We start from the raw sequence: 455,617 nt of genomic DNA, 5'->3' as shown, positions 1-455,617 counted from the left end.
TGGCCCTCAGCGTTCCCGCCGTGCTGGCCGGGCTTGCTGTGCCGTACCTCGGCCTGCGCACCACAACCACCGGGTACGGCATCGTGGTCATCCTCCTGGCGCTGCTGGCCGCCGTCACTGGCGCCGTGGCCCGCGCGGGCGCCGCCTTGCCCGACACCGCTTCTTCCCGCCCCACGAGGCCGGACGATGTTCATCTCTGCAGGCCATGACGGCCGCAGGGCCGCATCAGACCCATTCCATGCTCTGGCACCCGTGTGCCTCCCTGCCATCCGCTGAATCGCCCCCTGGTGAGATGTGGAGCGACCATGCCCGAGAGTAGCGACCATGCCCGAGAGTGAGGACCTGGAACTGGGCTACCGCGTGACGCTGGTCCGTGACGCCACCGCGGCCCTCACTCCCGAAAAGATCCATGCCGCACTGGAACTGAACGGCCCCACATACGCCCATGCCATCGTCACCACGGACCAGCTCGTCACCGCGTTCGGACAGCCGGGCTGCGTAGGTGAGATCGGGGAATGTTTGCAGGCGGCTTCGGACAGCAGTCTGGGGCTCGAAGCCTGAGGAGTGTTGCTGAGAAGTGGCAGCAGGTAACCGTGTCGGAACCTTGGTGACGTCAAGGGAGTGCTGACCGTAGGCTCTAGGCGAAAGGGCAGGTGCAGTGGCGATCGCGGTGCAGTGGATCAAGACGTCCTGGACGAAGCAGTCTCGGGGCGGGAAGGCTGCTGCTCGCAGGAATGCGGCGCCGTTGGGCTTCCCATTGCCTCAGGTGCCCTCCGAGTTCGCCCACTTCGTCCAGATGTCCGAGCGTGACGGCTTCCAGCCACGTTCGAGCCAGAGAGATCTTCGCGAGATCGGCGTCAGCCTGAGGGACGAAGGCGATCGGCTCCGGGTGCTCGCTCGTGTGGAGCCACTCTTCGGTTTGCCACCTCGGCCGCGCAGGCCGCCGGCAGTTCGACTGCTTCCCGGGCAGTGGGTCCGATGGCAGTTGAACTACCGGTTCACCAGTGCGCTGGGAATCCGCGGCTGGTCGTACTGGCTCGACACGTTCAACATCGCTTACGGCCGCGTCGACCGGGATGTGTTCCTGTCGGAGCCGACCATGATCGTCGATGAGTGCGGTCCGGTTCGATAGAGCAGGTGGATTGTGCTCAGATGCCGGCTCGTTCCGCTTGGGCGCGGGTGGTCGCGAGGCGGCAGACTTCCCCATGGGCTTGTCAAGCTGAACTTGCGGCGGGTTGTGCGGGTTCGAAGCGGCGTCCGTCTCGAAGTAGAGCCCAGAGGACGTTGACGCGTTGCCGGGCCAGGGCCAGGACGGCCTGGGTGTGGCGTTTCCCCTCGGCTCGTTTGCACTGGTAAAAGCGGCGGGATTCCGGGCAGAAGTGGATGCTGCTCATGGCGGACATGTAGAAGACGCGTTGCAGCCCGCGGTGGTAGCGGTGGGGTGGTGCAGGTTCCCGCTGACGCGTCGGAATCGTGCGCGGTGGGGGCCGGTCCCGCATAGGTCGCGAGCCGGTCTGCACTGCCGAACAGGCGCTCTGGCCATGTGACCCGCGTCGGACCACCCACGCGACACGGCTCGCCCCGACCCGTCCCGGTCAGGACGCGTCCTCGTCCAGCTTTTCCACCACGCGCTCGGAGATCTGAGCCAGCGTCCGCAGCTCCGCCGGCGTGACATGGTCGAGGAACAGAGCGCGCACCGCCTCCACGTGACGCGAGGCAGCGGCCTCGATCATCGCGCGCCCCGCGTCCGTGATGACCACGAAGGCTCCGCGCCCGTCCTCGGGACACTCTTCCCGCACCACCAGGCCACGCTTGACCATACGGGAGATCTGGTGGGAGATCCGGCTCTTCTCCCATTCCAATGCACGGGCAAGATCCAGAAACCGCTGCCGCCCATCAGGTGCGTCCGTCAGCTCGACCAGCACTGCGAAGTCCGCGGGCGAGACATTGGACTCCGTCTGCAACAAGCGTGACAACCGGCCCCGGAGCCTCTCCTGAAGGCGGACGAAGCTGCGCCACGCATGCTGCTCCTCCGGCGTCAACCACCGCACCGTTTCTTCCATGGAGAAAGTGTAGACTAGTTGACACTTCACCAAACCTGCGGGATCTTCGGCCACGTGATGGCCCCTGCCCCGCCAGGCCCCACCTGACGGTCGCCCCGACTCCGGAGGCGCGGCACGGCCTGTCCTGCTCTGACTTTCTCGGGCCGCGCCTCCGGGCCCACCTGGCAGCTGGCGGCGTCCGCCGGACCGGCATGTCACGGCACCAGGGCCTTCGCGTCCCACAAAGCCGGACCGGTCTGCTCGGTGAAGGACTGCTCCGCCAGAAGGTCTTGCCCGACTGCCCGTCACGGCAGCGCCAGCGGGTGGTGAGCTAGGCCACGAGGAAGAGTCCGCGGCCTCCCTCGTCCGTCGTTCGAGCCCGCCGCAGCTTCGGTTGGGTGTTGCTCGGGTCGGTGACCTCGCAGACCAGTACGTCCTCCCGGATCAGGCGCAGTCCAACGGGGCCGCCTTACCGGATTGCGTTGGTCACCAACTCGTTGAGGCAGCAGGCGCTGCTGCCGTGCTACGGCGGCACGGTGCTCGCGGGTGTAGCGGCGGGCGTTGTAGATGGCGAGGGCCCGGTCGACGAGACCGTCCGCCAGATGGCGGTGGAAGTCCACGCCCTGTGGTCGGCGGCCAGGTCACCTTGCCCGGTGTGGGGAAGGTGTCCCGGATGGACGGTCCACGCCCGACCTCGGTGGCGGCGCCTTCGATGTGTTGGGCGGCGGTCGCGGAGCGAGGACGAAGGGCGAGGGGAAGGCCGGGGGCTGTATAGGGCAGTGACTCCCGTTCGCCCGCGGCAACAACCCCTCAGCTGTTACGAGATGCCCTCAGGCGGTCGCGTAGCGCCGCCGCGATCCGCCCGGCTGCCTCGAGCTCGTCCGGCGTGAGCGGATGGACGAACAGTTCGCGGACGGCACGCAGATGCGGCACCCATGCGTTGCGGAATGCTTCCCTGCCTTCGGCCGTGAGCACCACCTCGGCGCCTCGGCCGTCGGTGACGTGTTTCTCGCGCCGAATCAGCCCTCGTCGCTCCATGCGCTTGATCTGGTGCGAGAGCCGGCTGCGCTGCCAGCCGATGCGGGCCGCCAGTTCGGAGGGGCGCAGCCGCCCTTGCGCTTCTCGCAGCGCGAGGAGCGCGGCGAAGTCGCCGGGTGACAAGGAGGACTCGCCGTGCAGGCGTGAGGAGAGTTCGGAGCGGAGCTCTTCCGTCGTCTCGATGAAGTCCTGCCAGATCCGCAGTTCCTCGGCGGTGTGGAACGCTCTGCGTTGCTCTCCCATGGCGCCACCCCCTTTGGCTTTGGTTGACACGTCAATTATGTTGAACAATGATTGATACGTCAACCAATCGCTGCCGCGCGACATCGGATGTCCCGGTTGCCAGTAGGAGGAGTCCATGACGGCCACAGCGTTCGAATTGGGGCTGAACTCGTTCGGAGAGGTAGCCACCGACGGCGGCCGGCCGCTGAGCGATGCCGAGACCGTTCGCCTGTTGATCGAGGAGGCCAAGCTGGCCGAAGCCGTGGGGATCGACGTGTTCAGCGTCGGCGAGCACTACCGTGCAGGCCACAACGACAGCGCCACCCCCGTCCTGCTCGCCGCGATCGCCACCGCGACGGAACGCATCCGGCTCGGCACGTCGGTGACCGTACTGAGCACCAACGACCCCGTGCGGCTGTACCACGAGTTCTCCACGCTGGACGCCGCGTCGAACGGCCGTGCCCAGCTCGTACTGGGGCGGGCATCGGCCACCGAGTCGTTCCCGCTGTTCGGCTACGACCTCGCCGACTACGAGGAACTGTTCGAGGAGAAGCTCGACCTGTTCATGCGCCTCCAGCGTGAGGAGACGGTGACCTGGTCGGGCCGGTTCCGGCCGCCGCTCGTCGAGCAGCAACTGCGTCCCCGGATGCCGCCCGGTGGCATTCCCACCTGGATGGGCGTGGGCGGCAGCCCGAACTCCGTGGTCCGCGCGGCACGTTACGGCCTGCCGCTCATGCTGGCCGTCATCGGCGGACGCCCCCAGCGCTTCGCCGGTCACGTCGAGCTCTACCACCGGACGCTCGAACAGTTCGGGCACACCAGGCAGCCCGTCGCCCAGCACTCGCTGGGGCTCATCGCCGACAGTGACGAGGAGGCGATCGAGACCTGGTGGCAGTACTGGCAACCGGTCGTCGCCGCCCTTGCGGAGGAGCGCGGGTTCTACAAGCCGAACCGCGAGCGCTACCTGTCGGAAGTCGACAAGGGAGCGCTCTTCGTCGGCTCCCCCGAGACCGTCGCACGCAAGATCGCCACGATGGCCCGCGATCTGCACCTCAGCCGTTTCGATCTCAAGTACGACGTCATGAACCTCCCCCGCGAAGCCCGGGCCCGCACGATCGAGCTGCTGGGCAGCGAAGTCGCCCCGCGGGTGAGGGAACTGCTCACGAAGGAGCCAAGCCATGTCTGATCTCGCCTTCGGTCTGGACACGTTCGGCGATGTGCCGGAGGACGATTCAGGCACCCTGGTGTCCGACGCGCGGGCCATCCGGCAGGTCCTCGACGAGGCCGTTCTCGCGGAGCAGACCGGCGTCGACGTCATCGCGCTCGGTGAACACCACCGTCCGGAGTTCGCGATCTCCACTCCGGAGACCGTGCTCGCCGGCATCGCCACACGTACCAGCCGTATCCGCCTCTCGTCCGGCGTGACCGTGCTGAGCTCGGACGACCCGGTCCGCGTGTTCCAGCGGTTCTCCACCGTGGACGCCCTCTCGAACGGCCGCGCCGAGGTCATCCTCGGGCGCGGCTCCTTCACCGAGTCCTTCCCGCTCTTCGGATACGACCTGACCGACTACGACGTGCTGTTCGAGGAGAAGATCGAGCTCTTCGCCAAACTGCTGGAGGAGAAGCCCGTCACCTGGAGCGGCAGCAAGCGGGCTCCGCTCGACAGCGCTGACGTCTTCCCCAAGACCGAGTCCGGGCACCTGAACACCTGGGTCGGTGTCGGCGGTTCACCCCAGTCGGTCATCCGCACAGCGCACTACGGGTTCCCTCTCATGATCGCCATCATCGGCGGCAGCCCGGAGCGCTTCGCGCCCTACATCGACCTCTACCAGCGAGCCACCGACAAGTTCGGCACGACCGCCCACCCGGTCGGAATGCACTCGCCCGGCTTCATCGCCGACACGGACGAGGAGGCCCGGGAGCTGCACTGGCCGCACTACAAGGTCATCCGTGACCGCATCGGCGCGCTTCGGGGCTGGCCGCCGCTCCGCAAGGAGGAGTACGAGGCCGAGATCGAGCACGGCTCGCTCTACATCGGCTCGCCCGAGACGGTCGCCCGCAAGATGGCCCGAGCCATCAAGGCGCTCGGCGTCGGCCGTTTCGACCTCATCTACACCACGGGGGCACAGCCGATCAGCGCCCGCCTGCGCACAGTTGAGCTGTACGGCACCAAGGTGCTCCCGATGGTCCGCGACATCCTCGCAGGCTGACGCCATGAACGGAGCAGAAATGGACAACACCACCACCGCCGCCGTGCACACGGTCGGCATCCTGGGCGCGGGGAAGGTCGGCACCGTGCTGGCACGACTGGCCCTGACAGCCGGCTATCGCGTGCTCATCGCCGGATCGGGCGACCCCGCCAAGATCGCACTCACCATCGAAGTCCTCACCCCCGGCGCCGTCCCGGTCACCACGGCGGCCGCCGCGGAGGCAGATGTCGTCATCCTGGCGCTCCCGCTCGGCAAGTACCGCACGATTCCGGCCGAGGCGCTGCGGGGCAAGCTCGTCATCGACGCCATGAACTACTGGTGGGAGGTCGACGGCATCCGCGATGACCTCACCGACCCACTCACCTCCTCGAGCGAGATCGTGCAGGCGTATCTTTCCGGAGCGCGGTTGGTCAAGGCGTTCAACCACATGGGCTACCACGATCTCGAGGACGGCTCTCAGCCCGCGGGAACGGCGGGACGCAAGGCGATCGCGATCGCCGGTGACCACCCGGACGACCTCGGCACCGTCGCGCGTCTCGTCAACGCTTTCGGCTTCGAGCCCGTCATGGCGGGTCGCCTCGCCGAAGGAGTACGGCTCGAACCGGGCACCGAGCCTTTCGGCGCCAACGTCGACGCCGGGGAGCTGCGCGCGATGCTCATCCGCTTCCCGGAATCGGAACGCGGGCGGGCCGTGATCAGCGCGAGGACCGCCGCCTCGGCGTCGAGTGACCTGGCAGCCTGACCGCCAACCCGTGCTCGGCCGTCGGCGCTCCCGACCATATAGTTGACACATCATCTAAACTCCCTGCGATTCAGGTGACGCATCGCCCCGCGGGCAGACACTCGTCGGACCGCCTGTGCCGCGAGTGCGCCTCCAGAGCCGTGCGATTCGCCAGCCGAACGGCTCAGTTGCCCGGCAGAATCCGACAGTCGGGTGTGGGCGGAGCGCCTGGATCGAGGGGTCTGGAGTGCTGGCGGTGAGTCGATGCGTCATATCGTCCGCGGGCGGATCTCGGACTCAAGTGGGGTCGGGCCTGGGTGCGGGGGCCTTGCTCATGTTTGGGATCTTGAGGTCTTCGTGCGCGATCACGTTGAGCGTGGTGCTCCGACGAGCACGCCGCCGGCTTCGCCGCCCGGTTCCAGCGGTCAGAGGCAGGCTGCCGCCTGATGGCACCGATCGTCCTCATCGACGAAGGCTGGCTCCTGGATATCGCCTAGACCTACGTCGTTCGGCCGCCAGGGACCGGTGGACGCGGGACTATCGCGGCGGCGGGTTCACCGCTCCAGTTCCCAAGCCGCGCAAGGCAATTCCCCGGAATTGAGATGAACCGCTGTTGCCACCACTGCTTGATGTGAGCCAGGAGAAGGCGGACAGCCTCCGAAACCCTGTCCATTACGCGTCACAACACGGTAAGTGAGGGCGTGAGGTCACCCCATGGTGACCTTTGCCAGCTTGCCGACGACGAGCGCCCCGATGGCATCAAGGGTCAGGTCGGGCTGCTCGACATGGGGCATATGCCCGGCGTTGATGATGGGCTGCAAGTAGGCGTTGGCGAACGAGTCCGCGTACACGCGTCCGTACTCCGCCGGCACGACGCCGTCCTGCTCACCCCACAGAACGAGGACGGGCAGGGTGACGCGGTGCAGCCGGCGCCGCAACTTCGGATCGTGCATGTACGGCTCGCCTGCATAGAGTTCCAGGGCCGCTGGTTGTCGGCCGCCGCCGTCTCTTGTGCGTCGCTCAGCGTGGCGGGGTCGGGGAGCAGGCTCGGGTTGTGGAAGGCCAGGCGGCCGACCTCGGTCGGGGGAAGCGCCCTGGCGTCGGTGATTTTCTCGGGACCGTCGGTGCTGATGCCGACCGCGTTCATCACGACCAACCCGCTGAGCCGCCCGTAGATGTCGTGCAGGGCCATGTCCGAGGCGATCCAGCCGCCGAGCGAGTTGCCGATGACCAGGACCTTGCGCAGGTTGAGCACGTCGAGGAGAGCGAGATATGCCAAGGCGAGGTCGGTGACGCTGTCGAACCAGTCCGGCCGGGGCCGGCCATCGAAACCGGGATGCGTGGGGGTGATCACGTAAGAGTGTTCCGACAGTGCGGCTGCCAGTTCCGTTCCGCCACCGACTGCGTTCCACCGCCGCCGTGCAGCAGCAGGATGCCGGTGCCGCCTGCGGCATCACCTCGTTCGTCCACGGTGATGCTCAGCCCATCACGCAGCTCGAATGTCCGGGACACGCTGCCAGGAGTGGAGATTGTCATGGTGTGGCATTCCGTCCACAGAATTGGGGGTGCAAGAGGTGCGTGTTGTGCTGCGCGCCGTTCGTCCACCGGCCGACGCCGCCCGTCTGCCGGTGGACGACGAAAGAACGCACCCCGGGGGGTGATGCGGTGCGCTGTGTTCGCCCAAGTTGCACTGCCGCATCTGCGTCGATGAGCAGTGGCTGCACATGGTGATACTGATGTACCGCTGCACGCCTAAGGGGCCTGGCGGGGGACTACGGGGAGAGTGATCGAGCTGGGGAGCAGGCGACCCGTGAAAACGCGGTTGACGGCCTCATGGTGATAGGAATCGTCGTAGTCACGTTCCCAGCCTGGGGTGGTCCCGCGGCCCTCAGCGGGTGAAATCTCAATGCGCAGGTGATGTCCTGCCGCGATGCGTCCGGTGGCCGCCATCATTTCGACCTCCAACTTGACGACTTCGTTGGGCAGTAGAGGCAGGGCGTCTTCTCGTCGGTGCGTGTGCCAGGGGCGCTCGGCGGTGGAACGTTCGGGATCAAGAACCCGATGCGAGGCCTTGAGGCATCCCCAGGTGAGCGGGGCAACCGATTCAGGGTCGCGAGTCTGGTAGGTGACTTCTCGCTGACCGTCCATAACGCGTAGCGCGACGAAGAAGTCGGCGTCGGCCGACGTGGACGCGACCCACAAGACGGCCCGGAAATGACCCGCCAACTCGAGGTCCTCGTCGAGGGGGGCTGATTCGAACACCGCCATCGGCAGCCCGGGGGCCGCTGCCTGCACATCGGCGGAATACTCAGCAGTTCCCATGAGCTCGGGCAGGTGCGCAGTGATGGTTCCGTGCCCGTGCCCGTGCCCGTGCCCGTGCCCGCTGGCGGTGGCGAGGTAGAGCTTGCGGTATTCCGTGCCGGGAACCGGCCAGGTGGCTGCGTCACGCCATTCGAAGCCTCCGTCGCCGGTCCGCATGATCATGCGGACCGGCGACGGCTCCCGGGCCGGCTCCTCTCCCTTGAGGAACCGGTCGAAGAACGCTTCCAATTCGGGCCGGCAGTCCTCATACATGTATGAGCTGTAAGCGGCGTCCAGGACCAGCAGTTGTTTGAAAGGCGACGACAGCTGTGAGAACGCTTCGAAACCGGCGCGCGAGTGAATCATCAAGGTCTGGCTCACCGCCGTGAGGACGGGGATGTCGATGCCGGCGAAATCAGCCGACAGGAGCCCCCCTCCCGCGTAGTAATCGTCGTCCCACGGGTGGCTGGCCAACTCATCAATAAAGTCTACGGCGTCAGCATTCCGGCGTCTTGCCTTGCCTACCATCCCCTCCCACCACCAGCGGCGGTAGTTCTTGAGGAGGATGCCTCCCGGATACGCCAGGTCGCGATAGGCGTCCGAGTCCGATGAAAGGGGAGCAATCGCTTTGAGAGCGGGCGGCTGCAGAGCAGCGACGTTCCACTGGATGGTTGCGTTGTACGAGCCGCCATAGAGTCCGACGCTGCCGTTGCTCCAGGACTGTTCGGCAGCCCATTGGATGGCGTCGTAGTAGTCGAGTGCTTCCTGCTTCGAGAACGGATTCAGCGTTCCCGGCGTGTTGCCCACTCCGCGGCCGTCCACTCGGACGACGACATACCCACGCGGTACCCACGTGCTGGCGTTTGCGCTGACCGCGTTTTCCGAGTACCGGAAATACGAGGGGATGCCGTCGGTGTTCTTCTCGAACCAGGTGGCTTCCTTCTCCTCACTCGCAGCGTGGTCTGCCTCGCTGAAGACCGACCCCGTCTCGAACGCTCTACCGTAGATCCCCAGCCGCATGAGGACCGGGTAGGAACCGGCCTCCAGGGGGCGGAAGACGTCTGCCAGGAGATAGCTCCCGTCGCGGGTGGGGATCTTGACGTCCCGGAATAGCTTGATGCCCGCGAGAGCACGCCGGAGGTGGTTGCGTGTCTCAGCAGATCCTCGGAAACGGAGCCCGAGCTCGCTGAATACCGCGCGGACGGCGTCCGACGTCGCGAAGGAGTTCGCGTCGCGCTCGAACGAAATGTCTTCGGCATGGAGGCTGACCACGTCGCGGACGGTCTTGTCGATCGTCACGCCGATGCGTAGGTCCGCCTCCCGCCCCAGGCTCTGAACGAAGCGCGCACGATTGACTGTTCCCGGGAGCGTGGGATCCGAATCCCCGGCCGCGGCCCTGTCACGCAGACTCGCCAGCGTCAGATGCGCAGCCGCAGCCGCGGTGCCGATGACCAGGCTGCCGATGAAGAAGGTCACCGTCTCGCCGGCCTGATAGAAGAACCTCCCCGCCTCGTCGGTCACGCCCTCATGGGTAGACGTCCGATAGCCCAGGCCCACGAAGGGCCCGTCAAGGAAGTCACCGGTCAGCGACCCGTCAGAAGGTGTTGACTGCGATGCACTCACTATTTCTCTCCGCACATTACTTGGCTGATCGGGTGGGACGGCGGCTGTTCAGAGACCATCGATCACGGTGATCGCGTGGAATGGGGTGGGCGGTGCGGTGAAGAAGGGCGCCACCGCGGTGGAGAACTTGGTGAATCCCTCGGTCTTCACGAACACAACGGTGTGGTGCTCCATCGACTGCCACAGGACAAGGAGCAGGAACACGCCTTCCCGGTCAACGGCGCGGAGCAGTTGCAGGTCCAAACAACCGTCGGCCTCTTCAAGGATCGGCAACTGCGCTCGGAAAACGGACTCGAAATCTTCTTCACTGCCCTGCGCGACCGTAAGCTGGACAACTTCCCATACAGCCATGTTTCTCCGCCCTGTGTTCAGTCTTCTTCGCGGGCCGCAGGCGGCCCGCGAAAGCTATTCGCCTTGTCATGCCATGGAGCTGATATGTTCGGATAGGATCCGCTGAGAGAATTACTTCTTCGGCGGCAGCGCCATCGGGAGATTGTGCTTCACCTGATGGAGCGTGAACACCCAGCCGTCCTCGGTCCTGAGCAGGTGGGAGTCATAGCGGCCGATCATGGTGAGTGCCAGCCCCCCGTGCACCATGTTGAATCCGAAGGGCCAGCCGTTGTCGGGTTCGGGCCGAGCGTCGGCATTGGACTCCACTACCACAAACTGGGCGCGCATTCGCGCCGTGTCCCCGGTGATTTCCACGATGTGGTCGGTGGTCAGGTAATGCATGCCGCGGCCGGCAGGCAGGGAGCTGTTCTGCATCATGGCGCGGATACTGGCGCGGCCGATCACGTCCGCGCCGTGTGCGACGTAGTCGTCTCGGCCATACCGGCTGAATATCTGGAATTCCCCATCCTGGGCGAACAGTTCCGCGAGGGCTTCTCCGTCACGTTCTTCGAGTGCCTGCCCATACCGTGCAAGAAGTTCGGTGATTTCATGCCTGTCACTCATGGAAGGACCTTTCTGTGGTCGAGCTCGGTGGGTGTTTCTGTTGTCTGAAAGGGAGGGGATCGCCGTGTTGTCTGACCGGGGCCGGATGGAATCCCGGACGTGTCACTTAAGGACGCGGATCGGCGTGCCTGCGGCAAACGCTGCGATGTCCTCGACGGCCTCTTTGTAGAAGGTCTCGTAGTTGCCTTCTGTCACGTAGCCGATATGCGGGGTGACGACGGCGTTGTCCAGGCTTCGCAGTACGTGGTGTGCCGGCAGGGGCTCGATGTCGAACACGTCGAGCGCTGCACCGCCGATCCGTCGCTCCTGCAAGGCGCCGACCAGTGCGTCTTCGTCCACGATGGGGCCTCGCGAGGTGTTGACCAGTAGAGCCGTCGGCTTCATGGAGGAAATTTCGGTCGCTCCGACGAGGCCGCGGGTGCGGTCGCTGAGAATCATGTGGATCGACAGCACATCGGAGCTGGTGAACAGCTCCTGCTTGGACACGGCGGTCACACCGTGTTCCGCGGCCTTTTCGGCTGTGAGGTTCTGGCTCCAGGCGATGGTCTTCATGCCGAACGCCTGGCCCACCCGGGCCACCCTGGATCCGATCCTGCCGAGTCCCAGCAAACCAAGCGTCCTGCCCTCCAGGTCAGAGCCGACGCCCAGTTGCCACCCGCCTTCGCGTACCAGCTGCGTCTCGCCGGGAATGTTCTTGGCAGCAGCGAGGATCAGAGCCCAGGTGAGCTCAGGCGCGGCCGAGAAACGGGGGTAGTCCGTGCCGCACACCACGACGCCCTGTGCGTTGGCGGCTGGGATGTCGATGGCGGCGTTGCCCATCCCGGTGGTGACGAGCAGCTTCAGCTGACTGAGTCGCCGCAGTACATCGGCCGGGAACGGCGTACGCTCTCGCATCGCCACCACCACATCGAAATCGGCTAGCTGCGCTACAACTTTGTCCGCGTCAGGAAGATGCCCGTGGAATACCTCCACGTGGGCTTTCAGGGAATCCCAGTCGGCGAACTTCTTTGCTACCTGCTGGTAATCGTCAAGCACCGCGATGCGCATGTTATCCATTCCGTCCAACGCCTCCATCGAATACCGGGATCGTGAAGCAGTCAGCAGGAGGAAATATTTTCCCTGCCGACCTGTCACCTCGTGCGTGCGATTAATTCAGGACAATTCCTGGCCTGGGGTGGAGAGCCGCTTGAGGCGGCGCAGGGCGAGTCGGATGCCCGCCCCGTGTGTCGGTCCCGCAAAGCGGTCCCTGTTTCGGAAGATCAAGTGGTCTCCTCCGACGACCAGGCAAAGCCCGGATCCCTACAGCTGATAGAGGTATATCAGTTGCGCTTCGATGGGGCAACTGATAGACCAGTATCAGTTTGAGGTCGGGTCACCCGACGGGTCGGCGAGACGGCAGCTTGATCTACGACTGCGCGCGCCACGAACATCACGACGCCCGCACGGCGGGACGTATCGGGCAAAGTTCAACGCGGAAGGATCTGGAAATGACGATCAACCCTGAGGGGATCAAGGCGGAGGCTCAGGTGCGGGAACGGGCCCGCAAGAGGGCGGCATCGCTGAGCTACTCCACTGGTTTCGGCAACGAGCACAGCAGTGAGGCCCTGGCGGGGACGCTGCCGGAGGGACGCAACAACCCTCAGCGTCCTGCACACGGCTTGTACACGGAGCTGCTGTCCGGCACGGCGTTCACCGAACTCCGGCCGATCACTCGCCGGACCTGGCTCTACCGCATCCGTCCGTCGATCGTGCACCCGCCTTTCAATCGCATCGATCGCGGGACCCTGCTCACGCCGCCGTTCACGGAGGTTCCCGTAGAGCCGAGGCTGCTGTTCTGGGCGCCGAGGCCGGCGCCTGCGGCAGGAACCGATTTCGTCTCGGGCCTGTGGACCGTGGGCGGCAACGGTGATCCCGCCCTGCGCAGCGGCATGGCGATCCACCTCTACACGGCCGACACCTCCATGACCGATCGCGTGTTCAGCAATGCTGACGGCGAATTGCTGATCGTGCCCGAGTTGGGCGGTCTGCTCATCCACACCGAACTCGGTCTGCTGAGCGTGGAGCCCGGCTCGGTCGCCCTGATACCCCGTGGCATCAAGTTCCGCGTCGAGATCCTGGGCGCCGCCGGTCAGGAAGACGCCCCGGCGTTCGTCCGCGGGTACGTGTGCGAGAACTTCGGCACGCCGTTCGCCCTCCCGGAACTCGGCCTCATCGGCGCCACGGGACTGGCGAACGCCCGCGATTTCCGTGCCCCCGTTGCCGCCTATGACGATGAAGAGCGGCCGTTCGAGGTGATCCACAAGGTCGCCGGAAATCTCTGGAGCGCCACCTACGACCACTCTCCGCTGGACGTCGTGGCGTGGCACGGGAACAGCGTCCCCTACGTCTACAAGCTCCATGACTTCCAGGCCCTGGGCACGGTCAGCTTCGACCACCCGGATCCTTCGATGCTGACGGCGCTCACCTCGGTGACCAGCACACCGGGCCTGCCCAACATCGACTTCCTCATCGTGCCTTCCGTATGGTCGGTTGCAGAGAACACCTTCCGGCCCCCGTGGTACCACCGCAACGTGAGCACCGAGTGGGTCGGCGTGATCGAGGAGGCGTCGAATCCGGGCGGCTACCTGCAGGGCATAAGCACGCTGACCAACATGATGACCTCGCATGGGATGGGAGAACCCGTCTGGGAGGCTGCCACTCAGGCCGACCTCGTGCCGGAGAAGTCCGAGGGGATGATGGTCATGCTGGAGACGCAGTGGCCGATTGTGGTCACGGCGCAGGCGGCTCAGGCGGTCGGCTCCCCCGACGGTGAGGTGCTGCGCAGCGAGGCAAACCTCCCGAGCAATTTCCGGTACTGACACCCTGAGCCAGCACGGTTCCTCAAGCGGCGGCCCGGCGCACAGTTCCTCCCTGCCCCATTCCCGGACAGGGGAACGGCGGCGTCGAGGCCGCGGCTTCGGTGTGGCACTCTGCTAATCTGTCAGTCATGTCTGGGCTAAGTGATTCGTCAAATATCCCTGGGGTAAAGCGGCCGACGCTGCGCCGTGACGCATCCCGGAACGCTCGGCGCATTCTTGATGCCGGTCGCGCGGTACTCAGGGAGAACCCGCACGCTTCCGCAGACGATATCGCCAGAGCAGCAGGTCTCGGAATCGCCACTCTTTATCGCCGATTCCCGACTCGGGATGACCTGGTGCGAAGCGTCGTCTGGGATATTTTCGAGACGGATATCGCTCCGGCTCTGACAGGGGCGGAGGCCGAAGCAGACCCGCGCACAGGGCTGCGCATTGCTTTTGAGGCGGCTATGAGGACGGCTGCTCATGAGCGGGTCGCTTTTCCAGCAGGGATGACACTGGAAATAGCACAGTCGTTTCTCGGCCCGGCAAGCCGATTGATCCAGCGCGGCCAGGAGCAGGGTTTCCTGCGACGGGATCTTGATCCAGAGAACGATACGTTGCGGCTCCTTCTGATGCTCCTGAGCGTACTGCCCACGTTCAGCCAGCAAAGCGAAGGATGGAACCGCTACCTAGAATTCGTGATGGAGGCACTGACCCTCACCCCCAGAGAGCCCCTTCCACCGGCTGAAGCCATAGTCGATCCATTCCAGCGCGCATGAGCAGGTGCGTCATTGAGCGGGGGCCGCGCGACAGCAGTCCGGGTTCCTGCTCGCCCGGCCCGGCGGATAATGAACCACCATCGAGCCCAGAGACGGCGTGTACGGGCTCCCGCTGACTTCGGCCCCAAGATGTTCGCCCTCGGCGTTCGGGCCCGGCTGGGTGTCTTGCCGGTCGGATCCGGCATGCGGTGATCACGCGGTGACGGCGCCCGCAGCATCGTGCGCCCCTTGTGCCACCGGCGTGGCGACGCGCTGGCGGTGGACCAGCGCCGCAGCCTTCTCGATCTCGTAGGCACTGCCGTTAGGGAGCCGCATGGTGCGCACGGTCGCTGCCGGACGGGGATCGACAGAGCCTGCTGGCCTTGTCGGTTTTCTCTGCGGCCTCCCTACCAGTCGCACGGTCATCTCCGCCCCAGGAGGACGTGGAGGAGAGTGACGACGGCAACTCCGACCAGGAGGGCGGTGCCGAAGGCGGGGTGCTGGGAGGCGACGTACGTCGCCCCGCGCCGGCGAGCAGCAGGACGGCCGTGCGGAGACCGACCGGCCCGTTCATTGCTGCCGCCCCCTCCCCGGGAACGGACAGCCTGCCGAGGCGACGTCCTGCAGCACACGCTGCAGCGCATCGCGCATCGCGCATCGCGCACCAGCACCTGCTCAGCTGATGCTCGCCACGGACCTGGCGCGGGTGGCCGTGGCGGCGGCGACCGCGCCGCTGAGCCGGATGGCGGTGCGGCGCAGCGCCGGGGCCAATCCGGTCAGGTCTGAACCGGAGCCGCCGTATCCATGGCTGAGGCGCCACCAGCACGTTCGGCTCGTTGTCCGTGCTGCACGCGCCACCTGTAACGGGTGATCCCGCGCGGTTTGAAGACCGACAGTGCCGTGGTCGTAAGCAGTACGACCAGGGCGGCTGCGGCGTCGAACACGAGCTGGCCCCTCATCCCGCCCAGGTCGGTGCCGGTCAGGTTCGTGCGTGCCGCCGCGTCCGCCACCTGGTCGGCCACCTGCATGTGCAGCAGGAGGAGGAATGTGGCCAGGGCGGTCAGCGCGAGCTTGGCCAGGAGCCAGTAGTGGCGGAACAGTCCCCAGGTGGTGCCCAGGGACTGGACGAACCCGGTCAGCAGTGAGGCGAACGCCAGCGGGACGATCACGTACCAGCCGGTCACCTCCATGGCGAGATAGGAGCCGCGGACGCGCTGCGGGTCGTCACCGTTCAGGCCGACGACGGCCGGTACCAGGAAGACGGCGACCCACCCGAGCCAGCCGACGGACGACGCGACGTGCGCGGTGAGGGTGGCTTTGCGGATGCCGGGCGGCATGGCCATCAGTGGCCGCCGTGCATGCCGGGTCCCATTCCGCTGCCGGTGATGTGCAGCACGAGGAACAGCACGACAAAGGCCACGGCCACTGACGCGGACATCCCACCGCGTGTCCGTCGGCCACGCCAGAACCCCGTACTCGCTCTGCCACCCGCATAGCTTGACGGCCCGACGCCGCCCCAGCGATCACCGGGGCGCGGCGTCAATCACAAAGGGCGAACGTTGCCTGATGCGGCACGAGATGCCCGCCGATGACATGGTGCGATGCGGTCTCGATGCCGCTGGCTCCCGGATTGTGGCGGCCGCCGAGGGGAGGCAGGGTGGTCTCGAGACCGTCTGGGCGAGGCAGAAGGCACACAGCCTGTCACGGATGCCGGCTGTGGCTTGTCCTCATCGCGAAGCGAGTTGTGTGAGCCGGGAACCGGCGAACTTGGTCACCGCCGAACGAGTGGGTCGGTACACCGGTCCGGAATGCGGTGGCCGACGCAAGATCGTACATTCCGGGCAGGCTTACGGAGGTGTGGTACATGTCAGCGAAGAACCCAGAGCACGGGAGCGCCCACGAGGTCTCCTTGCCGCCCGAAGTCAAGTTGCTGCAGGAAGTCACTCCGCCCTTCTTTCCCGAAGGTGGTTCGGGAATGACGATCCTCGTCGATTGGCCTCCCGGTCACCCCGGGCTCCCTCCGCATCGCCACTCGGGCCCGTCGTTCGGCTATGTGATGGAGGGCGCGCTCCGGTTCGAGCTCGAGGGTGAGCCGGAGCGTGTGGTCGAGGCCGGTGGGACGTTCTGGGAGCCGGGCGGTGACGTGATCCACTACCAGGACGGCAACGCCCTGTCGGACGCACCGACCAAGTTCGTGGTGACCATGGTGTGCGCGCCGGGTCAGCCGATGCTCACGTTGGTCGACGAGGAGGAGCTGAAGGAACGGGCGCACCTGCGCTCCCCGCGTCCCTCCGAAGGCTGACCCGCGAGATCGACATGGGTGCGGAGCCCGGAACACCGATCCCGGTGCCGGGCTTTGCAGACCACGAGGGTTGGACGGCTTCGTGCGGCTCGCCGGGCGGGGCCAGAGCCGACGCGCTTCCTGGTGCCGCATCAGGCAACGTTCGCCCTGTTGTGATACGCGCCGCCCGGGTGCTGGCGCGGGCGGCGCGCTACCCCGTTTGTCCGGGTGGCAGAACGTGTGCGGGTCCGTGAGATCGATGACGATGAGGGCATACGGCTTTTGCGGATTATCCGCAGGGGCACCGGGTCGGTGGTGACCTGGCGGCGGGTGTCGCGTTGTGATCCGGCGGGGACGGACCGGGTCGCCGGGCTGCCCCGCCGCTGCAGCAGGGCCAGGCCCGGTAGCCGACCCTTTGGAAAGCCTGGTCACCCTCGGCGACGGCGTCTTCCCGCTCGTCGCGCTGGCCGAGGGCAAGAACGCCACGGGCATGGCCCTGGTCCGCGCCGGTTCCGGCGTCGCCCCGAGCCTGAGCCTGCGCCCGAAGGAGCTGGACGGGAAGATCCTCACCGCCGTACAGCTGCGGGCCACCGACGACGTCCAACTGACGTCGGAGAAGGTCGACCGGGTCCACCGCATCGAGCCGACTGGCGGCATGTACGACCGCGTCCGATCCTCGTCGCAGCGGGCCGGCGGGCGCGCAGCACGGAGGTGGTCGTCCCGTTGGTCTTCTGCTCCGGTTAAGGCGCCTCCTGGTCGGCGAGCGCATACCTCTCTGATCACTTGGTGTGGATGCATCAATCTGGCTTGATGTATCGTCGGCGTATGGGATCCCGTGCCTGGGACGTGGCCGTCGCGCCGCCCGAGTTCATCCGGCTGGCTGCGCATCCGCTGCGCTGGCGGCTGCTGACGGAACTCGCCGACGGCGACTATCGGGTCCGTGAACTGGTAGAACGCGTCGGGGAGCCGCAGAACCTGGTCTCGTATCACCTACGGCTGCTGCGCGACGGCGGTCTGGTCACGGCCCGGCGCAGCAGTTTCGATGGCCGGGACACCTACTACCGCCTGGACCTGGAGCGTTGCGCTGAGGCGCTGGCCGCCAGCGGTGCCGCCCTGCACCCGGCGCTGCGCCGGGACGTCTCACCGCCCTGCCGTCCGGTCGCCGGGGAGCGGTCCCGCCGTGTTGCGGTGCTCTTCGTATGCACCGGCAACAGCGCCCGCTCGCCGATCGCTGAGGCCCTGCTGCGCCACCACACCGCCGGCCGTGTGACGGCGGCCAGTGCGGGCACCAGGCCCAAGCCGCAGGTGCACCCGCATGCTGTCCGGGTGCTGCGCGAGTCGTTCGGCATCGACCTCTCCGGTCGGCCTACCCAGCACGTGGACGACCTGGCCGGCCGCCGCTTCGACCACGTGATCACCTTGTGCGACAAGGCCCGTGAGGTCTGCCCGGAGTTCGGCCCGCGGCGGGTCCACTGGAGCATGGCCGACCCCGGCGCAGCGGGTGACACCGGCCAGGCCGACTACGCGGCCTTTCAGCACGCGGCGGCAGACATAGACACCCGTATCAGGTATCTGATCCCCGTCCTGAACACCCCCGAGACCGTTGCGAGGTCCGAGCCATGACCACTCACGACGAATACGTCAGCGTCCGCTACCTCGTCGATGACGTGCAGGCCGCCACCGACTTCTACACCACCCACCTCGGGTTCACGCTGCACTCCAGCGCCGTCCCTGCCTTCGCCGACGTGGTCCGTGGCCGGCTGCGGCTGCTGCTGTCGGGCCCGGCGAGCTCGGGCGCGCGGGCCACCCCGAAGGAGGCTGCCGTCTCGGGCGGCAATCGCATCCACCTCACCTACGACGACCTCGATGCCGAGATCGCCCGGCTGCACGCCGCCGGTCTCTCCTTCCGCAGTGACGTCGTCTCCGGTCCCGGCGGGCGCCAGATCCTGCTGGCCGACCCGGCAGGCAACCTCATCGAACTGTTCGAGCCTGCCCGTCGGCCCACCACGCAGGTGCGACGTTGACGGCTTGCTCATCCACAGCACCGCGGCGGGCCGGCATCTGGATGTCGATGAGCGCGACATCGGGCAGCTGCTCCTTGATGAGCGCCAAGCCCTCCGTGCCGTCGGCGGCCTCGGCCACCACCTCGATGTCGTCCTCGAGGTCGAGCAGTGCGCGGAAGCCGCTGCGGATGAGCGGCTGGTCGTCGACCAGCAGGACACGGATCATGATCCTCGCTCCACGGGGAGTTTGGCCTGGACGGTGAAGCCGTGCTCGGTACGCGGCTGCGCGCGCAGCCGGCCGCCGAGGGCGGTGATGCGTTCGCGCATGCCGAGCAGCCCGAGGCCGGGGGCCGGAGCGTCATCGGGGGTGGCCTTGCCGTCGTCGTCGACCTGGACGGCAAGGGTGTCGGGCCGGTATTCGATCCGGACCGTCGCGGTGGTGGCATTGGCGTGCCGGGCGGTGTTGCATCATCACTTCCTTCGGTCGGCCTACATCTTCGCCTGGCCGGAACGTACGGAGAGGGAGACCTTAGGCCACACCGTCACTCAGGAACAGACGCTCGTCGTCCCCTCGTCCTTCTGCCGCCTGCACCCCAGCGGACGTGACCCGCCGCCGGGCGCGGCCAGCCGAGGGCTGAGACAGGAGGCAGGCGGCGCTGCAGAGGCGGCGAACCCGCGCTGTACGCGGGCCTGGAAGCAGTAGAGAAGGCGCGTCGTCTCGCCTGCTGATGCTCCTGATGCGACTGGCGGCAGGTCGTATCTCGGCCGTGGAGTCCATGATCTGCCCCCGGAGTACTACCAGGCCGTCCGGCCTCATGGGTCAGGCTGGCGTCCTGCCAGGTGCATTCAACGCGGCAGGCCCCGGGAGGCATTCGGGGCCTGTCGTGGTTGTCGTGCCTGTCGTGGTTGTGGGGTGGGCACAGCCCAGTCCGCCGCCCGCAAGGCGGCCATTGTCGGTCAGCGGGTCTGGGCCCGCTCCCGGCGGACGGTGGGTTTGCGTCCCTTGATGGTGCTGCCGCGCAGGGCGCCGATGACGTCGGTTGCCGCGTTCTCGGGGACCTCCACCAGGGAGAAGCGGTCGGCGATCTCGATGGAGCCGATGTCCCGGCCGTTGAGTTGCGATTCGCCGGTGATGGCGCCGACGAGGTCCTGCGGCCGGATGCCGGCGCTGCGGCCGGCGCCGACGAACAGGCGTGTCATGCCCCGTTGGGGCCCGCCGCCGCCCTTGCGTCCGCGCGGGCCGCGCTCCCCGCCCCTGCCCCTCTCCCGGCTCCTGTCCTTGTCTCGGTGCAGGGGGGCGACCTCGGGGATCTCTTCCTCGTCGATGGCGGCGCCACCCGTCTCGTGCGCCAGCTTCACCGCGGCCAGCGCCACATCCATCACATCGAACTCGTCGGCGAGGTTCTCCACCACGACCCGGAACCGTTCCAGGTCCTCGTCCTCCAGGATGCTCTCGTGCAGCGCGGCCCGCGTCAGCTCCAGGCGCCTGGCCCGCAGATCCGCGACGGACGGCACCATCTCCACGGGGATTTTGCGTCCGGTCGCCCGCTCGATTGCCTTGAGCTGCCGGTGTTCGCGTGGCTCCGCCAGTGTGATCGCCACGCCCTCGCGTCCCGCGCGCCCGACCCGGCCGATCCGGTGGACGTAGGACTCCGGCGCGGAGGGCACGTCGTAATTGATCACATGCGTGAGGTGTTCGACGTCGATGCCGCGGGCGGCGACGTCGGTGGCGACCAGCAGGTCCGCGGTGCCGCCGCGCAGCCGGCCCATCACGCGGTCGCGCTGTTCCTGGCTCAGTCCGCCGTGCAGGGCTTCGGCCCGGTAGCCGCGCCCGTTGAGGGTCTCGGAAAGCTGGTCCACCTCCTCGCGCGTACGGCAGAACACGATGGCGGCCTCGGGTGCCTCCAGGTCCAGCAGCCTCCCGAGCGCGGCGGGTTTCTGCGCCCGCCGTATGACGTAGGCGGATTCCCTTGTCTTCGGAGCCTCGCCCGGGGCCGGCGCTTCCCGCTCGATCTGGATACGGACCGGATCGGACAGGTGACGCCGGGCCATGGAGTCGATACGGCCCGGCATCGTCGCTGAGAACAGCACCGTCTGGCGCTCTTCCGGCACGTTCTCCAGGATCGCGTCGATGTCCTCGGAGAAGCCCATGTCAAGCATTTCGTCGGCCTCGTCCAGGACGACGGTTTGCAGACCGTCGAGCCGCAGTGTCCCGCGCGCGATGTGGTCCAGTGCCCGCCCCGGGGTGGCCACCACCACGTCGACGCCGCGTTCCAGGGAGCGCAGCTGCCGCCCGATCGGCTGCCCGCCGTAGACAGGCAGGACACGGATGCCCAGGCCGGTGCCGTAGCGGTGGACGGCCTCCGACACCTGGATGGCCAGCTCCCGGGTGGGCACCAGTACCAGGGCGGCTGGTAGCCCATCCTTGCGGTCCCGGGGAATGCGCTGCAGCACCGGCAGGGCGAATGCGGCGGTCTTCCCGGTGCCCGTAGCAGCCTGCCCCAGCAGATCATGGCCCTCCAACAGGGGAGGGATCGCCTCCCGCTGGATCGGGGTGGGCTCTTCGTAGCCCAGTGCGGACAGCGCCCGCACGAGCTCCGCGTCCAAGTCGAGATCAGCGAAGCCGACCTGTTCTTCTTCGGCGGTGGTGTCTGTTGCCATGGCGCACCCCTTCCTCCAGAAGGTCCACGCGGACGCGGTATCCGTGGGGCGCCCGCTGCGTGGGCCCTCAGGGCCTGGCCGGCGCAAGCGTGCAGTACAGGTTCGAAGTCTGCCCAGGGGCCGAACAGCAAGAACGCCCGCGATCGCGATCACGGGCGGCACGACTTCGGATCCACGACTCCTTCTACCTCACGACGCTACACGGCACCCCAGACCACGCAACCGCTCCCGCAGCCATGGCCCTGTTCCCTGCGCGGCCGAGGACGGCGCTCAGAAACCGGGCGGCGGCCGTACGGCCTGGGTCGGCAGCCATCAGGTCCCACCCGCGCTAAATGCGCGATCCGGATGGCTACCTCATCGAGGTGGGCCAGGCCACGGGGCTGCTCAAAGGCATCCTGGCGCGCACGGGCACTGAAACCTGACGACGGCGCCTCATCAGGGAGGCATCACTGATGCCGCACCCTCGCGGCACCGAACGAAGCACGCGCGGAAGGCGGGGGCACCGCCGGAAGGCGGGGGGCACCGCCTTCTGACCAGCGTCGAACCGGGGGAGAGCCGGTTCTGGAACATCGAGGCCGACCAGTACTACGACGGGCCGCGGCTTCGTCGCGTTCGGTTATGGCTGCCTGCTGTGGGACAGGCGGCGTTGCGCTGCTGATGTGCGGTCAGTGGAAGCAGACGACAAGTCGGACGTTCTCCGCTCCGTGGAGTTCGCTGACAGCCGCCGCCCTGGGAGCCTGCCGCCGCACCACCGAGGCCGCCGTCGGCCGCGTCGACGATGCGTGGCGTGCCTCCAGGTCTGGGCCAGGCTGCTCGACGGCGCCCTCGAGCGCTGTGAGGCGCGCGCCGGGCGAGGCGAGCGCCCCGGATGCTGGGCCCCACGGCCGCCCCCGGGGCGCCGCCATCTCGCGCTGCAGAGCAGTAACCTGGTCGCGGTAGGCGCTGTCGCAACCCAGCGCCAGGCGCGCTTCGAGCACCGCGCCGGCCGCCGGGCGGTGTCTCGGCCCATGACCGCCGACGCCCTTCGCAGCCAGTCCAGTTGGCCGCCTTCGCGGCGCTCGGGCGGGCGACGGCCCCGCCCGCCGCGGGAAGGGCACGCGGGCGTCGAGCGCCGCGAACCCTCGGAAATGACGTAGCCGCGCCGCCTTGGAGGTTGGCATGCCGGAATACCGCAAGAGCCCGGAGCGCATCTCGCAGCTCACGGACCAGCAGTTTCGCGTGACCCAGCAGGACGGGACGGAGCCCGCGTTCGCCAACGCCTACTGGGACAACAAGGCACCCGGGATCTACGTGGACATCGTGTCCGGGGAGCCCCTGTTCGCCTCAGTGGACAAGTACGACAGCAGGTCCGGGTGGCCCAGCTTTACGAAGCCCCTGGACCCCGGCCACGTGGTCGAGCGCCCTGACACCAGCCACGGCATGGTCCGTGTCGAGGTCCGATCGGCTCAGGGGGACAGCCACCTCGGCCACCTGTTCCCCGACGGGCCCAGCGACCGCGGCGGGCTGCGGTACTGCATCAACTCCTCGTCCCTGCGATTCATCCCCGTCGAAAAGCTTGAACAGGAGGGCTACGGCGCGTACCTGAGCGTCTTCGACTCGCCGGAAAGGGGGGCCGCCGAAGCCTAAAAAGCCGCCCCTGGAAGCCCGGCCTCCGGGCCGCTCCCGGGGCCGCCAGCCGCCGGGAGCGGCGGATCACCCCCGCCCGGGCCGCACGGCCGCCCTGCCTCGATCGGCCCCGGGCATCCTGCCTCGCAGGGCCGCACGTCCCCAGCAAAGCCCCGCCCACGAAAGTCCGCCTGGGCCCGACGGGAGGACCGCACAGTGACCAGAAACCTCGACGGCGTGGCCGCCCAAGACGGCGCACGCGTGCCGGCTGAGCACATCCCAGCCGCCGTCACCGCAGGAACCCTCATCTACAGCGACGGCGCGAGGCAAACCTTCGACCCCGATGGCACCACCCGCTACTTCGAGGCCGGGCGCCAGACGGAGGGGACGTGGTCCGTCGACGAGAGCGGCCACTTCTGCTCCTTCTGGCCGCCCTCCTACCGGGCCTCCTACGATCTCCAGTGGGTGGTGGAGGAGGGGCACGTCGCCGGCCTCCGGTTCTCGGACCTCAAGAGCGGAGCCCGCTTCGACGGCCGCTACCAGTGACCGCATGGCGTCCCGGGGCAGAGGCCCGGGTGCGGGGAGCGCAGAGGCAGGCATGGGCGTGCCGTCCGGTCCCCGAGTCCGGCGGGGCCGCGCCTGGTGCCATGAAACCCCCTCAAAGAACGCGTGGGTGCTTGCTTTGGAGCCAGTGTTGCTGTGTGCAACGACGACACGCGAGCGTCCCTAAGCCTCGATCCACCGAGTGACTCGCGTCCTGTGGATGAGTAATCAAGAAGAGGTGCCTGCTGACCTGCGATGATGGGAGTTCTGACGCTTCCAGCACGCACAATCAGCAAGGCACCTCGTAGATGCAAGTTTCCCACACTCCAGCAGCGGTCTCCGCTGTGTTCGATGACCCGAATCTGATCGCACATGCCGGGCTGGTCCCGGTGATGCGGCTGGCCGAGCGGTGCGGCCTGCCGCGACTGGTGGCTGCGAAGGTGAAGCTGACCGGAGCCAGGAACGGTGCGGGGGCTGCGGCGGAAGCCAAGGTCACCAGCATCGTGGGCGGCATGGCTGCGGGCGCGGACAGCATCGACGACCTTCACATCCTGCGGCACGGTGCGATGCCGGCCGTGTTCGCGGGTATCCGCGCCCCGTCCACGCTGGGCACCTTCCTTCGCGCGTTCACCCACGGTCACGCCCTCCAACTCCACGCCGTCCACCGCAGATTCCTGGCCGCGCTGGCCGCGCACACTCCACTGCTGCCCGGCGCCGACGCGATGGCGTTCATCGATGTCGACTCCACCCACAAACGCGTCTACGGCCGGACCAAGCAGGGCGCCGAGTACGGCCGGTTCAAAGGCATCCGCACCCTGCACCCTCTCCTCGCCACGATCTGCACCCCGCACGCGCGGCCGGTGATCGCCGGGGTCCGGATGCGACGCGGCAAAGCAGCCGACTCCCGGGGCGCCCCGAAATTCGTGAGCGAGGCCCTGGCCACCGCCGTCGAGGCCGGCTGCACCGGCATGCGCATTCTGCGGGCCGACTCGCAGTTCTACAACGCCGGGGTGATCGCCGCCTGCCACCGGGCCGGAGCCCACTTCTCGATCACCACCGGCATGAACCCCTCCATCAAACGAGCCGTCCACAGCATTCCCGACGACGCCTGGCAACACATCAGTTACCCGACCGCGGTGCCCGACCCCGAGACCGGTGAACTCATCTCGGACGCCGAAGTCGCCGAGATACCCCAATACAGCGCCTTCGCGAGCCGCAAAAGGAGCGAGCGGGTCACCGCCCGGCTGATCGTGCGCCGCGTCCGTGACCTGGCCAAACCCGCCGTCATGGGTGAACAGGGCGAGCTGTTTCCCGTCTGGCGCTACCACCCCTTCTTCACCGACCAGCCCGCCGCAACCCTGCAAGCCGAGCGGGAACACCGGCACCACGCGGTGGTCGAGCAGGTCATCGCCGACACCAAAGCCGGCGCCCTGACCCACCTGCCCTCCGGCACTTCCACGCCAACGCCGCCTGGCTGACCCTGTGGGCGATGACCTACAACCTGCTGCGGGCCACCGGTGCACTGACCTCGCCCTTCCATACCAAGGCCACCACCGCCACCCTCCGCAGCCACCTGGTTCAGGTCCCGGCCCGGATCGCCCGCTCCGCACGACGCATCACCCTGCACCTGCCACACAACTGGCCCTGGCAGCACGCCTGGACACACCTCTTCGACACTGTCCACGACCCACCCGCACCGGCCTGATCCCCCCTGACCACCCCGCCCGCCAGGGCCCGACCGGAACCGAACCCGTGGAAAAGCTGGGCAGACCAGCAGCTACAACCTGCCCATCCACGACCACCGACCGAAACCAGCCCACAAAACGACCAAGAGATCATCTTCAGAGCGCGTCGGTGGATCGAGGCTAAGGGCCAGTCGACCCGCACGCGGTTCCGCCGTGGCCGCCGGGAGTGGGGAAGCCCATGGGGTCCGACGCCCGTGGTGTCAGAGGGACCAGCCAGGATGGCCGTCATGACCAACGGAACGACCTGGCTCGCTGCCCGCCAATCCATCGCCTTCGGGGGCTACCACGTGGTGCTTGCCCGTGGGCTCTCCCCGGAAGAGCTCGCCGACCGCCTCGCGGCGACCGTGTTGTACGACACGAAGCACACCGCCGTGGCGGCCGGGGAGCACACCGGAGAGTCCCTTCTGGAGCTCATGGACGACACGTACGGCGATTCCTCCGACGGCATCGGGCTGCGCCTCGGCCACACCGGGGACTGGACATACGCGGTAGCGTACGGCGGCTGGCAGGGCGAGTTCGGCCCACTGGCACCGGTATCGCGCGGCGGCGCGCACGTCTGCCTCCTGGAGTACGAGGAGGAGAACGGCAAACCGGTCCCGCCGCACTTCGCCTGCTTTCACGACGGCCGCCTGCTGAGCGCCTGCAATCTGCACCTGGCCGCCTCGTGGGGCTACCAGGGGGTCGACGGCGACCCCGCGACGGCCGCCCGACTGCAGGAGCTGCTGACCGCTGCCGGCCTGCCGGACCCGGAGCGGGACCGAGAGGACGTGCACCGCATCGCGCTGGGCGTCGTCGAAGGATTCTTCGGACTCTCGCTACCGAAAGACCTGATCGTGCACGGCACCCTGCCGGCCGTTCTTCTGGAACCGGCGTAATCCACGGCCAGGCCAACGCGGGGAGGTGTCCGCCGCCGTACGCCGATGCCGAGAAGCCGGGTTCGTCCTCGAAGCACAACCAGGCCCGATCGCCGCCGCGGTCCTTCCACGCGGGGCCAGTCCTCCTTCCCCCAGCCGGTGACGGCTTCCTCGCTGCGCTCCACTGCGCGGCGGGCCGGGACCTGTTGGCTGAAGCCGTGTCGGCGCAGCATCTGCGCGATGGTCGAGAGCGTCATGCTCTTACGGACCGCGGCACGACATCGCCACTGGTGTCCGCCCGCAGCAGCGCCCAACCGCGAACTCAGCGCGCAGCGATCCAGTTCCTCTACCCGGACCAGTCCGGCACCGTGCAACGCCGGGCCCTCCCCGGTCATCTCACCGATCAGACCTGGGTGGAGCGGCTGGTGACCACCGCCGAGCCGGGTGCCTGCGTGGCTGCTCCGCCGGCCGCCATCTACCGACCGCCTCCCTGATCGTGCGGGGCACCAGCCCCGCGCAGTGTGGCCGGTGGTATCCGACTGAAATGTTCCGGCTGGATCGCACCGGCCTCGGTATTCGGGCCTGAGTTCTAGGTTTCGGTGGGGTGTCTGGCGTGGCGTGCCGCGACCGCGGCGTACGCGGGACGCGTTGGGCCTGCCGTGGCGCGGCTTGCGGCAACGGTTTTTCCTGAGGGCGGGCTGTTGGGCGGGAGGCTGCGCGGCTGGTTCAGTGAACAGCGCAGACGCAGGGAAGCAGGACGACAGTGTGGACAAGCGGTGGCGGTTCGGGGGCAGGCCCGCGTATGGGGGGTGAGCGCACTGCTGTGATCGGCCGGCAGGAGGAGACGGCTGCGGCGGGCAAGTTGGTGGCCCGTCACCGGCTGGTGACCGTGACCGGGACACCGGGAGTTGGCAAGAGCACGGTGGCTGCTGCTGCTGCGGCGGTGTCGTCGTCGGTGGGGTGGGAGTGCACGGTTCAGGTGCGGAGGCAGGGATCCGGCCCGGGCGGCACAGTGTCTGCCCAATGCCGTGACTCTGCTGCTGGCGGGACGCTCGGTACGCAGAGGCCGCCGGGACCGATGACCGCGAAGTCGCGGGAGGGCGGTTCCTCACCGATGATGGGGAATCTGCGCGCTGGTCGATGACCGTCGAGTAGGACCGGAGGTTCGACGTCATGATCAAAACACGACGAGCCCTGCGGTGTCTGGCTGCCGGCATGGTGGCCGCGACCGCCGCATTCGTCCCCGCGGCAGGGGGAGCGACTGCTGCCGAGCCATCCGCGGCGAAAGCGGCAGTCTCTGGGAATGCGCAGCCCTCACCAACCACACCACCGACGCCCCCCACGCCGCCCTCCGAGACGGTGAAGGTACTGCTTGAGCAGGAACTGCCGAATGTCCGGGGCAAGACGTTCACCTCGGAGGTCGTCGACTTCCCGCCCTCCGCACGCGCGGTGCCGCATCGCCATGGCGAGGCGTTCGTCTACGCCTACGTGCTCGAGGGCACTGTACGCAGCCAGCTCGACAACGAGCCGGTCCGCACCTACCGCGTCGGCGAGCACTGGGTCGAACCACCGAACTCCTTCCACGCGCTCACGGAGAACGCGAGCTCGACGGAACGGGCCAAGCTGCTGGCCGTCATCGTGTCGAACACAGGCGATCCGACCAAGGTCGATGAACCGAAACCGACGGAGTGAGCTGGATCAGCATCTCCGCCCCGTCCCGGGCCGGCTAGCCGTCGGCCCGGGACGGGACGGAGCAGGAGGGGCACATCGCGGCGGTCCGCGGTACACGACGGCAGGTTCGAGGACGGGAAGTCTGGTGGTGCGGGCCGGCATCCTCGGCGGCACGGTCCGGACGACCACCGTCGGGGAGCCGACGGCCTGCATGCGGACCCGGCGAAGTACATGACGCACTTGTACTTAGGGGTGGAGGGCGCCTTCTTGCCGGCTGCCCGCTCCTCTCCTGGTAAGCGCCACGCGCAGGCTGACCTTGCGGCAGCCGCCAGCCGCCAGCCGGGCAGGATGGTGGCCACGGTGATGGTGGCTTCCAGCCGGCTGAACTTGTCGCCGATGCACTTACGGTTGCCGGCGCCGAAGGGGACGACGTGTTTGCGGGGGCGTGCGGCGACCTGGCGCATCGCGCGGCCCGCGGCTTGGTACGCTACCCGGCGGTGACAAACCTGATGAGCAGCAGGGCGATGTCGTCCGTCCGCGGGGCAGTCTGCCGTGCGTGGTCGATCAGGGCCGTGGCGAGCTGGTCCACGGGCTGGGGCCGGGCCTGGGCGAGCTGGGCGGCGAGCCCGGCCATGGCGTCGTCCAGGTCGCCACCGGGCGTCTCGACGAGTCCGTCGGTGTACAGGGCGAGGACGGTGCCGGGCTCTAGCGGGATCTCGGTGGTGGGATAGTCCGCTTCGAGGTCGATGCCGAGCAGCACCCCCGGCGGCACGCGGAGAACCTCGGCGTGTCCGTCGGGGTGGCGCAGGATCGGCGGGGGGTGCCCGGCGGTGGCCAGGACGGCCCGGCGGTGTGCGAGGTCGAGCTGGACGTACAGGCAGCTGACGAAGCGGCCCGGGTCCAGGTCGACCAGCCGGCGATTGGCCTGCGCGAGGGCCTGCGCCGGCGTCGCCCCGGCGGCGGCGTGGGAGCGAATGGTGAGGCGGCAACGGCCCATGAGTGCGGCGGCGGTGACGTTGTGGCCCTGGACGTCGCCGATGACTGCGGCCGCGGTGGTGTCGTCCACCCGGACCAGGTCGTAGAAGTCGCCGCCGATGTCCATGCCGCGGACGCTGGGCAGATAGCGGGCGGCCACATCCAGTCCGGGAAGGTCGGGCAGCGAGTCGGGGAGCAGAGCCGCTTGCAGGGTCTGCGCGAGCTCTTGGGCGGTGTCGTACAGGCGGGCCCGTTCCAGCGCCTGCGCGATCAGTCCGGCGAGTGCGGTGAGGACGGTCCGCTGACTGCCGGAGAAGGGGTGGGGCCGGTCGAAGGCGAGCACGCACAAGCCCACCGGGCGCCCGGAGGCGATCAGCGGCAGATAGGCCCAGGCGTGCAGACCGTCCTGGCGGGGGGCGAGCGGGTAGGCGCGGACCACCTCCTCGAAGGTGGCGAAGAAGTTCGGCACGCCGCCGGCGAGGGTGCCGACCGCGGCCGGGGAGGTCAGCGTCGCTCCGTCGAAGAGCTCCGGGGGATAGGGGTTGTAGCCCCGGCAGCCAATAAGGCGCAGCCTGCCGTCCTCGACCGCGAACAGGGCCAGGGTGCTGGCGTGAAAGGCCGGCAGCATCTCGTCGGCAACCAGGTCGACCACGTCGCCCACGCCGACGGCTTCGGAGAGGGCGGCGGCCAGGTGCAGCACCTGATAAAGCTCGCCCAGGGGAATTGGCTCGCCCCGGGGCGTCCCCGTCCCGGCGGGCGCTGCCGTGGAGGTGCGGCCGGGATCGGCCGGCACAATGCGGACGCTCACCCCGGAGCCGTCGGGGTAGAGCTCGAATGCGAGCCACCGGTCCGGCGGGACCATGGCGGTGAAGAATCCTGGCTGCCGACTGACCACGGCGGCACGGAAGCGGTCCTCGAAGGCCGGGTCGGTGGACCAGGACAGGGCCTGCCAGGGGCGCCTGCCGAGCAGATCGGGGATGCTGCCGCCCAGCAGATCGGCGGCCGTGGCGCTGAGGTAGGTGAATCTGCCCTCGAGGTCGAGGGTGCAACTGCCTCCCGGCAGGCGTTCGGCGAAGTGCGCTGCGGCCAGTGCCTCGGTCGGCTCCCACGTCCGGGTGGGCGGCTGGGGCAGCATGCGCGGCAGCGCCCCGGGAGTGACCGGGCGGCCGGCGTCGGCGGCGTCCCGCAGCAACCGCCCCAGGCGCCGACAGGCGGCGCCGACCCGCTCGGAGCCCGGGTCGGCAAGCTCGGCGGTGTCGCAGCAGGGCCAGAACAGCAGCAGCGCGCCCCAGGCGGTGGTGCCGGTGAGGATCGGCGCCGCGGCCACCGCGAATTGGTACGGCAGGGCGATCGCCGTGCGCGGGTAGCGACGGGCGAGCTCCTCGGGGCGGCCGAGCCACACCAGCCGTCGCTCGCGCACCGCCTCGGCCACCGGAACAGGACTGGACAGCCCCACCCCAAGCCAGGGCGCGAGATACTCCGCCGGCATGCCGGCGGTCACCTCGAGCCGCAGCGCCTGCCCGTCGGGCGCCAGCAGGAAGACCGCTCCCGCGTGCGCGCCCGTGTCGCACACAGCGAGGTCCAGCAGCCGGTCCAACTCCACCCGGAGTGCCGACCCGGCGGCGTCGGGAGGGTCGGACCCGTACGCCTGAGCAGCGCCATCGTCCGGTGCAGCACTCATAGCACAACCGTACGTCCGGACCGGCCCACCCTGCCCGAGAGGCCCGGCCGCCGGTCCCGCTCCTCGCCGCCGTGCCGTCGAGACAGCCGCCGAGCCGGCAAGGAGTAGCCATGGTCCTGCCCGGTTGTCCGCCTCCTGAGCGAGTTGATCCGCGAGCGCACAGCGGTCGGGCGCGTCGGCGGGCGCGGAAACCCAGCGAGCGGATCGCTGAGCGGCGGATCGCCGGAGAGCTGCCGGCGCGTCGGCCCCGGGCCGAGAGGCGCTGCAACGGAGCCCCGTACTACTCCGAGGATTCACTCAGGTCTCCCGCGACTTCGGGGTGTCACCAAGGCCGCGGCGCCCGCTGCGGCCCGGGGTGACCGGTGGCCCGATCAGCTGAAGCAGCTTGCCGCAGCGGGCCGATCGGTGGCTCAGTCGCGGCGACCGTAAACACTTGTGATCGCGACGCGGCTGAAGGCGTCCATCACCGTTGCCGGCCAGGCAACCGCCGAGACCTGATCTGCGGAGACCACAGCTGCGGCCGCGTTGTAGTCCTCGTCGCTCACGTGCCCCTCCGGCACGCGCGCGATCGCCTCAGACAGGCGCAGGGCCGCGCAGTCAGTGCGTTGTGGCCAACCGAGCGGTGTTCGAGGCAACCGCAATGGTGATCATTCGATCACGGGTGCCATCTGCGGGATGCGCATGACGGGCTGGTGAGCCAGTCGTGCTCGGCTGCGTACTGCCGTAACCGGCTGCAGCGATGAACGTTCAGATTGTCCCGGACGACCACGATGGGGTCGCCGAGCCGGAGGTTGGCCCGGACGAGAAAGTCGCGGTAGTCCTGCCAGGTGAAGCCTCGATGATCACCCCGGTGATGGCCCTGGCCGTCGTCTCACAACTCGCCGTAGCTGCTTGACGAGTTGAGGGCGTGAGGTGTCACCGCGAGCTCAAAGACGGCCTCGGGCTGGACCACTTCGAAGGCCGCAACTGCCTGGGCCGGCACCGGCATGTGACCCCCGCCTCCCTCGCCCAGGTCTTCTGCACGCTGCTCCGGCTCGACCCCAAAGCCCCTGCGCCGGCCTGACCCTCTACGCGGTCCTCCGCGAACTCCAGGCCCTCCTGGCCACCCGGATCTGTGCCTGCTCGATGATCTGGATCAAGGACCTCACGCGGACCGCCCAGTGATCACACCCCTGTCAGTGGGTGGTGACCACCATCCGGAACCGGGCGGCGCCGTCCATCATCTTCCGGTAGGCCTCGTCCACCTGGCCCAACGGCACGGCCTCGACCATAGGGCGGATCCCGTGCCGGGCGCTGAACGACAGGGTTTCCTCAATCTCCTGCGCGGTCCCGCCCGAATGGCCCCGGACGAGGAGCCCGCGCATGATTAGCTGGCCCGGGTTGATGCCCAGCGGCTCGATGTCCACGCCGACGACCACCAGCTCGCCGCGGTGGCTGAGCCCGTCCGCGGTGGCCGTGATGGCGCCGGAGTTGGCGGCGGTGGCCAGGACCACCTTGGCGCCGCCGAGGGACTGGAGTGCTTCCGCGACGGGGGTGTCCGCGAGGCTGTCGATGTAGTGGTGGGCACCGAGCTGACGGGCGAAGTCCTCCTTGTCCGACCCGCGGGCGATGGCCACGGTTTCGAAGCCCATGGCGACCGCGTACCGCACCGCCAAGTGACCGAGGCCTCCGATGCCGAGCACGGCGACCAGGTCGTCCGGCCGTGCGGAGCTGCGCCGCAGACCGTTGTATGTGGTCACCCCGGCACAGGCCAAGGGCGCGGCATCGGCCGGCGCCAGCTCGTCGGGGATACGGGCCAAGGCATCGGTCGGTGCGATCACGTACTCGGCGAACCCGCCGTCGTAAGCCCATCCGGGGACCTTCAGGTTGACACACATCATGAAGTCACCCTGTCGGCAGGGTGTGCAACGGCGGCAACTGCCGCCGAACCAGCCCACCGCCACCCGGTCGCCGACCTGCCAGACGCTGTTCGTCCTTTCCCCCAGTGCGTCGATGCGCCCGGCAATCTCGTGCCCGGGGACCACCGGAAAGCTGACGCCCCCCGGCAGCAAATCGTTGACGAACGCGGCGTCGCTGTGGCAGATCCCGCAAGCCTCCACGGCGATCCGTACATGGCCGGGGCCGGGCTGAGGAACGTCACGCTCGACGATCTCGAGCGGACCGCCGGCGGCGGCGACCTGCGCAACTCGATAGGTGCTCATCTGGCTCTCTCCAGTGACACGAAAAGCCCGTAAGAGCTACCAGCACACCAGTTGAGGAGCGGCTTCGCGCGTCGAGGCGTCCGTAGGAGTCCTCCGGGCGAGCCGCCGACGCACCGTCCGCCGCCGGATCCGTCCGTCGAACCGGCGTGGGCCCGCGTCCGCCCCTCGCGGGCCCACGCCATCAGCCGTCCCAGCCGCAGGTACTTCTCGCCGTCGTCTGCCCGTCCCTGAAGTTCCCCCTGGTGAGCTGGACCGCCTGATGCCGGGGCGCAAGGTCCCGCTAGGAAATGGTTCCAGTTGGTGAGCAGGAAGAACGGCACGAGCAGGCGGTGGACGGCCGGAGCCCCACGGCGAACCCAGGGACCGCTCTGTCAGCGGGCCAAGAAGAGCGGCGTCGCCACAAGCAACCACTGCACTCGCACTTGTCGACTCTCCACAAGACGCAGGTGAAGCAGCAAGCTCCCACATCGGCGCGCAACTGCCCGCCGGATCAGCATCCGTCCGGCCGCCACCGAGCTTGCGAGGACCGCCGCGTGGCACGCAGCCGCGGAAAAGGGGGCCTCGACCTCATACGACCGGATTTCGGCAAAGTCGGCGTGAGGTCGGCAAAAGCCCTGCCACAGCCGCCGACAGACGGCCACACCGTAAGTCGCGTCGGGCCCGCGGTGCTGTCAGCTGTGACGAACAGCCAGCACGATCTTGCCCTGGTTGGTGCGCTGCTCAAGGTGGGCATGAGCCTTGCCTGCCTCAGTGAGTTCGTAGGCAGCGTCGACGGGCACGGTGAGACGCCGGTGTGCGACCCGGGCGAGGAGATCCGTGAGGTCTCCTCGCGCGTCATATCCGTCCTCTATCAGGCCTGTGATCTGAAACCCGTAGATTCGCGCGTTCTTGGGGTAGAAGTCACGCGTGTCGATGGTGCTAGGTTGCAGCGCGACATTGGCCGCGGAGATGACGCGTCCACCGTGGGCAAGGCTTGTCAGACTCTCACCGAAAGCGTCACCGCCGACGAGGTCAAGGGCGACGTGAACGCCCTGGCCGTCCGTGAGTTGCAGGATCTTGCCCACGCGCTCGTCGCTCGAGGTGGTTCGGGAGTCGAGTACATGCTCGGCTCCCAGTCCGCTGACCCAGTCACGCCTTGCCTGAGACCCTGCAGTGGCAATCACGGTCGCGCCGACTTCTGCGGCGATCTGCACGGCCGCACTGCCGACCCCGCCGGCCGCGGCATTGATGAGGACGGACTCTCCCGGCTGCAGGTCGGCCAGCCGGCGGAGCGTGTACCACGCGGACAGCGATGCGATCGGCAGCGCCGCCGCAGAGATGAACGAGACGCCCTCGGGTATGCGCGCTACTTGGTCAGCGTGCACGGCCGCCCGCTCCGCGTAGAAGCCGGGTTCATTGATGGCCCCGATCGCTACTACCCGATCCCAGGCCGGGGAGGATTCGGACTCCTGCGGAGCAGGGCAGGAGAAGCCGAATCGCCGCCAGGGCGATTGGGCGTCCGCCCTTCGCGCAGGTGAGGCACCACAAAGATCAAATGGGGGTCAACTGTCGTACCTCCCGGGTAGGTTGAGATTCATGGCTGCGGGAGCGATGACGGAGGGTGCGGGGCACGCCCGGTACACCTATCGTCTTCGCGTCTCGGCCGGCGCCGAGAAGGCCCTTCTCGGCGAGTGGGACCGCTGCCGGTGGGTGTGGAACGAGTGCGTGGCCAAGTCCAAGGCCGCGCACCGGCGCAACAAGGCGACCGGCGAGAAGCAGACATGCGGCCCGGCCCAGCTCGACACGATGCTGACCCAAGCCCGGCGCACCACCCCGTGGCTGGCCCGCGGATCCTCGGTTCCTCAGCAGCAGATCATCCGCGACTTCGGGAAATCCCGAGCCAAGGCCCACAAGGACAGCAGGGACCGGTTGCCCATGCGGCAGCGGGCAGGGATGCCGCGCTGGAAGAAGAAGCGCGAGGCGGGCCCGACCTTGAACTACACCAAGCGCGGCTTCCGCCTCAACGACGGCCGGTTGCATCTGGCCGGCGGCATCAGTCTGACGGTGGTGTGGTCCCGCGACCTTCCGGCCGACCCGTCCAGCGTCCGCGTCCACCAAGACAGTGTGGGGCACTGGTACTGCTCCTTCGTCGTTGCCGCCGAGATCCAGCCGCTCCCGGCGACGGGCCGGGTGCTCGGCGTGGACTGGGGCGTGAAGGAGACCGCAACCACCACCAGCGACGACCACGACCTTCCGCATGCCGGGCATGGGAAGAAGGCTCAGGCGAAGCTGACCCGGTACGACCGGATGATGGCGCGCCGCAAGCCGAAGAAGGGGCAAGCGGGGTCGAAGGGCTACCGGGAGGCACAGCGGCTCCGTGCGCAGCTGCACAAGAAGGTCGCCCGGCAGCGGGAAGACACCGGCCGCAAGTGGGCCAAGAAGGTCGTGCGCGACCACGACGCCATAGCGGCAGAGGACTTCCGGCCCAAGTTCCTCGCCAGGACCACCATGGCGCGCAAGGCAGCGGACGCGGCCATCAGCAGCACGAAGAGGGCACTGCTGGAGATGGCGCGCAAGCACGGGCGCATCGTGCACCTGGTGCACCCCGCGCACACCACGATGGACTGTGCGCAGTGCGGAGCGAGAACCAAGCACGCACTGCCTCTTTCCGAGAGAACGTATGCCTGCACCGCGTGCGGAGCCGTCTGCCCCAGGGACAAGAACTCCGCGCACGTGATGCTGGTCCGGGCGGGTCTGAGCCCGGCAGGTATCGAGGGCGTAAGACATCCTGGCCCGCTGGGCCAGGAGGCGGCCTGAGCCTGGAATCCCCACTCAACTCTGAAGGAGAGAATCCCCTCCCTTCAGGGAGGGGAGCAGTCAAAGTCCTCGAGGCTGCCTCAGAGTCCCAAGGGAGCGATCATGCCTGGAGCGCAGCTGAGCTGGAGTGTCCACGTAGCGCCGTCGATCCCCACCGAGATCGCGGACCTGCCGCCCGATCTCCCCCGGCGCATGTGGTCGCCCATCACGGCGACACTGATCACGGGCGAGCGCGATGCGGTACTGGTTGACGCGATGATGACTGCCGAGCAGGCCGACCGGCTGGCGGACTGGGTTGCGGCGAGCGGCAAGAACCTCACCACGGTCTTCGTGACCCACGGGCACGGTGACCACTGGTTCGGGCTGGGCACCCTTCTCGAGCGCTTCCCGGGGGCGCGCGCGGTCGCTGCGCCAGCTGTGGTGGAGCAGATGACGCACCAGATGGCGCCGGAGCTTGTCGCGTCGTTCTGGAACAAGCGCTTCCCCGGCCAGATCCCGGACAGACTCGTGGCCGCAGAGCCGCTGGCTGGCGATCGTCTGGAGCTGGAGGGCCACGACATTGTCGTCGTGGGACTTGGGCACACGGACACCGACGACACCACCTGCCTGCACGTACCGTCGATCGGCTTGGTCGTAGCCGGTGACGCCGTCTACAACGATGTGCACCTCTACCTCGCTGAATCGCCCGCCGAGGGCCGCCGGGCCTGGCTGAACGCGCTGGACACCATCGCCGCACTGGACCCTGAAGTGGTGGTCGCGGGACACAAGAACCCCGACCGCCCTGACGACCCGGAGGCAATCGCCGAGACCCGGCGCTACATCCACGACTTCGAGGCAGTCGCCGAGCGCACTACGACCACTCTTGACCTCTACCGCGGGATGTTGGAACTGCATCCCGGCCGGGTCAACCAGGGCGCACTGTGGGGCTCGGCCAGGTCCGCCAAGGGCTGACCTGGCGGCCCTGGCTGCCAGCCTGTGGATATCCCGGGTGGGCCACATCCCGCAGCCTGAGGCGCCAAAGTTCGTGGCCAGTCAGCGTTCGCAGGCAAGTGGGGACGAGCGACCGGCAGCCTCACATGCGCATCTTCACCACTCCGCTGGACGAGCACGTGCTCGAGGCCTGCCAAAGCCGGCGTGCCACGCGTCTCGAGGGTCGTACGAAGGAGTGGTCACCGATCGGCACCGTTGAGTGGTCGCCTTCTGGAGCCACGATGCCCGGCGCGGACGAATGAGAACACATGAGGATCGAGCGCCGCTGTTACCGCGGAGGGCGACGTCACCCTGCGAGGCTGGCTGTCCACTTGCGAGCGGAGCGGTACCCAAGACTCAGATGCTTCTGTTCGTGGATTCACCCGAGTCGCGCAGTCTACGCGGGCGACCAAACCGGGGCATGTGCCGAACTTCAGGGAAGCTGACACCAACCACTCGGGGAGTTACACTTTAAAACGTAATAAGTAAATACGCTATGGGCATGTTGCCATAGTTGCCGTCACGGAAAGAGATCCGAGAATGTCCTGGCCTGCGACGGTCCGATACGGCCTGGAGCCCGCCCCGAGCGGGCTGGCCTTCGTGCAGGACCTGCTCAACACACTGTCCGCCGGCAAGCCGCGCGAGCCCGACCTTCTGCAGACCGCTGAGGGCGCTCGTGCTTGGCTTGACCAAGCATTGAAGAGCTGGAGCAGCGTGTCCCACCGGCCCGCACCCAGCATCGATCTGACAGTCGAGGACGTGCAGGGCCTCCGCGACTTCCGTCATGATCTGGGCCAAATCCTGCAGGCGCACGTCGGCGACTCGGCACCGGAGTCCGGCCCGGTGGCTTCACTGATGACCTTGCCCACCGCCTTGCGGCTCGACGAGCACGGGTCCATTCACGCCGAGCCACGCGGAACGGGATGGAGGCAGGTGGCGTCACTCGCCCTCATCGAGGTCTACCAGGCGCAGTGCACCGACACGCTGCGCCGCCTTAAGTCTTGCCGAAACACGCGCTGCTCGGCTGCCTTCTACGACCGCTCCCGCAATAACAGTGGCGTCTGGCACGACGTCCGCGTCTGCGGCAATGCGGCCAACCTGCGCAATTATCGTGCACGCAAGCGGGCTGGCGCCGAACAGGTCTGAGAGCCGACTTTCCGGCGCGGCCCTCGCCGCTGTACTTCACTGATCGGCGGCTTGGTCCGCCAGCCGCTAGCCTCCCCATTTGGAGGAACGCTTTCGCGCCTCCCGCGCTGTCGGTGCGATGAGGGTGTCGGTGCCGTGGCGGTGGGCGTCGGGGATCTGGGCCAGGGCGGTATCCAGGACGGTGATGTGGTCGGCGGCGGTGTTCGCGCTGGCGTTGCCGGAACGCAGCACCCCGGCCAGGGCCTCGCCGGTGTTGTCCGGGAAACACAGCATCAGGTGGTAGCCGAAGCCGCGCTTGTAGGTGGGCGCTGTCTGCTCCTTCTCCGAGTGGCAGGTGACCAGGGTGGCGTCGATGTCCAGAACCAGGCCGGGCAGGTCGCGGCCGCCCGCGCGGGCAGTGGGGATGCCGTTCTTGGAGGCGCTGGCGAGGATGCGACCTTTGCCTCACTCCGCTGAAGAGAACGCTCGTGCACGGGCGCTGCTTTGGCCCCGTACTTCGCCGTAATGGCCTCCGGCCGCCGCTGTCGGCATTCGCGTGAACGTACCCTGCTGGGTACGCGGATACGTCCCCGGCAGGCTGGACGTCGGAGCGCGCGGTCCATCCGATGGCTGGCTGCCCCCGGGACAGCGGCTGCTGTCCCACATCCTGAAGGTGACTATGCACGTTCGAGCGGTTACTTGTCCTGGTCGCGCACGTTGTTGATAGCTGCTTGAAGTTGCAGCCAGGTCGGATCTGTTGCGGTTGCGGTGGTCACTGTCGCCAGATCATCTGATTCCCAGGTGCGGGCTCCGTCGGTTACGACGAGGTGTGTCTCCAGGTCGCTGTCGTCAGGAACCTCGGAGGTGGCGTCCAAGAACGCTGTGACTGCGGCCCTCGACGTATCGCCGTCCGTGGTGGGGGTCTTTGCGGAACCGGCGCGCACGGACAAGAGCACAAGATCGCCTCCACCGCTGGCGATGACGAGCTCGCCCGTCGTCGTGGTGCCCAGCCCGGACACCGGACAGCCGGCCAGTACGTCGTGCTCGACCGCGTGCCGAGTTTCGAGGTCGACTTCGACAAGAGTCCCGGTGGGCGTTCCGACCCAGAGCACGCCAGGTTGGGCTCCGAACGCGATGTTGTGTCGCGACCAGGCGCGCATCTGTTCAAGCCACTCTTGCGGGTATGGGTAGCCCGGGCTGGGGTCGCCGAGAGTTGTCGCCAGAACGCGGTGAAGCGAAGGAAACTCGAATACCTCCAGTGAGTTGTCGTATGCGTTGCCTCGAATCGCAAGATGGCGTCCGTCTGCGCTGAAGATCGGCGTCTCGTAGCCGTCGGCATCCAAGATCAGCGCCCGGCGAAGCACTCGCATCGCAGCAGGCGCGGTCTCGTGATCGACTCGCGCGAAGAGTCCGAGCGTCGCGCCTTGATCGCTGCAGAGCGTGGCCACCAAGCCGCCGGCGGGATGCTCCGCGACCCCGGTGTCCCAAGGTGGGCCCGTACTGACGGTTCCCGAAGCGAGGTCGAGGACGTCAGAGCTGCCCCATGCGCTCTCTTCATTGCCTGAAGACGGCGATGCCCACAATGTCTGCCCGTCCGGGCTGAATGCCAGACTGCGGTAGCGGGCCGTGGGTGGAAGACCTTCCAGTTCGGAGAGCCCGGCAGGAGTCCACTGCACCACTCCGCCCTCGCCCGCCACTACGAGCAGCGGCTGGTCTGGATGCCATGTCACAGCGGGTGTCCGCTTCGTCCGGTCCCAACCGACGGCATCGCCGTAGACAGTCGACTCGGCGCCAACAGAACCGAGTTCGTGCAGCTGCCCTGCCTCGCAGTCCCAGACGTGGACCGCCGGACGTTCCGAGTCCAAGCCGGCGACCAGGGGAAGCCGCGGATGGCATGCCAACTGCTCAACAGGACGCCCGTTACTGACTCGCACACGTGCCACGGCCTCAACAACAGTCACCCCAACACCGTAGTTCTCAGTGGCTCGTGGGACGCCCATCGAGGGACCTTGAGTTCGGGCACTCAGGTAAGTGGAATTCACATGTCACGCTGCGGGGCGTTTGCCGTCGAAGGTGACGACCGCGCGCCCCAGGATCCGGCCCTCTCGCAGGGCACGGTAGGCCTCCTCCAGGTCTTGGAAGGCGTACGTGGTGACGTCGACGGTGATCAGGCCTCGTTGGGCGAGCCTGACCAGGTCCTTCAGTTCCCGCATCGCATAGCTGGCCGTGGCGACGACGTGCACGCCCAGGGGCGGGTCCATGAAATGGAACGGCAGGGTGCCGCCGCCCGTACCGACGAAGTTGATGCAGCCGGTGGGACGGACGACGTCGGTGGCGAGCTGCAACGTGGCGTCGACACCGACGAAGTCGATGATTGCGTCGGCACCGCGACCGCCGGTGAGCTCCCTGATCGTCGCTGCCGCCGAGGGGTCGCTGGTGACGGTGTGGTGGGCGCCTCGGCTGCGGGCGTGGGCAAGCTTGTCGGCCAGGTCGACCGCGATGATGGTGGCCGAGGTGTTCAGGCGCAGGAACTGCAGGGCGAACGAGCCGAGGCCGCCGATGCCGACCACGACCACGAAACCGTTCGGGTGGATGTATGGCAGGACGGCGTTGACGGCGCCGTACGCGGTCGCGGCGGCGTCGCCGAGCGGTGCGGCCTGGATCGGATCGAGGTCACCGATGGGTATGAGGTCGCGGCGCCGCGCGAGGAGGTAGGGGGCGAGGCCGCCGTCGTCACTCAGGCCGTAGTAACCGGGACGGTTGTCGCAGTAGTTGTCCTGGCCGGCCAGGCAGTATTCACACGTGCCGCAGGTCATGCCCGAGTTCACTACGACCGCCTCGCCCACGACCATGTCCGTGACCCCTGGGCCGAGCTCGGCCACGTAACCGACGTTCTCGTGCCCGAGCGTGTAGGGACGGTCCTTGTGCGGTACGAACTGCACGCCCTTGTCCATGATTTCCAGATCGGTATGGCACAGACCGGCCGCCGCCATCTGGATCAGGACTTCGCCGGAGTCAGGGCTGGGCACAGGTATCTGCGCCCATTCGGCCGGGGAATTGAGCGAAGGGATCCGATAGGCCCGCATGGTGGCTTCGTTCATACGAGGAACTTCCTTCCTTGTTCTGCCCCGTGCAATGAATTGCGAAGGGCCCACAGGTCCTGGGCAGGCCCAGGCCTTACCCCCAGTAAGATCGATCAGCGAGTCCCGCCCGGCGGCTGCGGGAGACTTTCAGGGCCCTGCCGGCTCAGGGAGCTTCACGGGTGCGCAATTCGCGAGGGCCGTACACGGGCCGCCCCATGGCTGCGAGGCGAAATACCGCGACATCATGAGGAGGCGCTGCGCGACGTACGCCAGGCCAGGACTCACCCTTACGATCTGCCGCACTATGGGAAAACGCACCGCGTCGCCTCATCTTCACAACCGATTGGAGCCTATCAGATACGTCCTGGACGTGACAACTGATAGGCTGGCATCAGTTGCTATACTGTCCGAGTGACCGATGCTGACCAGCCAAAACTCCGGGCCGACGCGGCTCGCAACGTTCGCCGTATCGTCGATGCCGCGCATGCGGTGTTCCGCCGTGGTGGCCTGAACGTCCCCATGGAAGAGATCGCGGCCGAGGCGGGGCTCGGTATTGCCACGCTCTACCGGCGCTTCCCTAGCAAGGAAGAGCTTGTAAAGGCCGTTCTCGACCAGGAATTCAACGATGTGATCGCTCCCGCACTGGAACGCGCGCAGCGGGAGAAGGACCCGCGAAAGGCAGTAGGTCTGGTCATGGAGGCCGGGCTTTCCTTCGCTTCGCAAGAGCACTCCGGGAGCGGCCGTGACCGAACTGCCGCCTCCATCGCCGGTGATCGATCATTTTCCGGGGTACTGAGCTGAGCCCGGAGAGACTCATAATTCGGCGTATATGGATCAGTCAAGGTCCAGGCAGGGCGAAGAGTCCACCCACGCTGTGCCGTCAAAGAAGAGGACGGCGAGCCGTGCTGCCCGGGGAGTTGAGCGAAGATGACCGTGGGCCCGCGATGCTGAACCTCCGCCCCAACTCTGACGATTTCGGCGCGGCTTGTCGTGGAGGCCGGCCGGTCACGCCGGGCGAGTGGATCGATCGCTTCGCGCGCCATGTGGATTGGCGGAGGGGAAGGAGCGGTGTGGCTCGGTTCGGGCCGGGCTGCTTCCGGGACCGGGAGCGCGAGATGCGGCTCGAGCGGGCCGTCGCCGACCGGAGCGATGTTCGGAAACGAGTCGCCCAGGGTGGGAAATTTCATCGAGCGGGTTTCGGAATCGTCGCTGAGCGCTGTCCAGTCCGGCAATCCGCCGCGGGCATCCGTCGGCACACGGCCCGCACGATCGTGGTACCCGGAGGGAGAGCCTACGGTGCGGACTGGGGGGCGTGATGGGAGGATGACCAACGGAGGCGAGCTGGCGGCGTTTTTGCGATCGCGCCGGGAGCAACTGAAACCCGAACAGGTCGGGTTGCCGTCGTACGGTCGGCGGCGAACCCCCGGACTGCGACGGGAGGAACTCGCCACGCTCGCCGGCTTGAGCATCGAGTATCTGGAACGGCTGGAGCAGGGCCGGGACACCAATCCGTCTGTCGCGGTGCTCGCCGCGCTCGCCGAGGCGCTGCGGCTCTCGGATGACGAGAAGCGGCACCTTGCGATATTGGCCATGAAACGGCACAGCGCCGCGCTCTTCCCAGCTCCCCGCCCGGTCAGCGATGAGGTACGGCCCACGGTGCGTGCGCTGCTGGACCATCTCGATCCCACGCCGGCGTGCTTGCTCGGGCCGATCTACAACGTTGTGGCATGGAACAGCGCGTGCGAAGCGGTGATCAGGCCGATGGGTGTGCTGGATGAGGACTCGCCCAACTTCATTCGCTACCACTTCCTGAACCCCACGGCGCGCCAGGTGTTCGCCGACCGTGCTTGGGCGGCTACAGCGGATGAGGTGGTGGGCTGGCTGCGGTCCGCCCAACCGGACTGGGGTTTCGACGACGAGTTCCGCACCCTGGTCGACGACCTGGGTGCGGTTCCTGAGTTCGCGTCGCGGTGGGCCGCTCACCCGGTCGCGTTCAGGCAACCGGGCGGCAGCCGTCTCTCTCACCCCGATGCCGGGATCCTCAACCTCAGTCGTGAGGTTCTCCTCGTCGGAGAGGCCAACCACTGGCTCCAGTTGTGGCTGCCGCGCGACGAGAAGACCACGTCCGCCATCAAAGCGCTGCTCTCCGCACCTCCACCTCTCCGCATCGTCCAATCTTGAGTACGGGGATGAACTGCGGGCTGCTGCGGCCTGTCCCGCGGTCAGGACAAACGCCAGCGGGCGGCACTTGCGGTCGGCGGCGAGACGGATCTTGCTGGTCTGGCCACCCCTGGAGCGCCCGAGCAGGGCAGCTTTCAGCCGGAGCTCGCGCCGGTGGCGGTGCGTCGTCGCTCTTCCCGCTGGGGGTCATTTCCGGCGTCCTGCCCGTCGTGTCCCTCCGGTTCGCCCCCTTTTGCCGGGCCTTCTCCCCTCGGCGTCCGCCTGTTCCAGGGCGGTGACGACGTCCTGGACGAGATGCGTCCCGGCAGCGTCGTGGTGGGCCCGGGCGGTGGTGGAGTCCACGCTGACCAGGGACAGGTCCACCTCACTCCGTTTCATGGCTTCCGCGGTCAGGCACCGCGGCAGGGCTTCGAGGACACCGGCGTCCCTCCACTGCCGGAAGCGGTTGCGAACGGTCGGCCAGGCACCGAACTCCTTCGGCATCTCGCGCCACTGCCCGCCCGCCCGGAACCGCCAGATCACGCCCTCTAACCGCTGCGGCAGCCGCTCGGGGTACGGGCCGTAGCTGCCGATCTGCAGCTACGGCCCGATGAACTCCCACTCCTGATCGGTCGGTTGGGCTCGCCTCATGCAAGACGATCCACCGGATCGGCCCCCGCCACCAGGACGGATCCCGCAGATTGATCACGACTCGATACGCGCCCCAGGACGGCTCCCATCTGCGGTGACGCGCAGGATATCCGCTATCGTCCGTGCGCCTGTCGGGTGCGGGACATCGTGCGCATCACCCCAGGCCACAGCACTTGTGATGGTTGGTCATGAAAGATCGAGGCCGGTGACCACCCCTGCCCACCAGCGAAAACACCGCAGAATCCAGCACGAAAATCACAGAGCCGCACTCATCGAATGCGGCTCTGTGGATCCAGGCCCAGCGCTCCTGCCCGCCGCGCCGAGATGACCCGCCGACTCACCACCTGGAACGTGGGCGCCGGCCTGCCCACCGCGGCCCGGCCGCGGCACCATCACGGCCCCCAGCGGGACTTAACCCGCCCTGACCGGGACCACTCCCATCGAGTTGACAACGTCACGGATTCTGCTCGGGAAGGACGAGGGTGCCGAGCTCCTCCATCATCGCCACCAACCCCGGCGAGAAATCGTCGGCTGTCCAAAGCTTCGGCCGCTGCCCAGGCTCCGGGTCGTGTCCATGCTCGATCATCGAGCGCTCTATACCGCCCGGGGTGTACAAGAAAGCCAACTTTGCGTCGCGGGAGGAGATATTCTTGAATCGGTGTCGCACGCCGCGCGGAACGAAGACAAAGTCACCGGCCGACCCCACGAAAGTCTTGTCGCCGTCGAGAAACTCCAGCTCGCCATCGAGCATGAAGAATGCTTCGTCGTGGCGCGTGTGAGAGTGCGCGACGGGACCGTTGCCCGGGGGAACGGTGCCGACAATGAAGCCGAGCGATCCGTTCGTCTCGTTCGCAGAAGCCTTGACTGTGTACTCATCTCCGGCCATCCATTTGACCAGACCCTCGCCCGCAGGAACGTACAGTGATCCGCTTGTGTGGTGTTCGAATGCCATTGACATGGGGAAAGCACCCTCATTGGTAAGGAGAAGGCGGAACGTTGGTTGTCAGACGCACGCCGACAGTGATGAGTCGCCCGCAATGGCGTCAGAAGCGGTCGCGCGGCGCTTGTTCGGTCAAGTTAGAATTAATAGCTGGTTGAAATGTCAAGTACGGTGGGTTCGGGAACTGTACCGGGCGGGCGCCCGTCCTCAGCCCGGCTTACGCCACGCCGCCGGACGTGATCCGGCGCTGGTGCACGAGCCTCTGACGCCCGGCTCTGTGCGCCGGTGTACGAGAGGAACTCGACTCCGATGCCGAGAAGTCGAGCTCCTCATCTGTCGTGACGCAGGTCACCGCATGGAGTGAGCGAAGCTGTTGATGCTGCGGACCGTGGCTGCGTAGACATCGGGCATCGTGGCGCGGAAGAGGACCTCGCCGATGTGACACAGTCCCATGTTCATCCAGCCGATCGTCGGGACGCCTGCCGCGAGCAGCTTGCGGTAGTAGTCGAGTCCCTCGTCACGCAGCGGATCGACCTCGTTGACTGAGATCACGTGCGGCACAAGCCCCTCCAGGTCGGCGGTCGTGGCCCGGGAGGGCCAGCAGGTCGCTTCGTCGATGTTCGCCGAACCTGGGTCGTAGATCTCGGCGAGTACCTGCATCATGTCGCGGTGGTTGAAGTACCCGTCGTTCTCGGCCACGGATGGCAGCTCCTCGCTGTCATGGGCCCACTTGCCGTAGACGTACGGGCACTGCGCGTACACCCCGGAGATCGCGGAGAGGAAGCCCTCCCGTTTGGCCTTGATGGCCAGCGCGAGAGCGAGGTTGGCGCCGCCCGAGTCGCCCGAGACCACGATGTTCGACACACCCAACTCGGCGGCATGCGCCGCGACCCACTTCACACCGGTGGCACAGTCCTCCAGCCCGGCTGGGTAGGGATGCGGGCCGAGCTTGCCCGCACCATTGCGGAACTCGACGCCGATCACGACCAGGCCGGTAGCGGCAAGTTCCTGCCGCCACCGGTTGTAGACGGCGCTCGTGGCTCCCATGATGACCATGCCGCCGCCGTGAATGTGGTAGACGCACGGCAGCGGGCCCTGCACGTCCTTTGGGCGGGACGCATAGAGCCTGATCTCGTGGCCGTCCGCTCCCGTGACGGTGTGCGTCTGGGACACGACGCCCTCGACCTCGGGCAGTCCGGCCGTCAGCGCCTCGAAGACCGGCTCGAAGGCCGACTCGGCGCCGGCCGCGAATTCCAGCAGTTCCGCACGCGTGGAACGGGGACTCACCGGTGGCGCTGTCGCCAGCCCGTCGAGCCCGAACGGCGCCAGCGCCGCTATGACACCCGGATGGACCCGGGGATCGGTCTTGAGCGACCGCTCAGGGTCTCCGAGGCGCCCCGGCGCGCCGTTGCGCGGCTCCGTAGCATTTCCAGCCGTCATGACGGGCTCCTTATGACAACAGGTAGACGTTCGGCAGGTCGTTCACATGCGAGAAGCGACGCGCTCGCGGACGGTGTGCGGGCTCTCCCGCATGTGCGGCCACGAGAGCCATTCGTTCGTCGAGGCGGTTCTCACGTCATGGCTTCGAGGGTCAAGGCTTCTTTGGAGATGCCTCCCCGGCCTCAGCCTCGAAACAGTGCGCCGGTTCCGGGAACCGGGGCGTAGGCCTCCAGTGCGGACAGCACCTGCCAGGACGTGGCGGTCGCGGCGGTGACGACCGGCAGGTCGACGACGGCTTCGGCGGCGGGAATCGCGTCCAGGGACGGCATCTGCACGCAAGCGCTCAGCACCACCGCGTCAGCCCCGCGGGTGTCGAGCCGGCGTGCGATCTCCGGCAGCTGTCCCTGGTCGAGGCGTCCGACGGCCAGGTTGTCGTCCACCTCCAGACTGATGGCGTCCTGGACCTCGATGCCTTCTCCCTCGATGTAGTCGACCACACGTGCGGTGAGCGGCTTGAGATACGGGGTAACGAGCGACACCTTGCGGGCACCGATGTGGTGCAGTCCGGCGACGAGGGCCCCCGCGCTGGAGACGACGTCCACGGGTGCACCCGCGTCCGCCGACGTCTTGGTGAGCCGGTTCTCGATGTCACGGTGCGCGCCGCGGCCCTGGGCCATGATGGCGACCAGGCACGCGTAGGCCATCACGTCCACGGACGCGTCAGCCAGCTCGACCGCCGCGCGATCGGCGTCCGCGTTCATCGCGGCGAGCTCGCTCTCGCTGACTGTCTTCATCCGCATCCGGCTGGAGTGGAAGGTGAACCGGTCACCAGTCGTTGCCGCCACCCGACGCAGCACCTCAGGAACTTCGGTCTCCATCGTTGTGTTGGAACTCGGCACCAGCAGACCCACGCGGTAGGAACTCATTGACTCACCTTTCGTCACACATGTGGTTCGGTCACAGACGGTCTGTATCTTCGACGCACGGTTGGCGCCGCTCACCGGACGTCGCCGCGCGTACATCCGGTTCGGTATGCGTCACGGATTCCTGGCACGAAATCCCGGCGATCCCCGCGGTCCGACGCAGGCCCGGCCGAACATCACGGCCCCTCGCCTCGTCATCTCACGCACGAGGACCGCGCGGTGCGCATCGCTCAGCGACACGGTAGGGCGCCGACGCGGCAGCAGCCTCTCCCTGCGAGTACGGAGTATCCCCACGGGGTGCCACCACTCGGTGCGTGGCGTGCATCGTCACAGGAAGTAGTCCGACGGAGCCGAAGGAGACTGTCCGATGGAACTCAGGCCGATGCGGTCGTGGATTCACCACAGCAGGGGCAAGGTGCTGCGGCAGGCGGGGGCGGGCCGCAAGGCGCTGCCCGACCTGCACGAGGACATGCTCACGCGACAGGGCTTCGAGGGCCGTGACGCACACCTGTACCGGCGCAACGAGCCGACCAACTGGAAGCGTGTCGAGGAAAACGCGGACAACCTCGACTTCGACGGGCGAGTGCTGGAGCCCACCGACCTGACGGACGCCGATGGTGGCCCGCTGCGGCTGTTCCACAACCCCGACGTGTCCATCTGGGTGAGCCGGCGCAGCGCGAACATGACCTATTCGGCGCGTAACGCCGACGGGGACGAGCTGTACTTCGTGCACGAGGGCACCGGCACCTTCTACACCGAGTTCGGCCCGATCCCCTATGAGCCCGGTGACTACGTCCTGGTGCCGAAGGGCACGACGTACCGGATCCGTCCGGCCGGTCCGGTGAACTACTTCCTGATCGTCGAGTCGGTCGAGGAGCTCGGCTTCGCCGACATCGGCCCGCTCGGCCGGCGCGCTCCGTTCGATCCGGCCCTGCTGTATGTGCCCACCCCGGAGCTGGACGAGCTGGGTGACGGCCGCAACGAGGACGGCGAGTGGCCGGTGCGGATCAAGACCCTGGGCGAGTACACCTCGGCGTTCTACGACTTCGACCCGATCGACGTCGAGGGCTGGAAGGGCGACCTGTTCCCTTTCAAGATCAACATCCGGGACTACCGGCCGATCATGAGCGACCGCATGCACATCATGCCGTCCGCCTCCGCCATGTTCGCCACGCCCAGCTTCATGGTGGGCGCCCTGCTCCCCCGTCCGCTCGAGTCAGCTGCGGACGCGGAACCCTTCCCGCCGTACCACCGCAACATGGACTACGACGAGTTGTCGTTCTTCCACAGGGGGACGGCTCTCAGTCTGGAGATCGCCCCGGCCAGCATCTCCGTCATCCCGCGGGGCCTGCACCACGGCCTCCCGCACGCGATCATGGAGAACATCCGCAAGAAGAAGATCGACCGCACCGACATGGAGATGATCTTCGTGGACACGGTGCGTGCGCTGATTCCCACGCCGGAGGTCCAGGCCGCGAGGCGTTGGGAGCACTACAGCCAGGTCCGGCAGGAGACGCCGGGTGACGGTCAGTGACTGAGCAGAAGTCGATCAGCGCCAACGCCGTCGGTCTCATCGATTTCGACGAGCTGCCGGCGGGGACCGAGACGACGGTCATCCCGGTTGCCGCCTTTGACGGTGTGGTCTCGCGCGGGTTTCTCTACGCGCGTGGCGGTGAGCGCACGGTGGTGGTGGTGTCGCATCCCCGGGGCGACATGAGCCGGCACTACGCCGCTCCGGCGGTCCTGGAGGCCGGGTACGCCTTCTACGCCCACCAGCCGCGGAGCCTGAACAACGATGTCGACTGCGAGCACGAGCGGGTGCTGCTCGATCTCGCGGCCGGGCTGAGCCATCTCAGGAACGAGCGGGGTTTCGAGAAGATCGTGCTGCTCGGCAACAGCGGCGGTGGATCGCTTCTGGCGTTCTACCAGCAGCAGGCGAGCACGGCCTTGCCGGGAAGGCTGAGGGACACCGCGGCCGGGGAGCCGCTGGACCTCAACGCGGTTCAGATGCCGAGCGCGGACGGTATCGTCCTGCTGGCAGCACATCCCGGCCAGGGAGCGTTCATGCTGACCGGCATCGACCCGTCGGTGATCGACGAGAACGATCCGCTGGCGGTGGATCCCGAGCTGGACATGTACAACCCGGCGAACGGCTTTTGCGAGCCCCCGGAGCCGAGCAAGTACTCCATGGATTTCCTGGAGCGGTACCGGGCGGCGCAGCGGGACCGTGTGGCCCGGCTCGACGCCCGCGCCCGCGGGTTGATCGCCGAGCAGCAGCGCTACCGGCAGCAGACGCAGCAACCGGGGTTCACCGACCTGCCGCTGGAGGAGCGCACCTACATCACCCGCCGCGCGGTGCTCGGCACCTACATGACCGTCCACCGGACCGAGGCCGACCCGGCGTACCTGGATCTGAGCCTGCACGCCTGGAAGTCCACCCGGACGCCCGCCTCGATCCTCGGGTCCCGGCCGGACCAGGTCAATTACGCGCCTGCCGGGTTCGGCCGGCTGGTCACGCCGCGGGCGTGGCTGAGCACCTGGTCGGGGCTGTCGACGCGGGCCACGCTCATCGAGTCGCTGAAGTCGGTTCACGAGCCGCTGCTTCTGATCAGTCTGACGTCGGACAGCCTGGGCTTCCCCGACACCAGTAAGGCGCAGTTCGACGCCAGTCCGGCCGAGGACAAGACGATGCGGTTCTTCGAGGCCGCGCATTTCGCCACGCCTTTGCCGGCACGGCACAAGGCCCTGCGGTCTGTCGTCGAGTGGCTCGCTCCGCGCTTCCCCGCGGCGCCGAACGGCTGATCGACTTCTCCGGTCGGCGTGGTGATGTCGCGCCGCCACCCACGCCGGCCGGACGGCACAGGCCAACGGAAACCCGCGGGGTGGACTCCCGGACCAGGAGGATGACATGAAGCATTTCGTTGTGACGCTCGGATTCCCCGCAGGACTGCCGGGCCAGGAGGTGAGTGGGGCGCAGCAGGCTTTCCTGGCCAAGCTGTACGACGAGGGCACCCTCGTCGTCTCAGGCCCCTTCAACGACGGCGCCGGCGGTATGGCCATCCTGAGCTGTGACTCCCTCGAGCAGGCAACGGCCCTCTACCAGGAGAGTCCCATCGTCCGCTCCGGCCACGCGACTGCGGACGTGCGCGAATGGACGGTCGTGTGGGGGTCGCTCCAGGGGTGAGTATCCACCCCTGGCTGTCACGTGATTGCCCCGGTCCGTCGCCGGGCATTGGCGGAGCCCGGCCGCCACCGCGGCCGGGCCGCCACTTTCCCGTGGCCGACGACCGTCCCGTCCACGGCTTGTAGCGGGCACCGACTCTGCTGCACTGGACGATACAAAACTTCTCTTCGAGAATTTTTCCGCAGTAACGGGCGCCGTTCAGAAGAGCATCTGAATCCCATTCGGCCGCAATTATCAATGATGCGCATTGGAGTTCGCGACGTGACCAAACATCTTTCCGGCAAGACCGCCCTTGTCACCGGGGCGTCGAGAGGCGTCGGTGCCGCGGTGGCTCGGCGACTTGCCGCAGAGGGCGCCAACGTGGCCTTCACCTACGCCAACGCGTCGGAAAAGGCTGAGAAGGATATGGGCGTCCAGGTCGGTTCCGGGGTATGGGGTGGCTTGTCAGCGGCCCTGGAAGTCGACCGCGGGACGGGGCAGTCCGGCCTTGGAGGCGTTGACTGCCGAGGCCAGGCCTGCCTTGACGTCGTCGGTCTCGAACAGCGGCATGGCGATGTCGAACATCGCCTCGTCCGCCGCGGAGATCCCGCCGACGGCCCAGGCGCGCAGCAGGGCCTTATGGGCGGCGTAGGCGCGGGTGGGGCCCTTGGCGGCCTTGCGGGCGAAGGCGGTTGCCTCGGTCAGCAGGTCGTCGTCGGCGACGACCCGGTTGATCACACCGGCCTCGGCCATGACCGAGGCGGGCACCTGTTCCGAGGTGAGTGCCCATTCGGAGGCGCGCGCCCTTCCCGCGCGTTCGGCGACCCGGTAGATCCCGCCGAGCAGGGTGACGATGCCCAGGGTCTGCTCGGGGTGGCCGAAGCGGGCCGTCTCGGTGGCGAAGATGACATCGGCGCGCAGCGCGAGTTCCAGACCGCCGCCGAAGCACAGGCCGTGGACGGCGGCGATCACCGGCAGCGGGAGCCGCTCAAGCTGGTTGAAGACCTGCATGTAGCGCTCGAAGAGGGTCCGCAGTTCCCGTACGTCCGCGTCCGGCCAGTCGAGGATGTCGCCGCCGAAGCTGAAGTCGGGGCCTTCCGCGCGGATCAGGACGGCCCGGGCGTCGCTGTTGCCGATTGCCTCCAGGGCCTCGGCGAGCTCGGTGGCCATCTGCGCATCGATGCGGTTCTGCGGCGGGTTGCTCAGGACCAGGGTGGCGATGGCGTCGTCGATGGAGTAGGTCAGGTGAGGCATGATCTTTCCTTCAGGCTTCAGGTATCAGGCTTCGAACTTCACGCGAGGTGCTGGCGGAACCAGTCGAGGGCGGCAGTGCTGGCCTGGTCGAACTGGGCGACGTAGGGGTCGAAGTGGCCGCCGGGGATCAGCTGCAGCTGCTTCGGCTCGAGCGCGCGCTCGTAGGCCGCGAGGGCCAGGTCGGTCACGGTGACCGTGTCGCCGAGGGCGACCACCATGAGCAGCGGTGTGGGGGAGACCCGCGTGATCCAGGTCCCGGGCTCGTACATGCGGGCCGCCCGGTTGGAACGGAGGGTGACCTTGTTCTCCCACACGCCGTCGGGCTTGGGCTGCAGGTAGAAGTCGATGGCCTCCTGCGAGCGGTAGGAGGCGGGCACCGTCGGGTCGCCGCTGACGATGGCCAGGGTGCGCGGTGCCTCGCCGCGCAGCTGCGCTCGTTCGTCCTCGGCGAAGGACTCCTCGAGGACCGCGACGGCGTCTGGTGCGACGCGGCGCAGCCCCTGCTCGTAGCCGCTGATGGTCGGCACCTGGGAGACCACGGCCCGCAGCCGGCGATCGGTCGCGCCCAGCACGATGGCATGGCCGCCGGCGTAGCTGGTGCCCCACAGGCCGATCCGGTCGGAGTCGACCTCGGGCCGGCTCTCCAGGTAGGAGATGGCCCGCCGCCAGTCGGAGATCTGCTGCCAGGGGTCGACGTCCTGTCGCGGCTGGCCATCGCTGGCCCCGAAGGTGCGGTGGTCGTGCAGCAGGACGACGAACCCGTTCTCGGCGAAGGTCCGCGCGAAGGGTTCGAGACCGTGGTCCCTGACACCCGCGTAGCCGTGGGCCATCGTGATCGCCGGGTGCGGGCCAGGCCCGTCCGGCAGGAAGAGCCATCCGCGCAGCGTGACTCCGCCGTCGGCCTCGAACTCGACGTTCTCGCGCTCTGCCATCGGAAACCTCCTGGTAGGAATTCGGGGCTCAGCCCTGGTGGAAAAGGTCGGCCGGGACCACGCCGCTGAGCCGCTCACGCAGTTCACCGGAGAACCGCAGGACGGCGCCCAGCGGCCGGTGGTGGATGGCGGCTCGGACGATCTGCCCCTGTGCGTCCTTGGTCAGTACGGTCACGCCCTGCATCCGCACGCCGCCGAACGCGGTGGCCTCCCACTCCAGGTAGGTCTGCTGACCGTTTGCGGTCTCCTGGGTGAAGGCGAGGGACTCATAGATGACGCTCGCTGTCCCCATCACGTTCTTGACCTGGTCCCGGCCCTCGATCGGACGGGTGAGCACGCTGGCTTCCAGCACCACGTCTGCGGCGAACGCCTCGTCGAACGCCTCGGACGACTGCTGCGCGAAGGCACCGGTCCAGCCCTGCGGGCGCTCGTCCTGCGACGCGGTCCTGCCGCCCGACGCGGCTATGCCGGAGAGGAAGCGGTCGAGGTGCGTGGCGACCGCGGCTGGCTGCTCGGCGTGGACCCAGTGCCCGCCCTTGGCGACCGACACCGTCTCCACCGAGCCGAAGCGCGGCGCGACCCCACCGTTCACCAGTTCCTCGGTGACGAACCCGTCACCCTCGCCGCGGACGATGAGTACCGGGCCGGTGAAGCGGCTCGGCTCCGAGCCTGCCGCGTGCCCGTTGTTCCAGGTGTCGGCGAAGTCGCGCACGACCTCCGGACGCACGCGCACGCCGGTCGCCAGCAGTCGGTCGAATTCGCCGTCCGGCAGGGCGACGGACAGCTGGTTACGCACCCCGCGCTGCCCTTCGAGACTGCCGCCCAGGGAGCGGAACTGCTCGATCATCTCGTCGGGCAGGTGCGTGCCCGCCAGCGGAACCGGCGTCACCAGCACCAGGCCAAGCGCACGGTCGGGCCGGGCAGCGGCGACCAGCTCGGCCACCGCCGACCCCATGCTCTGACCGACGATCACGAAGGGCTTGCCGAGGGCGTCCACGACCGCGCCGACCTCGTCGGTGAACCGGTCGTAACCGAACACTCCGTCCGCCGCTGTGCGGTCCCCGCAGCCGGCCAGGTCGACGGTGACGTATTCGACGGGGGACTGGAGTTCGGCGGTCAGCGCGTCCCAGATGTACTGGTCGTCGAGGAAGCCGTGGACGAACACGACGGCCACGTCGCCCGCGCCGCCGCGGCGGAACCGCACGCCGGTCGTCCCGATTCGTTCAGTCCTCATCGCTGTGCTCACTTTCCGGGAGCGGACGTCGCACCAGCGGGCGACCAGTCCTTGCTGTCGATCGGGGAGAAGCCGTCCGAGCGTGCGTCCAGCCGCCGCATCCGGCTGCCGTTTCGGGCCGCGCGCAGTTCCTCGTCCAAAGGCGTGGTGAAGACGTTGTCGACCAGGGTGTACTCGGCGGCGAGCCGTCCGACGGCCGGGAGCGCGGCGGTGTCGATCCGCCCTCGCTCCAGATACAGGTCGTCCCGGATGTGGAACCGCACCACCCTGCCCCACACCACGTGATCGACTCCGTCGTCCCCGACCGGAATGATGCGGTCGACGACGCACTCGAACGAGATCGGCGCCTCCTTGACCCGGGGCGCGCGCACCACCACGGATGGCTCCTTCCCCAGTCCGAGCGCCTGGAACTCGTCCACGGCCGGGTCGAACTCGAACGCCGATGCGTGCATCGCGTCCGCCTGCGGCAGCGTCGCCAGATTGGTGACGAACTCGCCGGTGTCACGGATGTTGACGAAGGTGTCCTTCAGCGTGACTCCGTCAGACTGCGGCTGCAGGGTGATCGAGACCATGGGTGGTTTCCGCCCGACCACGGTGAAGAAGGAGATGGGCGCGAGGTTGGCCACGCCCTCAGGGGAAACCGTGCTGACCCAGGCCACGGCGCGCGGAATGACGCTGCCGATCAGCAGTTTGTACGCGGAAGTGGCGTCGAGCTCTCCGGCATCAATGATCATCGGGGAACCTCCCTTGGTTGGGACGTGGCGCGGGGACGGCGCAACACGCCGTACGGCTATCGCCGCAGGAGCGGCTCGCGTCGTGGTGCCGCACCGCCAGACCAATGGACGGCGCCTCAACGAGCTCATCAACAGAAACGTAAGCGCTTTGCTTGTGTCTAACAAGGGGAGGCATCGGGGAGATTCCCTCTCGGTCCGGACAAAAAGGACGAATGGGTCCGTGACTGACCGCTCGCGGGAAGTGAAACGAGGGAGAGGGTGCCGTGTCGCCGGGAAACCGCTCTGGCGCGCCGCCCTCCCCGGGGTCGTGCTCGCTGAATGCACCTGCGCTGCGGGGCTGCCTACCGGAGGTCCGGTAGGCAGCCCCGCGCGCCGGAGACCGGCCGGTGTGGTGCCTACGATGCGCTCTTGGTGCGCTGCCTAGCCCGGTAGGCCCGCAGATTCGCCGCGTTACCGCACAGCTTGACGTCGTGCCAGACGCCGCTGTTGTTGCGCGACCGGTCGAAGAACATCGTCTGGCAACGGTCGTTGCGGCACCTCTTGAACCGCTGCCAGGTGCCGGCCTGCTGGGCCTGGAAGATCTCGATCAAGGCCAGAGACGCCACGCGCCGCCAGCCGGTGCCGCGCGGTTCGACGCGAACCTGTCCGTCCCCGCCGAGCTGCAGCGCTACAGCTGCGGTATGCAGCGAGGGAAGGGTGCTGTCACCGTCTGCTCCGTCCGGCCGGCGCAGGTCGTCGCGGAAGGTGCGGAGCTCTTTCAGGTCGCGCGGGTCGAGATCGATCCCGGCCGTGGGGGTGCCCGTGACCCTGCCCCACTCCGCCAGTGCCTGATCGAGCCAGGCCTGGGCGTCACCGAGGTCCTGAAGGAGGTCCGTCGTGCGCGGCTTGCCTGCGGCGATGGTGTTCATGAGGTCCTGAACGAAGGCAAGTCCGCCTGGGGCTGGGTCCCTGTCGTAGCGAGCCGTGGCCGGCCAACTCATCCCGATCACTCCTCGTAGTCACTTTCCACCCACCTAACGACACAAGTATACGACTTTTGGCTCTTATGTGTCCTGGTTGGCCATCGGAGCCATTCTGGTTTAACTTTGCAACCGAAACGGCTGGCGCCGACGGCGGGATCTCCCTCCGCTGTCCACGTCGCGCCCCCTGATCGAGGGCTCCGGAAAGGGGCGGAAAGGGCACCATGCAACCGGTCGGCACACATGAGGAAGCGGTGGACGGGTTCGTCGCACCGCAGCGGACTCCGCACGCCACGGCCATCGACGCTGTGGGAAGGAGCCGCACCGGCAATGCGAGACGATCACCCGATTTCCGTACGGAGAGGATCAGTCTGCTGTCGATCTCCCTCGGCACGGCCGGGCTCGGCGGCGCATGGCAGTCCGCAACGGTCACTCTCGGCGCGCCCCTGTGGGCGGGCGATGCGCTGTTCGCGGTGAGCGGCCTGGTGTGGCTGGTGCTGCTGGTGCAGTACATACGCCACGGAGGCGGGCGGTGGCGTAACGTCCTCGACCACCTGCACCACCCCGGCCAGGGATTCACCCTCGCCTACGTCCCCATCGTCGGAATGCTCGCGGCCGGGCACTTCTCCCGCTACCAACTGGACGCCGCCCGATGGGCCTATGCGGTGTTCGCCATGACGGCCGCGATCATCGCCGCTCGCCTTCTGGCGCACTGGGTCACGGGCGGTCTGGCCTCCGCTCCGCTGCATCCCGGGTATCTGCTGCCGGTGGTCTCCGCCCCGTTCATCTCCAGCGCCACCGCCTCGACGCTGCGACTGACGGAGGTCGCCGCGCTGACCTTCGCCGTCGGCGTCCTGTACTGGCTCGCCTTCGGCACCGTCATCCTCGGTGGCCTGGTCGCCAACGGCGGCAATATGCCCCGGCCAGCCCGTCCCACCCTCACGGTGCTGGTCATCCCGCCGGCCGTCGGCGGACTGGCCTGGACGGCGGCCAACCACGGCACGTTCGACGCCGTGGGCCAGGGTTTCGCCGGACTGCTGCTCTTCACCCTCCTGGTCGTCGCATTCCTCATCCCGGACCTGCGCCAGCAGTCGTTCCACTACGGATTTTGGATCTTCTCCTTCCCTGTCGCGGCCGGCACCAACTTCCTTCTCCGCTGGCTCCACGGGACGGATGTGCCTGGCTGGACGGCGGTGTCGTGGCTGCTGTTGGCCGCGGTGAGCGCGGCATTCCTCGCCCTGTACGCGGCCACACTCCTGCACGCGCGACGCCGCCGGACCGTTGCGACCGTATAGACGGCGAAGAGGCGAGGCCGCCCTGCCGGCGGGTGTTTGCCCACGAGAGCGAGACGGTTTAGATTCGCAACCACAATGCTGACCGGGGGAGACGACTCACGGCGCCGCATCGGGAGGGCCACTCAAGTGCGCAGAACTGCTTTGGGTGCTGCCCCGTGCCCGGTCGCCCGGTCGCTCGACCAGATCGGGGACCGGTGGTCGCTCCTGATCATCCGTGACGCATTGGATGGCGTACGTCGCTTCAACGAGTTTCAGAAGCACCTCGGCCTGGCCCGGAACATCCTGAGCTCAAGGCTGGCCAAACTCGTCTCCCACGGCATCCTGCGTCTGCAGCCCGCTTCGGACGGCAGCGCGTATCAGGAGTACGTCCTCACGGAGAAGGGGGAGTCGCTTCGCCTGGTGCTGAACGCATTGCACCAGTGGGGCGGGGACTTCCTCTTCACCCTGGACGAGGAGCCCCCGCCGCTCGTCAAGAAGAGCACCGGTGAGCGCGTGGCACGGCTCGAGATGACACTCCCCAGCGGTCGTGTGCTGCATCCGAGCGAGGTCACGGTCCTGAGGCCGGAGTCGGCCACCGGCTCCTGAGGCCGCTTGTGAGGCCGTCGCGCCGCCCGTACCCGGTCGGGGACGAGTCGTCCATGGAGCCGCGTCGCCTGCGAATCCCGGCGGCGGCGACCTCCGTGAGGAGGCATGAGTCCGCATCTCCCAGTCCCGCACAGAGGGTTGCCCGGTTTTGCCGCCTCGGCGTGACGGAACCGGTTTCTCAGGAACTGCAGGCGGTGCTGGAGCATGCCCTGGACACCAAGATGACCAAGCGCCTCGGCTAAAAGGAGAACGATCTGGTCGGCCGCGGGTCGGGCAACAGCCGCAACGGGACTTTGCCGAAGACCGTGCTGACGGATGAGGGGGCGATCACGGTAGCGGTGCGGGACCTCCGCCGCATCTGGCCGGCAAGTACGGTGTCGGGGTGTCGCCGGACCTGATCAGCGAGGTCACCGATGCGGTCGCGGCCGAGCTCGCGGCCGGGGCAGGGACGGATCGGCGTGACGCACACGGCCAGGAGCGACGCACCGGCCGCCACCGTAGAATCGACGACACACGACTTCACCGCCTGGGCAACAATCCGGCTCCGCCGGCGTGAATACACCACGGTGAAAGGCGACAGCGAAGCGGTGGCCGGGTTCTTGACGCGCTCAATCTCATCTGAAGTAAAGCCTCGGGGAGGCCGCCTCGGGGCGCATCGTTCACTCCTTGCGATCGTCCTGCAGCCGACCGCCATGACACGTGGTTCATCCGCGGCAGTGTGAAAGGACGATGGCATGGTGAATTATCGAGCAGTCGAAGTGGCCGGAGGGCAATTTTCCCTTACGCAGCGACAGCTGACCGATCCGGGAGCCGGGCACGTACGGCTTCGGGTCGAGGCGTGCGGCGTGTGCCACTCGGACGAGATGGCGGTCAAGGGAAGGCGCCCCGATCCCTCCGCGCCGATCGTGCCCGGTCACGAGATCGTGGGGGTCATCGACGCCGTCGGTCCGGGCGTCAGCGCCTGGCAGGTGGGTGACCGCGTCGGTGTCGGCTTCCTCGCCGGACAGTGCGGCGAATGTGAGTACTGTCGGCGCGGCGACTTCGTCAACTGCCAGCGCCAGCCCCTGATGGGTACGTCGATGGACGGAGGCTACGCCGAGTACGTCGTGGCCAGGGCAAGCGGCCTCGTCCGCATTCCGGAGGGACTGTCTTCCATCGACGCGGCGCCTCTGCTGTGCGCTGGTCTGACCACCTACGTCGGCGTGCGGAGTCTGGACCGCGTGCCCGGCGCACTGGTTGCGGTCCAGGGCATTGGCGGCCTTGGACACCTCGCCGTGCAGTATGCGAACAGATTCGGCTACCGGGTTGCCGCGATCGCCCGCGGAACCGACAAGGCAGAGATGGCCGTGAGCCTCGGAGCGGATCACTACATCGACAGTTCTGCCGAGGACCCGGGGGAGGCACTCCAGAGGTTGGGCGGCGCCGAGGGAATCATCGCGACCGCCTCGAGCGGAGCATCCATGTCCCCGTTGATCGCCGGCCTCAAGCCCCGTGGCGAGATGGTCGTGGTGGGCGTGGCTGATGACTCCATCGCTGTTCAGACCTTGGATCTCATTTCGGGAAGCCGCAGACTTCGTGGCAGCCTCACGGGCACCTCGATCGAGAACGAGGACAATCTCCAGTTCAGCCTTGATCGCAATATCAGGCCCCTGACGGAGGTCATGCCGCTTTCAGAGGCACCCAAGGCATACGAGTACATGATGTCCGGCCGACCGCGATTCCGCGTCGTGCTCGACATGACCGCCTGATCCCTCCACCCCGCTAGCCCTTCTGCGAGTGCCGCATCGTCCGCTGTCGAAGTCTTCGATTACCTCGGCACGAGACCTCGCCCGTACTACAGGCGAGGTTCGCGCCAGGGTTCGACGAAGTCTCTGGTCGTAGCGTCGCCGGCACCGAGCCCGCTTGGCCGTTTCCGCAGGTGGCTTCCAGTGACTGGGTGCTTCCTCGCAACAGTCACACGCCACGTGCCCGGGCGCTCACAGGGTGGGCTCAAGCACCACCCTGTGAGCGGGCTTCGCCGGACATCATGCGCAGGTAGCCGCCTCGGCCTCGGCAAGCGCAACGGTTGGTTCACCGATCGAGCGTCAGCGCTTCAGGTGGACGGTGAAGTGCCTCTCCGTCTCACCGGCGGGAACGGTGCGGACAAAGCCCTGGGCGCTGCGGTAGTCCCCCGATCCGCCAGTGATGCCGACGTCGACATACGACGGGGCAGGCAGGTGGAGCAGTGCCTGTGCGGCGAACTGCCCGTCAGGCAGAGAGAAGGTACCCAGGCACTGGAGTGCGGCCGGGCTGACATGGGTATAGGTGCAGATCACGCTGTGATCGCCGACCTTCTCACCGTCACGGTACAGGTCTTCGTGGATGACACGCTGGTCACCCAGGCTGATGCCCTTCTCGCCCAGATCGAGGTCCTTGATCGCGGTCTGCTTGCCGACCAGCTCAAAGATCTCCGCGCGATGCCGAGTGTCGGACGCACCGCTGGAAGTCGACGTGCTGGCCGACGCCAGCGGGGCAATTGCGACACCCGCGACGACAGCAGCCATGCCGGCGGCTGCGCTCAGGTAACGCACCTTGTTGGTCTTCAACACGCTCGGCAACTTGCCGCTCCGTTCGGTTGGATGTCGATTCGGTGGCGATGGGGAGGTAGGGATCCTCGGTCCGGCTGGAGGGCCGGTCGCGCTCCGATCGACGGTGAACAACCCTTGTTGGGTTGTTAATCGACACTCACACACATTCGTCACCTGACAAAATGGTGACGGCTAGGGGATTTGGGGGTGGCTCTGTAGTTCTCACGCCAAGTGGGGAGAGCGCAGCGTCACGGTCCCTGGGTCAGGAATCTGCGCGCTTGGGCAGCCGCCAGTTCGGGCGTGGGAAGTGACAGGTGTAGCCGTCCGGGTAGCGCTGCAGGTAGTCCTGGTGCTCCGGCTCGGCTTCCCAGAACGCGCCGGCCGGGACGACTTCGGTCACCACCTCTCCCGGCCACAAGCCCGATGCCTCGACATCGGCGATGGTGTCCTCAGCGACACGTCGCTGCTCGTCATCGAGGTAGAAGATGGCGGAGCGGTAGCTGGCGCCGACGTCGTTTCCCTGCCGGTTCTTCGTTGTCGGGTCATGGATCTGGAAGAAGTGTTCCAGGATGGTGCGGTAGTCGGTTGCCGTGGGGGTGAAGGTGATCTCGATCGACTCGGCGTGGGTTCCGTGGTTGCGATAGGACGGACGCGGCACATCGCCGCCGCTGTATCCCACCCGAGTGGTCAAAATACCCGGGAGCGACCGAAGTAGGTCCTGCATGCCCCAGAAGCAACCACCCGCCAGCAATGCCTTCTGCGGGACTTCACTCATCACTTGTCATCCTTCTGTCGCATGGAAAACGGTCTGGTGCGTTGCCAGTGAGCCGTTGACCCATCCTGTCTCGCCTCTGCACACGAGGGGTGCGGGGTGTGTGTGGAGGCGGGTTCCGCACTCCGTCCCCGCACTGGACTGTGCGGGGACGGAGCCGGGGTGCTGCGGGGCCGCCGCTCGAGGGGCCGGTCAGGGCTCCGCCGGTTCTCTCGGTGAGGTCAGACGGCAGTGGCGTTGATGGTGACGGGGATGTTGCCGCGGGTGGCCTTCGAGTAGGGGCAGAGCTGGTGAGCAGCGTTGGCGAGCTCGGTGGCCCCGTCCTGGTCGACGCCGCCGAGTTCGAGGTTGAGGACTGCGGCGAGGGAGAAGCCGTCGTTGCCGTGGCCCAGAGTGATCTCAGCGGTGATCTCAGTGCTGGTCAGCTTGACCTGGCGGTCGGCGGCGGCGCGACGGACGGCGCCCAGGAAACAGGCGCCCCAGCCGGCAGCTGCTCGGGGTTGGTGGCATCGCCGGCCCCGCCGAGCTCCTTGGGGTAGGCCAGAGCGGTCTCCAGCACACGGTCGTCGGACTGGACGCGGCCACCGTTGCGGCCCTCGCCGGTGACGTTCACAACGGCGGTGTAGCTGTTCGGCATTGCATGTCCTCGTGTTAGGGAAGTCGGAACGTCGCGAATCTCGTAAGTCGAGAAAGCTCCTTGGTAGGGACCCGTATCGCGAGTCACCTGTTCAGGAGGTGGCTCGATAGTTGCAGCATGGTCGTCACCCGTCAAGGCGGTGACGGGGGACGGGCGGCAGGGTGAGTGGCCTACGGTCGGCCGCGCCGGCTCCTCGTACTCCGCGCCCTTCACCCCACCTCGCGGCCTCGCCTGGATGGGCGCTTCCTGCCTGAACCCGGCCACGCGGGTTCTCCGGACTCTCAGCCTTGCGGCTGTGGAACGACTGGGCCGGGGGTGCGGGTCAGCCTGCGGCCTTGCGCCGCTGCGTCAGGCGGGGGCGCAGGCTGAGCAGGAGTGCAGCGATGGCAGCCCACAGGGTGAGCGTGATCACGGGGCCTGCCGTGTGCGCCCCGCTGAAGTAGCTCAGGTCGGTGACGGCGCGGACGGCTGCTCCAGGCGGCAGGAGTGCGGAGACAGCTCGGGCCGCGGCCGACAGCAGGTCGGCGCCGATGGTGGCACCGCTGGTGGCGTTGCCGACGGTGAGCAATACAAGGGTGGCGAGGCCGGCGGCTGCCCTGGCTGAGCCTTGAAGAGCGACTGCTCGCGCACGGAAGTGAATCTTGCCGGCTGACGCGCTGGAGTGAACCACGCCGCCCCAACGGACCTTGCGTTGAGCTCATCGTGCCCCGGTGGCGCAAGGCTGCCCTCGCCTGCCTGCCCTCTCGTAACGGCCCGCAACCGCGAGTGAGCCTGGCTTCAGAGCAGGGTGGCGACGGCAGTGCGGTGAAGGAAGTCTTCAGCTTTGTCCCACGACCAGTTGTTCTCGACCACGAGGGTGCGCCAGCCGGTGGGGCCGAACCAGAACCACAGCAGGTCAGCTGTCTCCTCGATCGCGTAGGAGGACAGTGGAGTCAGCGTATGCAGGTGGCTCGCGGCGGCGTGGATCGCTTCGCGGTAGACGGCGGTGGACCGCTCCCACAGTGCCTCGCCGTTCTCGTGGACGGGCAGCGCCTTGCGGATCGCTTCGTGCACGGTGAACTGGCCCTCGTTGCCCCGCCGCGTGCCGTGGGCCAGCGCTTTGATGACCCCGTCGGGAGTCTGCAGGGCAAGCAGGTGCTGCATCGACCGTTCATAGCCGGAGGCGACCACGGCCTGGTCGACGATTCGGTCCAGGATGTCGCTCTTGCTCCCAGCGCTGGCGAAAACGGTCTTCGGAGCGACCCCGGCCGCTGAGGCGATGTCAGCGACGGTCACCCGCCCGTAACCGCGCTCGGCAAACAGCTCGGCAGCTCGCTGCAGGATCAGCGCGCGGGTCTGCGCGGCGGCCTGCTCGCGGAGGGGCGAGACGTAGGCGCGCTTGGAGGGCATGCCGTCATCCTAAACACGGTTGGTCAGTCTGTCTCTCTATTCATTAGGTGTCCTATAACATGAACTTCGCCGCTCCTCTGTGGCAGCACCTTGCCGCAGAGGTCGACAGCGCGGCGCACCATCGATGAAAGGCAGTGCATGCCATGGGAATGGACCCCGCAGGCCTGGCCCGAGGCCTCTTCCGAACCCTCGAGACAGGGGACCCGGCCCTGGCGGTCGAGGTAGTGCATGAGGATTTCCGCAATCGCGAAGCGGTCGAGGCGCCTCCGGCCTGTGCTGTCCCGGGACCGGCGGGCGTGCTCGCCTCGAGCGCCTGGCTGCGGTCGGCGTTCAGTGACTTGCAACTGCCCATCCTCGACACTGCCGGCAACGGCGCCCAGGTCTGGGTACGCCTTCGTATGCAGGGCCGCCACACCGGTGCATTCGTCCGCTTCCGCGACGGGGCCCTTGATCAGGCCATACCTCCTACCGGGCGGGAGATCGACTTCGAGCAGATTCACGTCCTCGACCTCCGTGACGGCAAGGTGATCGGCCACGAGGCGGTGCGCGATGACGTCACCATGCTCGGTCAGCTCGGCGTCTTTCCGCCGGCCCCGGCCACCGCGCTGCGAATGCTCACTTGGCGGGTGACCGGGCGCGCAGCACAGGAGGCCGCTCGGGTCGCGGCACGGGCGGCCGATTCCGGCGCCGGTGCTGCCGCATGGTCGGCTGGAAGTGCTGACCGGGCTTGAGTAGCGTGGCGAGGTCTTCGGCGGTCGGCCTTTCGTACCGGGCTGCTTCTGGTCGCTAGGGGAGTACGCGGGGGGTGGGGGTGCAGGTCGAGCGACGCCGCCGGTCAGTGTGAGTGGATCGTCGGCATCCCCCCATCACAACCAGCGATGGGGGCGTCGATCCAGAGCAACGATGCCTCGAACGTCATAGGGCGCGGTAGCCACGCTCTCCGGTGGACGATCCGCGGCTCTCTGTCGGCCTCACGGTCATCCATCCAGCGCGTCACCCTCTTGACGGGTGACGCGGAGCATGCGAGCATCATCGTCCACTCACCGTGACGTCTGCGTGTCACATGCCGACGAAGCAGGACTGGCCTGGCGCATGTCTGAACGGAGCGTCCGGGCGGTTGCGCTGCCGCACCACTCTCGGATCCGTGAAGTCACCAGGAAGTATCGCTCCCAATCCTGTCGAGGGATGGGGCGGCTGTCACCAAGTGCTGTGCATCGCTGCGCTGAGGAGGCGTTGAAATGAATCAGGAACGCAAGGCCATGGATGCACCCGAGGCGATGCGTCGACTGCGGTTCTCCAAGCTGCCGGAACGCGTCCGCTTGGAAGACATGGTTGAAGAGCGGCCAGCCGTGGCGCAGGATCCGGCGAGGGATGCATACAACCCGGATGAGTGGCTCGTGCGTTGGTGCCTGTGAGCCAAGGCCGGCGCCTTAACGACGGGTCCTCCGCGCCCTACGGTGTCGTCGTGACTGCGCCCCTCGGGTCAGTCCGACGGGACGCCAGCATCGGGCAGTGATGCAGTGCGTTGGCCGGATTTTGGATTGATCTTTCCCGGCGCGTCGTCCGGTGCTGACGCCAACTATTTCAACGATCGAGCCTTCTCCTAGGGAGACCCCTGTGAAGATCCGGAAATTCTTCATCACGCTGTCGTCGGTCACGGCTGCGGGGGTGATCGCCTTCGGCTGCTTCGTCCAGGTCTTCTAGCGGTCGGCAGTGGGAGCAGGCAGCCGCAGCAGGCAGCCGCAGTGGGCGGCCCCGGGCGCCAGGACCAGCCGGTAACAGCACCGAGCGGACCGGTCTGCATTCCCGTCGATCGGCATCTGGGGTGTCGAGGCGGATCAGGGCGGAGTGGCCATACTCGTGCAGGTCCCAAGCTCATTCCCGGACGAGCGCACCGCGGTGCGCTCGTCCGGCGGTGTGCGGGCACGCCCTGGTGGTCCACGACTCCCGCGTCGATGATCGCGGTCGTCCCCCCGTCACGCGCCCCCGAAAGCTCGACGCACAGTCCTTCTCACCGAGGGGTTGTCGATATCGAGCTCATTCTGGACATCCGACAGTTTCTGCTTCGCCAGGGCCTCACGCCACGCCATGTCCGCCCTGTACATGGCTCGCTTGACCGCGCAGGTGGTGGAGGTATTGCCCGTGCTCAGTTCACCGATCTTCCCGCAACGGCGGATTTCGGCGCATCGAAAGATGGGTTCGTTGCCTTCGATGGCCACCACGACATCGAGCAGGGAGATCGAATCAATGGGCCGTGCCAGCGTGAATCCTCCGCGCGGGCCGGGGGTGGACGTCAGCAGTTCGGCTTTTACCAGCAACTGCAGCTGCTTGTTGAGGTAAGCCGCAGGCAGCCCGTGCCCCGCGGCGAGCTGCGCGCTGCTCACGGGCTCGCCATCCTCGAGCATGCCCAGGTTGAGCAGTGTGTGCATGGCCCACTCGACACCCTTGCTCAAGTTCATATCGGAGACGCTATATGTCCTGAATTAATGGAGTCAACTCTCAACCGCCCCGCCCTGCCCCTCGAGGTGGTCGGGCCGCCGCTGCTCAGCGCCAGGCCCCGAAGAGCGGCGTGAACAGGAGCCTCGTCGCCCTGAGGTGCGGTGGCGCCGGGCGTGGCCTGGCGCCTTCGTGTCGAGTCAATCTTGACACTGAATATCCAGGATATGTAGTCTCCTGAATGTCGGACTCGATCGTGGCGCCGTGCTGCGCATGGGTCCCGGCGAAGCCAGAGCGCCCGCGCAAGCGGGCGCAGGGGCCGGTTCGACCGGTGCCTCGCTTGCAGAGCTGGAAGGACAATCTGGACGATGAATATCCTGGTCATTGGTGGCGGTTACGCCGGCGTATGGAGCGCGGCCGGCGCCGTGCGCACCGCCCGTGAGAACGGGGTCTCGGATTCGGAGCTTCAGGTCACCCTGGTCAGCGGTGGTGACGACCTGGTGGTGCGGCCGCGGCTGTACGAGGCGGATCCCGAGAAGATGCGCATCCCGCTCGACCGGATTCTCGGGCCGATCGGTGTCCGCCGCATCGCGGCGACAGTGACCCGCGTTGACACAGCCGCAAAGTCGGTCACCGCCACCGGCAGGGACGGCCGGACTGACCTCATCCCGTACGACCGCCTGGTCCTGGCGACCGGCAGCCAGTTGGTCAGGCCGGAGTTCCCCGGGGCTCAGCGGATGTTCGACGTCGACACGCTGCCGGCAGCCGCCGCCCTCGAGAACCACCTGCAGCGACTGCCGGAAGCAGAACCGCAGCAGGGCCGCTTCACCGCCGTCGTGGTCGGGGCGGGGTTCACCGGCCTGGAGGTTGCCACGGAAATCGGGAGTCGCCTCACGGCAGTCGCCGACGCCAGGGGTTGCACTGATGCCGTCCGCGTCGTCCTGGTCGAACGAGCGGATGTCCTGGGCCCGGAGCTCGGGCCCGGACCGCGTCCTCACGTCGCGAGCGCGCTTACGTCCCTCGGGGTCGAGCAGCGGCTGGGCCGCACGGTGGAGTCACTCACCGAACACGAGGTCCGTCTCTCCGACGGGGAGGTCATTCCCGCGGCAACCGTCGTGTGGACGGCGGGCATGACCGCCAGTCCGCTCACCGCGTTCATCCCCGGCGAACGCGACCGCCTCGGCCGGCTCCACGTCGACGAGTTCCTGCGCGTCGTCGGCACCCCTGACGTCTACGCGGCCGGCGACACGGCAGCTGCGATCGCGGAGGACGGACACACCGTGATGCAGAGCTGCCAGCATGCCCAGCCGCTCGGCAAGTTCGCCGGCCACAACGTAGCGGCCGACCTGCTCGGCCTGGCGCAGGTTCCCTTCGCTCCGGAACCGTACGGCACATGCCTGGACCTGGGACCGGCCAGAGCCGTAGTCACCCAGGGATGGCACCGCGAGGTTCAGGTGACTGGCCAGGCCGCCAAGGAGATCAAGGTGACTATCAACACCGAGCTCCTCTATCCGCCGGTCGACGACGCCGACGCCCTCCTGAAGGAGGCCGACTACAGCTTCGCACCGAACGGTCAGGTGCTGTAACAGGGCCGGGATGCACCACCACCAGCCCTCGGACGCCAGGGCCGCCTTGAAAACCGTGAGTCAGCGGTTCCCGTCGGCGGCTCAGGCTCCTCTCCCGGCGCGGAGTCCTGTCGCCACCGATCAACAACCGATGGATTGGGGCAGCAACTTGCCCAGTAGTAGAGAGCCCGTGAGCGACGGTAGCGCCTCTGTTTGAACAGGCGCTGGCGAATGCCAAAGGCGAGGTTTGGTGTACGCCTACGTGCTCGACGGCACCACGATGCGCAGCAAGCTCGCTGGCGGGAGAATGCGTACTTACCACGAAGGCGAGCTGGGTCGAACAGTCGGCCGCCCATCACGTGCTCACGGAAAACACCAGCAGGACAGAACCGGCGAAGCTGTCGGTCGCTTTCATCCCCACCACGGGAGACGTCAAGGTCGCTGATCCGCGAAGGCTGGGTAACGGGTGGTAGGGGTTTCCTCAACGGTATTCACTGCCATGCGTGATCGCGAAACCACCGGCCACGCGGACGACGGCGCAGATCAGACGAAGCTGAGGCAGGACCTATGGTCGTCAGTCACTTGAGTAGGAGGAACCCATGACTGAGAAGCAACGCGTCAACATGGGAAAGCAGCACCCGGCCAATTACAAGGCTCTTCTCGCCTTGTCGACGGCGGTGACAGAGACCACCACCGCAGCGGGTCTTGACCCGCTCCTGGTCGAGCTGGTGAAGATACGCACGTCCCAGATCAACGGCTGTGCGTTCTGCCTCAAAATGCACACCCGCGACGCACTCAAGAAGGGCGAGGATCCGGACCGGATCGCAGTGCTGCCCGCTTGGGAAGAAACCGGCTACTTCTCCGAGACTGACCGCGCGGCCCTACGCCTGGCTGAGTCGATCACGCGCGTGCCGGAAGGGCACGTGAGCGACGAGGACTACAACGCGGCCGCAGCTGTGCTCTCCGCAGATCAGGTCTCGGCGGTCGCCTGGCTGGCAACGGTGATGAACGCCTTCAACCGCGTCGCGACCACGAGCCGATACCCGGTCAACGGCAACTGAGCCGACTTGCCCATCCCACAAGGCCCGAGGGGGCTCCCCGACCACGCTGCGCGCGGCCGGGGAGCCCCCTCGGCCCCTCCGGCGCCCTGTGCGCGGCCCCCTGCGGCAAACCGCTTCAACTGGTCGGGCCGCTGGTCGATCCCGGCTGCAGACCACCGGAAGCGCCGGACTGCCGCAGCAGACTCTCGCAGCTCGAAGCCGAGGCATGACTCGGCCGGTGTCGCCAGCCGGAGCGCCAGGCCCAGAGCCGGCGGAGCGCGAGGCCGCGGGCGTCGAGCGTGCGCCCCGCACCTGCCCCAGCCGGCGGTTGTGGGTCAGTGCACGAGCTCGGCTACGGCTGTGGCCTCGAAGCGCGCTTCCTCGCAGGTGGTGCAGTCGTCGAGCGCCGCGAGGTAGCGTTCGGCATCCAGGGCCGCCGCGCAGCCGGTCCCGGCGGCGGTGACGGCCTGCCGGTACTCGTGGTCGACGACGTCGCCGCAGGCGAACACGCCGTTCAGGTTGGTGCGCGTGGACCTGTCTTCGACGGCGATGTAACCGGCGGTGTCGAGAGAGATCCGGCCCTTGACCAGATCGACCCGTGGATCGTGCCCGATGGCGACGAAGACGCCGGTCACCGGTAGGTCGCTCTCCTCTCCGCTGTTCACGTCGCGCACTCGGACACCGGTGACCTTCTCCTCCCCGAGTACGTCCACCACGTCCCGGTTCCACAGGAAACGGATCTTCTCGTTGCGGCGCGCCCGTTCCTGCATGATCTTCGAGGCGCGCAGGCTGTCCCGGCGGTGCACGACGGTGACCGAGCGGGCGAACTTCGTCAGGAAGGTGGCCTCCTCCATGGCGGAGTCGCCACCGCCCACGACCACGAGGTCCTGGTCTCGGAAGAAGAAGCCGTCACAGGTGGCGCACCAGCTCACGCCGCGGCCGGCCAGCCGCTTTTCGTTGGCCAGCCCCAGCTCGCGGTAGCGGGACCCGGTGGCCAGGATGACCGCCCTGGCGCGGTGGGTCTCTCCTGCGCTGTCGACGACCTCTTTGACCGTGTTCTCAAGGCGCGCTTCGATGACGTCGTCGCGGACCAGCTCGGCACCGAAGCGCTCCGCTTGGGTGCGCATCTTGTCCATCAGGTCCGGGCCCAAGACGGCATCGGGGAACCCCGGATAGTTCTCCACGTCGGTGGTGTTCATCAGCGCGCCGCCGGCGGAGACGGCCCCCTCGAACACCAGCGGGCGTAGCTGGGCACGGGCTGCGTAGATCGCGGCGGTGTAACCGGCCGGACCAGAGCCGATGATGATCACTTCCCGGACAGTGCCATTCATGTTGATCACCTTCCTGAGCTCGGAGAATGAGAAACGAGCCGGCTGGCAGTCACCTTCCATGCCGCCCCGTTCGGCGGCACCACGGCCGCGGACGGCAGTCAGAAACCGGCTGCAGCGAGGCCTTTGCCGTTGGCGGCGGAATGCCGGCCCAGGCCGTGCCACAGGCACGGTCCCAGCAGCAGACGAATCCACCATGCATGTGCGGAAACCTGCACGCATCCCGTCGCCGGGGGAAGCCCGCGCGCGGACGTCCCGCGCGCGGACGTCTCGCGCCGCTGGCACGCGGGTGCCGAAGCCCGCTCGGCCCCGCCTGCATCGACGCCTTCTCCCTGGCACCACAACTGGTCCTCGCCGGCCACCCCCATCCGCCGCGGGCTTCGCCCGTGGCGTCACAGCCCGTACCGTTCTCGGGCCTCCTGCACGGTCTCCGACTTCACGTCGCCGCTTCGGGCGAGGGCCGAGAGCGCCGCGACCACGATCGAGTGGGGATCGACCCCGAAGTGACGGCGCACCGCCTCCCGGGTGTCGGAGAGCCCGAAGCCGTCCGTGCCGATCGAATGCCACGCCTGCGGCACCCACTGGCTGATCTGGTCCGGGACCGTTCGCATCCAGTCGCTGACAGCGAGAACGGGGCCAGGCGCGCCGGCCAGCGCACGGGTGACGTAGGGAACCCGCTCCTCACCCTTCAGCTGTGCGGCGTCACACTCCAGGGCGTCACGCCGCAGCTCGCTCCAGGAGGTGGCGGACCACACGTCGGCGGCCACGCCCCAGTCCTCGGTAAGCAGTCGCTGGGCTTCCAGTACCCAGTGGATGGCGGTTCCGGAGGCCAGGAGCTGCAGGCGGGGGGCCTTCGCGGCCAGAGGGGGCGTCTGAGCCTGTCGGAAGCGGTACAGACCCTTGAGGATGCCCTCTTCCACGCCCGGCCCGTCCGGCATGGGGGGCTGGATCCTGGACTCGTTGTAGACGGTGAGGTAGTAGAACACGTCCTCCGGGTGCGGCCCGTACATACGGCGCAGTCCTTCACGGACGATCACGGCGATCTCGTATGCGAAGGCGGGATCGTAGGCGACCGCTGCCGGATTGGTGGAGGCGATCAGGTGGGAATGGCCGTCGCCGTGCTGCAGACCTTCGCCGGTCATGGTGGTGCGACCGGCGGTGGCCCCGACGAGGAAGCCGCGGCCGAGCTGGTCCGCCAGCGCCCACATCTGGTCGGCCGTGCGCTGCCAGCCGAACATCGCGTAGAAGATGTAGAAGGGAATCATCGGTTCGCCGTGAGTCGCGTAGGACGTGGCGGCAGCCGTGAAGGAGGCCATCGAACCGGCCTCGGTGATGCCCTCGTTGAGGATCTGGCCGTCTTCCGCCTCCTTGTAGTAGAGGAGTTGGTCACGGTCGACGGGGTCGTAGTTCTGGCCGAGCGGGGAGTAGATCCCGAAGGTGGGGAAGAAGGACTCCATGCCGAAGGTGCGGGCCTCGTCCGGGACGATCGGCACCCAACGCCTTCCGGTTTCCTCCTGGCGCATCAGGTCCTTGACCAGGCGGATGAATGCCATGGTCGTGGCGATCTCCTGGCGTCCCGAGCCCTTGGCAAGTGCCTGGAAGGGCTTGGCGGACGGCGTGGGCAGCGCCACCGGGTGGAACCTGCGGGCCGGCGCCGGGCCACCCAGTGCTGCCCGGCGCTCGTGAAGGTAGCGGACCTCAGGAGCGTCAGCGCCGGGGTGGACGTACGGCACCAGTTCTTCGTCCAGCCTGCTGTCTGGAATGGGAAGTTCGAGCAGGTCGCGCATCGCGCGGAACTCCTTGCCAGTCAACTTCTTCATCTGGTGATTGGCGTTGCGTGACTCGAACCCCTGGCCGAGCGTGTGGCCTTTGACCGTCTGGGCGAGAACCACCGTCGGCGCGCCCCGGTGCTCGACCGCCGCACGGTAGGCGGCGTACACCTTGCGCGGTTCGTGGCCGGCCCGTGAGGCATGGAAGCAGTCGGCGATCTTCGCGTCGGTCAGCACCTTCGCCATTTCGACGAGCGCCGGATCCGCACCGAAGAAATGCTCACGGATATAGGCCACGTCGCGTGTCGCGTACGTCTGGAACTGTCCGTCGGGGACCTCGCGCAGCCGCCGTACGAGTGCGCCCGTGGTGTCGAGTACGAACAGCTCGCCCCAGGCCGTGCCCCACAGTGCCTTGACAACGTTCCAGCCTGCCGCGCGGAACTGGGCCTCCAGCTCCTGGACGATCTTGAAATTGGCGCGGACCGGTCCGTCGAGTCGCTGCAGGTTGCAGTTGACGACGAAGGTGAGGTTGTCCAGTCCTTCGCGGCCGGCGAGGGCCAGGGCCGCGGTCGACTCGGGTTCGTCCATCTCGCCGTCCCCCAAGAACGCCCACACGTGTGAAGCGGAGGTGTCCTTGATGCCGCGGTGGTGCAGGTAGCGATTGAAGCGCGCCTGGTGGATCGCGGTCAGTGGGCCCAGCCCCATCGACACCGTCGGGAACTCCCACAGCCAGGGGAGGCGGCGCGGGTGCGGGTAGGAGGGCAGGCCGTCGCCGCCCGTCTCCTGTCGGAAGCGGTCCAGCTGGGCCTCCGTGAGTCTTCCGTCGAGGAAGGCCCGGGCGTAGATGCCGGGGGACGCGTGCCCCTGGATGAAGAGCTGGTCGCCCGAGCCGCCTGCGTCCTTGCCCCGGAAGAAGTGGTTGAAGCCGGTCTCGTAGAGCCAGGCGGCGGAGGCGAAGGTGGCGATGTGGCCGCCGAGCCCGTACCGGCTGCCACGGGTCACCATCGCAGCCGCGTTCCAGCGGTTCCACGCGGTGATGCGCCGTTCCATCTCCTCATCGCCCGGAAACGACGGCTCAGCGGCCGTGGGGATGCTGTTGACGTAGTCGCTTTCCAGCAGCTTCGGCAGGACCAGACCGGCATTCTCGGCATGTTCGAGGGTGCGGCGCATGAGATACGTAGCGCGGTGAGGCCCGGCGGCTTCGGCGACGGCATCGAGGGAGGCCGCCCACTCGGCGGTCTCCTCGGGGTCGCGGTCGGGAACCTGGTCGAGTTCGCTCGGCCGATTGCGTATGGCGTCGATCATGGTGATCGCCTTTCGCTTCGTTCTGACATCACCGCCCCCTGCGACACTAATCGGGATACTTCTCATCCGGAATTATGTCCGGAAGCGCGGTCATGCTGCGCGGCCGGCAACTTCCGCCGGGCCGCCTCGGTTCGCCCCATGGTGAGCCGACAGGTCGTGACCGGCGGACGGCTGCATGGTCGTCGCCATCGGCTCGCCGTCCCCCAGTCATGCCAGGTTGAGCAGTGCATGCATGGCCCACTCGGCACCCTTGACCGTTGGGCATTATCTGGATATTAGACGTCCAGGTTTCGCCAAGTCAAAATCCGTAGAGCGCTCACAAGAACACCCTGAGTTACACCACGGGCTCAAAGGTCGTGGAACCGGTTGGTTGGGTGTCGAACGAATCCACCTGCTTTTCCCGCGCGGGGTGCCGGTAAGCCAGGCGTCGCGGCGGATGATGCACTGCGCCGGCCGGACGGAATCGCTCCAGTGTTGCCGCGCGGGTGGCCAGTTGCGGCGGCACGGTGTTGGTGGTGCCGTTGAGATGAAGGAGGTGGTCACACACCCGGCCCGACGCACAACCGGTCGGGACGAGTCCCTTATCTGTTGCTGCTTCATCTATTTCGCGCTCATCTATTTCGATTTGCGCTCATCTATTACGAAATGGGAGCGGACATGGACACCACGCACCAAAGCCTTCATGCCGATGTGCTCGTGATCGGGTTCGGCAAGGGCGGCAAGACGGTGGCCTCGACGATGGGTGGGCTCGGCAAGCGCGTGGTGCTGGTCGAGCGGTCGGAGAGGATGTACGGCGGCACCTGCCCGAATGTCGGCTGCGTACCGAGCAAGGCACTCGTCCACCATTCCCGCAAAGGTCGGCCGGAGGACGTGCCGCAGGAGTGGTACGAGCGCTCCGTCGGCGAGGTGCAGGCGCTGACCAAGCTGTTCCGCGGCGTCAGCTACGACGTGCTGAACGACATGGACACCGTCACGGTGATCACCGGCGCGGCCGCGTTCACCGACCCGCACACCGTGAGCGTCGAGACCGGCGACGGCCACCTGACGGTCACCGCCGAGACGATCCTGATCAACACCGGGTCGGAGCCGATCGTCCTCGATATTCCCGGCCTGCGGACCAGCCAGTACACCGTGACCAGCCGCGAACTGATCGACACGACCATTCTGCCGGGACGGCTGGCGATCATCGGAGGCGGCTACCTCGGCCTGGAATTCGCCTCGATCTATGGGCAGTTCGGATCCCAGGTCACCGTGCTCGAGGCAGCACCGAAGATCTTTCGCCTCGTGGATGACGACGTTGCCGCTGTCGCCGAGGGCATCCTGGTGGACGAAGGTATCGAGCTCATCGTCGGTGCGAACATCACGGAAATCCGTGACGGCGAGACCTCCGCGACCGTCGTCTACGAAAAAGACGGCCAACAACACACCCTGGAAGCCGACGCGATCCTGGCCGCCACAGGCCGCGCACCGGCCACCGGCGATCTGGCGCTGGACGCTGCCGGTGTGCGCACCACCGAGCGCGTCGCGGTCGAAGTCGACGAGCACCTACGCACCAGCCAGCCGCACATCTTCGCCCTCGGCGACGTCAACGGCGGGCCGCAGTTCACCTACATCTCCCTCGACGACAGCCGCATCGTCCTCGACCAACTCATCGGCGAGGGCAAACGCTCCACCGCCGACCGGGTCGCCATCCCCCACACCCTCTTCATCACCCCCCCACTGGCAACCGTCGGACTCACCGAGAAGGAAGCCCGCGCAGCCGGGCACCGAGTCAAGATCGCAAGCCAGCCGGTCGCCGAGATCCTCCCCATGCCGCGTTCGTACATCGTCGAGGAGACCCGCGGAGTTATGAAGTTCGTCATCGACGCCGACACCGACGAGATTCTGGGCGCCGCCCTGCTCAGCGTCGAAGCGCAGGAACTCATCAACACCGTCGCGCTCGCCATGCGGCACGGGGTCACGGCGGCCGAACTCCGCGACACCGTCTACAACCACCCCACCTCCACCGAGGCCTTCAACGGCGTCCTCGCCACCATCGTCCGAGCCGACACGTAACAAGGCTGCCGACATAACCCTCGAGTCCAGGCCGACACGGCCAGGTCCATGGTCCACAGCGAAACCCGGCCGGAAGGGTGACCCGCTGGGTCCCTGGCACAGCTGGGGACGCCTTGCCTGCCCCTGACCGCCAACAGCTGGCGGCCTAAGGTCAAGCCACGAGACGCAGAGCCCCGGCCGCACCTGCAGTGCCCACCCCCGCTCCACCAGACGTTTCGCCTTCGACCGCAGCCCCTCGACCTTCGTCGGGACCGCCTCCAGCCCCAGGGCCACGGCCAGCTGCTGGCAGCGCATGCCTTCCCGGCCCGCTTCCGACTTCAGCACCGACACGATCCGCTCGTAGTCCGGAGGGGACGCCGCTGGCGCACAGCAGATGAAATCCGCGCTCGCGGACGTCGCCCAGGCGCTCCTTCTATCCGGAACCGTCGGCATGGCGATCGGCCAGGTCACCGGCTCCTTGGTGAGGGCGTCGCGGGAGTGACGGCAAACCGTCCGCGCCCTCGCCGGCTGCGCAGGCTCACTGGGCCTCGACGGAGCGGTCTTCTTGGACCGCCCGAGCGGTCTGGACCGATGCATGGGTGTCACGCTCGTGGAGGTTGGCCGTCGGCGTGCGTTCGATCTGCAGGCTGAGCAGTTCCGGGCGGCTGTAGTGGCCGCGCGCATCCATGAGGCGCTTGCGCAGGTCGATCTGCGCGAAGTCCAGGTCGGCGATCACTTCGCCTGCGCCGGACTTGAGCGGCTCGCCGATGATGCGGCCTTCGGGGTCGACGATGGCAGTGAAGCAGCCGCCGGAAATCGCACCGACGGGGCCGCCGGTGTCCTTGGCGATCTGCGCCTGCTGGTCGGGATCGAGCCACGCGGTGGCGTTGACCACGAAGCAGGCCGATTCCAGGGCATGCTGGCGGATGTTGATCTCGATCTGCTCGGCGAACTGCGGGCCGCCGAACGCGCCGGGATACATCGCGGCGTGGATCTGCTCGCCGTCGGCGATCAGGGCATAGCGCGCCAGCGGCAGGTAGTGCTCCCAGCATGCGAGCTGGCCGATGCGGCCGATGGCGCTGTCCACCGCGCGCAAGCCCGAACCGTCGCCCTGGCCCCAGATCATCCGCTCATGGTAGGTCGGCGTGATCTTGCGGCGGCGCTGGATCAGCGTGCCGTCGGCATCGAACAGCAGCTGCGTATTGTAAATGGTGCCGCCGTCACGCTCGTTGACTCCGATCGAGACGACCATGTGAGTTTCCCGGGCGGCTTCGGCGATCGCGTTGGTCTCGGCGGACGGTACGGTCACCGCCTCTTCGAGCAGGCGCAGATGTTCTTTGGCCATCATGTAGGGCGGCTGCACGAAGGAGAAGTAGGGGTAGTAGGGAACGACGGTCTCGGGGAAGACCGCGAACTGGACGCCCTTCTTTCCCAACTCGCGGATCTTCTTCACGACTCTTTCAACGGTGCCTGCGCGGCTGTAGAGCACGGGGCTGATCTGGACTGCAGCGGCCTTTACGACGGCCATGGTGTGGCTCCTTCGACATACGTGGTTGACGCAAGCTCCAGTTAGGAGCATATGCTCGTATCTTGGTGATGGCAAGGAACCCCCGGGACGGATTGTCTAGTTGGACTGCCTGTATTCAACGGGTGCTCCGTTGCCTCCATCCTTTTGGGCACGGTCGATGATGCGAGCTTGGGGTCCGTCAGCCCCGAATGAGGCCCGTGCGCTGACGTCAGCCGTGACTGCGCCACCAGCGCGTTCCGTCGGGGGTGTCCTCGAGGGCAATGCCGCGTTCGGCCAGGTCCGCGCGGACAGCATCGGCCTCGGCGAAGTTCCGGCCGCTGCGCAGTCGACGTCGGCGTTCGACGGCGGCAGCAATCTCCTGGTCTTCGTCCGCCTGCTTGTCGAGCACGAAGGCGTCGAACAGGGCATTGATCTCGTTGAGCAGCGCAGCGGATGCGGGGCCGGCCGGGGTCGTACTGCGGTTCTGCTCGCGGATGTACTGGAACAGGACAGCGAGCGCGCCGGGGGTGTCGAAATCGTCGTCCATGCGCGCGAAGAAGGCGGTACGCGTCTGATCGACCAAAGCCGTGGATTCGGGACTGTCAGTAGCGCGGATGGTGTGCGCGAAGTTCTCGATACGGCGCCGTGCAGCCCGAGCCTGGTGGAGGGTGTCGTCGCTGAGTTCCATGGACGACCGGTAGTGCTGGCTCACGAACGCGTAGCGGAGCGTGCGGAAGTCGGTGATCGCCAGAGCCTCTCGGACGGTAAGAAAGTTCCCGGAACTCTTCGACATCTTCTCGCCGCCGACCCGGAGAAGGCCGGTGTGCATCCAGTATCGGGCCAGCGGGGAGCGGCCAGATGCCGCCTCCAATTGCGCTACCTCGGCCTCGTGGTGGGGAAAGATCAGATCGACAGCGCCGCCGTGCAGGTCGTACTGCGGGCCGAACAGGGCTTCGGTGATCGCCGTATCTTCGATGTGCCAGCCTGGCCGCCCTGGTCCGAGCGGACAGTCCCAGTAAGGTTCGCCCTCCTTGCGGGCCTTCCACAAAGCGAAGTCGCCAGGATTTCGCTTGCCCGTGTGCTCGTCGATACGGGACACGGAGTCCTCGGGCCGCACGTCGGTACGCCCGGAAAGCTTGCCGTACTCGGGGAAGGTTCCGAGGTCGAAGTACCAGCCGTCATCCAGTCTGTAGGCGTGACCGCATCTGATGAGTTCCTGGACCTGGGCGACGATGGCACCGATGTAGTCGTGGGCGCGGGCGTACACATCGATGCTCGTGTTGCGCAACGCAGCCATGTCCTCGAGGTACAGCTCCTCGTACCGGGCAGCCAGCGCCCGAGGGTCGGTGCTCGTCTCCTGCGCGCGACGGATGATCTTGTTGTCGATGTCGGTGATGTTCTGCGCGTAGGTCACTCGGTACCCACGATGGCGCAGGTAGCGAGCAATCAGATCGAACTGTGTGTAGGTCTTGGCATGTCCGACGTGGCTGAGGGCATAGACGGTGGGCCCGCACACGAACATCCGCACCACACCCGGGGTAATGGGCTCGAATCGCTCTTTCCGCTTTGTGAGTGTGTTGTAAATGATCATGCGGTTCCGTCTCAGGCAAAGTGGCCCAACACCTTCTCGAAGTCGCGGAACACAGCGCTCGCCCCGTGAACCTCGGCCACGTCGTACGTCATGCCGGTGTGGGGATCTTGAGGTAATCCAGTCCGCTGGCGTCGAGCCACATCTCGGCGGGGGAGCGGACCAGGCGAAGCAGAACGCCGTCGCAGCCGGGACAGCGCAGCACCATTCCGGGACCGTCGAGGTAGGCGTGCGTTTGGGCAAGCGCCATCTGTTCACCGCAGCCGTGGCATCGTCCAGTAGCCATGGTCATGTCGGTGCCGAACAGGGACTCGAGGTCCCCGGCGGCGGCGTTGCCGTCGAGGAAGTCAGGGGTCAGGGTCATGGAGATTCAGAGCTCCCTCTTGTGCCGATGCGCCCGGGCATACGGGGCCGGGATCATGGGCGTGTCTCAGGAGGAGACCGAACGCGGGCGGGCAGACCACAGGGGGCGCGTCTGTATACGGAGCGCGGTGACCGCTGGGCTCTCGCCGCTATACAGGAACTGGTCACTCTGAGACATCGCCAGATGGCGCCCGGCCACTGGTGGGTCCACCTCCCATTATGGACAACGAGGTAGAACTTGGCTCCGCGAAGGCGGCGCGCGGCACTGCCGGTTTCCGTCCGCAGGAAGTCGCGCAGTGGGGTCCGAGCCATACCCCTGAGAGAGCAGGGCAAGCACAGATCCCGTCGAAGTGGGCGGCCCCGACCTGTGAAGTGAAGAATCGTCGCGCGGTCTGTTCAGTGGAATCGTGGTTGTGGATCCCAGACGCGATCGTGCGATCTCCGAGGAGCGGGAAATGGCGGACGGTGAGACACGGGACGAGGTTGAGGAAGATCCAGGCGTGCTGGAGGCAGAGGACACCCTCGACGACCGCGGACTGTCCACGGCGCTTGACGAGGGGTACTCGCCGCCAGAGCGTCCTTGGGCGGTGAGGAGCTGGGGCGTGACAGCGGCGGAGCAGCACCAAAGGGAGCCGCTCGCGGAGCGGCTGGCCCGTGAGCAAGGTGAAGTGGCTGCCCCGGAGGGTGACGGTCTGGGCGACTTGCTGGACTCGGACGGCGAACTCCTGGACGACGAGGTCGGAGATGCCCGCGCCGGCCGGCTCGTGGCCTGGGAGGGAGTGACTGGTGACCCAGGTACGGAGTCGGACCTCTTCGCTCGGGATGTGGGGATCGATGGGGCAGCTGCTTCCGCCGAGGAGGCCGCCGTACACGTCGTTACCGACGACACAGCGACTGACGAGCTCCCGTAGCGCGGGCTAGGCAAACCATGCGCCGATCGGGCGGGTGGCATGCGCGACTGCGATGCTACGGGCGGCCGTCGCGCGGCGCAGGTGAGTGAACCCCGACAGCCGGCGTCTCCTCATCCGCTGGGCCCAAAACGCTCGGTGCGGATACGGCCAGGGTGGTGGCCGAGGGCCACCAGCAGGCCGGCGGCCTTTTCGACGAAGCCGGTGGAACCGCAGACGTAGCAAGTGGGTTCGAAGTCCGGTGGCCATCCGGCGCTTGACAGGTCCGAAGCGGTGATCTGCCCGGGGGGCCGCGGCCACTGCGGTGGGCTGGAGCGGGTGTAGAGGTACGTCTTGTCGAGGCCCGGGTCGTCCCGTCTCAACTCGGATACGAAGAGCTGGTACTCAGGGCTGCGGACGCTGTACACCAACCGGAAGGGCGTACGGCTGCCGACCGCGCGGCGCATGCGGATCATCGCCATCAGTGGCACCAGGCCGGAGCCGCCGGCGACAAGCAGAATCGGTTCCTTCTGCTCGGGCCGCCACACAAACCAGCCACCGACCGGTCCGCGCAATTCCACCACGTCGCCCACGGCGAGTTCGTCCGTCAGGTACGGGGAGACCTCGCCGTCACTGACACGCTGGACGGTCAGCTCGACGCTCTCGCCATCGGGTGCCGACGCCAGTGAGTAACTGCGCTGTGTGCTGTAGCCGTCCTCCGCCGTGAGCCGGACATCGGCATGCTGCCCCGCCAGATGCCCCGGCCAGCCGGGCACCTCGAAGACGAGGGTGCGCGCAACGTCGGACTCGATGCGCCGATCGGCCAGGCGGGCCGTCTTCCAGCTCAGCCGGTCGCCTAGTCGCCTTGATACCGCTGCTCGCGCCATGGGTCCCCATAATTGTGGTAGCCGACGCTCTCCCAGAAGCCCCGTTCGTCCTCGTCGAGCAGCTGGATTCCGTGCACCCACTTGGCGGACTTCCACAAGTACAGGTGCGGAATCAGCAGCCTGGCGGGGCCGCCGTGCTCTGGTGCGAGTTCCTCGCCGTCGTAGCGGTACGCGATCCATGCCTGCCCGTCGAGAAGGTCCTCCAGGGGCAGGTTGGTGGTGTAATCGCCGTAAGAGTGAACGAGCGCGTAGTCGGCACTGGTCTCCACGTCCTCCAGAAGGAGGTCCAAGGACACTCCCTGCCACTCCGTGTCGAACTTCGACCACTTGGTGACACAGTGGAGGTCAACGGTCGGTGTCTGGCTGGGCAACGACGTGAACTGTGCCCAGTTCCAGCTGTGCCGTGCCCCCGCCTCTGTGCGGATGGTGAACTCCCACTCGTCAAGGTTCACCGCGGGGGTGGGGCCTGCGGACAGAACGGGGAAGTCGGTGGTCTCGTACTGCCCAGGAGGCAGTCTGTGCTGTGTATCCCGTGCTCGGCCGTGGAATCCGCGCGAAACGATGGGCATGCGGTGCCCCCATTCTTCGAAGTACGCGGTTTCCATTCTTAAGGACATCGCGCAGCACAGCATCTCGGCAGGCGGCTGCCCGGCGCGCGGGGGCGGGGTGATGGAGCCGTTTCCTCGGGGCTGACCGTGTACCTCCTGCGAGATTCACGCCGCGGCCCGTGCTCAGGAATTCTCGGGGGCTTATGGGTACCGTGAAGCAAGGCACCTCATGTGGCAACCGAGCGGAGGGCCCGTGGCGTTACCGTCATGGCGCCGATTGTCCACAATGCTCTGGTTTCGTTCCCGCTGCCTACGACAAGGCAGCACGTCGGCTCGGGAGGCCCCATGGCAGACAAGAACGACCGCGTGCGAGATCTGGCCTCGCAAGTACGTACCCCCGACGTCGTCGATGCCATGGGACGGATACACCGCCACAGGTGTCACATCAACGACCTGGTGAGCCCAACTCCGGACCGCGTTCTCCTGGGCCCCGCGGTGACGATCTCGTATCTCCCTTCATGCGAGGAAACACTCCCAGCCGAGCAATTCAATTTCATCCGGCTGTTCGATGACGCCATCGGAGATGGCGCACAGGGGCGGGTGCTGGTCCTGGCCAGCAACGGACATACCGACGTATCACTCGGCGGCGGAGCAAAGCTCTCGCTAGTGGCAGTACACGGTCTTGCGGGCATCCTGGCAGACGGTCGTCTCCGGGACTTCCCCCAAATCGCGAGTTACGACTTCGCCGCCTACTGCTGGGGGGAGACGACCAAATGGGGGGGTGATGTGGTAACGCCGTTCGAGGCCAACCGGCCGGTCGTGGTGTCCGGCGTGACCGTCCACCCGGGTGATTACGTGTTCGCGGACGCGTCCGGCGCTGCCGTCATCCCCGCTGAACAGGTCCTCAGCGTGTTCGAGGAAGCCAACCGCGTCGTCCAGGACGAGGCAGCCTTCGTCGAGAGAACCCGTCATGGAAACCCCGCCGACTACAGATCTGAGCAGTAACGCGTCGCTCCTCCTCACCGCAACGGGTCTCTGCGCATTCTTCGCCGCGGTGGACCCGCGGGCGACCTGCCGTCGACGACGACCAGATGTTCGTAGTGCTGCCGGGACCGATCAGGGGCGTCGGCGTCCGTCGCCGGCCTGAACAAGGTCCGTGAAGGAGCCAGGAAGCGGGCTGGATTACACCGGCTCATCCGCTGCGGCGCACCTGTCAGCCCCGGTTCGGGAGGCACGCCTGGCAGCGGTGTGCCCAACGTGGCCGAGTTCGGCGATGTGCCAGCTCGCTACGACCGGCTTGGCTGCTGCTGGTCCCGGTAGGTCTCCAGCAGCCTGAGCCAGACTTCGCTGATCGTCGGGAACGCCGGCACGGCGTGCCAGAGCCTTTCCACCGGCACCTCTCCCGTGACCGCGATGGTGGCCGAGTGCAGCAGTTCCCCGACGCCGGAGCCGACGAAGGTGACCCCGGCCACGGTGCCGCGGTCGGTGTCGATGAGCATGCGGGCCTGACCGCGATAGCCGTCGGCGTACAGGTGAGCACCCGCGACCCGTGCGAGGTCGTAGTCCACCACCTCGATCCGGCGCCCGGTCCGCTCTGCCTCGCGCGTGGTCAGGCCGACGGACGCGACCTCCGGGTCGGTGAAGACGACCTGCGGTACGGCCGCGTGGTCGGCGGTCGCGACGTGCGCGCCCCACCTGGCGTCGTCGACCGGCTCTCCCTTGGCGCGGGCTCCTATGGCGGCACCGGCGATCCGGGCCTGGTACTTGCCCTGATGGGTCAGCAGGGCACGGTGGCTGACATCGCCGACGGCGTAGAGCCAGCCGCCGGCGACGTCGGTCACCCGGCAGGTGTCGTCCACGGCCAGCCAGTCCCCGGGAGTGAGGCCGACGTTCTCCAGGCCGACGTCCGCGGTGCGCGGGGCTCGGCCGGTGGCGAACAGGATCTCGTCCGCGGCCAGCGCCCCGCCGTCCGCCAGCGCGATCCGCACCTCGCCGCCCGCGCCGCCTGCGCGCGCCAGGGAGGCTACGGAGGTTTTCAACCGGATGTCGACGCCGGCTTCGCGCAGCGCCTCAGCGACCAGCTCGCCGGCGAACGGCTCCATCCTCTCAAGCAGTCCGTCCCCGCGGACCAGCATGGTCACTTGGGAGCCGAGGGCCTGCCAGGCGGTGGCCATCTCGACGGCCACCACACCGCCGCCGACCACGGCCAGCCGGCCGGGTACCCGCCCTGCGCTGGTTGCCTCGCGGTTGGTCCAGGGGCGTACGGTGCCGAGCCCGGGTATGTCGGGCAGGGCCGTGCTCGTGCCGGTGCAGAGGGCGACGGCGTGTCGCGCGGTCAGATGGACGGTGTCGCCCTCCGGGGTCTGCACCGCCACCTGCTTGGGACCGTCGAGCCGCCCGTGGCCGCGTATCAGATCGACGGAGACCGACTCCAGCCAGTCGACCTGGCTGTCGTCCTTCCAGTAGGAGGCGATCTTGTCGCGGTGCGCGAGGACCGCGTCGACGTCCAGCGGCCCGTCCACCGCCTGGCGCAGCCCAGGCACGCGGCGGGCGTCAGCGCGTGCCAACACCGGCCGCAGCAGCGCCTTGCTCGGGTCGCAGGCCCAGTACGAGCACTCGCCGCCCAGCAGTTCGCGCTCCACGATCGCGGTGCTGAGCCCTGCGGCGCGGGCCCGGTCGGCGACGTTCTCGCCGACCGGGCCCGCGCCGATGACGATCACGTCGTAGGTGCGGGGTGCCTCGTTCCTCACTGCTTCATTCATCACTGCTCCTGTAACTCTGTGGGGCTGCTGCGGCGCCTTCACGGGAGGCCAGCCGGGCCTGCTCGCCTCTCGGCCATGTTGGCGCACGGCTCTGGCCAACGGTGCGCTGGTACTTCGCCGGGGAGATCCGCACGGCCACGCGCGGCCGAGGCGGTCCATTCAGCCGGACCGCTGGGCGTGGAGTACACCTCCGCCCAGCGGTCCTGCGCCGGTGCTGCCCTCAGGGCTGAAAAGGGGCCGGCCGCCATGCCGGCTGGTGACGGCCGTCGCATCTCTGGGTGACTGGCGTGGGGTCAGCGGCCGGGGGCCCGCTGCGTGACCTCCTGGAGCACCCAGCCGTTGCCGTCCGGGTCGCTGAAGGTGAGAAGGGAGCTGTAGGAGGCGCGCTCGGGGTGCGGGCCGGCGAGGCGTTCCTGGCCCTGGAGCTTGTGGGTGACGTCTCCGGCCTCGTGGCCTTGGAAGATGGCTGCTCCGGCGTTGTGGAAGACCTCGCTGACCTCGATGCCGCGACCGGTGAGCTCCGCGTGGGCCTGCTCGATGTCGGTGACGATGAGGTACAAGCCCTGGGCCGAGCCGGGGGCGGCGGAGGTGAGCCCCTTGCCGAAGATGATCGAGCACTCGGAGCCGGGCGGGGTGAAGTGCACCGCGCGCCAGTCCTCACTGGCGGCCTTGTCCACGTCCAGGCGGAAGCCCAGCTTCTCGTAGAAGGCCTTGGCCCGATCGACGTCGGAGACGGGAAGGACGATGAGTTCGAGCTTCAGATCCATGTGGGGGGTTCTTCTTTCTTGGTATCGGTGAATCTCGCACCCTGTGCGTCACCGGTTCATGAGGTGGTCACGGTCGGCGGAGCCGACCCACCCTGGGTTACGTCAGCCCGCGAGCCGCGCGCGGGCAAGTGCCGCCTGGGTCGAAGCGCGGCACGCGGACATCGCTGCACCGTGCGCTGCGCGGCGTACCTGACGGCACATAGGAGTATATGCTCGTATTCGGGGTGAGGCAAATGCGCTCGCCCCAGTCATGGCCGGGCGGTCGGCGCGGTGAGCGGTACTGGCACACGGCATGCAGTGGCCCCATCGCGCCGTCGAGCCGGTGGGGCGTGGCGGCGGGAGGTGGGGGTCGGCAATTCCCGGACAGAGCACGCACTCAGCGTGGCGCTCTGGGAGTCGTGCCCTACTCGGCCCAGGGCTCGAAGCCGGTGTGGAGGACGGCTTCCAGGGATACGCGCAGTTGGGCTGCCTCTCCGGCGCCGAAGCTGTCCTCGAACCGGGCCTGCACGGCTTTCCACCGCGGTAGCGCCGTCTTCATCCGGGAGAGACCCTCCGGCGTGATGGTGACAACCCGTGCGCGGCGATCGGCCGCCGATGGCTCGACGGTCACCAGGCCCTCGCGCGCCAGCGGCTTGAGGTTCGAGGCCATCGTCGTGCGGTCCATGGCGATCATGTCGGCGAGACTGGTGATCGTCATTTCTCCGTGCACACTCAGCACCTGCAGGATGCTGAACTGCGTCGCACGAAGACCGACCGGGGCCAGGGCCTTGTCGTAGGTCGCGCCGAGGTACCGGGCGGCCTTGCGCAGGGCCAGGTTGTTGCACGAGTCGCCGCGGTTCGTCGGCGCACGGTTCATGGCATCCTCCAGGGCCTCACGAGATGACAATAAGAGTACATGCTCGTAAACGTCAAAGGTGCCCCTCTGCGCCGGTGACAAGCGGTGGGTCAGGGGTTCAAGGGGGACACCTTGCCACCCCCGCTCCTATCGCCTTGGCCCGAAGATCCCCATCGGATCCGCTTCTGAGCGTGAGCAGACGCCCACCGCGGCGGCCGAGATATCTGCCAAGCCCAACCAAGCCGCCCGCCGACCGCCAGTGAAGGCCACCCGGCCTTCGTCGCCTGCTGCGTCGGCCTTCAGCGCGCCCCACCCCATCAGACAGCGTCCCTCAAGCGGGATCCCGCCGTCCTATCTAGGCTGGAAGAGGCCCTCACAACCGCTCGGCACCTGCCGCACTCGGCCGCACCTCCCGAAAACCTTGCACACCCCCCCGCACGTGGCATCAGACCCCACTCAGCTCCTCACAAGGAGAGCGACCGATGGTTGCCAGCAACCTAGTTCTCATCGCCAATGCCGGTGGCGTGGGCCGCACGGTCCTCGACCAACTGCGCGCGCAGGACGTGCCCGTGCGCGCGATGGTCCGCCGCGACGACGAACGTGCGGCTCAGCTGCGTGGGCTCGGAGCGGAGGTCGTCCTCGGGGATCTGACCCGGCCCGAGAGCGTCGCGGCAGCGCTGGAGGGTGTCGGGAGGATGTACTTCGCGATGCCCGTATCGCCTGACCATCTGCTGGCAACAACCGTGGCGGCCAGCGTGGCGCGCGAGCACGGGAACCTGGACGCCCTGGTGGACATGTCCCAGATGACGGTGTCCCAGATGACCGCCACCAGCACCGCGGAGTCGCATCAGCAGCGGCTGCACTGGCTGGGGGAGCAGGTACTGAACTGGTCGGGCCTGCCGGTGGTCCACATCCGGCCGACATCGTTCCTGGACAACCCGCTGTTCACCACGCTGCCGGCACGGTCGATCCGGGAGAACGGCACGATCGCGCTGCCCTTCGGCACCGGGCGCACCTCGCCCGTCGCCGTGGACGACGTCGCCCGAGTGGTCGCCACCGTGCTCCGCGACCCGGCCCCGCACATCGGACACGTCTACGAGCTCACCGGGCCGCGCACGGTCGACATGACCGAGATGGCCGAGGAGTTCTCACGGGCGTTGGGGCGTCCGGTGTCCTACGTAGACGTGCCGCTGGACCAGTGGCGGGCCGAGGTCCTCGCCAAGGTGGGCCTGCCGCCACACACCGAAGAGCACATCGCCACCATGGCCCGACTGCACCGCGAGAACCGCTACGACCGCGCGACCGACGACGTCGAGCGCGTCACGGGCGTACCTGCCCAAACAATCGAGGCGTTCGTTGCCGCTCGCAAGGACTTCTACCTGGGCTGAGCCCTCTGGGCCCCACACCCAGAGCGAACGCGTCGAGAACGTCCGCGAGCGCCGGGGCAGACGAGCCGAGCGAGACTGGCCACGACGACACACGCAGCGAAGCCAGTACGTACTCCTGGCGGCAAGGACACTGATCCGGCTGTGTGGCGCTCACACAACGTGGATGACGGTCTTGCCGACTGTTCCCTTCTTCGCGCGGAACGCCTCCGGCGCACGGTCCAGAGGATGGACGGCACCCACCACCGGGCGCAGCCAGCCCTCCCGATGCCTGCTGATGATCTCCAGGAGGTGACCACGGTTGGGTTCGACGATGAAATACATGGCCCGACCGTCCTCGGGCCGCACGTTCGGGGGTTGGACGATGCTCACCAGCGTGCCGCCGGGCCCGACCACGGCGGCCGAGCGATCGAGTACCTCCCCGCCGAGGGCATCGAAGACGAGGTCGACGCGGCCTACCGCTTCCTCCCACCCCGGCTGTTCGAGGTCGACGAAAACCTCTGCGCCGAGCTCCAGCACCCGGTCCCGGCTCCCCGCGCGCCCCGTCCCGATCACGCGCGCCCCGGCTTCGCGGGCAAGCTGCGTCGCGGCCATTCCCACGCCTCCTCCCGCACCGTGCACGAGCACGCTCTGCCCAGCCTCCAGCCTTCCGTGTATGAAGAGGCCCTGCCAGGCGGTGAGGCCCGGCATCGGCAGAGCCGCCGCCTGCACGTGGTCGATTCCCGCAGGCAGCGGAGCCAGATTGCGCGCCTCCACCGCCACATACTCCGCGAGAGTGCCGTCCCGGTTCCAGTCGGTCAGCCCGATGACACGCTGACCGGCCGACAGCCCGGTGGTGCCGACCGCGACCTCGGCGACCTCACCGGACACCTCGTGTCCCGGAATGACGGGCGCTCGGTCCCTGCCGCCACGGTCGACCCAGGTGGCCGGCCAGCTCAGCTCATCCGGGGTGAAGGAGGCAGCGTGCACCTTTACGATCACGTCGCCCTCGCCCGCGTACGGGTATGGTGCCTCCTCCACAACCAGGCTGTCTGCAGCCGCATCACGATCGTGGGTTCGTACGGCCTTCATCGGAAGCTCCTTCCGGCCGCGGGAGACCCCCTACGTTCCAGGATGACGGCGTGCCGCCCTCGGGGCGATCCGGGGCGGCGCACCTCCCGCTAGCGCCCCGGTATTGAGAACGGAGCCCTCCGCGGCCCGACCAGCGATCACTGCAGACCGGCCAACTGCCCCGAACTCGAAGCTGTGCGACCGCGATGGGCCAGGCGACGCGCACGGCATGCGAGGTGAGCACCAGCGTCAGTCCCCTGAGTGGTTTCAGCATCGCTCCCGACGAGCGGGCGTCATCGTTCCCCTATCGCCCCTCTGCGTAGTCGCATGACTACTAAAAGCGAAAGGGGAGGGGAATGCGTTTCAATTCCGTGGGCCGTCTGGCGGCTGTTGCCTCGACAGCACTGCTGCTGCTCGGCAGGGCTGCCACCTCTGCACAGGCGGCGGCACCTGGACCCGTCGTGTACTCGATCGACTTCTCCAACCCCAAGGAGAGCGACAACAACGACCTGCCCGAGCCCTACGGAAGGGTCTGCCTGCAGGCGCCCTGGGGCCAGCAGACCGCACTGTGGGAACACCCGGACGTCGACATCAACACCCCCACCCTCCCGCGCTACCCGGACGCCGCCCCCTACGAGATGAGGTTCGTCGACCACCCCGTCACCGAGGTGTGCGCCTTCGTGGGCGAGGACGACACCGGCATCAACGACGACGACGTCCTCGCCGCCTGGCTGCGTGCCGGTCGAGGGCCCTGGCAGCTACACCATCTCCACCGACGAGGGGTCAGTTACCGCCAGCCTGTACGACATCTGACGAACCACCGGGCTCATCACCTGTTGCCCCCGCCGTGGCCTCGCAGGCCACGGCGGGGGCTACTGCGGCCGAACGCCTGACACCAACAGCGATCGACATGCGGGGCCCCGCAGCTTCTGACCGAGCGTCACCGCTCCACAAGAAGTGCCAGAGCCCGAGGCCGGGAGTCGTTCCGACGGGACTATGAGGGCACCTCTGACCGTGCTCGCACGTCGCTGACTGGTCTTGACGCCACCCGCGGTCTGGCGGGTGATGTCGGATGCGGTAGTGCGAATGCAGCGTCCGATGCTGCTCGTCACGGGGAGGGGTTCGCCACGCCGCTTTCGTTGACGGTGAAGCGGCCGTTCGCGGCGCCGTTGAAGGTGCCGCTCTTGATCCACTCGACCACCGCGGCCTGGACCGTGGCATGGGGGCCGAACCAGGGACGGCCGGGGCGCCCACCGTAAGGCGTTCCCGATTGCGGGGTGCAGCGCGGGCCGGAGCAGCCCTGCCACAGCGCCTTTTGGGGACGTGGAGTGACGCCGGGCGGCACCGGATGGCACCAAGCGGCACCACCCGGTGCCATGTGGTGCATGTGAAGGCCGGTTCATGTTCGCCGTCCTTGCAGCGGCCGCCGAGTACGAGAACGAGCTGTGCGCCGAACGTCACGCCGATGGCATCGCCGCCGCCAAGCGCCGCGAGACCGAGGGAAGGATGCTGCCGGGCAAGAAGCGCATCGGCCGTCCCCGCACAGGCCTGGTCGACGCTCTCGCGCGATGCCACTATGCACATACCGCAGAGACGCGGTGGGGCGGCCAACACGTCTGCATTGTTTGGGAGTTCAGCAGCGGCATAGGCCAAATACCTCTTGGGAGACCGGACACACCACGCCGTCGGCAACCGCTACCGGGATTCATTCGCAGTGCATCGGCCTTCAGGCCGGTGGTGAAGCGAATCTGTGACTGTGGCGCGGAGCGTCACGGATGCTGTCCTGCGGAGCATGAGAGCGCAGGCGCCACCACGGCCGGCGCGGAGCGTCACGGGGTCCGATCCGGAGAGGCCGGGCAACGCCTCCCTCGTTCGGCCCGCTCTGTCCTGCCTGGTTTCAAGGGAGTACCGACCGTTCATACGTTCCCTCTGGTAGCGGGCGGCGCTCGTTCGTACGATCACCGCATGCAGCTTCGGTACGCCTTCAGGCTGTACCCGGAACCTGGCCAACGCCTCGCGCTGGCCAGGGCGTTCGGGTGCGCCCGCGTCGTGTTCAACGATGCCGTGCGTGCTCGCGAGGACGCCCGCGGGGCGGGCGAGCCATTCCCGACGGCCGGCGAGTTGTCCAAGAAGCTGATCACCGCCGCGAAGCAGACCGCTTCACGGGCCTGGCTGGGCGAGGTCTCCTCGGTGGTGCTCCAGCAGTCCCTGCGCGACGCGGAGGCCGCCTACAAGAACTTCTTCGCCTCCCTCAAGGGCGAGCGTAAGGGCGCGAAGACCGGTGCGCCCCGCTTCAAGTCCCGCAAGGACAGCCGTCAGTCGATCCGGTTCACGGCCAATGCCCGCTGGTCGATCACTGGTTCCGGGAGGCTGAACCTCCCGAAGATCGGCGCGGTGAAGGTGAAGTGGTCGAGGACCTTGCCCGCGCGGCCCTCCTCGGTCACCGTGGTCAAGGACGCGGCCGGACGGTATTTCGCCTCGTTCGTCGTTGACACCGACCCGGGCGCGGACGCCGCCCGGATGCCCGGCACCGACCAGACGGTCGGCATCGACCTGGGCCTGACCCACTTCGCCGTCCTCTCCGACGGGACGAAGATCGACTCTCCTCGGTTTCTGCGCCGGGCGGAGAAGAAACTGAAGAAGGCCCAGCGGGAGCTGTCCCGCAAGCAGAAGGGATCGAAGAACCGGGCCAAGGCCCGTCTGAAGGTCGCCCGCGCCCACGCGAAGGTGGCCGATGCCCGCCGCGAGTTTCACCACCAGCTCTCCACTCAGCTGATCCGCGACAACCAAGCGATCGGCGTGGAGGACCTGGCGGTCCAAGGACTCGCGCGCACCAGGCTGGCCAGGAGTGTCCATGACGCCGGATGGTCGGCGTTCGTGAACATGCTGGAGTACAAGGCGGCCCGGTACGGGCGGACCCTGGTCAAGATCGGCCGGTTCGAGCCGACCTCCCAGACCTGCTCGGCCTGCGGTATCAAAGACGGCCCCAAGCCCCTGAACGTCCGGGAATGGACCTGCACCGCCTGCGGCACCGTCCACGACCGGGACCACAATGCCGCGAAGAACGTCAAAACGGCCGCCGGACGGGCGGTGACAGCCTGCGGAGCGCCGGTAAGACCAGGACTCGTCCCGGCACAGCGCGAAGAAACAGGAAGCCACGGATTCCCGCCCGAACCCTGTGCCGCGTAGCGGCACAGGGTTCGGGCGGGAAGGCCAGAATCCTCGGGCTTCAGCCCGAGGAGCAAGTCAACAGCGGTTTACTTGCTCCCTGGTGTCCGAGCTAGGACTACCGGGCCTGGCCCTGCTGGACGCCCCTCCCGGCCCGTTCTCGTCGTACGGCACCGGCCTGCACGGGCAACGGACACCGCGGTCCCGATCGTGGTGCCGCCGATGGTCATCAGCAGGAGGCCGGGGACGAGATACGCGATGTACTCGGACCGGTCCGCCCCCCGCTGCCGATGCCGGCGCTCATCACGTCGCCGAAGAGGTAGACGAAAAGCAGCAGCATGACCGGGGTGAGCAGCTGATTCAGTGTCAGGGACGGTAGCGGCGGGCGTGCAGGAGGTTGTGGCGCAGCATAGTCGCGCACGGCGAGGGAGAGGGAGCTCATCGGACAGCCTCCTTGGGCTGGCTGGGCTGGCTCGGCACGGTGGAGCGGGTCAGGGCGAAGAACACGTCGTCGAGGTCGTGCACGGTCAGCTCGTCGGCTTCGATGCCGGCGAAGTCCAGCCAGTCGAGGATGGAGCGCAGCTCGCGCCGGGGGCGATCGGCGGGGCGATCCTGGCCGACGCGATGTTCGCGAGGCCGCTGGTGAAGTTCTCCGCCCACGACCGGTCCGACGGTCACCTGTGGCTGGGCGAGGTCGTCGCCACGGCCGGGCTGGTCCTGCTGGTCTTCGGCCTCAACCGGATCGGCCGCGCCTCGCTCGCCCCGGCCCGTTTCCGGCCCGGCGGTAGCGCAGTTGTGCCATGACGCAGCCGCGCCAGGGGGAATCCATTGCCGGAGGCCGAGGGCGCCTCCATGATCCAGGTCAACTCCCGTTCCTGGTTCGCCTGGAGGCCCTCCTTGCCCGAAATGCCCCTTCCCAGACCCAGGTTGATCGCGCTCGGCGCGGTCGCGGCCCTGGCACTCGGGGTCGTACCAGCCACCGCCGTGGTGTCCGCGAGCCCGGCCACCCCCGTGTCCGCCAAAGCCGCACAGTGGTCCCCCGGCAACGGCGGCACGCACACCGTCACCCTGATCACCGGTGACAAGGTCACGATCGGCACCGCCGCCGACGGCACCGTCGTCCGGTCCTTCGAAGGCGCGAACGGAACCACCACAGGCTTCCACCGGGCCGTCATCGACGGCTCGATGTACGTCTATCCCGACTCCGTCCTGCCGTACGTCAGCGCCGGAAAGCTGGACAAGCAGCTGTTCAACGTGACCCGGCTGGTCGCCGACGGATACGACGACGCGCACACCTCCCGGCTCCCGCTCGTCGTGAGCTACACCGACGCCGCCGCCAGGTCCCGCACCCAGCCGAAGGTGGCCGGCTCAACCGTCGTGCGCCGGCTGGGCAGCATTCAGGGCGCGGCCCTCGCGCAGAACCGCAAGCAGGCTCCGGCGTTCTGGTCAGCGCTCACCGGCGGTTCCGGCGCGGCGTCCCGGTCGGCGAAGCCGGCCTTCGCGGGTGGCATCGCCAAGGTCTGGCTCGACGGCAAGGTGAGGGCCGGCCTCGCCGATTCGACCGCACAGATCGGTGCGCAGCAGGTCTGGGCAAGGGGGAACACCGGCAAGGGTGTGAAGGTGGCGGTGCTCGACACCGGTGTGGACACCGAGCACCCCGACCTGGCCGAGCAGATCGACGACAGCGCCAGCTTCGTCCCGCACGAGCCGGATGTCGCCGACTACCACGGTCACGGCACCCACGTCGCCTCGACGGTCGCCGGCACCGGCAGTGCCTCCGACGGCCAGGAGCGCGGTGTCGCCCCAGGCGCCCGGCTGGAGATCGGCAAGGTGCTCGACCAGAACGGCTCGGGCCAGGAGTCCTGGATCATCGCGGGCATGGAATGGGCCGCCCGGGACCAGCAGGCCAAGATCATCAGCATGAGCCTGGGCGGAGGCGGTGACGCCACCGACCCGATGAGCCAGGCGGTCGACCGGCTCAGCCTCGAGACCGGCGCGCTGTTCGTCATCGCGGCGGGCAACGGAGGTCCGAACTCCATCAGCAGCCCCGGTGCCGCGGACTCCGCGCTGACCGTCGGCGCCGTCGACTCCGCGGACCAGCTCGCCGACTTCTCCAGCACGGGCCCGCGTGTCGGTGATTTCGGGCTGAAGCCCGAAATCACCGCACCCGGCGTCGACATCCTCGCGGCCCGCTCCCACTACCGCCGAGGCTCGGGCTACTACACCACGATGAGCGGTACGTCGATGGCGACACCGCACGTCGCCGGCGCCGCCGCGCTGCTGGCCTCCGTCCACCCCGACTGGACCGGCGCGCAGCTGAAGGAAGCACTGGTCAGCAGCGCCAAGGCCACCCCGTCGTACACCCCGTACCAGGCCGGCGGTGGGCGGCTCGACGCCCTGGCGGCGGTGAACACCTCGGTCTTCGCGACCGTCAGCGCCTTCTCCGGCTTCAGCGCCTGGCCACACGAGCCGGGTGAGACCGACGTCCGGAAGGTGACGTACACCAACACCGGCGACGCCCCGGTCAGCCTCGACCTGGCGATCGACGCGGCCGCCCCGGCGGGGCTGTTCACCCTCTCCGAGGACAAGGTCACCGTTCCCGCCCACGGCACCACCTCGGTCCTCCTGACCGCGGTCCTGGACCGACTGCCCACGGACCAGCAGATCAGCGGCATGATCACCGGTAAGGACAGCGCCGGAAAGGTCCGGGCCAGGACCCTGATCGGCGCGGCGAAGGAGGGGCAGCGGCAGAACCTGACCATCGTCGCGAAGGACCGGGCGGGCAAGCCGCTGTCCGGCAGGGTCGTCCTCACCGCTCACCGCCTGTTCACGGTGGTGGATCTCGACGCGTCCGGCACCGGCACCGCACGGCTGCCGGTCGGCAGCTACAGCGGATGGCTCATCGCCGATGTGCGGGGGGCCAACGGGCCGCACTCGCTGGGCATGGCGATGCTCGCCTTCAACGACGTCAAGCTGGACCAGGACCGTACCGTCACCCTGGACGGCCGGAAGGCCCGTCAGATCCTCGCCCACGCGCCGAGGCAGACCACCGCCGTCGCTCCGCGACTGGACATCCACCGGTCGTTCACCGACAGCCTGGTCGAGTCCTCCACGATGCCCAACGAGACCTACGACAGTATCTGGGCGCTGCCGACCGGAGAGAAGGTCACCGACGGCAAGTTCGAGTTCGGCGCCCGCTTCCGCCTCGAGCAGCCGGCGCTGACCGTGGGCACGAAGTCGGAGACCTTCGACGACCCGCTGGTCAAGCGTGCGGCCAAGCCGCTGCCGGCCGGCACCCGGACCCTGGGGGCGGTCTTCGCTGAGGAGGGTGCGGCCGAGACACTCGCCCGCAAGGGCGTACGCGGCAAGGCCGTGGTAGTGCGGCGCAGCGACTCCGTCACGATCAAGGAGCAGGCGGAGGCCGCCGCGGCGGCGGGCGCGCAGATGCTCCTGGTCGCCCACGACGGCATCGGCCGGCTGCGGCCCTGGGACGAGAACCCCTGGAGCCCGGAGAGCCCGGCCCCGCTGACGGTCGCGACACTCAACACCGACCAGGGCGACGACCTGATCGACGCGCTCCAGCGGGGCTCCGTCGAGCTGAAGGTCACCTCGCATCCCACCACCGACTATCTCTACGACGTCGTGCACCACTGGACCGGCGCCGTCCCGGCGGACCCGACCTGGCGGGTGGAGCCGCGCGACCTGGGCCGGGTGGACGTCTCGTTCCGCAACCACCGGCCCGGCAAGGCGAACGAGTTCCGTTACGACGTGTGGCAGGGCTGGACCGCCGGAAACCAGCTCACCGTTCCCGCCCAGGGAGAGCGGACCGACTGGGTCACCTCCGACGCCGCTTGGTACGAAAGCGCCTTCATTCCCACGGAGACCGGGCAGCACTCGATCAATAACCTGCGCTACCCGGCCGGTAGGGCCGGCAAGGCCGACTGGTTCGGACCGATCCAGCGACCCCGAATGGGCCCGACGAGCTCCCAACCGGTGCGCTACCTCGACACCGTGTACATCCCCGCGCCCGGCTGGGGCGACTCCGGCGCCGGCCATGTCGGGGATGCCCGCGGCAACTTCGACGTCAAGAACTGGATGTCGCTCTACCAGGGTGACCGCCAACTCAACTGGGGCAACGCCGAGTTCCTGCCGGTTCCCCGGCTCGCCGCGGAGCGGCTGCCCTACCGGCTGGTGGTCGACAACGACCGGGGCGCCTGGGCTCACCCGTACTCGACGCACACGCTGACCGAGTGGAACTTCACCTCCGCGGCCACCGGGGTCGAGTCGGTAGAGTCCCTGCCGCTGATCCAGCTCGACTACGGCGTGGACACCGACAAGGCGGGCCGGGCGGACCGGCGCGCCAAGCTCACGGTGACCGCATCGCACCTGCCCGGAACGACCGCCGCCATCGGGAAGCTCTCCGTCGAGATCTCGTACGACGACGGGGCGACCTGGCAGCGGGCCGACCTGGACCGCGCCGGTGACGGATGGCGGACGAGCCTCGAGGCCCCGAAGTCCGCCGGCTTCGTCAGCCTCCGGGTCACCGGCCGGGACAGCGCCGACAACGCCGTCTCCCAGACGATCACCCGGGCCTTCGGCCTGCGCTGACGTCACCGACGGAGTACGAACCGGGCGGGGCCGCGGTCTGCGGCCCCGCCCGCGGCATGCGCACCGGGTTGTTCCGGTACGGATCCGCATCAGCCTGGCCACGGTGGCGGCGGCCGATGCTCCTCGCAGCGGCGGTGGGCAGAGCGGGGCGCTCGGTTGCACGGCTCCCAGCTTCCCGGCCAGAGCCGGCCCGCGGTCGCCGTGGACGCCTCCCGGTCGTCTGGCACCGAGCGGTGTCACCGTTGCGACATGTCCCACCTGTGCCACCGGAATCGAGTGACACCTCATCCGCTGCCAGCTGATTCCTTCCAGCGCATGAACACCACACTGCGGGCCGAGGGAAGGCGCAGGACTGATGAGACGGATCCGCCTGGTGGCGGCGGTATCGACAGGCTTGGCGCTGGTTGCGGGGGCGGCGGCGTCCGTGTCCGCGGGCGCAAGTGGCCCGCGTGAGGGCGCCGTTGCGAGCACGTCGGCCAACGGCATGGCGACGGTGCGACGGATCACCGGTGACAGCGTGACGGTCACCAGGGCCTCGGACGGCCGGCAGATCGCCTCCGTCACCCCTGGCGCGGGACGACGGGGCGTCCTCTTCCGGACCCAGGAGCTGGACGGGCATCTGACGGTGCTTGCGTCCCACGCCGGCACCCTGGTCGCATCCGGCCGCCTCGACCGGCAGTTGTTCGACGTGACGGCGCTCGTCGCGCAGAAGTACGACGAGGCCCACACCGACGCGCTGCCGCTCATCGTAGGGCGGGCGGACGGCGTGGCGGCAGCCGCCATCAACGACCTCACCGCTCTGGCGGCGGGAGTCCCCCGTCCGCAGGCTCGACAGCATTGACGCACGGGCGATGCGCGTGTCCGACACCGACCTTGGCCGGTTCTGGAAGGAACTGGTCCCCGCCGGCGGGCAGTTGAAGGTGGCCGAGGTCGCCGCCATCCCGCGGGTGTGGCTGGACGGCCGGGTGGGCGCGTCCCTCGACCGCAGCACGGCACAGATCGGTGCCCCGGATGTGTGGCAGGCCGGTTACCGGGGCGACGGGGTGAAGGTCGCCGTCCTGGACACCGGCGTCGACCAGACCCATCCCGACCTGGCCGGGCGGATCGCCAAGGCCTCTTCCCGTCCGCCGAAGCGGCCGTCACATAGCCGTAGAATTTGCCCCTCCCGGCACGGGCCGGGTCGACGGTCACCGGGACCTCCGCCGTCGCTTCCGCCGGAACGCGCACCGACCCGGAGCCGAGGCGGACCCCGCCGTCGCCGAGCTCTCCTCCCTCTGATGTAGTACGGTATTCAACCAGCGAGTTCAATCATTGAATCCCAGGGGCCGAGGAGAGACATTCGTGGTGCTGGAGCCCGCGGGAGTCACTCCCGAGGAGGAGTCCGTCTACGGGCTGCTCGTGACGTCCGGCCGCGCTACGACGGCGGACCTCGTCCAGCGGGCCGGCCTGACGGAGCTGGAGGCCGAGCGGATCCTGACGTCACTGACGTCCAAGGGCCTCGCCAGCCATACGGACGCGACCCCCCGGGTGTACCGGGCGGCTCCCCCGGACGTGGCGCTGCTGCCCCGACTGAAGCGCAGCGCCGACGCACTGGACCTTGCCCGGGTCGAGGCCACCCGTCTGGTCGAGTCCTACCGGGACACGATGCGCCGGCACGACGCCGGCCAGTTGCTGGAGGTCATCACCGGGGCCGAAGCCCTGCGTCAGCACCTCCGGCAGATCCAGACCGGCGCGCAGGACGAGATGCTCTGGTTCTGCAAGGCCCAGTACGTGGCCATGCCGTCCGGCAGCAACACCGAGGAGTTCCAGGCACTGAGCCGGGGCGTTCGGTACCGGGTGCTGTACGAGAAGACGTTCTTCGACGACGAAGGTGCCGTGGACAACGTCGTCGCGGGCGTACGGGCCGGCGAGGTCGCCCGCGCCGTACCGCACTTGCCGCTGCGCCTGGCGATCGCGGACCGTTCCGTCGCCATCTTCCCTCTCGTGGCCGGCGGACCCCATGGCAGCCCGGAAGAGCCCACCACCGCGTTGGTCAGGGACAGCAACCTGCTCGCCGCCCTGATCGCCCTGTTCGAGCGCTACTGGGAGGACGCCGTCCCCCTGCACGTCGACGACGCCGGCGCGGTCTCGGGCACCGACGGCGTCGGCGGCGCCAACTCCCTTTCCCCCACCGACCACAAGCTGCTGTCCCTGCTGGTGGCGGGAGTCGCCGACAAAGCGATCGCCTCGCAGATGGGGCTGAGCCGGCGGACCGTCCAGCGCCGTATCCAGAGCATGATGGAGCACGCCGGCGCGACGACCCGTATGCAACTCGCCTGGCAGGCCGCACGCCGCGGATGGCTCTGAACCGGCACCGTCCGGCACATCCGCGAACAAGCCACGACGGCCGCTGACGCGTCGGCCGTCAGTCGCCCAGGCCACGCCGGACTCCCTGGCGTCCGCTTCTCGAGGATGAGCACGTCAGGCCGGACGAGTCGGGCGACGGCTGGCCGAGTGTCCCGTCGGCGGGCGCCGGCTGGTGGTGAAGCTGGAGGTCCGGCGCTTCTTCTGCGACGTTCCCGGCTGCGAACGCCGTACGCTCGTCGAGCAGGTGGAGGGCCTGACCAGGCGTTATGCCCGTGCCGGGCCCGGCGTAAAGATGATGTGGCGATCCATCGCGCTCACGGCCGGCCGGGCGGGCATGCGGCTGTGCCGTTCACTGCCCATACCCACCGGCCGGGCCCAGCTGCTCGGCCAGCTACACGCTGGCGGGTATCAAGTTGGCAACGTGTACAGGGAATGCCGGGAAGTTCCAAACAGCCCAAGAGCATCTCGCACCTCGGGGCATTGAAGTGGAACAGGTCGCCGACCGGAGCCCCCCGACCTGCGGACCCTGTCCGGACGTCCGCTCCCCTGCTGAGCGGGGCCCAAGCCGCCGACGGCAAGCGCCGCACTTCCGGCCGGAGGCACCCCGCCCCACGCGGGTCTCTACTCGGCAGGCACCGGCACCCACCACACCATCGTGGTGCCCCCTTCATGAGGACTGCTCAGCTCCAGCGCGCCACCGAGCTGTTCGGCCCGCTCCGCCATATTGTGCAACCCGCTGCGGCGGCCGTCGGGGGCGATGCCGACGCCGTTGTCCGTGACCGTGAGGCGGACCTGCGGGGAGTCGGCCGTGAGGACGACGTCGGCGCGGGAGGCTTGGGCGTGTCGGGCGATGTTGGTGAGGGCCTCGGAGAGTACGGCGATGACCTGGTCGGCGACGTCCTGGGGCACGTCCGTGTCCACCAGGCCCTCCATCCGGACGCTGGGGGCGAAGCCGAGCACCGGGGCGGCCTCGCCGACCGCCCGCACGACTCGCGCGCGCAGTCCCGTCCCGGCACCGCCGTCACGCACTCGCAGTCCGAAGATCGTCGACCTGATAATCCTGATGGTCTCGTCCAAGTCGTCCACCGCGCGCACCACGCGCTCGGAGGCCTCGGGGTGCTCGATGAACCGGCCCGCGCTCTGCAAGGTCATGCCCGTGGCGAACAGCCGCTGGATCGCCAGGTCGTGCAGGTCGCGGGCGATGCGGTCGCGGTCCTTGAGCACCGCGACCTCTTCGGCGTCCGCACGCCGTTCCGCGAGCTCCATGGCGACGGCCGCCTGCGCGGCGAAGCCCTGCAGCGGTTCGATCTCCTTGCCGGTGAACACCGTCTGCCTCGCCCCTCGGATCAGCAGGACGACGCCGCGTACGCCGCCCTCCCCCGTGCCTACGGGAACGGCGACGCCGGGACCGAGTCCGGTGAAGCTCGGGGGACCGGCCGGGACTCGTTCGTCATGGGAGACGTCCGGGCTGGTGACGGGGGCGACCGTCGAGAAGGCCTCGCCGATCAGGCTGCCGTCGACGGGCAGCACCAGTCCGCGCAGTGACTCCGCCTCGGGCCCGATGGCGAGTTCCACGCTGAGCGAGTCGGTGTCCTCCATCGGCATCGCGACCATGGCCAGGGCGGCGCCGGTGATTTCCCGGGCTCGCTCGGCGATCAGGCCGAGGACCTCGGCGCGAAGGCTGCCTGACATCAGACTTTGAGTGATCTCCGCGTTCGCCCGCAGCCACCGCTCGCGCAGCCGGGACTCTTCGTACAGGCGGGCGTTGTCGATCGCGACGCCGGCCGCCACCGCCAGGGTGGAGAGGACCGACTCGTCCTCCTCGTCGAACTGCGCTCCGCCGCGCTTCTCGGTGAGGTACAGGTTGCCGAAGACCTGGTCGCGCACTCGGATGGGGACGCCGAGGAAGGTGTTCATCGGCGGGTGGTTGGGCGGGAAGCCGTACGAGGCGGGGTGCTCGGAGATCTTCGTCAGGCGCAGCGGCTCGGGACGGTTGATCAGCTCGCCGAGGATGCCGTGCCCCCCCGGGAACGGGCCGATCCGGGCGATCTGCTCCTTGGTGACCCCGACCGTGTGGAAGGCGGACAGCCGCTTGCCGTCCGGCCCGATCACTCCGAGGGCCGCGTATTCGGCGTCGACCAGTACTGCGGCGGCTTCGACGATGCTGTGCAGCGCCTGCTCCAGGTCCAGCTCTCGGCCGACCGAGAGCACTGCCTCCAGCAGACTGTGCACCCGGTCGCGGGTGCCACGGGCCGTGTCCAGACGGGCCTGGAGTTCCTCCAGCAGCTCGTCCAGCCTCAGCTGCGGCAGCCGTACGCGGGCCTCCCGGGGCTCGTCGGGGCTTCCCACCTGCGTCTCCTCGGTCCCGTGGGCGGGCGGACACCAGCCGTTCCGGTCATGGGTCACGGTACCGGCCCGCCGCGCGTGACGGTACGGAATTGGGTCCGGCGTCCGGTGGTCCGCTGGCCGCCCTCGCCGTGAACGAGTGGGGAACGGGCATCGGCGTGCACCCCACCGACGACGTACTGGGGCCGTTCGGCCTTGCGGTGGGGACGGACAGCACCTGCCCGGCCCGGTGGGCCCCGTTCGACGCTTGAGCAGTGTCGTGATCGAGGAACACGTCTCCCGCCGGGCGGTCGCGTTCGGCGGCTACGTGGCCTTCTCCGTCTACCTGCCGACCTACCTCAAGACCGGCTACGGGCTCACCCAAGCCGACGCCGCCAACCGTATGGCCGGGTTCGTGCTGCTGGCTGTGGCGATGCGGCCGGTCGGCGGCTGGCTGTCGGACCGCGTCGGGCCGGTGAAGGTGCTGGCCGGATCGCTGGGCGTGGTGTTCGCCGGAGCCATCGCCCAGTCCTTCACTCCGGCGCTGGCACCGGTCGGCACCCTCGCGTTCCTGTCGTTGGGTGCCGCGCTCGGGGCGGCCAGCGGTGCCGTGTTCGCCCTGGTTGCCCTGCTGGCGCCGGCGAACAAGGTCGGTTCGGTCACCGGTATCGTCGGCGCCGCGGGCGGCCTGGGCGGCTTCGTCCCGCCGCTGCTGATGGGCTCGCTATACGGCACGTACGGCTCGTACGCCCTCGGCCTGGTCCTGCTCTCGGCGGTCGCCGCCGGGGCCCTCACCTTCACGCAGACCGGTGTGCGCCACGCCGTGGCCCGGCGTCGGCTCGCGCAACAGCACTGAGAGGGGAACGTGTCATGTGTGAGTACTGCGGGTGCCAGGCACTGGAGACCATCGACGAGTTGACCCAGGAGCACGAGAAGGCCGTGACACTCATCAGCCGCGTACGGGACGCCCGGCAGGACGGTGAGATCGCCCTGATGGCGGAACTCGCCCGCGAGATCGCCTCCGTGCTGGGGCCGCACACCCAGGTGGAAGAACACGGACTGTTCCCGGCGCCGGCCGGGGAGTTCCCAGAGAAGATCGCCGCGCTGCGGGACGAGCACCGCCGTATCGACGCCGTCCTGGCCGAGGCGAGCGGCCCCTTCCTCGCCGACCTGAGCTGGCCGGATCGGCTGATCACGACCCTCGACCTGCTGCGGGAGCACATCCTCAAGGAGCAGGACGGCGTCTTCCCCGCCGCCCTGGCGTTGTTGGAGCCCGAGCAGTGGGAGGCCGTGGAAGCGGTGCGCGCCCGCCTCGGCCGACGTGAACCGGAGCTGTTCTCCTGAGCTTGCGTACTTCGCCTCATCGTCCGCCCGGCGCAGATCTGTCGCCGGGCGGACTTCTGTCCGGTAGCGGTCAGAACGACAGACCGCGGTCGTCAGCCGCAGTGAGTTCCAGGCCGTAGACGGTACGTCCGCCGACGACTTCGCGTCCGGTCACCAGCTCCGGCTCGATCCGAACGAAGACCTCCTCCGGCGACGGCACCCAGGAGCGCGGGCCGGTCCGCAACAGCCGTTCGTGTTCGGCCGGTTCGGCGACGACCGTGGCGGGTCCGGTGACGACGACGCTCCAGCCGGATTGCGCTGTCGCGTCGACCTCGTCGACCTCGAAGGCGACCACCGCACCGTCGACCGCTCGTACGAGTTCTGATGCGGCGGAGGTGCGCACGACCACTGCTCCCTCGTCCAGGGCGAAATTGACGGGAAGCACGGCGGGCAAAGCCTCGCGCGTGTGGACGATGCGGCCGACGGGCACCTGCGTCAGCAGCCGCATGCATTCGCGCCGGTCGAGTTCACGGAATCCGTCGTTGGCGTACATCAGTCGTGCTTCTCTCACCAGTCGCAGGGGGAAGGGAACGTCACACGGTGATCCGGCGCCCGGTGACCGCGAGCGGATCGACACACATCCACAGCTCACGTCGGCCTCCCGCCCAGGGCGTGCTGTACGCCCCTTCGTCGAGCCGACGTGTCTCGTCGGGATCCGTCACGGTTCGCGCGCGCCCACGCACGACAACGCTCCAGCCGCGGCTGAAGGCCTCGTCGATGCGGTCGACTTCGCAGGCCACCAAACGGCCGGACGCCAGCGACGGCGTCGTGCCAGAGGCCGTCCGGAACGCGATCACGCCATCCACGACGCTGTAGTTGACAGGAGCGATGACGGGTCCCGAAGTGGTGGACACCGCGATCCTCCCCACACCGTGTGTCCCAAGGAGGGATCTGCACTCGTCCTGTCCCAGTTCGGTGAACTCGGGGGGCGCGGGCCGCCTGTTCCAGGCCGGGCGGGAGGTCGGCGTCGCCGCGGGCGAGCTCCGGCACCGTGGTCTCCAGCGCCACGGCCAGGCTGAGGAGCGTTCCCCTGTTCGGAGCGGCGCCCGGGTGCTCCTCCAGATGCCTCAGGTAGCTGGGAGCCATGCCCGCCCGGATGGCCGTCTCCCGCCGGGCCAGGCCGAGTTGCGCGCGTCGCGTGGCGATGCGGCGTCCCAGATCGCCCAGAGGCCGTTCGGCCGCCGCGTCCAGCCGTGTCCGTTCAGCCATGGCTCCTCACGTCCCTTCGTCAGGCCGCGCGTACGGCGACCTCGTGCTGCTCCCCGCCGAGCACGACCTTGAGGGCGCCGGTGTCGGCAGCCTGGGCGAAGACGTTGTACGCCTCCTCCATGCGGTCCAGCGGGAAGGTGTGGGTGACCAGCTGCGAGGTGGGCAGGCGGCCGGCGGCCGCCATTCGCAGCAGGGTCGGGGTGGAGTAGGTGTCGACCAGACCCGTGGTGATGGTGATGTTCTTGATCCACAGGTCTTCCAGGTGCAGGGTCGCGGGGGCGCCGTGCACGCCGACGTTGGCGACGTGGCCGCCGGGCCGGACCATGCGGGTGCACAGTTCGAAGCTCTCCGGCACGCCGACCGCCTCGATGACGACGTCCGCGCCGAGCCCGTCGGTGAGGTCGGCGACCAGCTGTTCGGGCGTCTCCCGGGCGTCGGCCACGGCGTCGGCGCCCAGCTGCCGGGCGGCCTCCAGTCGGGCGGGGGCCAGGTCGACGGCGACGATCCGTTCGGGGGTGAACAGCCGGGCCGTGGCGATGGCCGCCAGTCCGATGGGGCCCGCGCCGACCACGACGACGGTGTCTCCGGGACGGACGTGCCCGTTGAGCACGCCCACCTCGTACGAGGTGGGGAAGATGTCGGCCAGCAGGACCGCGTCTTCGCTGTCCATGGCGGCAGGCAACGGGTGCACGGACAGGTCGGCGTAGGGGACCCGGACGTACTCGGCCTGAGTGCCGTCGATCAGGTGGCCGAGGATCCAGCCCCCGCCACCCCGGCACTGGCCGTACATTCCCTGACGGCAATAGGAGCACCGCCCGCACGCGCTGATGCAGGAGACCAGGACCCGGTCTCCCGGCCGCACGGTCCGGACGTCACTGCCGACATCGACGATCTCACCGACCGCCTCATGTCCCAGCACGGTGCCAGGGCGCACCTCGGGGACGTCGCCCTTGAGGATGTGCAGGTCCGTGCCGCAGATGGTGACGGCCCCGACGCGCACGATCGCGTCGGTGGGCTCCTTGATGGCCGGGTCCGGGACCTCCTCCCAGGCCGACTGTCCGGCGCCGTGGAACACGAAGCCTTTCATGACGTCTCTCTCCCCACTCGATGGGCTGCGGGGCCGGGGCCGGCGGCGGGATGCCGGCACCGATACGAGCCTGGCGCCGCCCTGCGTCGGATTTGCCCCGCAAGTCCAGCTTGGCCCGCACGCGCGCGGACCGCATGGGCCGGTCGGGCCCCTTGAGGAGCCGGACAGGGTCTGGTTCGTACGGCTGCCGCATGCGGTTTCCGGCGGGCCCACCGGACCCACGAGGCAGGGACCGATCGGCCCTTCCGCCCGGTCACCGGCGGGGATTTGATCAGGCTATGTCCGAGAACCACACGAGGCTCGCACCGTCCCCGGCGGTACGCACCGTCGATGGGACGACGATCGTCGCGCTGCACGGCGAGATCGACCTCGTGACAGCGATACCGCTGGCAGCACTCCTCGACATCCTGGCCTCGGGCCCGCAACCCGACCTGGTGCTCGACCTGCGTCCCATGTCCTTCATCGACTGCGCCGGACTGGGTGTCCTGTGCCGGGCGCGGAACCGGGTCCGGGCACGTCACGGCCGGCTCCGGCTGGTCACCGGCAACAGGCGCTTCCTGCGGATTCTCCGCGCCGCGGGCCTGGCCGGGGTGTTCGAGGTGCACTCCGACCTGTCCAGGGCATTGGAGCGTACGCGAGCTGGCGACAACTCCCTTGTCGCCATGGGCTGAACGGCCCACTTCCAGCCGGGAAGCGGTGCCGGGCGGCCCTACGACGTCGCCTCCTCGGCCCATGTCACCGCGCTTCAGCGACTGCCACCTTCGAAGGTGTGACGACTGGAGGGGGTGCGGAGCCATGAGCGGCGGCAAGCGGGTGGGGAAGCGGTTCTGGCGCTGGCGGAGCAACCCGCTACGACGCCGGGACGACATCGTCGAGGCCTGGATCGTGCTGGCCGTGTGGGCGGTGGTCGCGGCGGGCGGCATGGTCGCCGGTCTGGTGACGGCGCACGCCGCCGACGAGACGTTCCCGCAACAGCGGGTCGAGCGGACCTCCGTCCGTGCCGTACTCCTCAGCGACGTGCCGAAGCCCTCACCCGGCCGCTGGTCCTCGGGCGACAAGACTCCGGCAAAGGTCCGCTGGACTGCCCCCGACGGCTCCACCCGCACCGGCCGCGCCCTGGTCGACACCGGGCTCAAGGCCGGAACCGGTGTCGTGGTCTGGCAGGACCGGCACGGCACGCTGACCACCGCACCGCCGAGTTCCACCGAGGCCGCCGTCGAGGCGGGCGCCCTGGGCACCTTCGCCGGGCTCGCCCTCGCCGGCGCCGTCCATGTCGTGGGAGCGGTGGCTCGGTGGCGGCTCGACCGGCGGCGCGTCGACGGGTGGGGCCGGGAGTGGGACCTGGTGGGTCCGCAGTGGGGGCACAGGACCGGCTGAGGCTCAGATCCCCCACAGGAGGCCCTGGCAAGCATGTGTCCGCATGAGAGGAAGAGGGAGCGTCATGGAACGAGTCATCGTCGCCTGCGTCGACCGCTCGACGCAGCACCAGGCAGTCGTCCAGTGGGCCCGGCGGGAAGCAACGCTGCGCGGACTTCCGCTCCGGGTCATCTTTCACTCGCTGCCCGACAGCCTGGACGACGCGAAGCTGGTCGTGGCAAGCATGCGAGGGCGGGACGTCCTCACGTTCTCGGCCTGCCCTGTCGTCCTGGTCCCCGAGGAGCCCACCGCTTGGCATCCCGCGCGCCCCTTCACCGAGATCGTGCTCGGTGTGGATGCTCGCGAACCGGCGGAGGGAGCCGTTGACTTCGCGTTCGACACCGCCCGGTTTTGGGGCGTGAGGTTGCGCGCCGTGCACGCCTGGAGGTTCCCTTTCTGCGCCGTCGGGTCCGGCGTCCGGGGGACCGGGTGAGTGCTCGCACCAGGTCGTCTCCGGTGGCCTGGGCGACCGCGGTGGGGACGAGGGCCACCAACACGGCGTCGATGCCCGCGCACCGCATGAGCCGGTCCACGCACGCGCCGAGCTGTTCCTCCGTCATCGCGGCGGTGGCGTCGACGGGGTTGCCGATCGCGGCGCCGTCGGGCAGTACGGCGAGCAGGTCGTCGACCGTCGAGGGGTTGAACGTTGGTAGGGCGAGTCCGGCGTCCGCGCAGGCGTCCGCCGCCAGGACGCCCGCGCCACCCGCGTTGGTGATGATCGCGACCCGGGAACCCTCCGGCAGTGGCTGGGAGTGCAACAGGGCGGCGGTTTCGAGGAGTTCACCGACCGAGCGGGTGGCTGTGATGCCGGCCTGGGTGAACAGGGCCTGGCGGGTCATGGTGCGGCTGGCGGCGGCCGCTGTGTGCGAGGCGGCGGCGCGGCGGCCCGCGTCGGTGCGCCCGGCGTCGACGGTGAGTACCGGCATGCGGCGGGTCACGCGGCGGGCCGTACGGGAGAACGCGCGCGGATTGCCGAACGACTCCAGGTGCAGCAGGGCGATGCCGGTGCGGCAATCGCTCTCCCACCACTGGAGCATGTCATTGCCGCTGACGTCGAACTTGTCGCCGAGGGAGGCGAAGGAGGAGACGCCGATGCCCAGGCGGGAGAGCCCGTCGAGCAGGGCGATGCCGACCCCGCCGGACTGCACGGCGACGCCCGCCGTTCCGGGGCGAGGGTGGCCGGCGGCGAACGTGGCATCGAGCCGCCGCTCCGGCTCGGGGTTGGCGATCCCCAGGCAGTTCGGTCCGACGAGGCGCATGCCGTAGCTGCGGCAGGCGGTCAGAAGCGCCTGCGCCTGGCTGCTGTCGAGGTCGGCGGTCACCACGAGCAGGGCCCGTACGCCCGCCTTGCCGCACTCCTCGGCGGTGGCCGGCACGGCCGCGGCGGGCACGGCGACGACCGCGGGGTCCGGGGTCCGGGGCAGGGCGCTCACGGACGGGTGGGACGGGACGCCGAGGATGGATGTGGCGCTGGGGTTCACCGCGAAGAGGCGCCGGGTGAAGCCGCCGGAGTGCAGGTGGTGGAGGATCGCCCGGCCGACCGACCCGGGTTTGCGTCCGGCGCCTACGACTGCGACGACGTTCGGCCGCAGCAGGGGGCGGAGGCTGGCGACATCGGCGGTCCGGCCGCGTTCCTCCACGGCCGTGAGGTAGGTGTCGCCGGCGTCGAGCGCGATGGTGCACCGTACTTCCGGGCCTTCGAAGCGGCGGGCCGTCCTCAGGCCGAGGTCGGCGAAGAGCCGCAGCACCTCGTGGTTCTCGCTTAGCGCGTCGGCCGTGAAGGAGGTGATGCCCTCAGCGCGGGCCGCGGACACCAGGTGCTCGACCAGCAGGGTGCCGACGCCCCGGTGGTGCAGTCCGTCGGCGACGGCGATGGAGACCTCCGCGGAGTCCTTGCCGTCTCCCGTGTCGTATTCGGCGAGGCCGATGACCCGGCCCTGTGTCTCGGCCAGCAGGGCGTGGTAGCCGGGGCGGGCCGAGGCGCAGGCCCGGTCGGCGGCCAGGGCGGCCGACCGTCGGCTTGCCGCGAAGAACCTGAATCGCAGGTTCTCCGGGGACATCTCCTCGTAGAGGCCCTGCAGTTGATCGTGTTCGCCCGGTGCCACGGGACGGATGCACACGGTGGTGCCGTCCGCGAGAAGGGCGTGGACCGGGGGTCGGTTGAACACGTCGTCGGTCGTCGTGGTCATCGTGGGTCTCCTCCAAGCCTCTCGGCACTTCGAGCATCCAGCGGATCGGCGAGGGGGCCCATGGGCTGTCCGGGGTGCGTCGGGAGCCGCTCGGCCCAACATTTCCGCTGGTCGTCCCTGGTGTGGGGAGGGACCGGTGATCGGCGGCACTGGTCCCCTCGGCGTGGGTCAGTCGTCGGCGACGAGGGCCGTGAGGTCGAGGAGCCGGTTGGTGTAGCCCCACTCGTTGTCGTACCAGCCGAAGACCTTGACGAGGGTGCCGTTGGCCTGGGTGAGGGCCGGATCGAAGATGCAGGAGGCGGGGTCGCCGATGACATCGCGGGAGACGATCGGGGCCTTCGACACCCGCAGGATGCCGTTGAGCGGCCCCTCGGCAGCCGTGGCGAACGCCTCGTTGATCTCGTCCACCGTCGCCTCGCGGTTCAGGACCACGGCGAGGTCGGTGAGGGAACCGTCCTCCACCGGGACGCGGACCGCGATCCCGTCGAGCGCCCCGGCCAGGTCGGGCACTACGAGCCCCACGGCGCGGGCGGCGCCCGTGCTGGTCGGGATAATGCTCAGGGCCGCCGAGCGAGCGCGCCGCAGGTCCTTGTGCGGGCCGTCGAGGAGGGCCTGGTCGTTGGTGTAGCCGTGGATGGTGGTCATCACGCCGCGGTCGATGCCGAAGGCCTCGTGCAGCACCTTCACCATGGGCGCGACGCAGTTGGCGGTGCAGGAGGCGGCCGAGACGATCCGGTCGCGGTGCCGGTCGTAGGTGTCGTCGTTGACGCCCAGCACGATGGTGGCGTCCACGCCCTTGCCGGGCGCCGACAGCAGGACCGTGTGCGCACCGCTCTTCAGGTGCAGGGCGGCCGAGTCGCGATCCCGGAAGCGGCCGGTGGACTCGATGACGACGCCGACCCCGGTGTCGCCCCAGTGCAGGGCCGCCGGGTCGCGCTCGGCGGTGACGGCGATGCGCCGGCCGTCGACGGTGATCGAGCTGTCGTCGTGTGCGACCTCGCGTCCGATACGTCCGAACGTCGAGTCGTACTCCAGCAGGTGGGCCAGGGTGGCGGGTGAGGTGATGTCGTTGATCGCGACCACCTCGACGTCCTGGGTGCCCGCTTCGGCGCGGTCGAGTGCCGCGCGCAGGTAGGTGCGGCCGATGCGGCCGAAGCCGTTGATGCCGACGCGTACGGTCATGGTGGTGAACTCCCTCCGGGAGCAGGGGTGTTCAGGCGTTCCAGGTCCAGTCGGCGACCTCGGGCAGGTCGGTGCCGTGCTCGCGGATCCAGGCGTGGTGGCGGGTGCGGGCGTCGGCCATCTGCTGGCGTACGGCGGCGGCGCGCACCGCGAGGCCGGGGACGCGGTCGATGACGTCCATGACCAGGCGGTAGCGGTCGAGGTCGTTGCGGACGACCATGTCGAAGGGTGTGGTCGTGGTGCCGGACTCCTTGTAGCCGCGCACGTGGAGGTTCTTGTGGCCGGTGCGGCGGTAGGCGAGCCGGTGGATCAGCCACGGGTAGCCGTGGTAGGCGAAGATCACCGGCTTGTCCTTGGTGAACAGGCCGTCGTACTCGAAGTCGCTCATGCCGTGCGGGTGTTCCTCGCGCTGCATGAGCCGGGTCATGTCGACGACGTTGACCACGCGGACGGCGAGGTCGGGCAGGTGGCGCCGGAGCAGCTGGGCGGCGGCCAGCACCTCCTGGGTGGGCACGTCGCCGGCGCAGGCCAGCACGACGTCCGGTTCGCCGCCGTTCTCGCTGCCGGCCCAGTCCCAGATGCCGACGCCGCGGGCGCAGTGGGCGCGGGCGGCGTCCATGGACAGCCAGTCGAAGCAGGGCTGTTTGCCGGCCACGATGACGTTGACGTAGTCGCGGCTGCGCAGGGCATGGTCGGCGACGGACAGGAGGGTGTTGGCATCCGGGGGCAGGTAGACCCGTACGACTTCGGGGCTCTTGTTGAGAACGTGGTCGACGAAGCCGGGGTCCTGGTGGGAGAAGCCGTTGTGGTCCTGGCGCCACACGTGTGAGGTCAGCAGGTAGTTGAGGGAGGCGATGGGGGCCCGCCACGGCAACTCCCGCGACGTCTTCAGCCACTTGATGTGCTGGTTGACCATCGAGTCGACGATGTGCACGAACGCCTCGTAGCAGGAGAACAGCCCGTGCCGACCGGTGAGAAGGTAGCCCTCCAGCCAGCCCTGGCAGAGGTGTTCGGAGAGGATCTCCATCACGCGGCTGTGCCGGTCCAGGTGCTCGTCGACGGGGAGGGTGTCCGCCTGCCAGGCCTTGCCGCTGGCGCCGAAGACGGCCTGGAGCCTGTTGGAGGCGGTCTCGTCTGGGCCGACGACGCGGAAGTCCCGGCTGATGCGGGTGTCGTTCATGACCTGTTCGAGGAGGTCTCCGAGGACCCGGGTCGGCTCGTGCAGGGTCGTGCCGGGCTTCTCGACCGGCACGGCGAACGTGTCCAGGGACCGGATGGGCAGGTCGCGGACGAGGAGGCCGCCGTTGGCGTGTGCGGTGGCGCCCAGGCGCCGGGAACCGTCGGGGACGCAGGCGAGGATGTCGGCGACCGGCCGGCCCTCCGGGTGAAACAGTTCCTCGGGCCGGTACGAGCGCAGCCATTTCTCCAACTGCCGCAGGTGCTCCGGGTTTTCGCGGACGCCCGCCAGTGGTACTTGGTGCGCGCGACAGGTCCCTTCGACGGGCTCACCGTCGACTTCCGCGGGGCCCGTCCATCCCTTCGGGGTGCGCAGCACGATCATCGGCCAGTGCACGCGCTGGGTGGCGCCGTCTTCGCGGGCCGTGCGCTGCATCATCGCGATGCGGTCCAGCGCGTCGTCGAGCGCCTGGGCCATGGCCCGGTGCACCTGGATCGGATCGTCGCCGCTCACGTGGATGGGGTCGTGGCCGTATCCCCGTAGCAGCGCGCCGAGTTCGGCTTCCGGGAGAGGGGAGAGCACGGTCGGGTTGGCGATCTTGTAGCCGTTGAGGTGGAGGATCGGCAGCACCGCCCCGTCATGCACCGGGTCGAGGAACTTGTTGGAGTGCCAGGAGGCGGCCAGCGGCCCGGTCTCCGCCTCGCCGTCGCCGATCACGCAGGCGACCAGCAGATCCGGGTTGTCGAAGGCGGCGCCGTAGGCGTGGGCGAGCGAGTAGCCGAGCTCTCCGCCCTCGTGGATCGAACCCGGCGTCTCCGGCGCCACATGACTCGGCACCCCGCCCGGGAACGAGAACTGCCGGAACAGCCACTCCATCCCTGCCGCGTCGCGCGACACATCGGGGTAGGTCTCGCTGTAGCTGCCCTCCAGCCACGAGTTGGCGAGCACGGACGGCCCGCCGTGCCCCGGACCCCACACGCACAGCGCGTCGAGCCCTCGCGCCTTGATCACACGGTTGAGGTGGGTGTACACGAGGTTCAGTCCGGGCGAGGTGCCCCAGTGACCGAGCAGCCGCGGCTTGATGTGCTCCGGCTTCAGCGGCTCGGTCAACAGCGGGTTCGCCATCAGATAGATCTGTCCCGCGGCCAGGTAGTTGGCGGCCCGCCAGTGGGCGTCCAGAGTGCGCAGTTCGTCGTCGGAAAGTACGGTGGCGTCCTGGTGTTCGACCTTGGGCATCAGTGGCTCCGGAAGTCATCGACGTGGGTCAACGGGCGGTGGAGGCGGCATGGCCGGCAAAGCCGCGGCGAGGCTGCCGCGCACGACGTACGAGAAGGAACTGCTCCGCCTGCAGACGGAGTTGGTAAGCTGCAGGAGTGGGTGCGGGCGACGGGTACCCGGCTGGTGGTGGTCTTCGAGGGGCGGGACGCGGCGGGCCGCTGCGGCGAACGCGAATCCGATCAGTTCGTCGTCGGGGCTCTCGATGTCGAGGCCGAGGACGACGGGCCGGAACGGAGCCGCGCTGGACGGGATCCCGGCGGGGTCCATCTCGTGTTCGTCGGCGGCCTGTTCACCGGCGCGGACCAGGACGACCGGCCGCTGGACGTGCGCCACGACGGACAGCCCGACCGACCCGACCATGAACCCGCCGATGCCGCTCAGCCCGCGGGAGCCGAGGACCAGCAGCTCGGCGTCCTGCGCCGCGCTCGTCAGCACATCGGCGGGCCGGCCTGACAGCTGCTCGGTGATCACGTCGAGCCCGGGGTGGCGCAGCCGGATGCCCTCGGCCGCTTCGCGGGGAATCCGCTCGGTCCAGTGCTGCTGGGTCTCCGCGCCGAGGAGCGGTGCCTGTGCCATGGGCGCCGGTACCGGCTCCCAGACATGGACCAGCCTCAGCGGAAGGCCGAGCAACTGCGCCTCGCGGGCCGCCCATTCGGCCGCCGCGCGGCTCTCGGGAGAGCCGTCGAGGCCGACGGTGACAGTGCGGGTCATGATCTCCACCTCCTGAATCGGGGGGTCCCGATTCGAGCGTCGTCTTCGGATGAGGCCCTTGGCAGGGGCCGCAGGTCCCAGCCAAGGGCCGACCGGCCCAGGCCGGTGTCGCTTCGGCGCGGCGGACCCGCTTTCCCCCAGTGGGGCCCGCCGCGCCTCCCGCGGTCAGCGCAGCCAGCGGCTGCGACGGACGAGCGGGAGCTTGGCCCAGAGCTTCCCGAGGCCGAGGGTGTCGCCGGCGGAGGCGGCGGCCAGGCCGATCAGCACGACGGCGTAAATGAGGTGGTACTCCGCGAACGGGTTCGTCGACATGCTCGGCGAACCGTCGGAGAGGTGCTGGGCGGGCGGCCACTCGGCGACCCACATCAGCGCCATCATCAAAGTGCCTGCGACGGCCGCGAACCGCAGCGCCACACCGGCGATCAGCGCAACGCCGATCCCGAGCAGACCGAGCATGAACAGCCAGTCGGCCCAGGCGGCCCCGGCCCAGGAATGGAAGGTGGACTCCATCGGCCCGGCGGCCACTCCGCTGAGGAAGCCCTTGGTCGGCGAGCCGCCATCGATCCAGCCCTTGCCGGACTGGGTCGCGTAACCGAAGCCGAAGGTCTTGTCGAGGAAGGCCCACAGGAAGACGAACCCAGTGAGCAGGCGCAGGGACGCGAAGACGTAGGCCTGCGCGATGTGCGTGTCGCTGCGTGCCGACACGGCGGACTCGGATGCGGGGGCGGAGGCGGTCCGGCTCCTGCGGAAGGACGGCAGGTGGAAGCCCGAACCCCGGTGAGGGTGCTCGTGCACGGCCATGGTCGTGATCCCTTCGGGGACGATGAGGACAGTTCGGTCGGTGTCTGACGCCTCTCACTCTGGCCGCGTCGAACACCGGTCGCCGGATGCCGAAGGTCCGTGACGGTGGGACTGAACGGCCCTGTTTACAGGGCCTGTTGGGGTGCGTGTCCCGGCCTCCGGTTGGTGCACAGTCCGCGGCCGCGCGTGCCACCGGTGGATCCTGAGGTGAGACGGGGGAAAGCGGCTCATGTCCCAGAACGTGCTCTCCGACGTCGCCAAAACCTTGGTCGACCTCAAAGACCGCGGCATCGTCCATCGCGACCTGAAGCCGGCGAACATCCTGCTAATGGGCGGCCGTTGGTGCCTCGCCGACTTCGGCATCGCCCGGTACGCCGAAGCCACCACCGCGAAGCCGACCTTCAAGCTCCACGGCACCTTCGCGTACATGGCCCCCGAACGCTGGAGCAACCAGCGGGCCACCAGTGCCAGCGACATCTACGCCCTGGGAATCCTCGCCCACGAACTCCTGGAAGGATTCACCCCCTTCACTGGCGCCACCGACGCCGACTTCGCCGAACGGCGCCTGCGCGGCACCCCGCCCCCGCTGACGACCGCGCCCCCGCTCCTGGCCGCGCTCGTCACGGAATGCCTCTTCAAGGGACCACAGGGGCGGCCAGCTCCCGGCAACCTGCTGGCGCGCCTGCGACACGTCCCCATCAGCGCGATGTCCGGGGGACTGGCCGCCCTCGCCGAAGCCAATCAGAGCTCGGTCGCGCGCAGGGCCGAAGCGGACCGCCGTGCATCGGAGCAGGCCACCGAAGCCGACCTTCGCAAAGACCTGTTCGAGGCAGCCAAGACCTCCTTCGGCTTCATCGCCGACGACTTCCTGACGACCCTGAAGAACGCTGCCCCCAGCGCGGAGATCCGCATGGGCAAGCAGGGCGGCTGGACCATCCGGATGACCGACGCTCAGCTGACCCTGTCCGGCCCGCAAGAGACCGTCTCCGAGATCTGGCGCACCGACTCAACGCCGGCCCCATTCGACGTCATCGCCTCCGCGACGCTGTCCCTGAAGATCCCTGCCAACTATCACGGGTACGAAGGCCGTAGCCACTCCCTCTGGTACGCCGACGCACAGATGCAAGACCAGTACCAGTGGTTCGAGACCGCCTTCATGAGCACCCCGATCCGCCCTGTCACAGGGACCATGGATCCCTTCGCACTCAACCCGCACCACGAATCACGCGGTGCCGTGAACCCGGGCATGGCTATGCACCAGGTGGCCTGGCCTTTCACTCCCCTCGTCATCGGGGACCTGGACGAATTCATCAGCAGGTGGGCTGCCTGGCTTGCCCAAGCGGCGAACGGCCAAGTCTCCCACCCGAGCACGATGCCCGAGCGCAGCCCTGAGGGTTCCTGGAGGCGATGACTCCGCTTCACCCTCGTTCAGTAAGCCGTCAAGCCGTGGGCACGGAACCGCTCCCGTACCCGTTCGACCGACTCCCGGGTCGGGCTCGGGGTGTCGCGCAGCGGGAACGGGAGACCCAGGTCCTCGTACTTCGCGGCGCCGAGCTTGTGGAACGGCAGCACGTCCACGCGGTCGACCGAGCCGAGGCCCGCCACGAAGTGGGCCAGGCCCTCGACGGACTCCGGCGCGTCGGTCCAGCCCGGCACCAGGACGTAGCGGATCCACATCGGGACACCGAGCCGGTCAAGGCGGGTGGCGAAGTTGAGGGTAGGGCCGAGTTCGCCGCCAGTCAGTTTCCGGTAGGTGGTGACGTTGAAGGACAGTGCTCACCCCCTCCACCGGGCGGGCCGTCTCACGCCTTCATGGAACAGCTGGGGCGACGTTGCTGCAGGGTGCCGGACGTCTCCTCATCGGAGCCGAGTGGCCTGACCGATGGCCCGAGTGGCCCATGGTCCGCCCCCGGGGGCGGGCACACGCTGGCGATGACAGTTCCCACATCCGTCGGGAGGCACGCCATGATCACCACCCCTACGCCCAGCATGCTGCGCGCGCTGCCCGCCGAGCACCGGCAACGGCTCACGCGCGTCGCCCGCGAGGTGTCCTTCCCGCAAGGGACGCGCCTGTTCGAGGAGGGCGGCCGGGCCGACCGGTTCTGGATCATCCGCACGGGCAACGTCGAGCTCGACATGCACGTGCCGGGTCGCCGCGCGGCCGTCATCGAGACTCTCCGGCACAACGAACTCGTCGGCTGGTCCTGGCTGTTCACGCCGCACGTCTGGCACCTGGGTGCCGAGGCGACGACCCCGGTGCGGGCGTACGAGTTCGACGCCACAACCGTCCGCCTGATGTGCAAAGAGGACCCGGCCATGGGCCATAGCATCACCCAATGGGTCGGTGACGTGCTCGCCCACCGCCTCCGCTCCTCCCGGACCCGGCTACTGGACCTGTACGCCCCGTACGGCGCCGGCACCCATGTCTGAACAACGAGAGGGAGCCACCATGCACGGCACCCCGCACATCGTCAGCGATGTCATGACCCACACGGTCACCGCCATCGGCCGCAAGGCCACCTTCAAGGAGATCGTGCGGCTGATGCAGGACTGGAAGGTCAGCGCCCTGCCCGCCCGCGAGCCCGACACCCACGCAAGTCAGCCCGACGCGTGCCCAGCTTCCGTCGAACCGATCGGCCGGACACCAGGCGCCCGTGACTGTCGGTCCACACCGTCACCACGGCACCGGCAGCAGTCCCACTCTTCACGCTGGACTCACCGGTCCGTAGGGTGCCGCTGCCGTCGGTCCAACGCACTTTGGCCGCCACTTGGTCGTACTCCAGCCCGGTGGCCAAATCTCGCATCCCGCTCGGCGCACTGCGCACCATCACGGCCGACACCGGCCTCCGCTCCGCCCGGTCATGCCGCACCGTGCCGTCCACGGCCCGCGCCGCGACCACGCCGGCAGCGGCCCCGCCGACGACGGCAGTCGCCCAGGTCGCCAGAACGATCGACGCCTCGACCACGTCGCTGTGCCGTCGCAGCGGATTTCGCCGCCACCGCCACCCCAGAATCTTCGTACGCCTTGCCTTCCGCATCGATCACGCCCCCTCATCGGCACAACCAGCCTGAGTACGGCATGGAAGGTCTCACCAGCTGATCGCCGGGCGGGAGGGGCCGTCTGACCGTGACCGTTGGGCCGGTGAGGGCGCGTCTCGAAGCCGAGTGGGGCCGGTCGGCCCTAGTGCAACCGGGCCTGCCGAGTAATGATCGTCGTCACGGGCAGCCCGCGGCCCGTCAGTCACCGGGGAACAAGGGGTCGTCATGACCGAGACACGCACCTTCACTGAGCAGGATCCGATCCGTGTCTTCCTGCTCGACGATCACGAGGTCGTACGACGCGGCATCACCGACCTGCTCGACGCCGAACCGGACATCTCGGTAGTCGGCGACGCGGACACCGTCGAGCACGCCCTCGCTCGCGGCCCGGCGCTGCGCCCGCATGTCGCCGTGCTCGACGTACGCCTTCCGGACGGCGATGGCATCACGGTCTGCCGGGAGCTGCGCAGCCAGATGCTGGAGCTGGCCTGTCTGATGCTGACGTCGTTCGACGACGAGGACGCGCTGCTCGATGCCATCATGGCCGGGGCTTCGGGCTATGTCCTCAAGCAGATCAGAGGTTCCGACCTGGTCTCGGCGGTCCGCGCGGTCGCCTCGGGCCAGTCCATGCTGGACCCCGCGACCACGGCCCGCCTGATGCGGTCGCTGCGCGCCGACCCGGCCGAGACGCCGACCATCGCACCCGAACTGGCGAGCCTGTCGCCCCGCGAGCGGGACATCCTCGCCCTGATCGGCGACGGTCTGACCAACCGCGAGATCGGCAAGAAGCTGTACCTCTCGGAGAAGACGGTCAAGAACCACATCTCCCGGCTACTGGCCAAACTCGGTGTCCAGCGCCGCGTCCAGGCCGCGGTACTGGCCTCGCATCTGGAGCAACCGGACGCAGGCGACCGGCCCGCAAGGTGAGCACCGGCTGAGCCGTCCAGACCCCGCGTGGGGCCGGACGGCCCCTGCCCCTCCCACGGCGCTGGGCGTCAGGCTGGTGCGGCCACCGAGAGCCGCGCTGCCCCCCGTCGGAGCAGGGCGGGGAGGAGGCCCCGATGCGGACCGCAGTCCTCGACGGCAACCACCCTGGAGACGCTGGTCTCCGCGGCTGTGGCCGCCCCATCGATCCACAACACCCAGCCCTGGCACTTCCGCCTGGACCCGGACATGCTCACGCTGGAGATCCGCGGCCACGAACCGCGGCCTGCGCCACACCGACCCGACTGGACGTGCCCTGCACGTGTCCGTCGGCTGCGCTGTCCCGAACCTGCGGGTCGCGGTCATCGAGACAGTGCCGCCCTCCGTCCCATCAGACCTGCTGGCTGGCCTGCTCGGGCACGCGCACAACATCTTCGAACGTTCGTGATCGCTCTGGTCTGCGACCACGCGCTCAACGGCACCGACCTGCGCGGACTCCTCCACGCTGACCTCGACCTGCCCCGGGAGCGACTTGTGGTACGACGGCGCGGCCGACGGCACGTCATCTACCTGGACGAGCTCACCTACCAATGCGCCTCGGAATGCGCCAAGGAACGACACCGACGGTGGCCAGCCACACGCAACCCTCACCTGTTGATCAACCGATGGACCGCGGCCGACGTCAGGCCGACCGTCAGCTTGGACGCGATCGGCAAGGTCTTCAAAAGGGCCGGACTGTCGATGCAAACTCTTCGGCAGGATCGCATCCTCCATGAGGCATTCGAGACGGAAGATCCCATTCGCCTGATTCGGCTTTTCGGCATCAACGACACGACCGCGATGCGTAACATCAAGGCGGCGCACCCCGAGCGGACCGCACACCTACCGCGCTGAGCGCTGGAACCGACCTTGCCCCCCTCGACCACGGCTCCTGCCGAATCAGCTGAACCGCAAGCTCCACTACGAGGCAGTCGGCGCCGTTGGATGCCGTGCTCCAGGCTCTGGGCTCCCCTGAAAACCTGGCTTGGTGGGGCTGCAGTCAGGTGCAGCGAATTCTGAGAATTCTGATCCTCAATGCTGATAACCCGTTGTCGTGTCCTGACTGCGTCACTCTCGACAAGCGTGATTACGGCCATCATCCTGGTCGGCGTGGAGCTTCGTTTATCAATTGTCAGTTCTTCGGGGAAGATCTGGCACACGAACCCGGGACATGGCCTTCAAGCTCTGGGCTGCGCCGCGACCGATGGCGAACTGCATGTCGTATTTGCAGGCCCTACCGGGAGGTTGTGGCCCACGATCGGGCGCGAAGATGGGACGTGGTTTCCCTTCGGTGACGTCAGAAGCACGGTCTTGAGCGGGGCCCCTGGCGCGGCGGATCCGGGAGCGATCACACTGGTTGCCGTCACCGCCGCTGGGGAGTAGCCAATGGCCGACGACGGGGGCTGGCGGGCGCGGCACATGCGGCGACAGTCCCGCCGGCTCGCGGGCTTCGTGGCCGTCCTGGTCCTCCTGTTGCCCGCTGCCGCCACACAGGGCGGCTCCAGTCCGTCGCCCGCGATAGCCACGGGGCCGTCTGCAATGGGCTCAGGAAGCGGCGGCCCTGAAACCCCCCTGACCGCCGGGGACTCTTCAGTCTTTGGTGAATCTCCACCAGGCGGCACGACCGACGACGGGCGGTTCGTCCAACAGGTGCCAGTGTCGGTGCCATCCTTCCATGGTCTTGAGCCGTCGCCCGGCCTGACGTACGACTCCCGGCATGGGGCTGGGATCGCCGGGTTGGGGTGGGATCTGTCCGGCGACTCCTCGATACAGCGCGTCGCGCGCGGTCGGGGCGCACCTCGGATGGACGGAAGCGACGACTTCTTGCTCGACGGCGAACGGCTCGTCGCATGTCAGGCGCAGGCCAAGCCTGGGGTCAGCTGCCGATCTGGCGGCACCCACTCCACCGAGCGGGAGACCTACCGGCGGATCGCCAGAACCGGGGACGGCTGGTTGGTGTGGGATCGGGGCGGCACCCTCAGCACGTATACCTCATGGCTGGGCAAGGCGCACAACGTGATGTTCGGCCTCGCCGAGCGTCGCAACTCGCACGGAGACGAGGTGCGTTACCACCGGTGGTGCGACGGCAGTGACGCCTGCTACCTCAAGGACATCGAATACCTAGACACCCCGGAAGCCTCTGGCCGCACCCGGATCGTCCTGCACTACGAGGATCGGCCCGACCCGGTTAGTCAGGGGATGGGCGAGGCATTGCTGGTCACCGGGCTTCGGCTGACCACGATTGAGGTGCGGGTCGGGCCGGCGGTGCGCTCGGTGCTTGCGCTGCGATACGCGAAGGGAGCAGCCTCCCAGCTCGCCGGCGTCACCCGATACGGCAACGACGCCGCATTGGACGGTAAAGGCCGGGTACTCAGTGGAACAGCGCTGCCCGAAGAGACGTTCGGATGGCAGCAGCCAGATCTCGATTCCCAGGGCCCGGCACGAGAGCCACTGGCCGGGGACTCTTTCCAAGACACCGACCAAGGCGGCCCAGGGTACCGAGACACGTCCATGCCGACTGCGCTGCCGCTCTTCTCGAATCCTCCCGGCGACATGGTGCAGGTAGGCGGAACGCAGTTCCTGCTCGCTGACGTCAACGGGGATGGTCGGTCGGATCACATCAGCGTCCTGGGCGGGGCGTACCGCGCCAAGGCCAAGCTGCCGATGGCCTTGCAGATCCGGCTGCGCACGGCGACCGGGGACTACGACACCGTTGAGCAACCGACCACCTGGCCGCTGACGTTCGAGGAGGTCGGGACAACAGGCGCTGCGCAGGCGAACCGACTGTTGACGGGCGATGTCAACGGTGACGGCCGGGCCGACCTCGTCAACGTGTGGGGAGATCCGGTCGGAAACGTGCCCCGGTCGGAGATCGCTCTAGGCGGCCCGAACGGCTCCATCGTTCAGCAGGGCGACACGGCAATGACCGCGCTGAGCGGCTGGAATCCACGCTGGCGCTGGTTCCTCGCCGATCATGACGGTGACGGACGCGACGACCTGATCACGGTCCACGGAGTGGAGGGGGCCAACAACAGCATCGTCACGGAGTTGCTCGTGGCCCTTTCCGACGGCAGCCGGTTCGGCGAGCCCACTGCATCGCCCACGCCGTGGTCGTACGAACGGCGCGACGATGCCCACTGGTTCGTCGGCGACGCGGATGGCGACCGGCGAGCGGATGTGCTGGGAGTAGAGAGCAGGCAGCGCGACAGCGGGCCAACGGCGTCCCTGCGACTGGCACTGTCGCGTGGCGACGGTTCGCACACTACGCTGACACAGTCGACCCAAGTCCCGTTCGATTCACCGGAATTCGCGCTCGGAACGATTCCCGCGATCACTACCTACGCGACCGGCGAGCTAGCTCATGCGGGTGATTTCGACGGCGACGGCCGCACCGATCTGCTCCTTGCCCAGCGGTACCAGAATGACTCAGGCTGGAGAGTCCGGCTGACCACTGCGCTGGCCCGGTACGACGGATCGTTCGAGACTGAGTCTCGAGACACCGACGTGGACGCGTCGTGGATGACGCTCCACCAGCGGCTATCCCTCAAGATGGCGACCCTGGTAGGCCCCCGGTGGCTGATCACGGATTTGGATGGGGACGGTCGCAGCGATGTGCTGCTCGTAGGGCCAGCCGTAGCCCCGTCCGAGCCTGCGCAGTATCCGGCCACGGTCAAGTCCAAGCGGATTTTTCGGGACGATCCCCGTCCTGGCTCTCCTTCCGAAAGCTGGCGGGCTGAGCCTGACGAGTCCCTGCCGTGGGACTTCCACTGTCACACCCTGTCGCCGCTGACCCAGCTGGCGTGCGGCAACGGACCGACGGCCCACGAAGTGGGCACCGGTGATGTGAACGGTGACGGACGAGGCGATCTTGTCTTCACCGGACCCGCGAGCAGCACCCTCTCGCATTCCTCGACATTCTCGATCAACGTCCATTTCTCGGCCAGCAGTTACTCCTTCCAGGCGGGGAAGAGCGCCGATGTCTCCGGGGACGGGCGCGAGGACTGGGTCTATGTACGCGCCACTAATCCGGGATTGACCGTCTACACGGCACTGGCATCATCAGGACATCAGCTCACGGTTGCGCGAAGAAAGCTGGAAGCAGCGAAGTCATACCCGGGGGTGGATCTGCGGAGGTTGATGGTCGCCGATTTCGGCAGTCCTGCGGGAGGTCCGGACGGCAAAGCGGATCTGTTGCTGCTGACCGCAGACTCGGCAGCCAGCCGGGTGCATTCTCTACTGCTGTTCTCCGTCGGCCTTGGCAACTACGCGGTTGCGCCCGGTTCGGCGGGCACTGGTCTCACCGACCCCGATGTACGTTCGTGGGTAGCTGCTGACGTGAACGGCGACGGAACCGCCGACCTGGTGCGTGTGCGCCCTTCCGGATCCGCAGAGGTGTCCGTGACCACTTTGTTCGCCGACGGCCAGGGCGGCTGGCGTCCGGTGACCGAACCAGTGGAGGTGGACGACCCGCCATCGGTTACCTCTCGGATGATGCCCGCGGACATCGATGGCGACGGCCGGGTCGACTTGGTCCAAGTGTCGGTGATGACACCGCGCGGCGGTGACCGCCAGGAGTCGGTGCTCGCGCTGCTCTCCAACGGTGCCGGGGACTGGGCGGCCCGGAGTACCACTCTCGGCGCCCCAACGGCGGCGGCCACTAACTGGCAGCCAGCCGAGCTCAACGGCGACGGCCGAATCGACCTGATCCGGATAGCGTTCGACAAAGCATCGCCCACGGAGCCGGGAACTACACGGGCGGACCGGCTGCTGTCATATGGCCTCGGCAGCTTCGACCACGACTCCGCCCCACTTGGGATCGGTGACCACTCGCCCCGCTGGAACGCCGCCGACCTGGACGGCGACGGCTGCGACGAAGTGACGTGGGTCAACAGCGGCACGGCCGCCGACCCTGGCTTCGGGTTCGTCCGGCGGATCGCCAACTCCTGTGCCAAGCTCGCCCCGGAGCGCACCGCTCTCACCTCCCCGGCCCCCGCCGCCGCGGGCTGGGTTCCAGTGGACCGCGCCGAGGACACCACCCGACAGCTGTTCCGGGTGGTACCGGGGAGCGGCCCAGGCGCTGGCCCCGATCAAGCGCATCTACCGCTCGGCGCCGCACCCCGGCTGATGAACATGGCCTACTCAGGACTGGGGCGCACCATCCGGGTCACGTATGAGAGTTCGGCGGGCCGCCACGACGGGGTGCCGCCCGGCGTGGCAGTCCCTGTCGTCCGCACCCAGGAACTCGACGGCGGGAACCGGCTTCTGGGCTGGCAGCGGACGTCGTACGTCCGGCAGGGACTGGCCTACTCCTACCCGCTGCAACGGCTGCTGGGCTTCCGAAAAGCCGAGGAGACGGTAGAAGGCCGCCGGAAGACCGTGACGCTGTATCCGCAGACCCCGGGCTGCGCGGGGAGAGCGAACGCGCAGACAACGCTGTCCCCGAACGGCACCCTGCTCCTTGACGAGCGCGCCATGTTGGCCGAGAGCAGCGATGGTCCGCCGTGGACCTGCGAGCCCTTCCAGACAATACGACGCGAGTGCAAAGGTGAGAGCGACTGCCGCCAGATCCGCGTCCGCTACGAGCACGACGACTACGGCAACACGACGGTCGTCGAGGAGTCGGGGGTGTACGACGACGCTAACCGCGACGGACAAGACGACACTCCTGCCGACAACCGGATCACCAAGACGGGCTACGTACCCAATGTGGATGCGTACATCGTCGCCCTGCCCGCCTGGACCCGGATCGAGGACGGCAGCGGAACTCCAGCGTCCGAGCGGCAGACCGTGTATGACCACAACACCTCATACCTGCAGGCGCCGGCAGTGGGTGACGCCCGCACCGTGAGCGTGCTGGAGCCGACGCTCGGCCGGTTCCTGGCGACTGGCTACCAGCACGACGGGCACGGCAATGTGACGGCCGTGACCGACCCGTCCGGGGTCGCGACCCGCACCGACTGGGACGAGACGTACGCCAGGTTCCCGGTGCGGGAATGCAACAGCGTGTGGTGCACCAGCACCGCCTGGGACACGGTTCTCGGCCGCGCCACCACGATGATCGATGCGAACGGGCTCACTACGTCCATCGCGTGGGACCCGTTGGGCCGACACCGGCGCACCGACAACCCCGACGGGGGTTGCCTGATCCACCGGTACGTCGATTGGGGCGTCTGGCCGGGGGTGCCGGGCGGCCAGCGGATCAGTGAGGACACTTGCTCCGCGGGCGGGGTGAACGGCTTGGTCAACCGTATGTATCACTTCGACGGGCTACATCGAGTGCACCGGGACGAGCGTTCCGGCGGCTACACCCGCTTCCGTACCTTCACCGACGATTCGACGCTCGTGGCGCAGGAGTCCGACTGGGGCGTGCGCGGGGCTGCCGTACCGGTCACCCGGTTCGGGTACGACACCCTAGACCGGCCGCTGCTCGTCCTGCGCCCGGACCGCTCGACCGTCGCCTACAGCTATTCACCCGGGATGACGCGCCGCTCCGACGAGACCAACCGGGCCGTACAGCAGTTCTTCGACGGTCTCGGGCGGGTGACCCGAGCGGAGGAAGCCGGTACCGGCGCACCACCGCTGACGACGCAGCTGCGGTACGACGCCCTAGACCAGCTGAGCGAGAGCGTCGCGCCAACGGGCACCACCACCTGGAAGACGGGGCCACTGGGCTGGGTGTGGCGGGAGTGCGACCCGGACAGTGGCTGTGTTTCGCGCACGTTCGACGACGCCGGCCGGGTACGGAGCCGGACCAATGCCGCCGGGCAGCGCGTAGAGCACAACTACGACGCGCTCGGGCGACTAACGTCGCGCAGCTTCTATGACGGCTCCCTTCTCACCGACCGCGCTACCTGGGCGTACGACAAGGACCCGGATACCGGCCTTCCCCACGGCCACTCCACCGGGCAGGTCACCCGGACGCACCGCACATCCAGTCAGGCACGCGAGGACCGATGGTATGACGCTGGGGGCCGACTTGCCCTGGAGCGGACCTGCGTCGCGGCGACCTGCGCAGAGGTCGGGCGCACCTGGGGCCCAGGCGGGGAGCTGGTCGCCGTCCGATACCCCGACCGCACGGGGAAGCTCTCAGACCAGGCGGAGCGGGTCGGCTACTCCTACGACGAGGCCGGCAGGATCCGATCCGTGGGCGGCTACGCGACCGAGGTGACGTACACGCCCGGCGACCGCGTCGCATCCATCACCCACGGAAATGGAGTGACTGAGCAGGTGACACCCGACCCAGACCGAGCCTGGCCCGACCGGATCCAGCTATCCGGCATGACAGGCAACTGGCCCACGCTCTCACTAGAGTTCGGCCACGACACGGCGGGCCGAATCACCGGCGAGGACCGCTCGGCACCAGTCGGTTACCAAAAGCGGTACGGCTACGATGCGTACGGGCGCCTCGGTAACGAGAGTTCACACCTCAAGGACACCTACTCCTATGACGGCCCGGGCCGGCTCACTGGACGGTCCGCGGTCGGCGCGTACAGCTACAGCGATCCCGCCCACCCCAACGCGGTCACGTCAGCTGGACAAGCAACGTACACCTACGACGCGGCAGGACGGGCGCTGACCGGAACACGGACGATCGGCCACACCTGGGACGCCGATGGGAACCTCACCGGCTTCACCACGAAGGACGGCAAATCCGTCACCTACGGGTACGACGCGGACGGACAACGCGTCGTCAAGGATGTGCCCTCATTGCTGAGCCGGACTGTGTTCGCGGATCCGTACGTAGAGATCGACGACTGGGGCGAGCCACGCAAGTCCTACCTGCTGGGCAGCCGCACGCTGGCGCGCTCGCACTGGACATGGGGAACCGGCGGTCCCGCAGACCCGCCCGGGGTGCGCTACTACCATGTCGACGCGCGGGGGTCGGTCGCGGTGATTAGCCGTGACGACGGGCGCCCCCTTCAGTACTACGACTACGAGCCCTTCGGCACGGCGCGCTACACACAGCCCGGCACCGGGGACGATCTCCGGTTCATTGGGGCCAGGCAGGACGACGACAGCGGACTCGTGCACCTTGGGGCACGTGAACTCGACCCGATCCTCGGCCGCTTCATCACGCCGGACAACATCGTCGCCGACCCTCAGCGAGGGGCGGCCTACGACCGATATGCCTACGGCTACTACGACCCAATCAACACCAAGGATCCCTCCGGCCATGAGCCAGAACCGCTGACTCTCCAGGAATTCGCCTTTGATCCCCTCGCTGCCGCTCCAGCCAACGTCTCTAGCGCGCCGAGATCAGCTCGCCTCCTCGACCGAGGGCTTCGTTCTCCACTTTCCGATGTGGAGCTATCCGATTCACATACTGACCTCGTCAGCGGTCTCGCGACGCCCACAGTAGCTCAACGTGACACAACGGCACCTGCCGTGCAGCCTTACACCTTCGGCATAGGCTTCAGTGCCGACGCTCAGATAGGTGCCGGCCTCGAGGCTGGTATCTACTATGTGTGGGATACCCAGGGCAATGTCGGGATCATGTTCTCCGGGGCCGCGCGCTTTGGACCGGACCTCGGCTGGAGTGCGGGCGTGTCCGGCTTTGTGTACTTTAACGCCACCGTGCAACAGGTCGCTGGTTACGGCGTTGCCTCCGGCATTGACACCCCATTCGCGTCGGGTGCCTGGGTGATGTCGTGTCAGGTAGAGGGCTGCCTCGACGTACGTCATGGCGTTGCAGGCAGCGTAGGTGTTGGCTTTCAACTCGGTCTCTACTTCGCCCCGGGCTACAGCTACATTCTTATGCTCACGACAGCCAGATGAGTAGCCTTGTTGAGCGGGGCGGACGGGACTCGCAACGTGGTGAAGACGGCTGTTTCCTCCGCCCGGAGCCATGGACAGACCCTTTTAACCGATGGAAGGTGGCCCAGCCAAGGCCATCTAGTGCTGTGACCGCATAGGTTCGCCGGGTCGGCGGTCGTAGCGGTTGGATGTGCGGTGACATCTGATCCGACCGCTGGAGGCGCGGTGGCCGAGCCCGTCCGTGTGCGCAGACCGACCGACCAGGAAGGCCAACGGCTGCAGCAGATCGTGCGCCGGGGCAGCACCAGTTCGGTTCGCTACCGGCGGGCGATGATGCTGCTGGCCTCGGCCGGCGGGAACCGGGTGCCGGTGATCGCCCAGCTGGTCCAGGCCGACGAGGACACCGTCCGGGACGTGATCCACGCGTTCAATGAGAAGGGCCTGGCCTGCCTGGACCCTCGGTGGGCGGGAGGCCGTCCCCGCCAACTCAGCGATGACGACGAGGACTTCGTCATCGCGACGGCCACCACACGACCGGTCAAGCTCGGCCAGCCGTTCACCCGCTGGTCGCTGCGCAAGCTGATCGCCTACCTGCGCAAAGTGCACGGCCGGGTGATCCGCATCGGCCGTGAGGCGTTACGGTGCCTGCTCGCCCGCCGCGGCGTCACCTTCCAGCGCACCAAGACCTGGAAGGAGTCCCCGGTCCCCGAACGGGAGACGAAGCTGGACCGTATCGAGCACGTCCTTGACCGCTTCCCGGACCGGGTTTTCGCCTTCGACGAGTTCGGCCCGCTGGGGATCCGGCCCACCGCGGGCTCGGGCTGGGCCGAAAAACGGCGTCCCGACCGGCTGCCGGCCACCTACCACCGCACCCACGGCGTGCGGTACTTCCACGACTCTTAATGGGCGACGACCGCCTGTGGGGCGTGAACCGGCGCAAGAAGGGAGCCGTGAACACGCTGGCCGCGCTGAAATCGATCCGCGCCGCCCGGCCCGACGGCGCCCCGATCTACGTGATCCTGGACAACCTGTCCGCCCACAAGGGCGCCGACATCCGGCGCTGGGCGAAGAAGAACAAGGTCGAGTTGTGCTTCACCCCGACCTACGCCTCGTGGGCGAACCCGATCGAAGCGCACTTCGGACCGCTGCGGCAGTTCACCATCGCCAACTCCCACCACCCCAACCACACCGTGCAGACCCGGACCCTGCACGCCTACCTCCGCTGGCGCAACGCCAACGCCCGCCACCACGACGTCCTGGCCGCCGAACGCAAGGAACGCGCCCGCATCCGCAGCGAGAAAGGCATCCGCTGGGGAGGCCGACCCGCTCTCGCCGCATGATCAGGCAACAAGGCGAACGTTCCAGGTCACAGCACCACCTCCGCCGCGGATCCGCCTGGGCTACTTGACCAGCCGGAAGGCGGGGTGCCCAACCCAGGCCCGCAGGAACTCCGCCGTTCCCAGCGCCATCCAATCGTCGTCCGCGATCCCCAACACCCCCGGAAGGCCAGCGACGACCGACGCCTGTCCGTCCAGCAGCTCGGCTTTGGCCACGCCCCCGATGACGTCCATGACAGCGGCGGTCAGCAGGGCCGTTGCCACGTGGTCGATCTCGCGATTGCAGCCGGCGCTGACGTTGACGGCATGGGTCGGCCTGAAGCCGAGGATGGCCTCCACCTCGGGCTCGTCCGCGTGCTCAGCCTCGAAGATGCTCTCGTCGCCGACGCCCGGCCCCATCAAGTAGACCAGGAAGGGCCGACGCCAGTCCTCGCGCTGCGGATTGAATCCGACCAGGGCCGTGAGCTCCTCGTCCGCGGAGTGGTTGCCGAGGAGTGGAAGCGGGAACGGCTTTCGCCAGTCCTCCTCCCGCCTGTCCTCGACGCCCAGTCGCTCTGCGGGCACGTTGACGTCGAAGAACCCGGGCCGCTTCTCGGCGAAGTGGGAGGAGAGCCCCACCATCAACGCGCGGAACTCCCTCAGCGCAGCCGGGGAGAGCGGCTCCGCCAACTCGATCACCAACGTCGGACCAGACATGCTGGGAGCCTAGTTTGATCGGCTCCGCGACCGCTCAAATTGTTCCCACACCGAGTCCAGCCGGTCCGAGCACCGACCCGGCGAACCTATGCGGTCAGAGCACTAGCTGCTCTCGCGCGTCAGCTTGACCTCTGCCGTGCGCGGCGGCGTTAGGGCGCGTATCGAAAGTGCCTGGTGAGGATGGCGGAGAGCCCATTTGTGATCCAGAATGATTGGATGGTCACGCTTGAGACTCCCCGTTTGATCCTGCGTCGCTGGCGCGAGGAAGACGTTGCGCCCATGGCTGCCGTCAATGCCGACCCCGAGGTCATGCGGTGGATCCGTGACGGCAGCGTCCGTGACGAACAGCAGACTCGCGGCGGGGTCCAGGCATGGGAGAGCGAGTGGGAGTCACAGGGCTTCGGCCTGTTCGCCGTGGAGATCCGGTCCACTGGCGAGCTGGCCGGGTTCACCGGCCTTTCGGTGCCCGACTTCTTGCCGGAGGTACTGCCGGCGGTTGAGGTCGGCTGGCGGCTGGGACGTTCCCACTGGGGGCAGGGCTTGGCCACCGAGGCCGCTGCGGCCGCTGTACGGTTCGGGTTCGAAGAGCGAGGGCTGGAGCGGATCGTCAGCGTCACTCAAGTGGGCAACGACGCCTCCGAACGGATCATGACCAAACTGGGGATGCATCCGGTCCGTGAGACCGTCAATCCCACCTGCGGTCGGCGAGTACGGGTGTTCGAGTTGTCGTCGGACCAGTACGTCACAACCACTCGTTGATGGCGGCAACGGCAACGAGGACGGTAGCCTCGTAGCGGACCGCGAGTTTGTCGTACCTGGTGGCCACGGCTCGATGTCTCTTGAGGCGATTGATGCCGCACTCGACCGCGTGCCGGGCCTTGTAGTCCTCTGGGTCGAACTTCGGTGGCCGGCCACCGCTGGACCCGCGCTTCTTGCGGTTGCGGACCTGGTCGGCCTTGTCCGGAATGGTGCAGCGGATACCGCGACGCCGCAGGTAGGCGCGGTTCTTGCGGGACGCGTACGCCTTGTCCGCCCGCACCCGTCGCGGGCGCACGCGGGGCCTGCCGCACCCCAGTCGGGGCACCCGGATGCGGCCCAGAACGACCTCGAACTGCGGAGAATCCCCGCGCTGCCCGGCCGTGATCACGATGGACATGGGCTTCTGCCTCTGTTCGACGGCCAGGTGCAGTTTGGTGGTAACACCGCCGCGGGAGCGTCCTAGCCCGTGGTCGTCCGGTTCGCAGGCGACACCGCCAGGCGGTTCCTGTTGGAACTCCCCTTTTTACGCTCACCGGCGGCGTGCTGGTGGGCGCGCACGATCGTGGAGTCTACGTTGAGGTCCCAGGTGATCAGCTCCTTGGCATCCGCCCGGGCCTGCAACGCGGTGAAGATCCGATGCCAGGTGCCGTCCCGCTGCCATCGACGGAACAGGTCGTACACCCGACCCCAGGGTCCGTACTCGGCGGGCATGTCCCGCCACGGGACACCGGTGCGGACCCGGAACCGTATGCCGTCGATCAGCTGTCGCCGGGCCCACGTCAGCGGGCGGCCGGGCTTCTTGCCCCTCGGCAACAACGGCTCCAGCACCGCCCATTGCTCGTCCGTCAGATCTCCACGTGCCACGAACCAAGATCATCCCACGACCAAGATCTACTTTCGATACACGCCCTAGGTCTGTGTGTCGGTCTTGTCCAGGGGCATTCTGAATGGGTGGACGCACGTGAAGTCAATCGTGTTCGGGCGACGTTGGCGTTATTCGTGGCGGATGTGTTCGCCTCGATACCGCGCAAGGACCAGCGGGCCAAAAGCGACTGCTATCTGCGGGGGCTGATGCAGAACCTGCAGCAGTTCGTCGTCTGAACCAGGTCCTCGGCGTGGGCGCCGTCGCGGGTTATGTGCGTCGCGGTCGCGTACAACCGGTCGAGGAATGGCATGGCCTCGCGTTCGAATCGTACGAGGTGCTTGACTGGATCCGGTGCTGTTGTGTGAGGGCGGTTCGGTCTGCCTGGGCTCCGCGGGGCGGGATCTGGATGTCGGTGTCGTTGTCGGAGGGGATACGTCGCTGCGTGAGGGGTTGAGGGCTGTTCATCGTTGCGATTTCGCGGGCCAGCGGGGCACCCGCTACCGGGGGAGCGAAGGACCGTCTGGGTAGAGGTTAAGGAGTACGCGGCGGCCGAGCGGACCAGGAGTTGGGCCGCTCGGCCGCCCGCCGGGCTGGCGCCTGCGCAGGTGCCAGGCGCGGTCGGTTACCGCAGGCTTCGGAAGCCCGAGCGGATCTCGTTCACGAGGAGCTCCGGCTGCTCCCAGGCCGCGAAGTGGCCGCCCTTGGGGAGCCGGTTGTAGTGGACGAGGTTCGAGTAGGCCTGCTCCGCCCAGCTCTTCGGAGCCTGGTACATCTCGTCAGGGAAAACGCTCACGGCAACCGGCAGGTTGACGCCCTTGACGCCGAAGAACGACGTCTTGTTCTCCGCATACAGACGAGACGCGGAAATCGGCGTATTGGTCAGCCAGAAGAGCGTGATGTTGTCGAGGACGTCGTCCCGGGTCAGGCCCTCGGGCTGTCCGGCGAAGGACCGGGAGATCATGGCCAGGCTGGCCGCATCATGGTCAAGGAGGAAGGCCGCCAGACCGACCGGAGAATCCGCGAGCCCGGTCAGGGTCTGCGGACGCGACCCCATCATGTAGGCGAAGTAGACGTGCCGGTACACGAAGTCCAGCTGCTCGACCGCCGCCTTCTCCTCATCGGAGAGCGAGAGGCCCGCAGGCAGCGGGTTGCCCGCGATGAGCGCAGCGTCGATGGCGGGCGGAACCACTCCGGCCATGTTGGTGTGGATGCCAACCAGGCCTTCGGGCTCCTGCACCCCCATAAAGTCCGCGATGATCGCACCCCAGTCGCCGCCTTGGGCGACGTACTTGGTGTAGCCGAGGCGCTTCATCAGCTCGCCCCAGGCACGGGCGATCCGCTCGGGACCCCAGCCGGTCGTGGTCGGCTTGGCCGAGAAGCCATAGCCGGGCATGGACGGGATGACCACGTGGAAGGCGTCCGAGGCGCTCCCGCCGTGGGCGGTGGGGTTGGTCAGCGGCTCGATGATCTTCAGCTGCTCGATGATCGAGCCTGGCCACCCGTGGGTGATGATCAGCGGAAGAGCATCCTCATGCTTCGATCGGACATGGATGAAGTGGATGTCCAGGTCGTCGATCTCGGTGATGAAATGCGGCAGGGCCTTCAGCTTCGCCTCGACCTTGCGCCAGTCGTACTCTGACGCCCAGTACCGCGCGAGCTCTTTCATCGTCTCCAGCTGCGTGCCCTGCGACTGGTCCGCGACGGTCTCCTTCTCAGGCCACCGCGCCGCCTCGATACGCGCACGCAGATCGTTGAGTTCCGTTTCGGGGAACTCGAACGTGAACGGTCGAATCTCGGGAGTGACGGGAGTGACGGTCATGTAGATCTCCTTGCTGTCGCCAGCGACCTTGTGTCGCCGACTCGTCCACCGTTCCCGAGGCCGGGCATGCATCGCCCCCGGCAAACCCCCGGGGATTGCTCCGTGGCACCCCGGGGCGCCGCGCCAGCGGCAGAGGCGACGCAACTCTGGGGTCACGTACAGACGCGAACAGTCGCTGTCTGCAACGGTCGGCGAATCCAGTGCGCCAAGGAGGCGTCCGCGGACCGGGCGATGAGCAGAGCACAGCAAGCCCCACATCGATATAGGGCTCATAACCGCCTAAAACCCTGAAACGCACTATGGTGCTTATGGCGGCCTCAGGTGGTGTCTGAAGGGAGCATGCCCAGCCGATCGGTCGTTTGGATCGGCGGCGAGGCCTGCGAGGTCGAGTCGGCGCGTTGGGGCGCGTAGACGCAAGCCAAATGCCTCGACCTGATGGAACGCACCAAGCAGTGGGTCAGGAGAGCGACCATGGGCGTGTTCGCCAGCGATACTCAGGTCGGACTGCTGGGGCGGAGCCGGGAGCTGGCTGCGCTGGAGCGTGTCCTGGCCACGGCGCGGGCGGGTAGCAGCACGGTGCTGGTCCTTCGCGGCGAGGCAGGGATCGGCAAGACCGCGTTGCTGGACTACGCAGCCGGCCAGGCCGTCGGATTCCGTACCGTCGGCATCTCAGGCATCGAGTGGGAGATGGAGCTTCCGTTCGCGAGCCTTCATCAGCTGTGCGCGCCCATGCTGGGTCGCCTTCATGAGCTGCCCGGCCCGCAGCGCGATGCACTATCCGTCGCGTTCGGACTAAGGGAGGGCAAAGCGCCGAACCGGTTCCTGGTGGGCCTGGCAGCGCTCGGTCTGCTGGCCACCGCCGCGGAGGCCCAGCCACTGGCCTGCCTCATCGATGATGCGCAGTGGCTGGATAAGGAGTCCATAGAGGTGCTGGCGTTTGTCGCCAGGCGGTTGATGGCCGAATCGATAGCTTTGATCTTCGCCCTGCGGGAGCCGGATGACCATCCTGAGCTGGCCGGTCTGCCGGAACTGATCGTCAACGGTCTGAGCGAGCCCGACGCGCGTGCCCTGCTGGCATCGGCCGTCCGCGTACCCCTCGACCCGCTGGTACGGGACCGTATCGTTGCCGAGGCTCACGGCAACCCGATGGCCCTGCTGCAGTTGCCACGCGCGCCTACGGAGCTGGCGGGCGGCTTCTGGCTTCCCGGCAGGCGCCCCTTGGCAAGCCGCATCGAAAACGCCTTCTACCAGCAGTTCCGGTCACTGCCTCCCGACAGTCAGCGGCTTCTGGTGACGGCTGCGGCCGAGCCGACCGGAGACGGCGGCCTGCTGTGGCGCGCAGCCAGTTTGCAGGACATACCGGTGGACGCCGCAGCCCCGGCCGAGAGCGAAGGATTGGTGGAGTTCGGCGCCAGGGTGCGGTTCCACCACCCGCTCGCGCGTTCCGCCGTCTACCAACGGACGCCCCCGCCGGATCGCCGGGCGGCCCACCGAGTGTTGGCACAGGCCGTCGATCCCCAGCTCGATCCCGACCGCAGGGCGTGGCATCGTGCTCAGGCCGCCACTGGGCCCGATGAGAGCGTCGCCCGTGACCTGGAACGCTCGGCGGACCGGGCTCAGGGCAGAGGCGGAGCCGCTGCCGCTGCCTCGTTCCTGCGGCGGGCGGCGGAACTGACGCCCGATCCCGCACGCCGCGTCACCCGATCACTAGACGCCGCTCAGCTCGACATCGACGCAGGTGGCGTAGAGCAGGCGGTCAACCTGCTGGCCGTCGCGGAGGCCGGGCCGCTCGACGACCTGCAGCACGCCCGGCTCGAGCGGCTGCGGGCCCGGCTGGTGTTCTCACAGGTTCGAGGCAGCGCCGCGCCCCGGCTCCTGCTCGAGGCCGCACAGCGCTTGGCGCCGCTTGACGCTGCCCTTGCCCGGGACACCCTGCTTGAAGCGGTCAATGCGGCGATCTTCGCCGGTCATCTGAGTGAAGGGCTCGGACAGCGGGAGGTGGCCGAGGCGGCCCGCACCGCACCGCCGGCAACGATGCCGCCCCGGACGGTCGATGTCCTTTTGGAGAGCATGACCAGCCTGCTCATCGATGGCTACGCAGCCAGCGTCGACATCCTCAGACACACGCTGCAAGTCATCTGGCAAGAGCAGCAATGCAACGTAGCGGATACAGAAAGGCGCTGGCTGTGGCTCGCTTGTCCGGTGACACCCGAGCCCCTCGCACCAGAGCTGTGGGACGACGACGCCTGGCATGAGCTGGCGACCGGCGCCGTCCGCATCGCCCGCGATACAGGGGCGCTCTCCGTCCTCCCGATGGCACTGACGTACAAGGCCTGCTACCACGTGCACGCCGGCGAATTCGATATCGCGGCCGCTCTGATAGACGAAGCGTCAGCGATCTCACAGGCGACGGGCAACGCGCCGATGGTGTACCCGGCCCTCCTCCTGAGCGCCTGGCAAGCGCAGGAGTCCCCGGCGCTGGACGTAATCCAAACCGGCATCAAAGACGCGAGCGCCCGCGGTGAAGGACGAACGGTCAGCTTCGCCGAGTACACGATCGCCGTGCTGTACAACGGCCTCGGCCGCTACGACGAGGCGCTGGCAGCCGCCACGCGCGCATGCCAGTACGAGGATCTGGGCTTCTTCGGGTGGGCACTGGCCGAGCTGATCGAGGCGGCCACCCGCAGCCGGCAACCGGAGGCCGCCGCGGCGGCGCTGGACAAGCTCACCGAACGCACACGCGCGAGCGGAACTGAATGGGCCCTGGGCGTGGGTGCCTGCTCTCGCGCACTGGTGAGCGACAACCAGCGTGCCGATGAACTTTATCAGGAGGCGATCGAGCACCTCGGACGCTGCCGGATCGCTGTCCACCTGGCCCGCGCCCGGCTGCTGTACGGCGAGTGGCTGCGTCGCGAGAACCGCCGCCAGGAAAGTCGTACTCAGCTACGCTCCGCCTACGAAGCGTTCAGCCGGTTCGGAGCCGACGGCTTTGCCGAGCGTGCCCGCAAGGAGCTCTTGGCGACCGGGGAAACCGCACGCAAGCGGACGATCAGCACCGACACCGAACTCACCAGCCAGGAAGCCCACATCGCCAAGCTGGCCAGAGACGGGCACACCAACCAGGAGATCGCTGCCCAACTGTTCATCAGCCCGCGCACGGTGGAATGGCACCTCGGCAATGTTTTCGCGAAGCTCGGGGTCAGCTCTCGAAGGCAGCTTCGCTCAGTGCTGTCGCCTCCGTAGCCGGTTCTTGGCGTATGCGTGGTCGGCCCACCCCGATGCGGGGCACGCGAACTTTCTCCAGCACGGCCTCGAACTGCGGCGAATCGCCGCGCTGTCCGGCCGTCACCACAATGGACATGAGCTTCTGACCCTGCTCGACAGCCAGGTGCAGCTTGGTGGTGAACCCGCCGCGCGAGCGTCCCAGTCCGTGATCAAAAGGCTCGGTGAAGACACCGCCCGGTGGTTCCTTCTGCAGGTGGCCCTGCTTTCGGGCCCCGGCCGCATGCTGATGAGCGCGGCACGGTGCCGTCAGCGGCCTGGCGGTCCATGCCGCGCAGAATTTCGTCGATCATGTCCGGCTGGAGGTGCGGGACTGCGACGGCAACCCGTCGGTTCCTGCACCTCTGGCCAGGGCCGAGGAGGAGAACGCCGAGGCCGAGCACGGCCGCGGCCTGCTCATCGTGCAAGCCCTGGCCAGCACGTGGAACACCTACCCCAACGGCAGCGGCAAGACGGTCTCGGTGGACCTGCCTGTCCCGGACATGTGAACGGCCTGCCGGCAACCGGGGCCGATGGGCCGTCGCTCAGCGCAGAACGACGCCGAAGACGACGGTGAAGAAGGCCTCGAACGACTTCGCCGACTTGTCGGAGCGCGCCGAGACAAGCGCTCCCTCCCAGGCGCTGAGGACGAAGCGCGCGATGGTGTCGGCCTCCAGGGCCTTGGTGACCTCGCCCGCCTGCTGGGCTTCGGCGATCGTCCCGCTCAGGGCGTCGCACCATTGCTGCATGCTGTCCTGAACGGCCTTCCGAACAACCTCGCTGTGGTCGGCGATCTCGGTGGCCAGATCACCGATGAGACAGCCCCGGCTGAACCCGTAGGCGAGATTCTCGTCGCGCAGGGCTTCGAAATGCCAACGCAACCGGGCCAGCGGCGGCACGCTTGTGTCACCGAGGGCCGCCAGCCCACGGGTGGCCCCGTACCGCTCCAGGGCGATGACGGCCAGGGCTTCCTTGCTCTCGAAATGGTTGTAGAAAGAGCCCTTGGGCGCACCGGCCGCGTCGGTGATGTCCTTCACCCCGGCCGCGGTGAAACCGAACATGTGGAACTGCTCGACCGCCGCATTGACGATGTCCTCGCGCAGGCTCGCTCTGGCCATCTCACCTCCCAAGGAATACGACCAACCGTCTCACTATAGCCTACATGGACTCCCGATCACAGGAGACCTCGCACCGCGACCCTGCGCAGGGGCTAAGCCGAGCGCACTGGCTGGTTCGGCGGTATGCGCAACGAGCGTCTGATCGGACATTGACCGCAGGGAAGGCCTCGCGACAGAGGGGGATTTTGCCGACCAGCCGAGTGCGGCAGCGCTTGGTGCCGCACTCGGCAAACCCACGTCGCGATCAGCCCACCAGCGGCGGGCGGCGTCAGGCGCGGTATGCCGACGACTCGCGGGCGACCGCAGGCCGGTCGACGCAAAGGTCCCGGGCGGCCGCGTGGAGGAGATGAGGTGGGGCCCCCTTCCGTCACTGGCCGACAGGGCCTCGAAGCCGGGACCGGGACGGCAACGGATCCACCGATCGAGCCTGCGGTGCCGGCCCAGGGCGGGCGAGTGGCGCGTTCGCCGTCCGACAGGCCATTGACGAGACTAAGACGGTCGGTCATATTGAACTCAGTCGTTTCGAAGGAGGCGTTATGCAGAACGGAAGCGGTGCGCCCCGGCGCACGATGTTGGGCGGGGCCATGGCCGGTGCGGCGGCAGGCATCGGGCTGACGGGTACGGCGTCGGCGGCGGAACGGGGAACGGCGGCCGGGGGCGGTTCGTCCCGGGCGGTCATTCAGCCGCGCCACCGCACCGTCGACGGGCTGTCCATCCGCTACGCGGACAGCGGCCCGGCGGACAAGGGCGGCAGGGAGGCACTCTTGCTGTGCCCCTGGCCGGAAAGCCTGTTCGCCTTCGACCAGATGTGGCCCCACCTGGCCAGGAACACCCGCCTCATCGCCATCGACCTCCCCGGCTTCGGACACTCCGAACGCCGGGAAACCCTGCTGTCACCCAAGGCGATGGGCGACTTCGTCATCAAGATCGCCGACGCGTTCGGCCTGAAGAACCCCCACGCCGTCGGAACCGACATCGGCACCGGAGCCCTGCTGTTCGCAGCCGCCGCAAACCCCGGCCGACTGCGCAGCGTGGTCATCGGCAGCGGCGGCGCCGCATTCCCCATCCAACTCGGCACCGTACTCCGCGACTGGGTGTTCACCCCCGACATCACCCCCTACCGGGGCATCGGACGCCAGGTCGTCAGCGGTGCACTGGACACCATCGAGAACCACACCCTTCCCGCCGACATACGCGAGGACTACCTGTCGGCCTACGAAGGCGACAAATTCGTCGAATCCATGGCCTACGTCCGCTCCTACCACACCAACCTCCCCGCCCTCGGCGAACTCCTGCCCGACATCAAGACACCCGTGCAGATCATCGCCGGCCGGCACGACACCGCCGTCCCCCCCGCCAACGCCGAATACCTCCACAAGCACCTCCCGCACAGCAGGCTCGACTACCTCAACGCCGGCCACTTCACCTGAGAAGAAGATGCCACCGGCTACGCCTCCCTGGTCACCGACTGGTGGAACGGCGGATACACCAAGGCGTAACCCGCAACAGCGGCACTCCCGCGACACTCGGGAGGGTGCCCCTTCCGCACCCGGAAAGGGACCACCCCCCGGCCGTGACGGCGGATTCCTGGCAGGTCCGCCGCACACGAGTCATGCACTCGGTGCCGCAGCCGTGCGGAGCCCGGTAGGCGGCCGGGGCTCGCCCGTGCGACGCCGCCACGCTGCAGACCTCGGGCGACCGGGCCGGCAGGGGCGGGTGTTCGACGCTCGGACCGGCCCTCGTGCCCGCCGCACCGCCGCATCGTCTGCTGACTGTTCTTGAGACGCCGCACTACTTGGTGCAACAAGCGAAATCACCAGGCTCTGTACACCTACGAAGGCCAGCGGCATGGGACGTGAGCTGGGACACGAGGCCCTGGCCCGCTACCAGCACCTGCACTCCATCTACCTGTAAGCACGTTAAGTTGAGCCACCCCCTTCGGGGTCGGCGGCCGCCCGCGAGGGCGGGCTCCGGGCTCAGTGGCTGCTGTCCGGAGGGCACTTCGGGGCCTGGCGCTCCGTCGACTTCGGGTCGACTACCGCCGGCCGGCGGGCGTGCCGACCGTGCTCCCGCAGTCCCGCACCCTCGTTGTGCCGGCTTGCGGACTACCCGGCCGGCCAGTGCGGCCACGCCGGAGCGAAGGCGCACCAGTAGTCCGGGCAGCCGATCCGGTAGGCATGGGTGACCGTCTCCGTGCGGCACACCACCTGGGTCGGGAGCAGGACACCGACGACGACCTCTGGGACGCCTCGCCAGGACTGCTGACCCTCCCCGATGGCCGAGCAGGCACGTTCATGGCCACGAGCGGGCCGCCCGACCTCGTCGGTGTCTCCGGTATCGGCCCGGCACCGTTCGGTCCGCTCCAGGACACCGACGCGCACGGGGAGGCGCCCGGACTCGCCGTCGCCGATGCCCCCCTGGACGGCAACCCAGGCGGATGACGCGACGCGCAGCGGGCCGCCGGGGAGCGGGAACGGGCCCGACGGCGGGGTATGACTGCCCAAGAGCTTCAGGCCCGTTACCGCGTCCGGTGGATTCCCCACTGACATGACTCGCCGGCGCCCGGCGCCGGACCGCTTCTCGGACGCGGAAAGAACAAGGGCGCAGGTAGGGCCGAGGCCCCTGGCGTGGAAGCCATGGGGCATGACGTGGTACCTGCCCGAGCCGATGCTCGCCAGCACTGTGGACCTCCGCAGCCCTGCCGTCCGGGTTGTTCGCCGGGTTCAGCCGGCGCCTTGAGGATCGTCGTCTTGCCCGACTCGTTCTTGCCGATCAGGCAGGTAACGGCAGGGCCCACCGACATAACCTCTCGCCAATGACCGGCCCCTCTTTTCGCGACGTCAGGTGATCAAGGAGAGCTCCCATTGCGGCCGGGATGCGGGCCTCTCCTCCTCGATACGCGGGGGCGGGCTGTGGGTTCGATCGAGGTATGGCTCGGCGGTCCTCCCTTGCTTTCCCGCCTGCTGAGCGGAAGCACTGTGCGGCATGTGCGCTTTGCTACGCCGATTCGGCAATCTCGGCGATGGTGTCGAAGGGGTGGTACTCGCCGAACTGGCTCTGCATTCCGCGCGCGCGCTCTCGGTAACGCGGCTCGTTCAACACCTGGTCGACGGCGGCGCGGACGGCCGCCACCTCTGGGCTGCTGGTGCGCAGGTTGACGCCGGTGCCGGACCATTCGACGCGGGCGGCGACCTCGGGCTTGTCCTCGGTCTCGCCGCCGACGACGAGAGGGACGCCGTGGCGCAGCGCGGTCTGGACGCCGCCGTAGCCGGCGTTGGTGACCAGGACGTCGGCGAGCGGCAGCAGCTGTTCGAAGGGCACGAATGCGGCGAGGTGGACGTTGCCGGGGACCTCGCCGTCCATCTCCGCGCGCACCAGGTCGGGGCCGTCGGGGCGTGCAGTGGCGGCGACGACGGTGACGTCTGCGTCCGCGAGAGCGCGGATCGTGGGGACGACGAGCCGGGACAGGTCGCCGTTGTCCACGGTTCCCTGGGTGACGACGACGACCGGTCGACCGGAGGACAGGTCCGCCCACCAGTGGGGACGTTCGAAGTCGATGTCGGGGCCGGGCGGGACGGGGCCGATGAAGCGGAACCCCTCCGGCGCGTCGCTGCGCGGGTACTCGAAGGCGGGGACGGTCAGCTGGAGCAGGTGATCGGGGACCGTGCCGAAGGCGTTGAAGAGGAAGTCGGGGAGAGTGACTCCCACTGAGGTGAAGACACCGTCCATGTACTTCTGTGCATCGGCGAACATCGTCCGCGTCTGCGCGCGCATCTCGTCGTAGCGAGCGCGCTCTTCGCCGGTGGTGGGCGGGAGCAGTCCCGGCCCGAAGGGCGCGGTGTCCACACTGTCGAAGGTGGGCGGTGCTATGCCGATGTTCACCATGAGTGGGCGCTGGTCCCGTGGGCGGAGGGCCGTCGGCAGCGTCCCGTAGGACATGGGCTCGCTGATGACCACGGTGGCGGGGAACTCGGCGAGCAGTTCCTGCAGGCGCTTGTCGTGGACCGGCACGGGGTCGGAGAGGACGTGCTTGATGTCGAAGACCATGCGGTTGAAGGGGGCGAGCCCCTCGCGTTCGGGGAAGGCGGCTGCGAGGTCGGCGTAGTCGACCTCCGCGGGGTAGGGAACGAAGCGCGCCCCGGTCTTGCGTACCCGCTCTTCGAACCGGGCGCCCGTGTAGAAGAGCACCTCGTGCCCGCGATTGGTCAGGTCGGCTGCAATCGCCGCGAGGGGCGTGACATGACCCTCGAAAGGGGTCGCTGTGACAATGATCTTTGCCATGGTCTCAATTCAGACTTTACGGAACGTTCTGTTGAAGCGCCGACGATGAGGCCGTCCGCGCTGGCGCACTGAAGAGCGGCAGTCGCATTTGTTCGGTTGGTGAGTGGCGGATGTCCTTCGGTGATCCTCGGGAACTTGCGGCACCGCAGCTGCAGATCGCAGAGGAGAACCGCTTGCGTTCCCCCGGACCTCGTCGACGCATTTGTCGTTGACGCGCGGGCGCGGGCCGCGATGACGTCGGCGGCGGTGGTGACCTGCGGCTGGTGGTGACCGTTGTGGACAAGGCGCCGTCAGCGCTCGTCCTTCTGGGCCCGGCGAGCCCGCCTGGGCGGACCGGTCGCACGGGCCGGCTACTGCGGGCGTCCTTCGGTCTGCGGGCCGAAGCGCCGCGGATGGCGCGGATGGCGCGGGCGGAGATACGCGTGGTGCACGCTCCTACAGGGAAGATGGTGACCGTCACAATGATCGTGTGCGCCCGCGACGAATTCTGGCTGGTGGCGCAGGTGTCGGCCGCCCTGCTCGGTGACCGGGCCGGCTGATGATCCTCTGCTCGCAGGCGATCGTTGTTGCAGGCGCGCACGCGGCAGTGGTGCTGCACCGCGCGTACGGCCGTGACCACAGCGCGCAGAGTCACCTCCAGTGCGCGGGCCGGATCACCCGGCCCCCGTCGCATACCGAAGGTGCCCTTGCCTTGCTGACCTAGGAAAACGTCGAAGTCCTGTTGAGTATCAGCCGAGGTCGATGAGGACCTTTCCTGTCGCGCCCTGCTCCAGGGCTTCGTGTGCCAGATACGTGTCCTCTGAAACGGAGCAACGGGAGCCCAGCTTCGGCGCCGACCGGAAGACTCCCTGAGTGGAGGGCATCGGTGACTGTCTCCAGCGCGCGACCTGCCGGCGCCACCTCCTTGATCAGCGAAGCGGCGTCAGGCGCGAGGCGGTCGACGACGTGGAGAGTCCCGGCGGCTCGCGCCAGTTGCGCCTTCGCCGGTGTACCGGCGCTGTGCAGAAACAACGCGCCCGTCCGGCGGCCATGGCTCCATGGCGTTCGGCACTTGCCTGCGAGCGCCTCGGGTGGCCCCAGTAGGAGGCTGCTGGGGCCACCCGGATGTCATGCCGAGGCCGGCACTAAGCGGAGCGGTGGGTCGGGGTGAAGAGGATCTTGCCGGAGCGCTCGGTGCGCTGCGCGTGTGCGAGGGCCGCCTGGTACTGGTCCAGCGGGTAGGTCGCCTCCACCGCTGCGGAGACAACGCCTTGCTCGGCAAGCTCAGCGAGTTCCGCATAGACCCGCTCGAGCTTCTCGCGGGGGGTGTCACGGATCCAGTTGAGAATGTAGAAGGCGCGCAGTGAGATCCCGCGGTAGATGAGGTCGCCCAGCGGAATGGCCGGCGCCTGGCCGGTGGCCGCAGAGAAAGTGACGACGCTGCCGCCGTCTTCCACCGAGCGGACCAGCTCGGCGACCTGCGCGGGATCGCCGGTGCCCTCGAACAGCACCCGCAGCCGGGCACCGGCGAGAGCCTCAGCCACCCGGTCGCCGAGGTCCTCGCCGTCCACGAGCACGAGGTCGGCGCCCAGCTGCCGTACCTGCTTGGCTGCCTCTTCCCTGCGGACAACAGCCAGAGTCTTGTAGCCCGCTCGCTCTGCCAGGGCGATGACGTACTGACCGACAGCGGAATTGGCCAGGTTCAGCCCGATCCACTCACCCGGCTCAAGGTCGACGTACTCGTTGAGCAGGGTATGAGCCGTCGCCGGATTCACCGGCAGCATGGCGAGCTGGAGAACGTCGGCCCGGCTGGAAACCGGGATCACGTTCCGCGCGGGCACCACGGTCTCGTTCGCCCAGGTTCCATAGGTGAAAGCCGGCAGGATCAGCACACGCTGCCCGACAAGAGAGGGGTCCGCCCCCGGCCCGACGCGCAGGACCCGTCCGACTCCCTCGGCGCCCAGTCCGCTGGGAACCTGCGGGTACATCCCGAACCAGCCGGCCGCGAACAGCACATCGGCATTATTGATCGGCGCCGCCTCGACACTGACGACGACCTCATCGGCCCCAGGGGTGAGGTCCAGGTGCTCGTTGAGCGTGACGGTCTCGTTCAGGTCGCCGCCGACAGCAGTGAGGGTAAGACTCCCCATCGTTACTCCCTTGATCATCTAGAGCGGAGGTCATGGATGCCTGCCTTAAGGTGCTCCCCACCCAACATCGAGTGCGTGGGAACACCGCTTTTGTCCTGCACAACGCCACCCTTGAAACGGTGGAAGCCATCAATATGACCGGCCGTCTTGGATGGATGCAGACTATCGCAACCTTGGCGAGGGCGCTGCCATTCCCCTGCCCCAGGTCTGCTGCCCTCCGCATAATGGGTAGACAGCCCACCGATCATCCGGTACCGCGGCCGAGTGGCCGACCTACTACTCCCGGCACCGACGGGCAGGCGGCCCGGCAGGCCCAGCGCCCCCGGGGCGGCTGCGCCCCTGATCCGCCGGCCGCCGCACGAGGAGAGCGCGGCCGCCCGGGCCGCCGACACCGCCCATCGGACCCCGGCCGTCCTGTAATCCGTGCAGCGACTGCACCCACAGGCGTACGCCGATGCCGCGGCCGTCGCGGTGGCGGAGTGTGGTGAAGCCGGACCGGTGGGGGCACTGCTCCGCACCGAGAACGCCGAGGCCCTGCGCGCGGGTCCCGGCTGCCGCCGGCAGACGGCGGCAGAGCGGCCCACCACTTCTGCGGCCGAGCAGCCGGCCGGCCGCTGGGCGGCCTGGGTCCGTCCGGCCACCGTCCCCTTCGCATCCAGCAGGGCGATCGCCGCGCCGGTGAGGCCGACAGGCCGTCGGGGCGGTGGTGAGCGCCGCGTCTGCAGAACTGTCCACCGGACATGCCTTCTTCTGTCCCCGGGGTCGGGAAGTCGCTTTCGGTGGCTCCGACCTTGTTCAGCGGCCGCGGCATGCTGGCTTCCAGCGGCCCCAGTTGGAGGGTCGCTCGGACGCATTGAGGGGTGGTGACGGGGCAAAGTGGGCTCTGGCAGCGATCACGGGGAGTCGTCACAGCAGGTCACGCCAGCAGGATCATCTTCCGTAAGAGTTCGAATTCGGCCCGTCCGTAGAGCTGCCGCTTGATCTTCTTGATTCTGTTCACGGCGCCCTCGGTGATGCCTGAGCTCCAGCGGAGCGTGAGTCCGGCGGTCACGGCGTCGATGTCGTTGGTGAGGCCGCGGGCGAAGCTGGTCAGGCCCGGCAGGTCCGCTGCCATGGCCTCGCCGATCCAGGCGGGTAGGAGCACGCCGGTCTGCTCGGTGAGCATGTCGCCGAAGTCGCGGACGAGTTGGTGCGCGGTGGTCAGCTCGGAGCAGTGCTCCAGGACCGCTTTGAGCTGCTGGTGTTCATCCTCGGTCAGCGAGGACGGCCGGCGGGTGAGCCAGCCGGTGACCTGCCGGATACTCGGTGGCGCCGGGGGTGGCTGCGGAGTTCGGCGCGGCTGAGGAAGGCGCTGGACGGCCCAGTCGCGCAGCGTGGAGTAACTGCCGTGCCACCCGCGTTCAGCCAGTTCACGATGCAGGGCCACCAGGGAGATGCGGCCCCGTGTCTCGGCGATGCGTCGGCTCAGGTAGGCGTGGTGGACATCCAGGCTGCTGCCCCGGAGATGACGCCCTGGCGAGACCTGGTGCCAGTGCTCGGCGCGGGCGTATCGCTGCACGGTGTGACGGCCCCAGCCTAGGTGGCGGGCGATGGCCCGGAGCCCCATGCCCTGCTCCAACAGGCCGTGGACCAGGGCATGGTGAGCCTGAAGGCGGGCGGCGAGTCGGCCGTTGCCGTGCGACGTCGCCGGACGCGGTGGCTGTGGAGTCTGGGGCAAGTTGGGCGTCGATGACCGTGAAGGAAGGCAGGTGCGGTGGGCGGCGACGCACTTCTCGACGGCCTGGCCGAGGTTGGCCCACAGGTGGTAGCGATCGGCGACTTGTTGGGCGTCGGGGGCGCCGGCGGCGGCGCCTTCGGCGTAGGCCCCGGCCCGGTCGCGGCAGATGACCTCCACGCCGGGATGTGCGAGCAGCCACATGGTCAACGGCCCAGCCTCCCGGGTGGGCAGCACGTCGACGACCCGGTGTGTGTCTCCGCAGGTCAGCACGGTGGCATAGGTGTGGCCACGTTTAATCGCGAAGTCGTCGACCCCGAGCACCCGCGGAGTGGCGTACGAGGGGTCGGGCATCGCCCGCACCCGGTTCAGCAGCCCCATCCGCCCCGCCACGATGCCCAGCGCGGTCGCCATCCGGGATCCAGCCCGCCCGGCCAGGGCCAGCGCGATCACGTTCAGCAGTGCCCCCAGCCGGTCGGTGCAGCGTGCGTAGGCGCTGGTGAAGCCCGGAATCTGCTCGGCGAACGTCCTCTGCACGCACTGGCTGTTCGCGCAGACGAACCTTCGGACCTCCAACTCGATGCGCACACACCGAGCAGCGAGCGGAACGTCCTGCAGCCGCCTTCGGTAGCGATCGTGCACCCGAACTGACAGGGTTCCGCAGCTGGGGCAACAGCCCTCGCGACCGATGCCGCGAGCTTGGACGGTCGTTGCCGCCGTACTGCACGTTGCCGAGTCGACCCGCAGCGCGACCTCGCCGAAGAGCACGTCCTTCCAGGAGAGTTCGTGTTCGTCCATGTCCAGGACGTCGACGTGTACGAGGACGGACAGCCTCATTCTGTGTGAGGTGAGGGAGCGTCAGGTACGGCTCGAATCGGGAAGGCGTGCCCCGGCGCTCAAGGAGGAATCGAACAGCTCCGGTACCGACTGTGACGACTCCCCGTGATCGCTGCCAGAGCCGCAAAGTGGCCCCACCCCGGCTCTTGCGGTGAGACGGTTCCTGTGGTCTCCGGCGGGGGCGTGCTGTGAATGTCTTTGTCCAAGCCAGAGCTGTTCGATCGGATCCGGCGGGACAGTTGGTAACAGCAGATGTCGATCCGGGCCTTGTCGCGGAAGTGCGGCGTCCACCGTCGGCTCGTTCGCGAGGCTCTGGCCTCGCCGGTACCCGTGCCGGGGCGTCGACCGGCACGGACCTCGCCCCGGATGGAGCCGTACAAGGAAACGATCGGTGCCTGGCTGCTGGCGGATCTGGACGCGCCGCGCCCGCAGCGGCACTCCGTGCGGCGTATCGTCGCGCGGATCGAGGAGGAGTTCGGGGAGGCGATCCCGTATCCGACGGTGCGGGACTTCGTCGCGGCCCGGCGCAAGGAGATCGCGGCCCAGGCCGGGGCGCCGATGGAGGCGTTCGTGACCCGGCACAACGCGCTCGGTGCGGACGCCGAGGTCGACTTCGGCGACGTCTACGTGGACATTGCCGGGCGCCGCACGCGCTGTTACCTGTTCGCCTTCCGGCAGGCCTGTTCGGACAAGGCCATGCACCGCATCTCGTGGTCATGCGGTCAGTAGGCGTTCTTCGAAGGGCACATGCATGCGCTGAAGGGCCTTGCCCTCGAAGAGTGGACACCTGTTCGTGTCGTTATGCGGCAAGTGTCAGGGTGGGTGACTGCCGTTCGTAGGCGATCGGTGCCTGCTGTCCGTTCGCCGAGTGCCGTCGGCGGGTGTTGTAGCGGGTGGTCCAGCGGAAGACGGCCAGGCGGCAGGCGCGAGCGCCGTCGAAGCGGCCGGGCGCCCCGGAGCGCCTCACGTTTGAGGGCGGCGTAGAACCACTCGCCGAGGGCGTTGTCTCGCTCGCGCCGACCGCGCCCGTGGACTGCCGTACCCCCAACTCGGCGCAGAGGTCAGCGAATTCGCGAGAGGTGTACTGCGCTCCGTGATCGCTGTGGAAGACGGCTCCGGTCAGGCTGCCGCGGGTCGCGGCGGCTGCCCTGAGCGCGTCGCCGACCAGAGAAGTGCGCATGTGGTCGGCGATCGACCAGCCCACCAGCGGCGTGAGAAGCAGTCGATCACGGTTGCCAGATACAGGAACTCGCCGTCGCTCACCGGCAGGCAGGTGATGTCGCCGACGTACTTGGTGTTCGGCGCGCTCGCGGTGAAGTCGCGCTGGAACAGGTCCGGCACCGGTGTGGCGGACGGCTCGGGCACGGTGGTGACCTGGCGCTTGCGCAGCCGCAGACCGGCGATGCCGAACTTCCGTACCAACCGCCCGACGCGCTTGTGGTTCACACGCTCGCCCTCGTCGCGCAGCTCGGCGGTGATCCGGGGGCGGCCCCACGTTCCGTACCACTCGCCCTGCACGGCCCGGATCCGCTCGGCAAGCGCGGCATCGGCCCCCTCGCGCGCGGCGCGGGCCTCGCGGCCGGCCCGCCACTTGTAGAAGCTGGAGCTTGCTGCCTCCAGCACGGCACACAACCGCTTCACGCCCAGGCGCGGTGGTCCTCAATGAACTGGAAGCGGTTCCGCGCCCACAGCTCATGCGACATGATCCACGGTGATGCTCCCGCACGTCGCGGCAACGCTCGACTCGCCACACGGATACGGCCTGCAGCGCCGATCCATCCCATCGTGTCAGCCGTTCTCAGGCACTGTTGCGGCCGATGCTCGCACCGCCGTCGACGCGCAGGATCTGGCCGGTGATGAAACCCGCCTTCTCGGAGAGCAGGAAGGCGATGGCGGCTGCGAGCTCGTCCGGGCGCCCGAACCTTCCCATGGGAACAGTCGCCAGGTAGCGGGCGGCTCCGGCCGACCCAGGCGGGTTGGTCTCCCGGAACAACTCGGTCTCGGTGGGGCCCGGGGCGACGGCGTTGACGGTGATCCCGTGTGCAGCAAGCTCTCCGGCCCAGCCTCGCGTCAAGAACTCCAGGGCGGCCTTGGCCGCACCGTAGGCCGTTCGATCGGGCAACCCCAGGGTGACCAGGCTGGTGACGTTCACCACGCGACCCCAGGATCGTTCGAGCATGCCGGGCAAGACGGCCTGGACGATCTGGACCGCGGTGCGCACGTTCATGTCGAGAACCGCGTCGAGGTCGGACAGAGCGACCTCCCCGACGGGCGCGGGTCGCACCATCCCCACATTGTTGACCACGGCGTCGACCGGTCCCGCGGCCATCACTTCGCCCAGGACCTGATCGGTGGCCGCACGGTCGGCAAGGTCGGCTTCGTGGAACTCGCCGGGAAAGGACTGGGGTGCGCTGCGGGCGATGCCCACGGGGGTATGACCTTCTCCTGCCAGCTGCTCGGCGAGGGCGCGGCCGATGCCTTTGGACGCGCCCGTGATGAGTACTCGCCTGCGGGTCATGGGTTCACTCCTTTGCTGCGCTGTTCCGCGCATCGATTGTGTGTGGGGACAGGTCCCGAACACGCTGGGCGGGGTGCCGGCCGGGCGGGTCCGTTATGACAACCTCACCCCGGCCGTGAAGAAGGTCATCTTCCGCAGCCGCTCGCGGGAGGAGAACCAGCGCTGGACAAACTTTACCGAATGCTACGGATTCACCCCTTTCTACCGCGAGCCAGTACTGCGCGGCGCCAACGATGAAGGGCGGGGTCGAGGGCCAGGTCGGCTCCTTCCGCCGCAACTACCTCACCCCGGTGCCGCAGGTCGACAGCCTGGACGAACTCGACGCCCAGTTCGCCGAGTTCGAGGCCAGGGAGGACGAGCGGCGGATCGGGGCGAGGATGCGCTCGATCGCACAGGACTTCGCCCGCGAGGCAGGACCACCCGCTGCACCTGCCCGACGATCCGTTCACTACCGGAATCACGCTCACTCCCCGCGTCGACCGCTACCGCATGATCACCGTGAAGATGCGCCGGTACTCGGTTCCGGTCCGCTTCATCGACCGCAAGGTCACCATCACGCTCACCTGCGACGGGCTCGTCATCTGTGACGGGCGCCGGGAGATCGCCCGGCGTCCCCGCCTGGCCGGCCGTGGCGCCGACCATCTCGTGCTGGACCACTACCTGGAGGCCCTGCTGACCAGGCCCGGCGCCCTGGAACGCTCCGAGGCGTTGCACCAAGCCCGCGCCGCGGGCACGTTCACCGCCGTCCACGAGGCGTTCTGGGCCGCGGCAAGGAAGGCCCTCGGCGGCACCGAAGGAACGCGCGGAGATCGCGGAACTGGTGACCGGTGGGGCGTCCGGCGGAAGCCTGGCGGTCGGCGGCGCGACCGTCGCGGCCGGCGCCAAGGCGCTGACCGCGGGCAAGAGTCTGCCTGAGGGGCCGGTGACGGTTGAGGCTCGCCTCGCGTAGAACGGTCCGGCGGTCCTCTTCGGCGACCTTCTCGTTCCGTTTCTGCTGCCAGATGCCGCCGAGCAGCGAGAGGACGGCGCCCACAAGTGTTCCGGCGAGAGCGATGAGAGCTGTTCCCCAGGCTGAGTCCACACCGACATTGTGGGGCGAGTGAGCAGAGAAGCCACTGTTGATGAGGCTTCTCGAAATTCCCCACCCGTGCTCGGGTCGTTCCCCAGACCTGCTCTTGTTCCCCACCCCGTGATGTGGCTGACGTTCCTCCACGTCACCTGGTGGGTGGCTGGTGGAGCGATGGCCCCAAGTCATTGGCGGGAGCGTCGAGCCTCACCGGTGTCGCGGAGAGCCGTCTCGTTGGGCTTCGGGTCAGGTGGCTGTCGGCGGCGCGTCCTGCGAGGCCGGAAGCGCCCGTCCCAGCCGTGCGAGCGGAGACAAAGCCATCACCACTGGGGACAGCATCATGCCTGCGGCCGTCACCAGGAGGCTGGTGCGCAACCCCCACTCCTCCGCGAGAAATCCACCGAGCAGAGAGCCGGGCGGGGTCAGCCCCATGCCGACAAACGTGATCGTCGCGGCCGTACGGCCTTGCATCCCGTCCGGAGTGACCGCCTGCCGGACGGCCATGACCGTGACATTCACCAACTGGCCGCCGGTCCCGAACACGAAGCTGACCGCAAGGAGAGCGGGAACCGTCACCGCAGCGGAACCGTGCAGCGCGGGCACGCATAGGAACGCGCCGTCGCCGAGTGCCGCCGCGGATACGAGCACCGCACCATAACCGAACCGGCTCGGCAGGCGGGCGGCCAGCATTGAGCCCAGGAGCGCGCCCGGCCCCGTCGCCGCGAGCGCCAGCCCGACGGTGGTGCCCGACAGGTGCAGTTCCCGCGGCAGGAAGAGCAGATAGACGGTCATCATGGCCGCGAAGGAGAACTGGAAGGCGGCCGAGGCGAGACACACGGTCCGCAGCGAGGTATCGCTGACGACAAAACGGAGGCCCTCATGGATCCGCCGCCATATGCGAGGGGGACGTTCCGAGCGCTCCGGGATCGATTCGTGGCGCCGGATCCGCCGGATCGACAGGAATGACAACGCGAAGAACAGCGCGCTGGAGGCGGCAGCGATCGGCGCCGACAGCAGGGACACCAACGCGCCGCCGAGGGCGGGACCGCCGATCTGTGCCGCGGACCGGCTGCCCTCGAGCGCGCTGTTGCCTCGCACCAACTGATCGCGTTTCACCAGCCGCACGAGAGACGCCTGGTATGCCACGTCGAAGAACACGGACAGGACCCCGACGGCGAAGGCGACCACGAACAGTGCGGGCAGGCCGAGCCAATCGAGGAGGCCGGCCACGGCGGCGGCGCCCAGTGCCAGGGTCCGGCCGATGTCCGTCAGCACCATCACCGTGCGGGTCCGCCATCTGTCCACCCACGCGCCGACGAAAAGCGAGAGCAACAGGATCGGCGCCTGCCCCACCGCGCGGAGGAGGCCCAACTGGCCGGCACCGGTGTTGAATGTCAGGACGGCGAAGAGCGGCAACACCAACAGACCTGCATGTTCGCCGAGTTGGGAGGCCGTCTGACCCACCCAGAGTCTACGGAAGTCGCCGTCCCGCCACAGGCTTGACGGAACAGGTCGACTGGAATCGGATTCAGCGGAGGAAGCGGACGGCACGAGGATCCCTTGGATTGCCGACAACGAGGCCCGCCACCCGGCGCACAACAGGTGCACCGACCGTTCAGGCAGGGAAAGGCTCGCTGTGCCGCAACATCAAGGGCAGCACGCGATGACAGGCCGATCACGGCCTACAACGTCAACGCGCGCTCGGACGACCGGGCATGTCTTAACTCCTCGTGGGTCACTCGCTGCCCGAACACTAGCCCTCCGCGCTCTGGCGCGAAAGGCGAACCTTCGGCCACCCTTGACAGTCCGCGAAGATCCCGAAGCTGGCAGGCTATGAGCCCCGTGCCGTTCGGCGACCAGCTTCTCGGCCAGCCGGATCACGCGGGTGCGGGTCCCCGTCGACGAATCCTCCTGCGCGGCCAGGACCTCCAGCACCGCCTCGACCAGCCGCTCGTCCACCCGCCCGGTGCCCGGTGCCATGGACAGCCTGGTGGCCCGCCGGTCCACCAGGCCCCACAACCCTTCATCCCGCCACTTCGACCGCAGCCGGAACAGCGTCCGTTCCGACACCTCGTTGCCTGCCGCGGTCAGCTCGGCCGCTTTGGCCACGAGGCGCTCGTTCACGGTCCGCCACTGCGGGTCGTACTCCGGTCGAGGGCCAGTGCCCTTCGGGGCGTCGGGAGGCAGTCCGGTCTCCACCTCGATCAGGTGCTTCTCGAAGAACCGGGCCTTGCGCAGGGCCACTTCGGGAACGGTGTCCAACAGGCCGAAGGGCGGAAGTCCCGGCGTGGGCGCCGTAGAGTCCAGCAGCTTGAGCCCGTCTGACGCCATCAGGTGGGCGAACATCACCATGCTCGCGGTGTTGTGCTCGTCGACCAGGCGGACGGTCGTGCCCGACAGGCCCACCACCGTGTGGACTCGGTCCTCGAACCGGACCCGGTCACCCACCCGCAGCACGCCCTTCGGCCGCTCGTGCTCCGTCATCAACCCTCCACTCGGCTCACCAAATCGTGGTCACCCAAGGGGCGCGACAGATCCGTCGTCAGCCGCCCGCACCACAACAGATGAAAGACGAACGGCAGGACCACGGGTCACCGACCTGCGCTGCCTGCCCCACCAGGGGGCCGGGAACGGCGACGCGAGATCGACCGGGTGCGAGTGGCGAACCTACGGTGGCTCGCCGGGTTTCGCCATCCACGGTTCGGTCAGGCCGGGTTGGAGGAGGTGGTGGAGGCTGACTCCGGAAGTCCCACCCCACCGCCTCGCATGCAGTCTGGGTACCGGCGAACTTGGCCAGGTCCCGCGGCTTGCGCCGACGAGCCTCCGGCAGGCAGTCCACCACTACGGCCGACCCATCGGCCCGACGGGCGAAGTAGTCCGGCGCGTGGGACAGCCGCATCCCCTCTGCTGACGTCCAGAACAGCCAGAACGGCTGCGACGCGAACCACGTGGCACGAGGATCGAAGTCCATCGAGATCGCGTGATCACGCTCCAGCCAGGACTCGAACCCCACATGCCGCAGCATCGTGGCCGCCCAGTACAACCCCGGAAAGTTCCTCTGCCCCCGGTGCGACGGGAATTCCCGCCGCACCGGAGCGACCTCCTCGAAGGCCATCCCGGTCACGTCCTCCAACGGCCTGCGTGCCTCGACACCATCCCGGACCCAGGCCACCTCGAAGCCGGCCGCCCCGTCCCCACCGCCCGGTAGTTCCCCCTGATCGTCCACGCCAGGACGATGTCCACTGGATTGAAGCTGCGCCATCTTGAAGTGGCTGGTCAGGGTGCTGGTGTGATGTCGTTTCGGGGTGCTCGTGCTGGTCGTGGGCGGCAGTCTGGGGTGTAGATCGTCTGGCAGGAGTGGGTTTGTGGATTCCCGTCCGTCGTCGCGGGTGCCGCTCCTACGCTCCGGCCCATGATGGATCCCGAGGAGTTGGAGCGGATCGCCGCGCGGCGTGCGGAGCTGGACGGACTCGAAGAGCAGCTGGTCAAGCAGCTGTCGGAGGTACGAGCTGAGCGCGATGAGCTGGCCGTGGCCGAGCGGGTGTGGCAGCGGATGAGCGAGCAGCTCGCCGACGAGCGCACGGAGGCCGGGTCGCCGGTGGTCCAGGTGGCAGGTCGGGCGGTGCGGCGGGTCCCGGACCGTGGCCGGGGGTGGCTGAGTCCGCACTGCCGGCGGAGTACCAGCGCATCCTGACCGCGGTGCGGCAGGCCGCCGGCCCGGTCTCCACCCGGCAGATCGGCGAGGTGCTGGGCTTGGACACCGGGGTACGGGCAAGCTGGAGCCGTTGCGCGGGAAGCTCACGAAGCTGGCCGACCGCGGCTGGCTGCACAAACGACCCGACGGGAAGTTCACCACCCGCCCGTGAACGGTCCGCACGGCGATCGGGGCGTAACCAAGGTGCCCCCGGCGGCTGTTGGAATTGTGTGACGAAAACCAAAGAGCACGCCGGGGACACCGTGTCCCTGGTCTACCAGTGCCGCCTGCCGCTGTCCACGCACACCCTGCACTACCTCACCGACCTGCTGCGACGCCATCTGAAAGCGATACGGTCGAGGTGGCGGGCGCTGCCGCCCGGGAGGATCGCGGTGATCGTCTTGGCCGTGCTGCGGCACGATCAGCGCCTGGCCGACATGGCCGGCGGCAACGACATCTCCGCCACCACCATCCGGCGCTGGCGCGACGAGCTGATCCACCTGCTGGCCGCGAAGGCCCCTCGCCTGGACCGCGCCCTGAAGAAGATCGCCCGGCGGGGCGGCGAGGTCGTCCTGATCGACGGCACCCTCATCCCCACCCAGCGCCGTACCGGAGAGGCGAACCGCCCGAACTACTCCGGCAAGCATCGCCGCCACGGCCTGCACGTCCTCGCGCTCACCGACGAGCGGGGCCGTCTGGTGTGGATATCGGCCGCCCGGCCTGGCCGCACCCACGACATCACCGCCGCCCGCCGCGACCGCATCCTGGCCCACCTGCGTGCTGCTGGCCTCGGCGCCCTGGCCGACCTGGGCTTCCTCGGCCTGGACGACGACGGGGACGATCCCGTGGTCGTCACCGGCTTCAAGGCCACCCGCGCCCGCAGGCTCGCATCCGCCGAGAAGGAGGCCAACCGAATCCTGGCCGCCGGACGCGTCCCCGTCGAACGCGGCTTTGCCCACCTGAAGTCTGGCGGATCCTCACCAAGCTCCGTACTGACCCCGCCCGCGCCACCCACCTGTTTCGCGCGCTGCTCGTCCTGACGAACGTCGAGGCCACTACCGACAATTGATCTCTACCGCAGGTAGCCCACGACCAGCACAAGCACCGCGGAACAGCGTCACCGGACCGGTATCGGCTGAGTGAGGTTCACCGGGTTGCCGTCGGGGTCCTGGATGTGGGCGACGCGCTGTCCCCACGGCATGTCGTTGGGGCCGCCGCGGACCGAGCCGCCCAGCGCCGCCACCCGGCCGAGCGTCTCGTCGACGTCGTCGACACCGATGCTGAGCAGGATCCGCGACGCCGCCCCGGTCCCCGGGTTCGCCTTGGCCACCAGCCCGAGGTCGGTGTCGCCGATGCGCAAGCCGAGGTAGAAGGCCGGGCCTTCCGCCGGTACCCGGAAGATCTCCTCAGCGCCGAACAATTTCGTATAGAAGCCGAGCAGAACGTCCTGGTCGGCAGTCACGATCACTGGCTGGATGGTGGACATGGCACTCCTGTCGGGAACGGTCGTGTCGCTGGGTAGACCGTTTGAGGACGGTGATCTCATCGGCAAAACCACCCCGCCGGACGATCTACAACACAGACTGCCGCCCACGACCAGCACGAGCACCCCGAAACGAGGTCACGCCACCCCGCTGACCAGCCACTTCAAGATGGCGGAGCTTCATTGAGACAAGCCACCTGCAACGAGACAAGAGCCACCCCAAAGCGGGACACGGTCTCACTCAAACCTGTCCCGGCCTCCCACCGCAGGCTCAGTGCACAGATCAGTGCGACAAGCCGCGGTTCGACGCGACGGGACAACACCGTCCGCCCGGGCGGACCAGATCACCTGAGCCCATCGGATCCCCTGCGGCGACGCCCGTTCCGGGCGGAAAATGGGTGTGGTTGCTGCCTGTTGACGCCGTCTTGTCTGTGACCTTCGAGGTCGTAACTGAGCCGGGCGCGGGGAGCCAGTCATCGGGCGCCTTCAGTGTCGCTTCGAGCACGCGGATGAGATTCCTCCACCAGCCCTTTGGCTCCCACAGGTGGCAGCCGCCCGGGAGTTGAGGGAGGGCAGTGGTGCTGGAAGAGACGCAGGACACCGAGGAGATCATCGAGCGGGTTGCCGCGCTGGACATCGGCAAGGCCGAGGTCGTGTGCTGCACCCGGGTGCCCCGTGAGGGGTTCCCGGGGCGGCGCATGCAGGAGGTCGTGACCTACCCGACCATGACCCGCTCCCTGCTGGGCATGTGTGACCACCTGCGCTGCCTGGGGGTGAGCCGAGTGGTCATGGAGGCCACGTCCGACTACTGGCGGCCCGCGTTCTACCTCCTGGAGGCGGCCGGCTTCGAGGTGTGGCTGGTCAACGCGAGGGACGTCAAGCACCTGCCAGGCCGGCCCAAGACCGACAAGCTCGACGCAGTCTGGCTGGCCAAGATCGCTGAACGGCAGATGATCCGCCCCAGCTTCGTCCCGCCGCGCGAGATCCGCGTGCTGCGGGACCTGACCCGCTACCGCACCGACCTGGTGGTCGCGCGCACCAGTGAGAAGCAGCGCGTGGAGAAGCTTCTGGAGGACGCCCAGATCAAGGTCACCGCGGTGGCCACCGACATCTTCGGCCCCTCCGGCCGCGACATGCTCGCCGCCCTCATCGCCGGGGAGCGCGACCCCAAGGTGCTGGCCCAATACGCCCGCCGCCGCCTGCGTGCCAAACTCGCCGAACTGGAGGAGGCGTTCACCGGCCACTTCACCGATCACCACGCGTTCCTGCTCGCCAAGATGCTCGGCCGCATCGACGCCATCAACGCCGACATCGCCTCCCTGGATGCCCGGATCGGCGCGGAGGTCGACCCCTACGCCGACGCCATCGCCCGGCTTAGCCTCGATCCACCGAGTGACTCGCGTCCTGTGGATGAGTAATCAAGAAGAGGTGCCTGCTGACCTGCGATGATGGGAGTTCTGACGCTTCCAGCACGCACAATCAGCAAGGCACCTCGTAGATGCAAGTTTCCCACACTCCAGCAGCGGTCTCCGCTGTGTTCGATGACCCGAATCTGATCGCACATGCCGGGCTGGTCCCGGTGATGCGGCTGGCCGAGCGGTGCGGCCTGCCGCGACTGGTGGCTGCGAAGGTGAAGCTGACCGGAGCCAGGAACGGTGCGGGGGCTGCGGCGGAAGCCAAGGTCACCAGCATCGTGGGCGGCATGGCTGCGGGCGCGGACAGCATCGACGACCTTCACATCCTGCGGCACGGTGCGATGCCGGCCGTGTTCGCGGGTATCCGCGCCCCGTCCACGCTGGGCACCTTCCTTCGCGCGTTCACCCACGGTCACGCCCTCCAACTCCACGCCGTCCACCGCAGATTCCTGGCCGCGCTGGCCGCGCACACTCCACTGCTGCCCGGCGCCGACGCGATGGCGTTCATCGATGTCGACTCCACCCACAAACGCGTCTACGGCCGGACCAAGCAGGGCGCCGAGTACGGCCGGTTCAAAGGCATCCGCACCCTGCACCCTCTCCTCGCCACGATCTGCACCCCGCACGCGCGGCCGGTGATCGCCGGGGTCCGGATGCGACGCGGCAAAGCAGCCGACTCCCGGGCGCCCCGAAATTCGTGAGCGAGGCCCTGGCCACCGCCGTCGAGGCCGGCTGCACCGGCATGCGCATTCTGCGGGCCGACTCGCAGTTCTACAACGCCGGGGTGATCGCCGCCTGCCACCGGGCCGGAGCCCACTTCTCGATCACCACCGGCATGAACCCCTCCATCAAACGAGCCGTCCACAGCATTCCCGACGACGCCTGGCAACACATCAGTTACCCGACCGCGGTGCCCGACCCCGAGACCGGTGAACTCATCTCGGACGCCGAAGTCGCCGAGATACCCCAATACAGCGCCTTCGCGAGCCGCAAAAGGAGCGAGCGGGTCACCGCCCGGCTGATCGTGCGCCGCGTCCGTGACCTGGCCAAACCCGCCGTCATGGGTGAACAGGGCGAGCTGTTTCCCGTCTGGCGCTACCACCCCTTCTTCACCGACCAGCCCGCCGCAACCCTGCAAGCCGAGCGGGAACACCGGCACCACGCGGTGGTCGAGCAGGTCATCGCCGACACCAAAGCCGGCGCCCTGACCCACCTGCCCTCCGGGCACTTCCACGCCAACGCCGCCTGGCTGACCCTGTGGGCGATGACCTACAACCTGCTGCGGGCCACCGGTGCACTGACCTCGCCCTTCCATACCAAGGCCACCACCGCCACCCTCCGCAGCCACCTGGTTCAGGTCCCGGCCCGGATCGCCCGCTCCGCACGACGCATCACCCTGCACCTGCCACACAACTGGCCCTGGCAGCACGCCTGGACACACCTCTTCGACACTGTCCACGACCCACCCGCACCGGCCTGATCCCCCCTGACCACCCCGCCCGCCAGGGCCCGACCGGAACCGAACCCGTGGAAAAGCTGGGCAGACCAGCAGCTACAACCTGCCCATCCACGACCACCGACCGAAACCAGCCCACAAAACGACCAAGAGATCATCTTCAGAGCGCGTCGGTGGATCGAGGCTTAGCGAGATCCCCGGCATCAACCCGATCGCAGCCCACGTAATCATCGCCGAGATCGGCCTGGACATGACCCGGTTCCCCACCGCCGCCCACCTCGCCTCCTGGGCGAAGTTCGCCCCCGGCGTCAAGGAATCCGCGGGGAAGAAGAAGGGCCGGGGCACCACGGGCCACGGCAACTCCTACCTGGCCCGCGTGCTGGGCAACTGCGCCACCGCAGCCGGAAGGACCGACACCTTCCTCGGCGAGCGTTACCGGCGCATCGGCCGCCGCCGCGGCAAGAAGAAGGCCCTGGTCGCAGTCGGCCGCTCGCTCCTGGTGGTCATCTGGCACCTGCTCTCGACCCCGGACACCCGCTTCCACGACCTGGGCTCCGACTACTACGACACCCGCATCGACCCCGACCGCCGCAAGCGCAACCACATCCGCCAGCTCGAAGCCCTCGGCTTCACCGTCACCCTCGCACCCGCCGCATGACCGAGACACAGCCCACCCGCCGGCGCTTCGCCCACGGGCTGATGACGCGTGCCTTCCGCTCTCTCCATTTTCGGATGAGACCGGGACCAGATCGACAGAGACGGGACAACAACGAAGCTCGACTTCTTCGCCGGTCTGGGGTGCATGAAGGGCCACCGACGAAGAGCGTTTACCTGCGGCTCTGCGAGCCCGTAACTGTGATGATCCCGTGTTGAAGCCGACGAATTCCCTGGCGGGCGGAGGCCGGTCCACGGGGCGATTCAGGGCGCGCGGGCGTTTTACGGGGGCCGCCTGGCGACCGTCGGTGGGCAGGCGGTGTACTCACCCGTATGGCATCTACCCCAGCCCTTGTCGTTCCGGACTGGCCGTACTGCGGTGACGGCGTAACCGGCGGGGACCGCGCCGGGTGCACCGGACGCTCTGTCGACCCGCACCCGTCCTGCCTGGCACACCTCTCCAGCCTCGACCGCGACACCCACCTCGCGAGCCTGAACGCCGGCGACGACATCGACTACCGGGGCACCAGCTTCACCGACCAACTGCTCGACCAACTACTCAACGCCCTCAACGATCCCATCACAAACCACCCACGTCTCGGCGACGCCCGCTTCGAATCGGCCGCCTTCACCGGCAACGCTAATTTCGAGTCGGCCATCTTCACCGGCGACGCCCGGTTCCACTTGGCCACCTTCGCCGGCAACGCCTGGTTCGAGTCGGTCACCTTCGCCCGTGAAGCCCAGTTCGACTCGGTCACCTTCACCGGCACTGCCGGGTTCGAGTCGGTCACCTTCACCGGCACCGCCCGGTTCCACTCGGCCACCTTCACCGGCGAAGCCTGGTTCCTCTTGGCCACCTTCGCCGGCGCCGCCGTGTTCATCTCGGCCGCCTTCACCGGCGCCGGCTTCCGGGCGGCCGCCTTCACCGATACCGCCGATTTCTACTCGGCCACCTTCACTGGCGACGCCCGGTTCGCGTCGGCCACCTTCACCGGCACCGCCCAGTTTCGGTCGGCGACCTTCACCGGCGACGCCGGGTTCGGGTCGGCGACCTTCACCGGCGACGCCCGGTTCCACTTGGCTACCTTCACCGGCACCGCCGATTTCGAGTCGGCCACCTTCAACGGCATCGCCGAGTTCGGGTCGGCCAGCTTCACTGGCATCGCCGATTTCGAGGCGGCCAGCTTCACCGAAGACGTCGATTTCGGTGAGGCGGTGTTCGAGCGAGCGGGGGAGTTGGGGCCGATGGTCTGCGGGAAGACGGTGTTCCTGTCGGGGGCGAGGTTCAGCGGGCCGGTGACGCTGTCGATCGCGGCCCGGCGCCTGGAGTGTCACCGGACGCACTGGGCATCAACCGCCACGCTGCGACTGCGCCATACCGACGTCGACTTCGCGCACGCCGACTTCGAATACCCCCTGAGCATCGCCGCCGAGCAAGCCCACTTTCGCCACTCCCGCGGAACTCGCGGTGCCGTCGTCCCGGAGGATCGCCTCGCCGACACAGCCGGCTCCGGGGTGCGGATCGTTTCCCTGCGCGGGGTAGACGCCGCCCACCTGGTGCTCGCCGACATCGACCTGACGCGGTGCCTGTTCACCAGGACCGTCCACCTCGACCAGATCCGCCTGGAAGGCAACTGCACCTTCGCCACCGTCCCGGCCCGCACGCAATGGCGGCGGCTCCGCCCCCAGCGGTTCACCCAGCGCCGAACCCTCGCCGAGGAACACCACTGGCGCTCCCGCCAACCCACCGCCGTTCCAGGCTGGCAGCAGGCCATCCCCGACACCGGGCATACAGGACATGTGGGGCCCGCGCAGCTCGCCCCGGTCTACCGGGCGCTACGCAAGGCATTCGAGGACAGCAAGAACGAGCCGGACGCGGCAGACTTCTACTACGGCGAGATGGAGATGCGCCGCCACGATCACGACCGGCCGCGCGCCGAACGGGCTCTCCTGGTCGCGTACTGGGCGCTCTCGGGATACGGACTGCGCGCCACCCGCGCCGCGGTGTGGCTGCTGCTCGCGATGACCAGCACACTGCTTGCGATGATGCTCTGGGGTCTGCCCGCCGACAGCTGGAAGCCGGAGACCGTCGGCAGCGTGACCGGCCAGCAGGTACGGCTGCCCACCCAGAAGCCCGACCCGGCCAACCCCACCGACGCCATCCACGAGCGCCTCTCCACCAAGCGTTTCGAGAAAAGCCTGCGAGTGGTGGTCAACTCGGTGATCTTCCGGTCTTCCGACCAGGACCTCACCACCGCCGGCACCTACACCGAAATGGCCTCCCGCCTGACCGAACCCGTCCTGCTCGGCCTCGCTGCCCTCGCCATCCGCGGACGCATCAAGCGATAAGAGGAACCGACCAGGGGGACCAGACCCAAGTCAGCCACCCCATCAACGACACCGAGCCCAGCGATCACGCTCCTGCGCGGGAGCTGACATCACCTCGGTGCCGGGCTCCCGAGTCCGGGGCTGGAGAAGCCTCGTGCGATACACGCTCGTGTGCGACGGGAGCGAACCGATGATGGCGTCCCGCGAAGTGGTGTAGCCAGTCAGGGTCGTGAACGCGCGGGTGTCTGCCCGGGGCGTGCACACCAGCAACTGCGCGAGAGGAAAAACTGGGCCGCGAAGGCCGCCGAGGCTGGCTCGTGGAGAGGACCGGCTACCTCTGGGCCTTCGCCCTCTCCGGCGCTGTGATGCTGGCTGCCTCCGGCCCGGCCTGCGCGACCGCAGGGCCACCGCCCGCGCCGAAGTGAGCGCGCCCGCATCGACAGTCGCCCCCTCCAGTGAACGACCGCCGATCCGGGCGGCTCGGTCCGCCCAGACGACGCCGAGGTCGAGGCCGAGGTCGAGGCCGATGCTCGGTGTTCAGCTCGGCGGGCCGTGCTCGTCCCGTCGGCCAGTGCCGTGCGAGGGGGCGTCAGGCGCGGCCCTGCGGCGGCGGAGGCGGGTGAGGATCTGCTCGCGGGTGGGGGTGTGTTCGTGTCCCTGGGCGCGGGCGTGGTCGGCGACGTGGGCCTGGACCCGGGGGACGAGGTCGTCTTCGTCCTGGCCGGTGATCTCCTGGTGGCAGTTGGTGCAGGTGATACTGATGGTCATGGCGGTCCTCCTCCGTCTGGTGGTGTCAGGCGTCCCGGCGGCGGATGACCCAGAAGCCGGCGGTGAGTGCCAGCGCGGCGTAGAGGCTGAAGACGCCGAGGCCGTTCCAGGTGGAGAGGCTGCCCGCCTCGGCGTTCAGGGAGTAGATCGCGTCACCGGCCTGCATCGGGATGTAGGGGCCGATGGTGGTCTGCCAGTTCTGCGGGAGCATGCTCAGCAGGATGGTGGGCACCATGAGCAGTCCGAGCGTCGCGGCGATCCCGCCCGCGCTGGAACGCAGGGCCGCCCCGAGGCCCAGGCCGAGCAGGCCCAGCACGGTCAGGTAGAGGCCGCCTCCGACGACGGCGCGCAGCACCCCGGGGTCGCCCAGGGAGAGCTTCATCGCGGTTGCGGTCCCCGACAGGAATGCCTGGAACGCGGCGTAGGCGGCGAAGCTGGCCGTGACGCCGACCACGAGCGCGGTCGCGGTGAAGGCGAGCGTCTTGGCCGCCAGGACGGTGCGCCGCTGCGGGACGGCGGCCAGGGTGGCGCGGATCAGCCCGCTGCTGTACTCGCCGGTGACGACCAGCACGCCGAGGACGACGATGGCGAGTTGCGAGATGTGCAGGCCCAGCAGGCTGAGCCGGACCGGGTCCTTCGCCGCTTGTTCCCCCTGGAGGCGGCTGGCGAGGAAGACGGCGGCCAGTGCCGCCAGGATCGTGTTGGACAGCACGACGGTGGCCAGGGTCCAGAAGGTGGAGCGGACCGAGGCGAGCTTGATGAACTCCGCGCGCAGGATGTCGCGGAACCAGGGCAGGGCGGCAACGCGCTCGGGATCCTTTGTCGCCGTGGCGGCGAGGACGGTCATGGTGGCTGGGCCCTTCGGTTTCACGGCGCGGCCGGAGCGAGTGGCCCGGCGGCGTGGTAGTCGGTGGTGTCGGCGGTGAGTTCCATGTAGCGCTCCTCCAGGGAGACCTGACGTTCGGCCAGTTCCTGCAGGGCGAGCTGGTGGCTGCGGGCCACCTCGCCGATCGCCTCGCTGCTGAGGCCGGTGACGCGCAGGCTGTCGTCGTCCTGCGTGGTGACCTGTGCCCCGCGTGCGGTGAGCAGGGCGGCGAGGTCCGTGTTCTGCGGGGAGCGGACGCGGATGTAGTTGCCCTCCGCGGCGGCGAGGAAATCGGCCACGGAGGTCTCGACGATCAGCCGGCCGCGGCCGATGATGACCAGCCGGTCGGCGGTCAGCGCCATCTCGCTCATCAGGTGGCTGGAGAGGAAGACGGTGCGGCCCTCGGCGGCCAGCGACCGCAGCAGCGTGCGGATCCACAGCACGCCCTCCGGGTCCAGTCCGTTGACGGGCTCGTCGAACATCAGCACCGGCGGATCGCCCAGTAGCGCGGCTGCGATGCCGAGCCGCTGGCCCATGCCGAGCGAGAACCCGCCCGCGCGCCGGGCGGCGGCGCTGCCCAGGCCCACCTGCTCCAGGACCTGGGTGACCCGACGTCGGCCGATGCGGTTGCTCGCCGCGAGCGCGCGCAGGTGGTTTGCCGCGCTGCGTCCGCCGTGGACAGCTTTGGCGTCGAGCAGCGCGCCGAGCTGGAACAGTGGTCGGCGGTAGGACGCATAGAGGCGGCCATTGACGGTCACCGTCCCCGCGGTCGGCGCGTCCAGGCCGAGGATCATTCGCATCGTGGTGGACTTCCCGGCGCCGTTGGGGCCGAGGAAGCCGGTCACCTGCCCGGGGCGGACGGTGAAGGACAGGTTGTCGACGGCAACGGTGCCGCCATAGTGCTTGCTCAGGCCGATTGCCTCGATCATCGTCGCGCCGCCGTTCAGTGCGCGCCGGGGCCGACGACGCCGGCCAGGTGGAGCACGACCATCAGCACGACCAGCACCCCGGCGGTGACGCCGCCGAGGGTGGCGACGCGCCGGGACCGGGGCGCCGGAGACGGCTCGTGGCCGGGACCGTCGTCGGGTCCGTGGTCGGGGTGTGTGGGCAGATCGGACATGACGTCTCCTCGGGGTGCTGTTTCGGCGTGATTGCCGCCGCCGAGCTTTTTCAATACAAGGTGTTTCTGTCAAGTCAGAGTGTCACACCGTGGGCGATGCGTATAGTGAGGGGATGCCGAAGCTGTGGAACGCCACCATCGAGGAGCACCGCAATGCGGTCCGCAAGGCAGCCCTGGACGCCACCGCCGCGCTGGTCTCCGAGCAGGGCCCACTCTCGGTGACGATGTCGCGCGTCGCCGAACGCAGCGGGATCGGCCGCGCGACGCTGTACAAATACTTTCCCGACGTCGAATCGGTGCTAGCCGCATGGCACGAGCGACTCGTCACCGCGCAGCTCGACGAGCTCGCCCAGGTCCGCGACCACACCGAGGGCGCGGGCGCGCGGCTGCACGCCGTCCTGGACGCCTACGCGCTGCACATGCACTCCCGGCGGGGCGACCACGGCTCGGACATCTCCGCCCTGCTGCATCAGGGCGACCACATGGCGCGGGCGCACCAGCGCCTCGTCGCTATGGTCCGCGACCTGATCGCCGACGCTGCCGCGGCGGGCGAACTCCGGGCTGACGTCGATCCCGACGAACTCGCGCCCTTCTGCCTCCACGCCCTCAGCGCCGCCCGCGCCATGCCCACCCCGGATGCCGTCCGCAGACTCGTCGCAGTGACCCTGACCGCACTCGCTCCGGCCGGCGCGGGGTTCACCGTGCCAGACGCGCCCCGCAGCGAGGCGGCCCCTCACTCCCAGCACCACGGGCCCCACGGGCAGCACCGGCACCCCAAGCCCGCCACGCACTGACACTCCCCGGCAGAGGGGAGTGTCATGAGTCATGAGTCAGGTGTGTGTTTCCCCGAAGGAGTCACCTGATGAGTACGACAACGGATCACCTGATCGAGGCCGCTGACGGTGTGTCGCTTGCCGGGGCCGGTGAGAGCGTCGAGGGTGCCGAGGTGAAGTCGATGCCTGTATCCGCGAACGGTCTGTCCAGCGAGTTGCTGGAGGAGCTGGCCGCGCTGGCGGCCGAGAAGGTGCGTCTCGGCGGGCTGCGGTTGATGGGTGAGGGCGGGCTGCTGCCCGAGCTGGCCCAGCATCTGATGCAGGCCGCCCTGGAGGCCGAGATGGATGTGCATCTCGCGGCGGAGGCCGGGCAGGCCGGCGGCCGTGGTTCGCGCTCGGGCGGCAACATGCGCAACGGTTACCGGGCCAAGAAAGTTATGACGGAGGTCGGCACGGTGACCGTGCAGGTCCCCCGGGACCGGCTGGGCACCTTCAGCCCGCGGTTGCTGCCCAAGTACGCCCGCAGGACGGGTGCGCTGGATGAGATGGTGCTGTCGCTGACCGCGAAGCCCCAGGTACAACGAGCTCGCGCAGAAGTGCCGCATCCCGTGCGGAGTCAGCCGCCCGGCCCAACTGGGGAGGTAGAGGCCGACGGCGGTCTTGAACCCCGAGCGCAGGGCGTCGTCACCGATCCGTCCGCACAGGCCGGTGTGCGGATCGTGTCGCTCGCTCGGCAGCAACGGCGCGTTGGGGTCCTGGTAGTCGTCGCCGAACTGGCGGCGGACATCGCACAGCCACCAGTTCAGCAGCGTCGGTGGAGTCGATCGCCGCGACCAGACGCGGTTTCGGCCCGCGGCCGCGGCTGCCCTTGCCGAAACGGACGTGGATCTTGCCGAAGTCGCCCAGGTCCGGACGCCAGTCCTTGATGTCCAGCTTCGTTGACTCGTTGATCCGCAGGCCCACCCGGCGCCACAGGGACGCCGCGACGTAGTCGCGGGCCGCGGTCAGATACTTGCGCGCCTCCGGCAATGCCGCCCGCCAGCCGGCGAACAGCGTGGCGACCTCAGCGTCGGTGGGCGGGATGCGAACCGCGCCGTAGTCGGCCTTCGCCGGCCGGTTGAACTCGTCGATCGGCTGGACCAGGACGTGCCCCGTCAGGGCATGGACATCGGCCTGTTGACTTGCTCCTCGCCCTGATGGGCGAGGATTCTGGCCTTCTCGATCGTTGCTGTGCCGCTACGCGGCTCGGGGTTCGGTCGGGAGTCCGTGGCTTCCTGTTTCTTCGCGCTGTGCCGGGATTGCTCCTGGTCTTACCGGCGCTCCGCAGGCTGATACCGCCAGTCCGGCGGCCGTTTTCACGTTGAGTGCGGCGTTGTGGTCGCGGTCGTGGACGGTGCCGCAGGCGGTACAGGTCCATTCCCGGACGTCGAGGGGTTTGGGTCCGTCCTTGACGCCGCAGGTGGAGCAGGTCTGGGAGGTCGGCTCGAACCGGCCGATCTTGACCAGGGTGCGGCCGTACCGTTCTGCTTTGTATTCCAGCGTGCTGATGAACGATGCCCATCCGGCGTCGTGCACGGACTTGGCCAGCTTTGTGCGGGCCAGTCCCGCCACCGACAGGTCCTCCACGCCGATCCCTTGGTTCTCGCAGATCAGCTTCGTGGAGAGCTGGTGGTGGAACTCGCGTCGCGCGTCGGTGACCTTGGCGTGGGCGCGGGCGACCTTGAGGCGGGCCTTGGCCCGGTTCTTGCTTCCCTTCTGCGTTCGGGACAGCTCCCGCTGGGCCTTCTTCAGCTTCTTCTCCACGCGCCGGAGGAAGCGCGGGGAATCGGTCTTCGTGCCGTCGGACAGGACCGCGAAGTGGGTCAGGCCGAGATCGATGCCGATGGTGCGGTCGGTTTCGGGCATCCGTGTCGCGTCGGCGGCGGGGTCGGTGTCGATGACGAAGGAGGCGAAATACCGCCCGGCCGCGTCCTTGATGACGGTGACGGAGGTGGGGGTGGAGGGCAGGGTGCGGGACCACTTCACCTTGACCGCGCCGATCTTCGGCAGGTTCAGACGGCCGTTGTCGGTGATGTTCCAGCGGGCGTTGGCGGTGAAGCGGATCGACTGCCGGGCGTCCTTGCGGGACTTGAAGCGGGGCGGGCCGGTCCTGGGACCCTTGCGGGTGCCCCTGAGAGAGGCGAAGAAGTTCTTGTAGGCGGCCTCGGCGTCCCGCAGGGACTGCTGGAGGACGACGGCGGACACCTCGCCCAGCCAGGACCGCCCGGTGGTCCGCTTGGCCTCGGTGATCAGGCGCGTGGACAGCTCCCCGGCCTTCGGGAACGGCTGCCCGGCTTTACGGGCGTCTTCACGGGCACGCACCGCGTCGTTGAACACCACCCGGGCGCACCCGAACGCCCTGGCCAGCGCGGTGCGCTGACCGGCATTCGGGTAGAGCCTGAACGCGTACCTGAGCTGCATGACCGTCACCCTACATACTTGGGTTATGGGTGAGATGCAGGAGATCAGAACTGGCCGGCACTGTGCTTTCGTGATGCATGTGCACTTGGTTTTCGTGACCAAGTTCCGGCACAAGGTGTTCACTGACGCTCATCTGACACGCATGGAGGAGATCATGCAGTCGGTCTGCGGCGACTTCGAGTGCGAGCTGGTGGAGTTCAACGGCGAGGACAACCACGTCCACCTGCTGGTGAACTTCCCGCCCAAGGTCGCCGTGACCAAGCTGGTCAACTCCCTCAAGGGTGTCTCCTCCCGCCGCCTGCGCCAGGAGTTCCCCGACCTGGTGCGCCACTACTGGCGGGCCAACAAGCTCTGGTCCGGGTCTTACTTCGCCGGAACCGTCGGCGGCGCCCCGCTCTCCGTGGTCCGGCAGTACATCGAACAGCAGAACCGGCCGGTGTGAGCACTGCCCGGCTCCGCCGGGAGAAGCACTCGCGACGCTCCGCGCCGCAGGCGAAGCACTGCGGTGTCCGGCGCTGCCGGACCTGAGTCTGCGACGCTCCGCGTCGCCACTGTCAGATTCGCTTCACCACCGGCCTGAAGGCCGATGCACTGCGAATGAATTCCGGTAGCAGTCGGGCCCGCGCAGCCTCACATCCGGGATCTCAGCACGTCGACCTCACAGCCCGGCGCGAACGGGTCGAAGCCGTGCTCGATCAGCCAGCGAACCACCAGCAGGCTTCGCAACGACCACCACGCGTGGATCACGTCGAGGTCGATGTCGGTGCCATAGCCGGCGACGACGTCGTCGAGGTGCTCCTCGTGTCCGAGCGTGAAGGTGGCGAGGTCGTACAGGGCATCACCCTGGCCCGCCTCGGACCAGTCGATGATGCCCGTGACCTCGTCGCCGTCGACGAAGACGTGCGCGATCTGCAGGTCGCCGTGCGTGAACGCCGGAGTCCACGGCCGGAGCGCGGCCTCGGCGACCTGGCGGTTGTGGGTGACCAGGTCAGCGGGCAGGAGGCCGTTCGTCACGAGCAACTCGCACTCGTCGTCGAGTTCCGCCGCCAGCGCGACGATGCTCCGGCCGGCCCGGCCGGGCCGGGGCGGCAGCGGCGCGTCGTGCAGCTTCCGGATGGCGGCGCCCGCCGCGGCCCACGCCGCCGGTGACCCGGTCGACGGCCCGCCGAGGCGCCCAAGCGTCGTCCCCGGGAGTGCGGCGATCGCGAGCACGGGCGGCTTGCGCCACAGGACCTCCGGGGTCGGGACCGGCGCGAGGGACATCGCCTCGACCTCGACGTCGATGCGCGCCTGATCGGCGTCCACCTTCAGGAACACGTCGCCGACGCGCAGGGTCGCGCGCTCGGAATGGGCGACAACGACTTTGACCTCATCCATGGGCGACCAGTATCCCGGGGATGATCGCCGACGTCGCCGGGTTTATCGCGTGCGATTACGCGGCTGACTGCGTCCCGATACCTGGCGGCCTCGTGCGCGACACCGACCTCTGACCAGGTCAAGTCCACCACTTTTGTTAGGAGTCCTAAAACCGGCCCGCAGCCGGTGGGGGCGCCGCTAGCTTCGCGCCATGTCTTCCAGCAACGGCCTCAGCGCGGCTGACCAGCAGCTCATCGATCACGCGGCGCGTCACGACCTCACCGTCACGGCCAAGCAGCTCGCAGGCTGGCGGCGTGCGGGACTGCTGCCGGGCAACGTCCGCGGCGGAGGCCTCGGCCGGGGCAGGGGCAGCACTTCGTCGCCGCCGCCTGAGAGTTTCGACCTGGTCCTTGCTCTCGCCCGCCGCGCCGCCCGGGGCAAGAGGCCGACAGACCTGGCGCTGCTGCTGTTTGCCGAAGGTCTCCCGGTACCGGAGGTGACGGTGCGGGCCGCCTTCCGTGCCGCAGTGGACACCGTCGCCTTGCCCGGTGAGGACGACAGTTCGGGCGACGGCCTGGGTCTGGAGGGGCACGTGGACCATGTCGTCGGCCGCCTCGCCGAGATGGGCCAGACTGTCACTCTCGTTCCCGCCCGGGCGCGGCGTATCGACGAGCGCATCGCCCGCCTCCTGGGCGGACTTCCCGCGGAGCTGGCTGAGCTGGACAAGAGCACCGAGCCGTCGCGGCTCACAACGCAGGACGCCTCGCTGACTGCCGTGACGGCGGTCCTCGGTGGCACCGTGTCCTTGCAGGAGATCGGGGACCTGCTGCGCGCGATGGCTCCGGGCATGGCTTCTCATCCGATCGCCTCGCTCGTCGAGACCACCCAGCAGGACGTCCCGGATGCCGCGGACATGGTGCTGGCGGACGACGGTTCGCTGACGTTCGTTCCCGGCGGCGATGCCCGCGACGTTCTGCGGGGCGTGGCCGACACGGCGTCGCTGGAGGACCTGGCCGCCGGCTGGAGGACGGCTCGGCAGGTGCGCGAGTGGGCCGTGGACCTGTGTGAGCGGGTAGAAGGCGAGCTGGACGGCGGACAGATCGGGGAAGCCGTCACGGAGTGGCTGAAGGGCAGGCAGTTGCTGTCCGGGCTGTCCGTTCTGGAGACCCTGCGCGAGCGCCACTGGTCGCCGTCGAGCGGTGCTCTCTCGGCGCTGGTGTTGCTGTTCCAGCGTCAGATGTTCGCCGTGCTGGACGGGTTGGTGCCCGGCTGTCAGTGGCACGTCCTGGAGATGCCGGGGGTGCTGCCGCCGCCTGTCCGTGACTTGATCCTCAACACAGCCGTCAGTCTGGAGGCAGCCCTGGCCGAAGGCGCCGCCGGCTGAGCTGAACCGGGACCTCGGCTCGGGTGCGCCCGGGGGCTCCAGCAGGCCCGGGCCTGCTCCAACCTGTATGCGCCGACCGTTGACGATGGCTTCCCGGTCGTACGGAGGGAGGTCAGGCTTCGAAGAGGGGCAGCTGGTCGGGGGCGAGGTCCTCGCGTACTGCTGGTACCCGTCACGTATTCGAAGGCTGCGGTATTCGTGGGGCTGCAGGCGCCGCCGGGTCGCACACCCCGGCCACCGCATAAGGACGGGCGCCCAGCCGACGAGGCGGAGGAGGGTGTCGATGGGATGTCCGACGTCTCACCGGGATGCGATGAGGCGCTTCTACCTTCCTGGGCGAACTTGTTCACGGTGGCGGTGTCGGTTGTCTGCGTGGACCGCGAGCTCAGGTATGCGTTCCAGTCGCGGGCGGTCCGACGGGTCCACTGCAGGGCGGAGGTGATGCTGATGCCCAGCGTTTCGCTGAGAACGGAGGCAGGCAGGTCGGTGGACAGTGCGAGAAGCGCGGTGTTCCGGCAAGGGTGGGCGGGCAGGCCGTGGCGGCGGAGCTTGCGTGCGAGGGTGGCGGCGGAACGATGGGTGCCTGCGGCATAGCCTGGGAAGATCCAGGCGGTGCGACGTGTGGTGCGGCCGACGGCCGAGTCAGGCTGGGCATGGTCTGCTTGGTGACGCAGGACGCGGTAGACGGTCGGCGGCAGCGTGGTGGGATGGTCGCCAAGGACCAGAGACGGCTCGTTGCCGCCGGTTAGGGCGGTCGTAGTGAGTTCCGTGATGCGGGTGATCGTTATCCCGTACAGCAGCATCACGGCGCCGGCCGCCCGGACGTCCAGCGGCAGGGTCTCGTCCTGCAGACAGCGTTGCAGGTGTGCCCAGTGGTCGGCCTCGTCCCACCAGCGGTGGGGATCATCTCTGGGCCGGTCGGGGATCTCGTGTTCGCCGGCCGGGCTGCGTTGATGTGCCCAGCGCAGGAAGTCTCGCACTTGCCAGCGTCCCGGATGTTCGGACAGCGACCGGTCGACGTCGGCCTGCGTGAGGTCGGCCAGCAGGAGGCCCTGGTCAGTGAGCCAGGTGAGGAAGGCGGCTGCACAGCGGACGGTTTGGCGCACCCGTGCGGCGCTGGCTGGTGTGAAACGGGTTCGGGCGGCTCGACGTCGGGCTTGGCGCAGGACCGACCACTCCGCGTAGATACGCAGCGTGTGGCGGTGCCGTGAGGGGAGCTTGGCGAGAATGCGCACCAGCCAGGGCTGTAGCCCGGCAACGGCCTCGTTGCGAGGCGGGAGAATTCCCAGGTGGACAAGGGTGGCGCGCAGGCTCGCCGCGCCCGGCCCGGGGCCCGCTGCGTCGAGGGCCTCGTGGCTGAGGGGGATGCCCGCGGCGACGATCCGGCGCAGACAGGCGGCACAGCCATGGGGTTGGCCCGGCTCATGTACGCCCGCCGCCACGCTCGCGACTACGAGAGGCTCGTCCAGCGCTCCGAAGCACTCATCACTTGGGCTGGCATCACCCTCATGACCCGACGTATCACCTAGCAGAGGAAGCTCAGCCCCTCAGACCTTCACAGCAGGCGGCCATCACCTATTGCCCGATAGCGTTCGGTTCGAATGCTTTGAAGCAGACAGCCCGGCCCGTACTGCAGATCTCAGCGTCCATCGGGATACTCATGCCCTCCGGGAATTCGTACGTCAGAAATGTCATCGTCCTGCCCGAGGGGAACTTCACCGTGGCTTCCTGCACCGGGGTTGCGTGCTCCGGCGTACCGCCGGTGTAGGCGAAGGGCCCGCTGGTGTTCTCGACAACGCTGACGGTGAGCCACAACCGGTGCGGCTCTGCGGGGTCGCCAACGTCGTGCGGAGTGCCTCTGCCCACGTGCACGTAGCCCTGTGGCTTCCGCTTCGCCGCAAGATTGAAGCACTGCCGGTCCGATGCCCGCTCGCGGATCGACACCAGGCAGAACGTGTTGGCGTCCGGCATCCAGACAAGGTCACCCGTACCCACCGGCTGGCCGCGCCGCAGAACCGCCACCTCGGACGTCGCCGGAACAGCCGCACCCGCGGGAAACAACGCTTTCTTTCTGTACGCCTCGACCAGCTGCGCGTCCTCCACGGTGATCGTCGCCGCGCCCAGTGGCGTGGCGGGACCGGGCTCGGGCGGCTCCGGAGAACGGGAGGAAGCAGGCGAAGAAGGAGCAGAGGAAGGGGGAGGAGAACTGAGAGGGGGGCTGACCTCCGTGCAACCGGTCACCACTGACAGCAGTACGCCGACACTCACAAGAAGCCCGCGCTTCATCGCTCACCCCCGGTTGCGGGGATCATAGCCGCAGCTCCTGTGACTCAGCGTCAAAGATGACCAGCCTGGCCATAACAACCTGACAGCCGCGCTACCGCAGACGACGGTCCGCACTGTCATGGACGCCTCACAAATGGGTACTAAAGTACCTGTTTCGCATCTCGGTGATCGAGTGGCCTTGGCGACGGTGTGTCGTTCCAGAGGCGTGTTCTCTGAGCGTCTTGAATCGCCGAGGGAGTAACTGGTCGGCTCTCGCATCCAGTTGGAGGGCATCACCGCCGCCCTCACCCCGGAACAGCTGGCTGGCTCCAGGCCGCAGGAGCGCGCCGTCTGGGCGGGACTTGCCGGTGATGCCCTCCAGCTCCTGGGGATGCCGAAGCAGCGGTCAACTCCGGGGAGCCGCAGGCACTACGGTGACGCGCATGAGCGCCGACGAGATCAGCCCCGCCGGCCAGTGGCCGCTGCCCCCGGCCTGGATGTTCACCTGTACGGACTGTGTTCGCCTCTACCCGACGATGAAGGAGATCCGGGCCATTGCGGACGAGTTCTGGCTCGCCGGGGAACGCGGAGTGGATTGGGATCCCTTCGATAGTGCGGTGGGCGCGCAGATCCGTCTTGCCCGGCACCTTGCGTCCGCCCGCCGAGACTCCTGCCGGACGGGGATCCGGCCTGCCCGCGGTGCACGGAGGGCCAGGACAGCCTGGCCAAACGCGGCGGGTCGGACCTGTGGCTCGTAAGCGGCGGAAGCCGCTTACGAGCACTGCGCATACCACCTGTTCGCGCTGCCGCACGGAGTGGGACTCATGTAGCGCGCCCCCCGGCGGCGAGCAGCAGCGCGTCGCGGTCACCCGCGCCCTCGCCTGATGGCCGGGTCAAGGGCCGGGCGCGTTGTGGGTGCGGTGCAGACGTCGCCGGCGGCATGGGTCACCGGCGGCCCGCTCCCTTGTGCGGGGGCCGGACACCGGTGAGCGTGTGCCGCTCCGCTTTGTGGCGGAGCGGGACGGCGCCTGGTTCCTGGGTGGTGTGGACCGGGGTCACGGGACTCGAGCCGGGTACCTCACTTGAAGGGTGTGAGGAAGTGCCTTGGTGACAGGGCATGGTTGACGATGCGGGTGTCGCCGATCGAGCCGTAGAAGCCCTGTCCGAATCGCTCGTCGAACTGTGTGGCGCCGATGACGAACGGCTTGCCGAGCGTGGCGATGCCGGTCGACGGCTGCGACGGATTGCGGGCGATCTTCGAGCCGTCCACGTACATGGTCGTGCGGTGCCCGTCGTTGACGACGGCGATGTGCATCCAGCGGCCGATGGGCACGGCATGGCTCCACGACGTCGGATCGGCGTCCTGTCGGTGCGGGTAGACGACGAACTGGAGGAACCGCTCCGGCGACAGGTTGAGGCTGCAGGTCGGCTCCAGGGGCGACCAGCCGGTGGTCTTGCCGGCGTCGCCGTTGCGCCCCTCCCAGCTCAGGATGCCCATCCAACTGTGGTCGCCCTCGAAGGGCTCCGGCAGCCTGACGAAGGTCTCGATGGTGTAGCCGTGGGGGAACTTCTCGCTGTTGAGGGCGGCGCCGGGACTGGTCCTCAGCACCGCTCCGCGGTCGGGGCCCTTGCCCCCGTCGAAGCGGAGGCTGGCGTGTGCAGGCTGGCCCAGGTGGTGGTCTGGCGACCAGGTGAGTGCGTCCGCTGCACTGGAGTGCAGGCGGCTCACGGACAGGTCGTTGCCGTTGCCGCTGAGGTCACGCACCACGGTGCCGTCGGTCACAGGGGCGCCCGCCGTTCCCGCCGCGGGGATCCCAGAAGCGTCGAAACGCCAGTACGCGACCGTGCCGCGCGGCATCACGGCGGAGGCCGGACGCGGCTTCGGCGGTACGACGGGCGCGAAATTCTTGAAGCGCTCGTCGAAGTCGATGCTCATGCTGAACCGGTCGGTGGGCCCGGTCAGTTCGATGGTCTCCGCCGCCAGTGGTGCCCGCTTCTGCGGGTCGCGGTCCAGGAACCACGGTGAGAAGGTCTCCACGTCGATGACCTTGCGGACCAGGTCGAAACCATAGAGGCGGATCATGCCGGCGCCGCCGTAGTAACGGTCCTGATAGTTGGTGATGTGAACGTGGACATCGTTGTCAGCGTCATTGGTCAAAACGGTGCGGCCGGGCGGCCAGTAGTGGCCGCCCAGTGCGAGGAAGATCTGGTCGTTGCCGCGGATGAGTCCGTCCCACAGCCGTTGGCCATGGCCCGACAGCTGCGCCGTGCCGTCGTCGTCCGACCAGGCGATGTCGTGCGTGGTCAGGATCGCCGGCAGGGTCGGGTGTGCGTCGAGTACTCCCTGCGCCCATCGCATTCCCTTGTCCGACACCCGCCAGTCGAGGGCGAGGATCAGCCAGTCGCGGCCGGCGGCACGCAGGACGTGATAGCTGTTGTAGCCGTCGGGCGAGGCGCCCCGGAAGGTGGGCATGGAGGCGTAGCGCTTGGGCCCGAAGGCCGTGAGGTAGGCGGAGTCGCCGCGCTGGTCGTCCGTCGAGGAGCGGATGTCGTGGTTGCCCGCCAGGACGCTGTACGGGACGGCGCCGTCAAGGGTGCGGAAGGTGTCGGCGGCGAGCTCGATCTCCTGCTCGGTGCCGTGCTCGGTGACGTCGCCCAGGTGCGTCATGAAGGCGATGTTCGCCTCGTCCCGCTCGGCGGTGAGGTAGCGGAACGTCGCACGCAGGGGCTCGGGGTCCGAGCTGTCGGCGTCGAAGAGGTACTGCGTGTCGGGCAGGACGGCGAGCGCGAAGCGAGGGCTCGCCGTGTCGAACCCGCCGCTCCCTCGGGTCGCCTCGGCGGCCCGGGCCGGGGCCGCATCAAATGCCGCGGCTGCCGCACCGGCCGCAGGTATGACGACTGCGGCCTGCAGCAAAGCGCGTCTGTCCAGTCGGTTCTGATTCCCAGTCGTACTCATGTACCTCTCCCATGGCGGCCGTTTGGTCACAGCGGAACGCTCATGACCTGCCATGGCCGAGCCATGACGGCGAGCTGAATGGCGGCTTGTATTCGCCGCAAGTTCAGCCTTACTGGCGCAGCACGACTCTGACGGCCGCCGGCGCCGCTGCCGGGGAACCACCTCGCCCGCATATTGCGGAGGAGGACTACCTGCCGCGCCCGTGCACTCTTTCCCCCACTCCGGCCGTGGAGTACCCGAACCGGGACCTGCCGGAGGGACTCAGCGAGCTGCTCGACCAGCGGTTTGAGGCCCTGCGGGAGGAACGGGGCTACGACTACTTCGAGGTGGCCACCACGCAATAGAGCAAGGTTGGCGGCTACCCGGGGTGGACCCAGGAGCCCGACTGGCCCGACTGCGCAGGCTGCGGCACCCGCATGGAACACCTGCTCAGCGTCACCGCGACTGAACCAGGCATGGGCCGGTGGCTCCCTGTGGACGACTGGGGCCCCCGCCAGGACGGGGCCGCGATCCCGTCCTGACGGGCCGAGGCCGATCCCGCCGCCCTCGACGCGTTCGGGCACGACATGGCCCTGGGTGACCTGGGCGGCATGTACTTCTTCATGTGCCGTATCTGCCCCGACACCCCGTGCACCCACCGCTACGACCGCCGAGGCCCGCCCGGTCGGGTCGCGCGCCCGCGACGTAGCTGGCGACCGGGCCGTCCCTCCCCTGGCGGCCGGCCGCAGGTCAGTGCGGGTTTGCCTGGGGAATTAGGCTGAGTAGGTGTTTTTCTGCCTCGAAGCCGCAGGTCAGGGCGGGCTGTGTGGCTCACGAGGCAGACGCCGCCGTTTCGCTTTCGCGTGTCGAAAACGACATATCGAGACGGCACTGGAGCGACAATCCGTTCACAGAGACCGCGACCCTGATCGCGTTCGCCGAGCCGCCCGACGCCGCCAGCGCGTCCCCTCGATCGGCCGGAACAGGGGTTGCGTCATAGATGACCGAGCGGCTCGGGGCGGGGCGCGGACGCGCGGGCAGGGGAACGATGAGCACCGAAAGGACCGAGATGACTGACGATGTCCAGATCGCGAACCGCCGGCTCGACGCGAGCGGGAACGAGTCGCTGATCGGCATGGCTCGGATGGGCGCGGATGCGTTCGGATACACAGCGGAGCTGCGGATCGACCGCGGCCTCGCCCAGCTCCTGCGTCTGCGGGTCTCGCAGCTCAACAACTGCACCTACTGCCTCAACCTGCACTACCAGGCGGCGCGCGAGGCGGGCATCCCCCGGGCCAAGATCGACACCCTGACCGCGTGGTGGGAGACCGAGCTTCACTCCGAGGCCGAGCAGGCGGCGCTCCGCTACGCCGAGGCGCTCACCCGCGCCGCCGACACCGACCGCGACGCGGCGTTCCAGCGCTTCCACGACGCGCTCGCTGCGCACTTCAGCCCGGAGGAGATGCTCGAGATCGTCGCCGTCGTCGTCAACATGAACGTCTGGACCCGCATCAAGCTTGCCGAGGGCGCGATGCCGGGCCCGGCGGATTGAGCGGCTTTCTTGACTTGCTCCTCGCCCTTCAGGGCGAGGAGCAAGTCAACAGGGAACCGGCCTGCTCATCCCGCACCGCAAACGGCGTGGCCAGACGCATCTCAGCCCACAGCAGGAGGCGGAGAACACCGTCCATCGCCACGCCCGAGCTCGGGTGGAACACGCCCTGTCCCGACTGAAGAACAGATCCTGCGCGACTGCCGGCTCAAGGGCAACGGCGTTCACCAGGCCATGCTCGGCATCGCCCGACTACACAACCTGGCCCTCACCCGATAACTCACACCCCATACGGGACAACCTCTAGGAGCTGAGGGGCAGATTTGATGCGGCACGGTCGGCCAGTGCGGAGAGCCCGGATCCGTGGAGGTCGCGGCACGCGATGCTGTGAAGCCGTTACGCCGCGTTGGGCGGTGCTATCGACCGCAGCTGGCATCGGCGGACTGGGTCTCCGCCCTCGCGCGTGAACTGGTGACGATTCTGGGCGAAGCGTTTCGCGATGGCATATTCGGGTGGCAGTCAGATAGTTCGCGTCTTTCCTACGTCTGGTTATACACCCGGGCATCTGCATGGCGGGGGACCCCAGGGCTGGGCGAATGCGTAGCGGCCGCCGGTGCCGACCCGAAGCAGCGTCGCCGCAAGGATTCCGCCCAAGTGCCGGCCCGTTGGCCCAGGCCGGCAAGGACCAACGGGTGTCCTAGAACGCGGTGACCGGTGGTGGTACCAGCATCGGTCGGGCGATCGTCCGCCTTCTCAGTGGAGGGACGCGTGGTTCAGGACGCGATCACTCACTTGTTGCGTGTTTCCTCTCAGGCGTTGCTGCCTCTGCTCCTCGTACCCACGGTGATGCCGACAGAGGTGCGTAAGTCCTGTTGGTGTTGGTGCCGGCCTGAATGCAGGAGGCGAGCCGGGTGAACGGCGTCCAGGTCTCGCTGCTCCGGGTGCCGGTGGAGTTGGCGGTGCGGTTTGCGACCCTGTCGTAGCAGTAGGCCCACGCCGCGGTGGTGGAGCCGTCCTTGGTCTCGATGGCCTTGGTGGGACGGCCGAGTGTGTCGTGGGTGCAGGTGGTGGCGGCCCGGCGTGGTGCGGGCGGTCAGGCTGGCGTCGGCGTCACGGTGAAGCCCGCGGTGGCGCTTCCTGCCGTCTCGGTCCTGACGCGGTCGCAGTTGTCGTAAGTGTGGGCGGTGGTGATGCCGCGGCCGTCGGTGCAGCACGCACCCTGCGGCCGCACGCTCAAGGACCCGGACAGCCAGCGCGAGGCGCGCGAAGCGGGCATCCTCGCCCAGATCCGCGTCGTGGAACCATCCCTGCAGGCGCGGGGAGCACGCCGGCTCTGCCGTTGCCTGCGCCGCCGGTTCGGGACTGGTCGCCTTCAGCGGCGTTCCTTCCTCCTTGCCCGCCCGGTCGGCTGTCCGAGCCAGGACGAGGTGTACGCCCGGCACGTCAACCGGTACGTCGTGTCCGTGGTGAGCCGACTGCGGATCATCGACACGGAGCGCTGCGACTGCCGCGGCCCGGGCCCCGCCACGTGACGAGACGCCCTCAGCCGTTCCACGCTCCTCCTCGTTCTCGCGTTTCGGCCCTGACGGTCCCGGCTGCCTGTCAGACGGCGTCGGCGCGGTGCGCAGCTGCACGCGGCGTGTGAAGCGTGCCTCAAGACCGGATCCCGGCCCCGCTCTCGCGGAGCATGTCCTCGCGCTCGACGATCTTCACGCGTTCGCGGCTCTGCGGCTCGCCCAGGGCCTTCTCGGCGGCGTCCAGCTTGTACCAGCCCTCCCAGGTGGTGAAGTGGACCCGGCGCTCGGTGAGGAAGGCGTCCACGGCCTCGGGGTCGGGCGTGGCGGGGGTGTGCAGCCGGCCGTGGGCGTGGTCGTCGAGCAGGTTGGCGACCGTCTCGTTGGCGTCCCCCTTGGTGTGGCCGATCAGGCCGACGGGGCCGCGGCGGATCCAGCCGGTGACGTAGGTGGACGGCACATGGCTGCCGGCCTCGTCGATGACCCGGCCGCCCTCGTCCGGGACGGTGCCGGTCTCGATGTCCCAAGGCAGCTTGGGCAGCTTCTCGGAGAGGTAGCCGACCGCGCGGTAGACCGCGCTGACGTCCCAGTCCCTGAATTCACCGGTGCCCTTGACGTTGCCGGTGCCGTCCAGGGCGGTGCGCTCGGTGCGCAGGCCGACGACGTGGCCGTCCTCGCCGAGGATCTCCGCGGGCGACTCGAAGAAGTGCAGGAACAGCTTGTGCGGACGTTTCCCGACATCGCGGATCGCCCAGTTCTCCAGGGTCTTGGCGACGATATCGGCCTGCTTGTTGCCGCGCCGGGTCTCGATCGAGCCCGCGTCGTAGTCGATGTCCTCGGGATCGACGACGACCTCGATGTTCGGGGAGTGGTCCAGCTCGCGCAGCTCCATCGGGGAGAACTTCGCCTGCGCCGGGCCGCGGCGGCCGAACACGTGGATCTCCACGGCCTTGTTCGCCTTCAGACCGTCGTGGACGTTCGGCGGGATCTCGGTCGCCAGCAGCTCCTCCGCGGTCTTGGCCAGGATGCGGGCCACGTCCAGCGCGACGTTGCCGACACCGAGGACCGCGACCTTCTCGGCGTTGAGCGGCCAGGTGCGCGGCACGTCCGGATGCCCGTCGTACCAGGAGACGAAGTCGGCGGCGCCGTAGGAACCCTGCAGGTCGATGCCGGGGATCGGCAGCTCGCGGTCGGCCGTCGCACCGGTGGAGAAGACCACCGCGTCGTAGAAGGTGCGCAGGTCGTCCAGGCTGATGTCGGTGGGATAGTCGATGTTGCCGAAAAGCCGGATCTGCGGCTTGTCCAGGACCTGGTGCAAAGCGGTGACGATGCCCTTGATACGCGGGTGGTCGGGGGCGACGCCGTACCGGATCAGGCCGAACGGGGCGGGCATCCGCTCGAAGAGGTCGATTGACACACCGGGACCGGCGGCCACCTCGGACTTGAGCAGGGCGTCGGCGGCGTAGATCCCGGCCGGGCCGGCTCCGACGACGGCTACCCGCAGAGGGCGCGGCATGATCAGGTTCCCTTCGAGTGACGGCATACGGTTTCCTCCGGTGTGAGCGCGTTGTACTGCCCGTCGAGTCGCCTCATCGGGAAGGGCACAGTGGCCGGCTTGTGGTCTGGACTGTGGATCCGCGCCGGTGCTTGCGGTTGCGTCGGCGCGTCCGACGTGCGGACTGGTCACGTCGGCAGGTCCGGCGTGCGGTGAGGCGTTACGTCGGTGATGCGACGAAAGGGTCACCCCGTGCGGCCACCGTTCACGAGAACCACCGATACGCGTCCCGTCGAGCTCTGTAGAGCAAGGACGTCCGTCCCGGCCTGCGGTGGTGCCGGTTCGGTCCACGGACTCGCGACGTTGAGGACGTTCCGGTAGAAGGCCGCGTGGTTGTCCGGGATCTCCATGTCGAGTCGCAGTGTCACGTGGTCAGGACCGTCCGGCTCCGGCTGCGCGGCCTGTGGTGGACTCGGCACCCAGTTGCGGCCGTCGGGAAGGAATCCGGCGCGCGTGCCCGCGGGTAGCAGTGTGTAGGTGACGTCTCCGATTCCCGAGACGATCGGGTTGCCCTGCGCGGACAGAGTGACCGTGGCGCCGGCCGCCAGCGCGGCGTTACGAGTGGCGTCCACGTCGTCGCAGGCGACGGCGATGTCCGCGATCCGCTCCTGGTGGCGGGACCCCGCGCGGCGGGTCGCCCAGCCCGAAGTGATCACGACCTGGGCGTTGCCGCGCCTGAGCAGCACCGAGCTGCGGTCGACCTCGACGGAGTCCGCCACTCGCACGAAACGCAGGTCGGAGACGAGACGGCGCATGACCGGCTTCTTGTCGCGCGCATAGATCTCGATGTGCGATACGTCCTGCGCCTTCACGGTCGCTCCTTCCGGGACCGGTTATTCCTGGTCATGGGCAGCCGGCTCGGCCGGGTGTGCCTCACCGCGCCACGAGCTCGGTGGCGTACCGGCGTTCGCGTTCGATCTCCGTGGTCGTCAGGGCGATGAGGTTCGTGGTCGCCGCAGGATCGGCGGTGCCATGCCCGAGGTCACCACCGCCACCAGGACGATGACGGTGCGGGAGGAGGTGTTGAGCAGTCCGATGCCAAGGCCGACCGAAGCCAGCACGATCTCCACGACGCCCCGGGCATTCAGTCCGGCGCCGATGGACAGCGATTCGTTGTGTCTCGATCCGTCAGCCGGGCCCCCGCATAGCCGCCGGCGAGTTTCGCCCCGACCGCGACGGCGAGCGTGACCACGGCGGCCATGAGCACCGAGGGATCCGCCAGCGCCGACAGATTGGCCTGGAGGCCCGCGGTGGCGAGGAACGGCGGTGCGAGAACCGCCATGATGAACGGCCTTACGGCACTCAGGAATCGCCGCCCCGTGCCCGCTGCGGATCCGATGACGATGCCGCACAGGAACGCACCGAGGATGGGCTCCATCTGCAACGCATGGGTACCGGTCGCCGCCAGCACGAGCAGCCCGACCACGGTCGCGGCGCCCAGGTCGCCGGAGTTCTCCGACCGTTGGACCAGGCCGAGCAGCCGGCCGATCAGCGGCCGCGCCACGAAGACGGTAACGGTCGTAGGTGGTCAGGTTGGTGATCCCGGAGACGCTGTCGTCCGTGCTGTAGACGGCCAGTTCGGTGTCGAGGAGGTCGGGGCGCAGCGCGCGCAGGTGCTGCTCCGTCTCGTCCTCCTCGTACAGGTCGAAGGGGCCGAGATAGCCGTCGCGGTGGAACTGTTCCAACTCGGCTTCGGTCAGTGAGAAGTCGGGCGGCTGTGCGCTCATGGTGGCTCCAGACGTCGGTGTACGAGGAGGACGGGAGGCGGGTTCTAGGGGTGGGGCGGTCTGCCCGTGCCCGTCCGGGCGGTGCTCGCGGTGGGCGGGCCGAGCATCTCCATCAGGTCCGCGGTGATGACGCCGGCGATGGTCGGCAGTGCGTCGTTGATGAAGAAGTGGCCGCCGGGCAGGACGCTCTGCCGGAAGACGCCGTGTGTCTCCATCCGCCACGCCCCCATCCGTTCGGGAGAAGCGGGTCCGTCCTCGGCTCCGGAGAACGCCCGGACGGCGACCGGCAGTGTCGGCCGCGCGCGGTAGGGCCAGGTCGCGACCACGGTCAGATCGGCTCGGAGGGTGGGCAGCAGGAGGTCCAGCAGGTCCGGGTCGTCGAGCACGTGCGGTGCCGTGCCGCCGAGTTCGCGCAGGTATTCGACCAGCCGGTCGTCGGACTCGTTCCAGGCGGGCACCTCACGTTGCAGGTAGGGTCCCGGGCTCGCGGCCACGAACAGGCCCATGGGAAGCGGCAGTCCGCGGCCGCGCAGCGCGTGCGTGAGGTTGAACGACACCTGGGCGCCCATGCTGTAGCCGAAGAACGCATAGGGCAGGTCCAACCGCGGGCCGAGCGCCTCGGCCAGTGCCTCCACCAAGGGTCCCATCCGGTCGTAGGGGCGTTCTGCGATCCGGTTCTCGCGGCCGGGCAGCAGCACCGCTTCGACGGAGACGTCGTCGGGCAGATGGTCCGGCAGGTCCCGGAACATGCCTGGTCCGCTGCCCGCGCAGTGCAGACAGAACAGCTGGCAGCGCGGATCGTCGCCGGAACTCAGTCGCCGCACCCAACGGTCCTGACGGGCGCCGGCGGAAGCCGCCCCGCTCACCGCAGGTGCTCCGCGGCCGTGGGCAGGAGACCCGCCGAAAACACTCCGAGCAGCGCGGCATGCGCCTCGGTGAAGGTGTACTGCTCATCCTCCAGCACCTCGAAGTCGGTGGTACCGCAGTCGGCCCGCCCGCCCATGCTCCGGTAGGGGACCTCGAAGTCGCGGGACCAGCCGATGGCCGTGATCGCCACCGGCAGACGCGGTGGATCGGGCAGGTGGTAGCGCTTGTTGGCCTCGATGTCCTCGCGGAGGATGCCGAGCGTGAGATCGATGAGGCTCGGTACCCGTTCGCCGCCCAGATCCGCCGGCGCGCGGTCGCCCAGCCCGTCCTCGGCTATGAGGAGTACCGCGCCGGCGTCGCGGACCAGCCGTGCCTGCCGCTCGGCCGGGTCCTTTGGGTCGAGCACCAGGTAGGCCCCGCCGGTCCCCAGGATGCTCAGGAGGGTGACGACGAGCTCCGGTGAGCGTCGCTGCAGGACGGCGGCCACCCGGTGCGTTCCGAGTCCGGCCGCTCGCAGGCGTACGGCCGGTTGCTCGGCGCGCGCGTCGAGTTCTCCGTATGTCAGCACTCGGCCGGCTCGGCTGACGGCGGGCGCCTCGGGTGTGGCGGCGGCCCGCTCGGCAACCAGTTCGTGCACGCAGCGCGGTGGTGGCGGCGTGCGGTCGCCGTGGCCGAGGACCCGCAGTCCGCGGCTCTCCGCCTCCGTGGCCGGGTCCAGGGCCGACACCGCACGGCGGGCCGGGTCGTGGGTCCCGCACAGCGAGGCGGTGCGTGCCGCGGCCTCCAGACCGGGGGCGCGGGCGCCATGGGCCAGGAGTGTCAGGCTGTCCGCCTCGTACGCGAACGTGTAGTCGGTCTCCGGTACGTCCTCCTGCTCCTCGGCGCCGGCACTCGATGCCTCGGGAAGTTCGTCCCGGGCGGCCGTTGCCCGGTCTACGAGGACGGAGAACGAGGGGTCGTCGCCCAGTTCGACGGTGACGACGCCGGTGCCCGCGGTGCCGTCGCCGGAGACGTGGCAGTCGATGGTGACGTCGTCCTGGCCGGTGTGCCGGTGGACCACCGCGGCGAAGGAGGCGAGCGCGTGCGGCGCCGTCACGCGCCGCGGTACGGCCGTCCGGCTCATGAGTTCGGGCATGGGCGTCCTTGTCGAGGGAGGAATCAGGGATTTCGGCCGCCGAACAGGCAGCTGTCATGCCGTTCGTCACGGCCGCCGACATTTGCCAGGAACGGAATGCGCTGAACCGACTTTCGTGGACCGAATTTCCGAAGACCCGAAGGCCGCCCGGCATCGCCGTGTCCGTCCATGTTCTACAGTGCCGCCGGAATGAGGGTCAATCGCCTCGAATTCGAAGGGCCGTTGGAATTACGCGGATGCCACGTCGCTGATCTGTTGACTTGCGGCTCCGCACTGGTCCGCACAGCGTGCGACGCCGGGCCGCTTTTCTCCGTCCCGGTGGTGCTCTCGTGCGGCCGTCGTCACGAGTCACCGCACCAGGACCCGGTCGGATTTCAGCCGGACCGTGGAGTGAAACGGATAGGGAGCGAGGTGACGCCGTAGAAGGACGTGATGTCGGGAAACCAGGTGACGGCCCCACGGTTGCTCACCCGGTAGTCCGGAATCCGGGTGAGCACCTCTTCCAGCATCACGGTGAACAGGGCCCGCACCAGGGAGGCGCCCAGGCAGTAGTGCGAGCCGGCGCCGAAGGCGAGGTGTCCTGAGATGTCGCGGTCGAGGTCGACGGTGTCGGGGTCGGCGAAGACCGCCTCGTCGCGGTTGGCCGAGGCCCAGCTGACGAAGACCCTCTCGCCCGCCCGCAGCGTACGGCCCCCGAGCTCGACGTGCTCGGCGACGGTGCGGCCGGTGCCCTGCACCGGCGACATCCACCGGAGGTATTCGTCCGCGGCACGCGAGATGAGGGCCGGGTCCGCGATCAGGCGGGCCCTGAGCGACGGATGCTCCGCCAGGTGCAGAAGCGCCGTCGCGGTCAGGGAGGACACCGGGTCGATGCCCAGCAGGATGAGGTACAGCATCGACAGGATGTCCTCGTCGGACACGGGCTCGCCGTCCACCCTGCCCGCCAGGAGAAGCGGGAACAGACTGCGGTCCGTGGTGTCGGTGCCGTATTCGCGGCGCACGTCCAGTTCCTCCACCAGAGCCATCGTGATGCGCTGCGCGTGGTCGCGGGCCCCGGCGAGATCGTGCGGTGCGGCCAGCAGCGCCTGGTGGACCAGCGAGTCGATCTCGAACCAGCGGTCGTCCGGCAGCCCCAGATCGCGCATGGTGACGACGCCCGGCACCCGCAGCGTCAGCGCGGTGACGAGATCGCAGGCGCCCTCGGAGATGACGGCGTCGACGCTCTCCTGGGCCAACCGGCGTAGTTCCGGCATCCGTTCGCGCACCTTGCCCGCGGAGTAGAACGACGACAGCAACTTGCGAAACTTGAGGTTCCGCGGTGCGTCCTCCTCCAGCGGCACCAGCCTGCCGGTCTGTCCCAGAGGCGGAATGGTCACACCCTGAAGGGTCCCGTCGGCCAGCACGTGCCCGGTGCGGAACACTCCGTCGCGCCCCGCCTCCGAGACCTCCGCATGCCGTGTCGCGACCCAGAAGCCACCCCAGGCCCGGCTCCAGGAGACAGGGCACCGCGACCGCAGGCGCGCATAGGCGGGAAAGGGGTTCTCGGCCAAGGCCGGGTCATGGCTGTCGAAGTCCTCGGTGCCCGAGTCCGCACCGCCGGCTTGCCCGGCAGCGCCGGTGCTCCCGGCCCGCGCGCCGCTGTACGGACACCCGTTGCCGTATGCTCCTTCGACACCTGAACCGGAACCGGAACCGGAACCGGAACCGGCAATCGGGCCCGGCCGGTCACGCCGGTACGACCCGAGCTGGTCGTCCACGTCCACCTCTCCCTACCTCCCCTTGGTCTCAGCGCCACGGACATCGCCAGGGCCCGCCCTCCCCGTCGGGGCATCAACGGCGTCGCGCGGAGTCGGCGCACGCTCGGGAAGGCGGGCCCTGGACGTCGGGTGCGGCCGGTGCGGGCCGTCGGCCGTGCCGGCCTCAGGTCCAGCTCACGACCGTGTGGGCGTCGGTGAAGCCCATGATGAAGGACACCGTGGTGCGGTTGCCGGTGTTGGCGTCCACCGCGTGCACGAAGGCGCCGTTGAAGGCGTAGACGTCGCCCTCGCGGATGTCCAGGCGCAGTTCCTCGAAGTCGGCCAGGGCCTCGGCCGTGTAGGGCAGGCCGGTCAGCTCGATGCCCAGGGCGTGCCGCGTCGCGTCGTCGGGGCGGATGTTCCAGATCACCAGCCGTCCTCCGGCGGTGTGCTCGGTGCACATGTTCACCGCGCAGATGTCGTGCTCCAGGACGCGCTGGATCTCGAAGCCGGCCTGGCGCGCATCCTTGCACTGTGCCTCGTCCTCGTGCGGGTCGAGGGAGAAGTCGCCCTCCTTGTCCCACGCGCGGATGAGTGCCGCGGAAGCGGAGCGGCCGTCCATCTCCGCGACTCTCAGTGAGGCGCCCTCCTGCCGCAGGGCCTCGTTCACGCCCCGCCGGAAGGTGTGCCAGGGCGAACCAGGAGCGTCGATCACCTCCTGTACGTGGTCGGCCACCTCGGCGGCTTCCCGGAGGTAGGTGTCGGCGCTCTTGTTCCAGTGGTAGGCGCCGACGTAGTGCGACGGCTCGCCCTCGCGGTGCTGGCGTGCGGGACTGGCCCAGAACCGCTCGGTCAGTTCCTTACGCGCGGCTGGAGGTATGACGTCCCGGAAGATCACTCCGAGCCTGCGGCCGTGCAGGACGTCCAGGACGAGCCCGTAGTCGAGTTCGCTGCGCTCCTCGAAGCGGAAGAACTCCGGATCGGCCTGTCGTCCGCTCAGCCTTACCTTGCTCTGCTGCATGGGTGTTCCCTCTTTCACACGTACACGAGTGCTCTCACAGGGGCGCGGGGTCCGGGACCGCGCGGTCCCGGCTCAGGGCCGCGGGACGCGCCGGGTGACGAAGGTGTCCCCGACCACGTAGCCGTCGAGGTCGTGCTGCTCGCCGTAGCGGATCAGGTCGCTGGTGCGGTTGATGAAGCCGCGGCCGGAGAAGTTGAGCGAGGTGTTGCACAGCACGCTGAACCCGGTGAGGTCGCGGAAGGCGGTCAGCAAAGAGGCCACGGCCGGGTTCTGCTTGCGGGTCACGGTCTGGGCGCGCGCCGTGCCGTCGACGTGTGTCACGGCCTTGAGGGCCTGGGAGCGAACGGTGCTGAAGTAGAGCATGTAGGGGTCCGGGACGGAGCCCTCGAACCATTGCCCGGCGTCCTCCTCCAGGCAGAGCGGAGCGATGGGACGGTATCCTTCCCGCTGCTTGATCTTGTTCAGCCGGGCGGTGGTCTCCGCGCTGAAGGGCGCCGCCAGGATCGACCGGTTGCCCAGCGCCCTGGGGCCCATCTCCCACCGGCCGCGGGCCCAGCCGATGATGCCTCCGTCGGCGATGAACCGCGCCACCTCGCCGTAGTCCAGCGGCCGGGTCTCGTAGCGCTCCGGGTCGAAGGCGGTGTCCTCCACGAATTCGTCGCCGGCGTAGACGTCCCACTCCACGGTCGCCATGCCCGTGTAGTGCAGCTGAGCGTCGATGGCAGTGCCCAGTGAGGAGCCGCTGTCGTTCGGGCACGGTGGCACGAAGACCTGCGGGAACAGGCCGCATTCGGACCAGCGGCGGTTCCACTCGCAGTTCAGCCCGCAGCCGCCGGAGATCAGCAGCGGCAGCCCCTCGGTCAGGTGCTCCGCGGCATAGGCGTGGAAGCGGTCGAAGATGGCGTCGGAGAACTTCGCCGCCAGGTCCTTGTACTCCTGCGACTCGACTCCGATGTTCCGGAACGGCGTCCAGTCCATCTCGTTCTTGCCCAGGGTCGTGATGATCCGCTCCTGCGCGAGCAGGAAGTCGATGAGCTCCCGCTCCTCCGCGGTGGTCTCGGTGCGCCGGGCGAAGCCCGTCAGGGCCATCTGCTTGCCCGCGTCCTGGAGCCGCAGGACGCCCTTGTTGGCGGTGAACTTCCGGTCGGCCAGGGCGAACAGATAGGCGTACTTGTTGCCCGGGTCGGACATGACGTGCCGCAGGTGGGTGACGCCGCCGCTCTCGTCGATGCGGTAGAAGGAGCCGATGTTGCCCTCCCACACCAGGCAGTAGTACGGCTGCCCGGCGGGGAACGGCGAGAGCCCGTAGGCGGTCATGATGTGCGAGCGCTCATGGGTGGAGGAGAAGACCCGCACGTCCTTGCCGAAGAACCGGCCCGCCTGGTCGGACACCGACCCTTCGCCGACGCCGAAGTAGCCGGTGCGCGAGGGCGGCTCCTCGGAATACGTTCCCTTCACCCAGCCGCCGACGGCCACCACGTCCGGTAGCCGGTCCAGCCGCTCCGCGGCGGCTAGCAGCACCTCCGCGGTCAGCGAGTCGTAGCGCGGGAAGGAGTCCTTCTCCGCCTCCAGCGAGAACAGCAGGCGGCCGTCGTCGATCGCCGTGACCGCGCTGTCGTGTCCTTCCTTGAACGACAGGATCAACATGCCTCTTCACTCCTTCCGCCGGCTGGTCCTGTGGACGGCCGGTCTGCGGTGACGCCGTCGGCCAAGAGCCGCAGCAGCTTCTCGGGGCCCTCGATGAAGCCGTAGTGGCCGCCGTCGAAGACGACCTGATCCATTTCGCCGCATGCCGCCCAGCCGGTCATCCGCTCCGGCTCCATCCCGACGTCGCCGCTCCACCCGATCGCGGTGATCGGACACGGCAGCTTCGGCGGATCGGTCAGGTGGTAGCGGCGGTTGACCTCGATGTCGCGCCGCAGCACACCCAGGGTCATGCCGACGAACGTGGGCAGCGGGTTGCCGCCCAACTGCACGATCAGCCCGCGCAGCTCCTCGGCCAGCTCCTCGTCGTCCATCTGGAGATGACGGCCGTACGGCCCATCCTGCGGGGCCACCTCGGAGGAGACGAACAGCCGTTGTGGCGGCCGCGCGCCGCGGCCGACGGCTTGCACCGCGGTCTCGTAGGCTGCGAGCGCCGCGCTGCAGTGGCCGAACAGGGCGTAGGGGCCGTCCAGATGGGGTTCCAGGACCTCGGACAGGACGCGGCCCAGCTCCTGGTACGTCTCGAAGGGCTGCTCCCGCAGCCGGTTCTCGCGTCCCGGCAGCTGCACCGGCACGAAGTTGACGCCCTGGTACTCGGACGGCCAGTGGCGGTACATGGACGCGCCGCATCCCGAATAGGGCAGCAGGAACACTCGGGCTCGGGCGTCGGGAAGCGGTTCTCTCAGAAACCAGCGCGGGGGTCGGCCGGCGATCGGCATCGGTTGGTGGACCTCACCTTCGGTTCGGCTGACGGCCGCCCGGCGGCGGACAGCGGGCGGCCACGGGTCAATAGGCGGCCTGGCGAGCCCGCGGCCGCGTGCGGGCGGTGATCGGCATCTCGGTCCACCCGTAGATCGTGTTGGAGTACAGTCGCTTGCCCGGGCCGACCGGGACGATGTCGGTGAACCGGCTGAACAGCTCGGCGAAGAAGAGTCGCAGGGTCACCTTGGCCACGGTGTGGCCCACGCAGTAGTGCGGGCCGATGCCGAACGCCAGATGCTTGTTGGGGCGACGGGCGACGTGGAAGGTGAACGGGTTTCGGAAGACGTCCTCGTCGCGGTTGGCGGACGGCAGCCACACCGCCACCGCGTCGCCCGCCGCGACACGGGTGCCGCCCAGGTGCACATCCCTGGTGGCGTAGCGGATGAAGTGCGTGGTAGGCGTGGCCCAGCGCAGCGCCTCGTCCACTCCGCTGACGATCAGGTCCGGCCGGTCGGCCCAGTCCTGAAGGGCCGGTGTGCCCATGAGTTCCGCGAGGGTGCTCACCGGGACCTGGGCCGTGGTCACGTTGGCGCCGAGCAGCAAGCTGTAGCAGTTGGAGATGACCTCGCCCGCGGTGAGCGGGCGGCCGTCGATCTCCATCCTCAGCAGCAGGCTGATCAGGTCGTCGCCCGGGTGCGTGCGCCGCTCGTGGACGATCTCGTGGAAGTAGGCGAACAGGCCGCGGTGGGCCATGTTGAGCACCCGGTCGATGCCGCGCTCGTCGCGGTAGCGCGGGTCCTCCGGTGCCACGGACGCGGTGGTGAGGTCGACCAGCCGGCCCCAGTCCTCCTTGGGCAGCCCCATCAGCACGCCGGCCACGGCCATCGGCAGCTGGTTCGCGTGGGCCGCGAGGTCGTAGGGGCCTCCGTCGGCCAGCGGCGCCAGCAGATCCGTCACCACCGCGCGGATCTGCTCTCGCCGCTCCATGGTGGGCTTGACGGCCAGTGCCCGCTGCAGCGGTTCGCGCAGCGACGTGTGCCGCGGCGGATCCGTCGCCGCCATCTGGTGGCCGCCCGCCGGGTCGCCCCGGCCGAGGAGGTAGAGCAGGGTGCCGCGTTGCGAGGTGAACGTGGCGTGGTCGCGCAGCACCCGGTCGATGTCCGCGTACCGGGTCACCGACCAGTACGGGTGGCCGTCCTTCTCGTGCCGGGTGACGGGCGTCCGGCGCCTCAGCTCGGTCCACGTCGCATGGGGGTCGCGGTCGCTGTAGAGCGCGGGATCGGCCAGGTCGGCGAGGGCTCCCAGGCCGGCTCCGCCCTGGTGCACCGGGCATCCGGAGGCGATGGGCGGGGCCGGCGTGTGGTGCGGTGAGACGGTCACGATCGGATCTCCCGTCCGGCCAGGGTCTCGCCCACGGCCTCGCTCAGCTCGGCGACGGTGGAGCGCAGATACAGCGCGGTGGCCGGTATCTCGACGCCCAGCTCCTTGTGCATGACGTCCAGCAGTTCGGCGGCCAGGAGCGAGTGGCCGCCCAGGTCGAAGAAGTCGTCGTCGATCCCGACGGGCGCGGTGTCCAGCAGCGCGCTCCACAGCTCGGTGAGGCGCCGCTGGAGCGGCGTGGCCGGAGGAACGTAGGCGTTGGCCACTGCGCGCGGCCGTGGGCCCGCGCTCGTGAGGGCGGAACGGTCCACCTTGCCGTGCGCGGTGACCGGCAGCGTGGTGTGCACCAGGATCGTGTCCGGGACGGCGTAGCCGGGCAGTTCGGCGGCCAGCGAGGCGCGCAGCCGTGCGCCCAGCCCCTCGTCCGCGGTGCCGCTCGGAACGGCATGGCCGACCAGGCGTTTACGGCCGGCGTCGTCCTGTTCGACCACGACGACCGCCCGGTCGACGCCGGACTGCCGGGCCAGGGCCGCCTCGACGGCACCCGGTTCCACTCGGTAACCGTGCACCTTGACCTGCCGGTCGGTGCGTCCGGCGAACTCCAGGTTCCCGTCCGGCAGCAGCCGGGCCAGGTCGCCGGTGCGGTACATCCGCGACCCCGGCGGCCCGAACGGGCAGGGCAGGAAGCGCTCCGCGGTGGCCGCGGGCCGGCCCAGGTAGCCGCGTGCCAGGCCCCCACCCCAGGTGTATATCTCGCCGGTGCCGCCCGCCGTCACCGGCCGCATCGCGTCGTCGAGCACGGCGACCCCGGTGCCGGTGACGGCCGTACCGATGGGAACGGCGTCCGGCGGCGGCCCGCTGGTGGTCCAGCACGTCGTGAACGTGGTGTTCTCCGTGGGGCCGTAGCCGTTGGTGAACGTCAGACCCGGCCAGGCGTCCAGGAGTCGGGCCACGAGTGCGGGCGAGGCGACGTCGCCTCCCGTCACCACGTGCCGGAGACCGGCGAAGAAGGACAACCGGCTCTCGATCAGCTGGTGGAGCAGGCCGGTGGCCAAGTTGACCACGGTCACCCTGTGGCCGGTGACGGTGGCGGCCAGAGCATCGAGATCGACCGGTCCCCCGCCGGGGTGCACCACCAGGCGACAGCCCGCGCAGAGCGCGCCGAAAATCTCCAGCGTCGACGCGTCGAAGGACACCGCGGAGACCTGGAGCACGGTGTCCTCGGGTGTCAGACGCAGCCAGTCCTGCGACACCACCAGACGCAGAACGCCGCGATGGGTCACGCCCACGCCTTTGGGCGCACCGGTGGAGCCCGACGTGTAACACACGTAGGCCAGGTCGTCGGCCGCGCGGGCCTGGGCCGCTGCTGCGCGGTCGGCCCGCGCGGCGGCCGAGGAGACGTTCGCCGGGCCGGTGCGCGAGGGCGCTGTGGCCAGTGTCAGGGTCTCAACGGTGTCCGGCAGCCGTCCGGCGTGCTCGGGTGCCGCCACGGCCAGACGTGCCCCGGCGTCGGCGACCAGCTCCGCCAGACGCCGGTCCGGGTCAGCGGTGTTGAGCGCCAGATACGCGCAGCCCGCCTTCAGCACGCCGAGCAGCGTAACGATCAGGTCGGTCGAACGGTCCATCAACACCGCGATGACGGCGTCTTCGTCGTGCACCCGGGTTCGCAGGCCGGCGGCGAGCCGCTCGGCGCGGGCGTCCAGGTCTCCGTAAGTGAGCGTCCGCCCATCACAGGTCACCGCCGGCGCGTCCGGCACGCGGTGCGCGTGTGCGGCGATGCGTTCGTGGAGCAACGCCTCGCCGGCGTCTGCCGCGTGCGGGCCGGAGCGACTGAACACGGAGCGTGACTCCGCCGGGGTGTCGGCCACAGTGCTGTCGATCAACTCCAGACCACCTCTCACCCTCCGAAGAGCGTGTCCGCCAGCGGGACGACCCGGTGCCGTTCCCGCGGAATCGGCTTCCGCGAAACGACTCTAGGCGCCGCCGACAGCCCGGCAATCCGTGGAACGAACGAACCCGGCACACATTTTTCGATGAGCCCTCATCAGCATTTTGTTGGCATGGCCGAATTGAAGTCGCGATGGCAGCGATGACAAAGTGCGGAATAGTCTCAGATCCCTTGACCGGTGTATCACCGGGACCGGAAGCTGTCCCCTGAAGCAAGGTCAAACCGGCCTCATCACCGGTTCACTGACCGGTCGGCTCCTGCCGGAGCGACCTCCATTTTTTGAAAGGTCCCTGAAAGGTAGACCGCATGCCGGTGCAGGAAATAAATCGCGCGGACCGGGAGCTCGGGAAGGACCTCCTGCGAGCGGCGCGGACGCTGGCTGCCGGCGGCGCCACAGGCGACACCGTGCTGTCCGCTCCCGACGCGAGGCGGCTCCCGCAGAGCCTAGCCGCGGGCCTCGACGAACTCGTCCAGCCTCCCGATCCGCACATCGGTCACCGCGTCGTCAAAGGACTGCTGGACTGCGGTGACCCGGGCCCCACGCCTCTGCACTGGCGGGCGAGCGACCCTCGGCGCAACGCCGATCTCGACATCGCTCTGGCCCTAGTCGCCTCCCGTCTCGGGCGGGTGTTCGGCTGGCGCAACCAGCAGGACGGGCGGATCGTCCACAACATCCTGCCCAGCCCCGGTCAGGAGCGCCTCCAGGTCGGCGCCGGCAGCGTGGTCCCGCTCGCCTGGCACACCGAGGACGCCTTTCACCCGTACCGGGCCGACATCCTGCTGCTGGCCTGCGTGCGCAACCCGGACGACGTCGGCAGCAGACTTTCCAGCGCCACCAGCGCGCCCCTGACGGCAGCCGACGTCGAACAGCTGCAACGGCCCCTGACCGTCGTGCTGCCCGACGACAGCTACGCCGACCGGGAGGCGGAGCTGCGCCGGCCGATCGGGATCGCCACGCTCTGGCACCGCGAGCACGGCGCTCTGGGCATCCGCTACGACCCCTCCTACACGCACCGGCTCACCGACGACCCGGACTTCATCGCCGCCTTCGACCGGCTCGGTCACGCTCTGGAGGCCAACGGCCATGTCGTCCCGTTGGAACCGGGCGACCTGCTGATCATCGACAACGACGCCGTGGTGCACGGCAGGCTGGCCTTCACGCCCCGGTACGACGGCAGCGACCGCTGGCTCAAACGCGTCCTGGTGCGATCACCACGGCCACGCCCGGCCCGCGAGCGACAGGAGCACGGATACGACCAGGAACAGGTTGACGCCCACGCGGGATGACCAGGCGGGATCGGGAGACAGGGGCCGGGGGCCGCACACAGGCGTGCGGCCCCCGGCCCCTGTCTCCCGATCCGCGCCCGAACCCCGGGCATCAGTAACCGCGCGCCGGATCCACGACGTTGCGCAGCGGCCGGCCCGCGCCGAACCGGGTCAGGTTGTCCAGCAGGAGCTCCAGGCACCGCTGGTCCGTCTCAGCTGTGGCGTCCGCGCTGTGCGGCGTGATCAGCACTCCGGGCTCCGACCACAGCGGAGACGACGCGGGCAGCGGCTCGGCGGCGAACACGTCCAGAGCCGCGCCGGCCAGCCGCCCGGTGCGCAGCGCGGACACCAGCGCGACCTCGTCCACCACCGGGCCCCTGCCGACGTTGACCAGCACGGCTCCCGGCCGCAGCAGCGCCAGTTCGGCGCTGCCGATGAGCCCGGCGGTCTCCTCGGTCAGCGGCACGGCCACCACGAGGACATCGAGTCCGGTCAGGAACTCCTCGATCCGCTCGCGCCCGTACACCGCGGACACCCCCGGAACCGGGAAGCCGGAACCGGGGCTGCCGCCCGCACTGCGCCGACAGCCCGTCACCCGCGCCCCGAACGCGTCGAGGAGGCGGGCCGTCCGGCGGCCGATGTCCCCGAGGCCCAGGACTCCGGTCCGCCGGCCGCGCAGCTCCGCGGCGACCGGCACCTTCCAGTCCCGCTCCCGCTGCGCCGCCAGCGTCTGCGGGAGGCCCTTGAAGTGGGCCAGCAGCAGCGCCAGGACGTGTTCCGCCACCGCGCTGCCGCGCGTCCCTGCGCCGTTGGTGACCGTGAGACCGGTCGCGTCCGCGTGCCGCAGCACCGCTTGCGGCACGCCCACGGCCGTGGTGTGCAGCCAACGGCACTCCGGGTGCGCGCCCAGGAACGCCGCCACCTCGGCGTCGTCGCCCTGCCACACGAGTGCGGCGGCGCAGGGGCCGGACGTCTTGCGGTCATCCGGTCCCACGCCCGCCAGCGGGCCTGGCCACAGTGCGGCGACCCGCTCGCACGCCTGCGGCGGCAGCCCGAACAGTCGCAGCCCGTCGCGCTGTTTCGCGGCCACCTAGCCGTGCGCCTCGGCGCGCTCCCGCACGCTGCGCGGACGCAGGTCGGTCCACACCGTGTCGATGTGCGACAGGCACTCCTCGCGCGTACCGGTGCGCCCCTCCTTCTGCCAGCCCTCCGGCAGCGCACGGTCGGCGGGCCATATCGAGTACTGCTCCTCGTCGTTGACGACCACCGCGAACTGCTCGGCGTTTTCCTGTGTTTCCATCACGATGATTCCTTCTCTCACTTCATCCGGTGAGCGGAGACAAGAAACAGGGGAACTCCTCAGGAGCCTATTTCTTGGATTTGCGTAGTCGACAGCGGTGCGGACGTGATGCTCTCAGCGGATTGTTGAGGCGTTTCCGCGAACCTCTGACCGTAGTTGATCCGGCCGTTCATTGCCCCTCGGCTCCCGGCGTTCCTAGGGTTTTACGTGGGCGGTCGCATCGCGGACTGCCGCAGCGCAGTACCGGACGCAAGCGACCAAGTGACGAGCAGAGAGTCTGGGTCAACCGAATGGATCGCACCAAGCATGTGTTGGACACCTGCGTGGTCGGACTCCACCGCCATCCCGCGGTGCGTGAGGCCATAGGCATCACGCACAGCGACGGCGAGCCGGTCGTGTACGTCCTCGTCGAGGACGGCCACGCCTTCGACGTGGCGGAACTGCGCCGGCATCTGAAGCAGGAGGCTCATCCCGTGTCCGACGGGATCGCTCTCGTCCCCGTGCCGGAGCTTCCGCGCGCCGAGGACGGCTCCGTGGACCACGCGGAGCTCCCTGCGTTCGGCATCCTCGGCGGTCTGCTGCCCCTGTGGCGGGAGGCGTTCGAGGACGACGGCATCGGTGCGGACGACGACTTCTTCGCGCTGGGCGGCTACTCGATGCTGGCCGTGCGGCTCGTCGGCAAAATCGCCGACCGCTACGACGTCGACCTGCCGCTGGCCGACTTCTTCGACCTGCCGACCGTGCTGGACGTGGCATACCGGCTGACCGAGCTCGGCGCGCGGCCCTCGGCACCGGAGGTGTCCCCGCACCCGGAGGACGAGCTGAGCCTCGAGGACCTCCTCGCCGACATCGACCGTCTCTCCGAGGAGCAGGCGCTCACCCTGCTGGGGTTGGAGGGCCCCTCGGCCGACGACGCCGCACACGGATGACCACCGGCACCACCGGGCACCGGACCTTCCCACGGAGCTGAGCATGTACCGGATAGATCTGACTGACGCCGACCGCGCGCTGATTGACACCCTCGTCGAGGAGCTGCTCGCCGAGGAGCCGGCGACCGACGAGCAGCTCCTCGACGCCGTGGCCCTGCGCGCGCAGGAGATGCCGCGACCGCTGCGGGCCCGGCTGAACGCCTTCCGTCTCAAAGAACCCTCCGGTGGGTGCGTGATCAGCGGTTTCCGGGTGGACGACGCCGGGATCGGCGCGACGCCCGCGCAGTGGGGCGAAGCCGACGACGACGGTCGTACCCGACGCGAGGACATGTTCCTGCTGATGTGTGCCTCGCTGCTGGGCGACCCCATAGCCTGGGCCACCCAGCAGGACGGGCGGCTCCTGCACGACGTGGTGCCGATCAAGGGCCATGAGCACGCCCAGCTCAACTCGTCCACAGCCGAGCCGCTGACATGGCACACCGAGGACGCGTTCCACCCGTATCGCGCCGAGTACGTCGGTCTCATGTGCCTGCGCAACCCGGACGCGGTGCAGACCACCTACGCGCTCTTCGACGACCTGGAGCTGGACGCGGAGACCAGGCGGGCGCTGGCCGGCCCGCGCTACGTCATCCGCCCGGACAACTCCCACCAGCCGGAGAACCGCACCGCGCGCAGCCGTCTCCAGGCACCGGCGGACGTCATCGAACGCAGCATCCGCAGGATCGACCGGGTCAACGCCGCTCCCGAGAAGGTGCCGGTTCTCTTCGGCGACTCGCGGACGCCCTACGGCCGGCTCGATCCCTACTTCATGGACCGGACGGCCGACGACCCGGAGGCGGCGGCCGCGTTCGAAGCCCTCGTCGAGCAGATCGACGCCAAGCTGACCGGCATCGCCCTGCGACCGGGCGATGTGCTCTTCATCGACAACTACAAGGCCGTCCACGGCAGGAACCCCTACCAGGCCCGCTACGACGGACACGATCGTTGGCTGCGACGGGTCAACGTCACGCGCGACCTGCGCAAGTCCCGGGACGCCCGGGTGAGTGCCGATTCCCGTGTCGTCTTCTGACCCCTGCCTCGCGCCCCTCCGTGCCCAGGCCTCCAGCGAAAGGCGTGACCGCCCCATGAGGAAATACCGGTTGATGGTCCCGGGTCCCACACCGACACCTCCCGAGGTCACCGCGGCCGCGGTGCTGCCCGTCGAGGACGAGCGCACCCAGGCCTACGCCGAGGTGTTCACCCGGGTCGTCGCCAACCTCCAGCGGACTTTGCGCACCCGCGCCGACGTGCTGCTGTTCACCTCCAGCATGACCGGAGCGTTCGAAGGCACCCTGCAGAACCTGTTCGCGCCCGGCGACCGGGTCCTGGTCGCCGCCAACGGCGCCTTCGGCGAGCGCTGGGTCCAGATGGCCACCGCGTTCGGGCTGGACGTCACCGAGGTGCGGCACGCCTGGGGCGAGCCGCTGGACCTGGCCCGGATCGCCGCGGCGGCCGCCGGCCCCGGCCTGAAGGCCGCGATCGCCGTCCACTGCGAGACCTCGACCGCCGTGGTCAACGACATCCGCGGATTCGCGGCCGCGTGCGCACCGCTGATCACCGTGGTGGACTCCGCGTCCGGGGTCGGCGCCTGCGAGTTGCGCACCGATGACTGGGGCGTCGACGTCGTCGTCGGCGGCTGTCAGAAGGCACTGATGACGCCGCCCGGCCTGGCGTTCACCAGCGTCGGCGAACGCGCCTGGGAACAGCACCGGCACGCCCGCCTCCCGCGCTTCTACTTCGACTGGGACGAGGCTCGGACAGCACTCGCAGCACAGGTCCCCCGCACCCCGTGGACTCCGGCCATCTCCCTGATCAGCCAGCTCGACGTGGCCCTGCGGCAGATCCACGCCGAGGGCCTGGACCATGTCCTGGCCCGTCATGTGCGGCTCGGCCGGATGGCTCGGGCGGGCGTGCACGGTCTCGGACTGCGGCTGTTCTCACCGGACGACGACCGGCACAGCGCCGTCACCGCCGCCGAAATGCCCGCGGGCGTGGACGCGACCGCACTGGTCGACCGGCTGCTGGACCGTTACGCCCTGCAACTGGCCGGTGCGCAGGCGCCCTTGGACGGCCGCGTCCTGCGGATCGGACACTGCGGCTTCATGGACGAGTTCGACGTACTGACCGCGCTGTCCGCCGTTGAACTGGGCCTGGCCGAGTTCGGCCACCCGGTGCGACCCGGCAGCGGCGTCACGGCCGCGCTCGAAGTCCTGCACGGCCTGTCCCGCACCTCCGCCACCGCCCAGAGCCGCACCGCGCGCGAGGGTCATCCCGTGCCGTGACCGGCGCCGGCCGGCTGCCGCCCCCGAAGTCTCAACCAGAACGCCCCGAGGACTCGCCGAAGGACCGCGTCCCACTCACGAATCAGGAGCACGCCATGCATCTGCCACGCGCCGCCTTGGAGGACTGGATGCGTGACTTCTACTTCGACACCTCGATCGACTTGGGCAGCAGCGGCGTGCAGTGCTGGTCCCTGGCCGAACTGAGGCGCCTTCTCGGGATCACCGTCGAGGAGCTGGACGGCATCAGTCTGGACGACACCCCCTCCTACGGAGGCGCGGCGCTGCGCCAGGCCATCGCCGACCGCTTCGCCGCCGGTGACACGAACCGTGTGATGACCACCCACGGCTCCACCGAGGCGATCTTCGCCGTGATGAACGCCCTGCTGTCCGCCGGTGACGAGGTCGTCGTCGTGGATCCCGCCTACCACTCGTTGACGTCCGTCGCCGAGGCCATCGGTTGCCGGCTGGTGCGCTGGCAGCTGCGTCCCGAGAGCGGCTTCACGCCCGACCTCGACGACCTGCGCGCCCTGGTCACACCCGACACCCGCATGATCGTCGTCAATTTCCCGCACAACCCCACCGGCGCCCACCTCACCCGTGAACAGTTCGACGATCTGCTGGCCCTGGTGGACGGCCATGACCTGCACCTCGTGTGGGACGGCGCCTTTGCCGAACTGGTCCACGACCGTGAGCAGTTGCCGGACCCGGCCACCCTGCACGACCGCTGTATCGGTCTGGGCACGATGTCGAAGGCCTACGGACTGCCGGGCACCCGCGTCGGCTGGTGCCTGGCCGCGCCGGAGATCCTGGCCCGTCTGGTGCCGCTGCGCGACGCCCTGACGATCTGTCTGTCGCCCGTGACCGAGTTCCTCGCCGCACGCGCCCTGGCCGGCGCGGACCGCATTCTCGCCGACCGCCGTGCCCAGGCGGCTCGCAATCTCGGCCGGCTGGGCACATGGGCCGAGGAGAACGCCGACCTGATGTCCTGGACTCCGCCCTCGGGCGGTGTCACGGCCTTCCCCGCCTTCCGGGGCGTCACCGACACCGAGGACCTCTGCCAGGTCCTGGGCAGCCGCTACGACGTGCTGCTGGTCCCCGGCTCCGGCTTCGGTCATTCCGACCGCGTCCGTCTGGGCTTCGGCGGCGCCGAGGACGCCTTCGGTGAAGGGCTGGCCCGCCTGCGCAAGGCACTGGTGGAACGGCGGGGGACGCGCTGATGGACGTCGCGGAACTCCTCGCCCGGCTCAACGACCTGCCGCCGGAGCAGCGAGCCTTGGTGGAACGGACGCTGCGCGAGCGCGGCGGCCCGCAGACCTGCGAGACCTCGGTCACCCAGCAGGGCTTGTGGCTCATCGATCAGATCAAACCCAACGACCGGCTCTACACGATTGGCTGGCGCCTGCGGCTCGGCGGCCGTCTGGACACCGACGCGCTCACTGGGGCGGTGGACGCGCTGGTCGCCCGGCACGCGGCCCTGCGCACCACGTTCACCGTCGAGGACGGCCGCCCGCTCCAGGCCGTACAGCCCCAGCTCCGCATACCCGTCCCGGTCGACGACCTGCGCGAGCTGGACGGCCCCGCACGCGAACAGCGGACGGAGGACCTGTGCGCCGCAGAGGTCGCCACCGCCTTCGACCTGGAGAAGGGCCCTCTGGCCCGCTTCCGGCTGATCCGCGTGGCAGACGAGGAACACGTTTTCACGATCGTCGTCCACCACATCGTTTTCGACGCCGTCTCGGTGGACGTGGCCCTGCGCGACCTCTCCCAGGTCTACAACGCTCTCGTCGCGGGCGGTGCGCTCCCGAACACCGCGCCCCCGCCCCAGTACCCGGAGTTCGCCCGCTGGCAGCGCCGCCACCTCACCGGTCCGCGGCTGGAGCGGCTGATCGGCTACTGGCGCCGACAGCTCGCCGGCGCACCGGGCCTGCTGGCCCTGCCGACGCTACGGCCGCGCCCGGCCGAACAGTCGCACGCCGGAGCGGAGTACACCGCCGTTTTCCCGGCCGAACTCAGCGAGCGACTGCGCGATTTGGCCCGCGGCGAGCGCAGCACCCTGTACACGGTCCTGCTGGCTGGCTTCCAGGTCGTCCTGTCCCGCTACAGCGGACAGCGCGACATCAGCGTGGGGACCGTGGTCCACGGCCGGGTCCGCAGCGAGTTCGAGCAGATGATCGGCTACTTCGTCAATACCCTGGTGGTGCGCAGCGATCTGACCGGTGATCCGAGCTTCCGGGAGCACCTGCGCCGCACCCGGGCCACGTTTCTGTCCGCCTACGATCACCAGGCGCTTTCCTTCGACCGCCTGGTGGAGGAACTGGCCCCGCACCGCGGCCTCAGCCACAACCCGCTCGTCCAGGTCGTGTTCGAGTCCCACGACGAGGACGAATGGCAACAGCGGACCCATTTCAGCGGGTTGGAGATGGGACAGCTCCTGCCCATCGAGCTCGGCCGCTCGAAGTTCGACCTGAACGTGTCGGCCGTCGAGCGCGACGGCACCATCGACGTGACCGTGGAATACGCCACCGATCTGTTCGACGAGCCAGGCGTCGCGCGCATGGTCGCGCACTACCGGCAGCTCCTCGAGAGCGTCGTGGCGCAGCCGGACACGCCCATCGGCGCCCTGGAGATGCTCCTCCCGGAGGAACGGCTCCTGCTCGCCGAGCAGTCGGCACCACCGGTGCGCTCCGCCTGCCTGCACGACCTGGTCCAGCGGCACGCGATTGCCACGCCCCAGGAGCCGGCCGTCTCGGACGGCGAACGCACCGTCTCCTACGGCGACCTCGACGCCGGCGCGGCCCGGCTCGCCCAGTGGCTGACCACTCACGGCGTCACCCCGGAGACGGTCGTGGCCGTGGCTCTGCCCCGGTCGCCGGACCACGTCCTGGTCACACTGGCGGTCCTCAAGGCGGGTGCCGTGTGTCTGCCCGTCGACCTCCAGGCGCCGACGGACACGCTGCGCGCTGTCCTGGCCGACGCTCGCCCGGCTCTGGTGATCACCGACAAGGCGGCACTCCGCGAGCCGCTGGACGCCGAAACCGTCCTCCTCCTCGACGACGAAGCCCTCACCGCCGACATCGCCGCACTCACCCGCACCTCCCGGCCGACCCACGTCCTGCCCGGCCAGGCGGCCTTCCTGCTGTACACCGGCGCGGACGACGCGGAACCGCACGGAGTGCTGCTCACCCATGACGGCCTCGCGAACGCGCTTGACCACACGGCCGCGACCTTGGCGGTAACGCCGGGCAGCTCGGTCCGTCTGCACGGCGCCCCGGGAACCGACCTCGCTCTCTTGGAAACCTTCACGGCGCTGACCACCGGCGCCCACCTGGTTCCCGCCTCCGCCGACGAGCCGTCGTCCCACCACCTCACCCTCGTCCGCCCCGGACCCGGCGACGGCTCGGGTCGCGTGCGGGTCCTGGCTCTCACAGACGAGGGCCCGGCGGCCCCGGGCGCCCAGCCGGACGGCGAACACGCGCCGGCCATCGGGTACGGGCAGACCGAGACCTCCGTCCTCGCCCTCACAGCCGAGCTCCGGCCGACCCCGTCCGGGCTGCTCCCGGCCGCCCCGGCCGCCGGGGTCCGCGCCCGGGTGCTCGACGCGGACCTGCGCAGGCTTCCTCCGGGCGTGAACGGCGAGTTGTACATCGGCGGCGCGGGTCTGGCACAGGGGTACCACGGCCGTCCGGCCCGCACTGCGGCACGGTTCCTCCCTGACCCCTACGGACCGCCCGGGGCACGGATGTTCCGTACCGGCGATCTCGCCCGCCTGGACAATCGGGGGCGGGTCGTCGTCCTCGGACGCGCCGCCCATCGAGTCCTGGTGCACGGCCTGCCCGTGGAGCCCGGCGCAGTCGAGGCCGCGCTGCGGAGCCACCCGGAGGTGGAGCGGGCGGTCGTGTCGATAGCCGACCACACCGACGGCCCGCGCCCGGTCGCCCACGTGGTGGCAGCCCCGGGCGCGACCGTCGAACCGCAACAGCTGCGCCGGCACGTCGCGGGCCTGCTCGCGGCCCACATGGTGCCCGCGGCCGTCCTGGTGACTGACGATCTGCCCACCGCGCCGAACGGGCGGCTGGACCGGGCAGCCCTTCCCGCGCCCGAGCCTGTCTGCGGACCGGCCGACCGGGAGCCGGGCACACCCCTCGAGGCCGTGCTGCGCGAGCTGTTCGCCGACGTACTCGGCCTGCCCTCGGTCGGACTCGATGACGACTTTTTCGACATCGGCGGTCACTCCATGCTGGCGGCCCGGCTGATCGCCAGGGTGAGCGACGTGCTCAACGTCGAGATGGGGCTGCGGACGCTGTTTGAGGCGCCGACGGTGGCGGAACTGGCCCTCACGCTCCAGAACGCGGACGAACGGCCGGAAGCGGTCCAGGGCGACCTCGACGTCATGCTGCCGCCACGGATCCCGAGTAATCAGATGAGCGAGCTAAGTCTGTCCGTGTCCGCCCTGTCGCCGGAGAAACTTCGGCTGCGGCAGCGCGGCCCCTTCGACACCGACTCGATCGTGTTGCAGGCTGGTCTCGCTGGGGCCGCGCCCGTGCCCGCATCCACGGCTCAACGCGCGTTGTGGTTCCTGGACCGGGTCATGGAGCCGGGTGACCGGTCTGCCTACAATCTGGGCAAAGCGATGACGTTGCGCGGCCCTCTCGACCCGGACCTGCTGGAGCGATGCCTGACGGAGATCGTCCGCAGGCACCAGGTGCTGCGGACCACCTTCACCGCCGAGGACGGCGTCCCCATGCAGGTGGTCCACGACGCCGGCCCGGTCCGGCTGCCGGTGCGAGACGTCAGCGCGCTCCCGTCGGCGGAGCGGGCCGCGGCGGTGCGCCTGCTGGCCGAGCGCGAGCTGTCCCGCCCGTTCGACCTGGCCGAAGAGCCGCTCTTCCACGCGCTGCTGGTGCGCTCGGCCCCGGCTGAGCACACCCTAGTGCTGGTCTTCCACCACGCGGTCTTCGACGGTTGGTCGTTCGGCGTTCTCTTCGACGAACTAGCCGCGTTGTACGCCGCGTTCGGGGCGGGCCGCCTCTCGCCGCTCGCCGAACCGGCGTTGCAGTACACCGACTACTCCGTGTGGCAGCAGACCCGGTTCGACCAAGGCGCCCTGACCGAGGGGCTCGCCTACTGGCGGCGTGCCCTGGCCGGTGCCCCTGGCCTACTGGCCTTGCCGACGGACCGGCCCCGTCCGGCTGCGGCGTCGTACACCGGTGCGCAGTTTGCCTTCGTTCTGCCTCCGGACTTGACGGCCGCCGTCCGCTCCCGGGCGCGCGCGGAGGGCTGCACCCTTTACATGGTGCTGCTTGCTGCCTACCAGGTACTGCTGGCCCGACTGTCGGGGCAGCGGGAGGTCCTGGTGGGATCCCACGTTGCCTGTCGGCCGCGCACCGAACTGGAGGCGCTGCTCGGATTCTTCGTCAACACCGTGGTGCTTCGCGGAGAGGCCGCGGACGAGCTCACGTTCCGGGCGTACCTGCGGCGGACCCGGCAGACGGTGCTCGAGGCATTGGAGCACCAGGACGTGCCCTTCGAGCTGGTCGTCGAGGAGCTCAAGCCGGAGCGGACCCTGAGCCACAACCCACTGTTCCAGGCCATGTTCACCCTCCAGAACACCGGCGCCGAGGACCCTGTGCAGCTTCCCGGCATCGAGGTCGCCCCCTGCGCAGTGACCACGCGCGACGCCAAGTTCGACCTGAGCCTGGACGTGGTGGAGGATGGCGACACGCTACGGTGCGAGATCGGCTACCGCACCGACCTGTTCGAGCCGGAGACCGCGCAGCGGCTGAGTCAGCGCTATGCGCATCTCCTCGCCCAGTTCCTTGCTGAACCGGAGCGGACTCTGGGAAGCGTGGACCTGCTCCTGCCCGAGGAGGCGTCGGGGCTACTGCGACAGGGACTGGGACCGGCCGTACCGGGCGCGCCCACCACGCTGCACGGCCTGATCGAGGAGCAGGTGCGCCGCACACCAGACGCCTCGGCCGTGCTCTGCGACGGCGTCGATACCACCTACGCCGAATGGGACGCCCGTGCCGAGCGGTTGGCCCGCTCCTCGCGGAGGCGCGGCGTCGGGCCCGAACGCGTGGCCGACGTGCAGGTGCCACCTTCGGTGGAGGCCGTGGTCGCCTTCGAGGGGGAGGAACTGTCATATACCGGTCTGAACGAGCGAGCGAATCGTCTCGCGAGGGCCTTGGTCAAGCGAGGCGTCGGCCCGGAGTCTCTGGTCGCGGTCGCTCTGCCCAGATCGGCAGACCTGATCGTCGCCTTGCTGGCCGTACTCAAGGCCGGCGGAGCATACGTACCGATCGACCTCGACTACCCCGCAGACCGCATCGGCTACATGCTTGACGACGCCCGACCCGTCACCATCATCACGGAGACTTCTGTCCAGGAAACAAGCGTGCTGTCCGAGCGGCACGGCGCCGCGGTCCTGCTCCTCGACACCCCGGAGACGGTGTCGCTCCTGACAGATCTGGACAGTACGGACCTCACCGACGTAGACCGCAACGGACCCCTGTTGCCCGAGCACCCGGCCTATGTCATCTACACCTCTGGCTCCACCGGCCGACCCAAGGGTGTGACCGTCTCTCACGTCAGCGTGATCAACCAATTCGCGTGGATGCAGCGTGAGTACAAGCTGACTGCGGCCGACCGCGTTCTGCACAAGACGCCGGTGGGATTTGATGTATCGGTATGGGAGCTGTTCTGGCCTTTGGTGTCGGGTGCCACGATAGTGGTGGCCCGGCCGGGCGGTCACCGGGACGCCCGTTACCTTACTGGGCTCATCCAGGACGAGCGGGTGACAGTCGTCCAGTTCGTCCCCTCGATGCTCCAGTTGTTCCTCAACGACCGCATGGCCCGCGCATGCGTTGACCTGCGTCTGGTGATCTGCATCGGTGAGGCATTGCCATCCGAGCTGCATCGTGCATTTGACGCCATGTTTGACGTCCCCTTGCACAATCTCTACGGACCGACCGAAGCCACCATCGCCGTGACCGCGTGGACCGGACGGCCCATGGGCCCTGACGACGGTCCGACGCCGATCGGCCGGCCCACCGACAACACACAGGTCTACGTGCTGGACGCCTCCCTCCAGCTCGTTCCCACCGGTGTCCCCGGGGAGCTGTATCTGTCCGGTATACAGCTGGCCAGGGGGTACTTCCGGCAGCCCTCTCTGTCGGCGGAACGGTTCCTGCCCAACCCCTTCGGTACTCCGGGCGAGCGGATGTACCGTACCGGCGACCTCGTCAAATGGAACGCCGACGGAACACTCGCCTACCTCGGCCGCACGGACGACCAGGTCAAGGTCCGCGGCTTCCGTATCGAACTCGGCGAGATCGAGTCCGCGCTCCTGACGCATCCAGCTGTACGGCAGGCTGCCGCCACGGTTCGCGAGGACGTTCCGGGTGACAAACGGATCGTCGCGTACGTTGTGCCGACGACGGGCGCCGCCACTGAATCCGCCCTCTTGCGGGCGCATGTGGCGGCGGTGTTGCCGGAGTACATGGTACCTGCAGCCGTGGTGGTGCTGGAGGCGCTGACGCTCACGGCGAATGGCAAGCTCGACCGGGCGAGGTTGCCGGCGCCGACGGTTGACCGGCCGGCGAGGGAAGCCGCCGAACGGCCACGCACCCCGCACGAGCGCCAGGTCGCGGACGCCTGGGCAGAGGTCCTGCACCGGGACGACATCGGCCTGCACGACAACTTCTTCGACCTCGGCGGCAACTCCCTCTCAGCCATGCGGATGGTGGCCCGCATCGAGCAGGCCGGCGGCCGGGCTGTCCGGCCCGCCGCCGTCTTCCAGGCACCCACGGTCGAGCAGCTGGCCGCCCTGCTGAGCGAAGAGGACGCCACGGGCAACGCGTCACCCCTGGTGACGTTGCGTGGCAGCGGTGCTGGGGCGCCCGTCTTCCTCGTCCACCCCATCGGCGGGAACGTCCTGTGCTACGCCGGGCTGTGCGACGAACTGGGCTCGGACCGGCCCGTCTACGGCCTGGTCGCGCGCGGCCTCAGCGACGACGAGGTGCCACGCGACCGCATCGAGGCCATGGCAGCCTCCTACCTGGCCGCCCTACCGAAAGCCACCACCGACCGGCCTTTCCTCCTCGCGGGCTGGTCAATGGGAGGTGCCGTCGCCCTGGAGATGGCCCGGCAGTTCCTCCAGTCGACGGGTCGGCCTCTCCCGGTGGTGATGCTGGACAGCTACCCACCGCATCCAACGGCCCACCTGCATGGCGCCACCGGCGGTGAGCAGGACGAGGTCGCGCTGCTGGCCGACTTTGCCGCAGACTGGGGAGGCAACCTGGACCTCGACTTCAGCCTGTCATATACCGACCTTGCGGAGATCGGGGTGCGCGCCGGCCTCGAGCGGTTGCTGGCACGTGCCAAGGCCGCCGGTGTGCTCTCACTTGACGACGACCTGGTCCTGCTGGACCGCCTGTTCCGAACGTACGCGGCACACGCCGTCGCGCTGGACCACTACCGGCCTGCCACCCCCTACCCGGGACCGGTGACCCTGCTCGCCGCACGCTCCGGGCGGCTGGGTGACGCGGTGGACCACGGTTGGTCCCACCAGGTGACTGGGCCACTGAGCGTTGTGGAGGTGCCGGGAGACCACTACAGCATCCTGCGCGAACCCCAACTCCCGCACACTGCCGCTGCCCTCCGGGCGCAACTGACGGCGAGCGACCCCTCATGAGACTTCCGCACGCGCCACTCGAAGACTGGATGCGCGACTTCTACTTCGACACGAAGATCGACCTGGGCAGCAGCGGCGTGCAGTCCTGGAGTCTGTCGGAGCTGCGCCAACTGCTGGGCATCCACCCCTCGGAGCTGGACGCTCTCACCTTTGACGACAGCGAATCGTACGGAGGCCGGGAGCTGCGCGAGGCGTTGGTGGTCCGGTTCGGCGCCGGGGACACGGACCGCATCATGGCCACCCACGGATTCACCGAAGCAATCTTCGCGGCCATGAACGCCTTGCTCACGTCCGGCGACGAGGTTGTGGTCGTGGACCCCGCCCATCATTCGCTGCAATCAGTCGCCGAGGCCATCGGCTGCCGAATCAAGCGCTGGCGGCTCCGTCCGGAGGACGGCTTCCGGCCCTGCCTGGACACCCTGCGCCCGCTGCTCACCAGCCGCACCCGCATGGTGGTCGTCAACTTCCCGCACAATCCGACCGGCGCGACCCTCACCCGTGACCAGGCGGCCCACGGGCGACGGCACACCGGTGTTCTGCGTCGACCAGCTGGAGACGGCCGGCCTCGGTATCGCCGAAGACCTGCGATCCCGGCTCGCGAATGTCTACACGGCCGTCTCCCGCGGGGCACGCCAGCACGTACCGGAACGTTGGTGCACATCGCCGCCGCCGACCGGCGGGACGGCGGAGCCTTCGTACCGGAGCTGTGGCTGCCGTACGTCGGCGGAGAGCTGGTGCGGCACGTGGCCAACTGCACCCACGAGGAGATGACCCGCCCCGAGGTCCTCGCGCACATCGGGCCCCGCCCGGCAGCACACATCGACCGGGCCGGGCCCGTTGACGGAGCGGATCGGTGACCCGGGCGTACGACGACAGCGATCGGAGACAGCCGTGGCAGGCAAACCCTATGTACTGATCGGCGGTGACCCGGACACGGCCGCGTGGCGCGTCCTGCTGGTCCCGCACTCGGGAGCCGGAGCGGCCAACGCACGCGTGCTGAGCCCGCACCTCCCGCCGGACTGGCAGCTCGCGGCCGCGCGGCTGCCGGGCCGTGAGTCCCGTATCCGCGAGCCGGTCGGGGACCTGGGCACTCTGGCCGCCGATGTGGCGGCCACCGCACGCGCCCTGCCGGGCACGGCACCTCTGCTGGTGGTCGGCGTCTGCGCCGGCGCCGTGATCGCCCTGGAGGCGGTGCGCGCGCTGCAGGACTCCGCCCCGGGACTGGTGGCCGGTCTCGTCACGGTCTCCTACTGGTCGGTGGACCGTCCGCCGCACACCACGCGCCTGCTGCCCGACGGCGACGACACCGCGGAACTCATGGCCGCGGTACGCGGCTTCGGCTACGTCCCCGAGCACGTCGCCGACGACGACATGGCCCACACCTACCTGCCGCTCATCGTCGCCGACATGCGCGCCGTCCAGGACTACCGGAGCGGGCCCGAACCCGTGCTGACCTCTGCCCTGCTGGTGATCTCCGGCGAGGACGACCCGCTGTGCCCGCCCGAACGGGTGGCCGGCTGGGCGCCGTTCGCCAAGCGGACGCGGCAGGCCCGGGTGCCGGGCGGCCACATGCTCCTGGTCGAACGCCCGGCCGAGCTGGTGGGGGCGATCAAGGCGAACCTGGACCACTTCCGGTGAGCCCTCACCGGCCGGCCGCACGGCGCGACGCGACACCCATGAGGCCACACGACGAGGAAGGCGCACGGTGATGGAATTGACCGAGGCAGCGGCCGAAGCGCGGCTGGACCGCCTCCTTCTGCGGCAGTGGGAGCGCGAGCCGGACCTGCCCGCGCTCATCCACGGCGACGTCGTCGTCACGGCGGGCGAACTCGAAGACCGTGTCCTGGCGCTGGCCGGAGCACTGCGCGACCGGGGCGTGGTCGACGGCGACCGGGTCGCGGTCTATCAGCCGCGCTCCATCGAGTTCGTGGTGTCCGTCCTCGCCGTCGTGTTCGCCGGCGCGGCCCACGTCGCCTTCGACGTGGGCGACCCGCCCGAGCGGACCCGGCACGAGATCGAGGACTGCGCCCCGCGCCTGGTCATCACGGATCCGCACGGCGCGGCCCGGCTCGACCCGCCGGTGCCGGTCCTGTCCTTGGACGGCCGCCGGCTGCCGCCGCCGCGCACTCCGCGGCCGCACACCGACGGCGCACCCGAGGCACCCGCGGTTGTGCTGTTCACCTCCGGCTCCACCGGCCGCCCCAAGGCCTCCATCATCAGCCACGCCGCGGTGGCCTCCCGGATGGTGGCCTTCCAAAGCGGCCACCCGATGGGACCGGGCGACCGCGTCCTGCACCACACCACCTGCACCTTCGACCTGTATCTCGCCGAGCTGTACTGGCCTCTGCTGGTCGGCGCGGCCGTGGTGATCGCGGAACCGGGACGCCAGCGCGACGCCGCCCACCTGGCCCAGCTGATCCGTGACGCCCACGTCACGACGCTCTGCTGCGTGCCGTCGCTGCTGGAGCTGTTCCTACTCGACCGCGACGGCGACGAACGCTACGACGGCCTCAAGTACGTCATCGTCGGCGGCGAGGCCCTCGCTCCCGACCTGGTCCGGCGCTTCCACGCGCGCTCCACCGCCTCGCTGACCAACATCTACGGGCCCAGTGAGTGCACCGTCTTCGCCACCGCCTGGACCTGCCCGCGCCACCCGGATCCGGATCTGGTGCTCATCGGCCCGCCGATACCCGACACGACCGTGCACCTCCTCGACGAGAACCGCCAGCCGGTCCCCGACGGGCAGCCGGGCGAGGTCTACATCGGAGGCGTGGGGGTGGCCGACGGATACCTGGGCCGTCCGGAGCTGACGGCCGAGCGGTTCGTCACCGGCGTTCCCGGCACCGAGGGCCGCCTGTACCGCACCGGGGACCTGGCCCGCCGTCACGCGGACGGCGCACTGGAGTTCCTGGGGCGGATCGACCACCAGGTGAAGATCCGTGGGGTGCGCGTGGAGACCGGGGAGATCGAGGCGACGGCGCTGCGCTGTCCCGGGGTGCGCCAGGCCGCCGTGGTCGCCGCGGGTGACGGCAGCGACAAACGGCTGTACGCCTTCGTCGTACCGGAGCCGGACGCGGATCGGGCGGCGCTGCCCGACGAGATGCGCGAACGCCTGGGGGAGTGGCTCCCGCAGGCCATGCTGCCCTCCGCCATCGCCGTCCTCGACGCGCTGCCCCTGACCCAGAACGGCAAGCTGGACCGGCGGCTGCTGTCGGAACGTGCCCTGGCCGAACGCCCGGCGTCGCCCACGCCGCTTCCGGCGGCCACCGACCTCTCCACCCCCGACCGCATGGAAGATCTGGTGTCCGGGATCTGGCGGGCGGTGCTGGGTGTGCCCCGGCTCGCCCGTGACGAGGACTTCTTCGACATCGGTGGGGACTCCTTCCGCGCGGTACAGGTCATGGGCGCCGTCCAGGACGCGCTCGGCCGCAAGGTTCCTCTCGACGTCCTGCTGCGCCGGCCGACCGTGCAGATGTTCTCGGCCGGGTTGCTGGCGCTGACCAAGAACGAAGAGCCCTCGCGCTGACCCCCTTCCGCCTCGCCGTCCGCCCTCCCGAAGAGACCGGAGCTCAGTCATGGCCACCACTTCCGACCTGGACTGCCTGATCATCGGCTACAACGACGTACCGTTTTCGCAGCAGTGGAACCGGGTCAGCAACCGCGGCGCGCGGGATCCCGAGCGCCTGATGTTCATGCGCGACCATCTGCTGTTCGACGGCGAACGGCTGCCGTACATGGACGTGATGAACAAAGTCCTGCACCGTGCGGGAAAGATGGACGAGAACGTCTACATACACGGCGGCGAGACACCCAACCTCGCCGCCCACTACCTGGCCAACTACCTGCTCAGGCACGGCTTCTCCGCGGAGTGCACCAGTCTCTTCGGCTGCGAGCAGGACCGCATCCGCGACATCCTCCAGACCCGGCGCCCCCGCGCCGTGGCGATCACCACCACGTACTACATCATCCCGAACCCGGTCGTGGAGATCACCCGCTTCATCCGCGAGGTGCTGCCCGAAACGACGATCGTGGTGGGCGGCCCTCTGGTCGGCAACCTGCTCAAGGACCTGGAGAAGGACGAACTCTCGGAGGTCCTGGCGTGGATGGACGCCGACGTCTACATCAACGAGTCCCAAGGAGAGTGGACCCTCACCCAGGTCGCCGCGGCGCTGCGCGACGGCGGCGACCTGAAGGACGTACCGAACCTGTTGCTGCCCACCGGTGCCGGTGACTTCAAACTCACCCGTATCAAGGCCGAGGCCAACGTGCTGGACGAGTGCGCCATCGACTGGTCCATGTTCGGCGACAGCCTCGGCCCGACCGTGCACACCCGCACCGCACGCAGCTGCGCCTTCAAGTGCAGCTTCTGCGACTACCCGATACGTGCGGGCGCGTTGACGCTGGCCAGTGTGGAGACCGTGGAACGGGAACTGCGACAGCTCGACCGGATGGGCGTCAAGCAGATGGTGTTCATCGACGACACCTTCAACGTGCCCGGACCCCGGTTCAAGGAGTTGTGCCGGATGATGGCGCGCAACGACTTCGGATTCCAGTGGTACTCCTTCTTCCGCGCGGGCACGGCCCGCGACGAGGAGACCTACAACCTGATGGCGGAGAGCAAGTGCCGCGCGGTCTTCCTCGGCATCGAGGCCGGCGACGACGGGATCCTGCGCAACATGTCGAAGGTGGCCACGCTCGACCGCTACCGGGTCGGCATCGAACGCCTGCACGCGCGGGGCATCGACACCTTCGCCTCGTTCATCTCCGGGTTCCCCGGCGAGACCGAGAAGACCGTCCAGAACACCATCGACTTCATCAACGAGGTCGGCCCGACCTTCTGGCGCACCGAACCCTGGTGGTACAACCACCGCGCGCCGGTGCAGAAGCAGGCGGCCGAGTTCGGGCTCTCCGGACGGGAGTACAACTGGCGGCACAACACCATGGACATCAACGGTGCCGTGGACGCCTGCCACGCCCTGTTCGACCAGGTGACCAACTCACTGTGGATGCCGGGATACAACTTCGACTTCTGGGCGCTTCCCTACCTTCTGGGCAAGGGCCTCGAAATGCCGGACATCATCGAGTTCCACCGGCTGGCCCGGCAGATCATGGACTACAACGACCGCCCGGGTGCCGGTCCAGCACCGGAGATCGTCGACCGGATGTACCACGTCTTCGACAACGCGCCGCGTATCACCGGAAAGTACCGTCCGCCCGCGGGGCGGGAGGCCGTGCCCGCCCTGGCGGCCTGAGCGACGCGACCGCGCGTCGCGCAGTGCCCCTTTCCCGCCTTTCCGCAGCGCCAGACCACGAGGATGGAGCCGCATGACCGCGCCCCAAGACCTGCTCACTCCGGGGCTGTCCCCCGGAACGTCGTTCGAGACCGCCGGCGTGCACGACGTCTTCGCCCGGCGTGCCCGGGAGCATCCCGCTACGACCGCCGTCGCCTCGGTGGCGGGCCCCGACACCGCCTGGGCCGACACCGAGCAGCTCACGTTCGCCGAACTCGACGCGCTCGCTGACCGGTTGGCGCACCGGCTGATCGCTCTGGGCGTCGGCACCGAGTCCCGGGTGGGCATCTGTGTCGAGCCGTCCGTAGGTCTCGCGGTGGCCATGCTCGGCATCATGAAGGCGGGCGCGGCCTTCGTGCCGCTCGACCCCGACTACCCGGCCGCCCGGCTGAGCCACCTGTTGGAGCACTCCGGCGCGGCCGTGGTCGTCGCGCAACCGGAGACGGCGGCGCGGCTCCCGCACGGCAACGCCGAACTCCTGCTGCTGGACGCCGGATTCACGGAGCTCGCCGGTGAGCCCGCGCTGCCGCCGCGGGTGGAGGTGAGCCCGGACAGCACGGCCTGCGTCATCTACACCTCCGGCTCCACCGGCGCGCCCAAGGGTGTGCTGATTACCCACCGTGGTCTCACCAACCTCGCGCAGGCCGCGGCCGGCACCTTCGGTCTCGGGCCCGGTCAGCGGTTCCTCCAGCTCGCCTCCGTCAGCTTCTCCGCCGCCCTGGAGGAGATCTTCCCCGCCCTGCTCAGCGGTGCGACGCTGCTCATGGCCGGCTATCAGCGGGCGCTGCCGACCGTCCGCCACTTCCTGCAGATCCTGGAGCGGTACGCGGTCACCGGCTTCGAGATCACCACCGCCTACTGGCACCAGCTGGCCGACGAATTGGCCGAGTCCGGACAGCGCCTGCCCGACACGGTCCGATGCGTGGTGATGGGCGGCGACCGGGTGCGGCCCGACCGGGTGCTGGCCTGGCGCGAGTCCGGGATCCCGCTGATCCATGTCTACGGCCCCACCGAGTCGACCGCCACCGCCACCTACCACCACTCGGGCCGCACCGCGCCTCGCGCGGACGGGCTGCTGCCGATCGGCACCGCCATCGACAACACAGACGTACGGCTCCTGGACGGCGACCTGCTTCCCGTGGCCAGGGGCGACGCCGGCGAGGTGTTCGTCGCGGGCCGGGCCCTGGCCCGCGGCTACCACCGGGCGCCGGGCGAGACCGCGGCTCGCTTCCTGCCCGACCCGTACGGACCCGCCGGCAGCCGTATGTACCGCACCGGCGACATGGCGCGGCTGCTCCCGGACGGCCAGCTGGAGTTCCTGGGCCGCACGGACAACCAGGTGAAGATCCGCGGGTTCCGGGTCGAGCCCGGCGAGATCGAGGCGGTACTTCAGCAGCATCCCGCCGTACGACAGGCCCTGGTCACCGTGGAACGGCGGGAGGACGGCAGCGAGAGCGCCGTCCTGCTGGCCCACGTCACACCGGCCCCCGGAGAGCGCCCGGCCCAGCCGGACGACCCCCGCGCCGCGCAACTGCACGACTACCTGACCGGGTTGCTCCCGGCCTACATGGTGCCGGCCACCGTCACCGTCCTGGACGCGATTCCGCTCACCGCGCACGGCAAGGTCGACTTCGCGGCGCTGTCGTCCACGGCACCGGGCGGGTGGGACGGCGCCGCGGCCGGCCGGCCGCCCAGGCCGGGCACGGAGGCGGACCTGGCCGCGATCTGGCGGTCGGTGCTCAAGCTCGACCACGTCGCCGCGGACGACGAGTTCCTCGCCCTCGGCGGCAACTCGCTGCAGGCGGTGAAGATCGCGGCACGGCTGCACCGCGAACTCGGCATCGACATCCTGCCGAACGACCTGCTGGCGTCCCGGACCGTCGCCCAACTCGCCGCCCTCATCGACGGCAAACGACCGGACGGGCAACAGACCCCGCAGGCCGCGCAGGTGGCCAAAGAGGTCGAGATCCGCGAGATGGCCCAATGGGCCCGCAAACGCGCCGCCATCGAGGCCTCCCTCGCCCGGTACTCCGACGGCCATCGCGCCGCACCGATCTCACCGGCCCAGCAGGGCCTGTACATGCTCAGCAAACTCGCCCGGGACATCCCGCTGTACAACGAGGCCTGGCAGTGCCGGCTGACCGGACCGCTGGACCGCGGCGCGTTCAACCGCGCGATCGAGGAGATCGCCCGACGACACGAGTCGCTGCGCACCTCCTTCGGTCTTCTCGGCGGCAGCCCGGTCCAGTTCGTTGCCCCGGACAGGGACATCCCCGTACGGTACGTCGACGTGTCGACACGACCGCACGACGTGCCGGCACTGCGCGAAGCGGAGATACGTGAACCGATCGACCCGGCCGTGCCCCCGCTGCTGCGGGTCCTCGTCCTGTCCCTGTCACCGACTGAGCACATCGCCGTGTTCACCGCGCACCACCTCATCGTCGACTTCGTGTCCGTGGACGTCTTCATGGACGAACTCGCCGCCTGCTACACGGCCTTCCACACCGACCGCGACCCGGACCTGCCGGCGCCCTCGCTCCAGTACGGCAACTACGCCCTGTGGCAGCGCAACCACCTGCGGGGAGAGAACCTCGACCGGCTGGTCGACTACTGGCGCGGCCGGCTCGCCGATCCGGAGCCCGAGCCGCTGGACCTCGGCTTCGACCGTCCCGTACCGGAGACCGTCGACTACCGCGGCCGGCGTCTGGCGGTGGACCTGCCCGCCGCCCTGCGGGAAGCCGTCCACACGCTGGCCAGGCGCGAGGGCGTCACCCCGTTCATGGTGCTGCTCACCTGCTTCTACTCCCTGCTGCACGTCCGCTCGGGCAGCGACGACCTATGTGTGGGCACGCCGGTCGCCAACCGGGGAGGTCCGCTCACCGACCGGCTGATCGGCTGCGTCAACAACACCGTCGTCCTGCGCCAGCAGGTGCCCACGGGCGTCCGCTTCCGCGACCTTCTGGCCATGGTGCGCGACAACTGTCTCGGCACCTACGCACACCAGGCGCTGCCGTTCGACCAGTTGGTGGAGAAGCTGGGCCCGCGCCGGTACCCCGGCCGTAGTCCGTACTTCCAGGTGCTGTTCGCGCTGGAGGACGCGAAGGCGCTGGAGCGCTCCTTCTCCGGACTGACCCTCGACCAGAACGTCATCCTGCCGACCGGATACGCGAAGTTCGAATTGGTCTGCGTGGTCGAGGACCACGGCGACCGGCTGGAAGTGGGCCTGACCTACCGCACGAGCCTGTTCGACGAGACCACGGCGCGCGACCTCGCCTCAGCATACGAACGGCTGCTCACCCAGTACACCACCGACCCGGACCAGCCCGTCTCGGCCGGAACGGACGCCGCGGACACCGGCGGCCGACGCACCCCTCTCAGCAACACCGTGGAGAAACAATGACGACCGACGCAACCGACGCGCCCGAACGGCCGGCTCCGGACCGGCCCGTGGCCGAACTGATCAGGAACGCAGCGTACTGGCGGTGGGTGGCCGCCACCATGCTGCACCGGCTCCCTCCCATCATGGCCCCGTTCGCCCTGGTCCTGGCCAGCACGCACTACACTGGCAGCCCCGCCGTGGGCGGCATGCTGGTCGGCTTCACGACGGTGCCCTGCATCCTGATCGCGCCGCTGTTCAGCCGGCTGCTGGAGCGGCTGGGCCGCGAACGGTGGACTCCACGGGTCCTGGCCGCGGGTGGCGTTGCGCGGCTCGGGGTGGCCGGCGGCTTCGTCGTACACGCACCGCTGTGGACCCTGTTCGTCCTGTCCCTCATCGGCAACATGGCCACCTTCGGGGTCGGCGGCGCCATCAGGACCCTGCTGCGCACCACGGTGCCGCAGCGACTCATAGGCTCCGCGTTGTCGCTCGACGCGGTTCTCGTCGAACTCATCGTCATCGGAGCACCCTTCGTGGTGGTCGTCTGCGCCCTCTTCAGTCCCGCGTACGCGCTGGCCGCCATGGGTGCCGCCATGCTGGCCGCCGCGCTGCTGCTGTGGCCGAAGCCGTCCGACGCGGCCGTTCTCCAGGACGCGAACGAGGCCACCGGCAAGCCGGAGAAGGAGGACGACGGAATCGCACCCGGCCTCCCGGACTCGGTCGGCGTCTGGCGCAACCCGACCTTCCTGTTCTGGGCGCTGGTGACCATGGCCTTCGGACACTTCCTGGGCACCGCCGAAGTGGGCGCGCTGCCCCGGGTGACCCTCGACGGCGGCGGCGCCACCGAGGCCGCCGTCCTCACGGCGGTGCTCGGCGGGGCCAGCGCCCTGGCCGGGCTCGTCTACGCCTGGTACGCGACCCGGATCGGCATCGGGCTCACGGTGCGTGCCGTCGTCCTGCTGCTCACGATGACGGCAGCCACACTGGTCATCGCCACGGTCTCGGGCTGGTGGGGACTGGTCGCGGGCTTCGCACTCCTCGGTCTGTGCGCCGCACCGCTGAACTCGGTGATGACGGAGGCACCCGGGTACGTGGTCCCGCAGTCCCGGATGTCGGAGGCCTTCACCATCCTCGTCGCCGCGCAGAGCATCGGATACGCGTTCGCCGGCGCGCTCCTCGCCGGTGTCAGCGTCCATCACATGCTGCTGCTCGGCCCGGCGACCGCGGTCGTGGCGCTGGCCGCCGCCGTCGTGCTGCGGCCCGCTCGGGCCCGGGCCGCCCTGGCCGCCGCCGCACGCTAGCTCCTGCGAAACGAACCGGTGGTCCGTCCCCAGGGGACGGACCACCGGTTCGTCATCGCCGTGCGTGTTCAGCTCGGCGGCCGCAGGGCCGGACGCCTGTTCGCGTAGCTGTGGCCCAGCAGTACCGCTTCGGTACGGGTGCGCAGGTTGAGCTTGGTGAGGATGTGGTAGACGTGGCTGCGGACCGTGGCCTCCTGGACATGCAGCCGATGGGCGATGGCGGTGTTGGTGATGCCGTGACCCAGGGCTTCCAGCACCTCCAGCTCCCGCTCGGTCAGCACGTCCTCGACCTGGGGCAGCGACAGGTGCTCGCGCCGGATGCCGTCCGCCATCCAGGCCACCAGGACCTCGGCGATGGAGGCGGACAGATAGGTGCGCCCGCCGTGTGCCTCCAGCACGGCGGTGCCGAGATCACGCTGGCTGGTGTTGCGGTCCACGAAGCCGCGGACCGCGTACTTCACCGCCTTGCGCAGCGTGACGGCGTCGTCCGGCTGCATCAAGGTCACCACGGCCGGTCTCCGACCGGTCGTGACCTGATCGTGCAGCGCCGTTCCTGCCCTGTCCTTGAGACAGTCGCCACCGACGAGCAGCACATCGGGCCGTGTCTGCGGGGCACGGCTGGATGCCTGTCTCGCCGAACCGAAATCGGCAACGATCTCGATCTGTGCGTAGGAGTCGAGAATCGCCCGGATCCCGGCCCGCAGAATCGGGTCTTCGTCCAGGATGACCAGGCGGACGGGCTGGTCCGTCGCGCGGGGCGCGAAGTCGGCGCGTGGAGGTGCGGTCTGACCCTCCGTCGAGATCACGGTGGACTCCTTGGGACTCATGGCGGCGGTCTCGTCGTGCTCGGGGCGAGCAGAGTTCCAGGTCAGAGCGACTCGACAACGTTGTCCGAGGTCAGAGCGGACTGCGCGGTCCGACCGGAGTCGTGCAGGGCCGAGACCGACCCCATGGAGTCCCAGCCGATGTCGTCTCCCGACAGGGCGACGGAGGCCGCCTTTCCGACGGCGGAGAGGGAAGCGACGGCGAGGACGGCAGCGGCCACGAGGCCCGCGATCTTGGACATGGGAAGTACTCCTCATTCACGATGCGGCATGGGATCCAGATAAATCCCGAGAAGGACGATCCCTTACTTCCGGTGAGTCAGGGATCAATCCGTCTGGTGCGGCGGTCGCCGGCGATCAGCAGTCTGGCCGACGGGCCAGTGCCGATGGAATACCCACCTGGTGGCACCTCCGTGCCGAGGCACCTAGGTGCCACATCCCTGGTCAGCCCACTTCAGGTCAACTCTCGTGTGGTTGAAGCGAGTCCGGCCGGGGCACAATCAGCGCGTTGCGTGCGAGACGGGGGAGGGAAGAAGACAGGAGAAAAACGCGCGGTGACGATGCTAGCTGTTCTGGGCCTCAGCTCGACGGCCGAAGCCGTATACATGACTTTGGCGGGCCGGCCGCAGTCACGGTCCGTAGAACTCGAAGAAGCACTCGGCCTCAAGGAAGACGAAATATCTACCGCACTCGCAGAACTAGCCGAGTTGTCTCTCGTCCGCCCGTCAAGAGAAGATCCCGCGAGCGTCCGCGCGGTGAGTGTCCCGGTCGCCCTCACCAAGCTGATACGCAACCAGGAAGTTGAACTAGCCCGACAGGTACAGGAGTTAGCCGCCATGAGAGCGGCGGTGGCGGAAGCCGCGGCGACCCTCAGCCTCGTATACGACTGCACGGAACGACTGATCGGCATCGACGCCATCGAGACGAAACTTGAGATCCTCGCCCAAGAGGTCGAGGACGAGTGTCTCGCGGTGCTCCCCGGCGGCGCCCAGTCCCAGGCGAGCCTCAACGCCTCCCGCCCTCTCGACGAGGAAGCGCTGAAACGAGGAATCACCCTGCGCAACCTCTATCAGGACACCATGCGCCACGACGAGCCGACGCGTACCTACGCGGAGTGGCTGGCCGAGCAGGGGGGACAGGTGCGCACCGCCACCGTGCTGCCGCCCCGCATGCTGATCTTCGACCGGAAGGTCGCGGTCGTGCCGATCGATCCAGACAACTCCCGTGCCGGCGCGCTCATCACGCGCGAGCCCGGCATCGTCGCCACTCTGGTCGCGACGTACCAGCTGACATGGACCGCCGCCGTCCCGTACAGCAGAGGTCAGAGCACGCATCCGGACCACGGCCTGACGGAGACCCAGCACAAATTGCTGACCCTGCTGGCCCAGGGCATGACGGACGAGGTCGCCGCCAAACGACTAGGAATCGGACTGCGCACGGTACGCCGGCAGATGTCCGCCATCATGGAGCGCCTCGGCGCACAGAGCCGGTTCGAAGCAGGAATGAAGGCGGCGCAGAACAGTTGGCTGTGACGTCTCCGCCTCACCCCGCGCATCCCGCGGTCCTCAACTGCCCAAGCCCACACCGCTCCTTCCTCAACGCAGTCCATCGGTCCCGGCGCCCGGCGGCGCGGACGGGATCGATAAGGACAGTAGGGACGGACAAGGTCGGAGACAACCACGATTCTGCTGAGTCGGCATCAATGGAACGCTGATGACGAACTCTTCGACACCAGAGAAGAAACGTGCCTGCTTAGCCTCGATCCACCGCACGCTGCCACACCCGCTCGGCCACGGCCAGCTCATCGCGCTCAGCTCGTACCTCCGACAGCTGCTTGACCAGTTGCTCTTCGAGTCCGTCCAGCTCCGCACGCCGCGCGGCGATCCGCTCCGACACCTCGGGATCCATCATGGGCCGGAGCGTAGGAGCGGCACCCGCGACGACGGACGGGAATCCACAAACCCACTCCCGCCAGACGATCTACACCCCAGGCTGCCGCCCACGACCAGCACGAGCACCCCGAAACGACATCACACCAGCACCCTGACCAGCCACTTCAAGATGGCGCAGCTTCACTGATCCCCGGAACACCGACACGGAAACCGAACCCCATGGCCCACCCCTCTCCCCGGGGACACAGTGTGGCACTGACAAACGCCCCAGGAGCAGTTGCGTAGGCCGGCCATCCCCAGGAGACCCTGCCGGCTGGGACGTCGCATGGTGCGCCCCGGCCGCACCATGCCAACGGATGGCGGGCGCTGTCGGCCACGCGCTTGGCACAGACGGGGCCAGCTTCTCCACCTACCGCTGCGCCGAGAGCGGTGACTCTGTGCAACGAGCCAGCCGACGCGAGGGATGGCTGATCGGGAGCTGGTATGGCGGCCCAGGACCCAACGACCACGGTGTTCGACGCCCGAGAGGTGTACCTGCAGGTGCCGTCGGTGGGCGAATTCTGCCTAAAGCGACGACAGTTGGGCGTGGGCGGTCTACCGTTTCCCTCTTGGCGATCAAGGGGGCGTAGATGAGGTGGCCGCCAGCGGGGAATCTTAGTGGCCACGGCGGGGAACCTAACTGGCTGCCACTGGGGAATTCCTATGTCGCCGGCGGGGCGGGCGACGAGCACACCCAGGACCTCAACGTCTCGGCGTTCGACGACTGGGGGCTGATCCCGAGGATGCTCGTCGACGGAGCCCAGCGAGACCTGTCCATCGAGCTGTGCGGGCTGTCCCTCCCATCCCCGCTGTTGATGGCCCCCGTGGGTGTGATCGGCCTGTGCGCGCAGGACGGCCATGGTGACCTGGCCGTGGCGCGAGCCTCGGCGCGGACCGGTGTTCCGATGATCGCCTCCACGCTCACGGTCGACCCCATGGAGGCTGTCGCGGCTCAGATCGGTGACACCCCGGGCTTCTTCCAGCTCTACCCCCCGAACGACCGGGAACTCGCCGAAAGCCTGGTGCAGCGGGCCGAGAAGGCGGGTTTCCAGGGGATCGTCGTCACGCTGTACACCTGGATCCCCGGGTGGCGGCCTCGTGACCTCAGCCGCTCGAACTTCCCCCAGCTGCGAGGGCTGGCCCTTGAGAACTACTTCAGCGACCCGGTCTTCACGTCCCGGCTGGCCAAGTACCCGGCAGAGGACCTTCAAGCCGCCGTGGGAGCCTGGGCGATGACCTTCGGCAATCCGCGGCTGACGTGGGACGATCTCGCCTGGTTCCGTTCCATGACCGACCTGCCGCTGATCCTCAAGGGAATCATGCATCCCGAGGACGTCCAACGGGCCGTCGACGGCGGTGCCGATGCGATCTACTGCTCGAACCACGGTGGACGCCAGGCCAACGGTGGCCTTGCCGCACTCGACATGCTGCCCGATGTCGTCGAAGCCGCCGGCGAGACTCCGGTGATCTTCGATTCGGGCGTGCGCTCCGGCGACCACATCGTGAAAGCCCTGGCGCTGGGAGCGCGAGCGGTGGCGGTGGGGCGGCCCTACGTCTACGGTCTGGCGCTGGGGGGCGAGGACGGAATCGTCCACGTGCTGCGTTCCCTCCTCGCGGAGGCCGACCTCCTCATGGCGGTCGACGGCTACCCGAAGATCGCAGACCTCAGCCCCTCCGCTTTGCGGCGACGCCCGTAGTACGTCGACGGGACCCTCGACGACCCCGCTCTACGGAGCATCGAAGCACATCGAATTCTCAGCAGCGTTCCCGAACCGTGGGCCAGGCAGTCGCAATCAAGGGCGACCGAACCGGACTGCGCACCCGGCAGCGTGCAACGGCGACAACAGACACCTCACGCGGCTAAGTGTCAAGCTGCGGCGGCAAGTTGAACTGGGAACGCGGTCTGTTCATCGAACAGTTCGTGTTTCTGGAGGCAGTGGTAGAGCTGGCCGATCATGCGGTTGAAGAGGTTGCGCTGGGCGGCTGCGTGCCAGTCTCCGTGGTCGTCACGACGCCGCCGGTAGTGCGCTTTGGCGCCGGGTGAGGCGGTGATGGCGGAGAAAGCCCAGAGGTAGCCGACGTGGTTGAGCCGGTCGTTCTTGACCCATCGACGGGTGATGCTCGACTTCTTGCCGGAGGCCCGGGTGATGGGCGAGGAGCCCGCATACGCCTTGAGGCCGCGGGCGTCGGCGAATCGTGTTCGGTCGTCCCCGATCTCGGCGAGGACCCGGGCGCCGAGCTGGGTGCCGAGCCCGTAACTCGCCGTTGTCGTCGACCAAGGCGACGTCGTGTGCCGTATGAATCTCGGGAGGTGCGATGACGGGTCCCCTCGACGGCGTGAGAGTTCTGGACGTCAGCCAAGTGATGGCTGGCGCCTACTGCGCGGCGCTCCTCGCCGACTTGGGCGCCGACGTGATCAAAGTCGAGCGTCCGACCGGCGACGAACTGCGTGGCTGGGGAGCCGATTTCCCTGGCGGCCAGTCGCCGGCGTACATGGCGGTGAACCGGAACAAGCGCGGGATCGCCCTGGACTTGCGGGACAAGCGGGGTGCCGACGCACTGCGCAGGCTCAGCGAGGGAGCTGATGTCCTCGTCGAGAACTTCAGGCCCGGGGCCATGCAGCGGCTCGGCTGCGACTATCCGAGCCTCGCCACACGGAACCCCGCACTGGTCTACTGCTCGATCTCGGGATTCGGCCAAGACGGCCCGCTGGCCGGCCGAGGCGGGTACGACCTCATCGCCCAGGGCATGTCCGGGATCATGAGCGTCACCGGGGAGCCCGGCGGCGAGCTGGTCAAGGCGGGCGTGCCGATCTGCGACCTTGCCGCGGGGACCCTGGCCGCCAACGGTGTGCTCGCCGCCTATGTCCACCGTCTGCGCACCGGCGAGGGGCAGTACGTGGACACCTCACTACTGGAGGCCGGCATCTCCCTGATGGTGTGGGAGAGCGCTGTCCTGTTCGCCACCGGACAAGTAGCCGGCCCGCTCGGTTCGCAGATGCGGCTCGCGGCCCCCTACGAGGCGTTCCGGACCGCCGACGGCTGGCTGACCGTCGGCACACCCAATCAGCGGATGTGGGAACACCTCGTGAAGGCCCTCGAATGGCCGGGGCTGGGGGCGGACCCGCGATTTGCCGACCCGATGTCCCGCCTGGCCAACCGCCCGTCGCTGACGAAGGAACTGCGGAAGAAGTTCCTGGAGCAATCCACCGAGCACTGGATGGACGTCCTCCTGCCACACGGCATTCCCGCCGGACCCGTGTACGACATCGGTCAGGTCTACTCCGATCCCCAGGTCCGGGCCAGGCGGATGCTCGTCGAGGTCGAACACCCCACGGCGGGGACGGTCAAGCACATCGGAGTGCCCGTCAAGCTCTCCCACACTCCGGCAGCCATCCGCCGTCCGGCCCCGCTGCTGGGCGAGCACACCACCAATGTGCTGACCGAGGCGGGCTTCAGCCCGTCCGAGATCGAGGCCCTGCTCGCCGCGGGCGTGGCCAAGGAGGAGAAGTGAGCGCAGTCCAGCTGCGGCACCACACCCCGCACGTCGTGGTGATCACACTGAGCAACCCGCCCGTCAACACCCTCTCCTGGGAGAGCCGGGCCCACCTGAAGACAGCCATCGACCGGCTGGAGAAGGACCAAGAGGTTCGTGCCGTCGTCCTCACCGGAGCCGGAGGCGTGTTCACCGCCGGCGCAGACCTGGTCCAGGACCAGCGAATGAGCCGAACCGAACTGCCGGACTTCGTAGGGGACTTCGAGCGGATCGTCGACGGCCTGGAGAGGTTCCGTGCCCCGGTGATCGCCGCGGTCAACGGGCCTGCCGTCGGCGGCGGGCTCGAGCTGGCCCTGGCCTGCGACATCCGCGTCGCATCGAGCGAGGCGTCCTTCGTCGCGGCCGGGGTCAACGTGGGCCTCATGGCCAACTTCTGGCGCCTGGCCAGGATCGTGGGACTCGGTCCCGCCAAGGAGATCCTCCTCACCGGCGAACGCTACGGAGCCGAGCGGGCCGCGGCCTGGGGACTGGTCACCGAGGTGTGCTCACCCGAGGCGCTCATGCACGTAGCGCTGGCGAAGGCGGAGCGGATCGCGACTCGCGCCCCCCTGTCCGTCGAGGCCACCAAGCGCTGCGTGAACGACGCCCTGGAGATGAACCGGGACGAGGCGCACCGGCGGCAGGTCGACGAACTGTCCGAGTTGTTCCTGAAGAACGACCACAAGGAGGCACTGCGTGCCTTCTTCGCCAAATCGTTCGGCGAATACCACCGGCACTGATCCAGAGGAGAAGATGTTGCACAGCTCTGTCTTGACCACCGTGGTGTTGCCGCTCGCCCTGGCGGTGATCATGCTCGGCCTGGGACTGTCCCTCACCTTCGCGGACTTCGCCCGCGTGATCAGCGTGCCGCGCGCAGTGGGCACGGCACTGGCCTGCCAACTGGTATTGATGCCCGCGCTGTGCCTGGCCCTGCTTGCACTGACCGGCGCGGACACCGACACCGCTGTCGGGATGCTCCTCCTGGCCGCATCGCCCGGCGGAACGCTCGCGGCCGTCTACAGCCACTTCGCCCGCGGTGACATCGCGTTGAACATCACCCTCACCGCGGTCAACTCGCTGCTCGCCGTGGTCACGCTGCCGCTCGTCATGTGGGGCGTGACCCGCCACTACCTCGGCCACGCCCACAACATCGGCCTGCAACCGCACGGCGTCCTCACGCTGATCGCCACCGTCGTACTGCCCGTCGCCCTGGGTATGACGCTACGGCGCCTTCGCCCGGGCCTGGCGCAGTCCCTCAAGCGTGCCGTACGGATCGTCGCGCTTGTCGTGTTGTTGGTGGTCGTCGTGGGTGCGATCCTGCACAACTCCCGCGAGCTCGGCCGGTCCTTGAGCTCCATCCTTCCGCTCACGGCGGCGTTCAGCGTCCTGAACCTGGTCATCGGCTACTGGGTGCCCCGTCTCGTCCGCGTCGAGCGGCCCCAAGCCGTCGCCTCGTCGATGGAGATCGGCATCCACAACGGTGCCCTCGCCGTCGCCATCGCGCTCAGCCCCGCGTTGCTGAATATGCCGGCTGCCGCAGTGGCACCCGCCATCTACATCCCGGTCTCCCTCCTCACCGCGGCGGTGGCCGTCCTCCTGCTCGCCCGGCGGACCTGCTCACTCCCCATGGTGGAGTCGGTGACTAGCACCTGACGGCCCCATGTTGGGCGGTGGAGGGTGGTCCTGCCACCCCCACGGCCCGGCACACGTCTTCATGGCACCGCCACTGGTCGGGCCTGGGACCGGCTCGCTCATATCCTCAAACCCTCAGACCTCCCAGGCCATGGACGTGTAGACCCCCTGGATCAGCTCCTTGAGTTCCTCATCGCGCACGGAACGAGCAGAGGGAGTTTCGAGGCGTTTCTTGTGGGCGTAGTACGTGGAAGGGGCGATCTTGCAGCCGTGCTCGGTGAGGGTTCTGCAGATCGGCTCGACGCCGCCGAAGCGGTCCCGGTGCTCGTCGATGAACGCTACGAGCGAGTGTGTGGCCGGTCGAGCTCGGCCGCGAAGAAACTTGCCGCGGCCTTCAGGATCTCGTTGGCCCGCTTGAGTTCGGCGTTCTCCTTCTTCAATGCCCTGAGCTGGGCGGGCCCCGCCCACCGGCGAGCGACTCGCCGTCGCGGCCAGCCCAACCGCCTGGCTGCACGGTTCCGATGTCGCCGGATCCGCTGGGAGAGGAGAGACGATATCCACGGAGCTTTCCTCGGCCTCGCCACCTTTCTCATCACCCACCGACAGGTTCAGCGCCTTTGTGCTCTTGGCCCGAAAACGGTTATGGCTGGGCCGGAACGGTGAGATGTTCACCGTTCCGGCCCAGCCGGTGATGCCGGAGGATCAGAAGGGGGCCGGAGGCCGAGGAAGTGCGTTAACGGCCTCGATGACGGCGTTGGTGTGCACGTCTCCGAGTTTGTCGAGGGCGATCACGCCGGCGACGAGACCGGCGGCGGCGAGGGCGGTGGCCGCGCCGCCGGACCCGGCCGTTGCCGTGACGGCGAGGCCGACGAGCCCAATTTGCGCCGCGCCTACGAGTTGGGAGACCAGGAGGGAGTCCGCCGCGACCAATGCTGCGTACAGCCCGCTGCCGGTGGAGTTGTAGACGGCGACACCGCGGTCATATGCGATGAGGCCTGCGAGGGCCTTGTTGACGCCGGGGATCGCGGCCAGGGCCCTTGAGCGCCCGCCGGTCGACTTGATGGCCTCGTCGGTCGCCTCGAGCAACGTCGAGGCGGCGCTGCCCCAGGGCGCCATCTGCACGCTGTTGAGATCGGCGGTGCCGCCGCCGAACAGGCCCCCGTGGATGAGGCTGCCGGTCGCTCCGGTGCGGGGATCGAGGGTGGCCCATGCCGAGCCTGTCCACCGGAGGTAGGTAACGGGGGAGGTGGTGGCGATGACGGCGGAGCCGTTGCGTGCCGCCGACGCGATGAGGTCGCGGTCGACCTGGCTGAGATTCAGCTTGGCGCTGACGGTGTCCGCGAGGGCGGGGTTCAACGCGGCCAAGGGGATCTGCTGGGCCAGGGCTTGGCCGTGCAATTCGACGGTGGAGACCGACCGGGTCTCCTCGGTCGCCTCGAAAATGGCGCTTTCCAGCTGGGAACCCATCAGCCCGGACTGCAGCATGGTGTCCACGGCCGCCTGGGTGTTCCCCGACCGGGACACCGAGGAGTACACCATCCCCTGGGCGTCCATGAGCATGCCGACGCCAAGAGTGGAGATCGCCGTGTCGCCCGAATACTGGAAGGCGGGCATGAACATCATCAGCAGCTCGCGAGGCGGGCTGGCCATCCGGACGTTGCGCTGGTTGCTGATGGACGCGTTGAAGGCGTCGACCGACAGGTAGTACTGCTGTGCGTGTCCGTCCAGGACCGCGCCGATGACGTTCTCGAAATCCACGTCGGCGCCGTCGTTCAGCCGCTGGTAGGTGCTCTTGAAGCCGGCCTCGCGACCGGCGAGAGTGTGCCCTGTCTCGCTGCCGGTGCTGATGCCGACGTTGGCGTAGGTGCCTGCCGCGATGCTATGGGTGTAGGTGCGGACGCCTCCCGCCGGGTCGGAGAGTGACACCGCGACCTGCTGGTACTGGCCCATGGTGACCGGGCCACCGGTGGCCTGCTTGTTGCCGTTGAGGTACATCACCGGGCGCAGGTCCACCAGGTAGGGGGGAACCTTGGCCAGGCCACCGTTGTCGTTGATGGTCTCGGCGTCGGCCGCTGATGCCGACACGTAGGCAATCGTCAGGCGCTGGGTGGCCATCCGGTAGGTCGGCACGGTGACCGTGGTCTGATCCGCGACAGTGAGCCGGACGAAGTGATAGTCCCCAGCGGGGATATCAGCCGTACTGGACACCACCTTGGTGATATGCCCGGGCGGGCCCATGGCTGTTGACTGAGAGGGCACCGCCGCGACCATCCCGCCGAAGGCGTCGCCGACGGTCGCCCTATCGCGCACCATCTCCTGGAGCTTGGCCGACAGCTTCTGGCGCCACTGGACCTGCACGGCCTCCAGCTTGGCGGCGTCCACTCCGGTGACGGCCGGATAGTCGGGGTCGGTGTCGACCAGGTCCGCGGCGAGCTGCTTGAACGCGGCCGGCGTCGCGCCGGTGACCTTGGCGAGGTTCACCGGTTTGATGAACTTCAGCGGCTTCAGCGAGGCGTCGAGACGGACCCAGCGCGGTTTCGCGGGGGGATTGTCACTCTGCCCATACTGCGCGGTGCGATCGGCTCCATTGCCGTCGCGGGGCCGGATATAGGCCTGAACCCAGATGTGCCCGACATTGACCGCCACCGGTTTGTTCGCAGCGTCGGTTTCCACGCTGACGGGCGTTCCCAGCGACGCGGCGAACTGCACCGCGGCGTCCACATCGGTGAAGTCGCCCATCGCCTGCCGGAACTGTTTGACCTTCATCTGGACGACGCCGCGCTCGTAGCGGGTCTCGACCCCGCGGGCCCGAAGGAGCGACGACAGCAGCAAAGACGTGTCGTGCGGGGAGCAGACCCTCGTCTGCAGGCAACCGCCGGCGCCCTGGGCGACGCCCCAAACCGGGACGCTGACGGTGTTCTTGCGCACCCACGAGTAGATGCTGGAAGGGGACTTGAGGTCGGCCGCCAGTTTCTTGATCTCGGCGGAGGAGGTGACCGACTCCTGGCCCACGTCCGCTCCTGCGGGGGCGTTGCTCGGCAGGCTCGGTGTGTCACCCGTCCGGGACACGCGCACGGAGGGCAGCGGCCGTCGGGCCGTGGAGTGTGGGGCCTTCGGCGGCTGCTTCAACAGGGCCGCGGCATTGTTGGCCAGCCCCTGGGACGAGCCGCTCTCGTTCAGACGCCTGTAGCCCGACGACAGTGAGTTCTCGATGCCCCCGATCCGTCGGCGCGCGGCCGGGGTCGCGGTCTGTTTCTGCGCCGCGAGCAGCCCTCGGACCTCATCGTAGGCAGGTGCTAGGCCACGCCGGTCGCCGGTCGCCGCCGCCTCCAGCGCTGCTGACCACTTCTGCCACCCTCCCTGGGGCGGGGACGGCGTCGGCGCGCTCCACGCGGGGGCGCTCAGCGTTCCCGTGAGCATCACCCCCGCGACCCCGGCCGCGTACAGCCTCCATCGGTGTCTCCACTCCCGGTACCCCATGACAGCCCCAGGCCTCTCCGTACACAGATCTCCTCCGATAGCGTTCGGCGGATCTCTTCAGAAGCGATCAGTGATGATCGCGCTCGGACGGTCAGGAGAGTACGTTTCCGGCCACGCAGTGTCACGAATAGCGGCTCTTGGATTACTGTAAGTGGCGCATGGGTTGGGGCCGTCAGCGTGTCGAGCAGGGGATCAACGGACCACACCTGTTGCCTGCTTTCGGCGCATTCCGGTTGGCCTCCTTCAAGTTCCCGAGGCCGGGCTCGCCCTCATTCTTCGCCCTCGACGTCTTCGGCTGGCGTTAACGGTTTGAGGTGGGGTCCGCAGCGCGGAAGCAGTCGCCACCGCGGCAGTTGGAGCCGCCGAATCCCAGCACACGGCCGTTCCCGGCGAAACAGCCATCGCCGAGATGGTGCGAACTCTGGCCGAGGAAGTCATGGCCCTCAACGACAAGATCAGCCAGACCGACCGGCTCATCGCGAGCCGGTTTCGCCTCCACGAGCTCGCCGAAGTGATCGAGAGCATGCCCGGCATCGGCCCCCTGCTCGGTGCCGAATTCCTCGCCGCGGTGGGCAGCGACCTGGAGTACTTCGCAACCCCTGACCGTCTGGCTGCCTTCGCCGGCCTGGCGCCCGCACCACACGACTCGGGCAAGAAGAACGGCAACTTACACCGACCCCGGCAATATCACCGCGGCCTGCAACGCGTCTTCTACATGTCCGCCCTGATGAGCATCCGCTACGACCCCAACTCCCGCCAGTTCTACGACCGCAAACGCCGTCAGGGCAAGCGACATGTCCAAGCCGTCCTCGCCCTCGCCCGCCGACGCGTCACCGTCCTATGGGCGCTGATCCGCGACCGACGGAGCTACCAGATCACGCCCCCGGTGATCGAGACGGCATGACAAACCTCATTGGGAAGCCACTGCCTCCTGCTGTGGTTCGGCCGCAGCAGGCTCCGCAGCGGCCGCCGTGGTGTAGAAGACGGATGAGCCCTGCTTGGTGCGGTGTGCGTGGCTCTTGGCGACCAGGTTTTCGAGAGTGGTGCGCACGACGGTTGTCTTGATGCTGCGGTCGGGGTGGGCTTCGGTGAGCGCGGCGGAGATTTCGGCGGCGGAACGCGGCTCGCTCTGCTGGCCGAGGTGGCCGCGGATCAGGTCGACGAGGGTCGGCTTGGTGGCTGTTGTGGATGCCTGCGCGGGCGAGGCCTTGGAGGCGGTCTTCTTGGGCGCCGACTTCTTCGTACCCGTGGCGGCTGCCTTCTTCGGCTTGCTCTGCCCGGGTGCGGCGGAGGCCTGGTGCGGCACGGCAGGCGCGACCGTGGTGTCTGCCTCGGTGGTGGGGCGTGCGCCGCCGAGTGCCTGCTGCATGTTCACCAACACGGTGTGGTCGTGCTGCAGGGCACGCAACTGCTCCTGCAGGGCCTCGATGTCCGCAGCGACACGTTCCTGCTCCTTGGCATTGCGCTCAAGGTCGCCCGACACCTGGGCGAGGTACTGCGAGGTCAACTCTGTGGCGTGGGTCTGGCTTTCCGGCATGACAGGTGCCTTTCTTTTGGTCCGCGGGCATGGTGGTGAAAGGACTGGGTCATGTCCGCGATCGGATGGAGAGCGTGTCCCGTCGGTGATGGCCGGGCCACCACGGGACACAACTGCCGCGGCCTGCGGAAGTGTAGAGATAGTACGCACGAGTGGAACTGGATGTTCCTGTCGAGTGATGCCTCGCTCTCCCAGGCAGGGTGAATCGTTGGCGCATGTGAGCTCGAGTCATCCAAGGGCCCGCTTGGTGGGCGTGGAGGTCTGTGTCTTGGCCGCGTCGTCTTCGGCTTGCTGGTAGCAGGGGCGATGGCGCGGTGAGGCCGGGCCGGTCGGCGAGGTCCACGTTGCCGGAACCGGCGGCGTGGATGACGAGGCCGGACGGCTGGTGGATGGTGTAGGCGACGCCGGTGGCTTTTTGGCGGCGGTAGACGAAATCCAGTGGGTTCGGGAATTCTGAAGGTGGTCGATCAGCGAACCCGCTGGTGATCTGAGGTGTAGCCACCGGGTGGAGGGTGAGTTCGGGGCCGTGAGTCTGCGACCTGGGAGGCCGACGGGCTTGCCATCCACACCAAGCAGCAGTCGATGACTTCACCGTCGACGCCACCACGCGCTCGGTTGGCGAGGTTGCCGCCGAAGTGATCGAGAAGGTCGGCTGGCTATGACGCAGCTTCTATGCCTGCGTCGGATCCTGCCCGGTCAGCAACGTCAGGCGGCGGCGACTTCCTGAATCCCGCATGAATACGCAAGTTACTGGCCGAACTAGCGGAATCTGCCAGTAACTCAGAGGACTCGACACGGACGAAAGGAAGCCAGCACGGGGGCTCTCACCTCCTCACTTGCCCTGTTCTCTTCATCAGGACAGCCGAGGAACCCGCGTGAACTCCATTTACGACACCGACATCAACGCGGTCTGTGTGCGCGACTTCGACCGTGCCCTGAGCGCGGCCCGTGACGCCGACGAGGCTCGGGCGAAGGGCGCGCGGCAACCTCACCTCGGGGTGCCGATGACAGTCAAGGAGTCCTTCAACGTACGTGGGGTTGCCCACGACTTGGGGCATTCCTGCGTTCGAGGGCTTCATGGCGACCGAGGACACCGTGGCAGTCTCCCGTCTCAAGGCGGCCAGCGCGGTGATCCTCGGCAAGACGAGTTCGATGCTCTTCCTCACGTTGGGTGAGGTCCGTAGATTGAAAAAAATAGGAGAGTTCAGTGGAGGCCGAGATGCTGTTCAACGGGCTGCCGCAAGGATCAATGGCCAAGCTGGAGCGCCCGGGACCGCTGCGCGAGCGGGTGTATGAGGCGCTGCTGGAGCTGATCAGTTCACGGTCGCTGCACCCTGGCCAGCGCCTGGTGGAGAGCGAACTCGCGGGCCACCTCGGGGTCTCCCGGCAGCCCGTACGCGAGGCGCTGCAGCGGCTGAACACCGAAGGGTGGGTGGACCTTCGCCCCGCCCAGGGTGCTTTCGTCCACGAGCCGACCGGGGACGAGACCGACCAGCTCTTTGTCGTCCGCGCTTTGCTGGAGACCGAGGCGGCGCGCCTGGCCGCGGTCGGCTCCTCGGCCGAGGGACTTGAGCGGCTGGACGAGCTGTGCGCGACGGGCGAGGCTGCGGTCGCCGCCGACGACGTGGACGCGGTGGTGATCGCGAACGCCACGTTCCACGCTTGTGTCATGGAACTGGCCGGGAACGCAGTGCTCGCGGAGCTGGCCGCCCATGTCGAGCACAGGGTCCGCCGGTACTACACACCCATCGTCCGCCAGGCTTGGGTAGAGCATCGTGAGCTGATCGCGGCCATCGCCGCCCGCGATGACGCACGCGCCCAGCAGGTCATGCGCGCCCACACCGAGGACGCCAGGACACGCTTCCCCCCAAGGCCGGGTAGTTGAACGGACGGGTGTCGGTAACGGCTGAATCGTGGACCGTGGGCACCAGATGAAAAGTGGACCTCACCCTCAGGGAGCGTTTCCTGCGGCAAGCGCGGACGGCCCGGGCACTGCAAAGTGAGACAACCGGTGACGTTGTCGGGATACTGCCGTCCTAGGGAGTGTCTTCAAAGTCCCGTCTGCCCGGCGCTGTGTGGTGCGCACGCTCCCTAGGGCATTCCGGGAGGGACGGGCTCCGCGGTACCGCGCCGCGCCACGAACACGAACTCCCTGCCCGGCCGGTCGGGTGCGTCGCGTACGTCCTCGACGACGGCCCACCGGCTGAGCTGGCCTATGAGGACGACTCAGGGCCGTCCTGGTCGAACTGCTGGCGCCGGCGCTGAAAGCACCACCCTGAAACCGGCGGCCTGACATCGATAGCCCCTCCCTGGTCTTCGAGGGGGAAGACGCGGCCACCTGGTCAATGTGCTGCCCCCTGTCTGCCGGCGACGCAGTCGGCTTCTTCGCCGGTCCGGTCGATGAGGATCATCGCCACATCATCCGCCAAGCGGCCCTCGGTGTGATGGAGCAATTGCTGGTGCAGGCCTTCCAGGAACTCCTGGGGTGTATCGGCATGCATCCCTTCCATGGCGTCCGGCAGCGCAAAGAAGCTGTCGTCTCGATTGCGGGCCTCGACCACGCCGTCGGTATACAGCAGCAGACGGTCACCGGGCAGGAACGGATAGCTGTCGGGCTTGACGGGAGAGTCGGTGATGAGGTCTTCCAGGCCGAAGGGCGGCAGTGGGCAGGCGGGCATCAGGGCATGAACCTGGCCCTGGTGCAGGACCAGCGGAGGCGGATGGCCGCGGTTGACCAGCCGTACCACGGGTTCGTCCGGCAGCACCTGGGCCATGAGCGCGGTGGTGAACCCCTCCATCAGGGCTTCCTGATCGAACGCACCCGGCACGGCGGCCTCCCGTTGCAGCGCAGCCGCGCAGTGGTTCATTACCTCCACCGGGTCATCCTCGTAGTGCACGGCCTCCCGGAAGGCGCCCAGCACCACCGCGACCGCGCGCATGGCATTCAGCCCCTTGCCCCGCACGTCCCCCACGATCAACCGGACGCCGTACCGGGTCTGAACGGCCTCATACAGATCACCGCCGACCTGTGCTCCCGTCTCGGCCGCCAGACATAGGCTGGCTGCCCGCACCGGGCCCAGCCGTGCGGGGACAGGCCGCAGGATGACCTCCTGCGCCGCCACCGCGATCCGGCGGACCTGGTCCAGCTCGATCCTCCTGCGCGTGGCGATGGCCCAGCTGGTCATGACACTGGCCACGGACACCACCAGAATGGCCATGAAGTTGGTGTAGACCTGCTGGGTGCCCCATGCGTGGTTGTAGGTGGCGGTGGTCACGCTGACGGCCAGAGCGAGGCAGGCCGTCGAGAGGGTGCCCTTGGGGCCCATCGTCACCGCGGCCAGCGCCGGCGTCGCAGTCAGCACAGGGCCGGTGTACAGAAAGTGCGCCGGCGACAGCTCAGTCCCCAAAACGAGCAGAGCAAGCGCAATGGGCACACACCGCGCGAGCGTGAAGAGAACCCTGTTCTGGCCGTCCGCTCCCGACCGGGGAGATGAGCGGAAGAGTGACTGCATGCATTCAGCCTGCCTTGGTGCAGCTCATTGCTCCACTCCTGCTCTCACGGCCTGCGCAGGTCATGGCCCTGTCGACACCGAGTCCGCAAGCCGACGCTGTTGCTTCACCCCGCAGGCACTGCCGGTGATCCGCCCGGTCAGCCACCTGGTCGACAGCGACACCATCGTCATCCGCACCCCATGCAGGCGCGATCGTGGTCTAGGAGGCCGACCAGCTCCATGTGCACACCCGTACTGGCTGGAGCGTCATGGTCACCAGCCGGGCCACGCGGATTACTGCCCCGTTGGACGTGGCTCACCAGCAGCTCCTCATTCCCCGGATCGACATGGGCATGGACCACGTCGTCCGCATCTCCGCCGAGCTCGTCACCGGCTACCGCCTTGAACGCTGGCAGGCCCTCCAGCGGCCGCCCGGCAGACACCATGTGCGAATCTGGCAATTGGTGCAGGTGGGCCGAGGACTGGACGGTGAGGACGGATGCGCGAGGCCTACCACAAGGAGCTGGAGTCGATCAGCGAGGGTCTGGTGGAGATGGCGAACCTGGTCGGTTCGGCCATGGGCCGTGCCACCAGCGCCCTGCTGGACACTGACCTTCAGCTTGCGGAGAGCGTGATCTCTGCCGAAGACCAGGTCGAAGACATGCAGCGCGAGGTGCCGGACCAGTCGCCGGCGCCGGGCACGGAGTCGTACGTCCAGCAGTTCGGACGAGGTGGTGAGGGGCGGGCAGTCGAGCGGGAGCTGGGCGGTGGAGCCCGAGATCAGGGCGTCCCACTCCTGTTCAAATTTTCTGGTCCTACTTGTTGATCACGCGGGTGGGGGCGGTGGCGAACAGTTCCTCCGCCGTCGGCCACGCCGTGCCGCGGACCCACGTACAGGCGCGCCCGTACACCGGGTTGTGCTCTACCTCGACGCTGTGCCGTTCAGACTTGGTGATCAAAGGCCGTGCCAGCTGCCGCGGGCGGCCGAGGTCGACGCGCTCGGTGGAGCGTTTCACTGGGCGCCGCTCGCCGGAGGCGGACAGAAGGAACAGGCGGCGGATGTGGTGGAGCGCCCACGGCATGTCGAGCTCGCGCTCGAACGCCTCCAGGCGCGCTCGGTCCCGCGGCTGGGAGCGGTCAAGAGCTCCAGCAGGCTGCGCTTGCCGTACAGCGGTGCGTTCGGGTTGAGGCTCATCGCCGTGTACTCCAGCCGCAGCACCTCCCCGGCGATGTCCGGGTGGGACCGCATGCGCTCCAGGTGGGCGGGCGCGCGTGGACGGGGGCTTCCAGCAGCGGGGCGTGGTCGGCGTCGTTGGGGTAGGCGGTGACGACGGCTTCGAAGAAGTCGACGTGCTCAAGCACGGGGCGGTCCTTTCCTGGGGGCCGTGTCCGGACCGTGAATGGCCGGGCACGGGAGGGTGGTTGGGGCTTCTCAGAGCAGGGCGAGTGCTCGCGCGGGGGTCGGGCAGTTGACGGCGTGCTGCTCGGCGAGCAGGCGGGCGCTGCCGCTGGAGCGCACGTCGTTGGTGGCGAGTGGGGCGAGCAGGGGCCGGTGGCGGGCGACGGCGGTCTCGGCCGTGTACATCGCCTCGGAGTTGTCCACGGCCTCGATGAGGATCACGGCGTGGGTGAGCGCGGCCAGCAGGGTGGCGCTGGCTTTGAGTGTGGCGCCGCTGGCTTCGGTACCGGGCCGGTCGAGATCGGCGGTGAGCTGGTCAGGGGTGATGTGGTCAGCCCCAGCCATGACGTCTCTTTGTCGTGCGGGTGTCAGATGCAGCTTCTTAGCCACTCCTGGACCTCTGCCGTGTGAGGGCTGGCGAGGTTGCGGAGCCGTTCGAGGGCGTCGATGCCCAGTGCGCGAGCGCTCTGTGGGTTTCCGGCGGTTGCGACCGCGCGAGCCGCTCCGGCCAAGCTCAAGGCGGCGCGTTCCTCCTGGCCTGTTCGCTCGGCACCGGCGAGGGATGCCCGGAAGAGCTCCTCCGCCGTGACGAGATCGCCCTCCGCCTCGTGGACCGCCGCCAGAGCCAGCCGCAGGCGGGCCAGTACGGCTGCGTTGCCGCGCTCCAACCGCATGGCGCGCAGTAGCAGTTCGCGTGCGGCGGATGTATGGCCGTGCGCCAGTTCGGACTCGGCCAGGGCTTCCAGAGCTGCTGCCAGGGGCGCGCGCATTGCGATCTGTTCGGCGATCTGCAGGCTCTCCCGGAGGTGGCGTTCGGCTGGCTCGTGGGCCCCGGCAGCCAGTTCGTACCTGCCCAGTTCCCGCAGCACATCGCTCAGCTTCTCGGGGCGGTCTTGTTCGCGGACCAATTGTTCGGCCTCCCGCAGCAGCCGGCCGCCGCCGTCGAAGTCTCCTGTCCTGATCATGACTCGCCCCAGGTTGACCAGGATGGGGACGCGTTCGTGGTAGTCCAGCTCGCGGGCTAGCCGCAGCGCCTCGGTGAGCTGGATGCGGGCTTGGTCGCCGTGGCCGCGTTCGGTGGCGAGCCAGCCGAGGCCGTGCATCGCATCCACCTCTTCGGTGCCCAAGTGCTCGGTACGTGACAGCTCGAGGCACTCCTCGAAGAGCTCCGCCGACCCGCCGTAGTCGCCTGCCAGGGCCCGCATCCACCCGCCGACCTGCAGCAGTCCCGCGATCCGGGACGGATCGCCGCTCTCGCGAGCGAGCTCCAGGCCGCGGTAAAGATGGGCGGCCGACTCGTCGTGCCTGCCCTGCAGTCCCGCCACCCAGCCCAGGCCCTGCAGCGCCGGTACGGCCTCCGCGCCCTGCGTCCCGATGAGCGCGTCGGCGAAGTGCCGCCTGGCGCGTTCCAAATCGCCGCGCATGCCGGTGCTCCAGCCCATCTTCAGCAGGAGGTCGACGATCTCTCCCACGGAGTCGGCCTGCTGGGCGCGTTGCATGCCTTCGTCGAGATATCTGCCGCCTTGACGCAGGTCGCCTCGCTCCAGGATCACGCTGCCCAGGCGAAGCAAGGTGCGGGCCTCCGCCTGGGCGTCCCCGACCGCGCGCGCGGCGTGCAGAGCGTGCTGGAGGTGGGGCTCGGCCACCGCGTACAGGCCTCGGTTCACCAGCAGGGGGTAGGCGGCATCGACCCCGGAGAGCAGGGTCTCGTGCATGCCGTGCCGGTGTGCGTGGTCGAGCGCCTGCAGGACGTTGCCGAGTTCTTGCTGGAACTGTTCGCTGGTCATGGCGCCCTCCTCGGCTCCATCGGCCCTCTTGCCGACCATGCCCACGTACAGCTGGGCCATGCGGCGCTCGGCAGCGGCCGGTGGGCCTTTGGCGCGTACGAAATCGTGGACCACCTGGTGCATGACATGGCGATCCGCGCCGGCGGACTCGATGAGCCCGGCTCGTACGATGGCGCGCAGCGTATCCGCCGCGGCTTGGGTGACGGCCTGTGCGGCGGTCGTCGCGAAGCTGTTGGGTTTGGGCGGGAACGCCGTCAGGTCGCGGAGGGCTTCCTGGGCGGACGCGGGCAGCTGGGCGTGGCCGATCTCCAGCACGGACAACAGGGAGATCGGCAGGTCGGCCGGAAGGCTGGGATGCACAGCACTCGGGGCCTGGCGGCGTTCGAGCCGCAGACGCTCCTCGGCCAGCCGCAGCCGCTCAAGTGCTTCGGTGACGCCGGGCTGGCCGTTGAACGCCGCTCCCCTGAGGTGGTGCCCCATCAGCGTGAGTGCCAGTGGCAGTCCGCCGACGAGGGAGACCAGTTGGGCCGCTGCCTCGCGGTTCGATCCCATGGCCTCTTCGGCGAGTGTTTCGAGCAGGCACAAGCCGTCCGGGGGCGCCAGTTCGTCCACGCGCAGTACAGCCCCGCCGAACTCCAGGGCGACGCCGGGGGACCGGGTGGTCAGCAGCTGGGCGCAGTTCGGCCCACCCATTTGCAGTGCCAGAGCGTCGCTCGCATCCCAGGCGTCATCGACGATGAGCAAGAAGCGGCGTGCGCCGATCTTCCGGTGGAGGGCCTCGGCCCAGCCGGCGGCGGTGTGCGCACGTAGGTCCTGGGTTCCCACTCCGATGTGCTCTCCCCAGTCGGCCAGGTGCCGCAGCACATTGCCTTGGATGCCGAGTCCCGCCCACAGCACGCCGTCGGGGAAACGGGTCCGGACTTCGTCGTCATAGGCGATGTCCAGCGCGAGCGCGGTCTTGCCGACCCCGGGCAGCCCATGGAGCGCGACCACACCGTCGGAGAGCAGTTCGCGGATCCGTCCGCGCAGTTCGTCCCGGCCCACCAGCAGACTGGACGGCCGGCTCGGTGCGAGAAAGGGGGCGGGCAGCCGCGGCGCGTGCCGGTGGACGGTGACGGTGTTGTGGTCGCCGATCATGGCGACTTCGACGGATTCGTGGAATTCCACGTGCTCCGGCCGGGCCCGTTTCATGGCGTCGGTGTCTCAGGCCCGGTCGGTCGCCGGACCGGGCTTGTGGACGGTCACCTCCACGTGCGCGGTATCGCCGACGACGGCGCTGCCCACCTGGCCGTGAAACTCGGTCTGGTACTTCGGGCCGGGGCCGTCCTGCGCCGTTCCCGCCAGCATCTGCCGCGCCAGGGCCATCAGCGCCTCGTCGCGGTCTGCACCGGCCGCGGCGAGCTCGGCCCGCAGCGACGGCTCCCATGTCGCCGGTTCCTCCGCAAAGCGGTCCAGCGTCAGCAGGCCGTCCGGACGATCGGCGAGGCGTGCGCGTACCGCCCCCAGCAACCGCCGGTACGCGGCGGCGACGGCCTCCTTGGTGGCGTCGGTGGCGCCCGCCGCGGCACCTGCCACCAGGGCTGCGACGATCAACGACACCGGTTCCATGGCGTCCTCCCCGTTCTCGGCTCAGGAGCGGGCGGACGCGGAACGACGAGCCGGGTCACCGCACCCCCGCCTTCCCCTGCGTCAAGCAAGCCCTGACCATCCGTCTGGCCGTCTCGGAGTGGGCCCACTTGTGCATCCCCTTGACCGCGAAGACGGCGCTCCGTACCCGGCCGCCCAGGACGTTGACCCGCTGGCGCTCCTCGGTGCTCGCGCCGAAGTAGTTCCGATGGATCGTCTCTGCCGCGGTCAAACCCGCGGTGGCCCCGGTGTAGCCGCCGCCGATCGAGCCGACCGTACCGCCGACCGGGCCGGCGATCACCGCGCCGGCAATGGTTCCCGTCGCCGCTCCGACGAGCGCGCCGGACGCCACCGCCACCACCTCGGCGACCAGCCCTGCCGCGCCGTAGCCCAGTTCCTTCGCCGTATCCAACGTGGTCTCGGCTGCCTCCATGAACTCGCGGTCCCTCACGCACTGCCGCAGCTGCTGCCCGCGCTCCTTGAGGTCTTCGCCGTAGGTGCCCACTGGTTCCCCTCTACGTCCCCCGTTTAGGACAACTGTCGCTCGCAATTCCCCTTCGGCGGAGGCAATATCCGGTCGACGGGGCGGCGCGCAGAGGCGTTCGCAGGAGTGGGAGGAGCGCACACTTTTCGGCCCGTGCGCCGCCAAGCCTCAAGAGGGCCTGGCCACCCGGACTCAGGGGTGGACAGGAGCCCTCACCCCGTAGGGGAAAGGGCGGTTGCCGCCAACGGACATGATGCGATCCTCGACCAGGCCTGGGCCGCATACCCGTTCGGAAAGCCAGAGACCGAGCCGTCCGCCGCCGACGAGTCGTAGACGACTGGGCGCCGTTGGGCCCGGCGTGAGGACGAACTCGCCGCTCGGATCCCGGGCTCGCCCTCGCCGAATCGCGGTGAGAGTCGCTCCCACGACTCGCCGTTCGTCCACGTAGCCTCGCCCGTTCTCGGTCCTCCGCCGCTGACAGACCGGGCCAGGTACAAAAAGGACGCCCTGTACCTCGACCCCAAGGGAACCCGCGTCACACATGAGCTGGAACGTGGAGACATTGCGCAAGTTCAGTGGAACGCACATGCCGCGAAGAGCCTCGGTGTCCGACCCGACAACCTCATGGGAAGGATTTTCGCCGACCTACGTCCCGAGCCGCTGATGCTTAATGCAGCGCAAGCGGCCCGCGAGGCAGGAGTGCGGGTGGGAGTTCTCTCGAACAGCGTCGGACTAACGCCGTGGAACCTTTACGATGGCTACGATCTTGACGAGCGATTCGATGCGGTACTGATTTCAGAGCACCACCGCATTCGCAAGCCGGACCCTGAGATCTTCCGGCTCATGCTGGACATGATGGAACTTCCAGGTGAGGCGTGCGTGTTCGTTGACGACAACCGCCATTACCTCCCGCCTGCTGCGGATTTGGGCATGGAAACCATCTTTGCTGAAGATCCCAAGCAGACGGTTTCCCAGCTAGAAGCCCTCCTCGACGTCACGCTGCTTGGAGCGGTCTGCGGTGGGGACCGGCGCGGTGGTTGATGCTCCGTTTCCAGTCCCCCGCCACTGCAAACTGTGCACGCGGTCTCCTGCGCAGGCTTTCCGACAACGTCCACCGGCTGGCATGCGCCGTTGCCCCATGGACGTTCCCGGTTAGTACTGCAACCGCATGTGGGTGTGGCCTCGGCGTTTGTAGTGGCAGCGGCGGGCTCGGGCTTGGCTGCGTCGTCGGAAGCGTGACCAGCGCAGATGGTGGTCGTTGTTCTTGTGGCGGGGCGTGGTGACGAGGTGTCCGATCATGCGGCGGATCTCCGGGACGCTGAGCGGTATGAGGTCTTGATCGTCGCTGAAGCTGCCCCCCTTTGTGGCTTCTGCTATGCGGACGGCGGTGAGGTAGGCGAGGGCGGCCATGGCGAGGGTGATGTGCCGGTACCAGGCCCGGTACAGCCGCACCTGGTAGTGATCCAGTCCGCATTCGCCCTTCGCGGTCTGGAAGCACTCCTCCACCTGCCAGCGAGGGCCCGCCGTCCTGACCAGGTCTTTCAGCCGTGAAACTGTGGGGACGTAGCAGATGTAGTAGGCGATCTTGGTGGGGTCGGTGATGCTGCGGCGGGCGAGCACCCAGTGCCCGAACCCGCCCGTCCAGCTGCGCCGGATCGCGATGCGGGCCCAGTGGTAGATCCGCTGGCCGTGGGCGCCGGCCCCGGCCGAGATCCGCTTTCACGCCTGCAGCGGTAGCGCGGACACCAGGTCATCGACCCTCACCTGCCAACCGTCCGTCGTGGTCACGGTGTCGTTGACTTTGGTGGCCAGTACATGCGCCACCGCGCGTTCCTCCAGCCATGCCCTCAAGTGCTTCACCTGGCCGTAGGCCTCATCCGCGGTGACCCAGGCGAACGGGACGCACGCGTCGAAGGCGCGTTGCAGCATCCATTTGAGGTGCTCGACCTTCGTGGCGAACGGCACTGCGTCGTCGATCCCGGCGGCCCGGCACCGGGCCCGGTCGTCCGTCCACGACTCGGGCACGTAAAGTTCCCGGTCAATCAACGCCCGGCCCCTGGCGGAGCCGTAGGCCAGGAACGTGCCGATCTGGCAGGCGACGTCACCTCAGCCGTCCATCCGTGCCCGCCCCCCGGCCGGTCTCGCGGTGGGCCCGGCCATGAGGGCGACGGCGCAGGCCCCTCAGGCCTGCCCCGCCGCCCCACGGCCGGGCGGGGCGCACCCCCCCAAGCCTTCCTCGGGCTGGATGTGCGTGTTGTCAGCGGTCCAGCTGGCAAGCAAGCGCAGGGCGTTTTCCGACGGTGATCCGGGTTCGACGGTGTACAGGCCGAGCGTCTGGTCGGGGTCGCCCATGGGCTTGAAGGCCTCGAAGCCAAGGGTGAGGTCCCCGACGAGTGGGTGGTGGTAGCGCTTGGAGCCGTACTTGGGCTGGTACACGTCGTGGTCCGACCACCACCGGCGGAAGTCCCGGTCGCCGACGGACAGTTCATTAACCAGCTGGGCCAGCCGGGGATCGCGTGGATGGTGGCTGGCATGCAGGCGCAGCATGCCCACGTTTTCGCGGGCGGTCTCGGGCCAGTCGACGTAGAGATCCCGGGCGGCGGGGTCGAGGAACATGTAGCGGGCCATGTTCCACTCGCCGGCCGGCAGGCCCTCGAAGTCACGATAGAAGGCGCGGGCCAGGTGATTGGTGGCCAGGACGTCCAGGCGGTGCCCCAGAAGCAGGGCCGGGACGCCGGCGACATTCTCCAGCGCCCGCAGCAGCCCGGGGCGGGCACGCTGGGCCGCCCTGGCTTGCGGGCGCTGCCGGGTGGGGTTGGCCAGGGCGAACAAATGGTTACGTTCGGTGTCGTTGAGTTGCAGCGCGCGAGCGACGGCGTCCAGGACGGCAGCGGAGACGCTCGTAGTGCGTCCACGTTCCAGCCGTACGTAGTAGTCCACGCTGACTCCGGCGAGCTGGGCGACTTCCTCGCGCCGGAGACCAGGCACTCGGCGCACGCCCGGGTGCGGAGGAAGACCGGCTTGTTGCGGGGTGATGCGGGCCCGGCGTGTCCGCAGGAAATCCCGAATATCGGTCTCGGGCACGGGCTGGCTCATGTATTTCAGGCTAGCTCTGCGAACCGACCGCTTCCTGTCCACGGGGGGTTCTGCTGGGCCCCCCCGTAGGCCGAACCCCGGGACAAGGAGAGTTCTACCTGGTGTTTCGGTCCGGTGGTGCTCTTGATGTGTCACCCGGTCACAAGGGCCGGCAGAACATCTGAGGAAGCACAGCCATGAACAGCACCACCCAGTCCCCCGACCGCAAGATCGTCCTGGTGACGGGCGCGTCCGGGGGCATCGGCGAGGCGACCACCCGCAACCTCGCCGCCGCTGGCCACCAGGTCGTCCTCGGTGCCCGTCGCGTGGACCGCCTGGACCGTCTGGTCACCGAGCTGACCGAGGCCGGCCACCGCGCCGAGTCCGCGCAGCTGGACGTTACCGATCGCGACAGCGTGAACGCCTTCGTCGCCGGCGCGCTCGAACGCCACGGGCGCGTCGACGTCCTGGTCAACAATGCCGGTGTGATGCCGCTGGGCCTCATGGAGGAGCTGCGCGTCGACGAATGGGACCAGATGATCGACGTGAACCTGCGCGGCGTGCTGCACGGCATCGCGGGGGTCCTGCCCTCCATGCGTGAGCGCCGGTCCGGGCACATCATCAACGTCGCCTCCACCGCCGCGCACCGCGTGGACCCGACCGGGGTCGTGTACTGCGCGACGAAGTTCGCCGTACGCGCCGTGTCCGAGGGCCTGCGCCAGGAGACCGCCGACCTTCGCGTCACCGTCGTCAGCCCCGGCCTCACCAAGACCGAGCTCACCCACTCCGGTGGCAACCCCGAGCAGCAGAACACGGTGCGGTCAGCGCTCGAAGCGGTCGGTATCGACGCCTCGGCCATCGCCCAGGCCATCGGCTACGCCATCGCTCAGCCGGCCGACGTCAACGTCAACGAGGTCATCGTCCAGGGCACAGCGCAGCTCTGACGTCGTGCCCCACCGATGCGAGGTGCCACCGCACAGCGCCAGCCGCCGGGCTCTTGCCCGCAGGTGACCGCCGTGCAGCGGCGCTCCTGACCGACCACGCCACAAAACACAACACCCCACCGCAACAAGAGAGATCACAGACATGACCCAGCAGTTTGCAGGCACCTCGGCGTTCGTCACCGGCGGCGGCAGCGGCATCGGACGGGCCTCCGCCCTGGCCCTGGCCGCGGAGGGGGCGCTGGTGACGGTCGCCGGCCGCACCGCAAAGACCCTGAAGGAGACCGTCCGCCTGATCGAGGCCGCCGGCGGTTCGGCCCGCTACGTGGTGGCGGACATGACCGACGAGGCCCAGGTGGAGCCCAGCCCCTATCTAGGGAGTGTCTTCAAAGTCCCGTCTGCCCGGCGCTGTGTGGTGCGCACGCTCCCTAGGGCATTCCGGGAGGGACGGGCTCCGCGGTACCGTGCCGCGCCACGAACACGAACTCCCTGCCCGGCCGGTCGGGTGCGTCGCGTACGTCCTCGACGACGAAGCCGTGCTCGTGCAAGTCCCGCTCGATCTCCATACGTTCGCGGAAGCGAAGTGTCGATTCCGAGGTCAGTACGTCCCCGTCCGCAGCGAACACGTGCGTACCCCGGAAGCTCACCAGCGGCAGGCTCACGTCCGTCAGCTCGGCCCAGGTCTCGACGTGGCCGACGCCCGGGATGTCCGTCATGCGGTACGTGGTCTCGCGCGTCCACTCCGCCCACTCCTCCCACACGCGCTGCGCCGGATCGCGCGTCTCGAAGACAAGCCGCCCGCCGGGCCGCAGAGCCTCGTACGCGCCGCGCAGCGTCGTATGCCACGCCTGCGGATCGGCGATCGCCTGGGCGACGTTCCCGGTCATCGTCACCAGGTCGATCTGCATGGGCGGCAGGTCCCCCGCGTCGCCGTCGAGCCAGCGCACCCGCTCCGCGCCCGGCTTGCCACGCGCGACGTCGACGGACGCCCGCGCGGGATCGATCCCGGTGACCGTAATCCCGCGCTCGGCGAGCAGCAGCGCGAACACGCCCGTACCGCACCCGATGTCCAGCACGGACCGCGCGCCGAACTCCTCCGCCATCGCGAGATACGCGTCGAGATCGCTGCGGTCCGGATCGAGTGGGTCGTAGATGGCGGCGAGGCGCGGATGCCCGAAAGTTGCGTCAACCATGGAGGCGAACGTATGTGGCCCCGAGCCCGCGCGGCCACTGCTTTTTCGGGTTACGGCGCCAAGCGGGCGGGGCGAAGTGCGCCGCTGATCCCGGCGCCCCTATCGGGCACGGCCGTACCGAAGCGAACCTCGGCCAGGCCGCTTAGGAGTTGTCTTCAAATGTCACGCCCACATCAGGAGCGAGGCGAGGGTGACGGCCGCTTGGTAGGACTCGGCGGTCTTGTCGTAGCGGGTCGCGATGCCTAGGCCGAGGCGGTATTCGCGGGGGGATTCGTCTGTGGAGTCGGGGCCGGAGGGTGCACCAGATCCGTCACGAATGGTTGCACCCCAGCGAGGAGGAGTGCAGCTACCGCTGTGGCGAGCGCGGCCGCGACCGACGATGCCCAGGCCGTAAGCGAACCGAGGTTGTGCACGTCAGCGAGCCGTGCCCATGGATAGCGCCCCAGCGCCAGCGAATCGCGGTCGGCCAGCAGACCGAGGCTCATGGAGAACGCCAGGAGCTGGATGAGGGCGACGACACTCGCTGGCCACGCGGGACTGGGGTGGGGAACCAGCACGGCGTCCAGGAGGGTGGGGGAGAGGGTCACGCCCGCTGGAGTGGTGTATCGACGGCCAAGTGCCTACCGGCCCTCGCGTCGGGACATCGGTCACAGGGACCGGCTCTCCAGCCTGCACCAACTGGAGACGCACGGCTTCCTGCTCCGGGAGCGCGAGCGCGACCGGGACGGCACCCTCGGCGCGGCCGCGTACTGCATCACCGACCTGCCCAGCCTGCAAAACCACAGGTCACAATCAGAGTCGGATTTTCCACCAGTGGATAACCCTACGTTGGCTCATTAGCCCACTAAGAACACCAACAGAAAGAAGACCAACAAGCAGAACACCAGACCCTCCGTCCGTGCGACCGCACAGCCGCGCGGATGCCTGGAAGGACGGACCAGCCGGACCCGACAGCGCCCTCAACGGCCCCGCCACCGGCAGACGAGATGCATCCGGGTATCCGGCTGCTGCTCGACATCGGAGCCAGCCGTCCTGAACTGCTGCTGACCGGGAAGGCGCTGACCGACCAGGGCCGAGTACGTGATGATGGACGCCGGCTTCAGCAGCGAACAGCTCCGGCACATCATCACCGATCGCCCCTTGCCGCATCCCGTGCGTACCTCGGTCGGGGCGATCATCGCCGCCCGTCTGCGAGCCGCCCAGGCCTACCCGCCCCCTTCCATCGCGGCGGCCCATCACGACGCCCCGTCGGCGGAGGAGCTCGTCGAGCGGTCGACGACGGCTGCCGCCCGCACCGTGAGCGAGGCCCAGACCTACCGGGCCCTCGTCGAATGCGCCGGCTGCGGCGTTCCCGCAACTGCCCCCGGCGAAGACCTCTGCCCGGCCTGCCTCGGCTGGCCGCTGTGCCGCACCTGCCCGGGGCCGACCCCCCGGCGCGCCCACCCCGACAGCGACGGCCGCTGCGCGACGTGTGCCTCCGCCCTGACCCGACTGGAAGGAAGCAGCTCATGACGGACACGCTCCACGCATCACCGCCGACCGCACCCTCGCAGCACCAGCGTCCCTTCACCCTCGATCCGGGCCGGTGGGAGGCGGAACGATCACGTGCCCTGCGGACCGGCCACGTCCGCAACACCGCGTGCTCAGCCGAGTGCCAGCCCGTGCTGGTGTACGAACGCACGCGGTGGGGCTGGCTCGCCTGGACCGTCCCCGGTGACGGCACTCTCCCCGAAAGCCCTCATCAGATCGGAGTGCTCACCCCTGCCGCGACGCGTATGCAGCGCCTGGCCCTTCGCTGGTTGACCAGGCGTCCGGCCCAGCGCATCGCCCTGGCCCCCACGATTCCCGGATCCCTGCGGGTGTCCGCCGCTGCCGTCGCCCTCATCGGCCTGGTCGCCGGCCTGTTCGCCATGGGCCATGGCGTCCCCGCCGACGTCGCACTGCCGGCGATGGTGCTCGCGCCGCTGCTCGCCGAGCACCTGCCCAGACGCCTGGACGCCCGGGCCCGCACACACGTCCGCAGCGTCGAAGGCGACGGCGCCTGCCGCTACCTCCAGCGCCTCGCCGCACTGCACACCTACCTCGTCCAGGCCGCCACTGGCAGCGACCGCTACGAACTGCGCCGCTCGGCCGAGATCGGCCAGCACATGCTGTGGGACGGCGTCGGCCTGATCCAGACCCAGGACACCCACTCGGCCTCGGGCCAACTCATCGCCCGCGAGCTGCTGATGGTCCAGCTCGCCGACCAGGTCGCCCAGACCCTGAAGCACACCAAAACCGAGGACGCCCCAGCCGATGCGGGCCAGCCCCGCCAGCACGAGCGGCCGTTGGGCCCGTACCCGCCCGGCGCCGAGCAGACGGCACAGCCAGCACCTCGACGCACGCCCGGCACGTCACTGCCAGCGCGCGTGAGAGGGCGATGGGCCGCGGGCGATGTGGGACCGCTCCCCGCCGGCCCGCCCCGTGAAAGGGGGAGTGAAGACGATGTTCGGATATGAGCCACGGGCGGTGTGGGCGGACCTACGGCGCCTGCTCCACCGGGTCACACACCGGGCAAAGGGGCAGAACACGCGCTGCCTCAGCGCCGCGACGCCCCAGGCTGTCGCCTGGGGCGTCGCGGCGTCCACGGCCTACCGTTCGCGCAGGAGGCTCAGCGGGAGGGGCTGGCTGCCGCCGCCGCGGCGGTCGCGGAGGACGCTGACGTCGCCGAGCAGCTTCCGCAACTCCTCCTCCTGCCCTTCGGCGTAGGCGTAGCGCGGGCAGGCGGCTTGACTCGGTCATTGAAACTCCCGGCCAAAGTCGTTCCGCCGACCGCGTGGGCAGGAGCAACGCCGCGAAGCCAGTCGCTGGCTCTTCCTACAGAGGAACCCTCTGGACAAGGGGCCGGTGAGCGGTAGATTTTCCAATTGAGGTAATTGCTTCTGTTTCACTCTGATTGTGCCGCTATGCCCGGCTATGCAATGGCTAAGTCCCTCCGCAAATCGCCAGAATGGAAGGAGGTGAACGCATGAGCGACATCGAGCAGGAGCCCCCCGAGGCCGAGGAGACCGAAACGCCCGCGGCCGAGGAGGCAGCTCCCGAGGCCCCCGCGGCTGAAGAGGCACCGGCTGAAACGGCCGAGGAGGCAGCTCCCGAGGCCCCTGCGGCTGAAGAGGCACCGGCTGAAACGGCCGAGGAGGCAGCTCCCGAGGCCCCTGCGGCTGAAGAGGCACCGGCTGAAACGGCCGAGGAGGCAGCTCCCGAGGCCCCTGCGGCTGAAGAGGCACCGGCTGAAACGGCCGAAGAGGCAGAGTAGCCTCCGGCTGACTCACCCTGACCCGGTCCCACCGCGGCCCCGCCCACCACCAGGACGGGGCCGCCGACGCTACGGCAGCCTGACGGCGCGCGCATCTACGACCGCGTTACCCGTGGCCGCCGGCAGCGCGAGATCGTGCCGCTGTCCACGCTCACGCACGAACTGGGCGGTGGTGCAGGGGCCGATGCGGGCCGCCAGTTCGGAGGGGCGCAGCAGCCCTTCCGCTTCATCGAGACGACGGAAGTGCTCCGCTCCGTTGTAGGGGTTGTCGTCACCGCAGCCGGGCACGGTGCCCTCCAGCAGCTGCTCGACGTCCTCGATCACCAGGGTTGTGGGGCGTTGGGTGCGGGCCACTGGGGGGCGTCACCACGAAGAGCCGCCGGGCCGATGTATGTACCGGCGTGACTGCGTTCGGCATCCGGGGGCTTCGTCCCGGAGCTCTGAGCGGCTTCCTACGCTGCGACGCGCGTGCGGACGGGCTGCCCGCCCCCTTCGCGTGGCCGTGCTGTTTCCTTGAGCTGCCCGGATGCTGTCGTATGACCAACTCAGCGCTCCCGAGCGGATGTTGTGGGATGCCTTCCCCGAGGGCCGCTGGGCCGACCTGCGCACCGGGACGCCGGACGAGGACGACCCGGCGCAGGGCGGGAGCTGGGGGCGCGAGCGGACCGTGCGGGCCGAGGTCGTGGTCGCCCTCCTGCTCGGGGCCAACACCCGGCAGGAGGCCGCGGTGGCCACCTTACGGCTCGCCGGGGCACGGATCACCGGGCGCCTGGAACTCGACGATGCCGAAATCGGCCACGCCCTGTGGCTCGACGGGTGCCACGTCGAGGACGAGATCAGCATGACTGGGACAACGATCCGTACCCTCTGCGTTAGGTACAGCCATCTGCGCCGCTTCGATGCCCGCTTGGCGCGGGTCAACGGCCGCTTCCTGATCGAGCATTCGCACGTCGACGGACAGCTCTCACTCATCGACGCCCGCGTCGAGGGGTCCTTGCACCAAGCGGGTCCACTATCTCGCTGCCCGGGGACTGGGCCGTGTTCGCAGGCGGGCTCCAGGTAGGTGGTGCCCTGTTCGCCCGCCGGGGCTTCACCGTCCATGGCGGCACACGGCTGGTCGGCGCGCAGTTCCCCAGTGGGCTGCTCCTCGAGGGCGCGCACCTCGGTACGGGATGGGGCCAGTCTCTGTGCGCCGATCGGGCGGTGATCGCGCCCCTGGTGTGTACGGACGGGTTCACGGCCGAGGCGACCGTCGCCCTGCGCGGGGCACGCGTCGCCGACCTCCTCGCCTTCGAGGGCGCGCTCCTCCAGGGCGAAGGGGTCGCCCTGGACTGCGCCCAGGCACAGATCGGCGACTTCTCGCCACTTGGTACCGCAAGATCGGTCACGACAACGAGGCCCGCCGCGTGCTGCTCGCCAAGCAGCGACACCGGCGCCGCACCCTGCACGCCGCCGGGCGCGCCTGGGGCCGGCTGCTCGACATCACGGTCGGATACGGCTACCGCCCCTGGCGGGCCGGGATCTGGCTGCTGGCCCTGACCCTCCTGGGCACCTTGGTCTTCCGCGGCCAGCACCCGGTCGCCCGCAACCCTGCCGACGGGCCCGTCTTCCACGCCCTCCCCTACACCCTCGACCTGCTGACCCCCATTGGCGCCTCGGCCAGCGCAACGCCTGGTACTGGACGTCCAGCGGTACGCAGTGGCTTGCCTACGGCTGATCGCGGCCGGGTGGCTGCTCACGACGACGGTCGTGGCGGGCGTCACGCGTCAGCTCAGCCGCAACTGAGCCGGGGAGTAGGGATGACTTCGTTTCTAACCGGTTTCCCGTAGTGGTCGGCGGCGGACTGTAGCGGGTCTGCCCGCGTGGATTGAACAGTCCGGTGCTCCTCCCTATAGGAGCCGCAGGACCACGGGGGTTGGCCGCGGGGCCCCCTTGAGCGGTCCTCTTCCGTGCGCGAGGGTGGCCAGGGGGACCGTCCGCCGCGGGCACAGGGGGAGGTGGCCGACATGGGCGATCTGTTCGTCGGGCGGAACAGCCATCTCTCGGCTCTCAACGACCAACTGGCACAGGTCATCGCCGGTGCGCCTCGTCTGGTGCTGGTCGACGGGCCGGCCGGGATCGGCAAGACTGCCCTCATCGGCCGCTTCCTCGCAGGGCACCCCGGGGCCGAGGTGCTGAAAGGCTGCGGGGAGGAGAACGAGACCGGTCTCCCGTTCGGTTTGCTCGATCAACTGCTGTCACCACACACGGAGCAGGCCGTCCCCCGGCCTCCGGCGGCCGACGCACCGACCGTCGGCTCTCGGCTGCTCGATGTGCTCGGTGAACTCCAGACGCGCAATGCCGGACCTCTGGTTCTCGTGGTGGACGACGCGCATTGGGCGGACTCCTCGTCCCTGCAGGCGTTGGCCTTCGCCCTGCGCCGGTTGCGCGCGGACCGGGTCCTCACGGTCGTCGTCCTACGAGAGGCCGATGATCCGGCGTTGCCCGAGGGATTGCGCCGACTGCTCACCGGCGAGGGCGCGCTGCGCCTGACCCTGACCGGCCTGACCGCGGGCGAGGTCTGCGAACTCGCCGCCGCCAGTACTGGTCCGCTGCCGCCGACCGCCGTCGTACGGCTGCTCGACCACACCGCCGGCAACCCGCTGCACGTCAAGGCGCTGCTCGAACAGGTACCGCCCGCCCACTTGATGTCCGCGACGTTCCTGCTGCCCGCGCCCCTGGGGTACGCCCGATTGATCGAACAGCGGCTGGCGGGCTGCACCGACGAGGCGCAGGCCCTGGTCGCCGCGGCGAGTGTGCTTGGGATGTCCTGTCCGCTGCACGCGGCCGCCCGGCTCGCGGAGCTGAAGCTTCCGCTGCCGGCACTGGAGGAGGCGGTCGGCGCCGGACTGCTCGACGAGACGCCGGAACCTGGCGGCCCCCGCGTGTCCTTTCCGCACCCCATGCTCCGCGCCACCGTCTACCGGCGGCTCGGCCCCGTACTGCGGCATGCGCTGCACCGGGCCGCGGCCGGGCAGTCCGACACGGCGTTCGGCCGCCTCCAGCACCTGGTGCACGCCGCGCAGGGTCCGGACGACGCGCTGGCCGGACAGCTCGCCGACTTGGCCCACGCCGAGGCCGCCGCCCGGCGCTGGGGGACGGCCGCCCCGCTGCTGCGCGACGCCGCCCGGCTGGCTCGCGCGGAGCGGGACCGGGAGCGGTACGGCGTCGAGGCGGTCGAGGCGTTGCTGTGGGAGGGCCGCCGCGACGAGGCGCAGGTGCTGTTCGACGAGCTGCCGGGGGATGCCTGCTCGACGGCACACCGGTACGCGCGGGCCCTGATGTTGCCGTTCGACGGCGACATCAGGCAGGCTGAGCCCCTCCTGCGGGATGCCTGGAGCATCTGTGACAGCGCGGCGGACCCGGAGCTGGCCTCGTACATCGCCGGGCAGCTCAGCTTCATGGCGCTGTCCCTCAACCACGGCCTGCAGGCGGCCGAATGGGCCGAACAGGCCTTGCGGCTGTCCGCCCGGCGGGCCTCCAGCACCATGCTGCGCTACGCCCGGATGACCGGTTACGGCCTCAGCGGTGACATCGGGCGCGGGCTCGCCGTGGCCACGGAGTTGCCGGACGCCTCGCTCGTCGCCGCGGCCGATGTGGATCTGCTCTGCGGACGCGGCCTCCTGCGGATGTGGTCGGGCGACCTGGAGAACGCGGAGCGGGACTTGCGGGAAGCCCTGTTCATCTGCCGCGACGGGCCGATGATGCTGCGCATCATCGCGATGTTGGAGATGGGTCTCACGCAGTACGGACTGGGGGCCTGGGAGGAGGCAGCGCTATGCCTGGAATCGGCCGCCTCCCTCACCGACGACACCGGCAATGAGCTGCACCTGACCGTGCATGCAGCGGCCGCACGCGTCCTCGCCGCCCGCGGGGACTACGACCGCGCGGAGTGGCATCTGGATCAGGTGCCCGACATACCGGTCACGCCGGGGACCGTCATGACCGAGTCCCGGCGTGTGCGCGCCTTTCTCGCGATCCTGCGGGGGCAGCCGGACGCCGCCGCGGCGGAGCTGCTGCCGCTCCTGGAGGCCGACGCCGCCGAGGGGCTGTGCGAGCCGATGACCGCGCCGTGGCGCGATCTGCTGGCCGAAGCGTTCGTCGGACTCGGGCGCCTCGACGAGGCGGACCGCGTACTGACCGCCTTCGAGGCGCTGGCCGCCGCCCGCGGCCACCGGGCCGCCCAGGCCACCGACTGCCGGGTCCGGGGCGAGCTGCTGGCGGCACGGCATGAGCCCGACGCCGCCGAGGACGTGTTCCGTGCCGGGCTGGCGCACGCGGCCCGGGTCACCGCGCCGTACGAACGGGCCCGCCTCCAGCTCGCGCTGGGCGAGCTGCTGCGCCGGACCGGCCGCAGGGCCGCCGCCGCGCAAGCGCTCCAGGCCGCGCACGAAACCCTGACGGCCCTCGGCGCGGTCCCCCTCCTGGAGCGCTGCGCGCGGGAACTCGCCGCCTGCGGGACCAGCGGTGCGGCAAGGTTTCGCCCAATGCCGCCCGACAGCGGCCCTGTGCTGACCCCGCAGGAACTGGCCGTCGCCCGGCTCGCAGCCTCCGGTCTCACCAACCGCCAAATCGCCCGGGAGCTGGTGCTCAGCGTGAAGACGGTCGAGTACCACCTGGGCCATGCCTACGCGAAGCTCGGCATCTCGTCCCGGGTGGGGCTGGTGGCGAGATTTCCGCCCGGCCCGGTCAGCGCTGGATGAGGAAGCGCGGGCTGGTCGCGAAGCTCGCGTCCGGGTCCGTCAGGCCCATGTATACGGAGGCGTAGACCTCGCACTGGTGCCCCTTGTGCTTTTCCAGCTCCGCGGCGGCGATGCCGAAGACGAACGCGGCCTGCTGCTTGTCCCAAGGGGCCTGGCTGAGCAGCCCGCTGACCACGTTGGCCGTCGCCGTCTGGATGTTCGTGCCGTCGACGAGATCCTTGACGGTGATCTCGACCTCGTAGGGCGCCCCGATCCGGAAGATGGCGTCGCCCGCCTCCACCTCCACCGCGATCTCGGCCGCCTCCTTGGGGTTCAGAGTCGGGTCGGCGTTCGGGCTGGTCGTCTTCCGGGCAAAGACTCGGACGATCTCCACGTCGTTCGGTCCCACAGCGATCATCTCCCTCGTGGGGAAGGTGCCGTCCGGTCCCGTGCCGGATGCTCACCGCATCCCCCGTGGGAGACATTAGGAACGGTGCGAGCCGCCACGCTTCGGGGTACGGCTCGGGGAAAACCCCTGGGAACTTCGGGAACCGGCCCCGGTACGACGGAGTGTGCCCTGGTGGCGTGTGCCGCCGCGATCGGAGCTGGCGCAGCACTGCCGTACACGGTCCGTAATTACCGGTTGAGTCGACGCGGTCAGGTCACAGACCGGTTCACCAAGGCACTGGAACGCCTCGGCTCCGAGGCGAGATATGTACGGATCGGGGGAGTTCTGGCGCTGGAACAGATCGTGCAGGGCGCCCCCGAGCAGGCGACTCATGCCGCCCAGGTGCTGGGCCACTTCGTCAATTACTGACTGTCGCCGGTAACGGTGGTCCAGCGCGGGTCGATGCGGTCCAACCACGCGTCCTGGCCGTCTGCCAGTGGCTGCTTCAGGGGAAGTGGGAGGAACCGGCAGGCGAAGATGAGGCCGGCGTCGTCTCCGTCGCCGTGGACGTGGTGCTCCCAGGCATCGGGGGTGTCTGCGGGCGCCTGGAGGTAGAAGAAGCTAGTTCGTCGTGGCTGTCCCGTGTCGGGGTGAGGCTTGTCCTCCACGGCGATCTGCCGGAGCACGGTGCAGACCGGTCTCCTCAGCGACCTCTCGAAGGACCGCTTCTTCGAGTTCTTCCCCTGAGTTGACTCCTCCCGCAGGAACCTGGGTGCCAGCTTCCGGCATACCGATGTGGTCGAACGCCAGGAGCTCGAGGACGGCGCGATGCCGGATCACGTATGCGGCGACACGGATTCTGGGTCGGGTCATCCCGACAGTGTCAGTCATCGGCACCGTTCATGATCACAGGGGGCGTATCGGCTCCAGGTGCCGCCGGCGGAGGACGTCGCCGCGCTTGCCCCGCCAGCGCCAGCCGGCATCCCACCGCTCGGCACCCGAGGGCGGCGTACTCCGACACGAACTGGCGATAGTTGAATATGCGAGCCCACCAGTATGGGCCCCGGGAGTTCCAGCCGTCCATGTCCGCCCTCCGGGCCCGCCCTGTACACGAACGCGGCGGCGACCGACGCGGAAGGGCCGCCGACGGTGGGCATGGCCTGGCTTGTTGATCCCACCGTCCGATGGCCGAAGCGGACTGGACTCTGACGGCACCTCTACGCCGCACGGGGGATCCGGCCAGAGTCTGTCCGTGGGTGCCGTTTCCGGATTACTCCAGGTGTAGCGTCTAATTCCTGATGTCCCTTTCCGGGCATTTGTGTCCCCTGTCTGGCCCAGGGGACAGGGAAGTTGGACGTACAGGTGTGCTGGCGTTCCCCTGTTCCGATGGACGCGCCCCTTCTCTCTGCTCTGCGTAGTCACTGCCATCGTGATGATCGGTCGGTGGTAGCGCACGGGCGCCCTGACCTGTACGTGGCGTCGGTGGGACATACACCCCGACCACGGGCACGGTGACAGTGATGAATGCCTCGTACAACGGCACACTCGCCCCTAACGCGAACGTGACGATCGGCTATCAGGCGAGCCACAGCGGGAACAGCGCGGCACCCGGCGCATGCACGCTCAACGGAACCACCTGCGCCGTGGGTTGAGCCGAGACGGGACGCTCTGGCCATACCTGGACGCTTCCCTCAGGCGGTGACACACTCACGCCACTGACGCCGTGTCACCGCCGCACAAGGGGGAGTCTGCCGGTGAGGGAATTACGGGGGAGTGCCGCACGGCCACGGGCGGTTGGCGGAGACGAGCGGTCTCATGGCAGCGTCTGACGAGTTGCGATGGCTTGAGCTCACGGAGCCCCAAACAAGTCAGTCCGCCGTGAACGCGACCGTGGACACGCTGATCGCCTCACTGGATCGGCAGCGAGTCGTACTGCATTTCGCGGGTGGTCCGCTTGACCGCGAGGCTATGGCCTCCGCCTTGGGTGATGCCGCGGAGGCCTACGGCGGGGCCGGTGCCCGTTCCGTCTTCGTCCTGCAGGGCGGTGGGCTGGGGGAGACGCTGACGCGGAACTTGCCCCGTGTCCTGCGTGAGGCCGTCTTCGAAATCGCGCTGAAGCGCGTGCTGTGGTGCGTTCTCGGCAAAGCCGCGGAGCGTTCGGTACCCGGCACGCGCGGACGGTCACGGTCCGGAAGCCTGCCCCTCCCCACTCCCCATCGTGTGGCTGTCGAACTCAAAACCATGGAGAAGGACGGAGTCGAGCCCTACGCCTCGCTGACTCCTCCGGCGGACATGCCCCAGTTGACCGACGCCGAGTCACAGTGGCTCGTCCGCGCGTTGTCGGAGGACCAGTAGCTACGGAGCCTTGGTCGCTCGGCGCGTGACAGTGAGTTGTTGATGTCTTCCACGCGCACCGAAGCCGCGGAGCAGGCCGAGAGCAGGCACAGTTCCCGTGCCGTACCGGAAGTCGTCACTGGTCTGTTGGTCCGCAAGGTAGTGAGCGCGGCCCGGGCGGTGATCGAAAGATTCCGGGCCGGTACCCATCACGGCCTCTACCCCACGGCGGTCGAGGAGATTCTGCGAGAGTTCTGCCTCGCCCACCTGGGTGCCGCACTGTGGTCCGGGATGAAGGACGAAGCGGCCACGGCGTTCCGTTCGGGTGACGGGAGTCCGGCGGGCGCCGGGCGCTACTTTCTGGACCGCTTCATCGAGACCGTCTCGGTACCGGAGCGTAAGGAAGTCACGGTGGTGGGCCACGGCTCCGGCGTCCCGCTGATGAACGCGTTCCTTGCCGCCTTCGACGCTCGTCGAGGCTCGGCCGGCAGCCCCCTCTCTGCGGACTTCCGGGTACGCGATGTGGTCGCCCTGGCTCCCATGTGCACTTTTCCCGAGCTGGCGTCAACACTCCGCAGAAGGAACACAGCCTTCGAACGATTCCGGATGTTCGCGTTGACGGACGAGGCCGAGAAGGCCGATCATCTCGTGCCTGTCGCGTATCCGCGCTCGCTGCTGTACTTCGTTTCCGGGGCGCTGGAGCGCGACCCCAACGGCACGAGCGCGGCGGTCCCGCTGTCCGGAATGGCGCGCTGGTACGGCTCCGGGCAGACCGCGGGCGGAGCCGAGGCCGAGGAAGTACGTGTCGTCGCCGATGCCGAGCCCCGTGCGTTCGTCTTGTCGCCGGGGGCAGAGTGCGGGGCGCGCTCCCATGCGCAGTTCCGCACGGATCCCGCGCTGCTCGCCAACCTGCAAGTGATGATTTCCGGTTGAGACGGGAAGTCCCATGCACGAACATCACTACGCCGTGGTTTCCGGCATCAACCGGTACGTCTCGCTCGACGATCTGCACGGCCCGGTCAACGACGCGGAGGCGTTCCATCGCTGGCTCGTCGATCCCCATGGTGGCGACGTGCCTGAGGAGAACATCATCCGGGTACCGGCCTCCGGGGACACGGACGTCATCGATGCCGTCTCCGCACAGCCCACAGCGGACCGGATCTTCAGAGACTTCGTCGAACTCAACAACCGGCTGAGCGCCAAGCTGGAGTCCTCGCCGGAGAGTTGGGAACGGTCTCGTCTCTACGGATACCTGGCCGGACACGGCACAGCCCCAGGTGGCACCGGGTGCGCCGTCCTGATGCCATCGGCCGACGAGGGCGGGCTGGTCAACCATGTCGAGGTCCAACTTCTGGCCGACTGGTACGGACGATCCGGCCCCTTCAAGGAAGTCCTCTTCTTCGTCGACTGCTGCCGGGAAGAGCTGCACCTGCTCCCGTGCGGACCTCCGATGGTGCAGGCGTGGCGTCCCAACGATCTACCCAGTGTCGTCCTCGGGCTGGCAGCCGAGAGGGGCCAGCAGGCGTTGGAACCGGCAGCCGCGGCCGACGGCGAGCCGCTGCGGGGCTACTTCACGACAGCTCTCCTGGACGGAATGCGCGCAGGCGTGGACACGGCGGGGCGCGTGACGGTTCCAGGGCTCGACGATCACGTACGCCGTCTCGTCTTCCGCCACACGGACAGGCGCCAACTGGCGTCCGTGCGTCTGCAACAGGGCATGCCCGTCATCGTGCGCCGCGAGGATCCCACGGAGACCTACCGGGTACGGGTGCACTTCACGCACGACGTCAAGGACCTGGTGATCAGAGACGACTACGAGGACCTTCTGGTCCGCGCGGACGCGCGGAGTGACACACCGTGGGAGCTGTCGTTGCCCAGCGGAACGTACTGGGTCGGTCCCAGGGACTACGAGGCCGAGGATCCTTACTGCGAGTTCTCCGTGAAGGGAAGGGACACCGATGTCCACTACCCGACCGGCACGACTGCGGACTGACCAGCCCTCCCTCATGGATCTGCCCTGCGCCGCCCCACTGGCGGGCACGCTGCCGGCCCATGCGGAACATCAGAGGGCAGCGGGTCATTGGAGCCGTCACTCGACGCCTGGCTCAGGCAGCGAAATACCGTCGCTGGTTGTCCTGCTCCTCGGGGTGACCCACTCCGCGAACCACGACAGCCCCTTCGTCTGGCAGATCACGGACGAGGCAGGCCACGTACTGCACCCCGACGCCTGGGAGACGGGAGGAAGCGGTGCCGAGTCATGGGTGACCTGGAGTTGCCGCGTTCCGGCGGGCAGTTATCGCCTCGAATGGCGAAGCGGTCTCCTGACACTGGCGCTTGCGTTGTGGGTGGAGCCGGACTGGACGACCGTTGCTTTCGTTCCGGCAGGCAGGAGAGGCCTCGATCCCGTGCATGCCGCGATTCACACGATTCCATGGGGAACTGCGTGGGATCCGAACAATGAGATGACCCTGGCGCAGGAGATCGTTCTGTCCGGCCTGCGCCAGAATCGCTGCCTGGTTTCCGGCGAGATGGTCGAGCGCCTGCTCAGTGACGCTTTCAATCCTATGCAGGCCCTTGTGTGCGCTCACGCGCTCCAGACACCCGAACCGGCGGAGAGCGCGAAGGAACGACGTCGGCAATTCCAGGCCATCACAGAGGAATTGGTCCGGCGGATGCCCGGGCACCCTGATGTCCGCGTTCTGCGACCGGAACTGGGCGGGCGGCGGCCCGAGTCCACCATCAGCACGCCCCCGCTCATGGCCGTTTCGTGCTTGCAACTGCTGGCTCGCGATGCGGAGAGAGATGCGGACAAGAAAAGCCCGCTCGTTCCGGGCTCCGCGGCCGAGTACGCGACCTCCCGACTCGCGAGCGCCGGCGTGTGGACGACCTGGCTGCGGCCGACCAGCCCGCCGCACCGGGATCCGCCCGTACCGGTCGACAAAACGGTCGCTTTCCTTCGGCAGGCCGCCTCTGTGAACGACCTCACCGTCGAGCAAGTCATCGAGCGATTGGGCGAGCAGGAAATCTGCCGCCGCGCGAGGGTGCCGCGCCGTTTCGTCGTGCAGGCGGTCGAGCGACTCCGGTCTCCCCGCGTCAGCGTCTACGAAGCCGCGTCGGCAACCGCTCGGCCGGGCAGGAGGGTGCGCATCGAGGGCGATCCACCCACGCGGGACGCCACGGTCAACCGCGCATACAGCGCGCTGGGGGACACATATGACTTCTTCCTGAGGGCATTCGGGCGCGATTCACTGGACGGAGAAGGCCTGCCACTCGTCGCGGTGGTTCATAGCGGCGAGGCGTACAACAACGCCTTCTGGGACGGCGAGCAGATGATCTACGGGGATGGCGACGGCGAGGTTTTCCAGGACTTCACCATCCCCATGGACGTGACGGCACATGAACTCACACACGGCGTTGTGCAGTACACGGCGAACCTCTCTTTCTACGGTCAGCCCGGCGCGCTGCACGAGTCGATCTGCGATGTGTTCGGCTCACTCGTGAAGCAATACTCGTTGGGCCAGACGGCTGGTGAGGCCGACTGGCTCATCGGCGCCGGTTTGTTCACCCCCCGCGTGACCGGGGTGGCGCTGCGCTCCATGAAGGCTCCCGGCACCGCATACGACGATGACGTCCTCGGCAAGGACCCGCAGCCCGCGACCATGGACGACTATGTCCGCACCGACCGCGACGACGGCGGTATTCACATCAACTCGGGTATCCCCAATCACGCGTTCTATCTGGTCGCCACCGCCCTTGGCGGTCATGCCTGGGAAAGGGCCGGACAGATCTGGTACGACGTCCTCACGGGTGGTGAACTTGCAGAGCGGGCCCTTTTTTCTGACTTCGCCAAACTGACGATGAGCGCCGCCCGCGCACGCTACGGCCATGGCGAGGAACTCCAGGCGGTGGACAAGGCCTGGGAACAGGTCGGCGTACGGATGCTGTGACCCAGAACGAATCAGACCCACCGGTGGTACCACTCCGGCACATGTCGGGTGGCCGGGGTTCGGGGCCGGAGAAGCAACCGGAGGAGAAACACAGCAGTCGGGCCTTGGACACCGAACCGGCACCCCGGGAACAGGATCACTTGCAGCATCCTGAGACAACAGAGTGCCGGCCACCGCTCGCCGCTCACCCAGTGCTCGGCGAGGCCGATGATGAGGAGCCGCGCGGCCTCGCAGTGGACGGCAAAAGCCTGCGTGGCGCGGCCAAAGCGAAGGGCCGCAAGATCCACCTGCTCGCCGCACTGGAGCACACCACCGGCCTGGTCCTGGCCCAGCTGGACGTCGGCGAGAAGACGAATGAAATAACCTGCTTCCAGCCGCTGCTGGACACCGTCGCCGACCTGGCAGGAACCGTCGTCACCAGCGACGCGATGCACACCCAACGTGAGCACGCCGACTACCTCCTCGGCCGCGCAGCGCACTACATCGTGATCGTCAAGGGCAATCAGAAGAAGCTGCGCCGGCAGCTCAAGTCCCTTCCCTGGAAAGACATCCCGCTTCCGGGACGCACCCGGGGCATCGGCCACGGCCGCTCGGAGATCCGCCGGATCAAGGTCGCCACCGTGAACAGCCTCCTTTTCCCCGGAGCCCGCCAGGCCGTCCAGCTCAAGCGCCGGCGCACCGACCGCAAGACCGACAAGACCACCGTCAAGACGGTCTACGCCGTGACCAGCCTGACCGCCGAGCAGGCCACCGCGGCCCAGCTCGCCGAACTCGTCCGCGACCACTGGAAGATCGAGGCCCTGCACCATGTCCGCGACACCACCTTCGCCGAGGACGCCTCCCAGCTGCGGACCGGCAACGCGCCCCGCGCGATGGCCACCTGGCGCAACCTCGCCATCGGAGCCCTCCGCACGGCCGGAGTGAAGAACATCGCCGCTGGCCTCCGCCGCAACGCCCGCGACCCTCGCCGCCCCCTCGCACTCCTCGGCCTCGGATGATCACGAACCGGACGTCATGCGACTACGCCGAAGCCCTGCTCCGGACCCCCCGGGCCATTGAGACGGCAGGCGGACCTGACGAAGACTCGCGGCCTGGTCAGACACCGAGGTGCCCGGGGCCGGCACGGCCGCGCCACCGGGAGCGCCCCGCCATGCTGAGGTGGACCTGCACGGCCGGGATCCCCGGCACTGGGCCGGTGCGCCGGGCCCGCCGTCACCGGGCCCGGCACCAACGCGGTGTCCGGTGGCCAGCCATGCGGTCTGCGGGGCTCACATCCAAGATGCGACGATGATGGGTCGGCCGTGGAGTCTGCCGCTGGCCGAGCGGGTGCTGGTGGTCGCGGTGTACTACCGCACGAACCTGACGATGCGGCAGCTCGGCCCGCTTTTCGGCGTCTCGTCGTTCACGGACCGACCTGGCCCAACCACCCCCGCCGAGCCGCGTCAAGCCGACCGCACCGCACGGCGCATCTGACCTGCGGCATCAGGGGTGATGTAGGCGATCTATTTCGACAAAGCGGGCATACCTGTACCGAGAAGGGAAGGGCGGCGGTGAGCTGTGGATGTGGAGAGCATCGCCGACGAGTTGTACGTGCTGCATCCGACCCGGTTCGTCGAGGCACGCGATGCGGTTGCGGACGAGGCCCTCACAGCCGGCGAAGGCAAGCTGGCCGCCCAGATTGCTGCGCTGCGCCGCCCCACGCTGTCGGCCTGGGCCAGCAACCTGCTGGTCCACTCGAAGCCCGCTCAGGTCACCCGGCTGCTTCGCCTGGGCGAAGGCCTGCGCCAGGCCCACCACAACGCTGATGGCACCCAGCTCAGACGCCTGAACCGCCGGCAGCACACCCTCGTCGGCGCACTATCGCGGCAGGCCCGCGACTTGGCGGCCGGGGCCGGACATCCCCTCGGTGAGGCCGCGCAGCGGAAGGTCGAGCAGACCCTGCACGCGGCTCTCGCGGACCCGGCCGCGGCCCAGCAATGGGCCTCCGGCCGGCTCGTCAAGGCCCTCGTCCCTCCCGTCGGATTCACCGCGGCCGCCGTAGCCGAAGCACCCACCCGCCAGGCTCCCGCACCCTCCAAGGCACGCGGACGCAAGACACCGCCGAGGCCAGAGCGCCCAGACATGGCCGGCCCCAAGTCCGCCCGCGAACAGCGACCCGGAGAGGCACGGCGCAGAAAGCTCGTCCAGGCTCAGCGCGCGGCGGAAGCGGCCGAACAGCAGGCCCGCCAGCGCGAGGAGGAACACCACCAGGCTCAGGCGACCGTCGAGCGGACCGAATCAACACTCCGTCAACTCGAAGAGCGCGCGACGGAACTGGCCCAGCAACTACACGCCACGGTGGAGCTGCGACGCCGGGTCCGAAACGACCTCGACAACGCCCGCAACCGAGCCGCGGAAACAGACCATGCCGCGCAGCAGGCACGCCGCGCCGCTGAGACGGCGCGAGACCGCGCCGAGCGCTTGACAAAGTGAACCCCACTCCTTTCGCTAGTCTTTCATCGCGCCCACTGCCCGCGCCGTGAAGCAGGCCCGGCGCGCTATGGGATGGAGCGCCACATGACCGTCCCCGCCTGCGGGATCCCCGCCGTGCGGAGCCTCACCTCCACGTGCTGGCCAACAGCTGGCGGGAGATTCCGGAGGAAGAGACCAGTCGTTGCACGCGGCGATGGACCGCTGCCTGAGCGGACAGGTCCAGGTCGAGGCAGCTCAACACCGTTCTGTCTTTGAGGGGGCTTACTCACTGGTGACCGGCGCATCCGCCCTGTAGCGTCGTCCGCAGATGTCGTGGTTCGCAGTTCCTGCCCGCGCCTAGGTGCGGGCGTTTTGCTGTGCAGTACCCGAGGACCAAGACGACCACCTCCGGGTACGCGCGGTGCGGACCCGTCATCAGATGAAAGGCATCGGCATGGCCAGCGGAACCGTCAAGTGGTTCAACGCCGAGAAGGGCTTCGGTTTCATCGCGCAGGATGGCGGTGGTCCCGACGTCTTCGCGCACTACTCCAACATCAACGCCAGCGGCTTCCGGGAGCTTCAGGAAGGCCAGGCCGTGACCTTCGACATCACCCAAGGCCAGAAGGGCCCGCAAGCGGAGAACATCACTCCCGCCTGACCTTGCCCCACGGCCGACGCGGTGCCCGAGGCGGCGCTCCCGCCCGGGCGCCGTGCCGGCTCTGCGGACCACATGGCCGATCATCATCGCGGATCGCTGCCCATCCGTCCCCCTTACTCCTCACGAACGGGGACGCCAGATCTGCCCAACTGGCTCCCGGGCATCACTTGCTGATTCCGCGTCCGTACGCCGCAGCCGTCCCACCAGCCTCTGTGATGGTCACTCCGGGCTGTAGGGGCGGCCGGGGGCGGGACGTGGACGATCGCGTCCTGGTTCGCCTCCACTGGGCCTTGGACAGCCAAGAATCACGCCTCAACAGAGGCGTCCGGGAGGCAGCACCAGGGGAAACCGTTCAACCGGGAAACGTCTGTTTCCCAGATCACTCCAGGTCCTCCCACGTCCACGGCCCGGCAGCACTTCCATCGGGCTCCCGCCCGAACCTGAACCGGTCCTGGTCGTCAGCCGCCCGTTCCACAACCTCGCCGAGTAGGCGGTCGTGCTCGCGCGGCACGTATTCGGGAAGCACCGGCAGTCCGGCGGTCTGGGAGTCGATCGCGTGGTGGACCTCCAGGTGAAACGGGTCCGTCACCAGCGGCAGGGGCTGGCCCGGCCGCATGCGCTCCAGCACCGTCTGGCCATGCTCGGCCACAACCGCGGCGCGTGTTCCGTCCGCGTTCTGACGGGCCTTGGCTTTGTAGGCACGGCGCCACCGCTGCGCATCCAGCAGTGCGCCCGCCGCCGGGTCGTCGGCCAGCCTGGCGCTCTCGGCATAGGTCCGTATGGCCCGCAGCAGGTTCAGCAGCGGATCGATCTTCTGAGGGAACGGCCGTTCTTGCAGGTTCAGCCAGTTCCCGATCGTGGTGGGACTGACGCCGGCGGCCTCGGCCAGTGTGCGGTTGGACAGCTTCCCCTGCAGGCGGTCGACGCGGAACGCGACCAGTTCGGCGACTAGCGTGTCGTAGTCCGGTTCCTGCACCCCCGGTGCCGTCATCAGGACGCCCTTTCGCTCCCTCTGGCCCGTGCGCGGATGTCCACTTGGCCCCTCGACACCCGGGCGCACGCACGCCCTGACATGCCGTGAACCCTAGGGGCCCACCAGCCCGCTTCGGATCGATGTATCCAATCTGCAGCCAACTCCTGCTGGACAGCTGGCTGGACAGCCAGCGTCGAACTCATCCGCACAGCCCACCAGGGCCGGCATCACCATCACAGGGAGTTCCCGCCATGAGCCCACTGCAGATCATGTCCCTGCTGCTCGCCCTGTCCGCCGCCCTCAACATCGCCATCATCGCGGGCCTGCTCGCCCGCGGCTCCGGCGTCGGCATCCCCCAGGCGATCATCAGCGGCGCGGGCGCCGCAGCCGCCGCTCTCGGTATCTACTTCGCCGCTGTCGCCGCCTACAAATAATCACGCCTACACCAGCAGCCTCGCGGACAGATCAAGACGAATTGCCCTCCGCGTCGAAGGCGGCGCGGACCGAATCCTCGAATGTGCTGCGGCTCGGCCTGAGAGAACGGCGGCAGCGACTCCCAACCTCATCGACATTGATCACACAGCCGAATCACGAAGTGACTCCCGATGTGTCGACAAACGACTCCCTTTCCAGTGACAGCGTTTATCGATGAGTTGCAGCAGCGGTTGGCGATCCAAGGGCTCTCGGATGGTCATGAGAAATGACGGCGATGCAGTGTCCGGGCTCAGGTGTGGACGCGCACTGTGCAGGCTGCGGCTATTCCGGGCGGGCGTTGCCAAGGGTCGACCACACCTGAGATCGGCGTGGCGTGGTGTCATGGGGCACGCGGTCAGCGCGAAGTTGCCGGCATCCGGTGTCGTCCGCCGCCCGGACCGCCCAGGGGCCGGCATGACAGGCAGAGGCTTCGCCACCGCGGCGGCAACCGCCGCGAGCGCCGGCGCCGACGCTCGCGGAGCACGAGCGGTCAGCGGCTGTAGCAGTACGAATCCGAGGAGGCGTCGCCGCCTTGCAGGCGTGTCTGGTGCACGCGCAAGCCCAGGAAGTCCGGGCCGTGCGGGTAGAAGCGGCTGTCGACGGAGAGCCCGCCGTCCGAGGTGTCGGCGTCGAGTTTGACCATCCACGGGTCGATTCCCGCGGGATAGAACTGCGCGTCCCACGTGCCGTACAAGGAGTTCGTCAGGTACACGCGCCGCCCGTCGCGGCTGAGCTCGACCATCTGCGCTCCGCCGGACAGCGGAATCTCCGGCTCGGCGGGATGCGGCTGTTGGCTGACGATGCCGCCAAGACGCACGGACGCGGTCTGCCTCGGATGGAACGGGTCGCTCACGTCGTACTGGAACAGGTCGCCGGTTCCCCATGCGGATACGTACAGCCACTGGTCGTCAACCGACAGGTCGATGTCGGTGATCAATGGGGGCACGGCGCCGAACGGCTGCAGCGCCGGGGGCAGGTCCTCCGTTTGCGCGGGCTCGGCAGGGATGGTGATCACCTTGTGGACCACGAAGTCCTCGCCCTCCCGGTTCCACAGCCACACCGACGCCGACAAGTCCTCCACGTTGACCACGGCGTGTGCGAACCCCCACGTCGCCTCGGGGTCGTGCGCGGGACGCAGCTCCAGCACCATCTGGTTCTCATCCCCCAGATCGATGCGCTGCAGGTGCCGGCCAGAGTCCAGCTCCCAGAAGTGCAGCGAGTGGCCGTACTGGCGACCCAGCAGCAGTTCGGGGACAAGGCCGTCCTCGAACATCGAGGGGGTGCCCCACTCGCTGGTCACGGCGATGTTCTGGCGCAGATGCCACCAGAGGTCGTAGGCGAACCGCTGCGGTCCGCGGTCGCTCTCCCAGGCGCGCAGCACTTCGAAGCTTTCATGGTCCAGCAGCGCGACGCCGCCAGGTCCGTCCGCACCGTCCGGGCCGCCCAGGCAGGACAGGAACACTCCGTCGGGGCCGCAGTGGAGTGTGTGCGGACGCGAATATCCGGCCTTGGCGGCCAGCTCCTCGGGCTCGACCACCTTGACCAGGAGCGGGCGGGCGGGATCGGGGCCGGTGTCGAAGACGTGCAGCCGGGAGGAGCGCAGTCCCGGGATGATGAGGTAGCGCCGCGCAGCGTGATGATGACCGGCATGCGCCAGCGCGCTCGAGCAGGCGTTCCAGCCGAAGTGGTGCAGTTCGTTGCCCAGACCGGGTAGCTCGGCGTGGGCGGTCACGCGGCCGTATACGGGGGATTCGGGGTCGGTGCCGACGGTGAACAACGCGTCCGCGCGCTGTGCGCTCGGGTCGAAACCGACGACATAGGCGAGCTTCTCCGGGGGCGCGGCGACGGCATCCGCCGGAGTGCGGTACAAGGTGGGGTCACTGTGGTCGTCGCGGTCGTGAGCGTGCTCAGTCGTCCTCATGGCTGTTCCTTACTCCCGAACGGGAGCCTGGATCCCGGGGGATTCCCGGCAGGCAGCCGGGCTCACCCGTTCGAGATCGATGTGCAGACGCGGGACAGATATGCCATAAAATGAGCGTTTCACGGCCCCGGAACCCTGCCAAGCCGACAGCGCGGGGGCGCGGACCGCCTCAGTGTGCGGCTCGCCTCCGGCACGCCCGAGAGCGGCGGCAAGCGGACACCGGGCCTTCCGGCCGCCTTGCCAGTTGGCCGCCTTGGCCCCGCTGCTTGCCGAGCATCTCCCCGGCCCGCTCGATGCCCGCGCCTGCGAGAACATCCGGATCGTCGAGGACGAAGCCGCCTGCCGCTACCTTCAGCGCCTCGCCGCCCTCCACACCGGCCTCGTCCACGCCGCCGCCGGCAGCGACGCCCACCAGCTGCGGCGCGCCGTCGAGATCGGCCACCACCAGCTGTTCGACACAGCAGACCTGCTCCAAACCCACGACACACGCTCGGCCTCCAGCGAGCTCATCGCCCGGGAGCACCTGATGCTGCAACTCGCCAGCCAGATCGCCGCAAGCACGCAGGGCGACACACCGCTGGGCCCCTGTCCACCCGGGCCTCGCCGAAAGCCCCATGCCTCAGCCCAAGCAACGACCCGCATTTCGTCAACGAAGGAGGAAACACACATGCCCCACCTGCAGGACGCTCCCGAGCAGCGGACGAGCGAGGTGTACCTGCTGTTCGCGCACGAGGCGTACTACCCGGCCGCCGCCCAGGAAATCAACACCTCGCTCGTGGCCGCAGCCTCCCTGCTGCACCCGCGCGTACAACAGCCTGACGGCGCGCGCATCTACGACCGCGTTACCCGTGGCTGCCGGCAGCGCGAGATCGTGCCGCTGTCCACGCTCACGCACGAACTGGGCGGCGGTGCGCTCTGGCCGGAGGTCGGCGACTGGGAAGCGGTCACTGCGGACCTGCTCCAGCTCATCCGTGACCGTGACTGCGACGCTCTCAGCCTGGGCCTGCCGGACATTGCCCGTGCCCTGGTGTGCTCCGGCCCGCACAGCGAGGTGCGGGCCTACGACCCGGCGGCCGGGCGGTGTCAGGCGTACGGGCCGGCCGAACGTATAGAGGTCCTTGTCGAGGTCGGCAAGCAACTGGCCTGGGCGGAAGCGGGGTGGTCTCTGTGGCCGGGCGACGGCCTTCTGGCCGCGACCAATCCCGAGGAAGCCAAGTGATGTTCGGCCACGAAGCGTACGCAGTGTGGGCAGACCTCCGTCGGCTGCTGACTCGGTGCCCACGCCCCAAGCGCCGCGCTCGACCGCGGTCAGGGGCGGGGGAGTTTGCTCAACTGGCCACCGCTTCCTGGCTGTTCAACCATGAAATGATCCGGGCCGCCTGCTCGGCGTCCGCGGGCAGGCCGAGGTACGGGGCGCCGAGCTGCGGCCACGTGAGATCCAGGGCCGTGCGCAGCACCTTCTGCCGGAACCGGTAGATCGAATGCGCCACCGCTCCGGAGCATGAGGTTTCCCGCATGTACGCCCCGGTCGCTGCCCGGCGTAGACGCGGCCAATGGTTGGCGGCCAGCGGCCCGCTCGGTTATGCGATTCACGTGACCAGCAGAGGGGCATGTGACACGAGGTGTCACTAGCGGTCACGGAAAAGGGGGGCGTGGGGGATGGAGCCGGGCAACCTCGCGGCTATCGCCGTACAGATCATGTCGGCGCTGGCGACGGGAGCTGCGACCAGCGTGGGGACTGCGGCGGGTGAAGAAGTCACTCGGGTCGTTCGGCAGCGGCTCGGTGAGTCGGAGGAGGGGAGAGCGGCCCTGGATCGGCTGCAGGAGGATCCGCAGCAGCCGGAGGCGCAGCAGCACGTGCGGACCCTGCTGACTGATGAGGTCAGGGGCAACGCGGGCTTCGCCCGGCAGCTCGAAGCGACCGTAACGGCGGGCGGGAACGCGCACGTCAACACGTTGACGATCAACCGCAGCAAGGTGAGCGGAACCATCAACTTCGGGCCGTTAACTATCCACAGGACGCGGGGCGCCTACATCGTTCTCGCCATCGCGGCGGTGGCCGTGGCCCTGCTGCTTGTCCTCGGATCGATCGGCACCGTCAACATCATCAACAACTTCGGCAACGGTTCCGGTGAAGGCTCCGAGTCCGTGCAGGGTGGTGTCTCCGCGCCAAAGGAACGGTGGAAGGTCGACAAGGGCCTGACACCGACTGTCGCCGACGGGGTGGCTTACTTCGGCAGCTTGGACAAAGGCCTGCACGCAGTCGACGCCGCGACCGGCGAGGAGCGGTGGAAGTTCGGTACAGGCGGCTTCCTTCCCTCCTCTTCGGATACCGACGAGTGGGGCTCACCGCCGACTGTGGCTGACGGAGTGGTGTACTCCGCCAGCGTGGACGGCAACCTTTACGCGGTGGACGCCGAAACCGGAAACGAGCGGTGGGCATTCGACGCGGGCGGGCCGCTGGTGCAGTCGCCGGCTGTGGCTGACGGGATCGTCTACGTCAGCACCGTGACCGGCACCCTGTACGCAGTGGATGCGACGAGCGGGAAGCCGCGGTGGGACTTCGACACCGGTAGTGAAGCCACTGCGCCGACGGTGGCAGGCGGTGTGGTGTACGTCGGCGGCTTCGGATACCTGTATGCCCGGGTCGCTTCCACCGGCAAGGAGCGGTGGACGTTCAACGCGGACGGTGCCTGGGTGTCGTCCGTGGCAGTTGTCCGAGGGACGGTGTACTTCGGCAGCACGGACCACAGCCTGTACGCGCTGGATGCCGCTTCGGGTGACGGGGCCTTCCCCCACGAGAGTGGGCACTCTTCGCATGCTTATACGGCAAGAGTCATGCTATGTGATGTCTCGTAGTTGACGGGACTGATCTGGGCGTTGGCGGAGTGCCGGCGACGTGAGTTGTATCGCACCAGCCAGGCGAACACCTCCTGACGGCACTGTTCAGCGTCGTCCCAGCGTCGCCGGTCGCCCAATGTCTCGCGTTTGAGGGAGGCGTGGAAGGACTCGCAGGCGGCGTTGTCGGCGGAGGTGCCCACGGCTCCCATCGACCGGACTACGCCCAACTCCTCGCACAGGGAGGCGAATTCGGCGGACGAGTACTGGGCGCCGTGGTCACTGTGGAAGACGGCGCCGGCGAGGCCGCCGCGGAGCGCGTCGGCGGCCGTCAGCGCGTCGGCGACCAGCTCGGTGCGCATGTGATCCGTGATCGACCAGCCGGCCACCCGGCGGCTGAAGCAGTCCAGTACGGTCGCCAGATAGAGGAACTCCCCGTCACCGACCGGCAGATAGGTGATGTCGCCCATGTACTTCATGTTCGGCGCAGGTGCGGTGAAGTCCCGCCGGAACAGGTCCGGCACCACCGCGGCATCGGGATCCGGGACGGTGGTGACGGTCCTGCGCCGCTTGCGGTAGCCGGCGACGCCGAAGGCGCGCATCACCCGAGCGACCCGCTTCTCGTTGATCTCCATGCCGTGCGCGTCCCGCAGCTCGGCGGTGATTCTCGGTGCGCCGTAGGTGCCGCCGGACTCGGCGTGGATGCCCCGGATCCGCTCGGCGAGCTCGGCATCGGCCCGCGCCCGCTGCTCGCGCGCCGGGCGCGAGATGAGCCACTTGTAGAAGCCGGAGCGTGCGACGCACAACACCTCGCACAGCCGCTTGACGCTGAAGACGTCGCGGTGATCATCAATGAACAGGAAGCGGCTTACCAGTTCATCTCCGTCGCGAAAAACTTCGTCGCCTTACGCAGGATGTCGCGTTCCTGGGAGAGCTTGTGCATCTCCTTGCGCGCCTGCTTCAACTCCGCGCGCACCGAGGCCAGTTCCGCCTCCAGCTCCTCGCGCGTGGCCGCTTTCGCCACGGTCCTGCCGTCCTTCGCACTCGTATCCGCCGTCGGGTCCTGGCCGCCGCGGGCGCGGTGCGCGCGCACCCAGGTACGCAGCGTCTCGCGGTTGACGCCGAGGTCCTTCGCCACACTCTCGAAGGTGTGGCCCGGGTCCGACAGGTACAGCGCGACGGCATCCGCCTTGAACTCGGGTGAATAGACCTTCATCACCATAATCGATCACCTTCTGCCGCCCCCCAGCGGGGCGGCGATCAGGTGTCCACCACTCGGGGGGAGGCGCCACGAGAGTTGGAAGTTCGAGGCTGGCGACGAGGTACAGGCGCCTCCGGCGGTGGCCAATGGTATGGCGTACTTCGGCAGCGTGGACGGCAAGCTGCACGCGGTGGACACCGCAACCGGCCGACAGCGGTGGGACCTTGCCGTCGACGGCGGGGTGACCGCTGGCCGTGGGGGCCTGTTCAACTCGCCCGTGTTGAACGGCAACGTTGTGTACGTAACCACCGGGCACGGTCTGTACGCGGTGGACGCCGCGACCGGCCGGGAGCGCTGGAGGCATGCGACCGATCGCAGCTTCGGCTGGTCGCCCGTGATGGCCGACGAGATGCTGTACGCCGTCGGTTTCGACCGGAGCAGGTCCAGCACTCTGTACGCCCTGAAGTTGTAGGCGAGGAGTGTGCGACATCCCGTGGTGCGCCACGAGGCGCCATGAAATCGAGTGAGGGTGAAAGGACCTCACCGCCGGTCAGTCGCAGCTGACCGGTGAAGCTGGGGGCAGTCGAAGTGCGGAAACGCGCGCAACGGTGAGAGCAGCCCCGACAACGTACGGGACGGGTCGGCACTGTCAGATGACCCGGGTCCGGCTAGCAGCGAGGAGAAGGTGTACGCGAGGAACCACTGTCCGAAGCCCTGTAACTGTCGCACTCGACTCAAACCTGACGGATACGGGTCGAGATGCAGCGCGTGACCGTCACTCGTTTGGGTGATGTTCAACTCCGAAGCCGGATCGCGGGTCTGGTGGGGAGGCCATGCCGAAAGCCTGCGGCGTAGGCATGGCGAGGCTGCCGGGGTATAGGTGGGCACCTCCCTCCTTGATCGATTTCGTGGTGAACGTGGGAACCATCCGCAGTCGCCCTTCCCTCTGGACAGCCAGTCCGGCGGCGGGCAGGTCCGTTGTCGACTGAGGGCTGTCGGATGGGGCGGAGGCCCCGTAGTAGTCGTGGGAGTAACGACCCAACAAGGAGACCGGGAGAACCGGTCGCAGGGCCAAGGGGGCCAGCAAGCCAGCAGACGAAGTTACTGGAATGTCAGGAGGTTGTCGCCGGTGAACACCGACGAGCTTGAGCACGCCGAGTATCAGGCGGAGCGCAAGGTACTGAAGATCCAGACCAAGCTGCACTGTTGGGCCCGTGATGACCCTCATCGCAGGTTCGATGACCTCTTCAATCTCGTCGCCGATCCCGCCTTCCTTCTGGTGGCGTGGGATCGGGTGCGGGGCAACAAGGGTGCGCGCACGGCCGGGGTGGACGGGCGCACCGCCCGTTCCGTCGAGGCCGGACAGGGCGTCGAGGACTTCCTCGACGGGCTGCGGTCGCAGGTCAAGGACCGTAGTTTCCAGCCGCTGCCGGTGCGGGAACGGATGATCCCCAAGACAGGCGGCAGGTTGCGTCGTCTGGGGATCGCCACCGTGACCGACCGGGTGGTCCAGGCATCCTTGAAGCTGGTGCTGGAGCCGATTTTCGAGGCGGAGTTCCTACCGTGTTCCTACGGGTTCCGCCCGAACCGTCGTGCTCACGACGCTGTGGCCGAGGTGCGTCACATGGCGTCCCGCTCGTATGAGTGGATCGTTGAGGGCGACATCAAAGCCTGCTTCGACGAAATCTCGCACCCGGCCCTGATGGACCGGGTACGCAGACGAGTCGGGGACAAGCGCGTCCTGGCACTGGTGAAGGCGTTCCTCAAAGCGGGCATCCTCGGTGAGGACCGCGTGCTGCGAGAGACCCGCGCCGGAACCCCGCAGGGTTCGATCCTCTCGCCGCTCATGAGCAACGTGGCTCTCTCGGTCCTAGACGAGCACATCGCCCAGGCCCCGGGAGGTCCAGGTGTCAGTGCGAGTGAGCGGGCCAAGCGTCGTCGCAAAGGTCTGCCCAACTACCGGCTTATCCGGTACGCGGACGACTGGTGTCTGGTCGTTTCAGGCACCAAAGCCGACGCTGAAGCCCTGCGCGAGGAGATCGCTGGAGTCCTCTCTCCGATGGGCCTGCGCCTGTCACCGGAGAAGACTCTGATCACCCACATCGACGGGGGCCTCGACTTCCTCGGCTGGCGTATCCAGCGCCACCGCAAGCGAGGTACGTCCAAGCAGTACGTCTACACCTATCCCGCACGCAAGGCCGTGCAGGCCGTGACGGGCAAGGTCAGGACCCTCTGCCGACAGATGGACACGAGCCAGCCGCTCGATGCTCTGTTGCGCCAGCTCAATCCGGCGCTCAAGGGCTGGTGCGTCTACTTCCGCCCCGGCGTGTCCAGCGCCGCCTTCGGCTACCTGAGCTTCTACACATGGCAACAGGTCGGCCGATGGTTGCGCCGCAAACACCGCCGGTCCAGCTGGAAGGACCTGCGCCACCGCTATTACAAGGGCGGCGTGTGGTGGCCGGCCTCGGAGGAGCGATCACTGTTCAACCCGGCGAAGGTAGGCACGACGCGCTACCGATACCGGGGAACGAAGATCCCAACTCCCTGGCCAGTCACGGGATGAGGACCCCCGGATGCCCATGACAGGGCTTGTGGAGCGCCCGGTGCCCGGAAACGGGCACGCCGGGTGCGGGAAGCGGTCCGGGGAAACGGGCCGGTCGGAAGACCGGAACCGCGCCCCGGGCCGACTTCACAGTTCCCCTGAGCCACGGTACTTCCCAAATCCCAGGGTCAGCGAGGGGCGGGCAGAGTCGCCGGGGAGCAGTCGCCACCAGGGAGTCCCGACCCGCCGCCAGTTCCGGCACGTACTTGTAGATAGACCGTGGCATCGGAGTAGCCCCGTGGAGACGGGACACTCTGGCTGGTGGCCGCAGACGATGAGTTCTTGATCCACTATCCGGCGGACAGGACGCCGGTGCGAGGTCGTGTGAGAGCTGTCGCCTGGAGCCCGGATAACGTCCTCATGTCCGGAGTCCAGAACAGGGCTCATCTCCGGCATACAGGACGGGTCATGACAGACAGTCGGGTAACAGTCGTACCGGTCGTCACCCCGGCGGCACCGGTCCGGCCCGAGGAGTACGACACCGCGACCCGGGCCGCGCTGGAGCACATCGACGGACAGGCCGTGCGCGCGGTCGCGGACGGCCGCCCGGAGCGGACCCGCAAGGGCTACGCCCAGGACTGGGCGAGCTGGAGCAAGTTCTGCGGCGCCACCGGCGGACTCGTCGCCGACATGCGCGTCTCCAAGATCCGCCCCCGGATCGTGCCCGTGCCGTACGGCTCCCGGCCCTCCATCTGCCCGGTCCGCGCATGGACCGCATGGAAGGAAGCCGCCGAGCTCACCGACCCGGACGACTACGCGTGGCGCCGCCTGCACTCCCGCTGGCACACCCTCATGGAGGGCGGACTGCAGCCCGAGTCCATCGGCGACGTCATCACCCGCGCCGGCGAACGCGCCGGAATCGAGATCCGGTTCACCGGACACTCCCCCCGCCGCGGGCTGGCCACCTCCTCCCGGCTCAAGGGCCACGACCAGATCGTCATCGCCAAACAGGGCGGATTGGCCCCGCACTCCAAGGTGCTCGCCGGATACCTCGAAGTCGTCGACCAGTGGGAGGACAACGCCCTGATCGGCGTCCTGTAGGCACCGCTATCGCACCGAAACCGGCCGACGTGTTCTTGTCAGCCGCCGTTTCCGGTATCGGGCGGAAGGTCACGTCGAGTTCGCTCCTGCTGGGTGGTGCGCCTCGCCATGATCAGTGCAGCGTAGCCGCCGAGGGCACCTCCAAGGGCACTGATCAAACCGGCTAGCGCGGTGATCAGACCAACGATGTCGCCGTCCGCTAGATCATCTCCGGGAGGCTCTGACGCGGCCGAGCCGACCATGAAATAGCTGCCGACGGCAAGCGCAAGGCCGATCGCGAACGCGACAGCAGATCTGAACCTCAAGCGTCGGACGCGGCGGCTCCGTTCCAGGCGATCTACGGGGTGTAAGTCGATCCGTTCCTCGTTGCGATCTCCCATGCGCCTTCCCTGCCGTGGTCCATCACGATGGCTGTCGCCGAGTGCGGTTAGTCTGCCGCCTGACGGAGGCCCCTGAGGCCCGCCCTTGTTGAACGGCGCGATTCGCCCTACGCGGCTCGCCGACCTCATACCCAACAACCGATCGGTTGTTGGACAACATCCCTTGCGGGGGCAACTCCGGCCGGAGAGTCGGCTCCCGGCGTTCAAGAAGGGTGTTCATCAACTCGGCGTGTTCAAGAACCTCTTGGAACCCTTTTCTGTACGGTGCCGTGCATGACGACGACCGCAGAATGGGCTGACGCCGACAGCCCGATGGAGACCTTCCCCGCGAACGCGTCCGGAGCCCGGGTCGGGTACGGGCGGGTGTCCACGCAGGGGCAGCTGCTCGACCGACAGATCGCGGCCCTCGAAGCGGCCAGCTGCGTGCGGGTGTTCACCGACAAGAAGTCCGGCAAGAACGCGGAACGCGAGGAGCTGTGGAAGTGCCTCGACTACCTCCGCCCCGGCGACACCCTCGTGGTGCCCTCCCTCGACCGCCTCGGGCGCTCGATCCAAGACCTGATCTCCATCGTGGCGGGGCTCCGCAAGCGCGGGATCGGCTTCCAGTCGCTGCACGAGTCCCTCGACACCACCACGCCCGGCGGCCGCCTGGTCTTCCACGTGTTCGCCGCGCTCGCGGAGTTCATCCGCGAGCTGATCGTGCAGGGCACCCACGAGGGCCTGGCGGCCGCGCGGGCTCGGGGCGAACGGATCGGCCGGCCGCCCGCCATGACGGAGGAACAGATCCTGTCGGCGGCGGCTGAACTCGGACCCAGTCTGGACAGGTGAAATCTGACCCGGGTGTCTTCGGTTCGGTCGTTTCAGTCGTTGTCGGTAGTGGCGGGGACGCGTCCGAGTTCGCGTCCTCGCATGCGGAATGAGTCGCCTTTGAGGGAGTGGACCTCGGCGTGGTGGACGAGGCGGTCGATCATGGCGGCGGCGACGGTCTCGTCGCCGAAGACCTCTCCCCAGCGTCCGAAGGGTTTGTTGCTGGTGACGATCACGGACGCGCGTTCGTATCGGTTCGAGATGAGCTGGAAGAACAGGTTCGCGGCCTCGGCTTCGAAGGGGATGTAGCCGACCTCGTCCACCACGATCAGCGGGTAGCGGCTCAGCTTGGTGAGCTCGGCCTGGAGCCGTCCGGAGTGGTGGGCAGCGGCCAGGCGGTCGACCCACTCGGCGGCGGTGGCGAAGGCGACGCGGTGTCCGGCCTGGCAGGCGCGGACCGCGAGGCCGATCGCCAGGTGTGTCTTGCCCGTGCCCGGCGGGCCCAGAAAGACGGCGTTCTCCTTGCCGGCGATGAAGTCCAACGTGCCCAGATGCGCGAGCTGTTGTCGCGTCATGCCGCGCAGATGGGTGACGTCGAGCTCCTCGATCGTCTTGATCGCGGGGAAGCGGGCGGCACGTACTCTCGCCTCGCCGCCGTGTGATTCGCGGGCGGACACTTCGCGTTGGAGGCAGGCGACGAGGTATTCGGCGTGGGTCCAGGACTCCTTGCGGGCGCGTTCGGCGAGCCGGTCGGCGGCGTCCAGCAGGGCCGGGGCCTTCATCGCGCGGGCGAGGAAAGCGAGGTCGGCGATGGTCTGGGAGCCGGTCCTGCGGCCCGCTCCGGTGCTTTGGGCCGGGGCACTGGTGGTGCGAGGCATCAGCCGGCCTCCCTGTCGCCGCCGCCTTCGATGACGGTGAACAGCCGGTCATAGGCGCCGAGTTCGCGTTGCTCGACCTCGACGAGCGGGCCGGCCTCGGCCTGGGCGGCCTGCTGATGGCGGGCCTGCCCGCGCATCGTCTGGCCCGCAGCGGCGTGATCGGGATCGGTGAGGGTCTGGTGGCGGGCCCAGCAGCGGGGGTGGCGGGCGACGATCACGCCGCCGGGCGCCAGCGCGATGACCTCGTCGTTGTCGGTGAGCACGGTGACGGTGCGTCCGATCGCCTCGGGGTGCACGGAGTAGTCGTTGGTATCGACGCGGACGTAGTGGTCACGCCCGATGCGGGTCTGCATCCGCCACCAGGCGGGCGGGTCGACGGGCGGCAGGGTGAGCATCCCGGCCCGGTCGGTCTCCCAGCGGTCGGCGGGACGGGCCTTAAGGGTGCGGTGCAGGCGCCGGTTGGCAACCGCCAGCCAGGTGGTCAGCTGGGTGTTGAAGTCGCCGGGGCCGCTGAACGTGCGGCCGGGCAGGAACGAGGTCTCGAGATAACCGTTCGCGCGTTCGACCAGCCCTTTCGCCTCGGGGTCACGGGGCCTGCAGAGGTAGATCTTGGTGGCGAGCAGGCCGGCGAACGCGGCGAACTCTGCGGTGAGCCTGCCGCGGCCGACCCCGGCCTCGTTGTCCCAGACCAGCGTTTTGGGCACGGCGCCCCACCCGTTCAGCAGCCGCCAGTGCCCGTCGATCAGGTCGCCGGTCGTGCGGGAGGGCAGCATCCGCGCGGCGATCACCCGCGAGTAGCCGGACACCATCACCAGCACCGGCGGACGCCCCGTCTGCCCGTAGCCGAGCGGGATGTCCGCGTCGGGAAACCACAGGTCGCACTGGGCCAGCTCGCCCGGCTGATAGGTCGTGCGGGAGACCGGATCGACGGGAACGTAGGCGGGCCGCAGTTCCCGCACCCGCTCCTTGAGGACCGTCATCCCGCGCTCCCATCCGATCCGCTCGGCGATCACCGTGGCAGGCATCGTCGGGGTCTCCCTGAGCAGCTCACGGATCTGCACCTCGACCGCGTCGACCACCGAGCCCTTGGCCGGCCGCTCGTACTTCGGCGGCCGGTCACTCGCCAGTGCACGCTTCACCGTGTTCTTCGAGATGCCCAGATGCCGGGCGATCGCCCGGATCGGCATCTGCTCGGCCCGGTGCAGCCTGCGGATCTCTGCCCAGTCCTCCACGCGGATCACCCTTCCCTCCTGACCTTCCGATCAAGATCAGGTTCAGGCGAAGACCACCGAGAGGGTCACTTTTGATCCGCCGTCAGAGGGTCAGAATTCAGGCGTCGCCGAGAGATCCGTCGCGCCCGCGGTTTGCTGACCGACCCGGAGAACACGATCACCTCGATCGCCAAGCTGCTGGGCGTCTCCCGCACCACGCTGTACAAGTACGTGCCAGAGCTGGCGGCAGGGCGGGACTCGCTTGTACCGAACGCTCGCGAGAGCCTGCCTGCATCACGTTGACCTCCACCTGCCCTCTCGGGGCGCTCACACGCGGTCGCCGTCTCCTGAGCGCGCCGTCTTCAGGCGGGCGCGATATGCCTTCTGACGGCACGCGTTGGAGCAGTACTCGCGCGGTCGCCGAGCGCTCTTGGGGCGCTCGAAGACCACACGGCACTGTCGGCAGTGGGGCGCGAACCGCTCCTCGATGTTCCATTCGCGGATCAGGGCCCGCAGTTCCTCGTCGACGACAAGAGAGTTCCCATCGTCCCCGGCCCAGAATTCCCAGGCGTTGGTGTGGTTCTTCGACAGGCGTGCTTGCCACAGCGCGGTCTGGGACGTGAACTGGGCGACCCACTTGTCGATCCCCAGCCCCCGAGCCAGGTCGGCGCGGTTCGCGCCATACAGCGCATAGGCGAGGAGCGCGCTCGCCCTTTCCTGGTCGAGTCGGCGGAGGACGAAACTAAGCGAGTCGGTGCGCTCCACGCGGGGCCGGTGTTGCGCGCCGGCTCGGGGTCGCCGACTCATCCCTCGCGCCCTGACCCGGCAGACCGCAGCGCGGTCTCGCTCCGCACGACCACCACGGTCGGCACTGCCGCGGGTTCCTGCTCCACAGCCGGGGGCGGCTGGAGGGCCGGTGGCGCCGAGGGCTTGCCCCAGGGCAGCAGGCCGCAGAGCGCGGAGATGACGTGACTGAGCCCGAGCAGAACCTGCGGCAGGTCGGCGGACGGGGTCCGTCGCGCAATCAGCCAGGCTATGCAGACCACTATGCCGAGCAGGGCCACGAGGACCAACGCGGCCAGTACGGCGAACTTGCTGCTGACCTCGGAAAACTGAGTCCGCGCGCTCCTCGTCCTGTCCTTCATGACGGGGAGGAGCTTCTCCCCGATGTACGTGCCGAACTTGCCGCCCGGGACCATGATGCGCACGTCGCGTTCGATGTCGGCGGTGTTCTCCGCCGGCCCCTTGCGGCAGTTGGTGACGTAGTCGGAGTTGGCCCGGCACTCCCGAAGGTGCTGCTCCACGAAGACCTCGACCATTTTGACGCTGGAGTCCGGCACCGACTTCAGGACCTCGTCCTCGGAGTTGTCGTCCTTGTGGTTGCGGAGCGACAGCGACCTGTTGCGATCGAGGACTCAGCGGATGAGGTCGATGGTGCCGACGGCGAACTCGACGATCGAGCCGCCCTCGGAGCCTCGGCCCGCGATGCCCGCGATGCCCGCACCGCCCTTCCCAACCATGGCAATCCGGCGCCCCTCCGAGGGCAGCACCGGAACGGGGCGTGATGTAGTCATGGCACGGGACGGTACCCGGCTCCCCAGAGATCCCGGTGACCGACCGGCCCCATGCCTTGTCTGCCGCAGCGCTGAACAAGGGAGCCCCGGCTTGCAGCCGGGGCTCCCTTGCCTCGAGAACCCGGTTGTTATCGCTTCTTGCAGAACTTCTTTTCTGCCTCCGCCTTTCCGTCATCGAAGCCTTCCCGCCACCCGGGATCTCTTGGACCAAAGTCCTGCGGCGGCTCCTGTGCGTCCTCGCACTTCTTGCCCTCCGCGTAACCTTTCTTGCGGCCCTCCAGGTACGCGTCTGTCTCGTTCTGCTCCTCGGTCTCCGCGACCGTGCCGCACGTGACCGTGGGACCACCGTCGATCTGCACTGCCTTGACTGTGCCCTCGGGCCCATTGATCTGGGCCGTGAAACTCCCCTTAGCGTCCGTCGTTGTTGTGCCTGCTGGTGCGGCGCCGGCCTTGAAGAGCACATCCTCGTTCGGCTTGAAATTCTTGCCGCTGACCGTGAACCTGCTCGGATCCTCGGTCTTTGACAAACCGCAGCTGGGATTTGGTGCCGACTGTGCCGGTGCCGCCAAGAACGTCACCGACCCAAGCGCCAGCGAAGACACCGCCAGCGGTGCCAGCACAGCCAGGCGCATACGTCCGTTCATTTTTTGATAGGCGTGACTCATGAGAATTCATCCTTCGAAGTCAGGAAGGGTGAAAGGAGTCGGATGGACCCCGCTCACCCGACGGTCTTCGAAAAGTAGATCCCGGCACTGCGGGGGCGTCATGTCCCCTGATCTCGGGACTTGACACAGGCACCAGGCACTGCGCCTGGATGGTGCGTGCCGGCTCCTCGAGAAGGACGCCCCGCCGAAGGAACCACGAGGGTGGGTCGTCTATGGAACCCGTATCTTCCTGCAGGCCGCAGCTCTACGATGGCGGGCCCGCAGGCTCAAGAGCTCTTTCGATTGTCCCGCCGCCCGTGCGCGATGTCGACTTGAGGACCACCCGGCCACACGCTCGCACCGGTCCGTAGCGCTCGTCGACCTCGACCGGGACGCCGTGCCGTCCGAGGACGGCGCGCAGCCGCCGGCCCAGCGGCCGCCCGGCCTTATCTGCATCTGTCAAGTACAACTGCTGGTCATGGCCCGAAGTTTGTGCAGGCATGTAAGGCACGTTTCTCGCCCAGACAGGTGCCGGTGGGCGTCGCGTACGGCAGTTACGGCCCGAGAGAAGGGCTGGTTGGGGGGCCTGCTGAACCGCAAGCAGGCGGGGAAGACTGCGGGTACACGTCGGTGGATGGAGGGGGCGGTGTCCGTGGCCGCGGCAAGCAGTACGGACTCGGCGCTCAAGAGGGCCCGGGTGGCGCGGAACATGACGCTGGAGGAGGCCGCCGACGCGCTGAATGTGATCACCGGCGGGGCTGCGGACGCGAGCCTGATGAGCGCGTGGGAGTCCGGGCGGCGCCGTGCGGGCAAGCGGAACCGGGCTGGGCTCTGCCAGTTATACCGTGAGCGGCCCGAAGTGCTGTTCGCGCATCAGGACGGCGCGGCCACGAGCGTGCTGGAGAGCTCCGGACGGCTGTGGTCGTCAAGGTGCTCACCCGCTGGACGGACTTGGTCGAGGCGATGGTTGATGTCGTCGCGGGAGCTCGTGAGCAACTGGTGGTTACCGGTAGCCGGTCGCGGGAGAAGGCGTATCTGGCGGCGATCGAGACGGCCGTGGCCCTGCGCCCCGATCTGGTCCACTACCGGGTGCTGTACGGGCCGCCCCGGCATTGGGCGCTCGCCGACCACTTGGTGCGGCTACCGGAATTCATTCGCAGTGCATCGGCCTTCAGGCCGGTGGTGAAGCGAATCTGACAGTGGCGACGCGGAGCGTCGCAGACTCAGGTCCGGCAGCGCCGGACACCGCAGTGCTTCGCCTGCGGCGCGGAGCGTCGCGAGTGCTGCTCCCGGCGGAGCCGGGCAGTGCTCACACCGGCCGGTTCTGCTGTTCGATGTACTGCCGGACCACGGAGAGCGGGGCGCCGCCGACGGTTCCGGCGAAGTAAGACCCGGACCAGAGCTTGTTGGCCCGCCAGTAGTGGCGCACCAGGTCGGGGAACTCCTGGCGCAGGCGGCGGGAGGAGACACCCTTGAGGGAGTTGACCAGCTTGGTCACGGCAACCTTGGGCGGGAAGTTCACCAGCAGGTGGACGTGGTTGTCCTCGCCGTTGAACTCCACCAGCTCGCACTCGAAGTCGCCGCAGACCGACTGCATGATCTCCTCCATGCGTGTCAGATGAGCGTCAGTGAACACCTTGTGCCGGAACTTGGTCACGAAAACCAAGTGCACATGCATCACGAAAGCACAGTGCCGGCCAGTTCTGATCTCCTGCATCTCACCCATAACCCAAGTATGCAGGGTGACGGTCATGCAGCTCAGGTACGCGTTCAGGCTCTACCCGAATGCCGGTCAGCGCACCGCGCTGGCCAGGGCGTTCGGGTGCGCCCGGGTGGTGTTCAACGACGCGGTGCGTGCCCGTGAAGACGCCCGTAAAGCCGGGCAGCCGTTCCCGAAGGCCGGGGAGCTGTCCACGCGCCTGATCACCGAGGCCAAGCGGACCACCGGGCGGTCCTGGCTTGGCGAGGTCTCCGCGGTGGTGCTCCAGCAGTCCCTGCGGGACGCCGAGGCCGCCTACAAGAACTTCTTCGCCTCTCTCAGGGGCACCCGCAAAGGCCCCAGGACCGGCCCGCCCCGCTTCAAGTCCCGCAAGGACGCCCGGCAGTCGATCCGCTTCACCGCCAACGCCCGCTGGAACATCACCGACAACGGCCCTCTGAACCTGCCGAAGATCGGCGCGGTCAAGGTGAAGTGGTCCCGCACCCTGCCCTCCACCCCCACCTCCGTCACCGTCATCAAGGACGCGGCCAAACGGTACTTCGCCTCCTTCGTCATCGACACCGACCCCACCGCCGACGCGACACGGATGCCCGAAACCCAGCACACCATCGGCATCGATCTCGGCCTGACCCACTTCGCGGTCCTGTCCGACGGCACGAAGACCGATTCCCCGCGCTTCCTCCGGCGCGTGGAGAAGAAGCTGAAGAAGGCCCAGCGGGAGCTGTCCCGCAAGCAGAAGGGATCCAAGAACCGGGCCAAGGCCCGCCTCAAGGTCGCCCGCGCCCACGCCAAGGTCACCGACGCGCGACGCGAGTTCCACCACCAGCTCTCCACGAAGCTGATCTGCGAGAACCAAGGGATCGGCGTGGAGGACCTGTCGGTGGCGGGACTGGCCCGCACGAAGCTGGCCAAGTCCGTGCACGACGCCGGATGGGCATCGTTCATCAGCATGCTGGAATACAAAGCAGAACGGTACGGCCGCACCCTGGTCAAGATCGGCCGGTTCGAGCCGACCTCCCAGACCTGCTCCACCTGCGGCGTCAAGGACGGACCCAAACCCCTCGACGTCCGGGAATGGACCTGTACCGCCTGCGGCACCGTCCACGACCGCGACCACAACGCCGCACTCAACGTGAAAACGGCCGCCGGACTGGCGGTATCAGCCTGCGGAGCGCCGGTAAGACCAGGAGCAATCCCGGCACAGCGCGAAGAAACAGGAAGCCACGGACTCCCGACCGAACCCCGAGCCGCGTAGCGGCACAGCAACAAGTCGAGAAGGCCAGAATCCTCGCCCATCAGGGCGAGGAGCAAGTCAATGGAGCTGCGCGATCCGGCCGCGCGCCGCAACGGCGTCAAGACGCTGCGCATCGGGATGGTGGAGCCGGCCGAGGCGCTGGAACGCTTCTTCGTGGCGTCCGAGGCCGCCGCGGTGGTGCCGCTGCCCTCGTTCCATGGGGCGGAGGGGTTCGACTGCGGCGTGTTACTCAGTCGCGAGGCGGCGGTGGGGCTCGTCCACCATGGTCGGGAGGCGTGCGCGTCCGCGCGGCCGGTGGAGACGATCGATGCCGTCCGTGCGCTGCCGGTACGGCACTACGGAGGGGTGAGGGAGAAGCGTGAGCGAGGACCTTCAGCAGGCCGAGGGCCGTACGGCATCCGCGGTGGAGCTGGCCCGGGAGCTGATCCGGCGGCCGAGCCGGGGCGGGATCGACGACTACGGGCCCGTCCTGGGTGTGCTGGAGGACTGGCTCGCCGCGCGCGGCCTGCCGCACCGTCATCTGCACGACGGCACCGGTGAGCTGGTGGGGCTGCTGGTGGAGATCCCCGGCGGCCGTCCGGGCTCCTGGTGGACGCTGGACGCGTGCGTGGACACCGCCCCGTACGGTGACGAGACCGCCTGCTCCTTCCCGCCCGCCTCCGGGGACGTGGTGGATGGCTGGCTGCTCGGCCGAGGGGCTGCGGACTCCAAGCTCGCCGCGGCGATGTTCTGCCACATCGCCGCCGACCTCGCGCCCCGCGCCGAGACGCTGCGCGGCGGGCTCGCCGTGCTCCTGGACGTCGACGAGCACACCGGCGGCTTCGGTGGCGCCCGCGCCTACCTCGCCGACCCGCATGCGGCCCGCCCCGCCGGGGTGATGATCGGTTACCCCGGCATGGAGGAGGTCGTGGTCGGCGGCCGGGGTCTGTGGCGGGCCACCATCGCCGTGCATGCCCCCTCCGGGCACTCCGGCTCCAGCAAGAATGTGGTGGGAGCGATCTCCCGTGCCGCCTATCTCGTCAAGCTCCTGGACGCCGCCGAACTTCCCAGCGCCGCCGGGGCCTCGGGGTTCCCGCTGTCGCCGAAGCTGTCGGTCACGTCCTTCCACGGCGGCCAGGGCTTCTCGGTCACTCCCGACCGGTGCGAACTCAATGTCGACATCCGCACCACCCCGACCTTCGACGGCTACGACGCCGAGACGCTCGTCCGCAAGGCCGTCGCCGAGCTTGACGCGGAACTGCCCGCCCCGACGCCCACTGAGATCACCCCGATCGCCACGTGGCCACCCTTCCGCCTCGCCGAGAACGAGCAGCCCGCCGCGGCCCTGCTGAATGCCGCCGCCGAGGCGGGGCTCAGGGTCCGGTCGAAGACCGCGGGGCCGTCGAACATCGGCAACCTGCTCGCCGGGGAGGGCATCCCGGCCACCGCCGGCTTCGGCGTGCCGTACGAGGGGCTGCACGGCATCGACGAGCGCGCCCACCTCGCCGAACTGCCCACGGTGTACGCCGCCTACAAGCGTGCCGTCCTCGAGCTCCTGGAGGGCTGACGTCCCAGGACCGTCCCAGGTTTCTCCCAGATCCACTCCAAGCAAGTGCCCAACTCCGTCTCTGGGAACAGGACTTGTCTCGCGGTGGCATAGAGGCAGCACCACCTCCACATTCACCGATGACAAGGGAGGCCGGTCATGGCCGAGCAGACCATCGTCACCACCCAGCCCGCCGCCGAGAACACGTCCGCCGCGGCGCCGAGCACCGGTGGCTTCGCGCCGCAGGTCAGCACCCACCTGGTGTCGACCCTCACCCTGGGCCGCCAGACGTTCAACGACTCGGACAAGTCCAACTACTTCGAGGGCTGACAAGCCCAGGACACCACCGAGCACCCCGGGGGCCGGCCGCTACGGCGGTCGGCCCCCGGGCGCGTCACAGGGGAGGCGAACAGATGGAACGGGAGTGGATGAGCGGCGGCACGGCCGCCGTGGGCGGATTGACGATCGACGGCCTCGGCGATGTCCGCTGGGCCCCGGCCGCGCGGGTGCGTACGGCTGTCGAAGGGCCGGTCGCGCTCGCGGTCGTGGGCGACTGCCCAGCCGCAGACCAGGAACTCCGAGGTGCGCTCCCGGCTGTGCGGGCGGGCCGGTGGGGCGAGCTGACCCTGTGGCCGGGCTCGTCGGAGCCGGTGATGGAGGCGGCGATGTACGCCATGGATACCGCGTATCTGCGCCCGGTGCGAGGGCTGCCGCTGCACCTGACCGGGCACGGCGGGGACATGGTGCTGGACGCCTCCAGCTCCTGCTGGGTGCGGCTCCTGCAGGACGGCCGGCGGCGTGAGGCCCACCGCCAGGTCGTGTCGTTTGCCCGGCTGCGCAACACTGCTCCCGGCCCGTACTGGAGGGCCCTCAAGCAAGCCGCTGACCTGGGGCGGAGCGGCTCCCTGGGGCGTGCCGCCGAGGCCTTGGAGCGCGGGACCATCACGTCGGCGGCCGCCGTGGCGGGCTGCCGGTCCGTTAGGCCCTCCGCGAACTGCAGCACGCTGACCATCGCTAACTGGCCCGGCGACCAGGCTGGACCACCCCGGCGCGGAAATGCCCGAGCGAACTGCTCGTCCTCGAACAGCGGACCGAGTTCATCCCGGATCCGCATGGCCAGACAGCCCTTACGGAACGCGGCGCGAGCTACTCGCGCAGTGGCCTCCGGAACGGGCGGAGCAGGCACGGGGCGCAGCGACATCGCAGTCCCTCCTTGCCTCCCCGCACGATGGAACCGAGCCTCCATCAGACTGCTCGATCAAACAAGATCACCAAGAGCGGTCACCGAATCCGCCAACAGAGTCCTTCAGGTCGGGGTGGTCGGTGCTGACGCCCGTACCGATAACCCCGATCTTGATGCCGAAGGCGCGGAAGGTGGGCGGCAGCTGGTCCAGCCGCATCGCCTGTTGGCCCCAGCCGTATTGCTGGCGTTCCTCCAGTTCCGGGTAGACCTTGGCCAGCGGAGTGAGGGTGACGAGGTTGTCCTGGGTCGCCGACAGGTCGGGGCGGTGGATCCAGCGGTCGGTGTAGCCGCCCGTGGGCCGGACGTACAGGGACTGGATGGAGTGGGTGGTCTCCGTCGCCAGGGTGAGGGTGACCCTCCGGCCCGGCCAACTCGCCCCGATCAGGAACACTCCGGCGCCGGCCAGCGGTTCGCCGTCCGGGCCGCAGACGCGCAGTGAGACCTCCACGGGCTTCTCCAGGGGCGTGACCAGCCCTGGGTCCCGCAGCGGCAGCATCCCTGCGGCCGGCGTGGCGGCGGGTCCGGCTGCGGACAGCGGCAGGTCCGGCTCGATGTGCACATGCAGCGACCGCATCCCCGGTACCTGGGCCTCGGCGGCCTCGACGACCACGATCTCCGGGCAGGAGGGCTGCACTCCAGCCGACTGCAGCTTGTCCGACGGGGTGAGTCTGCGGACCACCGTGACCTCGGGCATGCTCTCCAGCCGGTCGCACACCGCGTCCATGCCCGGCTCGGGCACTCCCGGTGGGAGCAGTTGCTGCGGCAGCGGTGTCACGATGTCACGCTGCCGGCGCGGCTGCACGGCGATCGGTGACGGCGTGCCCTTCTTGCGTGGCGCCGCTTCTTTGTCCTCAGGGCCCGGCCCGCCGGCCCTCGTGCCTCGGATTCGCTCTGGCGGTTGTTCCGGGGCTTGTTTCCGGGCCTGTCCTTGACCATTACGTCCACCTTCACCATGCCTGCTTCGGTTTTTGAGCTTCTGATCCGGATGACGAGCGGCTCGCGGCTTCCACGGCTGTGCGGTGTGCCCGGGAACCGCTCCCGGGCACACCGCACAGCACACCGCCTTATGTCAGCCGATACCGAAGGGCTGACCCATCTGGCCGAAGCCGAAGCCAGGCTGCTGGTACTGCTGCGGGTACGGCTGACCGAACGGCTGCTGGCCCTGCTGGCTCTGCTGCACGAGCGTCAAGATGGCAGTCGGCAGCGCCTGCTGCACGGACTGCTCCACGGCGCTGCGCACACCCTGAAGCAGCGTCGTGTGCAGCGCGACGGCCAGGTACGGGTGCGCCTGGTGGGCCAGACCCTGCTGCTGCAGCTGCTGCTGGACCTGCTGGATCTGCTGCAGCGTCTGCTGCATGCGCTGCGCGATCTGCTGACTCGCCTGCTGGCAGGCCTGCTGGATCGTCTGCTGAACGACCTGCGCGATCTGCTGCTGCGGCCCGGCGATCTGCTGGCCGAACTGCTGCAGGGGCGGGGTAGCGGTCATCACCGACATGAATGCTCCATTCGATGCCACGGGAAAGCCAACATAAGGGATGATGTTGGCTTTTTCGGAATGATTCCGACGCGCTGAAGCTAAGGCGACGTCGCCCCGACCGCAATCGGGCGAGCTGCTCAGGAGGGAGGAATCTCCCCGATCGGATCCGGCGATTGGCGAGCTGGCCGGGGGCGCGGCAGGATGAGCTGCTGCTGGAGGTGGCGGACGAGCGTGCGGGCGGCACACACTCACTGACTGCCGTCGGCGGCGGGGACTTTGAGGACCAGCGGCGCTGTTGGCCGTGGCGGCCACGTGACGGCAAGGGAGAGCGCGTGACAGCACCGAGGATTGACTACCGGGCGCTGTTCGCCGCCACACCCAGCCCGTATCTGGTGCTGGGCCCCGATCTGGTGATCATCGATGTCAACCTCTGGTCGACACTCCGGCACACATCACCGACCATCACGGAGAGCATGCATACATTAGACAGGCCGTACAGCGATACGTGGTAGGGCACGCCCGGCTGGCCGAGCTCCCGCGGTCTTCGGGCAAATGGGATATGGGGTAATTGGCAGCCCGACGGTTTCTGGTTCCGTTAGTTCAGGTTCGAGTCCTGGTATCCCAGCAAGCGCGGGCACCGCCCATCACAGGTGGAAGGAGTGACGGGACGTGGTGCCCGCCGACCATCAGAGCGATGCTCGGATCGAGCTTGGCCGCAATCCGCGCGGACATCTCGTAGGTGGGGGCGAGCAGGTTCATCGCTGCCCACCGGGGCGCGACTGTGTTGACGATCCTCGCGGTCTCTTCGATGCCCAGGCCGTGGGCTTCAGCGTCCAGGACGCCGACGTTGAAGCCGGCCTGCTGGGCGTAGGTGGCGATGTAGGCCATGCCCAGCACGGGGAGCGTGTAGTCGTTGGTGCGCGGCCGCAGGTCGTAGTCGCGCAGCGGCGCGTTCACGAACAAAGCGTCGAGCGTGTGGGTGGCGTCGGCGCCCGTGATCAGCGGTAACTGCCGCATGGGTCCTCCAGGTCATCGGGCATGTGAGCCCCAGGTGAGGGTGGAGAGGGTCAGGGTGTGCAGGGCGGTGCGGTCGGTTCCGGCCCATCCGGTCCACAGCGGGCCGAACGCCTTGTCTTTCTTGTCGGGCCACGGGTGGGCGGGCGCGATCTGGGCGGCCCAGGTCCGCACGGAGAGGTCATCGTGGGGGTAGATGCTGAAGTCGCCGGTGAAGTCGGCAGCGGCCGCCGCGGCAGTCCATGGCCCGATGCGGGGGATGCCCGTCAACGCGGTGACCAGGTGGGCGGCATCCATGCGCTCCCACGTGCTGTGGTGCTGCTGGTAGTGCGTGGCCGCGGCGTGCAGCGCAGTGTGGTGGAATTTCGCGCCGACGCCGGCGAACTCCTCGTCGGCCAGTGTGAGGACCTCGGTGTGCGTGGGCGCGACGGCGAGTTCACCGAACGGGCCGTCGACGTCGGTGCCGAAGGCGCGGCACCAGGCGCGGTAGAGCTTGCGGGCTTGGTCGGCGCGCACGACTTGGCGCAGGATCGCGGTGGTGATCGCGTCCCAGAGCCAGGGGTTCGCCAGCCGCTGTGTGGCGCCGAGCGCGGTGAGCCCGGTGCGCAGCGCGGCGCGGGCCGCGTACGAACAGGGTGACGGTGTCCGGCTCCATCACGGCCTGGTGCACCATCGCCTCGCCGAGCGTGTACGCGCTGCCGGGCCGCTCGATGGTCACGATTCCCGGCTCGAGGTCGGTCCCGGTGAACGGGCCGTCCCAGCCGTTGGTGCGGCGCCGCACGACGTGCACGTAGCCGCCGGCGAGGATCTGGGTGGCAAATGCGTAGCGGTGGTCGTGCGCAACGCGCTGGTTGTCGGGCCGCGGGTTCATGTTCAGGCGGACCTCGAAGCCGCGGTCCGGAGCTTGGTAGAGCGACAGCCGGTTGAGCAGCAGCGTGACACGGCTGGCGGCCAGGCGCTGCGGGTCGTGGAGCACTTCGCCGACCAGCCGGGTCAGTAGGTACCGGTCTTGCGCGAGTTGGTCCAGCACGGCGCGGCTGATGCGCAGCACGCCGCGCAGGTCGGTCGAGTCCAGCGACGGCACGGCGTCGAGCCATGTGCTGGCGGTCCTCATCAGAGGCCACCCGCCGGGGCGCTGGTAAGGCTTTCGAGCGTCCAACGAGCGCGCCGGGCGGCGGCCGCGTACTCGTCGCCGGACAGCCGTTCATCTGTATCGGGCGTGGTGCGAGCGGTGGCGAGCACCTGCAGGCCGTCGTCGCTGCTCTGCATCGCGCACAGCGTGCCGGGGTGCACGGCGAGCACCTGCTCGGGACCGAAGCTGCGCGCGTACTGCGGGCGATGGGCCTGCAGGTCGCTGGGCTCCTGGTACATCTCCAGCGCCACGGTGCCCGCGGCGGTCAGGACGACCGAGGGAGTGTTCACCGGCCACGGCGTCATGGTGGGCTGGGCCGCGATGCGCAGGTAGACCACATGCCGGTCCGGTACTGAAAGCGGCAGGTAGACATAGCCGTGAGCCGGGAGTGCGCCTGCCAACGTGCATGTTCCGGTGTCGAGGATGCTGAGGATTCGGGAAGCGAGGGGCGCCAGCCATCCGGTGGTGCCTGCTGCGGAGACCTCGGGGATTTCACCGGGGTCTCGTCCCTGTGGGAGTAGCTGGTCGACGAAGGCGGGCCCGTCACCCGGCCCGACGCCGTGCTGTGCCGAACCAACGTCGGCGCCATGGCCCAGGTCATGGAACTGCTGGCCACCAGGTACCGGGTGGCCCTGGTCGGGGGAGGAGACAGCCTGCGCGCCCTCGCCCTGGCCGCCCGCGACCTGAAGGAAGGCCGCCGCACCACCCATCCCGAACTGGTCCTGTTCCCCTCCTGGGGTGAACTGCAGGACTACGCCACCCACGACCCGGCCGGACGTGATCTGCAGCCGCTGGTCGACCTTGTCGACACCCACGGCATCGACGTCATCCTCAGCGCTGTTGCTCAACTCGTCCCCGAGCAACAGGCCGAGGTGACCGTCTCCACCGTCCACAAGGCCAAGGGTCGTGAATGGGCGCGGGTGAAAATCGCCGACGACTTCACCCCGCCCAAGGACAGCGACCAGCTGGACGACACCGGCCGCGCGGTGCCCGGCCCGATCGACGACGGCGAAGCTCGCCTCGCCTACGTCGCCGTCACCCGTACCCGCCGCCGGCTCGACATCGGAGGCCTGGCCTGGATTGACGATCACCCTGCCGCACCCCTGTCCCCGTCACCGCGGACAAGGGGCGGGCACACGCAGACCTGGACTCACGGGGCGAGGCTGAATCGCCCCGACTCTGGGCAAACGGCCTGCCGCTTGGCCCAGACCGTCTCAGCCTTTGACCGAGCCCACCCATGGTCGGTCTATGCCTGATCTCGCAGGGCCTCCAGTTCCGCACGCAGCGCGTTGTTCTCAGCTACCAGTTCGGCCTTGCTGCGCCGATCTGCAGGCGGCTTCCGGGCGGAGCGGCTGGGCCTCTGAGAGCGGTTTTCGGCAGGGGGTTCGGCGACGGGTCCCAGGGGCTCGAAGGCGACGATCACGGCTGGGTCCAGACCGCACACTGGGCAGCGCTCCTTGCCGCAGACCCCTCCATCGGGCCGTGGGCTCTTCCGGTTACGGGTCGCCTCGATGACGTGTCCGCAGTACAAACGCAGCCGCCACCGGTGCAGTTCCCGCGGAGGAGTCGGAGGCCCGAGAAGCTCGAGCAGTCGCTCCCGACGTTCTTCTGACCAGGGAGGAGCCTTGGAGTTGGCGTTGAACCCACTCATGGAATTGCACAGCCTCTTGCTGCCGACGGTGGTCGGCCTTGGTCAGCTGGTAGTCCGCCAAAGGCACGCCATGGCGTAGATATTCGGCCTCCATGTTGGTGACGGTAGGCAGCGGGGGCACCGGTCTGGGACGAGCCTTCAGAAGTCCATCCGTACGGATGGCCCGCTGGGTGCCTGCCACCGGAGGGCCCACCGGTGCAGTGTGCCGCGACTCCCTCAGCTCCGGTTCGCAACCGTTGCGTACTGCCCCGGATTTACCCTCATTGACTACGCATCAGGTCCTGTCCTCTGAAGGAGCGGTGGTTCCTCAGGTGATGGAGGCGACGAGGGCTCGTAGGGGGGCGGCCAGTTCGGGGTGGTTGCCGCGGGAGCAGGACTGCAGGAGGTCAGCGGCGACGATGAGGAGGGCCGTGTTGCCGACTGGGGTGTTCAGGACGGGGAGTTCCCGGCGGATCGTGGCGGCCGTGGCGGGGGTGAGCAGGGAGTAGGCGTAGAGCATGGCGGCGTCGTAGCCGAGGGGGGCGGAGCCGAAGCCTTCCCAGTCCAGGATGACGGGTTGGCGGGTGATGTTGGCGAAGTGGAAGTCGCCGTGTGCCGTGGCCCAGTTGGTGATGTCCGGTGCGGGAACTCGGGCGTGCTGAGGGACGGCCCGCGAGATCCATTCCTGCCGCACGGCAACACGGGTGGTGTGGGTGGCGGCAATGGTGTCGAGGTCGGTGCGCAGGCTCGTCCACCATGCCGGGGTCAGGTTCAGTTCGGTGCGCAGGACGGGCTCGGGCGAGCAGGTCGGGCTGGCGATGAACTCCGACAGCTCGGCGCGGAAGACAAGGCCGCCGTGGTGCAGGTCGTGGAGGGCATGGAGGGCGGGTTTGCGCACGGTGGGGAACGCGGCGGCGGCCTCTTCGGTGCCGTCCCAGAGTTTTCCGTTCGCCTGGCCGGCCGGGGCAGAGATGAGACGCAGCCAGCAGGCCCCGTGGGCAAGGTGGTGGGCCTGCTGGCCGAGGGTACGGCCCTGGTAGCCCCACTGGCGGGGACCGGTGACCGTGATGCCGAGGGCGTCGGCGGCGGCCGACTGGGCGGTCAGGGCGCGCTGTTCGTCAGTCGGGGTGGTGGGGGGCGAGTACATCGAGGGCCTTCCGCACGGTCTCGGCGGGCAGGGGCTGCTCGTCGAGGGCTGCGCGAGCGGCGTCCCAGTGTGCCGGAGTGGAGGCGGACAGCAGCACTTTTGGGACGCCGGGGCAGGAAGCGACGGCCAGGAGGCAGGCCTGGGCGATGCTCAGCGAGGGGTGGAGCAGGGCCGCGAGTTCGGCGGTGGCCAGGGCTGACAGCTCTCCGCCGTGCAGGGGCGCAGAGGCGTGTACGTCCCATCGCCGGGCGGTAGCGTTGGCGATCGGGCCGTGCCCGTCCAGCGCCGCGGCGAGCGCCGAGTCCATCACGAGGCTGACCGGCAGCTGGATGGCCTTGAGATGATGTTGCGGACTCCCGGCCGCTTCGGTGGCGAGGCGGTCGAGGTCGGCGACGGTGAACAGCCGGTCGTGGAAGCCGGTCCAGGTCGCGACGCCGTACGAGACAAGGTGCCCGGCGGCTGCTTCCTGCTCGAGGGCCGCGAAGGCATCCCTCAGGACCTGGTAGAGCGAGGCCTCACCGACGCGTTCGGGGTTGTGGAGGAAGACGGTGTCGATGCGATCTCGGCCGAGTTCGTGCCGATTGCGTTCCACCTGCCACCGGACGTACCGAGGGCGCAGGCTGTGGCGTGTGCCGGGCGGCAGGATGCCCGCCGCCCAAGCGGCGTTGCTGGTCTGCGGGGCGACGAATCCGGTCTTCGTCGCGACCTGCAGGTGTGGGTGTTCGTCGAGGACGGGAGCGAGGAGTGTCTGGGCGCGGCCGCGCAGGTAGTTGGGCGCGGTATCCAGCCAGCTGGCTCCTGACGCGGCGGCGTACCGGGCCGCGGTGGCCACGTCCCGCAGCCGGTACGTGCCGAGCGCCAGCGCGGCAATCACTGGTGACCGGCCCGGACGCAGACGGCCTGAGCGTCCACCAACTCACCCACGACGCCAACTGCATCGGGCACGGCGAGGCCGGCGGCATTCGCCAGATCGGCCAGGGTCCACCATCCGCCTTCGAGCAGACGGCGCAGCAGCGGTGCGGCGGCTGGGGCGAAGTCGATCTCCTGTCCGGCCGCGGTGAGGCGGATCACCTCCACACCGTCGTCGTGGCGGGCCTCGGCCAGCCGGGCCCGGCGAGCCGTGTCGTGCCGATGTTGGTGATACCGATCTTCACGGCGTTCATGTGCGGGTGGTGCAGGACATATACCAGGGACGGAAGGCCGTGGTTGGTGCCGAAGGGGCGGCACCGGCGGCAACCTCCCGCCCCCTGGAGGGCCTTGACCACCACGGTGTCGCAGGTCAGACACTGCATACGCCACGGGGTACCCAGCCGCCCCGGATACGGCTCCAGGGGTGTGAAGCCGAGCGTGCGTACCCTCGCGGCGGCTTCGTGAGGCTCGACGAGCGGGCTTCCCCGAGCACTGGCGGCACACCCCTCGCCCGTACTTCGCCAGGTGATGGGTGGGGAAGACGACTCGCCCACACACGTGCTGGCATCGCCACCGGGCCAGCGTCCCCGGGCAGGGCTCCATCGGCTCGAGGCCGACGGCGCGCATCTCCGCAACCGCCTGGACCGAGAAGTTGGTCCGCCGCGTGGCCACCCGTCCGACCAGCGCGCACTTCCCGCATCCGCCGCCCTTGCGCACGGTGGTGTATCGGGGTTTGACGGTGCCGCCGCACCGCAGGCACTGACACAGCCACGGCATCTGGCTGCCCGGGTAGGGGGCCAGCGGTTTGAAGCCGGCGGAGCGCATGAACTCGGCGGCCTCCTCGTCGCTGACCCGCACCGATCCGTTGCAGCCCGAGCAGCACACCTGTCCGGACCGGATCTCGGCGAGCCGCGGATACCGGATCTGCCCGCACACCGCGTGGAGAGCCTTCCAGCCGTTGTGGACGCCCTGGTAGGCGGCGAGCGGCTCCCATCCGGCCGTGACCAGGTCAGCGGTCGCACGCTCCACCGTCCCGCCAGTTCGCGGCCTCGTGGACGAACACCACCCGCATCCGCCGCGACACCCCCGCCACCCGCATCGTGCTGCTCTCCGCGGTCCTGCCCAACGGCGAAGACGTTGCACCGCGTCCAGCGTGGCGTTGGTGATGCGTTCGGTGCCGTCGCCGCGCCTTGTCACCGGCAACGGGCGGGCGGTGTCGGTGGCTGCCGGTAGCCTCCGCGGATGATGGTGGGTACCCGAAGACACGAGGCTGGTCGTCCTGCGCGGTAACAGCGCCTCGGGCAAGTCGTCCGTCGCGGCCGGCATCCGCGACCGTTTCGGCTGTGGCCTGGCCCTCGTCGGCCAGGACAACCTCCGCCGGATTGTGCTGCGCGAGCGGGACCGGCCCGGCGCGGCGAACATCGGCCTGATCGACCTGACCGCCCGCTACGCCCTGGACGCCGGATATCACGTGGTGGTCGAAGGGATCCTGTACGCCGACCACTACGGCGAGATACTCGCCCAGCTGCGCGCCGACCACTGCGGTCCGACCCACGGCTACGCGCGGTCCCATGAGGCAGGGCGCGGCATCATCCAGGACCAGGTCGCAATCGCCGGACGGGCGCTGCCCTGGGCAGATACAGCTTTGTTCGCCGAACTGATGCTCTGCTGGGAACTGCGTTCTTACCGCATCGCCGCAGCACAGACGGCACCCGTCCTCTTCGACCGAGGAGTCCCTGACATCGTGGGCTACCTGAAGCTGGAAGGGCTGCCCGTACCGGACCACGTTCACACTGCCGCGCAGAGGTTTCGGTACCACCACCGCGTGTTCATCGCACCCCCTGGCCGGAGATCTACAAGCAGGACAGCGAGCGCAGGCAGTCCTACCAGGAGGCCGAGCGCACCTACGAGTCAATGGTCACCACGTACACCGCCTACGGTTACGAACTGGTACACCTTCCCCTCACCTCCGTCGCGAAGCGGGCACGATTCGTCACCGACTCCCTTCGCTGACCACTTCGGATCAACTCGTCTAGTGGCGGGCGGTTTCTACTGACCCGGTCAACCCGGGACCGAGCAGTCCAGGATCCGCCCGTCCACCGTCCCCACGACCAGCCGCTGTTGCTCCGCCCGGTACGCGGCGGACACCGGCGTGACCGGGTGGCCGTGCGCGCGCAGGGTGTGCCGGGCTCGCACCTCGCCCGTCGCCGTGTCCAGGGTCTCCACCTCACCGGTGAGATACACGACGTACACCCTCCGCTCGTCGCCGTCGAGATCGGCGAGCGGCTTGTCGGTGCCGTACACCCAGCGTGCCTCTCCGTCCGGCAGCCGGCGGCTCACGACGTACGTGCCCTCGCGGGCTTCCACGTAGGCGGCGCCCTGTTCGTATGACCGGCCCGCGTGGACGAGGGTGTGTGTCAGCTCGACGGCGGGGCCGTACCAGGGCTGGAGTGCGGACGCCGGGTCCCAGCGCAAGGGGAAGAGGGCGCGCAGAGTGGCGGGGCCGTGGGCGCCTGGAGGATCGATCGCGTGGATCCACGGCGCGTCGTCGTCCGGGCCGGGGCCGTCCACATACAGCAGACGGGCGCTGTGTCTGACGCGCAGCGCCGGGGAGTTGGAGCGGCTGGGGACGAGACCGAGGCGTGCCGCCTCCTGGTGCGTGGGGGCGAGCAGCAGAGCGGCGTGTGCGTCGCGCCCTTGCGGGCGCAGGGCAAGCCAGCCTTCGTCCGCGGCGCACAGTGCGGGGACCGACGGCACGTCCACGCAGTCCACCGCACCGCCGTCCGCCGTCGATATCCGCCGAACAGTGGTCGCGCGGTCAACCGGGCGACCCGTCACCTCGTCGCGCCGGTAGCCCCGGTACGTCACCCACGCCGACTCGTCGTCAGGGGCCGCCTCGACCCGGACGCTCCCCTCCCCGTCCGCAGGAAGAGCCCACTTCAGCGCGCCCGACGGATCCCAGCATTCGAGGTCCGTGTGCCGGCCGGTGGCGAGCACCCGGCCGTCGGCCAGCACCGCCAGGTCCCGCACCTCCGCCCGCCGCCGCCACCGGCCCTCCGTCAGCCGCGCGAGGGTGTTCTCCACATGCGGGTCGTAAAGGAGCCCGCTCTCGACCATCGGATGGCGTGTGTCGTCGGGGTCGACCAGACCGGCCGGAGCAGACAGCCAGTCGTCCACCGCGACGGCCAGCTCGAAGCCCTTGCGGAAGCCGCCGTCCTTGTCCTCGGGGGAGAGCAGCATCGCGAGCCTGCCGTCCTCCAGCCAGCGCAGGTGGCGCACTTGGCGGCTCTTGCTCAGCAGGTTCGTCACGCGCCCGGTCTCCAGGTGCAGCAGGAGCAGCTGTCCCTGAAAGTCCCACGAGCCGTCGTAGCGGCCGGTGCCGACGGCGACGAGCGGCAGCTCGGGGTGAGGCTCGATGGCACATACGGAGTAGCGGGAGGCGACGACGTGGCGCGGACGGAGCGTGCCGGCCTCGTACACGCCTATCCGGTAGCCGAGCCAGTGGCCCGTACCGCGCCACATGACGTGCCCGAGGTCACCGGCCGCGATGACACAGCCGTGACGCTCGTCGGTCACCGCCCACACGGGCCGGCCGATCTCGGCGAACGGCTGGTCCCCGAGTATCCGGCAGACGGTCAGCTCATCCGGCACGACAATCCCCCCAGGTGGCGCACAGTCTGCCAGGCCCGGCGCTTTCCTGCGGTCTTCCGAGGGAATCGGCTCATCCATGTACGTGATCGGGAACGGATCCACGAGGCACGCATACCGAGGCGAGCCAGGTCGCAGACTCACCCCTTATCGTCGACAGCCGACCACGGCCGCGTGCGGCTGACCACGGGGATGGCCATGGCTGTCGCTGCTGCTGCCGACACGAACCGCTCGACTTGGACGGCTGCGATCATTTGACGGCGAATCCGTGGCTGACCTGGGGAAAATGGCTGGGATCCGGCGTCGTTGAGAGCAGCGGCTCTCACCGTGAATCCCCGCTTGATCCGCTGACGCGCGGCACGCAGTTCCGCGTTCTCCTTCGTGCTCGTCACGGGTTTCACACCGTCGTCGATGTCCGCGCGACGCATCCACTTCGACAGCGTCACAGGCTTGGGCGCAGCGACATCTTTCCCACTCGCCCCACAGGGCAAGCCAGTTCAGATGTCACCCGATCGTGCAGCAGACCCATCAGGTTGGAAGAGGCTCCCTGGCCTGAACTGCCTTGTCATACCGGTGGAGCCAGATCAACTTCGTACGTCATGGGGGGTTTGACCGAGGTATCGATGGACACGCTGTACTCCGCCGTTGCCACCGCCAACGGTTGGGACGGTCGCGCGGTCCAGGTCTGTCCCTGCTCCAAGGCGACCCGCGGCAGCAGTCCGGTCGAGCTGATCGTCGAGTAGTGGCGACCGCGGCGAGCAGGCGACGCCGCGCGAGACAGAGCTTTGAAGTGGGGTGCGGCGCCTGGCCGTCCGGGCGCCGTGCCCGCGCGGTTACTTCCTTGCGGGCGACTCGGGTTATGGAGGTGCCGCCGACGCCCCCGTCGGCTGTTCTGCCCAGACGGTTTTTCGTTGGGGCTGGTAGCGGGTGCCCCATTGGTCGGCGAGGGTGGCGACGATGTGCAGGCCTCGGCCTGTCTCGTCGATGGTGCGGGCGTGTTTGACCTGGGGGGCGCTGGCTGCGGTGTCGGTGACTTCGCAGGTCAGCTTCTGGTGGTGGAGCAGGCGGAGTCGTAGGGGCGGGGTGCCGTAGCGGACCGCGTTGCCGACGAACTCGCTGACGATGAGTTCGGTGGTGAATGCTGTTTCTCCGTCCACCTTCCAGGCGTCCAGTTGGCGGCGGGTGGCGGCGCGGGCGATCGGTGCGGCCTCGGGGTCTGCGGGGAGGTCGCAGGTCAGTACCTGGTCGGCGGGCAGTGCTTTGGTGCGGGCGAGAAGGAGGAGTGTCTCGCCGGTGGGGTGGTTGTGGGTGAGTGCGTCGGCGAGGGTGTCGCGTATGTGCGGCAGGGGCGTTGCGGGGGTGCGGTGCAGGAGTGGGCGCAGGGGGCCGCTGGGTGCCAGGAGCTGGTCGGCGAGTGTGGCTGTGCCCATGGCCAGCGTGGTTCCTTCGGAGATGCTGACGGTGGTGGCGGGGAAGGGGGCGTTGTCCGCTTCGGCGAGCGGGGGGCCTGGGGGGACGGACAGGTCGGCGGGGGTGCCGTCGGGGAGGATCACGATCGGTTCGGGGAGGCCGGAGCGGGCGATGGTGCAGGTGAGGTCGACCGGGTCGTAGATGGCGATGATGCAGCCGGCGGTGAGCGGTTCGCGGTTGAGGGGGTCGGTGGGGGGCAGTGAGGCGCGTGCGGCGACGAGACGGGCTGCGGTGTCGCTCAGGCGGGCCAGCAGTTCGTCGGGCTCCAGGTCCAGGGCGGCGAGTGTATGGAGCGCTGTGCGCAGCAGTCCCATGGTGACGGCGGCGGCGATGCCCTGCCCGGCCACGTTGCCGACGATCAGCGCGGTCCGCGCGCCCGGCAGGGCGATGGTGTCGAACCATGCGCTGCCGCCCTGCGGGTCGGCGTGGTGCAGTGGGGCGATCTCCACCGTGGCCTGCGCGGCGGGGTGCTGGGGGAGAAGCCTGCGCTGGACGGTCGACGCGATCATCCATTCGCGCATGAAGAGGCGGGCGTTGTTGATGCAGAGCGCCGCGTGCGCGCACACCGCGCAGGCCACCGTGATGTCGTCCTGCTCGAAGGGGTCCTGCTGCCGGCCACGGTAGAAGCTGACCACGCCCAGAGTCTGCCCGTGCATCGCCAGTGGCGCGACGATCAGGGAGTGGGCGCCGGATCGCTCGATGATGTCGGCTCGTTCGGGGTCGGCGGCCTGCCATGAGCTGTTCTTTTCGAGGGGGATGAGGCGGGGCCGGAGGTCGGACAGGACGTGCGAGAAGGGGGTGCCGGCCGGCAAGGGGCGCACGACTGCGGCCGGGTGACTCCCGATGTCGCCGCGGAAGGCCGCTCGGCGCAGCGGGAGGTCCGGCTGGACGGGGGAGGGGGGAGGGTCTTCCCCGCGGACGACGTCCTCGATCACCTCGACATCGGCGACGTCGGCGAAGGCGGGCATCACGGCCTCCACCAGCTCCTGGCAGACGTGCATCACATTCAGCCGGTGCCCCACGCGCGTGCGGACCGCTTCCAGGAGGGCGAGGCGGTGCTGTGCGTTCTCCCGCTCGGAGACGTCGACCATGTACGCCACCACCACTCCGATGGCATCGCCGTGGGAGTCCGCCAGGCGGAAGTAGGAGACGGATGCGGTGCGGCTTCGGGGCCCGCCCGGTGCTCTCAGGACCCGGACGGTCCGGTTCACCTCCGGCTTGCCGCTCCCTAGGACCCGTCGCGCTACGACGGCTTCTTCCTGGGCGTCCTCGAATGCACACGCCTCGGTGAAGTGCCTGCCCGCCAGGTGCCCCGCCTGCCCCGCAGAGGTGTCGCACAGCCCGCCGGCGGCGCTGCTCGTGCGGACCACGCGCAGTCGGTCGTCGAGGACGAGCAGTCCCACCGGGGAATGGGCGAACACAGCTTCCAAGATCGACAGGACCTGCCCCGGCACGTCCCATCCCGACACTTTGTGCTCGGGTGTGTTCCGTCCCGGTGCGGTGCCCTCTGCCGCGCGCACCTGCCACAGCACAGAGGTGCCGTGCAGCATCGGCTTGACCTGGATCGCGCTGGTGTCCGGGAGTCTTTCCCGTCGCTGTTCGCCGTCGGTGGCGGGCTCACGCAGGAGCGCGGTCACGGACCGGCCGACGGCCTGTTCGGCGGACCATCCGAACAGCTCCTCGGCGGGGCGTGTCCACTCGACCACCCGGCCGCCCTCGTCGACAAGCGCGAGCACGTCATCGTTGGGCATTTCGAAAGCACCTCCGCTTCCATCCCTGCCCGCCCCGTTCCGGCGACGGGCCCCCGTCCGGCAGCCGAACCGATTGGTTCAGCCCGCCTCCCGCCAGGTCCGCCGCGTACTTCAACTGTAGGTCCTGATCTTGAAGGTGCCTGGTGTGGCGCGTCGGATGCCCCGGGCGCCAGGGAGGAGGTTGCCGGTGCTGGACGGTCTCCGCCCTGGGGTGCTGGACTGTCGGCCTCGCGCACGGCGGGCAGGATCGGACGCGGTGCAAGACGGGGGCGATGGCGTCGGCGCGACTGGCGGGGGCGTCGGAGATGACCGGCTGAACCCGCTCAGTCCGCGGCCGGTAAGCGAGCGCAGGAGGACGAGCCGGCCGACCCGATGACGGAGGCGACCGAGACGAGTCTGACGTTGGAGACGGCGGCCACACGCAGGCCCGCGCCGATGACCGAGAGGGCCAGTGGCAGCTGCACCGGCAGCAGCTGCTGGCGCGCGGTGTGCCCGAGGGCGGCGGCCGTGGCGAGGACGTCCGCCGGTACCGTGTCCAGGCCGTCCACCACGCTCCGCACGAGCAGTGCGAAGGTGTACCCGCTCAACGCGATCACGACGTTGAGCGGGTCGAGGATCCGAGTGCCCAGCACTTCGGGGATCGTCAGGAACATCACCAGGGCCGGCACGGTGTGCAGCACGCCGAGGCCGGAGACCAGGGGGACGTGCGCCCACCGGTACCGGTGGGCGAGCCAGCCGCAGTGGCAGGGCGAAGACCAGTGCGGCCGCGATCGGCGCAGTCGCGAGCCAGACCGGTCGCCGTCCAGTCCCGCCTGCCGCTCGTTCGCGGTGAAGTAGTCCCACGGGTGGTTCATGGCTGCCGCGTCCCTCTCTGCGCACTCCTGGCGGGGCGGGCACGTCGACCGAAGAAGACTGCCGGCCACCGGGATAGGGGGGATCGCTCCTCGCCCGCAGACGACCGAGTCACCCGGCGGAGGCCAGGACCGCCCCGCACGCCGGCCGGAGCAGGCTCAGCCGCGGTAGGTCTCCAGCAGCCGCAGCCAGACTTCGCCGAGGGTGGGGAAGGCGGGGACGGCGTGCCAGAGCCGGTCGAGGGGCACCTCGCCGGCGACCGCGATGGTGGCCGAGTGCACCAGTTCCCCGACGCCGGGGCCGGCGAAGGTGACGCCCACCACGGTGTTGCGGTCGGTGTCGATAAGCATGCGGGCCCGGCCGCGGTAGTCCTCGCCGTACTGGTGGGCGCCGGCGACGCGGGCGAGGTCGTAGTCGACGACCTCGATGCTGCGGCCGCTCTGCTCGGCCTCGCGGCTGGTCAGGCCGACGGAGGCGACCTCGGGGGTGGTGAAGACGACCTGGGGGACGGCCGCGTGGTCGGCGGTGGCGACATGCGCGCCCCAGGGGGCGTCGTCGATGGGCTCTGCCTTGGCGCGGGCGCCGATGACGGTGCCGGCGATCCGGGCCTGGTACTTGCCCTGATGCGTCATCAGGGCGCGGCGGTTGACGTCGCCGACGGCGTAGAGCCAGCCGCCGTCGACGCCGGTGACCCGGAAGGTGTCGTCGACGGTCAGCCAGTCGCCGGGGGTGAGACCGACGGTCTCCAGGCCGACGTCGCGGGTCTGCGGGGCGCGGCCGGTCGCCAGCAGGATCTCGTCCACGGCCAGCTGCCCGCCGTCGGACAGCGTGATCCGCACCTCGCTGTCCTCGCCGCCCTCGCGGGCCATGGAGGTGACGGTGGTGTTGAAGCGGATGTTGACGCCTGCTTCGCGCAGTCCGTCGGCGACCAGTTCGCCGGCGAACGGCTCCATCCGCTCGAGGAGCCCGTTCTCGAGGACCAGCATGGTCACCTGGGAGCCGAGGGCCTGCCAGGCGGTGGCCATCTCGACGGCCACCACACCACCGCCGACGACGGCGAGGCGGCCGGGCACCTTGTCGGCGCTGGTGGCCTCGCGGCTGGTCCAGGGGCGCACGGTGTCGAATCCGAGAATGGGGGGCAGGGCGGCGCGGGTGCCGGTGGAGACGGCGACGGCGCTGCTGCGGCACTTCCCGACACGCGAGGCGCTGCTCGATGCCCTGCTCCACACGAACTGACGGCAAAGGCAGGCGAGTTCGAGATGTCGAGCTCGCCCGAAGACGCTCTCGTTTCGTGGCTACGCGACTGCGTCGGGTGGACAACCGAGTACCGGGGCGTGACCGTGCTGATGGCAGCCGCCATCGAGGACATCGAATCCGCACTCCGCGCTTCGTGCGTCACTCATCGCCTAACCGGCTCGACGAACTGCTGGATGACGGCACCGCCGGCATCCGTCCCCAACAAGATGCCCTGGGCCTCGAACTGTTCGTGCGCGCCGCCTTCGTCGGCCGCTTCCCAGCGTTCGCGGTCCGCTCCCGGGGAGCGCGCGGCTCGATGCCGGTGACCTTGACCGCCTTGGCGAACTCGGCGTCGATCCGCTCTTGCCGGGCACGCGGCCGAGTTCGCCGGTCCGCGTGCGCGACGATTTCAGCTACGGGCGCGAGGGCGGCGTTCCCCCTCGGTATCGCTGCTCGCTGTGCTGGTCAGGATCGCGCTGGCGACAACGTCGAAGAGGTGATCGGCGCGTGGCGCGAGCGAGCGCTGGTCGCCGAGCCAGGCGAGCGCCTCTACCAGCGCGAACAAGTCGGCGCCATCAATGTCGGTCCGCGCCATGCCCGCGGCCTGGGCACGGGTGAGGAGCCGCGCACCGGCTGCGCGCAGGGTGACGCACGAAGTGTGGAGTGCGGACTTGGGGTCCTCGATGGCGGCTGCCATCAGCACGACCGCGCCCCGGTACTCGGTTGTCCACCCGACGCAGTCGCGCAGCCATGAAACGAGGGCATCGCCGGGTGAGTCGTCCGTTTCGAGGGCGCCTGCCTTGGCGGTCAGCTCGTTGAAGCTCGTGTGGAGCAGGGCATCGAGCAGCGCCTCGCGTGTCGGGAAGTGCCGCAGCAGCGTCGCGAGCCCGACATCGGCCCTGCGCGCGATGTCGCGCAGTGACACGTCGACGCCCTGCTCGGCGATGGCGGTGCCCGCTACTGCGAGCAGGTGGTCGCGGTTCTTCCTGGCGTCGGCCCGCATCTGTCCCTCTTGACTATCCGGATCAGTGGTCCATATATTCGGATCAATGGTCCAGAAAAACGGATCATTGGTTCACTTAGTTTACCCCCGAGAGAGACGCAGGAAAGAGCTGTGCCGAAACAGACCATGAAGGCGATCCAGCTGCACGAGTTCGGCGGCCCTGAGGTGCTGCGCCATGAGGAGGTGCCGGTTCCCGAGCCGGGGCCGGGTGAGGTGCTCGTGCGCGTGCACGCGGTCGGCGTCAACCCTCCTGACCGGTACGCGCGCGAGGGGATGCCCGACATACCCCCCGAGATCAGGCCTCAGTTCCATCTCCCCCTGATTCCGGGGACCGACGTCTCAGGCGTCGTGGAAGCCGTTGCCGCCGACGTCAACGGCTTCGCGGTCGGAGATGAGGTGATCGGCCTTCTGCGCTTCCCCACCGTTCTCCAGAGCAGCGCGTACGCCGAGTACGTCACCGCACCGGCGTCCGACCTCGCCCGCAAGCTGGCTGGCATCGACCACGTGCACGCCGCCGCCCTGGCCATGTCGGGGTTGACGGCGTGGCAGTTCTTGATCGAGCTCGGGCACGATCATCCCTCGCCGTTCCAAGAGGCCCAGCACCGCCCGATGGCACTCGACAGCGAGAGCACGGTGCTCATCAACGGCGCTGCCGGTGGCGTGGGGCACCTCGCTCTCCAACTGGCCAAGTGGAAGGGGGCCCGCGTCATCGCCGTGGCCTCCGGCGCCCACGAGACGTTCCTGCGCGAGCTCGGCGCCGACGAGTTCATCGACTACACCAAGGAGCGGCCCGAGGAGGTCGTCCGTGACGTCGACCTGGTCCTGGACGCCGTCGGGGGTCCAGCCAGCAGGCGCTTCCTGCGCACCCTCAAGCGCGGCGGGTCCCTCTACCCGGTGTACTTCGGCCAGTTCGACGACGAGGAGAACGCGGAGTTGGGTGTCACGGTCACGGCCGTGTCGGTCCGCTCGAGCGGCGCGCAGCTCGCCGAACTGGAGAGCTTGGTTGACGCGGGGAAGATTCGCGTCGCGATCGACAGCACGTTCCCGCTCGCGGATGCCCGGGCGGCGCACGAGCGCATCGCCCGGGGGCACATCCAGGGCAAGATCGTGCTCACGGTCGCTTAGGAACGAGCCGTCTCACCGATAGGAACGAGCCGTCTCACCGATGCGTCCGGCTGTGGCGTTGTCAAGTTGTCCGTGGGTGTCAGGGAACTCGACAGTGCCGCCGCGGCGCATCGCCGCCGCCGAAGACCTGATCGAGTCCGATCTGCAGCGCTGTATACGGCCCGTGGTCGTCGTCTACGACGCCCAGGCGCTGCGGACAGGAAGCGTTGGAGTGGCTACTACCAACCCCAGCATGCCCTGACACACCCTCACCCGCCGACCTCACGGCTAACTTGGCAGCCCTGGGCTGGCTCGGCGTCAGCCTTCCGCGCCCTTCCACAGGGCCTGCGCCTCTTCCGTAAGCGCGGTGCGGACCAGTTTCCCGGTCGCGGTGCGCGGGAGTGCGGTGGTCCGCAGGACGATGCGTCGCGGAACCTTGTAGGCGGCGATCTGGTCCCGGCAGAAGGCGAGCAGCGTCGCCTCCACCGCTTATGCTCGTCACATGATCAATGGTGGACACGTCATCCTCTACAGCCGAGATGCGGAAGCCGACCGGGCGTTCTTCAAGGATGTGCTGGGCTATCCGCACGTGGACGCGGGCGGCGGCTGGCTGATCTTCAAACTGCCACCGGCAGAGATCGCCGTGCATCCTACGGACGGCCCGGAGTCGCACGAGTTCTACCTCATGTGCGACGACGTCAACGCGACCGTGGGAGAGCTGGCCGCGAAGGGCGTCGAGTTCACGCAACCGGTCACAGATGCTGGCTGGGGCCGCCTCACCCGGTTCCGCCTGCCGGGCGGCGGCGAAGTGGGCATGTACGAACCCCGCCACGAGCGAGCCACTGACCTTTGACTTGTTCCTTGCCTTCCGGCCTCGAACGATATCTCGAACCGGGTCGTTCACGATCCCGGGCGGGAAGAGCGACGGCGCATCCGGCGCCGTTGCAAACTCCGGCTGAAGCGCCGCACTCCTGGGACGCTCCCGGGGTGGGCAGACAAGCAAGGTCCACCTCGCCGCCGACCGCAGGTGCCGTCCGCTGGCGTTCGTCCTGACCGCCGGGCAGGCCGCCGACGGCCCGCAGTTCGGCGCCACCAGCGCGGTGTCGGCCCGCGGGCTCAGGCGAGGGCGGCGACCAACAGAGCGAAGGCGGCAATGATGACGGCGACGCGGACGTAGTGGAAGCGGTCCCAGCGGTTCATCTGCTCCTTCCAGTCCTCGGGCAGGTTCTCGGTGGTCCACGTCTTGCCCCGGTTGTTGATCGGGACGAGCAGCAGGAGCGACATGATCACGCTCAAGATCAGCAGCGCGGCGGCGAGGACGACGAGGCCGGCGCCGTGGTGATGCCATCCTGCGATGGCCCAGACCGCGCTCAGGACGAGTGAGCCGATGTACCAGAACGGCATCAAGGTGCCGAGCATCCGGGCCCCGTGGGTGCGGCCGCGCAGGCCGTTGTCGCCGGGGAGTCCGTCGAGGATCGGGTTGATGACGAAGGCGACCGAGAACTCCACCCCCACCATCAGGCCGACGACCACGGTGGTTAAGACCTCGAGTGCGTTGAGCATGATGACCCTCCCGGAATCTAGTGTTGCTAGCTGATGAGGCAACGCTAGCGCTGCTGCCGCTTGCTTGTCTAGCGGCGCTAGAATCGAATCATGTCGGTACAGGAACGCAAGCAGCGCGAACGGGCGGACCGCGAGCGCCTCATCGTGGCGACAGCCCGCGAACTCGCCGAGCAGCAGGGCTGGGACGCGGTCACCACCCGCCGGCTCGCCGAGCGCATCGAATACAGCCAGCCCGTCCTCTACAGCCATTTCCGCGGCAAGCGCGAGATCATCGGCGCCGTCGCCCTCGAGGGCGCCGCCGAGATGGCCGCGGCGCTGCGGGCCGCGACCTCCGCCGCGGACGGCCCTCGCACCCGGGTCACCGCCCTCGCCCGCGCCTACCTCGACTTCGCCGAGCGCAACCCGGCGGTCTACGACGCCATGTTCCAGCTCGACGGCGGCCTGGCGTTCGCGGACGAGGACACCCCGGAGCCGCTGAAGGACGCCTTCGCCGCCCTGCTGGAAAGCCTCGGCGAGGTCGCCGGGGACGGCGTCCACCCGGCATTGTTCACCGAGGTGTTCTGGGCGGCCATGCACGGGCTGGCCACCCTGACCCGGGCGGGACGGCTGCCGCCGGGGGACGCCGAGCGGAGGGTGGAGCTGCTGGTGGACCGACTCGCCATGGTCTGACACACCGTCCCGGCGGGCACGCAGCCGGGGTCCTCGGGCCCCGCTGCCTGCCTGCGGCATCGCTTCCGGCCACTCGCGCCCACACGGCGCAGCCGCAGATCCCCGGGCCCTGTACCCCAGACGGGGCACCCGCCCCGGAAGCTGCGGGGCAGTGCCGCAGATGCGGGCAGTCGTCTTGGAGCCCTTGAAGCGGTGTCCAGGCACGTCGGCCTCGTGAAGAGCCGCCGGGACGGCAGCGGAACATCGAGGTCTGGGTGGAACGGCTGCGCACCATTTTCACCAGCGACTACCTGCACCAGCCGCCGCTCGTCGAGCAGGCTATGGGGCGGCAAACCCTCGCGCTGGTAGCCCAGTTGGATGCCGCCTGCCGGGCAGCCGACGACCTCGCCGAGGCTGCGGCCGAGGCGTTCGCCGGGCATCCGGACGCCGAAATCCTGGGCGGCTTCCCGGGGATAGGGCCGCTCACCCGGCGCACGCGTCCTGGCCGAGATCGGTGACGACCGCGCCCGCTTCGCCGACGCCCGCGCTCTGAAGGCGTATGCCGGCTCGGCGCCGGTCACCATCGCCAGCGGCAAGAGCCACCTCGTGCGCCACCGTCGGGTGAAGAACCAGCGCCTGGCCGCCGCAGGCTACGTATGGATCTTCGGCGCGCTGCCCTCCCCACAGGTCAAGGCCGAATACGACCGACGCCGGGACCTCGGGGACCGGCACACCGCCGCCATGCGCAACGTCTTCAACCGCCTCCTGGGATGCCTCCACCACTGCCTGCAGACCGGGCAGAGGTTCGATCCCGGCAAGGCGTTTCCCGCCGCGTCCACGGCGCCAGTCACGCTCGCGGCTTGACTTCTTAGCAAGCTCGGATGTCTGTGGATCGGCCTCGGGGTGGCGCGCGAAGGGCGTACCTTCCCGAGTGATCGATTGAAGGTCACCGAGTAGGCCGACGCTGCGAACGTCGGTCGGGAAGGCACGCCCGTGCTCAGCGTAGTCAACGCCGATGGCACCACCCCGAATGGCTCCTTGATTGACGAGATCGTCCGTGAAGGCGCACGGCGTATGCTGGCCGCCGCGATGGAGGCCGAAGTCAACAGCTACATAGCCGAGTTGGCGGATCAGAGGGACGAGACCGGCCGGCGTCTGGTCGTGCGCAACGGTTTCCACCAGCCGAGGAAGGTCGCAACGGCGGCCGGGACGGTCCAGGTCAGGGCCCCGCGGGTGAACGACAAGCGGATCGATGAGGTGACCGGTGAGCGCAAGCGGTTCTCGTCGGCGATCCTGCCGCCCTGGTGCCGCAAGTCCCCGAAGATCAGCGAAGTGCTGCCGCTGCTCTACCTCCATGGCCTGCCTCCGGCGATTTCATGCCCGCGCTCCAGCAATTCCTCGGCTCCTCGGCGGGCCTGTCGCCCGCGACGGTGCCCCGGCTGACCACTCAGTGGCAGGCCGACCACACGGCGTTCATGGACTGCGACCTGTCCACCACCGACTACGTCTACGTCTGGGCCGGCGGCGTCCACCTGCGGATACGCCTGGAAGAGGCAAAGGCCGCCGTGCTCGTGCTGATGGGGGTACGCGCGGACGGCACCAAGGAGCTGATCGCGAATGACCGACGGCTATCGCGAGTCGTCCGAGGCATGGGCAGCGCTGTTGCGCGACTGCGCTCGCCGGGGCATGCGAGCCCCGGTCCTGGCCGTCGGCGACGGCGCACTCGGCTTCTGGAACGCGTTGCACGAGGTCTTCCCCGACACTCGCCACCAGCGGTGCTGGGTGCACAAGACCGCCAACGTCCTGGACGCACTGCCGAAGTCGGCCCAGCCCGCCGCCAAGCGCGCTATCCAGGAGATCTACAACGCCGAGGACAAGGAGCACGCGGCCCAGGCCGTCGCCGCGTTCGCCAAGCAATACGGGGCGAAGTACCCCAAGGTCGTCAAGCGGATCACCGACGACGAGGACGAGCTCCTGGCGTTCTTCGATTTTCCCGCCGAGCACTGGATCCATCTGCGGACCACGAACCCCATCGAGTCAACCTTCGCCACCGTCCGGCTGCGAACCAAGGTCACCAAAGGCGCCGGCAGCCGGGCCGCCGCGTTGGGCATGGTGTTCAAGCTGATCGAATCCGCACAGGCCCGCTGGCGCGCAGTCAACGCCCCCCACCTGGTTGCCCTGGTTCGGGCCGGTGCCTGCTTCGAGCGCGGCCAGCTGGTTGAGCGGCCGGAAGGGATCGCGGCATGACCGGCCCCCACCTCGACGAGGAGCCCGCCGAGCACCGGCGCTTCGCCCGCTACCTGCAGGCACTGGAAGCCGTCGCCGAGGCGGACGAGGCCGACCTGGTGGCCGCCGTCCTGCGCGACCAGGACGCGACGATGGCGGACAGCGCGGTGGGACGCCATCTGGACCGCCGGGCCGCCGACCTGCTGACCGACCCCCGGTTCACGGCCTGGGCCCAGACCATGACCGAGGTGATCACGGATCGCGACTTCCTCACCCTCCGCCTGCGCGAGTGGACCCTGCTCAGAACCATCGCCCTGGGCAACCCATGGACCGCCGAAGAGCTCACCGGGGCGACCGACTGGTTCCAGCGCACGGCCGCAACCACGCAGATCGTAACCTCACCCAAGGCCCTCAGACTGCTGGCCGAATGCGGACGAACCAGCCGCATCCGAAACGCAGCGAGCCGTCAGTTGCGACACAGGGACCAGCCCAACTGAATTGATCCACAGGTCTTGACGATTCCTCAACAGGCCGCGGCTCGGGCCGACTGACCCAGTCGCCCACGGCCCCGCCCCCTGCCATGCGGCGGGAGAGCGGGGCCGTTCTGCTTCCTCCCGGATCCCGCTGATCCAGCGCGTGCAGCCAGCGCACCAGGTTCCGAGAACGTCCCCGCATCGGTCGCCGCACCCGAACACGTATCGCTGCCTTGACAAAACGGTGAGGCCCCTGGGCGCTCCGTCGTGACTTGGTACCGGTCGACGGAAGATCAACCGGTACCAAGTCCCAAGCGATTACTTTCCGTTGACGATCTGAAGCAGGGTGCTCCTCATACACACAGCACCACACAGATCATGGGAGTGTGAGAGCTGCTCAGTTGTGAGGCTCGAACAGGGGAGTGGGACGTGGCTGCGGGAAACGGTGAGATACCCCAGCTGACCCGGACACACCAGGTCCTCATCGGTGTGGTCGTGACGGGCGCCGTGATCATCGCCGCGATCGGCTTCGCGGGTTCGTACGCAGCCGTCCGCGAGCTCGCTCTCCAGAAGGGCTTCGGGAACTTCTCCTATGTCTTCCCGATCGGTATCGACGCGGGCATCTGCGTCCTCCTCGCCCTGGACCTGCTCCTGACCTGGATCAGGATCCCCTTCCCGCTGCTGCGCCAGACGGCGTGGCTGCTGTCGGCGGCGACGATCGCGTTCAACGGTGCGGCGGCCTGGCCGGACCCGCTGGGCGTGGGCATGCACAGCGTGATCCCGATCCTGTTCGTGGTCGCGGTCGAGGCGGCCCGGCACGCGATCGGCCGGATCGCCGACATCACCGCGGACAAGCACATGGAAGGCGTCCGCCTCACCCGCTGGCTCCTTTCGCCCGTGCCCACGTTCCTGCTGTGGCGGCGCATGAAGCTCTGGGAGCTCCGCTCCTACGAACAGGTCATCAAGCTGGAGCAGGAACGCCTGGTCTACCAGGCCAGCCTCCGCTCACGCTTCGGCCGCGCATGGAGGCGCAAGGCCCCCGTCGAAGCGCTGATGCCGCTCCGCCTGGCCCGGTACGGCGTCCCGCTCGCCGAGACCGCGCCCGCTGGTCTCGCCGCCGCTGGCATCGAGGAGCCACCGATCCTGTTCACCGTCGAGCGGGTCCCCGCCCTCAGGCGGCCGGAAGACACCACACTCGAGACGGCAGCAGAGCACGAGCAGACATCGGCCGAGCTGGAGAGTGCGGAGCCGGAACCGGTTCAGCCCCCGGTCTCAACTCCGGTTCCCGAGCAGCTGGAGGAACCGCAGGAGTCGGCCGAGGAAGCCGCCGAGCGGTTCGCCGAGGCCTACCAGGCGTTCCTCACCCAATTCCAAGTCGAACCGACCCCGTCGCAGTGGGCCTTCTGGCTCCGCGACACCTATGGCATCTCCACGGGATCCGGCGCCCCGCTCTCCCAGGACCAGGTGCAGCCCCTGCTCCAGGTCCTCCATGCGCGCTATGCGCCCGATGGCCAAGGGCCCGCAGACGCCGACCAAGGGGAGCCGGCCGACCATTCGTGGTACGACTACTTCCACAGCCGCTGGCGCACCTACGTGCAGGAGTACGGCACGTACCCGGATGCCGCTGCCCTCGCCGCGTACGTGTATGAGCGGGACTCCATCACGGGAGACGGCGGTCGACCCATCACCGGCGACGACTTGGCAGCCTTCGTCGCGAGCTTCCAGGAGCGCGAGGTCGGCAGCAGCGAGCCACCCGCCGAAAAGGCATCCGCCGATCCCGGCGAGCAGGCCGCCGACGAGGTCCTCCCGGAGGAGGAGCCCGAGGCAGCGTCCGCCGGTGCGGGTGCGCAGGCCGCCAAGGAGAAGCGCATCCCGCGGGTGAACGCCCCCATCGATGCCCCGCCGCCAGGTCCGGAGAAGACAGCGGGAGAGGGCGCGGTCCTCACCACAGCCGACCGCTACTACCTGGCGTGGACGGGATACCAGACCGAGCACGGCGACGAGCCGACAGCCGAGGAACTGTCCGCCTATCTCGCACAGCAGGACATGTACGGCCGGGGCGGCAAACCCGTCAGCCCTGGCAATCTGCGCCGCTACTTCCTGCCGTCCCGCGTCTACAACGCCTGGGCCGAGTACCGGATGCGCAGCGAACAGCCTGCGCCCGACGCCGTTGCGCAGGAGTGCGCAGCCCGCGGTATCACCGCTCAGTACAACAAGCCCGTAACCACCGACTACATCACCGAGAACGCCGCAGACTTCGAGCGCCGCTGGCAGGCCCTCATCCGCCACCACACCAGCGCGCAGCAGTAACTCCGCCACCGCGCACCGATTGCGCATCCGGTGCCACGTCACGGCCAGCAGGCTGCGCAATCACGGAGGACCGATGCACGCACTGCGCATCGACCCGGACACGATGGTCACCGGTTCCTCCGAGGATGCCCCGGCCTTCAGGCCGGGGAGGATTCGGACTCCTGCGGAGCAGGGCAGGAAAAGCCGAATCGCCGCCAGGGCGATTGGGCGTCCGCCCTTCGCGCAGGTGAGGCACCACAAAGATCAAATGGGGGTCAACTGTCGTACCTCCCGGGTAGGTTGAGATTCATGGCTGCGGGAGCGATGACGGAGGGTGCAGGGCACGCCCGGTACACCTATCGTCTTCGCGTCTCGGCCGGCGCCGAGAAGGCCCTTCTCGGCGAGTGGGACCGCTGCCGGTGGGTGTGGAACGAGTGCGTGGCCAAGTCCAAGGCCGTGCACCGGCGCAACAAGGCGACCGGCGAGAAGCAGACATGCGGGCCGGCCCAGCTCGACACGATGCTGACCCAAGCGCGGCGCACCACCCCGTGGCTGGCCCGCGGATCCTCGGTTCCTCAGCAGCAGATCATCCGCGACTTCGGGAAATCCCGTGCCAAGGCCCACAAGGACGTCAGGGACCGGTTGCCCATGCGGCAGCGGGCAGGGATGCCGCGCTGGAAGAAGAAGCGCGAGGCGCGCGCGACCTTGAACTACACCAAGCGCGGCTTCCGCCTCAACGACGGCCGGTTGCATCTGGCCGGCGGCATCAGTCTGACGGTGGTGTGGTCCCGCGGCCTTCCGGCCGACCCGTCCAGCGTCCGCGTCCACCAAGACAGTGTGGGGCACTGGTACTGCTCCTTCGTCGTTGCCGCCGAGATCCAGCCGCTCCCGGCGACGGGCCGGGTGCTCGGCGTGGACTGGGGCGTGAAGGAGACCGCAACCACCACCAGCGACGACCACGACCTTCCGCATGCCGGGCATGGGAAGAAGGCTCAGGCGAAGCTGACCCGGTACGACCGGATGATGGCGCGCCGCAAGCCGAAGAAGGGGCAAGCGGGGTCGAAGGGCTACCGGGAGGCACAGCGGCTCCGTGCGCAGCTGCACAAGAAGGTCGCCCGGCAGCGGGAAGACACCGGCCGCAAGTGGGCCAAGAAGGTCGTGCGCGACCACGACGCCATAGCGGCAGAGGACTTCCGGCCCAAGTTCCTCGCCAGGACCACCATGGCGCGCAAGGCAGCGGACGCGGCCATCAGCAGCACGAAGAGGGCACTGCTGGAGATGGCGCGCAAGCACGGGCGCATCGTGCACCTGGTGCACCCCGCGCACACCACGATGGACTGTGCGCAGTGCGGAGCGAGAACCAAGCACGCACTGCCTCTTTCCGAGAGAACGTATGCCTGCACCGCGTGCGGAGCCGTCTGCCCCAGGGACAAGAACTCCGCGCACGTGATGCTGGTCCGGGCGGGTCTGAGCCCGGCAGGTATCGAGGGCGTAAGACCTCCTGGCCCGCTGGGCCAGGAGGCGGCCTGAGCCTGGAATCCCCACTCAACTCTGAAGGAGAAAATCCCCTCCCTTCAGGGAGGGGAGCAGTCAACGTGTGCGCGTTCAACTCTGCTGTCCCGTCGTCGCGGTGGCGTGGCTGCTCGCGGTCCGAGCATCGCTGTCCTCGCCCTGCGCCATCAGGTCCCGAGAGGCGATGCGGTCCATGTGCCGCGCGAACACGGCCTCGGCATCGGGTGCACATGACCGGCGGCCAGGCGACGCACGATGCCATCGTGTGGGGTGTGGGGCAGGCCGGAGCCGACGCCCGTGCAGCCGGGGCCCCGCAGCTGACCAAGCCCATCACCAGCGAACTCGGCGGCGTCGGCCCGGTGATCGTCGTGCCGGGCACCTGGTCCAAGGCCGACCTGCGCTTCCAGGCCGAGCACGTCGCCACACAACGGCTGCACAACAGCGGGTTCAACTGCGTCGCCGCCCAGGTGGTGGTCGTCAGCTCCGACTGGCCGCAGAAGGGTGAGTTCGTCGAGGCTCTGCGGACGGCACTGGCGCAGGCCCCCGCACGGCCGGGGTGGTACCCGGGCTGTGAGACCCGGGTCTCCGGTGCGCGGGCACTGCACCCCGCAGCCGAGGCCGTCGGCGGGACGCCCGAGCGCACTCTGCTGCCGGGCCTGGACGCGACCGACACCGCGGAGAGCGCCTTCACCACCGAGTACTTCGGACCGGTGCTCGGCCTCGTCGAGCTGCCCGGTGCCGGAGCCGACTTCCTCGACGCGGCAGTCACCTTCGCCAACGAGCGTCTGTACGGCACGCTGGGCGCCAACATCGTCGTTCACCCCTCGACAGCGGCCCGGCTGGGACCGCACCTGGACCAGGCCGTCGCCGACCTTCGCTACGGCACGGTCGGCATCAACGCATGGACCGGGGTCGGCTACCTCACCCCCCGCGCGACCTGGGGCGCCTTTCCCGGACACACGCTCCAGGACGTGCAGAGCGGCATCGGCGTGGTCCACAACGCGCTGTTGCTCGACCGAACCGAACGCACCGTGGTCCGCGGGCCCTTCCGTCCGGCCCCGCGTTCCCTCCTCAACGGCGAGTTGGCCCTCTCACCCAAGCCCGCGTGGTTCGTGACGAACCGGACTGCTGCGACGACCGGCAGGCTCCTGACCGCGTTCTCGGCGCGCCCGCGCTGGACTGCCCTGCCGGCCATCTTCGCCTCGGCCCTGCGAGGCTGAGTCACGCCGGGACCCTCGGGACCCTCCCTGATCGGTGCGACGAGTTCCGCTCCCGGTGAGTCGACAGAGCCGCCGGCCACGTCATGGGCCGCCTGCAGTTCAGGCGGAGCGGAATGTGGCAGTGCCGTGACGGGGCTGAGTCCTGGCGGACGAGCCGCCGCTGCTGCAAGCGGAATTGGATCGGGCGCTCAACGGCCGCTGCACCGGTCGCTGGTCCACGGGGAGTGGTCGATCAGTCCGAAGCCCCCGTGGTTCGTGTCCAACCGGACCGTGGCCGGCACCGGCCGTCGCCTGGTCGCGTTCCACGCCCGGCCGCGCTGGAGCGCGCTGCCCGGCATCTTCGCCTCAGCCCTGCGTGGCTGATCGCTCACCTCCAACCATCCGAACGGTCCTTCGATCGACGGGCCGACCCAGAAGGGACGTCAACGCCATGACCGCAGCCGGGCCAGACCTGATCCTCCACAACGCCGCCGTCTACACGGTTGATCCGGATCGTCCTTGGGCGAGCGCGGTGGCGGTCGCCGACGGCCGCGTCGTTTCGGTCGGGAGTGACGACGAGGTGCTTCCGCTGGCGAAGGAGCGAACGGTCGTCCGTGACCTCGGTGGTCGCATGATGATGCCTGGCATCGTCGACGGACACTCGCACCTCATGCTCGGCGGCGCTGCCGACTACTGGGAGGTCGCCATCGACCCCTCGGACTCCCTCGAGAAGATCCTCGACATCGTGCGCGCCGAGGCGGAGCGCCTCGAGCCCGGCACGTGGATCATCGGCGGCATCGTCGGCAGCCTGGTGATGGGCGAGATCAAGGACGCTTCGTACCTGGCCAGACTCGACGAGGTCAGCCCGGAGCACCCGGTCCTGTTGCGCGACGACACACAGCACAACCGATGGGTGAACTCGCGGACTCTTGACCTGATGGGCGTGACGGCGGACACGCCGGATCCCGAAGGCGGCTTCTACGTTCGCGACGCCGAGGGGCAGTTGACGGGAGTCCTGTGGGAGCTGGCATGTCGCCATGCCGAGGAGGTTGCCCAGGCCCACATGCCCGATCTGGCGGAGCGGAAGGCGAAGTCGGCGGAGCGGGCGATCGAGATTCTGAACTCGTTCGGCATCACCGCGACCCAGGAGGCTGCGACGTTCCGTACGGCGTTGGCGGCCTTCCGTGACCTCGACGAGAGCGGGGCGCTAAACGCGTGGGTGGTGGCCTCGTTGCCGGCGCGCGACTTCGTCGTCGACGTCGGCGAGGTCGGGGACGAGCTGTTCAACGTGGCCGAGGAGTACCGCACCGCGCATCTGCGGCCCGACTTCATCAAGGGCGTGGTCGACGGCATTCCCATGTCGTACACGGCGGCGTTCCTCGAGCCGTACACCGGAGACCACCATCACCACGACTTGCACTACGCGGGGACGACCTACTTCACGATGCCGGAACTGGTGCGCCTGCTCGACAATGCGCATCGGCGTGGTCTTGGCGTCAAGCTGCACGCCCTCGGGGACGGATCCGTACGCCTGATCCTCGACGCGGTCGAGGTCGTCCGGGACCTGCGGGGTCCGGGCCTTCGCGCCCAGATCGCGCACGTCGCGTTTGTGCACCCCGACGACCTGCCCCGTTTCGCCGAGCTCGGCGTCGTGGCAGACCTGTCACCCGCGGTGTGGTGGCCGAACCCCATCACGGAGGCGGTCCGTGCCGTGCTCGACGACGAGCGGATGGACCGCATATGGCCGTTCCGCGACCTGGACGAGACGGGAGCGCTGCTGGTCGCCGGGTCGGACTGGCCCTGCGCGAATCCCACCCCGTCGCCGTGGCTCGGCATCGAGGCGATGGTGACGCGCGCCGACCCGACCGGTTCCTTCCCAGGAGAGCTGAATCGAGAGCAGGGGCTGGACCTCGAGACGGTGTTGAGGATCTACACCCACAACGCGGCGGTCTCGATGGGCCTCGGCGACGAAGCGGGCCGGATTGCCGTCGGGCGCTCGGCCGACCTCATCGTCCTGGACCAGAACCTGTTCGAGATCGCCCCCGAACGGATCCACCGAACGCAGGTCGACGAGACGTACTTCGCCGGCCGCCAGGTCTACAGTCGCGGCTGATCCTGGCATCCCGCGGCCAATGTGCGCCGATCGTCCATGGCTGCATCCTCGCAGGGCCGGTTTGAGCGAGAGCTTGCGGATGCCCCACGTCGCCTTGTTCGTATCCGGGGCGGGATCAGGGGCACCTTTCTGGTGAGTCGCGGGCGGTGCGCAGCTGGAAGCCGACCCAGTCGCCGGGTGCCTGCACCGGGATCTGCTCGGCCCAGGAGGCGAGCATCAGCTCCAGCGCGCTCGTGCGCGCTGAAGCTGTCGGGCATGCTGGAAACCCTCGACGCCCGCCTGGCCCAGGCCCACGGCGGCGAGCTGGGACACCTCGAATTCCTCCAGACGCTCTGCCAGGACGAGATCACCCGCCGGACACCGTCGCCTTCCAACGCCGCCTGCACCGCGCGAAGTTCGAGCAGCAGGTCACCCTGGAGGAGTTCGACTTCGCCGCCTCCCCGAAGCTGCCCGCGGCCCAGATCCGCGACCTCGCCGCCCTGCGCTGGCTGCACACCGGCGAGTCCATAATTCTGTTCGGGCCGGTCGGCGTCGGGAAGACACACGTCGCCCAGGCGCTCGGGCACCTGGCCATCCGGCAGGACGCCAACGTCCGCTTCGCGAAGACCAGCCGCATCCTGGCGGACCTGGCCGGCGGCCATGCGGACCGCACCTGGGACCGTCGGCTGCGCGAGTTGGTACGTCCCGACGTGCTCATCCTCGACGACTTCGCGATGCGCCAGCTCACCGCGGCCCAGGCCGACGACCTCTACGAGCTGGTCAGCGAGCGGCAGGGTCGGTCCCTGATCCTCACGAGCAACCGGGCGCCGAGCGACTGGTATCCGCTCTTCCCCAACCCCGTCGTCGCCGAGTCACTCCTGGACCGGCTGATCAACACCAGCCACCAGGTCATCATGAACGGCCTCAGCTACCGGCCCAACAAACGGCCCCGAGGAGGCTCCGAGAAGACAAAGCGGCGGGCTGCGCGTGAAGGGATCCGGCTGGACGCCGGGCAGAGGTTCGCACGAGGTGCCAAGACTTCGGACATCGCCAGAGAACTGCGGGTGAGCGAGCGTTCGGTGGAGCAATGGCGCCGCAACTGGCGTGAGGGCGGTATGGAGGGTCTGAAGTCGAAGGGACCCGCGAAACTGCCGAAGCTGTCGGACGAACGGTTCGCCCTGCTGGAAAAGGAGCTCGCCAAAGGTCCGGCCACGCATGGCTGGGAAGACCAGCGGTGGACACTGGAACGCGTCAGAACACTGATCGGCCGCCAGTTTCAGATCAGCTGCTCTATCGCGGGAGTGTGGCGACTCCTGCACCGCCACGGCTGGTCCTGGCAGAGCCCGGCCCGACGCGCGCTGGAACGTGACGAACGCGCGGTCGAGCTCTGGAAGAAGGACGTGTGGCCGCAGGTGGAACGACCGCGGCGGCGCTCGATGCCTGGATCGTCTTCGAGGACGAGGCCGGGTTCGCGATGACGCCGCCACGAGCCCGCACGTGGGGCCGGCCGGGACAGACTCCCATAGTCACAGTGCGGGGCCGGTCCCGACGACGGATCTCGGTAGCCGCGATGTGCTGCTACCGGCCCGGCGAGAGGTCCCGACTGATCTACCGGCCCCGCTTCCACTCGCTCCTCAAAGGAGCACGCAAGAGCTTCGCCTGGCAGGACTACCGCGACCTCTTGGTCCGCGCGCACCTGCAACTCGGCGCCCCGATCGTCGTCGTCTGGGACAATCTGAACACCCATCGCACCGCCGGACTGCGCGCGTACGCCGCCGGCCACGACTGGCTCACGGTCATCCAACTTCCTTCCTACAGTCCGGACTTGAATCCGGTGGAAGGCGTCTGGTCCCTGTTACGGCGAGGGCCGATGGCCAACATTGCATTCGCCGATCCCGACCACCTCACCCGCACCCTCCGCCGAGGCCTCGCCCACATCCAACGCCATCCCGAACTCATCGACGGCTGCCTCACCGAGACCGGACTGACCCCCACCCCAGACCACCCGAAGCTAATCCGACAAGGTCAGTAACCGGGAAAGTCGGGCGATTTATCGGGTCCCCTCTGTCTGCGTATGCGATGGACTACCAACGGAACATGGGGAGCGGATGGAGCGGGTGCCGCGTGATGTGCCGGGTCGCCTCGCGCAGCAGGAAGCGATGGAACCCGCAGTACGGCAGTGCCTCGGTGATCTCGTCGACCTCCCGGCGTCCGAGACCGCTGCGGAGATGACCTCGCATGACGTCGATCCGGTCGGCCTTGCGAAAGGTCTCGATCAGCGGATCGTGCACGGGGCGCAGCTTGTGGTGCAGTTCCACCATCTGTATGACCCGCGGCAGGTCTGCCACCTCGGCCTCGCCGGCATGCTGGCGCGCCAGCTCCGCCGAGGGCGCCAGGTAGTCGAAGGTGCGTGCGGTCCAGATCCCCAGGTCGTGCACTGCCCAGGTGAGCGCCTGGTCGTTCGAGACCTCTTTGCGCCCGAGCAGTCGCCGCTGGTAGTTGAGGCCGCGGTAGACATGGTTGCGATAGGTGTCCAGGTCCGGGCCGATCTGCAGGCGGTAGTGCGCCAGCACGGCTTCGACCACGGGATGCGACGTCACAACGGGGCCATCTGGCATGACCACAACCCTAACGCAGGGTGCGGACCGACCTGTTCCCCACCGGACCGGGAACAGGCGGATTGTTCGACGGCCCGCGGTCGCCTACTGGTGCTGCGCCGCTCTGCGTGGACGTCCGCCGTCATCGACGGGGTCGCGGCCAGGACCACGGCATACCTGGCGGGCCGCGGAACGCTGCCCCGTGGCACCGACGCGATCCCCTACCAGTGGATCGTCGCCGCCCGCGGACGCGACCTGCAGGCATGCGGAGCGAAGGAGACCGCACCGGCCGAGTGCCTGAACGCTTTGGGGGACGCCGGATGGGACGCTCTGATGGGAGCGGCCGACAGCTCCCTGCGCTCCGGCGAGTTGGCCGCCGCGCTGGTGGGCAGCGGACTGGCCGCCCTGCGTATCCGGGAGGTGGCGGACCCGGCCGCCGTACGCCCCGTCTGGCGGCGGGCTCCCCTGTGCGCATTGCTGCTCACGGCGCCGCTGCTGCCGTACCTGTCCGGCGGCCCCACCTACGACACCAGCGAGCTGTACCCGCAAGAGGAGGAACTCCTCGACGAAGTAGGGCAGTTCCTGATCAATTCCAAGGGATGCCTGCGGAGGGTGTGGGGTGGGCGGCGGCCGAAGCCACCGCGAGACGGTCAGGCGGCAGGCTGCCGGCCCTGGTTGTCGAGGTGGCAGCGGGCGGTCAGGCGTCAGGGTCGACTTCGGGGTGCGTGAACCGCACGGGCTTGCCCAGCGACCGGGCGTAGGCGATTTCGGCTCGGGTGCTGTCTCCGATGTAGTCGCCGACTACGAGCACCTCATCAGCGAGCCGGATCTTCGCTCGGTGCAGATCGTCGAGTCGAACCTTCAGCGCCTCGGCCTCGACAGGATCGGACCAAAGTTCGTGCGGCGACTTCATGTCACAGCCCGGTTTGACGACAATCTTTCCGGCTTTGGTCTCCCGCAGATCGGCCTCGGTCATCTCGGTCATGAAGCGGGTGGAGCCGCAGATCACGACGATACGCGGGAGGCTCAGCTGCTTCTTCGCGTCGGCGAGCCTCTCCTCGGGGGTGAGCAGTTGCGGGTATGACACTGGTTCCTCCTGGTGGTGTGGTCCAAGGGGTGCCTGCGGAGACGAGAACGAGGGTGTCCAAGATCGTTTTGTAACGAACGACGTGGACACCCTCGCGACAGCACTCTATGCGACGACCGACGACATCCTGAAGGAGCATCCTGGGCTGGCGCCGTGGCGCCCGCCGGTCGGCATTACGCCCCGCCTGAGCGATGCCGAACTGGTCACCCTCGCCACGATGCAGGCCATACTCGGCTTCACCTCCGAGGCCAAATGGCTCCGCCATGCTCGTGCCCACCTGCGCCACCTCTTCCCCTACCTGCCCCAGCAGCCCGGCTACAACAAGCGGCTGCGCAAGGCCGCCGGTCTGATGCGAAGCGTCAACCGGATCCTGGCCGCCACCATCTCGGTGTGGAGCGACGACGTATGGGTCGTGGACTCCACCCCGGTGGAATGCGGCCGCTCCCGCGAGACCGTCAAACGCTCCGACCTGGCAGGCTGGGCCGAATACGGCTACTGCGCCAGCCACAGCCGCTTTTTCTGGGGCCTGCGCCTGCACCTGGTGTGCACCCTTCAGGGCCTGCCCATCGCCTTCGTCCTGACCGGGGCCAAGGCCGACGAACGCGAGACCCTCCTTGACCTCCTGGCCGCCGAATGCGAGCTTCTGCGAGAGCGCCCCCGACAGACTCTCATCGGCGACAAGAACTACTTCGGCCGTGGTTTCGAACGCGAACTGTCCGAGCATGGAGTCCAGTTGCTGCGGCCTGCCCGTAAAGGTGAATGGGAACGGCCTGGTGCCGCCCTGTTCAAGCCGCTGCGGCAGGTCATCGAATCGATCAACGAGACCTTCAAGGGACAGCTTGACCTCGAACGGCACCGAGGGCGCACACCCGGAGGTGTCATAGCCCGCGTCATGCAACGCATCCTCGCGCTGACCGCCGCGATCTGGCACAACGACGCCACCGGACAAACCGTCCTACGCTCACTGATCGCCTACGATCACTGACCCCTTGGAATAGATCATCTAGAAGGCTGCTGAAAATCTTGTTGTTGGGGCTGTCCGGCCGTGGGCCGGGCGGCCCTTGTCGCTATGCGGTGGCCGGGGTGAGGTGCCAGGTGGTGCCGGTTCGGGTGAGTCCGAGGTTGATCAGTCGGCGGAGGTTGAGGGCGGCGGCGCGGTGGTGGAGCCAGATGTTGTTGGCGATGATGCCGCGGTGCGGGACGCGGCGGTTGCCCTTGGCGACCAGCCAGGCGATGGCGCGTTCGACCGGGGGCCGCCATCTGCGGTATTCGGCCTGCCAGGCTGGGTCGGCCGCCTCTCGCCGGGCGGCGGTCAGCAGTTGGTGCTGGGGATGGACGTTGAGGGTGCGTCCGGTCTTGGAGGTGGTGCAGCGCCCGCGCAGGGGGCAGTCGGCGCAGAGGTGTTTGAACTGGGCGGTGCGGGCGCCGTCCGCTTTGACCTGGCCGAGGTTGGCGGTGCGTCCGGCCGGGCAGGTCGCGGTGCCGGCGGCTGGGTCGATGCGGAAGTCGTCGATGGTGAAGCCGCCGGGGATCACCTGTCGCAGCGGCGGTGGCTTGATGACCAGGGTGTGGCCTGCGGCCTGCAACTGTTCGCGCAGGTCGCCGGTCCCGTAGGCGGAGTCGCCGAGCACGGTTAATGCGCCGTCCTCCCCGTCCAGCAGTTCACCGGCAACGGCCGCTTCGTGGCTGCCGGGACCATAGCCGCCGGTGAGGGCGACGGCGGTGAACAGCCCGCTCTCCGGCTCGAAGGAGACGTGTCCTTTGAAGCCGTCCTGGTGGCGGGTGCGGTTTTTGTGGATGTGCCGGGCGTCGGGATCGACGGTGGACACCGTCCGGTCGGGCACGGTGCGCTGGGCGATGCGCCAGCGCCCGTCGCGTCCGTCGGAGTCGGGGGCCGGCTCGACGTCCTGCCCGGCGACCAGGGCCAGCAGGCCCACCGCGTTCGCGGCCTTCTCGCCCAGCTCCCGCTCGGGCAGGTGCCCGAGCAGGTTGAGGGCGTCGGTGACCAGCGCATCGACCAGCGCGGCGCGCGCCTGCTCGTCGTTCCAGGCGATCTTCGGTTTGCCCGGGTCGGTGTAGTCGTGCGCGTGGCAGTGCTCTGCGGCCACCTCCTGGGCTCCGGGGACCTCGCGGATCACCCGGCGGATGGCGGAGATGATCTGGGTAACGGTGTCCTGGGTGGCCACCGCGTCATCGAGGACGGTGGAGTCCAGCGCCCGCCGCTGCCTGCCCTTGAGTACGCCGGTCGCGGCCACGACTTCCTTGACCTTGGTGAAGATCCGCATCGGATCGGCCGAGTGGCGCAGACGGCGCCTAAAGTACGTCAGCAGCGACGGATCGAATGCCATGTCGTACAAGCCCAGCCCGCAGGCCGCTTTCCACCGCAGATCACACCGCAGTTCCTGGACCGTCTCGAAGTCCGACAACCCCTGCAGGCTCTGCAGCACCACGGTCGCGGCCAGGACCTGCGGCGGCAGACTCGGACGGCCGTTGGACGAGGGATACATGTCGGCGAACATCGACGGCGGGAACAGTGCCTCCCGGTGCTCGGCCAGGAACGCAAACACGCTCCCGGCCGGGATCAACTCCCGGCAGGTCTCCCACACATCCGGCCCGGCCATCTCCCCGGCCCATTCCCCCTGCATGCCTACAAGACTGGCCCCGGCCCGGCCGGGCCGGGGCCAGAACCCGCAACATTTTCAGTGATCTTCTAGGCGCCGCCCACGGTCGCCGGCCTTCGGCCGTGATCCGCCGTAGACGGCAGGGGGAGACGCCTCGTGGCCGGACAGCTTGCAGCCGGGCAAAGTGCCCGTGTTCTGTGGCTGTGTTCTGTTGCACCCGGTTGCTGTGTCCCCCGGGCAGGGGACCACCTGGGGGACACTGCGGAGGGCAGGTCTGGGGCTACAGGGTGCACGCCCAGGACCCGCGGTTCAGGGTGGTCACCCCGTCCGGCGTGATGGTGACCCGGGCGCCGTAGACGGGGAGGGCGCCCTCACGGTTGAGGCGGTTGCGAATGCGCTCCAGAGCGGACCACAGCCGCCGGGGGCCGCCCTGGTGTACGACGGGCGGCTCGAGGAATCCGGTCGCCGTGGCGCGGGCCCACGACCCGTCGGGGTACCGCAGCCCCACCGTGCGGGTGTCGCCGTCCTGGCTGAGCCGGTAGTCGATGCCGGGGAGCTGCAGCTCGAGCATCGACATGACGTCCCACGCGTCGGGCGGGTACAGCAGCGGGTAGCGGCTGGTGAAGGTTTCCTCTGCCTCGTCCTGCGCCAACGTCTCCCAGACGTCGTCCGTCGGGTACTCGTAGTCGTTGCCGTGGCGGGTGCGCATGAACCCGGCCCGGTCCCACTCGATGCGGCCCGTGGCGCCGCCGTCCTCCGTTTTGTTCGCGGTCAGGATCAGTCCCGTTCCGGCGATCGTCGTCACCAGCCGGCCGCCGGGCCGCAGAGCGCGCAGCCAGGAGGCAGGAACGGGCCGGACGGACACGGTGGCAACGATGCGGTCGTACTCGCCGGGCAGCTCCCCGGTGATGTCACAGGCGGCCAGGTGCGGGTGCAGCCCGATGGAGTCGAGCCGTTCACCTGCGACCTTGACCAGGTGCGCGTCGACGTCCACGCTCGTCACCCGCTCCTCGCCGAGCCGTCGGCACAACAGCGCGGTGCCGTAGCCGGTGCCGGTCGTCACCAGCGTCCGGGAGTCGTCGGCGATCACCGCATGCCGGTACATGGTCACCACCAGTCCCGGCAGCGTTGACGAGGAGGTGGGTTTGCCCGCCGTGGTCGTGGCGTCGGCTTCGGCGTCGTCGGCGTGCAGGGGGCCCAAGCGGGTCACCAGCGTTTGGTCCGAGTAGACGGCACGCATCCACGCTTCGGGGTCGGCCAGACCGTCTCGCAGCTCCCATCCTTGGTCGCCGTCTGCCCACCAGCGCGGCACGAACACGTGCCGCGGCGTGGTGGCCAGGGGGTGGTGCCAGCGTGACTCGGGACGGACCACTTCGTCCGCCAGGCGCCGTGCGTGCGTCTGCCAGTCCATCGGGCCTCCTAGTCGTACGCGGGCTCACAGGCGGGGGTTTCGGCCAGCGCGCAGTCTGAGCCGTCCTGGTCAGGATTGCAGGCCGTGGCCGTGCGGGGTGAGGGCATGCACGAGTCCTCGTCCGGCGTGCAGCCCTTCCGGTGGTGCCGCGGGATGCTTGCGGCGACCTGTGCCCACCGCTGTCCGGCGAGCACCTCGATCAGGGATCCGGTCTTGACGTCGCCGGCGGGCAGGAACCGGCCCAGCACGCACGGGGCGACTTTCCCGTCGGGCAGGATTGCCGCCTTCCCGTCCGCGCACCGCCCGCACAGCTGGGACGTGGACGGGATCAGCGTCTTCGCTGCGTTGCCGACACCGCGCACCCGGTCGACGTGGACCCGCGTCACACCCAGCCTGGTCATCTCGGCGCGGGCCTGCTCGGAGCGCTGCCCGTCGCGCATGTGGACGATGCCGACCTTCACGCAGATGCCGCGGCGTACGGCCTCGATGATGTTGGCGCGGGTGGAGCCGTGCGAGCCCTTCCGGCCGGTGATCTGGTCGTGTTCGGCGGCGTGGTCGGAGTAGTACGAGGTGCCCAGCGTCACGGACGGGTGCGAGAACAGCGTCCAGTGCTCCGCATGCACCCGGTACAGGTTGGAATACGCCTGGACTCGCCGGCCGGCGTCCAGAGCGTGTCCGACCAGCTCGGTGAACTCGGGGTGCAGGGTGGGCTCGCCGCCGATGAACTGCACGGTCTCCACACCGATGGTGGCAGCTTCGTCGATGACACGTCGCCAGTCGTCACCGGTCATGCTGCCGTGCCCCTGCGTCGGGCCGGCCTGCGCGTAGCAGTGCGACGCGCACGTGAGCTGGCACCGCCCGGTGATCTCCAGCTCCAGGAACGTCACCTGTCCCAGTTTTGCGGCTACCTCGGGAGCTAAGAAGTTGTTGTCTTTCCGGACTTGAGGGCTGCGTTTCCGCTGGTCGGGCGTAGGGCCGGAGGTCCCGTGGGAGTAGTGGCCTGTCGTGCTGTCGCTCCCGGGAGGTCGTGGATGCCGTCGGTGGCTGGTCTGTTGGAACAGCGTGAGCTGGGTGCCCGCCGTCGCGTGGACGAGCTGCGTGAGGAGGCCGACCGTATCCAGGCCGAGTTGGCCGTGGCCGAGCTGGAATGGCAGGAGTGGGTGATCGCCCGCAGGCGGGTCGATACGGTGCTGGCTTCGGACGGCGGCGATACCGCCAGCACGGAGTTCACTCCGGATGTGCGGGATGCGGCTGCGCCGTCGGCGCCCCGGGATGCGGTGAAGCCGAAGTCGCAGGTGCCCATGTGGCGTGAAGGGCAGCCCTGGTCGGTGCTGTCGGCGGACTACCAGCGCATCCTGCAGGCGGCCGGAGACCGAGCCCGGCTCGGTCAAGGGCCGCTGACCTGCCAGGAGATGGCCGCAGCGTTCGGGATGGACGTGGTGCCGGCGCGGGTGGAGGCACTGCGGTCGAAGGCGAAACGCCTGGTCGCGCGGGGCTGGCTGGCCGAGCCCGCGCCGGGCCGGTTCACCCTCGCGCAGGGTGTGGCCGGGCCAGGCGGCGCGTCATGAGCAAGATCATCGACCAGTAGACCATCGCCTCGGCGCTGGCGGTGCGGCGCTCGAAGTCGCGCACCAGGCGACGGGTGCGCATCAGGTGGGCGAAGAACCGCTCCATCGTCCAAGCACACTGCGCTTATGGATAGTCAAGGCAGCGGGCTGACGCCGATAATCGGCCGTGAGGGCCTGCAGCGCTTGGTCGTTGTGGCCCGACGGTTGCGGGGCCGGCTGAGCGACGAGGGGAACAGGTCGTCATGCGAGACGACAGGGACGTCGGCCCCAGAGAACGATTCCGGTGGTGCCGGACGGGCAGGTGTGGGCAGCACTGCCGGGGGCGAACCGGCAGGCGGTGGTGGGGCAGTTGGTGCGGCTGGCGAGCCGCGCGTTGTCGGCCGCCGCGACGGCGAGTGAGCGGGACCGGCGATGACCTCGGTGATGCCGTGGGAGCGGCCTGGCAGCAAGATCGACGACCGTCACCTGCAGCGGCTCGCGGTGATCTATGTCCGCCAGTCCACCCGCCAGCAGCTCGTCGAGCACCAGGAGTCGACCCGGTTGCAGTACGCCCTGGTAGACCGGGCGGTCGCGCTGGGCTGGCAGGCGGACCGGGTCCTGGTGATCGATGATGACCTGGGCAAGTCGGGGTCGAGTGCGGTGGCCCGCACCGGCTTCCAGCGGCTGGTCACCGAGATCGGGCTGGACCACGTCGGTCTCGTGCTGGGGATCGAGATGTCCCGTCTGGCCCGCTCCGGCAGGGACTGGTACCAGCTGATCGGTGCGCCACGAAGTACTACGTCATCGTGTGGAGGTGAAACGACTTCACCGCCTGGCCGTCGCAGCGGCCGGGTTGAAGCTGGAGGCAGCCTGAGCCGGGGATCGCCGGGGAGGGTGGAAGCAGCCTCGACAACGTCGGGACGGGTCGGTACTGCCAGACGGTCCGGGTCCGGCTAGCGAGGTCAGAAGGCGTAACGCAAGTGAACCAGTGGTTGAAGCTCCGTAACGGTGCCTCCCGGCTCCAATCTGGCGGATATGGGCCGGGATTGCAGTACGTGACCCGATTCGATTAGGCGGGTCAACTCCGAAGCCGGTTCCAATAGACGGTGGGGAGGCCACGCTGAAAGCCTGCGGCGTAGGCGTGGCGATGCTGCCGGGGTATAGCTGGACGCCGACCTGGCCGAACGATGCGTAGTGAACGTGGGAACCACCTGCGGTCGCCCTCCCCCCGGACATCCGGTCCGGTGGTGGGCAGGCTCGTTGCCGGCTGACGGCCGTCGGGTGGGGCGGAGGCCCCGTAGTACTCCGAGCCGGGGAGAACCCGGCACTTGGGGAAGGGGGCCAGCAAGTCGGCAGGGAGGATGCTGGAATGCCGGGAGGACGTTGGTGAATACCGACGAGCTGGAGTGGGCCTTGATGAAGGCCGAGCGCCGGGTACTGGAGATCCAGACCAAGCTGCACCGTTGGGCCGTAGAAGATCCTCATCGACGGTTCGACGACCTGATGAACCTCGTAGCCGACCCCGCGTTCCTGCTCATTGCATGGGACCGGGTTCGGAGCAACAAAGGGGCGAAGACCGCAGGGGTGGACGGCCATACGGCCTCGTCCATCGCGCTGCGGCCGGGCGTCGAGGCGTTCCTCGACGAGCTGCGGACCTCTTTAAAGGACCGCAGTTTCCGTCCACTGCCGTCGCGGGAGCGGCTGATCCCGAAGCCGGGGACGGCCAAGCGCCGCCGCCTGGGGGTCAGTTCGATCCGCGACCGGATGGTGCAGGCGTCCTTGAAGCTGGTGCTAGAGCCGATCTTTGAGGCGGATTTCCTTCCGTGTTCCTACGGATTCCGCCCCAAGCATCGGGTCCATGACGCGGTGTCCGAGGTGCGGCACTTCACGTCCCACTCCTATGAGTGGATCGTTGAGGGCGACATTCGGGCCTGTTTTGACGAGATTTCGCATCCTGAGTTGCTAGACCGGGTGCGGGGTCGGATCGGCGACAGACGCGTTCTGGCGCTGGTGAAGGCGTTCTTGAAGGCGGGCATCCTCACGGAGGAGGGCGCGCTGGAAGACACCGATACCGGTACTCCTCAGGGTTCAATTCTTTCGCCGTTGCTCAGCAACGTCGCTCTCGCGGTCCTGGACGAGCACTTCGCCCAGGCGCCGGGAGGCCCGGCGTCCAAGTCCTGGGAGCGCGCCAAACGCCGCCGCCACGGTCTTCCGAATCACCGGCTTGTCCGGTTCGCGGACGACTGGGCGCTGATGGTGGCGGGCACCAGGGGCGACGCCGAGGCCTTGCGCGAGGAGGCCGCTCAGGTGCTCGCCCGGATCGGGCTGCATCTGTCGGAGGAAAAGACCCTGATCACCCATATCGACGAGGGCATGGACTTCTTGGGCTGGCGCATCCAGCGCCACCGCAAGCGGGGCACAGACCGGAAGTACGTCTATACCTATCCGTCCAGAAAGGCGCTCCGCGCCGTCATGGCGAAGGTCAAGACCATCTGCCGACAGGTCGATACGAACCATCCGCTGGACATCCTCCTGCTCCGGATCAATCCGGTGCTGCGGGGATGGACCGCGTTCTTCCGCCCTGGGGTGTCGAGCGTGACCTTCCAGTTCCTGGACGCCTATGTCTGGCGCCGGGTGATCGGATGGATCCGCCGCAAGCATCGCAGGATCTCCCGGAAGGAGCTCCGCCGCCGCTACTGCGACGGTGGATGGTGGCCTAGAGGCCAGGAGCGGGAGCTGTTCCACACCGGGGTGGTACGCACGACTCGGTATCGCTACCGGGGATCGGTGATTCCCTCACCCTGGCCGCTGGCAGCGGCATGAGGATCGAACCACGGCCCTGACCGGGGCTTGTGGAGAGCCCGTTGCGGGGACGACTCGCACGGCGGGTTCGGGAGGCGGTCCGGAGAAACGGGCTGGTCGAAAGGCCAGAACCGCGCTCCGGGCCGACCTTACAGCTGTGTGCCCTGTCGGGTGCGGTACTGGCGGACACCGACGGGGTCTACGACCCGGCCGAGTACAACGACCGGCTGCTGCTGGGGCTCAAGGGCACGATGAGCGAGGCCGAACTTCACCTGATCAAGCAACGGATGTGGAGCGGGCGCCTGAACAAGGCCCGCCGAGGCGAGCTGGCCTTCCCTCTGCCCAGCGGTTACATCCGCCGCCCGTCCGGGGAGGTGACTTTGGACCCGGACGAACAGGTGCAGACCGTGATTCGCGTGATCTTCGCGCAGTTCGAACGGCTCGGCACGTTGCACGGTGTCCTGCGCTATCTCGTCGACCATGACATCCAGTTAGGCATCCGGCTGCGTGAGGGGCCGGACAAGGGCACCCTGGAATGGCGAAGGCCGAACCGGATGACGTTGCAGAACCTGCTGCACAATCCCGCCTATGCCGGCATCTATGCCTACGGGCGGCGCCGGATCGACCCGCGCCGCCAGGACCCGGCCCGGCCGAGCACCGGACGGGTCGTCCGCTCCCGGGACGGATGGCATGTGATGATCCCGAACGTCCTGCCCGCCTACATCACCGTCACCCAGTTCGAGACGAACGAGGCGAAGCTGGCGGCCAACCGCGCCCGCGCCGAAGCCATGGGCACGGTCCGGGGCGGCCCCGCCCTCGCGGCCGGGCTGGTGCACTGCGGACGCTGCAACCGGCGCATGAGCGTGCGCTACCACACCCAGCACAGCAAGGCCCTGCCCGAATACGTGTGCGCCCGGGACAAGACCAACTACGGCGCGGAGAAGAACTGCCAGCTGCTCAACTCCACCTGCGTGGACGCCTTCGTCGAGCAGCAGGTCCTCGCGGCACTCACGCCCGCCGCCGTCGAGGTGTCCCTGCACGCGGCCGACCAGGTCCTGGCTGAGCGAGCCGAGCTGGAACGGCTGTGGTCACAGCGGCTGGAACGCGCCGCGCAGGACGCCGACCGGGCCCGCCGCAGCCACCACCTCGCCGAACCGGAGAACCGCCTGGTCGTGCGCCAGCTGGAGAAGGAGTGGGAGGACGCACTCGCCGCCCAGCAGCAACTCCGCGAGGACTACGACCGCTTCACCCGCAGCAGCCCGCACATCCTCACTCCGGCCGAGCGGCAGACCCTCACGGCTCTGGCCGGCGACATCGAGGGTTTGTGGCGTGCGCGCAGCACCACGACAGCGGACCGCAAGGAGATCGTTCGCGCGGTCGTCGACAAGGTCGCCGTCACCGTGCTCGGCACCAGCGAGCAGGTGAAGGTCACGATCGTCTGGGCTGGCGGGACCACTACGGCGGGAGAGGTCATCCGCCCGGTCCAGCGGCTGGATCAGCTCAGCTACTACCCGCAACTGACCGAGCGGATCCGCGAACTCGCAGGCCAGGGCATCGGCGCCAGCGGGATCGCCGACCGTCTGGAAACCGAGGGCTTCAGGCCCGCGAAGGGTGGCAAACGGATCTCCGCGGCCACCGTCCGCGACCTCATGCGCCGCCTCGCCTGCCCCGCAGGCCGTGTCCACCGGCACCGTCCCGCACCACCCGGCGAAGAGCCCGGCCCGGACGAGTGGTGGCTCAAGCACCTGGCCGCCGAGCTGGACATGACCACCTCCACCCTCTACGCCTGGATCAACCGCGGCTGGATCACCACCCGCCGGGAGAGCCGCTGGCCCCACCGGCTCATCGCCCACGCCGACCAGCGAGAGCTCGCCGAACTCCGCGAACGCCGGACACGTCCGCCTGGCTGGTACAGCCGCCGCATCTGGACCGAGACCGCCGAAACAGCAGGGCAACAGACTCCATGAGTGCACTGTGCTTGACAGATCTCGACGATCCACCGCTTGGGCAGCACCACGAACCCCTTCTGGTCGTCGCTGCGTCTGACGATCGCCAGGACCAGCGCGAGCGTGGCCAGGCAGTACTCGACGAGGCTGCCGGTGTAGCCGCCATCAGCCCAGACCAGGGCCAACCGATGGTGCGCGTCCGCGACTTGGTGCAGCAGGACCCGGGCGGCGGCGCGGTCGCCGGTGTCCGCAGCGGTGACCATCACCCCCAGCAGCAGGCCGAGCGTGTCGACCACGACGTGCCGCTTGCGCCCGTTGATCAACTTGCCGCCGTCGAACCCGCGGCTGTCAGAGCCGACGACGGCGTCCGCCTTGACCGACTGCGAGTCGATCACACCGGCCGTCGGCTCCGCGTCGCGGCCCAACTTCTCGCGGACCTTGGCGCGCAGCCGGTCGTGGAACTCCTTGACCATGCCGTGGTCGCGCCAGCGGCGGAAGAACGCATACACCCGGTCCCACGGCGGGAAGTCGGCGGGCATCGCCCGCCACTTGATGCCATTGTCGACCAGGTAGCGGATCGCATCGAGTATCGCCCGGTGGCAGTACGCCTCCGGCTGCCCTCCCCGTCCGCGCATCCAGCCAGGCACCGGCAACAACGGCCGGATGGCCGCCCACTCCGCGTCCGTCATATCCGTCGGATAACGCGGCTGCCTGGACCCGTTGTCGGCGGCGTTTCCGAACCGGTGAGCCAGACAGTCACACTCCAGCATGACTGAACTGGACTGCCCGCCCGTCGACACGGAACACTGCGGCACCAGGGCCTCCTGATGTTGCTCGGTGATTCGACACCAACGAGCTGTTCAGGAGGCCCTGCTCGTATGCGCCGAGCACCCCGCGACCACCCAATCGGGACTCCCGTGCGATCGACAAACCCCAAGATCGGTACGACAACAGCTACTTACCGTCGGGGACCATGCCCCGGCGTTGCTCGACAGGTGCCACCCCGCCAGCAGCCCATGGCCCCAGGACACTCCGGCGCTCGCTCGCCTGGCCGACGCCGAGACCCTGCTGGAGGAGCTGGTCTACGGCGATCCGCTCCCGACGCAGGAGCGCAACGCGCGGACGTGGCCGGCCATTGAGACCTGGCTCACCGACAGCGAGACGTTCGTGCGCCAAGCCCGCGTCAGTGCACCACACCAGCGCACAGCCCTCGCCGTATCCGCACCGCCACGTCCCCTCCCTGCAACGCATCCCGTGCACCGCCGCTGACCGGCTCCGCCCCCGACATCGTGAGGAGAACCCCGCCTTTGGAACCCGGCACCCACTTCGTCTTCGGCACTCATAAGGAACACGGCTTCGTCGCGTCCTTCACTCCCTCCATCTCCCCGCACCTGGCACAGTGGTACCTGGTCAGGGAGCAGTTCGAGCCCGTCTCCAGCGAACTTGGGCTCTTCCGACTCGCCGAGCCCGAGCGCGACGGGCCCCGCCGCACCCGCCAGGCCGTGCACGATCTGCGCCGCCAGGGCTACGCCGTGCACGCCGACATCCCGCTCGGCCCCGCCACCTCGGCCAGCCCACCACGTCCGGTCCGGCCGAACGGGCTCCTGGAACGCCGCAGCCGTCTCGCACAAGCCGCCGCCGGCCCAACGACGCAGCGCGGCAAACCGCCCGCCACCTCGCCGCCGACGGCCCGGCCGATCCCGCCGAGGCCCACCTACGCGCCGACCGTCCACCTGACGGCCTCGGATGGCGGGCGAACCCGATGAGCGACCGTGTGCCCGAAGGCTCCCTGCTCGCGGTGACCGACCTCGCGTACCGAGCAGGCGACTTCCGGCTGCGGATGTCCGTCATCGGCCGCGAGACCGATACCGCGCTCGACATGACCCGCGACCGCTTCGGTCGCACCGTTCACGCAGGCGCCGCGGCAGCCGCCCTCACCCGCCGCAACCAGGCGGCCGTCGAGGCGTACCGCACGCACCTCGCCCCGTACGCCGATGGATTGCTCAATGCCGCCCGCCGCGCGCTCGACGAGCTGCCGCCCGCCCGGCACCTCACCGGGTGGCAGACCGTGCTGGATGCTCTTGGAACCTCCGCCGCCGAGATCCGCCGGGCCCTCGACCGGCCCGCCGCCCCCGGCTCAGCGGCCGAACGCGCACAACACGCGGTCGACCGGCCCGCCGCCCCCGGCTCAGCGGCCGAACGCGCACAACACGCGGCCCTGTGGCCCCACCTCGCCTCCTGGGCCGACCACAGCTTCATCGCCAGCAGCCTCGTCGGCCAGCACCATCAGCCCGAGACCCCGCTGACCGGCGAAGAACAACAGAGGTGGACCGAGAAGGCCCAAGCCGCGCAGAGGCGAGGCGAGCTGGAGCTGACGGAGTCGTGGTACGCCGCCGACGGCCAGCCGATCACCCTCGCCCATCTGATCGAGGACGACGACTCCACGTTGATCGCCCTCAGAGGCGATCCGGACGCACCGGGCTGGCAGGTGATCGGGCACTACGCCCACGAATACGGGGCCGGGCAGATGCTGCCCGCCCCGGTCCCACCCGGCGTACTGCGCGCGAACGTCTGCCTGCAGGAACTCCTGGAAACCGCAGGCCAGTTCGCAGCCGCGCTGGAGACCGTGCAGGGCCGACAGATCGCGGTCCGGCTCGCCGCGCTCGGCCGGCAGATCGACTTCCTCATCCGCGAAGTGCACGAGGTGGCCGAGGACCTCGGCGCGACCGTCGCCGTCCTGCCGCCGCACCGAACCCCCCAGCCGCGGGCCCGCCCGCGCCCTGCCGTGGACACCACACCGCCCACGCCACCGCGCACCCCCACACCCGCCCGCCGCCGCTAGGCGCCGTCACTCGAGAGAGAAAGCACCCGTTGCCCCTGACCGCACCCCCGGCACCGGCACCGCGCATCACCTATGGCGCGGTGCTGGCCAGCCCGTACGTAGCCCGCCTGCTCGGCGGCACCCTCACCGGCCGCCTCCCCAATGGCATGGCGCCCGTCGCCATCCTCCTGTGGGCCACCGCGACCGGAGGCAGCATCGTCTTCGGCGGTCTGCTCAGCGCCCTGTACGGGCTGTCCTCCGCGCTGGCGCAGCCGGTCAAGGGACGCCTGATGGACCGCCACGGCCAGACCCGGGTGCATCTCCCGGCCGCGCTGCTCAACTCGGCGCTCCTGGTGGCCCTGCCGGCGGCCGGCCCGTACGGTGGGCCGGCCCTCGCCACGGTGATCGTCATCGCCGGCGGCCTGACCACGCCGGCTTTGGAGGCCGGGCTCCGTGCCCTGTGGCCGAGCGTGCTGCCCAACCCCCGCCTCCGGCACGCCGCGCTCGCCCTCGACACCGGCACGCAGGGCCTGCTGTACATCGTCGGTCCGTTGCTGGTCGCCGCGCTCGCCTCCGCGTACGACCCCGCCGTCGCGCTCGCCGTCACCGCCGCCCTCGGTTTGGTCGGCACCGCCACCGTCGTCTTCACTCCGCCCTCCCGACGCTGGCGTCCCGCACGGTGCGCAAGCGCGCATGCCCGCCCGAGGCGCCGGCTGGCCAGCCCCGGCACGGTGCTGCTGTTCGTTTCCCTCACCGGCATCGGTTTTGCGATCGGGGCCATGAACGTGTGGTCGATCGCCATGGCCGAGCACCACGAGCAGGACATGCTCTCGGGGATCATCCCCGCCGCGTTCTCGACCGGCAGCTTCCTGGGCGGACTCATCTACGGACGCCGCACCTGGACCGGCACCACCACCGGCCAACTGATCGCTGCTGGGGCCGCGTTCCTGGTCGGGTGGCTCCCGCTCCTTGCCCTCCTGGGCCCGTACGCGGCCACCGCTGCGGTCGTCGTGCCCGGTGCGTTCCTCACCGTCGTGGTCGCCTGCGCTTACGTGACCACCGACATCCTGACCCCCGCGGGCCGCACCAGCGAGGCGTACGCGTGGCTGATCCTGTCGATCGGCGCCGGGCAGTCCGCCGGCACCGCCCTCGCCGGACGCCTCGCCGAGCACCCCCTCGCCAGCGCCGCGCTCCCCGCCGCCGGAGCGGCCTTCGCTCTCGCCGTCCTGCTCGCCGCGCGCCCGCAGTTCCGCCCCGCCGGGCACCTCTCCCCGCTGTCCGGCCCGAGGCCAGCACAAGACGCCCTGATCAGGAGCGCAACCCCACTACTTTCCAACCGCTTTGAGGAGATTCATATATGGCCGTTGTCGGTAAGTCCGGCTATTGGAACGAGTGGAATGCCCTCCGGGTAGGCGTGTGCCAGGAGGGGAGATCGCGCACTGGGACCCAAGAAGCCTGATCCCTCGCTGCGGTCATCCGGGACACCAACTACGCGACCGCCGCCTGAAGTCCACCCTCCGAGCCGCGACCTCCCATGCCTCCGTCTCCTCGGACAATGACACCATGGCCCCCTCGTCCGCCCGCCACAGCAGAGGGAAGCGCCCCCAGACATACGTCAGTTGACGTCCTTCCCAGGTCAGGAACTCCATCCAGCGGAACTGACACGCAACGTTCTTGGTGCCCTGTGGCGGTTGAAGCAGGCTTCGAACACAGGACGGGAGGGACCGGACCAGCCGCCCTGGCCTCTTGGCCATCAGATGGGCCATCGCCCCCGATCCAGCAGGTACAACGAAGCCGTGGCTGCGTCCGCTCAACCCGTACAGCGGCCTACGCAACTATGCCCTTCTCCAACGCCGCGGTGTAACGGGCCGACCGGGATTCATTGATAGTCGCCGCCGTCGTTTACTGTCCGGAATTGATCGTTGACGAAGTGATCATGCCGTGAATGCCTGGGCTGTCGAGACGGACGCAAGCGTCCGTACGACGACCTGGGGGAAATTTGCGCACCAGACATAGAAGATCTCTGGCAGTGGTTGCAGCATCAATCCTTGCGCTACTTGCGCCCGTCACGGCCAGTGCCGACACAACGCCTTCGGCTCGACCATTAGCCGCAATAGCCGAAGACGAGCAGGCCAGCACCAGCTCCACCCAGAATATAGGCGATCGACCGTCAGAATTCCAGAATCTCCCTGAAACGAATCAGGCATCACCGCAGTCCACCTGCGCTGAGACAAAGCGCAATCTGAAGGCTCTCAAGAAGGCTGGCCAGAAGCGGGCCGTATGCTTCGAATGGCAGACCCCGAAAGAGTTTGCAAAGACGCAGGGTATTTCATCCTCATCTGCGGCGAGCGTCGTGTGGTGCGGAGGAGAACCGGAGAATCAGGTCTATGTGACACGCGATTCTATTTGCTCGCGGCACGGTGTCGTCATCATCATGATGGACGTAACGACGGGTGTGATCTTGGGCAACGCCTACGGCACCCTTGAGCAGGAGATCGACACCCAGAACGCAATCCCTGAGTTCTTCGAGTACATGAAGTTCGATCTCACGAAGGCTGACCTCACGTCGAGTGCGATGACAGTGAAGGTGGACGCGATCTGCTCACTCGACACCAGCTGTAAGCAGAATGCAGACCCGTGGAATGCACCTCGACCAATCACGGTCGGTGGGTCAATCGACGGCGGCTTCACCCGTTCGTGGACCGGCAACACAGGGAACAAGTCTTTCCTCATCAGCTATGCGCTGACTGCCAACATCGGAGGGACCGTCGGTACGACCAGGTGGGGAGGCCACGGGGAGCAGAACGGCGGTCAGTACCTGGTGCGTTGCGACGCGGAGGTTGGCAGTTACGCGGGTTGTGTCGTACCGGCGTTCACCCCCACCTTCGTGGTGAGTCAGCAGTACAGCCAGGCTCGTCAGTTCATCGGCATGGTCCAGGCGAGCATGGCAACGCACCCGGGCTGGGAAGGCCGCGGGCAGCCTCTGCACCGCGAGTCCGTCCAGAGCGAAGTGGACAAGAACCGCGCCGTGGTCTGCGACAGCACATTCAAGCCTCACGCGAGCACCCCGCCGCCAGTCCAATGCGACGAGTTCCCGTTCGCCAGGACGAAGGAGAGCGGCAGGCGGCTAGGGGTCACGTCTGGAGCAGCCTGCCAGCAGTACATGGTCACCTCTCAGACCATCGAGGGCAAGCTGTATCTGTCTCTCACATGGCCCGGACTCAATCAGGGCAAGCTGCCTTCCGCGGACGCGAAGTGCGCCCGCGCCAGCATGCCGAAGGCACAGAATGAGGGCGTGGGCGGCGATCTCGGAAGGAAGACAGTGGAGTGGCGTCTCCTTGAGAACGACGCCTACTGGGTAGACGCTGGCCAGCCGGTAGGGTAATACCCGCACGGAATGCACGGTCCGGCCCACCGAACGGCGGGCCGGACCGTGCAGTGATTAGTTAATCGATCGAGGTGGCATTGTGAGCGCCAGCATCTTCCCGAACTCCCAGCTCTACGGAACCGGGTACTGCGCCCTCTTTGTGAGAGGGATTCCCCCTACCGAGCTTCTAAGCAGGGTGTCAGGAGGTGAGATCCATCCGATCCCCTTGAATCGTCTCGAAGCAGATGCTATCAAAGCGTTCGGGGAAGACATCGACGAGGGAGATGTTCCCGGCCTGAACGTGGATGAGCTGCACAGCAGCGGCATTCTCGATAATAGCGGTCCGTTGCTTCGTGCCGGTACCCACGGCGACTGGTCCTTCGCCATTGAATCTGAAGGACCCTACCTTGCAAGTGATGAAATCCTCAAGTCCGTTTCGCGCGGCACGGTCGCCCTGTCTGCGAGGCTGAGCGAGACAGGGTCGACATGGATCTCATATGCGGAAAACGGCGAGATCCTTTCCTCCTTTGACCCGCTCTTTCCTGAGCACGACTACGGAAAGCATCCCGCAACCCTTGAGGAACTCACCGCATACCGGGAGGCCATCGATAGCGGGGACCGATCAGAATCTTACGAAAACGCAATGCGGAAGATCCAACAAGAGCTACAGTGCGCCGCGCCCCAAGAGACGGATGCTGCTAGCCTGCTTGCCGTCCGTATCGCCGGGGGGTATTGAAGACGGGATTCTCTGTTGCGGATGCCTGCCCAACAACGAGTCTTCCTGTAGGGTCGGGGGCTGGCACGGTGGCGGAGCACGTCCGCTCCGTTTCCAGCCCCCGCCGCTTCGAACCGTGCATGCGGTTCTCCCGCACACGGCTCACCGACGCCGTTCACCGGCGGCATTCGGTCTCTCCCGCCAGGGCCTTCCGGCCCTGGGTGCCACGACGATTCCATAGGGGCTGATCAGTCCGAGCCGGTTCGGAGACGAGACCATCAACACCCACCAGCCGAAGTTCCGGCTGCGCCGGTGCTTCCTGCTGATGAAGTGCGCGACTCTCTCCTGCGCGAATCTTCCGATCTTGCTGAAGCGGCGGGCGGAATGGCCATACCGGAAGTACGCCATCCACCCGCGGAGGAACAGATTCAGATCCTCCACGATCACTTGCGGGTGCAGCGGGAGCCTGCGCCGGGCGGTGATCTCCCGGATCCGGTCGCGGGCGTGCTGCATCGCCCTGTTCGAGGGCCAGCGGGCGAGGAACTCGACGCGTCGACGTCGGTGCAGCCCCCGGGAACGGACCTGACGGTGGTGGAATCCGAGGAAGTCGAAGCCTTCCCCACCCACTTCCAGGTGCACGATCCGCGTCTTGGCTGCCTTCGGCTTCAGCCCCAACTCCCCCAACAGCCTGACCAGTTGGGCAAGTGCCCGCTCGGCCTGACTGCGCGAAAAACACATCACGACCAGGTGAGTCGGCGGCGGGAATCTCACCCGCCGCCGCCGTGTCTTCGGTCCGCCCAGCACCCGCATCCTGGGCATGCCGCCCGGTCGGCGGTCGTCTGGACCTCGACCCGGACGACCGTGTCGGATTCCACGAACACGCCCTCTACTGAGGAGAACAGCAGCCCATCCAGCTGCGGCCGTACTTCGTTCACGGTGTAGCACTGTCGCCCCCACCGGATCCCGGCCGGGCGATTTTCGGGCGACCTTAACCCGCAGCACCCAGAGATCAACAGTCACGCTGTGCGCGAGACCATGTGATGTGAGGACTCAGGACATAGTTGACGCGCTGTCATCGAGACACTCTTGACAGGGTTCTGCCCGGTCTCGACTCTGCAGGTGTGCCGAAAGATGCGCGTGACCAGCGGCACCGAGACTGGCTGGTCGAACAGAGGTACCGAGCGGTGCTCGAGGTGTTGAACGGTTCTCCGGTCACCGAGGTAGCCACCCGGTACGGCGTCTCGCGGCAGTCGATCTATACCTGGAAAGCTCGCCACGCGGCGGGCGGTTACGAGGCACTACGGGAGACTTCTCGGCGTCCTCATTCCAGCCCGACCCGCCTGCCGCCCGAAGTGGAGGCACGGGTCTGCGAGATGCGGCGGGCCCATCCACGGTGGGGTGCCCGCCGAATTGCTCATGAACTCGCCCGCGAGGAGACAGCAACGGTCTCACGCGCGACCGTTCATCGGGTGCTGTCGCGCAACGGGCTCATTCGCCCGCAGGAACAGCGGCACCCGCGCAAGTACAAGCGGTGGCAGCGCGAGGCTCCGATGCACCTCTGGCAGCTCGACCTGGTCGGCGGGATCTTCCTGGCCGACGGACGCGAGTGCAAGATGCTCACCGGGATCGACGACCACTCCCGCTACGTGGTGGTTGCTGAGGTGCTGGCGGTTCCCTCTGGGCGAGCTGTCGTCGACGCGTTCGTGCGGGCCATGCGCATCTACGGAGTGCCGGCCGAGGTGTTGACCGACAACGGCAAACAGTTCACCGGCCGTTTCACCCGCACCGGCCCGGCTGAGGTCCTCTTCGAACGCGTCTGCCGCGAGAACGGCGTGAACGCCAAGCTGACCAAGCCGTACTCCCCGACCACGACCGGCAAGATCGAGCGATGGCACCAGACGCTGCGCCGTGAGTTGCTGGACTCCGTCGGACCGTTCGCCGATCTGCCCACGGCGCAGGAGGCGATCACCCAGTGGGTGCGCGCCTATAACTCACAGCGTCCCCATCAGGCACTGAACATGGCCACTCCGGCCAGCCTGTTCCGTCCGGCCTCCCAGCCCGATCCGGCCCAGACCGTCCCCGCCCCACGACGCCCCGGCACCCAACAGGCGGCCAGCGCCCTGTCCGGGCCGCTACTGCTGGCACCGTCCGCCGGTGCCGTGGAGTTCGACACCGTCGTGGCCGCGAGCGGCCATGTGAACCTCCTGCGAGACCGCCGCGTCCGGGTGGGCACACGGCACGCTGGCACGAGGGCGCACGTGTGGGTCGACGAGCACACGGTGCACATCTTTCTCGGCGGCGAACTGACCAAGACCACGGTCTCGCACCTGGACGCCGAGGACCTCCACGTGCTCACCCTGCGCGGAGCCCGCCCCGCAGGACCACCACCGGCCACTGCGGCGGCCCAATCCCTCACCTCAATGCCCGACTACACCGTGGTCGAAGTCGACCGATCCCTCGACCATGAGGGCAAAGCCTCCCTGGGCGGGAACAAGGTGAAGATCGGCCCGGAACTCGCGAAACAGAAGGTCACCCTCCGGCTGGACGGCCACCTCCTGCACGTAGTCCACAACGGCCTGCTCGCCAAGACCCTGCCCTCCCCGCTCCCGGCCGACCAGCGCCACAAACTCCATGGCGCGCGCCTGGCCCAGACCGAGCTGCCGCCCGCGGCACCAGAACCGATCAAGGTGGAACGCAAGGTGCCGCGTGACGGCGTTGTCATGGTCACCCGCCAGCGACTGCGGGTCGGCCGCACCTACGCCGGCAAGATCGTCACCATCTACGTCGAGGACACCCACTTCCGTGTCACCCTCGACGGAACCGAACTCGCCCTCCATCCACGCAAGGAGCAACGGCCCGTCACACGCTGGAAGGCCAAGATCCACGCACCCAAGCTGTGACCGATCCTTGTCCAGCAAGTCTTGAGTACGTCAACCATGTCCCGAGACCGTCAGGCATCTCATGAGGCAGAAGTGTCAACGGACTCCTGAGACCTCACATCACAGACCACAAGAAGTGGGCCAGAGCCCGTGTCGTGGAGTCAGTTGTTCACGGGTCTGGAAGGCACCCGAATCCGCGGTCGGGTGATGTCCACGAGAATGGGACGCACCCTGTGGCTGGCCCACCGGCCCGACGGGCTCCGGCCTGTCGAGTCCCAGCCCTGTCTCGCACGGCGGGGAACCACACTGGTCAGTGTGGCGCCCTGTCGGGCGCGAGCGCCTACGACGGAAGGACATGCCCATGCCCACGGACGCACCTCCCAGCCCGCTGCGGATCCTCGTCTTCGGCGCGGCGCTGCGGGCTGAATCGGCCAACGCCCGCCTTGCCTCCCTCGTGGCCCGGCTGGTTTCCGACACCGGTGCCACTGTCGACCTCGCCGCCATGCGCGATTTCGACATGCCGTTGTACGACGGCGACGTGGAAACCGCCGAAGGACTGCCGAACGGTGCCCTCGCGCTGCGCGACCGGCTCGAGCAGAGCGATGCCTTCGTCATCTCCTCGCCCGAGTACAACGGCTCCATTCCCGGATTGCTGAAGAACGCGATCGACTGGGTCTCGCGTGTCCAGCCGCAGCCTTTCAAGACCAAGCACGCCATGCTCGTGTCCGCCTCGCCGTCCTTGGTCGGCGGCAACCGCGGGCTGTGGGCACTCAGGGTTCCCCTGGAGCACCTGGGCACCCGCGTCTATCCGGACATGTTCAGCCTGCCCAACGCCTATCAGGCCTTCGCCGAGGACGGAACGCTGGCCGACCCGGGGCTGCAGCAACGTCTTACTGAGACCGTGTCGGCTTTCCTCAGCCTCGTCGAAGCCGATGTGCGTTACGTCTGCCTGGAGCGCCGGTGGTACGAGTTCCTGGGGGACCGCACCGAGGCAGCCATCACCCAACGGGCCGAGGAGTGAGGCCCTGACGCCGCTCGTGCCCGGTGACCAGCCGCCTGAACCGCGGATACGCGGTCCGTCGATCCAGGCCGCTGTAGACCTGGATGTCGTCGGCGGTCCCCCAATGGTTCTGATCACGACTCCTCGGACAGGCCTTGGACCGTCCGCCAGCGGGGCCTCGTCGTCGGGGACGTCCGGAGAGGCAAGGCCAGGGCCCGACCCGCCTCGGCTGCGGTGGGACCCGGCGAGGGGCCGCCAGCGCCGCGATGGACGGTCGAACTCCAGCGGGCGCAAGGCCTCCCACTCACGGGGCCTCCGAACCGAAATCCATGGCGTGTGGCATGCGCCGAACGTACGTCAGTAGGGTGCGGGCGCCCCGGTGGTCCGCTGCGCGGGAAGGCATCGTGCCGTTGAAACTCGTGGACATTCCGGCCCGGTCTCGGGGAGGGACTGCTCCCGAATCGGTGTCGAAGCGCTGCCCGTTCTCGGCTCTGGCACAGATCTTGGGGAGCGGTCGCGGAGTGTCACCCCGGTGTTCGATTGCGAGGGGTCGGGTTCGCGTGAGACCGCGTACGCGGTGGCCACGGCACGCGCAGCATGGGTGAAGCGCACGAAGCTCCCTCTCGAAGATCCCAAACGAGTTGTGATCTTCGTAGCCGGGCGGCCCTCGTCGTCCGGCTCACCCGCACGGTCGGTAAGTCACACAGGGGCTGCGGGCCGCCTCCAGCACGCCAAAGCCCGGCTGGACGGGGGACCAGCCGGGGCCGTGAGGCGGTGACGCTCGCAAGCGAGAAGGTAGCGCGACGCGTATACCGTGCGAGATACTTCGGGTATGGCTGAAACCACTGTCAAGGTCGACACGATCACCAGGGACACCCTGCAAGGCCTCGCCGCTGCCGAAGGTCTGTCTGTGAAGGCCTACCTCGCCAAGGTGGCTGGGGAGAAGGAACAAGAGCGAGCCTTGCAGACTGCGACCGCCGCCTTCCGCCGCGCGATCAGCGAGCCCGGCGTTATGGACGCCTTCGATGCCGAGTTCGGCGGGCTGCCACCTGTCGCGCACGACACCTCGCGGGCGGCCTGACCTGTGCCTCCCGTCGTGTACGTCGACTACCGGTGGTTCCTCGAGCGCCAGGAAGAGATCCTCCGGGACGACCTGACCGTCAACGACTTCTCTGTGCTCGTCGGCATGGCCCAGCGCCATCGGGTCGACCCGCCCCGGCATGATCAGCACCATCCCGACGCTTTCTGGCGGGCTGCCGTCATGCTGGAGGAGTGCGTGCTGCTGCGCCCGCTCCCGGCCCGCAACGAGGTGTACGGATACGGCGTCGCCATTGCCTACCTGGAGGCCTCCGGAGAACGCGTGGACACGAAGTTTGAGCTCTGGCGGGAACTGATCTACGACATCCGGGGGCTGGGGCTGGACTCGTACGGCATCGCCGAGAGGCTGCGTTCCTGGCGCCAGGCCTGACCCTAAGCTCCGTCCGGTGGAGACGTTGCTGATCATCACGGCTGCCGCTCTGTGGGGCTTCGGCACGGGCGTGCTCATATCCCCGTCCCGCGTACCGGTTCTCGGTGCCGCCCGAGGAACCCTGGCGGTCGGCGTGCCCGGCAGGCCATCCCCTCACCAGCACCGGGACCGGCAGCGGATGGCTGGGGCGTGCCCGCTGCTCTGCACGCGACGCCTACGGTCCGAGCACCCTGTTCGTCGCCTCCGTCACGGCCGTGGTCTGCGCCCTGCTGGCGGCCGTCACCGGGGCCCGCCCCGAGCTGGTGGTCTGGTGTCGAGAGCACGGAAGGGACGGCTCACCCCCGCCTGCGCGGGGAGGACAAATCAGGAGCCGGGAACTGCCGTGCATCCGGCGGCTCACCCCCGCCTGCGCGGGGAGGACGGCCAGTGCGCCCGCTGCTCCCGCTACCGGGCCGGCTCACCCCCGCCTGCGCGGGGAGGACGTAGGCTTTGTGAAGTTCCTGTGCCTACAGGCGGGCTCACCCCCGCCTGCGCGGGGAGGACCAGCTCGTGGGGGATGCCAAGGCGGGGCGCGTCGGCTCACCCCCGCCTGCGCGGGGAGGACGTTCACCTCTCCTCGAACCAGTGCCGGAGATCCGGCTCACCCCCGCCTGCGCGGGGAGGACGGTGAGCATCATCGAAAATGCGGCCCCATAGCCGGCTCACCCCCGCCTGCGCGGGGAGGACGGGTGGACGGCGACCTCTTCGATCGGGTGGGTCGGCTCACCCCCGCCTGCGCGGGGAGGACCTTTCTGACGGCTGGCTCAGGCCCGTCTGCGACGGCTCACCCCCGCCTGCGCGGGGAGGACGGTGCGCATCTCGGTATAGGTGGGCCTCTTGGCGGCTCACCCCCGCCTGCGCGGGGAGGACGTGGAGGCCCGGGTACTGCCTCTTGCGCTTCGCGGCTCACCCCCGCCTGCGCGGGGAGGACCGACGAGGAGCGAAGATCCGGGCTGTCTGACGCGGCTCACCCCCGCCTGCGCGGGGAGGACGGCATGGACAGGTTGCCCATGCCCAGCATGGCCGGCTCACCCCCGCCTGCGCGGGGAGGACTGGCCCTACGGCGCAGACGACATCTGGTTGTTCGGCTCACCCCCGCCTGCGCGGGGAGGACGCAGCTCCCACCTACATGGACGTCCTCGGCCACGGCTCACCCCCGCCTGCGCGGGGAGGACGAGCAGGCTCACCGGCGCCGTCCGCGTCAACGAGGCTCACCCCCGCCTGCGCGGGGAGGACGTCCCACCCGGCAACGTCCAGCTCATCCCAGCCGGCTCACCCCCGCCTGCGCGGGGAGGACTGACCGCGGGCATCGTCGCCGAGGTCATGTTCCGGCTCACCCCCGCCTGCGCGGGGAGGACCGGTGGCCGGGCGGAGACGGCGGGGCGGCTGGCGGCTCACCCCCGCCTGCGCGGGGAGGACGGCGCCTCATTCTGAATGGCCACAAGCTCGACCGGCTCACCCCCGCCTGCGCGGGGAGGACGCTACGGACGGGCACTCGGCGACGGCGCGGGGCGGCTCACCCCCGCCTGCGCGGGGAGGACTTCTGTGTGGAGCCGTTGGTGATCTTGATGGACGGCTCACCCCCGCCTGCGCGGGGAGGACGAGTTCGAGCCGACACCCCACGACTCCGAAGCCGGCTCACCCCCGCCTGCGCGGGGAGGACGCGGCCACCACCTGCGCCTGCTGCTTTCCGCCCGGCTCACCCCCGCCTGCGCGGGGAGGACTTCCGTCTGCGCCCCCAAGGGGGCTGACGGGGCGGCTCACCCCCGCCTGCGCGGGGAGGACAAGGGCCGCCCCTCCGAGGCCGGGCAGTTCTCCGGCTCACCCCCGCCTGCGCGGGGAGGACCGGGAACTCCCCGCTCTCCACCTGCTCCCAGGCGGCTCACCCCCGCCTGCGCGGGGAGGACTGTGCACTCCCCTTGCCCCGCCATCCGGAGGGCGGCTCACCCCCGCCTGCGCGGGGAGGACTCGTAGGTGCGGCGGTTGACCGCAACGGAGAACGGCTCACCCCCGCCTGCGCGGGGAGGACACTTCGCGACCTGCAACGTTATACCGGGTTTGCCGTTTCTTTACCGTACTTGTCGTCGAGGAGGCTGAAGCCGACCAGCGTGAGGCCGTCGAAGTCGATGGGGTTACGGCGGTGCTGGCCTGCCGTGCGTAGCTCGAAGCCCTGTTCGTTCGCGGCTGGATAGACCATGACGGCGACGCCTTCTTCCACACAGGCGGTGATGGCATCCCATAGTTGGTCACGCACTTTGGCCGAGACTGTACCGACGTACATCTGTGGGGTGACTTCGAGGAGCCAGCGGCTGAGTGCTCCGCCGAGGTGGTCGGGGACCGCGGACATGGTGAGGGTGATCATGGAGGCCATGGCGCTCTTTCGTGGGGCCGTCTGTGGTCTGTCATGGGGCGTCTCCTGCGTAGTTGGTTCCGCCGGGGAGGACGCCGGAGACGGGGTCCCACAGGTCGACGAGCTGTTCCTCGGGGTCCGGTTCGTCGATGTCGAGGTCGGGCTGCAGGAGGCGTTGGACGTCGGTCACGACGCGCGGCATGAGTTTGAACAGGCGTAGGCCGTCGCGGAAGCGGCGGCGTGCTTCGGCTTCTGGTTGGGTGCTGGAGTGGAGGGAGAAGGCCAGGGGGAGGGTGAGTTCTGCTTTGTACAGGTCGGCGATGTCGTAGACGAAGGCTTGTTGGTTGCCGCTGTGGACGAAGCCGAGGGCGGGTGAGCAGCCCATGGCGAGCAGGGTGGCGTGGACGATGCCGTACAGGCAGGTGTTGGCGGAGGAGAGGGCGAGGTTGACGGGGTCTTGGGTGTCCCAGGCGTCTGGGTCGTAGGCGCGTTTGAAGCGGCCGATGCGGTGTTGTTGGGCGAGGAGTTTGTAGAGGGCTTTGACGCGTTGGCCTTCGAGGCCGCGGAGTTGGGCGAGGGTGGTGCCGGGTGGGACGGTGCCGTGGCCGAAGCGGTGTTCGTACATGCGGGTGGCGACGGCGAGGCGTTGGGTGTCGTCGGCCCAGGCGCGGGCTTGGTGGTGGAGCCAGGTGGTGCTGAGGGAGTCCGGTGTCATGCCGGCGTAGGCGCGGACGCCGCCGGATCCGGTGATGACGACGGTCGTGCCGTGGCGGGCCAAAGTGGTCAGGGCTCGGGCGGTGATGCTGGTCCCGGGGCCGAGGAGGACGCAGCTGAGGGCGGCGGTCGGCAGGTAGACCAGTTCGGTGCCGCGTTGCTCGGTGGTGACCTGTGCGCAGACGCCGGTGTCGTCCTGGTGGATGCGGACGATGTCGAGGTAGAGGAAGGACAGGGAGTCGCCGACGCGGGGGAGCATGGCGACGGTCGGCGCGGCGAGTTTGCGCCGCGCCGAGCTCGCTTGGGGCATGGGGTTACCTTGCGGGGTTGGTGAGGGGTGCGAGGCTGAGGAGGCCGCAGCCGTAGGACTTGCCGCGGCCGATGCCTTCGAGGATCCGTTGTTGCAAGGTGGTGTGGTCGGTGACGACGGCGGTGCCTTCGAAGCGGGTGCGGGCGTGTTTGATCTGGCGTTTGTCCTGGTGGCGTTCGCCGCTAGCGGCGGTGAGCGGGGTGCTGTGGGTACTGGTGAGTTTCAGGCCGGACCGTTCTTCGGCCTGGCGGGCCCACCACTCGTCGGCGTCGGCGCCGGACAGGGGGATGACGGCTTTGGCGCCGGTGGCTGCTCTGGTGGTGTGGCCGGGTTTGCGGACGGCGTTGGCGTCGATGCGGTAGCGGACGGCCAGGCCGTTGGCAAGCAGGCCGATCAGCGCGGAGATGTCTTTGGTGGTTGTGGTGCCGTAGCCGGCGGGGAGCCGGCTGGGGTCGGGGCGTTCGCGGCTTTGCACGAGGACCTGCGGGCTGCGGGTGGGGCCGGCGGCATCCTCTATGCGGTAGAGGGCACCGAGGGTGTTGCGGGCGGTGGGGCCCAGGTCGTCGGGGAAGAGCATCATCAGCCGGTGGTGCATGCCGACCGCGCTGGCGAGGTCGCGGCGGACATCGCGGTGGCGGAGGTCCGGCTGGATGCGGGTGAGCCACAGCGTCATGCCGCGCCTCCTTGCAGTTCGCTGGCCGTGGAGTTCAGGTAGGTGTGCAGGGCGGTCAGGTAGTCGGCGCCGAGTCCGCCGCGGGGGGTGTCGGGCAGGTGGACGGTGCGGCGGTAGACCGGGCGGGCCCGGTAGGTGCGGCGGCGCGGGGACAGGTCCAGCGGGTCGTCGGTGACCTCGCCGATGGGTGTGCTGCCGTCGAGGTGGTCCGGGTCGCCGCCGGACGGTGGGATCGGGAGGTGGTGCAGTGGGGCATCGCTGTGGAAGTCCACGCTCTCGCCTCGGGACTGCTCGGCGGGCGGGGTGCCGTCGGGGGCCGGCTGGCGCAGGGGTGCACCGGTGCGGGCCAACGGGAGGCGGACGAGGTGGTGGAGCGGGTCCTGGAGGAGGCCGATCAGCAGAGGTCCTTCGGGTGGGCAGGATCTGCGGCCGAGGTAGGGCGGCCAGACCGGCTGTTGAACGGCCTCTGCGCATTCATGGAGCAGGGCGGTGTCGTTGCCGGTGAGGGCGGCGGTGAAGGCGGCGTCGGCGAGGTAGGTGCGGTGGGACAGCAACGTGCCCTGGGCTGGGGGGCGTTTCTTGCCTTCGGCGGTGGTGACGGTGCCTTTGGCGAGCAGGCCGCCGCCGACGGTGTGCAGGTCTCGTAGGAGCACGCCGGGCCGGTCGGTGCGGGTGGTCAACGACAGGCGGGCCAGGTCGTCGACGGGCTGGCCGCGTCGGCGGCCCAGGCATGCTGCGAGCAGGCCGATGATGCCGGAGCGGGTGGGGAAGCGGGCGGTGTCGCGTTCGTTGAACGCGCTGTGGGTGCCCCAGGACTGCAGCGGCCCGGCCAGGTGCAGCAGGATCCCGGCGGGCGCGTGTCTTGGGTCGTGGGCAGGAGTCACGCCTGGTCGCCCTCCCCGAGTGCGGCGGTGACGGCGGTGTCGATCAGGTCGGGGTAGGAGTCGGCACGGTTGCCGAGGCCGCCCAGGTCCTTGGTCTCCAGGCTGGCCCAGCCTGCGTTGAGCAGTCCGCGGCCGCCCAGCAGGCGGCCTGCGGCGGTCGCGTAGGTGTCCAGGGCTACGCGGGAGGGGGCGGCGAACCCGCCGGTGCGGTCGGCGGTCACGGGCTGCTCGAACGCGGCGGCGTAGGAGACGGGCCGGTCGCTGCGCACGGTGAGGTGGACGAGATCGGGGATGGTGTGGGGGGCGGTCGCGGTCTTCTTGGCCTCGGGCAGTGACAGCACGAACGCCTCGATGAACGCGGCGGCCAGTTCCCTGGCTGCCGCCAGGTCGCCGCCGATGTTGCGCAGCAGGTCGTTCAGGTCGATGGTGGCGTAGCGGTAGAAGACGCCGGCGCTGTATTCGGTGCTGCCCATGTGGGCGCTGCCGGTGGTGTCGCTCCAGGTGTCGGTGATGTCGTCGACGGCGGCGAAGTAGTCGATTTCGACGTCGGTGCCGTGGGTGGTCAGAGCGTGGGCGACCTGGACGGCGCCGTCGACGCTGGCGTCGTCGATTTCGGCGAGCATGCGGCCGAAGAGGTTGATGACGCCGTTGCGGGAGCGGAGGATCTGGTCGATGTCGTCGGTCGGCAGGACGCTCTTGCCGCCCTTCTTCATGTCCTTGGCCGCTTCGAGCTGTTCGCGGTGGGCTGCGGCGATGTCGGCGAGTTCACCGACGGCGGTGGCGGGGACGTAGACCATGGCGTTGGTGCTCCAGGCCGGGTCGTCGTTGGACGGCGGGTCGGCCTTGATGCTGGAGCCGGCTGCGATGTGCTGGCCGGCGCGGCGGGCGAGGTCGGCCGGCCATTCCCGCTGTTCGCGTAGCGTCTTCTCGACGGCTTCGCCGATGCGGCGGGTGCGCAGCGCCTGCTGTCCGATGGTGTTCTGGAAGTAGCGGCGTACGGCGCGCTTCCAGCACTGGCTGCTGACGCGGGTGCGTTCGCGGTCGCCGTACTGGACGGTCTTGACGGAGTTGGTGTCGTCGCGGTTGAGGTTGGAGTAGGGGACGGACTGCAGGACGTGGATGCAGATGAAGCGTCCGGGGATGCCGGCGGCGGGCTGCTGGGTCATGGCAGGTTTCCTTTGCATGTGATGGGTTGCGGGCCGGGTCGGCCGGTGCAGGGGTTACGGCTGGTCGTCGGTGGGATGGTCGGGCAGCGTGTCGGCCGCTTCGCGGGCGGCGTCGAGGGCTGCCTTGTGGCGGGCGCGGTAGAAGTCCTGGAGCCAGCGGCGGCCGATCTTCTTGCGGTCGCGCGGCCAGGCCCGCAGGTGGACCAGGAGTTGGGCCCAGTCCGGTGGCGTCTTCTTGTCGCACAGCTGCCGCACTGCTGCGGGCAGGTGGCGGTGCAGTCCCGGCGTGCTCTGCCGGGTGAGCAGGTTCAGCCTGGTTTCGGCGGTGTTCTCCCGCAGTCCGTTGCGGCCGTCCGCCGAGACCGCCGCGGCGAACGTCAGCCCCAGGGAGGGGCCGTAGGGGGAGGGAACCGGTGCGGGCAGGTCATCGCCACTGGTGTTTGTGGCAGCAGCGACCGGGGCGGCGCGGTCGGCCCGCAGCACCTCGGACTTCTGCGCGGCGATCAGCGACGCCAAGGTGTAGAAGGCGCGCTGCGTGTCGTCGTCCCGCACCGACAGCGGGAGCAGGGGGGCGACGATGCGGTGCATCCGCGGCACCTCGTCCAGCGGCTTGCCCAGGCCGCTGCGCAGCGCGGCGCGCGCGCCCGGGTCGGCGGCGCAGACCGCTTCGATGCGGGCGACGAAGCCCCTGGCCTGTGTCAGCCAGGGTGATGGTGAGCCGGCGTCGGCGGTTGGTGCCGGTGCCGCGCTGGTGTGGGTGTCTGTCATGGGGTCTCCGTCTCGGTGCCGCCTGCTGCGGCAGGGGTGCGGGCAGCCTGCGCGGCAGGCTTCTTGGGGCGTCCTCCGTACAGTTCGATGCGGGCGCTCTCGCGTGCTTTCGCGCCGCGCAGGGTGCCGGCCGCGGTCTGTGTGACCTGGTGGTAGACGCCTTCGGCGATCTGCCGGAAGGACCGTGCGGCGCCGTCGAAACGCCGCTCGCCGAGCCGCTGCCAGAACTCCGCCTCCGCAGCCGGCCAGTACCGTGCTGCCGCGTCCCGCGACCATGCGCAGTCCTCGGCCTTGCGTGCGTTGCTGAAGACTGCCCAGGCCTGCTTGGTGGCCCGGTTCAGCCGTGACCCGGCCGCCTCCCCGCTGATCCGCAAGCCGGCGATCATGCGGGCGGCCTCAGGGTCGCGTTCCTCGGCCAGCGACAGGACCGGGGGCGTCGACGCCGACACCAGCTGGGTGTCCTTGGCCTGGCCCTCCTGCTCGATCCCCAGTGCCTGCACCCGCAGGTCCTCCAGGCCCAGGTCCACGGCGCTGTCGAACACGCGAGGCCGCCGGACCTCTTTGCCCGGGGACTCCTTCAGCAGTAGCGCGTCCAGGTCACGCCACAGCGCCCGCCCGGAATCCGCGTACCGGGCGTAGGGGTTGCCGGCCTGGCTGATCTGCCAGATCAGGAAGTCGTCGTCCCGCGGCAGCCTGTCCCGGAACGCCCACGTGATGTAGGCGTCCCTCACCTCAAGGCCGGTGTCGTCGGGAACCAGGAGCAGCGCATGCTGGGAGCGGGCGGTCAGACCGGACAGCTGTCCGGTGACGACATTGTTGAGGGTGCGCGGGTCGGGCAGGTCATCGCGCTCCCACGGGCACAGATCCACCTCGGGGCGGGCGTACGGGTCGGGTTCGACCACTCCCGCCAGCAGCGTCTCGAACAGGGTCCGGCCCACCGGGTGGTAGGACAGGGCGCTGCGCAGCGGCCCGGCAGTCGAATTCGCCTCTTTCTTCCCGCCGACGGTCCGGGCCGAGCACCGGCCGGACGGACCGTAGTACCGCCACACCAGCAGGTGCTGCAGTGCGTCCGCGGAGCTGAGGTGGTCGGGCCGGGAGTCGACGGCGTGCTGGAACCAGGAGTGGTTGGAACCCGACGGCCGGGTCGTGACCAGCTTGTTCACTCCGGCCGGCTTGTCGCACTGCTCTGCCAGCCGCGGGTCCTGCAGGAACGGGCGCTGCGGGTCGTAGAGACGGAGCCGGTCACGGTAGCGGTCGGCGTAGACGTCGACGCATTCCGGCGTGAACTGGCCCTGGTCCAGCACCTCGTAGCGGCGCTCGTGCCACCCGTCCGGCGCGTCCAGGCCGGTGACGCGGGCCGTCAGCGCGTACAGCACCCGGTACAGGGCCGACAACGCGGGCGGCAACGGCACCGCGATGCCGGCGATCTCGTGAGCGCGCGTCAATAGGTCCCGGAACCCGACCGTTTCGGGTCGGTCGTCGGGCGGCGCGTGCTCCGCCCAGCGGACCGGCACCGCCGGCCGGTCCCAAAGGTCGTAGAGGTCAGCGACAGGCATAGGGCCTCCGAAAAGGAAATGGGTAGGCTTCCTGCATCCCTGCGCAGGCAGGGGTGAGCCGAGTGACGGGGTGTCAAAGCCTCGAACTGCTGGCCGATTCCCCGCGCGAGCGGGGGTAGAGCCCTTTCGGCGTACCGGGTACGCCGAAAGGGTGAGGCCACACTATGGCAAGAGTGATGGGGTTTCAGGCCGATCGACGAAGTCCGATGTCGGACATCGTCAGCGTGTGGTCGCCGACCCGGCACGACCAGCTGCTGCCGGGCGGATCCCCGTCCAGCTGCTGCTGCGGGGTCGGGGTCATGCGCAGGACCACCAGGTCGGACAGGACCGGCTGGTCCGCCCACCCCGCGGGTACTTCCTGGTCGGGGCCGCGCCCTGCCAGCCACCGGCCCGGAATCGGCACGGTCTGGCGCATGACCGCCCGGACACCGTCCCTTTCCAGTCGCTTGCCGCCGCCGGCACGATCGGCGGCCGGAACGGGGATCTCGCCTTGCGGATCGAGCGTCCAGCCTCCGTCGGGCTGCCGGTACAGGCACACGGCCCGCTCGGAGTCCGCGCCCAGCCGGGTGGTCACCAACGCCTCGTCCAGCAGATCTGTGCGTTCGCCGCTCAATTTGGCCAGGTTCACCAGGCCGGTGGGCGGCGGCACGGTCGTCATCGCGGCCAACTGCTTCTCGGCCAGCTCCGACGCCTCACGCTCGGCGTCCTGCCGACGCAGCTGGTCGGCCGCCGCGGCCGGCAGCCGGTCCGCGAAGTCCTGCGCATAGACGGCATCGACAAGCCGCTGCACATCGCCGGGCACCGCGATCCCCGCCGTCTGCGACTCCCGCAACAACACCGAGGTCCGGCGCAGCAGCGCAGCGTCGTAGACGGTCCCCCACGTGCGCGGCACCGCGACCTGCCCGTCGACGGCGGGTTCCAGGACGACCAACCGAGGATCGTCACCCACCCAAGCCGGGCGCCCCTCGCGCTCGTGTCGCATGCACCGGCCCGCCCGCTGCAACAGCTGTGCCAGCGGTGCCAGATCCGTCACCACCAGGTCGAAGTCCAGGTCGAGTGACTGCTCCACCACCTGCGTGGCCACCAAGATCGCCCGCCGCGGCCGCCGGCCCGGCGCGTCATCGGACCGGGGCTTGCCGAACGCCGCCTCGCAGGCGTCGGTGATCTCCTTGCGGCGCTGCGCCGGATACCGCGAATGCAGCAGCATCAGCCCATCCGGCTCCGCCGCCAACTCGGGGAACCGGTCCTGCAGCAGCCGATACGTACGCTGCGCCTCCGCCACCGTTGTGCAGCACACCAGGGCGCACCCGCCGCCGGTCACCACCGGCTCCAGATGCCGAACCAGCACCGCACTGCGGGTACCAGCCCCGACAGCGTCTGTGCCCCGGAGGCTGGTGTCCCATGCGACGCCCTCGACGTCCAGCCGCACGGTGCGGGGCCTGCCGCTGGCCACCGGCCGCGGGGACGACACCGCGCCGGTGCCGGCGTCCACATACAGCCAGCCCGGATACACCGGCTGCACCGCCGCCGGATCACGAAAGCCGCATCCGCGCCGGTAGGCCTCCACCAGCGACGTCGCCGCACGGCCCGCCAACGTCGCCGACAACAGCACCACCGGAGTGCCCATCGCCCCCAGCCACTCCAGCAACCGCACCAGCAGACTGTGCATCCACGGCCCGTAGGCGTGCGCCTCGTCCACCACGAACACCTTGTTCGACAAACCCAGCAGACGCAGCACGTTGTAGCGGACGGGCAGCACCCCGGTCAGCGCCTGATCGATAGTGCCCGCGCCCAATGGGGCGAGCAGACCCCGTTTGGCGCCCCGCAGCCATTGCCCGGCATCGGTGGCCGTGTGCCCGTCGGACACCGTCGCACCCAGGCCCCCGCCGACCGCGGCGTCCAGCGTCGTCGCGGCCTGCCCGTAGGCGTCGCTCAGCCACGCCATGCTGTGCAGCAGCGTCAGGGCCCGGTCCCCGCCCACGTTCGCCTCGGCGAAATCGGCAACCCGGCCGAACATGGCGTCCGCCGTGGCCATCGTCGGCAGCGCGAAATACAGGCCGCCCGCCCCAGAGGCCCGTGCCATGACCGACGCCGCATGCAGCGCCGTCTCGGTCTTGCCGTCCCCGGTCGGCGCGGTGACCAGCAACAAGCCTCCTCCCCCGCCGTCCACCAGCCCCGCCAAATCCTCCGCCACAGAGGCCTGCAGAGCATTGGGCACGAACGGGAACTGCTCGCCGAAATCGCGAGCAGGAAACCGCGCCACACCCAGACGGGCCGCCGTCACAACACTCCTGGCCTGCGCAACGGCCCCACCCCAGTGCCGCCGCAACTCCCCCTCGCCGGCCTCCCAGCCCTCGGCGGGCAACCTTGCCTCGATCACGCTCTCCTGGCTCACCAGCCAGTCCGCGACCACGATCATCCCCAGGAACCGCACCGCAACATCCGCTGGCAACGCCCGCTCCAGCGCCGGCATCCCGCCGTCGCCGCCGACCAGGTGCCGCACCGCCTCTGCGTGCGCGCGCCGCTGCGCCGCCCACCCGGGACCGCCCAGCCCCGGCATCCACCCCTCAAGATCCTTCAGATGTTTGATCTCCAGCGAGCGGTGGAAGCAGCCGTGATGGCCCCCCAGCAACTGGGCGACCTGATGATGCGGAGATTGGGAAGGAGTACGTGCCTGGGCGTAGTTCCATTCGGCCAGGATCTGCGTCAACGCCCAGTGCCCGGCTGCATCATGGCGCAGGCTTTCCCGTTCCGCGCCCGGCTTGTGCACGTATGCGGGATCGTCGGCCAGCGCCTTGTATGCCTCTGGCACCATCGCCTGGAACGGCGGGCTGACCTTCCCGATGTCGTGCAGCCCGGCCCACAGGCACAGCCACTGCCGACACACCTCCGCCGATACACCAAGCCGCCGCGCCGTCCGTGCCCTGGCCTCGTCGGTCAACGTCACATCCCACAAAGCCCCCGCAACTGCTGCCGTATCCAACAGATGACAGATCGCCGGATAGGAGCTTGTCAGGCCCCTGTGTTTCCCCCACAGGCGCACATCAACAGTCGGCACCGTCATACGGCCCCCCATCTCCCCTGCGGCACAATCACCGCGGATACAGAGATAGCAGCCACCACCGACAACGCATCCCCAAAGCTCGGGATATGCCTGCACTGCAAGCACGCGTGACAGTGTTCAGCGGTAACGTGTGGCCACCAACGCGGCCACCCAGAGGCAACACAATGCGGCGCAACATTCGTAGTCAAGTAATCGCAAAGCCTTCCTGACGCCGCAGGTCACGAAGGGTCCTCCCCGCGCAGGCGGGGGTGAGCCGAACGCCGGCTTGATCAACCAGGCCAGCGTGAAGTCCTCCCCGCGCAGGCGGGGGTGAGCCGACGATGATCCCGAGGATGAGGATCGAGACGATGTCCTCCCCGCGCAGGCGGGGGTGAGCCGGCCCGCCCCTACCTGCTGCGCGTGACTCGCGTGTCCTCCCCGCGCAGGCGGGGGTGAGCCGTTCATCCTGCCCGAGTACACGTTGGGCTGGCAGTCCTCCCCGCGCAGGCGGGGGTGAGCCGCTGACGCTGAACAACATCGACTCGGTGTACAGGTCCTCCCCGCGCAGGCGGGGGTGAGCCGCCGCATCCGAGGCCTACGTGGCCGCGGAGTGCGTCCTCCCCGCGCAGGCGGGGGTGAGCCGCGCGAACTGGTACGCCCCGTAGGCCATGACGCGTCCTCCCCGCGCAGGCGGGGGTGAGCCGGCTGCTGATCTCTCCGCCGCCCGCCGCCATGGGTCCTCCCCGCGCAGGCGGGGGTGAGCCGGCTTCCTCTTGGCCGGGGCCATCGGGGTGTGTGTCCTCCCCGCGCAGGCGGGGGTGAGCCGCACGGGCCCCCTAAGGCGAGCGGGGGAGCATTGTCCTCCCCGCGCAGGCGGGGGTGAGCCGGTGGGCGCCTACCGGCCGTCTGCGGCCCACGGGTCCTCCCCGCGCAGGCGGGGGTGAGCCTCTTCATTGCGCGAGGTCGGCGAGAAAATCCACGTCCTCCCCGCGCAGGCGGGGGTGAGCCGTCGAGGTTCCACGTGAACTGGTCCAGGGTCTCGTCCTCCCCGCGCAGGCGGGGGTGAGCCGCTGTGGCCGTCGAGGCGTGCGGCGGCGATGCCGTCCTCCCCGCGCAGGCGGGGGTGAGCCGCTGTAGGTCGGTAGCGGTGCGGAGGCGGCCCAGTCCTCCCCGCGCAGGCGGGGGTGAGCCGCCCTGCATGCGACTCATGAGCCCTCTCCCATCGTCCTCCCCGCGCAGGCGGGGGTGAGCCGCACGACTTCAGGCGTATCGCCCGCAAGCGGATGTCCTCCCCGCGCAGGCGGGGGTGAGCCGATCAACCACGGGTGGCAGCGGCCCAGCGACCCGTCCTCCCCGCGCAGGCGGGGGTGAGCCGGTGCTCGACGCGCTGGCCCGTCGCATGCCGGAGTCCTCCCCGCGCAGGCGGGGGTGAGCCGCCGAGCCCGTATTCGCAGTGGCAGACGCAGCCGTCCTCCCCGCGCAGGCGGGGGTGAGCCATCGCGCAGCCACCCGAAGTTCTCGTTCACCGCGTCCTCCCCGCGCAGGCGGGGGTGAGCCGCTGAGGCCCGGGGGGCCATCACCCCCCCCGGGCGTCCTCCCCGCGCAGGCGGGGGTGAGCCGCCGTTCGCGTTTCCGTCGGAATGGTTTCCGAGGTCCTCCCCGCGCAGGCGGGGGTGAGCCGGCGGACAGGTTCTCGATACCGGCATCCTTGGCGTCCTCCCCGCGCAGGCGGGGGTGAGCCGCCGAGCCGTCCAGCCGTGAGACCTGCGCTCAGGTCCTCCCCGCGCAGGCGGGGGTGAGCCGGTCACCGGTCCACGGGGATGGGAACGAGCATCGTCCTCCCCGCGCAGGCGGGGGTGAGCCGGTCATGAAGTTGGCGACCGGGTCCAGCCCGAAGTCCTCCCCGCGCAGGCGGGGGTGAGCCGGAGCCCGCCATGGACACCCTCACCACCACCACGTCCTCCCCGCGCAGGCGGGGGTGAGCCGCTGAAGGGCTGACGTGGCCGGCAGCGGCACGCGTCCTCCCCGCGCAGGCGGGGGTGAGCCGTCCGCGCGGTCCCACCCTTGGGTGCCCGTCACGTCCTCCCCGCGCAGGCGGGGGTGAGCCGCTCTACGTCCTCAACCGGTTCGGCGGATTCGTGTCCTCCCCGCGCAGGCGGGGGTGAGCCGTCCCTTGCTCTTCGGTGGCATTCCTCAGTGGTGTCCTCCCCGCGCAGGCGGGGGTGAGCCGTCGTTGGAGTCGGCGAAGAACAAGCTCAACGAGTCCTCCCCGCGCAGGCGGGGGTGAGCCGAAGAAGGCCGGGTATTGGCGGCACGCGTTGTCGTCCTCCCCGCGCAGGCGGGGGTGAGCCGTACGCGGCGAGCATGTTCACCCTCGTGGACCGGTCCTCCCCGCGCAGGCGGGGGTGAGCCGTGCCGGGACTGATGGAGCAGCAGCCGGGCGTTGTCCTCCCCGCGCAGGCGGGGGTGAGCCGCAGTACGAGTACCGGTGCCCGTCCTGCCGTCGGTCCTCCCCGCGCAGGCGGGGGTGAGCCGCTGAACGAGCATCAGGACGCCATGCTCCGGATGTCCTCCCCGCGCAGGCGGGGGTGAGCCGGGGACTCGGGCCGTCTCCATCGGGACGACGGTGTCCTCCCCGCGCAGGCGGGGGTGAGCCGGAGGTCCCGCCCTGTGACTCAGTGGCAACCGGGTCCTCCCCGCGCAGGCGGGGGTGAGCCGCCTCCGGAGTCCAGGGCCCACGACGTGCGGGCGTCCTCCCCGCGCAGGCGGGGGTGAGCCGTACACCGCCCCGTACCGCCCGGCGGACGACGAGTCCTCCCCGCGCAGGCGGGGGTGAGCCAGTCGCGGTGGCCGAGCGGCCGTTGGTCGAGCGGTCCTCCCCGCGCAGGCGGGGGTGAGCCGCAGGGCGGCCTGACCCGCTACATCGACCAGGTGTCCTCCCCGCGCAGGCAGGGGTGAGCCGGTCGCTGCGCCCAACGGTGTGGCCATCTGCGAGTCCTCCCCGCGCAGGCGGGGGTGAGCCGGCGACAGCCTCGGCCCACGACTCCGGATCGGGGTCCTCCCCGCGCGAGCGGGGGTGAGCCGCGTGGAACGTCGGCGAGCACCAACTGACGTACGTCATCTACCGCAACGGTGCCTGGGAGCCGGTGCATGCATGGGCGGAGTCGGCGACGCTCGCCAAGTCCGCAGTCGCCTACAACGCGGGCACCCTCAACCGGGCCCGTGAGGCGGGCGTGCAGTTCATGGAGGTGTTCGACGGCGCCGGGTGCGGTTGGACCAGCCACCGGGACACCGACAAGGCCACAGGCACGCTCCGCTCGGTGGAGGCTGCGGCGGCGTGGCCGATCTCGCGTCCGCGATGCCTGCGAGCCTTTGGGCCGCGCCCGGACGTGGGCGCGCTCAGCGCCGCCGTCGATGCGTGAACGTCTGGATGGGTCAGGCCAGTTCGCGGGTCATGGACGCGTAGACGGGGCTGTCGGGGAACGGCTGCTGTTGGCCGACGGTCCGGTAGCCCCACGCCTCGTAGACGGCCTGCACGGACCCGTTGCCCGCGGCCGGGTTCACCAGGAGGGTGACGCGCTGCTCGGTGCGGCGGGCCAGCCATTCTTCGTGGATCTGCCAGGCCACGCCCCGCCCGCGCCACGGCTTGCGGACGACGATCTCGTTGAGGGCGACGGTGCGTTTTCCGTCCTCGGTGGTGTAGCCGTCGGGCAGCGGCGTGGTCATCGAGCGCCACCATGTGCTGTCCGGGCCGAGCGTGATGCCGAATGCGAAGCCGACTGGTTCGTCGCCTTCCCAGCCGACCGCTGCGGTGAAGCCGGGGCGGGAGGAGTAGCGGGCGAGGCGCTCGTCGAACCGTTCCACGCTGTTGAAGTCGTTGTTCAACTTGAAGTCACCGTGGCGGACTTCAGCATGAATGTCGAGGATGATGTGCCGGATCTCGGGGAGCTGTTCGGCGGTGTAGTGCTTGACCTCGACGTCCATGGTCATGCCCTCCTGGCGTTCGCGTGCTGGTCGGCCCAGTCGGCTGCATAGCGGCTGCCTGGGGCGATGGCCGCCAGAGCCTGGGTGAACTCGTCCAGCAGGCGTCCTGATCGCCCGGTCAGTGAATCATCGCCGTCGCGGGTCAGTACAGAGCTCGCGGTGGCATAGGCGTGCTCTACGTCGCGTTGCCTGATCTGCGAAAGGGCCAGTTGGGTGCGGTAGTAGGTGCGGTTGCGTCGGTACTCGGGCCGTAGTTGGGCCAGGGTGCGGTGGAAGTGCGCCTCTGCCTGCTCGTGTTGACCGAGCTTGGTGCACGCGATCGCGGAGAGCCCTTCAAGTTCGGCACGGTCGTAGAAGCCGACCCAGGCGGGCCGTTGGGTGTGCGGGTCCGCTTTGGCGAGGGCGTCGCGGGCGCTGTCGAGGGCACGTTCCACACCGCGATGGTCCTTTTGTGCTGCCAGGACCCCGGCGAGGCGGGCTGAGGCCAGGGAACGGAACACGGGGTCGCGGCGGCACATGGAGGAGGCGCGGCCGGCCTGCGCTGCGGCCACCGCGTCGTGGGGATTGTCCTGCTGGCTGGCGAGGAGGGTGGCGTGCCCGAGCAGCCGGAGCCGGATTTCCTCGCTGCCCGACAGGCTGGCCAGCGTCATTGCTCGGTCGAGGTGGCGTTGGGCGCGGTCGGTCTGTCTGGTGTCGATGGCGGCCCACAGGGCGGTGCCGGTGAATGCGGCTGCCAGGTAGTAGAGGCGGGCGCGGACGCGCTGGCTGGCTGAGCCGACCTGCTGGAGTTCCATGGCGTGGTGGGCGAACGCGAGGGCACGCGTCTGGATGTCGAGGGCGGCGCCGTGCTCGTTGTCGGAGGCGATCAGCTGCTGGAAGGCGTGCTCAAGACGGTCGGCGTCGCTCATGCCGACGCGCAGCGCGCCGTGGGCTGGGGCAGGAGGCAGGGCGGCTGCGGCTGCGAGGCCGAGAGCGGAGCCGGCGAAGGTGCGTCGCCGCACGGGGTCCTCCGGGGTTTCTGGTCGGGTCGTGGCTGTCCGGCGCGGGGGTCTGGTGAACCCGCGCCCAGGGCCGCGTACGGCATTGGCTTCGTATTCGACGGGCGGGATGTGCCCTATCTCGCGGTCGACGCGGTCCGGGGCCCGGGCGGCGGCCGGGTCCGGGAGGGTGGTGATGACCTTCTTGCCGCGGACCGCGCCGGCGATGCCGACCTCACGCATCAGGCGCTCGATCGTGCAGCGGGCCACTGCATGGCCCTGCCGGTTCAGCTCGCGGGTGCGGCCGCCGGACGGGCCGGAGGCTGTCGCACAACTTCCGCTTGGTGATGGTCAAGAGCGAGTTTCGGCTGTGTGGCTGAGGATCTTGTTGAGGTTGTGGACTGTGCCGAGGAGCTTGATCTCGGTGTCGACCTCTTGGCCGCCGCGGTAGTTGAGGTGGCGGCCGAACCGCTGGAAGAGTTGCGCGAATCCTGGTTCGACCAGGGCGCTGCCTTGACGGTACTGGGCTTGACCGGCCGGGGTGGCGAGGCGGGCGGCCATGGCGTGCTGGCCGGCGGGCGCGTTTTGGCGCTTCGCGGGGAATCCTGCCTGGTGGGCTTCGCTGGTGACCGAGACCAGCAGTGGCAGGTCAGCGAGGGCCTCGAAAGCTGCGGTGGAGGCGTATCCGCTGTCGGCGAGCCAGAGTTGGATGTCGCCGGGGAGTCCGGCGGCCTGGTGGTTGTGCTGGGTCTTCGCCACCATCGGGACGAGGGCCGTGGTGTCCGAGGGGTTGTCACCTCGATGGCCAAACCCGCAGGAATTGGCCGACCAGGTCCTGGCCCGTATCGGCGCGGGTCCGGGCTGACAGGACCTCCACTGCGTGATCGCGGAGGCGGTCTTGTCAGCCGCCGACCTGCCGAGTCTTGGCATGGGCCAGGCGGTAGGAGTCGGCGCCGGTCTCGATGATGTTGCCGCCAACACCGGTGGAGCCAGCCCTGACTGTCAGGTGGGGCCGGAGCCCGCTGTCAAAGCCCGCCTTCGCCGCGCCGACGCTGGCGACGTCTTTCCGGCCTGCTCCTCGATGCCCGGCGATATCCGGACTGCTTGGGCGCGGCGTTGCCCGCATCGGGGGTCACACCTCGCCGACCGCGAGCGGGCCATGGCCCACTCCATCCATTCCTGCTCGGCCACGGCCAACTCGGCCCGGCGACGGCGCAGTGTCCTTGGCCTCGCCCCCGGCCCCGTCGCGATGAACCCCGGGGGTGGCGTCCTCAGGCTTGACGGGCCAATGCGTCGTACGCGGCGACGATCAGCAGGGTGCACAGATCCACGATCTCCTCGACGCTGCCTTTCTGGCGGCCGAGCGTCCAGTCGACCAGGAGTTCGTTGACGCCGCCGACGAGTGCGATCGCCATCATGGGCAGTTTCGGCGTCGTCCGTGTCCCCATGTGGCGGAGCGCGACGGCGGCGATGAAGTCGGCGAACTCGTGCATGACCGCGTGGCGGCGCTGTTCGAGGCGGGGGCTGACCCCGACCACCTCGATAAGCACGATGCGGGCCTTGCGCGGATCGTCGGTCAGCGCGCGGACGAATACGTCGAGGCCGGCGCGGACCTGCGCTTCGAGCTCCGGACCGGCCTGGTCGGCTGCGGCGAAGGTCGCCACCTGGACCCCGCGGATCAGCTCGTCGTAGACCGTGGCGAGCAGATCCTCCCGGTCGCGCAGCGATTCGTAGAAGTACCGCTCGGTGAGCCCGGCCTCCCGGCAGATGCTCTTCACCGACGTGGCCGCGTAGCCGGTGGTGCCGAACAGCTCCAGTCCGGCGGCGATCAGCCGTGCTCGCCGCTCCTCGCGTCGCTGTGCCGCGTCACGGCCCCCGTACCGGCGTCCCTCGCCCCGTGCCGTCACGCCCACCTCACTGCATTCCTGTCGGACTCCTTGACAGCATGCCCGATCAATCTGACCCTGCTCCATGTCAGATTGAGTTCTGGCAGGCGGCCCGCACGATGCGTGCAAGGACGGAGAGCCATGACAGACGAGTCGGTACGCCGTGGGACGGGAAGACCGCTGCCCCGCTCGGCCCGATCGCCGCTCGAGGGCCGGGTGGTCGCGGTCACCGGCGCGGGCCGCGGCATCGGCCGGGCCGTCGCGGACACCCTGGCGGGGGCTGGCGCCCTGGTCGCGCTCGGAGACCTGGACGAGGCGTCGACCCGAACCGCGGCGGAGGAGATCTGCCGCACCGAGGACGGCCATGCGGCGGGCTTCGCCCTGGACGTCACGGACACCGCGTCGTTCGCGGCCTTCCTGGACCGGGCGGAAGAGCGGTTCGGGCCCGTGGACGTACTGGTCAACAACGCCGGGATCATGTGGGTCGGGCCGTTCGCGGACGAGGGCGAGCAGACCGCGGTCCGCCAGTTCGACGTGAACGTGCACGGGGTGCTGCGCGGGATGAAGCTCGCGGCGCCCCGGATGCGCGCCCGCGGCAGCGGACACATCGTCAATATCGCGTCCGCGGCCAGCAAAGTGACCCCCATGGGCGAGGCCACCTACGCCGCCACCAAGCACGCCGTCCACGGCTACAGCTCCGCGGTGCGGGCCGAACTGCGCGGCAGCGGTGTCCAGGTCTCCCTTGTCATGCCCGGTGTCGTGGACACCGAGCTGGCGGTCGGCACCAGCGCCGGCCCCACCCGCCGTCTGACCCCGCAGGACGTCGCCCGAACGGTCCTGAGCGTGGTCCTCCGCCCCCGGCCCGAGGTGTTCGTACCGCGGCACATCGGTCTGGTCCCGTGGGTCTCCGCGCTGCTGCCGGCCAAGGCCCGGGCGGGGTGGCTGCGGTTGGTCGTGCCCGACCAGCTGGCCGCGCTCACGGACCCGTCGGTACGCGCCGCCTACGAGCGCGACAGCGGCGGCACCGCGACACAAACCGGCGGCGCCGCCCCACAAACCACGGAAAGGACGGAACGATGAGCGCGCCCGGAACCGAGCAGCCACCGCCTGGTGACACCGTCAGCGCAGGCATGCGCACGATCCCGGAATTCGAGGGCGTGCACGAGGTGTGGCCACGGGGCGACCGGCTCCAGGCCGTGCGCGAGGCCGCCCTCGCCTATCGCGAGCGCTTCCGCGGCCAGGGCCGGATCCACGCGGTGCGCAGCTTCGACATCGCGGCCGCGCCGTACCCCACCCGGTACGCCTTCCACGGCGCCGCGATCGGTCCGAACCCGTTCGTCAACATCGTCAACCGGGTACTGGTCGTGCACTTCGACGGCTTCGACGGAGTGCCCAGGACCCTGGTCTGGGAACCCACCGTCGCCGCCGGGTCGAGCACCGCCCCCTTCTACGCCCAACTCAAGCGCCTGGCAGGTGACTTCCTCAGCGACCGGGTGTTCACCCGCTATTACCACGAGCCCGAGGAGGTGCTGCCCCTGTGCGGTCTGCGTCCGGAGGACGTCGACTACGTCAGCTTCGACCACCTGCACGTTCAGGACGTCCGGCTGATCATGGGCAGCTCCAAGCCCCTCCCCGGACAGGCGACCCCGCCCGAGCCGCTGTTCCCCCGCGCATCCCTGCTGGTGCACCGCAAGGAGCTGGGCACCTTCGCCTCGCCGCACCCGATGCAGTGGGCCTGGTACGTCGACGGCGGCATGGATGGTGTGCCCGAGGACCGCGTCGCCGCCTTCGACGCAGACGTGGAACTCGGCGTCGGCGTGAGCCTGCTGTGGACGCCCGGCCACACCGACGGCAACCACTCGCTCGTGCTCAACACCCCCGACGGCATCTGGGTCTCCTCGGAGAACGGTGTGGCGGCCGACAACTGGCAGCCCGAGCTCTCCCGGATCCCCGGGGTCAGGCGGCACGCGCGGTTCTTCGGCCACGAGATCGTGCCCAACGCCAACACCCTCGAGGACTCCCTCGACCAGTACGACTCCATGGTCAAGGAGAAGACGCTCGCCGACCGCAGCGCCCGAGACCCGCGCTGGCTGCAGATCCTGCCGTCCTCGGAAATCGCCCGCTGGAAGCGGCAGTGGCCGGTCTGGCCCACGCACTCGCACGGCGGACTGCGCTACGGGAGCTTCCCGGGCGAGGCCGCGGAAGGCCGAGGAGAGACCTGCTGTGCGACCGCGACAGCCGCCGCACTCGGGCCTTCGACGCCGTCTTCAGGAGTGGGAGCATAGAGATCCTCAAGGCGGCGCCGCAGCGCCGTCAGGTCCGGAAGCATAGGTCTGGGCGAGGTCACCGGCCGTGTGCAGCAGGCAGCAGGGGAGCGATGATGGACAAGGTGTACCAGGATACGGCGGCGCCCCTGACGGATCTGGGCCCCGGGGCAAGCATGGCGGTCGGCGCTTCGGGCTGCTTCCCACGACGCTCATCCGTGCGCTCCTGGACGCAGGGGCCGTCCACGCCGCGATCGTGTCCAACAATCACGGCGTGGACGACTTCAGGCTAGGGGTGCTGCTCGCGAAGCACCGCGTAGCGCATCACGGCGTCGTATGTGGGTGAGAATAGCGAATTCGCCCGGCAGTACCTCGCCCGCGAGGTTGAGCTGTGCCCCAGGGCAGGCGGGCGAGGATGAGACCCGGTGGTCAGCATGCGCCGGTTCGGTGGCAGATAGCTCCTCCGACCATGGTGAGCACGCTCTCTGTGGTGGGAAGTGCCTCTGTCTCGACGCTGAAGATGTCCTGGGAGAGTACGGCGAGATCGGCAAGGTAGCCGGGGGTGAGCAGGCCGAGTTCGTGCTCACGGCGCTGCGCCCAAGCGCTACCGAGGGTGTAAGCCCGCACAGCAGTGGTGATGTCGACGGCCTCTTCGGGACGCGCCGGATGGGTCACCGCGCAGAAGATGCCCAGGAATGGGTTCAGCGGCCCGTCCGATCCGATGCCGAGCCTTAGCCTCGCGCTTTCGCGCGCAGCGTGATCATGGATGCGGCGGACAGTGCTGTTCCGCTGCTGCTGGGCGTTTCTGCCTGATCTTCGAACCAGACGGACTTCGCGCACGAGAACCGGAGCAAACGGGCGGCCAAGTTCGCAGCTCGATGGACGCGAGAGTGCGCGTATGGGGCAAACACCTCAAACCTGACGGCCATGAAAGTTACTTACCGACATGGACGGTCTCTAAATGCCCACTGAGATAACGGCGGCGCTGAGGGCGCGTCAGCCGAGCGAGGTGGACGGGTCGTCGACCGGGCGGCCGCCGGCTCCAAGAACACGGCGCGGCCCCCGGGGCGCCGCCGTTTGCGCTCCGAGCACTCCCCGGCCCCGCAGCTCGTCAAGGTCGGGGAGGCGGACACCGGGCAGGGCGTCGAGGAGATCGGCCTGGGCGGCGCGGATGCTGTGCGCCGGAGCCTGAGGGCCGGTGCCAAGGGTGCGGCGGGCGGTCACGCTGGCATCGTACGGGCGGTGCACCGTTGTTGATCCCTACGCGGTGATCCCGGCCAGTTCATGGACTCCGGAGACGGGGAGGTTATCCGGAGTTCAGGCCCGCCCGTACGACCCTCACCGTGACGGGTAGCGCGTGGGCGTTCGACTCGCTTGAGGACTTCGCGGGGGTGCTCGTGCCGGCGGCGGGCCTGGGTGCCGTACCAGACCCTGCGTTACCCAACCGGTGGTAGATGACGCCCTCTTCGACCAGCATGACGAACCCGGTGCCCCGGTTCGTGGAGGGACTTTCGACCGTTCGAGGCGCGCTGCGGCGTCGTCCGGTAGGTCCAGCAGCCGGGCGTTGGTGCTGAGCACGGCCCGCGCGGAGCCCTCGGTCTGGAGCAGGCCAGGGACCAGGTGGTCGAGTAGACGCGGGAGAGCCGTGGCGCTTCGGTCGTGGCACGGGGCTGTGCGGGTGGTGACGGTGCTGGGGATGGTGCTATGGGCGGGGGCCTGCGGATAGATCTTCCGTTGTCGGGTCCTGATGGTCCAGGAGCGTGCTGAGGGCGGCGAGGAATTGGTCTCGGACGCGCTGAAATTCTTCACGGCTGTTCGGCCGGTGCTCGTGCCAGGTTCGGATCTCGTCCAGGGCACGGGCTGTCTCGAGCACCGGTTGCCAGGGCGGATCGACTGCAGCGTTGGGGTGCGTGGAGGGGGTATGGGCCGCCATTCGTTCCAGCTTCTCGCATCGGTGGATGACCGTGCGCAGGTTCTCGGCGAGGATGCGGTCGAAGCGGGCGTCGGAGAGCCGGTTCAGGGCGTGGGTCAGCTGCGGGCGCTGGCGTTCCAGTTCTGCCTGGACAGCTGTGGGCGTGGGGAATTCCGCCAAGGAGCGTGGTGGCGTAGCGGTGTCCTTTGGGGTTGTGGGGGGTGGCTGTGGGGGCGATGAGATGGTCTTGGCCACGGGGGCGAAGGCGGCGCAGGCGCGGGCGGCAAGTTCCAGAAACCACGTCTGTTCTCTTTCGCGTGCGCGTCGCGTGACGAACATCAGGGCGCAGGCTTGGAGGGCGAGAAGATACTGGGGGCGCCAATCGGTCAAGGAGTAGTGCCGGGTGAGGCGCCAGTCGTCCGGCGCGGATCGTGTCTGCTGAATGGTCGAGTGCAAGCTGGCAGGCAGCAAGTCCTCGTTCGGGTCGGGTGCCGCGTCTGCGGTGAGAAGTTCGATCAGGTCGTTGAGGGCTCGCTCGCTCAGCTCAGGGAGGTAGTCGCAGACCAGGCACAGTGTGAGATGTACCGGATCCCGTGCCAGCAGGCCGCGTTGCTGAAAGCGTGACAGGTCGACGAGGCGATGGGCGTCGGGGACGAGTGAGGGGGTCGTCTCCACCATGATGTTGGCGGGGTGCAGGTCGTAGTGGGCGCGTCCCAGAGCGACGGTGGGTGGCTTCAGTCCGGCCAGCGGCGAGCTGGGGAACAGCAGGGGGTTGGGCAGGGATTCGGAGCAGCCCGGCAACGTAATGTGCGGACGCTGGGCGTCGGCGCCCAGAACGCGGGTTGCCGTGCGGGCCAGTCGGCTGTCGGGGGCTGCCCGGTGGCCGAGCGCCTGGCGCAGGTATTCCAGCGCCGACATGGTGTGATCGGCGCCCGGGTCCGGATTCCACTCGCTCAGCACCGAACGGATGACTGCTGCGGCAACGGTGGCGCGCTCTGTGGGGGAAGTGAGCCCACTGAGCGGGGTCAGTTCGTGATCCCCGCGGTCGTCGAGGGCAATGCTGAGAAACATCAGCCAGGTGTCTCCCACCGCCAGCGGCGGGTAGACCTGTCGGACGAGGCGGCGGTCGGGGAAGTCGAAGGTGCGTGCTCCTTTGTTGAACGGCGGGCCTGACTTCCATGCGATATCCAGGTCGTAGGGTTCGGTGACGGCGCCTTCGTCCGGTGCGCAGAGTTTGATCAGCAGTTTGTGTTCCGGGTGGTCTGCGTCCCCGTCGTGATGGAAGATGGCCAGCCGGGCTCCGCTGCCGCCGTCCGGCAGTGCCTCCACGAAGTCCAGCGTGCGCCCGCCGCGCTGCCACTGCTCCAGTGCGGCCGCTGCTTCCTCACCGAAGTAGGTGCATCCGCTCATCGGCCCAGTCTGTCCGAACCGGGCCCGTGGTGGCGCATGTTGTGGTGATATGCCTGCGGAACGTATCGGGGGATCTGGCGATGGCGTGGCATGGTGATATGGCCCGGCTGCAGCGTGTGGCGGCGGCGGGAAGGTCCATCGGGGCGAGCAGACTTGAGGCCGCGGTGGCCGGCCACGACCCGGCGTCCGGGCCGTTCCGGTTACGGGGTGCGCGCATCGTGGGTCCGGTGGATCTGACGCACCGGCGGCTCGGTTTCGGACTGGAGTTCGTGGAGTGCCACTTTGCGGACCCTCTGGATCTGCGCGGTCTTTCGGCGGTGTCGCTGGATCTCGGTGCCTCGCGTGTTCCCGCGTTGATGGCCGACGGCCTTGCGGTCGAGGGAGATGTGCGGCTGGCCGGCTGCCGCATCGGTGCTGAGCCTGGCCAGCCGATGGCACTGGGCACCGGGGTGGGCGCCGTGCGCGACGGGGTGCGGGCACCGCGCCGGGTGCCGGAGTCTTCTGCTCATGCGCCGCTGCGGCTTGCGGACGCGCGGATCGCCGGCAACCTGGTGGCAGAGGAGCTGTCCCTGTTCTCCACCGGCCTGTGGTCGTGTTTTGCCCCCCGGCTGCGGGTTGACGGCGCTGTCCAGGGACAGGACCTGAACTCCACCGGAGCGCTCTATCTGCGCGACGCCCGGGTCGGGCACGCTGTCGGTTTGAACGGGGCGCGGGTCGGCGGCCTGGATGCCACCGGGCTGGCCTGCGGCCGGGGGTTTTACGCGGACTGGGGTTTCCACACCAGTGGCCAGGTCCTCCTGCGGGGAGCCGCCGTCGAGTCCGTGGTCACCTTTCACGATGCCACCCTGGCCGGCCCGCACGCGGGACTTGTCCTCAGCAGGCTGACGACCCCGCGGCTGCGCCTTGACCTGCACAGCGCTCCGCAAGGACGAATCGTCTTGCGGGATGCTCACGTCGGCGCCCTGGTCGACGATCCGTCTGCCTGGCCTCTCCCGGGCAACCTCGACATCGAGGGGCTGGTCTACAAACGCCTGGGTTCCGCCTCGCCTGTGGATGTGAAGGGCCGGCTCGGCTGGCTCGCCCTCGACAAGGAGGCAGGGGTCGGCGTCTTCGAACAACTGGCCGTGTCCTACCAGTTGTCCGGGGACGAGAGAGCGGCGCGGACTGTACGCCATGCACGGGAGCGGCACCTGCGGCGTGGGGACCGGTTCACCGGCCGGATCTGGGGCATTGTGCAGGACGTCCTGTTCGGCTATGGGTACGCTCCGCGGCGGGCGCTGCTGTGGTTGCTGGCTCTGGTGGCGGCGGGCTCTTCTTGGTTCTCGGTGCGCACGCCCGCCCGGGTGGGCGGTTCGGGCCAGCGCGTCTTCGATCCGGTGCTGTACTGCGTGGATCTGTTGGTGCCCGTCGTCTCGTTGGGCTACCGCTCCGCTTTCGATCCTGCGGGCTGGGACAAGGCGGTTGCCGTTTTCCTCATCGTGTCCGGATGGCTGCTGGCGACCGCCGTGATCTCGGGCGCCAGCCGCGCTCTGGGGCGCGCATGACCAGCGGGAGGCGTGCGTGAGGGGGTTTCGCGCTCCGTTGTGCGCCTGCCTTGCTGCCGTGCGCCCTCACTTCTTGTGTGCCTGTCCGGGCGGAACCGATGGGGCACAAGGCAGCGTTGTGGGTGCAAGACGAGCGGGGCGCCTACGGAAGGCGGGTGCACGAACAGTTGAGGTTTTCGGCCCATGGCCGATCGTACGCGAACGGATCTGAGGGACTCATGAACGAAGACGAGTACTGGGTCGACCTGTGTCAGCACAATGCCGTGCTGGGCGGCGGGTTTTTCATCACCCGTTTCTTCGTCATGACGCTCATTGAGTGCGTGCAGTCGCTCGACAACGGCTCCACGCTGGTCCTGGAGCTGGCCGGCGAAGAACCGGTGGAGCTGGAAGGGCGGGTTGTCGACTTGCAGCCGGAGGCCGGCCTTGCTTTGATCTTGGTGGTGGCCCGGCCGAGTCAGGTTCTTCCCACTCCGCGTATGGATCATGTCGTCAAGGGCGATGACTGGCTGGCCCCTTACACCCCCCCGCGCGTGCGGCGCCCGTTGCACGGCACGGTGGACGACGTCGTGCACGACCACGCGCAGGATGCTCCCTGCCGTACGACTCTTCAGCTGGTGCTGGACGGGCCGGCCAAGGATTACAGCGCCTTCGGCGGCGGGCCTGTCGAACGGGTGACCGCGGATACGGAGCAGACTCTGGTGGGTGTGCTCATGGGACCCAGCTCCCCTCGCTGGTCGGGTCCCAGCGCCGCCGACGGGGTGATCGCCACGGCGATCGACAGTGCGATGGAGGCGTTCCCAGGGCTGTCCGCTCTGAGCTTGGCGCAATGGCTGACCGGCAGTCCTCTGCCGGCGGCTCAGTCGGCTGCGGCCCCCTCACCCGAGGAAGCGGTCGTGCTCCCCGCCGCCCCCGGTGCCGGGCAGGCGCACAGCGCGCAGGCGCGCGCCGGAGCACACCATCAAACCCCTCCAGTTTGCGGCGACGGGGATTCCAGCACAGCCACTTTGGACATATCACCCAAGGCAGAGGCCGTCGCGTGGTCTCCTCAGGACATCAGGGACCCGGTGGTGGCCCAGCTGTGTGCTCGGACGGAAGACTCTCTCAAATTTCTCGACCACTTGGGCGACAGCAGGCTGGTCGACCGACTGGACTTGGACGCTTTCCGCCTACGGTTGCTCGACGACCTCACGAAGGCGTTGCGCGCACACGGGTCGCTCAGCGGCGACAAGGGGGGTGAGGCATGATCGATTCGTATGAAGATGCTGTGGCGTGTGCTGAAGCGGCACTGCGCGATGCCCGCCGAGTCACGGTGCCCGATGCACTGAAGACATTCACGGCCCGGTGGGCTGCGGGAGATTTTCCTGCCTATGGCGACGACCTTGTCTCCGTGATGCGGTTGGCGTGGCTGCTGTACCAGATGGGGCTGAACGACGCTTCCTACGCCCTGGTGAAGCAGCTCGTCTCACACCCGCCCCAGGGCCGTCCGCCGGGCGGCGATCCCAACCGGTGCGCTGTGCTGCTCACCTGCCTCGGCCGCCCAGATGAGGCCCAGCGGCTCTTGGCCAGCGATCAGGCAACAGCCGCTTTTGTCCCCCGCAGCACCGGGCGGGGCGGAGCAGCTGATGCCAGCGCCGACAGCCCTCCAGCCGCGCCGGGAGACGGCGCCTTACCCGCGATCCCGTCGGCTCCGGCATCTGACAGCGGCGGCGGTCCGGATTGGTCGCGGGGCCGGGCTCTGGCCAACCTCGCGGCCATAAGTGCCAGTACGCAGCCGGAGCAGGCAGCCCACTGGCTGGCCCAGGCCGAGGACCACCTCGGCACGGCACCTGGCACGCCACCTGCCGAAATCCGCCAGCTTCTTGCAGGCGTGCGGGTCACTCTCGGCCGCCGCAAGAAGCCGCAGGACGTCGATGACGCGCCGATGGCAGAGCTCAGGAACGCCTCCCTGACCGCCCTCGCCACACTCGACTCTCGCGACCCGCAGGGCTACCTGATCGTGGCTCAGCTCGCGCTGGCCTACGTCGAGTCGGCACGTGAGGCGCAGTCCAACGACCGGCTCGAGCATGCGGCAGGAGTACTGGAAGCGGCCAGCCAGCGCCTGTCCGCCATACTCGGTGCCGACCATCCCCGCGCACTGGTCGTGCAAGGCAAACTCGCCGCCGTGCAGGTTGAGTGCGCACGGGCAGCCCAATCAACAGCACGCCTGGACCGGGCCACCACACAGCTGGCCTTCATCAGCACCCGCCTGTCCCGGCGCCTCGGCGCGTGCCATCCTCAGACCCTTGCCGCGACCGGCAACCTCGCGGTAGCCCGGCTCGAATGCGTGCGCTCGACCACCGAACACACCCGGTCGGCACAGATCTGCCGGGACCTGCGGCGGCAATGCCGGACCATCACCGAGCTGGTCGGAGCAGACCACCCCGTCGCACGGCTGGTCAAAGCCTCCTACACGGTGTGCCAGAACCTGCTGGAAAAGAGCAGCGACAGCTGGCACAGCAGCCCACCGCCGTCCCGGGCGCGCCGCCGGCACAGCGCGCCCAGCACGGTTGCGGCCCACGCCGCCGCACCGTGGCAGGCAACGCACCCGCATCTCGCCGCAGCCTGGCCTGCCACGGCGGTGGCCATAGATCTCGCAGAGGCCACCGCGCCACCCGTCGCCATCAACGACATCGGTAACGAGGAAGCCTTCCTCGCCGCGATCGACGAGACGATCAAGTACTTCAACGACGGCGACATCGTCGACGGCGTCATCGTGAAGGTCGACCGGGACGAGGTCCTGCTCGACATCGGTTACAAGACCGAAGGTGTCATCCCGAGCCGCGAGCTTTCGATCAAGCACGACGTCGACCCGAACGAGGTCGTGGCCGTCGGCGACGAGATCGAAGCCCTTGTTCTCCAGAAGGAGGACAAGGAAGGCCGCCTGATCCTCTCGAAGAAGCGCGCCCAGTACGAGCGTGCCTGGGGCACGATCGAGAAGATCAAGGAAGAGGACGGCATCGTCACCGGTACCGTCATCGAGGTCGTCAAGGGTGGTCTCATCCTCGACATCGGCCTCCGCGGCTTCCTGCCCGCGTCTCTCGTCGAGATGCGCCGTGTCCACGACCTCCAGCCCTACGTGGGCAAGGAGCTCGAGGCGAAGATCATCGAGCTGGACAAGAACCGCAACAACGTGGTCCTGTCCCGCCGTGCCTGGCTGGAGCAGACCCAGTCCGAGGTCCGCCAGACGTTCCTCACCACCCTCCAGAAGGGGCAGGTCCGCTCCGGCGTCGTGTCCTCGATCGTCAACTTCGGTGCCTTCGTGGACCTGGGTGGCGTCGACGGCCTCGTGCACGTCTCCGAGCTCTCCTGGAAGCACATCGACCACCCCTCCGAGGTTGTCGAGGTCGGCCAGGAAGTCACCGTCGAGGTCCTCGACGTCGACATGGACCGCGAGCGCGTCTCCCTGTCGCTCAAGGCGACGCAGGAAGACCCGTGGCAGCAGTTCGCCCGTACGCACCAGATCGGTCAGGTCGTCCCGGGTAAGGTCACCAAGCTGGTTCCGTTCGGTGCGTTCGTCCGCGTGGACGAGGGCATCGAGGGTCTGGTCCACATCTCCGAGCTGGCCGAGCGCCACGTGGAGATCCCGGAGCAGGTCGTCCAGGTCAACGACGAGATCTTCGTCAAGGTCATCGACATCGACCTCGAGCGTCGTCGCATCAGCCTCTCGCTGAAGCAGGCCAACGAGTCCTTCGGTGCCGACCCGGCCTCGGTCGAGTTCGACCCGACCCTGTACGGCATGGCCGCGTCCTACGACGACCAGGGCAACTACATCTACCCCGAGGGCTTCGACCCCGAGACCAACGACTGGCTCGAGGGCTACGAGAAGCAGCGCGAGGAGTGGGAGCGCCAGTACGCCGAGGCGCAGGCTCGCTTCGAGCAGCACCAGGCGCAGGTCATCAAGTCCCGCGAGGCCGACGCCGCCGCGGCGGCCGAGGGCAGCGACGCCGCGGAAACACTCGTGTTCGACGACCCTGCGCCACAAGGACAGGACCGCTGGACCACAGCGGAATCCCGTCCGCCATCAAGCCGCCGCACGTCTGCTCAGCTCTTCCTCGCTCCAGGCGTCGACACCCCGACCTGGGGCACACTTCTGGCACTGGACATCGAGCAATTCAGCCATCGCAACACACCCGAGCAACACTCTCTCCAAAGAGCGCTGCAGGCGGTTTTCGACAACGCAGTCCAGTCCTGCGGTATTCAGCCCAAGCACGTCAGTATCGAGGACGGCGGCGACGGCAGCCTGATCGCGCTCCTCCCGGCGACCGTCCCCCTGGAACGGGTGCTCGCCACCCTGCCCCGCGCATTGCTCGAAGCACTGCGCGACCTCAATCGGCTGGCTTCACCCCAGGCACAGTTGCGGCTTCGGGCAGCCCTGCACACAGGCGCAGTAGCCCACGATCACCACGGATGGACCGGGGCCAGCAGGGACCAAGTCGCCCGCATGGTCAACGCTCCGGCACTCAGGGCTGCCCTCACCTCCGAGCCCGGGTTCCCTATGGCTTTCCTGATCTCCGATGCTGCGTTCCGCTCTCTCGTCCCCCCGAACACCGCAGCCGGCTACGCACAAGTCACCGTCGATGGCCTGTCCGACCAGGAGATGCGCGCCTGGGTATCCGTGCCCGGGATGTCTGATCCCGAACGGCTTCTTGCCGCAGTTGCGCGGCAGCAGCAGACCCAGGCGTCACGTCAAGACGTCCTCGGTGATCAGGGCCTGCGCGGGGGCAAGCCACGTGCTGGGTAGGGTCGTGGTATACCGAGCTGGAGAGGCAGTTGCATGGCCAACGAGATTGTGATCGCGCAGACGACCATCGACAACGAGGAACAGGCAAGGGCGCTGGCACGGGGCGCGGTTGAGAGCAAGTTGGCAGCGGGCGTTCACATCGACGCGCCGATCACCGCCGTCTACTGGTGGAAGAACGAGGTCGAGACGGCGCGGGAGTGGCGTATCTCGTACATGACGACGACAGACCGTCTCCCGCAGCTGGAGGCATGGCTGTCCGAGAAGCACCCGTATGACGTCCCTCAGTGGATCACGCTGCCTGTGACCGGCGGGTCGGAGGCGTACCTGTCGTGGGTTGTTGAGGAGACAACGCGGGACTGACGAGCGACGGCGCTCGTGTCCTGAGCTTGCCCGTGTACCGAACGAGGGGATCGATTCAGGACGCGAACTGCCGCAAGTGATGGGCGAGTTCCCGCTCACTGTCGGGGAGCCACGCGGCGATTTTCGCGGCGCGTTCCTTGCCCATCGTGTTGGGCTTGGCTTGTGACGCGGCCGTGAACTGGCGCGATACGTAGACGCCTTGTTCGACGTCCCCTCCGCGCAGGAGGGCCGAGGCGAGATCACCGAGGACGACGACGCCGCCATCCGGTAGTTCGTCCCCGAGGCGGTCGACCGCGGTGTCGGCCGTGGCGGTGAGTTCGGATCGCCCCAACTGCCCGTACACGGACAGGGCCAACGAATCCATCCGGTACGGCGTCACGAAGCGGACCCATGCCTGTTCGCTGGTGTGATCCGCGAAGTCGTAAGCGAAGCGTGCTCGATCAAGCGCACGCAGCGCACCTGTCTCGTCGCCGACCGCGGCAGCTTCCTCCGCCTGCCTTGCGAGGACCCAGGCTGCGGCCGCGGCGTTGCCGTGGCCGCGCACATCCTGGGAGGCCTGGGCCAGGAGTTCTAGCTTCCTCTTCGGTGTCGGAGCCCCGTAGCTGGCGTAGGTGAGGGCCAAGGCTCTGAGGGGAGGATGCCCGGCCTTCGCCGCGCACTCAGTCGTGACGTCGTAATAGGCGCCAGCCTTGTCGTACTCGCCCAGGTCCCAGGCCACCCATCCGGCAAGGGCAGCGGTCTCCCCGGCTGCGATGGTGAGAGCCCGTTCGTGCTCGCCGGCGTGAGGCAGGGCGGCGGTGATCGCGTCAAGGTGCGACTCAACCGTGCTCTGCAGGCGGCGGGCACTGAGATTGAGTTCCTGGACGTGCAGGTCAGCAGCTCGGTTGATGAGCGCGACCGCAGCGGGCGTGTCGATGCGGGAGCCCCTGCTGAGAGCAAAGGCGAGTCGCCCCCAGGGCTCGGCAGCCGCGCTTACGCCGATGACGGCGCTGCCCAGCAGCTTGCGGCGCTTCACGTCGTCCTGGTCCTCCTCTTCACGGACGTTCCACCTCCTCCGTCGGGCGCGGGCGGCCTTGGCCTCCCGCAGTAGTTCTTCGAAGGGGACGCCGGAGGCCGCTGCGATGTGGGCGAGTGTGTGGTCCGTAGGGACGTTCTCGAACTTCTCATAGCGGCTGATCTCCCGGCGGGTCAGGGTTGCCCGGCCGGAGACAGCGTTGATCGCGTCTGCCTGCTGCTCTTGCGTCCGGCCTGCGTCCTTCCGGAGCCGGAGCAACAGTTCGGCGAACGGATCTGGCATGAGTGTGACCTCTGTCGTGGGCGGAATCCAATCATGGCCCCAATTCCCCCCTGGGTTTCCCCCCTTGACAGATTTTTCCCCCTCTGGATTCCCCTGGTAGACGGCTTCGTAGCGCGGTGCCATGGGCCCATGACCACGTTCCTCAAGTCGGGCGACCGAGGCCAGCCGGCGCTGCCCTGGGACGAGATCAAGTTAGGCGGCCATCTCTTGCCGAATCCGGTCCAGGGCATGGTCTGCGACTTCTCTGATCTCCGGCAGCAGGTGGTGCGCCGCGCGCACGATGCGCTGCAATTGGTGGGGAAGGCGCTGGCGGACAGCTTCGTCGACGGCGGTGTGCAGGGACTGCGCGGCGCCGCCGCAGTCGTCGGCGGCCAGCCGTACCTGGGCCATGGTGATGAGCTCGATCACGCGCCACTGCGGGGCGACGGTGGTCGTCGGCACAGGACTGCCCTGCTCGACCAGTTGTATGGCGATGTCGGTCCTGCCAGTGGCCATCAACCCCCGCAACCGGATCTCGTGCAGGGCGTAGGGGTTGAACAACAACGTGTGTTCGGTCTCGTCGAGGAGCCGGTTCGTTTCCCTCATCGCCTCGTCGAACAGGGGCTGGTTCCGAAGGGCGCCGGCCGCGCGAGCGAGGAGCGGCAGCACTGCTGCTTTCGCCTCGTGGTCTGGTGCAAGGGCAGCCGCGTGCTGCAGTCGGTCGACGGCGGCGCCGTGGAGGCGGGCCTTGCGCAGTTCGTTGCCGTGCATGCGCAGAACGTAAGAGGTGAAGGACGGGGCGCCGAAGTAGCGGGCGATGTCGATGCTCTTCGCGGTCCAGCGGGCGGCGGTGCTCAGTCGTTCCTCTGGCAGGACGTTGCCCAGGGCGACGCCGAGGCCGACACGGGCTCGTGCCAGGAGGTGCAGGACGTCCCGTTCCGTGTGCCCGTCCTCCATGCGCGCTTCGAGCCGGGCGACCAGGGGCCAGAGCTCGGCGACGGCTTCGGAGGCGTGTCCGGACTGCCGGGCGATCTCAGCGAGGCGGACGGTGGACTCGCCGAACTGGAGCATGGCGCGGTGGTCGGTGTCCGCGGGATCGGTGACGCCGACGACGTGCAGGGGCAGACGCAGGGCCTCGGCGATGTACCGGCAAGAGCCGATGTCTTCGAGGCTCCGTTTGCCCAGTTCGAGGAGCGAGATGTACGTCTTGTCGTAGCCGAGGAGCCGACCGAGTTCGGACTGGTTCATGCCGTGCACGGCGCGGTGGAAGCTCAGGATGGCCCCGAGATCACGGGTGGCGAGGACTGCCACGGCCTGTGGGGTTGCCCAGTGCCACAGGGTGTGTTGCGAGCGCCGTGCCACCATCGAGCTGTCCATGGTCGGTCACATCCGTGCGTACCAGGCGGCGATGGACTGCTTGTATCCGTCCGGCATGGTCAGGCCGGGCACTTTGTTGGCGGTGAACATGCCGAGCTGCTTGTGCTCGTGACTCACCACGGGGATCTTGTCCGGGGTGAGGACGCTGCAGCCGTAGGTGACGATCACGACTCGCCGGTCCGGCATGGTCACAGGCAGGGGCTGGTAGATCCACACGTCCAGCAGAGGACCGGCCTTGACCGCCCAGCCGGTCTCCTCCTCGATCTCCCTCTCCACTGCCAACTCCGGCGTGCCATCGGAGGGTTCGAGTCGGCCTCCGGGCAGCTCCCATTCCTCGCGCTCGTTCTTCAGCAGCAGTACGCGTCGGCGGCTGTCCACGGCCACGCCCTTTACGGAGACGGGCCAGGTGGGGGGCGTGTACGCCATCGCTCTCCTCGGATTGCACGTACGGCCGGGGGTGGTCGGAACGTAGCACGCGGCCCCTGCCGCGAGTTGGGCGTGGGCGAATTGCCCGAGTCGACAATCTGTCGCTTTACCCACGACCCAGCAGCGCCGAACAGTGGAAGCACCACATGGCCGCGAAGGAGATCCGTGATGCGCCGAGTTCATCAGCCGTACGCCGACGTCTTCGTGCGCAACCGTATCGACCTCACCGTGCCAGGAGCGGAAGAGCAGATCGCGGGGCGGCTGCGGGACACAGGCCTGGTCACTGTCGACGGTCTCGCCTCGCGCACTGCCGTGCTCGCCTTTGCCACCCGGATCATGAATCTGGTGCCGCACCGCGACAGTGACCCGGACGGCCTCACCACCCGCGACACCCGACGCGACCCGCATCGGGCGGGCTTTGCTGGCTTTGGCAACGGCCCCCTCGAACCGCACACTGAACGCTCCGGCACACCCAATCCGCCCCGTCTGATGCTCCTTGTGTGCGGGCAAGCTGCCGTGACCGGTGGGGAATGCCTGCTCACCGACGGGCAGTCCGTGCATTCCGACCTCTTCACTCGTGAAAGGGACGCCGGAGTTGCGCTGGCACAACCCCGCACCGCGCTCTTCGGCGCCGGCGACGGCCACGCCACACAGGTGTTCACCGTGCACGACGATCTGAGGGTGTCCGTTCGTCTGCGGTTCGACGGGCTGGCGCGCTGGAACCCGATCGTTCAGCCCTACCTCCCGCAACTGCGGGCCGCAGCCGTACGTCATCAGGCGCGTCTCCCCCTGGCTCCCGGCCAGGGCTACCTGCTGGACAACGAACGCTGGCTGCATGCACGACGTGCCTTCACCGGCGATCGGCTCTTCTGGCGTGCCCTTGGTGAGCCACTGTTCCCCATGCCGCAGGGGTTCGTTCCCGCCCCCACCTCCGTCCCCACACTATTGCTCTCGGAGGCGGGATGATGACGGAGCGAACCATCACTCTCGCCACGGGAGCGATGACGACCACCAGGTCTGTTGCCCTTGCTGCCTCAGCCTGGGACCCGGCAGTCGAGAGCGGCTTCGAGGTCGACTTCCTCCCGGCTGACAACCGCACCGGGCAGATGAGACGGATCACAAGAGCCCAGCTGCGTCACTGGGACCTGACGATGCTGGCCGACGACGCCACGCTCGTCGTCTCCGAGTTGGTCACCAACGCCATCAAGCATGGCAAGGGAAGACCGGTCGGACTCAGGGTGCGACGCTCCGCCTATGAACTTCGCATCGAAGTGACCGACGGCACCGCGACTCCGGCCCGGATGCGTTCCGCCGGCGTGGCCGACGAGAACGGCCGCGGCCTCTTCCTCGTCGCAGCCGTCGCGAAGGAGTGGGGCGTGAGCCCCGACGGCACCATGACGTGGTGCTCCCTTGCGATCCCCGATGGCAGATCGTAATGGTCGCAGTGACAGCTGACGTCGCCGTGCGGTTGCTGAGCCAGCGAGCCTCCAACGATCACGAGACGCTGGGTGTGGTCCTGTACGGCCTTCGCCGCTTCCTCGCCAGCGAGGCGATCGACGAGCAGCTGTACAACGACCTGGAGGCTGTACTCGGCGAGTACGCCCACCCTGTCCCGCATCTGGTCACGGCCATCGCGGCGCGGTTCCGCAAGGCGACCACCACGTTCGTGGAGATCGTTCCGTTCCTCGTGCAGCCGTACCCGGTCGACGAGATGCGGCGCCTGATCTACCTGAGCGCCGAGCACCCCCACCCCGATGACGCGCCGGGCCACCTCCGACGGCTCGCCCTGGCCATCCTCGCGATTCTCGACCTGATGGGAGATACCGCCTCATGACGCGCGCTACGTCGAGGGAGGCAACTCCATGACCAGCACGCCCCTCCCAGCCAGTCACCTCGTGCCGTACATCACCGCCCGCCAAGGCGAACAGGCCGACTCGCTTTCGAACCTGAGCCTGCGGCCCGGCGGTAAGGGATTGTTCTACCTGAACGAAGGGCCGGGCGACCGAGACGAGCGAGGCGTGCTCTGGGCACGCTGTTCCCAGTCCCGCTACGGCAACGAGCTCACCGGAAGACCGCGGTGGCAGGACGTGCACCCTTCGCGGCAGCGGGAGTGCATGGAAGAACTGCGATGCCAGGTGTGCGTGCAACAGCCCAGCCGCACCGAGCTGGGATACCTGTTCCTGGCCACGCAGCAAGACGATAGGTCCACGGACAGCTGGGAGGGGCACCTCACAGCTCAGCCGCCCCTGTGTCTGGAGCACGCGAAGGCCGCAGTCGAGGAATGCGGACACCTTGTGCGGGCCGGAGCCGTGGCACTCCGGGTCAGGCTCCCGCGGCTGTACGGAGTGATCGGGACGCTCCACCGCACCGGCCCCGACGGACGACCCGAGCCCGTCGAGTTCGACAGCGAGTCCGCAAGAACCCCGCTGCCGTACAGAAAGCGGCGATTGACCCCATTGTTCCTGGCCTCGCAGCTCGTGCGCGAGCTACGAGGCGTCACCGTCGTCGACCTGGATGACCTCATTTCTGCCGCCGGGGCCCTGCGCGCACGCCCCTGACCACAGACTGCCCGCCCGTCATCAGTTGCGTGACGGTCGCCGATAACGGGCGGGTGCACAACCCGGCAGCCGGACCTGCGAATACGGCTCGGTGCCGGACGAGACGTGTGGGGAGGAGCCCCCTCCTCCCACTGGGCTTCTCCCCACACGACCGGTTCAACGAGAGGAAGGAGAACGGCGGTGACGATCTCTCAGACCGCTTTTCAGCCGAACTCCGACGGCCACACCGACCGGCGGTGCGTAGCCGTTCTCAAGGTATGGCGCCCTGGTTAGCTCTTCGCCACCCCAGGCCGAGGCTGCCCGGCGGGAAGCCCCAAAACCCCAACAGGAATTAGGTAATCGGATGACTGCTATCGGTGACTCGACCGTTCACGATCCAGACGCGCTGCGTGCGGACATGGTCCGTGCACTCCGTGACCAGGACGCGATCACGTCCGAGCCTGTCGCCGCTGCCTTCGCCAAAGTGCCCCGGCACCGGTTCGCACCGGACGCGCCCCTGGAACTCGCCTACGACCTTCACCGCACCGTGCCGGTCAAGAAGGACGAGCTCGGCCTGGACATCAGCGTCATGTCCGCCGCACACCTCCAGGGCGTGATGCTGGAGCAGGCCGACATCGAGCCCGGCATGAAGGTCCTGGAGATCGGCTCCGGCGGATACAACGCCGCGCTCATCCAGGAACTCGTGGGCAGCGACGGGGCGGTCACCACGGTCGACATCGACCGTGACATCGTCGACCGCGCCCGTCTGTGCTTGGACGACGCCGGGTACGGACAGGTGAAGACCGTAGTTGCCGACGGCGAGGCCGGTGTTCCCGATGGAGCACCGTACGACCGGATCATCGTTACCGCGGCCGCGTGGGACATCCCTCCGTCGTGGATCAGTGAGCTTGCCGCGAAGGGCAGGCTCGTCGTCCCGCTGACGGTGCGCGGCACGACTCGTTCGATCGCGTTCGACCGCGACGGCGAGGGTCTGGTCAGCGACTCCTACCGTCTGGCCCGCTTCGTGCCCATGCAGGGCGAAGGAGCTGCAAAGGAACGCAAGGCGTTGCTGCGGGACGGCGTCGCCGTGCAGACCGAGGACGTGCGGGTACCGCTCAACACAGAGGCACTGAATCGCGCCCTGGACACCCCCAGGCTGGAGTTCTGGTCGGGAGCGGCCTACGACCTGCCCGACGAGCTGGAGCTGTACCTCACGCTCCATCTGTCGAGGCCGGCCCGGCTGCATGCGTCCAGGGACATCGTCGAGAACGGGCTCGTGGAAGCATCGGCCCTGCTCGGTGTGCCGGCGCTGGTCAGCGAGGACAGCATCGCGTACCGCACCCGCCGTGAGAACGAGGACACCGACGGCTTCGAGAGCGGCGTGGTCGCCCACGGGCCGCAAGCCGAAGCACTCGCGGACCAGTACCTGAATCTGCTCCGGCACTGGGCCCAGGACCACCGCCGTCGGGGAGCGGCAACGATCAGGTACCTGCCGGGCACCGCCCCGTCCCCCCTACCCCAGAACACCGTGCTCAAGCGCCACGGCATCGTCACGGTGACCTGGCACTAAGACTCCAGGGCCCACTCCCGGGCCCCGGGACCATCAGCCCACTGCCCCAAGGAGGCATGCATGACCGTTCAACTGGAGCACCCGGTCGCGCCCGCGCAGCCGGCCGCCGAACAGCAGGAGTCCGCTGACTTCGACCTGGACATCACGATCGTCGAAGGCGGCCCCGCCGCGGACCAGCTCATCCGTCTGACGAACGACGGCTGCGGCTCGACGTGCCAGTCCGCGTGCACGAGCTGCCCGTAACAGCACCAGACCGCGTTCAACGCGGTGCCCGGCCGCGCCTGCCCCATGGGCGCGGCCGGGCACCGCGCAGTCACAGGAGGGGTGTGTGTATCGCTACGTTGACGCAGCAGTAATACGAGCGGCCGCGTTGAACTCCGACCGTCAAATGGTCTGGCCGGACCTGAACGGCCCGTCAGCGAACAGCACGTCGTGGCGGTCGTGGCTGCAACAGACCTGGCAGACGGCCGACTTCGCAACCGCCGTCAAAGCCGCGAGCCCGGACCTCGCGAATCGAGTGACCCAGGTCTGTGCCGGCCACTCGCTGCCGGATCCCGCCGTACGCCGCACAGTGCTCTCCGTGCTGCGCTACCTGCTGCGGGCCCGCACGCGCGCCACCCCATTCGGTCTCTTCGCCGGGGTCGCGGCCGCGCGAATAGGCGCCGCCCCCGCGCTGCGCATGGGCACCGGGCACCAGGCATCCGCCAGACCCGACGCGGCATGGACCACGACCCTCATCGACCGGTTCGAGGAACACAGCGGACTGCGGCCCCATCTGATGCTGCTCGCCTCCAGCCTCATCGTCGAGCGCGACGGGTACGTGGTGATCGAGCACCGCCCACGCGGCACGCGCGACGGCGCTGCCGTACACGTGCAGATACGCGTGACCGGACCGATCCGCGAAGCCCTGGACAGCGCACGGACACCGATCCTGTGGAGGGACCTTGCCGCGAAGCTCTCCGCCAGTTTCCCGACCGCGCCGCTCACCACGATCGAGAAGCTGCTCGCCGGCCTTGTCAGGCAACGATTCCTGATCACCGGCCTCGGCGCGGCGATGACGGTCACCGACCCACTCGCGGCCCTCCTCACACACACGCAGCATCTCGCACCCGACGAGACAGCAGAGTTGTGCGAGGCCCCCAAGACCGCGCTCGATCTGCGGGTGGACTGGGACCTGGTCGTCCCGGAAACGGTGGCCGAGGAGGCAGCAGCAGCGGCCAAGGCACTCACCCGTCTCGCGCCCCGCGCAGCGCTGACCGGATGGGCCGAGTGGCACACCCGGTTCCTTGAGCGGTACGGGACAAGGGCGGTCGTCCCCGTCCTGGACGCCGTCGAGGCGCTCGGATACCCACCCGGCTACCTCGGGTCCACCTCCGCGTCGGCGCCCTCCCCCCTGCCCGACCGTGACAGCCGACTCATCAAACTCGCCCACGCCGCCGGGATGCAGCGCCGCCTTGAAGTCGAACTCGACGATGCCGCCATCGAGGAACTGGCCACCACAGATCCCGGGCACGCCGTCCAGCCGAGCACCGAGGTGACCGTGCGCATCGACGCCACGAGCGGTCCGGCCATGCAGCAGGGCGAGTTCACACTGCACGTCGTCGGGGTGGCGCGCTCGGCCGGAACGACCACCGGCCGCTTCCTGGGCCTGCTGGGCGCCGAGGACCGTCGCCGCATGACCAAGGTGTACGCCGGGCTGCCCGGAGTGCACCGAGGCGCCGTCGTTGCGCAGATCAGCTCCACCCCGCTGTCCGTACCCGCTGAGAACGTCGCGCGTGCCCCGCAGGTGACCGATCTGGTGATCTCGCTCGGCGACTACCAGGGCTCGGACACCAGCCTCATTCCCATCACGGACCTTGCGGTGACCGCCGACGCCGAACGGCTGCACCTGGTCTCGCTCTCCCGCCGCCGCCCGGTGCACACGCTGCTGCTCAACGCCGTAGACCTGGGCTACCACACCCATCCGCTGGCCCGATTCCTGGCCGAGGCACCCGTCGCGCTGGCCGTCCCATGCACCGGATTCATGTGGGGCACTGCCGCCTCCAACCTGCCGTTTCTGCCTGCGCTGCGCTACGGACGCACGATCCTGTCCCCGGCCCGCTGGCTCCTCACCAGCGACGACCTCCCCGCCGCGCCGGCACCGTGGCCGCAGTGGGACGAGGCCCTGAACCAATGGCGCCGTGACGTTCATCTGCCCGAGCGGGTATACCTGAGCGAGGCCGACCAGTGCATGGCCCTGGACCTGACGGAGCCCTCACACCGGGCCCTGCTGCGCACCCACCTGGACCGCGAGGGCAAGGTGACGCTGCGCGCAGGGCCGAAGCCGGGGGATCTGGGATGGGCCGGCGGCCGCGCTCACGAGGTCGTCATCCCCCTGGTCGCCACAGATCAGGCCGTTGCCCCCGTCCGAGGATCAGTCCACGTCGTCAGCCGCGAGCACGGCCATCTGCCCGGCTGCGACAACCGCATCTACCTCCAGCTCCACGGGCATCGCGACCGGCAGAACTCCCTCCTGACCCGGCACCTGCCGACCCTGTTCGAAGAACTGGGCGGACCCCGTTGGTGGTTCGTGCGCTACCAAGACCCCGAGGACCACCTCCGCGTCCGTCTGACCTGCGCGCCCGGCACGCTCGGCTCTGCCATCGAGCAGATCGGCGAGTGGACCCGGCAGCTTCGGCGCAGCGGCCTGATCACCCACGCCAGCCTGGAGACCTACCATCCGGAGACGGCGCGCTTCGGCGGCCCCGCGGCGATGGACGCAGCCGAGGAGTATTTCGCCGCCGACACGACCGCCGCCCTGGCCCAACTCGCCGTACAGGCCGGGAAGAACGCGCCCGACCTCCGCGCGATGACCGCCGCGAGCATGGTGGACATCGCCACCGGCCTGCTCGGCAATCACCCCGCGGCAATGCGCTGGCTGATCGAGCACACCCGCACGGGCACGACTGCGCCGCCCCGCGCCGTCTACCGCCAAGCCGTCGACCTGGTGAACGCCGCGCCTTCGGGCCTGGACGCGCGCGTCACCACGAGCTGGTCCGCACGCCGCGTGGCACTGGTCGCCTACCGCAGCGCGCTGGAGGACTCGGAGACGCACGCCCAGGACCTGCTCCCTGATCTGCTGCATCTCCACCACGTCCGGATGTGCGGGCCGGGACTGCCCCAGGAACGCGCACACCTGCATCTGGCCAGAGCTGCCGCCCTGAGCTGGACAGCACGAGCAAGGAGGACACCGTGACCGCGTCAGCCCCCGCCTCCGCCACGCTGTCGACCGCCGACCAACTGGCCCAGGCCCTGGCCGACCCCCGCACCGTGTGGCCCGGCGGCCGGCCGGACGGCGCCCGCACGTGGCCGCAGTCTCTCGCGGGAGGAGCCTCGGGCATCGCCCTGCTGCACATCGAGCGCGCCCGGACTGGCCGCGGTGACTGGGACACCGCGCACACGTGGCTGGCCGCGGCCGTGCACGGCGAAGTGAGCGCAGCGGTCAACGCGAACCTGTATTTCGGCGCTCCGGCCCTCGCGTTCATCACGCACCGCGCGGCCAGCGCATCCAGCCGCTATCTGCGTGTTCTGGAGCGCTTGGACGAGGCGACGCTCACCGTCACCCGGACCCGCCTGGCTGAGGCCCACCTGCGCATCGACCGTGACGAGCGGCCCCCCATGAAAGAGTTCGACCTGATCCAGGGCCTGTCCGGGCTGGGCGCCTACCACCTGAGCCGACAACCGCACCACGAGATCACCCGAGACGTCCTGTCCTATCTGGTGCGCCTGACCGAGCCTCTGCCCGATCCGGCCGATCTGCCGCCGTGGTGGATGAACGTCGCGCCCACCGGTGCACCCAGCACCGACTACCCCCAGGGGCACGGGAACTTCGGGCTCTCTCACGGCATCGGCTCCACGCTGTCCGTGCTGTCCCTCGCACTGCTGCACGGCCTGGCCGTACCCGGCATGGCCGACGCGGCCGAACGGATCTGCGCCTGGACCGACCAGTGGCGCCAATGGGACGAGAATGGCCCGTGGTGGCCGGGCCTGATCTCTATGCAGCAGGCAACCGACGGGCACGTCCATCCCGACCTTCGCCCCCAGCCCTCCTGGTGCTACGGCATCAGCGGCACCGCCCGCGCCCAGCAGTTGGCCGGACTCGCCCTCCGCGACCCGACCCGCGTTCAGGCGGCCGAGAACGCGATCCTCGCGACCCTGCGTGACCCGCACCAACTGGACAAGCTCCCCGAGGTCGGGCTGTGCCACGGCACAGCTGGCCTGCTGCACGCCGCATGGCGGATGGCCACCGAGACGGGCAACACCGAGATCACCGCGGAGCTTCCGCGCCTGGCCGACCGACTGATCACAGCTCTCGACCAGAACGACCACGACCCGGAACTCCTCGACGGAGCCGCCGGAGCGGCCCTCGCCCTGCACACCCTGGGCACGGGCAGCGCGCCTGCCCCCCACTGGGACACCTTCCTCGCCCTGGCGTGAACACCTCGGAGACCGCCTCATGAACCCACCCACCTGGTGCCAGGCCAACGTCACGTTCCCGGACTGGGAACGCGCTGAGATAGTCGCTCTGGCCCAACTCGCCCCGCTCCTGCGCGCCGTTGAAGACGAAGGCGCGCTCACAGCGTGGTTCCTGGTCCGCAAACGCCCGTGCTGGCGCGTGCGCTACCTACCTACTGCCGACGCGCAAGACCGCATCGGCCAGGGCCTGGACGCGCTGATCGCCGACGGGTACATCAAAGGGTGGACGGAGATCATCTACGAACCCGAGGTGCACGCCTTCGGCGGCGCCGAAGCCATGACATCCGCGCACCGCCTCTTCCACCGCGACAGCCGCAGCCTGATTGACCACCTCCAAGGCGACGCCGGCAAACACCGGCGCGAGTCATCCCTCATGCTGTGCAGCCTCCTGATGCGCTCCGCCGGGCTGGACTGGTACGAGCAGGGCGACGTATGGGCACGTGTCTGCGCCCACCGCGGCCTACCCCCCAACACCGACCAGGCCAACCGCGACCGCCTGCACGCTGCCGTGCACCGGCTGATCTCCGTGAACGGGGAAGACCTGATGGGCGTCGGCGGGCCGCTGGCCCATGTCGCCGGATGGGCCCGTGCCTACACCGATGCCGGACGGGAACTGGCCCACCTGATGGATTCCGGGCAGCTTCACCGCGGCCTGCGTGACGTCCTGGCCCATCACGTGCTTTTCGCCTGGAACCGGGTCGGCCTGCCCCACGCCATGCAGGCCGCCCTCACGGCCGCCGCGAAGACCGTCATTTTCGGCCCGGACCCCACCGAGAGGAGCGCCGCGGACGGTGTGGAAACTCCCTGACGCTGTAGCCCAGCGCTTCCCGCTCGTCGCACGCCCCCGTCCCGCCTGCCTCCCTCTGGCCCAGCGCGTGCACGCGCTGGCCGAACTCGCCGACACCGCGGCGAAGCTGGACGATGCGAGCGTGGCCTCCACCGTCTACAACCAGGCCGCGTTGATCGCCTCCGACATAGGCGACCCGGACGCCGCCCGCACGATGTGCCACCAGCACGCTGCGGCCTACCTGCACGCCGCCCCCTTGACCGGCAAGACCGCAATCCGGGCCCTTGAACCCGTCGTCAACCTCGCGCGCCTCCAAATCCGCGCCGGGCAGCACGACGACGGTCGCCAACGCCTCCTCGCACTGCTCGACGCTGTCGGCACCGAGTCCCCAGCTCAGGTGGAGGACATCGCCGTACCAGCCGACATCACTGCGAACGCCGAGGACCGTGAGGAGGTCCGCGGCTGGCTGTGGCGGGTCCTCCTCGCCGACGGGACACGAGCCCTGACCGCTGCCGGACGCTGGACCGAAGCCCTCGCCCATATCGAGGCACACCGCGGCGTCGGACAGCGGATGTTCGACGGCCGCCAAGTCGCCGTCCTTGCCGCCCTCACCACAGGCAACACCCGCGGCGCCAACAACCTGTTGGCCGCCACGCAGTCCGGGGAACCCTGGGAGCACGCCGTCACGGGCTGCCTAACCCTCCTGTTCCTCCGGGCAGCGGGCCTGGCGTGGCGGCGCCCCCTGCAGAACCTGGTGACCACCTATCTCGAACGTCCAGACGGGGACGGCATGACCGTCTTCAACACGCGGCTCGGCCTCGCGGTGCTGGACGTGGTCGCTTCGCCCGAGGACCCGGCCGCGCGCCCGGTGGTCGCGGAGCTGTACCGCCGGACGATCAAGGCAACCGATGGCTACGCCGCCCGAGAGACCCTGGCGCACCCCATGTTCACCGCCCTCGCCGCAGACCGAGAGGCGCAGGACTGCCGTGCTCTCCTCCAGGCCTGCGCACTCGGAGCCGGGTCGCTCCCCAGCGAGTTGAGCGACACACTCGCCAAGGCGCTGCGTACGAGCGACCACACGATCCGGAAGAACGTTGCCCATCCGGACCAGGCTTGCCCAATTAGGCAAGAATGATCTTGGTCACGGGTTGCGCCCGACGGTCGCCACGAGCCGAACAACCGCCGGAAACTTCATTCGTCACAGGCGTTTCAGGCGTCGGCGATTCGGCCAATCCTTGCCGCTCGAGGACGGCGCCATCACGGGTCCAGGCGTTCGACCCCTTGTTTTTCAAGGCCCCCAGCGCGTCCGGAATCGAGCATGTTCGATTCCGGCGCCGCGTCGTTATGCCGTGCACCGCCGAGCCATCCTGGTGCGGCACCGACCCCCGAGGAGGGATACAGGTGACTGTGACTGACGCCTCGACTGCAAACGAGGAGACGCCTCCCCCTCCACCCCCGGCCACCATCACCTTCGAGGGCAAGTACGGCAAGAACCCGCTGGCAGATGCCAGTTTCGGAGCGATGTGCCAACGCCTTCCCTCCGTGCTCGGGCATACCGCGCGGATGGCGTGGGCTGTCGACAGGACCGGTGTCGTGCTGCTCCTCGTCTGCCAACTGCTCTCCGGCATCGCGGCCGCCGTCGTTCTCGCGTTCACCGCCCGGGCGATGACCCACCTCCTCGCCACTGCCACCGTTTCCGAACGCCTGCACGCCGCACTACCCGCCCTGGTCGTGGTGACGACGGCTGCGGGCATCGGCCGAATCAGCAGCGCCCTGTCCTCGTACGCCGACGGGCGGATCACACCTCTGCTGATGACCGAAGCGGACATTGCCCTCGTCGCCGCCGTGTGCCGCGTGGAGTCATCCGCGTACGGTGAGGACGGATTCGCCGACCGGCAGGAGGCCGCCGAAGTCGGCGTCACCCGGACCCGGATGATGGTGCAGGACGCCCAGCGGTTCATGTCCGCCCTGACCCGCATGATCGCAGCGAGTGGGGTGATCACGGCGCTGCACCCGCTGATGCTGCCTCTGCTTATGCTGGCCGTGCTCCCGGCCGGCGCCGGAGCCGTACTGTCCGCGCGGGTCGACTACGAGACCCACTACCTCAACGTCGGCGACCGCAACGTGCGCTCCATGATGCGCTGGTGGGCCACCTACTCCCGCTACGGCGACGAGGTCCGCGCGAACGGCATGACCGGCTACCTCATCTACTGGTACCGCGCCCTGTCCGACCGGATCGACCAGCGCACCTTGACCGCCGCCCCGCGGATGCTACGCATCGTCCTGGCGACCAGCGCCCTGGGCGGGGTGTTCCTGCTGGGCACCTGGGCCACCCTCGCCTGGCTGGCAACCACCGGCCGGGTTGCCTTGCCCGTCGCAGCCACCGCCGTGGTCGCCGTCCAGACCACACTGGCCGCGCTCTCCCAGTTCGTCATCCACGGCGCCGCTATGTTCCACACCTCCCTCTATCTGGCCGACATGCGGTCCTTCCTCGACATGGCCGGTGAACGCGCCCCCAAGCGCGGGGAATTGACCATCCCGGAACGCGTGGATGAGATCCGCCTCGACGAGGTCGTGTACCAGTACCCCGGCAAGGAGGAACCGGCCGTCGCGGGGGTATCGCTGACGCTGCGCCGCGGCGAGATCCTGGCCATCGTCGGCGAGAACGGCTCGGGCAAGTCGACCCTGGCCAAGCTCATCACCGGCATCCTGCTTGCCGACAAGGGCCGCGTCCTGTGGGACAGCGTAGATCTCGCCCAGGCCGACCCTGATGCCGTGTGGAAGCGCACCGCGCTCGTCCCGCAGGGCTTCGCATGCTGGCCGCTACGCACCCGCGAGAACATCACCCTCGGCCAGCCGAAGACATTCGGCGACGAGTCGGTGTGGGACGTCGTCGACGCCGTCGGAATGCGTGAAGCGATCGAGAAGCTGCCCCAGCAGCTCGACACCCTTCTCGCCAAGGAGCTGTGGGGCGGCGCCGAACTGTCCGGAGGGCAGTGGCAGCGACTCGTGTGCGGCCGCGCGTTGTACCGGCAGACTCCGCTACTGATCTTGGATGAGCCGACCTCGCAGATGGACGCCCGCGGTGAGCACGCAATCTTCCTGGAGATCAAGCGGATCGCCGCCGAGCGCATGACGATCGTCGTCACCCATCAGCTCGAGAACGCACGGCTCGCCGACCGGATCCTTGTCATGGACAACGGCCGAGTGATCGAACAGGGCAGGTACGAGGACCTGGTGGACGCCGGGGGCTTGTTCGCAGAGCTCGTCGTCCTGGCCCAGGACCGGTGACTCCGCCGCATTCGCGATCAGGAGCGCATCCCGCTGCAGACGTGGGTCTGCCGGAGCCGGTGAAGCCGCGTTCGCGGAGTTCGGCGTGGAGCTTGGCTCCGCTGGTGTGGCCTTCATTCCAGCGCCTGTGGAGTTAGGGCTTGTAGGGGTCCAGGGTGTTGGGGAGGTTCTGCCAGCGGCCGGTGGCCAGTTCCTGCCAGGTCGCGGCCCGGGCATAGCGCCGGACGGTGTTGCGGGCCAGCTCCAGGCGGCGGGCCGCGGCCCGGACACTCAGGCCCTGGTCGAGGAGTTCATGAACGGCGGTGTGGTGCTGCCGGACCCGGGCGGCCAGCCGGCCCGCGTGCGAGATGGGCGGGCATACGACGTCGGGAATCGATTCCGGGTCGGGATCCGGCTCACGCAGGCAGGCGCTGTGCTTGCTGACCAGGTGCTTCACCGCTTCGGCAAGGTTGTGCCAGATGTGCCAGAGATCTGCGACCTGGACCGCATCGGGGGCTCCGGAGCGGGCGCCGTCGGCAAAGGCGCCGCCCCGGTCGCGGCAGACATCCCAAGTCATTGAGTGTCAGTAGCTGTTGTCGTACCGAACCTGAGGTCGGCGTTTTCGCTGGTCGGGCATAGGGCGGGCGTTCCCGTGGGAGTGGTGGCGTGTCGTCGCTTCGGTGGAGGTCGTGGATGCCGACGGTCGTGGGGTTGCTGGAACAGCGCGAGGTCGCCGCCCGCCGTCGCGTGGATGGGCTGAGGGAGGAGGCCGACCGCATCCAGGCCGAGCTGGCCGTGGCCGAGCGGGAATGGCGGGAGTGGGCCATCGCCCGCTCACGGGTCGGCGAGGTGCTGGCCCCGGTGGACGAGCCCGGGCAAGGCCACGCCCAGGCCGTTGGGACAGCGCCCGCCATGGGGCAGGCCGAGGAGACATCGTCGGCGCCGACCGCGGCGAAGTCGCAGGTGCCGGTGTGGCGTGAGGGGCTGGCCTGGTCGGTGCTGTCGGTGGATTACCAGCGCATTCTGCAGGCGCTCGCGGACCGTCTCCGGCTCCATCAAGGGCCGCTGACCTGCCAGGAGATGGCCGTCTCGTTCGGGATGGACGTGGTGCCGGCGCGGGTGGAGGCACTGCGGTCGAAGGCGAAACGCCTGGTCGCGCGGGGCTGGCTGGCCGAGCCCGCGCCGGGCCGGTTCACCCTCGCGCAGGGTGTGGCCGGGCCAGGCGGCGCGTCATGAGCAAGATCATCGACCAGTAGACCATCGCTTCGGCGCTGGTGGTGCGGCGTTCGTAGTCGCGTGCCAGGCGGCGGGTGCGCATCAGGTGGGCGAAGAACCGCTCCATCGTCCAAGCACACTGCGCTTATGGATAGTCAAGGCAGCGGGCTGACGCCGATAATCGGCCGTGAGGGCCTGCAGCGCTTGGTCGTTGTGGCCCGACGGTTGCGGGGCCGGCTGAGCGACGAGGGGAACAGGTCGTCATGCGAGACGACAGGGACGTCGGCCCCAGAGAACGATTCCGGTGGTGCCGGACGGGCAGGTGTGGGCAGCACTGCCGGGGGCGAACCGGCAGGCGGTGGTGGGGCAGTTGGTGCGGCTGGCGAGCCGCGCGTTGTCGGCCGCCGCGACGGCGAGTGAGCGGGACCGGCGATGACCTCGGTGATGCCGTGGGAGCGGCCTGGCAGCAAGATCGACGACCGTCACCTGCAGCGGCTCGCGGTGATCTATGTCCGCCAGTCCACCCGCCAGCAGCTCGTCGAGCACCAGGAGTCGACCCGGTTGCAGTACGCCCTGGTAGACCGGGCGGTCGCGCTGGGCTGGCAGGCGGACCGGGTCCTGGTGATCGATGATGACCTGGGCAAGTCGGGGTCGAGTGCGGTGGCCCGCACCGGCTTCCAGCGGCTGGTCACCGAGATCGGGCTGGACCACGTCGGTCTCGTGCTGGGGATCGAGATGTCCCGTCTGGCCCGCTCCGGCAGGGACTGGTACCAGCTGATCGGTGACAGCTGTGTGCCCTGTCGGGTGCGGTACTGGCGGACACCGACGGGGTCTACGACCCGGCCGAGTACAACGACCGGCTGCTGCTGGGGCTCAAGGGCACGATGAGCGAGGCCGAACTTCACCTGATCAAGCAACGGATGTGGAGCGGGCGCCTGAACAAGGCCCGCCGAGGCGAGCTGGCCTTCCCTCTGCCCAGCGGTTACATCCGCCGCCCGTCCGGGGAGGTGACTTTGGACCCGGACGAACAGGTGCAGACCGTGATTCGCGTGATCTTCGCGCAGTTCGAACGGCTCGGCACGTTGCACGGTGTCCTGCGCTATCTCGTCGACCATGACATCCAGTTAGGCATCCGGCTGCGTGAGGGGCCGGACAAGGGCACCCTGGAATGGCGAAGGCCGAACCGGATGACGTTGCAGAACCTGCTGCACAATCCCGCCTATGCCGGCATCTATGCCTACGGGCGGCGCCGGATCGACCCGCGCCGCCAGGACCCGGCCCGGCCGAGCACCGGACGGGTCGTCCGCTCCCGGGACGGATGGCATGTGATGATCCCGAACGTCCTGCCCGCCTACATCACCGTCACCCAGTTCGAGACGAACGAGGCGAAGCTGGCGGCCAACCGCGCCCGCGCCGAAGCCATGGGCACGGTCCGGGGCGGCCCCGCCCTCGCGGCCGGGCTGGTGCACTGCGGACGCTGCAACCGGCGCATGAGCGTGCGCTACCACACCCAGCACAGCAAGGCCCTGCCCGAATACGTGTGCGCCCGGGACAAGACCAACTACGGCGCGGAGAAGAACTGCCAGCTGCTCAACTCCACCTGCGTGGACGCCTTCGTCGAGCAGCAGGTCCTCGCGGCACTCACGCCCGCCGCCGTCGAGGTGTCCCTGCACGCGGCCGACCAGGTCCTGGCTGAGCGAGCCGAGCTGGAACGGCTGTGGTCACAGCGGCTGGAACGCGCCGCGCAGGACGCCGACCGGGCCCGCCGCAGCCACCACCTCGCCGAACCGGAGAACCGCCTGGTCGTGCGCCAGCTGGAGAAGGAGTGGGAGGACGCACTCGCCGCCCAGCAGCAACTCCGCGAGGACTACGACCGCTTCACCCGCAGCAGCCCGCACATCCTCACTCCGGCCGAGCGGCAGACCCTCACGGCTCTGGCCGGCGACATCGAGGGTTTGTGGCGTGCGCGCAGCACCACGACAGCGGACCGCAAGGAGATCGTTCGCGCGGTCGTCGACAAGGTCGCCGTCACCGTGCTCGGCACCAGCGAGCAGGTGAAGGTCACGATCGTCTGGGCTGGCGGGACCACTACGGCGGGAGAGGTCATCCGCCCGGTCCAGCGGCTGGATCAGCTCAGCTACTACCCGCAACTGACCGAGCGGATCCGCGAACTCGCAGGCCAGGGCATCGGCGCCAGCGGGATCGCCGACCGTCTGGAAACCGAGGGCTTCAGGCCCGCGAAGGGTGGCAAACGGATCTCCGCGGCCACCGTCCGCGACCTCATGCGCCGCCTCGCCTGCCCCGCAGGCCGTGTCCACCGGCACCGTCCCGCACCACCCGGCGAAGAGCCCGGCCCGGACGAGTGGTGGCTCAAGCACCTGGCCGCCGAGCTGGACATGACCACCTCCACCCTCTACGCCTGGATCAACCGCGGCTGGATCACCACCCGCCGGGAGAGCCGCTGGCCCCACCGGCTCATCGCCCACGCCGACCAGCGAGAGCTCGCCGAACTCCGCGAACGCCGGACACGTCCGCCTGGCTGGTACAGCCGCCGCATCTGGACCGAGACCGCCGAAACAGCAGGGCAACAGACTCCATGAGTGCACTGTGCTTGACAGATCTCGACGATCCACCGCTTGGGCAGCACCACGAACCCCTTCTGGTCGTCGCTGCGTCTGACGATCGCCAGGACCAGCGCGAGCGTGGCCAGGCAGTACTCGACGAGGCTGCCGGTGTAGCCGCCATCAGCCCAGACCAGGGCCAACCGATGGTGCGCGTCCGCGACTTGGTGCAGCAGGACCCGGGCGGCGGCGCGGTCGCCGGTGTCCGCAGCGGTGACCATCACCCCCAGCAGCAGGCCGAGCGTGTCGACCACGACGTGCCGCTTGCGCCCGTTGATCAACTTGCCGCCGTCGAACCCGCGGCTGTCAGAGCCGACGACGGCGTCCGCCTTGACCGACTGCGAGTCGATCACACCGGCCGTCGGCTCCGCGTCGCGGCCCAACTTCTCGCGGACCTTGGCGCGCAGCCGGTCGTGGAACTCCTTGACCATGCCGTGGTCGCGCCAGCGGCGGAAGAACGCATACACCCGGTCCCACGGCGGGAAGTCGGCCGGCATCGCCCGCCACTTGATGCCATTGTCGACCAGGTAGCGGATCGCATCGAGTATCGCCCGGTGGCAGTACGCCTCCGGCTGCCCTCCCCGTCCGCGCATCCAGCCAGGCACCGGCAACAACGGCCGGATGGCCGCCCACTCCGCGTCCGTCATATCCGTCGGATAACGCGGCTGCCTGGACCCGTTGTCGGCGGCGTTTCCGAACCGGTGAGCCAGACAGTCACACTCCAGCATGACTGAACTGGACTGCCCGCCCGTCGACACGGAACACTGCGGCACCAGGGCCTCCTGATGTTGCTCGGTGATTCGACACCAACGAGCTGTTCAGGAGGCCCTGCTCGTATGCGCCGAGCACCCCCGCGACCACCCAATCGGGACTCCCGTGCGATCGACAAACCCCAAGATCGGTACGACAACAGCTACTCAGACGGCTGGTGGTCTTGGAGGTCGACGACAATCCACTGGTCACTCCGCCGCCCGAGATCATCTCCGGGGGCCGGTCCGCCATCCTGGCCTTCCTGGCCTCACAAGCCCAAGGCTCCGAGCGGCAGTGGACGTCCAAGGTGCTCCTGGTCGGCCAGGGGCGGGCAGGCAAGACCTCGCTGCTCAAGGCACTGCGCGGAGAACCCTTCGACCTCGGCGAGAACAGCACACACGGACTTGAGGTCTCCCGGCTGCGTCTGCGCCATCCCATGCCGCCGACGCCGAACTCCGACATCACCATGGACTTGACCACTTGGGATTTCGGCGGCCAGGACATTTACCACGCCACGCACCAGTTCTTCCTGACCGATCGCTCCCTGTTCCTGCTGCTGTGGGACGCCCAAGTGGGCTGGGAGGAGAGCAAGCTCTACTACTGGCTCGACCTGATCAAGGCACGTGCCCCGCAGGCACCGGTGATCCTTGTCGCCACCCATCTGGATCCCCGCCCCGCTGACTTACCGCTGTCCTCCATCCAGGCCGCTTACCCAGGCATGATCGTTGCCAGCATGTCCGCGGACTCCGCCAGTGGCCTGGGCATCGACGCAGTGCGGGAACGCATTGCCATCGAAGCCGCTCGCCTCCCGCTGATGGGCGTGCGCTGGCCCCGCGACTGGCTGAAGGCCGCCGACGCGGTGCGCGCCCGCTCCGAACGGTATGTCACACCGTCCCAGCTGTACGGCTTCATGGCCGAGAACGCCGTCACGGACCCTCTCCAACAGGCTGTACTGGCCTCGGCCCTGCACAGTCTCGGGGACATTCTGATGTACTCCGACGATGAGGAGCTCAAGGACCTCGTCGTTCTCCACCCACAGTGGCTGACCTCGTACATCAGCCGCGTTCTCGACGCCCGGCAAGTACGCGAGAACGACGGCGTGTTCACCCCCGATCACCGCAGGGCACTGTGGGCCGACCTCGATGTGGCCCTGCACCAGCACTTCATCAGCATGATGGAGCGCTTCGACCTGTCCTACCGGACAACCGACCGCCACAGCAGTCTGGTGGTGGAACTGCTCCCCTGGGAACCACCCGCGTACGCCCGCGAGTGGGAGTCAGCGCGGCGACGGCACCGCCGCCTCATCCGGTTGCGATACCGCCTGAACACTGTCCCGCCAGGTATCCCGACCTGGTTCATCGCCCGCGAGCACCGGTTCACCACGGGGCTGCACTGGCGCAGCGGTGCGCTGCTGCGCGACCACGACGCCACGCATCTGGGACTGGTCACCGTGGACCGGCACACCATGACAGCTGAGATCGCGACCTGCGGACCGTACCCGCATGACTTCTTCGCCGTCCTCAAGAACGGCTTCGAGCAGACCCTGCGCCGCTACCCCGGCCTGGACGTGGTTCGGCTGGTGCCGTGTCCCGGAATCGTGCAGGGAAGACCGTGTCCGCACGAGTTTCCCCACGACCAACTTCTCCACAGACTCAGTCTGCCCCAGCCCCGCGAGGTCGTGGAGTGCCCAGTCCACCTGGAGGACCTCGATGTACGGACACTGCTCCTGGGCACGGGCACTTCTGCGCCGGACCGGATGACCGAACTGGCTTTCTCCCTCCAGCAACGTGTGTCCGACCTCAGCAGTGCGATGGAAGGGCGGTTGGCCGGAATCGAGAGCCGGAGCAACGACATCCTCGACGAGCTACGCGAAGCCCGGGTACAGCAAGCTGCGATCGCGGCGGACCAGCAGCGCACTTTCCTCGCCTCCCTGCGGCAGCGGAACTCGCAGGAGTCTGCGATCTGTCCCAGCATCATCTCCGTGGCCAAGATGCCCCGGCGCCGGATGCTCGGGGTGCTTCCGGGCCGTGTGCTGCGGCTGCGCCTGTACTGCGAGGCGCCCGGGGCCTGGCATCGTATGCCTGCGGCCGAGGGCTACGAGGTCAGGGTCACCTCGGAAGTGGAATCAATGCTGCTCTCGCATGCGGAGCGCGTATTGAAGGTACTTCGGTACGCCGTTCCGCTGGTCGGCCCCGTGCTCGGCGTTGCCGCGGCTGACCTTGGAGAAATGCTGAAGGACGACCTGGAGCTGATGAAAGCCGTCCTCGACACGGTGCCTGGGGCGGGGCCCTCCGTGCTGCGTGGACCCGACGGCTCGGAACTGCGCATGAGCACTCAGATTCGCGGGGACCGCCATGCCGACCACAGGGCCCTCTACACGCTGCTGAAAGAGCTGGACCCCGAGGAACGCTGGGCCGGTCTCGATAAGGTCACCACCCCGGAGGGCGAGACCTATTGGCTGTGCAAGGACCACTCCCTGCCCTATCGCAGGGCGCTTGGGACCCCGTTGCCCGACGCCTTCCTCCTGCCCGGCCAGCAGATCGCCGGTCGTCGGGTCCCACCCGGACTCACTACTTGACCGAGTGTGGACAAACTATGTCCACACCGGTCATCGCCCGCAGCCGCACGAAGATCCGGAATCGTCCGCTGCCGCTCGGGAACCCGTTTATCGACGCGCCGTGCCGAACGGCAAGCAGGTCTTGCGAAGCTCGGTCAGTAGTGCGGCGTGCAGTTGGGAGCGCCGCTGCCGCTCGCACCTGTCAAGTGAGCGGGCAGCCGGTCAATCCGTGAGCCTCAGGCGAGGGAGCGCGACAAAAAAGGGACTCTTGCGATTGCGGATCGACGCTGACGTCACCGTGACGCCTCAGTCGACCAACATCAGGGCTACTTTGTCTCATCGGTGACCGTGACTGCGACGCTCTCAGCCTGGGCCTGCCGGACATTGCCCGTGCCCTGGTGTGCTCTGGCCCGCACAGCGAGGTGCGGGCCTACGACCCGGCGGCCGGGCGGTGTCATGCGTATGGGCCCGCCGAACGTATAGAGGTCCTGGGCGAGGTCGGCAAGCAACTGGCCTGGGCGGAAGCGGGGTGGTCTCTGTGGCCGGGCGACGGCCTTCTGGCCCCGACCAATCCCGAGGAAGCCAGGTGATGTTCGGCTACGAGCGTACGCAGGGTCGCACCTTTCTGGAGGCGATTACGCCGGAACCCGTGCGCCAGACGTCGCCTGGCGCCGGGATGGGCGTCACCCAGCCGAGCTGACGGCCGGAATCCTCAGCGGATGCGCGGCAGGGCCGCACGGCAGTGTTGGGGTGAATGCCGAACAGCCGGACCAGATGGACAGGATCAATGCTGTGGCGGGCTTCGTCCAGGACGCGGTCGGTCCACAGCTGCCGGGGAGTGATGCCGGTCTGGTCGAAGGCCGCGCGCAGTAGCTGACCGGCTGGTGGGCCAGTCGTTCGCCCTCCCACACGACTAGGCGGTTTCGTTTGGATCGGTCGGTTGTTGGTCCGGGTGTGCCGTTAACAGATGCGCAGTGGGCTCGGATCGAGCCGTTGCTCCCGGACCGGACGCCGAAGCGGGGCGGCCGCTGGCGGGATCACCGGGAGGTGATCGACGCGATCGCCTTCAAGTTCCAGACCGGAACGCAGTGGGTCCACCTGCCGGAGAAGTGTCAGGAGAGCAGGTCGATCTTCTGTCCGATGTCATGCTGCTCTGCCTGCTGGTAGGCGACCCACGCCAGAGCGAGGTCTTGCCAGGGAAGTCCGACAGGCGCGTAGACGGAGCGGTCCGTCGCGCGGGTACGTCCCGGATGGTCGCCACGCAGAACCTCGCTGAGTGTGGCCTCGGCAGCCCAGGCCGCAAGGCCGGCGGCCGACAGCGCGCCTGTGGTCGCGGCGAGTTCTCGGTCGTCGACGACCAGGAGTGCAGATTCCAGCAGGTCGGCGGCGAGTTCCTGTTTGCCGGGTTCGTCGGCTCCTAGGCTTGTGATGTGCTGTCCTGGCCGGGTATCGGCCAGCCGGAGCAGCGGTGAGCGTGACCAGGTGGCGAGCAGGACGATGTCAGCGGCTGCGGCGACCTGTGTGGCAGATGTCAGGAGGCGTCCGTCGTGGCGTGAGGCGAAGGCGTGGGCGCGATCCGGATCCGAGTCGTGAATGACGATCTCGCGATGCCGTCGCAAGGCACTCAGACCATGCACCACGAGCTCGGCCTGCGCGCCTGCGCCGATCACTCCGAGTACTGACCCGGCCGCCGAGGCGGGGCTGGCCAGAAGGTGGGTTCCCAGGGCCGCAGCCAGTCCGGTGCGCCATGCGGTGATGGTGGCGGAATCCATCAGCGCGAGAAGTCGACCGTCATCACCACTGTGGAGGCAGACAACTCCGCGCAGAGCTGGTCGGGCACCTGGGAACTTGGCGTTGACTTTCACCGTGTACGCCTTGATGCCAGGCAGTACACCGGGGATCAGAGCCGTGGCCGTTCCGGGAAATGGCAGGTCAGTACGTATTCTTTGTCCGGCTATCGGGGAGGCGGCGGCGCGGAAGCCGTCGCGCAGCGCAGCCATGCAAGACACCGGCTCGAGCACGGCCTGCAAGTCGCTTCGAGTCAGTAGGCGGGTCATTCACTCATGATCTCTCTGGGCTTCAGGTCTCTGCCCCCGTACATGCGCGTGGCTTGTATGGGCGTCGGCGACGGCTGCCGGCGGCCGGTCCCGCCCGTTTGCCCGGACCAAGCGGTGTGATCAAACCGCCCCGGGTTCGGTAGGGATCTCAGGACGTCTGGGATGGGGATGAGTGGCGCCACCGTGACGGCTGTTGCCGGGGTCGTTGCGTGCGACGTCGGATGTCCGGAGTTGCTCGCGTCGAGGTTCATTGCGGCGTGGTGTCCTGCTGTGGTTGCCGAGGGGCGGTGTTCTTGTGGGGGTTGGCCTGCTGTTCCTGGCGGTCGATCGTCTCGTTGATCCTCTCGGCGGTGGTGCACAGGGTGTCGAGTTCGGCGGGGTCGAGAACGTCGAAGACGAGGTCGCGTACCCGGGCTACGTGTCCTGGGGCGGCTTCGGCGAGGTGGGCGTGGCCGGCTTCGGTCAGGATCGCTTGGGTGTAGCGGCCGTTGGTGGGGTCGGGTTCGCGGCGGACGAATCCTCGGCGTTCCAGCCTGCTGATCAGGTGGGAGAGGCGGGACTGTTCGGAGTTGGCGCGGACGGCCAGGTCGCTCATGCGCATGCGGTGTCCCGGCTGCTCGGACAGTCCGGCGAGGACGTAGTACTCGATGTAACTGAGGTGCGCGTCCTGCTGCAGCTGCGCTTCCAGGGCGCTGGGCAGTCTCTGCATCATCAGGCCGAGTTGCTGCCATGTCTTTAGCTCCGCCGGGGTCAGCCAGCGGCGCTGATCGTTCGGGTGCGGAGGCTGTTCAGGCATGCCCGGAGTCTATCTGGCATGAACGTTCAGGAGTCGCGCTCACACTTGAACATTCATGAGTCCGTCCTCTAGAGTGTGACATGAATGTTCATATGAAAGGGTCGGCCTCGCATCGGCGGCCCATCAAGGAGAAGACCCCATGAGTGACCTGAAGATCGCCGTCATCCTCGGCAGCACCCGGCCCGGCCGCAACGGCAAGGTTGTCGCGGACTGGGTGGTGGACCGGTCCGGCGCCCGCACCGGCGTCGAGTACGAGCTGGTCGACCTCGCCGACTACCCGCTGCCCCACCTGGACGAGGCCATTCCGCCGGCCATGGGCCAGTACCAGGGTGAGCACACCAAGGCGTGGGCGGCCAAGATCGCCGAGTTTGACGGATACATCTTCGTGACCCCCGAGTACAACCACTCCACCTCCGGCGTACTCAAGAACGCGATCGACTACCTGTACGGCGAGTGGAACAACAAGGCCGCCGCCTTCGTCTCCTACGGCTCGCTCGGCGGCGCTCGGGCCATCGAGCACCTGCGGGGCGTGGCCAGCGAACTGCAGTTGGCCCACGTACGTCAGCAGCTGTCCTTCTCGCTGTTCACCGACTTCGAGAACTTCTCCGTCTTCAAGCCGGGCGAGCAGCACGACGCTGCCACGACCACCCTGTTCGACCAGCTCGAGTCCTGGGCCCGCGCCCTCAAGACCGTCCGGGTCTGACGCCCTCGCCCGTCGGAAGGCGGGCGACGGGGAGACCGTCCATTCTCAGGTGAGTCCCGGAACGGACTGCGTTCCAGTTCCGGGACCGCACCGGAGAGCCCCACCATTCCCGCTACCGGGCCACGGAGTGGGCCTTCGACCGCGAAGGCCCCTCGGGCCGCTTCACGATGCGGCGTACCGCTGCCGTCCGGATCAACCTGGACGGCGGGGAAGAGTCCAACAGTTTCTCTGGCCGTCGCCACCGCTGGGAACTCGCTCACCATGTCGGCCCCGTCCGCGTAGCCGCCATCGCCACTCCCCGATCCAGGACGGCCGGCCCAGCGGATGGCTGTCCACGGGGCAGGCCGTCCGAGGGACCAGCCGCTCCGCATCATCGACCTCACGCCCTGACCGGGCACGGGGGCGGGGGTCTGGGGGCGCAGTACCGCCGAACGCGCCGACGCGAGCGGGAATCGCCGGACACGTAGTCACCTCTTCCATGGCGGAGGCCCTCGCGCAGAGCGCACGCCCTCAGGCACCTTCAGCCAGCCCTTTCCTCACGAAGTCCCGAAGTGGATACCTTCATGTCCCGAACTGCTTTCAAGGCTCCCGGTGACGCGCACGCCAACCGCTGGAAAGCGCTCGTCTTCATCGCGCTCGCCCAGCTGATGGTCGTCCTCGACACCACCATCGTGAACATCGCCCTGCCTTCCGCCCAGCAGGATCTGGGCATCTCCGACGGTGACCGGCAGTGGGTCGTCACGGCCTACGCCCTGGCCTTCGGCGGTCTGCTCCTGTTCGGCGGCCGGGTGGGCGACCTGTGGGGCCGCAAGCGCGCCTTCGTCATAGGCCTGATCGGTTTCGCCGCCGCCTCCGCGCTCGGCGGCGCGGCGACCACCGGCGCGATGATGTTCGGCGCCCGCGCCCTCCAGGGCGTCTTCGGCGCCCTGCTCGCCCCGGCCGCGCTCTCGCTGCTCGCCGTGATGTTCACGGACGCCAAGGAGCGCGCCAAGGCGTTCGGCATCTACGGCGCCATCGCCGGTGGCGGCAGCGCCGTCGGCTTCATCCTCGGAGGTGTGCTCACCCAGTACCTGGACTGGCGCTGGACGTTCTTCGTCAACGTCCCGTTCGCGATCGCCGCGGCGGCCGGCGCCTACTTCGTCGTCCGTGAGCCCGAGGGCGGCCGCAACCACTCGCCGCTCGACATCCCCGGCGTCGTCCTGTCCACCCTGGGCCTGGTCTCGCTGGTCTACGGCTTCACCCGTGCCGAGTCCGACGGCTGGGGCGACACCACGACCATCTCCCTGTTCGTCGTGTCGGTGGTCCTGCTGCTTACCTTCGTTTTCACCGAGGCCAAGGTCAAGGCACCACTGCTGCCCCTGCGCGTGATCACCGACCGCAACCGCGGTGGCGTCTACCTCTCCCTCGGTATCGCGGTCATCGCGATGTTCGGCACCTTCCTGTTCCTGACGTACTACCTGCAGGTCGTGAAGGGCTACTCGCCGGTCAAGAGCGGGTTCTGCTTCCTGCCGATGGTGGCGGGCATGATGGTCGGCTCGACCCAGATCGGCACGCGTCTGGTGACCCGCGTCCCGCCCCGGTTCCTGATGGGCCCCGGCTTCCTGGTGGCCATGGCCGGCATGCTCCTGCTGGCGCAGCTGGAGGTCAGCTCGTCGTACGCCTCGACCGTCCTGCCGGCGCTGGTGCTGCTGGGTCTCGGTATGGGTACGACGTTCACGCCCGCCATGTCCCTGCCCACCCTGGGCATCGAGCCCCGGGACGCCGGTGTCGCCTCCGCGATGATCAACACCTCGCAGCAGGTGGGTGGCGCGATCGGCACGGCCCTGCTGAACACGATCGCCGCCTCCGCGACGACCTCGTATGTCAAGGACCACATCGCCGACGCCGCGACGGAGCCGCAGCGGCAGCTGGTCCAGCTGCAGGGTGTGGTGCACGGCTACGCCAACGCCATCTGGTTCGCCGTCGGCATGCTGGTGATCGCCACGCTGATCGTCCTGGCCCTGGTCAACGCCGGCCGCGCGGGCAGTGAGGGCAGTGAGGGCGTCGAGGACGAGGTGGCGGTGGTTGCCCACTGAGGTACCAGGTAGCCCTGAGGAAACCTGTCGTGGGGACGTTGAGGGACGCCGTGCAGCCACGGATCCCCGGGACCTGCCCCGGCTTCCTGAATGAGCGGCTCAGCGCCCGGCTGCCCCAAGCGCGCCAGGAAGGTCCTGGACGACTGCGAGCCCGCCGGTCGGCGCCCTGCTTGATCTCCCGTTCCCGCACCTCCGGACCGATACATGCGACCCGGCATCTCCTCGCCATGCAATCGCTGCGCCCTCATGGGTCGCGCGGCGCGACGCGACGTCGGGCTCGCAGGCCGTACAAAGCATCCTCAGAAAGGACTCCGAGATGTCCGTTTTGCCTGTCGACACTCTGAACCACTCCGACTCCCGCGCTTCCGGAGCCGGTGAGCCAGGTACCCGGCTGCACGCCCACGACGCCGGGCTGCTGCTGTTGCGCCTGGCCCTCGGCCTGCCGATGGCGAGCCATGGAGCGCAGAAACTGTTCGGCTGGTTCTCCGGGGGAGGTGTGGACGGTACGGGACAGTTCTTCACCTCCGTCGGTTATCCGTCCGGGAAGGCGATGGCCGTGGTGGCAGGGCTGAGCGAACTGCTCGGCGGGCTGGGCCTCGCCCTGGGGCTGCTGACGCCGCTCGCCGGAGCGGCGGTCGTCGGAATCATGGTGAACGCCGTGGCCGTGAAGTGGGGTGGCGGCTTCTTCGCCCCGACGGGCGTGGAGTACGAACTCACCCTTGCCGCAGGGGCGGCGGCCCTGGCCCTCAGCGGGCCCGGCCGCCTCGCTCTCGACGCTCACCTGCCCGGCGTGCGGACGCACCGTGCGGGCTACGGCGTCGCCGCGGTGGCTCTCGGCGTACTCGTGGCCACGATCGTGCTGCTGTTCCGCGCCTGACCGCGGACCGGTCTGACAGCCCCCCGGCGTCGGGCATCGGGATCGCGGCCGCCACAGCGGGCGTCCCACTCCGGGCCCCATCTCACCGCGCAACCCACGGGCTCGACAAGGAGGACGGGGCGTACGAGCTGAGCCGTGCGATCCGCAACCCGGTGCGACGCCGACGGCATGTGGAGGCTGAACGGCCTGCTGAACAGCCCGCGGCGTCCGGGCACCGGGCGTGTACACCATGACGTGGACCCAGATGCTCGACGAAGAACTCGAGTTGACCGCCACGGCGACGGTGGACCGATACGCACACCACATTACGGCCATGAAAGGCATGGCAGGCCGGTGAGTGGTCCTCTGTTCGGTGCGGAGGGCCCCGGCTGAGGACTCCCGCCCCGCAGCGGGGCGATTCGGAAGGAACATGCGTTGACAGAGCAGTTGCGGATGATGGCGGTCCACGCCCACCCGGACGACGAGTCCAGCAAGGGCGCGGCCAGCATGGCGAAGTACGTCGCCCAGGGCGTGGACGTCCTGGTGGCCACCTGCACCGGGGGAGAGCGCGGTTCCATCCTCAACCCCAAGCTCCAGGGCGACCCGGAGATCGAGGCCAACCTCCACGAGGTCCGGCGCAAGGAGATGGATGCCGCGCGGGAGATCCTCGGCGTCAAGCAGGCATGGCTGGGCTTTGTCGACTCCGGCCTGCCGGAGGGCGACCCGCTGCCCCCGCTGCCCGAGGGCTGCTTCGCCCTGGAGTTGGGGGAGAAGGCCGCGGAGCCGCTGGTGCGGCTCATCCGCGAGTTCCGCCCGCACGTGATCACCACGTACGACGAGACCGGCGGCTACCCGCACCCCGACCACATCATGACCCACACGATCACGATGGCCGCCTTCGATGCGGCAGGGGACCCCGACGCCTACCCGGAGTCCGGTGAGCCCTGGCAGCCGCTGAAGCTGTACTACAACCACGGCATGTCGATGGCCCGGATCCGAGCCCTCCACGCCTACCTGGTGGAACACGGCCACGAGTCCCCCTACGGCGAGTGGATCGCCGGCTGGGAGAAGGAGGGCCGCAAGGAGCGCGAGTTCACCACCCGGGTGCAGTGCGCCGACTGGTTCGAGGTGCGCGACCGGGCGTTGATCGCCCACGCCACCCAGATCGACCCGGACGGCCCATGGTTCCGGGTACCGCTCGACGTCCAGCGCGAGGTCTGGCCGACCGAGGAGTACGAGCTGGCCCGCTCGCTGGTCGACACCTCGCTCCCTGAGGACGACCTGTTCGCCGGCGTCACCGCCGACATCACCGTCTGACCCTGTCCGCTCTTGTCGGCAATTCCAACTGTCATGCAGTGACACGGAGCTGGAGCCGGGATACTGCAGCCGCTTGCCTTGAACCTGGAACGGGGCGGTGACCATCAGCTCCCCCACCGTCGCAAGCTCCGGCCGCCGGTGCCGCACCCGCCCGCAGCGCTCGTCCACCTCGACACGGATGCCGTGCCGCTCTGCGACAGGACCGGTGTGAACCCGCGCTAGAACTGTAGGGACAAGCTAACGGCAATTGGGGCCTTGTGGTGGGGCGATGGCTGCGCTTCTTCTACTGGGGCACCGATGCGCCTTTCGCGGAGAAGCGGGCGCGGCCGGCGGGCCGTGGCGGCTGGTTCAGCCGTGATAGGTGATGTAGCCGTTGCCGTCGGGGTCGTTACTGGTTTTGGTGTAGGAGTGGACGTCGGCGCGGGCACCGGAGGGCTTGTAGAGGTAGATGGTGTCCTTGTCGTTGTTCCACATGAAGTTGCAGTTCTGGCGGTAGACGACGTTGTTGGCGTCGGAGTCGGTGCCGCGGCCGCCGCGGAGTTTGATGTAGTCGCCGGGCTGGAGGTAGTGGTTCGCGGTGAAGGGGAACCGGTTGCCGGCGGCGTCCTTGACCACGTAGCCCTTCAGGTTCACGGTCGTGCTGCGTGAGTAGTTCTTGATCGTCAGGTACTCGTCCTTGGTATTGCCCGTGGAGCAGCTGTTGGAGTCCCGGCCGGGCGCGTCGTACTGGATGCCCTTGATTTTCAGCGCGGAAGAATACTCGGTGGCCTGTGCCGGGGCGGCAACGACGGCGGCGAGCGTCCCGGCAGCGGCGGCGGCCGTCAGGGCATGGCGCATGCGCATGAGGAATCCCCCCTCAGTGGTGCGAATGGAGCTCCAGGAGCATACCCAGCATGTGACCGTCGGGTGATGGAAAAGTGTGGGAGAGGTGAACGATGGCCGGTCGCTGGGTCGTTGGCGTTGGGCAGCCAAGGGCGCCAGTACGGTGCCGACCGGCCACAGGCGCAGCCCGTGCTGCTGCCCGTGCCGGGCAAGGCTCCTCCGGACGGTCGCGACGCCGGTTGAAGGTGCTGCCTCTACCAGTCACAGGCGGGCGAGCCTACTGAATTACGACCACACACCGTCACCGGTTGCTCGTTCTTGCAGAGAACTGGCGATAGTTGAATCTGCGAGCCCACCAGTATCAGCCCCCGAAACGCCCTCGACTCACGGTAGTCAGTTGGCTGGCCCGTTCTTCCTAGGGCTCGGCGGACGAGCCGGCTAGACTAGTGCTCTGACCGCATAGGTTCGCCGGGTCGCTCAGGCCGCAGCGGCGAGGGGGCATCCGCTGGGGCGGTCGGCCCCTCGCCACGGCGGTGTGACCGCCAGCGATATGTGGCCAGGGGCGGTCGCAGGACCCCTGGTGACCAGCCTGTGCTCACGGGTGGTTGGCCATTTTGCTCAGCGGTAGCTGGTCAGTACGGTAGCGATTCGTCGCATGCTGGGCCGAGGCATGCTTCGTGGGGCGCAGCGGTCGGCTACTCGCCGGTGGCGCCATCGATGGCCTCGCGGAGGAGATCCGCATGGCCGACGTGGCGGGCGTACTCCTCGATCACGTGCTCAAGGACGAACCGCACATCGGTGTCACCGAACTCCGGATTCGGCACGATGCGCGCGAGGTCGACGGTCACCTTCGCGAATACCTGCCGCGACTCCTCGCACGCCTTTAGGTAGTCCTCGTAGACGTCCCTGGCCGGCGTAGCGTCCGACTCGTCGTACCACTCGCCACCGTCAGCGGTGACGTAGGTCCGATAGGGGAAGAAGCGAGGCGTCGTGCCGGCCAACCTCCGCTGGAACCAGGCACGCTCAACCCCCTGCAGATGGCGCATGAGCCCCAGCAGGGTCAACGCCGACGACCTCACAGGACGTAGCCGCAGTTGTGCATCCGAGAGGCTCTCGCACTTCCACAAGAAGGTCGCTCGGTGGTAATCGAGATTCGAGGCGATTACCTCCAGCCACGGGCCCGATACTGCGCGCTCAGGCCGGACGATCTTCTGGACCACAATGTCGCTCACGCTGGAGTCTCCTTACCGGTCATCAAGCTTGGTCGAGTTCGTATGTGCCCACGATCCGAGGACTGAGCGGCGCCTCTACTGGCACCTCACGAGCACGTCCGCCCAAGAAGACCTCTCTTCGTATCGGAACTCATCGCTCGATGCCGCAACGGGAGTGGCCATCCACGCCTGCGAGTGGCCAGGTATCGCTGCGAGTCACAGGCGGCCTGAACGCAACCCGGCGAACCTATGCGGTCACAGCACTAGCTAGTCTGGTGAGCCGTCGGCGAGGTGCCTGCTGAGCAGGTCCTTTTCCCACGGCCCCCAGCCCGAACGACGCATGCGAGCATTCCCCGCACGTCGCTCTCCAGTGACTACGCCGTGAGTGCCGGGACGGGGTTCTTGCCGTGGATGTCCGCGTGACAACTTCCGCAGACCACAAGGGTTTTGCGGTGTCTTGCGGCCATGAGATCTGCCCACGGCGGCCGGTTGACTGATCGTCCGAGGTCTGCGAGCTTGGCAACGTGGTGAACTTCCACCTCGTCGATGCGCCCGCATGCCTCGCACCGTCCGGCGAGGAGCCGGGTGACCAGCTCCTTGCGTTTGGTGTTGACCGGGGCAAGCCGCCGGTCGGTGATGACCGTCTTCTTGTTCCGTCTCAGCGGGATCCCGCCGAATCGTCCGACCAGTGGCTTCCTGCCGGTGCGTTCGACGCGAGCCTCGAAGCACTTGCGCGATCCGGGGGGATCGCGAGGAAGTTCGCCAGCAGGTCGTGGCCTCGCGGCGTGAGAATGGATTCCGGGTGGGCCTGGATGCCGTGCACGGGGAGATGGCGGTGGCGCACGCCCATCAGCAGGCTGGCGGGCGTGCGGGCGGTGGGGGTGAGGACGCCGGGCAGGGTGGATTCGTCGGTGACCAGTGAGTGGTAGCGGCCGGCGGTGAGGAGTGGCGGCAGTCCGGCGAAGATTCCCTGCTGGTCGTGGTGGATGAGCGTGTGGCGTCCGTGGACCGGGCGGGGCGCGCGGACGGTGCGGCCGCCGAATGCCTCGCCGATGCACTGGTGGCCGAGGCAGACGCCGAGGATGGGCGTCACGCCGGCCAGCCGGCGGATGATGTCCACGCTGCGGCCCGCTGAGGCCGGGTCGCCGGGTCCGGGGGAGATGATCACGTGGTCGTAGCGGCCCGCGATCGTTTCCGGGTCCAGTGCGGGGTCGTCGTTGCGGAGGACGGTGGTGCGGGCGCCGAGTTCCTGGCAGTAGCGCGCGAGGTTGTAGACGAACGAGTCGTAGTTGTCGACCAGCAGCACGCGGGAGCGGGGCGGGGGCCGGCGCCGGGGCGGGGCGTGCGGCGTGTCCCGGAGGCGGGATTGCAGCCATGCGGTGAGCGGGCCGCGCGTCCATGCGCGCCCGGGCAGAGCGGTGCAGCCGGCGACGGGGGTCACGCCGCGGATGGCGTTGGTGAGGAAGACTTCCGTGGCGCGGGACAGGTCGGTGAGCGTCAGCCGGTGCTCATGGACCGGGATGCCTGCCTGGCCGAGGACATCGATCACCTGGCGCCGCGTCGTGCCGGGCAGCAGCCTGCCGTCCAGCCGGGGCGTGTGGACCCCGTCGTCGTCGGCCAGGAACAGCGACGCGCGGCCGGTTTCGAGCAGGTCCTGGTCGTCCATGATCAGGGCATCGCGTCCCGGGGGCCAGGGGGCGCCGTTTCCGTCCCGGTCGAGTATCGTCCGGTCGGCCCATTTGTGGACTCCCCATCCGCCGGGGACCTGGACCGGGACGAGCGTCACCGGCGGGCTGGCCGGGCCGGTGAGGGGCGTGAGGGTGATCGACTCGGTGTCCCGGCCAGGTGTCACGGTCACCCTGAGCCGGCCGCGGCCGGCGCACGTGCCGGCGCTGGCCCGGATGCGGTGCTCAAGCCCGTCTGGCAGGGCCGCGGAGTACAGGTCCCGGACGCTTGCGCTCAGCCGTCCCAGGTGCGCGGCCAGGTGAGGGACATTCCCCCTGGTGACGAGCATGGTCTCGAAGACCCCGAGGCCGGCCTGCGGCCGGCGCGTGGTGACCGCATCGTCGCGTCCGACAGCGGGGCGGGCGGTGCCGACCCGCCGTGGACCGGGCTGCCGGGTAGGGTCGTCTAGCGCAGATTCGTCCAGCGCGGCGCCGACGGCGGTCAGGAGGGGCTGCAGCTTGTCCAGGCACTCGCGCATCTCTTTGGCGGGATCGGAGTCCAGGACGATACCCCCGCCGACGCCGATCCACGCGGTGTCACCGAGGAACTCGAACGTCCGGATGGCGACGTTCATCTCCAGCCGCGCAGCGGACGCGTAGCCGATGGCTCCGGTGTAGGCCTCGCGTCCGGTGGTCTCCAGCTGGCTGATCAGCTCCATCGCGCGGACCTTCGGCGCGCCTGTGACGCTGCCGGGCGGGAAGGTGACGCGGACCAGCTGCGAGTCGGTGACGCCGGGGCGCAGGGTGCCGGAGATGTCGCGGACGAGATGCCACACGCCGGTGTGCGCCTCGGCCCGGGCCGTGGACGGCACGTGAACGGATCCGGGGAGGCAGACCCGGCTCAGGTCGTTGCGCATCAGGTCCACGATCATCGTGTTCTCGGCCTGGTCCTTCTGGGAGGACGCCAGGTCGCGCGGATCGGCCGAAAGCGGCGCGGTGCCCTTGATCGGCGAGGTCAGCACGGCCCGGCCGCGCCGGTCCAGGAACAGCTCCGGGGAGAAGCTGGCCACTGCGCCGTGGCTGGTGGTCACGTAGGCCGCGTACGCGGGCCGCAGCCCGCGGACGCCGCGGATGAACGCCTCCAGCGGATCCCCCTGGAACGCCGCCGCCGCCCGCAGGCAGATGTTGGCCTGGAAGATGTCGCCTGCGGCGATGTGCTCCAGGCAGCGGGCGACCGCGTCCTGATGCGCCGCGGGCGCGGGGGTCATCCGGAACGGGCCGAACTCGTAGCCACGGGAGGCCGGCGCTCGGCCGTGCAGCCGGGCGGTGACCTGGCGGTAATGCCGCTCGGCCCGGTCCGGGCCGGCCACCGATTCGAACCACCAGGTTCCCGCCCCCGCGTCGTACCGCAGCACGTGGTCGAAGTAGGACACCCGCAGCTCCGGCACCGGGGCCGGCCGCGGCGGCGGGGCGGGCAGGCGCTCGAGATCGCGGCCGAGCTGATAGCCCAGAACCCCGAACCAGCCGCCGCCGACAAACCCGGCGGGATCAGGCAGGGCGGCCGTGCCATCACCAGGACCGGCCGCGGCCGCGGGATGCTCGTCGATGTCGGCGATGGATGTGGCCGGCGCGACCGGGTCGGAGGTGATCAGCGCTCCGCCGCCCGCCCAGGAACCGATGAGGCCGGTAAGCCCGGGACGGCCGCCCAGCCGCGCAAGCACCTCCAGGGGTTCCAGGGCGCAGGCGACGCGCCGCTGGATAAGGCCCGCACTGTCGTCCGGCATATCTGTCCTCCGAGGCTTAGCGGTGCGGCGGCCAGGAAAGCCGGGCGAAGGCGCTGTGGTCGTGGATGCTTTCGTCGCTGGCCGCTTCCACGGTGAAGCGCGCGATCCAGGAGTCGGCGCGCAGCCGTTCGGTGACCCCGCGGGCCATGTCCTCGACGAACACCGGGTGGTCGTAGCCGTGCATGATGACCTGCCGCTCGTCGGCACGCTTGAGCAGCGGGAAGACCGGGCTGGACGCGGTCGTCTCGGCCGCGGTGATGAGGCCCTCCAGCCACACCGGCGCCTGGGCGGGGCCGACCCCGGCGGCTGGCTCGGCCTCGATGGTGATGTGGCTGCGCTGGTTGTGCGCCCCGTAGTCGCTGATGGCCTTGCTGCACGGGCAGACGCTGGTCACCGGGACACGCGCGCTGATCGCCAGGCGGACATCATCTCCGCGTGCCGACGCGGTGATCCCGCACTCATAGTCCATCATTGCGGTGGCCCCGCTGACCGGGGCGCTGCGCCGCAGAAAGTACGGGAACCTCAGGTGCAGGCGGGCGGCCGGGCTGCCGAGCCGGTCCTGCAGCGCCGTGAGGATCACGGGGATGGTCTGGGGCGTCACCTCGCCCGCATGGGCGTCGAGAACCTCGACGAACCGGCTGAGGCGGGCGCCCTTCTTCTCCGGCGGGAGCGAGACCGATAGCGTCACGCCGGCCACCGTGTCCTGCTTGCCGTGGCCGGCGTCGAACACCGAGACCGGGTAACGGACCCCGGTGATACCCACCTCGTCAAGCCCGATCCCGCGGTCATCGGGCCAGCTCTGCACGTCAGGAATCATCATCAGCCCTCTTCCGGCCGAGCCGTGTCCACGCTCGATGCCGTCCACGCGGCGGCCACCCGCACGGCATCGAGCGTGGCGGTCACGTCATGCACGCGGACGCAGTACGCGCCCGCGGCGGCGGCCAGCGCGGAGACGGCCGCGGTGGCCATGTCCCGCGCCGACGGCGGCGGGGTATTGCCGCCCGGGCCCGGCAGCGCGCCCAGGAACGACTTGCGGGACGCTCCGATCAGCACCGGCTGGCCCAGCGCCCGCAGTTCGCCGAGCCGGTTCAGCAATTGCCAGTTGTGCGCGGGCCGTTTGGCGAAGCCGAGGCCGGGATCGAGCACGAGCTGCCGGCGGTCGATGCCGGCCCGCAGGAGCGCGTCCAGCCGGGAGCGGAGCTCGGCGGCGACCTCGGCGACGACATCGGCGTAGACCGCGCGCTGCTGCATGTCGCGGCTGGGGCCGCGCCAGTGCATCGCGACATAGGGGACGCGCGCCCCGGCGGCCAGCGCGGCCATCGCCGGGTCGGCGAGCCCGCCGCTGACGTCGTTGATGCCCGCTGCCCCGGCCGCCAGCGCCGCCTCGGCCACCCGGGAGCGCGTGGTGTCGATGGTCACCGTGAGGCCCGCCCCGGACAGCTCGCGGATCACGGGCAGCACCCGCCGCAGTTCCTCGGCTTCCCCGGTGCGGCCAGCGCCGGGCCGGGTCGATTCACCGCCCACATCGATGATGTCCGCCCCGGAGCGGGCCAGCGCCAGGCCGTGCTCCACGGCGCTCGCCGCAGCCAGGCAGGCCCCGCCGTCGGAGAAGGAATCAGGCGTGACGTTGACGATCCCCATCACCAGGCAGCGGTCCCGGCGGGGAAACCCCGGGACATCCTGGCGCGGCTGGGCAGCGGGGCGAGGCCGGGAGGCGGCGGGCGCGGTCAGGGTGTCGGCGGTCATGGAAGCACTCCGGACGGGCGTTCGAGGGCGGCGGCTCTGAGGGGGGGGCGATGAGATATAGCGAGCCCGTGGCGACGACCAGGCCGCGGCGGCCCGCCGCGGTCACCGCGGCCGAAAGGGCCTGCGCGGGCCGCCTGACGGGTGTGACGGGCACCCCGAAGCCGCGGACCACCCCGGCAAGGAGATCGGCCGACATTGCCCGCGGGGAAGCCGGTTCGGTGGTGACGACGAGGTCCGCGGACCGGACCCCGGCCTGGTCAAGGAACTCGACGGGGTCCCGGCCGGCCAGGGTGCCGTAGACCAGGATCCGGGGCGTGACGGAGGCAAAGCTCTCCTCGATGGTCCGGCGCAGCGCCGCCGCGCCGGCCGGGTTGTGCGCGCCGTCCAGGGCCACGACCGGGCTGGTCCGGACGATCTCGAAGCGTCCGGGAACCTGCGTGCCGCCCAGGGCGGCGGTCACGGCGGCCGCGGGGATCGGCGCCCCGGTGAACGCCTCGGCGGCTGTCAGCGCCAGCAGCGCGTTGTCACACTGATGCGCGCCGAACATGCCGACTGCGATCCCGGCCCGCGTCCCCCAGAGGTTGACGAGATCGACCAGGGAACCAGCCGGGGTAACGCGGCGGTTGCGCCAGGACATCTCCTGGCCCGCGGCCAGGATGCGGGCCGGGTGCTGTGCCTCGAAGATGGCCCGGAGCCCCGGGTCCCGCTCCCCCAGGACGAGGGTGGCGCCCGGCTTGATGATGCCCGCCTTCTCCGCCGCGATCCCCGCCCGCGTCGGGCCCGCCACGTCCGTGTGGTCCAGCTGCACGTTGGTGACCACGGCCACCGCCCCGTCGGCGACGTTCGTGGCATCCCAGCGGCCCAACATCCCCACCTCGATCACGGCCACGTCCACCCCGGCCGCGGCCAGCAGCCACAGCGCGGCGGCGGTCACTGCCTCGAACCAGCTCGGCGTGACCCCGGCCCGCACGGCCGCCTGCCTGACCCGGTCAACAGCCCCGGCCAGGGCCTCGTCCGCGACGGGCTTCCCGCCGATCGTGACGCGCTCGGCCAGCCGGGTGACATGCGGGCTGGTGTAGGTCCCGACCCGCAGTCCCTGGCCGCTCAGCAAGCTGGCGATCATCGCGGCCGTGGAGCCCTTCCCGTTCGTGCCGGTCAGGTGAATGACCGGGTAGGCGCGCTGCGGGTCGCCCAGCGCGCCGGCCAGGCGGGCCATCCGCTCAAGCGTGGGCTGCTCCAGCCGGCCGGTCTGCTCATAGCCGGTCAGCCCGTCCAGGTACGCCATGGCCGCGACCGCGTCCACGGCGCCGCAGGTGCAGGTCATTGGAAGACCACGGTCCGTGACGTCGCAAAACGGTGCAGAAGCACGCGGTCGGTGAGAGTCAGGCCGGACCGTTCGAGATCATTGGGTTCGGCGCCGAACAGTCGCATATCCAAGCCGAAACTACTGGTCATCGCGGCTGTCATCGGAAGACGACGGTCCGCTTGCCGTCGAGCAGGACGCGGTTTTCGGTGTGCCACCGGACGGCGTGCGCCAGGGCCAGGCACTCGGTGTCCCGTCCGATCGCGGTGAAGTCCCCGGCGGTCATCGAGTGGTTGACAGGCGTCACGGTCTGCTCGATGATCGGTCCCTCGTCCAGGTCCGCGGTCACGTAATGGGCGGTGGCGCCGACGAGTTTGACGCCGCGTTCGTAGGCCTGGAAGTAGGGGCGGGCGCCCTTGAAGCTGGGGAGCATGGAGTGGTGGATGTTGATCGCCCGGCCTTCCAGCTGTCGGCATAGGTCGTCGGACAGGATCTGCATGTAGCGGGCGAGGACGACCAGGTCGGCCCGGTGCTCGTCGGCGAGCCGGAGCAGCTCGGCCTCGGCCTTGGCCTTGTCGGCGGGGTCGACGGGCACGTGGTAGAACGGGATCTCGTAGTCGTCGGCCAGGGGCGCGAGGTCGGGGTGGTTGGACACGACCGCGACGATGTCGATGTTGAGCCATCCGGTGCTGGCCCGGAACAGCAGGTCGTTGAGGCAATGGCCGTACTTGCTGACCATGATGAGGACCCGCTGGCGCTGCGCGGCGTCGGTGAGGTTCCAGGTCATGCCGCAGGGCTCAGCGACCTCGGCGAAGTCCTTCCGTAGCGCCCCAGCGTCGAGCGGGCTGCCCGACGCCGACTCGAACTGGACCCGCATGAAGAACATGTCGGCCTGCCGGTCGTCGAACTGCTTGTTCTCGATCACGTTGGCGTCGTGATCGACGAGGAAGCTGGAGATGGCGTGGAGGAGGCCGGGCCGGTTGGCGCACGACACTGTGAGCACGTACTCGGTCCCCGGCGCTAGGGTGATGGCGGCCATGATGAGGATGCTCCTTCCTGACGAGACGACCGGGTCACGCGCAGCGCTGCCGGGCGGCGTTCCTGGCCGCAGCGACCGTGTTGCGGATGACCCACACGTCGGTGACCGGGCCGATCCCGCCGGGAACCGGCGTGATGGCCCGCACCCGGGGGGCGACCGCGTCGTAGTCCACGTCGCCGACCAGGCGGCCGTTGCCGGTGGCGGGGTCGGTGACCTGGTTGATGCCGACGTCGAGGACGACCGCGCCCTCGCGGACGTGCTCGGCGCGGATGAGCCCAGGCACGCCGGCGGCGACGATGAGGACGTCGGCCCGGCGGGTATGCAGGCCGAGCCGGCCCGAGCGGCTGGCCCACTCATCGACCGACTCCACCGCCGCCTGCCGGCCATAGGCCAGGGACACGGCGGGCTTGCCGACGTTATTGGACCTGCCCACGACGGTGATCAGGGACCGGTGGTAGAACGCGGCCGGGTCCTCCCCGGCGGCGGCCAGCCACTCATCCAGGACTGTCTCCGGCTGTTCGGTATTTCCGACCGCGGTCACCGCGCGGCCCCGGAAGAGGCCGCCGTGATATCCCGCTGCCACCGGACGGTCTCCTCGACCTGGTTGAACGAGAACAGGTGCAGCCCCTCGATCCCCAGCTCCGGCGACGTGACCGCATCGCCAATCTCCAGCAGCAGGCTCTCGGGCCGGTAGGCGCCGCCCTTCAGGACATTGCCGATGAACCCGTGCTGCTTGGCGAGGTACCGCACCGAGGTGCCGACCCCGATCTGCGGCCCCAGCTTGATCAGCTTGGTCACCTGCATCGGGGCGGCCAGCCCGATAAGCAACGGCAGCGTGATGCCCTCACCGCGCACCCGCCGCAGCCACGACACCAGCACCTCGGGGCTGAAGCACAGCTGGCTCACCATGTACGCGGCATAAGGCTGCTTATCGCGCAGCGCCTCAGACAGCGCCGCGTCGCTGATCTTCGGGTGCCCCTCGGGATAACACGCCACGCCGATCCGGCGCAGCCCATGATCCATGCGCTGCATGGCCTCAAGGACCTGCAGCGAAGAGTCATACGGCCCCGCGGGCGGCGTCACGTCCCCCCCGATGAGGTACAGCCGGCTGATCCCCAGCTCCCCCAGCCGGCCGATGAACCTGCGCAGCTCCTCCTCGCCGGTCAGCTGCCGCGCGGCCAGGTGCGGGACAACGTTGAACCCCGCCCGCACCGCCCGCTCGGCAAACTCCAGGGTCCGGCCCAGGCCCAGCTTCGCCGAGGTGGTCACGGAGACCGTCGTTCCCTCGGGAATCGCCTTCAGTTTCTCATCCGCGCTGCGCAGCGGGATCACTTCGATGGCAGCGTCGCCGATAAGTGACCGGACCGCTGCCCCGCTCGCCGGATCTCCTGCCGTTCCGGGGGACGTGTGCACTGCCATCAGATCCCCTCCCGTCGCATCTCGAAGTTCTCGTTGCCGAGGTAGGTGACGTTCACGCGGGTGCCTGCCGGGAGCAGGGCGCGTGCTTCGTCGAGGAGGGAACGTCTTTCCCGGTCATCTCAGGCGACAAGCCGTCGAGGATGTCATAGGACATGGTGCGGGGACCTCCGGTCCGTGGATTCAGTGGCCGCCGCCCTGATCTCGGCGGCGGAGACGGTGTTGGAGAGAAGGGCGGCGATCGTCATCGGGCCGACGCCGCCGGGGACCGGTGTCAGGTACCCGGCCACGGCGGAGACCTCGTCGAAGGCGACGTCGCCGGCCAGCCCGTGACTGGTGCGGTGGATGCCGACGTCGATGACGGCCGCGCCGGGTTTCACGTGCCGCGCCGTGATCAGCGCGGGCCGGCCGGCCGCGACGACCAGGATGTCGGCCTCCCGGGTGACCGCCTCGAGGTTCCGAGTGCGGGAGTGGGCGATCGTGACGGTGGCGTCACGCCCGAGCAGGAGCTGCGCCATCGGCTTGCCGACCAGTTCGGAGCGGCCGACCACGACGACGTGCGCGCCGGCCAGGCCGACGTCGGCGGAGTCCAGCAGCTCGATGACACCGCTGGGGGTGCACGGCCGCAGGCCGGGCAGCCCCCGGGCGAGCAGGCCCTGGCTCAGGGTGGTGAGCCCGTCGACGTCCTTGTCCGGGGGGATGAGGTCGACCAGCGCCGGCCCGTCCAGATGCTGGGGGACGGGCAGCTGGAGCAGGATGCCTGACACCCGGTGGTCGGCGCCGAGATCGGCGATGACGCCGGCCAGGTCGTCTGGCGCGGACCGTGCGTCCAGGTGCCGGTGGAAGTCCGCAATGCCAGCTTCCGTGGCTGCCCGGCGCTTGTTGCGCACATACACCTCGCTGGCCGGGTCGTCGCCGACCAGGACGGTGGCGAGCCCCGGGGCGACGCCGTGGCGGGCACGGAACGCGGCCGCGCGGCCGGCGGTTCGGGCACGGCTCGCCCGTGCGACGGCGGCACCGTCGATGATCGCGGCGGTCACGACGCGAGCACGACCGTCGAGTTGCCGTCCCGCAGCACGCGGTCCCCGCAATGCCAGCCGACGGCACGGGCCAGGACCGTGCGCTCGACATCGGCACCGCGCCGCATCTGGTCACGCACCGAGTCGGCGTGGGTGACGCGCACCACGTCCTGCTCGATGATCGGCCCCTCATCGAGATCCTCGGTGACGTATGCGCCGCGGCGCCGACGAGCTCCACCCCGCGGACCTAGGCCTTCTGGCACGGGCCGGCCCCGATGAACGCCGGCAGGAAGGAATGGTGGATGTTGATGATGGGCACCCCGACCTCGCGGATGAAGTCGTCGGAGATGATCTGCATGTACCGGGCGAGGATGACCAGGTCGACGTTGCCCTTCAGCAGCCGGAGAGGTTCCCGCTCCGCCGCCTTCTTGTCCCCGTTCTCGACGGGAACGGAGAAGTACGGGACGTTGAACTGGCGGACCTCCTCGGCGAGATCGGGGGTGATGGGAGACCACCATCGCGACGGACATGTTCAGTTCCCCGCGGCGCTGCCGCCACAGCAGGTCAAGCAGGCAGTGATCAGTCTGCGACGCGAAGATCGCGACCCGCTTGGACCTGGCGGCCTCGACGAGGCTCCGTTGCAGGCCGAGGTCCGCGCCGATCCGCTCTTGCAACACGGCCTCCAGGTCAGGCCGCACGACGGCGAGGCCGTGGATGCGAAAGACCGTCCGCTGGAAGAACCGCCCCCCGGATGGGTCAGTGGAGTACTGGTCGAGGGAGACGATGTTCGCGCCCGCCGCGGTCAGCGCGGCGGAGACGCCCGCCACGACGCCGGAGCGGTCCTGGCCGTGGACGATAAGGCGTCCCTCGTCCCCAGTGCGCCCCGTGTCCGCTGAGGTTCCGGCGTCAGCCGTGGGCGTCACCGCTGCGGCTCCTTTTGATGTCATCGTGTCCAGGGCCTCGTCAGTGCTTCTTGAGCGGGGGCGCGGTGTGGACGGTGGCGCGGATGCCACGGGTCTTGTGGGCCTCGACGCGCGGCTTGACTCCGATCGCGGACTCGTTGCCCCACAGCACCTCGACCTCGGTGCCTTCCTTGGCGTACTGATCGTCGATGAGGCCGGTTGGAACCCAGCCGCCGAAGTTGGTGATGTACACCGGCCAGTTGGCGACCCCGATCTGCGTGCCGCTGACCCGGACCTGGTCGTAGTGGGCCATGGCGTAAGCAGCAGAGGGCATCTCCATGAACTTGGCGCCGTTCGGGGCGTCGAAGAGGCTGCTGGTGATCGCGTCGCCGGCGTCCTGGTCGTTCCAGCGCAGGAACACCTTGGTCTTGTGCGGCTCGTCCTTGCGGGCCAGGAGCCCGTCACGGCCGACGAACTCGTGCTCGAAGTGGATGAGATGCCCGTAGCCGAGGTCCCAGGGGGTGAGGTAGTAGTCGCGGATGTCGTCGGACTCCAGGCTGCCGCCGATGGAGGCGCGGCCCTCGAAGCTCGCGGCGGGCAGGTGCTGCCGGTAGGCCCGCAGCTCGTCGCCGAGGTAGACCGCGGGGACCGGCATGGGGAACCATCCGGAGGCTTGGGCGACCGTCGCGTAGGCGAGCGAGCCGCCCATGCGCATCCCGAACTCCTCGCCGGCATGCACCAGGGCGTCCAGCACACGCTGACTCTCGGCGACCGGCCCGGTCATCTCCAGGCCGGTGTGCTCCTGTCCGGGGACGCCCATCATCGTGTGGTTGAGCGCGCGGATCGGCACGCCTGCGATCTGGAACTCGCCCATCTGGAAGAATTTGATGTGGTCGATCGCGTCGCCCGCGGCCTTGCGGATGATGTCGAGGCTGCGGGGACCCTGGAGCTGATAGCGGAACTTCTTGCGCGGATTGGGGTTGAAGGGGGTCGCCGGGTCCGCTTCGACCTCAACGTCGTAGTCGCCGCTCTGCGCGCGGAAAGCCAGCCAGTCGGAGGCGGGAGGCGTGCCGACAAGCACATACCGGTCGTCCTCGAACCCGAAGACGATCCCGTCACCGATGATGTCGCCGTCGGGGTTGACCGCGACCAACTGCTTGGCGCGGTTGCGCCCGAACGTCGCGAAGTTGTTCACCGCACTCTCCGAGAACAGCCGCTTGACGTCCGGGCCGGTGAAGTAGATGTCTTGCATGTGGAACGACTGGTCGAACAGGGTCGCCGTGGTGGCCCACGCCGTCTGCTCGTCGCGCCAGTTGCTGAACTGCTCCCGGAAGGGGAAGAGATAGGGCTCAGTCGGGTCCTCGCGCAGCATCCTGGCCGGGTTGCCGCCTGCCTGCCTGATCTTGTCCTCAAGGCTGAAGAACGTCATCACCCTGGTCTTCCTGTGCGGTTGAGTGGCTGGGCTCACACGCTAGGAAGCCCGGAGATGGCGGAACAGCCGGAACGCGAACGGCCTAGAGCCGATCCGCGAAAGGGATTGACGCAGCGTCAGGAACGCAGCGTCTGGGCAGGCGACTCGCCGAACAGCTCACGGTAGGCGCGGGCAAACCGGCCGTGGTGGGCAAAGCCCCACTTGCCGGCGATGGCGCTCACGGTGGTGCAGCGAGCGTCGGCGCGTGCCAGTTCCTCGTGCGCGCGCGAGGCGGGAGGTGCGCAGGTACTCATGGGGGGTGGTGTCCAGCTCGCGCCGAAACCCGAGCTCGAGCGCGCGCAGGCTGATGCCCAGCTCGGCAGCAAGGTCAAGAATTGACCGCTCCGCGAACTGCTCCGCGGCCACCAGGCGCAATGCCGCCTGGACCTTGGCGTCCGAGGCGAGCACGGCCGGCTCCCGCAGCCGCGCGGAGAAGGAGTACGGCACGGCGAGCAGCGTCGTGACGAGCATCTGCTGAGCGAGCACCCGGGACTGCGTGGCCGGGACCGCCTCCGGGGAACCGAACTCATCGAAGGCGCGGGCGATGATCTGAACCTGAATCCACCGGCGGTATTCCGGTGGGCGGTTTCGGGTTATTTCGGCGCGGGGTTCCAGGCGGGTTTCCGCTGGTGGGCAGGGGTGAGTGCCGGGTGGCCGTCCCGGTGGCGGGGTCTCCGAGGTCCTTGGGCGTGGGTGGGTGGGCCTGCTGAGCGGATCAGGTCCGTAGCTTGCAGCCGACCGCCGTCCACAGGCTGGTGAAGGCGTCCTGCCACGGCCAGCGTTCGGGCAGGTGGAAGGTCAGGGTGCGGGCTCGGGCAGCCAACCGTGCTGGTACGGCCAGGAGTTGGCAGCGGATGGTGCCCGTGCGGGCCTTGGCATGGAACGCCGAGGCGAGCGTGCCCAGGGCGCGGGTGAGATTGTGGGCGAGCACGGCCAGGGTGAGCCAGGCAGCGTTCGCGGTGAACTTCCCCGACGGCAGATGGCCGAGAGCTGAGTCCTCCAGATCGGCGAAGACCTGTTCCACTACGGCGTGCGCACGGTGGCACCGCTCCGCTTCGACCAGCGCGTAGGGGCTGTCGGTGAACACCGCATGGAAGCGCCAGACCTTGAACAACTCGCCCTGTCTGTCCGGGATATGGGCGTCGTTCAGTCGTCGCACCCGGCGGACCAGGAGCCGGGCGGTGGCGCGGTACTTCTTGGCCTTGCCGGTGAACGCGGTGTACTCGACCTCGGCGACCTCCGCGTCGGAGATCCAGCGCTCCTCGTCCTTGTCCCAGATCGCCTTGGGGTACTTGATCGGTGTCCAGGCGGTCTCGGGGATGGTGGCGATGAGTTCGCGGACCTTCTTGCGCTGGGCGACGGCCAGGGAGAAGCGGGCCTTGTGACGGCGGCAGACGGCGACGACCTTGTGGGAGAAGAACGCCGAGTCGGCGCGGACAACGACCATGCCGGTGGCGCCCATGGCCCGTACGGCCTTGATGGCCTCGGCGATCAGCGTGGCGGCACCCTTGGCCGAGCCGGCCGAGCCCTTGCGCAGCCGCTCGGCGACGACGACCGGGGCGGCGAGCGGGGTGGAGGCGACCACGATCTGGAAGTGCAGGCCCCTGACCTTGGTGTAGCCGTGTTCGGCACCCTGCTTGGCGGCGCCGTAGACCTGCTTCACCTTGGAGTCGATGTCCAGGTAGACCACCTGGTCCGCGCCGGGCAGCAGCTGGCAGTGCCCGGCCAGTCGGCACGTGAACGCGCGGGCGGCGGACTGCAGTTGGCGCACATGGCCCCAGGTGAACGCGCGCAGGAAGCTGCCGAGGGTGGAGGGGGCACGCATCCCGGCGAACGCCTTGGCCATCGCGCCGTGCCGCAGTACGTCGGTGTCGTCGATGCTGTCCGCGCCCGCGAGCATCGCGGTGACCAGCGACATCACCTTCGCGTCCGGTGCGGCCCCGGCCCCGTTGCCCGCATGGTCCAGGCGGACCCTGGTGCGGACCAGCTCGGGCAAGCCACACCGCTCGGCCAGTCGGACCGCAGGCGCCAGCCCGCCGTGCGCGATCAGGTTCGGATCGTCGAAGGCGGCGAACGTCACCGCGGGGCTGTGGGAGGATTTCACTTACGAGGTGCCTTGCTGGTCGGGCCTGGTGGAAGCGTGAGAACTCCCATCATCCCAGCTCAGCGGGCACCTCTGTGCGTCAGCCCTCCCCACGGCCCATCACCGATCGGTGGATCCAGGCTGAACGGCCCCGTAGATCGCGAACCCCTCCGCGCCCGAAATCGGTGCCGATGCCACGCGCACCCGTTCCTGTCCCGTCCGCGGCAGGAGGATGCGGAGAGCGCTTGTCAGCGCGGCGCACTCCAGCCACGCCATGATGACCCGGGTCGAGGCGGGCCAACTGATGTCCACAGGCTGGTCGTTGCCCACGATTGTCATTGTCCGGTACGGCCGCGCGAAGACTGTCGTGTCGGCCAGCCGCACCCGTAGCGAGCCTGACAGCTGGATGACGATGCCGCGTGGGCCACGCTCATGGCAAGAATGCGGCGCAAGACGCTCATCGTCTGCGGCGCGTGCCATCAGGATCTAGCCAGGGGACGCGCTTTAGCGGCGTGGGGAATGGCTTCTCTGGGCTGGTCTGACATCAACTTTCCCCACGGATCTGCGCTGTTCACCTGTACCGCATCCTTGCCACACTAGACCTGCCGCGTTTGTATAGTGATTGTGTGGCTGTGACCAGGAAGGTTCGCCGGTTCTCCGGCGGTGTGTATGACCTCGGGCTCCATGTGGTGTGGTGCCCGAAGTACCGCCGTGCGGTCCTCGGCGGACGGGTCGCGGTCCGGCTGCGTGAGCTGATCGAGCAGAAGGCCGCCGAGCGCGGGTGGGAGATCATCGCCCTTGAGGTGATGCCCGACCACGTTCACCTGTTCGTCAAGCACGATCCCAAGTCGTCGGCGTCGTATGTGGCCAACCAGTTCAAGGGCTTCACCTCCCGCGTGCTGCGGGATGAGTTCCCGCACCTGAAGTCGCGGATGCCCACGCTGTGGTCGTCGTCGTACTTCACCGCCTCGGTGGGCGCGGTCAGCGCCGCCACGGTGGAGAAGTACATCAACACCCAGTGGGAGAGGCCCTGGGAGAAGGACAAGGAGGCGCGACCTTGATACGCGCCTTCACGTTCCGCCTTCGCCCCACCGTCCGCCAGGCCCAGGCTCTGTCCGAAATGCTGCGCGATCACCGCTCGCTCTACAACGGCGCGTTACAGGAGCGCCGCGACGCCTACCGGCACGCCTCGAAGACCAGCGTCACCTACGGAGACCAGTCCGCCCAGGTCAAGGAGATCCGGGCGTTCGACCCGCAGCGGCAGGGCCGCTGGTCCTTCTCCAGCCAGCAGGCCACCTTGCGGCGCCTGGACAAGGCGTTCACCGCGTTCTTCCGCCGGGTCAAGGCCGGTCAGACACCCGGATACCCGCGCTACAAGGGCGCCGGGCACTTCGACACGGTGACCTTCCCCAAGGACGGTGACGGCTGCCGCTGGAACTCCACACCGCACGACCCGGTCACCCGCGTGCGGCTGCAAGGCCTCGGACACGTCCGTGTGCACCAGCACCGGCCCGTGAAGGGCCGCGTGAAGACAGTCTCCGTCAAGCGTGAGGGCAAGCACTGGTACGTGATCCTCGCCTGTGACGACGTGCCCGCCGAGCCGCTTGACCGGACGGGAGCGATCGTCGGCATCGACCTGGGTGTGACGCACTTGATGACTACCAGCGAGGGCGTGCACGTCGCCAACCCGCGCTTTCTCCAAGCGTCCGCCGATGCCCTGGCCGAAGCCCAGCGGGCACTCGACGCCTTCCCCCAACGCACCCGTCGGCGCACGAAGAAGCACCGGGCAGCAGCGCGGAAGGTCGCCAAACTGCACGCCAAGATCCGGCGCCAGCGTCTCGACCACCACCACAAGAGGGCCCTCGATCTCGTGCGCGAGCACGACGTGATCGGACACGAGCAGTTGAACACAGCGGGCATGACCCGCGCCCCGAAAGCCAAGCCCGACCCGGACAACGACGGGGCGTTCCTTGCCAACGGTGCCGCCGCCAAAGCAGGCTTGAACCGAAGCATCCTCGACGCGGGTTGGGGGCAGTTCCTGGCAATCCTGGCGAACAAGGCTGAAAGCGCCAGTCGTCGAGTGATCCCCGTTAACGCCCGCAACACCTCCCGTACCTGCCCCCAATGCGGGCACGTCGCGAAGGAGAACCGCACCACACAAGCGACGTTCGAGTGCACCTCGTGCGGCTTCCTCGCGAACGCCGACCACGTAGGCGCGCTGAACGTCCTCGACAGGGCCGGGCTGGCCCTCTGCGCGGCGGCCTAGCCACCGACACAGGAAGCCCACGCGTTTACGACTCCGTTGGGAAATCCGCAGAACGGCTCTTGCGAGCGGGTCATGCCGCGGGGGTGAGGCGTGCTAGGTGGGAGACGCGAGTGGGGTGTCGTTCAGCCAGGCGTCGACGCGGGTGATGTTGAGGGCGGCGGAGAGGATGTTCGCGAGGTGGGTTTTGCTCTGGCCTCGGTAGGGAGTGCGTCGCAGGTGGGTGCGGCGGACGGCCTGGGAGATGGTGCCCTCAACCCCGGCGCGAACGTCGTAGCGTTTCTTCCAGAGGTCGGTCTGCTGTTCGGCGCGTCGTTCTTCGAGGATCTGCTGCTGCTCGCGGGGCAGCAGGGTGAGGCTGCGGCCCCACTTGCCGTTGGCTGCCTTGGTGCACCTTGGTTTCAGCGGGCAGGCGATGCAGTCGGCGAGCGCGAAGTGCACCCGGACGATGGGAGTGCCGCTGGCCTTGCGCTGCTGGGACCAGCTGGCACTGGTCGCCCCCTGGGGGCAGATGACTTTCCTGGCCTGCCAGTTCGTGGTGAAGGCGGCCTGGGTCAGGTCCGGTGCCTGTGCATCACGTCCGCTGTGGTGGGTGTCAGTGCCGACGGGGCCGACCAGGTTGATGCCGTGATCCTCGCGGGCGGCCAGGATGTGGGCGGCGGTGACATGTCCGGCGTCGATCACATGCTCACGCGGCTTCAGCACCCGCTCGGCCAGATGGTGGTGGATGGTCGCGGTGACCTCGGTGTCGTTGACGGTGGCGTTCGTGGTCTCCACGTTGGTGATCAGATGCGGTGCGTCCGGCTCGCAGGTCTCACTCAGATGGACGTCTACAACGCAAAAGGCAACTTCGAGTTCGAGGTCATGGCGGGTCTGACTGCTGATCTCCGAACCCGGTCGCCCAGGGGTGCAGACGCTTGACGTGCCCGACGCTACGTTCGAAGTGCAGGTCGTGCTCCCGATGTCGTCTTGCGGGGCCGGTCGTGTGCGGGGCAGCCACCATCGATTGGGAGCATCGATGGACGACCCCGAGATCACGTTCGAGTTCGTCTTCGATCGGCTCGGCGCGGCGGAGCTCGCCACCGCCTACCAGATCCTCGTCCCCCTGCGGGGACGCCGCCCAGGCCAGCGAGGTAACGGCCATGATCCATGCAGCGCTCTACGCCCGAGTGTCCTCGACACGGCAGACTGCACCGGGCCCGCAGCGGGGCGACCAGTGTTCTGGGCAGGGCTCCGTACGGCTACCGCTACCTGTCCCGGGCCGAGTACGGAGCGGCCGCCTATGCGGTGGTCGAGGCCGAGGCCCTGGTGGTGGCACGGATCTTCCACCGGTACGCCGTCGGCGGGATCTCCATGCGGGCACTGGCCCGGGAACTGACAGCCGGCCAGATCCCCTCGCCGAAGGGCAACCCGCAGTGGGACGCCGGCACGCTGGGCCGATTGCTGCGCAATCCCGCCTACATGGGACGGGCAGCGTTCGGGAAGACCCAGACCGCATCGGCCGCACCGCGGGCCAACCGGACCTCCCGGCTTGCCGGACAAAGCGTCCCAGCGCAGGCCGGCGTGGTTGCCCGGCCCCGCGAGGAGTGGATCGACATCCCGGTTCCCGCGCTGGTCAGCGAGGACGTCTTCGCACTGGTCCAACGGCGGCTGGCCGAGAACGCGAAGTTTTCCCCGCGCAACACCAAAGCGCCCGCGCTCCTGCAGGGACTGCTGGTGTGCGACATCTGCGGATACGCCTACAACCGGACCTCGCAGGGGCCGGGCCCGAAGAAGTACCACTACTACCGCTGCCCCGGCACCAACGGCTGGGAGCTGCCCGGAGGCGTGAGGGTCTGCACAAGCCGCCCGCTGCGGGCCGACGCCCTCGACGAACTCATCTGGGAGAAGGTGGTCGCCCTGCTGTCCGACCCGGCACTGGTCCGCGACGAGCTGGAACGGCGCCTGGAGCGGATGCGCGACGCCGACCCGGTCCAGGCCCGCCAACAGCGGTTGCACCAGGAGATCGCCAGGGTCGAAGCCCAGATCAACCGCATGGTCAACGCCTATCAAGAAGAGCTGGTCACCCTGCAGGAGCTTCGCGACCGGATGCCCACACTACGGACCAAGCGACACACCCTCCAAAGGCAACTGGATGCACTGGCCGCCCAGCTCGTCGACCAACAGGCCTACCTCAAACTCGCCGAGAACCTGGAGGCGTTCCTGTCACGGCTGCGCGAGAACGCCAGGACCAGCTCGATCCTCGACCGACAACGCGTCCTGCGCGCGGTGGTCAAAGAAATCCGGATCGGCCCCGACAGGATCACCATCAAGCACTCGATCCCGTCCACGAGTTCGGACCCCACCCCGGGTTACCTATTGCGTTGTAGGAGTCTGGACTTTGTAACCGCACCAGCCTGCCCCGCGTTTGATGCCGTAGTGGGCGTCGGTGTCATAGGGGGAGGACAGCCTGTCTCTGGCTGGCGGGAGGTCCTTGCCCTCCCGCCAGCGCACCTCCTGTCCGTCCCTGTGATACTGCTCTGCCCAGGCCCGGCGAAGGATGCCCACTGCCGGGATCTCGCGCAGCCAGGCCGGCGCGGCCGGGCCATCGATGGCGTCCAGGAGAGCGAACCCGTCCCGCCCGACCTGCTCGGCCCATTCCCGGCGGACGTTCTCCCCTTTCGGGAAGCGGTAGTTGTCGACCTTGGCCCCATACCGCTCCACCCACGCGGGGCTGATCAACGGCGTCAGCCAGTCCGGAGCGGCCGCCGCCAGCGCTTCCAGCGCTGTCCGCAGTGTCTCGCCGACGAACTCCATCCGGTTCAGCGTGCGCACCGCTGCCAGCACGTGCGTGGAGTCGGTGCGCTGTCGGCCACCGGCCCGCAGCAGTGCGGCCTCCGACAGCCGGGCCAGCACCACCTCCAGGACCCGCTCCTCCAGCCCGTGCGTGATCAGACGGGAGCGGAAGTCACCCAGGACAGTGAAGTCGAACCCCGGATCATCCAGCTCCAAGCCCAGCAGGAACTTCCAGTCCATGCGCGCTCGCACCTGGTCAGCGGCCTGCCGGTCGGAGAGTCCTTCGGCATACTGCAGCACCGGCACCAGTGCCAGGGCCCCTGGCGAGATCGCGGGCCGGCCCCGGTCGGGAAAGGCCTCGACGAAGTCCTCGTCCGTGAACAGTGCGCCGAGAGCTTCCCGGATCCGGATGGCCAAGGTCCCCTTGGGAAACGAGGCCCGGACCACCCGCGCCGTCAGCTCAGGCACCCCTTCATCCGACCGCGCCTCCAGCGACATCCCAATCCCCCTATCCCGCCAACGACCATAGCCACCAGCAAGACGAACGACACAGGCACGCTCGAATCTCGCTTTTCCCAACGGAGTCGTTTACGCGTGGGTGGAGTCACGTAGACGATCTTGAGCAGCATCCGGCAAGCTAACCAGCGCCATGTCAAGTCCGCCGGCGACAACGCAGGTCAGCCACACAATCGAGTATTCGAGCGGTACAGGTCAGCACAGGCCTGCCGCAGCGTCTCGGACGGCAGCACGCCGTAGGTTTGCCGATACCGGGCCGCGAACCGGCCGTTGTGCCCGAAACCCCACCGCATGGCGACGTCGGCGACCATGACCCGGTCCGCGGGATTGGCCGCCTGCAGCTCACGGTGCGCCTTGGCCAGCCGCTCGCGTTGCAGGTAGACGTACGGACTGACGGCCATCGACCGGCGGAACGCCAGCTCCAGGGTGCGCACCGTCACACCCGACAGCCGCGCCAGATCGGCGATGGTGTACCGTGCGTAGGTCTCGGCGTCGATGAGCTCGACGGCGGTCCGCACGTCCGTGGGTCCAGGTCGGCTGGCCGGCCCGCCGTGCATGACCTCGTCGAGGTAGTTGTGCTCCAACCCCAGCAGAACGGCAGTAGCCGCGTGGTCGGCCAGTTGCCGGACGACCGGCTGTGGCACCGAGTCCGTGGACGCGTACTGGCCAAACACCGTGGCGAGCAGGCGCGCCGCCCCGTGCACCGATGCTCCGTACTGCAGGTCCACGGCGGGGCCGGCGAACCGCAGTGGCCGGTCGGCCGTGCCGGCAGGGGCGAGGGTGCGCAGCATCCTGCGCACGCAGCGAAGGTCGACCCGCAGCGAGAACACCTCGCTGTCGGGCGACCATCGCATGCGGACGTCCTGTCCCGGGGACAGGACGGCGAACGACTGGCCAGCCGCGATGACATGGCGCCGCCCCTCATGGTGCACGCCGAGCCAACCCTTCGTCGGCATCAACACCGCGACGTACTCGTCGTATGCGGGGCGATCGAACATCACCTCGCAGCCCCAGCTGATGTAGTACACGAACGCGCCGTCGGCGCCGGCGGCGCGGGTGAGCGCGGAGAATCCGGTCTGGTCCGGTCCGACGCGGAGCCGGTGCGGGGCGAGGAGTGTCGCGAACCCGATCTCGGCCTCCTTGGGGCTGCGCGTGTGATAACGCTCGTACCCACTCAGCAGGTCCGCCTCGGACGGCGATGGGCCATCTGCCGCGAGATCGATGTTCGCACTCATTACTGCCTCCAACACTGTGGGTGTCAAGCCCCGGGTTTCGTGGAGAGTGGGTTAGCTGGTTTTCAGGGCGGGTTCGTGGGTGCGGGTCGTTGCGTGGAGAGCCTCGTACTCGGCGGGCGGAACGTGCCCCAGCTCGCCGTGGAGCCGTCGCTGGTTGAACCAGTCGATGTACTCGGCGACAGCGACCTCGAGGTCGTTGAGGCCGGTCCAGGGACCCTTGTTGCGGATCAGTTCGGCCTTGAACAAACTGTTGAATGCCTCCGCGAGGGCGTTGTCATATGAGTCGACCTTGGAGCCGACCGAGGCGACGACCTGAGCTTGCTCGAGGCGCTCGGTGTAGCGGATGGCGCGGTATTGCACGCCGCGGTCGGAGTGGTGCACCAGTCCCGACAGGTCGCCGCCGGCATGGCGGCGGCGCCATATCGCCATCTCCAGGGCGTCCAGGGCGAGGTCGGTGTCAGGGAGGTGGTGACCTGCCAGCCGACCACCATGCGCGAGAAGACGTCGATGACGAACGCGGCGTATACCCAGCCGGAGAACGTACGGATGTAGGTGATGTCCGCGACCCACAGCTGGTTGGGTGCCTGGGCAGTGAACTGACGGTTCACCAGTTCGGCGGGGCGGGCGGTCTCGGCGGCGGGCCGGGTGGTGCGCGGGCTCTTGACCCGGATCACGCCGCGCAGGCTGGCCTGCCGCATAAGACGCTCGACCGTGCAGCGCGCCACCGTGTGTCCGCGCCGCAGCAGCGCGGCGTGGATCTTGCGAGCGCCGTAGACGCCGTAGTTGGCCTGGTGGATCACACGGATCTCCTCGGTGAGCTCTCCGTTCCAGTTCCAACCAACCAAGCGCTTTTCGCTGCCCGGGGCGGATCGCCCCGGGCAGCACTGTGTCGACGGTTGCCCGCAGCAGGTGATCACGCCCAGCAACTCGGGTGGGGCCGACAGCAGCCCGCATCGGTGCCCGCCGCGATCAAACGGGAACCTCGTCCGTGGTCATGCCGTGTATCACCCACTAACAATCGGACCACGGGCCACTTTTGCCAAGCTGCTGGCGTCATTGGATGATATTGATCCGAGTTATTGTTACAGCTCATGAACCTGGGAGCGTCGACCTTGTGCTGCCCCCGGGTTCCGCCGAGTCTCCTCGCCAGTGTTCCCGGGCGAGCCGTGGAGACAGGCGCCAGGTCAAACGCCAGGAGCGTTCAGGCTGGCGGCGACCTCACCGATCTTCGCCCGGACCCACGTGAGCGCCGGGTCCGTGGTGCGGTGCGGACTCCACCACAGTCTCTGGATGAGCGCCGGAAGCTCCAGCGGGGGATCGAGCAGCCGGATCGCCGCGGTGCTTGGCAGGTGGGGGACCGATCTCTCGAGCACCAAGGTGATCAGGTCGGTGCCCTGCAGAAGCGCCGGCGCGATCAGGAAGCTCTCCACGGTGAACTCAACCCGTCGTGGCGGCGCGGTTCGGGCCAGGTAGGTGTCCACGACGGCGGCCGGCAGGTCAGCTGCCATCGAATAGATGACGTGGCCGAGCCGCAGGTACGTCTGCATGCTCAGCTCGTCACCGACCTGGCTGTTGCCCTCCCAGACGCCGCACAGCCATCGATCGGTGAACAACGGCTGCGAAGGCAAGGAGACCTCCCCCATGATCGCCGTCGGCTCGATGACGAGGTCTGTCGCACCGTCGCGCAGCATCCGCGAAGGATCGGGCGAGCGGGGCCGGATCTGGATCGTGACACCGGGCGCCTCGGCGGCAAGGCGGCGCACGAGCGGCCCGATCAATATGAGCACGCTGTAATCGGAACAGCTGATCCTGACCGTGCACTCGTCGGTGTCAGGGTCGAACCCGAGCCGGTTGTTCAGTGCGCGCTGGATGATGTCGAGGGCCTCCCGGACCGGTTGCATGAGCGCTTCGGCGCGTGCCGTCGCGACGAGCGTCGTGCCCTCACGAACGAGCAGCGGGTCGTCGAACAGTTTCCGCAACCGGGCCAGAGCGCTGCTCATGCCGGGCTGACTGAGCCCCACGCGGGTCGCCGCCCGGGTCACGTTCCGCTCGGTGAGCAGGGCGTCCAACGCGAGCAGCAGGTTGAGATCGACGCTTCCCAGGTTCATGGGCTGCGACAATAGCTGCGATCGATGTCTTACATCACCATCAGCAGATCGACAAATTTGGCCCGGGGGCCTCATCGTTCACGGTGTGACGCACACCGTGAACACGAACGAGGTCCCAGTCCTGGTCGTCGGTGGCAGCCTGGTCGGGCTGTCCACGGCGCTGTTCCTCGCCCAGCAAGGCGTCGAAGTTCTTGCTGTCGAGCGCCACCCAGGCACTGCCATCCACCCCCGTGCGGGACACCTGCACCTGCGCACTCTCGAGCTGATGCGCTCGGTCGGGCTCGAACCGGCCCTCCAGCAACTTTCGGCCGAGCGGTACTTCCCCAACGGTGGTATCAACGAGGTCCGCACCCTGGCCGAAGGCGAGGTCGCGTCCTATATCCCCGACCTCAATCAAGGGGTCGCCGAGTTCAGTCCCTCCCGGCGCCTGTTCGTCGCTCAGGATGCGCTGGAGCCGTTGCTACGCGAGCGCGCTGAGGCCCTCGGGGCAACCCTGCGCTACAACGCCGAAGTTGTGTCCCTGGAGCAGGACGACGAAGGTGTCACCGCCACCATCCGAGACCATGGGACCGGCGCGGTCGAGCAGGTTCGCGCCCGGTACGTCGTCGCAGCCGACGGCAACCGCAGCCCGATCCGCGGGCAGCTCGGGATCAAGATGGGCGGACACGGCCAGCTCTCCCGCAGTGCGACGATCTACTTCCACGCCGACTGCCGTGAACTCCTCAAGGGGACCGAACTCGGCGTCATCTACGTCACCAACCCGGCCCTGCGTGGCTTCTTCCGGTTCGAGCGAACGGGGACGTCGGGGTTCCTCGTCGTCAACACGCTGGGTGACCCCACCCTTCCTGGCACCTTGGACGTCACGCGAGAGCTCACGACCGAAGGGGCCGCCCGACTCCTCCGGAGTGCCATCGGACTGCCGGATCTCCCGGTGCAGATCGACGACGTCGCGGAATGGGTGGCCACCGCCGACGTGGCCGAACGCTACCAGGCAGGCCGGATCTTCCTCGCCGGAGACGCGGCCCATGTGGTACCGCCCATGGGAGGGTTCGGCGGCAACACCGGCATCCACGACGCGCACAATCTCGCGTGGAAGCTCGCGATGGTCGTTCAAGGCACAGCCGGCGAAGCGCTGCTGGACAGCTACGACGCCGAGCGTCGCCCGGTCGGTGAGCTGACGATCGATCAGGCCTATTCGCGCTACCGCCACCGGGTCACGCCGGAGCTGATGACCGAGGACGTCCCCGAGCTCGTGGACGACTTCAGCATGGAGATCGGCTACCGCTACCACTCCGCGGCGATCCTGCCCGATGCCGAAGCGGCAGACGACGACACACGGGTCGGGCGCCCCCGGCAGGCGCTCGGACAACCCGGAACCCGCGCACCTCACGTCGAACTCGACTCTGATCGATCCATCCTCGACCTGTTCGGAAACGGCTTCGTCCTGGTGACCGGGGATTCGGGCCGGCCCTGGCAGGAGGCGGCAGATGCGGCGGCCCGCAATGGCCTGCCGGTGGTCACACCGCTGGTCGACACACGAGGCGACGACATCGCGGCTGCCTACGGGATCGGCCCGGCCGGAGCCGCGCTCGTTCGCCCCGACGGCTTCGTCGGCTGGCGTAGCCGCGAGGGAGTGCCCGATCCCACGACCGAGCTCAGCCGGGCACTGACCGGGCTCCTCGCCCGCTAGGACGTGCTGGTCGACACCGCCCTCGGTGTCGAGCACTCCTGACGAAAGGTGTGGCAGATGGCGATCGACCCACGGGAACTACGCCGGGCCCTGGGGCACTTCGCCACCGGTGTCACGGTGGTGACCTGCCGCGAGCCTGAGGGCGGCCTGCACGGCGCGACGGTCAACGCGTTCACCGCCGTGTCTCTGGACCCGCCCCTGGTGCTCGTCTCACTCGACCGACGCTCGCGGCTTTGCCGCCTCATGGAGCAATCCGCCTTCACCGTCACTAACTCGAGGAGTTGAACATGGCTGCAGGTTGGAACTTGGAGGGCCGTACGGCTTTCGTGACCGGTGGTAGTCGAGGCCTTGGCTTCGCCATCGCGCAGGCGCTGCTCGAGCGTGGCGCCAAGGTGGCGATCGCGGCCAGGGACGAGGCTGCCGTCAAGGCTGCGGCCGGTCGTCTCACCGATGGAGCCGACGCCGCGAACGTGCTCCCCGTCGTCGCGGACGTCACCGACGCGGATTCCGTCAACAGCGCGCTGGCAGAGGTCCACGCGTGGCAGGGCAGCCTTGACATCCTCGTCAACAACGCAGGGCCGCAGCTCGCGCCGACCACCCTGGACAAGGTCGACGAGGAGAACATCGCGTCGGCCTTCGACACGAAGCTGATCGGGTTCATTCGCGTCTCGCAGGCCGCTCTCCCGTTCTTGAGCCGGACTGGCAGCGGCAACATCGTCAATGTTGTCGGCGCGACTGCGCACGCGCTGATTCCCAACACCGGTCCTACGGCCATCGTGAATGCGGGCGTGGTCGCGCTCACGAGCTACCTGGCGTCCGAGGCGGCTCCCAGCAACATCCGGGTCAACGCGATCTCCCCCGGAATGACGAAGACCGAGGGCTGGCTCACCAAGACCGAGGCCATGGCCAAGCAGCAGGGCAAGAGCGCCGAAGAGGTTCGGGCCGGCATGGCCAAGGGGCTTGGCATTCGCCTGGACCGCTGGGCCGAGACCGCCGAAATCGGTGCTGCGGCGGCGTTCCTGGCGTCCGACGACGCTTCCTACGTGACCGGTCAGGTGCTGCGCGTCGACGGCGGCCTGTCGAAGCCCGTCGCCTGATCTCGGGCTAACCCGGGCGAGGGTGTTGTCACGTTATTGGGTGTGTGGGTGTCTGACGGTGCGTCGGGGCATGGTGGCCCGCGGTTTGGGCCTGCGTTCAGGCCGGGGTGGTCTGGCCGGTGGCGCCGGTGATCTGGTCCCAGATGGCGAAGCGGATGGTCATCTCGGCTTGGTAGTCGGGAGCGGTGAATAGGTGGAGAACCTGCGAAACCTCCTCGCTCTGGCCCGCACCGGGGCCGACCGCCACCAAGTCGGCCATGTCCGCTGGAAGTTCCTCACCTGGTGCGCGGACTCCGACATCCTCGAAGTCCGTACCCTTGCTGCCACCGTCGACCGCTGGTGGACCGAGATCGCCGCGTTCATCGACACAGGCCGCAGTAACGCCAAGAGCGAGGGCATCAACCGCGTGATCAAGCTCGTCGCCCGCAAAGCTGTGTTGAGTTGCGGTAGTCTCCCATTTGTCGACCGCGTCGTAGCCGGCGTCGATGGCGGTCAACGAGACCGTCATCGCGATCACCCGCACGCCCGCCACGGCCACCCGGCCCGTGCCACGCCAGCAGACCGCCTCCGGAGCACCGCCCGTCACCGAGCACGCGGCGGAGGCGCGACGATAGATGGGTGACTCTGCTTCCGACCGGCCTAGCGGCTCGAGGGCGCCAGGCCGACACCATCGCGCGATCATCAGGCGAAAACTGGCCATGCCGGTGCCGTCGAAGGGCATCGTCGTTCGCGAAAGGCTCAGTCAACGGCTGAGGGGGTTGCTCGAACGCCACACCGTGGTGAACGTGTTCGCGACGGCTGGGGCCGGCAAGACCACGGCGGTGGCCCTGGCCGTCAGTGACCTCGACAGGCCCGTTGCCTGGCTGTCACTCGACGGTACCGAGCAGGCGGGCCGCCTGCTCGTCTATCTCGAGGTCGCTGCTGAGGGTGCTGTCCCCAGCGCAGCCGATGTGGCGTCTGATGCCCTGAGCAGCAGTCTTCACATCGGTGAGGCAGCGGGACTGCTGGCGGAAAGCCTCCAGGGCAGTCGGCTCATTCTCGTGTGCGACAACGTGGAACGAGTCGCCCCCGACGAGACCTGCGTGGCCGTGCTGTCGTCCTTCGCTCGCTACCTGCCGTCCGGCGTGAACCTTGTCCTGATCTCGCGCGTCGACGTCCGCGTCGACTTGGGCTCGACGAGCGAGTTCGGCCGGGTGGGTGAGCTGGTCGAGAGCGATCTTTCTTTCGACGCCCAGGAAGCCGCCGCAGCCCTGCGAACCGTCGGTCGCGCCGACGTGGATCCGGTTCAGGCCGTGGCGGCGACGGGGGGCTGGGTTATGGGCGTCCTGTTCGAGGGCTGGCGCCATACACGCTCTCACACGATGGATCCCGACCTGCTGCGGTGCTATGTCGCAGCGAACGTCTTCAACTTCCTTTCCCTGACGGAAAGAACGTTCCTCCTGCACACCAGTCTACTGGAAGAGGTGTCGGTGGGCGGCGCCCGGGCCCTGGGCCAGGAGAACGCGGCGCAGGTCATGGCAGACCTCCGCGCCCGGCACCTTCCCGTGACGTGGTCCTCGGACGGTTCGCGTATGACGGCGCACCCGGTCTTCCGAGACTTCCTGCTCGAGGCCATGGGACGGGAGGATGCCAAGACGCTCGACATGGTTCGTCGCAGGTACGCCGACGTCCTGATCGCCAGCGGCGAGCACGAGGAAGCCGTCGACGAATTGCTCCGGCTCGGTGACCTGGAGGCGGCTGGGCGGCTGGCTGCCGTAGCACTCCCCAGCCTCGTTGCGCGGATGGACTTCGCGGCGGCGGCACGTTGGCTCGATGCACTGGGAGCGTCGGTCCGGAATCTGACGCCGGAGATCGGATCGGTCATCCTGCGCATTGCGTTCGCACTCGAGCAATGTGCTCGCGGAGTGGAGCTCATCGATCGCCATGGATATGCCTGGCTTCCGGAGCCGGAGGCTCCCAACTTCGAGGAGGCCCATGTCCTGGCCTGTTGGTGCCTCTGGCACTCCGGACGGATCGAGGAGGTGCGGTCCCTCGCCGACCGGCTGCCCCCCGGCAGGAACCGGCAGATCGCGTTGACAATGATCGCACTGGCTACCGGCGAGGAGCCGCCGCCCTTCCCCGAGTTCTCGACCACGCCGTCCGGCCCGCTCGACGGTCTGCTGATGCGGCTCTCCTTCGTGCGCGGTCGCCTTGAAGGACTCGACGACCCGGGTTCGTTCGATCCGTGGCGCACTGTCCTCGGGGGTCCCTGGGTCGTTGCTGCATTGCGCGCCACAGGTCGCTTGGACGCCGCGATGGCCATGTACGAGCGTCGTCGCGGTTCGTCGCAGCCGGTTTGGTTGCAGGGCGTCGACGCCGTCGATCTCATGCTGGACCTTGGCCGCGGAGAAGAAGCCTGGTCCTTGCTTAAGCGGGGGCGGGACCTCATTGCGTCAACAGGCTCGAAGGTGTACTGGAACATGAGCCTTCTCGCTGAAGCCAAGCTGTGGCTGCGCCTCGAAGGCAACAGGCAACGTGCCGACTGCGTGCTAGCGGCGGCGGCTGCCAACGGCGTCTTGGACTATGCCCTGACGCGCGAGACGTGGCAGATGTGGTCGGGTCTGTCGATGCTTCTGCAGAACAGGGATGCCGAGGCGCGCGACTACCTAACAGAATGCCTCCGGAGCATGCAGAAGGGAGACTGCCATCTCGATCTCCCGACGGCCGCCGTGTACCTGGCCGAGGCGCAATGGCGCCTCGGCCTCGAGGACGAGTCCGACGCCACGGCCGACCTCGCGATGGCCTCCGCCTCGATGCAGGGAACACAGCACCTGCTGCTGACGGCCCTTGCGGACGTGCCGTCGGTTGCGGCCAGAGCTGCGGACACCAAGTCCAGCCGCATGTCGCCCTGGCACGAGATCCTCGCCGTCCTCTCGGGCCAACGTCCCGTACGCGTGAACGTGAGTACGCCCCGACTCGTCCTTGAGGAGTTCGGCGAGCCGACCCTCATGATCGACGGAAACGTGACCCGGCCCCGGCTGACGAAGAGTCTCGAACTCCTCAGCTACCTGCTCTGGGCGCCCAATCGGAGGGCGACACGCGAGGAGCTTGTCAGGGCGCTCTTCAGTGGCCGCAACGATGCCGCCGGGCGCAGCTATCTGCGGCAGGCGCTGTACCGGCTTCGCGAGGCACTGCCCGAGGGCCTGAGCCCGGTTCAGGACGGCGACGTCTTCCAACTGGTCGGCGCCTCGCTGGCGATGGGGTCGGCGCAACAGGCGGTCGACCTCATAGCTCAGGCCGGGAGACAGGACGGAGAGATCCGTCTCCAGACGTTGTCGCGTGCACTCAGCAGTGCCGAGAGGGGGCCCTACCTGGCGACCATCTCCAGTGAATGGGTCGCCGAGCGCCGCGTGGCCCTGCGCGAGACCTTCGTGTCGGCGCGAGTGGACGCAGCCAAGCTCGCCTATCGAATGAACCGTTATCGCGAGGCGAAGGGACTGGTCGACAGCGTGCTTCGCGAGGATCCGTACCGCGAGCAGGCCTGGCGGCTCGCCATCACGCTGGCGCATGCCAGCGGCAGCGATGACGCCGTGCTGGCGCTCTACCAACGGTACGTCATGCGGATGGGGGAGCTGGGCGTGCCGCCGGCCGACGAGGTTCGTCGACTGCTCACGCAGCTGCGCCGATAGGCCCCAGGGGGCGCTGTCACGTTGTTGGGTGTGCACGTGTCTGATGGCTCGTCGGGGCATGGTGGGCCCGCGGTCCGGGCCTGTGTTCAGGCCGTGGTGGGCCGGCCGGCAGAGCCGGTGATCTGGTCCCAGATCGCGAAGCGGATGGTCATCTCGGCTCGGTAGTCGGGTGCGCTCATCAGGTGGCGGTGGGGCCGGAGGTCGGGTGAGATGCCGCTGAACGCGGACAGGAACCGCTGCGCCCCACCGGTACTGCGGAAGCCCTTCATCGCACCTTCACGCTGCCTTGTCGGCTGGTGGCTGTTCTCGGCCCGGTTGTTCAGGCCTTTGTGGGAGCGGTGTTCGACCGAGGGCGTGACCTCGCGGTGGGCGGCGCCGTAGGAGCGGAGCTTTGTCCGTGACGATCACCCTGGGCACCGCCCGGGTCTTCTTCATCAGGCGGCGGAAGAAACGCCGTGCGGCGGTCTTGTCCCGCCGGTTCTGCCCGAGGATGTCCAGGACGTTGCCGTCCTGGTCGACGGCCCGCCACAGGTTGCGGGTGCCGATTATTACGTCCGCGCTGGTCAGGCCGCGTGTGCGTACTCGTGGAGGAGGCCGCCGAGTCGGTCATGTCGGTGGATGTCGAGGCGGTCGAACCGGTCCGGTTCGGTGATCGGTTCGGGGAGCGGCCGCAGGGGTGCCGCGCTGTGCAGGGTGCGGTGAGGCCGATGCTGGTTGTGGAAGGACTCAAACTCGCCGAGCGCGTGGAGCAGGTGGGCCTGGTTCCAGATCAAGGTGCGGTCGAGGAGTTCGTGTCGGCAGGTCTGTACCCAGCGTTCCGTGATCGAGTTCATGCGGGGCACGCGGATGCCGGTGGTGACGATCTCGATGCCTTCGTCCTCGAAGACGGAGTCGAATGCGCGGGTGAACTTGCTGTCGCGGTCCCTGATCAGGTGTGTGATGGTGGCGCCGGCGTCCTGGAGGTCCATGACGAGGTTCCTCGCGGCTTGGGTGACCCAGCCGGCGGTGGGGTGGGCGGTCGCGCCGAGAATGCGGATGCGGCGGTTGGCGTGCTCGATGACGGCGAAGACGTAAAGGGTCGCGCCGTTCAGGGTAGTGACGGTGAAGAAGTCGCAGGCCAGGATCGCGTGGGCCTGGCCACGCAGGAACGCGGCCCAGGTCTGACGGGCGCGTTCGGGCGCCGGCTCGATCCCGTGCGCTCGTAGGATCTCCCAGACCGTGGAGGGTGCCACCTTGATGCCGAGCACGGCGAGTTCACCGTGGACACGCCGATACCCCCAGGAGTTGTTCTCGCGGGCCAAGCGCAGGACGAGGGCCTGGATGGAGCGACGGGTCGGCGGCCTGCCAGAGCGCCTGCGGCGAGAGGCAGCCCCGTGGCGACGGCGCATGAGGTCCCGGTGCCACCTCAGCACCGTCTCCGGCGAGACGATCAGGTACAGCTGCCGCAGCTTGGGCCTGGGGAGCCGGTGGAGGAGCGCGGCCAGGAAAGCGCGGTCCGCCCGTGTTACGCGTGGCCTGTCGATCTGCCGCTGCAGGACAGCCAACTGGTGGCGCAGCGTCAAGATCTCGATGTCCTTGTCCACAGCGCCCATCGGCAGCAGCCGGATGAGGGCGAACACGCTCGACACGGCGAGGTAGGGCAGTACCTGACACGCCCATGCGGCCAGCACTGGCCTTTCACGACAATCTGCAGGTCAAAGGCCATGGATGGGGTTTTCGGCACCCACACCTGCTCCGGGCCACCGGCCTCGTCGGCTTCTACGCCTTCGACAACCGGACCGTGAAGCCCACCGGGCGCCTGATCTTCTTCGCGCTCAGCAGGATCCGCTACCTGTCCGCCCACGACGGCTCACCACCCAAGATCCTCATCCCCGAGCAGATCCAGGTCCGCCTGCTCGAACTACTCAAGATCGATCCAGCCCAACCTCGCTGAACGACGGAGTGAATCCCAACGTGCGAAATCCAGGGCTAGTGCTGTGACCGCATAGGTTCGCCGGGTTGGTGGTCGTGGCGGTTGGATGTGCGGTGACATCCGATCTGATCGCTGGAGGCGTGGTGGCTGAGCCTGTCCGTGTGCGCAGACTGACCGACCAGGAGGGGCGGCGTCTGCAGCAGATCGTGCGCCGTGGCAGTACGAGTTCGGTGCGCTATCGGCGGGCGATGATGCTGCTGGCCTCGGCCGGCGGGAACCGTGTGCCGGTGATCGCCCAGCTGGTGCAGGCCGACGACGACACCGTGCGCGATGTGATCCACCGGTTCAACGAGATCGGCCTGGCCTGCCTGGACCCTCAATGGGCGGGAGGCCGTCCCCGCCTGCTCAGCCCTGACGACGAGAACTTCGTCATCCAGACGGCCACCACCCGCCCCGCCAAGCTCGGCCAGCCCTTCACCCGCTGGTCGCTGCGCAAACTCGTCGCCTACCTGCGCAAAGTCCACGGCCGGGTGATCCGAATCGGCCGCGAGACCTTACGCGGCCTGCTCGCCCGCCGCGGCGTGACCTTCCAGCGGACCAAGACCTGGAAGGAGTCCACCGACCCTGAGCGCGACGCCAAGCTCGACCGGATCGAGTACGTCCTGGAGAACTTCCCCGACCGCGTATTCGCTTTTGACGAGTTCGGCCCGCTGGGCATCCGCCCCACCGGGGGAGCCTGCTGGGCCGGGCAGGGCCGCCCCGACCGAGTCCCGGCGACCTACCACCGCACCCACGGCGTCACCTACTTCCACGGCTGCTACTCGATCGGCGACGACACCTTGTGGGGCGTCAACCGCCGTCGCAAGGGAGCGGCCAACAGCCTGGCCGCACTCAAGTCCGTCCGGGCCGCCCGCCCGGACGGCGCCCCGATCTACGTGATCCTGGACAACCTCTCCGCGCACAAGGGCACGAAGATCCGCCGGTGGGCGCAGAGGAACAAGGTCGAGCTGTGCTTCACCCCGACCAACGCCTCCTGGGCCAACCCGATCGAGGCGCACTTCGGGCCACTGCGGCAGTTCACCCTGGCCAACTCCCACCATCCGAACCACACAGTCCAGACCCGTGAGCTGCACGCATACCTGCGCTGGCGCAACACCAACGCCCGCCACCCCGACGTCCTGGCCGCCCAACGCAAAGAACGCGCCCGCATCCGCAGCGAGAAAGGCATCCGCTGGGGCGGACGCCCCCTCGCCGACGCGGCCTGACCCAACCGGCGAACCTATGCGGTCACAGCACTAGAGGGTGCCGAGTGCTTTTCGCAGGACATGGATGGCTTGTTCGATGGCTGCCGTTGTGGCCTTGGTGGAGCGGACCGGGTTGAGCATCATGAAGTCGTGGATGATGCCGTTGTAGCGAACACTCGTAGTCGGGACGCCGGCCTGGGTGAGCTTGGCAGCGTAGGCCTCGCCCTCGTCGCGGAGGACGTCGTTTTCGTCGACGATCACGAAGGCCGGGGGCAGGTCGCGAAGGTCGTCCAGCGTGGCGCGCAGCGGTGAGGCCGTGATTTCGTTGCGCTGCTCGTGGTCGGGGCTGTAGGAGTCCCAGAACCACGCCATGGCCCTGGCTGTGAGGAACGGGCCGTCGGCGAACTCCTGATAGCTTGCGGTGTCCTGGGCGGCGTCCGTGACTGGGTAGTACATCGACTGGTGCACGAAGCTCACGTCGCCCCGCTGGGTGGCCATGATCGCCACGGCGGCCGTCATGTTCCCCCCGACCGAGTCGCCGGCCACCGCCATGCGGCTGGTGTCGAGGCCTTCGCTCGCCCCGTTCTTGGTGATCCACTGCGCGGTCGCGTACGCCTGCTCGATCGCCACGGGATAGTGAGCCTCGGGCGAGCGGTCGTACTCGACGAAGGCGATCGCGGCCTTGGCGCCGTCGCACAGTTCGCGGATGAGCCGGTCGTGGGTGCCCGAGTTGCCGAGGACCCACCCGCCTCCGTGGATGTACAGGATGACGGGCAGGGGGCCTGCGGCTCCCAGCGGCTTAATGAGGCGGACTCGGACGTCGCCCACCTCGGCCGGCACCGTGAACCACTTGTCCTCGCCGACCTCGAGCTTAGCGACCGGCGCGGCCTGAACGTCGTCGAGCACCTTGCGGGCGCCTTCTGGACCGAGTTCGTACAGGAAGGGCGGGCTGGCAGTCGCGTCCGCGAACTCCTGCGCCTCCGGCTCAAGGATGTGCTCAGCCACGAGTCGACTCTTTTCTGCGAGATATTCGGAGATCTGTCGGTATCTCACCAGAGAAAACTCTGCCGAGCCGGGAAGTGCAGCGGCCGTGTCACCCGCTTGGCGCCGACCGCAGTCGCCGCCCCCTGTGAGGGGGCGTGGCACCGTCACTCAAAGTTCGATGGCACGAATCTGCTGGTCACCAATCTTCGGTGACAACGCGCGTACGCCGCCCGCAAACGCCAGCAGGCCGACCAGGTTGCCGCCGTCCTGGAGGACATCGCCGCCAACGGCCTGCCTGCCATCGAGGACTGCGTCCCCTGGGAGGAACTGCGCGAGGCCAGGCTCACCCCAGCTCCACGCCCAGCGGGGGCACGTCGCCTGATGGCCCAGCAAGCCCGCGGACGCGCACGGATCTTCTTCACCGACTCCGCCGCCAAGCAGATCGAGGCCATCACCGACGAAGCCGAGATCCACGCCCTGGACCGCGCCCTGACCGCACTGTCCGTCGCCCCGGACCTCGGCAGCCCAATTCCCGACTCCCACCCCGAACTACGCGAGTACGCCGTCGACGACGTCCGTGTCATCTATTAGCTCACCGCCCTGCGTACTGTTGTCGTCGTCGCCTACGTGGAGGCCTGACCCGCCGTAAAGCGCCCTGTCCCTGGCATCCCAGCTGCCAGGGACAGGGCGCTTTGGTACCGGCACTCACCTGAAGCGGGCCATGCCGGGAAGGGTCCGGAGGACGGGCAGCGCGTACGCAGAGGAGATTGAGAGAGCCCAGCGAGGGACCGCTGTGACGGAGCAGTGATCTTCAGGGGGCGTGGCTGTTCTGGTCTGGTGTCCCGTTTTCCAGTTGGGATTTTGAGGTGGGGGAGCGGTCCCTGTCGGGTGTAAGTGGGTTGGCCTGCTGGGGTGTTCGGTTTGGGTGTTCGGGTGGTTGGCCTGGGGTCTTGTAGTTGGGTGGGAATGATCTTGAGTTTCCTGTGGGTGTAGTGGTGCGCCTGATGGCTGCTACTCCAGCTGGGTTACAGTCCCGCATGGGCATTGCAGACACATCCATCGCGGCCCTTGCAGCCGCGTTCAGCGGGCTCGCTGCGTTCGGTGCTTGGCAGGCCTCACGTCAGGCAAACGACACCGCGGCATCCGTTGCTCAGATCGAGAGGGACCGCTGGCACAACGCTCTGACTCCGCAGCTCCGGCTGAAACTGGAGCAGTCGGATGGGCTGCTCTACGTCCGCTTTGATGGGCCGGCCCAACTGGGCCGACTCAGCGTACGACTCACCATCCGTGACGACTTCGACCGTTCCCGGGTGCTCAGCCTTGCCGGCGGTCCGACGCCTGACGAGATCGCAGGGATCATCTGGGGTCCCTACCGGTTCCGGCCCGGCATCGACGGTGCTGACCGACTCGGTCGGAGTAACGCACCATTCCCACTGGAAGCAGGCGACCGCACCAGGCTGGCCCTTGACCCTTCTGCAAAGCCGACTTGGTACGAAGGCGCTGATGGTGAAGAACGTTGGCGGCAGCAGTACCAGGACGCGACGATCAGGCTGTGGGCCGACTGCGAAGCTGAGGGGCACAAGCCTTGGCGACTGAGCTTCGGGGTCACTCCGGACGGCCGTTGGGCGCAGACAGGCCGCACCGTCGGCAGCTGAGGCTGTATGCGCGACGCTGACCGCTGGCGGCGGCAGACGGATCGTCCGCCACTGTGTCAGCTGCGCCTTCCAATGTTCGGTCTCGGCACGCGCGGTGGACCAGGGCACGATCATTGGGTGCATGTCCACTCCTAGACCTGCTTAGCTGCTCGCGGACTACGTTCGGTCTGTCCTCGGTGACGGCCCATTCCACTCGCCCGGTGGCTGGACGCACATGGGCGCTGTCATCTGCGATGCCAGCTTCCATGCGCGGCGGCCGTACCGATCGACTATCCGGCCGCGGCTTCTCCGGCTGCAGTCGGTGTGGCCTGATGCCGTCACAGTCCGCGGCTTTCAGGCACGGATCGCTGCGGAAGACCTTGCCGCCGCCATGGACTTCAACGCCCCGAGCAGGGTCGCGACGGCCCACGCCATCACCGAATTGCTGGTCGCCCGAGGTGTTGATACCCGGACGACCTCCATGTGTGGCTCGACCACCAGGACAATCGCGCCGCTCTGCGCGCGGTGAAAGGGGTGGGGCCGAAGAGCGTCGACTACATCGGCAACCTCGTCGGTCGGTCGCAGGTTGCAGTGGACGTACACCTGCGTGACTTCGCGGTGGATGCCGGTGTCGCGGGTCTGCGGTACGAGGAGCTGCGGGCCGCGTACGAAGAGGCTGCCGCTGTTCTCGGGCACGAACCCGGCGGACTGGAGCACGCCGTATGGCGGTTCAAGTCGCAGGCTGGCACGTAGACCCTGCGGAGGGCACGCTGCGGTTCTGCGGACAGGGGCGTTGTCGGTGGCGTGGGGCAGCATCTGGTTCATGACGCAGATGAACAAGGACTGGGCCATCGCAAAGCTGAAGGCTTTCCTCGTCACTGCCCGGTGACGTACGTGCCGGACGCCCCGAACACCGTTGGTTTTTGGGGCTACAAGTTCGATCAGCCCAAGGCGGAGGTGCAGGCTGCGGCGCAGATTGTGGAGCAGATTTTGGACCGTGTGCTGCCTGTCTGGCGAACCGCGGAGTGGGAGGAGGCCGCGAGGCAGCCGATGTGGCGCCATCGTGAGGCGGCGCACCGTGCGATCGCCCTGCTGGAGGCGGAGCAGGAGCTGCAGGAGAACCTTGGCAGTGGTGCGCCCCAGCTCGATGCGTCCACGCTGCATCCATGGGTCTGGGGCAGCGTGCAGGGCTTGTGGGGCAGCGGCCACTTCCGTGAAGCGGTCGGAGCTGCTGCGAGGGCGGTGAACGCCCAGGCTCAGGCGAAGCTCGAGCGCAGGGATGCTTCGGAAGCCAAGCTCCTGTCCGACGCCTTCTCTACCAACGCACCCGTTGCGGGCACCCTCGTCTGCGCCTGAGTGCGAACGACGGAGGCGATACGTTCCGCAACCGTCACGACGGTGCCGGGAACTACGCGCGGGGCGTGTATGCGGCCATCCGGAACCCCATCGCCCACGAAGAGGACGAGGAACTTCAAGAGAACGAGGCCCTGGAGCAGCTCGCCGCTTTCAGCATCTTGGCGAGGTGGATAGACACCGCCACGGTCGAAAAGGCCGGTTGACAGCCGGGCCGTCCACCCCGGAGGGACCCCCGCCGGGGTGAGGCGCCCCCGGCCGGCCGTCCCATCTGCGACCACGCGCTGCGCGAGGGTTGCGGCATGGGCCTGGTTCACGGGGTGCTGCGTTCCCGCCCTTACGGGGGCGGTGGTGTTGTTCGGCGAGGTGGTCCAGGCGGATGGCGTCGAGGGTGGTTTTGGTGATGCGTTCGGTGCCGTCGCTGATGGCGGTGATGGCGGCCTGGCGGATGAGGCGGGCGAGGCTGCCGATGCGTCCGGCGGTGCGCTCGTGGAGGTAGGGGCCAGGTGGGGGAGGGTGCCGGGTTTGTGGTGGCGTAGGTCGAGTGCGTTTTCCATGGCGGTGATGAGGTCGCGGAAGGGCTCTGCCTCGCCGAGGCGGGCGGGGAAGGCGGCGCAGTCGATGAGGGAGGCGCGGCCGGCGAGTTGGGCGCCGCGGACGCCGGTGAACAGGGGTGTGGTGGTGACGTCGATGCCGGCGTAGATGAAGGTGGCGCCGATGCGTTCGGTGAGGTCTTTGATCCAGTCGGCGGTCTGGGCGCCGGTGGTGGTGCGGGGTTGAGGCGGTGGATTTCGTCGATCATGACCAGTTCGACGTGGGCGGCTGTGTAGGTGTGGCAGACGGCGCTGGTGATCTGGGCCTGGGACATGCGGGTGGTGGCGGGGATGCCGAGGTAGCGGGCGAATTCGAGGGCGAGGGTTTTGGCGGTGGCGGCGGGCGGGACCAGGACGTAGGCGACGGGGACGTGTCCGGCTGTGGCTGTGGGGCCGTGGCGTCGGGTGTGGGCGAGGTGGCAGACGCGGCCGACCTGCAGCAGGGCGGTGGTTTTCCCGGCGCCGGCGGGGCCGGTGACGATGAGGGAGGGCCGTGCGGTGACGGTCTGGTGGCGGCCGAGGATCATCAGGGTGCGCACGTTCTTGGCGAGGGTGTCGATGGCCGGTGTGCGTACGGTGACGAACCGCGAGTGGTAGGCGAGGCGTTCGGCGAGGCTGCGGGCGGCGCTCCGGGCGGGGGAGGGGCCGCTGCGGGTGTGGTGGCGAAGGCATGGAAGCCGTCCCAGGTGGTCACCGACTGGTCCTGCGCGAGGGGCCTCGGCGTCCGTAGGTGCCGCGACACCAGGCAGCCGGTCGGTCGTTGGCGGGTGTCGGCCGGACGGCGCATCTTTTGTGCCTGGTGGGGTGTTCACCATTGCTCGGCCTCCGCTTCGGCGTCCCACAGCCCGTATCCGTCTACCCCCGCCGGCCTCATGTCCGTACCGTCCTGTTTGTGTGTGCCGGTGCCGGTGCCGGTGCCGGTGCCGGTCGCCGGGTCGGCGCCGATGGGATCGTCCAGGCTCTCGCTCCAGTCCAGGCCCGGCGTCGGGCCGCCGTGCGCACTGTGCGTTCCGCTGTCTGCCTGGGTGACCGGCGCATGGCCGGCGGTCTCTACGGCCGGGTCGGCGGTCTGTGTATCGCGTGCTCCTTGCTGACCTGGCAGGTCGGGCAGTGTGGACAGCTGTGCTGCGCTGCTGGTGGGGCGGGTTTTCCTGCGACGGCTGCTGTGGTCCGTTTCTGCGGGGCCGCGGGTGCGGCGCAGGAGCTGGTCGAGTGCGTCGGCGAGGTCGGCTTCGTGCTGGTCGCGGCCTGCGCGTTGTTCGACTTCGCTCTGGACGTGGCGCCAGGTCTGCTCGTCGAAGGGCTGGTGGACGTGGTCGCGGTGGATCCAGGGGATTGCGTGGAGCTGTCCGTCGGTGAGGCGGATCCAGATCTGGCGGGCGTCGTGCGGATTGTGGTGGATCCCACTTGCCGTCCTTGCCGCGTGGGGCGAGCGCCGGCCGCGGTAGGGGTTGAGGACGGGGTGGTTGTAGGTGCGGTGGTTCAGACGGATACCGCGGTCGGTGATGGGCTGCCAGCGCACGGGCAGCAGTTCGAGGTAGTCGGCCCCCGTCAGCGGCACGGGGACGTATCCGCTGAGGGTGATCAGCGCGGCCCACATCTGGTTCGGTGTGAGGGCGGTCTTGGGCAGGACGGGGTGGCGCAGTCCGTCGTGGGGCCGGTTCTGCCACCCGCAGGTGATCCATTCGTCGAGGAGGTCCTGCAACTGCGGGACCGTCCACCGTGCCTCGCGGCCACGTCAGGGCCGCGTCTGAGGGGGCTGGAGCCGGTGTGGCCGGCGACGTGCTGGCAGAACAGGTCGTTGATCGCGCCGAAGGTCCGTTCCACCACGGCCTTGGCCTGCGGGCGTCGGGGTGGGGCGGGCTGCACGCTCACTCCGAGCATCTCGCAGGCGGCGACGAAGCAGGCGGAGAGGTAGATCTTGCCGCGGTCGACGACGATCGTCTCGGGCACGATGACCGGGCGGGCGGCCGCGCCCTCCAGCCGTTCGTCCAGCGACAGCATCCGCTCGTAGGGCACCTCGGCCCGCGACAGATGCAGCGACTGAGGCCAGGTGGGCCGTGCTGGGTGGGGGACGGCCATCTCGGCCAGGAGCAGGGCGGCGTCGACGGCTTTGGTGCTGTGCGGGCGCAGCACGGCGGCGAGGATGGAGCGGGTGGCGACGTCGACGGCGATGGTCAGCTCCGGCCGCCCGAGGGTGCCGTCCTCGAGGACGGCCATGATGTCCAGGCGGGTGGTGTCGATCTGCACCTGTTCCCCGGGCCGTAGCACCAGCGGCGCTGAGGGCATGCGGGCGGGTGCGGTGGCCGTGTGCGCCGCCCGGCCGGGCAGCTCGGCCGGGTCGGCGAGGGCGTTGACCAGCCGGTAGAACGACGACGGCGGCGGCAGCGCCACCGCTTGCGGCCCGTGCAGGTCGTCGAGGATCTGCCCGGTCAGCACCCGCAGTCCCTTCACGGTGCCTCTCGACCGGCCGCGCTGACGCCGCAAGGCCTCCAGTACCGCGGCCACGACCCGTTCGTCGGCGCGGCCGGCCGGGCGGGCGGAGCGGACGGTGCGTTTGTCGACCAGCCCCCACAGGCCCTGCCGGCGGGCGAGCCGCATCCGCTCCACCGTCGTGCGGGTCACCCGGGCAAAGCCCAGCAACGTCAGTTCCCTGGCCTTGGCAGCGTCCCGCTCGGCCAGCGTCCACCGCTTCGGGTCGTACTGCGGCCTCATCGTCTGGCCGGCGCGGCTTCCTGGCGGATGCGGCCACCCGGTCTCCACCTCCCGGATGTGGGGCAGCCACGCCAAAGCCCGCTGCTGGGCGGCCGCCGGCACGGTCTCGAACAACCCCCACTGCGGGACCGCTTGCGGCGCCCGCGCGCCCACTACCTCGAAGCCGGGATCGGCGAACAAATGACCCATCAGCAGGGTCTTCTCGGCACCGTTCTCCTGCACCAGACAGAGCTGCTGGCCCTGCAGAGCGGCCACCTGCCAGGTCTCTCCCCGGTGGACAACATGTGCTCCGACCGCCACCACCGGCCGCCACCGCTCTTGCTGCCCTGTCACCGGGCTCCTCCCTCACCGCGCCCACCGCGCCCGCCGCCAGGGCAGAGGCATGCCTGCCGCTGCCGCTGGCGGCGCAGGTGCGGAGCACCGTCTGCTGGCCGAGCGGTTCATCGAGCGACGCCACCAACTGCCCGGCCCACAGGCGTGGTACAGGGCCGGTAAGACCTGCAGCGGATCGCCCGCCAACGCCACCCCGTCCCCGAGCGGCCGCGGCACCGCGAACACGGCGGCCAGCGCGGACCGCAGCCAGGACGGTCCCTGGTGGCGAGGATGCCGGTAGCCGGCCAGCCACCGCAGATTCGCCGTCCTCACCGCCCCCGGCGGCTCCAGACTCCGGTAGACCCAGCCCACCCGCGCGCACGCCGCCTCCAGCACCATCCGAGCGCGCTGCGTCAGCTCGCTGCCCGCGGTGGGGCTGGAGGGACAGTCGGCCAGCAGGCCGGTGCCGTCCGCGTAGCGGGCGAACAGCTGCGGACCCACGCACGTACGCCCCCACCGGCTGGATCCCGCCACAGGAACCGTGCAGGTCGTGCGGACAGGCCGGTCACCTCGGGGTCGCGGTCCAGCACCATCAACTGGGTGCGCATTGCGACGGATCCGTGCACCACGTGCCGACCGGTTGGCCGACCACCACCATCCGGGCGCACGGCGGCCCCCAGGCGCCACCGGGAAAGCCGATACCGGGGACAGCTCCTCAAAACGCACCGAGCCGGCTGCCAGGTCCCAGGGCAGCTGAGTGAAGCGGCCCCACTCCTCGGTGAAAGCCACTTCCACAGCCAGGCCGTGCATCCCGTGCACCTCGCCGGCACGGCCTAAGGCACGGTCTGCGCCTTCATCTCGTGTCACCTCGCCACTCAAGTCGGGGCCGACTCCACGACGCACACGGATCTGCCCGCTCCCACCCGAACGAGCGGTTCTCAGCTGAACAGCCGGACCGGCCCCCGCGCTTTCACCAGCACACAACTTGGTGGCGCAGGTACGGCAGCGCCCGCCGCCGGAGGAGTCCTTGCAGGGCCACGACGCGCCGAGGCCATGGTGCGGCGTAGCCGGGCTGACGGCAGTCGGCCAGTACCTGACGGCACCTGCGAATGAAGCGGGCCGGGGCGCTGCCCCCGGCAATCACGCCGGGATAGCCTGCCGGGCAACTGCGGCCCTGAGACGGACACAGATACAGGTGAAGCCGATGTCCCGTCCATACGGGCACGGGAATCGGCTTCACCTGGGCAGGTGCGCCAACACCTGCCCGTTCCCTGCTGCAGTGGTTGGAGCCAGTAGCAATCAGGGCGGGCGGGCCGTTTCGCGGCTGCCCGTGATGAGAAGTCTCCCTCTCCAGGAGGCAAAGGAGAAACCCGGATGGCGTGATCCTGAATCAACGCAGGCCAGCGCCCTGCCCCTGGTGGACGCCACCATGCGAAGCTGTCACCCGAAATACCTCCACGAATCCGCCCCGAACGACTACGGAACCCGCCCTGACCTGCGCCGTTTCCTCGATTGTCGGCCCGGAACGCATTGTCAGCAGCACGTGGTAGGCCCGCTCGCAGCGCCGTGACCTGCGACTTCTGCCTGCCCGGCCCGTCCGGGCCGTCCTGGCGGGTCTCGAACCGCCGTGGGTGACGTCCTCTTCGACAAAAGGACTCGTTGGCGCGTTGATGAGGCAATTGACTGATGCCCCCTCAGGAGTGGCGTAGGGGCTGGGAAACTGGCGGCAGTAGCAGCCCATTTGCGCGCAGGGAGCGCCAACTCCCCTTGACCGCACCGGTGCCCCGGTTGGAGCCATAGAGCACCGTCCGGCGATCGGCTGGTCGCCGGACGGTAGTCAGGAGATTGTTCATGGGCAGCAAGCCCCCGGCTGCGTCGCGTACCGCGACACCTTCTTCAACATCGCCACAGAACCGTCCCGTCCGTTCGGCTAGGCATGCCGCACGCGTTCGTGATCGTGGCCTTCGTCGTCACCGCGGCCTGCCTGGCACCCGACGCGCACAACGTCCAGGACGTTTTGAGGCTGCTGGCGGGAGCCGGAGGCATCGGCGCCGCGGTCGTCGTCCTGGCCGTCATGCCGAGCCGCGGCGGCGGTCGGCTCAGCCGCATCGTGCGCGCCTACTTCAATGCCGGGAACTGAGGTGGTGGTGATGGGACGCCGCGAGAACCCTGTCGACCGCACCGTGCCCGCCCGGGCGACGCTCGCCGACTTCCTGCGCGCACGCCGGCATCAGGCGCAGATGACCTACCAGCAGATGGCTCGACGCAGCACATCAGTGTCTGCCGCGACGTTCGAGCGTGCCGCATCCGGCGCTGTCGTGCCCTCCTGGGAGACGGTCGAGGAATTCATCCTCGCGAACATCAGCGACCGGGACTTCTACCTCGAATATCTCATCGACGAGGCCCGCCAACTGTGGATCAGGGCCCGCCGGGCCACGCGCGCCCCGTACTACGTTCGCACGGCACCCGATCCCACGCTGCTGGCCACCCCAGCCGACTTCCTGCGCGCCCTGCGCCGGCAGCACGTGTGGGCCGGTTACCCCTCGCCCGGCGAGATGGAGCGCGCCTGCGGGCCCGGCCGGCTGCCCGCGACCACCGCGCGCCGCATCATCGCCGGCGACGTTCTGCCCGTAGACCCCCAGCAGGCCGTCGCCTTCCTGAGAGCCTGCCATGTGGTCAAAGCGGTCGATCTGGAGCGGTGGCTGGCTGCCGCGGTCCGGATTCTCAGGGACGTCCCGTCCCGGGCCAGGAACCTCGACAAGTGGATCCAGGCCCACGAGCAGTTGGTCCAAAAGGCCCGGACCGAAACCGTGGCCGCTTCGGTCAGCCGACTACCCGCGCCCCACGAGGGGAGGGCGGCCGCTTAGCCGGACGCCACAGCACCCCACCGACACACGAGAGAGCCGGATGCGCGCTGCCTGTCCCGCTGCAGCGCCCCTCCTCAGCCACCATGCGGAGCGGACACGAGCCAGGCGGCCAGAGGCCGCTGCCAGCGAGTGTCGGGTTCGGGCAGGCGGGCACGGCAGATGCGCTCAAGGGTGCCGTCCTCGCGCCAGCGGCCGAAACGCTGCTGGCAGGTCCAAGCGGACCCCAGAGCCTGGGGCAGACGCCTCCACGTCGTCTTCGTGCAGGCGATATGGACGATGGCTTCCAGGATCTGTCGCTCGCAGCGTCGGCGGCCACCGCTATGCGACAGCGGAGGAAGAAGAGCGGACACGGCCCGCCAGGCGGCGTCGCTGATCCGCGGCTGCCACACCGGCGCCTCACCGGCCAGCGGCAACAACTGCTCGACCAGGCTCCGCTGGCCGGGCTGCAACAGCGGCCGCCGCGCCAACTGCTCCCGCAGCCACACAGCGGTGTACTCAGGTTCGGGAGCATCGGGCCACCACACCGTCCCCTTGGGGAGCCCGGTGAGGTGATACCGGGCAGCCCACCAGGTGCGCTGCCAAACAACCGGCCAGGACGGGTTCCACCCGGCATCGATGGCGTCCAGCTGCCGTCCCAGGCGGGTGGGACGGCCGGCGCTGCGCTGGCGGCAGCGCGCCTCGTTCAGCCAGGCCCCCAGAGCGAAACCGTCGACGCAGGTCGGCTTGGAGACGGCGAGGTGGCCGTGCCGGGCAGCGAAGGCGCCCGCAACCTCCAGGCCGTCTGCAGCGGCGCGACGGCGACCGGGCCACGCATGAAAACGCCGCACCTCCGCTGCGGTGAGGCCGAGCTCACCGAGCAGACTCCGCTGCTCCTCGCGCAGGTGCCCGTACTGGCTGATCTGCAGGCGCAGCCACCGCTCCAGCCACGTCGGCAGCCCTGCGAGGTTGCTCCCGCCATCGACCGGCCCGTGCTGATCAACGAAGGCCCGGGCTCGATACCAGGCGCGCTGCCAGTCGACGGGCCAGGGCGGATTCCACCACCTGTCCAGCTCACGCAGCTGCGCTGCCTGCTCCACGGTCAACGCCGCGGCTTCCGCTCGCCGGTTGGCCACCCACCGCCCCAGATCGAACCCCTCCCGTACACCGGAACCGGTGTGCGCGAGGGCCAGATGCCCGACCTCGCGCACGTGACGGCGAGCATGCTCGAGCCCTTCAGCGAACTGCTGAGCACGCCGCTGCTGCAAGTTGCCGCTTCGTCCCTCCCACCGCGGCACCACCGGCCCCACCTCCCACCCACCCCCGCCTACAGGGCCTTGCACCCCACATACACCCGCATCCGTAACGGAGCCCGGGGAACCGGCCAGGAGCCGCAGACCCGCCCCCACCTCCACCGGCCGGTGCACGGCCCGCACCCACCACAGCCCACGCCCCTGCCCCGGCCGTGATCCGATCGCACGACGCTGCTCCCGTACGACCGCCCGCACCCAGGACGTCAACGCCCCATGCCCGTCCTCTTCCAGTTCAACAAGCCACCGTCGCTTCAAACGCTCACCCAGCACCGCGGCAAGGCGCGCATCCACATCCCGCCCCCGCACAAGCCCACTCGCCCCCTCACCGGCCACCAGCTGCCGCACGTCCGGCTCCACCAGGGGACCCGCCACCCCGACAATCTCCGGGAACACCACCACGTCCCGCACCAGCAGCCGCCACTGCTCCGCTCCCCAGCCCACCGGATCCGCATCCCCACCCCACCAGCGGGTAGCGGCTACAACCTCCTCGAGCCGGGCCCCCCACACCTGCTCCCGCTCCCAGAACTCCTTGCGCCCCCACCACTCGCACACCACCGCACGCGCCAGAGCGAACACCTCACCCGGATCCGCCCCGCCCGCCGCCCCGGCCCGAGCCACCCGCCCCCAACGACGCAGCGCCCGCCCCAGCTCCACCGTCAGCCCCGCCACATCGACGAACCGCAGCGGATGCCCCTCACCGACGTCCAAAAGCCACCGGCCGTGCCGCACGCACAACCGCCGCCACCGCGGCCGATACACCCACACCCGCCCCCTACCCGCCCCACGCGAAGCCGCGCACAACGAGCAGCCGAACACCACCGGCCCCCACTCAGCCGCCCCCCGCCGCCACCGCGCCCACCCCTGCCCGTCCCCGCCCCGGCCGGCCAGCGCCTCCCGCCCGGCTCCCCACGACGGCAACGCCTGCGCCAGATACTCCGCCGGGACACCGCACCACCCGGCCAGCTGCTCCTGCGCCGCCTCGTCCAGCAACACCTCACCATCCGGACGCCAACTGTCCTTGCGCTGCACCGGGTTCGACCACCGCCACGATCCCGCCAGGGCACCGGCCTCCAGCCCGTACGCGGCTGCCACCCGGTGCAGGAACGACCACGTCGTCTCGCCCACGGCAGGCGTCACCTTCAGGACTGCCTTCACCCCAACTGCCCTCCGCTCACAACCCGGTATGGCATCTCAGCGCCCCCGTCACCGCAGTCGACGGTCTGCTTGTGCCGGTGTCCGGCGAACGAGTGCCGGGGCCGGGCGGTGTCGGCCCCGGCGTGCCGTCCTTCGAGCGGCCTCTGTGGCCTGCGGAAACGCAGGGATGCCGGTGACGGCGGGGTGAGTTGACCGGCACTGCCCGGCCTGCCGCTCCGAACTGCGTGAGCGCCCGCGGCGCTCGCGCAGCAGGTAGCCCGGCCCCGCCAGAGCGTTACAGGGGCCGGGCTACGGCTGAGAACCCTAGACCGGGCAGCGGAAGTCGAGTCCTCAACCGTCGCACACCAGGTTCGGTCCTCGTGTGCGATCTCTTGTGAAACGACGTCCGTCGTCGACAGGCGCGCCATGGGGGCCTGTCAGCGCACTGGTGACACGGGAGAGCGCCGGTCTGCCGACTTCGCGGTGGGGGCGGCCCGGACCGCAACGGGGAGGCCAGCAGGCTCTGGCAACAGACCCTGCCGTCGCGACCCGTTGAAGGCCACCGCATTGGTACAGGTGAGGGGTGAGTTCGGCGGTTCTGCGCCGGCGAGGTGCTCCGGAGATCGGCCTCTGTCTGATCACGGCCCCGCGGTCTTCTGGTGTTCTTCGTGCTGTGCTGCTTCCGCGGAGCCTTCGCTCTGAGCGCCCCGGCCGGACCGCCTCCACGCCCGTCCCCTTTCGCCCTCGCCCTCGACTCCGGTCTGTTCGACGTGGTTGCGCGGGACCCACAAGTGCCCCTCACAGGCGTGGAATTACCGTTCGGCCGCCAGGTCGGTTGCCCATCGGTCCTCTACCGGCCCCTCTGGCCCCAGGTGTGGGTCCGGACCCCGCGCCGCCGCTGCGCCGAGTTCATGCGGCCGAGCGTTGCTATCGCCGGGCCGGGCTCGTTGAGGCTGGGCAGCAGACGTCGGCAGGGAGGCGTTCTGGGCCGGTGTCCGGCTCTCCCAGAAAAGTCTGGCCGTGGGGTGTAACGAACGGCGCGCGGCGGGCGACTGTTTCGAATCGGGGCGCGTGGCGCCCGCGGCACGCGCGACGGGAAGACCATGACGACCGGTGCACACGGCGGGCGCCCATGACCGGCCACCACCGCAAAAAGGACGAATTCGAGGCGTTCTACAGGCAGTGGTACGCCAACGGGGTGAGATACGGGCGGGGTCGCCACTGGCTGCAGCAGTGGGAGGCAGAGGCCGCCACCCAGGAAGCGATGTCACAAATGTGGACAAAATGGGAGCAGCTGTACGAACTGGAACCAGAACAGCGGAAGGCGTACTTTCTTCGCATCCTACACAGGCGGTGCGTGGACATCATCGACAACAACGTGCGCCAGCGCCGTATCGCCGCGCACGTCGCCCGTGACCAGATCAACGGCGATGATCCCGCCCTTGGCCGCGGCCGCGAGTCGCAGGTCACCGATGGCGAGGCCCTCCCGGAGAACGCCTACGAGATCACCCAGCTCAAGGAACTGATGGCCAAGCTGCCCGAACAACAGCGGCTGAGCATCCAACTCGAGCACGACGGCTACCCGGCCGCGGAACGCGCCATGATCAAGGGCATCAGCGAGAACCTCGAGCGGCAGCACCTGGCACGCGGGCGCGCGAAGGCGAAGAGGATGCGAGACGAAGGGACGGGCCAGTGAACGACGACCGTGACGAGACCCAGGCCGCACCTGCGCCGACGTACCCCCCGCTGCCACCCGCAGGCGAGGGACTGCTCCCGGAGTCCGACGCGGAGTTCGAGGCGGACCTCGCCGAGTTCTTCGCCGAGCCTCTCCCGGACCCGGCGAGCGAGGAGGCGAAAGCCGCCCGCTTCGACGCGATCCTCCAGCGCGGCGAGGAACTCATGCTGTTCGAGGTGAAGAACACCGCGACGAAGAACACCGAGGCGAGGAACACGGGCGTGAGCTCCGGTTCGGCGACCGCCGCGCAACCGGGCACGGACGAGCAGGAGAATCCATCGACGCCGACGATGCCGCACCAGCCGCGGCCGGAGCCGGTTCCCCGCCAGACCAGGCGTGTGATCGTGCCGCCGAAGCCGCAGCGCACCAGCAACTCCGCAAAAAGGCCTGAGAATCGGCCCCGCTTCAGCCCCGTCCGCACACTCGCCCAAGTAGGACTGCTGGCCGGCACCGTCGGCGCGTGCGTCGTGATGACCATCGTGATCTGGTCCGGAGATGCCTCTGCCCCCATCCACCTCCTCGCGAATATTCCTGCCCTGGTGGCCGTGGTCTCCCATCACTACCTGCGCAGCCACCGCGCCAACTCGAAGGTCAGCCTCGAACACGAGGGCAAGCCCACGACCGCCATGCGGATGCGCTCCTACAGAAGGAACCGCGAGCACGCGCGAGACGAGCACAGAAGGAACAGACAACGCGTGTAACGGATGCGGCCTGTGGCCCGACTGGGATGTAACCCCGGTCGGGCCACAGGTTTTTCGGCCTCGGCCACGTGCATAGGAGGAAAGCGCGATGTCATCCCTCAACCCCTCGCCCGGCGCGCCGACGCCACAGGGACAGCCCCTCGGTGAGCGGAACTTCCTCGAGGAGCTCCTCGCCGAGGCTGAGCTGGACCTGGCCGGCCGTCGCGGCGAGGCGGCCGTGGCCGAGGCCGTCCTCGACTTCAAGCGGCACCAGATCGCGGTGATCGAGGCCGACCTCCACCGCCGCCGCCAGCGGATCGCGGTGATCGAGGCGGACGTACGGGTGCTGCAGCGGCACCAGCGCGCCCGCCAGCGCATGCGGTCCCGTCGCGCCCGGCGCCGCCGTGTTCTGCGCACCGCCCGGACGTGCACGCGTATCGCGCTGACGGCTTTTGGCTGTTTCTCATTCACCGTTGCGACCTACCTCTTCATCCATGGGCTGCCGGGCAGCACCGAGATGTTCGGTGCGGCCGCGAGCGCATGGGCGGCGGCCATCGCCCTTCCGCCTGTCCGGTAGGAACCCCGCCAATACACAGAACGCATCGGCCCGGACTCACAAGTCCGGGCCGATGCGTTCCGGCGCCGAAGCACGATCCGCGACGGTCACAAGGAGGCGCACAAGCAGGTAGGGGCAGCGGAAGCCAGAAGCCTCAGCACTCGCGCACCAGGTTCGGGGCCCGGATACGCGATCTCCAATGAAACGACGTCCACGGCCAACAGACACGACACTCCGAGTCCGCTGATGCCTCCACGCCAGGACTACCAGCGCATGCCCAACTCATCGAGCGCCGCGCGCCGCTGCTCGCTCAACTTCCCAGCGCGACAACGGGCGTTGTCCAGGAACGCACCGAGCTTGATTCCCTCCCCGTCTACCAGTTCGACGTGCTTGCGTGCCGGCCGGAGGTGGCCTTCGCGGGCGTGGAACTGTCGGGCGGCCGCGAGGTTGGCGGCCCACCGCTCATCCTGTGACCGCCGCGCCGACACCGCCGCCTGGCCCTCAGCCGCGGGCTCCACGCCGATCGTCTCCAGCAGGAACTGCTGCACAGGCACCAGCCGATCCCAGCCCGCGCGCTGCACGGTGATCCACGCGCCGAGGTCCTCGCCCTGCACGATCCCGCTCAGGGAGGGCGCCCCCGGCCCGCCCGTGGGCGAGAGCGAGCCGGTATGCACGCTGCCAGCCGATCTCCCACGCCGGGCACCGCCCTGGATCGATCTCTGCGAGAGCCTCCGTACGGCTCTCTGACAGCTCCCCGCCATACGGCACGCCCTGGGCGGGGTGTGTCTGAAAGATCGTGTAAGTCCGTGACGTGACAGGTTGGCGGGGGCTCGCCGTGAGTCCCTGGCCTCCGGATCGGACGGACATGAGCGACAAGGATTACCCGGCTGTTGAGCCGGATGAGCTGGTGGGGAGCTCCGCTGAGTCACTGTGCGCGGGTGGGGCCGGGGACACGGACGGTGGGCAGATCGGGGCGTTCGTTGTCCGCGGCCAGAGCGTCGCTGGCCAGGCGTCGGTAGGCGTGGAGAAGTTCCGCGACGGCGTCGGGGTTCGCTTCGGCGGTGGCGACGAGTGCGGCCAGGATCTGGGAGCGGGAAGTCTGTTCGCCGGCGGCGACTGCGACACGCACGAGTATGTCGAGGCGCTGGTCGACATCCTTGGGCCAGGAGACGAGTGTGTTTCGGCGGGGCTGCTGCCACAGCAGGTCCACGGTCCCCCCTTGTCCATGCCAACTACCCTGTATCGAATATATATTGAGCGCATGGTGACGCTGCTGCAAGGACGCCGGACGCCGGAGGGCTCGGGGGCTGCCGCTGCGGCCGGGATTCGTATTGCGGGGCGAGTGCTGCATCCGACGCCGGTGTTCGACACGTACTGGCGGTTCGCTGCGGCGCGGCAGGCGGTGTACGAGACGCGGCTGGCCGGCGGGCCGGGGCCGTGGACGAGCGATCCGATCCTGTCGCGGCACCGGTTCACCAACTGCTACCGGGCCGCGGACCGGGTCAGCCAGGCCCTGATCGGCGACGTCATCTACCGCGGCGAGCAGGAGTGGGAAGAGGTCTTCTTCCGCACCCTGCTGTTCAAGATCTTCAACAAGGAATCCACGTGGCGGCTGCTGACCGGCGCGCTGGGCAAGGTGCGGTGGGACGGCTACGACTACCGGGCCTTTGACCGGGTGCTGTCGCGGGCGTTCGCGGCGGGGGAGCGGCTGTACTCGGCCGCCTACATCGTGCCGCCGCCGCAGCTGGGGGAGGAGCGCAAGCACCGCAACCATCTGCGGCTGCTGGAGATGATGATGACCTCCGGCGCCCCGGAGAAGGTCCTGGCCGCGCCGACGCTGCAGGATGCCTACGAGGTCCTGCTGGGCTATCCGGCCATCGGCCCGTTCCTGGCCTACCAGTTCGTCATCGACCTCAACTACGCCGCCCAGATGCCGTTTTCGGAGATGGACTTCGTCGTCGCCGGGCCCGGCGCGAGGGACGGGATCCGCAAGTGCTTCGGTCCGGCGGCCGACGGCATCGAGGCCGACATGATCCGGTACATGGCCGACACCCAGGACGAGCACTTCGCCCGTCTGGGCCTGACCTTCACGGGCCTGAGAGGGCGCCCGCTGCAGCTGATCGACTGCCAGAACCTGTTCTGCGAGGTCGACAAGTACGCACGCGTCGCCCACCCGGAGATCGCCGGGATCAGCGGCCGCAGCCGCATCAAGCAGACCTACCGGTCCTCGGCGGCGCCGGTGCCAGCCTGGTTCCCTCCCAAGTGGGGCATCAACGGCCCCTGCTGAGACGCGCTCCTATGCGGCCAGAGTCGGGGTGTCGCTCAGCAGCGGCCGTATGGCGGTGATCGGCCCGTCCAGATGGGCGTGCCCGGCAACGACGGTCAGAGTGCCGACGGCCAGGCCCGCTTGGTCCGCAATGTAGGCCAGGAGCCTGCCCAGGCCCAGGTAGTTGCCGTAGGCCCGTTCGAACATGTAGTGGCTGCGATACAGCGCCGCGGCATGCACCCGGCCGTCGCGGTCCAGCTGGAAGGAGCAGTGGCTCAGACAGGGGAAGCCGCGGTACAGGTTGTCGCGGTCGGCGGCATGCACGAGCAGCTCGGCCGGTACGTCGCCATCGTCGGGGTGCGCCAGGTCTGCTTCGTAAGCGGCCGTCATCGGGCCCTTGCCCGAAGCCTGCTTACGCAGGCGGCTGATGATATTGCCGACCTGGTCGATGTCGGTCCTCTTCGCACCGGGGTAGGCGACGAGACGGCCGAAGTAGGTACCGTGGGCATTGCCGGGATAGCGCCGCAGCCTCGGATACATGGCGCGGTAGCGGGCCACGAGCTCGGCGTGGTCGGCGGCCTTCTCGGCGAGAGCAGCCGGGAACAAGGTGCTCGCGATCGTCTCGACGGGTTCGTGCCGCTTGGCGATGCGCAGCCGGTCCAGTTCCGCGCGGAAGGCCGCGTCATCGGCAGTCGGGTCGGCGATGCGCACCACGGTGTGCAGGCCGGTGCGCGACGGGTTGTCCTTGCGGTCAAGGGCGTTGCAGGCGGCGATCCAGGCGCGGGTGAGGTCACGGCCGGTGACATCGAAGCTGATCATTAATCCTCCTGGCACGGTCGACGGGATCAACAAGGAGTCCGGCGCGGGACAACGTCAGTCCGGCCAGACGTCGTGCACACCGGCGCGAGGCGAGTCACGGACCACCGTCAGATGCACCGGCTCGTCCCGGCCGGCCGCGGACACCTCCAGCACGACGGGATCGGAGAATTCGTCGGTCACCATGGCCGCCTCGACAGGCGAGGCCGTCTGCGTTGCACCCGTCCAGCGGGCCAGGCCCTTGGGCAGCGAGACGAAGGCGGCCCCGTCGACGCGCACGATCAGCAGGTCACCGACGTCGGCATGCACCTGCTGCAGATGTGAACTGGCGGTGACGACGTGGACATGGGCGTCTGCCGGCAGGGCTGACCCGCCCGCCAGGGAAGTGCGCAGCGCGGCCGGAGAGATCTTCGCCCACTGGCTTGCACGGTTCGCTTCCAGCAGACGGAGATGCTGCAGGTGCCGCACGGTGCCCGCGTAGGAGGTGCCCAGCTCCCTGGCCAGCCGGTACACGTGCTCCGGGCTGGTCGGCTGCCCTTGACAGATCCGGTCGAGCCCGGCCAGCACCGCGGGGCGCGGCATGAGGAACCAGGCGGCGAACGCCTCCGCGGTCTTCTCCTCGTCCGGCCAGCTGCCGTTGCCCCACCGCAGCGCCGGACTGAGGTCGTCGTCGGCCGCCGTACGGTGCCGCAGATGGTGGTGTCCCAGCTCGTGGGCCGCGGTGTGCCGCTGGGTGACGATGTTCAGGTTGGCGTTGAGCAACACGGCGGGCCCGTTGTCGGCGGGAGAGAAGTAGACACCGAACAGGCGCGGCATCGGCTGCGCCATGCCTACCACTCCGGCCGCCTTCAAAGCCTGGTGGACAGGCACGTACCGGGTGCGGTCGATGCCCAGGTTGCGATGGGCCTGGACGGCCGCGATCCCGGCGATACGGTGCGCCACCGTCCAGTTCACCGCTGCGCGCCCTGCCCGGCGGCACCTTCCTGCTCCTTCTCGGCCGCTCGCCGCAGTGAGAGGTACTCGGCGAACTCCATCACCGTCTTCTGGTCGCCGTCGGTCAACTGGGCCAGTGCGCGCGGCAGTCCGGCCAGGGCGTACTCGCCGGCGTCCGCGTCCTCCTCCTCGGCCAGGAAGTAGGCGACCGGCTGCCGGTACAGACGGGCGAGCTTCTTCAGCTCCAGGCTGTCCACGCGCCGCTCGCCGCGCTCGATGTCGCTGATCGCCGAACGGGGAATGCCGGTGCTGTCGGAGACGAACTGCTGCGACATGTTGAGGTAGTCGCGGGTCTTCTTCAACCGCTCGCCGAGCTGGATGAGTTCAGGATCGCGGGCGCGGGCGTCGGAGGGGGGAGGGGTCATGACTGCTGCCTTTCGATGATGGCCTCCCGCACCGCGCGGGCGAAAGCCCGCACAGACCGGGTGGCCTGCGCCGACTCGCGGTCGGCAGGAATGGCGATGGAGTAGCGCTCCTCAACGCGCGTGAGGATCTCCACAATCAGGAGAGAGTCGACCGGCAACTCTGCTCCGCCTTCTTGGAGTTCGGCGCTCACCTCGGCCGCGGACCGGTCCTGCAGCTCGGCCAGGAACTCGATGAGGACCGAGACGATGTCGTCGATGCCCGGTGTGACGGTACTCAGCACTTCCCCCCAATCGTCTGCATTTCCAACGTCGTTGTCCTAGGATACGACAACGTCGGGAAATCCGACAGCGATGTCTCAAGATCAGACAAGGGAGCAGGTATGGACTTCCAGCGCTACCAACAGGCCGCCATCAAGACCCTGCAACCACCGGCCGAAGACACCGACCCCGTCCTCGTCCCCCTCCTCGGCCTCGCCGGCGAAGTCGGATCCCTCACCACCGCCTACAAAAAACACCTGCGCGACGGACCCGCCTACGAACAGGGCAAACACCAACTACGCGAAGAACTCGGCGACGTCCTGTGGTACATAGCCGCCCTCGCCCACCGCTTCGACCTCGACCTCGACGACATCGCCACCGCCAGCCTGGAAAAGACCAAAGACCGCTGGCGCACCACCCCCGACACCGAACACACCCGCTTCGACGAACACTTCCCCGAACACGAGCGCCTCCCGCGCCAAACCACCCTCACCTTCACCCCCACCCGAGACGACGGCCGCACCGTCATCGTCCTCACCCGAGAAGACGGAACCCCCGCAGGCGACCCCCTCACCAGCGCCTCCCACATCGAGGACAACTACCGCTTCCACGACGCCTTCCACCTCGCCCACGCTGCCGTCCTCGGCTGGTCCCCCGTCACCCGCTTCCTCCTCAGCCGCAAACGCAAAAGCGACCCTGCCGTCGACGAAGCCGAAGACGGCGGCCGCGCCATCGCCATCGAGGAAGGCATCTCAGCCCTCGTCTTCTCCTACGCCGCGCGCCACCGCTACTTCGCCGACATCAAGCACATCGACAACGAACTCCTCACCACCATCGCGCACATGACCGCACACCTCGAGGTCAGCGTCTGCCGCGCCGCGGACTGGGAGCACGCCATCCTCACCGGCTACACCGCCTGGCGCCAGCTGCGCGAGCAGAACGGCGGCACTGTGCATCTGGACCTCGACCGGCGCCTTTTCACCGTCGACCCGCTGTAACCGGTGTAACCCCGGGCCGGCGATGCACACTGTGGTGCCGTGTGCGGAGAGCATGTCGACAACTGTCCACCCCCAATGACCACGCCGATGGCCGCGCATTGCTCAGTGGCTCGCCGTCAGTGGTTCGTACGGTGCCGATCCCATGGAGGCCGCCGAACGCGGTCAGCAGCTGCCAGATCTGGCGATAGCTCAGGGAGCCCGGCCGTTGCCTGGCGTACCTGAGGAGCGTCGAGCCCTCATCCTTGTAGACCCGCGGCAAACCAAGTACGGCTACCTCTCCGGGTCTGTGAGTAAAGAATCGGAAATAGACACTTGCGTAGGGGCTACAGCGTCGTATTTTCCACACTCGACGCTGGGGCATGTGAGCGGATTGCAGTCCCCACCGGACACGCAGCCTGAGTACCCGTTAGACTCCGTCGCAATAAACGACAAAGGGAGCCCTGCACCCCAACCTCATGGCCTACGAAACCAGTTGGGGGGGAGGGCTCCCCTCGCCACGACGCACAGGAGCTCGCCGCATGAGTAAGCCTAACCGGAATCGTCCTAGGAAGGCTCACAGCCGTAGGCATGTCTACCAGCCACGACGCTTTGACCTGCGCAAACTGGCCGGATCGCAACGAGGGAACCCGTTGAGTCAGTTCTGGAACGGCATGAGTTACAAGCTGGGGAGTAGCGTTGTGACACTGCTGGTGCTTTGGTGGACTAACCGGCGATAGCAATGCTAAACGCGATCAATGTTAAGGCCCCAGTGGTTGATTCCGCTGGGGCCTTTAACGATGAGACAGTTGGGTACAAAATTTGTTGTTCGACTCGGAGAGTGCAAACCTCTCCGAATACCAGCTCTACTCGATTTGAGTTGAGTTACAGCCTAGCTGATGAAGTTTGCTGCCGATTGATGGCCGCTAAAGTTGGGGTTGTGCCTACGTCCTTTTTTGATGACGGCAGGAGGCGTAATCCATGGAGGGATCGGCTGACCGCGTTTCAGGTTCCGGAGATTAAGCTTACGTGCAAAGCAATTTGATGGGGCGTTACTGGGTTTAGCAGAAAAAGAATCACATTTGGGTTGACGGCAACCACGGAAGCTAAATCAAAGAGGTGATAGTTCGCCAGGGAGGAAGAAGCGACAGACTTGGTCGTAGCTGGCGGCTTTTCAGGAATTCGCGGAGCGAATTCCTGTTCCTTGAATCGCGGAGCGATTCAAGGAACCGTCACGGAGTGACGGCATATCA

390 protein-coding genes, 1 tRNA gene, 62 pseudogenes and 2 CRISPR repeat arrays (1 of these 455 cut by a window edge) are annotated in these 455,617 nt (G+C 68.7%); of the genes and pseudogenes, 230 read left to right on the top strand and 223 right to left on the bottom strand.

The annotated features are described in order from the left end of the window. The 3 genes from C4B68_RS02140 to C4B68_RS02130 form a co-directional block, all read left to right on the top strand. Positions 1–209, top strand: partial view of an MFS transporter gene (locus tag C4B68_RS02140; protein ID WP_099505973.1) — the final stretch only. The gene continues 1,054 nt to the left of window position 1, outside the view; the window shows 209 of its 1,263 coding nt (coding positions 1,055–1,263); its start codon lies off the left edge, out of view; its stop codon occupies positions 207–209. 115 nt (positions 210–324) lie between these two features. Further along, positions 325–561, top strand: a complete 237-nt coding sequence (locus C4B68_RS42865; protein WP_240634137.1) for a hypothetical protein — start codon at positions 325–327, stop codon at positions 559–561. Positions 562–658: 97 nt separating this feature from the next. Beyond that, positions 659–1,132: a hypothetical protein gene (locus C4B68_RS02130; protein ID WP_099505951.1), complete on the top strand. Its 474-nt coding sequence runs from the start codon at positions 659–661 to the stop codon at positions 1,130–1,132. An 82-nt stretch (positions 1,133–1,214) separates the two neighbouring features. On the opposite strand, the pseudogene C4B68_RS42860 reads toward C4B68_RS02130, so the two are convergent. The 4 genes and pseudogenes from C4B68_RS42860 to C4B68_RS02115 all read right to left on the bottom strand — a co-directional run. Beyond that, positions 1,215–1,527: pseudogene (locus tag C4B68_RS42860) on the bottom strand (transposase); the annotation flags it as partial. Positions 1,528–1,595: 68 nt separating this feature from the next. Beyond that, complete coding sequence (locus C4B68_RS02120) at positions 1,596–2,063, bottom strand: MarR family winged helix-turn-helix transcriptional regulator (RefSeq protein WP_099505950.1); 468 nt, start codon at positions 2,061–2,063, stop codon at positions 1,596–1,598. 313 nt (positions 2,064–2,376) lie between these two features. Beyond that, a pseudogene (locus C4B68_RS42855) lies at positions 2,377–2,544 on the bottom strand (ATP-binding protein); the annotation flags it as partial. A 308-nt stretch (positions 2,545–2,852) separates the two neighbouring features. Further along, positions 2,853–3,323: a MarR family winged helix-turn-helix transcriptional regulator gene (locus C4B68_RS02115; protein ID WP_099505949.1), complete on the bottom strand. Its 471-nt coding sequence runs from the start codon at positions 3,321–3,323 to the stop codon at positions 2,853–2,855. 115 nt (positions 3,324–3,438) lie between these two features. Between C4B68_RS02115 and C4B68_RS02110 the strand changes: the two genes are divergently transcribed. The 3 genes from C4B68_RS02110 to C4B68_RS02100 are packed head-to-tail and all read left to right on the top strand — an operon-like array spanning position 3,439 to position 6,254. Then, positions 3,439–4,488, top strand: coding sequence for an LLM class flavin-dependent oxidoreductase (locus tag C4B68_RS02110; protein ID WP_099505948.1), 1,050 nt, complete (start codon positions 3,439–3,441; stop codon positions 4,486–4,488). Next, positions 4,481–5,512 (top strand): LLM class flavin-dependent oxidoreductase, encoded by a 1,032-nt coding sequence (locus tag C4B68_RS02105; protein WP_099505947.1) that lies wholly within the window; start codon positions 4,481–4,483, stop codon positions 5,510–5,512. Before C4B68_RS02110 ends, C4B68_RS02105 begins: the two co-directional genes overlap by 8 nt. 4 nt (positions 5,513–5,516) lie before the next feature. Further along, positions 5,517–6,254, top strand: coding sequence for an NADPH-dependent F420 reductase (locus C4B68_RS02100; RefSeq protein WP_240634135.1), 738 nt, complete (start codon positions 5,517–5,519; stop codon positions 6,252–6,254). 686 nt (positions 6,255–6,940) lie between these two features. Here C4B68_RS02100 and C4B68_RS42850 read toward each other — a convergent pair. From C4B68_RS42850 to C4B68_RS02075, 6 genes and pseudogenes are all read right to left on the bottom strand, one after another. After that, positions 6,941–7,186, bottom strand: coding sequence for an alpha/beta fold hydrolase (locus tag C4B68_RS42850; RefSeq protein WP_338059755.1), 246 nt, complete (start codon positions 7,184–7,186; stop codon positions 6,941–6,943). 68 nt (positions 7,187–7,254) lie between these two features. After that, positions 7,255–7,587: pseudogene (locus C4B68_RS42845) on the bottom strand (alpha/beta fold hydrolase); the annotation flags it as partial. 398 nt (positions 7,588–7,985) lie between these two features. Next, on the bottom strand, positions 7,986–10,055 hold the full coding sequence (locus C4B68_RS02090; protein ID WP_167458988.1) for a CocE/NonD family hydrolase: 2,070 nt from the start codon (positions 10,053–10,055) through the stop codon (positions 7,986–7,988). A 150-nt stretch (positions 10,056–10,205) separates the two neighbouring features. Continuing rightward, a complete protein-coding gene (locus tag C4B68_RS02085) occupies positions 10,206–10,508 on the bottom strand; it encodes an antibiotic biosynthesis monooxygenase family protein (protein ID WP_099505944.1) in 303 nt (100 codons plus the stop codon). Between the two features lie 111 nt (positions 10,509–10,619). Then, complete coding sequence (locus C4B68_RS02080) at positions 10,620–11,111, bottom strand: nuclear transport factor 2 family protein (RefSeq protein ID WP_099505943.1); 492 nt, start codon at positions 11,109–11,111, stop codon at positions 10,620–10,622. Positions 11,112–11,213: 102 nt separating this feature from the next. Beyond that, a complete protein-coding gene (locus tag C4B68_RS02075) occupies positions 11,214–12,158 on the bottom strand; it encodes a D-2-hydroxyacid dehydrogenase family protein (protein ID WP_099505972.1) in 945 nt (314 codons plus the stop codon). A 440-nt stretch (positions 12,159–12,598) separates the two neighbouring features. Here C4B68_RS02075 and C4B68_RS02070 point away from each other — a divergent pair, with 440 nt between their 5' ends. From C4B68_RS02070 to C4B68_RS02065, 3 genes and pseudogenes are all read left to right on the top strand, one after another. Continuing rightward, positions 12,599–13,969, top strand: a complete 1,371-nt coding sequence (locus tag C4B68_RS02070; protein ID WP_099505942.1) for a homogentisate 1,2-dioxygenase — start codon at positions 12,599–12,601, stop codon at positions 13,967–13,969. A gap of 128 nt (positions 13,970–14,097) precedes the next feature. Continuing rightward, positions 14,098–14,301, top strand: a pseudogene (locus tag C4B68_RS44590) (TetR/AcrR family transcriptional regulator); the annotation flags it as partial. A gap of 3 nt (positions 14,302–14,304) precedes the next feature. Further along, positions 14,305–14,727 (top strand): hypothetical protein, encoded by a 423-nt coding sequence (locus C4B68_RS02065; RefSeq protein ID WP_240634134.1) that lies wholly within the window; start codon positions 14,305–14,307, stop codon positions 14,725–14,727. 192 nt (positions 14,728–14,919) lie between these two features. Here C4B68_RS02065 and C4B68_RS44020 read toward each other — a convergent pair whose 3' ends face one another. Next, the gene (locus C4B68_RS44020) at positions 14,920–15,042 is read right to left on the bottom strand and encodes a hypothetical protein (RefSeq protein WP_257217517.1); all 123 of its coding nucleotides are present in this window, start codon (positions 15,040–15,042) and stop codon (positions 14,920–14,922) included. A gap of 440 nt (positions 15,043–15,482) precedes the next feature. Next, positions 15,483–16,049 (bottom strand): hypothetical protein, encoded by a 567-nt coding sequence (locus tag C4B68_RS02060; RefSeq protein ID WP_099505940.1) that lies wholly within the window; start codon positions 16,047–16,049, stop codon positions 15,483–15,485. A gap of 521 nt (positions 16,050–16,570) precedes the next feature. Here C4B68_RS02060 and C4B68_RS02055 point away from each other — a divergent pair. The 4 genes from C4B68_RS02055 to C4B68_RS02035 all read left to right on the top strand — a co-directional run bounded on the left by C4B68_RS02055 (position 16,571) and on the right by C4B68_RS02035 (position 19,011). After that, entirely contained in the window at positions 16,571–17,008 is a 438-nt protein-coding gene (locus C4B68_RS02055) for a cupin domain-containing protein (RefSeq protein ID WP_099505939.1), read from the top strand. A gap of 394 nt (positions 17,009–17,402) precedes the next feature. Further along, positions 17,403–17,798, top strand: a complete 396-nt coding sequence (locus C4B68_RS44305; protein ID WP_306511558.1) for a cupredoxin domain-containing protein — start codon at positions 17,403–17,405, stop codon at positions 17,796–17,798. Positions 17,799–17,812: 14 nt separating this feature from the next. Next, positions 17,813–18,610, top strand: coding sequence for a metalloregulator ArsR/SmtB family transcription factor (locus C4B68_RS02040; RefSeq protein WP_167458987.1), 798 nt, complete (start codon positions 17,813–17,815; stop codon positions 18,608–18,610). Then, on the top strand, positions 18,607–19,011 hold the full coding sequence (locus C4B68_RS02035) for a VOC family protein (protein WP_099505937.1): 405 nt from the start codon (positions 18,607–18,609) through the stop codon (positions 19,009–19,011). Before C4B68_RS02040 ends, C4B68_RS02035 begins: the two co-directional genes overlap by 4 nt. Here the strand turns inward: C4B68_RS02035 and C4B68_RS02030 are convergent. The 3 genes and pseudogenes from C4B68_RS02030 to C4B68_RS02020 all read right to left on the bottom strand — a co-directional run. Next, a pseudogene (locus tag C4B68_RS02030) lies at positions 18,995–19,216 on the bottom strand (response regulator transcription factor); the annotation flags it as partial. The gene C4B68_RS02035 and the pseudogene C4B68_RS02030 sit on opposite strands and share 17 nt — an antisense overlap. Continuing rightward, positions 19,213–19,455: pseudogene (locus C4B68_RS02025) on the bottom strand (sensor histidine kinase); the annotation flags it as partial. The pseudogenes C4B68_RS02025 and C4B68_RS02030, both read right to left, overlap by 4 nt. A gap of 492 nt (positions 19,456–19,947) precedes the next feature. Next, positions 19,948–21,651, bottom strand: a complete 1,704-nt coding sequence (locus tag C4B68_RS02020) for a DEAD/DEAH box helicase (RefSeq protein WP_099505936.1) — start codon at positions 21,649–21,651, stop codon at positions 19,948–19,950. 332 nt (positions 21,652–21,983) lie between these two features. Here C4B68_RS02020 and C4B68_RS02015 point away from each other — a divergent pair. Continuing rightward, a pseudogene (locus C4B68_RS02015) lies at positions 21,984–22,073 on the top strand (VOC family protein); the annotation flags it as partial. A 243-nt stretch (positions 22,074–22,316) separates the two neighbouring features. Here the strand turns inward: C4B68_RS02015 and C4B68_RS42375 are convergent. Continuing rightward, entirely contained in the window at positions 22,317–22,628 is a 312-nt protein-coding gene (locus tag C4B68_RS42375) for a hypothetical protein (RefSeq protein ID WP_146119949.1), read from the bottom strand. A gap of 181 nt (positions 22,629–22,809) precedes the next feature. Here C4B68_RS42375 and msrB point away from each other — a divergent pair, with 181 nt between their 5' ends. The 6 genes and pseudogenes from msrB to C4B68_RS42835 all read left to right on the top strand — a co-directional run bounded on the left by msrB (position 22,810) and on the right by C4B68_RS42835 (position 28,090). Continuing rightward, entirely contained in the window at positions 22,810–23,277 is a 468-nt protein-coding gene (gene msrB / locus C4B68_RS02010; RefSeq protein ID WP_099505935.1) for a peptide-methionine (R)-S-oxide reductase MsrB, read from the top strand. A 195-nt stretch (positions 23,278–23,472) separates the two neighbouring features. Further along, complete coding sequence (locus C4B68_RS02005) at positions 23,473–23,802, top strand: hypothetical protein (protein WP_099505934.1); 330 nt, start codon at positions 23,473–23,475, stop codon at positions 23,800–23,802. Positions 23,803–24,107: 305 nt separating this feature from the next. Beyond that, positions 24,108–25,504 (top strand): annotated as a pseudogene (locus C4B68_RS02000) (IS1380 family transposase). Between the two features lie 267 nt (positions 25,505–25,771). Beyond that, positions 25,772–26,419 carry a DUF6461 domain-containing protein gene (locus tag C4B68_RS01995; protein ID WP_143674608.1) on the top strand — a complete coding sequence of 216 codons (648 nt, stop codon included), beginning with the start codon at positions 25,772–25,774 and terminating at the stop codon, positions 26,417–26,419. A 269-nt stretch (positions 26,420–26,688) separates the two neighbouring features. Continuing rightward, positions 26,689–26,892, top strand: coding sequence for a hypothetical protein (locus C4B68_RS41640; protein WP_167458933.1), 204 nt, complete (start codon positions 26,689–26,691; stop codon positions 26,890–26,892). 865 nt (positions 26,893–27,757) lie between these two features. After that, positions 27,758–28,090, top strand: coding sequence for a cupin domain-containing protein (locus tag C4B68_RS42835; RefSeq protein ID WP_240634659.1), 333 nt, complete (start codon positions 27,758–27,760; stop codon positions 28,088–28,090). A 326-nt stretch (positions 28,091–28,416) separates the two neighbouring features. On the opposite strand, the pseudogene C4B68_RS42830 reads toward C4B68_RS42835, so the two are convergent. From C4B68_RS42830 to C4B68_RS44015, 3 genes and pseudogenes are all read right to left on the bottom strand, one after another. Continuing rightward, a pseudogene (locus C4B68_RS42830) lies at positions 28,417–28,533 on the bottom strand (cytochrome P450); the annotation flags it as partial. Positions 28,534–28,556: 23 nt separating this feature from the next. Continuing rightward, positions 28,557–30,725 carry a SpoIIE family protein phosphatase gene (locus C4B68_RS01975; protein WP_099506778.1) on the bottom strand — a complete coding sequence of 723 codons (2,169 nt, stop codon included), beginning with the start codon at positions 30,723–30,725 and terminating at the stop codon, positions 28,557–28,559. A 410-nt stretch (positions 30,726–31,135) separates the two neighbouring features. Then, complete coding sequence (locus C4B68_RS44015; RefSeq protein ID WP_257217558.1) at positions 31,136–31,270, bottom strand: hypothetical protein; 135 nt, start codon at positions 31,268–31,270, stop codon at positions 31,136–31,138. Positions 31,271–31,464: 194 nt separating this feature from the next. On the opposite strand from C4B68_RS44015, the gene C4B68_RS41635 reads away from it, so the two are divergent. After that, the gene (locus C4B68_RS41635) at positions 31,465–31,620 is read left to right on the top strand and encodes a hypothetical protein (RefSeq protein WP_167458986.1); all 156 of its coding nucleotides are present in this window, start codon (positions 31,465–31,467) and stop codon (positions 31,618–31,620) included. Between the two features lie 21 nt (positions 31,621–31,641). Beyond that, positions 31,642–31,788 (top strand): annotated as a pseudogene (locus tag C4B68_RS01965) (IS701 family transposase); the annotation flags it as partial. A gap of 112 nt (positions 31,789–31,900) precedes the next feature. Here the strand turns inward: C4B68_RS01965 and C4B68_RS01960 are convergent. Beyond that, positions 31,901–32,926: an alcohol dehydrogenase gene (locus C4B68_RS01960; protein WP_099506777.1), complete on the bottom strand. Its 1,026-nt coding sequence runs from the start codon at positions 32,924–32,926 to the stop codon at positions 31,901–31,903. Between the two features lie 671 nt (positions 32,927–33,597). Beyond that, positions 33,598–34,290, bottom strand: coding sequence for a quinone oxidoreductase family protein (locus tag C4B68_RS01955; RefSeq protein ID WP_167458985.1), 693 nt, complete (start codon positions 34,288–34,290; stop codon positions 33,598–33,600). Between the two features lie 211 nt (positions 34,291–34,501). Between C4B68_RS01955 and C4B68_RS01950 the strand changes: the two genes are divergently transcribed. The 3 genes from C4B68_RS01950 to C4B68_RS01940 all read left to right on the top strand — a co-directional run bounded on the left by C4B68_RS01950 (position 34,502) and on the right by C4B68_RS01940 (position 37,837). Further along, the gene (locus C4B68_RS01950) at positions 34,502–35,722 is read left to right on the top strand and encodes an RNA-guided endonuclease InsQ/TnpB family protein (RefSeq protein WP_104879943.1); all 1,221 of its coding nucleotides are present in this window, start codon (positions 34,502–34,504) and stop codon (positions 35,720–35,722) included. A gap of 102 nt (positions 35,723–35,824) precedes the next feature. Continuing rightward, positions 35,825–36,673 (top strand): MBL fold metallo-hydrolase, encoded by an 849-nt coding sequence (locus C4B68_RS01945; protein ID WP_240634132.1) that lies wholly within the window; start codon positions 35,825–35,827, stop codon positions 36,671–36,673. A gap of 618 nt (positions 36,674–37,291) precedes the next feature. Then, on the top strand, positions 37,292–37,837 hold the full coding sequence (locus C4B68_RS01940; protein ID WP_240634131.1) for a CGNR zinc finger domain-containing protein: 546 nt from the start codon (positions 37,292–37,294) through the stop codon (positions 37,835–37,837). A gap of 82 nt (positions 37,838–37,919) precedes the next feature. Here C4B68_RS01940 and C4B68_RS01935 read toward each other — a convergent pair. The 3 genes and pseudogenes from C4B68_RS01935 to C4B68_RS01925 all read right to left on the bottom strand — a co-directional run. Continuing rightward, positions 37,920–38,221: pseudogene (locus C4B68_RS01935) on the bottom strand (transposase); the annotation flags it as partial. A gap of 290 nt (positions 38,222–38,511) precedes the next feature. Beyond that, entirely contained in the window at positions 38,512–39,777 is a 1,266-nt protein-coding gene (locus tag C4B68_RS01930; RefSeq protein ID WP_240634129.1) for a WD40 repeat domain-containing protein, read from the bottom strand. 84 nt (positions 39,778–39,861) lie between these two features. Continuing rightward, on the bottom strand, positions 39,862–40,917 hold the full coding sequence (locus tag C4B68_RS01925) for an alcohol dehydrogenase catalytic domain-containing protein (protein ID WP_099506081.1): 1,056 nt from the start codon (positions 40,915–40,917) through the stop codon (positions 39,862–39,864). A gap of 393 nt (positions 40,918–41,310) precedes the next feature. On the opposite strand from C4B68_RS01925, the gene C4B68_RS01920 reads away from it, so the two are divergent. Together C4B68_RS01920 and C4B68_RS01915 are read left to right on the top strand one after the other, a co-directional pair. Next, complete coding sequence (locus C4B68_RS01920; protein ID WP_240634127.1) at positions 41,311–41,700, top strand: TetR/AcrR family transcriptional regulator; 390 nt, start codon at positions 41,311–41,313, stop codon at positions 41,698–41,700. A 522-nt stretch (positions 41,701–42,222) separates the two neighbouring features. Then, positions 42,223–43,080 carry a helix-turn-helix transcriptional regulator gene (locus C4B68_RS01915; protein WP_240634125.1) on the top strand — a complete coding sequence of 286 codons (858 nt, stop codon included), beginning with the start codon at positions 42,223–42,225 and terminating at the stop codon, positions 43,078–43,080. 186 nt (positions 43,081–43,266) lie between these two features. On the opposite strand, the gene C4B68_RS44585 is transcribed toward C4B68_RS01915, so the two are convergent. The 4 genes from C4B68_RS44585 to C4B68_RS01890 form a co-directional block, all read right to left on the bottom strand. Continuing rightward, on the bottom strand, positions 43,267–43,623 hold the full coding sequence (locus C4B68_RS44585) for a transposase (protein ID WP_420824034.1): 357 nt from the start codon (positions 43,621–43,623) through the stop codon (positions 43,267–43,269). Between the two features lie 541 nt (positions 43,624–44,164). Further along, positions 44,165–44,668 (bottom strand): cupin domain-containing protein, encoded by a 504-nt coding sequence (locus tag C4B68_RS01900; protein WP_099506084.1) that lies wholly within the window; start codon positions 44,666–44,668, stop codon positions 44,165–44,167. A gap of 330 nt (positions 44,669–44,998) precedes the next feature. Then, a complete protein-coding gene (locus tag C4B68_RS01895) occupies positions 44,999–46,090 on the bottom strand; it encodes an alpha/beta hydrolase fold domain-containing protein (protein WP_099506085.1) in 1,092 nt (363 codons plus the stop codon). A gap of 182 nt (positions 46,091–46,272) precedes the next feature. Next, complete coding sequence (locus C4B68_RS01890; protein WP_099506086.1) at positions 46,273–47,016, bottom strand: maleate cis-trans isomerase family protein; 744 nt, start codon at positions 47,014–47,016, stop codon at positions 46,273–46,275. A 364-nt stretch (positions 47,017–47,380) separates the two neighbouring features. Here C4B68_RS01890 and C4B68_RS01885 point away from each other — a divergent pair, with 364 nt between their 5' ends. The 4 genes and pseudogenes from C4B68_RS01885 to C4B68_RS40990 form a co-directional block, all read left to right on the top strand. After that, positions 47,381–48,547 carry a homogentisate 1,2-dioxygenase gene (locus tag C4B68_RS01885; protein WP_099506087.1) on the top strand — a complete coding sequence of 389 codons (1,167 nt, stop codon included), beginning with the start codon at positions 47,381–47,383 and terminating at the stop codon, positions 48,545–48,547. Next, the gene (locus C4B68_RS01880; RefSeq protein ID WP_099506088.1) at positions 48,544–49,815 is read left to right on the top strand and encodes an alpha/beta fold hydrolase; all 1,272 of its coding nucleotides are present in this window, start codon (positions 48,544–48,546) and stop codon (positions 49,813–49,815) included. Before C4B68_RS01885 ends, C4B68_RS01880 begins: the two co-directional genes overlap by 4 nt. 106 nt (positions 49,816–49,921) lie before the next feature. After that, on the top strand, positions 49,922–50,197 hold the full coding sequence (locus tag C4B68_RS01875; RefSeq protein ID WP_099506089.1) for a YciI family protein: 276 nt from the start codon (positions 49,922–49,924) through the stop codon (positions 50,195–50,197). 237 nt (positions 50,198–50,434) lie between these two features. Continuing rightward, positions 50,435–50,545 (top strand): annotated as a pseudogene (locus C4B68_RS40990) (hypothetical protein); the annotation flags it as partial. A 96-nt stretch (positions 50,546–50,641) separates the two neighbouring features. Here C4B68_RS40990 and C4B68_RS01870 read toward each other — a convergent pair. The 5 genes from C4B68_RS01870 to C4B68_RS01850 all read right to left on the bottom strand — a co-directional run bounded on the left by C4B68_RS01870 (position 50,642) and on the right by C4B68_RS01850 (position 55,238). Then, the gene (locus C4B68_RS01870; protein ID WP_099506090.1) at positions 50,642–51,430 is read right to left on the bottom strand and encodes an enoyl-CoA hydratase/isomerase family protein; all 789 of its coding nucleotides are present in this window, start codon (positions 51,428–51,430) and stop codon (positions 50,642–50,644) included. 38 nt (positions 51,431–51,468) lie between these two features. Next, entirely contained in the window at positions 51,469–52,362 is an 894-nt protein-coding gene (locus C4B68_RS01865; protein ID WP_099506091.1) for an alpha/beta hydrolase, read from the bottom strand. 28 nt (positions 52,363–52,390) lie between these two features. After that, positions 52,391–53,596: an alpha/beta fold hydrolase gene (locus C4B68_RS01860; RefSeq protein WP_099506092.1), complete on the bottom strand. Its 1,206-nt coding sequence runs from the start codon at positions 53,594–53,596 to the stop codon at positions 52,391–52,393. A gap of 8 nt (positions 53,597–53,604) precedes the next feature. Then, positions 53,605–54,330: a flavin reductase family protein gene (locus C4B68_RS01855; protein ID WP_099506093.1), complete on the bottom strand. Its 726-nt coding sequence runs from the start codon at positions 54,328–54,330 to the stop codon at positions 53,605–53,607. Positions 54,331–54,725: 395 nt separating this feature from the next. Continuing rightward, the gene (locus C4B68_RS01850; RefSeq protein ID WP_240634124.1) at positions 54,726–55,238 is read right to left on the bottom strand and encodes a CGNR zinc finger domain-containing protein; all 513 of its coding nucleotides are present in this window, start codon (positions 55,236–55,238) and stop codon (positions 54,726–54,728) included. Between the two features lie 275 nt (positions 55,239–55,513). On the opposite strand from C4B68_RS01850, the gene C4B68_RS01845 reads away from it, so the two are divergent. The 4 genes and pseudogenes from C4B68_RS01845 to C4B68_RS01830 all read left to right on the top strand — a co-directional run bounded on the left by C4B68_RS01845 (position 55,514) and on the right by C4B68_RS01830 (position 58,917). Then, a complete protein-coding gene (locus C4B68_RS01845) occupies positions 55,514–56,584 on the top strand; it encodes an SLAC1 family transporter (RefSeq protein WP_099506095.1) in 1,071 nt (356 codons plus the stop codon). A 75-nt stretch (positions 56,585–56,659) separates the two neighbouring features. Further along, on the top strand, positions 56,660–57,169 hold the full coding sequence (locus C4B68_RS01840; protein WP_167458982.1) for a winged helix-turn-helix transcriptional regulator: 510 nt from the start codon (positions 56,660–56,662) through the stop codon (positions 57,167–57,169). A 155-nt stretch (positions 57,170–57,324) separates the two neighbouring features. Continuing rightward, positions 57,325–57,602: pseudogene (locus C4B68_RS44995) on the top strand (transposase); the annotation flags it as partial. Between the two features lie 301 nt (positions 57,603–57,903). After that, positions 57,904–58,917: an alcohol dehydrogenase gene (locus C4B68_RS01830; protein ID WP_099506098.1), complete on the top strand. Its 1,014-nt coding sequence runs from the start codon at positions 57,904–57,906 to the stop codon at positions 58,915–58,917. A 336-nt stretch (positions 58,918–59,253) separates the two neighbouring features. On the opposite strand, the gene C4B68_RS01825 is transcribed toward C4B68_RS01830, so the two are convergent. The 6 genes from C4B68_RS01825 to C4B68_RS01805 form a co-directional block, all read right to left on the bottom strand. Next, positions 59,254–59,757, bottom strand: a complete 504-nt coding sequence (locus tag C4B68_RS01825) for an allene oxide cyclase barrel-like domain-containing protein (protein ID WP_099506099.1) — start codon at positions 59,755–59,757, stop codon at positions 59,254–59,256. A 241-nt stretch (positions 59,758–59,998) separates the two neighbouring features. Beyond that, a complete protein-coding gene (gene msrA, locus C4B68_RS01820; protein WP_099506100.1) occupies positions 59,999–60,511 on the bottom strand; it encodes a peptide-methionine (S)-S-oxide reductase MsrA in 513 nt (170 codons plus the stop codon). Between the two features lie 218 nt (positions 60,512–60,729). Then, positions 60,730–60,975 carry an OsmC family protein gene (locus tag C4B68_RS44300; RefSeq protein ID WP_306511569.1) on the bottom strand — a complete coding sequence of 82 codons (246 nt, stop codon included), beginning with the start codon at positions 60,973–60,975 and terminating at the stop codon, positions 60,730–60,732. Then, positions 60,930–61,145, bottom strand: coding sequence for an OsmC family protein (locus C4B68_RS44295; RefSeq protein ID WP_306511567.1), 216 nt, complete (start codon positions 61,143–61,145; stop codon positions 60,930–60,932). The genes C4B68_RS44300 and C4B68_RS44295 overlap by 46 nt, the downstream gene beginning before the upstream one ends. A gap of 322 nt (positions 61,146–61,467) precedes the next feature. Then, positions 61,468–61,713, bottom strand: coding sequence for a hypothetical protein (locus tag C4B68_RS01810; RefSeq protein ID WP_099506101.1), 246 nt, complete (start codon positions 61,711–61,713; stop codon positions 61,468–61,470). A gap of 209 nt (positions 61,714–61,922) precedes the next feature. Beyond that, entirely contained in the window at positions 61,923–62,534 is a 612-nt protein-coding gene (locus C4B68_RS01805) for a TetR/AcrR family transcriptional regulator (RefSeq protein ID WP_099506102.1), read from the bottom strand. A gap of 143 nt (positions 62,535–62,677) precedes the next feature. On the opposite strand from C4B68_RS01805, the gene C4B68_RS01800 reads away from it, so the two are divergent. Continuing rightward, entirely contained in the window at positions 62,678–63,265 is a 588-nt protein-coding gene (locus C4B68_RS01800; RefSeq protein ID WP_099506103.1) for an ester cyclase, read from the top strand. 507 nt (positions 63,266–63,772) lie between these two features. Then, positions 63,773–63,949 (top strand): hypothetical protein, encoded by a 177-nt coding sequence (locus C4B68_RS41630; RefSeq protein WP_167458981.1) that lies wholly within the window; start codon positions 63,773–63,775, stop codon positions 63,947–63,949. A gap of 561 nt (positions 63,950–64,510) precedes the next feature. Here the strand turns inward: C4B68_RS41630 and C4B68_RS01795 are convergent. Continuing rightward, positions 64,511–64,993: an RrF2 family transcriptional regulator gene (locus C4B68_RS01795; protein WP_240634123.1), complete on the bottom strand. Its 483-nt coding sequence runs from the start codon at positions 64,991–64,993 to the stop codon at positions 64,511–64,513. Positions 64,994–65,338: 345 nt separating this feature from the next. On the opposite strand from C4B68_RS01795, the gene C4B68_RS01790 reads away from it, so the two are divergent. Together C4B68_RS01790 and C4B68_RS01785 are read left to right on the top strand one after the other, a co-directional pair. Further along, positions 65,339–66,556 carry an NAD(P)/FAD-dependent oxidoreductase gene (locus C4B68_RS01790; protein WP_099506105.1) on the top strand — a complete coding sequence of 406 codons (1,218 nt, stop codon included), beginning with the start codon at positions 65,339–65,341 and terminating at the stop codon, positions 66,554–66,556. 578 nt (positions 66,557–67,134) lie between these two features. Continuing rightward, positions 67,135–67,596: a carboxymuconolactone decarboxylase family protein gene (locus C4B68_RS01785; protein ID WP_099506106.1), complete on the top strand. Its 462-nt coding sequence runs from the start codon at positions 67,135–67,137 to the stop codon at positions 67,594–67,596. 314 nt (positions 67,597–67,910) lie between these two features. Here the strand turns inward: C4B68_RS01785 and trxB are convergent, their stop codons facing one another. Continuing rightward, a complete protein-coding gene (gene trxB, locus C4B68_RS01780) occupies positions 67,911–68,906 on the bottom strand; it encodes a thioredoxin-disulfide reductase (protein ID WP_099506123.1) in 996 nt (331 codons plus the stop codon). A gap of 389 nt (positions 68,907–69,295) precedes the next feature. After that, a complete protein-coding gene (aceE, locus tag C4B68_RS01775; RefSeq protein WP_099506107.1) occupies positions 69,296–71,977 on the bottom strand; it encodes a pyruvate dehydrogenase (acetyl-transferring), homodimeric type in 2,682 nt (893 codons plus the stop codon). A 657-nt stretch (positions 71,978–72,634) separates the two neighbouring features. Between aceE and C4B68_RS01770 the strand changes: the two genes are divergently transcribed. Continuing rightward, the gene (locus C4B68_RS01770; RefSeq protein WP_099506108.1) at positions 72,635–74,032 is read left to right on the top strand and encodes an FAD-dependent oxidoreductase; all 1,398 of its coding nucleotides are present in this window, start codon (positions 72,635–72,637) and stop codon (positions 74,030–74,032) included. Positions 74,033–74,549: 517 nt separating this feature from the next. Here the strand turns inward: C4B68_RS01770 and C4B68_RS01760 are convergent. From C4B68_RS01760 to C4B68_RS01750, 3 genes are all read right to left on the bottom strand, one after another. Continuing rightward, positions 74,550–75,539, bottom strand: coding sequence for a nitrilase-related carbon-nitrogen hydrolase (locus tag C4B68_RS01760; protein WP_099506109.1), 990 nt, complete (start codon positions 75,537–75,539; stop codon positions 74,550–74,552). Positions 75,540–75,747: 208 nt separating this feature from the next. Next, positions 75,748–77,109 (bottom strand): cysteine--tRNA ligase, encoded by a 1,362-nt coding sequence (cysS, locus tag C4B68_RS01755; RefSeq protein WP_099506110.1) that lies wholly within the window; start codon positions 77,107–77,109, stop codon positions 75,748–75,750. Between the two features lie 88 nt (positions 77,110–77,197). Further along, on the bottom strand, positions 77,198–77,470 hold the full coding sequence (locus tag C4B68_RS01750; RefSeq protein WP_099506111.1) for a DUF6510 family protein: 273 nt from the start codon (positions 77,468–77,470) through the stop codon (positions 77,198–77,200). A 454-nt stretch (positions 77,471–77,924) separates the two neighbouring features. Between C4B68_RS01750 and C4B68_RS01745 the strand changes: the two genes are divergently transcribed. Then, positions 77,925–78,380 carry a DUF5709 domain-containing protein gene (locus tag C4B68_RS01745; protein WP_099506112.1) on the top strand — a complete coding sequence of 152 codons (456 nt, stop codon included), beginning with the start codon at positions 77,925–77,927 and terminating at the stop codon, positions 78,378–78,380. Positions 78,381–78,490: 110 nt separating this feature from the next. Here the strand turns inward: C4B68_RS01745 and C4B68_RS01740 are convergent, their stop codons facing one another. Beyond that, positions 78,491–79,243 (bottom strand): ferredoxin reductase, encoded by a 753-nt coding sequence (locus C4B68_RS01740; protein WP_099506113.1) that lies wholly within the window; start codon positions 79,241–79,243, stop codon positions 78,491–78,493. Beyond that, positions 79,213–79,812 carry a sulfite oxidase-like oxidoreductase gene (locus tag C4B68_RS01735; protein ID WP_099506124.1) on the bottom strand — a complete coding sequence of 200 codons (600 nt, stop codon included), beginning with the start codon at positions 79,810–79,812 and terminating at the stop codon, positions 79,213–79,215. The genes C4B68_RS01740 and C4B68_RS01735 overlap by 31 nt, the downstream gene beginning before the upstream one ends. Positions 79,813–80,136: 324 nt before the next feature. Here C4B68_RS01735 and C4B68_RS01730 point away from each other — a divergent pair, with 324 nt between their 5' ends. Then, positions 80,137–80,796, top strand: a complete 660-nt coding sequence (locus C4B68_RS01730) for an RraA family protein (RefSeq protein ID WP_099506114.1) — start codon at positions 80,137–80,139, stop codon at positions 80,794–80,796. 281 nt (positions 80,797–81,077) lie between these two features. Here the strand turns inward: C4B68_RS01730 and C4B68_RS01725 are convergent, their stop codons facing one another. From C4B68_RS01725 to C4B68_RS01715, 3 genes are all read right to left on the bottom strand, one after another. Then, positions 81,078–82,553 carry a dihydrolipoyl dehydrogenase family protein gene (locus tag C4B68_RS01725; RefSeq protein WP_099506115.1) on the bottom strand — a complete coding sequence of 492 codons (1,476 nt, stop codon included), beginning with the start codon at positions 82,551–82,553 and terminating at the stop codon, positions 81,078–81,080. A gap of 293 nt (positions 82,554–82,846) precedes the next feature. Then, positions 82,847–83,320 carry a VOC family protein gene (locus C4B68_RS01720; RefSeq protein ID WP_099506116.1) on the bottom strand — a complete coding sequence of 158 codons (474 nt, stop codon included), beginning with the start codon at positions 83,318–83,320 and terminating at the stop codon, positions 82,847–82,849. A 403-nt stretch (positions 83,321–83,723) separates the two neighbouring features. Continuing rightward, positions 83,724–84,176 carry a MarR family winged helix-turn-helix transcriptional regulator gene (locus C4B68_RS01715; protein ID WP_099506117.1) on the bottom strand — a complete coding sequence of 151 codons (453 nt, stop codon included), beginning with the start codon at positions 84,174–84,176 and terminating at the stop codon, positions 83,724–83,726. Between the two features lie 461 nt (positions 84,177–84,637). Between C4B68_RS01715 and C4B68_RS01710 the strand changes: the two genes are divergently transcribed. Then, positions 84,638–85,543 (top strand): NmrA family NAD(P)-binding protein, encoded by a 906-nt coding sequence (locus C4B68_RS01710; RefSeq protein WP_099506118.1) that lies wholly within the window; start codon positions 84,638–84,640, stop codon positions 85,541–85,543. A gap of 150 nt (positions 85,544–85,693) precedes the next feature. Here C4B68_RS01710 and C4B68_RS01705 read toward each other — a convergent pair whose 3' ends face one another. Continuing rightward, on the bottom strand, positions 85,694–86,611 hold the full coding sequence (locus tag C4B68_RS01705) for an NADP-dependent oxidoreductase (RefSeq protein WP_099506119.1): 918 nt from the start codon (positions 86,609–86,611) through the stop codon (positions 85,694–85,696). 335 nt (positions 86,612–86,946) lie between these two features. Here C4B68_RS01705 and C4B68_RS01700 point away from each other — a divergent pair, with 335 nt between their 5' ends. Both C4B68_RS01700 and C4B68_RS01695 read left to right on the top strand, forming a co-directional pair. Then, the gene (locus C4B68_RS01700; RefSeq protein WP_143674510.1) at positions 86,947–87,483 is read left to right on the top strand and encodes a hypothetical protein; all 537 of its coding nucleotides are present in this window, start codon (positions 86,947–86,949) and stop codon (positions 87,481–87,483) included. Positions 87,484–88,555: 1,072 nt separating this feature from the next. Continuing rightward, positions 88,556–89,779 (top strand): RNA-guided endonuclease InsQ/TnpB family protein, encoded by a 1,224-nt coding sequence (locus C4B68_RS01695; protein WP_104879940.1) that lies wholly within the window; start codon positions 88,556–88,558, stop codon positions 89,777–89,779. 164 nt (positions 89,780–89,943) lie between these two features. Here C4B68_RS01695 and C4B68_RS01690 read toward each other — a convergent pair. Continuing rightward, a pseudogene (locus C4B68_RS01690) lies at positions 89,944–90,200 on the bottom strand (ABC transporter permease); the annotation flags it as partial. Continuing rightward, positions 90,197–90,364, bottom strand: a pseudogene (locus tag C4B68_RS01685) (ABC transporter); the annotation flags it as partial. The pseudogenes C4B68_RS01685 and C4B68_RS01690, both read right to left, overlap by 4 nt. Between C4B68_RS01685 and C4B68_RS01680 the strand changes: the two are divergent. The 5 genes and pseudogenes from C4B68_RS01680 to C4B68_RS01665 all read left to right on the top strand — a co-directional run. Continuing rightward, positions 90,350–90,523 (top strand): annotated as a pseudogene (locus C4B68_RS01680) (antitoxin); the annotation flags it as partial. The pseudogenes C4B68_RS01685 and C4B68_RS01680 overlap by 15 nt on opposite strands. A gap of 141 nt (positions 90,524–90,664) precedes the next feature. After that, positions 90,665–94,366, top strand: coding sequence for a S8 family peptidase (locus tag C4B68_RS01675; RefSeq protein WP_099505869.1), 3,702 nt, complete (start codon positions 90,665–90,667; stop codon positions 94,364–94,366). A 355-nt stretch (positions 94,367–94,721) separates the two neighbouring features. After that, on the top strand, positions 94,722–95,207 hold the full coding sequence (locus tag C4B68_RS42820) for a hypothetical protein (protein WP_180289379.1): 486 nt from the start codon (positions 94,722–94,724) through the stop codon (positions 95,205–95,207). Between the two features lie 10 nt (positions 95,208–95,217). Beyond that, positions 95,218–95,649, top strand: coding sequence for a S8 family serine peptidase (locus C4B68_RS44290; protein WP_180289378.1), 432 nt, complete (start codon positions 95,218–95,220; stop codon positions 95,647–95,649). Between the two features lie 58 nt (positions 95,650–95,707). After that, positions 95,708–96,712, top strand: a complete 1,005-nt coding sequence (locus tag C4B68_RS01665; RefSeq protein ID WP_099505865.1) for a helix-turn-helix transcriptional regulator — start codon at positions 95,708–95,710, stop codon at positions 96,710–96,712. 621 nt (positions 96,713–97,333) lie between these two features. Here the strand turns inward: C4B68_RS01665 and C4B68_RS01655 are convergent. Continuing rightward, the gene (locus C4B68_RS01655; protein ID WP_099505864.1) at positions 97,334–99,061 is read right to left on the bottom strand and encodes a sensor histidine kinase; all 1,728 of its coding nucleotides are present in this window, start codon (positions 99,059–99,061) and stop codon (positions 97,334–97,336) included. 89 nt (positions 99,062–99,150) lie between these two features. Here C4B68_RS01655 and C4B68_RS41625 point away from each other — a divergent pair, with 89 nt between their 5' ends. From C4B68_RS41625 to C4B68_RS01645, 3 genes and pseudogenes are all read left to right on the top strand, one after another. After that, on the top strand, positions 99,151–99,309 hold the full coding sequence (locus tag C4B68_RS41625; RefSeq protein WP_167458980.1) for a hypothetical protein: 159 nt from the start codon (positions 99,151–99,153) through the stop codon (positions 99,307–99,309). Positions 99,310–99,344: 35 nt separating this feature from the next. Further along, positions 99,345–99,893, top strand: a pseudogene (locus C4B68_RS01650) (MFS transporter); the annotation flags it as partial. A gap of 14 nt (positions 99,894–99,907) precedes the next feature. Further along, on the top strand, positions 99,908–100,381 hold the full coding sequence (locus C4B68_RS01645) for a hemerythrin domain-containing protein (protein WP_099505863.1): 474 nt from the start codon (positions 99,908–99,910) through the stop codon (positions 100,379–100,381). Positions 100,382–100,451: 70 nt separating this feature from the next. On the opposite strand, the gene C4B68_RS01640 is transcribed toward C4B68_RS01645, so the two are convergent. The 3 genes and pseudogenes from C4B68_RS01640 to C4B68_RS01630 form a co-directional block, all read right to left on the bottom strand. Further along, positions 100,452–100,913, bottom strand: coding sequence for a pyridoxamine 5'-phosphate oxidase family protein (locus C4B68_RS01640; protein WP_099505862.1), 462 nt, complete (start codon positions 100,911–100,913; stop codon positions 100,452–100,454). A gap of 40 nt (positions 100,914–100,953) precedes the next feature. Beyond that, positions 100,954–101,629, bottom strand: a pseudogene (locus C4B68_RS01635) (helix-turn-helix domain-containing protein). A 19-nt stretch (positions 101,630–101,648) separates the two neighbouring features. Next, positions 101,649–102,716, bottom strand: a complete 1,068-nt coding sequence (locus C4B68_RS01630; RefSeq protein WP_099505861.1) for a zinc-dependent alcohol dehydrogenase family protein — start codon at positions 102,714–102,716, stop codon at positions 101,649–101,651. 278 nt (positions 102,717–102,994) lie between these two features. Between C4B68_RS01630 and C4B68_RS01625 the strand changes: the two genes are divergently transcribed. Continuing rightward, positions 102,995–103,387 carry an STAS domain-containing protein gene (locus C4B68_RS01625; protein WP_099505860.1) on the top strand — a complete coding sequence of 131 codons (393 nt, stop codon included), beginning with the start codon at positions 102,995–102,997 and terminating at the stop codon, positions 103,385–103,387. Between the two features lie 124 nt (positions 103,388–103,511). Continuing rightward, complete coding sequence (locus C4B68_RS01620; RefSeq protein WP_099505859.1) at positions 103,512–104,093, top strand: Rv1733c family protein; 582 nt, start codon at positions 103,512–103,514, stop codon at positions 104,091–104,093. 443 nt (positions 104,094–104,536) lie between these two features. Here C4B68_RS01620 and C4B68_RS01610 read toward each other — a convergent pair. The 3 genes and pseudogenes from C4B68_RS01610 to C4B68_RS01600 form a co-directional block, all read right to left on the bottom strand. Next, a pseudogene (locus C4B68_RS01610) lies at positions 104,537–106,321 on the bottom strand (GNAT family N-acetyltransferase); the annotation flags it as partial. Positions 106,322–106,489: 168 nt separating this feature from the next. Then, complete coding sequence (gene gap / locus C4B68_RS01605; protein WP_099505858.1) at positions 106,490–107,503, bottom strand: type I glyceraldehyde-3-phosphate dehydrogenase; 1,014 nt, start codon at positions 107,501–107,503, stop codon at positions 106,490–106,492. A 31-nt stretch (positions 107,504–107,534) separates the two neighbouring features. Continuing rightward, positions 107,535–109,916, bottom strand: a complete 2,382-nt coding sequence (locus C4B68_RS01600) for a phosphoketolase family protein (protein ID WP_099505857.1) — start codon at positions 109,914–109,916, stop codon at positions 107,535–107,537. A 49-nt stretch (positions 109,917–109,965) separates the two neighbouring features. Between C4B68_RS01600 and C4B68_RS44285 the strand changes: the two are divergent. After that, a pseudogene (locus tag C4B68_RS44285) lies at positions 109,966–110,123 on the top strand (polyphosphate kinase 2); the annotation flags it as partial. On the opposite strand, the pseudogene C4B68_RS01595 reads toward C4B68_RS44285, so the two are convergent. Together C4B68_RS01595 and C4B68_RS01590 are read right to left on the bottom strand one after the other, a co-directional pair. Next, a pseudogene (locus C4B68_RS01595) lies at positions 110,082–110,669 on the bottom strand (universal stress protein); the annotation flags it as partial. The pseudogenes C4B68_RS44285 and C4B68_RS01595 sit on opposite strands and share 42 nt — an antisense overlap. A 165-nt stretch (positions 110,670–110,834) precedes the next feature. Then, the gene (locus C4B68_RS01590; RefSeq protein WP_099505856.1) at positions 110,835–111,470 is read right to left on the bottom strand and encodes a DoxX family protein; all 636 of its coding nucleotides are present in this window, start codon (positions 111,468–111,470) and stop codon (positions 110,835–110,837) included. A gap of 229 nt (positions 111,471–111,699) precedes the next feature. Here C4B68_RS01590 and C4B68_RS01585 point away from each other — a divergent pair, with 229 nt between their 5' ends. Next, the gene (locus tag C4B68_RS01585; RefSeq protein WP_099505855.1) at positions 111,700–112,881 is read left to right on the top strand and encodes a serine/threonine-protein kinase; all 1,182 of its coding nucleotides are present in this window, start codon (positions 111,700–111,702) and stop codon (positions 112,879–112,881) included. Positions 112,882–112,898: 17 nt separating this feature from the next. Here the strand turns inward: C4B68_RS01585 and C4B68_RS01580 are convergent. Beyond that, positions 112,899–113,240, bottom strand: a pseudogene (locus tag C4B68_RS01580) (pyruvate formate-lyase-activating protein); the annotation flags it as partial. Between the two features lie 195 nt (positions 113,241–113,435). Here C4B68_RS01580 and C4B68_RS01575 point away from each other — a divergent pair. Continuing rightward, positions 113,436–113,900 carry a Crp/Fnr family transcriptional regulator gene (locus C4B68_RS01575; protein WP_099505854.1) on the top strand — a complete coding sequence of 155 codons (465 nt, stop codon included), beginning with the start codon at positions 113,436–113,438 and terminating at the stop codon, positions 113,898–113,900. A gap of 19 nt (positions 113,901–113,919) precedes the next feature. Further along, positions 113,920–114,051: pseudogene (locus C4B68_RS44990) on the top strand (CBS domain-containing protein); the annotation flags it as partial. Here C4B68_RS44990 and C4B68_RS44985 read toward each other — a convergent pair. Continuing rightward, on the bottom strand, positions 114,029–114,508 hold the full coding sequence (locus tag C4B68_RS44985; protein ID WP_441349332.1) for an Rv1733c family protein: 480 nt from the start codon (positions 114,506–114,508) through the stop codon (positions 114,029–114,031). The pseudogene C4B68_RS44990 and the gene C4B68_RS44985 sit on opposite strands and share 23 nt — an antisense overlap. 226 nt (positions 114,509–114,734) lie before the next feature. On the opposite strand from C4B68_RS44985, the gene C4B68_RS01565 reads away from it, so the two are divergent. The 5 genes and pseudogenes from C4B68_RS01565 (at position 114,735) to C4B68_RS01545 (ending at position 125,566) form a co-directional block, all read left to right on the top strand. Beyond that, positions 114,735–115,436 (top strand): response regulator, encoded by a 702-nt coding sequence (locus C4B68_RS01565; RefSeq protein ID WP_099505853.1) that lies wholly within the window; start codon positions 114,735–114,737, stop codon positions 115,434–115,436. 134 nt (positions 115,437–115,570) lie between these two features. After that, a pseudogene (locus C4B68_RS42810) lies at positions 115,571–115,797 on the top strand (hypothetical protein); the annotation flags it as partial. A gap of 80 nt (positions 115,798–115,877) precedes the next feature. Beyond that, a complete protein-coding gene (locus tag C4B68_RS42805) occupies positions 115,878–116,327 on the top strand; it encodes a hypothetical protein (RefSeq protein WP_240634122.1) in 450 nt (149 codons plus the stop codon). Between the two features lie 531 nt (positions 116,328–116,858). Next, positions 116,859–124,247, top strand: coding sequence for an FG-GAP-like repeat-containing protein (locus C4B68_RS01550; protein WP_099505852.1), 7,389 nt, complete (start codon positions 116,859–116,861; stop codon positions 124,245–124,247). A 204-nt stretch (positions 124,248–124,451) separates the two neighbouring features. Then, positions 124,452–125,566 (top strand): annotated as a pseudogene (locus tag C4B68_RS01545) (IS630 family transposase). Positions 125,567–125,626: 60 nt separating this feature from the next. Here C4B68_RS01545 and C4B68_RS01540 read toward each other — a convergent pair. Further along, positions 125,627–126,259 carry a DUF6368 family protein gene (locus tag C4B68_RS01540; RefSeq protein WP_099505851.1) on the bottom strand — a complete coding sequence of 211 codons (633 nt, stop codon included), beginning with the start codon at positions 126,257–126,259 and terminating at the stop codon, positions 125,627–125,629. 216 nt (positions 126,260–126,475) lie between these two features. Here C4B68_RS01540 and C4B68_RS01535 point away from each other — a divergent pair, with 216 nt between their 5' ends. Then, positions 126,476–127,018, top strand: a complete 543-nt coding sequence (locus C4B68_RS01535; protein WP_099505850.1) for a GNAT family N-acetyltransferase — start codon at positions 126,476–126,478, stop codon at positions 127,016–127,018. On the opposite strand, the gene C4B68_RS01530 is transcribed toward C4B68_RS01535, so the two are convergent. Further along, positions 127,002–127,882 (bottom strand): IS5 family transposase gene (locus C4B68_RS01530; RefSeq protein WP_373682268.1). Its coding sequence is split into 2 segments (ribosomal slippage): positions 127,002–127,513 and positions 127,513–127,882, totalling 882 coding nucleotides; the frame shifts between segments, so codons are not numbered across the junction. The genes C4B68_RS01535 and C4B68_RS01530 overlap by 17 nt on opposite strands. Positions 127,883–127,969: 87 nt before the next feature. Here C4B68_RS01530 and C4B68_RS44580 point away from each other — a divergent pair. Continuing rightward, positions 127,970–128,113: pseudogene (locus tag C4B68_RS44580) on the top strand (IS701 family transposase); the annotation flags it as partial. A 392-nt stretch (positions 128,114–128,505) separates the two neighbouring features. Here C4B68_RS44580 and C4B68_RS01525 read toward each other — a convergent pair. Then, a complete protein-coding gene (locus C4B68_RS01525) occupies positions 128,506–129,702 on the bottom strand; it encodes an epoxide hydrolase family protein (protein WP_099505849.1) in 1,197 nt (398 codons plus the stop codon). Positions 129,703–130,173: 471 nt separating this feature from the next. On the opposite strand from C4B68_RS01525, the gene C4B68_RS01520 reads away from it, so the two are divergent. Further along, positions 130,174–132,945: a helix-turn-helix transcriptional regulator gene (locus tag C4B68_RS01520; RefSeq protein ID WP_099505848.1), complete on the top strand. Its 2,772-nt coding sequence runs from the start codon at positions 130,174–130,176 to the stop codon at positions 132,943–132,945. 10 nt (positions 132,946–132,955) lie between these two features. Here the strand turns inward: C4B68_RS01520 and C4B68_RS44575 are convergent. Further along, positions 132,956–133,228: pseudogene (locus C4B68_RS44575) on the bottom strand (IS5 family transposase); the annotation flags it as partial. Between the two features lie 61 nt (positions 133,229–133,289). Here C4B68_RS44575 and C4B68_RS01510 point away from each other — a divergent pair. Next, the gene (locus C4B68_RS01510; protein WP_180289376.1) at positions 133,290–133,472 is read left to right on the top strand and encodes an ATP-binding protein; all 183 of its coding nucleotides are present in this window, start codon (positions 133,290–133,292) and stop codon (positions 133,470–133,472) included. A 36-nt stretch (positions 133,473–133,508) separates the two neighbouring features. Here the strand turns inward: C4B68_RS01510 and C4B68_RS01505 are convergent, their stop codons facing one another. Further along, on the bottom strand, positions 133,509–134,081 hold the full coding sequence (locus C4B68_RS01505; protein WP_099505847.1) for a TetR/AcrR family transcriptional regulator: 573 nt from the start codon (positions 134,079–134,081) through the stop codon (positions 133,509–133,511). A gap of 536 nt (positions 134,082–134,617) precedes the next feature. On the opposite strand from C4B68_RS01505, the gene C4B68_RS01500 reads away from it, so the two are divergent. Further along, positions 134,618–135,511 carry an alpha/beta fold hydrolase gene (locus C4B68_RS01500; RefSeq protein WP_099505846.1) on the top strand — a complete coding sequence of 298 codons (894 nt, stop codon included), beginning with the start codon at positions 134,618–134,620 and terminating at the stop codon, positions 135,509–135,511. 747 nt (positions 135,512–136,258) lie between these two features. Continuing rightward, positions 136,259–136,522 carry a hypothetical protein gene (locus C4B68_RS01495; protein ID WP_099505845.1) on the top strand — a complete coding sequence of 88 codons (264 nt, stop codon included), beginning with the start codon at positions 136,259–136,261 and terminating at the stop codon, positions 136,520–136,522. A 556-nt stretch (positions 136,523–137,078) separates the two neighbouring features. On the opposite strand, the gene C4B68_RS01490 is transcribed toward C4B68_RS01495, so the two are convergent. Further along, on the bottom strand, positions 137,079–138,362 hold the full coding sequence (locus tag C4B68_RS01490) for a glycosyltransferase (RefSeq protein WP_099505844.1): 1,284 nt from the start codon (positions 138,360–138,362) through the stop codon (positions 137,079–137,081). Positions 138,363–138,625: 263 nt separating this feature from the next. On the opposite strand from C4B68_RS01490, the gene C4B68_RS01485 reads away from it, so the two are divergent. Next, on the top strand, positions 138,626–138,901 hold the full coding sequence (locus C4B68_RS01485) for a hypothetical protein (protein ID WP_099505843.1): 276 nt from the start codon (positions 138,626–138,628) through the stop codon (positions 138,899–138,901). 189 nt (positions 138,902–139,090) lie between these two features. Here C4B68_RS01485 and C4B68_RS44010 read toward each other — a convergent pair whose 3' ends face one another. From C4B68_RS44010 to C4B68_RS01475, 3 genes are all read right to left on the bottom strand, one after another. Then, on the bottom strand, positions 139,091–139,225 hold the full coding sequence (locus tag C4B68_RS44010) for a hypothetical protein (protein ID WP_257217515.1): 135 nt from the start codon (positions 139,223–139,225) through the stop codon (positions 139,091–139,093). A gap of 261 nt (positions 139,226–139,486) precedes the next feature. Further along, positions 139,487–140,491, bottom strand: a complete 1,005-nt coding sequence (locus C4B68_RS01480; RefSeq protein ID WP_167458978.1) for a zinc-dependent alcohol dehydrogenase family protein — start codon at positions 140,489–140,491, stop codon at positions 139,487–139,489. Between the two features lie 916 nt (positions 140,492–141,407). Continuing rightward, complete coding sequence (locus tag C4B68_RS01475) at positions 141,408–143,042, bottom strand: ISL3 family transposase (RefSeq protein WP_099505841.1); 1,635 nt, start codon at positions 143,040–143,042, stop codon at positions 141,408–141,410. A 366-nt stretch (positions 143,043–143,408) separates the two neighbouring features. Here C4B68_RS01475 and C4B68_RS01470 point away from each other — a divergent pair, with 366 nt between their 5' ends. Continuing rightward, positions 143,409–143,771, top strand: a complete 363-nt coding sequence (locus C4B68_RS01470; protein ID WP_099505840.1) for a hypothetical protein — start codon at positions 143,409–143,411, stop codon at positions 143,769–143,771. A gap of 70 nt (positions 143,772–143,841) precedes the next feature. On the opposite strand, the pseudogene C4B68_RS42795 reads toward C4B68_RS01470, so the two are convergent. Next, positions 143,842–144,721: pseudogene (locus C4B68_RS42795) on the bottom strand (IS3 family transposase); the annotation flags it as partial. Positions 144,722–144,840: 119 nt separating this feature from the next. After that, complete coding sequence (locus tag C4B68_RS01455) at positions 144,841–145,560, bottom strand: SDR family oxidoreductase (protein WP_099505837.1); 720 nt, start codon at positions 145,558–145,560, stop codon at positions 144,841–144,843. A 423-nt stretch (positions 145,561–145,983) separates the two neighbouring features. Between C4B68_RS01455 and C4B68_RS01450 the strand changes: the two genes are divergently transcribed. Further along, the gene (locus C4B68_RS01450; RefSeq protein ID WP_373682269.1) at positions 145,984–146,475 is read left to right on the top strand and encodes a Mu transposase domain-containing protein; all 492 of its coding nucleotides are present in this window, start codon (positions 145,984–145,986) and stop codon (positions 146,473–146,475) included. Positions 146,476–146,872: 397 nt separating this feature from the next. Here the strand turns inward: C4B68_RS01450 and C4B68_RS01445 are convergent, their stop codons facing one another. The 3 genes from C4B68_RS01445 to C4B68_RS01435 all read right to left on the bottom strand — a co-directional run bounded on the left by C4B68_RS01445 (position 146,873) and on the right by C4B68_RS01435 (position 149,741). After that, positions 146,873–148,177 (bottom strand): MFS transporter, encoded by a 1,305-nt coding sequence (locus tag C4B68_RS01445; RefSeq protein WP_099505866.1) that lies wholly within the window; start codon positions 148,175–148,177, stop codon positions 146,873–146,875. Positions 148,178–148,273: 96 nt separating this feature from the next. Further along, positions 148,274–149,110 (bottom strand): hypothetical protein, encoded by an 837-nt coding sequence (locus C4B68_RS01440; protein ID WP_180289375.1) that lies wholly within the window; start codon positions 149,108–149,110, stop codon positions 148,274–148,276. A 58-nt stretch (positions 149,111–149,168) separates the two neighbouring features. Beyond that, positions 149,169–149,741 (bottom strand): TnsA-like heteromeric transposase endonuclease subunit, encoded by a 573-nt coding sequence (locus C4B68_RS01435; protein WP_306511545.1) that lies wholly within the window; start codon positions 149,739–149,741, stop codon positions 149,169–149,171. A gap of 297 nt (positions 149,742–150,038) precedes the next feature. Between C4B68_RS01435 and C4B68_RS42790 the strand changes: the two genes are divergently transcribed. After that, a complete protein-coding gene (locus tag C4B68_RS42790; protein WP_167458932.1) occupies positions 150,039–150,320 on the top strand; it encodes a hypothetical protein in 282 nt (93 codons plus the stop codon). Positions 150,321–150,550: 230 nt separating this feature from the next. Beyond that, complete coding sequence (locus tag C4B68_RS01425) at positions 150,551–151,360, top strand: transposase family protein (RefSeq protein WP_240634121.1); 810 nt, start codon at positions 150,551–150,553, stop codon at positions 151,358–151,360. A 77-nt stretch (positions 151,361–151,437) separates the two neighbouring features. Here the strand turns inward: C4B68_RS01425 and C4B68_RS01420 are convergent, their stop codons facing one another. Next, positions 151,438–151,806 (bottom strand): VOC family protein, encoded by a 369-nt coding sequence (locus C4B68_RS01420; RefSeq protein WP_099505835.1) that lies wholly within the window; start codon positions 151,804–151,806, stop codon positions 151,438–151,440. 575 nt (positions 151,807–152,381) lie between these two features. Here C4B68_RS01420 and C4B68_RS01415 point away from each other — a divergent pair. The 4 genes and pseudogenes from C4B68_RS01415 to C4B68_RS01400 all read left to right on the top strand — a co-directional run bounded on the left by C4B68_RS01415 (position 152,382) and on the right by C4B68_RS01400 (position 157,677). After that, positions 152,382–153,221 (top strand): IS110 family RNA-guided transposase, encoded by an 840-nt coding sequence (locus C4B68_RS01415; protein ID WP_206337059.1) that lies wholly within the window; start codon positions 152,382–152,384, stop codon positions 153,219–153,221. A gap of 80 nt (positions 153,222–153,301) precedes the next feature. Next, a pseudogene (locus C4B68_RS01410) lies at positions 153,302–154,698 on the top strand (IS1380 family transposase). A 79-nt stretch (positions 154,699–154,777) separates the two neighbouring features. After that, entirely contained in the window at positions 154,778–155,332 is a 555-nt protein-coding gene (locus tag C4B68_RS01405) for a transposase (protein WP_206337114.1), read from the top strand. Positions 155,333–155,661: 329 nt separating this feature from the next. Continuing rightward, positions 155,662–157,677, top strand: a complete 2,016-nt coding sequence (locus C4B68_RS01400; RefSeq protein ID WP_099506764.1) for a pentapeptide repeat-containing protein — start codon at positions 155,662–155,664, stop codon at positions 157,675–157,677. A 516-nt stretch (positions 157,678–158,193) separates the two neighbouring features. On the opposite strand, the gene C4B68_RS01395 is transcribed toward C4B68_RS01400, so the two are convergent. Genes C4B68_RS01395 through C4B68_RS41610 form a run of 4 tightly spaced genes read right to left on the bottom strand, consistent with a single transcriptional unit; the run spans position 158,194 to position 160,409 of the window. Continuing rightward, on the bottom strand, positions 158,194–158,424 hold the full coding sequence (locus tag C4B68_RS01395; RefSeq protein ID WP_099506765.1) for a hypothetical protein: 231 nt from the start codon (positions 158,422–158,424) through the stop codon (positions 158,194–158,196). A 25-nt stretch (positions 158,425–158,449) separates the two neighbouring features. Then, on the bottom strand, positions 158,450–159,271 hold the full coding sequence (locus C4B68_RS01390; protein ID WP_099506766.1) for an ABC transporter permease subunit: 822 nt from the start codon (positions 159,269–159,271) through the stop codon (positions 158,450–158,452). A gap of 20 nt (positions 159,272–159,291) precedes the next feature. Then, positions 159,292–160,218 (bottom strand): ABC transporter ATP-binding protein, encoded by a 927-nt coding sequence (locus C4B68_RS01385; protein ID WP_099506767.1) that lies wholly within the window; start codon positions 160,216–160,218, stop codon positions 159,292–159,294. A gap of 14 nt (positions 160,219–160,232) precedes the next feature. After that, positions 160,233–160,409, bottom strand: a complete 177-nt coding sequence (locus tag C4B68_RS41610; protein WP_167458976.1) for a hypothetical protein — start codon at positions 160,407–160,409, stop codon at positions 160,233–160,235. A 113-nt stretch (positions 160,410–160,522) separates the two neighbouring features. On the opposite strand from C4B68_RS41610, the gene C4B68_RS01380 reads away from it, so the two are divergent. Next, a complete protein-coding gene (locus C4B68_RS01380) occupies positions 160,523–161,203 on the top strand; it encodes a TetR/AcrR family transcriptional regulator (protein WP_099506768.1) in 681 nt (226 codons plus the stop codon). A 161-nt stretch (positions 161,204–161,364) separates the two neighbouring features. Next, positions 161,365–161,751: pseudogene (locus C4B68_RS44570) on the top strand (transposase); the annotation flags it as partial. Positions 161,752–162,418: 667 nt separating this feature from the next. Here C4B68_RS44570 and C4B68_RS01370 read toward each other — a convergent pair. Next, positions 162,419–163,642: an RNA-guided endonuclease InsQ/TnpB family protein gene (locus C4B68_RS01370; RefSeq protein ID WP_104879938.1), complete on the bottom strand. Its 1,224-nt coding sequence runs from the start codon at positions 163,640–163,642 to the stop codon at positions 162,419–162,421. Between the two features lie 25 nt (positions 163,643–163,667). On the opposite strand from C4B68_RS01370, the gene tnpA (C4B68_RS01365) reads away from it, so the two are divergent. Then, positions 163,668–164,084 carry an IS200/IS605 family transposase gene (gene tnpA, locus C4B68_RS01365; protein WP_099506246.1) on the top strand — a complete coding sequence of 139 codons (417 nt, stop codon included), beginning with the start codon at positions 163,668–163,670 and terminating at the stop codon, positions 164,082–164,084. A 188-nt stretch (positions 164,085–164,272) separates the two neighbouring features. Here the strand turns inward: tnpA (C4B68_RS01365) and C4B68_RS01360 are convergent, their stop codons facing one another. Then, the gene (locus tag C4B68_RS01360) at positions 164,273–165,019 is read right to left on the bottom strand and encodes a phosphotransferase family protein (protein ID WP_099505081.1); all 747 of its coding nucleotides are present in this window, start codon (positions 165,017–165,019) and stop codon (positions 164,273–164,275) included. A 190-nt stretch (positions 165,020–165,209) separates the two neighbouring features. On the opposite strand from C4B68_RS01360, the gene C4B68_RS01355 reads away from it, so the two are divergent. Next, positions 165,210–166,382, top strand: coding sequence for a hypothetical protein (locus C4B68_RS01355; RefSeq protein ID WP_099505082.1), 1,173 nt, complete (start codon positions 165,210–165,212; stop codon positions 166,380–166,382). Between the two features lie 1,412 nt (positions 166,383–167,794). Beyond that, a pseudogene (locus C4B68_RS01350) lies at positions 167,795–167,908 on the top strand (IS5-like element IS4811 family transposase); the annotation flags it as partial. Between the two features lie 49 nt (positions 167,909–167,957). Here the strand turns inward: C4B68_RS01350 and C4B68_RS01345 are convergent. Both C4B68_RS01345 and C4B68_RS01335 read right to left on the bottom strand, forming a co-directional pair. After that, positions 167,958–168,485 carry a hypothetical protein gene (locus C4B68_RS01345; protein ID WP_099505085.1) on the bottom strand — a complete coding sequence of 176 codons (528 nt, stop codon included), beginning with the start codon at positions 168,483–168,485 and terminating at the stop codon, positions 167,958–167,960. Positions 168,486–169,725: 1,240 nt separating this feature from the next. Next, entirely contained in the window at positions 169,726–171,603 is a 1,878-nt protein-coding gene (locus C4B68_RS01335; RefSeq protein ID WP_099505087.1) for a LamG-like jellyroll fold domain-containing protein, read from the bottom strand. Positions 171,604–172,651: 1,048 nt separating this feature from the next. On the opposite strand from C4B68_RS01335, the gene C4B68_RS01330 reads away from it, so the two are divergent. The 3 genes and pseudogenes from C4B68_RS01330 to C4B68_RS01320 all read left to right on the top strand — a co-directional run bounded on the left by C4B68_RS01330 (position 172,652) and on the right by C4B68_RS01320 (position 174,663). Next, positions 172,652–173,134: a carboxymuconolactone decarboxylase family protein gene (locus C4B68_RS01330; RefSeq protein ID WP_180289350.1), complete on the top strand. Its 483-nt coding sequence runs from the start codon at positions 172,652–172,654 to the stop codon at positions 173,132–173,134. 52 nt (positions 173,135–173,186) lie between these two features. Next, positions 173,187–173,410 (top strand): annotated as a pseudogene (locus tag C4B68_RS01325) (IS5/IS1182 family transposase); the annotation flags it as partial. A gap of 926 nt (positions 173,411–174,336) precedes the next feature. Then, positions 174,337–174,663, top strand: a complete 327-nt coding sequence (locus C4B68_RS01320) for a hypothetical protein (protein ID WP_143674414.1) — start codon at positions 174,337–174,339, stop codon at positions 174,661–174,663. Between the two features lie 121 nt (positions 174,664–174,784). On the opposite strand, the gene C4B68_RS01315 is transcribed toward C4B68_RS01320, so the two are convergent. The 12 genes from C4B68_RS01315 to C4B68_RS01265 form a co-directional block, all read right to left on the bottom strand. Then, a complete protein-coding gene (locus tag C4B68_RS01315; RefSeq protein WP_099505148.1) occupies positions 174,785–176,161 on the bottom strand; it encodes an FAD-dependent oxidoreductase in 1,377 nt (458 codons plus the stop codon). Between the two features lie 224 nt (positions 176,162–176,385). Continuing rightward, on the bottom strand, positions 176,386–177,012 hold the full coding sequence (locus C4B68_RS01310; protein ID WP_099505089.1) for a VOC family protein: 627 nt from the start codon (positions 177,010–177,012) through the stop codon (positions 176,386–176,388). 117 nt (positions 177,013–177,129) lie between these two features. Beyond that, positions 177,130–177,270 (bottom strand): hypothetical protein, encoded by a 141-nt coding sequence (locus C4B68_RS41605; protein ID WP_167458975.1) that lies wholly within the window; start codon positions 177,268–177,270, stop codon positions 177,130–177,132. A 14-nt stretch (positions 177,271–177,284) separates the two neighbouring features. Further along, positions 177,285–177,704, bottom strand: a complete 420-nt coding sequence (locus C4B68_RS01305; protein WP_099505090.1) for a cation:proton antiporter domain-containing protein — start codon at positions 177,702–177,704, stop codon at positions 177,285–177,287. Positions 177,705–177,971: 267 nt separating this feature from the next. After that, on the bottom strand, positions 177,972–178,751 hold the full coding sequence (locus tag C4B68_RS01300; protein WP_099505091.1) for a thioesterase II family protein: 780 nt from the start codon (positions 178,749–178,751) through the stop codon (positions 177,972–177,974). 38 nt (positions 178,752–178,789) lie between these two features. Beyond that, positions 178,790–179,929 carry an AMP-binding protein gene (locus C4B68_RS01295; protein ID WP_099505092.1) on the bottom strand — a complete coding sequence of 380 codons (1,140 nt, stop codon included), beginning with the start codon at positions 179,927–179,929 and terminating at the stop codon, positions 178,790–178,792. Between the two features lie 374 nt (positions 179,930–180,303). Further along, positions 180,304–181,686: a cytochrome P450 gene (locus tag C4B68_RS01290; protein WP_143674416.1), complete on the bottom strand. Its 1,383-nt coding sequence runs from the start codon at positions 181,684–181,686 to the stop codon at positions 180,304–180,306. A gap of 163 nt (positions 181,687–181,849) precedes the next feature. After that, complete coding sequence (locus C4B68_RS01285) at positions 181,850–182,686, bottom strand: hypothetical protein (RefSeq protein WP_099505094.1); 837 nt, start codon at positions 182,684–182,686, stop codon at positions 181,850–181,852. A gap of 72 nt (positions 182,687–182,758) precedes the next feature. Further along, positions 182,759–184,333 (bottom strand): carbamoyltransferase C-terminal domain-containing protein, encoded by a 1,575-nt coding sequence (locus C4B68_RS01280; protein WP_099505095.1) that lies wholly within the window; start codon positions 184,331–184,333, stop codon positions 182,759–182,761. Beyond that, complete coding sequence (locus C4B68_RS01275) at positions 184,327–185,109, bottom strand: thioesterase II family protein (RefSeq protein WP_099505096.1); 783 nt, start codon at positions 185,107–185,109, stop codon at positions 184,327–184,329. The genes C4B68_RS01280 and C4B68_RS01275 overlap by 7 nt, the downstream gene beginning before the upstream one ends. 67 nt (positions 185,110–185,176) lie before the next feature. After that, positions 185,177–186,472, bottom strand: coding sequence for a cytochrome P450 (locus C4B68_RS01270; RefSeq protein ID WP_240634119.1), 1,296 nt, complete (start codon positions 186,470–186,472; stop codon positions 185,177–185,179). Beyond that, positions 186,469–188,355: a non-ribosomal peptide synthetase gene (locus C4B68_RS01265; protein WP_240634118.1), complete on the bottom strand. Its 1,887-nt coding sequence runs from the start codon at positions 188,353–188,355 to the stop codon at positions 186,469–186,471. Before C4B68_RS01265 ends, C4B68_RS01270 begins: the two co-directional genes overlap by 4 nt. 371 nt (positions 188,356–188,726) lie before the next feature. Here C4B68_RS01265 and C4B68_RS01260 point away from each other — a divergent pair, with 371 nt between their 5' ends. Then, positions 188,727–189,707: a TauD/TfdA family dioxygenase gene (locus C4B68_RS01260; protein ID WP_099505097.1), complete on the top strand. Its 981-nt coding sequence runs from the start codon at positions 188,727–188,729 to the stop codon at positions 189,705–189,707. A 91-nt stretch (positions 189,708–189,798) separates the two neighbouring features. Here the strand turns inward: C4B68_RS01260 and C4B68_RS01255 are convergent, their stop codons facing one another. Continuing rightward, entirely contained in the window at positions 189,799–190,776 is a 978-nt protein-coding gene (locus C4B68_RS01255) for a D-2-hydroxyacid dehydrogenase (RefSeq protein WP_099505098.1), read from the bottom strand. Beyond that, positions 190,777–190,986, bottom strand: coding sequence for an MbtH family protein (locus tag C4B68_RS01250; RefSeq protein WP_099505099.1), 210 nt, complete (start codon positions 190,984–190,986; stop codon positions 190,777–190,779). A 290-nt stretch (positions 190,987–191,276) separates the two neighbouring features. Here C4B68_RS01250 and C4B68_RS01245 point away from each other — a divergent pair, with 290 nt between their 5' ends. The 11 genes from C4B68_RS01245 (at position 191,277) to C4B68_RS01195 (ending at position 212,896) form a co-directional block, all read left to right on the top strand. Next, on the top strand, positions 191,277–191,915 hold the full coding sequence (locus tag C4B68_RS01245; protein WP_099505100.1) for a phosphopantetheine-binding protein: 639 nt from the start codon (positions 191,277–191,279) through the stop codon (positions 191,913–191,915). Between the two features lie 43 nt (positions 191,916–191,958). Further along, on the top strand, positions 191,959–192,984 hold the full coding sequence (gntD, locus tag C4B68_RS01240; RefSeq protein WP_099505101.1) for a guanitoxin biosynthesis L-enduracididine beta-hydroxylase GntD: 1,026 nt from the start codon (positions 191,959–191,961) through the stop codon (positions 192,982–192,984). Between the two features lie 55 nt (positions 192,985–193,039). Then, the gene (locus C4B68_RS01235; RefSeq protein WP_099505102.1) at positions 193,040–194,236 is read left to right on the top strand and encodes a pyridoxal-phosphate-dependent aminotransferase family protein; all 1,197 of its coding nucleotides are present in this window, start codon (positions 193,040–193,042) and stop codon (positions 194,234–194,236) included. Positions 194,237–194,331: 95 nt separating this feature from the next. Then, positions 194,332–195,453: a capreomycidine synthase gene (gene vioD / locus C4B68_RS01230; RefSeq protein WP_099505103.1), complete on the top strand. Its 1,122-nt coding sequence runs from the start codon at positions 194,332–194,334 to the stop codon at positions 195,451–195,453. After that, a complete protein-coding gene (locus tag C4B68_RS01225; RefSeq protein ID WP_099505104.1) occupies positions 195,453–202,928 on the top strand; it encodes an amino acid adenylation domain-containing protein in 7,476 nt (2,491 codons plus the stop codon). The genes vioD and C4B68_RS01225 overlap by 1 nt, the downstream gene beginning before the upstream one ends. Beyond that, positions 202,925–203,785 (top strand): aminotransferase class I/II-fold pyridoxal phosphate-dependent enzyme, encoded by an 861-nt coding sequence (locus C4B68_RS01220; protein ID WP_099505105.1) that lies wholly within the window; start codon positions 202,925–202,927, stop codon positions 203,783–203,785. The genes C4B68_RS01225 and C4B68_RS01220 overlap by 4 nt, the downstream gene beginning before the upstream one ends. A 34-nt stretch (positions 203,786–203,819) precedes the next feature. Further along, the gene (locus tag C4B68_RS01215) at positions 203,820–204,566 is read left to right on the top strand and encodes a thioesterase II family protein (protein WP_167458974.1); all 747 of its coding nucleotides are present in this window, start codon (positions 203,820–203,822) and stop codon (positions 204,564–204,566) included. A 70-nt stretch (positions 204,567–204,636) separates the two neighbouring features. Further along, entirely contained in the window at positions 204,637–206,454 is a 1,818-nt protein-coding gene (locus C4B68_RS01210) for a non-ribosomal peptide synthetase (protein WP_099505107.1), read from the top strand. Between the two features lie 49 nt (positions 206,455–206,503). Further along, positions 206,504–208,180, top strand: a complete 1,677-nt coding sequence (locus tag C4B68_RS01205) for a PhpK family radical SAM P-methyltransferase (RefSeq protein ID WP_099505108.1) — start codon at positions 206,504–206,506, stop codon at positions 208,178–208,180. Positions 208,181–208,253: 73 nt separating this feature from the next. Then, a complete protein-coding gene (locus C4B68_RS01200) occupies positions 208,254–211,619 on the top strand; it encodes a non-ribosomal peptide synthetase (RefSeq protein ID WP_099505109.1) in 3,366 nt (1,121 codons plus the stop codon). Next, a complete protein-coding gene (locus tag C4B68_RS01195) occupies positions 211,616–212,896 on the top strand; it encodes an MFS transporter (protein WP_099505110.1) in 1,281 nt (426 codons plus the stop codon). Before C4B68_RS01200 ends, C4B68_RS01195 begins: the two co-directional genes overlap by 4 nt. Positions 212,897–212,964: 68 nt before the next feature. On the opposite strand, the gene C4B68_RS01190 is transcribed toward C4B68_RS01195, so the two are convergent. Next, positions 212,965–213,702 carry a LuxR C-terminal-related transcriptional regulator gene (locus C4B68_RS01190; protein WP_167458972.1) on the bottom strand — a complete coding sequence of 246 codons (738 nt, stop codon included), beginning with the start codon at positions 213,700–213,702 and terminating at the stop codon, positions 212,965–212,967. 62 nt (positions 213,703–213,764) lie between these two features. Next, positions 213,765–213,962: a hypothetical protein gene (locus C4B68_RS41600; RefSeq protein WP_167458971.1), complete on the bottom strand. Its 198-nt coding sequence runs from the start codon at positions 213,960–213,962 to the stop codon at positions 213,765–213,767. 594 nt (positions 213,963–214,556) lie between these two features. On the opposite strand from C4B68_RS41600, the gene C4B68_RS01185 reads away from it, so the two are divergent. Then, positions 214,557–215,252 (top strand): helix-turn-helix transcriptional regulator, encoded by a 696-nt coding sequence (locus C4B68_RS01185; RefSeq protein ID WP_240634117.1) that lies wholly within the window; start codon positions 214,557–214,559, stop codon positions 215,250–215,252. A gap of 220 nt (positions 215,253–215,472) precedes the next feature. Here the strand turns inward: C4B68_RS01185 and C4B68_RS41595 are convergent, their stop codons facing one another. Continuing rightward, a complete protein-coding gene (locus tag C4B68_RS41595) occupies positions 215,473–215,631 on the bottom strand; it encodes a hypothetical protein (protein WP_167458970.1) in 159 nt (52 codons plus the stop codon). A 610-nt stretch (positions 215,632–216,241) separates the two neighbouring features. Between C4B68_RS41595 and C4B68_RS01180 the strand changes: the two genes are divergently transcribed. Then, complete coding sequence (locus tag C4B68_RS01180) at positions 216,242–217,348, top strand: alpha-hydroxy-acid oxidizing protein (protein ID WP_099505112.1); 1,107 nt, start codon at positions 216,242–216,244, stop codon at positions 217,346–217,348. 170 nt (positions 217,349–217,518) lie between these two features. On the opposite strand, the pseudogene C4B68_RS01175 reads toward C4B68_RS01180, so the two are convergent. Then, positions 217,519–217,905 (bottom strand): annotated as a pseudogene (locus tag C4B68_RS01175) (transposase); the annotation flags it as partial. 62 nt (positions 217,906–217,967) lie between these two features. On the opposite strand from C4B68_RS01175, the gene C4B68_RS01170 reads away from it, so the two are divergent. From C4B68_RS01170 to C4B68_RS01160, 3 genes are read left to right on the top strand one after another with little or no spacing between them, the layout of a single operon-like run. After that, on the top strand, positions 217,968–219,164 hold the full coding sequence (locus C4B68_RS01170) for a CaiB/BaiF CoA transferase family protein (RefSeq protein ID WP_099505113.1): 1,197 nt from the start codon (positions 217,968–217,970) through the stop codon (positions 219,162–219,164). Further along, on the top strand, positions 219,161–219,925 hold the full coding sequence (locus C4B68_RS01165; protein ID WP_099505114.1) for an enoyl-CoA hydratase/isomerase family protein: 765 nt from the start codon (positions 219,161–219,163) through the stop codon (positions 219,923–219,925). Before C4B68_RS01170 ends, C4B68_RS01165 begins: the two co-directional genes overlap by 4 nt. A 40-nt stretch (positions 219,926–219,965) precedes the next feature. Then, positions 219,966–220,838, top strand: coding sequence for a bile acid:sodium symporter family protein (locus C4B68_RS01160; RefSeq protein ID WP_240634653.1), 873 nt, complete (start codon positions 219,966–219,968; stop codon positions 220,836–220,838). Between the two features lie 162 nt (positions 220,839–221,000). Here the strand turns inward: C4B68_RS01160 and C4B68_RS42785 are convergent. Next, positions 221,001–221,269, bottom strand: a pseudogene (locus C4B68_RS42785) (IS3-like element ISMyma3 family transposase); the annotation flags it as partial. A gap of 250 nt (positions 221,270–221,519) precedes the next feature. Continuing rightward, the gene (locus tag C4B68_RS01155) at positions 221,520–224,237 is read right to left on the bottom strand and encodes a transglutaminase domain-containing protein (protein WP_167458969.1); all 2,718 of its coding nucleotides are present in this window, start codon (positions 224,235–224,237) and stop codon (positions 221,520–221,522) included. A 379-nt stretch (positions 224,238–224,616) separates the two neighbouring features. Here C4B68_RS01155 and C4B68_RS01150 point away from each other — a divergent pair. Beyond that, a pseudogene (locus tag C4B68_RS01150) lies at positions 224,617–225,201 on the top strand (transposase); the annotation flags it as partial. 6 nt (positions 225,202–225,207) lie between these two features. Here the strand turns inward: C4B68_RS01150 and C4B68_RS01145 are convergent. Next, positions 225,208–225,834 carry a hypothetical protein gene (locus C4B68_RS01145; RefSeq protein WP_099505117.1) on the bottom strand — a complete coding sequence of 209 codons (627 nt, stop codon included), beginning with the start codon at positions 225,832–225,834 and terminating at the stop codon, positions 225,208–225,210. An 875-nt stretch (positions 225,835–226,709) separates the two neighbouring features. On the opposite strand from C4B68_RS01145, the gene C4B68_RS42780 reads away from it, so the two are divergent. The 3 genes from C4B68_RS42780 to C4B68_RS01140 are packed head-to-tail and all read left to right on the top strand — an operon-like array spanning position 226,710 to position 227,719. After that, positions 226,710–227,009 (top strand): amidase family protein, encoded by a 300-nt coding sequence (locus C4B68_RS42780; RefSeq protein WP_338059728.1) that lies wholly within the window; start codon positions 226,710–226,712, stop codon positions 227,007–227,009. Beyond that, positions 226,912–227,130, top strand: a complete 219-nt coding sequence (locus tag C4B68_RS44565) for a hypothetical protein (RefSeq protein WP_257217471.1) — start codon at positions 226,912–226,914, stop codon at positions 227,128–227,130. The genes C4B68_RS42780 and C4B68_RS44565 overlap by 98 nt, the downstream gene beginning before the upstream one ends. Further along, the gene (locus C4B68_RS01140; protein WP_099505152.1) at positions 227,054–227,719 is read left to right on the top strand and encodes a GntR family transcriptional regulator; all 666 of its coding nucleotides are present in this window, start codon (positions 227,054–227,056) and stop codon (positions 227,717–227,719) included. The genes C4B68_RS44565 and C4B68_RS01140 overlap by 77 nt, the downstream gene beginning before the upstream one ends. A gap of 206 nt (positions 227,720–227,925) precedes the next feature. Here the strand turns inward: C4B68_RS01140 and C4B68_RS44560 are convergent. Both C4B68_RS44560 and C4B68_RS01135 read right to left on the bottom strand, forming a co-directional pair. Next, a pseudogene (locus tag C4B68_RS44560) lies at positions 227,926–228,027 on the bottom strand (SAM-dependent methyltransferase); the annotation flags it as partial. A gap of 149 nt (positions 228,028–228,176) precedes the next feature. Continuing rightward, positions 228,177–229,346, bottom strand: a complete 1,170-nt coding sequence (locus C4B68_RS01135; protein ID WP_099505118.1) for a PP2C family protein-serine/threonine phosphatase — start codon at positions 229,344–229,346, stop codon at positions 228,177–228,179. A 478-nt stretch (positions 229,347–229,824) separates the two neighbouring features. Here C4B68_RS01135 and C4B68_RS42775 point away from each other — a divergent pair. Continuing rightward, a pseudogene (locus C4B68_RS42775) lies at positions 229,825–230,001 on the top strand (PhoU domain-containing protein); the annotation flags it as partial. 139 nt (positions 230,002–230,140) lie between these two features. Here the strand turns inward: C4B68_RS42775 and C4B68_RS42360 are convergent. The 6 genes from C4B68_RS42360 to C4B68_RS01105 all read right to left on the bottom strand — a co-directional run bounded on the left by C4B68_RS42360 (position 230,141) and on the right by C4B68_RS01105 (position 234,642). Next, positions 230,141–230,407 carry a hypothetical protein gene (locus C4B68_RS42360; RefSeq protein WP_180289351.1) on the bottom strand — a complete coding sequence of 89 codons (267 nt, stop codon included), beginning with the start codon at positions 230,405–230,407 and terminating at the stop codon, positions 230,141–230,143. A 109-nt stretch (positions 230,408–230,516) separates the two neighbouring features. Then, positions 230,517–230,687, bottom strand: a complete 171-nt coding sequence (locus C4B68_RS41590; protein ID WP_167458931.1) for a hypothetical protein — start codon at positions 230,685–230,687, stop codon at positions 230,517–230,519. 70 nt (positions 230,688–230,757) lie between these two features. Next, on the bottom strand, positions 230,758–231,069 hold the full coding sequence (locus tag C4B68_RS01120; protein WP_099505120.1) for a DNA-processing protein DprA: 312 nt from the start codon (positions 231,067–231,069) through the stop codon (positions 230,758–230,760). Positions 231,070–231,092: 23 nt separating this feature from the next. After that, a complete protein-coding gene (locus tag C4B68_RS01115; protein ID WP_206337057.1) occupies positions 231,093–233,678 on the bottom strand; it encodes a tetratricopeptide repeat protein in 2,586 nt (861 codons plus the stop codon). Positions 233,679–233,714: 36 nt separating this feature from the next. Beyond that, a complete protein-coding gene (locus tag C4B68_RS01110; RefSeq protein WP_099505122.1) occupies positions 233,715–234,119 on the bottom strand; it encodes a hypothetical protein in 405 nt (134 codons plus the stop codon). A gap of 55 nt (positions 234,120–234,174) precedes the next feature. Beyond that, positions 234,175–234,642, bottom strand: coding sequence for a hypothetical protein (locus C4B68_RS01105; RefSeq protein ID WP_099505123.1), 468 nt, complete (start codon positions 234,640–234,642; stop codon positions 234,175–234,177). A gap of 360 nt (positions 234,643–235,002) precedes the next feature. Between C4B68_RS01105 and C4B68_RS44280 the strand changes: the two genes are divergently transcribed. Beyond that, on the top strand, positions 235,003–235,662 hold the full coding sequence (locus C4B68_RS44280) for an HAD family hydrolase (RefSeq protein WP_338059745.1): 660 nt from the start codon (positions 235,003–235,005) through the stop codon (positions 235,660–235,662). Between the two features lie 303 nt (positions 235,663–235,965). Here the strand turns inward: C4B68_RS44280 and C4B68_RS42770 are convergent. Together C4B68_RS42770 and C4B68_RS01085 are read right to left on the bottom strand one after the other, a co-directional pair. Then, positions 235,966–236,715, bottom strand: a pseudogene (locus tag C4B68_RS42770) (IS701 family transposase); the annotation flags it as partial. Between the two features lie 87 nt (positions 236,716–236,802). Further along, the gene (locus C4B68_RS01085) at positions 236,803–237,717 is read right to left on the bottom strand and encodes a helix-turn-helix domain-containing protein (protein WP_099505127.1); all 915 of its coding nucleotides are present in this window, start codon (positions 237,715–237,717) and stop codon (positions 236,803–236,805) included. A gap of 176 nt (positions 237,718–237,893) precedes the next feature. Here C4B68_RS01085 and C4B68_RS01080 point away from each other — a divergent pair, with 176 nt between their 5' ends. Together C4B68_RS01080 and C4B68_RS01075 are read left to right on the top strand one after the other, a co-directional pair. Continuing rightward, positions 237,894–238,640: an SDR family oxidoreductase gene (locus tag C4B68_RS01080; protein WP_099505128.1), complete on the top strand. Its 747-nt coding sequence runs from the start codon at positions 237,894–237,896 to the stop codon at positions 238,638–238,640. Between the two features lie 142 nt (positions 238,641–238,782). After that, a pseudogene (locus C4B68_RS01075) lies at positions 238,783–238,995 on the top strand (SDR family NAD(P)-dependent oxidoreductase); the annotation flags it as partial. A gap of 70 nt (positions 238,996–239,065) precedes the next feature. On the opposite strand, the gene C4B68_RS01070 reads toward C4B68_RS01075, so the two are convergent. Continuing rightward, a complete protein-coding gene (locus C4B68_RS01070; RefSeq protein ID WP_099505129.1) occupies positions 239,066–239,830 on the bottom strand; it encodes a class I SAM-dependent methyltransferase in 765 nt (254 codons plus the stop codon). Between the two features lie 242 nt (positions 239,831–240,072). After that, a complete protein-coding gene (locus tag C4B68_RS41175; protein ID WP_143674419.1) occupies positions 240,073–240,417 on the bottom strand; it encodes a hypothetical protein in 345 nt (114 codons plus the stop codon). Between the two features lie 493 nt (positions 240,418–240,910). Here C4B68_RS41175 and C4B68_RS42765 point away from each other — a divergent pair, with 493 nt between their 5' ends. From C4B68_RS42765 to C4B68_RS01055, 3 genes are all read left to right on the top strand, one after another. Continuing rightward, positions 240,911–241,342 carry a hypothetical protein gene (locus tag C4B68_RS42765; protein WP_240634115.1) on the top strand — a complete coding sequence of 144 codons (432 nt, stop codon included), beginning with the start codon at positions 240,911–240,913 and terminating at the stop codon, positions 241,340–241,342. Then, complete coding sequence (locus C4B68_RS01060; RefSeq protein ID WP_180289352.1) at positions 241,339–242,328, top strand: hypothetical protein; 990 nt, start codon at positions 241,339–241,341, stop codon at positions 242,326–242,328. The genes C4B68_RS42765 and C4B68_RS01060 overlap by 4 nt, the downstream gene beginning before the upstream one ends. 509 nt (positions 242,329–242,837) lie before the next feature. Beyond that, positions 242,838–243,125 carry a hypothetical protein gene (locus C4B68_RS01055; protein WP_206337056.1) on the top strand — a complete coding sequence of 96 codons (288 nt, stop codon included), beginning with the start codon at positions 242,838–242,840 and terminating at the stop codon, positions 243,123–243,125. A 69-nt stretch (positions 243,126–243,194) separates the two neighbouring features. Here the strand turns inward: C4B68_RS01055 and C4B68_RS01050 are convergent, their stop codons facing one another. Further along, the gene (locus C4B68_RS01050) at positions 243,195–243,479 is read right to left on the bottom strand and encodes a hypothetical protein (protein ID WP_099505130.1); all 285 of its coding nucleotides are present in this window, start codon (positions 243,477–243,479) and stop codon (positions 243,195–243,197) included. 172 nt (positions 243,480–243,651) lie between these two features. Here C4B68_RS01050 and C4B68_RS42760 point away from each other — a divergent pair, with 172 nt between their 5' ends. The 3 genes from C4B68_RS42760 (at position 243,652) to C4B68_RS01040 (ending at position 247,867) form a co-directional block, all read left to right on the top strand. Then, positions 243,652–244,188 carry a hypothetical protein gene (locus C4B68_RS42760; protein ID WP_240634114.1) on the top strand — a complete coding sequence of 179 codons (537 nt, stop codon included), beginning with the start codon at positions 243,652–243,654 and terminating at the stop codon, positions 244,186–244,188. 343 nt (positions 244,189–244,531) lie between these two features. Then, positions 244,532–244,954 carry a hypothetical protein gene (locus tag C4B68_RS42755; protein ID WP_240634113.1) on the top strand — a complete coding sequence of 141 codons (423 nt, stop codon included), beginning with the start codon at positions 244,532–244,534 and terminating at the stop codon, positions 244,952–244,954. 177 nt (positions 244,955–245,131) lie between these two features. Then, on the top strand, positions 245,132–247,867 hold the full coding sequence (locus C4B68_RS01040) for an ATP-binding protein (RefSeq protein WP_099505131.1): 2,736 nt from the start codon (positions 245,132–245,134) through the stop codon (positions 247,865–247,867). Here the strand turns inward: C4B68_RS01040 and C4B68_RS01035 are convergent. Continuing rightward, positions 247,854–248,255 carry a hypothetical protein gene (locus C4B68_RS01035; protein WP_143674420.1) on the bottom strand — a complete coding sequence of 134 codons (402 nt, stop codon included), beginning with the start codon at positions 248,253–248,255 and terminating at the stop codon, positions 247,854–247,856. The two genes, C4B68_RS01040 and C4B68_RS01035, sit on opposite strands and share 14 nt — an antisense overlap. Positions 248,256–248,489: 234 nt before the next feature. On the opposite strand from C4B68_RS01035, the gene C4B68_RS41585 reads away from it, so the two are divergent. After that, on the top strand, positions 248,490–248,663 hold the full coding sequence (locus C4B68_RS41585; RefSeq protein WP_167458968.1) for a hypothetical protein: 174 nt from the start codon (positions 248,490–248,492) through the stop codon (positions 248,661–248,663). Here the strand turns inward: C4B68_RS41585 and C4B68_RS01025 are convergent. Next, positions 248,657–249,107, bottom strand: a pseudogene (locus C4B68_RS01025) (NUDIX hydrolase). The gene C4B68_RS41585 and the pseudogene C4B68_RS01025 sit on opposite strands and share 7 nt — an antisense overlap. 602 nt (positions 249,108–249,709) lie before the next feature. Between C4B68_RS01025 and C4B68_RS01020 the strand changes: the two are divergent. The 9 genes and pseudogenes from C4B68_RS01020 to C4B68_RS00980 form a co-directional block, all read left to right on the top strand. Beyond that, a pseudogene (locus C4B68_RS01020) lies at positions 249,710–249,886 on the top strand (cellulose binding domain-containing protein); the annotation flags it as partial. Between the two features lie 163 nt (positions 249,887–250,049). Further along, positions 250,050–250,589 (top strand): hypothetical protein, encoded by a 540-nt coding sequence (locus C4B68_RS01015; protein WP_143674422.1) that lies wholly within the window; start codon positions 250,050–250,052, stop codon positions 250,587–250,589. Positions 250,590–250,631: 42 nt separating this feature from the next. Next, positions 250,632–251,501: a hypothetical protein gene (locus tag C4B68_RS01010; RefSeq protein ID WP_099505136.1), complete on the top strand. Its 870-nt coding sequence runs from the start codon at positions 250,632–250,634 to the stop codon at positions 251,499–251,501. A 13-nt stretch (positions 251,502–251,514) separates the two neighbouring features. Beyond that, positions 251,515–252,561: a caspase family protein gene (locus C4B68_RS01005; protein WP_099505137.1), complete on the top strand. Its 1,047-nt coding sequence runs from the start codon at positions 251,515–251,517 to the stop codon at positions 252,559–252,561. A 763-nt stretch (positions 252,562–253,324) separates the two neighbouring features. Then, positions 253,325–254,515: a M4 family metallopeptidase gene (locus C4B68_RS01000; RefSeq protein ID WP_099505153.1), complete on the top strand. Its 1,191-nt coding sequence runs from the start codon at positions 253,325–253,327 to the stop codon at positions 254,513–254,515. A 41-nt stretch (positions 254,516–254,556) separates the two neighbouring features. Next, positions 254,557–255,513 carry an ISAs1 family transposase gene (locus C4B68_RS00995; protein ID WP_257217473.1) on the top strand — a complete coding sequence of 319 codons (957 nt, stop codon included), beginning with the start codon at positions 254,557–254,559 and terminating at the stop codon, positions 255,511–255,513. 280 nt (positions 255,514–255,793) lie between these two features. Continuing rightward, positions 255,794–255,961 (top strand): annotated as a pseudogene (locus C4B68_RS44555) (helix-turn-helix domain-containing protein); the annotation flags it as partial. A 117-nt stretch (positions 255,962–256,078) separates the two neighbouring features. Next, the gene (locus tag C4B68_RS00985) at positions 256,079–256,987 is read left to right on the top strand and encodes a hypothetical protein (RefSeq protein ID WP_143674424.1); all 909 of its coding nucleotides are present in this window, start codon (positions 256,079–256,081) and stop codon (positions 256,985–256,987) included. Between the two features lie 433 nt (positions 256,988–257,420). Then, a complete protein-coding gene (locus C4B68_RS00980; protein ID WP_037751662.1) occupies positions 257,421–257,624 on the top strand; it encodes a cold-shock protein in 204 nt (67 codons plus the stop codon). 379 nt (positions 257,625–258,003) lie between these two features. Here C4B68_RS00980 and C4B68_RS00975 read toward each other — a convergent pair whose 3' ends face one another. Continuing rightward, positions 258,004–258,615: a helix-turn-helix domain-containing protein gene (locus tag C4B68_RS00975; protein WP_099505139.1), complete on the bottom strand. Its 612-nt coding sequence runs from the start codon at positions 258,613–258,615 to the stop codon at positions 258,004–258,006. Between the two features lie 233 nt (positions 258,616–258,848). Between C4B68_RS00975 and C4B68_RS00970 the strand changes: the two genes are divergently transcribed. Continuing rightward, positions 258,849–259,031: a hypothetical protein gene (locus C4B68_RS00970; protein ID WP_099505140.1), complete on the top strand. Its 183-nt coding sequence runs from the start codon at positions 258,849–258,851 to the stop codon at positions 259,029–259,031. A 530-nt stretch (positions 259,032–259,561) separates the two neighbouring features. On the opposite strand, the gene C4B68_RS00965 is transcribed toward C4B68_RS00970, so the two are convergent. After that, positions 259,562–260,992 (bottom strand): selenium-binding protein SBP56-related protein, encoded by a 1,431-nt coding sequence (locus C4B68_RS00965; protein WP_099505141.1) that lies wholly within the window; start codon positions 260,990–260,992, stop codon positions 259,562–259,564. A 244-nt stretch (positions 260,993–261,236) separates the two neighbouring features. On the opposite strand from C4B68_RS00965, the gene C4B68_RS42750 reads away from it, so the two are divergent. Then, entirely contained in the window at positions 261,237–262,211 is a 975-nt protein-coding gene (locus C4B68_RS42750) for a hypothetical protein (RefSeq protein WP_240634111.1), read from the top strand. Between the two features lie 109 nt (positions 262,212–262,320). On the opposite strand, the gene C4B68_RS41580 is transcribed toward C4B68_RS42750, so the two are convergent. After that, positions 262,321–262,482 (bottom strand): hypothetical protein, encoded by a 162-nt coding sequence (locus C4B68_RS41580; protein ID WP_167458967.1) that lies wholly within the window; start codon positions 262,480–262,482, stop codon positions 262,321–262,323. A 169-nt stretch (positions 262,483–262,651) separates the two neighbouring features. On the opposite strand from C4B68_RS41580, the gene C4B68_RS00955 reads away from it, so the two are divergent. Beyond that, entirely contained in the window at positions 262,652–263,851 is a 1,200-nt protein-coding gene (locus tag C4B68_RS00955; protein WP_099505144.1) for a PQQ-binding-like beta-propeller repeat protein, read from the top strand. Here the strand turns inward: C4B68_RS00955 and C4B68_RS00950 are convergent. Further along, a protein-coding gene (locus C4B68_RS00950; protein WP_099505145.1) for an IS3 family transposase occupies positions 263,815–265,052 on the bottom strand; the annotation gives its coding sequence in 2 pieces (ribosomal slippage) (positions 263,815–264,725 and positions 264,725–265,052; 1,239 coding nt in all). The two genes, C4B68_RS00955 and C4B68_RS00950, sit on opposite strands and share 37 nt — an antisense overlap. Between C4B68_RS00950 and C4B68_RS00945 the strand changes: the two genes are divergently transcribed. The 3 genes from C4B68_RS00945 (at position 265,045) to C4B68_RS00930 (ending at position 268,674) form a co-directional block, all read left to right on the top strand. Next, positions 265,045–265,503, top strand: a complete 459-nt coding sequence (locus C4B68_RS00945; RefSeq protein ID WP_099505146.1) for an outer membrane protein assembly factor BamB family protein — start codon at positions 265,045–265,047, stop codon at positions 265,501–265,503. The two genes, C4B68_RS00950 and C4B68_RS00945, sit on opposite strands and share 8 nt — an antisense overlap. 657 nt (positions 265,504–266,160) lie before the next feature. Then, positions 266,161–267,594 carry a group II intron reverse transcriptase/maturase gene (ltrA, locus tag C4B68_RS00935; RefSeq protein ID WP_104879935.1) on the top strand — a complete coding sequence of 478 codons (1,434 nt, stop codon included), beginning with the start codon at positions 266,161–266,163 and terminating at the stop codon, positions 267,592–267,594. A gap of 447 nt (positions 267,595–268,041) precedes the next feature. Next, the gene (locus tag C4B68_RS00930) at positions 268,042–268,674 is read left to right on the top strand and encodes a site-specific integrase (protein ID WP_099506820.1); all 633 of its coding nucleotides are present in this window, start codon (positions 268,042–268,044) and stop codon (positions 268,672–268,674) included. 38 nt (positions 268,675–268,712) lie between these two features. Here the strand turns inward: C4B68_RS00930 and C4B68_RS41170 are convergent, their stop codons facing one another. Beyond that, positions 268,713–269,054: an MFS transporter gene (locus C4B68_RS41170; RefSeq protein ID WP_143674622.1), complete on the bottom strand. Its 342-nt coding sequence runs from the start codon at positions 269,052–269,054 to the stop codon at positions 268,713–268,715. Between the two features lie 273 nt (positions 269,055–269,327). Here C4B68_RS41170 and C4B68_RS00925 point away from each other — a divergent pair, with 273 nt between their 5' ends. After that, complete coding sequence (locus C4B68_RS00925) at positions 269,328–269,882, top strand: recombinase family protein (RefSeq protein ID WP_104879934.1); 555 nt, start codon at positions 269,328–269,330, stop codon at positions 269,880–269,882. 32 nt (positions 269,883–269,914) lie between these two features. On the opposite strand, the gene istB (C4B68_RS00920) is transcribed toward C4B68_RS00925, so the two are convergent. After that, positions 269,915–270,739 carry an IS21-like element helper ATPase IstB gene (istB, locus tag C4B68_RS00920; protein ID WP_099506758.1) on the bottom strand — a complete coding sequence of 275 codons (825 nt, stop codon included), beginning with the start codon at positions 270,737–270,739 and terminating at the stop codon, positions 269,915–269,917. Next, complete coding sequence (istA, locus tag C4B68_RS00915) at positions 270,739–271,980, bottom strand: IS21 family transposase (protein ID WP_099506759.1); 1,242 nt, start codon at positions 271,978–271,980, stop codon at positions 270,739–270,741. Before istA ends, istB (C4B68_RS00920) begins: the two co-directional genes overlap by 1 nt. 105 nt (positions 271,981–272,085) lie before the next feature. Here istA and C4B68_RS00910 point away from each other — a divergent pair, with 105 nt between their 5' ends. After that, the gene (locus C4B68_RS00910) at positions 272,086–272,253 is read left to right on the top strand and encodes a helix-turn-helix domain-containing protein (protein WP_099506760.1); all 168 of its coding nucleotides are present in this window, start codon (positions 272,086–272,088) and stop codon (positions 272,251–272,253) included. A gap of 24 nt (positions 272,254–272,277) precedes the next feature. On the opposite strand, the gene C4B68_RS00905 is transcribed toward C4B68_RS00910, so the two are convergent. The 4 genes from C4B68_RS00905 to C4B68_RS00895 all read right to left on the bottom strand — a co-directional run bounded on the left by C4B68_RS00905 (position 272,278) and on the right by C4B68_RS00895 (position 274,189). Further along, positions 272,278–272,715 (bottom strand): hypothetical protein, encoded by a 438-nt coding sequence (locus tag C4B68_RS00905; RefSeq protein WP_099506761.1) that lies wholly within the window; start codon positions 272,713–272,715, stop codon positions 272,278–272,280. Positions 272,716–272,753: 38 nt separating this feature from the next. Beyond that, on the bottom strand, positions 272,754–273,290 hold the full coding sequence (locus C4B68_RS00900) for a hypothetical protein (RefSeq protein ID WP_104879933.1): 537 nt from the start codon (positions 273,288–273,290) through the stop codon (positions 272,754–272,756). 75 nt (positions 273,291–273,365) lie between these two features. After that, entirely contained in the window at positions 273,366–273,524 is a 159-nt protein-coding gene (locus tag C4B68_RS41575; RefSeq protein WP_167458964.1) for a hypothetical protein, read from the bottom strand. A gap of 128 nt (positions 273,525–273,652) precedes the next feature. Continuing rightward, the gene (locus tag C4B68_RS00895) at positions 273,653–274,189 is read right to left on the bottom strand and encodes a hypothetical protein (protein ID WP_143674600.1); all 537 of its coding nucleotides are present in this window, start codon (positions 274,187–274,189) and stop codon (positions 273,653–273,655) included. A gap of 897 nt (positions 274,190–275,086) precedes the next feature. On the opposite strand from C4B68_RS00895, the gene C4B68_RS42745 reads away from it, so the two are divergent. Beyond that, a complete protein-coding gene (locus C4B68_RS42745) occupies positions 275,087–275,365 on the top strand; it encodes a hypothetical protein (protein ID WP_240634108.1) in 279 nt (92 codons plus the stop codon). A gap of 112 nt (positions 275,366–275,477) precedes the next feature. On the opposite strand, the gene tnpA (C4B68_RS00885) is transcribed toward C4B68_RS42745, so the two are convergent. Continuing rightward, positions 275,478–275,894, bottom strand: coding sequence for an IS200/IS605 family transposase (tnpA, locus tag C4B68_RS00885; protein ID WP_099506246.1), 417 nt, complete (start codon positions 275,892–275,894; stop codon positions 275,478–275,480). Positions 275,895–275,919: 25 nt separating this feature from the next. On the opposite strand from tnpA (C4B68_RS00885), the gene C4B68_RS00880 reads away from it, so the two are divergent. The 3 genes from C4B68_RS00880 (at position 275,920) to C4B68_RS41570 (ending at position 278,998) form a co-directional block, all read left to right on the top strand. Further along, positions 275,920–277,143, top strand: coding sequence for an RNA-guided endonuclease InsQ/TnpB family protein (locus C4B68_RS00880; RefSeq protein WP_104879932.1), 1,224 nt, complete (start codon positions 275,920–275,922; stop codon positions 277,141–277,143). A gap of 358 nt (positions 277,144–277,501) precedes the next feature. Then, the gene (locus C4B68_RS00870) at positions 277,502–278,689 is read left to right on the top strand and encodes a M20 family metallopeptidase (protein ID WP_099506573.1); all 1,188 of its coding nucleotides are present in this window, start codon (positions 277,502–277,504) and stop codon (positions 278,687–278,689) included. Between the two features lie 138 nt (positions 278,690–278,827). Beyond that, on the top strand, positions 278,828–278,998 hold the full coding sequence (locus C4B68_RS41570) for a hypothetical protein (protein ID WP_167458963.1): 171 nt from the start codon (positions 278,828–278,830) through the stop codon (positions 278,996–278,998). A gap of 625 nt (positions 278,999–279,623) precedes the next feature. On the opposite strand, the pseudogene C4B68_RS42740 reads toward C4B68_RS41570, so the two are convergent. The 3 genes and pseudogenes from C4B68_RS42740 to C4B68_RS00855 all read right to left on the bottom strand — a co-directional run. After that, positions 279,624–279,869 (bottom strand): annotated as a pseudogene (locus C4B68_RS42740) (IS5/IS1182 family transposase); the annotation flags it as partial. 67 nt (positions 279,870–279,936) lie between these two features. Next, the gene (locus C4B68_RS00860) at positions 279,937–280,686 is read right to left on the bottom strand and encodes a hypothetical protein (protein ID WP_143674563.1); all 750 of its coding nucleotides are present in this window, start codon (positions 280,684–280,686) and stop codon (positions 279,937–279,939) included. Positions 280,687–280,980: 294 nt separating this feature from the next. Continuing rightward, the gene (locus C4B68_RS00855; protein ID WP_099506571.1) at positions 280,981–281,406 is read right to left on the bottom strand and encodes a hypothetical protein; all 426 of its coding nucleotides are present in this window, start codon (positions 281,404–281,406) and stop codon (positions 280,981–280,983) included. A 314-nt stretch (positions 281,407–281,720) separates the two neighbouring features. On the opposite strand from C4B68_RS00855, the gene C4B68_RS41165 reads away from it, so the two are divergent. Further along, on the top strand, positions 281,721–281,900 hold the full coding sequence (locus C4B68_RS41165) for a hypothetical protein (protein ID WP_143674561.1): 180 nt from the start codon (positions 281,721–281,723) through the stop codon (positions 281,898–281,900). Positions 281,901–281,941: 41 nt separating this feature from the next. Beyond that, a tRNA-Gln gene (locus tag C4B68_RS00845) sits at positions 281,942–282,013 on the top strand. Here C4B68_RS00845 and C4B68_RS00840 read toward each other — a convergent pair. From C4B68_RS00840 to C4B68_RS00830, 4 genes are read right to left on the bottom strand one after another with little or no spacing between them, the layout of a single operon-like run. Beyond that, on the bottom strand, positions 281,989–282,405 hold the full coding sequence (locus C4B68_RS00840) for a cobalamin B12-binding domain-containing protein (RefSeq protein ID WP_240634106.1): 417 nt from the start codon (positions 282,403–282,405) through the stop codon (positions 281,989–281,991). The two genes, C4B68_RS00845 and C4B68_RS00840, sit on opposite strands and share 25 nt — an antisense overlap. Before the next feature lie 12 nt (positions 282,406–282,417). Next, positions 282,418–282,918, bottom strand: coding sequence for a DNA glycosylase family protein (locus C4B68_RS00835; RefSeq protein WP_240634105.1), 501 nt, complete (start codon positions 282,916–282,918; stop codon positions 282,418–282,420). After that, the gene (locus tag C4B68_RS42735; RefSeq protein WP_240634104.1) at positions 282,839–283,516 is read right to left on the bottom strand and encodes a hypothetical protein; all 678 of its coding nucleotides are present in this window, start codon (positions 283,514–283,516) and stop codon (positions 282,839–282,841) included. The genes C4B68_RS00835 and C4B68_RS42735 overlap by 80 nt, the downstream gene beginning before the upstream one ends. Beyond that, entirely contained in the window at positions 283,516–283,935 is a 420-nt protein-coding gene (locus C4B68_RS00830; RefSeq protein WP_143674559.1) for a hypothetical protein, read from the bottom strand. The genes C4B68_RS42735 and C4B68_RS00830 overlap by 1 nt, the downstream gene beginning before the upstream one ends. A 129-nt stretch (positions 283,936–284,064) precedes the next feature. Here C4B68_RS00830 and C4B68_RS00825 point away from each other — a divergent pair. Next, positions 284,065–284,655 (top strand): annotated as a pseudogene (locus tag C4B68_RS00825) (3'-5' exonuclease); the annotation flags it as partial. A gap of 837 nt (positions 284,656–285,492) precedes the next feature. Here the strand turns inward: C4B68_RS00825 and C4B68_RS00815 are convergent. Genes C4B68_RS00815 through C4B68_RS00800 form a run of 4 tightly spaced genes read right to left on the bottom strand, consistent with a single transcriptional unit; the run spans position 285,493 to position 287,603 of the window. Then, positions 285,493–286,311, bottom strand: a complete 819-nt coding sequence (locus C4B68_RS00815; protein ID WP_099506566.1) for a phosphotransferase — start codon at positions 286,309–286,311, stop codon at positions 285,493–285,495. Next, positions 286,283–287,185 carry an aldo/keto reductase gene (locus C4B68_RS00810; protein WP_099506565.1) on the bottom strand — a complete coding sequence of 301 codons (903 nt, stop codon included), beginning with the start codon at positions 287,183–287,185 and terminating at the stop codon, positions 286,283–286,285. The genes C4B68_RS00815 and C4B68_RS00810 overlap by 29 nt, the downstream gene beginning before the upstream one ends. Beyond that, the gene (locus C4B68_RS00805; protein WP_143674557.1) at positions 287,182–287,382 is read right to left on the bottom strand and encodes a hypothetical protein; all 201 of its coding nucleotides are present in this window, start codon (positions 287,380–287,382) and stop codon (positions 287,182–287,184) included. The genes C4B68_RS00810 and C4B68_RS00805 overlap by 4 nt, the downstream gene beginning before the upstream one ends. Further along, positions 287,379–287,603, bottom strand: a complete 225-nt coding sequence (locus C4B68_RS00800; RefSeq protein ID WP_099506563.1) for a hypothetical protein — start codon at positions 287,601–287,603, stop codon at positions 287,379–287,381. The genes C4B68_RS00805 and C4B68_RS00800 overlap by 4 nt, the downstream gene beginning before the upstream one ends. A gap of 440 nt (positions 287,604–288,043) precedes the next feature. Between C4B68_RS00800 and C4B68_RS41565 the strand changes: the two genes are divergently transcribed. The 3 genes and pseudogenes from C4B68_RS41565 to C4B68_RS00795 all read left to right on the top strand — a co-directional run bounded on the left by C4B68_RS41565 (position 288,044) and on the right by C4B68_RS00795 (position 289,276). Further along, on the top strand, positions 288,044–288,196 hold the full coding sequence (locus C4B68_RS41565; protein ID WP_167458962.1) for a hypothetical protein: 153 nt from the start codon (positions 288,044–288,046) through the stop codon (positions 288,194–288,196). Between the two features lie 294 nt (positions 288,197–288,490). Continuing rightward, positions 288,491–288,781 (top strand): annotated as a pseudogene (locus C4B68_RS42730) (P-loop NTPase family protein); the annotation flags it as partial. A 27-nt stretch (positions 288,782–288,808) separates the two neighbouring features. Further along, complete coding sequence (locus C4B68_RS00795; RefSeq protein ID WP_240634651.1) at positions 288,809–289,276, top strand: AAA family ATPase; 468 nt, start codon at positions 288,809–288,811, stop codon at positions 289,274–289,276. 5 nt (positions 289,277–289,281) lie between these two features. On the opposite strand, the gene C4B68_RS00790 is transcribed toward C4B68_RS00795, so the two are convergent. Beyond that, positions 289,282–290,871 (bottom strand): PQQ-binding-like beta-propeller repeat protein, encoded by a 1,590-nt coding sequence (locus tag C4B68_RS00790; protein WP_099506562.1) that lies wholly within the window; start codon positions 290,869–290,871, stop codon positions 289,282–289,284. Between the two features lie 137 nt (positions 290,872–291,008). After that, the gene (locus C4B68_RS41160; RefSeq protein WP_143674556.1) at positions 291,009–291,314 is read right to left on the bottom strand and encodes a hypothetical protein; all 306 of its coding nucleotides are present in this window, start codon (positions 291,312–291,314) and stop codon (positions 291,009–291,011) included. Positions 291,315–291,476: 162 nt separating this feature from the next. Here C4B68_RS41160 and C4B68_RS44005 point away from each other — a divergent pair, with 162 nt between their 5' ends. Continuing rightward, entirely contained in the window at positions 291,477–291,611 is a 135-nt protein-coding gene (locus tag C4B68_RS44005) for a hypothetical protein (RefSeq protein ID WP_257217549.1), read from the top strand. Between the two features lie 114 nt (positions 291,612–291,725). On the opposite strand, the gene C4B68_RS00785 is transcribed toward C4B68_RS44005, so the two are convergent. The 3 genes and pseudogenes from C4B68_RS00785 to C4B68_RS44000 form a co-directional block, all read right to left on the bottom strand. Further along, positions 291,726–294,089, bottom strand: coding sequence for a SpoIIE family protein phosphatase (locus tag C4B68_RS00785; RefSeq protein WP_099506561.1), 2,364 nt, complete (start codon positions 294,087–294,089; stop codon positions 291,726–291,728). Positions 294,090–294,412: 323 nt separating this feature from the next. Continuing rightward, complete coding sequence (locus C4B68_RS00780) at positions 294,413–294,943, bottom strand: ABC transporter permease (RefSeq protein ID WP_206337054.1); 531 nt, start codon at positions 294,941–294,943, stop codon at positions 294,413–294,415. 156 nt (positions 294,944–295,099) lie between these two features. Further along, positions 295,100–296,116 (bottom strand): annotated as a pseudogene (locus C4B68_RS44000) (FAD-dependent oxidoreductase); the annotation flags it as partial. On the opposite strand from C4B68_RS44000, the pseudogene C4B68_RS42715 reads away from it, so the two are divergent. Continuing rightward, positions 296,025–296,359 (top strand): annotated as a pseudogene (locus C4B68_RS42715) (TetR/AcrR family transcriptional regulator); the annotation flags it as partial. The pseudogenes C4B68_RS44000 and C4B68_RS42715 sit on opposite strands and share 92 nt — an antisense overlap. Positions 296,360–296,586: 227 nt before the next feature. Here the strand turns inward: C4B68_RS42715 and C4B68_RS00765 are convergent. After that, a complete protein-coding gene (locus C4B68_RS00765) occupies positions 296,587–297,180 on the bottom strand; it encodes a TetR/AcrR family transcriptional regulator (protein ID WP_099506560.1) in 594 nt (197 codons plus the stop codon). 126 nt (positions 297,181–297,306) lie between these two features. Here C4B68_RS00765 and C4B68_RS00760 point away from each other — a divergent pair, with 126 nt between their 5' ends. Together C4B68_RS00760 and C4B68_RS41560 are read left to right on the top strand one after the other, a co-directional pair. After that, on the top strand, positions 297,307–298,305 hold the full coding sequence (locus tag C4B68_RS00760; RefSeq protein ID WP_099506574.1) for an NADP-dependent oxidoreductase: 999 nt from the start codon (positions 297,307–297,309) through the stop codon (positions 298,303–298,305). A gap of 94 nt (positions 298,306–298,399) precedes the next feature. Continuing rightward, positions 298,400–298,546 (top strand): hypothetical protein, encoded by a 147-nt coding sequence (locus C4B68_RS41560; protein ID WP_167458961.1) that lies wholly within the window; start codon positions 298,400–298,402, stop codon positions 298,544–298,546. 56 nt (positions 298,547–298,602) lie between these two features. Here C4B68_RS41560 and C4B68_RS40975 read toward each other — a convergent pair whose 3' ends face one another. After that, positions 298,603–298,770, bottom strand: a complete 168-nt coding sequence (locus C4B68_RS40975) for an AMP-binding enzyme (protein WP_107475423.1) — start codon at positions 298,768–298,770, stop codon at positions 298,603–298,605. A gap of 16 nt (positions 298,771–298,786) precedes the next feature. Between C4B68_RS40975 and C4B68_RS00755 the strand changes: the two genes are divergently transcribed. After that, positions 298,787–299,137: a VOC family protein gene (locus C4B68_RS00755; protein WP_099506559.1), complete on the top strand. Its 351-nt coding sequence runs from the start codon at positions 298,787–298,789 to the stop codon at positions 299,135–299,137. Between the two features lie 118 nt (positions 299,138–299,255). Further along, positions 299,256–299,366 (top strand): annotated as a pseudogene (locus tag C4B68_RS42710) (IS5/IS1182 family transposase); the annotation flags it as partial. A 34-nt stretch (positions 299,367–299,400) separates the two neighbouring features. Here C4B68_RS42710 and C4B68_RS00745 read toward each other — a convergent pair. After that, a complete protein-coding gene (locus tag C4B68_RS00745; RefSeq protein WP_099506558.1) occupies positions 299,401–299,847 on the bottom strand; it encodes an anthrone oxygenase family protein in 447 nt (148 codons plus the stop codon). A 90-nt stretch (positions 299,848–299,937) separates the two neighbouring features. Between C4B68_RS00745 and C4B68_RS00740 the strand changes: the two genes are divergently transcribed. The 10 genes and pseudogenes from C4B68_RS00740 to C4B68_RS44550 all read left to right on the top strand — a co-directional run bounded on the left by C4B68_RS00740 (position 299,938) and on the right by C4B68_RS44550 (position 312,318). Continuing rightward, positions 299,938–300,516: a TetR/AcrR family transcriptional regulator gene (locus C4B68_RS00740; protein ID WP_099506557.1), complete on the top strand. Its 579-nt coding sequence runs from the start codon at positions 299,938–299,940 to the stop codon at positions 300,514–300,516. A 227-nt stretch (positions 300,517–300,743) separates the two neighbouring features. Further along, a pseudogene (locus C4B68_RS42705) lies at positions 300,744–301,359 on the top strand (transposase); the annotation flags it as partial. A gap of 129 nt (positions 301,360–301,488) precedes the next feature. Next, a pseudogene (locus tag C4B68_RS00725) lies at positions 301,489–302,742 on the top strand (IS256 family transposase). Then, positions 302,739–303,218, top strand: coding sequence for a hypothetical protein (locus C4B68_RS00720; RefSeq protein WP_099506554.1), 480 nt, complete (start codon positions 302,739–302,741; stop codon positions 303,216–303,218). Before C4B68_RS00725 ends, C4B68_RS00720 begins: the two are co-directional and overlap by 4 nt. 405 nt (positions 303,219–303,623) lie before the next feature. Continuing rightward, on the top strand, positions 303,624–305,504 hold the full coding sequence (locus tag C4B68_RS42700; RefSeq protein ID WP_240634102.1) for a DUF2637 domain-containing protein: 1,881 nt from the start codon (positions 303,624–303,626) through the stop codon (positions 305,502–305,504). Between the two features lie 288 nt (positions 305,505–305,792). Next, on the top strand, positions 305,793–307,013 hold the full coding sequence (locus tag C4B68_RS00710; RefSeq protein ID WP_104879931.1) for an RNA-guided endonuclease InsQ/TnpB family protein: 1,221 nt from the start codon (positions 305,793–305,795) through the stop codon (positions 307,011–307,013). A 212-nt stretch (positions 307,014–307,225) separates the two neighbouring features. After that, positions 307,226–308,215 carry an aldehyde dehydrogenase family protein gene (locus C4B68_RS00705; protein ID WP_099506782.1) on the top strand — a complete coding sequence of 330 codons (990 nt, stop codon included), beginning with the start codon at positions 307,226–307,228 and terminating at the stop codon, positions 308,213–308,215. 430 nt (positions 308,216–308,645) lie between these two features. Next, entirely contained in the window at positions 308,646–310,307 is a 1,662-nt protein-coding gene (locus C4B68_RS00695; RefSeq protein WP_099506783.1) for an amidohydrolase, read from the top strand. Positions 310,308–310,562: 255 nt separating this feature from the next. Beyond that, a pseudogene (gene istB, locus C4B68_RS42355) lies at positions 310,563–311,254 on the top strand (IS21-like element helper ATPase IstB); the annotation flags it as partial. A 27-nt stretch (positions 311,255–311,281) separates the two neighbouring features. Beyond that, a protein-coding gene (locus C4B68_RS44550) for an IS630 family transposase (RefSeq protein WP_441349335.1) occupies positions 311,282–312,318 on the top strand; the annotation gives its coding sequence in 2 pieces (ribosomal slippage) (positions 311,282–311,686 and positions 311,689–312,318; 1,035 coding nt in all). Positions 312,319–312,370: 52 nt separating this feature from the next. Here the strand turns inward: C4B68_RS44550 and C4B68_RS00680 are convergent. After that, on the bottom strand, positions 312,371–312,904 hold the full coding sequence (locus C4B68_RS00680; protein ID WP_099506788.1) for a hypothetical protein: 534 nt from the start codon (positions 312,902–312,904) through the stop codon (positions 312,371–312,373). Between the two features lie 90 nt (positions 312,905–312,994). Between C4B68_RS00680 and C4B68_RS00675 the strand changes: the two genes are divergently transcribed. Continuing rightward, positions 312,995–313,612: a hypothetical protein gene (locus tag C4B68_RS00675; protein ID WP_099506785.1), complete on the top strand. Its 618-nt coding sequence runs from the start codon at positions 312,995–312,997 to the stop codon at positions 313,610–313,612. Here the strand turns inward: C4B68_RS00675 and C4B68_RS00670 are convergent. Then, the gene (locus C4B68_RS00670) at positions 313,581–313,970 is read right to left on the bottom strand and encodes a hypothetical protein (protein WP_099506786.1); all 390 of its coding nucleotides are present in this window, start codon (positions 313,968–313,970) and stop codon (positions 313,581–313,583) included. The two genes, C4B68_RS00675 and C4B68_RS00670, sit on opposite strands and share 32 nt — an antisense overlap. 82 nt (positions 313,971–314,052) lie before the next feature. On the opposite strand from C4B68_RS00670, the gene C4B68_RS00665 reads away from it, so the two are divergent. After that, positions 314,053–314,955, top strand: coding sequence for an IS982 family transposase (locus C4B68_RS00665; protein ID WP_099506787.1), 903 nt, complete (start codon positions 314,053–314,055; stop codon positions 314,953–314,955). An 82-nt stretch (positions 314,956–315,037) separates the two neighbouring features. Here C4B68_RS00665 and C4B68_RS00660 read toward each other — a convergent pair whose 3' ends face one another. The 3 genes from C4B68_RS00660 to C4B68_RS00650 form a co-directional block, all read right to left on the bottom strand. Next, positions 315,038–316,615, bottom strand: coding sequence for an IS1182 family transposase (locus tag C4B68_RS00660; RefSeq protein WP_099506840.1), 1,578 nt, complete (start codon positions 316,613–316,615; stop codon positions 315,038–315,040). A 256-nt stretch (positions 316,616–316,871) separates the two neighbouring features. After that, on the bottom strand, positions 316,872–318,002 hold the full coding sequence (locus C4B68_RS00655) for a methyltransferase domain-containing protein (protein WP_099506831.1): 1,131 nt from the start codon (positions 318,000–318,002) through the stop codon (positions 316,872–316,874). A gap of 8 nt (positions 318,003–318,010) precedes the next feature. Further along, positions 318,011–318,889, bottom strand: coding sequence for a radical SAM/SPASM domain-containing protein (locus C4B68_RS00650; RefSeq protein WP_240634101.1), 879 nt, complete (start codon positions 318,887–318,889; stop codon positions 318,011–318,013). Positions 318,890–319,033: 144 nt separating this feature from the next. Here C4B68_RS00650 and C4B68_RS00645 point away from each other — a divergent pair, with 144 nt between their 5' ends. From C4B68_RS00645 to C4B68_RS42695, 5 genes and pseudogenes are all read left to right on the top strand, one after another. Then, the gene (locus C4B68_RS00645; RefSeq protein ID WP_104880062.1) at positions 319,034–319,570 is read left to right on the top strand and encodes a hypothetical protein; all 537 of its coding nucleotides are present in this window, start codon (positions 319,034–319,036) and stop codon (positions 319,568–319,570) included. Between the two features lie 286 nt (positions 319,571–319,856). After that, entirely contained in the window at positions 319,857–319,985 is a 129-nt protein-coding gene (locus tag C4B68_RS43995) for a hypothetical protein (RefSeq protein WP_276311527.1), read from the top strand. Further along, positions 319,982–320,506, top strand: coding sequence for a recombinase family protein (locus tag C4B68_RS00640; RefSeq protein WP_104879930.1), 525 nt, complete (start codon positions 319,982–319,984; stop codon positions 320,504–320,506). Before C4B68_RS43995 ends, C4B68_RS00640 begins: the two co-directional genes overlap by 4 nt. A gap of 429 nt (positions 320,507–320,935) precedes the next feature. Then, entirely contained in the window at positions 320,936–322,372 is a 1,437-nt protein-coding gene (gene ltrA, locus C4B68_RS00630; protein ID WP_099505979.1) for a group II intron reverse transcriptase/maturase, read from the top strand. A 230-nt stretch (positions 322,373–322,602) separates the two neighbouring features. After that, positions 322,603–323,337, top strand: a pseudogene (locus C4B68_RS42695) (recombinase family protein); the annotation flags it as partial. 794 nt (positions 323,338–324,131) lie between these two features. On the opposite strand, the gene C4B68_RS42690 reads toward C4B68_RS42695, so the two are convergent. Next, on the bottom strand, positions 324,132–324,986 hold the full coding sequence (locus C4B68_RS42690) for an IS5 family transposase (RefSeq protein ID WP_240634091.1): 855 nt from the start codon (positions 324,984–324,986) through the stop codon (positions 324,132–324,134). A gap of 295 nt (positions 324,987–325,281) precedes the next feature. On the opposite strand from C4B68_RS42690, the gene C4B68_RS00615 reads away from it, so the two are divergent. The 6 genes from C4B68_RS00615 (at position 325,282) to C4B68_RS41155 (ending at position 331,221) form a co-directional block, all read left to right on the top strand. After that, positions 325,282–325,566, top strand: a complete 285-nt coding sequence (locus C4B68_RS00615) for a hypothetical protein (protein ID WP_206337053.1) — start codon at positions 325,282–325,284, stop codon at positions 325,564–325,566. Positions 325,567–325,604: 38 nt separating this feature from the next. Further along, on the top strand, positions 325,605–326,063 hold the full coding sequence (locus C4B68_RS00610) for a hypothetical protein (protein WP_099506356.1): 459 nt from the start codon (positions 325,605–325,607) through the stop codon (positions 326,061–326,063). Then, positions 326,060–327,139 (top strand): hypothetical protein, encoded by a 1,080-nt coding sequence (locus C4B68_RS00605; RefSeq protein ID WP_099506357.1) that lies wholly within the window; start codon positions 326,060–326,062, stop codon positions 327,137–327,139. Before C4B68_RS00610 ends, C4B68_RS00605 begins: the two co-directional genes overlap by 4 nt. 29 nt (positions 327,140–327,168) lie before the next feature. Then, complete coding sequence (locus C4B68_RS00600; RefSeq protein ID WP_099506358.1) at positions 327,169–328,530, top strand: MFS transporter; 1,362 nt, start codon at positions 327,169–327,171, stop codon at positions 328,528–328,530. A 617-nt stretch (positions 328,531–329,147) separates the two neighbouring features. Then, the gene (locus tag C4B68_RS00595; protein ID WP_143674534.1) at positions 329,148–330,503 is read left to right on the top strand and encodes a hypothetical protein; all 1,356 of its coding nucleotides are present in this window, start codon (positions 329,148–329,150) and stop codon (positions 330,501–330,503) included. Between the two features lie 82 nt (positions 330,504–330,585). Continuing rightward, positions 330,586–331,221 carry a DUF6461 domain-containing protein gene (locus C4B68_RS41155; RefSeq protein WP_143674536.1) on the top strand — a complete coding sequence of 212 codons (636 nt, stop codon included), beginning with the start codon at positions 330,586–330,588 and terminating at the stop codon, positions 331,219–331,221. Positions 331,222–331,362: 141 nt separating this feature from the next. Here C4B68_RS41155 and C4B68_RS42345 read toward each other — a convergent pair whose 3' ends face one another. After that, positions 331,363–331,938 carry a group II intron maturase-specific domain-containing protein gene (locus C4B68_RS42345; RefSeq protein WP_206337052.1) on the bottom strand — a complete coding sequence of 192 codons (576 nt, stop codon included), beginning with the start codon at positions 331,936–331,938 and terminating at the stop codon, positions 331,363–331,365. A gap of 383 nt (positions 331,939–332,321) precedes the next feature. On the opposite strand from C4B68_RS42345, the gene C4B68_RS00580 reads away from it, so the two are divergent. The 4 genes from C4B68_RS00580 to C4B68_RS00565 all read left to right on the top strand — a co-directional run bounded on the left by C4B68_RS00580 (position 332,322) and on the right by C4B68_RS00565 (position 336,547). After that, positions 332,322–334,100 carry an IS481 family transposase gene (locus C4B68_RS00580; protein ID WP_099506361.1) on the top strand — a complete coding sequence of 593 codons (1,779 nt, stop codon included), beginning with the start codon at positions 332,322–332,324 and terminating at the stop codon, positions 334,098–334,100. Between the two features lie 340 nt (positions 334,101–334,440). Further along, a complete protein-coding gene (locus tag C4B68_RS00575) occupies positions 334,441–335,100 on the top strand; it encodes an NADPH-dependent FMN reductase (RefSeq protein ID WP_099506362.1) in 660 nt (219 codons plus the stop codon). Positions 335,101–335,911: 811 nt separating this feature from the next. Next, complete coding sequence (locus C4B68_RS00570) at positions 335,912–336,160, top strand: antitoxin MazE7 (RefSeq protein WP_099506363.1); 249 nt, start codon at positions 335,912–335,914, stop codon at positions 336,158–336,160. 3 nt (positions 336,161–336,163) lie between these two features. After that, complete coding sequence (locus tag C4B68_RS00565; protein WP_099506364.1) at positions 336,164–336,547, top strand: toxin Doc; 384 nt, start codon at positions 336,164–336,166, stop codon at positions 336,545–336,547. A gap of 331 nt (positions 336,548–336,878) precedes the next feature. Beyond that, positions 336,879–338,615: direct repeats of the CRISPR family, unit length 29 nt; unit sequence CGGCTCACCCCCGCCTGCGCGGGGAGGAC. A gap of 18 nt (positions 338,616–338,633) precedes the next feature. Here C4B68_RS00565 and cas2e read toward each other — a convergent pair. The 8 genes from cas2e to C4B68_RS00525 all read right to left on the bottom strand — a co-directional run bounded on the left by cas2e (position 338,634) and on the right by C4B68_RS00525 (position 348,071). Further along, complete coding sequence (cas2e, locus tag C4B68_RS00560; RefSeq protein ID WP_099506365.1) at positions 338,634–338,957, bottom strand: type I-E CRISPR-associated endoribonuclease Cas2e; 324 nt, start codon at positions 338,955–338,957, stop codon at positions 338,634–338,636. A gap of 31 nt (positions 338,958–338,988) precedes the next feature. Continuing rightward, the gene (gene cas1e / locus C4B68_RS00555; RefSeq protein WP_099506366.1) at positions 338,989–339,960 is read right to left on the bottom strand and encodes a type I-E CRISPR-associated endonuclease Cas1e; all 972 of its coding nucleotides are present in this window, start codon (positions 339,958–339,960) and stop codon (positions 338,989–338,991) included. Positions 339,961–339,964: 4 nt separating this feature from the next. Next, positions 339,965–340,633 (bottom strand): type I-E CRISPR-associated protein Cas6/Cse3/CasE, encoded by a 669-nt coding sequence (cas6e, locus tag C4B68_RS00550; RefSeq protein ID WP_099506367.1) that lies wholly within the window; start codon positions 340,631–340,633, stop codon positions 339,965–339,967. Next, positions 340,630–341,517, bottom strand: coding sequence for a type I-E CRISPR-associated protein Cas5/CasD (gene cas5e, locus C4B68_RS00545; RefSeq protein WP_099506368.1), 888 nt, complete (start codon positions 341,515–341,517; stop codon positions 340,630–340,632). Before cas5e ends, cas6e begins: the two co-directional genes overlap by 4 nt. After that, the gene (gene cas7e / locus C4B68_RS00540) at positions 341,514–342,683 is read right to left on the bottom strand and encodes a type I-E CRISPR-associated protein Cas7/Cse4/CasC (RefSeq protein WP_099506369.1); all 1,170 of its coding nucleotides are present in this window, start codon (positions 342,681–342,683) and stop codon (positions 341,514–341,516) included. Before cas7e ends, cas5e begins: the two co-directional genes overlap by 4 nt. A gap of 54 nt (positions 342,684–342,737) precedes the next feature. Then, on the bottom strand, positions 342,738–343,451 hold the full coding sequence (gene casB / locus C4B68_RS00535; RefSeq protein ID WP_099506370.1) for a type I-E CRISPR-associated protein Cse2/CasB: 714 nt from the start codon (positions 343,449–343,451) through the stop codon (positions 342,738–342,740). Next, on the bottom strand, positions 343,448–345,007 hold the full coding sequence (gene casA / locus C4B68_RS00530; RefSeq protein WP_099506371.1) for a type I-E CRISPR-associated protein Cse1/CasA: 1,560 nt from the start codon (positions 345,005–345,007) through the stop codon (positions 343,448–343,450). Before casA ends, casB begins: the two co-directional genes overlap by 4 nt. A 184-nt stretch (positions 345,008–345,191) precedes the next feature. Beyond that, positions 345,192–348,071: a CRISPR-associated endonuclease Cas3'' gene (locus C4B68_RS00525; protein ID WP_099506372.1), complete on the bottom strand. Its 2,880-nt coding sequence runs from the start codon at positions 348,069–348,071 to the stop codon at positions 345,192–345,194. Between the two features lie 227 nt (positions 348,072–348,298). Further along, positions 348,299–351,134: a CRISPR direct-repeat array (repeat unit 29 nt; unit sequence GTCCTCCCCGCGCAGGCGGGGGTGAGCCG). Positions 351,135–351,196: 62 nt separating this feature from the next. On the opposite strand from C4B68_RS00525, the gene C4B68_RS00520 reads away from it, so the two are divergent. Next, positions 351,197–351,472: a hypothetical protein gene (locus tag C4B68_RS00520; RefSeq protein ID WP_240634100.1), complete on the top strand. Its 276-nt coding sequence runs from the start codon at positions 351,197–351,199 to the stop codon at positions 351,470–351,472. A 13-nt stretch (positions 351,473–351,485) separates the two neighbouring features. On the opposite strand, the gene C4B68_RS00515 is transcribed toward C4B68_RS00520, so the two are convergent. The 5 genes from C4B68_RS00515 to C4B68_RS00495 all read right to left on the bottom strand — a co-directional run bounded on the left by C4B68_RS00515 (position 351,486) and on the right by C4B68_RS00495 (position 354,918). Continuing rightward, positions 351,486–352,040, bottom strand: a complete 555-nt coding sequence (locus C4B68_RS00515; protein WP_240634099.1) for a GNAT family N-acetyltransferase — start codon at positions 352,038–352,040, stop codon at positions 351,486–351,488. Further along, on the bottom strand, positions 352,037–353,302 hold the full coding sequence (locus C4B68_RS44545) for an NsdA family TPR-like regulatory protein (protein WP_373682280.1): 1,266 nt from the start codon (positions 353,300–353,302) through the stop codon (positions 352,037–352,039). The genes C4B68_RS00515 and C4B68_RS44545 overlap by 4 nt, the downstream gene beginning before the upstream one ends. Before the next feature lie 60 nt (positions 353,303–353,362). Next, positions 353,363–353,773: a transposase gene (locus C4B68_RS00505; RefSeq protein ID WP_099506375.1), complete on the bottom strand. Its 411-nt coding sequence runs from the start codon at positions 353,771–353,773 to the stop codon at positions 353,363–353,365. 139 nt (positions 353,774–353,912) lie between these two features. Next, a complete protein-coding gene (locus tag C4B68_RS00500; RefSeq protein WP_099506376.1) occupies positions 353,913–354,137 on the bottom strand; it encodes a hypothetical protein in 225 nt (74 codons plus the stop codon). Positions 354,138–354,282: 145 nt separating this feature from the next. Then, on the bottom strand, positions 354,283–354,918 hold the full coding sequence (locus C4B68_RS00495; protein WP_240634098.1) for a TetR/AcrR family transcriptional regulator: 636 nt from the start codon (positions 354,916–354,918) through the stop codon (positions 354,283–354,285). A 120-nt stretch (positions 354,919–355,038) separates the two neighbouring features. Here C4B68_RS00495 and C4B68_RS00490 point away from each other — a divergent pair, with 120 nt between their 5' ends. Together C4B68_RS00490 and C4B68_RS00485 are read left to right on the top strand one after the other, a co-directional pair. Continuing rightward, positions 355,039–355,977, top strand: a complete 939-nt coding sequence (locus C4B68_RS00490; protein ID WP_099506378.1) for an SDR family oxidoreductase — start codon at positions 355,039–355,041, stop codon at positions 355,975–355,977. After that, positions 355,974–357,182, top strand: coding sequence for an MBL fold metallo-hydrolase (locus tag C4B68_RS00485; protein WP_240634097.1), 1,209 nt, complete (start codon positions 355,974–355,976; stop codon positions 357,180–357,182). Before C4B68_RS00490 ends, C4B68_RS00485 begins: the two co-directional genes overlap by 4 nt. 408 nt (positions 357,183–357,590) lie before the next feature. Here the strand turns inward: C4B68_RS00485 and C4B68_RS00480 are convergent, their stop codons facing one another. From C4B68_RS00480 to C4B68_RS00465, 4 genes are all read right to left on the bottom strand, one after another. After that, the gene (locus C4B68_RS00480) at positions 357,591–358,001 is read right to left on the bottom strand and encodes an amidohydrolase family protein (protein WP_240634096.1); all 411 of its coding nucleotides are present in this window, start codon (positions 357,999–358,001) and stop codon (positions 357,591–357,593) included. Positions 358,002–358,157: 156 nt separating this feature from the next. Beyond that, positions 358,158–358,385 carry a hypothetical protein gene (locus C4B68_RS00475; RefSeq protein WP_143674537.1) on the bottom strand — a complete coding sequence of 76 codons (228 nt, stop codon included), beginning with the start codon at positions 358,383–358,385 and terminating at the stop codon, positions 358,158–358,160. Between the two features lie 114 nt (positions 358,386–358,499). Then, positions 358,500–358,970 carry a Scr1 family TA system antitoxin-like transcriptional regulator gene (locus tag C4B68_RS42680; RefSeq protein ID WP_240634095.1) on the bottom strand — a complete coding sequence of 157 codons (471 nt, stop codon included), beginning with the start codon at positions 358,968–358,970 and terminating at the stop codon, positions 358,500–358,502. Continuing rightward, the gene (locus tag C4B68_RS00465; protein ID WP_146119946.1) at positions 358,864–360,402 is read right to left on the bottom strand and encodes a hypothetical protein; all 1,539 of its coding nucleotides are present in this window, start codon (positions 360,400–360,402) and stop codon (positions 358,864–358,866) included. Before C4B68_RS00465 ends, C4B68_RS42680 begins: the two co-directional genes overlap by 107 nt. A gap of 308 nt (positions 360,403–360,710) precedes the next feature. Between C4B68_RS00465 and C4B68_RS00460 the strand changes: the two genes are divergently transcribed. The 4 genes and pseudogenes from C4B68_RS00460 to cutA all read left to right on the top strand — a co-directional run bounded on the left by C4B68_RS00460 (position 360,711) and on the right by cutA (position 367,167). Further along, complete coding sequence (locus tag C4B68_RS00460; RefSeq protein ID WP_143674539.1) at positions 360,711–362,027, top strand: hypothetical protein; 1,317 nt, start codon at positions 360,711–360,713, stop codon at positions 362,025–362,027. 218 nt (positions 362,028–362,245) lie between these two features. After that, positions 362,246–363,271: a hypothetical protein gene (locus C4B68_RS00455; RefSeq protein ID WP_104879928.1), complete on the top strand. Its 1,026-nt coding sequence runs from the start codon at positions 362,246–362,248 to the stop codon at positions 363,269–363,271. Positions 363,272–363,894: 623 nt separating this feature from the next. Continuing rightward, positions 363,895–366,015 (top strand): annotated as a pseudogene (gene rpsA, locus C4B68_RS00450) (30S ribosomal protein S1); the annotation flags it as partial. A gap of 825 nt (positions 366,016–366,840) precedes the next feature. Continuing rightward, positions 366,841–367,167, top strand: coding sequence for a divalent-cation tolerance protein CutA (gene cutA / locus C4B68_RS00445; RefSeq protein ID WP_099506690.1), 327 nt, complete (start codon positions 366,841–366,843; stop codon positions 367,165–367,167). A gap of 55 nt (positions 367,168–367,222) precedes the next feature. Here cutA and C4B68_RS00440 read toward each other — a convergent pair whose 3' ends face one another. From C4B68_RS00440 to C4B68_RS00430, 3 genes are all read right to left on the bottom strand, one after another. Then, positions 367,223–368,464 (bottom strand): helix-turn-helix transcriptional regulator, encoded by a 1,242-nt coding sequence (locus tag C4B68_RS00440; protein WP_099506689.1) that lies wholly within the window; start codon positions 368,462–368,464, stop codon positions 367,223–367,225. 192 nt (positions 368,465–368,656) lie between these two features. Beyond that, a complete protein-coding gene (locus C4B68_RS42340; RefSeq protein WP_206337051.1) occupies positions 368,657–369,820 on the bottom strand; it encodes a helix-turn-helix domain-containing protein in 1,164 nt (387 codons plus the stop codon). A 6-nt stretch (positions 369,821–369,826) separates the two neighbouring features. Further along, positions 369,827–370,246, bottom strand: a complete 420-nt coding sequence (locus C4B68_RS00430) for an NUDIX hydrolase (RefSeq protein ID WP_099506688.1) — start codon at positions 370,244–370,246, stop codon at positions 369,827–369,829. 168 nt (positions 370,247–370,414) lie between these two features. Between C4B68_RS00430 and C4B68_RS00425 the strand changes: the two genes are divergently transcribed. The 11 genes from C4B68_RS00425 to C4B68_RS00375 all read left to right on the top strand — a co-directional run bounded on the left by C4B68_RS00425 (position 370,415) and on the right by C4B68_RS00375 (position 382,946). Beyond that, a complete protein-coding gene (locus tag C4B68_RS00425; protein ID WP_099506687.1) occupies positions 370,415–371,212 on the top strand; it encodes a TauD/TfdA family dioxygenase in 798 nt (265 codons plus the stop codon). Next, positions 371,212–371,682 carry an ATP-binding protein gene (locus C4B68_RS00420; protein ID WP_240634094.1) on the top strand — a complete coding sequence of 157 codons (471 nt, stop codon included), beginning with the start codon at positions 371,212–371,214 and terminating at the stop codon, positions 371,680–371,682. The genes C4B68_RS00425 and C4B68_RS00420 overlap by 1 nt, the downstream gene beginning before the upstream one ends. Beyond that, positions 371,682–372,080 carry a DUF6415 family natural product biosynthesis protein gene (locus C4B68_RS00415; protein WP_373682290.1) on the top strand — a complete coding sequence of 133 codons (399 nt, stop codon included), beginning with the start codon at positions 371,682–371,684 and terminating at the stop codon, positions 372,078–372,080. The genes C4B68_RS00420 and C4B68_RS00415 overlap by 1 nt, the downstream gene beginning before the upstream one ends. 28 nt (positions 372,081–372,108) lie before the next feature. Next, a complete protein-coding gene (locus tag C4B68_RS00410) occupies positions 372,109–372,804 on the top strand; it encodes a hypothetical protein (RefSeq protein ID WP_240634093.1) in 696 nt (231 codons plus the stop codon). Positions 372,805–373,147: 343 nt separating this feature from the next. Further along, on the top strand, positions 373,148–374,353 hold the full coding sequence (gene fxlM, locus C4B68_RS00405; RefSeq protein ID WP_099506685.1) for a methyltransferase, FxLD system: 1,206 nt from the start codon (positions 373,148–373,150) through the stop codon (positions 374,351–374,353). A 60-nt stretch (positions 374,354–374,413) separates the two neighbouring features. Further along, the gene (locus C4B68_RS00400) at positions 374,414–374,596 is read left to right on the top strand and encodes an FxLD family lanthipeptide (RefSeq protein WP_099506684.1); all 183 of its coding nucleotides are present in this window, start codon (positions 374,414–374,416) and stop codon (positions 374,594–374,596) included. 145 nt (positions 374,597–374,741) lie between these two features. Further along, positions 374,742–377,588, top strand: a complete 2,847-nt coding sequence (locus C4B68_RS00395; protein ID WP_240634092.1) for a lantibiotic dehydratase — start codon at positions 374,742–374,744, stop codon at positions 377,586–377,588. Next, on the top strand, positions 377,585–378,829 hold the full coding sequence (locus C4B68_RS00390) for a lanthionine synthetase C family protein (protein WP_099506682.1): 1,245 nt from the start codon (positions 377,585–377,587) through the stop codon (positions 378,827–378,829). Before C4B68_RS00395 ends, C4B68_RS00390 begins: the two co-directional genes overlap by 4 nt. Before the next feature lie 19 nt (positions 378,830–378,848). Further along, positions 378,849–379,676: a thiopeptide-type bacteriocin biosynthesis protein gene (locus C4B68_RS00385; protein ID WP_099506681.1), complete on the top strand. Its 828-nt coding sequence runs from the start codon at positions 378,849–378,851 to the stop codon at positions 379,674–379,676. After that, positions 379,660–380,790: a hypothetical protein gene (locus C4B68_RS00380; RefSeq protein ID WP_099506680.1), complete on the top strand. Its 1,131-nt coding sequence runs from the start codon at positions 379,660–379,662 to the stop codon at positions 380,788–380,790. The genes C4B68_RS00385 and C4B68_RS00380 overlap by 17 nt, the downstream gene beginning before the upstream one ends. A 272-nt stretch (positions 380,791–381,062) precedes the next feature. Continuing rightward, on the top strand, positions 381,063–382,946 hold the full coding sequence (locus C4B68_RS00375; protein ID WP_099506692.1) for an ATP-binding cassette domain-containing protein: 1,884 nt from the start codon (positions 381,063–381,065) through the stop codon (positions 382,944–382,946). Between the two features lie 133 nt (positions 382,947–383,079). Here the strand turns inward: C4B68_RS00375 and C4B68_RS00370 are convergent, their stop codons facing one another. Then, the gene (locus tag C4B68_RS00370; protein WP_099506679.1) at positions 383,080–383,502 is read right to left on the bottom strand and encodes a hypothetical protein; all 423 of its coding nucleotides are present in this window, start codon (positions 383,500–383,502) and stop codon (positions 383,080–383,082) included. A gap of 116 nt (positions 383,503–383,618) precedes the next feature. Between C4B68_RS00370 and C4B68_RS00365 the strand changes: the two genes are divergently transcribed. The 4 genes and pseudogenes from C4B68_RS00365 to C4B68_RS42675 form a co-directional block, all read left to right on the top strand. Further along, positions 383,619–384,161, top strand: a complete 543-nt coding sequence (locus tag C4B68_RS00365; RefSeq protein ID WP_099506678.1) for a hypothetical protein — start codon at positions 383,619–383,621, stop codon at positions 384,159–384,161. A gap of 286 nt (positions 384,162–384,447) precedes the next feature. Next, a complete protein-coding gene (locus C4B68_RS43990; RefSeq protein ID WP_276311527.1) occupies positions 384,448–384,576 on the top strand; it encodes a hypothetical protein in 129 nt (42 codons plus the stop codon). After that, positions 384,573–385,028 (top strand): recombinase family protein, encoded by a 456-nt coding sequence (locus tag C4B68_RS42335; protein WP_206337050.1) that lies wholly within the window; start codon positions 384,573–384,575, stop codon positions 385,026–385,028. The genes C4B68_RS43990 and C4B68_RS42335 overlap by 4 nt, the downstream gene beginning before the upstream one ends. After that, a pseudogene (locus tag C4B68_RS42675) lies at positions 385,025–385,759 on the top strand (recombinase family protein); the annotation flags it as partial. The gene C4B68_RS42335 and the pseudogene C4B68_RS42675, both read left to right, overlap by 4 nt. 794 nt (positions 385,760–386,553) lie before the next feature. Here C4B68_RS42675 and C4B68_RS42330 read toward each other — a convergent pair. Beyond that, positions 386,554–387,408, bottom strand: coding sequence for an IS5 family transposase (locus tag C4B68_RS42330; RefSeq protein ID WP_240634091.1), 855 nt, complete (start codon positions 387,406–387,408; stop codon positions 386,554–386,556). Between the two features lie 281 nt (positions 387,409–387,689). On the opposite strand from C4B68_RS42330, the gene C4B68_RS00345 reads away from it, so the two are divergent. Continuing rightward, positions 387,690–390,089, top strand: coding sequence for a COR domain-containing protein (locus C4B68_RS00345; protein ID WP_099506658.1), 2,400 nt, complete (start codon positions 387,690–387,692; stop codon positions 390,087–390,089). A 933-nt stretch (positions 390,090–391,022) separates the two neighbouring features. Next, complete coding sequence (locus tag C4B68_RS44540; RefSeq protein ID WP_167458960.1) at positions 391,023–391,235, top strand: transposase; 213 nt, start codon at positions 391,023–391,025, stop codon at positions 391,233–391,235. On the opposite strand, the gene C4B68_RS00330 is transcribed toward C4B68_RS44540, so the two are convergent. Further along, positions 391,181–392,125 (bottom strand): ornithine cyclodeaminase family protein, encoded by a 945-nt coding sequence (locus C4B68_RS00330; protein ID WP_099506655.1) that lies wholly within the window; start codon positions 392,123–392,125, stop codon positions 391,181–391,183. The genes C4B68_RS44540 and C4B68_RS00330 overlap by 55 nt on opposite strands. A 247-nt stretch (positions 392,126–392,372) precedes the next feature. After that, positions 392,373–392,921 carry a MarR family winged helix-turn-helix transcriptional regulator gene (locus tag C4B68_RS00325; RefSeq protein ID WP_099506654.1) on the bottom strand — a complete coding sequence of 183 codons (549 nt, stop codon included), beginning with the start codon at positions 392,919–392,921 and terminating at the stop codon, positions 392,373–392,375. A 139-nt stretch (positions 392,922–393,060) separates the two neighbouring features. Between C4B68_RS00325 and C4B68_RS00320 the strand changes: the two genes are divergently transcribed. The 4 genes from C4B68_RS00320 (at position 393,061) to mca (ending at position 397,872) form a co-directional block, all read left to right on the top strand. Further along, on the top strand, positions 393,061–393,624 hold the full coding sequence (locus C4B68_RS00320; RefSeq protein ID WP_099506653.1) for an NADPH-dependent FMN reductase: 564 nt from the start codon (positions 393,061–393,063) through the stop codon (positions 393,622–393,624). Between the two features lie 563 nt (positions 393,625–394,187). Next, on the top strand, positions 394,188–395,699 hold the full coding sequence (locus C4B68_RS00315; RefSeq protein WP_099506660.1) for an MFS transporter: 1,512 nt from the start codon (positions 394,188–394,190) through the stop codon (positions 395,697–395,699). A 316-nt stretch (positions 395,700–396,015) separates the two neighbouring features. After that, a complete protein-coding gene (locus C4B68_RS00310; protein ID WP_099506652.1) occupies positions 396,016–396,576 on the top strand; it encodes a DoxX family membrane protein in 561 nt (186 codons plus the stop codon). Between the two features lie 414 nt (positions 396,577–396,990). Beyond that, a complete protein-coding gene (gene mca / locus C4B68_RS00305; RefSeq protein WP_099506651.1) occupies positions 396,991–397,872 on the top strand; it encodes a mycothiol conjugate amidase Mca in 882 nt (293 codons plus the stop codon). A 348-nt stretch (positions 397,873–398,220) separates the two neighbouring features. Here the strand turns inward: mca and C4B68_RS00300 are convergent, their stop codons facing one another. From C4B68_RS00300 to C4B68_RS00220, 18 genes and pseudogenes are all read right to left on the bottom strand, one after another. Then, positions 398,221–398,715, bottom strand: a complete 495-nt coding sequence (locus tag C4B68_RS00300) for a lamin tail domain-containing protein (RefSeq protein WP_099506650.1) — start codon at positions 398,713–398,715, stop codon at positions 398,221–398,223. Positions 398,716–399,389: 674 nt separating this feature from the next. Beyond that, positions 399,390–399,926, bottom strand: coding sequence for a DinB family protein (locus C4B68_RS00295; protein ID WP_099506649.1), 537 nt, complete (start codon positions 399,924–399,926; stop codon positions 399,390–399,392). A 353-nt stretch (positions 399,927–400,279) separates the two neighbouring features. After that, positions 400,280–400,498, bottom strand: a complete 219-nt coding sequence (locus tag C4B68_RS44275) for an HNH endonuclease (protein WP_338059744.1) — start codon at positions 400,496–400,498, stop codon at positions 400,280–400,282. Positions 400,499–400,563: 65 nt separating this feature from the next. Then, positions 400,564–403,353 carry an aminodeoxychorismate synthase component I gene (locus C4B68_RS00285; protein WP_099506648.1) on the bottom strand — a complete coding sequence of 930 codons (2,790 nt, stop codon included), beginning with the start codon at positions 403,351–403,353 and terminating at the stop codon, positions 400,564–400,566. A 16-nt stretch (positions 403,354–403,369) separates the two neighbouring features. Continuing rightward, positions 403,370–404,173, bottom strand: coding sequence for a GTP cyclohydrolase FolE2 (folE2, locus tag C4B68_RS00280; RefSeq protein ID WP_206337049.1), 804 nt, complete (start codon positions 404,171–404,173; stop codon positions 403,370–403,372). After that, positions 404,173–404,994: a dihydropteroate synthase gene (gene folP, locus C4B68_RS00275; RefSeq protein WP_240634089.1), complete on the bottom strand. Its 822-nt coding sequence runs from the start codon at positions 404,992–404,994 to the stop codon at positions 404,173–404,175. Before folP ends, folE2 begins: the two co-directional genes overlap by 1 nt. Beyond that, positions 404,969–406,423 carry a bifunctional folylpolyglutamate synthase/dihydrofolate synthase gene (locus C4B68_RS42670; protein ID WP_099506646.1) on the bottom strand — a complete coding sequence of 485 codons (1,455 nt, stop codon included), beginning with the start codon at positions 406,421–406,423 and terminating at the stop codon, positions 404,969–404,971. Before C4B68_RS42670 ends, folP begins: the two co-directional genes overlap by 26 nt. A gap of 139 nt (positions 406,424–406,562) precedes the next feature. Then, positions 406,563–407,441 (bottom strand): formyltetrahydrofolate deformylase, encoded by an 879-nt coding sequence (gene purU, locus C4B68_RS00265; RefSeq protein ID WP_099506645.1) that lies wholly within the window; start codon positions 407,439–407,441, stop codon positions 406,563–406,565. Positions 407,442–407,475: 34 nt separating this feature from the next. Further along, positions 407,476–408,024 (bottom strand): Rossmann-fold NAD(P)-binding domain-containing protein, encoded by a 549-nt coding sequence (locus C4B68_RS00260; RefSeq protein WP_099506644.1) that lies wholly within the window; start codon positions 408,022–408,024, stop codon positions 407,476–407,478. Further along, positions 407,979–408,860: a methylenetetrahydrofolate reductase gene (locus tag C4B68_RS00255; RefSeq protein ID WP_099506643.1), complete on the bottom strand. Its 882-nt coding sequence runs from the start codon at positions 408,858–408,860 to the stop codon at positions 407,979–407,981. The genes C4B68_RS00260 and C4B68_RS00255 overlap by 46 nt, the downstream gene beginning before the upstream one ends. Before the next feature lie 143 nt (positions 408,861–409,003). Then, complete coding sequence (folD, locus tag C4B68_RS00245) at positions 409,004–409,897, bottom strand: bifunctional methylenetetrahydrofolate dehydrogenase/methenyltetrahydrofolate cyclohydrolase FolD (RefSeq protein WP_099506642.1); 894 nt, start codon at positions 409,895–409,897, stop codon at positions 409,004–409,006. Continuing rightward, positions 409,894–410,139, bottom strand: a complete 246-nt coding sequence (locus tag C4B68_RS42665; protein WP_240634779.1) for a formyltransferase family protein — start codon at positions 410,137–410,139, stop codon at positions 409,894–409,896. The genes folD and C4B68_RS42665 overlap by 4 nt, the downstream gene beginning before the upstream one ends. Then, positions 410,124–410,381: a formyltransferase family protein gene (locus C4B68_RS42660; RefSeq protein ID WP_240634648.1), complete on the bottom strand. Its 258-nt coding sequence runs from the start codon at positions 410,379–410,381 to the stop codon at positions 410,124–410,126. Before C4B68_RS42660 ends, C4B68_RS42665 begins: the two co-directional genes overlap by 16 nt. Before the next feature lie 181 nt (positions 410,382–410,562). Further along, a pseudogene (locus C4B68_RS42655) lies at positions 410,563–410,823 on the bottom strand (ACT domain-containing protein); the annotation flags it as partial. Positions 410,824–410,839: 16 nt separating this feature from the next. Then, positions 410,840–412,207: an aminomethyltransferase family protein gene (locus C4B68_RS00235; RefSeq protein WP_099506641.1), complete on the bottom strand. Its 1,368-nt coding sequence runs from the start codon at positions 412,205–412,207 to the stop codon at positions 410,840–410,842. Positions 412,208–412,326: 119 nt separating this feature from the next. Beyond that, positions 412,327–412,503: a helix-turn-helix domain-containing protein gene (locus C4B68_RS44535; protein WP_167458959.1), complete on the bottom strand. Its 177-nt coding sequence runs from the start codon at positions 412,501–412,503 to the stop codon at positions 412,327–412,329. A 461-nt stretch (positions 412,504–412,964) separates the two neighbouring features. Continuing rightward, a complete protein-coding gene (locus C4B68_RS00225; protein WP_099506714.1) occupies positions 412,965–414,353 on the bottom strand; it encodes an IS1380 family transposase in 1,389 nt (462 codons plus the stop codon). Between the two features lie 99 nt (positions 414,354–414,452). Next, positions 414,453–414,662, bottom strand: coding sequence for a hypothetical protein (locus tag C4B68_RS00220; RefSeq protein WP_146119944.1), 210 nt, complete (start codon positions 414,660–414,662; stop codon positions 414,453–414,455). Between the two features lie 72 nt (positions 414,663–414,734). On the opposite strand from C4B68_RS00220, the gene C4B68_RS44530 reads away from it, so the two are divergent. The 3 genes from C4B68_RS44530 to C4B68_RS00210 are packed head-to-tail and all read left to right on the top strand — an operon-like array spanning position 414,735 to position 416,598. Beyond that, positions 414,735–414,932 (top strand): hypothetical protein, encoded by a 198-nt coding sequence (locus tag C4B68_RS44530; RefSeq protein ID WP_373682291.1) that lies wholly within the window; start codon positions 414,735–414,737, stop codon positions 414,930–414,932. 26 nt (positions 414,933–414,958) lie between these two features. Beyond that, complete coding sequence (tnpA, locus tag C4B68_RS00215; RefSeq protein ID WP_099506713.1) at positions 414,959–415,393, top strand: IS200/IS605 family transposase; 435 nt, start codon at positions 414,959–414,961, stop codon at positions 415,391–415,393. Continuing rightward, the gene (locus C4B68_RS00210) at positions 415,390–416,598 is read left to right on the top strand and encodes an RNA-guided endonuclease InsQ/TnpB family protein (protein ID WP_099506712.1); all 1,209 of its coding nucleotides are present in this window, start codon (positions 415,390–415,392) and stop codon (positions 416,596–416,598) included. The genes tnpA (C4B68_RS00215) and C4B68_RS00210 overlap by 4 nt, the downstream gene beginning before the upstream one ends. Before the next feature lie 93 nt (positions 416,599–416,691). Here C4B68_RS00210 and C4B68_RS00205 read toward each other — a convergent pair whose 3' ends face one another. After that, a complete protein-coding gene (locus C4B68_RS00205) occupies positions 416,692–417,372 on the bottom strand; it encodes a transposase (RefSeq protein ID WP_167458958.1) in 681 nt (226 codons plus the stop codon). Positions 417,373–417,744: 372 nt separating this feature from the next. On the opposite strand from C4B68_RS00205, the pseudogene C4B68_RS42645 reads away from it, so the two are divergent. After that, positions 417,745–418,476: pseudogene (locus C4B68_RS42645) on the top strand (recombinase family protein); the annotation flags it as partial. Between the two features lie 480 nt (positions 418,477–418,956). Here the strand turns inward: C4B68_RS42645 and C4B68_RS42640 are convergent. The 3 genes and pseudogenes from C4B68_RS42640 to C4B68_RS42635 all read right to left on the bottom strand — a co-directional run. Beyond that, a pseudogene (locus C4B68_RS42640) lies at positions 418,957–419,868 on the bottom strand (transposase); the annotation flags it as partial. Positions 419,869–420,047: 179 nt separating this feature from the next. Next, positions 420,048–421,121 (bottom strand): AraC family transcriptional regulator, encoded by a 1,074-nt coding sequence (locus C4B68_RS00190; protein ID WP_099506710.1) that lies wholly within the window; start codon positions 421,119–421,121, stop codon positions 420,048–420,050. Between the two features lie 51 nt (positions 421,122–421,172). Continuing rightward, positions 421,173–421,550, bottom strand: coding sequence for an integrase core domain-containing protein (locus C4B68_RS42635; protein ID WP_099506709.1), 378 nt, complete (start codon positions 421,548–421,550; stop codon positions 421,173–421,175). Between C4B68_RS42635 and C4B68_RS42630 the strand changes: the two genes are divergently transcribed. Continuing rightward, positions 421,527–421,673, top strand: a complete 147-nt coding sequence (locus C4B68_RS42630) for a hypothetical protein (RefSeq protein WP_240634086.1) — start codon at positions 421,527–421,529, stop codon at positions 421,671–421,673. The two genes, C4B68_RS42635 and C4B68_RS42630, sit on opposite strands and share 24 nt — an antisense overlap. On the opposite strand, the pseudogene C4B68_RS44525 reads toward C4B68_RS42630, so the two are convergent. Both C4B68_RS44525 and C4B68_RS41145 read right to left on the bottom strand, forming a co-directional pair. After that, positions 421,643–422,038: pseudogene (locus C4B68_RS44525) on the bottom strand (IS3 family transposase); the annotation flags it as partial. The gene C4B68_RS42630 and the pseudogene C4B68_RS44525 sit on opposite strands and share 31 nt — an antisense overlap. Positions 422,039–422,305: 267 nt before the next feature. Continuing rightward, the gene (locus C4B68_RS41145; RefSeq protein ID WP_257217555.1) at positions 422,306–423,229 is read right to left on the bottom strand and encodes a LysR family transcriptional regulator; all 924 of its coding nucleotides are present in this window, start codon (positions 423,227–423,229) and stop codon (positions 422,306–422,308) included. 85 nt (positions 423,230–423,314) lie between these two features. Between C4B68_RS41145 and C4B68_RS00165 the strand changes: the two genes are divergently transcribed. The 3 genes from C4B68_RS00165 to C4B68_RS00155 are packed head-to-tail and all read left to right on the top strand — an operon-like array spanning position 423,315 to position 426,016. Next, positions 423,315–424,919 carry an FAD-dependent monooxygenase gene (locus tag C4B68_RS00165; protein WP_167458956.1) on the top strand — a complete coding sequence of 535 codons (1,605 nt, stop codon included), beginning with the start codon at positions 423,315–423,317 and terminating at the stop codon, positions 424,917–424,919. 57 nt (positions 424,920–424,976) lie between these two features. Continuing rightward, positions 424,977–425,204 carry a flavin reductase family protein gene (locus C4B68_RS00160; protein WP_099506705.1) on the top strand — a complete coding sequence of 76 codons (228 nt, stop codon included), beginning with the start codon at positions 424,977–424,979 and terminating at the stop codon, positions 425,202–425,204. A gap of 20 nt (positions 425,205–425,224) precedes the next feature. Next, positions 425,225–426,016, top strand: a complete 792-nt coding sequence (locus C4B68_RS00155; RefSeq protein ID WP_276311524.1) for an SDR family NAD(P)-dependent oxidoreductase — start codon at positions 425,225–425,227, stop codon at positions 426,014–426,016. Positions 426,017–426,113: 97 nt separating this feature from the next. Here the strand turns inward: C4B68_RS00155 and C4B68_RS44520 are convergent. Further along, a pseudogene (locus tag C4B68_RS44520) lies at positions 426,114–426,212 on the bottom strand (IS6 family transposase); the annotation flags it as partial. Positions 426,213–426,714: 502 nt separating this feature from the next. On the opposite strand from C4B68_RS44520, the gene C4B68_RS00140 reads away from it, so the two are divergent. After that, positions 426,715–429,684: an AfsR/SARP family transcriptional regulator gene (locus C4B68_RS00140; RefSeq protein ID WP_240634083.1), complete on the top strand. Its 2,970-nt coding sequence runs from the start codon at positions 426,715–426,717 to the stop codon at positions 429,682–429,684. 86 nt (positions 429,685–429,770) lie between these two features. On the opposite strand, the pseudogene C4B68_RS00135 reads toward C4B68_RS00140, so the two are convergent. Then, positions 429,771–430,215, bottom strand: a pseudogene (locus tag C4B68_RS00135) (IS6 family transposase); the annotation flags it as partial. 32 nt (positions 430,216–430,247) lie between these two features. After that, entirely contained in the window at positions 430,248–431,276 is a 1,029-nt protein-coding gene (locus C4B68_RS00130) for an integrase core domain-containing protein (RefSeq protein ID WP_099506795.1), read from the bottom strand. Positions 431,277–431,341: 65 nt separating this feature from the next. Here C4B68_RS00130 and C4B68_RS00125 point away from each other — a divergent pair, with 65 nt between their 5' ends. Both C4B68_RS00125 and C4B68_RS00120 read left to right on the top strand, forming a co-directional pair. Further along, the gene (locus C4B68_RS00125) at positions 431,342–431,617 is read left to right on the top strand and encodes a hypothetical protein (protein ID WP_099506793.1); all 276 of its coding nucleotides are present in this window, start codon (positions 431,342–431,344) and stop codon (positions 431,615–431,617) included. A gap of 122 nt (positions 431,618–431,739) precedes the next feature. Next, complete coding sequence (locus C4B68_RS00120) at positions 431,740–432,861, top strand: IS630 family transposase (protein ID WP_338059726.1); 1,122 nt, start codon at positions 431,740–431,742, stop codon at positions 432,859–432,861. Positions 432,862–432,891: 30 nt separating this feature from the next. Here C4B68_RS00120 and C4B68_RS00115 read toward each other — a convergent pair whose 3' ends face one another. After that, positions 432,892–433,845, bottom strand: a complete 954-nt coding sequence (locus C4B68_RS00115) for an alpha/beta hydrolase (protein ID WP_099506836.1) — start codon at positions 433,843–433,845, stop codon at positions 432,892–432,894. A 360-nt stretch (positions 433,846–434,205) separates the two neighbouring features. On the opposite strand from C4B68_RS00115, the gene C4B68_RS00105 reads away from it, so the two are divergent. The 5 genes from C4B68_RS00105 (at position 434,206) to C4B68_RS00090 (ending at position 437,017) form a co-directional block, all read left to right on the top strand. Continuing rightward, positions 434,206–434,415, top strand: a complete 210-nt coding sequence (locus tag C4B68_RS00105) for a type II toxin-antitoxin system RelE/ParE family toxin (protein WP_099506834.1) — start codon at positions 434,206–434,208, stop codon at positions 434,413–434,415. 446 nt (positions 434,416–434,861) lie between these two features. Then, positions 434,862–435,479: a hypothetical protein gene (locus tag C4B68_RS41140; RefSeq protein WP_143674580.1), complete on the top strand. Its 618-nt coding sequence runs from the start codon at positions 434,862–434,864 to the stop codon at positions 435,477–435,479. Between the two features lie 462 nt (positions 435,480–435,941). Then, positions 435,942–436,211 (top strand): HhH-GDP family DNA glycosylase, encoded by a 270-nt coding sequence (locus C4B68_RS42325; RefSeq protein ID WP_206337048.1) that lies wholly within the window; start codon positions 435,942–435,944, stop codon positions 436,209–436,211. A gap of 51 nt (positions 436,212–436,262) precedes the next feature. Then, positions 436,263–436,814, top strand: coding sequence for a TIGR02391 family protein (locus tag C4B68_RS00095; protein ID WP_146119942.1), 552 nt, complete (start codon positions 436,263–436,265; stop codon positions 436,812–436,814). Further along, positions 436,805–437,017 carry a TIGR02391 family protein gene (locus C4B68_RS00090; protein ID WP_104879919.1) on the top strand — a complete coding sequence of 71 codons (213 nt, stop codon included), beginning with the start codon at positions 436,805–436,807 and terminating at the stop codon, positions 437,015–437,017. Before C4B68_RS00095 ends, C4B68_RS00090 begins: the two co-directional genes overlap by 10 nt. A 133-nt stretch (positions 437,018–437,150) precedes the next feature. On the opposite strand, the pseudogene C4B68_RS00085 reads toward C4B68_RS00090, so the two are convergent. From C4B68_RS00085 to C4B68_RS42620, 3 genes and pseudogenes are all read right to left on the bottom strand, one after another. Next, positions 437,151–438,098, bottom strand: a pseudogene (locus C4B68_RS00085) (TniB family NTP-binding protein); the annotation flags it as partial. Between the two features lie 114 nt (positions 438,099–438,212). Beyond that, positions 438,213–440,422, bottom strand: a pseudogene (locus C4B68_RS00080) (transposase). 42 nt (positions 440,423–440,464) lie between these two features. Next, a complete protein-coding gene (locus C4B68_RS42620) occupies positions 440,465–440,932 on the bottom strand; it encodes a TnsA-like heteromeric transposase endonuclease subunit (protein WP_240634081.1) in 468 nt (155 codons plus the stop codon). A 1,435-nt stretch (positions 440,933–442,367) separates the two neighbouring features. On the opposite strand from C4B68_RS42620, the gene C4B68_RS00070 reads away from it, so the two are divergent. Together C4B68_RS00070 and C4B68_RS00065 are read left to right on the top strand one after the other, a co-directional pair. Then, complete coding sequence (locus C4B68_RS00070; RefSeq protein ID WP_099506670.1) at positions 442,368–442,571, top strand: hypothetical protein; 204 nt, start codon at positions 442,368–442,370, stop codon at positions 442,569–442,571. Between the two features lie 10 nt (positions 442,572–442,581). Then, the gene (locus tag C4B68_RS00065; protein WP_167458955.1) at positions 442,582–443,298 is read left to right on the top strand and encodes a helix-turn-helix domain-containing protein; all 717 of its coding nucleotides are present in this window, start codon (positions 442,582–442,584) and stop codon (positions 443,296–443,298) included. Between the two features lie 74 nt (positions 443,299–443,372). Here C4B68_RS00065 and C4B68_RS00060 read toward each other — a convergent pair whose 3' ends face one another. Continuing rightward, positions 443,373–445,712 (bottom strand): Helicase associated domain protein, encoded by a 2,340-nt coding sequence (locus C4B68_RS00060; protein ID WP_143674577.1) that lies wholly within the window; start codon positions 445,710–445,712, stop codon positions 443,373–443,375. A 1,141-nt stretch (positions 445,713–446,853) separates the two neighbouring features. Between C4B68_RS00060 and C4B68_RS00055 the strand changes: the two genes are divergently transcribed. The 3 genes from C4B68_RS00055 (at position 446,854) to C4B68_RS00045 (ending at position 448,713) form a co-directional block, all read left to right on the top strand. Next, entirely contained in the window at positions 446,854–447,417 is a 564-nt protein-coding gene (locus tag C4B68_RS00055; RefSeq protein WP_099506667.1) for an RNA polymerase sigma factor, read from the top strand. Next, entirely contained in the window at positions 447,414–448,157 is a 744-nt protein-coding gene (locus C4B68_RS41540; protein WP_167458954.1) for a hypothetical protein, read from the top strand. The genes C4B68_RS00055 and C4B68_RS41540 overlap by 4 nt, the downstream gene beginning before the upstream one ends. An 88-nt stretch (positions 448,158–448,245) precedes the next feature. After that, positions 448,246–448,713: a hypothetical protein gene (locus tag C4B68_RS00045; protein ID WP_099506665.1), complete on the top strand. Its 468-nt coding sequence runs from the start codon at positions 448,246–448,248 to the stop codon at positions 448,711–448,713. Between the two features lie 242 nt (positions 448,714–448,955). Here C4B68_RS00045 and C4B68_RS00040 read toward each other — a convergent pair whose 3' ends face one another. Both C4B68_RS00040 and C4B68_RS00035 read right to left on the bottom strand, forming a co-directional pair. After that, positions 448,956–449,366: a helicase associated domain-containing protein gene (locus C4B68_RS00040; RefSeq protein WP_240634080.1), complete on the bottom strand. Its 411-nt coding sequence runs from the start codon at positions 449,364–449,366 to the stop codon at positions 448,956–448,958. A gap of 251 nt (positions 449,367–449,617) precedes the next feature. Then, positions 449,618–449,902 carry a hypothetical protein gene (locus C4B68_RS00035; RefSeq protein WP_099506664.1) on the bottom strand — a complete coding sequence of 95 codons (285 nt, stop codon included), beginning with the start codon at positions 449,900–449,902 and terminating at the stop codon, positions 449,618–449,620. A gap of 15 nt (positions 449,903–449,917) precedes the next feature. Here C4B68_RS00035 and C4B68_RS00030 point away from each other — a divergent pair, with 15 nt between their 5' ends. Then, positions 449,918–450,979, top strand: a complete 1,062-nt coding sequence (locus C4B68_RS00030) for a nucleotide kinase domain-containing protein (protein WP_240634644.1) — start codon at positions 449,918–449,920, stop codon at positions 450,977–450,979. A gap of 9 nt (positions 450,980–450,988) precedes the next feature. On the opposite strand, the gene C4B68_RS00025 is transcribed toward C4B68_RS00030, so the two are convergent. The 4 genes from C4B68_RS00025 to C4B68_RS00010 are packed head-to-tail and all read right to left on the bottom strand — an operon-like array spanning position 450,989 to position 453,413. After that, complete coding sequence (locus C4B68_RS00025) at positions 450,989–451,777, bottom strand: thymidylate synthase family protein (protein ID WP_240634078.1); 789 nt, start codon at positions 451,775–451,777, stop codon at positions 450,989–450,991. A gap of 54 nt (positions 451,778–451,831) precedes the next feature. Then, positions 451,832–452,728, bottom strand: coding sequence for an ImmA/IrrE family metallo-endopeptidase (locus C4B68_RS00020; protein WP_099506663.1), 897 nt, complete (start codon positions 452,726–452,728; stop codon positions 451,832–451,834). Further along, positions 452,725–453,132 carry a helix-turn-helix domain-containing protein gene (locus C4B68_RS00015; protein ID WP_099506662.1) on the bottom strand — a complete coding sequence of 136 codons (408 nt, stop codon included), beginning with the start codon at positions 453,130–453,132 and terminating at the stop codon, positions 452,725–452,727. Before C4B68_RS00015 ends, C4B68_RS00020 begins: the two co-directional genes overlap by 4 nt. Further along, positions 453,129–453,413: a phosphopantetheine-binding protein gene (locus C4B68_RS00010; RefSeq protein ID WP_167458953.1), complete on the bottom strand. Its 285-nt coding sequence runs from the start codon at positions 453,411–453,413 to the stop codon at positions 453,129–453,131. Before C4B68_RS00010 ends, C4B68_RS00015 begins: the two co-directional genes overlap by 4 nt. A 99-nt stretch (positions 453,414–453,512) precedes the next feature. Here C4B68_RS00010 and C4B68_RS00005 point away from each other — a divergent pair, with 99 nt between their 5' ends. Then, positions 453,513–454,388, top strand: coding sequence for a nucleoside triphosphate pyrophosphohydrolase family protein (locus tag C4B68_RS00005; RefSeq protein ID WP_099506661.1), 876 nt, complete (start codon positions 453,513–453,515; stop codon positions 454,386–454,388). Positions 454,389–455,617 lie beyond the last annotated feature (1,229 nt).

This window comes from Streptomyces dengpaensis, assembly GCF_002946835.1.
GTDB lineage: Bacteria > Actinomycetota > Actinomycetes > Streptomycetales > Streptomycetaceae > Streptomyces > Streptomyces dengpaensis.
Note: the sequence above shows the minus strand (reverse complement) of the source record. Positions and strands in the feature narration are given on the sequence as shown.

What these genes read in the sequence shown, in the direction of transcription:
- C4B68_RS42865 (WP_240634137.1), top strand. Translation starts at nt 325, where the DNA reads ATGCCCGAGAGTGAGGACCTGGAACTGGGCTACCGCGTGACGCTGGTC.
- C4B68_RS02120 (WP_099505950.1), bottom strand. Translation starts at nt 2,063, where the DNA reads ATGGAAGAAACGGTGCGGTGGTTGACGCCGGAGGAGCAGCATGCGTGG.
- C4B68_RS02115 (WP_099505949.1), bottom strand. Translation starts at nt 3,323, where the DNA reads ATGGGAGAGCAACGCAGAGCGTTCCACACCGCCGAGGAACTGCGGATC.
- C4B68_RS02110 (WP_099505948.1), top strand. Translation starts at nt 3,439, where the DNA reads ATGACGGCCACAGCGTTCGAATTGGGGCTGAACTCGTTCGGAGAGGTA.
- C4B68_RS02105 (WP_099505947.1), top strand. Translation starts at nt 4,481, where the DNA reads ATGTCTGATCTCGCCTTCGGTCTGGACACGTTCGGCGATGTGCCGGAG.
- C4B68_RS02100 (WP_240634135.1), top strand. Translation starts at nt 5,517, where the DNA reads ATGAACGGAGCAGAAATGGACAACACCACCACCGCCGCCGTGCACACG.
- C4B68_RS42850 (WP_338059755.1), bottom strand. Translation starts at nt 7,186, where the DNA reads ATGCACGATCCGAAGTTGCGGCGCCGGCTGCACCGCGTCACCCTGCCC.
- C4B68_RS02085 (WP_099505944.1), bottom strand. Translation starts at nt 10,508, where the DNA reads ATGGCTGTATGGGAAGTTGTCCAGCTTACGGTCGCGCAGGGCAGTGAA.
- C4B68_RS02080 (WP_099505943.1), bottom strand. Translation starts at nt 11,111, where the DNA reads ATGAGTGACAGGCATGAAATCACCGAACTTCTTGCACGGTATGGGCAG.
- C4B68_RS02075 (WP_099505972.1), bottom strand. Translation starts at nt 12,158, where the DNA reads ATGCGCATCGCGGTGCTTGACGATTACCAGCAGGTAGCAAAGAAGTTC.
- C4B68_RS02070 (WP_099505942.1), top strand. Translation starts at nt 12,599, where the DNA reads ATGACGATCAACCCTGAGGGGATCAAGGCGGAGGCTCAGGTGCGGGAA.
- C4B68_RS44020 (WP_257217517.1), bottom strand. Translation starts at nt 15,042, where the DNA reads ATGCGGCTCCCTAACGGCAGTGCCTACGAGATCGAGAAGGCTGCGGCG.
- C4B68_RS02060 (WP_099505940.1), bottom strand. Translation starts at nt 16,049, where the DNA reads ATGGCCATGCCGCCCGGCATCCGCAAAGCCACCCTCACCGCGCACGTC.
- C4B68_RS02055 (WP_099505939.1), top strand. Translation starts at nt 16,571, where the DNA reads ATGTCAGCGAAGAACCCAGAGCACGGGAGCGCCCACGAGGTCTCCTTG.
- C4B68_RS02040 (WP_167458987.1), top strand. Translation starts at nt 17,813, where the DNA reads ATGGGATCCCGTGCCTGGGACGTGGCCGTCGCGCCGCCCGAGTTCATC.
- C4B68_RS02035 (WP_099505937.1), top strand. Translation starts at nt 18,607, where the DNA reads ATGACCACTCACGACGAATACGTCAGCGTCCGCTACCTCGTCGATGAC.
- C4B68_RS02020 (WP_099505936.1), bottom strand. Translation starts at nt 21,651, where the DNA reads ATGGCAACAGACACCACCGCCGAAGAAGAACAGGTCGGCTTCGCTGAT.
- msrB (WP_099505935.1), top strand. Translation starts at nt 22,810, where the DNA reads ATGCCGGAATACCGCAAGAGCCCGGAGCGCATCTCGCAGCTCACGGAC.
- C4B68_RS01995 (WP_143674608.1), top strand. Translation starts at nt 25,772, where the DNA reads ATGACCAACGGAACGACCTGGCTCGCTGCCCGCCAATCCATCGCCTTC.
- C4B68_RS01975 (WP_099506778.1), bottom strand. Translation starts at nt 30,725, where the DNA reads ATGAGTGCTGCACCGGACGATGGCGCTGCTCAGGCGTACGGGTCCGAC.
- C4B68_RS41635 (WP_167458986.1), top strand. Translation starts at nt 31,465, where the DNA reads ATGAACGTTCAGATTGTCCCGGACGACCACGATGGGGTCGCCGAGCCG.
- C4B68_RS01960 (WP_099506777.1), bottom strand. Translation starts at nt 32,926, where the DNA reads ATGAGCACCTATCGAGTTGCGCAGGTCGCCGCCGCCGGCGGTCCGCTC.
- C4B68_RS01950 (WP_104879943.1), top strand. Translation starts at nt 34,502, where the DNA reads ATGGCTGCGGGAGCGATGACGGAGGGTGCGGGGCACGCCCGGTACACC.
- C4B68_RS01945 (WP_240634132.1), top strand. Translation starts at nt 35,825, where the DNA reads ATGCCTGGAGCGCAGCTGAGCTGGAGTGTCCACGTAGCGCCGTCGATC.
- C4B68_RS01925 (WP_099506081.1), bottom strand. Translation starts at nt 40,917, where the DNA reads ATGAACGAAGCCACCATGCGGGCCTATCGGATCCCTTCGCTCAATTCC.
- C4B68_RS01915 (WP_240634125.1), top strand. Translation starts at nt 42,223, where the DNA reads ATGACCAACGGAGGCGAGCTGGCGGCGTTTTTGCGATCGCGCCGGGAG.
- C4B68_RS01900 (WP_099506084.1), bottom strand. Translation starts at nt 44,668, where the DNA reads ATGTCAATGGCATTCGAACACCACACAAGCGGATCACTGTACGTTCCT.
- C4B68_RS01895 (WP_099506085.1), bottom strand. Translation starts at nt 46,090, where the DNA reads ATGACGGCTGGAAATGCTACGGAGCCGCGCAACGGCGCGCCGGGGCGC.
- C4B68_RS01890 (WP_099506086.1), bottom strand. Translation starts at nt 47,016, where the DNA reads ATGAGTTCCTACCGCGTGGGTCTGCTGGTGCCGAGTTCCAACACAACG.
- C4B68_RS01885 (WP_099506087.1), top strand. Translation starts at nt 47,381, where the DNA reads ATGGAACTCAGGCCGATGCGGTCGTGGATTCACCACAGCAGGGGCAAG.
- C4B68_RS01875 (WP_099506089.1), top strand. Translation starts at nt 49,922, where the DNA reads ATGAAGCATTTCGTTGTGACGCTCGGATTCCCCGCAGGACTGCCGGGC.
- C4B68_RS01870 (WP_099506090.1), bottom strand. Translation starts at nt 51,430, where the DNA reads ATGCCTCACCTGACCTACTCCATCGACGACGCCATCGCCACCCTGGTC.
- C4B68_RS01865 (WP_099506091.1), bottom strand. Translation starts at nt 52,362, where the DNA reads ATGGCAGAGCGCGAGAACGTCGAGTTCGAGGCCGACGGCGGAGTCACG.
- C4B68_RS01860 (WP_099506092.1), bottom strand. Translation starts at nt 53,596, where the DNA reads ATGAGGACTGAACGAATCGGGACGACCGGCGTGCGGTTCCGCCGCGGC.
- C4B68_RS01855 (WP_099506093.1), bottom strand. Translation starts at nt 54,330, where the DNA reads ATGATCATTGATGCCGGAGAGCTCGACGCCACTTCCGCGTACAAACTG.
- C4B68_RS01850 (WP_240634124.1), bottom strand. Translation starts at nt 55,238, where the DNA reads ATGAACACCATCGCCGCAGGCAAGCCGCGCACGACGGACCTCCTTCAG.
- C4B68_RS01845 (WP_099506095.1), top strand. Translation starts at nt 55,514, where the DNA reads ATGCAACCGGTCGGCACACATGAGGAAGCGGTGGACGGGTTCGTCGCA.
- C4B68_RS01840 (WP_167458982.1), top strand. Translation starts at nt 56,660, where the DNA reads ATGCTGACCGGGGGAGACGACTCACGGCGCCGCATCGGGAGGGCCACT.
- C4B68_RS01830 (WP_099506098.1), top strand. Translation starts at nt 57,904, where the DNA reads ATGGTGAATTATCGAGCAGTCGAAGTGGCCGGAGGGCAATTTTCCCTT.
- msrA (WP_099506100.1), bottom strand. Translation starts at nt 60,511, where the DNA reads ATGAGTGAAGTCCCGCAGAAGGCATTGCTGGCGGGTGGTTGCTTCTGG.
- C4B68_RS44295 (WP_306511567.1), bottom strand. Translation starts at nt 61,145, where the DNA reads ATGCCGAACAGCTACACCGCCGTTGTGAACGTCACCGGCGAGGGCCGC.
- C4B68_RS01805 (WP_099506102.1), bottom strand. Translation starts at nt 62,534, where the DNA reads ATGCCCTCCAAGCGCGCCTACGTCTCGCCCCTCCGCGAGCAGGCCGCC.
- C4B68_RS01800 (WP_099506103.1), top strand. Translation starts at nt 62,678, where the DNA reads ATGGGAATGGACCCCGCAGGCCTGGCCCGAGGCCTCTTCCGAACCCTC.
- C4B68_RS41630 (WP_167458981.1), top strand. Translation starts at nt 63,773, where the DNA reads ATGAATCAGGAACGCAAGGCCATGGATGCACCCGAGGCGATGCGTCGA.
- C4B68_RS01795 (WP_240634123.1), bottom strand. Translation starts at nt 64,993, where the DNA reads ATGAACTTGAGCAAGGGTGTCGAGTGGGCCATGCACACACTGCTCAAC.
- C4B68_RS01790 (WP_099506105.1), top strand. Translation starts at nt 65,339, where the DNA reads ATGAATATCCTGGTCATTGGTGGCGGTTACGCCGGCGTATGGAGCGCG.
- C4B68_RS01785 (WP_099506106.1), top strand. Translation starts at nt 67,135, where the DNA reads ATGACTGAGAAGCAACGCGTCAACATGGGAAAGCAGCACCCGGCCAAT.
- trxB (WP_099506123.1), bottom strand. Translation starts at nt 68,906, where the DNA reads ATGAATGGCACTGTCCGGGAAGTGATCATCATCGGCTCTGGTCCGGCC.
- aceE (WP_099506107.1), bottom strand. Translation starts at nt 71,977, where the DNA reads ATGATCGACGCCATACGCAATCGGCCGAGCGAACTCGACCAGGTTCCC.
- C4B68_RS01770 (WP_099506108.1), top strand. Translation starts at nt 72,635, where the DNA reads ATGGACACCACGCACCAAAGCCTTCATGCCGATGTGCTCGTGATCGGG.
- C4B68_RS01760 (WP_099506109.1), bottom strand. Translation starts at nt 75,539, where the DNA reads ATGGCCGTCGTAAAGGCCGCTGCAGTCCAGATCAGCCCCGTGCTCTAC.
- cysS (WP_099506110.1), bottom strand. Translation starts at nt 77,109, where the DNA reads ATGATCATTTACAACACACTCACAAAGCGGAAAGAGCGATTCGAGCCC.
- C4B68_RS01750 (WP_099506111.1), bottom strand. Translation starts at nt 77,470, where the DNA reads ATGACCCTGACCCCTGACTTCCTCGACGGCAACGCCGCCGCCGGGGAC.
- C4B68_RS01745 (WP_099506112.1), top strand. Translation starts at nt 77,925, where the DNA reads ATGGCGGACGGTGAGACACGGGACGAGGTTGAGGAAGATCCAGGCGTG.
- C4B68_RS01740 (WP_099506113.1), bottom strand. Translation starts at nt 79,243, where the DNA reads ATGGCGCGAGCAGCGGTATCAAGGCGACTAGGCGACCGGCTGAGCTGG.
- C4B68_RS01735 (WP_099506124.1), bottom strand. Translation starts at nt 79,812, where the DNA reads ATGCCCATCGTTTCGCGCGGATTCCACGGCCGAGCACGGGATACACAG.
- C4B68_RS01730 (WP_099506114.1), top strand. Translation starts at nt 80,137, where the DNA reads ATGGCAGACAAGAACGACCGCGTGCGAGATCTGGCCTCGCAAGTACGT.
- C4B68_RS01725 (WP_099506115.1), bottom strand. Translation starts at nt 82,553, where the DNA reads ATGAATGAAGCAGTGAGGAACGAGGCACCCCGCACCTACGACGTGATC.
- C4B68_RS01720 (WP_099506116.1), bottom strand. Translation starts at nt 83,320, where the DNA reads ATGGATCTGAAGCTCGAACTCATCGTCCTTCCCGTCTCCGACGTCGAT.
- C4B68_RS01715 (WP_099506117.1), bottom strand. Translation starts at nt 84,176, where the DNA reads ATGAACCGTGCGCCGACGAACCGCGGCGACTCGTGCAACAACCTGGCC.
- C4B68_RS01710 (WP_099506118.1), top strand. Translation starts at nt 84,638, where the DNA reads ATGGTTGCCAGCAACCTAGTTCTCATCGCCAATGCCGGTGGCGTGGGC.
- C4B68_RS01705 (WP_099506119.1), bottom strand. Translation starts at nt 86,611, where the DNA reads ATGAAGGCCGTACGAACCCACGATCGTGATGCGGCTGCAGACAGCCTG.
- C4B68_RS01700 (WP_143674510.1), top strand. Translation starts at nt 86,947, where the DNA reads ATGCGTTTCAATTCCGTGGGCCGTCTGGCGGCTGTTGCCTCGACAGCA.
- C4B68_RS01695 (WP_104879940.1), top strand. Translation starts at nt 88,556, where the DNA reads ATGCAGCTTCGGTACGCCTTCAGGCTGTACCCGGAACCTGGCCAACGC.
- C4B68_RS01675 (WP_099505869.1), top strand. Translation starts at nt 90,665, where the DNA reads ATGCCCCTTCCCAGACCCAGGTTGATCGCGCTCGGCGCGGTCGCGGCC.
- C4B68_RS42820 (WP_180289379.1), top strand. Translation starts at nt 94,722, where the DNA reads ATGAGACGGATCCGCCTGGTGGCGGCGGTATCGACAGGCTTGGCGCTG.
- C4B68_RS44290 (WP_180289378.1), top strand. Translation starts at nt 95,218, where the DNA reads ATGCGCGTGTCCGACACCGACCTTGGCCGGTTCTGGAAGGAACTGGTC.
- C4B68_RS01645 (WP_099505863.1), top strand. Translation starts at nt 99,908, where the DNA reads ATGTGTGAGTACTGCGGGTGCCAGGCACTGGAGACCATCGACGAGTTG.
- C4B68_RS01640 (WP_099505862.1), bottom strand. Translation starts at nt 100,913, where the DNA reads ATGTACGCCAACGACGGATTCCGTGAACTCGACCGGCGCGAATGCATG.
- C4B68_RS01630 (WP_099505861.1), bottom strand. Translation starts at nt 102,716, where the DNA reads ATGAAAGGCTTCGTGTTCCACGGCGCCGGACAGTCGGCCTGGGAGGAG.
- C4B68_RS01625 (WP_099505860.1), top strand. Translation starts at nt 102,995, where the DNA reads ATGTCCGAGAACCACACGAGGCTCGCACCGTCCCCGGCGGTACGCACC.
- C4B68_RS01620 (WP_099505859.1), top strand. Translation starts at nt 103,512, where the DNA reads ATGAGCGGCGGCAAGCGGGTGGGGAAGCGGTTCTGGCGCTGGCGGAGC.
- gap (WP_099505858.1), bottom strand. Translation starts at nt 107,503, where the DNA reads ATGACCGTACGCGTCGGCATCAACGGCTTCGGCCGCATCGGCCGCACC.
- C4B68_RS01600 (WP_099505857.1), bottom strand. Translation starts at nt 109,916, where the DNA reads ATGCCCAAGGTCGAACACCAGGACGCCACCGTACTTTCCGACGACGAA.
- C4B68_RS01590 (WP_099505856.1), bottom strand. Translation starts at nt 111,470, where the DNA reads ATGGCCGTGCACGAGCACCCTCACCGGGGTTCGGGCTTCCACCTGCCG.
- C4B68_RS01585 (WP_099505855.1), top strand. Translation starts at nt 111,700, where the DNA reads ATGTCCCAGAACGTGCTCTCCGACGTCGCCAAAACCTTGGTCGACCTC.
- C4B68_RS01575 (WP_099505854.1), top strand. Translation starts at nt 113,436, where the DNA reads ATGATCACCACCCCTACGCCCAGCATGCTGCGCGCGCTGCCCGCCGAG.
- C4B68_RS44985 (WP_441349332.1), bottom strand. Translation starts at nt 114,508, where the DNA reads ATGCGGAAGGCAAGGCGTACGAAGATTCTGGGGTGGCGGTGGCGGCGA.
- C4B68_RS01565 (WP_099505853.1), top strand. Translation starts at nt 114,735, where the DNA reads ATGACCGAGACACGCACCTTCACTGAGCAGGATCCGATCCGTGTCTTC.
- C4B68_RS01550 (WP_099505852.1), top strand. Translation starts at nt 116,859, where the DNA reads ATGGCCGACGACGGGGGCTGGCGGGCGCGGCACATGCGGCGACAGTCC.
- C4B68_RS01540 (WP_099505851.1), bottom strand. Translation starts at nt 126,259, where the DNA reads ATGTCTGGTCCGACGTTGGTGATCGAGTTGGCGGAGCCGCTCTCCCCG.
- C4B68_RS01535 (WP_099505850.1), top strand. Translation starts at nt 126,476, where the DNA reads ATGGTCACGCTTGAGACTCCCCGTTTGATCCTGCGTCGCTGGCGCGAG.
- C4B68_RS01525 (WP_099505849.1), bottom strand. Translation starts at nt 129,702, where the DNA reads ATGACCGTCACTCCCGTCACTCCCGAGATTCGACCGTTCACGTTCGAG.
- C4B68_RS01520 (WP_099505848.1), top strand. Translation starts at nt 130,174, where the DNA reads ATGGGCGTGTTCGCCAGCGATACTCAGGTCGGACTGCTGGGGCGGAGC.
- C4B68_RS01505 (WP_099505847.1), bottom strand. Translation starts at nt 134,081, where the DNA reads ATGGCCAGAGCGAGCCTGCGCGAGGACATCGTCAATGCGGCGGTCGAG.
- C4B68_RS01500 (WP_099505846.1), top strand. Translation starts at nt 134,618, where the DNA reads ATGCAGAACGGAAGCGGTGCGCCCCGGCGCACGATGTTGGGCGGGGCC.
- C4B68_RS01495 (WP_099505845.1), top strand. Translation starts at nt 136,259, where the DNA reads ATGGGTGACCGTCTCCGTGCGGCACACCACCTGGGTCGGGAGCAGGAC.
- C4B68_RS01490 (WP_099505844.1), bottom strand. Translation starts at nt 138,362, where the DNA reads ATGGCAAAGATCATTGTCACAGCGACCCCTTTCGAGGGTCATGTCACG.
- C4B68_RS44010 (WP_257217515.1), bottom strand. Translation starts at nt 139,225, where the DNA reads ATGCCCTCCACTCAGGGAGTCTTCCGGTCGGCGCCGAAGCTGGGCTCC.
- C4B68_RS01480 (WP_167458978.1), bottom strand. Translation starts at nt 140,491, where the DNA reads ATGGGGAGTCTTACCCTCACTGCTGTCGGCGGCGACCTGAACGAGACC.
- C4B68_RS01475 (WP_099505841.1), bottom strand. Translation starts at nt 143,042, where the DNA reads ATGAGGCTGTCCGTCCTCGTACACGTCGACGTCCTGGACATGGACGAA.
- C4B68_RS01470 (WP_099505840.1), top strand. Translation starts at nt 143,409, where the DNA reads ATGGAGCCGTACAAGGAAACGATCGGTGCCTGGCTGCTGGCGGATCTG.
- C4B68_RS01455 (WP_099505837.1), bottom strand. Translation starts at nt 145,560, where the DNA reads ATGACCCGCAGGCGAGTACTCATCACGGGCGCGTCCAAAGGCATCGGC.
- C4B68_RS01440 (WP_180289375.1), bottom strand. Translation starts at nt 149,110, where the DNA reads ATGACGGAGCACGAGCGGCCGAAGGGCGTGCTGCGGGTGGGTGACCGG.
- C4B68_RS01435 (WP_306511545.1), bottom strand. Translation starts at nt 149,741, where the DNA reads ATGGCCTTCGAGGAGGTCGCTCCGGTGCGGCGGGAATTCCCGTCGCAC.
- C4B68_RS42790 (WP_167458932.1), top strand. Translation starts at nt 150,039, where the DNA reads ATGATGGATCCCGAGGAGTTGGAGCGGATCGCCGCGCGGCGTGCGGAG.
- C4B68_RS01420 (WP_099505835.1), bottom strand. Translation starts at nt 151,806, where the DNA reads ATGTCCACCATCCAGCCAGTGATCGTGACTGCCGACCAGGACGTTCTG.
- C4B68_RS01400 (WP_099506764.1), top strand. Translation starts at nt 155,662, where the DNA reads ATGGCATCTACCCCAGCCCTTGTCGTTCCGGACTGGCCGTACTGCGGT.
- C4B68_RS01395 (WP_099506765.1), bottom strand. Translation starts at nt 158,424, where the DNA reads ATGACCATCAGTATCACCTGCACCAACTGCCACCAGGAGATCACCGGC.
- C4B68_RS01390 (WP_099506766.1), bottom strand. Translation starts at nt 159,271, where the DNA reads ATGACCGTCCTCGCCGCCACGGCGACAAAGGATCCCGAGCGCGTTGCC.
- C4B68_RS01385 (WP_099506767.1), bottom strand. Translation starts at nt 160,218, where the DNA reads ATGATCGAGGCAATCGGCCTGAGCAAGCACTATGGCGGCACCGTTGCC.
- C4B68_RS41610 (WP_167458976.1), bottom strand. Translation starts at nt 160,409, where the DNA reads ATGTCCGATCTGCCCACACACCCCGACCACGGACCCGACGACGGTCCC.
- C4B68_RS01380 (WP_099506768.1), top strand. Translation starts at nt 160,523, where the DNA reads ATGCCGAAGCTGTGGAACGCCACCATCGAGGAGCACCGCAATGCGGTC.
- C4B68_RS01370 (WP_104879938.1), bottom strand. Translation starts at nt 163,642, where the DNA reads ATGCAGCTCAGGTACGCGTTCAGGCTCTACCCGAATGCCGGTCAGCGC.
- tnpA (WP_099506246.1), top strand. Translation starts at nt 163,668, where the DNA reads ATGGGTGAGATGCAGGAGATCAGAACTGGCCGGCACTGTGCTTTCGTG.
- C4B68_RS01360 (WP_099505081.1), bottom strand. Translation starts at nt 165,019, where the DNA reads ATGGATGAGGTCAAAGTCGTTGTCGCCCATTCCGAGCGCGCGACCCTG.
- C4B68_RS01355 (WP_099505082.1), top strand. Translation starts at nt 165,210, where the DNA reads ATGTCTTCCAGCAACGGCCTCAGCGCGGCTGACCAGCAGCTCATCGAT.
- C4B68_RS01335 (WP_099505087.1), bottom strand. Translation starts at nt 171,603, where the DNA reads ATGAGTACGACTGGGAATCAGAACCGACTGGACAGACGCGCTTTGCTG.
- C4B68_RS01330 (WP_180289350.1), top strand. Translation starts at nt 172,652, where the DNA reads ATGACTGACGATGTCCAGATCGCGAACCGCCGGCTCGACGCGAGCGGG.
- C4B68_RS01315 (WP_099505148.1), bottom strand. Translation starts at nt 176,161, where the DNA reads ATGCCGCGCCCTCTGCGGGTAGCCGTCGTCGGAGCCGGCCCGGCCGGG.
- C4B68_RS01295 (WP_099505092.1), bottom strand. Translation starts at nt 179,929, where the DNA reads ATGCCCGAACTCATGAGCCGGACGGCCGTACCGCGGCGCGTGACGGCG.
- C4B68_RS01285 (WP_099505094.1), bottom strand. Translation starts at nt 182,686, where the DNA reads ATGCAGCAGAGCAAGGTAAGGCTGAGCGGACGACAGGCCGATCCGGAG.
- C4B68_RS01280 (WP_099505095.1), bottom strand. Translation starts at nt 184,333, where the DNA reads ATGTTGATCCTGTCGTTCAAGGAAGGACACGACAGCGCGGTCACGGCG.
- C4B68_RS01275 (WP_099505096.1), bottom strand. Translation starts at nt 185,109, where the DNA reads ATGCCGATCGCCGGCCGACCCCCGCGCTGGTTTCTGAGAGAACCGCTT.
- C4B68_RS01260 (WP_099505097.1), top strand. Translation starts at nt 188,727, where the DNA reads ATGCCGGTGCAGGAAATAAATCGCGCGGACCGGGAGCTCGGGAAGGAC.
- C4B68_RS01250 (WP_099505099.1), bottom strand. Translation starts at nt 190,986, where the DNA reads ATGGAAACACAGGAAAACGCCGAGCAGTTCGCGGTGGTCGTCAACGAC.
- C4B68_RS01245 (WP_099505100.1), top strand. Translation starts at nt 191,277, where the DNA reads ATGGATCGCACCAAGCATGTGTTGGACACCTGCGTGGTCGGACTCCAC.
- gntD (WP_099505101.1), top strand. Translation starts at nt 191,959, where the DNA reads ATGTACCGGATAGATCTGACTGACGCCGACCGCGCGCTGATTGACACC.
- C4B68_RS01235 (WP_099505102.1), top strand. Translation starts at nt 193,040, where the DNA reads ATGAGGAAATACCGGTTGATGGTCCCGGGTCCCACACCGACACCTCCC.
- vioD (WP_099505103.1), top strand. Translation starts at nt 194,332, where the DNA reads ATGCATCTGCCACGCGCCGCCTTGGAGGACTGGATGCGTGACTTCTAC.
- C4B68_RS01225 (WP_099505104.1), top strand. Translation starts at nt 195,453, where the DNA reads ATGGACGTCGCGGAACTCCTCGCCCGGCTCAACGACCTGCCGCCGGAG.
- C4B68_RS01220 (WP_099505105.1), top strand. Translation starts at nt 202,925, where the DNA reads ATGAGACTTCCGCACGCGCCACTCGAAGACTGGATGCGCGACTTCTAC.
- C4B68_RS01210 (WP_099505107.1), top strand. Translation starts at nt 204,637, where the DNA reads ATGGAATTGACCGAGGCAGCGGCCGAAGCGCGGCTGGACCGCCTCCTT.
- C4B68_RS01205 (WP_099505108.1), top strand. Translation starts at nt 206,504, where the DNA reads ATGGCCACCACTTCCGACCTGGACTGCCTGATCATCGGCTACAACGAC.
- C4B68_RS01200 (WP_099505109.1), top strand. Translation starts at nt 208,254, where the DNA reads ATGACCGCGCCCCAAGACCTGCTCACTCCGGGGCTGTCCCCCGGAACG.
- C4B68_RS01195 (WP_099505110.1), top strand. Translation starts at nt 211,616, where the DNA reads ATGACGACCGACGCAACCGACGCGCCCGAACGGCCGGCTCCGGACCGG.
- C4B68_RS41600 (WP_167458971.1), bottom strand. Translation starts at nt 213,962, where the DNA reads ATGTCCAAGATCGCGGGCCTCGTGGCCGCTGCCGTCCTCGCCGTCGCT.
- C4B68_RS01185 (WP_240634117.1), top strand. Translation starts at nt 214,557, where the DNA reads ATGAGAGCGGCGGTGGCGGAAGCCGCGGCGACCCTCAGCCTCGTATAC.
- C4B68_RS41595 (WP_167458970.1), bottom strand. Translation starts at nt 215,631, where the DNA reads ATGATGGATCCCGAGGTGTCGGAGCGGATCGCCGCGCGGCGTGCGGAG.
- C4B68_RS01180 (WP_099505112.1), top strand. Translation starts at nt 216,242, where the DNA reads ATGAGGTGGCCGCCAGCGGGGAATCTTAGTGGCCACGGCGGGGAACCT.
- C4B68_RS01170 (WP_099505113.1), top strand. Translation starts at nt 217,968, where the DNA reads ATGACGGGTCCCCTCGACGGCGTGAGAGTTCTGGACGTCAGCCAAGTG.
- C4B68_RS01155 (WP_167458969.1), bottom strand. Translation starts at nt 224,237, where the DNA reads ATGCTCACGGGAACGCTGAGCGCCCCCGCGTGGAGCGCGCCGACGCCG.
- C4B68_RS01145 (WP_099505117.1), bottom strand. Translation starts at nt 225,834, where the DNA reads ATGCCGGAAAGCCAGACCCACGCCACAGAGTTGACCTCGCAGTACCTC.
- C4B68_RS44565 (WP_257217471.1), top strand. Translation starts at nt 226,912, where the DNA reads ATGGCGACCGAGGACACCGTGGCAGTCTCCCGTCTCAAGGCGGCCAGC.
- C4B68_RS01140 (WP_099505152.1), top strand. Translation starts at nt 227,054, where the DNA reads ATGCTGTTCAACGGGCTGCCGCAAGGATCAATGGCCAAGCTGGAGCGC.
- C4B68_RS01135 (WP_099505118.1), bottom strand. Translation starts at nt 229,346, where the DNA reads ATGCAGTCACTCTTCCGCTCATCTCCCCGGTCGGGAGCGGACGGCCAG.
- C4B68_RS42360 (WP_180289351.1), bottom strand. Translation starts at nt 230,407, where the DNA reads ATGCCGTGGGCGCTCCACCACATCCGCCGCCTGTTCCTTCTGTCCGCC.
- C4B68_RS01120 (WP_099505120.1), bottom strand. Translation starts at nt 231,069, where the DNA reads ATGGCTGGGGCTGACCACATCACCCCTGACCAGCTCACCGCCGATCTC.
- C4B68_RS01110 (WP_099505122.1), bottom strand. Translation starts at nt 234,119, where the DNA reads ATGGAACCGGTGTCGTTGATCGTCGCAGCCCTGGTGGCAGGTGCCGCG.
- C4B68_RS01085 (WP_099505127.1), bottom strand. Translation starts at nt 237,717, where the DNA reads ATGAGCCAGCCCGTGCCCGAGACCGATATTCGGGATTTCCTGCGGACA.
- C4B68_RS01080 (WP_099505128.1), top strand. Translation starts at nt 237,894, where the DNA reads ATGAACAGCACCACCCAGTCCCCCGACCGCAAGATCGTCCTGGTGACG.
- C4B68_RS01070 (WP_099505129.1), bottom strand. Translation starts at nt 239,830, where the DNA reads ATGGTTGACGCAACTTTCGGGCATCCGCGCCTCGCCGCCATCTACGAC.
- C4B68_RS01060 (WP_180289352.1), top strand. Translation starts at nt 241,339, where the DNA reads ATGACGGACACGCTCCACGCATCACCGCCGACCGCACCCTCGCAGCAC.
- C4B68_RS01055 (WP_206337056.1), top strand. Translation starts at nt 242,838, where the DNA reads ATGAGCGACATCGAGCAGGAGCCCCCCGAGGCCGAGGAGACCGAAACG.
- C4B68_RS42760 (WP_240634114.1), top strand. Translation starts at nt 243,652, where the DNA reads ATGCTGTCGTATGACCAACTCAGCGCTCCCGAGCGGATGTTGTGGGAT.
- C4B68_RS01040 (WP_099505131.1), top strand. Translation starts at nt 245,132, where the DNA reads ATGGGCGATCTGTTCGTCGGGCGGAACAGCCATCTCTCGGCTCTCAAC.
- C4B68_RS01015 (WP_143674422.1), top strand. Translation starts at nt 250,050, where the DNA reads ATGGCAGCGTCTGACGAGTTGCGATGGCTTGAGCTCACGGAGCCCCAA.
- C4B68_RS01010 (WP_099505136.1), top strand. Translation starts at nt 250,632, where the DNA reads ATGTCTTCCACGCGCACCGAAGCCGCGGAGCAGGCCGAGAGCAGGCAC.
- C4B68_RS01005 (WP_099505137.1), top strand. Translation starts at nt 251,515, where the DNA reads ATGCACGAACATCACTACGCCGTGGTTTCCGGCATCAACCGGTACGTC.
- C4B68_RS01000 (WP_099505153.1), top strand. Translation starts at nt 253,325, where the DNA reads ATGGCCGTTTCGTGCTTGCAACTGCTGGCTCGCGATGCGGAGAGAGAT.
- C4B68_RS00995 (WP_257217473.1), top strand. Translation starts at nt 254,557, where the DNA reads ATGTCGGGTGGCCGGGGTTCGGGGCCGGAGAAGCAACCGGAGGAGAAA.
- C4B68_RS00980 (WP_037751662.1), top strand. Translation starts at nt 257,421, where the DNA reads ATGGCCAGCGGAACCGTCAAGTGGTTCAACGCCGAGAAGGGCTTCGGT.
- C4B68_RS00975 (WP_099505139.1), bottom strand. Translation starts at nt 258,615, where the DNA reads ATGACGGCACCGGGGGTGCAGGAACCGGACTACGACACGCTAGTCGCC.
- C4B68_RS00970 (WP_099505140.1), top strand. Translation starts at nt 258,849, where the DNA reads ATGAGCCCACTGCAGATCATGTCCCTGCTGCTCGCCCTGTCCGCCGCC.
- C4B68_RS00965 (WP_099505141.1), bottom strand. Translation starts at nt 260,992, where the DNA reads ATGAGGACGACTGAGCACGCTCACGACCGCGACGACCACAGTGACCCC.
- C4B68_RS00955 (WP_099505144.1), top strand. Translation starts at nt 262,652, where the DNA reads ATGGAGCCGGGCAACCTCGCGGCTATCGCCGTACAGATCATGTCGGCG.
- C4B68_RS00930 (WP_099506820.1), top strand. Translation starts at nt 268,042, where the DNA reads ATGACAGACAGTCGGGTAACAGTCGTACCGGTCGTCACCCCGGCGGCA.
- C4B68_RS41170 (WP_143674622.1), bottom strand. Translation starts at nt 269,054, where the DNA reads ATGGGAGATCGCAACGAGGAACGGATCGACTTACACCCCGTAGATCGC.
- C4B68_RS00925 (WP_104879934.1), top strand. Translation starts at nt 269,328, where the DNA reads ATGACGACGACCGCAGAATGGGCTGACGCCGACAGCCCGATGGAGACC.
- istB (WP_099506758.1), bottom strand. Translation starts at nt 270,739, where the DNA reads ATGCCTCGCACCACCAGTGCCCCGGCCCAAAGCACCGGAGCGGGCCGC.
- C4B68_RS41575 (WP_167458964.1), bottom strand. Translation starts at nt 273,524, where the DNA reads ATGACTACATCACGCCCCGTTCCGGTGCTGCCCTCGGAGGGGCGCCGG.
- C4B68_RS00895 (WP_143674600.1), bottom strand. Translation starts at nt 274,189, where the DNA reads ATGAGTCACGCCTATCAAAAAATGAACGGACGTATGCGCCTGGCTGTG.
- tnpA (WP_099506246.1), bottom strand. Translation starts at nt 275,894, where the DNA reads ATGGGTGAGATGCAGGAGATCAGAACTGGCCGGCACTGTGCTTTCGTG.
- C4B68_RS00880 (WP_104879932.1), top strand. Translation starts at nt 275,920, where the DNA reads ATGCAGCTCAGGTACGCGTTCAGGCTCTACCCGAATGCCGGTCAGCGC.
- C4B68_RS41570 (WP_167458963.1), top strand. Translation starts at nt 278,828, where the DNA reads ATGGCCGAGCAGACCATCGTCACCACCCAGCCCGCCGCCGAGAACACG.
- C4B68_RS00855 (WP_099506571.1), bottom strand. Translation starts at nt 281,406, where the DNA reads ATGTCGGTGATGACCGCTACCCCGCCCCTGCAGCAGTTCGGCCAGCAG.
- C4B68_RS00840 (WP_240634106.1), bottom strand. Translation starts at nt 282,405, where the DNA reads ATGCGGCAGTTACCGCTGATCACGGGCGCCGACGCCACCCACACGCTC.
- C4B68_RS42735 (WP_240634104.1), bottom strand. Translation starts at nt 283,516, where the DNA reads ATGAGGACCGCCAGCACATGGCTCGACGCCGTGCCGTCGCTGGACTCG.
- C4B68_RS00815 (WP_099506566.1), bottom strand. Translation starts at nt 286,311, where the DNA reads ATGTACTCGCCCCCCACCACCCCGACTGACGAACAGCGCGCCCTGACC.
- C4B68_RS00800 (WP_099506563.1), bottom strand. Translation starts at nt 287,603, where the DNA reads ATGCAGTGTCTGACCTGCGACACCGTGGTGGTCAAGGCCCTCCAGGGG.
- C4B68_RS41565 (WP_167458962.1), top strand. Translation starts at nt 288,044, where the DNA reads ATGAACTCGGCGGCCTCCTCGTCGCTGACCCGCACCGATCCGTTGCAG.
- C4B68_RS00785 (WP_099506561.1), bottom strand. Translation starts at nt 294,089, where the DNA reads ATGCCCAACGATGACGTGCTCGCGCTTGTCGACGAGGGCGGCCGGGTG.
- C4B68_RS00780 (WP_206337054.1), bottom strand. Translation starts at nt 294,943, where the DNA reads ATGAACCACCCGTGGGACTACTTCACCGCGAACGAGCGGCAGGCGGGA.
- C4B68_RS00765 (WP_099506560.1), bottom strand. Translation starts at nt 297,180, where the DNA reads ATGCGGGCCGACGCCAGGAAGAACCGCGACCACCTGCTCGCAGTAGCG.
- C4B68_RS00760 (WP_099506574.1), top strand. Translation starts at nt 297,307, where the DNA reads ATGAAGGCGATCCAGCTGCACGAGTTCGGCGGCCCTGAGGTGCTGCGC.
- C4B68_RS00755 (WP_099506559.1), top strand. Translation starts at nt 298,787, where the DNA reads ATGATCAATGGTGGACACGTCATCCTCTACAGCCGAGATGCGGAAGCC.
- C4B68_RS00745 (WP_099506558.1), bottom strand. Translation starts at nt 299,847, where the DNA reads ATGCTCAACGCACTCGAGGTCTTAACCACCGTGGTCGTCGGCCTGATG.
- C4B68_RS00740 (WP_099506557.1), top strand. Translation starts at nt 299,938, where the DNA reads ATGTCGGTACAGGAACGCAAGCAGCGCGAACGGGCGGACCGCGAGCGC.
- C4B68_RS00720 (WP_099506554.1), top strand. Translation starts at nt 302,739, where the DNA reads ATGACCGGCCCCCACCTCGACGAGGAGCCCGCCGAGCACCGGCGCTTC.
- C4B68_RS00710 (WP_104879931.1), top strand. Translation starts at nt 305,793, where the DNA reads ATGGCTGCGGGAGCGATGACGGAGGGTGCAGGGCACGCCCGGTACACC.
- C4B68_RS00705 (WP_099506782.1), top strand. Translation starts at nt 307,226, where the DNA reads ATGACCGGCGGCCAGGCGACGCACGATGCCATCGTGTGGGGTGTGGGG.
- C4B68_RS00695 (WP_099506783.1), top strand. Translation starts at nt 308,646, where the DNA reads ATGACCGCAGCCGGGCCAGACCTGATCCTCCACAACGCCGCCGTCTAC.
- C4B68_RS00680 (WP_099506788.1), bottom strand. Translation starts at nt 312,904, where the DNA reads ATGCCAGATGGCCCCGTTGTGACGTCGCATCCCGTGGTCGAAGCCGTG.
- C4B68_RS00660 (WP_099506840.1), bottom strand. Translation starts at nt 316,615, where the DNA reads ATGCAGGGGGAATGGGCCGGGGAGATGGCCGGGCCGGATGTGTGGGAG.
- C4B68_RS00655 (WP_099506831.1), bottom strand. Translation starts at nt 318,002, where the DNA reads ATGGACTGGCAGACGCACGCACGGCGCCTGGCGGACGAAGTGGTCCGT.
- C4B68_RS00645 (WP_104880062.1), top strand. Translation starts at nt 319,034, where the DNA reads ATGCCGTCGGTGGCTGGTCTGTTGGAACAGCGTGAGCTGGGTGCCCGC.
- C4B68_RS00640 (WP_104879930.1), top strand. Translation starts at nt 319,982, where the DNA reads ATGACCTCGGTGATGCCGTGGGAGCGGCCTGGCAGCAAGATCGACGAC.
- C4B68_RS42690 (WP_240634091.1), bottom strand. Translation starts at nt 324,986, where the DNA reads ATGACGGACGCGGAGTGGGCGGCCATCCGGCCGTTGTTGCCGGTGCCT.
- C4B68_RS00605 (WP_099506357.1), top strand. Translation starts at nt 326,060, where the DNA reads ATGAGCGACCGTGTGCCCGAAGGCTCCCTGCTCGCGGTGACCGACCTC.
- C4B68_RS42345 (WP_206337052.1), bottom strand. Translation starts at nt 331,938, where the DNA reads ATGTGTTTTTCGCGCAGTCAGGCCGAGCGGGCACTTGCCCAACTGGTC.
- C4B68_RS00575 (WP_099506362.1), top strand. Translation starts at nt 334,441, where the DNA reads ATGCCCACGGACGCACCTCCCAGCCCGCTGCGGATCCTCGTCTTCGGC.
- C4B68_RS00570 (WP_099506363.1), top strand. Translation starts at nt 335,912, where the DNA reads ATGGCTGAAACCACTGTCAAGGTCGACACGATCACCAGGGACACCCTG.
- cas2e (WP_099506365.1), bottom strand. Translation starts at nt 338,957, where the DNA reads ATGGCCTCCATGATCACCCTCACCATGTCCGCGGTCCCCGACCACCTC.
- cas1e (WP_099506366.1), bottom strand. Translation starts at nt 339,960, where the DNA reads ATGCCCCAAGCGAGCTCGGCGCGGCGCAAACTCGCCGCGCCGACCGTC.
- cas6e (WP_099506367.1), bottom strand. Translation starts at nt 340,633, where the DNA reads ATGACGCTGTGGCTCACCCGCATCCAGCCGGACCTCCGCCACCGCGAT.
- cas7e (WP_099506369.1), bottom strand. Translation starts at nt 342,683, where the DNA reads ATGACCCAGCAGCCCGCCGCCGGCATCCCCGGACGCTTCATCTGCATC.
- casB (WP_099506370.1), bottom strand. Translation starts at nt 343,451, where the DNA reads ATGACAGACACCCACACCAGCGCGGCACCGGCACCAACCGCCGACGCC.
- casA (WP_099506371.1), bottom strand. Translation starts at nt 345,007, where the DNA reads ATGCCTGTCGCTGACCTCTACGACCTTTGGGACCGGCCGGCGGTGCCG.
- C4B68_RS00525 (WP_099506372.1), bottom strand. Translation starts at nt 348,071, where the DNA reads ATGACGGTGCCGACTGTTGATGTGCGCCTGTGGGGGAAACACAGGGGC.
- C4B68_RS00515 (WP_240634099.1), bottom strand. Translation starts at nt 352,040, where the DNA reads ATGACCATGGACGTCGAGGTCAAGCACTACACCGCCGAACAGCTCCCC.
- C4B68_RS00505 (WP_099506375.1), bottom strand. Translation starts at nt 353,773, where the DNA reads ATGGTGGCGAAGACCCAGCACAACCACCAGGCCGCCGGACTCCCCGGC.
- C4B68_RS00500 (WP_099506376.1), bottom strand. Translation starts at nt 354,137, where the DNA reads ATGCGGGCAACGCCGCGCCCAAGCAGTCCGGATATCGCCGGGCATCGA.
- C4B68_RS00490 (WP_099506378.1), top strand. Translation starts at nt 355,039, where the DNA reads ATGACAGACGAGTCGGTACGCCGTGGGACGGGAAGACCGCTGCCCCGC.
- C4B68_RS00485 (WP_240634097.1), top strand. Translation starts at nt 355,974, where the DNA reads ATGAGCGCGCCCGGAACCGAGCAGCCACCGCCTGGTGACACCGTCAGC.
- C4B68_RS00455 (WP_104879928.1), top strand. Translation starts at nt 362,246, where the DNA reads ATGAACGAAGACGAGTACTGGGTCGACCTGTGTCAGCACAATGCCGTG.
- cutA (WP_099506690.1), top strand. Translation starts at nt 366,841, where the DNA reads ATGGCCAACGAGATTGTGATCGCGCAGACGACCATCGACAACGAGGAA.
- C4B68_RS00440 (WP_099506689.1), bottom strand. Translation starts at nt 368,464, where the DNA reads ATGCCAGATCCGTTCGCCGAACTGTTGCTCCGGCTCCGGAAGGACGCA.
- C4B68_RS42340 (WP_206337051.1), bottom strand. Translation starts at nt 369,820, where the DNA reads ATGGACAGCTCGATGGTGGCACGGCGCTCGCAACACACCCTGTGGCAC.
- C4B68_RS00430 (WP_099506688.1), bottom strand. Translation starts at nt 370,246, where the DNA reads ATGGCGTACACGCCCCCCACCTGGCCCGTCTCCGTAAAGGGCGTGGCC.
- C4B68_RS00425 (WP_099506687.1), top strand. Translation starts at nt 370,415, where the DNA reads ATGCGCCGAGTTCATCAGCCGTACGCCGACGTCTTCGTGCGCAACCGT.
- C4B68_RS00420 (WP_240634094.1), top strand. Translation starts at nt 371,212, where the DNA reads ATGACGGAGCGAACCATCACTCTCGCCACGGGAGCGATGACGACCACC.
- C4B68_RS00415 (WP_373682290.1), top strand. Translation starts at nt 371,682, where the DNA reads ATGGTCGCAGTGACAGCTGACGTCGCCGTGCGGTTGCTGAGCCAGCGA.
- C4B68_RS00410 (WP_240634093.1), top strand. Translation starts at nt 372,109, where the DNA reads ATGACCAGCACGCCCCTCCCAGCCAGTCACCTCGTGCCGTACATCACC.
- fxlM (WP_099506685.1), top strand. Translation starts at nt 373,148, where the DNA reads ATGACTGCTATCGGTGACTCGACCGTTCACGATCCAGACGCGCTGCGT.
- C4B68_RS00400 (WP_099506684.1), top strand. Translation starts at nt 374,414, where the DNA reads ATGACCGTTCAACTGGAGCACCCGGTCGCGCCCGCGCAGCCGGCCGCC.
- C4B68_RS00395 (WP_240634092.1), top strand. Translation starts at nt 374,742, where the DNA reads ATGGTCTGGCCGGACCTGAACGGCCCGTCAGCGAACAGCACGTCGTGG.
- C4B68_RS00385 (WP_099506681.1), top strand. Translation starts at nt 378,849, where the DNA reads ATGAACCCACCCACCTGGTGCCAGGCCAACGTCACGTTCCCGGACTGG.
- C4B68_RS00370 (WP_099506679.1), bottom strand. Translation starts at nt 383,502, where the DNA reads ATGACTTGGGATGTCTGCCGCGACCGGGGCGGCGCCTTTGCCGACGGC.
- C4B68_RS00365 (WP_099506678.1), top strand. Translation starts at nt 383,619, where the DNA reads ATGCCGACGGTCGTGGGGTTGCTGGAACAGCGCGAGGTCGCCGCCCGC.
- C4B68_RS42335 (WP_206337050.1), top strand. Translation starts at nt 384,573, where the DNA reads ATGACCTCGGTGATGCCGTGGGAGCGGCCTGGCAGCAAGATCGACGAC.
- C4B68_RS42330 (WP_240634091.1), bottom strand. Translation starts at nt 387,408, where the DNA reads ATGACGGACGCGGAGTGGGCGGCCATCCGGCCGTTGTTGCCGGTGCCT.
- C4B68_RS00330 (WP_099506655.1), bottom strand. Translation starts at nt 392,125, where the DNA reads ATGACCCGCCTACTGACTCGAAGCGACTTGCAGGCCGTGCTCGAGCCG.
- C4B68_RS00325 (WP_099506654.1), bottom strand. Translation starts at nt 392,921, where the DNA reads ATGCCTGAACAGCCTCCGCACCCGAACGATCAGCGCCGCTGGCTGACC.
- C4B68_RS00320 (WP_099506653.1), top strand. Translation starts at nt 393,061, where the DNA reads ATGAGTGACCTGAAGATCGCCGTCATCCTCGGCAGCACCCGGCCCGGC.
- C4B68_RS00315 (WP_099506660.1), top strand. Translation starts at nt 394,188, where the DNA reads ATGTCCCGAACTGCTTTCAAGGCTCCCGGTGACGCGCACGCCAACCGC.
- C4B68_RS00310 (WP_099506652.1), top strand. Translation starts at nt 396,016, where the DNA reads ATGTCCGTTTTGCCTGTCGACACTCTGAACCACTCCGACTCCCGCGCT.
- C4B68_RS00300 (WP_099506650.1), bottom strand. Translation starts at nt 398,715, where the DNA reads ATGCGCATGCGCCATGCCCTGACGGCCGCCGCCGCTGCCGGGACGCTC.
- C4B68_RS00285 (WP_099506648.1), bottom strand. Translation starts at nt 403,353, where the DNA reads ATGCCGGACGACAGTGCGGGCCTTATCCAGCGGCGCGTCGCCTGCGCC.
- folE2 (WP_206337049.1), bottom strand. Translation starts at nt 404,173, where the DNA reads ATGATGATTCCTGACGTGCAGAGCTGGCCCGATGACCGCGGGATCGGG.
- folP (WP_240634089.1), bottom strand. Translation starts at nt 404,994, where the DNA reads ATGGGGATCGTCAACGTCACGCCTGATTCCTTCTCCGACGGCGGGGCC.
- C4B68_RS42670 (WP_099506646.1), bottom strand. Translation starts at nt 406,423, where the DNA reads ATGACCTGCACCTGCGGCGCCGTGGACGCGGTCGCGGCCATGGCGTAC.
- purU (WP_099506645.1), bottom strand. Translation starts at nt 407,441, where the DNA reads ATGGCCGCCATCACCCTAGCGCCGGGGACCGAGTACGTGCTCACAGTG.
- C4B68_RS00255 (WP_099506643.1), bottom strand. Translation starts at nt 408,860, where the DNA reads ATGGCAGTGCACACGTCCCCCGGAACGGCAGGAGATCCGGCGAGCGGG.
- C4B68_RS00235 (WP_099506641.1), bottom strand. Translation starts at nt 412,207, where the DNA reads ATGACGTTCTTCAGCCTTGAGGACAAGATCAGGCAGGCAGGCGGCAAC.
- C4B68_RS44535 (WP_167458959.1), bottom strand. Translation starts at nt 412,503, where the DNA reads ATGAGTACCTGCGCACCTCCCGCCTCGCGCGCGCACGAGGAACTGGCA.
- C4B68_RS00190 (WP_099506710.1), bottom strand. Translation starts at nt 421,121, where the DNA reads ATGAGTGCGAACATCGATCTCGCGGCAGATGGCCCATCGCCGTCCGAG.
- C4B68_RS42630 (WP_240634086.1), top strand. Translation starts at nt 421,527, where the DNA reads ATGGCGGCGGCGCCATATCGCCATCTCCAGGGCGTCCAGGGCGAGGTC.
- C4B68_RS42635 (WP_099506709.1), bottom strand. Translation starts at nt 421,550, where the DNA reads ATGGCGATATGGCGCCGCCGCCATGCCGGCGGCGACCTGTCGGGACTG.
- C4B68_RS41145 (WP_257217555.1), bottom strand. Translation starts at nt 423,229, where the DNA reads ATGAACCTGGGAAGCGTCGATCTCAACCTGCTGCTCGCGTTGGACGCC.
- C4B68_RS00160 (WP_099506705.1), top strand. Translation starts at nt 424,977, where the DNA reads ATGGCGATCGACCCACGGGAACTACGCCGGGCCCTGGGGCACTTCGCC.
- C4B68_RS00140 (WP_240634083.1), top strand. Translation starts at nt 426,715, where the DNA reads ATGCCGGTGCCGTCGAAGGGCATCGTCGTTCGCGAAAGGCTCAGTCAA.
- C4B68_RS00130 (WP_099506795.1), bottom strand. Translation starts at nt 431,276, where the DNA reads ATGGGCGCTGTGGACAAGGACATCGAGATCTTGACGCTGCGCCACCAG.
- C4B68_RS00125 (WP_099506793.1), top strand. Translation starts at nt 431,342, where the DNA reads ATGCGGCCAGCACTGGCCTTTCACGACAATCTGCAGGTCAAAGGCCAT.
- C4B68_RS00105 (WP_099506834.1), top strand. Translation starts at nt 434,206, where the DNA reads ATGGCCCAGCAAGCCCGCGGACGCGCACGGATCTTCTTCACCGACTCC.
- C4B68_RS41140 (WP_143674580.1), top strand. Translation starts at nt 434,862, where the DNA reads ATGGGCATTGCAGACACATCCATCGCGGCCCTTGCAGCCGCGTTCAGC.
- C4B68_RS00070 (WP_099506670.1), top strand. Translation starts at nt 442,368, where the DNA reads ATGCCGCACGCGTTCGTGATCGTGGCCTTCGTCGTCACCGCGGCCTGC.
- C4B68_RS00065 (WP_167458955.1), top strand. Translation starts at nt 442,582, where the DNA reads ATGGGACGCCGCGAGAACCCTGTCGACCGCACCGTGCCCGCCCGGGCG.
- C4B68_RS00055 (WP_099506667.1), top strand. Translation starts at nt 446,854, where the DNA reads ATGACCGGCCACCACCGCAAAAAGGACGAATTCGAGGCGTTCTACAGG.
- C4B68_RS00045 (WP_099506665.1), top strand. Translation starts at nt 448,246, where the DNA reads ATGTCATCCCTCAACCCCTCGCCCGGCGCGCCGACGCCACAGGGACAG.
- C4B68_RS00030 (WP_240634644.1), top strand. Translation starts at nt 449,918, where the DNA reads ATGCCAACTACCCTGTATCGAATATATATTGAGCGCATGGTGACGCTG.
- C4B68_RS00025 (WP_240634078.1), bottom strand. Translation starts at nt 451,777, where the DNA reads ATGATCAGCTTCGATGTCACCGGCCGTGACCTCACCCGCGCCTGGATC.
- C4B68_RS00015 (WP_099506662.1), bottom strand. Translation starts at nt 453,132, where the DNA reads ATGACCCCTCCCCCCTCCGACGCCCGCGCCCGCGATCCTGAACTCATC.
- C4B68_RS00005 (WP_099506661.1), top strand. Translation starts at nt 453,513, where the DNA reads ATGGACTTCCAGCGCTACCAACAGGCCGCCATCAAGACCCTGCAACCA.